The organism is Microcosmobacter mediterraneus, from assembly GCF_031846265.1.
In the GTDB taxonomy this organism is placed as follows: Bacteria; Bacteroidota; Bacteroidia; order Flavobacteriales; family Flavobacteriaceae; genus Microcosmobacter; species Microcosmobacter mediterraneus.
The window spans coordinates 57,672-519,044 of sequence record NZ_JAVRIA010000002.1; the positions used below are offsets into that span (position 1 = coordinate 57,672).

Genomic DNA, 461,373 nt, shown 5'->3' on the forward strand with positions numbered 1-461,373 from the left:
TTGATTTTTTCTGGAGTTGCTTTAACCCTTCTTATTGTAGATATAATAACGTTTTTAGTGAACAAAATAAACGGATCTAAATCTACTAAAGCAATAGTATTATCAAGTCTTATGCTTATTGTACCTCTAATCCTTGCAATGAATAATTGGGATGACCACGATCGTTCTGGCAGAAAAACGGCGAATGCTATGGCAGTTAAATACCTAGAATCGTGTGCGCCAAATGCCATATTATTTACTATTGGTGATAACGATAGTTTTCCGCTTTGGTATGCCCAAGAAATAGAAGGTGTAAGAACAGACGTTCGTGTTGTAAACACCAGCTTATTTCAAACAGATTGGTATATAGATCAAATGAAGCGCAAAGCTTACGAAAGTGATCCTATACCATCTCAACTTTCGCATGATCAGTATAAATATGGTACTCGAGATTATATTATGTATAGAGAAATTAGTGAGGATATAGCTAATGATACTCTTAGTATTAAAGAATTTATGAACTTTATTTCTAGTGATGATCCTAAAACAAAGCTTAAATTCATTTTACAACAAAGAAGAGAGTCTGGAGCTGGTTATCCTGCTCAAATGCTCAATGGAAATTATTTCCCAACAAAAAATGTTAGGATACCTGTAAACAAGGATATTGTTCTTAAAAACGGTGTAGTTAGAACAAAAGATGCAGATAGTATTGTACCATATATAGATATTAAAATTACTGATAATGCTATTTATAAAAACCGCCTTTTAATGTTAGATATCATTGCTAACAATAATTGGGAACGTCCAATATATTTTTCTGGAGGAAGTTTTGGAGATGATGATTATATATGGATGAAAGATTACTTACAGCTAGATGGTATGTGTTATAAATTAGTACCTATTAAAACTAAAATAGATAGAGCTAATCCTTTTGATATGGGACGCGTCGATGCTGATTTGATGTATGAAAAAGTAATGTCTTGGGATTGGGGAAATAGTGGTAGTGAAGATATTTATCATGATACTGAAACTAGGCGAAATGGAATTACCTATAGAGGTAATCTTGCTAGATTAATGGAACAATTAATTAATGAAGATAAACCTGATAAAGCAGAAAAAATAGCCGATTTAGCTATGGAAAAAATGCCTGTAAATACTTTTGGTTATTACACGCTTTTAGAACCATATATTAGTGCTTATTATGAGATTGAAAAAGTTGAAAAAGGACGTAACCTTTATAAAGAAGTTACTAAAATTTATCAAGAAAACCTAGCTTATTTCAGTGAGTTATCTATTAAAAATCAAGAAAAGAATTTTGATAGAATCATACAAGATATTGAGCGTTACAGAAGCCTTGTAGATATACTTCTAATATACAATGATGAGGAGTTTGCTGAAAAGGAGACTAAAAAATTCAATGATTATTTACAGTTGTTTGATCATTTTATGCAGCCAGATGATATTGCTCCTAGTCCTGCAGAGTTAGATAGAGATCTAAGAGACTTAGATTCTCTACTGAATTTAGATGATTCTACGCAACAGGAGTAATTATGGAGTTAATACCAGCAAAAACTCCTAAACTGATAACATCATTGTTTCCGAGTTATGTTTGGAATATTCCAACTAAAGAAAATACAATTTTTCTTACTTTCGATGATGGTCCAACTCCTGAGGTTACCATGTGGACATTAGATATATTAAAAAAATTTAATGCCAAAGCAACTTTTTTTTGTATTGGCTCCAACATAGACAAACATCCTGAAATTTTTCAATCTATTGTAAATGATGACCATGGTATTGGTAATCATACTTATAATCATTTAAAAGGCTGGAAAACTAATACCAAGACTTACATTAAAGATATTGAGAAAACACAAGATCTAATTAACAAGAAAATTAGAGCTATAAACAATCTAGATACTTTAAACACTAAATTGTTTAGACCACCTTATGGAAAGTTAATTCCAAGGCAAGGAAAAGCATTACAGAATCTCAATTATAAAATTATTATGTGGAATGTTCTGTCCTTTGACTGGGACTCTTCTACTTCTAAAGAAAAATGCTTCGACAATATAATTAGCAATGCAAAACGAGGTAGTATTATCGTCTTCCATGATAGTCTAAAAGCTAGCACTAATTTAAAATATTGCTTACCTAAAGTCTTAAATCACTTCAGTAAAATGGGTTATACATTTAAATCGTTAACCCTATAGGTAGTCCTTAATAATACCAATTAAAGTATTGGCATCTTGCTCTCCACTGTGGCGCCATTTCATTTCGCCATTTTTATAAATAATGAGCGTAGGAAGACCTTTTACACGAAGTGCCTCTGCAAGTTCTTTATTCTTATCAACATCAATCTTTATCACCTTAGCCTTATCGCCAAGGGCAGCTGCAACATCTCTCAGAACAGGATGCATGGTAGTAGATTCCTCATTCCATTCGGTAAAAAAGTCGAGTAAAACTGGAATGTCTACATCTATTAATTCCCCAAATTTTGACATTGTATTAAAGTTTTGAATCTATATAACTTATTTATAAAAATAAGAAAATCATAGTAAAGATAATACTTTAAGCTTATTATGCTGGTTTTGAACCCTTTTTAAGTTCAATAACTGTAATTTCTGGCCAAATACCAACGCGACCTGGAAAGGCTAAATAGCCAAATCCTCTATTAACATTGATAAACTGACCCAGCTCTTCATAAATACCTGCCCAATATTTGTAACGCCATTTTACAGGACTCCATTTAAACCAACCTGGAATCTCTATCCCAAATTGCATACCATGAGTATGACCACTAAGTGTTAAATGATAATGGTAATTATCTTTGATGACCTCTTTTTCCCAATGTGAAGGATCATGACTCAGTAAAATTTTAAAATCATCAGCATTAACGTTTGATGCTGCTTTCTTTAAATCACCGGCTTTTTTAAAACCACCTGCTCCCCAATTTTCTACACCAACTATAGCTAAACGTTCTCCTTCTCTTTCTATAAAACGACTTTCGTTAAGTAATACATCAAAACCTATCTCGTTTTGAAGCGCAATTAAATCGTCTAGATTTTTTTGTTTAATCTCTTGTGATTCCCATCGAATATAATCGCCATAATCATGATTTCCGAGAACAGAATACATACCATCTTTAGCATTTAATTTAGAGAACATCGTTTTGTATGGTGTCAATTCAGAAGCTTCGTTATTAACTATATCTCCTGTAAATAAAATAGTATCGCTTTGTTGTTCGTTTATTAAATCAATAGCATACTCTACTTTCGCAGGATTATCAAAACTCCCTGAATGTATGTCACTAATTTGCGTTAATCGGTAACCATCAAAAGCAGTTGGTAAATCTTTGAAATACAATGTATAATTAAGCACTTTAAAGTTGTATTTCCCTTTATAAATACCATATAAAATTGATACAAAAGGGATTGCTGCTAAGCCTAAAGCTATCTGACTTATAAATTTACGGCGAGAAGGCATATGCGAATTCCCCGAATTGTCATTTTCGAAGAAGTAACTATACAACGTTTGTGGTACTCTAACAATATCTTCAGCAAACATAAGCACCATTAAAATCATCTTAGGTACAATAATAGCTACTAAAAAAGCAAAGGCATAGGCATGACTATTACCATAATCACTTCGGTTTAGACCGTAGAAACGAAGAATAAAATTACCTACTACTAACAAGGTGATTACCCAATAGACAAGATGAAAATAATTATTCTTTGCTACCGTTTTAAATGCTTGGAATGCATAAAAATCTATAATCCCAAAAACAATAATGAAAATAAGCCAGCGCATGACTACACAATTTTTTTGTAAAGATACGTATTACAGTATGTACTTATCTAATAAAATTGTTAAGGGATTTTATTTTGATGTCTATGCTTTTAGCATCTGTTTTAAAGTCAATAACTTTTACAATATTAGGCAGTAGATCAAAGAAATTATCTGAATACACACCCTTAGAATCCGAGAATAAAAAAACATCTTTTTGAAACGTTTTACTTTGCAACTCAATTTGAAATCCGCTTGCAGTCTTTATTATTTTTTGAGTTATGGGTTTGTCTAATAATTGTAAATCCTTTGGCTTAGTAAAAAAGAAGTGCGATTGTCTTCCATTAAATTCCGAGATAAGAACCACCTCATTTTTCTTCAAAATCAGCGTATTGAGGTCTAATTGGTGTTTTATTTCTGAAGCATTAGGTCGGCATTCCACACTGATTAAATCTTGCCAGATCGAATTACCTTCAAAATCAATTAGCTTCAAACTTAAAACTCCAGATTCTTCTTGTAATCCATCATTTACAATCCATGTGTTCATCATATTTTCTTCAATTTGAGAGGATATCAAAATATTATCAAAACCATGCTTCACCTTGTAGTGTAAAGCTTTCCTATTTCCAAAAAAATCAATACTAGACCATGAAATTGCAGGCCAACAGTCGTTAAGTTGCCAATAGAGTGTTCCCATATTATAAGGTTTTGATCTACGATGTGCTTCGATCCCCTTTGTAATACCATAAGCTTGCAAGATCTGACTCATATAAATATAATCTTCAGGTTTATCTGGCACAGGGAAATCACGCTGCATATAGTCATCAATCAACTCAAAACCTCTTATATGATTTTGATGGTTTTTAAACCCATCAGTATCTATAAAAATTGAATCATTTTGATTGATGAATTGTGTAGTTTCATAACTTGGAAACGATTGAAATCCAAACTCACTCATAAATCGCGGCACATGTTCTTCTAAATGTTCAAAAGGATAAGCATCATGCCAAATCCACCAATCGTGCGCATCGCCTTCAAATTCATATTTAGAATTTCCACGACCATATTTTGGAGAGCTTTCCCAATAGGTTGTGTTCGTTAAATTAGAAACTGTATTAGGTAAAATGGAATCGAATACTTTAAGGTAGTTGTCCCAAATCTCGTCTTTTTCGACATCACTTCTATTGGCTTGCCAACCCCATCGATGCCAACCTTCGGAGTTTTCGTTATTACCACACCAAAGTGCAATAGAAGGGTGATCACGCAAGCGTTTTACATTGTCTATGGCTTCTTGCTCAACATTTTTAAGAAAAGCTTCATCACCAGGATACATGGCGCAAGCAAACATAAAATCTTGCCAAACTAGGATGCCTTTTTCGTCACATAAATCGTAAAAAATATCGTTCTCATAAATACCTCCTCCCCAAACTCTGAGCATATTCATATTAGCATTAACGACATCACTTAATAGTTTTTCGTAATTCTCATCTTTGACTTTATTTTGAAAACTGTGTTGCGGAATATAATTAGCGCCTTTAGCATATATAGGTACATAATTTACTTTAAAGTAAAAGGATTTACCAATGCTATCTTTTTTGGTGACTAGTTCAATCGTTCTTAAACCGACTTTCTTAGAAATACTATCCAAAATTTTATCGCCTTCCTTTGCGATTACTTTTATATCATACAGATAAGGTTCGCCAAGATTATGTGGCCACCAAAGTTTTGGGTTTTCTATTTTAAATGGTATGGTTATTTTTTCATTTACCCTAGAATATTTAGACGTTAAACTCAACGAATTATTAATAAAAAGTTCGAAACTGATAGGTGTTTCGAGGTTTGAATTAATTTTGAACTCTACTGTTACATTACCTAATGAATCTAAAGTATTAGATTGTAATATTGCACTTTCTTCAATTTTAAAATCATTCCAAGCTACCAACTTAATAGGTCTCCAAATACCAACAGTATTCAATTTCGGTCCCCAATCCCAACCATATTGAAATTGTGGTTTTCGTGTAAAAATCCGATTACCTTCTGGCAACTCATAAGGTAATTTTGCTTTCTCGGCATCTTCATATTTAGAGGTGCGCTCAAAAACAATTCGCAATTCATTTTCTAGTTCAAGACTAGACTTTACATCGATTTTAAATGCTCTAAAGGCATTATTGGATTTTAGAATAAGACTATCATTCAAGTAGACAAATGCATAAGTATCTAAACCTTCAAAATTGAGTTCTAGATGTTTCTTTTCTAAAGTTTTTTTATCTACAGAAAATGTAGTTTTATATTCCCAATCCGTTTCAGAAACCCATTGTACCTTTTCTTCGTTTTTGCCAATAAAAGGGTCTTCAATTAGCTTGTCATCTAATAAATCTGAAAATACATTCCCTGGCATTGTTGCACTACTCCAAATAGAATCCGTTACTTTTTTGAATTCCCAATTATCATGCAATGTTATGGTCGTTGGTACATCGTATTTTGGCTGACAACTAAAACAAATGGTTGTTAAAATAAAAAAGAACATTAGTTTCTTCATAAATATAAGCTTTAGACCTTTCAGGTTTTGAAAACCTGAAAGGTCTATTTTAAGTTGTCTAAAATAGCCTTAATTGTGTTTAAATCTGACGTGATTTCTCCATTAATCTCTTTTGAAGCCGAAGCGTGTATTTCTTTAAATCCTGCCTCTTTAAAAATACTGGCATTTTTAGGATTAATGCCTGAACCTGGTACTATTATAATTTTATTCTGAGTTTTATCTTTTAGGGTTTTTAAAAGTGAAAGCCCTTCTTCTGCTTTTGGTTTTTGACCAGACGTTAAAACACGTTCTACACCAAGATTTATAAGTTGCTCTAAGGCTTCGGTTGGATTTATAACCTCGTCAAAAGCGCGATGAAACGTAACCTCTAAAGGTCTAGCCAACTCTACCAAAGCTCTAGTTCTTATCAAATCTATAGTATTATCAGGATTCAATAAACCAGAAACTATACCATCAAAGCCTAATTCTTTACAGGTTTTAATATCATTTTTCATCTCCTCAAACTCTTGGTCATTGTAAACAAAGTCTCCTGCTCGTGGCCTAATCAGTATAAAAGTTTTAATTGATAACTCCCCTGAAACTCTTTTTAATAAATCCAAAGATGGTGTAAGACCTCCAACGTCTAATTCTTTACATAATTCAATTCGATGAGCTCCAGCTTCTTGAGCATTTTTAGCAGATTGATAATTTGGTGTGCAAACTTCAAATAACATACTAATTGATTATTATCTCATCAATAAATGTCCACGCCTTATTGCCAGCACCTTGCTTGCCTTCAGGTATTGTTCCATAATTTTTAATCCACATAATAATTTTGGTGACATCTTTAATTTCTTCATCTATTCCTAAATTCAAACTAACCTCAGTCAATAGGCCTTTTGGTTCAATTTGTTTAATTACCGTTGGAGCTTGATCTAAGTAATAATAGGTGGCAGCAACGCTTTTTGGTGCGTAAATCCATTGACCTTGTCCATTGTGAAATCGCGTAGAAATAGTACTGATATCAACTGGTTCTTCAAATTTAATCTCAATCGAGATATCTTCTCCCCAAAACCCTAACCATTCCTTATCGCCATAACGTGAATTGCTTCCTGAAACACCATTAATTAAACCTTCTAGGCCACTGCCAGAATACGCTTTATGTGGTTGTTTATCTATAGTGATTTTTGCGCCTACAGCTTTATGTAAATTGATATCCTGAGAAAATACAGTGCCTAATTGTTCCTTATCTTTAAATACAGCTGCTTTAATGGTAGAACTTTCTGAGATTGGGATTTTAGAATCATAGATTTTAGAATTAAAATTAGGTTCACTCCCATCTGAAGTATAGCGAATTATTTTTCCTTCTGTGAGCGTACTGAGCTTATAACTTAACTGGTTGTTTTCATTTTGTAACTGACCATCAACTTCGTACAAATGATTGGCATAATTAACATCTAAAGCATCTAATCGCTTATTAAACTGTTCTACCCGCTCTACAAAATTGGGATAATTCTTGTTTTCTTGATTTGTCCAAACCACCTCGCTCATCGCTAATAGCCGCGGAAATACCATATACTCTACTTGGTCTTCGGTTGGCATATACTCAGTCCAAACATTACCTTGAGCTCCAAGAACATACTTAGACTCGTCTTGTGTTAATTCTTCTGGAATGGGATTAAAACTGTACACTTTTTCTAAAGGTAAATAACCACCAATAGCTGTTGGTTCATTTTCGTTTTCGGACTGGTAATAATCGAAATAACAGTGCGATGTTGGCGTCATCACCACATTATGACCTTGCTTGGCAGCTTCGATGGCACCATTCATTCCTCGCCAAGACATCACTGTGGCATTTGGTGCCAAACCACCTTCTAGTATTTCATCCCAACCTATAATTTGTCTGCCTTTACTATTTAAGTACTTTTCAATTCTAGTGATGAAATAGTTTTGAAGTTCGTGCTCGTCTTTTAAGCCTTCAGATGACATTCTTGACTGACAATCTGCACACGTTTTCCAATTGGTTTTAGGTGCTTCGTCTCCACCAATATGAATGTATTCACTTGGAAACAACTCTAAAACCTCATCCAATACATCTTCAAGAAACTTAAACGTTTCTTCTTTAGTACAATAAATATGCTCAAAAACACCCCATTTTGTGGCAACTTCAACTTGTTCTCTGTTTGCTGAGCCTGTCGAAGTACAGCCTAATTCAGGATAAGCAGCTATTGCTGCTTGGCTATGGCCTGGCATTTCTATTTCTGGTATAATGGTTACGAAACGTTCTTTTGCATAGGCAACAATGTCTTTTATTTGCTCTTGTGTATAATATCCTCCATAGCGCTTTCCATCAAGTTGATGTGGTTGGTCACTATAATGTCCAACCAAGGTCTCATCTCTAAAAGCTGCAATCTCTTGAAGTTTAGGATACTTCTTTATTTCTATTCGCCAACCTTGGTCTTCGGTTAAATGCCAGTGAAAGGTATTCATTTTGAGCATAGCTAAGGCGTCAATGTATTTTTTAATAAAATCCACGGAATACATGTGCCTGCCAACATCTAAATGCATACCTCGATATGAATATTGAGGTCCGTCATTGATCTCAATACAAGGTATTATAACTTCATCAGCTGTATATGTCCCATTCTCAAATTCAGATGGCAATAATTGCCTTAACGTTTGCACAGCATAGAAAGCACCTTGATCTGATGATGCCTTGATTTGAATACTGTTAGGCTTGATATCTAAAACATAACCTTCTTCACTTTCCAATGAAGAGTCTAAAATAAATTCGATTTCATTAGAATTCTTAAGCTCTATTTTACTCCCTTCTTTAATAAAGGTCTTCAAAAATTTTGCTGAAATTTTTAATTCTTCAGGGAAACTAATGCCAGTTGAATTATCCAAAACAAATTTATCAATAGTTATTATCTGATTATTTGGCTTAGGAATAATTTGAGGAATAACTAATACTTCTTGTTTTTGTGAACATCCAAGACTTAGTATTACAAAAAGGAGAAGTGCAGCTGTTTTCTTGATTGGCATTTTAGTATATTAGATGCTTTAAAATTAGTAATCTATTTTTAATGCAATCTAAACTCCTCTTCGTTTTTTGTTTTCTTCTTCTAATAAGTTGCAAAAACGATCCAAACATTGAATCCGCAAAAAAAGATCAACCCTTAATTTCTTATGTTAATCCGTTTATAGGAACTGGTGGTCATGGCCACACCTATCCTGGAGCAACATTGCCTTTTGGAATGATGCAATTGAGTCCAGATACACGGTTAGATGGTTGGGATGGCTGTTCTGGTTATCATTATTCTGACGAGTACATCTATGGATTTTCGCACACACATCTTAGCGGAACAGGAGTTTCAGATTATGGTGATATTTTATTAATGCCTACTAATGCTGTAAACTTTAATAATGGAGCTGACGGTAAACCAGGCTATCGCGACCATTTTTCACATGATAATGAAGTTGCGGAACCAGGTTATTATAAAGTGCATTTAGACTCTACAAATATTGATGTTGAATTGACAACATCCCTTAGAAGCGGTATCCATAAGTATAATTTCCCATCTGCAGATGATCAATATTTGATTCTAGATCTTGAACATCGTGATGAATTGTTGGAATATCAAATCGTTCAGGTAGATAGTGTTTCGCTTAGAGGTTTTAGGCATTCTAAAGCTTGGGCAACAGACCAACGTTTGTTTTATCATATTACGTTTTCTCATCCCATTCAGGATATTATCTATGAGGAAAATGGGAAGCAAGTCTCTAAAAACTATAAGTTTGAAAGTACAAAAGCTGCTATTTCTTTTGTAAATCCTACTAACCAATCCGTTGAAGTTAGAATAGGTATTTCGCCTGTTGATGTAGCTGGAGCCATGAAAAATCTAGAAGCCGAAATAGCTGATAAATCTTTTGAAACTATAAAGCAAGAAGCCCAAAATTACTGGGAACAACAGTTAGAAAAGATAGTTGTTGAAAGCGACAATAACGATTATAAAACTAATTTCTATACAGCATTATACCATACTATGCTAGCTCCAAATCGCTATCAGGATGTCGATGGCAATTATAGAGGTATGGATTTAAAGATTCATAATGCCGATTTCGATTATTACACGGTGTTTTCGCTTTGGGATACCTATAGAGCTGCGCATCCTTTGTATACTATTATTGAAGAAGAGCGCACCAATCACTTCATCAATACATTTTTAGCTAAATACGACGAAGGTGGTATTATGCCAATTTGGGATTTATCGGCTTGCTATACAGGTTGTATGATTGGTTACCATGCTGTTCCAGTAATTGCTGATGCTTACTTAAAAGGAATACAAGATTACGATACCGAAAAAGCGTTTGAAGCCATGAAGCATTCTGCCACTAGAGACAAACTTGGTTTAGAATCGTATAAGGAATTTGGCTTTATTCCTGTTGAGGCTGAAAGCGAATCAGTTTCTAAAACTCTAGAATACGCTTACGATGATTGGACCATTGCACAAATGGCAAAGGCTATGGGAAAAGATGAGGATTTCAAAACCTATTCTGAACGCGCTCAGTACTACAAAAATATTTATGACCCAGAATCTCAATTTATGCGAGGTCGTTTCAGAAATACTTGGTTTGCACCTTTCGACCCTTATGAGGTTAACTTTAATTACACTGAAGCCAACTCATGGCAATACAGCTTTTATGTACCACAGGATGTCTCTGGATTTATAAACCTGCTTGGCGGAAAAGATAAATTAGAAGCCCATTTAGATAAACTCTTTACTGCTGAAGCTGAAACTTCTGGACGAAATCAAGCTGATATCACTGGTCTTATAGGACAATATGCTCACGGAAATGAACCGAGTCATCATATGGCCTATTTATACAATTTTGTAAATAAGCCACACAAAACGCAAGAGCGTGTGCATCAAATCTTAACAGAACTCTACCAAAATGCACCTGATGGCATTTCTGGTAATGAAGATTGTGGACAAATGAGTGCTTGGTATGTATTTTCATCGCTTGGATTTTATCCTGTCACACCTGGCAGTAATCAGTATATTATAGGAACTCCATTAATGGATAAAGCCACATTTAATTTAGAAAACGGTAATCAATTCACAATAAATACTACAAACCTAAGTGACACAAATAAATACATTGAATACGTCTATCTCAATGGTGAACAACTAGATAGAACTTACATTATTCATGAGGAGATTATGAATGGTGGTTCACTAGAGTTTCACATGACAGATAATCCTGCTGTTTGGGGAAGTCGTGATGGACAGGAACCTATCACAGAAATTAAAGAACACATCATTGTTCCTGCTCCATTTATTGCCAAAGGCGATGTCGCTTTTAAAGGGTCTACTGAAGTCGAATTAGGAATAGCTAACTCCCAATCTGAAATTTTTTATAGCATAGATAATTCTAAATTTAAGCTATACGATAAGGCAATTATTATTGCTGAACCATGCCAACTAAACGTTTATGCTACAGATAAACCTGGAAATAAAAGTGCTACCATAAGTACACAATTTTACAAGATTGATCCTAACTTAAGTATTACTTTGGGAACAGAATATGCCAATCAGTACAACGCTGGTGGTAATGATGCACTTATCGATGGTATTTTAGGAACTAAAGATTTTAGAACAGGAACTTGGCAAGGCTATTTTGATGAAGATGTTATTGCTATCGTAGATTTAGGTAAAGTAAAACCTATTGAAACCATAAACGTTAATTTTTTACAAGACCAACGCTCTTGGATTTTTTATCCAACTGAGGTTGAATGCTACGTTTCAGATAATCCAAAAACCTTTTATAAAAGTTTACCAAAACATGTTATTAATTCCACTAAACCTTCTGAAGATTCTGAAATTAAGACTTTAAATTTTTCAATGAATGGCTATAGCGCCAGATACGTAAAAATAGTAGCAAAAAAATTAGGTGAACTCCCAGAATGGCATTTAGGTTATAAACACGATGGAAGAAGCTGGATTTTTGTGGATGAAATTTCGATTAAATAAAATAACTAACAACAATAAACTATGACTAACCAAAATAACAAGTCGGCTTTAGCCACCTTAGTAACGGTTTTCTTCTTCTGGGGATTTATTGCAGCCTCTAATGGTGTATTTATACCATTTTGTAAAACCTATTTTAATATCGACCAATTTCAATCGCAATTGGTAGATTTTGCATTTTATGGTGCCTATTACATTGGTGCATTATTACTTTTTATAATGTCTGGTTCTATTAAGAAAGACATTATGAATAATTGGGGTTACAAAAACGGCATTATTTATGGCTTGTTGTTATCCGCAATTGGAGCTTTTGTGATGTATCCTGCAACAGTAGGTGCCGAACAAGGACAAACTAGTGTTTTTTATTTTGTGCTTATCGCCTATTTTATTGTAGCATTGGGCTTCTCATTACAACAAACTGCAGCAAACCCGTTTGCCATAGCTTTAGGTGATCCTAAAACAGGTTCCCATCGACTAAATTTAGCAGGAGGTATCAACTCCTTCGGCACCACAATTGGGCCAGTTGTAGTAAGCTTAGTTATTTTCGGATCTGCTTCTTGGAGTACAGACGAACTCGCGTCCATGATTGCCAATAACGATATTACCTTAGTTACAGTACAGAGCTTATATTTAGGAGTAGGCGTTTTATTTTTAGTTGCAGCTGCCTTGTTTTACTTTTCGAAAAAATTACCTGCGCTTAAATCAGATACAGTATTTGAACCTGCTAATAAAGCCCGTAATTTATTAATCCTATTAACATTAATTATTGTTGGATGCTTTGGTTATATCTTTAGCACCTATGCTGGAGATACTGTTGCTACTGAAAGTGTCGAAGAAACTCGATTAATTGTTTTGTTTGTTGCTCTCTTTGCAGTTATTGCTGCTGTTTTTGTAGCTAACTCTAGTGCTTCAAAGAAGCCTGAAGGCTGGGGTGCGATGAAGTATCCACAACTCGTTTTGGGTATGTTAGCTATTTTTATGTACGTTGGTGTTGAAGTAACAATTGGCAGTAATCTTGGAGAGCTTTTAAAGCAAGAAGTAGAAACGACAGGTTTAAATTCCCTTGGACTACCAGTACTCAACGACTCGCAACTTGGTATATACATTTCATTATATTGGGGTGGATTAATGATAGGCCGTTGGGTTGGAGCGATAACTGTGTTTGGGCCAGGCAAAAGTCTTAAAAAAGTACTTTTAATTCTAGTACCTTATATCGCTTTTGGTGTTATTCTCGCTGTAAATTATATAGCAGGAAATGAATTTTCAACCAATGAACTATTATTCTTTGCCATCTGCATTGCTGTCCAAATAGTTGGGTTCTTTTTAGCAAAAGACAAACCTGTTAAAACACTAAAAATATTTAGCCTTTTAGGAATTATCGGAATGTTAGTTGGCTTATTCGCTTCAGGTAATGTTGCTTTATTTGCATTTTTATCTGGCGGATTATTCTGTTCAATTATGTGGCCATGTATATTTACGTTGAGTATCGCTGGTTTAGGGAAATATACCTCTCAAGGCTCAGCATTTTTAATTATGATGATTTTAGGAGGTGCCATTATTCCTCCTGTTCAAGGTAAACTAGCTGATGTGTATAGCATTCAATCATCGTATTGGATAGCAGTAGCTTGCTTTGTTTATTTACTATTTTATGCGTTTAGAACTAAAACAGTATTGGATAAACAAGGTGTAGAATATTAGTTTTTGAAATAGAAATCGAAGTTGAATCTGAAATAAAAAAGAAGAATATTGAAACGAAGAAACTTTATAAAAAATACAGCCTTAAGTAGTGCAGGATTAGCTATTGGTAGCACATTAGTGTCTTGTGCTGATGATAACACTAAAACATCAAATACTGTAGTTGCTAATACAGCTAAAGCTTCGCTTCCACTTGTTATAGCGACTTGGCATGTTGAAGCTGCCACAGCAAAAGCAATGGAAGTATTACAAGCTGGCGGAAATGCACTTGATGCTGTAGAACAAGGCTGTAGAGTTGAAGAGGCTAATGAAAAAGGACAATCGGTTGGTAAAGGTGGCTTACCAGATCGTGATGGTAACGTAACGCTTGATGCTTGCATCATGGATAAACATGGTAATTGTGGTTCTGTAGTCTATCTTCAAAATATTACACATGCAGTTTCTGTTGCCAGAAAAGTTATGGAAGACACGCCTCATGTCATGCTTGCTGGTGAAGGTGCAAAACAATATGCTATTTCTCAAGGATTCCAGGCTGAGGACTTATTGACCGAAGCCTCAAAGAAAGCTTGGGAAGACTGGAAGGTAAAATCGGAATACAAACCCATTATTAATATTGAAAATCACGATACCATTGGTATGCTAGCCATTGATAACAATGGTGACATTTCTGGTGCGTGTACCACAAGTGGTCTAGCTTACAAAATGGGAGGTCGGGTTGGCGATTCGCCAATTATCGGTTCTGGATTATTTGTAGATAACGAAATTGGCGCTGCTGTTGCCACTGGTTTAGGTGAAGAAGTTGTAAAAACCGTTGGTAGTTTTCTCGTAGTTGAATTGATGCGTCAAGGAAAATCACCTCAAGACGCTTGTGAGGAAGCAATTAGTAGAATCGTCAACAAACCCACTAGTGATTATAAAAACTTTCAAGTAGGTTATATCGCTGTTAACAAACAAGGGGAAACAGGCTCTTATTCAATTCATCAATGGTTTAGTATGACCAAATTTCAGGATGGTATTAATGAGCAAATTCAATCGGACTATTTTAATAAAGCATAACATAATTCTGTAGTGCTTTTTATCGACACCTATGTAGTTCGTCGATAAAATCGATTTTTTGGTCTTTTTTACCAACTATAATTATCTTATTTTCAAATAGTTAAGTGTGTTAGTGCAGTTCGTCGATGTTTTTGGTTTAGGTGTGCATTTGGTCTAAAAATGGATGCCGTTGTCTATTTTTTAGTGGCATAACTTCAGTTGTGATGTTAATTTGTATTCGAATTGAAACACAAACAACTGTTAGTTAAAATGAAAAACGTAGTAATCATATTATTCTTAATCGCTCTTCCAACTTTTGGAATGGCTCAAGATACTACTGTTGCTGTTTCAACGCCTACTGAACAATCAATTGAAGTTTCACCCAAAAAAGAAACTGTAAAATCTAGTGCTTTAAGTACTAAACTAAAAACACAATTGATTAAACTAAATCATAAGAAAAGTAACGAGATTATAAGTATTAAAGCGTATAGAAAAAGTCTTCAAATTAAAGTTAAGACTGTTAAGCTTTGCTAATATATAAATGATAAATGTGCTATTAATCATTTAAAAAGCCGTAACGTAAAAGTTTCGGCTTTTTTATTATTTACTATTGTACCTAACAAAATTGATAGGTTAGATAAAATATTAATCCGTAAAAACCAATTCGCCCTTTGCTTCTTGTTCTTTAAATTGTTTCACAAGGTCTAAAGCATCAGGAATAACATCACTACATAAAATAATTAGTGAACCTTTAACTGCATTTTTAACAGCATAAGTGATGGCTTCTTTTTCAGAAGGAATAATCGTGGTTTTCTTATTAGGATTTTTAGCTTTAATACCATCATTTAGCATTTTTATAAGCTCTTCCTCTGTCTTTCCTCGTAAACGTTTGTCTTGGCGAATAATGATTTCATCAAACATTTCTGCTGCTATAGATCCCATTTCGTTATTATCTTCGACACGTCTATCACCTATTCCTGCAATAATTCCTACTTTAACAGTAGCTTCTAAATTATCCGTAAACTTCTGAAGTGCACGCATTCCTGCAGCATTATGCGCATAATCTAAAAGAATACTGAAATCATTAAATTCAAATAAATTTAAGCGTCCTGGAGTTTGAGCTGCAGAAGGAATAAAGGTTTCTAAAGCCGCTTTAATATCTTCATTACTAATTCCTTGAATATTTGCAGCTAATACAGCTGCTAACACATTCTGAATCATAAATGTCGCCTTACCACCATAAGTTAACGGAATAAGTTCTGCTTTCATTATTCGCATTTTCCACTCGCCTCTACAAATGGTTACATAGCCATTTTCATAAACTGCAGTTATACCATTTAAGCGTTGTAAAGCTTTAATTCTTGGGTTGTTTTCATCCATAGAAAACAATGCCACATTACAGTCTACGCTTCGTCTCATATCGTAAACCAAATCATCATCGGCATTTAGAATTGCATAACCATCTGGCAAAACCGTTTCTGGAACAACACCTTTTACTTTTGCTAATTGTTCTATGGTGTGAATACCTTTTAATCCTAAATGATCTGCTGCAACATTGGTTACGATAGCTACATCGCATTTTTTAAAGCCCAAGCCAGCTCTTAATAAACCACCTCGTGCACATTCTAGTACTGCAAAATTTACTGTCGGATCCTTAAGCACAAACTCTGCACTTGATGGCCCTGTACAATCACCTGTCATTAACAATCGATTTTGTATGTAAACACCATCACTTGTGGTATAACCAACACGATAGCCTTTCATTTTTGCAATATGAGCAAGCAACCTAGAGGTTGTGGTTTTTCCGTTTGTTCCAGTAATAGCCATAATAGGAATTCGCCCTGTATCGCCTTTAATTGGAAATAATTTATCGATTACTGGTGCTGCAACATTTCTTGGAAGTCCTGTGGTTGGTGCCAAATGCATTCTAAATCCTGGTCCTGCATTAACTTCTAAAACAGCGCCTCCAGTTTCAGATAATGGTTTAGAAATATCAGTGGTCATAATATCAATCCCACAAATATCCAAATCAATAATCTTAGAAATACGTTCTGCCATACTTACGTTTGCAGGATGTACAATATCTGTAACATCTTCTGCTGTACCTCCTGTACTTAGATTGGCTGTATCTTTTAATATTAATTTTTCACCATCTGGTAAAACATACTCTAAAGTGTAGCCAGCATCTTTGATAATTGTTTTTGTTAGTTCATTGATAGTAATCTGTGTCAATACCTTTTCATGACCATAACCACGACGTGGATCACTGTTAACTTCATCTATTAACTCTTGCACTGTAGACTTGCCATTACCTACAACATGTGCTGGTGATCGTTTAGCAGCTGCAACTAAGGTATTATTAATAACTAATAGTCTATAATCTTCGCCGACAATAAATTTTTCGATAATGATAGCACCACTTCTAGAACTGTCTTTTGCATGTCTGAATGCTACTAACGCATCATCATAATTTTGAATATCAACGGTGATACCTCGTCCATGATTGCCATCAATAGGTTTTATAACTAAAGGATAGCCAACATAACGACAGGCTTCTTCTAGACTTCGTTCACGACGAATTATATCGCCTCGAGGCACTTCTACCTCAGCTTGTTCTAATAAGTATTTTGTATCTTCTTTATCACAGGCCAATTCTACACCAATACTACTGGTTTCACTAGTAACTGTGGCTTGTATGCGCTTTTGATTGGCGCCATAACCCAATTGACATAAGGAATATTTATTCAATCTAATCCAAGGAATTCCTCTAGATTCAGCTTCTTCAACAATAGAGCCTGTACTAGGTCCTAAACGATCTGCTTCTCGCAGCTCTCTCATTTTCTGGATATCTTCAGACATATCATAAGGTTCACCAGAAATTAAGGCTTCACATATATCTACCGAAGCTTTAGCGGCATAACGTCCAACAGATTCTTCCATATAAGCAAAAACAACATTATAAACACCTTCTTCGCCATAACCTCTTGTTCTGCCAAAACCAACATCCATTCCTGCAAGGGTTTGAATCTCTAAGGCAATGTGCTCAATAATATGTCCCATCCAAGTACCTTCTTCAACACGTTGAAAAAATCCTCCAGGCTCACCAACAGAACAACGATGTTCGTACATTCCTGGAAACATCGCTTTAAGTCGATCATAAAATCCATCTACTTTATTAGATGGTAACTCCTCCATTTCTTGAAGGTCTAAAACCATTACAATTAACTTATGTCGTCTCACTGACCAGTAGTTTGGTCCTCGCATAGCGTTTATACTTCGTATTTCCATTTCAGTTGGTTTTATAGATGAAAGATTATAAATATAGTATTTTTCAGAAGAAAATTTGGCTTATTTTTGCCCAATATTTTAGATTAAAACTATGCAGAAGGCAAATGGCACTTTAATACCAATTGGTGGAAATGAAGATAAAGGTATTGATGCAGATGAAATGTATACACTCGAATTTATTGAGGAAGGCATTTTGTATCACGTAGTAAGAGAAGCCGGAGGAATAGATTCAAATATCGTAGTCATTCCTACAGCATCAAGCATTCCTGTTGAAGTAGGCGAGAATTACTTAACGGCTTTTTCTACTTTAGGGTGTAACAATATTTCCGTTTTAGATATTCGTTCAAAAACAGATTCTGAAACTGAGCATGCCATTAACCTTATTAAAAAAGCAGATTGTGTGATGTTTTCTGGTGGTGATCAATCTAAAATTACTGATAAAATAGGTCGAACTAGTATTCATACTATTTTAACAGAACGTTACTTCAATGAAAAAGGTTTCGTCATTGCTGGTACAAGTGCTGGTGCAATGGCCATGGCAAAAGAAATGATTGCGGGAGGTAGTGCTTCAGAATCTTTTGTTAAAGGTGCTGTGAAGATGTATAAAGGTTTAGGCTTAATTCCTGAATTAATTATTGACACCCACTTTATTAAGCGTGGTCGTTTTGGAAGGATTTCTGAAGCTGTTGCTCAATTTCCAAAGTTAGTTGGGTTGGGTTTGGCTGAAGATACTGGACTCATTATTAAGAATAACACATTCGAAGTAATTGGTTCAGGAATGGTGATTGTTTTTGATGGTCGAAAAATTAAGCATAACAATCATAAAATTTTAAGAGAAGGAACACCAATGTCGTTAACAAATTTGAAGACGCATATCTTGTCTAATGGTGATCGTTTTAATATTAAAAAAAAGAGAGTTGAAGTACTCCCCATAGAAGCACCTTTTATTTGACTTCGACAGGCTCAGTCACCAGAAATAATTCCATTTCAAACTGGTCTACTGTATTTTCTAATCCAACACTTTCAATTGCATTGATTTTAGAGGTTAACTTGTCGTCTACATTAATAACACGAACGTTCTGATATTTAGAATTTATGGCAGAAAACAAGCGCTGCCAAGTATCTTTCTTATCTGTAAATACCTCTAGCTGATTTAAAGTACCATTATCTGGATTTATAGCAACGAAAGATTCAAAATTGCTATTTCTATTCACAAAGAAATATTTGGAATTCCCTTTTTCTAAACTCTCTCGATAAAAATCCCAAGAATAATTAGCCTGATTAGGAATAGTAGACCAATCGATTACGTCATATTGTACTTCTTGTAATTCTAAACCTGTATTATGTTCTGAGTTTATTGTGCCACTATAACATTTGTAATGTTTTGTTTTTCGGAATCCAATACCTTCATAAGCTTTTATGGCTCTTTCATTTACTGTAATAACTTCAAGAACACATTTAATAATACCTTCTTTTTTAAGTATTGGAAAAGCAAAATCGTAAATAGAGTTTACAATCTTTTGTCCTCTGTATTCAGAAATAACACCTGTGCCTGTATTGAAGGCTATGTGATTTCCGTGACGTTTGTCAATGGCATTAATTATAAAACCAACTAGTTTATGGCCATCAAACATGCCATAAGACAAATCGTATCGAACTCCAGCTGCTTTCCAACGTTGGCGATAATAGTCGTGGTCTGTTGGCATTTTCACAAAGTAATTCTCGAATGCTGAGAGGAAGCATTCCATAATAACATCAAAATCGGTATCACCTAAATGCCTAACTTTCATTATTTATAAATTGAAATCTCCTCTTTACCTTCTGATGTCTTAAAAGCACGATACATGCCTTCGGTATTAAAAGGCATGGCAATATTACCTTGAGTATCTACTGCAATCAATCCACCATCGCCATTAATTTCAAGTATGCGTTTATTTATGACTTCTTCTGAGGCTTGTTGTAGCGTCAATCCTTTATGCTCCATTAAACACGATACGTCGTAAGCAACGACACCTCTTATAAAAAACTCGCCACTGCCAGTACAACTCACAGCACAGGTTTTGTTATTGGCATAATTACCTGCTCCTATCATTGGACTATCGCCAACTCTTCCCCATTTTTTGTTGGTCATGCCTCCTGTAGATGTCGCTGCAGCAATATTTCCATCTTGGTCGCAAGCCACTGCTCCAACCGTTCCGAATTTTGAATCTTTTTGGCTCCGACTATGCTCAGCCACCGAATCTTCATTTTCGTTAGTGGATTTGGAATGATCCAACTGAAAATTATCAGTATCTTTAATTTCCAACCATTGTTGGTGGCGAAATTTATCATAGAAATAAGTATCTTCTTCCAAAGTATAATTCAACTCAGTTGCAAATTTCATAGCGCCTTCACCTGCTAAAAAGACATGTTCACTTTTTTCCATGACATCACGAGCTAAACTCACTGGGTTTTTAATCCCAGATATTAAACTCACTCCTCCAGCATTTAAAGTATTACCATCCATAATGCTAGCATCCATTTCATGGGATCCTGTTGCCGTGAATACAGACCCTTTCCCAGCATTAAATAAGGGTGAATCTTCAAGATGTTTTACGGCAACCTCAACGGCATCCACAGCCGATTCTCCAGCTTTTAGAATAGCATAACCAGCATTTAAGGCTATTTTTAAATCTTGCTTATATCGAGCTTCCAGTTCAGGTGTCATCATGCCTTTTACTAAAGTTCCCGCACCTCCATGAATAGCTATTGAAAATGTTTGCATTATTTGATATTTATGTCTGAAAAATACGAATTGAATTTCAATGCAACACTAAAGTTTCGTAGTTTTATAATCTTATAATATAAACTTCATGTCAGATCAAAAACGCCTCTTTTTAGTTGATGCCTACGCACTTATTTTTCGTGGGTATTATGCCTTCATAAAAAATCCAAGAATTAATTCTAAAGGTGAAGATACCTCAGCTATCATGGGCTTTATGAATTCGCTATTGGATGTTATAAAACGTGAACGTCCAGACCATTTAGCCGTATGTTTTGATAAAGGCGGAAGCGTGGATCGTGTAGAAATGTACGAAGCTTATAAGGCGAATCGAGACGAAACTCCCGAAGGCATTAAAACGGCTGTCCCTTATATCTATGACATCTTAAAAGCCATGCATATTCCTATCGTCATGAAGGAAGGTTTTGAAGCCGATGATGTCATTGGAACCCTCTCACGTCAAGCTGAAAAAGAAGGATTTAAAACCTTTATGGTGACTCCAGATAAAGATTTTGCGCAGCTAGTCACCGAAAATATTTTTATGTACAGACCTGTTTTTGGAGGTGGTTATGAAACGTGGGGAATTCCTGAAGTGCAACAAAAATTTGAAGTTACCGATCCAATGCAAGTGATCGATTATTTAGGGATGATGGGAGATGCATCTGATAATATTCCTGGATTACCAGGAGTTGGACCAAAAACAGCTAAAAAGTTTTTAGCGGCTTACGGAAGTATGGAAGGCTTACTTGCCCATACACATGAACTCAAAGGTAAAATGAAAGAGAAAGTGGAAGCCAATGGTGAATTAGGTTTGCTTTCTAAAAAGCTAGCAACTATTATGCTTGATGTTCCTGTGACATTTGATGCCAAAGATTTTGAGCTTGATCAACCAGATATTGAAAAGGTAAAAGAGATATTTCAAAATTTAGAATTTAGACGATTAACAGATAATTTCCTGAAAACGTTTGTAGATAATACCGAAACGTCTTCAAATGAAACAAAAACTCCTGCCCTCGAAGGGAAGGTGGACACTGTTGCTAAAAAAAGCAGCAGTGAACGGAAGGGTTCTGCAGGAGCTGGTCAGTTCTCATTGTTTGGCGCTTCGAGTGACCTCAGCGACCAAGAAGAAACGACGTCTGAATATACACGTAAAACTGCTGAAACTTCATCACATTTTTATCAAAGTGTTGCCTCAGGTATGGCGACTAAACTGTTTGTGAAAAATTTATTAAACCAAACTTCGGTATGTTTTGATACGGAAACCACAGGATTAAATCCTCTAACAGCAGAGTTAGTTGGCATCGCATTTTCTTGGGAAGTCGGCAAAGGGTTTTATGTTCCTTTTCCAGAAGACAGAAATGGAGCTAAAGAATTGATTGAAATCCTCAGACCCTTTTTCGAAAATGAAAACATTGAAAAAATTGGTCAGAATTTAAAATATGACATCAAGGTATTGGCCAAATATAATGTTGACGTAAAAGGCAATCTGTTCGATACGATGTTAGCGCATTATTTGATTAATCCAGATATGCGACACAATATGGATGTGTTGGCAGAAACTTACCTCAACTACACACCGATTTCAATTACAGAGCTCATAGGTAAAAAAGGAAAGAATCAACGCTCTATGCGAGAGGTTCCTTTAGATAAACAAACCGAATATGCGGTTGAAGATGCCGATATTACTTTACAACTCAAAGAGCATTTTGAAAAGGAATTAAGGGAAGCCAATACTCAAAAACTATTTGATGACATTGAAGTGCCATTACTTCGTGTTTTGGCAGCTATGGAATTGGAAGGCATCAATCTCGATAAAGCCTTTTTAAATTCACTTTCGGAAGAACTCAATAATGATATCGCTAATCTCGAAAAAAGCATTTACGAAGCTGCAGGAGAAGAATTCAATATTGCATCACCGAAACAACTAGGTGTGATTTTATTTGAAAAAATGAAACTGGTGGATAAGCCTAAAAAAACAAAAACTGGTCAGTATTCAACTGCAGAAGATGTATTGAGTTATTTGGCTAAAGATCATGAGATTATTCAACAAATTTTAGATTTTAGAGGACTAAGTAAATTAAAAAGTACTTATGTAGATGCTTTACCATTACAAGTTGAAGAAAGCACAGGACATGTTCACACGGATTATATGCAAACGGTTGCTGCAACTGGTCGTTTGAGTAGTAACAATCCAAACCTTCAGAATATTCCAATCCGAACAGAACGTGGTCGACAAATCCGTAAAGCTTTTGTGCCAAGAAATGAAGATTATACACTTTTAGCTGCTGATTACAGTCAAATAGAATTACGAATCATTGCAGCTTTAAGTGAAGAAGAAACCATGATTAACGCTTTTAAAAATGGAGAAGATATTCATGCCTCTACGGCATCAAGGGTTTTTAATGTGCCAATCTCTGAAGTAACTAGAGAACAGCGTAGTAATGCCAAAACAGTAAATTTTGGAATCATCTATGGCGTTTCAGCATTTGGGTTGAGTAACCAAACTGATTTATCAAGAACTGAAGCTAAGGAATTAATTGAAACCTATTACGCCACGTATCCTAAGTTACGAAGCTATATGAGTGAGCAAGTAGATTTTGCTAGAGATAATGGTTACGTCCAAACAGTTTTAAATCGTCGGCGTTATTTAAAAGACATCAATTCTCGTAATGCTGTTGTGCGTGGAGCAGCAGAACGAAATGCCGTAAATGCTCCAATACAAGGAAGTGCTGCAGATATTATTAAATTGGCTATGATTAATATTCACAAGAAGTTAGCAGAAGGCAACAATAAATCTAAGATGCTTCTTCAAGTCCATGATGAATTAGTCTTTGACATCTACAAGCCTGAACTTGATGCCATGAAATTACTCATTAAAACCGAAATGGAAAATGCATATCAACTTTCTGTGCCTTTGGATGTCGATTTAGATATTGGTGATAATTGGTTGGAGGCGCATTAAATTCCTTTAATTTTTATTTTCAACTATGATTGAGCTTATCTTTTAGTGACCTCAACCCTTCTATTCTTCGCTCTACCATCTTCATTATCATTGGTTTGAATAGGTCTAGATTCACCATAGCCAGCATAAGACAATTGCCCAGGTTCAACCCAAAATTGATCTTCTAACATACGTATTACAGACATGGCACGTTGCTCTGATAATTTTTGGTTGTAATGTTCTGTACCCAAATTATCAGTATGACCATCAATACTCACCACAAGATCTGGGTTAGCATTAAGCAAATCTGCTATTTCTTTAACAACAGGAATGGATTCTTTTCGAATATTGCTTTTGTTAAAATCGAAATAAATACCATAAAAAATGAGCTTGCCATCGGTCTCTAGTTGTTTCTTTAAAGTTTCTTTTCGTGTTTCCTTTTCAATGTCAGAACTGCTTACATTAAAAGGCTGTGGTTCTAATAATTGAGGCCCTTGGTCGGCATAAAACCATTTTACATCATAATCGCCTTCTGCTTTTGGAGCTTCAAAAGTGAGTGTTCCTTTCAACTCATCACCAATAAAACGATATGCTAAACGCTTAGAATATTTAATCTCTTTTGCATTAAACAAACCAAACCAAGTACGTTCAAATAAATCTTCGTTACCTGTATAAATGACTGTAACCGTTTCACCAGGCTTATATTGTTTTTTATCTAAAGCAAAAGACAGTCCATTTAGATTAGGCTCTCCGACTAAAAACACTAAACGTTTAATAAATATTTTGCTTTTTGGACCATGGAAACGAAGCTCATAAATTCCTTCCTTAACTGGGGCAGTCATGGTTAAAATATCGTCACTATTGCGGTAGTAATAAAATTTAGAACTAATATAACCACTTTGACTCGTCGATTTTTTTGGCGAATAGGTATAGGAACCTATACGTGAAGTTCTATTTAAATTTAAGCTTGTCGTAATTTTAAACTGAAAATCTTGACTCGGTAAAATTCTATCTGAAAGCAACTCTAGTTCTACTTCGCGCTCATCAATAGGAATTACAGTAAAGGGCAAAGTGAATACGAGTTTTTTTTGACTAATTAATCTAAATTCATAATAACCAGCAAGCGATGGGCCAGTCCACATGTCAGTATAACTTTTAGCATCTTTTACATAACCGTAGCTAATGCGTCCATCACTGGTATTTGAGGTTGAAGCACCTTTATGATATAGTCCAATCCAAGTGTCAGAGGTTAGTGGATTTTCTGTGATGTAAACCAGTTCTATCTTATCACCTTGTTTAATGTCTTCGGTATTTTTAATCTCCAAATAAGAAGTTTGCGCTATGTTAAAACTACTCGAAAAAAGAAAACAAATTAAGTGTAGTTTGGTTAATACTCGTGTCATGATATTTTATAATTTGTTTGTTTCAAGGTATATCTCTTTTGGCATTTTTGCAAGTTTTTTTGCTGAATAGCACTAAATAATAATCATTAATTTACATTTCGTATTAAAGATTTAAATATCTTGTAAACAAACACTTATATTATGAATATGCTTAAAAAACTATGTTTAGCACTTTTTTTATTGAGTACTCTAAATGTAACTTCTCAAAACACAGAATCTTCAGGCGGAATACCTGTTTCTGGCAAATGGTATGGTTGGAGCAATATGATGTTGATGAATAACGATGGTGTAATTAATGCCACCTATTCTGATACTTGGGCACGAGATTTAGGATACGTTCAATTATACTTCACAAATGGAGAATGGAGAGGTCAATGGGGAGAACGGTCTATTGGCAGGAGAGGTATCTTCTATAATGTTGTTGTTTCTGAAGATGGTAAAAACATTAGCGGAAAATATAGCGTTGTAGAGGTAGGAAGCATGGGAGGTCCTAAAGAAGATATTGACTTTAATTGGTATTTCGTTGAAAGTGACGACGAAGCAACCGAAGAAGAGGAAGAGGAAGATGAATCAGAAGAAAACCCTTGTGAATTTACTGATTTATCTGGCGTATGGAAATGTGAAGGTCGAGGACATTTTGAATTAAGGCAAACCAATATGGAAGTTGATGGAGATTGTGTATCTTATATAGAAGGTAGGTTTATTCGTGGTAATTGCACTGGAGATTTGTGGGCCATGTCTCATAAAACCATTAATTATGTTAGAGGTAAAATAGTAAATGGAAAATATAAGCTTGAAATTTTTCCTCATGAAAATAAAGAGAACATTTATGGTAGTCGTCAGCGTTCCTTATTAAGCGGAACTATTGAAGTTGGTGCAGAATCTTTTAATCCTTCCATAAAATTTGGCTTAAATCATGTTGAAAAAGAAAAGACAGTTATTACAGATCCTCATAATGGTGAAGAAGTGGTAGTGATGCAATGGGAATATCCTCCAATAAACATCACTAAGAATAAATGTGAATTTAAAAAATCATCTAAGAAGTTAGCTCAAAATCCTAACGTTTTAAAATGTAATCAATGTGAAAAACAAAACTTGGAAAAAGGGCTCACATTCGATAATGGCAGGTTTACTAACACAGACGAAAGACTAATGGTTGAAGATAAAGATGCTCAAAATCCAAGATATGCTGTTGGGTCAGGAACGGCTGAAGCTGCTGGTAGAGATTTATGGTATACAAGCGATTTAATGAATGGCAAGGTAAATACTGTACCAAGATATAACTTGAAAATTACAAAAGTAGAGCGCGATGGTCGCTATATTGACGTTTTTTATGAAATTTGTGACTGGAAAACAGGTAAGATTACTAAGAAAAGTAAATCGCATATTATTAAAGAGCTAACCGAAAGTCAATTGAATAATCTTCCTGATGATGACCTTATTATGCAAGGAGAATATAGAAAAGCTGGATTTTTAGTCTATGAAGGATTAAGCATTTTCGTTGAAAGAAATAATTATAAAAACCCATAAGTTATGAAACATCAACTAACACATCTTTTTGTACTTTTTATAAGTATCGGACTTTTAATTTCCTGTAAAAGTGACACCAAAGAAACTAATAATAATTCTGATGACACGAAAAATATTTCGACCAATCCTGAAGAGGTAAAAGTTGGAGATAACCAAGATCCTGATGGACATTTTGCAATAAAATCGGGAATTATAACATACGAAACCAAAAAGTTAAATGGGACACTAACCGCAACAAACGTCTTATACTTTGATGATTACGGGAAAAAATTGAAGTTAGAAGAAACCATTTCTGGAGAAGTTTCAGTATATATGTTTGATGAGGACAAGAAGAAAGGACTTACATCATTTCCCGAACGAAAGCCGTCAAAAATGTTTATGCGACAAGGCGAACTTAATAGCTTAATTGCCAAACATTCAACCTCAGGATACACAAAACAAGAAAATGAAACCATTGCCGGCAAGGATTGTATAGTTTATGCCAACAATGCAAAATCTACTGAAGGCGAATCAAAGCACGTGTATTATAAGTACAAAGGCATCCTATTTAAAGACATAAATCGCCTTGGAAACGGTTATATTACCGAAGCCATTAGCTTTGAGGAAAAAGCGCTAGGTAATTCCATTTTTTCAGCTCTTAAAGATTTATAACAATCTTTTATTTATACTAATAACGCTGTACATTCTTATAAAAAGTCCTTACAACTTTTAGTCCCTATAGATTTAGATATTGGAGATAATTGACTGGAGGCACACTAACAATAAAAGAACAGAAAACAAAACCAGTTTTCTGTTCTTTTAAGTAATTATAATAAGTGATTAATAGCCTATTAATGCTTAGAATCAAAAATTCTGAAAACTTAGATTGAACACTTCACAAAAACTTACAATACGCGGAGACTCTTGTAATGCCTCTGGTCTAGAATCAGTTCGTACGGATACATTGGCATCTGCTACAACCGAATCATCTGTCTGTTTTCTTACTTGAACGTTTATAGATTCCCCATCTTCAACCAATAAATTGAGAAACCCTGTTCCTTGTGGAGGTAAATCAATAAACGCTTGAATGTCGCGATAAGACACCACAAATGTAACAGCATAACTTGGATTGCAACCTCCTATACCACGATCATTATTAAAGGTTGCTAAAACTGTAAGGCGCTCTGGTTCATTATCACCTTCCTCATCTTCTTCGCATGCTAAAAATGATGGCATAATCAATAAAAAAAGTAAAACGTATTTTAGTGTTCTCATGGTTGAAAGACTTAATTATATTATGGTTTATAAATTTTATGCTTAATTATAAATCTGGAGGTGTTATTGTAACCTTAACAAAAACAGTAACATCAACATCAAAATAGACGGGATTATCTGATGCGGTTCCCGCAAACAGAATAATCAAGCTTCCAGAATCTGTGAGCCTCTCATTAATTTCGGTAAAGTCTCCATCTATTGTATATAGTGAGTTATTTTGATCAGCCGAAGCTAAATTTGTTTGCACGGTTTCAAACCCTTGTATAAACATACTTGGGTCTAATAACTGAAAAACACCTGTCGCAACAGCATCAGAGTTACCTTCAAAATTTTGAAATAAATAACGAATCTGTGTAATCTCAATTTTTTTTATTTCTCCCGTACCACTTCCACTTTCTAATAACTCTGCAATTTCTGGGTCTTGAAGAATATTATATGTAGCAGCTTCTGAATTAAACTCGACTTGGTCTTCAGGATTTAATAAGGTCTCACTTTCTACTTCCAAAAGTCCTTGAAACGATATAGACACTTCAATATCTTCTTCTAACAACTCTTCTATTTCATCACAAGAAAAATTAAAAAATACTAAGAGTATTATTATAAATTTTAATGGTTTCATTTAGCTAACGTTTAAATTATACTGTTATAATGGACATTTAGCATTTCCAGATATCGTTTCAGTAACACTTGAGGCAATGTTATATACTACACCATTAAACGTCATGCTAGTTTCAGTGTCGTTATTTACCAAAGTAACACTTCCTGATTCGCCAAAATAAGAGTCAGGGAAAGTACCGTCAGAATAAATTGCTGAAGCAGCAAATCTAATTTCATCACCAAAAAAACTGTCAGACATTATAAAAGTGTCATTCAATTCTTGATCACAAGGTCCAGAAATAGTTGCACCAACTGTAACATCGGCATCATCCAATTGATAAAAAATAGTAAAGGTGCATAGAACACCTAAATCTGGGTCTGTAGTTTGTATAGTGCAACCACCAATTACCTCTTTTGTAACATCCAAAAATGTAACTGTGTTTTGTTCTCCGCCATTACCATCTTCATTTTCATCTTTATCACAAGAAAGCACAAAAAACAAACACAATGAAACATAGCTTAATCTCTTAAAAATTCTCATAATTAATAGCTTTTTATATTTTAATAATTCAAAATTACCGGATACATCTTTCCAATCATATACCTAATTGTAGGTATCTAATTTTAATTGCAATTACCAGAGCCATGCCATTTATACTGTGAAGTACCTGTTTTTCTGGTATAATATCCTGAGAATTTTGTGCCTGTTTCATCAAATTCAAATCTTACCTTTCCGTAGTCTACATTGTTAGTTAGCCATTTCCATGTGCCTACATAAATCCACTTTCCGTTTTCTAAAGTTAACTTCCCTGATATACTCTTAGAAGTACTACTATACCAACCAGCTAGCCAATTAATATCACCAAATTTTGAACTCCAAGTGCATGATAAATCTGGCATTACAACATCACTTTCACGACACGAGCCCAACTTATATTTACCATCTGGCTCGTCATCAAAATAAATGCCGTAAGTTCTTGTATAAGCTGTTGCTGCATAATAGGTTAGATTAGAGTGTAATTCAGCCATTAAGCCTAACTCAATGTTCCTTTGAACTCTTAAATTTTCTGAAGTGGTAACTGTATAAACATATAAACATGGATCTAAACCAGGTTTCAATGCTTGTTGTAATGTAGACACATAAACATTCCAAACTTTGTCTGTTGGTTCTTGTGCATTAAGCTGTGTTATAATCGATAAAACTACAAACAGCACAACTAATCTAGCCGTGTTTTTATTTTTTTTCATGTTGAGCATATATTAGTTAATACATCAAAACTATCAGATATACCATTTAATTCATATACCTAATTATAGGTATAGTAGCCATATACAATAGGTTATATCTTTAACAACACTTACAAATCAAGTAAGGTGGTTAAAATATTTAGTAACTTTAGTACTTAGCTATTAATCTTTTATGAAGAAATCACTTCTCATCATATTATGCTTATCTAGTGTTTTTGTGTTTTCACAAACAAAACAAGTGGATAGTTTAAAACTCATTCTCAAAAACACTACAAATAAATACGAAATAGCTAAAACGTATTTGGCCTTAGCCCAAATGCATGAACGTATAGATCTTAATAAAGGAAAGTCTTTTGCTCATAAAGCTTTTACATACAAAGACAATGATTCGCTTTTAGCAGAAACTAATAATCAATTAGGGCGTTTTCAATTTTTTACGGCACAATTAGATTCTGCAACCTATTACTTTGATAACACTAAAAAATTACTTCAAAAACTCGGAGAAGAGCAGCGAGTTGCCATTGTTAATATTAGTCTAGGAGCTATTCAACTTAGGCAAGGAGACTACAACAAAACTATTGAAACCTTAACTGAAAGTGCTCGTTATTTTGAAAAAAACAACGATTCTTTAAACGCTGCAAAATGTTACAGCAACATAGCTAGTGCATTTGCGGAATTAGAAATTTTCCCTAAGGCAATAGAATACAGCGAAAAAGCTTTGTTGGTTTTTGAAAGTCTGAACCAAACCCAGTTTAGGCTCATTACACTTCCAAATTTAGCAACGCAATATTACAAAAATGAAGATACGCTAAAAGCCATAGACTATAACAATAAAGCGGAGAAATTGGCCATTAAACTTGGAGATAAACGTTCGTTATCCATCATTTACAACAATCTTGGCGATTTGTATTTAAACAAGAATTCTGAAAAAGCAAAACAGTATTTAGAGAAAACCTTGCAATTAAAAAGCGAGCTCAATCTTAAATCAGGTATTGAAGTAACACAAAGTAATTTGGGTTATATTCATCTTAAGAACAAAGATTATGCAAAAGCCATTTCTTATTTTAAAAAAGCGGAAGAACTCATCAAAGGTAAACAGCGTGTTTCTGTGTATAACAATCTAAAAGAGGCCTACAAAGGTCTTGGTCAAACGGCAAATGCCTTGTTATATTCTGAAAAAGCTAGCCAATTAAACGATAGTATCCTTAATACCGAAAGCCAAAAAAGCTTTATGGAGGTGCAAACAAAATACGAAACCGAAAAGAAAGAAAAAGAGATTCTTCAACTCACTAACGATAATCTTGAAGTTAATTATAAACGAAAACAAAATAGAAACCTCCTTTTTGCCGCTTTGGGAGCTTTATTTCTAACCCTTTTACTTATTTATTTTTTATATAATAATGCCAAACGAAAACGGATTATTATGGAGCAAAACCTCACTATCAAAGAGCAAGAGTTTAACCAACAATTAAAGTCTCAGGAGTTAGAAGGCATTGATGCTATTATAGATGCTCAAGAAGCTGAGCGTTCTAAAATTGCAGCTGATTTGCACGATAATTTAGGTAGCAAAGTTGCAACTCTAAAACTTTACTTAGAAAGCTATGATAACGAAGATGATTTTTCTAACTTCTACAAAAAACTAAAAAAGTTAATGGATACTACTTATAACGAAATTCGTAGTATTTCAAAAAATAAAAACTTTGGCGCTCAGATTAGCAAAGGCTTAATTCCATCTACAAAACAAGTTGCAAAACAGATTTCGGAATCAAAAAAAATTGATATAAAATTAATTAATGTAGATGTCAATAAACGTATTGAAAGCGCACTCGAAATTCAAATATTTAGAATCATACAAGAGTTGCTCACTAATATCATAAAACATTCTGGTGCAACTGAAGCTATTGTGCAATTCTCCGAGAACGAGAATATTTTGAACATCATAGTAGAAGACAACGGAAAAGGGTTTGACATTAAAGCCTCAAAATCAGGAATTGGTTTAATTAATATAGAAAAACGGATACAGAAAATCAATGGTGAATTTATTATCGACACCTCAAAAGGAAAGGGTACAACAGTAATTTTAAACATTCCAATATGAGTATTAAAGTTATAATAGTAGACGATCATCAACTCTTTATAGATGGCTTAAAATCTATTCTTTCAAAAGCTTTAGAAATAGAAATTATAGGTGAAGCTAATAATGGGTTGGACACTCTAAAATTGCTGGAAAATGAATTGCAACCAGATATCATACTTACTGATATTAGAATGCCAATACTAGACGGCATCGAACTAACAAAGACTATAACAAGGGATTATCCAAAAATTAAAGTTTTGGCGCTTAGTATGTTTGATCAAACTCCAGATGTTATTGAGATGTTAGAAGCAGGTGCTAAAGGATATGTCACCAAGAACGTAGAAAAAACTGAACTAATCTTGGCCATTAACACCTTAATAAAAGGAGACTATTTTTTTAGCGATACCATACCAAAAGAAGTTGAAAATTGGTTTAATAAAGAAGATACAAGAATTGGAGATTCTCAACTTACGCGTCGCGAAAAGGAAATTCTTCAACTTATTGTTAAGGGTAGAACCTCTATTGAAATGGCAAATCAACTCAGCTTAAGTAAATATACCATAGATACGCATCGTAAAAATATTCATAAAAAACTAGGTATAAAAAGTAATACTGGTTTGGTAAATTATGCTTTGAAAAATATACATTAAAGCACAAACCTATACGTAGCTTTAATTAAAAATGTATTGTTGGGTTTCTGACCAAATATTTGATTGTCAACAATACCACTAAAACTATTATTTACATCACCCAAACCATCAATACCTTGAGACCAAACCAAAAATATTTCTGATCCAGGAATATACTCCCAACGCACTACCAGATTAGACCTAAACTGTACAAAAGCAAAGTTTGGGTCACCAAAACTGTAATCTGTATTACCATCTAAGTCTTCATCAACTAAATAACCTCCATTACTAGATTCGATTTGGTTATCATTATACAACGTAATACGTTCATTAATATCTTCTGCTATGGGATTATTTACATAATTAAAGCCTGAGAATTTAGCTTTAAAAATAAAGGGTTGACCATAATACTGAATAGTGAGGTTAGGATTAATATTGTAGTTAACTCTAAGTGTTGCGCTAAAACTCTCATTATCTATTGCACCTAATATATAACGCTGAGTGCCATTAAAATCTCGCTGAGTAACATATTGAGTTTTACTAGGATTTTCTTCGTATTGCAGATTAAGTGATGCACTTAATGCGTTAAGTGGTTGATATCTAAAACGAAGCTCGTAACGTTTAAGAGAAAAATTATTTTGTTTTGCTCTAGAATTCACATAACCAATCGTGGTGCTTAATCGTTTTCTTTGATCTGTACCAACAAACAAATACCAAAAATTTTCTTCATTGTATCGCCAACGTGGACCTCCTCTTAAAAAAGTATTGGTGAATATTCTTGGTTTATGAGCAGCTCCAAAATCGGCAAACCAGTTGTTTATAAAATTAACAAAACCTCCCATTTCGTATTGAATACGATTATAGTTCCCTTCAAAATCAAAAGCTGTTGATAACTCTAAACCAACATTTGCCTGTCTAAACCAACTTGTTGGTTTATTAAAAAGTCTTCTGATATTAGAGTATTGACGAATATCATCAGCTTGCCGCAAAAAACCTATATCATTAAGTTCTAGCTCTGGCGATTTCCAATTACCTCCAATATTATAACGCCAATTTCCAGCTCCGCCTTTACCTATTTCAAAATTTCCTCCAGTTCCTGTTAACGATGTTCTGTTAGGGTCTACACTTACATGACTTGCATCTTCTCTTTGAAATAAATGTGTTAATGAGCGTTGTGTAATCTCAATAGCTTCTTTACTTCCTGTTACATGACTAAACGACATATTACCTTGAAAATAATAGGTTCTGTTTTTCCAGTTGTGTCTAAAGTCCAATCCGCCAGAATAGGCATTCTTTCTAAGAAAATTAACGTTGTCTTCAATATTTCGATTAGTTGCCGTAAAAATTGCGCCTACATAAGAATTTCTATTATTAAAATCTTTTTGAGCTCTAGTAACTAAATAGTTTGTAAATGGCTCTACTAATTCTTCTCGTTCTTGTCCTACTTGAGGCAAACTATTAATAACGTCCTGTCTTTCATCTAGTTTTACAATCCCATACTCTTTAGACGTAATACTTTCTAAAATACCAATAGCCCAGCCATTTTTGGTTTTACCACTAAACTTAGCTGCACCTAAAATTGTTGAAAAATTAGGAATATCTTCATACTCTCCTAGGCTTCCATCAGCACTTGTGATGCCTTGAGGTGTTCTACCAATTCGTCTAGAGAAAAACAAATTGTCAGCACCTCCTCCAATTCTAAAATCGAATACATTTTTATTCTCTACAAAAAATGGGCGTCGCTCTTGGAAAAAAATCTCAAAACCATCTAATGCAATAGCTCCTGGATCAGCGTCTACTTGACCAAAATCTGGATTAATAGTTAAGTCAACTGTAAGATCATTAGTAATTCCAATTTTTGCATCTAAACCACCTGTAAGTTTCGTATCGCTTCCATCTCTAAAAGGATTTCCTGCTTGAGCTTCGTAAGTATCTAATTGCGCAACAGTATAAGGCTGAATTTCCAATTGCTTTTGTGGTTTAAGACCAATTAAGCCATGTAATTCACCAAATTCACTTACCCAACCTGGTGGATTAGCATCTAGTGGTTGCCAAGTGGAGCGCTCTTCATTATTAAAGTAACGTCTTGTGGATTGTAATCCCCAAATTTGTGCTTGTTCATCTCCAAATCGTAATTGACTTAAAGGTATACGCATTTCTGCAGACCAACCATCTATATCTATTTTTGTATCTGTATACCATATAGGATTCCAACTATCATCAAAATTTCCATTATTTGATACAAACTCATCACCTTTAACACCAGAAGCAGATATTGTAAAAGAAAATGCAGACCTATCATCGTTGTAACTATCTAAATTTATCTCTACCCAATCTCCAGGGAAATCATCACGTCTTCCCATTCGTTTTTCTATGGTATTTGGGTCAGCTTGATAACATTTAAATGCAACATATAGATTTTTAGCATCATATAGAATTTTCATCTTAGTTTGCTCTGTTGGTGGTGTGCCAACATCTGGTTGAAATTCTATGTAATCTGTTGTCCATTCTACTAAATCCCAAGCAGAATCGTCTAAAACACCATCAATAGTTGGAGCATCTCCTGTTATTACTTTTGTAGTATAAATACGTTTAGGAATTATAGAATCTTGAGCTTCTATTTCTGCTGCGATAAATGCAGCAAAAAGTGACAAAGCGAAAGTGATTGATTTCATTTAGGTTGGTCTTTATTCCGTAATAGACTTAAAACTAATCGGAGTGTTACACTTAAGCATTATGATTAGCAAAAAATTAACGGATTTAACATAATTAATATTCTTTCTCAAAAATTTAATAAACTCCTTTAAAAATAGTAGGCTTTAGTATTTGGTAATCACACTATTTATCGTAAATTTGCAAACTCTTTTTTAGAGAGGAATGTTTAATTAAAATCTGTCTTTAGACAGGAAAACTAAATTATTAAGTGTGGATACATTAAGCTACAAAACAGTTTCTGCTAACAAAGCTACCGTAAACAAGGAGTGGGTTTTAGTAGATGCTGATGGACAAAACTTAGGCCGCTTAGCATCTAAAGTTGCAAAACTTTTAAGAGGTAAGCACAAGCCAAACTTCACACCACACGTTGATTGCGGAGATAATGTAATCATTATTAATGCAGAAAAAATCAACCTTACAGGTAAAAAGTGGAATGACAAAACGTACATTCGTCACACTGGTTATCCTGGTGGTCAAAGAAGTTTAACTGCTAATGAATTGTTTGACAAAGATCCAACAAGACTAGTAGAAAAATCAGTAAAAGGAATGCTCCCTAAAAACAAATTAGGTGCAGTTTTATTCCGTAACCTTAACGTTGTTGTAGGTTCTGAGCACAAACATGAGGCTCAAAAACCAAAAACAATCAATTTAAACGAATTTAACTAATGGAAGTAATTCACAAAATCGGCCGTAGAAAGACGGCTGTTGCTCGTGTGTATGTTGCTAAAGGAAAAGGTAACATCACGGTTAACAAAAAGGACATGGCAACGTATTTCCCTACAGCTACTTTACAGTATAAGGTAAATCAACCGTTAGCAATGACCAACAATGATGGCAACTTTGATATTACAGTAAATGTATATGGAGGTGGTATTACAGGACAGGCTGAGGCTGTTCGCTTAGCTTTATCTCGTGCAATGTGCGAATTAGATGAAGAAAATAGAACAATTTTAAAGCCAGAAGGACTATTAACAAGAGACCCAAGAATGGTAGAGCGTAAGAAATTCGGACAGAAGAAAGCGCGTAAGAAATTCCAGTTCTCTAAACGTTAATATTACTGCCGAAATATTCGGCCATTATCAATTAATAAATTAAATTTTAGTTTAGCATCTAAATGCTTGAGGCGAATGAAAATGACCACTTAAACATTGCTAATCAAAAGAACGTAAACTATTACAAACATGGGAAAAGTAGAAGTTAAAGACTTACTTGATGCAGGTGTACATTTTGGACACCTTACTAGAAAATGGGATCCAAACATGGCTCCTTACATTTATATGGAGCGTAATGGCATCCATATTATTAATCTTTACAAAACTGCAGCAAAAATCGAAGAGACTTCACAGGCACTTCATAAGATTGCAGCTTCTGGAAAGAAAATTTTATTTGTTGCTACAAAAAAGCAAGCCAAAGACATCGTAGCTGAAAAAGCTGGTGCTGTAAATATGCCATATATTACTGAGCGTTGGCCAGGTGGTATGTTAACAAACTTCGTTACTATTAGAAAAGCAGTTAAGAAAATGGCTGCAATTGATAGAATGAAGAAAGACGGAACTTTTAATTCGCTTTCTAAGAAAGAGCGTTTACAAGTTGATCGTCAACGTGCTAAATTAGAAAAGAATTTAGGTTCTATTTCTGATATGACACGTTTACCAGGTGCATTATTTGTTGTTGACATTAAACGTGAACATATTGCAATTAAAGAAGCTCAAAAATTAAACATTCCAATCTTTGCAATGGTAGATACTAACTCTGATCCACGTCAGGTTGACTATCTTATACCTTCAAATGATGACGCTTCTAAATCTATTGATAAGATATTATCTCTAGTAACCTCTGCAATTAATGATGGTTTAACAGAACGTAAGTCTGAAAAAGCTGGGAATAAAAAACCTGAAACTCCAAAGGCTGAGGCAAAAGTAGCTCCTGTGGAAGCAGCAGCAACTCAAGAAGAGGAATAATAACTAAGTACAATACATTAAGTCGTTTAATTCCTTTTTAATTAAAGATGTATTAAACGACTTTTTTTAAATTATTAAATATGGAATCTATGGTAAAAATAACTGCCGCAGAAGTAAATAAATTAAGAAAAACTACAGGTGCAGGTATGATGGACTGCAAAAAAGCCTTAGTTGAAGCAGAAGGTGATTTTGATAAAGCTATTGAAATCTTACGTAAAAAAGGTCAGAAAGTAGCTGCTAAAAGAGCTGATAGAGAATCTACAGAAGGTGCTGCAATCACTAAAGTAAATGGAGAAAGTACAGCAGGTGTTGCCATTGTATTAGGATGTGAAACTGATTTTGTAGGTAAAAACGAAAGCTTTGTAACCTTAGCACATGAATTAGCAGAAGTTGCTTTAGGATGCAGTTCTAAAGATGAATTTTTAGCTGCTGATTTTGGAGGTATGACTGTAGCTGATAAGTTAATTGAACAAACAGGAGTCATTGGTGAAAAACTAGATATCAATGCTTTTGAAAAAGTTGAAGCACCATTCGTAGGATCTTATATTCACGCTGGTAATAAAATTGCCACGTTAGTAGGTTTATCTGCTGCTGTTGAAGGTGCAGATGTAGTTGCTAAGGATGTGGCTATGCAAGCTGCAGCTATGAATCCAATTGCTTTAAACGAAGACGGTGTAGATGCCTCTATCGTAGAGAAAGAAATTGAGATTGCTAAGGATCAATTACGTCAAGAAGGAAAGCCTGAAGCTATGTTAGAAAATATTGCTAAAGGAAAACTTAAACGTTTCTTTAAAGATAACACATTAGTAAATCAAGCATTTATAAAAGATAGTAAAGTAAGTGTTGCTGATTATGTTAAGTCTATTGGTGATGTTGCTGTAACTAACTTTAAACGTGTAGCTTTAGGATAATTTAAAGCATAGAATATTGTAAAAAGCCTTTCAAAAATTGAGAGGCTTTTTTTAATCTCAAAACTTTCACTTTTAAATAGAACAATATTTGTTTAGATTTGCTAAACTTTCAAAATCACTCATGAAATATAAAAGAATACTTCTTAAACTCTCTGGCGAGGCTTTAATGGGAGAACGTCAATATGGAATTGATCCTGCACGCTTAGCAGAGTATGCAGAAGATATTAAAGCCATTACAGATCTTGGTGTTCAAGTTGCTATTGTTATAGGTGGCGGAAATATTTTTAGAGGTGTTGCTGGTGCAAGTAATGGTATGGACAGAGTACAAGGTGACCATATGGGAATGTTAGCAACTGTTATTAATGGTTTAGCATTACAAGGTGCATTAGAAGATTCTAATATTCCAACACGACTCCAATCTGCCATTCATATCGATGAAGTTGCTGAGCCTTTTATTATGCGTAAAGCGGTAAGACATTTAGAGAAAGGTCGTGTCGTTATTTTTGGAGGTGGAACAGGTAACCCATATTTTACGACAGACTCTGCTGCAGTATTACGTGCTATAGAAATAAAAGCTGATGTGATCTTAAAAGGAACTCGAGTAGATGGTATATACACAGCAGATCCAGAAAAAGATACCACAGCTGTAAAATTTGATCATATTTCTTTTGATGATGTTTTAAGTAAAGGACTTAAAGTCATGGATACAACAGCTTTTACATTAAGTCAAGAAAACCAACTACCAATCATAGTTTTTGATATGAATAAAAAAGGTAACTTGCTAAAAGTGATTTCTGGAGAAAATATAGGAACAAAAGTAAACCTTTAAACGTCTATAAAATTTGGCTTAGATTTTGATAATTCTCAATTAAAACAGTTTACATCATGAACGAAGACATAAAATTTATAATAGATACAGCAAAAGAAGCCATGGATAATGCTATATCTCACTTAGAAAAACAACTTTCTAATATAAGAGCAGGAAAAGCAAGTCCTGCCATGTTGGGTAGTGTTATGGTAGATTATTATGGTTCTCAGACACCATTAAACCAAGTAGCTAATGTAAATACGCCTGATGGTCGAACCATCACAGTACAACCGTGGGAAAAAGCTATGCTTCAAGAAATAGAACGAGGTATTATGGTTGCTAATCTTGGATTTAACCCTATGAATAACGGCGAATCCATTATTATTAACGTTCCGCCATTAACAGAAGAGCGCAGACGAAGTCTAGCAAAACAAGCTAAGGCAGAGGCTGAAGATGCTAAAGTTGGTATTAGAAATGCTCGAAAAGATGCAAACAATGATATTAAAAAAACAGATGACGCCTCTGAAGACTTAAAAGGTAATGCTGAAATAGATGTGCAACAATTAACAGATAAATACGTTACAAGAGTTGACGATATGCTAAGTCTGAAAGAAAAAGAAATAATGACAGTATAATAGAAAAGCGACATAATTGTCGCTTTTTTTTTCTAGTCTAACCCTCTATATAGTTTAATGATTCATCGTTGTGTACTCTTCTTAATACTCTTACTACCTATTTGTGCACAATCACAGCAAGACTCCACTAAAGTCTCACAAGATTCTATTAAAAAAGCTGAATTTATAAAATACTTAGGTAATGGATTTTTACCAACTAAGTATTTTGATTTCGATTTGCGTTACCTAATTAAATACAATCAGTTTGAAGCCTTAAGAACAGGCCTAGGTGGAATTACGAATAAGCAGTTTTCAGAAAAAATTCGTTTAAGTGGTTATTGGGTTTATGGGTTTAAAGATGATAAAGATAAGTACAGTATATCTGGCGGATTTAGAGTTGATCCAAAACGGAATACATGGATAAACCTAACCTATACAGATGATCTACAAGAAACAGGTAGCTCAAAATTTTTAACTGATAAACGGTTCTTTACATTTTTTGAACCACGTCTTCTCAATATTGATTTATTTCATAGGCATATTACTAAATCAATTAGTTTAGAACATCAGATATCCTCTAATTTACTATCAGAAACCAAAGTATCTTACAGCAAAATAAACCCAACCTATAATTACAATTTTAAACCAAGTAATGAATCTTTCAATACTTACGATCTGAGCTTAGCGACTATTAGTTTACAATGGAGTCCATTTAGTAATTATGAGTTTCAAGATGATGTTTTAGTTGAAACTAAAGAAGGTTACCCAAAATTCACCCTACAGTACATAAAAAGTGTAAAAGATATATTTAATAGCAATTTTAATTTCTCAAAATTAGATCTTCGAACTATTTATCAAGTCAACCACAAAAACGACTCAAAATCTAATATTACACTTACAGCAGGTTTTGCAAACGGAGATGCACCTTTAACACATTTATATCATGCATATCCCAATAATATTAGAAAAGAAACCATTTTACAACGATTTTCTGTTGCTGGGCTTAATAGTTTTGAAACGATGCTTTTCAACGAGTTTTTCTCCGATAGGTTTGGTACTTTACAACTAAAACATTTCTTCAGACCCTTTAAAATTTCTGAATGGTTGAAGCCGCAATTAGTATTAATATCTAGGCATGCTTTAGGTGATATGGCCAATAAAGAGCGCCATTTAGGTATTACCTTCAATACCTTAGATCAATTATACTCAGAATCTGGTTTTGAAATCAACAAATTATTCTTTGGTTTTGGACTAAGTTTTGCATATAGATATGGTAGTTACCACATTCCTAACTTTGAGGATAATATTGCGTTTAAATTCACTTTTAATTTAACGTTATAACTTAGTTAGTTTCAACCTTAGAAACTTTATAATCTAATGTTGTAAAGCCTATTTTCCCGTCATTTGATATGGTTTCAATAATGATCACAAAATCTCCTTCATTGTCAGAATGATAGTAGCTAATATTTAATTCATTATTTTTCAATTCTGCATTTGGATTCCAATAAATCGTTGATCGATAATCTGGCTTATTCTCATAAAAAGTATTATTTGAATTGTAATCAGGAGTATAAAACTCTTTTACGGGTGAAAAGCCTTTTACTGTAAATACTTTATTCTCTTTTCTAGGTCTTAATGCACCGTAAAGACCTTTACCATTACGTGTGTAAATAGAAATAATACTTCCAAACACCATAAATTCTGAAGGAACTGTATTTCTCACCTCTGCGTAAAGTTGGTTTAATTTTTTAGGTTCATCAATAATCTCAAAGCTTGTAACTTCCATTGGTGAAATATCTTGCAAAAAAAGGTAATCCCTTTCATTTACAGGTATACCATCTATAACAACAAAGTTTAAATGTCCTTTTCCTCCTCTAGTCGTTTCAACTATTAGGTATGGAGCAGTCATAACACCAGGACGCATTTTAGATCTTCTAACAGTAACTTGATCTTGAAAAGCCATTAACACATGATAAAGACCTTTAGTGTTTTTTGTAACTTTCTTACGTAATTCTTTACCTTCTATGACCATATCTGGCAATCCATATTTTTCAGCCATTTTTTTACGCTTAGGTGTCATTTTGTAAGCATTAACTATAACCTCATCTAACTTATTTAGACCTTTAATATCATTAAAGTATTTATTTTCTGTTTCTTTAAAAGTAATATTCTGTTTGATAATTAATTCACTAATATTATCATTGACCTTGGTGTAAGATTTAGTAATGCTTTTTACAGGTATTGCTGGCTTTTTTGATAATGTTATATTAACAGATTTCATTTCCTTATCTGTTATATTTAAATGCTTAAAGATCAACTCTCTGTAATCACCATAGATATTATCTACTTCAAAAGAAAAACTTCCTGGAGCATTTATTGATGCATTATAAATGGATATGCTATCACCAAAGGTCATAACAGCAAAATCTAACTGCTTTTTATCTTTTTTAGCATTCTTAATATTTACAATACCTTTTAGATTAATACCTTTTTCTCTTTTGTATTTAAAATTGGTGTTAAAATCATTGTCGTATTTATAGTTTCTCCAACCTTGAGTTAACATTAAGTCGTCAATATTATGATTTGTTCCATTATTAAAATAAAGACTTGGTGATTCAACTTTACCTTTTAAATCTGAAGATAACAGTAAGTAAGAGGCTATATTCTCATAATTGTAATAATCTAAATAATCTTTATTAATGACTAAGACTGATGTACTTTGAGTTGAAGTAGAAGGAGTATTGTTTTTAATGGCAAGGTCAATCTTCTCTCTTCTATTAAACTTCGTTTTATTTAAGGTGGCTTCAATTGCTATTTGAGACATCTCATTTTTATTATAAAATAAGCGTTCTGCCCTTGGGTTTTGTTTACCATCATAGAGTGTAAAAACAGCTATACCTTCTGGGAATTCTTTTTTTGGAATAGTAAAAATATATCTGTTATCAATCAATTTAGCATTGCTCTCAAAATATTGAATACCTCTTGAAAAACCTTTAAGTATAATATCCTCACTTATATTAGAGCTAGCATTTATTCCAACAACTATATTATCTTTCAATTCTGCTATTCTCATAACATAACCTATTGTTTTTACATTAGGCAAATAAACAAAAGATTCTATAGCGTTACCATTTAACATGGTAACTCTTGCTCTATAATTTTTAGAATTGTCTGCATTATTAAGAATAAAATGACCCATTCCTAACGAATTGCTTTTAAAATTTGTAACGAGTTCACCCTTTTCATCTAAAATCTCTCCTGCAACCTCGACACTTGTCCCTAAAACATCTACAGCCTTAAATCCAATTTTACTTGTTATACCTACAACAAAGCTTCCACTCTCTGGAAAAAATTGAAGGTTGAAATAATTACTTTGTGGGGAAAATTTTGTGCTATAATCTAAATCAGAATCTGAAGCATAACCCAAAGTAACCTCATTTAACGTTTTGGGTGTTTCAAATTCAAGTGTATAAGAGTTATCTTTGTTTCTTTTTAAAGGAATGATTTTTACATTGTCTTTAAGTTTAACAAAAGCCTTTAAAGTTCTTTTATGGTTAGTGTCAATTACTGAGGGAAAGAAATCAGCTTTATAAGTATTATTTAAATTCGTAGAATCGACTAAACGAATATTAGTTATTGGTTTTAAAGATCTTTTATTAAACTCTTCTGAATAAATCTGAATTGTTTTTTCAAAGAAAAAATCAGTATCGAAATTCTTATTCCAATCTGTATAGGCTCTTAGTTTATATTGACCACTTTTAAACTTACTGTCTAAATCAAAAAATCCAGCACCAATTCCATCATTCAGTTTTACAATTTTACTTTCAACTATAGAATTGTTTTGGTCAATCAAATCTACATACAAAACAACACTAGAAAATTCTCCACTTAAAGTTGCAGCATTAACAACTATAGCTTTAAACCAAATAGAATTATTAACAGTGTATATGTCGTTGTCTGTCTGAACATAAATTTTCTCAGCAAACGAATTTCGCGCAAAGTTGTTGTTAATTTGAGCAATTATTGAAGTACCAAATAAAAGAAAGAAAACGCTTAAAATAGTATACTTTTTTTTCATAGCTTCTGAATAATGGTGACATTTATAAGATACTAATTAGACTTAGATTTTTCTCTCAAAGCACTGTTAAAATTTCCTAATGTTTATTAGATAACATCATAATATTTTAGCAATTAATAAACCTTAAATATACCAAGCATTCTTAAGCTTTTTTCTAACTTTACCATCTTTTAGTATTTGAATGTTTAAACTTTTAACCACAGGATTTTGGGAGGCAGTTGCGAGGCTTATTCTTCGTAATAAGATTGCTATCCTAATGGCCATTATTTTGGCTACCGTATTTTTTGGTTATCAGTGGCAACACATGCGTTTTACATATACAGAAGCTAACATGCTTCCTGATGATCATAAGGTTAACTTAACCTATAATAATTTTTTAGATGTTTTCGGCGAAGAAGGTAACCTCATTGTTATTGGTGTTAAGGACTCAACTTTATTTTCAGTTGATAAACTTAATGCTTGGAACAAACTTTCGGATGACTTCAAAACTTTCGATGAAGTTGAAACTGTAGTTTCTATTAAAGACTTACAAAAACTTGTTAAGAACACTGAAGAAGAAAAATTTGATTTAGAACCTTTTATTAAAGATTCTATTAGCACAATTGATCAGATTAACAAATTACAATCCGAACTTTTTAAGCAGTATCCTTTTTACGATAATTTTTTATTTAACAGTTCTACAAAAACGATTAGAACAGCTATTTATTTAAGAAAAGATATAATAAACACTTCAGCTCGTAAAGATTTTATTTTAACTATTCTCGAAGACAAAATCAAAACCTTTAAAAACGAGACTGGTTTAGATATTAAGGTCTCTGGCATGCCTTATATAAGAACACTAAATTCTCAAGTTATCGTTGAAGAAATTAGTTGGTTTATCGGAGCAGCTTTACTAGTTACATCACTAATCTTTTTCCTTTTCTTCAGGTCATTTAGAGCTACTTTTATTTCATTAGTTGTAGTGTGTTTTGGTGTTATGTGGACTTTTGGTATTCTTGGTTTGTTAAAGTATGAAATCACTGTTTTAACAGCTCTTATTCCTCCTTTGATTATTGTTATTGGAATACCAAACTGTATATTTCTCATTAATAAATATCAGCACGAAGTAAAATCTCATGGTAATAAAGTAAAATCGCTGCAGCGAGTTATTACTAAAGTTGGTAATGCTACATTAATGACTAATGTTACTACAGCTTCCGGTTTTGCTACTTTTATCCTCACTCAAAGTAAGCTTCTTAAAGAGTTTGGACTTGTAGCATCATTGAGTATCCTTGCCATTTTTATACTGTGTTTACTGATTATTCCAATCATGTATACCTTCTTACCTTATCCTAAACAGCGTCATTTAGAGCATTTGAATAAACGTTGGATTGGTGGTTTTGTTAACTGGATGGAGCAAATGGTAAAGCATAAGCGTATTACCATTTATGTAACTGCACTTGTATTACTCATAGTTAGTTTACTTGGTATTAATAAAATTACAATCTCTGGAAGCCTCATTGAAGATATGCCTAAAGAGAAACAGTTTTTTAAAGACATTCGTTTTTTTGAAGACGAGTTCAATGGTATAATGCCTCTTGAAATTGTTGTGGATACAAAACGTAAGAAAGGGGTTATGAAATTAGCAACTATAAAGCGTATGAATCAGCTTGAGGATTTAATCATAGAAACTCCTCAGCTCTCACGTCCTATGTCTGTTGTAAGCTTAGTTAAATACGCCAAACAGGCATATACTAATGGAAATCCTAAGTACTATCAGCTACCTACTAGCCAAGAAAATTTATTCATTTCATCTTATATTAAAAAATCATCTTCTAGTGTTGATTTACTTAAAAACTTTGTAGATAGTACAGGTCGTTATGCACGTATAACAACCTTTATGAAGGATATTGGTACTGATAAAATGGAACGAATCGAAGAAAATCTTCAGAATAAAATAACTAAAGTATTTCCAAAAGAGCGCTATGATGTTACACTAACTGGTAAAGCGTTAGTATTCCAAAAAGGCACAAAATATCTAGTTAACAACTTAATTATATCCTTATCCTTAGCCATTTTGTTAATTTCAATTTTTATGGCTTATATGTTTCGTTCAGCAAGAATGATTGTAGTATCGTTAATTCCAAATCTTTTACCTCTTCTAGTTACAGCTGGTTTAATGGGTTATTTGGGTGTGCCTATAAAGCCATCAACAATATTAGTATTTAGTATTGCCTTTGGGATTTCTGTAGATGATACCATACATTTCTTAGCAAAATATAGGCAAGAGTTGCAGGCCAATCATTGGAAAATTAGAAAATCTGTTTATGGTGCATTAAAAGAAACTGGTGTAAGTATGTTCTACACCTCTATTGTTTTGTTTTTTGGATTCTCTGTATTTACCATTTCTAGTTTTGGAGGCACTGTGGCTCTTGGTGCCTTAGTCTCTGCAACACTTTTATTTGCTATGCTTTCAAATTTATTACTACTCCCTTCACTATTATTATCATTAGAAAGAAGCATTGCTAACAAAGAAGTCCTTAAAGAACCTAGTATTCAAATTATACCAAGGGAAGACAAAGAAGATATAAACCTTTCAGATAATCTATAAATTTTAGACTCTTAATTCGTCTAACTCTTTACAAATATTATCTTTGCACTTTAAAATTTAGAGCACTATGAGCTTTACAGTTGCACAATTATTATCACAAGAGACAACGATACAAGACGTTGAAGTTAAAGGCTGGGTTAGAACATTTAGAGCAAACCGATTTATTGCTTTAAATGATGGCTCAACAATTAATAATATTCAATGTGTTGTTGATTTTGAAAATACTGAAGAAAGTATTTTAAAACGTATTACTACAGGAGCTGCTGTTCAAATTAAAGGCCAATTGGTTGAGAGTCAAGGCAAAGGACAAAGCCTAGAGATACAAGTGAGTTCTATTGAAATTCTTGGTGATTCTGATCCAGATGAGTATCCTATTCAGCCCAAAAAGCATACGTTTGAATTCTTGCGAGAAAATGCTCATTTACGAACTAGAACAAACACCTTTAGTGCTGTAATGCGCGTAAAATCCACATTATCTTTTGCTATTCACAACTATTTTACTAAGAATGGTTTCTATAATATGCACACACCAATAATTACTGCAAGTGATGCAGAAGGTGCTGGAGAAACATTTAGAGTAACCGCTTTAGACCCTAAAAATCTACCCTTAACTGAAGATGGTGAAGTAGACTACAAAGAAGACTTCTTTGGTAAAGAAACTAATCTAACTGTATCCGGACAATTAGAAGCAGAGACTTATGCTATGGCTCTAGGAAAAGTGTATACATTCGGACCTACATTTAGAGCAGAGAATTCTAATACAAGTCGTCATTTAGCTGAGTTTTGGATGATAGAGCCAGAGGTAGCTTTTATGGATTTGGCAGGGAATATGGATTTGGCCGAAGACTTTTTAAAATCAGTTATTCGTTATGTTTTAGAGCATAACAAAGAAGATTTAGAATTTTTAGATAAACGATTAGCTGACGAAGAAAAACGTTTACCTCAAGCAGAACGTAGTCCAATGGCATTGATTGATAAATTAAAATTTGTTGTAGATAATAATTTTAAGCGTGTTAGCTATACTGAAGCCATTGATATACTTAGAAATTCAAAGCCAAATAAGAAGAAGAAATTCAAATATCTTATTGAAGAATGGGGAGCAGATTTGCAAAGTGAGCACGAACGTTTCTTAGTAGAAAAGCACTTTAAATGTCCTGTTATATTATTTGATTATCCTGCAAATATAAAAGCGTTTTACATGCGTTTAAATGAAGATGGAAAAACCGTAAGAGCCATGGATGTTTTATTTCCAGGTATTGGTGAAATGGTTGGAGGCTCTCAAAGAGAAGAGCGTTTAGATGTGTTAAAAGAAAAAATGGCTGCCTTAGATATCCCAGAAGAAGAATTATGGTGGTACTTAGATCTCAGAAAATACGGAACTGCCGTTCATTCAGGTTTTGGGCTAGGTTTTGAACGCTTAGTTATGTTTGCCACAGGAATGGGAAATATTAAAGATGTTATACCTTATCCTAGAACACCACAAAATGCCGAGTTCTAAAATGATAACTAAAACCTTTCAGAGTTCTAAAAACCCGAAAGGTTTTTCTTATTTTTATAATCAACAGAAGTTAAATGTCGTTAAAGCAGTTTTTACAATTTAAGTTATCCCAAAAGTTGTCACCACAACAGATTCAGTTAATGAAACTGATACAGTTGCCTACACAAGCTTTTGAGCAGCGACTTAAACAAGAATTAGAAGAAAACCCTGCTCTAGAAAGTGGTAAGGAAACAGATAGTGCTGACGATAATTTCGATGAATTTGATAACTCTAGCGACGAGTATAATGATAATGAAACCATAAATGCTGATGATATTAATGTAGATGATTACTTAAGTGATGATGAAATTCCAGAGTATCGTATGCAAGCCAATAATTATAGTGCTGACGATGATGAAAAAAGTGTGCCTTATGCAGCAGGAATGTCCTTTACGCAACACTTAGTTAATCAGCTAAATACATTTCGCCTTTCTGATACTGATGAAGATATTGCAAATTTTTTAGTAGGTAGTGTGGATGAGAGTGGCTATATACGCAGAACTTTGAGTGATATTATGGATGATTTGGCTTTTACTCAAAATGTCTATACCACTGAAGAAGACATTGAAAAGGTTTTAAAAATTGTGCATCAGTTAGATCCTGCTGGTGTTGGTGCGCGTAATCTGCAAGAATGCTTAAGTATTCAACTACACCGAAAAGAGAAAACACCAGATGTTGAGTTGGCTATTGCCATTATTGACAAAGCTTTTGACCAATTTACCAAGAAGCACTACAAAAAACTTCTGAGTAAGTTCGATGTTACTGAAATGCAACTAAAAGATGCTATTGAAGAAATAGAACGTCTCAATCCAAAGCCAGGAGGATCTTATGCTGGTAATAATAAAATTGTTGAGCATATTGTCCCAGACTTTGCCATTAAAATAGTTGATGGCGAATTAGAGCTTACCTTAAATGGTAGAAATGCTCCAGAATTGCATGTTTCTAGAGAGTATAACAATATGCTGAAAGGTTACAAAGAATCTAAAGATAAATCAAAATCTCAAAAAGATGCTGTGCTATTTATTAAGCAAAAACTAGATGCTGCTAAATGGTTTATCGAGGCTATAAGGCAACGTCAGCAAACGCTTTTTGTTACTATGAGTTCTATTATGCATTACCAAAAAGAGTACTTTTTATCTGGTGATGAACGTAAGCTAAGGCCAATGATTTTAAAAGATATAGCTGATGAAATAGATATGGATGTCTCTACAGTATCTCGTGTAGCTAACAGTAAATATGTAGATACACCTTATGGAACTAAATTAATTAAAGAGTTCTTCTCAGAATCCATGAAAAACGATCAAGGTGAAGATGTTTCTACTAGAGAAATTAAAAAAATCCTTGAAACTGTTATTGAAGAAGAAGACAAAAAGAAACCACTTACGGACGAGAAGCTAGCTAAAATTTTAAAAGAAAAAGGCTATCCTATTGCAAGACGAACCGTTGCTAAATATAGAGAACAACTTGATATTCCTGTGGCAAGACTGCGTAAGAAGATTTAATGAATTATCTCTTAAAAAGCATATCATTTATATTTCATCCTTTAATCATGCCTATTTTAGGCGTACAGTTTTATTTCTCTAAAACCAGACGGTTTATTCCTGAGCAGTTAGGGCATGCCAAATTAATTTCTATTGGGATATTAACTATTGTATTACCAATACTATTATTCTTTCTTTTAAAAACTCTAAATAAAGTTAATTCCATTTATTTAAGAGATGTTAAAGAACGTACTCTACCTTTATTAATGAATTGTGTCATTGTTTTTTTGATTCTTCAACGTGTACTACCAATTGATGAAATCACAGAACTTTACTTCTTCTTTGTAGGCATACTCTGCTCTACTTTTGCCTGTTTAATCCTAGCTCTATTAAAGATTAAAGCAAGTATTCATATGATTGCTGCTTCTGGGTTTTTTATGTTTGCTGTGGCAGTTGGTATTCATTTTCAGATAAATATTAATGGTACAATAGCCTTAATGTGCATTATTCTTGGTGCTATTGCTACATCGCGTTTACATCTAAAAGCACATACTCCTTCTGAGCTTATTATTGGTGCTTTTTTAGGGTTTATGCCTCAGTTACTTTTAGTAAATTTTTGGATGTAGAAGTGCTGAAGTGCTCTTTTTAATAAACCTAAACTAACAGCCACTCTTACTTACGGAGTATTGTCTTACAATTACAGAATGTAAGTAATAAGACCAATTTTAATAGTGCTTAAATCTAAAGGTTCATTATTCAAGGTTGCCATGTTATCAAAAATAGGATTTAAGCCATAATACAAATGCAAATTAAAAGTAGAGTAACCAACACTTAACGTTAAGCCATATTGTAAGCGTTCAAAATTAGGATTAGAGGTATCTATATCACCAAGGCTTCCTCTAAATTTTGAAGTACCATGTAGTAAATATCCTAATTTAAAGCCACTGTAAATTCTCCAAAATTTAAACGATTCAGCATCAGAACTTCGCCATCTAATTTCAAAAGGGACTTCTACTAGATAGGTTGTAAACTTATTTTTAGTAAACGAATCTGTGGTTTCATCTATAGTATTGTATTGAAAACCATTAATCGTTTCTGAAATTAACATATTGTTATTATAGGAGTTGGAAGAGAGACCCAAACCCAAACCCAAAGCCCAAGTTCTTTTTTTATTAATAGGAAAATCTCTTATAAAACCTAGATGAAATCCTGTAGAAAAACCACGTTGAGCTATATCATTAGGTTTGTTATTTAATAGGTTATAGGTAGCTGAAAAATAGAATTGATCTTCTCTATATTGATTATCGAGAGACGTTTGACCAATAAGGAATAATGGGGAAAAAAGTAATATATAGTTTTTGGCTTTATACATAGTGTAAAAATAACAAAGCGTTATGAAAATTTCATAACGCTTTAAATTTATAATAAATTAAGAACTAGAATCTAGTACTTCTACTAATTCTCTACGTCTCCAATACCAGTAACATACATTACTTTAAGTGCATTGATTTTACGTAATTCTTGTTTTACATCAGAGACTAAACCTGCATTTGCTTCTTTATCAACTTTTAATGCAACAACAAATCTATCTCGTAAATCTTCATTTATCTTTTCTCGTGCTTCTGTAATGGCTGTTTGAACAGATTCTAAATTTGTAAACTTATCATTTATTTGAATACGTGCCTCTTTACCATATCTACTTTGATAACGATCACTTGGTTTTCCCATATAAATAAACGTTGTACGATCTTTCTTTAGCTTCTCTACTTGATTAGCAGTTGGTAAATCGTTTTCAACTAACAAATTATTATCGCGCATTACTGTAGCTACCATAAAGAAGAATAATAACATAAATACAATATCTGGTAAAGATGCTGTAGAAATAGCAGGTAAATCTCCTTTTTTCTTATTTTTAAATTTTGACATAGTGCTACCTTTTATTAATTCTTTTTAGGTTCTGCTTCAGATAATTTAAGAGGATACATTAACTTAATAGTTTCTATTTGTTTATTAAGTTTTTCATCTTTCTTAAACTGATTCTTTTCTTTCTGAGCTAACATCTCGTCCATAGTGGTGCCGTATAATCTCTCAGCCTCTCTATTTCTTAAAAAGTTATATGCTGCTACTAATTCATTTTGGACAGCAATATATTTTCCATACGATGTTTCTCTATCATGTTGCATAGAAATAATAGCTTTGTCTGGATGATCTGATGATTCTGGGTCTCGTTTTCCTTTACAGTAATCACAAGATTTGCCATCTGCATTTTGTCCTCCACCATTATCTAAAAATTCTATAGCTGCTTCTCTAAGATCTTTAACCTCCATTGGAGCATCTTCAACAAGTAATTGATCGTTTCTGTTTAGAAGTACGATAAAAAGATTTTTTTCTTTAATAACGACTTCATCATCATTAGGCGGTTCAATAGGTGGTAAGCTTCTTAGGATTCCTTTATCTTTTTCAATTGTAGTTGTTACAAGAAAAAAGATAAGGAGTAAGAATGCTATATCAGCCATCGATCCTGCGTTTACTTCTGGTGCTGATCGTTTTGCCATACTCTATTATTTACTAATCATTTTCTTAACACCAGAGAAGATCATTGCTCCTACTGCTCCAAATATTAGAACATAAAATGCAACTAAACCTGCACCAACCATTTGTGATTGTCCTTCTGAAGCAAACATTCCTTCTTCTCCTAAGGCATATTGTCTTGTATCTCCTCCTGAGACCATATAAGATATCAATAGTACAGCTGCAAATAAACCAACGCCTATTAATGTACTTTTCAATGATTTAGGATTTGCAAATAAATTTTTAAGTACAAAACCTAACACTAATAATAATACTAATCCTAATATGATATATGCGATAATAGCAAATGGTTCTACTAACGCAGTATCTCCTGCAGCTGCAGCATCCTTTATTGCGTCATCACCTTCTGATATAATTCTAATCAGGCAGATAATTCCAACAACACCTAAGAGCGCAGCTATAATTTTAAATATTTTATGTAAACCCATAATTGTTACGTATTATTTTTTGTGCTTTACTAATAAGTCCATCAAAGAGATAGACGCATCTTCCATATCGTTAACTATACTATCAATTTTTGCAATGATATAGTTATAGAAGATTTGTAAAATAATGGCAACAATAAGACCAAATACAGTTGTTAAAAGTGCTACTTTAATACCACCAGCTACTAAAGATGGTTGCATATCTCCTGCTGCTTGGATTTTATCAAAGGCTTGGATCATACCAATTACTGTACCCATGAATCCTAACATTGGTGCTAAGGCAATAAATAAAGAAATCCAAGATACGTTTTTCTCTAATTGTCCCATTTGCACACCACCATAAGCTACAACAGCTTTTTCTGCAGCGTCAATGTCTTCGTCTGCTCTATCCAAACCTTGGTAAAAAATAGAAGCAACAGGTCCTTTTGTATTTCTACAAACTTCTTTTGCAGCTTCAACACCACCAGAGTTTAACGCGTCTTCTACGTTAGCAATTAATTTCTTAGAGTTAGACGTGGATAAGTTTAAAAAGATAATTCTTTCAATAGCAATTGCTAATCCAAGAATTAAACATAATAATACAATTCCCATGAATCCTGGTCCACCCTCAATAAAACGCTTTTTTAATTCTTGATGAAATCCAAGGTTTTCTGCCGCAGCTTCTTCTTGAATTACAGTTGTTGTAGTTGTTGTTGCAGATGCTGTTAAAGCATTAGCATTAACGTTTCCGAATGCCATACAACTTACGATGGCAAGGATTGAAAATAATCTTTTCATTGTTCTTAATCTTAATTTTATTAGTTAAAGTGTTAAAGATAAAAAAAAAATGTTACCAAAAGTTAAATTTTAACGCCTAAACACAAGCTTTGTATACTTAATGTAACAACTTACAACTTAGATGTTATGCATTAACCTTATAACCTCTTTTTTAGCAGAGAGGAAGGGATTCGAACCCTCGATCCCGCTTTAGCGGGATACACACTTTCCAGGCGTGCGCCTTCGACCGCTCGGCCACCTCTCTAAAATGCCTTTTATAAATGGCGTGTGAATTAACAAAAAAATAATTAAATGATAAAATAATTAATTCTGAATTTAAGACAACTCGCCTCTTAAAGAAGTTTCGAAGATAGTTTTAAACGTTTTGGATGATATGCCTTCACCCAACATATACATAAGTTTTGTTATTGCTGCTTCTGTAGTAATATCTTTCCCAGAAATAACACCTATAGATTTTAATCGTGTACTGGTTTCGTACTGTCCCATTTCAACACTTCCGCCAGAACATTGTGTTACATTTATGATATGGATACCTCTTTTAATAGCGTCTTTTAACAACTCAATAAACCAATCTTCGGAAGAACAATTACCTGCTCCGTAGGTTTCTATAATAACACCTCTTAATTCTTCTATAGTTAGGATACTTTCAATAACCTTGGAATTGACTCCAGGAAACAACTTTACTATAGCAACATTGGTGTTGAGTTTTTTTCTAACACTTAAGTGTTTTCTGGTTTTAGGTTTTAAAAGTGCCTCTTTATTAATTTTTATATGAACTCCTGATTCAGCAAGGTGAGGATAATTTAGAGACTCAAAAGCTTCGAAGTGTTCAGCGTTTATTTTTGTAGTTCTGTTACCTCTATATAATTTGTATTCAAAATACAAGCATACCTCTTTTATTATAGGTTTACCATAATGCTGTAAACTTGCCATTTGTATTGAGGTAATTAAATTTTCTTTAGCATCTGTCCTAAGATCTCCTATTGGTAACTGTGATCCTGTAAATATTACTGGTTTGGATAAATGCTCTAACATAAAACTTAATGCAGATGCAGAATAGCTCATAGTATCGCTACCATGTAATACTACAAAACCATCAAATTTATAATAATCATCTTCAATAATATTTGCAAGCATTATCCAATACTCATAATTCATATTAGAGGAGTCTATTGGATTTGCAAATGAGACCGTTTCTATATTACAGTCTAGTAATTGTAGCTCCGGAATCTTTTTTATAAGATTAGAAAAATCAAATGCTTTTAAGGCTGTTGTGATTGGATCTTTTATCATCCCAATTGTGCCACCTGTATAAATTAAAAGAATGTTTGGGTTCATATTATATCTTAAAGATTGCTTTAGAGTTTTGAGTAGTTACCTCAGCAATTTCATCTTCAGATTTATTATATAAAGCGGATAATTTCTCTAAAACTTTGCTAATATAGGCACTTTCATTTCGTTTACCTCTGTATGGTTTTGGTGCTAAGTAAGGTGAGTCTGTTTCTAAAACAATATGCTTTAAATCTATCTCATTAATGAACTGATCAATTTTACCATTCTTAAATGTAACAACACCACCAATTCCTAATAACATATTAAAAGAAATAGCACGTTCAGCTTGTTTTTTTGTTCCAGTAAAACAATGAAAAATACCAAAAAGCTTGTCATCATTAACCTCCTCTAAAACCTCAAAAATCTCATCAAACGATTCTCTACAATGAATAATAATAGGTAAATTATAAGATTTTGCTAATTCAATCTGAAACTTAAAAGCCTCTTGTTGAATGTTTAATGTGCTTTTATCCCAATACAAATCAATTCCTATTTCGCCTACAGCACAGAACGATCGTTTGGCAAACCAATTGGCAACACCTTTTAACTCGTCTTTATAAGTTTCTGGCTTTACGCTCGTTGGATGTAAACCCATCATAAGATGAACATACTCAGGATAATCTTGTTCTAATTGTAGCATTGCATCAATGTGCGTAGAATCTATAGCAGGAATAAAAAATCTTGTGACACCTTCATTAAAAGCACGTTGCATCATATCATATCTGTCTTCATTAAAGGCATCACTGTAAAGATGTGTATGTGTATCTGTAATTATCATGCCGTAAAAATAAGTGAATATCCTCTTATATTTGTATAAAATTAAAAGATGCTCCTTCAAGAATTTCTACTTAGCCAAGGCTACACTAAAGTAAAACTTCACCTTACTAAAACCAATCATTTCGAAATCATAGCAAGAATAAATGGTTATAAAGGCTTATTTATTTTAGATACAGGAGCATCGAGTTCTTGCGTAGGTTTTGAAGCTGTTGAGACCTTTAATCTTTTAGTCGAAGATTCTGAAATAAGAGCTGTTGGCGCAGGAGATTCTAATATGCCAACACAGATTTCTAAACGCAATAAAGTAAAGATAGGTAAGTGGAAAAAAGATAAGGTAGTGCTGGTTTTATTTAATCTAATCCATGTTAACCAAGGCCTTATAAAACACAAGTCTAATCCTGTAGATGGTATAATTGGTGCTGATATTCTAAAAAAAGGGAAAGCGGTTATTGATTATCAGAAAAAATATCTTTATTTAAAATTGTAGGATTTTTTTTATTCTCATATATTTAATCATCTAACCTAGATTAATAGCTATGGCTCCCTCTATAATCATTGCAGATGATCATCCACTTATACTTAAAGGACTTAAAGAATTTCTTATTGAAAAAGGATATGCCATAGAAGCATCTGCAGCAGATGGTAAAACAGCACTTAAATTTATTGAAACATTAAAGCCAGATATTGCTATACTAGATATACAAATGCCGCATTATACAGGTGTTGAAATTGCCGAGATTTGTAAGGTCAAAAACTATAAAACAAAGATTATTATTATAACTTTTGAAAAAGATGAAAACTTATTTAAACAAGCGAAGAATCTAAATATTTATGGTTACGTTTTAAAAGAGTTTGCTTTAAATGAAATAGAACAATGTATTGAAGCTGTGTTAAAAAATCAATCCTACTTCAGTCCAGATTTATTAAGGCATTTAAAATCCATTCCGTCTTTAAAATCATTAGAACAGCTTACTAAAACTGAAAGAAAAGTATTATCTCTTATTGCTAAAAATAAAACAGGTGTAGAAATTGGTGAACTTTTTTCAATATCAACAAGAACTGTAGAAAAGCATAAAAGTAATATGATTAAGAAGCTTGGTTTAAATCGTAAACAAAATAGCCTTCTGATTTGGGCAAAAGAACACGAAGAATTTCTTTAAACACTATTAGCCAGTCAATTACCTTTTTTAAAAATACGTAAAGTTACGTATTGTTTGGTGTAGTCTTTATATGGAATTTTACATTGTATTTTATTCTTTATAAGATATAGCTATTAATTTAGGGATTAGCTGGCTCCGGAATTATTATTTCGGAGCCTTTTTTTATTCCTCAGAAATAATTGAAAAATACGTAAAGTTACGTATTGTTTGGTGTTATTTTTTTCTGGAATTTTACAGTGCTATTAATCAATAAGTCCTCAAAATCGATTAAACAAGCCTTGGATTGTCATTGGTTCAAGGCTTTTAATAAAACATTTGATATTATGAATTCAACAAATAATAATTACGCCAAACCTAATAAGATTTTACTTATTAGTTTAATGATAAGTGCTGCAATCATAGTTGCAGCTAATGTATTAGTTAGTTTTTTTAGTTATAGTTAGTTATCCAAAACAAAAAGAACACTTTATTCTCAATGTTTTGAATAAAAAAACCCTTCCAGTTATTGGAAGGGTTTTTATTTGGATATTATTTGATTTTGTTACCATTTTTGTCATAAAAATGATATTCAAGATAAGTGTAAGCATCTCTTGGTAAAACTTTTACCCATTTTTTGTGGTCCATAAACCACTTAGTACGTATCGATGGAAATCCTTTTGTTAAAAAGGCTGCTATAAAAGGGTGTGCATTAAGGGTTACCTTTTTATAGTCTCTTTTAAAAATTCTTTCGAGGTCTTGGGTAATGGATTGAATAACCTTAATTGGTGCTTCTATCTCACTGCCTGCAACGCCGTTAGGATTTTCTTCTTTGGTTTTAATGTTGCGCTCTGGTCTTACACGTTGTCTAGTAATTTGAACGAGTCCAAATTTACTTGGTGGTAAAATCTTGTGCTTTGCTTTGTCATCTTTCATTTCATCACGAAGATGATTGTACAATGCTTTTCGATTTTCAGCTTTATTCATATCAATAAAATCTACAACGATAATGCCTCCCATATCACGTAAACGTAATTGGCGAGCAATCTCAGAGGCAGAAATTAAATTCACTTCTAAAGCTGTATCTTCTTGGTTTTTTTCTTTGTTAGATCTATTACCACTGTTAACATCTACAACATGGAGAGCTTCGGTATGTTCTATTACCAAATAGGCTCCTTTTGCCATAGATACTGTGCGACCAAATGAGGTTTTAATTTGTCGTTCTATACCATATTTTTCAAAAACAGGAACACCGTTTTTGTAATATTTAACTATAGATTCTTTTTTCGGCGCAATTTCATGCACGTAGTCTTTAACTTGTTCAAACAATGCTTCGTCGTCTACAATAATACTAGAGAAAGAATCGTTAAAAATGTCTCTTAAAATAGAGGACGCTTTGTTCATTTCTCCAAGAACTTTTGTAGGATGGTGAGCTTTATAAAGTTTTTTACACATTGCGTTCCATCGGTTTAGCAATGTTTGTAAATCTTTATCTAATTCGGCTACTTTTTTTCCATCTGCAACTGTTCTAACTATGACACCAAACCCTTTTGGTGTTATACTTTTAACTAACCGTTTTAAACGGTCTTTTTCTTCCTTAGATTCAATTTTTTGTGAAATTGAAATTCTATCAGAAAATGGAACCAATACTATATATCTACCTGCAATGGACAACTCAGAACTAATGCGAGGTCCTTTTGTAGATATGGGTTCTTTTACGACTTGTACTAATAAAGATTGATTTGACTTTAGCACATTAGCTACACTACCATGCTTATCAATATCTTTCTCAAATGGGAAGTTTTTCAGAGAGTAATCTCTGAGTTTACCTGTGCTTACACGTTTTACGAATTTTAAAAGAGAAGATAATTGTGGTCCTAAATCGTGGTAATGCAAAAATGCATCTTTCTCGTAACCTACATTTACAAATGCAGCATTTAGTCCTGGAACAACTTTTCTGATTTTGGCAATAAAAATATCACCTACAGCAAAGTTGTTATCCTCTTCATCTTTATGTAATTCAATAAGTTTTCCATCTTTTAATAAAGCAAAATCAACAATATCGGAACTTGATCTTATAATCAATTCTTTATCCATAATGTTAATTTATATCTCGAAAAATCGAGATGGATTATTATTTTCTTGACACAGGATTTTAAAAATCCAGCAAACCTTTAGTAGTTTAAGGTAACTCTATTACTAAAGATTCTATATCAAAGAACGTTGTTTTAAAAATTGAAAAAGTAGTTAATTAACTACTTTTTCAATTTACTTTTTTTTGTGACGATTAGCTCGTCTTCTTTTTTTACGCTTGTGCGTAGCTACCTTGTGTCTTTTTCTTTTTTTACCACTTGGCATAAGTTATACTTTAATTAAATTAATACTTTTTTTAGTTTACTTCAACGTTAGTTTTAACGCCTTCTACGAATACTTTAGCTGGCTTAAACGCTGGTATATTGTGTGCAGGAATTTTAATCGTTACATTTTTAGAAATGTTTCTACCTGTTTTCTCTGCTCTTGTTTTAATTATGAAACTTCCAAAACCTCTTAAGTAAACATTATCTCCACTTGTTAGAGATGTCTTTACTTCTTCCATGAATGTTTCTACAGTAGCTTGTACATCTCCTTTCTCCATACCAAGTTTATCCGAAATCTTAGCTACTAAATCTGCTTTTGTCATTGTTATTCTTTTTAGGGTTACTATTAATTATAAGGGATGCAAATATAGGTAATTTAATTTCAAACTTTCAAGCGTAATTCATTAAAATTTAACGCTATAAAGATTTATTTTTGCAAGACTTAAAATATTCGAATGGATTTTAATAAAATTTTAATACGCTGGTTTTCAGATAACAAAAGGGATTTACCTTGGAGAAGAACAAAAAACCCGTATTTTGTGTGGCTATCAGAAATTATACTTCAGCAGACACAAGTTAAACAAGGTTTAACATATTATGAAGCTTTTGTAAATCAATTTCCTAGTGTTTTTGATCTTGCAAATGCTACCGAAAATGACGTTTTAAAATTATGGCAAGGCCTAGGCTATTATTCTAGAGCCAGGAACCTACATGCTTCTGCAAAACATATTGCATTTAATCTTAATGGTGCTTTTCCTAAAAACTATAATGGACTTTTAGAGTTAAAAGGTGTTGGTGATTATACGGCTAGTGCTATTGCTTCTATATGCTATAATGAACCTAAAGCTGTAGTTGATGGTAATGTTTACAGAGTACTCTCTAGATATTTTGGTGTTGAAACTCCTATAAACTCTACAAAAGGGATTAAAGAATTTAAAGATTTAGCCACTACCTTAATTGATCATAATCAGCCTGGTGATTATAACCAAGCTGTTATGGAGTTTGGCGCTATACAATGCAAGCCTAAAAATCCTAACTGTATTAAATGTCCTTTAAATACAAGCTGCAAAGCTCTTAAAGATAATATAATACCAAACTTACCTGTAAAACTTAAAACAACTAAAGTAAAGACTAAGTTTTTTAACTACCTAGTTATTAAAACTAATACTCAATACACTATCCTTGAAAAACGAACTAAAAAAGGAATCTGGCAAAATTTATATCAATTTCCTTTAATTGAAAGTGAACAAAATATAGAAGAATTGTTTATAAGAGAGCATAACACATTAAAAAATATTGTTGGTAAAGAAAATTTCGACATTACTAAATACAATGAAAAGCCATACATACACAAACTTTCTCACCAGCATTTACATACAACGTTTTGGATTATTGAATCCAATATCAACTACAGGGACTCTATACACATAAAAAATATTCGTAAATACCCTACTCCAATATTAATTGCAAATTTTATTGAAGAGTTCTTTGACTAATCAAAGGTTTAATAAACTCGTAATTTTTTATTAATTTTAATACAATCAATACAAAAGGTATATTTTTGTAGCTTAAACTAATTTAAACATGTCTGGAACTCTAAATAAAGTAATGCTCATTGGGCATTTAGGTGATGAAGTAAAAATGCATTATTTTGAAGGTGGTGGCTGTATTGGTCGCTTTCCTTTAGCTACAAACGAAACATACACCAACAAAACAACAAACGAGCGTATTACAAATACAGAGTGGCATAATGTTGTAGTACGAAATAAGGCTGCGGAGATTTGTGAAAAATATCTAACCAAAGGTGATAAAGTTTACATTGAAGGCAGAATTAAAACCAGAAAATGGCAAGATGATAAAGGACAAGATCGATACTCTACAGAAATTCAATGCTCAGAGTTTACATTTTTAACAACTAAAGCAGAAGGCTCTGCTCCTGCCAATACAAGTCAACCAAACGTTGCTCAACAACAGAATGCTGTTAACGAACCTGTTGCAGAAGAACCAGATGATCTTCCGTTTTAATATTGTGTAATTAATCTCTAAGGCTTTGGATCCTGAACCCAGTTTTATAATTACTCTTATCTACTCAAATACCTCTCTAATTTTAGGTATTGTTGCCATAATTATACTCCTATTTTGTTCAGCTTTAATCTCTGGTGCAGAAGTAGCTTTATTCTCTTTATCGCAATCTGATATTGACTCAGGGTTTGAAGATAACTTAAAAACGAAAACAACTATTAGCAATCTATTAGAGCGTCCTAAAAAGTTATTAGCTACTATTTTAGTCACCAATAACTTTATCAATATTGCTATAGTAATACTTTTTGCCTCTATTAGTGACGACCTTTTTGAGAACCTAAATTATAGTATAAACCTGTTTTTTTTCAATATCTCATTAGTGTTTTTTATTAAAGTTGTTCTGGCAACATTCTTAATTCTACTTTTTGGTGAAATTATTCCAAAAATTTATGCTAGTAGAAATAAGATTTCTTTCTCCTCTTTTATGTCTAAGCCGCTCAATATATTAGACACTGTTTTTTCGCCTGTAAGTTTACCTATGCGTTATATCACAGTAGCAATAGAAAACAGATTAGGAAAGCAAAAATCTAACATTAGCGTTGACAAATTATCACAAGCATTAGAACTAACAAGTAGTGATGAAACCACTGACGAAGAACAAAAAATACTCGAAGGGATTGTGTCCTTTGGTAATACAGATACTAAGCAAGTAATGCGTCCGAGGTTAGATATTTTTGCACTAAACACCTATCAGGAATTTTCAGAAATTATTCCAGAGATTATTAAAAATGGATATTCTAGAATTCCTGTTTATAAAGACAATATGGATACCATTATTGGAATTTTATATTCCAAAGATTTACTACCTCATATCAACAAAACCTCATTAGATTGGACATCCTTAGTTAGAACACCTTTTTTTGTTCCTGAGAATAAAAAATTAGATGATTTAATGGTTGAATTCCAAGCTAAAAAAGTTCACTTAGCAGTCGTTGTAGATGAGTATGGAGGAACTTCCGGAATCATTTCTTTAGAAGATATTATTGAAGAAATTGTAGGTGATATAAGTGATGAGTTTGATGACGACGACGTCATTTACACTAAACTAGACGACAAAAACTATAGCTTTGAAGGCAAAACCACACTAAAAGACTTATATAAAATTATACCTATTGAAGACAATACAATTTTTGAAGAAAGAAAAGGTGAAGCCGAGACCATTGCTGGTTTTGTATTAGAAATCTCAGGGAGTTTCCCTAGAGTTGGAAGTAAAATAAATTTTAAAAATTACGTTTTCACTATTGAAGGATTAGAAAAAAAACGAATTAAACAGATAAAGTTAACGATCTTAGACTAATGAAAAAACCTTTAATAGGATTATTGAGTATATTGATATTGTCTTCTTGTAATGATGAATACAAACCTAAACCTAATGGTCAGCTTAGATTAGATTATCCTGAAGCTTCTTACAAAAGAATATCTCCTAATGTTCCGTTTTCTTTTGAGAGAAATACCTTTTCTAAGGAAATAACATCTATTAAAATAGATTCTAAAACAAAAACTATAGGATTAGATTTAGAATATCCTCAATTAAAAGGAACCATTTATTTAACTTATAAAGAAGTTACTGATGATAATCTTATAACCTTAATTAAAGATGCTCAAAATTTAACTCAAAAACATACTATGAAAGCTGATGAAATAGTAGAGCAGCCCTTTATTAATGAAAGCAAACGTGTTTTTGGTATGTTCTATGAAGTTGGTGGAAATGCTGCGTCTCAATCTCAATTTTATGCTACAGATAGCACTAATCATTTTCTAAATGGATCACTTTATTTCTATGCAAAACCAAATTATGATTCTATATATCCAGCTGCAGTATATCTTAAAAATGATATAAAACAAATTATGGAATCCTTGGAATGGAAACAATAAAAAAGCCTCTAAGAATTTAGAGGCTTTTTTATTCTTAATAAGTCTATACTATTGATAAACCCAAACACCATCTGCTTTTATTAAAGCAAAATCTTCTGTTGAGTTTCCTGGAGCCCAAGTAGCAATAGTTACAAAATATTTTTGCCCTTCTTCTGCTGATGGATTAATATTATCCAATACTAAATTAAAAGCTGCTAATAACATGTCATCACTCCAATTAGTACTTCCACCTGTTCTGTTAAAATTACCGAACGTATCTAAATTGCCCACAGCGGCTTCAAACCCTTCTACACCAGTTAATCCATTAACAACAACCGAATAATCTGTTCCAACTAAGGTGTACCTAATTGTATTATCTGGTACCCAAACGCCATTCTCATTTCCAAATTGCAACGAAGATATAGCTGGTGTCCATGCGCCATTTGTGAATGTGTATAAATTACCTCTTGTTACTGTAGAACCAGCAAAGAATCTGTAAATCATATATAATTCATCTTCTTCTTGAGCAAACGGAAACTGCATTCCTAAAAACTGAGGAATGTAATTTTCTGGCCTAACAGAATTACTAAAATTATTAAACTGTCCTGGTGCTCCCATTAAATCATAATCGGCATCTGCCAAATAATAAGCATTGTCATTTGAGCTCCATGAACCATCAAAATATGTGTAGTAAGCAGAATTTGATTCTGTTGGTCCTTCAAAACCAATAGTTCTTACAGCAAAAGATTCTACTCTCCATCTAGGTGAGTCTGAATCTGTAGAGCTATACTTTAAAGCAATATGAACCGTTTCTCCATCATAGTCTTCAAAATCTAAATCTTCTGATGTGGTCATACTACCAAAGATAGTTTTATCAAAATCTACAGCTTCCCAAGTAGCAGCCATTGGGTCTCCTCCAGTTGTGTAATCCGTTGAAACTAAAACATCAAACAAATCCTCATCTCCTAAAAAGTCGATTTCTTGAGTGATTTGGAAGGATAAACCTGTGCTACCTGTTAAATCAACCTCTGGAGAAATAAGCCATTCTTCTGTTTGGTTAGCTCCTCCTGCAAATCCTGATCCTTCGGCATAAGCTGATTGATTTCTCCAACCTAAATTATCTGCATCACCTTCTAAACCATCATCGAATACTTCAATAAATTCGAAGTCTCCAAAATTTGCAGGAAATGCTGCTTCGTAAACACTAGCTAAACCAACGGTTGGTGCTTCTGTAAAACTATTATAACCTAACCTTACAACTTGGCCATCTGAAGGCATAGGAAACTGATCAGCAATAACATCTTCTAAAGTTGATTCCACATCTTCGCCTTCTAAAAAGGCATTACTATTACTAGATGGATAATCATTAGAGCCTAGCAGATAAACATCTGCGTTAGTAAAAGGACTTAATAAATCTCCTGGATTTCCGTCATAAACATCAAAACTAACAGTAACAGCAGAACCATTTCCCCAGAAAGGATATCTGTCTGCTATAAATGAAGGCAATGCGTTTTTAGCATCATCTAAGTCAGCAAATGCCTCAAAAGTTTCATAATAGTCGTCATCTGTTGAGCTATCAATTTCTGCATAATCATCTGCAGTCATTGTAAATTCATCGGTTCCAATAACAGGATTTTCTATTTCGGAAATCTCGTTATAAATATCTTCCATAGGATTACATGCCGTAATTACTATGGCTACAATTGTTAATAAATAAACTATTTTTTTCATTTCTCTTTTTTTTAGAAATTAATTCTTGCTCCTACATTAAATGTTCTTCCTGCTCCAAACCATACTAAAGATGTTAATGCATCTGAATTTGTTCCATCTTGGGCATCAGACACATATTCTGTATTTAGTAAGTTGTTTATTCTACCTGATATCTGAGCATCAAATTTACCAAAACTAAATTTGTGTCTCAAAGCTAAATCGAATAAACCATAATTTGGCATTTGCCATGCATCTGGTCCTGGAGTACCTCTATCACTTGGATCGAAATCTGCGAAAATTCTAGCATAGTAGTTATAATCAACTAATAAATTTGTTTTAGGTGTTAATTCGTAATTAAGACCTAATGCCATTGTTGTTTGAGCTGCATCAGCAACTGGCAAATCTGCAATAAATAAATCTACGGTTTCAACAACTTCCTGAGATTCGTTTACAAGATTTACATCTAACACATCATTCTCCCATCTCCAGTCACCTAAGGATGCCATACCTGTTATTCTTAAATCATCAAATGGTCTATAAACAAAATCAATCTCAATACCTTGGTGAATAGCATTTACACCTAGAATGTTTGCAATACCTGTTTCATCTTGACTTAACTGAAACGTTTCAGTTTCTGTTCTATCTCTCCATGTTGTATAGTATACATTTACGTTAGCAGAAAATTTTTCGCCTCTGTAACCGTATCCTAACTCAAAACTCGTGATTTTTTGATTTTCTGCATCTTCATTAATATTTTCATTATTAAAGTTTAAGAAAACAGAATCAAATATTGGTGCTTTTTCAAAATATCCAAGATTTGCAAAAACATTATGATTTTCATCAATGTTATAATTAGCTCCACCTTTAGCACTGTAACCAAAGAAATTATAACGATCTGTTTCTCGTAATGGATCTGTATCTAAGTAATTAAAATAATCAATACGTTTATAAGATGTATTTGATGCAGCTACAGATATAAATGCCGCAAGATCATTCTTAGAATATTCTAACTGACCAAATGCACCTAACCATCCTACTAAACCATCATTATTATAATCTACCTTATCACCTACTCTTGCTTGGTTTAAAGGATTGTTTTCATCATCATCATTTATAATAAATTGACCTCCTAATAGATCTGTAACTTCTCTAAAATGAAGTCCTTTATAGCTTCTCCAATCTAAACCTCCTAATAGCACAAGATTATCTGATAAATCTGTACTTAATGTTGAAAGCACACCATACCAATTGTGATCATTTCTAGAAGCTCTTAAAGCTGCGCTAGAACCTAAAGCACCATTAGCTATGTTTTCATCTACAATACGATCCATGTCTACTGGTCCAAGGTTACCAACCGTGTAATCCTCACTAGTAAATTTAAATCGTCCATCTTGTCCATCGAGATCACTACCCAGTGAACCTCCACCTCCTCCAGAGCCAAATGACACATAGGCTGCTGTTGAAAGCGTTGTTTTATCATTAATATTCCAGTAGTGATTTAATGATATTTGTGGCTTGTGATAAAAGTTATCTTCAATACTTGTAAATTGACCTTGTTTATAACCCCAATCTGAGTTGTATTTTATACCATCTGGACTATTTCTATATGTCTCTATAGTATGTCTATTTTGTCGTTGTCCATGTTGTTGTTTAGCGCCAAAAGCAGTAAATGATAATTTGTGATCGTCATTTATTTCTTTAGAAACATTAATAAAATATGATACTCCAGTAAAAGGTGTTCCTCTTACAAAACCATCTCCTTGAGTTCTAGCAGCAGATACTGTTGCTGCAAAACCATTATCCATAAGACCTGTAGAATACGTGAGGCCAATTTTTTCATAACCATCGTTACCTAATGCAGTGTAAATATTTCCACCCATTTCAGCATCTGTAGTTTTAGTAAGGATATTGATTGTTCCACCAACTGATGGTACAGCAATTTTAGCAGCACCTAATCCTCTTTGAACTTGCATAGAGCTCGTTACATCACCTAATCCAGCCCAGTTACTCCAGAAAACACGACCGTTTTCCATATCGTTAACTGGCACACCGTTAATCATTACAGCAACATTTTCTGAGTTAAATCCTCTTAGGTTTATACGTCCATCTCCATATCCTCCACCTTGTCTGGTTGCATAAACTCCTGGTGTAGATTTTAAAATTTCTGGAAATTCTTGAGACCCTAATTTAAGCTGAATTTCTTCTGCTTTAACCGTTGATACAGCTACAGGTGTTTTTCGGTCCACTGCTACAGATGCAATAATCTGTACCTCAGCTAATCCTATATCACTAGCATCTAATATAATTGTTCCTAAATCCTGATCTCCTGAGAATGCAACAGTCTTTGTAGCATAACCTACAAATGAAATGACAATTTCTCCTGAAGAGGCTTGAGTTTCGAAAGAAAAATTTCCGTCGAAATCAGTTGTTGTACCGTTTGAAGTACCCTTTTCAATAATGTTTGCACCTGGTAAAGCTTCTTTAAAGTCAGAGCCTATGACATTACCCTTGATTGTGCTTTGAGATAACGCTACTGTACAGGATAAAACTGTAACAATAACCGTTAAAAATTTGGTTAATCGATTCATTTAAAAATAAAAATTGGTTTAATTCGAGGCAAAAATACACTATAACATCTGGTTAACATTAACCAAATGTTAAGTATTTCTTAACAAAATCATAGAAGTTAAAAACAACCTTGTTAACAATAGATTATTTTCAGTGTAAGGTTAACGATTTATCAATCTTTAACTTAATTTTTTGTAATGTTTTAAAAGATTTTGTGTGGATTTATCATGATTAATAAAAGTGCTATCTCCTTGTATTTCTTGAAGAATTGTTTTTGCAAGTTGCTTCCCTAATTCAACTCCAAATTGATCGTAACTAAATATATTCCAAATAACTCCTTCAATAAATATTTTGTGCTCATACATGGCTATTAACTTTCCAAGACTACGAGGTGTTAACTGATCTATTAAAAAAGTAGTAGTTGGTTTATTACCTTCGAAAACTTTGAATGAGATTAATTTTTTCATTTTAGATTTTGATAAACCTTGTTGTTCTAATTCTGAAATTACTACGTCTTTATTTTTACCATTCATTAAAGCCTCTGTCTGAGCAAAAAAATTAGACATTAATTTATCATGATGCTCTTTATTTCCGTGTAATGATTTAGAAAAACCAATAAAATCGGCAGGTATTAATTTAGTACCTTGATGTATTAACTGAAAAAAAGCATGCTGAGAATTAGTGCCTGGCTCTCCCCAAATTATAGTACCTGATTGATAATCTAAAGTATGACCTTCTCTATCAACACTTTTACCATTACTTTCCATTATACCTTGTTGAAGATAGGTTGCAAATTGGTTTAAATACTGGGAATATGAAATAACTGCTTGACTTTCTGCTTTAAAAAAGTTGTTGTACCAAACACTTAAAAGTGCAGACAAGACTGGAATATTGTTTTTGAAATTAGTGTCTTTGAAATGCAAGTCCATCTCGTGAGCACCTTCTAACATGTCTTCAAAATAATTGTAACCTAATGCTAAACTAATAGTTAAACCAACTGCACTCCATAACGAAAAACGCCCTCCAACCCAATTCCACATCGGAAAAATATTTGATTTTTCAATACCAAACTCTTCAACCTTCGCTATGTTTGTAGATACAGCTACAAAATGCTTACCTACTGCTTCTTTTGGCATAGATTTTAAAAACCACTCTCTTATTGAATTTGCATTAGATAGTGTTTCTTGTGTTGTAAAGGTCTTTGAAACAACAACAAATAATGTAGTTTTTGGATTAAGATTCTTAACTACTTCATTAAAATGATCACCATCTACATTACTTACAAAATGTGTATTGAGATGATTTTTATAAAATTGAAGTGCATCTACAACCATAGCAGGACCAAGATCTGATCCGCCAATACCTATATTTACAACATCAGTAAATTGATTATCAGAATATGTTTTTTTCTCTCCAGATATAATAGCATTAGAAAAAGCCTTAATACTTTCTTTTACTTTATAAACTTCGGGTATTATATTTTTACCGTCAACAGTAACTGTTGCATCTTTAGTAGCTCTTAATGCTGTGTGGAGTACTGCTCTGTTTTCGGTTTCATTGATAACGTCTCCTCTAAAATATTTTGAAATACTCCCTTTTAAATCAACTTCATCTGCCAATTCTAAAAGAAGATTTAGTGTTTCTGTAGTCATTCTGTTTTTAGAAAAATCTACATAAAAATCCTGCCACGAAACTGATAGTTCATCTGCTCTTAACGCATCATGCTTAAAAAGATCTTTAAGATGTTTATCTTTTATAGTATTAAAATGATCTGAGAGTTTTGACCACGATTTTGTAGTGGTAGGATTAGTTGCTTTTAATGCCATTTTTATAATACTTGATTTATTGTAGGATGGTCGTCGTCTGTTTCAAATTCTGGAAACTGAATATTATCCAGTCGTTCTTTAACTGGCTTAATAAATTCTAAATACTTTGTTTTTAAACTATCTGATATTGGCTCTGCTTCTGGTAATTTTTGTTTAAATGGATCTACCTGTTTACCATTCTTCCAAAAACGATAACACACATGTGGTCCACCTGTATTCCCTGTCATACCTATTAAACCAATAACATCACCTTGTTTAACATAGTCTCCTTTCTTTACAAGGCGCTTGCTCATATGTAAATACTGTGTACTGTAAGTTGCATTATGCCTAATCTTTACATATTTACCATTACCTCCTCTTCGAGTAGACTCTGTAACAGTTCCGTTTGCGGTTGCTAGAATCGGTGTGCCAACTGGTGCCGCAAAATCTGTTCCTTTATGAGGTCTTCGTTTATAACCATAATAAGCAATGCGTCTATTAAGATTATAACGTGAAGAAATTCTACTAAACTGAACTGGTGCCTTTAAAAATGCTCGTCTTAAATTCTTGGCTTCTTCCGTAAAATAATCTTTTAAGTTTTTTAAAGAATCTGTTTCAAATTCAAAGGCATAAAATGGTTCTCGATTGTGTTCAAAATATACTGCTTTAATTTCATGGACTCCTGTGTATACAGTATCGTCTATATACTTATCTGTGTAGATTACTTTAAACTTATCTCCTGGTTGTAATCGATTAAAATCTATAGTCCAAGCATAAATTTCATCAGCCATTTTATAGGCTAATCTTGGACTTAGCCCTTTTTTGATCATAAGTTCAGAAATACCACTTCCTTTTGGAATTGTTCCTGTTGCTGTACGTTCAATATATTTTATAGGCTTTTTACTTCTGTAAGCTTCTATAGAATCTTGAAAATTTATAACAACATAATCCTCTAAATTAGGCTGATAAATAAAACATTTGGCTTGTTCTAAACTGTCTTTTGAGCACAATAATGTATAAGGTTTACCTATTTGTAGTTCTCTACTAATATCAAACGAATCTTTTGCTTTCTCGGCAATCTGAAAAATTTGTGGATAGCCTATATTATTACGCTCTAGTATTTCACCAAAGCTATCTCCTTTTCTTATTGTATCTTTTTTAACAACAAATTCATCTAGATTAAAACCAAACTCTTTATCTTCTGGTTTTTCTTTGAGTTCTGTTGTTATGTTATCTAATTCTATTGGTTTGTCTTTCTTGCAGTTCGTCAACACAAGACTTAGGCAAATTAGTACAGCTAATTTTTTCAATTTTTTGGTTATTGTTAGTTGCTATTAATGGTTTGTTCCCCAATTTTTAAGTTCGTCCTCACTCCAAAGTTCAGGGAAAAATATTCGTCTTTGATATTTTGGATGCATATACTTTTTCCAGTCACTCCCTCCTGTGGCTTCTCCATCACCTAATCCGCTTTCAATATAATGCTTTGCTGCATTATAATGTGCCATTACCCAAGTAACATTTACAGTATAATCGTAATGCCTCATGGCTGTAATAAGGTCTTTATCTTCTCTATCTTTTTTTGGAAGTTCCTTAAAACGAGACCAAAGATTCTTGGTATTGTAATTTTTCATGAATCTTAAAAAATCATCTTTATAGCGTGCTTCAAAATTAATTAAAAGTGTAGATTTCTTTCCTGTTGAATGATCTTTACCTGCAGCTTGCCAATAAAGATGTTCAAAAGCATTTATAAAAGGTGTTTCTCTATTAATTGTTGATCTAAACCTATAGTCAATGAGGTTTATTAATTCTGTTGAGGCAAACTCTATAAATCTATATTGTGCACTTTGAAAACCACTTGCTGGAGTGAGCGTATATCTAAATTTCATGTATTGCTCTACTTCCATACCTTCTCTCATAATATTGAACGAGGTTGTGAGCATATCAAAATAACGACTAATGCGCATTATTTTACTTTCGAAAAATTCGGCATTTAATTGCTTAGCATTTGCAATCTGATCTATTTCCCACAAAATCATCTTAAAAATTAACTCGTTAATTTGATGATAGGTGATAAACACCATTTCATCTGGCAATGTTGTGCGTTGAATTTGAAGGTTTAGAAGTGCATCTGTTTGAATATAATCCCAATAGGTAATAGGCTTACTGTAAAGTAAGCCGTATAAATGGTCGTCAGTATCTTGGTCTATTTTAGTGTATTTCTCTTGAAGAGATTTAATAATGTCGTCGTAATTTGGCTGGTTTGGCATAATATTTTAATCATCAAAAATTAGCGGCAAATAATGTTTAAGACCTTTGTAAGACACTAAATCTGCGCGTAATGATCCTACAGCTAAATCTGCTTTTATTTTTAAAGGTATTTTATTCTTGTCTTCACTTACCCATAGAGTTAAACTCTCTTCTTCTTTAAAAACTCTACCAGCCATAACATAAGGTCTAAACTTAAGTGCTTTAACTTTTACATTTGTTCCGTTAAGCGTTACTTTAACGGTCTCTTTCCCAAGGTATTTTAATTTGAAGCCATAGTTTTCTTCATCAAAAAACATGTTAGTTGTAATTTCATCACCTATTCTTAGTTTTGAAATATCTATGCTATTTCTTAAATAATAATACATGGAAACCATGTCTTGAACATTATTTTCAGTATCAATGACTTTTTGCTTCTTGTGCTTTTTATTATTAACGTAAGCCTTATTTTGATTGTGGTCAAATTTTATTTCAATATCTTTTGTATGACCACCTTCATTGATTTTTCTAATAAACTTATATGGTAAACCGCTCGTTTTATCAAAATAGGTTTCGTAACGGTCTTTAACTTTAAAAAACCACTTTATTGCTCCTGTTGTCTTACCTTTTCCTATAACATGATAAACAGGTTTACCATTAATCATGTCATTTTTTACGTGTAGTGTTGCTTCACCAGCTTTTAAAAAACCACTATAGCTCATTCTAAATTCAAACCACTCTCCATCTTGAAAGGCAGGTTCTTGCTGAGCATTTAAAGTAAAAATACTTAGCACAAAGGACATAATAATTACTATCTTTTTCATAAGCTCTAATAATCGTAAATTGAGGTTGTATAGCTAGATTTACAATTACTATTCCAAAAATATAAAGAAGACTTAGAAACCTTCTAAAAAAAACCTAAAATTTACAGGAAATTATATTTATAAATTATAATGCAATGATAATATTAGATTTCTACCTGGAGCAGAAATACCTGAAGAGTACGTTCTGTACCTTTGATCTGTTATGTTTTCTAGTGCTGCAGTTACTGAAAATTGATCATTAAGCTGATACGAAGACCTTATATTAAGCGTATACCAAGATGGTGAATAAGGATTTCCGTTGGCATCTTCAGCATATAAATAGGCTTTGTTTTGTTCAGAAGGTGCTAGTTGATTAAATGATAGCTCTCCATTATATTGTGCAAAAGCATCAATATTTAGCCTGTTCTTGTTCCAAATAATATGTGTTGAGCCAAATGCTGGAGCTACATGTCTTACAGGAACCTCAACACCATTTTCATCCTCTTCTGTACCTCCAATAATATTGTACTGAGATCTTAATTTTGTTAGGTCTGATAATTTCACCTCTATGGCAGCTTCAAAACCATAAATCCATGTCTTGGATGCATTTTGAATGGCTTGTACATTACTTAACTCTCCATTATAGATTATCTGAGTTTCACCATTAAGGTTAAAATCTCTTCTAATTAATGCATTATCTAAAAAGGTGTAATATGTATTAAAATCAAGTTTTACTGTATTTAAATTTAATTGCAGTCCTAAATCTCCTCCAACAGAATATTCGGGTCTTAAGTCGTCGTTAGGCACTACCACAGAACCAGGTTCTGAATCAAAAACCTTCCCAATATCATCAATATTTGGTGCTCTAAATGCCGTTGATAAATTAAATTTCCATTGCATTATTTTACTTGGAAGCCAAGTAAAACCTGCACTTCCTGTTAAAGCACCTGTATTGAGTTTAGCTTCATTAAATGGAAGATTTAAAAACTGGTTATCAAAGGTGAAATCTGAGTTAGTTGTAACTTGATTATAACGTAAGCCTGTTTGAAATACAAACTTTAAATTTGGCTTATATTTATAGTTAGCATAGGCTGCTAAAGACTGCCAAGTGGAACCATCTGGATAACGTGACACTGTTAATTCTGTGTTGTTTGACGTAATATCTTCAATTAATCCTTGTGAGGAAACTCTATTGAAAATATACTCTATCCCATAAAATAGAATAGATTTTTTAGAGAGTTGTTTTTCTAAATCAATGTTAAAGGAGTATGCATCTAAACTCTCTTGTGTTCTATTTCTAAGAGTAGATTGAAAATCTCTATCGCTTCTACTTTCTTTAAAATTCTGATATGCCATTGTAGCTTTTATTTTATCATAGAAGTTAGATCTGCTACTTACTTTAGTAACTTGAAGGTTAGACATAAGCCATTGTTGAGGACCATAATTCCATTCGGCTGAGCGCAAGGTGTTTCCGTTATCTAATATAAGCCTATCGTATCTAGGAAAATCTGAAGTTTTAGTGAAAAAAAATCCAAAATCGAAGTTTAAATTATCTATAGGTTCATATCGTATTTTTTGCATTATATTAAACTGACTGTACCCAGTAGGTTTCTGAATGTTAGGTTCTGAATTTTCTACAACTGTATCAATACCATTTAACGTAGCTATATACTCAGGTCTTAGATATTCTTCTGGGCCATGATTACCCATTCTTAGGTCATTAAAATCTGTAAAACTAACACTCGATAGAAAAGCCCATTTTTTATAGCCTAAATTAAAGTCTACATGTGCTGTCTTTTCAAAATTAGCTGAAGCGTATCTTATTGTGGAATTAGTATTAAAATACAACGAATCTTTATACGATAATTGTGGTCGCTTTGTGTAAAAACTCATAACGCCACCAATAGCATCACTACCATAAACCACTGAGCCAGAGCCTAAGGTAATTTCAGTATTATTAATACTAAATGGATCTATAGAAATCACATTCTGTAAATTGCCACCTCTAAAAATAGCGTTATTCATCCGAACACCATCAACACTAATGAGCAATCTATTAGTTGAGAACCCTCTAATTATTGGGCTTCCTCCACCTAATTGACTTTTTTGTATATACACATTTCCCGTTCCTAGTAGTGCATCTGCACTGGTTTGAGGATTAGCTAACCTAATATCTTCTGCGTTTAAACTTATAATACGTTGTGGAATATCTTTGTTGTCTTGTTCAAATTTTGATGCTGATACAACTACTTGATCTAAGCCTTCTACTTTTAACTCTAAATAAACCGTATTATCATTAGTAATAATCTGACTTTTGGTGATATTTACTTTTTTGTAAAGTATATTTTGAAAATAGATAATTTCATTAATATCAAAAGCATCAATGGATGCATTTCCAATTATATCAGTGCTTGTGCTCTTATTTTTATTGATATTGTATAAGACAACTCCTGCTATAGGTTCATTAGTTCCTTTTTCTAGAACTGTAATGACTTGCGCATTCACAGAAAAAGAAATGAATACAAAGAAGACAAAAAGGAAACTACATACTCTCAAACCCATCTAACTAAACACCTTATTTAATACCTCTAATGATTTTGGCTGCTTAAAATCGCCCAAATGTAATTCAAAATACAACAATAACATACTTAAAAAAGAATGTCTTTGATTTGAATTTAGTTTAATAGTCTTTACTGTATCAAAATTTGTGCCTTTTAAAGCATATAACACTGTTAAATCTTTGCCATTTATTGTATAATTATCATATTTAACATCTGAAAAAGTACCACTACTAAGATTAAAATAAGGTAATTTATGCTGTGAAAATTTTGGATAAAACCCTAAATATTTTGTGAAATTAAGAAGAAATAAAAGGTGAAAATTTGAAAAATCATTATCATGATCCAACCACTGAAAAGAGGTTTCTAAATATTCAAATAACTGTGCGTTGGGTTCTTCTTCTTTTAAGGTTGACGTTAAAACCTCTGATAAAAACATAGCAATAGCTCCTTTATAAATATTGGTGTTTAAAGAGTGATACACCTTATTAATTTTTACTTCTCTTACATTGTGTAGGTTTTGATTTGGTCTCAGACTAGACTCTATTGTTAATAATCCTAAGGGTTGAAATAAGGATACTCTCACATTTCCTTTTTTACGTTTTAAAATATTTTTTGCGAAAAATGAAACTAGGCCTTTCTGTTTACTATAGCATTTGAAGATTAAATCGTTGTCACCATACTTTAGTTTGGATAAAACAATGACATCTAAAGATTGTAACATGGTACTATCTAACGATAAGGAGTTTTAATGTTTTTGTCTCGAAGGAATCTAAATCTGAAATCAACACCAAATACACACCTGTTGCAACCACATTGCCTCGAAAGTTTTTGCCATTCCAGATACCTGTACCACCATCTATAGCAAAATTGTAGTTGGCTTTAGAACTTCGTTGATTAACTCTAGATTGAGCTTCGGCTACTAGATTACCTTCTACATCAGTAATTTTTACATTAACATTCTCTGTAAGCCCTTTTATTTTTATTCCTTTATTAATATCATTCAAATTATCAGATCCTAATACATTATACTCAGGACGAACAGGGTTGGGATACACAAAGGCCTCGTCTAGAGTTTCTTCAGGCTTAGATCCTCCAGAAGTAAAAGAAACAAGACCTCTACTTGTAGAAATGTAAACTCTTCCGTTTATATCATCAATTGAAATGTCATTAATAGAGTTTGAAGGAATTGGAGAATTATCTTTAGTGAAATGATAAATGGTTTCTTGTCCATCAGGAGAGAAATAAAAAACTCCAGAATCTAATGTCCCAACCCATTTATTATTAGAACCATCAACTTTGATATCTGTTATAAATTGACTTTCTAATAACTCTTTAGGAATACCATCTTCTAAAATAATTATTGAATTAACCTCTGGAACTGGATTTTCTAGAAATCCTGCAGAATTGAATAAAACTCTTAAACCAAAATCAGTTCCAATCCAAACTTGATTTCTTTGATCTACTGCAACTGCTCTAACCTTGGTTGTAGGCATATTTTGATCAGTTCTGCTCACACTATTAGATAAACCTCCACCAATATTTTCATTAAAACCTATTAAACCGTTAAAAAAAGATCCAAACCATTTAGTTCCGTTACTATCTATATCTAGGTCAATAAATCCAAGCTCATTATCATCGTTCCCAAATCCTATATTATTAATATCAGGAATCACATCATCTATATCATAAGCTTGCCATTGATTAGTAGCTGGGTCATAAGATTTCATAGGTCTTCTAACCCTACTTGTATTAGACCATAACAACCCATTTCTGTCAAATTTTATACTGCTGATTCTTAGATCTGTGTAATCAGAACTCGCCGATATTAATGGTTCTAAACCACTATTATTTTCATCGTGTAGAAAAAAAGGCGTTTCATTTTCAAATTCTAATATTCCATTAAAGAATGAATTGACAAAAGCTTGACTAGGATTAAAGGGATTAACTGCAACATCCACAAAATCTCTTCCTCCTAGCAAACTATCATAAGGTATATTAATCCATTCTTCCTCTACTAAAATACTCATACCAAATTGCCGTAATGGATAAGGATTTAAGTCAACTGAGTAATCGCCATAATTTACCCAAACTTTATCATTTATTGCATGAATTTTAAACGCACTATTTCTTAATGGTCCACTTGGCCTAATTTCCTGAAAATCATCAGGATTCAAATAATTAGATCTAAGTACTCCTAAATCATTTGTTCCTGTGTATAAAAATTCATTTATTATTAATCCAGAATTAAAACTAATACCTAATTCACTTGGAGTTTGAATACTAGTGATCAAATTACCATCTTCATTAAAAAGTTGAACCTGATTTGATAAAGCAATAACAAGTGTGTTATCTGATACATCTGTGTCATTTGGCAAATTACCCAAAGACACAATAAAAACAATATTATCATTAATTATTTCAAACAAACTCGCACCAATACTAACTGTAAAAAGCTTACTTAAATTTCTCTCAACTGAAACAAAATTACCTGGATTAATAGTTTGCCATTGTGAAAAATCAATTAAATTTTGATTTGAAAGTAAGCCTTTCTTTAAACCATTATCATTTCCACAAGCAGCATAAATAGCATCTTCAAAAATTGCAGTATTATAGACTTTTATTTGTAAACCTCCATTACCTAGAAAATAGGTATCACCAAATTCTAATCTGTCTAAATCATAAATTGAAATTCCAAAATTTGTAGCTATATAAACTAAACCATCATTTACGTTAAAATCATTAATCCTTTTATTTTCTGGTGATATAGTTTCTTTTTCAAGAATATCAACTACACTCAAAATTGTATCATCTTCTTCAAAAAAAAGTTCAATAAGCCCGTTTTCGTAACCGATTAATATGATATCAAAAACTTCACTATACTCAATGGTAGAAATAGTTTCTCCTGAAAGCCCTTGCACTGTAGTTATTTTTTCTATTTCATTTGTTTGAATATCGTAACTAAAAATTGCATTTTCTGAGGCTGCATATAATTTTGTTTCACTACGAGTTACATCTGTAATATTAAAGTAGGAGAAATGGCCATCCCATAAATTAGAAAAGTTCTGCGCAAATAAATTGACTCCAGTAAAGAAGATTAGAGTTAGTATTACGAAGTATTTTTTCATAGTTATTTTAAAAGCATTCAAATATAAGGTATTAACGAAAAAAAAAAGCTTATCATATAAAAAAGGCTTTCATTAAAAAATGAAAGCCTTTTTATTAATTTAAAGTGTTTTAAACTACACCTTGAGCTAACATAGCATCAGCTACTTTTACAAAACCAGCAATATTAGCACCTCTGACATAATCCACATAACCATCTTCATCTTTTCCATAAGCTACGCAAGCCCCATGGATGTCATTCATTATACTATTAAGTTTAGAGTCTACCTCTTCTCTAGTCCAATTCATACGAAGTGAGTTTTGACTCATTTCTAAACCAGAAGTAGCTACACCTCCAGCATTTGATGCTTTTCCTGGTGCAAACAAAATTTTAGCTTTTTGAAATTCGTGCATAGCTTCAGGTGTTGAAGGCATGTTAGCACCTTCAGATACACAAACACAACCATTATCAATCAGTACTTTAGCATCCTCTCCATTTAATTCATTCTGTGTAGCACATGGTAATGCAATATCACATTTTACAGTCCATGGTGTCTCACCTTTAAAATATTTAGCATTTGGATAATGGTCAACATATTCACTAATTCTACCTCGTTTGTTATTTTTTAAGTCCATAACAAAAGCTAATTTAGCTGAATCTATACCATCATTATCTAAAATGTAACCTCCAGAATCAGAAAGAGTAACTACCTTTGCTCCTAATTCTATTGATTTCTCGGCAGCATATTGTGCTACATTACCAGACCCAGAAATCACAACAACCTTTCCATTAAAAGAATCATTTTTTGTTTCTAACATATTCTGGGCAAAATACACATTACCATATCCTGTTGCTTCTGGTCTTATAAGTGATCCTCCCCAAGATTGTCCTTTGCCTGTTAATACTCCAGTAAAGGTGTTATTGAGTTTTTTATACATTCCGAACATAAAACCTATCTCTCTTGCTCCAACTCCAATATCTCCAGCAGGAACATCAGTATTGTGACCAATATGTCTATATAATTCGGTCATAAAGGCATGGCAAAAACGCATGATTTCATTATCAGATTTTCCTTTAGGATCAAAATCAGAACCACCTTTTCCTCCACCCATTGGTAGTGTCGTAAGTGAGTTCTTAAACACTTGTTCAAAAGCTAAAAATTTGAGAATACTTGCATTAACAGAAGGATGAAAGCGTAAACCACCTTTATATGGTCCAATCGCAGAATTCATTTGAACTCGGTATCCTCTATTCACTTGAATTTCTCCTTTGTCATCCACCCAAGACACTCTGAATGAAAGCAACCTCTCTGGTTCTACCATCCTTAATAGGATATTTTTCCCATTATATATTTTATGTTTAGCTATGTAAGGTATTACAGTTTCTGCAACCTCTTGAACGGCTTGTAAGAACTCAGGCTCATGACCATTTCTTTGTTTTACAAGCTCCATAAAAGCGTTAATCTTATCTTTCATGTATTTTAATTATTAATAATTTTGATTACAAAGATACGTTATCTTTAAAAAAACGATATCTTTTTTTTAGTATTCATATTTTTTTCTTGTTTAATTGTATATTCATTAAAAATTTCTGAAAATATTCTTAAAAAATGTATTTCAACGTATATTTTTGGTAGTTAATCGATAATTTTTATATTTGCTAAGTTAGCCATATCAAACACAAATCTCTATGACACAAAGTTTTAAAAGAGTGCTAATCTTGTTAGGTGCATTTTTGATTACCTACACAAGTCACTCTCAATTAGGCTTCTCTCACGAAGTCGGTGTCATAGTAGGACCTGTTGCCTTTCAATCAGATTATGGTGTCAGGAGTGATTTTGAAACTAATGCTGGAAATACAGGAATAGGTATTGGAATCATTCACTATATTAATTTTGCTTACAGGGCTGATTGTAACTGTTATTCTACTGACACGTATTGGAATGATCACTTTAAATTAAGAAGCGAAATTTCTTGGAATAAAACAGCTCTAAATCATTTTGGTAAATGGGTTGATCCTTCAAGAACAAGTGAAGATGCAGATCGTTTACGTGGACAATTTGGTGAAGCTCAAAATTGGGATATTGGTATGCAAGTAGAATACTTCCCAAGAAGTATACGATTATTTCAAGCTGGAGGGTATTCCTTTGCGCCTTTTGTTAGCTTAGGTGCACATTATGTAAATTATAATCCCTCGTTTGGTACTACATATGGTGACGGAAACGCCGAAAATTTCAGTAATTACTATTCTGGATGGGTTAATGCAGCAAACCCAAACGTTATTTCTGATCCTTTTTTATCAGACGAAGGTGGTTCTACTTGGTCTGTTGTTGGAAGTTTAGGTGTAAGATATAAACTTACTATACTTTCAGATTTAATGTTAGATCTTAGATGGCAATACTACTTTAATAATTGGATAGATGGCTTAGATCATAACCTAGACTCTAATAAAGCTAATGATTGGCTCGTTTGGCTAAACTTTGGATATATCTATTACTTAGATTAAGCCTTATACGTCTTTACTGCATCCACAAATGCTTTTGCATTTTCTAATGGAATATTAGGCAAAATACCATGACCTAAATTTACGATATACTTGTCTTTCCCAAATTCATCGATCATTTGGCGTACCATTTTTTTAATGTCTTCTGGTGGTGATAATAAACGTGATGGATCAAAATTACCTTGCAATGTAATGTTTCCTCCTGTTAAATAACGTGCATTTTTAGCAGAACAAGTCCAATCTATTCCTAAAGCTGAAGCTCCAGACTTAGACATCTCATCTAAAGCAAACCAACAGCCTTTACCAAAAGCAATGACTGGAGCATGATCTTTTAAAGCTTCAATAATTTGGTTAATATATTGCCAAGAAAATTCTTTATAATCTGTTGGAGATAGCATTCCTCCCCAAGAATCAAAAATCTGTACAGCATTAACACCAGCTCTAATTTTTTCCTTTAAATAAGCTATCGTAGTATCTGTAATTTTTTGTAATAACTGATGAGCAGCAACCGGATTTGTAAAACAAAAAGCTTTTGCTTTATCAAAGTTTTTTGAGCCCTGACCTTGCACACAATAACATAAAATGGTCCATGGAGAACCAGCAAAACCTATTAAAGGAATATCATCATTTAGTAACTCTTTGGTAGCTTTAATAGCATTATAAACATAATCCAATTCTGTAGTTACATCTGGAATAACAACACTATCCACATCTTGCTGAGTTCTAACTGGATTTGGTAAATATGGTCCGAAATTTAGTTTCATTTCTACCTCAATATTCATAGCTTGAGGAATTACCAATATATCTGAGAACAAAATCGCTGCATCCATACCATATCGTCTTATAGGCTGCACTGTTATTTCACTTGCTAATTCTGGTGTTCTACATCTTGTGAAAAAATCATACTTTTCCTTGATTTTCATGAACTCTGGCAAGTATCGTCCTGCTTGACGCATCATCCAAACAGGTGGACGATCAACAGTTTCTCCTTTTAAAGCTCTTAAAAATAAATCGTTTTTAATCATGAGTTCATGTAATAATCATTCACCAAATCAATAACACTTTCTACTGTTGGTACTTTTGCAATCTCAATATTTTTAAAATACTGTCTAGCTACTTTTGCAGTACTCTCACCTATACAAAAAGCTACTCCATATGCTCTATTTATAGACACAAAACTTTCTACAGTAGATGGACTATAGAATAAGGCTCCATCTATTTTATCTTTAAGTTTTAGAGCATCAAAACGTGTTTTATAGGCTTCAACTTCATTAACAATAACATTACCTTTATTAAGTATTTTAGGTAAATCATCCAATCTTAGGTTACTACAGAAATACGTTACTACTTCTCCTTTAATAGACTTCGATAAATATTCTGCTAATCGTTTAGCATTGCGTTCTGAGTGTTTAACTGGACCTATTTTTTGTTCTATTAATTTCTTTGTTCGTCTACCAACACAATAAATATTATGAAACCGAAGATCCTCTTTAGGCATATTCTCTACAATAGCCTCGACCCCGTTTTTGCTTGTAATAATAACATTATTGTGCTCTGCCTTTAAAATACTTGGTTTTATTCTGTTAGAACTGATTTTAATGAAATTAGAACTTTCTACTCCAACAGTTTCATTAAATAATTGCCGTTGAGATTCTGTTAACAATTTTGTAGAATAAACATTCTTATCTTTCTTTGCTGACTTCACTGTATCAATCAATACTTTCCCACCTCGCTCTATGATAAAGTTAGAGCAGAATTCAGCAATGTCATGATGATTCCCAAGCTTTTCAACTTTTTCTACTTCAATCTTTTTTGTGCCATCTTTACTTAACAATATACCTTTAAAGTTAACTTCTTCATCTTTTATAAAAGCTAATGCTCCGATTGGTGCTGTACAACCTCCTTCCAAAAGGTTAAGAAACTTACGTTCTATTGATGTGCAGATTTCAGTTTCTTCATGATTAAGCTCAGCGCAAACTTCTTTAATAGCTTCATTGTCGTCTAGAGTAGCAATCATAATAGCACCTTGCGCTGGTGCAGGAATCATCCAATCTAACTTCACAGAATTTTCTGGCATAAGACCTAATCTTCCTATGCCTGCAGCAGCAAAAATTGCAGCATTCCAGTGTTCATTATCGTCAAGCTTTTGAAGCCTTGTATTTACATTTCCCCTTAGGTCTTCTGTGGTGTGAGTAGGATATCTATTAAGCCATTGTGCTCTTCGTCTTAAGCTTCCTGTAGCAATTACAGCTTCGCGTTGCGATAAAAATTCCTCGTTCTTTTTAAAAACCAACAAATCATTAACATTGCCACGTTTTAAAACTGCTGCTTGTATTATACCATTAGGTAATATCGTTGGTACATCTTTAAAAGAATGGACTGCGATATCAATTTCTTCGTTAAGTAAAGCTATATCTAACGCCTTAGTGAAAATACCTGTAATTCCTAATTGGTAAAGTGGTTTATCCTGGATGATATCTCCAGAAGACTTTATAGGTACTAAGACAGACTCGTGTCCTAGTTTAACTAGCATATTCTGTACTGCGTTGGCTTGCCATTGCGCCAATTTACTATCGCGAGTACCAATTCGTATTACTTTAGACATCTGTAGTGGTTTCTAATTGAAATACTTTTTTTATGAGTTCAAGGCTTTCGTTAGTTGAATTATTATCCTCTTTTAGATGGTGTGCAAAGTGATTTGTTATTTTTTGAATAATATTATTGCTTATAACCTCAGCTTGTGTTTCGTTGAAGTTTGAATATTTTTTACGCTGAGCATCTAGTTCCAGTGTTGCAAAATCTTTAAGCTTATGCTTAAGTGCTTTTATTGTTGGTGCAAACTTTCTAGTTTCTAACCATTGATTAAATTCTAATTTAATCTCATCAATTATAGATTCCGCTTGGGGTATATACATCTTCCGTTTTTCTAAAGTCTCATCTGTAATTTGCGACAAATAATCTAGATGAACTAGAGCTATATTGTCTATTTCAGTGACATTACTATGAACATTTTTAGGTATAGATAAGTCTAAAATCAAAACCTCTTTGTTAGTATTTATATGAGATTTATCCAAAGTCGGCTTTGATGCTCCAGTAGCCACTATTATAATATCAGAGGCATTAACTTCTTCATTTAAATCAGAAAAGTCTTTAACACATAAATTGAACTTTCCAGCAATTTGCTCTGCTTTGTCTTTCGTTCTATTTATTAAGGTTATATGCTTGTTTTTAGTATGTTTTACTAAATTTTCACAAGTGTTTCTACCTATCTTTCCTGTTCCAAAAAGTAAAATATTTTTATCTGAAACATTTTTAATAGTATTCATTATATATTGAACTGATGCAAATGATACAGATGTAGCTCCTGAAGAAATTTCTGTTTCTGTTTTAATGCGTTTACTCGCTTGAATTACAGAATTTGTTAAGCGTTCCATAAAAGGATTAAACAGACCTTTACTTTTGGAAAGTTTTGCGCCAAATTTAAGCTGACTGATAATTTCAAAATCACCAAGAATTTGACTATCTAAACCGGAACCAACTCTAAACATATGAGAAATAGCTTCCTTGTTTTTGAAAACATAAGCAACCTTTTGAAACTGTTCTACTGTTCCTTTGGTATTATCACATAATAACTTTATAAGCTGAAATGGATGTTGCGCAAAACCGTAGATCTCTGTTCTATTACATGTAGAAATCACAAACAAGGACTCTACTCCAGATTTTTTTGCTTGTTCAAGTAAGTTAATTTTAGCGCTTTCATCTAAACTAAAACAACCTCTAACCTCAGCATCAGCCTTTTTGTAACTAAGACCAATGGCGTAAAAAGAATTCTCTTTAGAAGTATTAAAGTTTTGCATCATACCAGTGGCAAAAATATTAGTATTGTACTATAAAAAATAACGCTAAAAGAACTTAAAATACCGCTTCACGTTTTTTGATCATTTTTTTAGATTAAAAATAAGAAATGTCATAATTTTGCAGGAAATAAAAGGGGTTTTACGCATTTTGTTTAGAACCATTCTAAATAATAAGAATATTTTGAATCCGTTTTCTCATCAAAAAAATGTCGCTCAAGGGTTTTTCACTGAGATTCCTCTTGAAGAGGGCTTTATTGTTTTAACATTTGAAAATGATTCGTCTAAAAACCAAATTGTAGAACGACAGATAGATAATAGTTTTATTCAGTTTCATTTCTGCATCAATGGATCTTGTGAATTTCTTTTTAATAATGGTAATTACAAACTTCCATTATTAAAAGATCAATCGCTATTGCTCTATAATCCGCAACGAGAACTACCTATTCATTTAGAAGTTTGTTCTGAGACTATTATAGTTTCTTTACTTATTTCAATCAATAAATTTCATAGTTTATTTTCAACAGAAGCCAACTATATCAGCTTTTTAAGTAATGAGAATAAAGACAAGAAATATTATAAAGATGGTGTTATCTCGCCTTCTCAATTTATTGTGCTTAAGCAAATTCATAATTACAACTTAAACACATCACTTCGTCCACTTTTTACTAAAGGGAAAGTCTATGAATTGTTGGCTTTATATTTTAACAGAAATGAAGATGCAGATATCGAACAGTGTCCATTTTTAGTAGATGAAAGTAATGTAACAAAAATCAAAAAAGCTAAAGACATAATAATTTCAAGAATGATTGAACCACCTAGTTTACAAGAATTGGCTGATGAAATTGATTTAAGCTTAAAAAAATTAAAAGAAGGATTTAAGCAAATTTATGGAGACTCTGTTTATAGTTTTTTATTTGATTACAAAATGGAATTTGCAAGAAAACTTCTAGAAAGTGGAAAGTATAATGTAAACGAAGTAGGTCATAAAGTTGGCTACAGTACAGCCAGTCATTTTATATCAGCATTCAAAAAGAAATATGGTACAACACCAAAAAAATATATTATGTCATTGAATTAAAATCTATGAGTAAAAAAGGAATATTATTAGTTAATCTTGGTTCACCAGATTCTCCAAATCCAAAAGATGTAAAACGGTATTTAGGTGAGTTTTTAATGGATGAACGTGTTATAGATGTGCCTCTCTGGGCAAGAAACCTATTAGTAAAAGGTATTGTTTTAAATACACGACCAAAAGCCTCTGCAAAAGCTTATAAAAAAATATGGTGGGAAGAAGGTTCTCCATTAATTGTATTATCAGAACGCTTACAACATAAAGTTCAGGGAAAAGTAGATTTCCCAGTTGCTCTTGCCATGCGTTATGGTAGTATGACTATTAAAAAAGGAATTCAAGAACTGGTAAATAAAGGTGTTGATGATATCTTTTTAATTCCGTTATATCCTCAATATGCCATGGCTACAACTGAGACTATACTTGTATTAGCTGAAGACATAAGACAACAACATTTCCCAGATATTAAAATTTCAGACTTAAAAGCATTCTATAATAATCTAGACTATATTAAGGTACTTTCAAAACGTATTGCTAAAGAATTAGAAGGTAAAGATTATGAACATTTGTTATTCTCTTACCATGGTGTTCCTGAACGACACATAAGAAAAAGTGATGTCACTAAATCACATTGCGATCCTAGTCCAAAAAGTTGTGGTAAGTGCTGTGCAACTACATCTCCAGCGCATGAATTTTGCTACAGACATCAATGTGTTGAAGTCACAAGACTCGTTGGCGACTATTTAAATTTAAAAGAAGGTACGTACTCTTCCAGTTTTCAGTCTCGCTTAGGGTTTGATCCTTGGTTAAGACCATATACAGATAGAACGATTGAGCGATTAGGAAAAGAAGGTGTTAAAAACATGGCAATTGTAACTCCAGCTTTTGTTAGTGATTGCCTAGAAACCTTAGAAGAAATTGCCATGGAAGGCGAGGAAATTTTTCATGAAGTAGGCGGAAAAGAATTCACAACTATTCCTTGTCTTAATGATGATGACGAATGGGTTACACTATTAGCACAATGGATTAATGAATGGGCAAGGATCTAATATTATCTCAGCCTCATAGCGATTTCTGAAATTCTTTACTTTTAAGAAGAGTGAAGTTAAAGTTGTAATCTACTGAATAGATTTAACGAGTTTTACTTATTTTTAATGCACTATAACCAAACCACAACAACATGCAAAAATCAACTCTATTACTTGCAATCCTTAGTCTTTTTATTATTCCTGATATTCAATCTCAAAATATTGATGAGAAATTATATGAAGGTTTAGAGTACAGATTAATTGGTCCTTTTAGAGGAGGACGAAGTGCTGCAGTAACAGGAGTTCCAAACAAACCTAACTTGTTTTATTTTGGAGCAACTGGTGGTGGTATTTGGAAAACTACCAATGGTGGCCGAGAGTGGGAAAATATTTCTGATGGCTTTTTTGGCGGAAGTATTGGTTCTATAGCTGTTGCTAAAAGTGATCCCAATGTAATCTATGTTGGAGGTGGAGAAAAAACAGTTAGAGGAAATGTATCGTCTGGTTATGGTATTTGGAAAACTGTTGATGCTGGAAAAACCTGGAAATCTATGGGTTTACCAAACTCTAGGCATGTACCAAGAATCGCAATTCATCCAACAGACTACAACACAGTATACGCTGGTGTTTTAGGAAATATTTACAAGCCAACTCCAGACAGAGGATTGTATAAGAGTACTGATGGAGGAAAAACATGGAATAAAATATTATTTGCAAATGACCATGCAGGTGTTGTTGACTTAATTATTGATCCAACAAATCCAAGAATATTGTATGCTTCAACTTGGCGTATTCAACGTACACCTTTTAGTCTAAGTTCAGGAGGTGATGGTTCAGCACTTTGGAAAAGTACTGACGAAGGAAAAACATGGAAAGAAATTTCCAAAAATGATGGCTTTCCTACAGATACCTTGGGAATTATAGGTGTAACGGTCTCTTCAGTTGACAATCAGCGCGTTTGGGCAATGGTGGAAAATAAAGATAAAGGAGGCTTGTACAGAAGTGATAATGGAGGAGAAACGTGGACACAAATAAATAGCGAACGTAAACTTCGTCAACGAGCATGGTATTATACACGTGTGTATGCTGATACAAAAGACGTCGATAAAGTATATGTGCTCAATGTACGCTATCATAAAAGTACAGATGGCGGAAAAACGTTTAGTACTCATAATGCACCACATGGAGATCATCATGATTTGTGGATTGCTCCTGAAGATCCTAACAGAATGATTATTGGTGATGATGGTGGAGCACAAGTAACCTATGATGGTGGAGAGACTTGGAGTACGTATCACAATCAGCCAACCTCACAGTTTTATCGTGTAACTACAGATAATGCATTTCCATACCGAATTTATGTAGCACAACAGGATAATTCAACGATTCGCATTCCACACAGAACAAATGGAAGGACCATAGATGAGGACGATTGGGAATCTACAGCTGGAGGAGAATCAGCACATATTGCCATTGATCCAGAAGATAATGATATTGTTTATGGTGGAAGTTATGATGGATTTTTAACACGTGTAAACCATAAAACCAATACAGTAAGAGCTATTAATGTTTGGCCAGACAATCCAATGGGTCATGGTGCAGAAGGAATGAAATATCGCTTCCAGTGGAATTTCCCAATTATATTTTCTAAACATAATCCAGATAGATTATACACGTTCTCACAACATGTTCATGTGACAGAAAATGAAGGGCAATCATGGGATATTATCAGTCCAGATTTAACAAGAAATGATCCTGAAAAATTAAAATCTTCTGGCGGACCAATTACGCAAGACAATACCTCAGTTGAATATTACTGTACCATTTTTGCAGCGCAAGAATCAGCGTTACAAGAAGGATTACTTTGGGTTGGTAGTGATGATGGATTAATACACCTAACAAGAGATGGTGGACAAAATTGGGAAAATGTTACACCAAAAGGAATGCCTGAATGGATGATGATTAACAGCATTGAACCAAGTAATTTTGATGCTGGAACATGCTACGTTGCAGGAACTCGCTATAAATTGGGAGACTTTACGCCTTACTTATACAAAACAACAGATTACGGAAAGAGTTGGACAAAAATCACAAACGGAATTGACAATGAACATTTCACAAGAGTATTAAGAGAAGATCCTAAAAAGAGAGGAATGTTGTACGCAGGAACAGAAACAGGAATGTATGTGTCTTTTAATGATGGAAAAGAATGGAAACCTTTTCAACTGAATCTTCCAATCGTACCGATTACAGATGCTACAATAAAAGATAACAATCTTATCGTTGCAACACAAGGAAGAAGCCTATGGATACTTGATGATTTATCAATCATTCATCAATTATACAACATTAATACCTCGAGTAATATCTTATTTAAGCCGAAGGATACCTATCGTATGCGAGGCGGAAGTTTTAAAGGAAGTAAAACTTCAGGAACTAATCATCCTAATGGTGTAATTACTAATTTTTATTTACCAGAAATGGGTGAGAAAGATGTAATTGCACTCACCTATTTTGATACCAAAGGTGATACCATTAAAACCTTCAACACCAAAAACAAAAAGAAAGACAAACTCAAAGCAAAAAAGGGGTTCAACCAATTTGTTTGGAACATGTCTTACGATGGTACTGAACGCTTGCCAGGAATGATCCTTTGGTGGGCAAGTTTAAATGGTCCTAAAGCCATTCCTGGAGATTATAAAGTAACATTAAGTGTCAATGGAGATGAAACATCTCAGAACTTTACCATTGTTGCAGATCCTAGAGCAGAGAGTACTTTAGCAGATATGCAAAAGCAATTTGAATTTGTAAAAGACGTTAATAAAACAATGGATGAAGCCCATAAATCCATTAAAAAGATTCGAAAAATCAATAAAAAGTTGAGTGCCTTTCAATCTCAGTATAAAGGTAATGACAGTGTTAAAGACTTGGTGGAAAAAGCAAAAGAGCTTTCAGAGAAATTCTCTGATATTGAAAAAGCATTGTATCAAACCAAAAACAGAAGTGGTCAAGACCCATTAAATTTTCCTATTAGGCTGACCAATAAATTAGGTCATCTAAATTCATTAGTAAGTATGGGTGATTTTGCACCAACTGATCAAGATATTGCTGTTAAGAATGAATTGACTTCAAAAATCAATGCTCAACTTAAAGCATTTGACGCACTAGTAGACAAAGAAATATCAGAGTTCAATAAAGCTTTTAATACAAAGCAGTTGAATTATTTATTTGTAGAAGATTGATCAATACACTTTTATTTTATTAATTAGGAGTTAATGCAATATTACAATTATATAAAAGCATTCCATCTCATTTTCGTGGTGACATGGTTTGCTGGTTTATTTTATATTCCGCGTCTTTTTGTATATCAGATCGAGGCATTTCATAAACCTTCTCCAGAGAAAGAAATTTTAGGTAAACAACTTAAACTTATGGCGAAAAGATTGTGGTATATTATAACATGGCCTTCTGCAATTCTAGCGACTATATTTGCAATATGGTTGCTTATTTTAATTCCTTCTTGGTTAAATCAAAGTTGGATGCATGTAAAATTAGTATTTGTACTACTGCTTTTTATATATCATTATAAAACACATATTTATTTTAAGCAACTACAAAACGACACTGTTAAAACCTCTTCAAACTTCATGCGTATCTGGAATGAAGGTGCTACATTTATTTTATTTGCAGTCGTTTTTTTAGTAATCCTAAAGAATGCTATTAATTGGGTATTTGGAGTTGTTCTAATTATTGTTTTAGGTCTTTTATTAATGCTTGGATTTAAACTTTATAAAAGGATTAGAGACAAAAACCCAAATACATAGTCTTTGGTTTGATTATTGCTATATTTAAAAGAATTTTAATCGCTTAATGAAACTTAGAAAGCTCTCTCTTCGTGTACGTATTTTCTTAGCAATGATTTTGCTTATTGTATTGGCTTCTGTGCTCATTGCAGCAGTTGCTATTTATCAATATAGCGAAGAAACACAAGATTATCATAAACAACGTTTAGAGCGTAAAGAACAAAGTATTAAAACACACTTAGGCTATATACTTAGTGAAACTACGTATCCAAGAACCACTGAAAAAGTACCACTTATATTTAAGGAAAAAATATTTGAGATTAGTAACATTCATCACCTAAGAATCAATATTTATGATCTTGAAGGAAATTTATTAATTTCCTCAGAAGCAAATATTAGAAATGAATTTGCAGAAAAATGTCTTGATGCCGAAATATTAAACACATTATCCAACACTGCAGAACACCGTTTTGTAAATAAGCGTGAAGAAAAAGGAGCTACCTTTAGATCATCTTATAGCTATCTTTTAGATAATAGATCTAAAAACTTAGCCATCATTAATTTACCTTATTTAGAAAATGATGAGTTCTTAGCAAAAGAACTAGAAGAATTCTTAGAGCGTTTAGCTTATACATATATTTTAATGCTTCTTATCGCCATAGCATTGGCTTATTTATTATCTAAATACATAACTAAGTCCATAAAAACAATTGGTGATAGAATTAAGGCCACGCGTTTAGAAAAACGAAATGAAAAAATTAAAGTAGGACAAACAAGTGAAGAGATTTCTAACCTTGTAGACTCATACAATAGCATGATTGATGAACTCGAAGAAAGTGCCGTTAAATTAGCCAGAAGTGAAAGAGAACAAGCTTGGAGAGAAATGGCAAAGCAAGTTGCTCATGAAATTAAAAATCCGCTTACACCAATGCGATTGAGTGTACAAAGTTTCCAACGAAAATTTGACCCAACAGATTCCAATATTCATAATAAGGTAGATGAATACACTAAGACTCTTATTCAACAAATCGATACGATGAGCTCTATTGCTTCTGCATTTTCAAATTTTGCGAAAATGCCTGCACAGCAAAATGAAATGCTAGATGTCGTTGAAACCACAAAACTGGCTTTAGATATATTTAATGAACATTATATTTCATTTGATAGTCAAGAAGAAAAAATTATAGCAAAATTTGATCGTACACAACTCATTAGAGTTATTACAAATCTTATAAAAAATGGGATACAAGCCATTCCTATTGGTAAAGAAGATCCAAAAATTAGAGTTCAAGTTATTTCAAAAAAAGGTAATGTAAATATTATAGTTACTGATAATGGTATAGGTATTACAGAAGAATATAAACCTAAGATTTTTGAACCAAAATTTACAACCAAAACTAGTGGAATGGGATTAGGTTTAGCCATGGTTAAAAATATTGTAGAAACTTACAACGGAAGTATTAACTTTACATCAGAATATGGACAAGGCACAACCTTTACCGTTACTTTTCCAAAAGAATAAATACTATGATGTCATACAACAATATACTCACTAATTCTAAAGAGGGAATCTGTATAATTACCATTAACAGACCAAAAAAATTAAATGCCTTAAACCAAGAAACTATAACAGAATTACACCAGGCTTTTAAAGAAGCTAATGATAATTCTGATATTAAAGTCATCATCATTACTGGAAGCGGTGAAAAAGCATTTGTCGCTGGAGCAGATATCAGTGAGTTTGCTGATTTTTCTGTAGAGGAAGGTGAGCATTTAGCAGAAAATGGTCAGACTTTATTATTCGATTATGTTGAACATTTATCTACTCCTGTAATTGCCGCAGTTAATGGTTTTGCACTTGGTGGCGGTCTAGAATTAGCAATGTCTGCACATTTTAGAATTGCTAGTGATAATGCAAAAATGGGTTTACCAGAAGTGTCTTTAGGTGTTATTCCTGGTTATGGAGGAACACAACGTCTACCTCAACTGGTTGGCAAAGGCAGAGCTATGGAGCTCATTATGACAGCAGGAATGATTGATGCCAATACAGCCTTAAATTATGGATTGGTGAATCATGTCACAAAACAAGAAGAATTATTACCTGTTTGTGAAAAAATAGCATGGAAAATAATGCGAAACTCATCTGTAGCTATTGGTGCTGCAATACATGCAATTAACGCCAACTATAAAGATGGTGTCGATGGTTTTAAAGTTGAAATAAAAGAATTTGGTAATTGTTTTGGAACTGATGATTTTGAAGAAGGCACCTCAGCTTTTCTAGAAAAACGCAAAGCTGAGTTTCCAGGGAAATAATACTATTCTTCCTACAAATTTTGTGAATAACGAAACCACTTATTAACAGTATTAAGGCAAATTATTAAGTAATTTTAAAGTCCTACTTTTTAGTAATCACGCTTTAATTTTTTCTTTGTATGTGCTCTAAATCTGTTATTAAAGGGCGTGGTGCCCAACAAAATGTCCACAACCGCTTTTTTGAATTAAGCCATGAAGTTAGAGATGATTTCTTAGAGTTTTGCAAACGTGAAGGTGAAGTCGCTGATAAAAATAAAACGCTTTACTTACCTGTATTTCCAAAAACAATAGTCAATAAAGTTAAGAGTCCAGATGTTGGGATGTTGTATTCTATGAATCCATACCAAGGCTGTGAACATGGTTGTATTTACTGTTATGCAAGGAATAGTCATGAGTTTTGGGGCTATAGTGCTGGCCTAGATTTTGAACGACGTATCTTAGTTAAAAAAGATGCACCTAAACTTTTAGAAACGCTACTTAAAAAGAAAAGTTGGGAAGCTTATCCCATTGTTTTATCTGGTAATACGGATTGTTATCAACCTGCCGAAAAACAATTCCAAATTACTAGACAATGTCTTAAAGTATTTCTTAAGTACAAACATCCTGTAAGTATTATTACTAAAAACGCATTAATCTTAAGAGATTTAGATATCCTTTCAGAATTAGCAAAAGAACAACTCATCAGTGTTAATGTATCAATCACTTCTCTATCTGAAGAAACACGACGAATTTTAGAACCTAGAACAGCTACATCAAAAAAACGATTAAACGTTGTAGAGAGATTAAGTGCACATGGAATTCCTGTTAACGTGATGCTAGCACCTATTATTCCCTCTATAAATAGTCATGAAATTTTAAATTTAGCTAAAACCGTTTCAGAAGCTGGTGCATTATCAATTGCACACACCATTGTAAGATTAAATGGTGCTATTGGTGAAATTTTTACAGATTGGATTAAAAAAACCTTACCAGATAGAGCAGCAAAAGTCTTACATCAAATTGAGAGTTGTCATGGAGGTAATTTAAACGATAGTCGTTATGGAAAACGTATGCGTGGCGAAGGGCAAATTGCAAAACAGATTAATGCTATGATGAGTTTAGCCAGATTAAAATACTTTAAAGAAAAGTCTATGCCTAAGTTAAATACAACTTTACATGAACAGTATAAAGATGGACAGATGAGACTATTTTAAACAAAAAGTGAGCCAAATGGCTCACTTTTTCCTAAAATAAAAATAACTAAATACAACTTCACATTATAGTGTAAAGTATTCTTTATAAACTCTTCCGTTTGCTTTTACAATAGTTTTATAATTTCCTTTTTTTGTTTTGTCTAATTGAAGTACTCTATTATATTCAACTCTATCTTTAAGCGTTTCGCTGTAAATTACTTCGTCTTCAAAATAGATTATTAATTCAACAGATTTAGTAGTAAAATCTAATAGAGACACCATAAGTTTTTGAGCGTCTTGCCTTATTACTGGCTTAAAAAAAACTCTTTCAGCTCGCTCAATAAATACAACTTCATTGTTAGCAATTGCAAAAGGTTTTACTTTTATCTCAAAATCCTTTACCATTTCAAAAGTATATAATCCATCTTCTAAGCTTTGTAAATTAAAGATATGTTTAATCTCATCTTCAGAAATAATCTGTTCTGTTGAAAAAAGCACTTCACCATCTAAATTTTTGATGCACGTTTGGTTGTTTTTCTTTTCTGTCTTTACACTTTTATCAACTGTAATAGTTGACTGATTTTTTGCGTAGCCTATGTCTGTTCCTAACAGCAATACTACCATAGTTAATGTCATTAATGTTTTCATCATCGTTAAGTATTAATAGATTTAACAGTACAAACATAGATAGTATGGCTAATAATTAAAACAGCTTTATTGACCAATTTATGTTCTATTTTTACTTTGAATTGGGTTAAATATTAAATTAAGGTTAATTTAGAACATATTTAAGGTAATTCTATATATCATATTGAAATACCTTTGTTATAATTTTGAATAAAATAGATATGAAAAAGCGAAAACCTACTTTAGAAAAGATTAGTCCTGAATTTGGAAGTTCTATTTTAGTAAGAAAACATGAAAACTATGCGTATCAGGGAGAAATTAAACCTTTTTGGCATTTTCATCCTGAAATAGAATTGATTTATGTAAATAAAGGTAGAGGAAAGGTTCATATAGGAAATCATTTGTCATATTTTAATAATAGTCAATTATTATTGATTGGGCCCAATCTACCACATAATGGATTTACAGATCGTTTAACAGTTAATGGTTCACAAACCTTAATTCAATTCAAGCCAGAATTCTTAGGAGATATTTTTTTTAGTATACCTGAAATGCAAGCCATAAACAAGTTGCTTTATCGTTCAAGACAGGGAATTCACTTTGGTGTAAAAACAAAGAAAAAACTTGGAAGAAAAATTGAAAAAATATCAGAAAAAGAGGGCTTCAAAAAAGTATTAGTATTACTAGAAATATTGCATGCACTAGCAAAGGCCGAAGATTATACTATTTTAAATGCAGATCGTTTTGCTTTTGAAACTGAACCTCAAGACAGTGCTAAAATTGATATCATTTTTAAACATGTAAATGAAAACTTTAAAGAACACATTAGTCTAAATGAAATTGCTGATAAAGTAAGCATGACAGTTCCTGCATTTTGTCGTTATTTCAAAAAAGTTACTGGTAAGACATTTACCAAATTTGTGAATGAATATAGAGTAGTACATGCTACTAAATTACTTTCTGAGAGTACAATGAGTATTTCAGATGTTTGCTTTGAATGTGGTTTTAATAATTTTTCTCACTTTAATAAAGTGTTTAACCAAATAACTGGGAAAAGTGCCTCAAAATATAGACAAGAAGTGAAATTGTTTATTCAGTAAATCAAAATTCACCATTCCACTCTGCAAAAAATTGTTCTAAATATTGTTCCATAAAATGATGACGATTCTCAGCTATTCTCTTTCCTGATTGAGTGTTCATTTTATCTTTTAACAATAGAAGTTTTTCATAAAAATGATTAATGGTTGGTGCATTAGAAGTTTTATATTCTTCTTTTGTCATAGTTAGATTAGGTTTAATATCAGGATCATGAATTTTACGGTTTTTAAACCCTCCATAATTAAAAGTCCTTGCAACACCTATTGCTCCAAGTGCATCTAAACGATCTGCATCTTGCACAACTTTTAGTTCTTGAGAACTCCATGGCGTTTCCTTATCTAAAGATTTACTAAAGGAAATATTCTGAATGATGTTAATTACGTGTTCGACAACAATGGAATCTACATTTTGATCAACTAAAAATTCTCTGGCTATTCTAGGACCAACGGTTTCATCACCATCATGGAATTTAGAATCTGCAATATCATGAAGTAAAGCAGCTAAAGCAACAACCAAATTATCAGCTTTTTCATTTTTAGAAATAAGCATTGCATTATTATAGACTCTAAGTATATGAAACCAATCGTGACCTCCTTCGGCATTAGCGAGAGTTTTTTTCACAAACATCTTAGTGTTTTCAATTATATCAGGACTCATTTATTGCTGAAGTTATTGTAGTTTCTAAATATGTTATCAATTGCTCTGGAGACTCCAATGCTAAATCTTTTGGTTGATGCACTTTAAATTTTAAATGAGAGCCTATTCCCATCGGAAACTTGCCGTAACGTAATGTTTTCCATGAATTATTCACAGTAACTGGGACAACAATTGCGTTAGGTATTGTTTCAAACAAGGATAATAAACCTTTACTTTTGAATGGTTTTGGGTTTCCGTCTCTACTACGAGTGCCTTCAGGAAAAATAACTGCAGCCCAATTATTTTTACGAATTCGTTCTCCAAATTCTTTAATAGCATTTATAGACGCTAATGGTTTTTTTCGGTCAATTAATACTGATCCTCCATGTCTCAAATTATAAGACACACTTGGTATGCCTTTACCTAGCTCCTTTTTACTAATAAATTTAGGATGATGCTTACGAAAATACCAAATCAGAGGCGGAATATCGTACATACTTTGGTGGTTAGAAACTATAATTAAAGGCCTATTTACTTCTATATCATAAACATTATTTAAAGTAAAGCGCGTACCTAAAACATTATGACTTCGCATAATAAAAAACTGTAACCAATCTACGCTAATTTTATGGGCTTTGTAGCCTAAAACATTTTTACAAAACCATTGTATAGGATGAAATACAATTAACGTTAGTCCAAAGCAAACGAAATAAAGAACCGTTAAAGGATAAGCAATAAGTTTTTGCATTGTATAGTTTTTGCAGCATCAAAAATACTTAAAACCATAACATAACTCAACACCCTTTGTAAAGTTTAATGTTTACAATCCTGAAGTGGTTTGGACTAAATTTCTAAATTCAGATTTAAAACCATGCTCATCATTTAAACTTGTAGAATTTAACCAACTTAAAATATCAGAATAACTTGTGTTGCCTTTGTGTTCTGAGTCAGAAATTAACATCCCAAACGATGCCACACTAGCTGTAAATTGCATAAAGTCTGTTGCAGAACTAAACGAATTTCCTTGGTCAAAAATATCTAAGGTTAATGGAATACTAGAATTACTCTCTGGCAGCTTATATCTAAAATCTAATGTGAGTGCCTTTTCATCTAGAGCTTCAGTATTGCTAACAGGTATAATTTCATATAAAGCTGTAATATTTTGGTTAGCACCTATTTCTCCGGCATCTTCCTCATCATTTTCAAAGTCTTCCTCACTTAATATTCTATTTTCATAACCTATTAATCGATACGATTCTATTTTGTCTTCATTAAAATTAACTTGAATTTTCACATCCTTAGCTACAGTAAAGAATTTTTGGTAGTCATAAATAAACACCTTCCTAAGCTGTTCTACAGAATCTAAATATTCGTAAGTTCCGTTACCATTGTTGGCAATTTGCTCTAAAGCAGCATCGTTAAGATTTCCTCTACCTACACCTAGAACCGTTAAGAAAATACCCAAATCTCGTTTTTGTTCAATAAGAGTAACTAACTCTTCTTGGCTAGAAATACCAACATTAAAATCGCCATCTGTACCTAACACAATTCTGTTATTTCCACCATCAATATAATATTGTTGAGCAATTTCATATGCTGTGGTTATTCCAGCTGCGCCTGCTGTACTACCTCCCGAACCTAAGGAGTTTATAGCACCTTTAATGGTTTGTTTCTCTGATCCAGGAGTAGATGGTAATACCAATCCTGCATTACCAGCATAAGTAACAATGGCTACTCTATCATTATCATTTAATTCGTCTACAAGATAATTGAATCCATTTTTAAGGAGCTCTAACTTGTCCTCACTTCCCATAGATCCTGAAACATCTATCAAAAACACAAAGTTAGAGGCTGGTAATTCAGATTCAGATATCGGTTTTCCTTTAATACCTAGTCGTAATAATTTATGCTCTATATTCCATGGACAAGTACTTATTTCGCCATTAAGTGACATTGGATGTGTAGTATCAGAATAGTCATAATCTAGATTAAAATAATTTATGAGCTCTTCTATCCTTACGGCACCATTTGGAGGTAGGATTTGATCCTGATTAATAAAACGCCTAACATTGGCATAAGATGCTCCATCTGCATCTACAGAGAAGGTTGAAACTGGATTTTCATTGGTATTAATAAAAGGGTTTTCTCCTAAAGCTGTGTACTGATCTCCTAAAGAGTTATCCACTGGAAAATCAGTAGCGAAAGACTTATCATTAGGTGTACATGAAAAATTGAATACAATGATTAGAACGATAAAAGATTTGATTGATTTCATAACACTTTTTTTATTTTGTAGATGCCAAAACCTTCTAAAGGTTGCGTACAAAACAAAAAAACCACGAGTATAATCGTGGATTTAGTTGCTGATTAATCATTTCGTTTATTAAAACTCTGGAATACATTCACCATCAATACAATCAAAACCGATAGGTGCAGCTGGTACTGAACAGTCTGAAGTGGCATCACAAATCTCATTAAACTCTTCTTCAATATCATTATAAACATCAATCATATTTGCAATAAGTAATGTATCTATCGAAGTAGAATAAACCACATAAGATTTTGGACCACCACATGCTTTTACACCAAAGGGTAAAAATCTACATTCAAAATCTTCATCACAAACACTTGTGCTTGCTAGGTGATTTATATCTGTTTCTAGAGCTTCAAGTGAAATAATATAATCATCACAGGTTAATATAATATCATCACTTTTACAAGCCATAATAAACACCAACATTAAGGTGGATAAAACAATGAATTTGGGAACTATGTGTTTCATAACAGAAGTATAAAAAACTAAGGTATTAAAGTTTAGTCAAAATAAAAAACCACGATGTTAATCGTGGTTCATTTTAGATATAAAAAGTAATTTTAACAGTGATCGTTGTAGGCATCCATAAGATTTTCTGCAATCATCTCTGCAGGACGACCTTCTATGTGGTGACGCTCTAACATATGTACTAACTCGCCATCTTTAAATAGTGCCATACTTGGTGAGCTTGGCGGAAAAGGTATCATATAACCTCTTGCCTTATCTGTAGCTTCTTTATCTACACCTGCAAATACAGTAACTAAGTGATCTGGTCGCTTAGAGTTTTGTAAACTCAAACGAGCTCCTGGTCTTGCATTAGCTGCTGCACAACCACAAACAGAGTTAACAACAACTAAGGTCGTTCCTTCTTTTGCTATAGCATTATCTACAGCTTCTGAAGTGTGTAATTCTTCAAAACCAATATTTGTTAAATCTTCTCGCATTGGTTTTACTAATTCTGCTGGATACATATCTTTATTTGTTTATTTAAATTTAATGGTACAAAGATACAATTGTGTAACAAATCTTTGTTGCAATCTACTTACTAATAGTATATTTATGCATTCATAAAATCAATAATTACTTATGAGTATATCTAAATGGATAGGAGCATCAATCGGTTGGTCTTTTGGAGGACCAATAGGTGCGATAGTAGGATTAGCAATAGGAAGTGTTGTAGATGCTATGACTTCTGGGAAAAATAGTCCGCTTTTAGGGCAAGGACAACAGCAAAGATCTAGACGAAGAACTAGAAGACCTCAACAACGACAAACCTACAGATCTAGAGCCCAACAACAGCGTGCACAGACACAGTCTGGAGATTTTGAAGTTAGTTTACTAATACTTGCCTCTATTGTTATTAAAGCAGATGGTAAACAAGATCAACGCGAATTGGATTTTGTTCGTAATCAGTTTACCAAAATGTATGGTAAAGAACGTGCAAATAATGCGTTTCGATTATTTAAAAATATCACAAAGCAGAATATTTCTACGCGTCAAGTATGCTTGCAAATAAAGGAGATGATGGATCATTCATCGCGTTTACAATTAATGCATTTCTTGTTTGGTATCGCCAAATCAGACGATCATGTTGCTGAGTCTGAAATTAAACAAATCTACACCATTTCTGGCTATTTAGGTATTAGTAATAAGGATTTTGAAAGTATTAAAGCCATGTTCTACAATAGTAAAGAAAATGCTTATAAAATTCTTGAAATTCCTAAAACTGCAACTGATGATGACGTTAAACGTGCTTACCGAAAAATGGCCAAAAAATACCATCCAGATAAGGTAGCGCATTTAGGAAAAGAACATCAGGAAGGTGCTGAAGAAAAATTTAGGGAAGTACAAAAAGCCTACGAAACTATCCAGAAAGAAAGAGGTTTTTAAACATGAACCTTAAGGACATTAAAGCCAAAATACTTGAAGAAATTGCATCGACTGAAAAGCAAATAACAGACTACGAAGAATTGACAAAACCGATTTCCCCTAATGATGCTATTGGTCGCGTAAGTAGAATAGATGCTATAAATAACAAAAGTGTTAATGAAGCTTCACTTCGACAAGCAAAAACTAAACTAGCTAATCTAAATCGCGTTTTAGAACGTTTTGGAAGCAATGATTTTGGGATCTGTTTAAAATGTAAACAAGCTATACCTGTTGGAAGAATCTTGATTAGACCTGAAAGTTTATTGTGTGTGAATTGTGCTAGCTGACTTAACCTCTAAACAAAAAGAAATCGTCTTTCATATACTCAATAGCAGAATCGTCGTTAGTAATAATATAGTCAATCGCTAAATCGGTGAATTCTTGTCCTTTCGAGGTTAATGATACTATACTGTTTTTGATAGTAATCATATTGTTTTTCTGAGCTAAATCTAATACTGTTTTAGAGCGTACTTTTTGCCAATTAATATGTTCATTTAAATGATTTACATGGCGTTCACGTTCTTCATCATGATTTCTTAAATGCAATAAAAAAGTTAGTAAGGATACTTCTGTTCGTTGTTGTTTTTCACGATACATCACAGCAATAATTCCTTTGCTTGGCGCAAATAAATACACAGTTAAAAACAATAGCCCTAAAACAGTCGTTATAGAACCAGAAATCGAGGCATCTATCCAATGCGCAACCCAATATCCTAATACAGCACTAAAGACACCAAATAAACATGCCAAAATGAGCATTTTCTTGAGATCCTTGGTGATTAAATATGCAGCAGCAGCAGGAGCTATCATCAAGGCAACAACCAAAATGGCACCAACGGCATCAAAGGCACCTACTGTAGTTACTGAGGCTACAGACATTAATCCATAATGCATTATCATAGGTGAAAAACCTAATGAAGCAGCTAACCCAGCATCAAATGTACTAACTTTTAATTCCTTGAAAAACGCAAATAATAAGCCTTTTGTAACTAATAAAATGCTTCCAATAATCCACATGGATTTTGGCCCTAAATCTATACCAGAAATAAGCAAACGATCAAAAGGCGCAAAGGCTAATTCTCCTAATAAAACAGCATCTACATCTAAATGTACATCGTTTGCATTCTTTGCAATCATTATTACACCAATACTAAACAAAGCAGGAAATACTAATCCAATAGCAGTGTCTTCTTTTACCAATCCTGTTTTTTGAATATACTCTACCAGAATAACGGTTATAATACCAGTAATCGCTGCGAGAAATATGAGTAAAGGTGAATTTAAATCATGTGTAATAAAAAACCCTAATACAATTCCAGGCAAAATAGAATGACTAATGGCGTCACTAATCATGGCCATTTTACGGAGTACTAAAAACGTTCCGGGAATAGCACATGCAATAGCTACCAAAGCTGCAATAACTTGTATTTCGATTTGTGCACTACTCATTATTTGCTTGTTGATTGTATAAATTCGCTGCAGTAACAAACCCTTCCTTGGTTAAACTCCACATATTTCCATCTAAAGTGATGTAATCTTTTTGAACCAGTTTCTGTAAGGTACTTTTAGTAAAGCCTTGAAAATTGTTTAGAAGTCTAATAGCATGAGGATGCGAAATATTTTCATGTGTTTTAGCAATATCATGCATAAATGCTAGTGTTTTATGCAATTCTAAATCACGTCTATTTTTTATAAATCTGATTTGTTTGAATAATAAGCCACGACTAGGTGAAAACACAAATGAGAATATCACAAAAACTGCAGCTACAATAACAATGACTGGTCCAGTAGATAAGTTGTTCTGGCTTGCACTAATCGCTGTACCAAATACTCCTGAAAACGCTCCAAACAACGCTGCTAAAAACACCATAGTTGCAAGGCTATTAGTCCATTGCCTTGCTGCTGCTGCTGGAGCCAAAAGCATTGCACTCATCAACACTACGCCTACAGTTTGTAATCCTAAAACGATTGCTAAAACTATAAAACTGGTGATAAGAATATCAATAGTCTTTGTATTAAATCCTAAGGTTTTAGTATAATCAGCATCAAACAATAAAATTTTAAATTCTTTCCAGAACAAAAGCAATATTATAAGGCAGATTCCGGTTACAATGGCCATCATCCAAACATCACTCTCTAATAACGTAGCAGCTTGTCCAAACAAATATTTATCTAAACCAGCTTGATTTGCATTAGGCTGTTTTTGAATAAATGTAAGTAGCAACATTCCAAAGCCAAAAAATAAGGACAGAATTAATCCTAATGCCGTATCCGATTTTAAATGTGTTTTGGTTATTATTCCTCTAATCCAAAATGTTCCGATAAGTCCACTCACTAGTGCTCCTAATAGTAATACATTACTATCCTTAGCTCCAGTAATTAAGAATGCTATAGCTATTCCTGGTAAAGCTGCATGAGAAATAGCATCACCTAAAAGGCTTTGCTTTCTGAGGACTGCAAAACTGCCTAACATTCCACAAACAGCACCAAGAATTGCTGTTCCGAGTGTAATTGTACGAAGTGTATAGTCAGTAAAGACTAAAGAAAAATACTCTTGTATATCCACTACTCTTGTATACTTACCTTATAGTTAATTCCGTAAGTTTTAGTTAAATTATCATCATTAAAAATATCCTTTACAGGGCCTGTGGCAATCTTCTTTACATTTAAAAACGTTACCCAATCAAAATACTCAGGGACAGTCTGTAAATCGTGATGCACAACAATAACAGTTTTCCCTGCTTTCCTAAGTTCTTTTAAAATATTGATTATAGCTATTTCAGTGGTAGCATCAACACCTTGAAACGGTTCGTCCATAAAATATATAGATGCATTTTGAACTAAAGCTCTAGCTAAAAAAATCCGTTGTTGCTGACCACCAGACAGTTGACTTATTTGTCTGTTCTTAAAAGGCAACATTCCTACCTTCTCTAAAGCTTCTAAGGCTGCCTTTTTTTCTTTTTGTCGAGGCCTTTTAATCCATCCAAGGCTTCCATAAGTACCCATTTTAACTACATCTAATGCAGTTGTGGGAAAGTCCCAATCCACACTTCCTTTTTGTGGTACATAAGCCACTTGTTTTCTTTGATCTTCGTAAGGTTTATCATAAATACTCACACTACCAGCAATGGGTTTTAAAATCCCTAAAATTGCTTTAATTAACGTAGACTTCCCTGCTCCATTGGGACCAACAATGGCCATGAGAACACCTTCTGGGATTTCTAAATCAATATCCCAAAGCACTGGCTTATAATTATACGCAACAGTTAAATCGTCTACTTTTACAGCAATCTTATCACTCATTATTTTAGTGCATTTACAATCGTATTTACATTATACTCATACATGCCTAAGTATGTGCCTTCAACCGTCCCTGCATCACCTAAAGCATCTGAATATAATGTTCCACCTATAGCAACGTCATGATCTTTAGACTCTACTGCTGCTTGGAGTGCTTCGATAGTTCGTTTTGGTACCGAGCTCTCTACAAAAATAGCCTTCACATTTTTTTCTATTATAAATGATGCTAACTTCTGTACATCTTGAACTCCTGCTTCTGTTGCTGTAGATAACCCTTGTAATCCAACTACTTCAAAATTCCAAAAATCACCAAAGTAATTAAAAGCGTCATGTGCTGTTACCAGAATTCGCTTTTCCTTAGCGAGATTTTTCATAATTCCTGCCAGTTTCTTTTGTAACATTGTAAGTTTACTTAAATAGGCATGCATATTCCTTTTATATTGCTCTTCATTTTCAGGGTTTTTTTCAACCAGTACGTCTGTTACTTTCTTGGCAAAATTGGCAAAGAAATGAATATTAAACCAGACATGAGGATCGTAATTAGAGGCAAAATAATCAGACCCAATTAAGTAGTCTTTGTTTAATTCATCTGCTAAGGCAACTGGTGTTTTAGCTTTATTGCCCATTTTTTCGAATACTTCTATTAGCTTACCTTCAAGATGTAAGCCATTATAAAATATGATGTCTGCGTTGACCAACTTAGAAACATCACCTTCACTTGCCTTGTACAAATGAGGATCTACTCCACTTCCCATCAACCCTTCTACATTAATTAGATCGCCTCCTATATTTTTCACCAAATCTGTAATCATAGTGGTTGTGGTTACCACATTCAGTTTACCATCGTTTGGCTCTTTTTCAGATTTACATCCAAAAAACACCAAGGCTACACTATATATAAAAACTAATTTTTTCATTCTTGTAATTTTAAAATTCTGTAACTCAACCCTAATCCCAATAGTAGGTCTTGGCCTCCGGTAATTCCACTTCCGAAGTACGCATCAAACTGTAAGTCATTGTTAGCTAAGTATGTAAAACCAGCATCCCAATAATGATTAGCTGAACTATCTTCTGGTAAATCTCCATAAAGCTCTGCATAGAATCCAATCTTATCTGTAATGCTATAACCATAAGCTAAGGTGTATATGGCTGCCATTTCTGGTGAGTCATTTCCCCATTCTGCTCCAATATTGTAACCTAAACTAGAACGTTCGTTCAAAGTATGTGATAGAGAAAATCTAAAATCGACAGCGGTAGTCTCTGGTCTATAGTCTTTAGAGGCACTAAATACAGGAAAAACATGACCAATTAGCGCAATCTCAGGTATTCCATTTTTTTCTTCAGCTATATCAATTTTAACACCAAATAATAAAGGTGATAGTCCACTAGTAACATTATCAAGCTTATTACCATTAACCTTAGTTGTACCTTCAACAAAATCACAACCTAGACGCAACTCTAAATTGTCTAAAATCCCATAGCGCACTAGCATGGTATTAAAGGTATAGTGTTCGGATTTAATACCATTATCTTCAAAAGATTCGTATAATCCTCCTGTTTCTATCTGCAATATACCTTTACCTACTGTTGAAGAGGCTTCAGTAGCATCTGGACGGTCAGTAACTAAAGGTCCTAAATCACTTTGAGTTTCTTGAGAATTTGCAAAAAAACAGAGTCCAAAAGCTAAGCCTAAAAAACATATCTTATTTTTCTGTAACATAAATTATAGTTGAAAAGTCTTGGTTTAATAAAATGGTGTTTGTATTAATTAATAGTTGCGTCATTTTAGTGTTCTTAAACTGCTTAACTACTGCTAAAGAATTTCCGTATTTTAATCCATTCATTGCACAAAAGTCAAAAAACTCCTTATCATCACTCATTAATCTAGAAATGATATACTGTTTTCCTTCTTCAGCTTCAGAAAGTGCAATAGAAGTATTTTTAGTCGTAATCTCACCATCTGCATTGGGAATAGGATCACCATGAGGATCAAATTTTGGATTGCCCAGATACTCGGAAATTTTATCCGCTAAAAAATCTGATGTTTCATGTTCTAATAGTTCAGCTTCGCGATGAATATCGTGTAAGCTCATATCAAACAATTTAAAAAGAAACGACTCCCAAAGACGATGCTTTCTAACCACATTAAGAGCCATTGCAGTCCCTTTTCCTGTGAGTTTCAATTCTTGGTACTTTTCATATTGCAGCAAACCACGTTCAGCTAATTTTTTGGACATATCTGTTGCTGCTGCGTTAGAAATTCTTAATTTCTTAGCAATAGTGCCAGGTTTTGTGTCTAAATTATCCTGGTGCTTATTCTTATATATGGCCTTTACAAAGTTTTCTACTGCAACTGACATTCTTATATTTTAAATAATTTTTAAGTGAGCTTAAAAAAGTTTTCAAATATAGTTAAAAATAATTGTCTCATATTTGTCACACTGATTTTTTTTATCAGTCTTTATACTATAATTTCTTCGACATGAAAAAAATTACGTTTCTATTTTTAGTATTGAGTTCATTACAACTCATTGGACAAAACACCAACACTAATATTGAAATTCTGACACATACCTTAGCCTTCGAGGATAGCATAATCATTGAGAATATAACCTTGGAGTTTTCAAAACTTTCACCAGATTCTCGTTGCCCTAAAGAAGTGATGTGTATAAGAGCAGGAGAGGCTATAGCCACTGTAACTATTTACATAGATAATGTTTTAAAAAAGACATTAGACCTTACATTTTATCCTCATGGTGTTTCTGAAGAATTATCAAAATTTCTAAGTTCAGAAGGTATTTTGTTAGGTGCTTTTGAGTTATTGCCTTATCCAAAAGCTGATCGAAATCAGATTAATGCTAATTATTTGATCCGTTTTAATCAGGAGATTATAAACTAAGAACAACCACAGTCATTCTTGCCACAAGCTTTAGTGGTTTTTGCTTTTTTGGGTTTCCAAATAAATTTTTGAACCAAATACCCTACAGCAGTTAATACAGTCACAACAACTAATATGTTTTGAATTATTTGATTCATACTTAAAAATATTACGACAAAGTTACAAATTCATAGTCGTTTTACCTCTTAAAATCCTTTCAACTTCAGCAAACCCAAAGTCTTCATCAGAAAATCTATTACATTCTAAAAGTGCTTCAAAATATAACGCTGAGCTACTTTTTTAAGTTTAACCAGAGCTCTGCTATGCTGAAACTTAGAAAAAATCATATTTTCTTGCACTTTTAATCCTCATTACGAAGTTCTAATGCAGAATTTGGGTTAAATTTGCAGCCTTAATAGTAGTATAAAGAGCATGTATAGAAGTCATACTTGTGGTGAATTAAGAGCCGCAAACACGAATCAAGAAGTTACCTTGACAGGTTGGGTGCAAGGCGTTAGAGATAAAGGGTTTATGATTTATGTAGACTTAAGAGATCGTTACGGCATAACGCAGCTATATTTTGATGAAGATCAGTCTGATGTTTCGCTTATGAAAGAGGCTCAAAAACTCGGAAGAGAGTTTGTTATTCAAGTCACAGGTAAAGTGCAAGAACGTGCTTCTAAAAATCCAAATATACCAACTGGTGATATTGAAATATTAGTTTCTAAACTTACCATACTTAACCAGGCGTTATTACCACCATTTACTATTGAAGATGAAACTGATGGTGGTGAAGATTTACGTATGAAATATCGCTATTTAGATATTCGTAGAAATCCTGTAAAAGAAAGTTTAATCTTTAGGCATAAAGTTACGCAAGAAGTTAGAAATTACTTGTCTAATCAAGATTTTATAGAGGTTGAAACACCTTATCTAATAAAATCCACACCTGAAGGTGCTCGAGATTTTGTAGTGCCTTCAAGAATGAATGAAGGACAGTTTTATGCGTTGCCACAATCGCCACAAACCTTTAAGCAATTGCTTATGGTTGGTGGTATGGATAAGTACTTCCAGATTGTAAAATGTTTTAGAGATGAAGATTTAAGAGCAGACAGACAGCCTGAGTTTACTCAGATAGATTGTGAAATGGCCTTTGTTGAACAAGAAGACATTTTAAATACTTTTGAAGGCTTAACACGTCATCTTCTCAAAGAAATAAATGGTGTTGACGTCGATAAATTCCCTAGAATGCTTTACGATGATGCCATGCGTTTATACGGAAATGACAAACCAGATATTCGTTTTGGGATGCAATTTGGTGAACTGAATGCAGTAGCACAACATAAAGATTTTAATGTATTTAATTCTGCTGAATTAGTTGTGGGAATAGCTGTTCCTGGCGGAAATTCATATACCAGAAAAGAAATAGATAAATTAATAGATTGGGTAAGGCGTCCTCAAGTTGGTGCTCTTGGTATGGTCTATTGTCGCTGTAATGACGATGGCTCATTCAAATCTTCTGTAGATAAGTTCTACGACCAAGACGATTTAGCAAAATGGGCTGAAGTGACAGGAGCAAAAGCAGGCGATTTAATCTGCGTGCTTTCTGGAGAAACTAATAAAGTAAGAGCGCAATTAAGTGCGTTACGTATGGAATTAGCAGAACGTCTAGGCTTACGAAAGCCAGACGAATTTGCACCACTTTGGGTTATTGATTTTCCATTATTAGAATTAGATGAAGAGACTGGTCATTACCATGCTATGCATCATCCATTTACGTCTCCAAAACCTGGTCAATTAGAATTATTAGATTCTAAACCAGGAGAAGTTAAAGCTAATGCTTACGATTTGGTTTTAAATGGAAACGAAATCGGAGGAGGTTCTATTAGAATTCATGATAAAGCAACACAAGCGATAATGCTTAAACATTTAGGGTTTTCTGATGAAGACGCTAAAGCTCAGTTTGGATTTTTAATGGATGCTTTTGAATATGGCGCACCACCTCATGGTGGTATTGCTTTTGGATTAGACAGATTAGTTGCAATTCTAGGAGGACAAGAAACGATAAGAGATTTTATTGCCTTTCCTAAAAATAATTCTGGAAGAGATGTCATGATCGATGCTCCTGCTCCTCTAGACAAAGAACAACTAGAGGAACTGAATCTTAAATTAGATTTATAACCAAAAAATAGAAATCCTGCATTTAGCAGGATTTTTTATTAGCTTTAATCCATGGCTAAACCAACCCTTTTAAAGCGTTTTCTTGTATGGAAATACAAGCATATTTCGCAACGTAATTTTGTGTTGCTACTTGCTGCTTTAATTGGCTTTGTGGCTGGTTTAATCTCTGTACTGCTCAAAAACTTAACCTTTGGGATTTCTTGGTTACTAGAAAAAAGTATTATTTTCTCAGAAAATAAGGTCTACTTTATATTACCTGTTTTAGGCCTTATATTGGTTTATATTTTTGTAAAACGTATTTCAAAAAAACCGTTAGAACCAGCCATACCCTCTATTTTATTTGCATTGTCTAAACGCAGTGGGAAAATTGCTTCTAATAAAATGATTTTGCCATTAATTACAGCGCCTTTAACCGTTGGTTTTGGTGGTTCGGTTGGGTTATTAAGTCCTGCTATTTTTTCTGCCTCAGCTGCAAGTTCAAGCATTGGTGATCTATTTCACATTAACAGAAAAACCAGAACCTTACTTATTGGTTGTGCAGCAGCAGGTGTTATTGCCACAAGTTTTAAATCACCGATTGCAGCAGTCATATTTGCCATTGAAGTATTTGCGCTAGATTTAACTTTTGCTTCCTTATTACCACTTTTAATTGCCTCTTTAGTATCCATTATAACATCCTATTTATTTGTAGGTAACGAAATCTTATTCACATATAATGTCACGGAAACTTTTGAAGTAAGAGATACATTGTTTTACATTTTATTGGGTGTTGGAACAGGAATAGCTTCTATTTATTTTTCAAAAATCTACTTTGCTATTTTTAAATTTTTTGAGCGTTTTAAAACACGGTTTCAAAAACTATTAGTAGGTGGCTTAGCCATTGGAATCATGCTATATTTTATTCCACCACTTTATGGTGAAGGATTTAGTTTTATAAATAATCTACTTTCTGGAAATCATATTGATGCACTTGGTAAGTCGTTGTTTGACGGTTTTACTGATAATATTTGGGTGGTTATTGCCTTGCTTTTTGGTATTACAATCTTCAAGACTATAGCTATGACCACAACTCTTGTTGCTGGAGGCACTGGAGGAATCATCATTCCTACCCTTGTCATGGGAAGCGCTTTAGGCAATGTCGTTGCTAAAATCATCAATAATCTTGGGCTAGGTTTTCAGGTTTCTGAATCTAACTTTACACTTATTGGTATGGCTGGCTTAATTGCTGGTGTCTTACATGCACCTTTAACAGCAATATTTTTAATTGCTGAAATTACAGGTGGTTATGAACTCTTTGTACCATTGATGCTTACAGTTTCTATGTCGTTTTTAATTACAAAAAATGCTTTAGAACATACAATTTATACTAAAGAATTAGCTGAGAAAGATGCCTTGTTAACACACGATAAAGACAAGAGTGTATTAACCTTAATGAACTTGGACAGCGTCATAGAACAAAACTTTATTGAGTTACATCCAGAAACATCTTTACGCGATATGCTCCATCAAGGTGTGGCAAAATCGAGCAGGAATTTATTTCCAGTTGTTGACGATGATAAACGATTAGTTGGTGTACTACTCTTGGATGATATTAGAAACGTGATGTTTGATCAATCACTTTATGATTCCACTTCTGTTGAAACCTTTATGAGTAATCCACCTGACGTTATTAATTATGAAACCGACTCCATGCAAAAGGTGATGCGGAAATTTCAAAGCTCAGGTGCTTGGAATTTACCTGTAATTAAAGGTGGTAACTATTTTGGATTTGTTTCTAAGTCTAAATTATTGACTGCTTACAGACGCGAATTGATTAACTTTACGAAGTAACACCAACCTATGATAAAATTCTTTCGCAAAATCAGATACGATCTCATGAAGCAGAACAAAACATCAAAATACTTTAAATACGCTGTAGGTGAAATTATTCTTGTAGTTATTGGGATTTTGATAGCACTTCAGATTAACAATTGGAATGAAGAAAAAAAACAAAGACTTGTTGAGATTGATATTCTAAAAGGCATAAGAGCTGATGTTTTACTAGACACTATAGACTTAAATTACAATTACAATATCTATAAATTTCATCATAAGGCAGATAGTACCTTAATAAAACACCTCTTGAGTAAGAAAAAGAAAAATGACACAATAGTTTCTAATTTAGAACTAGGTGTTGCACTTGATTTGATTTTGAATCTGCATACCTCCTATTTCGAAGAAGCAAAGAATAAAGGCTTGTCTATAATTTCAAACAAAACGCTAAGGAATGACATTAGTAGACTATATGAATTTAATTATGAGTCCATAAAACTTCTAGAAAATGCCACACCATCTTATGACACGTATAAATCACTAATGTCAATATTTCAACCCTATTTTGGATTAGACTCTATTGGCGCAACTATAAGTGATGCGAACTACAAGAAATTAATCGGTAATGGAACTGCATTGTATACGTACCGTGAAGCTATGTATAGCAGGGAGTTTTTAGTTGATTTATACAAAAGAACTATTGCCCAATCGTTAACTGTAGTAGACAGTATAGAAGGAGAACTAACAAGATTAAAGGATTAATCAAATGATAAAATTCTTCAGAAAAATTAGATTCGATCTCATGAGTAAAAATAAAACTGGCAAGTACTTTAAATACGCAATTGGCGAAATTATCCTCGTGGTTATTGGTATTCTCATAGCGCTTCAAATTAATAATTGGAATGAAAACAGAAAAGAACGTTCTAATGAATTAAAAATACTGAATACACTCAATGCTGAATTTAATAGAAACGGCAATACACTTGACTCTCTATTACTTCAATTAAAAAGAATAGAACAATCATTAAGTTTTGTACTTCAAAAAATAGAACCAAATCCTAAAATTAATTTTACAGCAATTGAATTAGATAGTATTTTGTATAACTCATTTGATAATCCAGTTTGGAAAAGAAGTGAATATACGCTAAGAAATTTAGAGAGTTCTGGTAAACTTAGTGCTTTAAGCAACGAAGATTTAAGAAGCAAACTTTACGAATGGTCTTTAGTTGCAATAGATATTGAAGATAAAGATACAGATGCCTCTGTTGGCTTTCAAAATCTATTAAACTATTATAAAGAAAATGGCTCATTAAGAAATTTAGATGTTTTTGGTGATTATATTCCCGAAGGTCGTTCATCATTAGCGTATGATCATAAGAAGTTTTTCTCAGATATTACTTTTGAAAACATGATCGATGACTATATGGTATACACAAGGCAAAGAATCAAAAGGTATCAAAAGGCAAAAGTCATTATCAATGAAATTATTAATCTAACTTTAACTGAAGAATGATCAAATTCTTCCGTCACATCCGTAAATCACTAATTGAAAAAAATCAAATGGGTAAATACTTTAAATACGCCATTGGTGAGATACTCCTGGTAGTTATTGGGATTTTGATTGCCCTACAGATAAATAATTGGAATGAAAAGCGTAAAAAGGAAATCTTAAAGAGGAGTTATTTTGCTAATTTGATTTACGATCTAAAAAAAGATACTGCTCAATTGAATTATCGACTTGAAGTCAATAAACGAGTATTACCCACAATAGATTCACTTTTAAATGTGTTTGACACTTACAAATCTGTCGAATCATTGTACGAATATTTATCTACCAACCCAACCCCTATTGGGTTACGCGTTAATAACACTTACAATGTAAACACATTTAATATTCTAATATCAAGCGGAAATATAGATTTATTCTCAAACGAATTCACCAATAAACTAATGGAACTTAACCGATTACAATTAGCCGAGATTAAAGTCTCTGAAGGTAATAGTGCATCATTTTTTAATGGAGTAGCAAATTTTAGAGAACAGTTTATTGATAATAGAGGGTTGAAAAATGAAGCCTTACTAGAATCCATAACCTCAAATTATGACCATAAAAAATACATTTCAAAGTACTATAATTTACTTGCTGCCCAGGAGCATACTATCAATAGATATATTGAACTAACAACCAGAGTAAAACTTCAAACTGAAATCATACTCGCTGATTTAATAAGCGGTAGTGGGTTATGATTAAATTCTTCAGAAAAATTAGATACGATCTCATGAGTAAAAATAAAACTGGCAAGTACTTTAAATACGCTATTGGCGAAATTATCCTCGTGGTTATAGGTATTCTCATTGCACTTCAAATTAATAATTGGAATGAAGGCAGAAAGCAAAGAGCAGAAGAAAACGTATTACTAAGCCAATTAAAATCTGACTTTACAGATAACCTTAATCAACTAGACCAAAAGATAAACACAAGACTATCTATGCTTAAATCTTGCGGTGAACTGTTTAAACTTATAGATAACCCTGAGCTCGCTTTAAAAGACAGCATAGACTTATATATTGCGCGCGCCATGCCTTATGCTTCCTTTGACCCAATAATTCATAATTTTGGTAGCTCTGGAACCTTACACCTCATAAAAAACAACAAACTAAAGCAAGCCCTTACCAATTGGTCTGCTGATATACAAGACGTTATTGAAGATGAACATGCGTGGAAGGAATACAGGCACGATCATTTTATTCCGTTCTTAGTGAAACATTATCAATTAAGAAGTGTGCGAAATAAAGCCTTTAAAGTCAATTTATTAGGCAGTTACAGTATTGAAAGAACAGATAATAACTCTAGCTATACTAATTACAATATTGGGTCTTCAAAGCATAATCAAGATTATGTATCCTTATTAAAACATCCAGAATTTGAAGACCATTTAACCAGATTATATGGCATAAATGGTTGGACAAATGTGCAATCTAATATCTTACGAAATCGCATAGTAGAAATCATTAGTTTAATTGATAACGAACTTGAAAATAAATAATTAAGTAGTTTATACTTTTCTATGTCTGTAAAAGCCAAAAAACACCTAGGTCAGCATTTTTTAAGAGATGAGAACATTGCTAAAAAAATAGCAGATTCACTCTCTCTTAACAACTATTCTAAAGTCTTAGAGATTGGACCAGGAATGGGAGTTCTTACAAAATATCTTCTTGAAAAAGATGTGGAAACTTACGTCATTGAAATCGATACAGAATCGGTTGACTATCTAAAATCACATTACCTTAATCTTGCGCCAAGAATCATTGAAAAAGATTTTTTAAAGTACAATTTAAACGACGTTTTTAATAACGAGTCTTTCGCCATTATAGGTAATTTCCCGTATAATATTTCATCTCAAATACTATTTAAAACCTTAGAGATACGTGACCAGATTCCTGAGTTCTCTGGCATGTTTCAAAAAGAAGTCGCCAAACGCATCTGCGAAAAAGAAGGCTCTAAAACGTATGGTATTTTATCGGTATTAACACAAGCGTTTTATGAAGCTGAGTATCTTTTTACTGTGCCGCCAAGTGTATTTAATCCACCACCAAAGGTAGATTCTGGAGTATTAAAATTAACGCGTAAAGAAAACTATACCTTGCCTTGTGATGAGGCTCTATTTTTTAAAGTTGTAAAAACAAGTTTTCAGCAACGTAGAAAAACATTACGTAACAGTTTAAAAACATTTAATCTTTCCGATAATTTAAAAGCAAATAGTATATTTGGCCAGCGTCCAGAACAATTAAGTGTTTCTGAGTTTATTGAGCTTACACAATTAATTGAAAATGACGTGAATTAACGTGTCACTTTGAGTGAAACAACATTGATTTTGTATCGAGAAGTCAGAAGTTCTCGATACAAGATTTTTTCACAACGTTACAAAAATCCCACTCGAACTGACAGTACAACAAAACACGTGTCTGAAGAAAAAGAACATATCACCTTTGAGATAAGCCCAGAGTTTATAGACCAGGTCACTCAGCTTATAGAAACCAAAGACGATGCTAAAGTTTATACGTTTCTTAATGAGTATCACTTTGCTGATATTGCTGAAACCTTAGAAGAGCTAGACTTTGATCAGGCCGTTTACATCATAAAACTTCTAGATTCTGAAAAAACAGCTGATATATTAGCTGAACTGGATGAAGATATCCGAGAAAAAATCCTTGAGCAACTCTCTGCTAAAGAAATTGCTCAAGAAATTGAAGAATTAGATACAGATGATGCCGCAGATATCATAGCAGAGCTTCCTGAAGAACGTCAAGAAGCAGTTATTTCAGAGATTGAAGACGAAGAGCATAAAGCCGAAATCCAAGAACTGCTTACCTATGATGAAGATTCTGCAGGTGGTCTCATGGCAAAAGAATTAGTGCGAGTTAAAGAAAACTGGACCGTTTTGCAATGTGTAAGAGAAATGCGTGCACAAGCAGAAAGTGTTACTCGTGTGCACTCTATTTATGTTGTAGATAAAGATGAAAAGCTTATTGGTCGTTTATCCCTTAAAGACCTACTCATGGCGCCAGACAGAGCACATATCTCTAGCGTCTATATTCCAAAAGTAGATTCTGTTCATGTTAATGACGATGCCGAGGAAGTTGCCAAAGTCATGCAGAAGTATGATTTGGAAGCTATTCCTGTAGTTGATGATGAGAAAGTACTTCTTGGCAGAATTACTATTGACGATATTGTAGATGTCATCAAAGAAGAAGCTGAAAAAGATTACCAATTAGCCGCTGGTATTACACAAGATGTAGAATCTAGTGACAGCATTATTGAGCTTACAAAAGCACGAATTCCATGGTTATTTTTAGGCTTACTTGGTGGTATTGGCGCTGCAGGTATTATGGAAGGCTTTGATGCTATGCTAGAGAACTTTCCTATTTTGTTCTTTTTCACACCACTTATTGCTGCCATGGCAGGAAACGTTGGTGTACAATCGAGCGCTATTATTGTACAAGGTTTAGCTAATGACGATGTAAAAGGAAGTATTAACAGTCGTTTACTAAAAGAAATGTTTTTAGCCATGCTTAATGGCATATTACTTGCCATATTTCTATTACTAGTGGTTTGGATTTGGAAACAACATTTTTTGACGGCTTTAGCTATTTCAGCATCCCTTATAGTTGTAATTATTGTTGCTGGTATTGTTGGCACCTTTGTTCCTCTATTCTTAGATAAAAGAGGCATTGATCCTGCAATTGCAACTGGTCCTTTTATTACAACCAGTAATGACATCTTTGGGATTTTGATTTATTTTTGGATTGCCAGACTGATCTTAGGTATCTAAACCAAATTGCTTTTGTATTTTTAAGGTATGAAAGCTATTAACATCAAAGACAAATTTTTAAAATTTAACAAAAACTGGCATCCACATCAGGTGGCTGTGGTAGACGATATGCAAGTTATTTTAGCCAAACTAAAAGGCGAATTTGTATGGCATAGTCATGATAACGAAGACGAATTGTTTCAAGTGGTTAAAGGCACACTACACATGCAATTTAGAGACAGGACAGAAGTGGTTAATGAAGGTGAATTCATTGTGGTGCCTAAAGGTGTAGAACACAACCCAACAACCTTAAATGACGAGGAAGTACATGTGTTATTATTTGAAAAATTAAACACAGCGCATACAGGAAATGTAAAACACGAACGTACACAAACTGAGTATCCTAAGATTTAAAAAATGATTAAATTCTTTCGTCGCATTCGTCAAAACTTAATTATGGAAAACAAAACCTCCAAATACTTTAAATACGCCATTGGAGAAATTCTATTGGTTGTTATTGGAATCTTAATCGCGCTTCAGATTAATAACTGGAATGAAAATCGAAAGTTAAAACTCAATGAAAAATATATCATTGAAAATCTAATAGAAGATTTACAGTCGGATTATAATAATTATGAAACGAATAAAAGAGGGCTTGAAGACCAACTAAAACTAGTCGACCAACTCATTGAAGTGCCTGCTAACAAAATAATTGATAAAACGTCTTACTTACATCAACTTAGATGGGGAGGAAATATAGTATCAATTGCGTTTGAAGAGAATATTTCTAAAGAAATTGTTAATAAGGATATCCAAGAAGCCATTAAAATTTACTATAGAAATCAAAAAACCACTATTACTGAAGCTACTGTTTATTGGGAAGTTGTACGCGATTTAGTAAGACCGTTCTTAAGAAAGCATGGTATTCATAATTCTAAATCTGTAAAGGAGTTAAATTATTATGCCGACGATATTGATATAGAACTATTGATAGAAGAAAAACTTACGGCACATTATGGCTCTGAAGAATTTGAACAAATTCTTTTCGAATTGAGACTTAAAGGTGGAGGATTAATTAATCTATTAGATAAATTATCAAAATCTAATAGAGAACTTACAAATGTACTTAAAGCGTATACAAATGATTAAATTCTTCCGCAAAATAAGATACAACCTCATGGAAACTGGAAAGACAAAACGCTACCTCAAATACGCAATTGGTGAGATAACCCTTGTTGTTATCGGAATCTTAATTGCACTACAGATTAATAACTGGAATGAAAAAATAAAACATTCAGAGGAAGAACAAATCATTTTAAAAAAGCTATCAACAGATATTAAGAACGATATTAAATTCTTAAAGCTTCAAATTGAAAACGGAAAAACACATATAAACGATTATAAATTTTGTTTAGATGTATTGAGTGCTGAAAGGGATTCAAACCTAGAGGAATTCAATCAACGATTTTCTAGTACTATGCTTATGGTTTCATTTGATATTAATAAAACTACTTTTAATGGCATTACAGATTCTAGAACCATAGACTACATAAAAAATAACGAACTCGTAGATTCTTTAAACACATTTTACAATAATAACTATAAAGGCTGGGATTCTGCAAATAAAGATTATACACGCAATATAATAGGACCTTACTTAATGAAGTTTAACTTTTTACCAATAGTTAACTATGACCGTTTTAAGTATAACACAGGCGGTTTCTCAAACAGTGATTTTTCACAGTATAATTTGTCGAAGTTTGAGGTAAAACCAAAAACGATTTCAGATTTTAAAAAAGATGTCTTTATTATTAATCTTTTGCGTCAGCGTCTTTTTTTAACAGAAGGTCAAATATTTCGATATAATAGTCTTAAAGACAATATGGAGCGTTTGTTAAAGCTGATTCAACAAGAGATAAAAGATGATTAAATTCTTTCGACATATTCGTAAAAATTTACTTATGGAAAACAAAACAGGCAAATACTTTAAGTACGCTATTGGCGAGATTATCCTCGTGGTAATTGGAATTTTAATTGCGCTTCAGATTAATAATTGGAATGAAAGTAGAAATGCAAGAAACGAAGAACAAATAATCCTCAAAGCTTTAAAAACAGAGGTTTCAGAAAATCAGAAAATCTTAACTAAAGATTTAAAACGTCATTCAAATGTTTTACGGCTTCTAACAGAGTTAGGCAATTATATAGAGCCTAAACCCAAATTAATTACTGACAAGAGACTAGATTCATTAATGTTCAGTATAGGATGGTTGCCTACTTACACTCCTAAGGAAGGGGTTATAAATTCTGTTATTACCTCTGGTAAAATTTCTTTAATTAAAAACAACGAACTAAATTCTAAATTAGCATCTTGGAATAGTTTTTTAAATCATTATAAAACAACTTTAAACTGGAGTGAAAAAGATGTTTTTGATTTAGTGTTACCATACTTAAAAGAAAACTACCCTTTAAAGCGCGTATTGAGATTATTTGGTTCTGAAAACATAAAAAAAAGCACATTCAAGTTCTCACAAGAAGCTATATTATCTGATATGGTATTTGAAACAATCGTTGCCGAAAGAATCATTGATGCGAGTGATTCCTTTGAAGCTGCGCAAAAGTTATATGACTATCAGGCCGAAGTTTTAGAGCTTATAAAAACCGAACTAAATCAATAATTTTGATTAAATTCTTTAGACATATTCGTAAATCATTAATTGAACAGAACAATATGGGTAAATATTTTAAATACGCTATAGGGGAAATTCTTTTGGTCGTAATAGGAATTCTAATTGCTCTGCAAATAAACAATTGGAATGAAAATCGAAAAGCTGATATTAGAGAGCAAGATGTTTTAGAAGAATTAAAACAAGGCTTAGTATCCAATAAAAACATATTAGAAAAACGAAAATTACAATTCAATGATTTTCAATCTAAAAGCAAAAAACTAATTGATCATTTAGAAGCCCAAGGTAAGTATCACGATTCTTTGGATGCCTATTTCTATGTGCCAACTGGTAATTATTCTTTTGGTATATCTTATGCTACCTTCGAAAATCTAAAAAGTCAAGGGTTAGATATAATCAGTAATAAGGATTTACGTCTTAATCTAGTTAAGCTATATGAAGAAGATTATTGGCTTTTAAAAGATCAAGAAACAAAAGTGGCAAATGCATTTACCAACGCTACACTTCCCTTTACACGTAAGCACTTTAAGTTATTAAATGGTCCAACATACAAACCAAATGATTATGATAATATTTTACAAAATGCTGAATTTTTGAATATACTTTATGAAAGTAATTATTTGGCACAACTTTACTTTAGGCAATGTGTTAGAGTCTCAGAAGCCACTTCTAAAGTTATTGAGAAAATTGATGAAGAGTTAAAGGAATAAATCGATGCAACGCATCGAGCCATTGAAATTCAGAATATAAAAATTAAATCGTTAAGAAATTCGGAAGCCATGGACGAATTTTAGATTTCATTTTTGATTTTCAGCTTCGCTGAAAAATTCCTAATTTCAATTTGATTTTTTGGTTCGTTTTGTATCAAGACAAAATGAACTTAATCTTAAAAAAGATTACTGCTTTCGCAGGAAGTGAACATGAAAATACTACACCTAGATACCAACCACGAACTGCTCCTAAACCAACTCAACGATTTGGGCTTTACTAATGATGAAGATTACACATCTTCAAAAGAAGCCATTGAAACTAAAATATCAGACTATGATGGAATTGTTATTCGAAGTAGATTTAGTATCGATAAACAATTCCTAGACTCAGCAACAAACCTAAAATTTATAGGCAGAGTTGGTGCTGGGTTAGAAAACATAGATTGCAAATATGCTGAAGAAAAGGGTGTAACCCTTTTTAATGCACCAGAAGGCAACAGAAATGCCGTTGGTGAACACAGTTTAGCTATGTTGCTCTCTCTATTCAATAAACTCAATAAAGCTGATAAAGAAGTAAGACAAGGACAATGGAACAGAGAAGCCAATCGAGGCGTTGAGCTTGACGGAAAAACTATTGGTTTAATAGGTTACGGAAACATGGGAAAAGCCTTTGCCAAAAAACTAAGAGGCTTTGATGTAGAAGTATTATGTTATGATATTAAAAACAATGTTGGTGATGAAAATGCAAAACAAGTGTCTTTAGAAGAGCTTCAAGAAAAGGCTGATGTCTTAAGCCTACATACACCTCAGACACCATTAACTTTGAATATGGTCAATACAGATTTTATAAATGCTTTCAAAAAATCGTTTTGGCTCATTAATACAGCTCGCGGTAAAAGCGTAGTGACAGATCATTTGGTTTTAGCATTGAAATCTGGCAAAATACTTGGTGCAGGTTTAGATGTCTTGGAATATGAAAAATCGTCTTTCGAGGATTTATTTAAAACAATTGTCACCTCGAGCGTGGTCACTGAGCGAAGTCGAAGTGCAGTCGAGAGGTCTCAATTAGGTCTCGACTTCGCTCGACCAGACATGAAACCTAAATTACCTGAAGCATTTCAATATCTTATTAACTCCGATAATGTTATTCTTTCACCTCATGTTGCAGGTTGGACCATCGAAAGCAAGGAGAAATTAGCACAAACTATTGTAGATAAAATCAAAGCTAAATTTTGCTAGTTTTATAACATGAAGAAAACCATACTAATTTTTGGTTCCTTAATAATTGCTTTACTTCTACTTTTTCAGTTTAGTAAATACGCTGTGGTGAGTGGTGACTTTCAAGTGGAATATATTATGGCTATTGTTGCTATTATATCCTTGACCATAGGTCTATTTATTAATAATAAAGCACAAAAGGCTTTATCGGTTTCTAATCAGAAAATAGACTTTAAAAAGATTGAAGAATTAGGGTTAAGTAAACGCGAATATGAAGTCCTAAAAGAAATTGCTTTAGGCTTATCCAACCAAGAAATTGCAAAAAAGCTTTTTGTCTCTGAAAGCACCATAAAAACACATGTGTCTAACCTATTGGTAAAACTGAATGCAAAACGTCGTACCCAAGCGATTCAAATTTCAAAAAGTCTAAATATCATTTAAATTATTAGCTTTACAACTAAAGTATGAGTAAAATGGTACTTTAGTATGAGCCTCACAAATCACCTTCTTTCTACTTTTGGCTAATTAATCAATACATAATAAAATGAAAAAAACAGTAATTAAGTATGGTTTATACGCGCTCATAAGTGGGTTTGTATTTTTTGGATTGCCATTCTTTTTTGGGATGGGAGTAGACTATGACTACGGCGAACTTATTGGATACACCTCTATGGTGCTCTCTTTACTATTTATATTCTTTGGCGTTAAGTACTTTAGAGACAAAGAAAATAATGGAAGTGTCTCTTTTGGCAAAGCCTTAGCTATAGGCATGCTAATCGCATTATTTTCAGCCGTTGGTGTAGCTGTTATGGATTACATATATACTACACAAATAAACCCAGATTTTGTAGCAGATTATTTAGACTATTCTATAAATAAAATGCAAGAAAGTGGCATGACAGCGCAAGAACTTGAAACTAAAAGTGCAGAACTTAAACAACAAATGGAAGACTATGGTAGTCCTGGTTTTATGGCAGGTTTAATGTTTGCAACTGTGCTTATATTAGGGTTTATTATATCTTTAATTTCAGGACTAATTTTACAACGCAAATAACAACTAAATCAATCTTATAATTATGCAATACAAAGCAGATTCACCAGAAGACTACATTAGTCAACTTCCAGAAGAACGAAAAGAACCAATGACCAAACTTCATAACCTTATAAAAGATAATATGCCTGAAGGTTTAGAATCTGGAATGGGTTATGGTATGCCAGCTTATTTTGTGCCTAAATCCATTTATCCTCCAGGATATCATTGTAAGCCATTTCCACCTTTACCTTTTATAAGTATCGCATCACAAAAGAATTTTATTGCATTCTATCACATGGGAATGTATGCCAAAAAAGAACTATACAATTGGTTCGTAGCGGAATATCCTAAACATGCTAAATACAAATTAGATATGGGCAAGAGTTGTGTGCGTTTTAAGAAAGTAGATGATATTCCTTATGATTTAATTGAAGAGCTTTTGGGTAAAATGACTGTTGAAGAGTGGATAGATATTTATGAAAACGCGATAAAAAAATAGATTATGACATTAGGAGCTTTTTCAATTAGTCTAAATGTAAAAGACATTCATAAATCAAAAGCATTTTATGAAACGCTCGGATTCAGTGTTTTTGCTGGAGATATAGAGCGGAATTACCTCATTATGAAAAATGGAAATGCATTAATAGGTTTATTTCAAGGTATGTTTGAAAATAACATAATGACATTTAATCCAGGTTGGGATGAAAATGCGAATGCATTAGAATCATTTGATGATGTTAGAGACATTCAACAAACACTAAAAACTAATAACATTAAACTTGAAACAGAAGCTGATGAAACAACATCTGGTCCAGCAAGTTTTGTAGTGCTTGATCCAGATGGTAATGCCATTCTTATCGATCAGCATGTTTAATAAAAAATTATATAATGAAAAATAGAGTAACAGGAATAGGTGGTTTGTTCTTTAAAACCAAAGATCCAAAAGCCACTAAAGATTGGTATAAGAGACATTTAGGGTTTAATACAGATGATTATGGCTGTACCTTTTGGTGGAAAAACAAAGAAGGTGAAGATTGTTCCACACAATGGAGTCCTTTTCCTAAAGACACCAAATATTATGAACCGTCAAAAAAAGACTTCATGTTTAACTATCGTGTTGAAAATTTAGAGGAGTTATTAGTGACTTTGAAAAAAGAAGGGGTCACAATAGTAGGTAATGTTGAGGAGTATGAATATGGTAAGTTTGGTTATATCATGGATAATGATGGAAATAAAATAGAGCTATGGGAACCTATAGATAAGGCTTTCTTGTAGTTCTTGTAACAAAATTAATAGATACGTTACTTATAAAATAAATAATATCAATGATTGAAGAACAGAATAATAAAGACGAAAATCTTAAAGATATTCCTGAAATTATACAGGATGACACAGATTCTACATCAGAAAAAGTAGACCAATTTAAGTCTAACGTTAAAGACACCTACGATAATATTAAAGATAGAGCTTCAGAATTTGCTTCAGATGCTGGTGAAAAATTAGAGGAGTATACCGAAGTTGCCAAAGAAAAAGCAACGTATTTAGCTGAAGAAGCAAAAGAATCTTTTGCAGAGACCAAAGAAAAAGTAAGTGAGTATGCCGAGGAAGCTAAAGAAAAGTTTAATGAGTTTAAAGAAGAAGCTAAAGTTAAAGCAACAGAACTAGCAGAAGAGGCAAAAGAGGTGCTAGGTGAAACTGCAGAAAAAGTTAGTGAGTTTGCTTCAGATACTGGAGAAAAACTAGAAGATTTAGCTGAAGATGCAAAAGAGACAGTAATAGAAGCAGGTAAGAAGACTAAAAATTTCTTCCAGCGTTTATTTGGATCTAAATAAATACTAGGTCATTAACTTTATTTTGTAATTTTAAGGTCTAATTTTAATAACACAAAAACTATGTCTGACGAAAAAAGTCTAAGCGATGACCTAAACGATATGTTAGGAGACGCTAAAGAAGGTGCAAAAAAAGCTGCTGATAAAGCTAGTGAATTTGCAGGTGACGCAGCAGAAAAAGCAAAGGAGTTAGCAAGTGACGCTAAGGAAAAAGCTAGTGAGTTTGCAGATGATGCTAAAGATAAATTCAATGAATTTACAGGAGATGCCAAAGAAGTACTTAGTGATGGTAAAAATGTAGCAATCATTGCTCACATAACTTTAATAGGCTGGATCATTGCTATTGTTATGAATGGTGGTGATAAGAAATCCGAATTTGCTTCTTTCTACATTAGACAAGTACTAGGTATTTTCATAGTTGCACTAGTTTGTAGTATAATACCAATAATAAATTTATTTGCATGGATACTACCTTTAGCCATGTGGTTAATGAGTTTAGTTAGTGCCATTGGTGGAAAACAAAAACCAGTTTTCCTTTTGGGAGAGCAGTTCCAAGATTGGTTTAAATCCTTGTAATAATAAAAAGCTGAGTGCTATACTCAGTTTTTTTAATTATTATATTATCGTGATATTGCAATATTACGATAATAGTGTATATTTGTATAATTAATTTTCTAAGTATGGGAGCAACTAGACTTAAAATACACGATCAAAATCATATTGATATATCTAGAATAGCAAAGGTTTTTGCGCATCCTGCGCGTGTTGCTATTTTAAAAGAACTCAGCGTACAAGAAGGCTGCTGTAATGACCTTGTAGAAGTTATTGGTCTGTCTCAAGCTACCATTTCACAACATCTAACGGTTATTGGAGATGCTGGCCTACTCTATGGCTCTCATAAAGGGAAACAGCGAAACTATTGTTTAAACATAGAGCGTTTAGAAGAGTTTAGACAATCGTTAAATTCCTTTTTTTCTAAAACGAAATCCAATTGTTGTTAGGTCGATAATCAAGATTTAATAACAATACTAATACGTATATAAATCCTATTAAAATGAAAACTCAAGACTTTTTAAATCTATTGGAAACACATAAAGACAAAGCATTGCTTTTTGAATATGCTCAAAATCAACTTGTTGGCGCTAATTATCATATCACTGAAATAAAACATACTAACATAGAATCTGTAGATTGTGGTGCTAATATTGATTCTTGGACAGAAACCGTTGTACAACTCTGGGAAAGCCCAAATGAATTAGGAAAAACTGAATTTATGAGGTGCTTTAAAGCTAATGGAATTCTGAATAAAGTAGGGCGTATTAAACCTTTTGATCCTAATGCCGAAATAAAGTTTGAATATGGAAACACCTTATTTCACACCACACAACTATTTGTTAACGATTACGAAATAAAAGACCAACATCTAATTATTAAATTAGCCATCGAAAAAACCGATTGTAAGGCAAAAGAAGCTTGTGGTATTATTGAGTCTAAAGTTGCTTCATCAGAAACTTGCTGCACACCAGAAAGTGGTTGCTGTTAAAAAAATTAAGTTAAATTAAAATGAGATCCTGAATCAACACTTCGATACTTCGACTATGCTCAGCACAGGAAAGCTCAGTGTGACAGTTCAGGATGACAAAAGTCAATGAAAAACATACTAGTACTTTGTACAGGGAACTCTTGCCGAAGCCAAATGGCACATGGTTATCTCAATGAATTTTTAGATAATAGACGTGTAAAGGTTTATAGTGCAGGAATAGAAACCCATGGTTTAAATCCAGGAGCTTTAATGATTATGAAAGAAGATGGGATTGATATAACACATCATACCTCAAATCATGTAGATGAATATGCTAATGTAGATTTTGATTACATCATTACTGTTTGTGATCATGCCAATGAAAACTGTCCTTTTATTCCAAGTAAAAATGCAATACGAATCCATCATAATTTCTTTGATCCTTCTAAAGTAGAAGGAACAGAAAAAGAAAAGTACGATGCCTTCCTAAAGGCTAGAAATGAAATAAAGGCTTACTTTAAAGAATTTTCAGAAAATAATTTTTAAACAAAAACGCTTTGCAAAAGCAAAGCGTTTTTGTTTCTATTATACTATTAAAAAGAATTACTTCTGCATATTCTTTGCTTCAATACTCAAAGTAGCATGAGGTACTAATTTTAAGCGTTCAGGATTAATTAATTTCCCTGTTACTCTACAGACACCATAAGATTTGTTTTCTATCCTAATTAGAGCATTTTTTAAATCGCGAATAAATTTTTCTTGTCGTATTGCTAATTGAGAGTTCGATTCTTTACTCATAGTTGCACTACCTTCATCAAATGCTTTAAAAGTAGGTGCTGTATCTTCGGTGCCATTATTATGATCATTCATATAAGCACTTTTAATAAGTTCTAAATCGTGCTCTGCCTTGTCAATTTTTTCTTGAATTAATATTCTGAACTCTTCTAACTCCTTGTCAGAATATCTATTATTAGTTTCTATTCCCATAATATTAATGTTTTTGTATAAACAATTTTGTTTTCACTTCATCAAAAGCTATATCAATTCCTTTGATTATACTGTCTTTAATTTCTAATTCTTCGGTTAAGGTTTCTGTTTTAATATAGTCTATATTGGAGTTAACGGCGTTTACAATAGAATCGTCTTTTTGAAGCATTACATCTATACGATCTGTTACTTCAAATCCTGAATCTTTACGCAAATTTTGAATACGATTTACGAGCTCACGTGCAATCCCTTCTTTTCGTAAATTTTCAGAGATAGTAACATCTAATGCTACAGTTATAGATCCTTCATTGGCTACAAGCCATCCCTCTATATCTTGTGATGTAATCTCAACATCATCTATTCCCAATGTAATATTTTTTCCGTTAATTTCAACGTCTATTTCACCATTTTGCTCGATATTTTTAATACTATCAGCATCAAAACTTCGTATTTCATTGGCAATCAACTTCATATCCTTACCAAAACGCGGTCCTAAAGTTTTAAAATTGGGTTTAATTTGCTTAACCAAAATATCCGAAGCGTCTTCAAGCAACTCAATCTCCTTTATATTAACTTCTTGCTTTATTAAATCTGCTACAGCCAAAATTTCTTCCTTTTGAGTTTCAGAACTAATAGGAATCATAATCTTTTGAAGTGGCTGACGTACTTTTAAACTTTTACTTGCTCTTAATGATAGTACTAAAGAAGAAATTGTTTGTGCGCTCTCCATTTTTCGTTCTAAAGACTTATCTACAAAACTATAATCAAATTCAGGAAATTTTGCTAAATGCACACTTTCAAAATTTTCTTTTTTGGTTACTGCGTTTAAATCTAAATACAGACGATCCATAAAGAATGGTGCAATCGGAGCTCCTAACTTTGCTATGGTTACCATACATGTATAAAGCGTCTGATATGCTGAAATTTTATCGGTTTGATAATCGCCTTTCCAGAAACGTCTTCTGCTTAAACGCACATACCAATTACTCAAATAATCTTGAGTAAAGCTTGAAATAACTCGAGCTGCTTTTGTAGGTTCATAGTCTGCGTAATACGCATCTACCTTTTGAATCAAGGTATGCAATTCTGATAAAATCCAGCGATCTAATTCTGGACGTTCACTTAACGGAATATCATCTTCAGTATAAGAAAACTCATCTAAATTAGTATACAGACTGAAGAATGAATAGGTATTGTACAAGGTTCCAAAGAACTTGCGCTTTACCTCTTCAATACCTTCACTATCAAACTTAAGATTATCCCAAGGATTGGCATTCATAATCATATACCAACGTGTGGCATCTGCGCCATAGGTGGATAAGGTTTCGAAAGGGTCTGTTGCGTTTCCTAAACGTTTAGACATTTTTTGCCCATTTTTGTCTAAAACCAATCCATTAGATACTACATTCTTATAAGCAACAGAATCAAAAACCATAGTTCCAATAGCATGGAGCGTGTAAAACCACCCTCGAGTTTGATCTACGCCTTCGGCAATAAAGTCCGCTGGATATGATGTGTTATTATCGATTTTATCTTTATTTTCAAAAGGATAATGCCATTGTGCATAAGGCATAGAACCTGAATCGAACCACACATCAATTAAATCAGCTTCTCGTTTCATTGGCTGTCCAGACGCAGAAACCAGCACAATTTCATCAACAATGTTTTTGTGTAAATCTATAGTTGCATAGTTTTCATCTGAATTGTTTCCAACTTCAAAATCTTCAAAAATGTCTTTTGATAGAACTCCTGCTTGCACCGCTTTTGCCATTTCAGTTTTTAATTCTTCTACAGAACCAATACAAAGTTCTTCTTTACCATCTTCTGTTCTCCAGATTGGTAATGGAATTCCCCAATATCGTGATCGTGATAAATTCCAATCGTTAGCGTTAGATAACCAATTACCAAAACGTCCTGTTCCTGTTGATTCAGGTTTCCAGTTTATAGTATTATTTAAGGCTACCATATGTTCTTTGACATCAGTAACTTTTATAAACCAAGAGTCTAATGGATAATAAAGTATTGGTTTGTCAGTTCGCCAGCAATTAGGATAACTGTGCTTATATTTTTCAACTTTAAAGGCCTTGTTTTCGTTTTTAAGTTTCAATCCTAATCGTTCATCAACAGATAAATACTGTTTTTGATTTTTTAGAACTACTGCTAATTTTTCTTGTTGAACCTTTAATTCAGCTTCAATTTCATCCTCTTTAAGATATTCCACTTTTACATATTCACCTGCAAAACCATAAATATCATCACTCACTTCTGGTCTAAATCGCCCTTGCAAATCAACTAATGGCACCAAATTACCATTCTCATCTTTCACTAGCATTGGCGGAACTTCTGGTGTTGCTTGTTTCGCAACCAAAGCATCATCGGCACCAAAAGTAGGCGCTGTATGTACTATTCCTGTTCCATCTTCAGTCGTAACAAAATCTCCAGAAATAACTCTAAAGGCATTTTCTGGATTATCATTTGGTAAGGTGTAAGGCAATAGTTGTTCGTAAGTGATGCCTACTAAATCTTTTCCTTTAAATTCTTTAACAACAAAATAAGGAATCTTCTTATCTCCTGAATTATAAGCTATTAATTCAGATTTATCTTCCACCAAGTTAAATTTACCTGAGAATTGATAATTCACTAATTTCTTAGCTAGAACCACATTCATCGGTTTAAATGTATATTGATTATAGGTTTCAACCAACACATAATCAATCTTAGGGCCAACTGTCAATGCTGTATTACTTGGTAAGGTCCAAGGTGTAGTCGTCCAAGCTAAAAAATGAATGTCACCTTCATCTTTTAAAAAGTCTGGTAATGAATCTGTATTGGCTTTAAACTGAGCTACTACTGTGGTATCTGTAACATCTTGGTAGGTTCCTGGCTGATTTAGTTCGTGTGAACTTAAACCCGTCCCTGCTTTAGGTGAGTAAGGCTGTATGGTATAACCTTTATATAATAAGTTTTTAGAATAAATCTGTTTTAGCAACCACCAAACACTTTCCATGTACTTTGGGTCATAGGTGATATATGGATCATCCATATCTACCCAATAACCCATTTTCTCAGTGAGATCATTCCAAACATCAGTATAACGCATTACTGCCTTACGACATGCTGCGTTGTAATCTTCTACAGAAATGGTCTTACCAATATCTTCTTTAGTTATACCTAATTCTTTTTCAACACCTAGTTCTATGGGTAAACCATGAGTATCCCAACCAGCTTTCCGTTTTACTTGGTAGCCTTTCATAGTCTTGTATCTCGGAAAGATGTCTTTGATGGCACGTGCTAAAACATGATGCACACCTGGCAAACCGTTAGCCGAAGGAGGCCCTTCGAAAAAGACATAAGGTTTAGCTCCTTCTCGTGTAGAAACACTTTTCTCAAAAATGTTGTTATCCTGCCAATAATTAAGAATTTCTTCTGCAACTATTGGCAAGTTAAGTCCTTTATATTCAGGAAACTTTTGGCTCATACGACACTCGTTTTAAACAAGAGTGCAAAATTAGGAATTTTGATGAAAACTATTGAATATTAGTAGAAATAGATTAAAAAAATATAATCTTGAGAAGTAGAACTAAAATTAATAAAGATGCGAGACGTTTGGCGTTTTTCATAAAGTTGAACCTTTATGTTTAAGACACCTTTTTTTGTGAAAAGTCACTACAAGTATCTAACTACTAATGCGCAATAAACCTAACCAAATCCTCTATCTTGGAAATCTTCTGGATTCTTATGGTTGCATTTTTTAAGGAAATGGTATTGTACTTGGATACAAAAATTGCTGAGTAGCCTAATTTTTCAGCTTCTAAAATACGTTGCTCTACACGTTGAACTGGTCTTATCTCGCCTGATAACCCTACTTCTGCTGCAAAGCAAAAATCTTTTTGGAGCGCTTCGTCTTCATTAGAAGATAAAATCGCTGCGATGACAGCTAAATCTATTGCTGGATCATCCACGTTTATTCCTCCTGTGATATTTAAAAACACATCTTTTGCACCTAAACGAAAACCAGCGCGTTTCTCTAAAACTGCTAATAGCATGTTTAATCGTTTGGCGTTAAATCCTGTGGCACTGCGTTGTGGAGTTCCGTAAACTGCAGTACTCACCAACGCCTGAACTTCTATAAGTAAAGGACGCATACCTTCTAAAGTTACTGCTACTGCATTTCCACTTAATTCGTCATCTTTTTTAGAAATTAGAACCTCACTTGGATTTGTAACTTCTCTAAGTCCTGAGCCTTGCATTTCGTAAATGCCAAGCTCATTTGTAGATCCGAATCTATTTTTATTAGCTCTTAAGATTCTAAATACATGATTGCGATCGCCTTCAAACTGAAGTACAGTATCTACCATATGCTCTAAAATTTTTGGACCTGCAATGTGTCCATCTTTAGTAATATGACCAATTAATAGTACTGGAGTAGATGTTTCTTTAGCAAATTTTATAAGCTCTGTAGTACACTCTTTAATCTGAGAAATACTTCCGGCTGACGACTCTATATAATCGCTATGTAAGGTTTGGATAGAGTCTACCACAACGATATCTGGTTCAGTAGCCTCAATTTGTTTGAAGATATTCTGTGTTTTTGTCTCAGTAAGAATATAACAATTACTGTTATCTGGATTAATGCGCTCTGCACGCATCTTAATTTGTTTCTGGCTTTCTTCTCCAGAAATATAGAGTGTCTTATAAGGTAACTTTAATGCTATTTGAAGCAGTAGCGTACTTTTACCTATACCTGGTTCTCCTCCTAAAAGCGTTAAAGATCCTGGTACTATTCCGCCTCCTAAAACCCGATTGAACTCACTATCGTTAGTTTGTAGTCTCGTTTCCTGGGTTGAATCTATTTCATTAATTAGTAAAGGTTTAGAAAGACGCTTATTTGTAACTGAAGTCGACATTTTCCAATCACTTTTATCCGCTTTCTGTACAACTTCTTCTACAATAGTATTCCATGCTTTACAAGCAGTACATTGACCTTGCCATTTAGCATATTGGCTGCCACAATTCTGGCAGAAAAATGTTGTTTTTACTTTAGCCATTAATTAGTTATCTGAAGTAGTGAAAACTAAATATTAAGTGGCTAAAGTACTATTTTTTAATGGATATCCTTAAACCAATGAAGTAACATTAACGTCTTAAATGCAGCTAATTTATATGGCTTATTATCTGCCAACATTTGCCTTGTTTTTTTATAGAGAGCTTCAAAGAAGTAATCCGTGGATGGTATATTTATTTTAGTTCTCTTCATCATCTTCTTCATTTTCATCGTCTGTATCAACGATAGTTAATTCGTCTATCTTTGAGAAAATAAACTCTCTGTTAACATGACTGACATCATTTAAAGTTAAGGCAGATTCGTAGAGTTTTTTTGCCTTTTTATTTTTACCACTTTTCTCTGCATACTGAGCCAAATAGTATGTGCCAAGTAAGGATTCTGGATTTTGCTTTTTTGCAAGTTTACCTAAACCTCTAAAGGTCTCAATATCTTCTCGTTCCTCAGCTATTTTAGCAATTTTTTCAAATTCTTCTTCTGGTATTGGTTTTTCAATTCCGAATAACTCATCTAAGCGTTCATAACGCTCAGCCAAGTATACATCTAAAGTCCCTTCATATGGAATAACCTTTTCAATAATTTCTTTTTCTCTAAGTGGTTTATATAAATCGAATATTTTATCAAAGGCTCTAGATATGGCACTTGACACTAAGGTATAATGAGTATCATTATTAAAATCGTCAAAATAATATGTAACCTTTTTATTGTCTAAATTTTTTAAGGAAAGATGGGCTTCTAACACCATATCTCTTATCTGAGGAATATCGTTATCACTCGTTGCCATGTAATAGAAAAAATCGTTTTCCATCCATTGTAACCTATTAATAATATTCTTTTGCATATTGCCTACAAAATCTGGGCTTAAATTAACGTAAGCTTGAAATAAAGGAAGCTCTTTTAACGCAAAAGCATTAATAAAATTTCCCATTTTATTATGCCCAACTGCTACTCTAAATTTGCTGGTATTATATTTACTATCTATGTAAGGCAACAACTCTTTACCTATAAACTCATAAAAATTTGCACCAGATTCTACTGGTAATCCTGTAGCTTCGTCTACATAACTATCGTAAAACCTTTCGTTTCCTTGCATAATACCAACTACAATTGATCCAGGCATATCATCAAAATAGGTTTGAAATTCGACTTGACCAACCACTGGTTCAAATAAATAATCACCATCAAATACGATAATTACAGGATGCTTTAGTAATGCATTTTCATCATAATTTTTGGGCAGCTTAACTTTAAGTTCTCTTGTCTGATTTAGTTGGTACGAGAAGAGTTCATCGTAACTTACCTGAGCCGAAATTTGCAAACATAGACTCATGGTAAAAAGCAATATTAATGCTTTTTTCATTATAAGTAGGTTTAGAGTTGGGTTAGTAAAGATACTAATTAAACGATAATAAGTAAATTTTTTCGATGAAATGCACGTTTAATTTTTAAGCTCTTCTTCTAAGTCGTACATTTTATCTAAAAGTAAATCTTTATCAACAAACTGAGAAGGCTCTAAAAGCAAACCTGCTTGGTATCGTCGTAATGCTTTTTTGAGATTGCCTGCCATCTCATGATACATACCTGAATAGTAAGTGCTTAACATAGAATCTGAATACTCCCTTTCTGCTAACTTAGCAATATTCTGCATAGAATCTAGGTTATCTTTTTTCTTTGAAGCTGCTGCAATAGCCCTAATGTCGTTCTCCACAACTTGTTTTTCAAAACCATAGAAGGTTTTAATATCATCGTACTTTTTCATTAGGTATTCGTAAGGAGAGCCTTCATATGTAAGTACTTTTTCATCATATTCTTTTCTGCTTATTGGTCTGTATAAATAGAATATATCATTTAATGCTTTGGGTATACCTCTTCCTACTAAAGAATAGTGACTTGCATCTGAAAAATCATCGAACTTATAACGTAGTTTCTCATTATCTATGCCTTTTAGATTATTGTCTAGTTCTAAAATGTCTTGCCTTAATTGCTTTATATCTCCATCACTAGTTGCTACATAATAAAATGTTTGTTGTGTAATAGAAGTAAATTTTTCTTGTAATCTGCTTGCCATCTCTGGAGCTAAATCTGGACTTAAAGAAATGTATGCTTTAAATAAGGGTTCGTTTTTAAACAAAAAATAATTTATGAAATTAGCACCTAGATCGTGGCCTACAATTATTCTAAAATTAGACGTATTGTAATTTACTTTCATGTAAGGTAAAATCTCTTGACCAATAAACTCATAAAAATCTGCACCGTCTTGCGTTGGGAAAAAACTATACTCATCATAAAGAAAATCTAAATCTCTACTCTTACTTTGCTTAATACCAACGATAACACAATCTGGAATATCTTCCCAATAAGCCTGATAATCAATATTACCAGAAACAGGCTCAAACATATAATCACCATCTAAAACGACTACTAATGGGTAACCATACTTATATTCTTTATCAAAATTACGTGGTAACTGAATTTTAAGTTTACGTGTTTCTCCTAATCTTTCAGATTCAAAATCCTCGTAAATAGCTTGAGCTAAGGAAGAAGAAGTTGTGATAAGTGTTAGCGCGATGATAAAGGCCTTTTTCATTGATATAGAATTGATTGCAGTGGCAATTTATAAAATTATTCGGAGGCTACATTAGCCTTTCTATTATAAATAGGTAAATACAGTAATGATAAACCACCTAAAATAATGGTCATTAAGGTTTGAGAACCCCAGAGTACCCAGCCAAATGCAAAACTTGGATCTTCTGCTATACCAAAAATTGAAAATGCAGCATATACTGCTGCTGGATAAGCGCCTGTTCCACCATTAGTGGCTGCAATGCTAAAACTCGCTGATATAAAACCTATAAGGACAGCTGCTATAGGAATACCTTTTAGACTCTCAAACGCAAAGGTAGTTGTGTAAAACATTAATACATATAATCCCCAAATAAATAGTGTATGAGCTATAAAAGGCCACTTCTTTTTCATTTTAAGAATACTTACAGCACCTTCTAATAAGCCTTTTATAAAATCGTTTATTTTTTTTGCTATACCAGATTCGCTTTTTCTAAAAACAAAAAACAGGATAATTAACATTAAGGTAACTCCGCCAAATATGATAAGTGTGTTAATACTGAATTTCTTTTGAAAAAATTCAATAATAAAATCAAATTGTAAGATTAATGTTATGCTAATAATCCCAAGCATTACAATTAAATCTGCAATGCGTTCTGCTACGATAGTACCAAAACCTTTCTCAAAAGGCACACCTTCATAATTTGTTAAAATTGTTGCTCTAGCTACTTCTCCAGATCTTGGTATACCATAATTAATGAGATACGTAGCAAATACTGCCATCATGCTATTTTTGAACTTTACATTATAGCCTAAAGGTTCTAACATAAATAACCATCTATATGCTCTAGATATATGACTAATTGTTAAGCAAACTACACTAAGTAAAATCCATTTTAGATCTGCTTGTTTAGCCTCAGCAATTATTTTATCTAAGGGTACTTTGTTAAGAGAATACCATACTAATCCAACACTAATTAGAATAGGAATTAGAATGGTTAGTATTTTTTTTTGCTTGGGTGTCAAAGTTTAGTTTAGAAGATTATTTTCTTCATTAGGGAAGACTAGTGATGGCTTAAAAACCTTAGCGTCTTCAATATCCATAAACGCATAAGTGATTAAAATTAGTGTGTCTCCAACCGCTACTTTCCTAGCAGCTGCTCCGTTTAAAGTAATCTCACCAGAATTTCTTGGACCTGGAATACAATAGGTCTCCAATCGTTCACCGTTATTATTATTAACGATTTGAACTTTCTCACCTTGTATTATATTAGCTGCATCCATTAGATCTTCATCAATGGTTATACTACCTATATAATTGAGATCTGCACCTGTAACTTTTACGCGATGGATTTTAGATTTTACAACTTGAATTTGCATGAGGCAAAGGTAATTATTTTAGAGCGATGTTATCTATTAGTCGAATATCATCTGCAAATACTGCGATAAATGCTCTGTATTTTTTTGTGTTAGATCTTCGTTTTATAGGCTTTAAGGTTTTCTCATCTGCAATAGTAAAATACTCTAATTCTAATAGACCATGATTTGCAAACTGATTTATTACCCATTCCGTAACCTTATTAGCACTTTTTGTGCCAAACTTCTGCTTGGCAGACTTTAATGTTTTGTAAATAAATGGTGCTGCATTTCTATACTCTGGCTTAAGGCGTTCATTACGAGAACTCATGGCTAAACCATCTACTTCTCTATGGATTTTACAACCAACTATTTTTACAGGAATATTATGTTTTTCTGCTAACTTTTTAATGATCATTAATTGCTGAAAGTCTTTCTCACCAAAATACGCTGATTCTGGTTCTACAATGTCTAACAAGCGTTTAACAATTGTGCCAACACCATCAAAGTGACCAGCTCTAAATTTCCCTTCCATTTCATGTTCTAAACCATCATAACTAAAGGACTCAGAAATAACTAAATCACTGTATATATCCTCTACTGTTGGAGCATAAACAACAATTTTATCTTTAGATAGTGTTTTAAGTAATGTAACATCTCTTTCTAAAGTTCTTGGGTAGTTTTTTAGGTCTTCAGCATTATTAAACTGAGTTGGATTAACAAAAATGCTAACCACTACAAGCGCGTTTTGAGATAGTCCTTTTTCAATTAGAGATAGATGACCTTCATGCAAAGCACCCATTGTAGGTACAAAACCAACGGTTTCAGAATCACTTCTGCTAGTGCCTAAATAGGCTCTAAGATCTTTTTTGTTGTAAAATATTTTCATTGCTAACAAAAAATTAACAGCCTGCAAACTTAATATTTTCAAGGCAATCTGCATAAAAATTCGTAATTTTGCATGTTTTATTACAAACTTTTCAAAGTTAAACTATATGAAGGATAAGCGAATATTATATGTGTCGTCGGAAGTTGTACCCTATTTACCAGAGACTGAGATTTCATCCATGTCTTTTGAAGCGCCAAGAATGGTAAACAAACAAGGCGGACAGATACGAATATTTATGCCGCGTTTTGGTAACATTAATGAGCGCCGTCATCAACTACACGAAGTGATTAGACTCTCTGGTATAAATCTTGTTATTAATGATTTAGATATGCCATTAATAATAAAGGTTGCTTCCATTCCTAAAGAACGTATTCAGGTTTACTTTATAGATAACGAAGAGTATTTTAAAAGAAAAGCAACATTAACTGATGAAGACGGAAAGCTCTTTTCAGATAATGACGAACGTGCTATATTCTTTGCAAAAGGTGTAATTGAAACAGTTAAAAAATTAAATTGGGCTCCAGATATCATTCATGTTAATGGTTGGCTAGCTTCTTTACTTCCTGTTTATCTTAAAGAGTACTATAAAGACGAGCCTTTATTCTCTGAAAGTAAAATTGTGACCTCTATATACAATCAAAGTTTCGATGGTACGTTAGATAAGACCATGATAGATAAAGTTCGTTTTGATAATATTGAAGAGAGTGCAATTGAAATTTTAAAAACACCAAACTTCAATAACTTAATGAAAATTGCCATAGATTATTCGGATGCTCTAATTGAAGGGTCAAATAATTTACCTGATGATTTAAAACATTATTTAGAAGAGTCTGGCAAGCCTGTGCTAGAGTACCATTCTCCAGAAGAATTTATTGAACCCTATACAGAATTCTATCAAAATAAAGTGTTAAGCTAAACTGCGATAAAATTATATTACCATGAAACATACCATAAGGTATTCAGTATTTACAATACTTCTGTTAACTACAATTATTGCTTGTGATAAAGATTTCGCAAGTATAGATTCTGACATTATTAATAATGAGAATGCTACTAATTTTAACACCGATAGCGAAAAATTTAATGTTATCGCTTACACAAATAAATTAGATCCTGTACAAACGGATAACATGCCCATTAATTTACTTGGTGTACATAATGATCCTAATTACGGAAGCTACACAGCTAGCATAGTAACACAATTGAGCTCGGCAGTAATTGCTCCAGATTTTGGTGAAAATGTAGAATTAGATTCGGTCGTACTTACCTTGCCGTATTTTAGTAGAGCAATTGATGTAGATGAAGATGGATTCCCTATTTACGAGTTAGACTCTGTATACGGAAGTTCTCCTATTAAATTAAGTATTTATGAGAACAATTTTTTTCTTAGAGATTTCGATCCTACTTCAGAGTTCAGCCAATCTCAGAGTTATTTTTCTAATAAAGCAACATCCATTTCAGATAATATTTCGCCATCAGATTTAGAAGGTACACCAATCTTATTAGATCCAGATGCAGCACCTTTTATTGATGTTAATAACTTTGTCCCTAGTAGCGATATTGTAGAGCTTTGGGATGAAGATGATGAAGTAACTCAGCGTAATGCACCTTCATTACGATTAAAATTAGATAATCAATTTTGGCAAGAGAAAATCTTAGATATGGAAGGTGATCCTGTTCTAAGTAATGCCAATAATTTTAGCAACTATTTTAGAGGTTTGTATATTAAAGCAGAAGCGTTAACTCCAGATGGAAGTTTAATGTATTTTAATTTTAATTCATCTAATGCAAATATTGTTTTGTACTACACACAAGATCCTTTTACAGAAGGTGAAGAAAGAGAAAATGCAACATTCACACTAGGTTTTAATGGCAATAGAGTTAACTTTTATGATACCAATTTTACAACAATTATCCCTGATGGTGATGAGGTTAATGGCGATGAAAGAATTTACTTAAAAGGTGGTGAAGGCGCTTTAGGAGAGATCAAACTTTTTGGTGGTGAAGATTTAGATAATGATAACAGCTCTGACAATACTTTTGAAAGCTTTAAAAAAGAATTTGTTAATACTGATGCTGATGGAAAATTTATGAGTCGAAAACGAATTATCAACGAAGCAAACTTAGTCTTTTATGTGGACAACGCTTTGGTTAATGGTGATGAACCAAATAGATTATTCTTATTTGATGCAAAAAACAATACACCTTTAGTAGACTACTTTCTCGATGCTAATAATGGTGTAGATCCAGAGAACTCAATCATTAACCATCTTGGGCCTTTAGAACGTGTTGATGATGATGATCCTCAAAGCGAAGGTGTTAAATATAAATTTAAACTCACTCAACACATCACCAACTTACTAGTAAACGACTCCACTAATGTAAAATTAGGACTATCTGTTTCTACTAATGTTAATCTTGAAGAGAGTTTTAATCATGGCAATATTTTAACAGGTGATGACTCTTCTGTGCTAGAAATACCTTTGAGTTCAATAATTTCTCATAGAGGTACTATTTTAGCAGGAAATAATCATCCAGATCCAGATAAAAGAGTGTATTTAGAAATCTTTTATTCAGAACCAGAAAACGACTAATCTATGTGTGGAATTGTTGGCTACATTGGACACCGAGAAGCTTATCCTATAATAATGAAAGGGCTTCAAAGGCTTGAGTACAGAGGGTATGATAGTGCTGGTATAGCACTTTTTGATGGAAACAACATAAAACTCTCTAAAACAAAAGGTAAAGTAGTTGATTTAGAAGATAGAGTAGCAAAAGAAATTAACACCGAAGGTAGTTTAGGAATTGGTCATACACGCTGGGCAACACATGGTGTGCCAAATGATGTAAATTCGCATCCTCATTATTCAAATTCTGGTAATCTAGTTATCATTCATAACGGAATTATAGAGAATTATGAATCACTAAAAAAGGAACTTACCAAACGCGGTTATACTTTTAAGTCAGATACAGATACAGAAGTTCTTATCAATCTAATTGAAGATGTAAAAAAGAACGAAAATACTAAGCTTGGTAAAGCGGTTCAGATTGCCTTAAACCAAGTTGTTGGTGCCTATGCAATTGCTGTGTTTGACAAGAATAAACCAAACGAAATTGTTGTTGCAAGATTAGGGAGTCCATTAGCTATTGGTATTGGAGAAGATGAGTTTTTTATAGCAAGTGATGCCTCTCCTTTTATTGAATACACAAAGAATGCTATTTATTTAGAAGACGAAGAAATGGCTATCGTTAGGAGAAATAAAGGCGTTAAGATTAGAAAAATTAAAGATGATTCTTTAGTTGATCCATATATACAGGAGCTACAAATAAATCTTGAGCAAATAGAAAAAGGAGGCTTTGACCATTTTATGCTCAAAGAAATTTATGAACAACCTAGTGCAATTCAAGATACCTTTAGAGGTCGAATGTTACCCAAAGACGCTATTATTAAAATGGCTGGTGTTGAGGATAACATGAAAACCTTCTTAAATGCTGACCGAATTATTGTAGTTGCGTGTGGCACATCTTGGCATGCTGGCTTAGTTTCAGAATATATTTTTGAGAATTTAGCTAGAATTCCTGTAGAGGTTGAATATGCTTCAGAATTTCGATATAGAAATCCAGTTATTACAGATAAAGATGTCGTTATCGCTATTTCTCAATCTGGAGAAACTGCAGATACGCTTGCAGCCATAAAACTTGCAAAATCTAAAGGTGCTTTTGTCTTTGGTGTCTGCAATGTCGTTGGCTCATCGATTGCCAGAGAAACTGATGCAGGAGCTTACACACATGCTGGACCAGAAATTGGTGTTGCTTCAACCAAAGCTTTTACAACACAAATAACAGTACTAACACTTATAGCTCTGCGTTTAGCTAGAGCAAAAGGCACGATCACGAGCACTGAGTTTAGACATCATATGATTGAGTTAGAACTCATTCCTGAAAAAGTAAAAAAAGCTTTGGAATCTGATGATTATGTAAGATCTATTGCTGAGATTTATAAAGATGCTAGTAACTTTTTATATCTAGGACGTGGTTATAATTTTCCAGTAGCCTTAGAAGGCGCTTTAAAACTTAAAGAGATATCTTATATCCATGCCGAAGGTTATCCTGCTGCTGAGATGAAACATGGTCCAATTGCTCTCATTGATGAGAATATGCCTATTGTTGTTATTGCCACAAGAAAAGGACATTACGATAAGGTAGTTAGTAACATTGAAGAGATAAAATCCAGATCTGGTAAGATTATAGGTATTGTAACAGAAGGAGATACTACTGTAAAAAAATTAGCAGATCATGTTATTGAAGTCCCTGAGTCATTAGAGTTATTATCACCTTTACTCACTACTATTCCACTTCAATTATTATCTTATCATATTGCGGTAATGCTAGATAAAAATGTAGATCAACCAAGAAATTTGGCTAAGTCAGTTACGGTTGAGTAAAACAAAATTTTTCATAAAAAATGCTATTTTAGCAATTTATTCGATGTAAAATCATCAAATAAATACTATGCATGCATAATTTTTAAGGAATATTTATTTTTAATACCATATATTTATATATATTGGCATAATATTTAATTAACTATTCCCTAAAATGAAGACAATTCTAAAGATTTTAATGCTGTTTTGTTGTGCTTATTCCTTTGCTCAAACAACAGTAAAAGGTACTGTAAAAGACAATAATGGACAACCACTTCCTGGAGCAAACATTATCGTAGTAGGTACTACAACAGGTGCTATTTCAGATTTTGATGGTAACTTTAACTTATCTGTTGACCAAGATCCACCTTTTACTATTCAAGTAAGTAGTGTAGGATTTCAGACAGTAACACAAGAAGTAACAACAAATCCTCAGACGATAGACTTTATAATGAAAGAAGGAACTGAGCTTGATGAAGTTGTAATATCTGCTTCCAGAACTCCAGAGCGTATTTTTGAATCGCCTGTAACTGTAGAACGTTTTGGTTTAAAAGCAATTAAAAATACGGCATCTGCCGATTTTTATGATGGTTTAGAAAATCTTAAAGGTGTAGATATTAACACCAACAGTTTAACGTTTAAATCCATTAACACACGTGGTTTTGCAACTTTTGCTAATACACGATTTATGCAGTTAGTAGATGGAATGGATAACTCTGCTCCAGCCTTGAATTTCCCACTTGGTAATTTATTAGGAATGACAGAAACTGATATTCAAAGTGTTGAGATTTTACCAGGTGCTGCATCTGCCCTTTATGGTGCTAATGCATTCAATGGTATTCTGTTTATGCGAAGCAAAAGCCCTTTTGATAATGATGGTATTAGTGGCTATGTTAAACGTGGTATAACTTCTCAAGAAGCTGCAGGAAATAATGACTATACTGATTTAGGAATCAGAATGGCTCATAAGTTTAGTGATAAGTTTGCTGCAAAAGTGAATTTTGGATATTTAAAAGGAACTGATTGGGCCGCAAACAACATAACAGATAAAGATATGGTTGGAGGCACAAGAGCAAACAATTTAAATTATGACGGTTTAAATGTATATGGTGATGAAGTAAGTACAAATATCAATGGTGTTGCGCAACTATTAGAGGGCTTAGGTTTAGCACCTCCAGGATCTTCAACTTTGGTGCCTTCTGTTGATGTAAGTAGAACAGGTTATGATGAAGCAGATTTAACCAACTATAATGCCGAAAGTATAAAAGCAGATTGGGGATTATACTTCAGACCATGGGGAGACGATTTTGAAATTCAATATGTAGGTAAAGTTGGTTCTGGTAATACCATTTACCAAGGAGCTAATAGGTATAACATTAAGAACTTTTTCTTACAACAACATAAAATAGAAGTTAGAAATGATAATTTCTTTTTAAGAGGTTATGTTACAGAAGATAAAGCTGGTGATTCTTATGATATGGTATTTACAGGTATTAATATCAATAGAGCATGGAAAGATGATGAAACTTGGTTTGGAGAATATGTAGCAAGTTATATTGGCGCTACTTTGGGTGGAGCTAACGATGCGCAAGCTCATTTTGCAGGTCGCCAAGCAGCTGACACAGGTCGCTTCCTTCCTGGTACTCCTCAATTCCAAAATGCATTCAATAATAGTATTAATGATCCTGATTTAACAACTGGTTCTAAATTCCAAGATAATTCTAAAATCTATCATGCAGATGCTAACTATAACTTTACTCATCTTTGGGATGCTGTTGAATTGCAAGTTGGTGGATCTTACAGACGCTATGAGTTAAATTCTTTCGGTACAATTTACACAGATACTGATGGTCCTATAGATTATTCAGAAGTTGGTGTTTATACTCAGGCACAGAAAAATCTTGAGATTAATGAAAATTTGCAATTAAAACTTACAGGCTCTATTCGTTATGATAAATCAGAATTATTTGATGGGTTTTTCTCACCAAGGTTATCTGCTGGTTTAACTGTAAATGAAAATCATAATATTAGAGCATCGTTCCAAACTGGTTTTAGAAATCCTACAACCCAAGATTTATACATTGGATTAGATGTTGGTAGAGCTATATTAATTGGTGGAGCTTCTGATAACCCAGCAAGAGATATACGTAACTATAGTTTAAGTGCTACAGGAGCAGCTCTTCTTGGTCAGTCTAATATCGATTTTGATGGACAAGGAGCTTACAACAATTCTTTTTTAGCAAGTTCAGTCCTTGCTTTTGCTGCTTCAGGAAACCCAGCTGATCTTGAGATTGGTAATTCTGGACTTGTAAAGCCAGAACAGGTAACCTCATACGAGGTTGGTTATCGTGGTAAAGTAGAAGGTTTTGTTATAGATGCCTCTGCATATTTTAACCAATACCAAGACTTTTTAGCTAATGAAACTGTAATAGCTCCTTTTTATGGAGATGTTCAATTAACGCAAACTATTCCAGGTACTGCAACGCCTTTAGCTCTTGCAGCAATAGCAGAAGGTGATAGCCAAGTATACCAAACCTACACCAATTCTGATGCAGATGTGAATTCTTATGGTGCAGCAATTGGTGTTTCAACAAAAATATTTAACGGTTTTGATATTAGTGCTAACTATACATACACAAAGTTAGATTTTGATGTATTAGCTAATCCAGATTTCAGAACTAATTTTAATACACCAGAACATAAATTCAAAGCAAGTTTTGGTAATACTAGCTTATTTGAAAACTTCGGATTCAATGTAGCTTGGAGATGGAGTGATAACTATTTCTGGGAAGCATCATTTGGAGATGGAGAAGTACCAGCTTTCCATGTATTAGATGCTCAAATTAACTACAGAATTCCTAGTTTAAAGTCTACCTTTAAATTAGGTGCTACAAACTTACTTCAAGATGAATACTTTACAGCTTTTGGTACTGGTTTAGTAGGATCTATGTATTACGCATCTATTACAATTAACAATTTATAATAACGAAAAAGAATACTAAAGATGAAAACTATTAAATATATAATACTATCAGCACTTTTTGTGGGATTACTAGGTTGTGAAAATGAAACATTAGAAGACTTAAGAGATAGAAATAATGAAGAAGAAGTGATATTACCAGATTTAACAGCTGGTTCAGCAGATTTCTCAAGGTTTGTATCCATTGGTGCTTCCTTCACTGCAGGTTTTACCGATAACGGACTATTTATTGCCTCGCAGAAAAATTCATTCCCAAATATAATGTCAGATCAATTTGCCAAAATTGGAGGTGGTGAGTATAATCAACCATTAATGAATGACAATTTTGGTGGTTTAGCACTAGCAGGAAACAGAATAACGCAACCTCGTTTAGTATTTGGAGGTGCTGGTCCTGTTCCCTTAGAATCAATTATTGGACCTGTTACAGTAAGTACAGATATTGCTCTAAATAATCCAACTGGTCCTTTTAATAACTTAGGAGTTCCAGGAGCAAAGAGCTTTCATATGATTGCTAATGGATATGGTAACTTATCAAACTTTCCAGCTGCAGCTAACCCTTATGCAGTAAGATTAACAGGAAGTAGTCCTGATGCTTCAATGTTAGAACTGGCTGTTGCTCAGAATCCAACATTTTTTACACTTTCAGAAATTGGTGGAAATGATGTGTTAGGTTATGCAACCTCTGGTGGTGATGGTTCAAATCCTATAACAGATACTGGAACTTTTGATTTTGCTTTAACTACTATGGTTAATGCCTTAGTTGCAACTGGAGCAGATGGTGCTATCGCTAACCTTCCTAATATTACAAGTTTATCTTATTTTACAACTGTAACTCATAATCCATTAGAGCCTTCTAATGAGGCGTTTGGGCCATTAATCCCTACCTTAAACACTTTGTTTGGTGCTTTAAATGGCGCTTATGCATTTTTAGAAGCTCAAGGTGCTATTGATAATGCAGCTCAACGTTCTATTGTGTTTTCAGAAACTGAGGCTAGTGCAGTTGTTATTAGAGATGAGAGTATTGATAACATTGCAACGCTAATCACCAATACTTTATTAGGTAATCCAGCATTTCCTGCTTTTATTGGGCAGTTTGGTTTACCACCAGAGGCAGCACCTTTAGTGGCTGCGTTATTAGGTAATATTTATGGTCAAACAAGACAAGCCACAGCTGAAGATCTACTAACATTACCGAGTTCTTCAGTTATCGGAACAGTAAATACAGATACATTTAATTTCTTAGTATCTCAAGGCTTAACTCCTGATTTAGCTGGTCAGTTCTCAGTTGAAGGTGTTACAAACCCACTCATTGATACTTGGGTTTTATTACCTACTGAACAAGCAGAAATTGCAGCAGCAACAGAAGCTTATAACGCTTCTATATCTGCAGCTGCCTCAGCAAACGGTTTAGCTTTAGTAGACTTAAATTCTGTACTTGTTGAAGCATCTTCTGTTGGAATTCAGTTTGATGATTTCTTTTTAAATACTGATTTAGTATTTGGAGGTTTAGTGAGTTTAGATGGTGTTCATTTAACAGCAAGAGGATATGCTTTAATGGCAAATAGTTTCTTACAGGCTATAGATTCTCAATTTGGATCTAATTTTATGGCTTCAGGAAATGTAGCTAAAGCTGGAGATTTCCCTACAAACTATTCTCCTACATTAGGCTTAGAATAAAAAACAAACCTTATATAAACAAAAAAGCACTTGTAAATACAAGTGCTTTTTTTATTCAATTATTTATCATTAAAATATTAGAGCTCTAAAGCAGTTTTGATATCATTATTCATAAGCAACTCAATTGGGTTTTCAAGAGCTTCTTTTACAGCTACTAAAAATCCTACAGATTCCTTACCATCAATAATTCTATGGTCATAAGATAAAGCCACAAACATTATTGGTCTAATTTCAACCTTTCCATCAATAGCTACAGGACGTTCAACAATATTATGCATACCTAAGATACCAGACTGAGGAGGATTTATTATTGGTGTAGATAACATACTACCAAAAACGCCACCATTAGAAATGGTAAATGTTCCTCCTGTCATTTCGTCTACAGTAATCTGTCCATCTCTTGCTCTTATAGCTAGGCGTTTTACTTCGCTCTCAATACCTCTAAACGATAAATTCTCAGCATTTCTAATAACAGGCACCATTAATCCTTTTGGTCCTGAAACAGCAATAGAAATATCTACAAAATCGTAGGTTAACATTTCTTTACCATCAATCATAGAGTTTACAGCAGGATACAATTTTAAAGCTCTTACAACTGCTAATGAGAAGAAAGACATAAAGCCTAAGCTTACACCATGTTTTGCTTTAAAGGTTTCTTTATACTCTTTTCTCAATGCAAAAATCGGAGACATATCTACTTCATTAAATGTCGTAAGCATAGCCGTTGTATTTTTAGCTTCAACTAAACGTTCAGCCACTTTACGACGAAGCATTGACATTTTACTTCTGGACGTTCCTCTGCCGTCTGTATCAATTGCTTTACCCATTGAAGGGACAGCTTTTACAGCATCTTCTTTGGTAATACGTCCATCAACTCCTGTACCTTTTACTTGAGAAGCATCCATACTCTTCTCAGCTAAAATCTTTTTAGCAGCAGGACTTGCGCTACCTGAAGCATATGTTTCGTTTTTAGATTGCTTGGGTTGTTTAGGTGTTTCTACTTTTACTTCATTACTTTCTGTAGAGGCAGTACTTCCTCCTTCAGGTGCTTCTGCACTTGTATCAATTAAGCACACCACTTGCCCAACCTCTACTGCATCTCCTTCTTCAGCCTTTAGAGTTATTGTTCCACTTGCTTCTGCAGGTAATTCTAAAGTTGCTTTATCACTATCAACTTCAGCAATCGCTTGATCTTTTTCAACATAATCACCATCAGCAACTAGCCATTCTGCTATTTCCACTTCAGTAATTGATTCGCCTGGAGAAGGCACTTTCATTTCTAAAATCATATTCTCTTTATTTGTCATTTCTGCGCAAGCAGGAATGTTATCATTTGATACTTTATTTTTGGATTCCTACTCTCGCAGGTATTACAGTTTTATCGTTGATTGTTTTTACTCTTATCAAAAACATAATCTATAATTTCTTGATGCCTAATCTTTGAACGTACCGAGCTACCTGCTGCTGGTGCTCCATAAGGTCGTCTACTTGCTGCTCGCCATTGTCGTGCTTCATCTAAGTGCATCAACATATGTCCATAAGCTCCCATATTTCTTGGTTCTTCTTGAGCCCAAACGATATCATCTGCATTTTTATATTTTTTAACTATCGCTCTAATTTGCTCTGATGGAAGTGGAAACAATTGTTCTATTCTTACCAAAGCCACATCATTTCGTTCTAATTGTTCTTTTTCTTGTAATAAATCGTAGTAAAATTTACCTGTTACAAAAACTAAAGTCTTCACTTTATCAGCTTTTGCAGTAGTATCATCAATTAACATCTGGAAGCTTCCATTGGCAAATTCATCAACACTTGATACTACTTTTGGATGGCGTAATAAACTCTTTGGTGTAAATATGACTAAGGGCTTTCTGTAATTGGCTTTCATTTGTCTACGTAACAAATGAAACATATTGGCTGGAGTTGAACAATCAGCCACAAACATATTGTCTTTAGCACAAACCTGAAGATAACGCTCCATGCGACCAGATGAATGCTCAGCACCTTGACCTTCATAACCATGAGGAAGCAACATTACCAACCCATTCTGAGTTTTCCATTTATCTTCTCCAGAAGAAATGTACTGGTCTATCATTATTTGTGCTCCATTGCTAAAATCTCCAAATTGAGCTTCCCAAATGGTAAGTGTTTTAGGGCTTGCCATAGCATAACCATAATCAAAACCAACTACACCATACTCTGAGAGTAGTGAATTATAAATATTAAATTGATTTGGGTCTTTAGCTACATTTTTTAATAGAATAATCTCTTCTTCACTATCTTCAACCTTTACAACTGCATGTCTATGCGAAAATGTTCCGCGCTCAACATCTTGACCCGAAATTCTAACATTAAATCCTTCTGTAAGCAAAGATCCATAGGCTAAATGCTCAGCCATTGACCAATCCAAACGATTTTCATCAAACATAGTTTGACGAGATTCTACTAAGCGTTGAATTTTTCTTATGAATTTTTTATCTGATGGTAGGTTAGAGATCGATTTTGTGATATTAGCCAAAGTATCTACTGCAACAGTGGTGTCCACAGTTTTCATCATCTCTTTTTCATCAACACGAATAAAATCTTTCCATTGCTCCTGCATAAATGGAGAAATAACCGTTTTTTCAATCTTTCTTGAATCTTCTAGTTTTTCTTCAAGTTTATCTTTGTATTCTTTTTCTATTTGTTTTACAAAACCAGCATCGATGATATTTTCAGCGAGTAAACGCTCTGCGTAAATATCTCTGGGATTTTTATGTTTTGAAATGGCTTTATAAAGTAAAGGTTGCGTAAATTTAGGTTCATCACCTTCGTTATGCCCATATTTTCTGTAACCTAATAGATCAATAAAAACATCGCGTTTAAATTTCATTCTAAAATGCAAAGCAAACAATGTGGCATGCACTACTGATTCTACATCATCAGAATTAACGTGCAACACAGGTGATAGCGTTACTTTGCCAACATCTGTACAATAGGTGCTAGATCTACCATCTAAATAATTGGTTGTAAAACCTATCTGATTGTTTACAACAATATGAACCGTTCCATTAGTTTTATAACCATCTAGCTGAGCCATTTGTACTACTTCATAAACCAAGCCTTGACCAGCAATTGCAGCATCTCCATGCACTACAATTGGTAGAACCTGTGAAGCATCCTCTATACTCTTACTATCTTGTTTAGCTCTTGCAATACCTTCAACAACTGCTCCAACTGTTTCTAAATGCGAAGGGTTTGGTGCAATGCTTAAATTTATTTTTTTACCATTGTCGGTTTCGCGATCACTCGTCCAACCCAAATGGTATTTTACATCACCATCAAACACCTTTTCCTCATAATCCTTACCGTCAAATTCGCTAAAAATATCTTTAGCAGATTTTCCAAATATATTGGTTAGAGTACTAAGACGTCCTCTATGAGCCATTCCCATAACAAACTCCTTAACACCAAACTCTGCAGCCTTTTCAATCATGGCATCTAAAGCAGGAATTAAAGATTCATTGCCTTCTAAAGAAAAACGTTTCTGCCCAACATACTTAGTATGCAAAAAGGTTTCAAATGAAACTGCTTGGTTTAACTTTTTTAGAATATTCTTTTTCTGGTCTGGTGAAAACGTACCATGATTATCGTTAACATTGAGTTTGTCTTGTATCCATTGGATTTCTTCAGGCTTTCTTATATACATGTACTCTACACCAATAGAATCACAATAAATACGTTCTAGGTGATCTATTATAACTTGTAAAGTCGTTTTGCCTAAACCAATAATTTCTCCAGCCGAAAAGGTGGTTGCTAAATCATTCTGTGATAATCCAAAATTTTCAATCTCTAATGTAGGTGCATATTTACGTCTTGCTCTTACAGGATTGGTTTTAGTAAATAAATGACCTCTGTTTCTGTAACCATCAATAAGCTTTACAACTTGAAATTCTTTTTGAAGTTGCTCTGGGATTTGCGCACTTACACCTTCGATAATTTCGCCATCCATTCCATAATTTTCAGTTCCGAAATCGTAACCTTGAAAAAAGGCACGCCAACTCGGTTCAATAGAATCTGGGTTTTGTAAATATTGGTCATATAAATCAGCGAAGTAAGCTGTATGTGCGGCGTTTAGAAAGGAATATTTATCCATTGTATATTAAATACCTACTCGTTGTCATAAAGTTTATACAAAAGTACAACTTTTAGGAAAACCTAAATACGGTTTTAGTATATTTATAAGTATGGTTTTACATAAGTTTTATTAATACTAATATCTGTTTTGAAAAATTTAAAATTAATACTGCTAACTATTCCGATGGTTCTAATTAGTCTTTATAGTTATGCGCAAGAAATTCCGCAAAATGAAGAGGATAACTTTTGGAGAAATGTACAATTTGGAGGAGGCTTAGGCTTAAGTTTTGCTAATGGCTTTTTTAGTGCTACTGTTGCGCCTCAAGGCGTCTATAATTTTAACGAGCGTTTTGGGCTTGGTATAGGTTTAAATGCAACTGTAAATAGTCAAAAAAATAGATTTAAGTCTACTATTTTAGGAGGCAGTATTATCGGATTGTACAATCCATTAAGAGAAATTCAGCTTTCTACAGAATTTGAACAACTTAACGTTAATAGGAATTTTGATGAGAATTTTGTATCCAATATTGACGATAATTTTTGGAATAGTGCATTATTTATTGGTGTTGGTTACAGAACTAATAACGTAATATTTGGAATACGTTATGATGTTCTCTACGATGAAGAGAAAAGTATTTATGCTGAGCCATGGTTGCCTTTTATTAGATTTTGGTTTTGACTTCGACTTCGCTCAGCCAACAAACCATTATGCTAGTACTTAGATTTATACCACACTTTTTGCCAAATTCGCTTCAGTATTAAAAAAGTAACATCTTCTGAGAGCCTTCTAGTATCATTACCATCTATAGCTTTAATATCTTTCTCCGAAACATCAACGATATAAAGTAGATTAAGGTACTCTGAAAATTTTTCTTGTATAAGATGATATACTGTATCCTGTAGTATCAACTTTAAGCTAGTGGGTAAGGTTAGCTCATCAAACTCTAGATCAATGTTAGCCAATAATAAATCTTTATTCAGCTGCTGTACCATTTTATCGTATAAACTCAAACGGTTAGCTTCAGTGATAAGCAATTCAAAATTGTTAGGCAAATACATTAGGTATCTCTAGACATTAAACCTAAGCCAAAATTTTTGAGTATTTCTTTTTTACCATCAGAAATAGTTAGTGTATTTAAAATATTAAAAGCCTTATTAGAGTAAGCTTCAATGGCTTGTTTTGTAGCTGAAGAAGAGCCACTCGTTTCAAAAAAATGTTTTACAGTCTCTATTTTCTCAACATTATCTCTTGGACTTATGCTAAATAAATGTTTTAATTGCAATTGGTCGTCTTCATTTAAAAACTCAAGTGCTTTTAAGTAGAGATACGTTTTTTTATTCTCAATGATATCACCACCAACTTGCTTACCAAAAGTTTCTGGATTGCCAAAAGCATCTAAATAGTCATCTTGCAATTGAAACGCTATCCCTAAATTTTTACCAAACTCGTAAATCTTATTTTGGTCTTCAATTGAAGCATTAGCAACTATAGCTCCCATTTTCATGGCTGCACCAACTAAAACTGCTGTTTTAAACTCAATCATTTTTAAATATTCAGAAATTGTGACATCATCTCTAGTTTCAAAATCGACATCATATTGCTGACCTTCACATACTTCTAAAGCTGTTTTACTAAACAATTTTGCCAACTCCTGAAATATGTCAACATCATAGTTTTCAAAAAGCTTATAGGCCATGATGAGCATAGCATCACCTGAAAGGATTCCTGTATTAATATCCCATTTTTCATGAACAGTTTGTTTCCCTCGTCGCAGAGGTGCATCATCCATAATATCATCATGCACTAATGAAAAATTATGAAACACCTCAACCGAAAGTGCTGCATTCATAGCTTTATTGTAGTCACATTCAAAAATATCAGCTGTCATTAAAGTTAAAACCGGACGCAAGCGTTTTCCGCCTAATTTCAAAATATACGCTATAGGCTCATATAAATTTTTAGGCTCTTGGACTTTAGCATAATCACTAATGTATTTAATGATTGCATTTTGGTAAAATTCAACTGTTTGCATTGAACAAAGTTAAAGTAAATGTTACTCATCAAGCAAACTCTTTTGGTAAATGTTAAAAAACCATTAAAACTTTGGAAACTTTTTAGGTATTAAAAGTTTCCTGTTGTATTTTTGCTTTGATTATGAGAGAAAAAATACTTGCTATAGCAGCAGACCTATTTTTAAGTTATGGCTTTAAGAGTGTAACTATGGATGATATTGCTAATAAAATTGGTATTTCAAAAAAGACAATTTATCTACATTTTGAAAACAAAACTAAACTTGTAGAAGCAACAACACTCCATCTTTTTGATCTTATTTCGCATGGCATTGATTGTATTTGCGCCTTAGAAAAAAATCCTATTGAAGAGATTTATGATATTAAGCGTTTTGTTATGGATCATCTTAAAGACGAAAAATCCTCACCTCAATATCAACTTCAAAAATATTATCCAAGCATCTTTACAACGCTTAAGACAAAGCAGTTTAGTGTAATGCAAGACTGTGTATTAGAGAATCTTAAAAGAGGTCAAAAACAAGGTCTTTACAGAAAAAGTATAGATATAGAGTTTATTTCAAGAATTTATTTCAGTTCTATGTTGGCTATCAAGGATAAAGATTTATTTCCTTTAAAAATATTCTCAATGAACATGCTCATGGAACATTATTTAGAGTATCACCTCAGAGGAATATGTACTAGCCAAGGGCTGAAAATACTTAATCAATTTATAAATCAACCTACCGAACAACAAATCAAAATATAATGAGAAAACAGATATTATTGAGCATCACTTTATTGCTTTCGTTTTCGCTATTTGCTCAAGATAATAAACAATCATTTAGCCTACAAGAAGCTATTGATTATGCATTGCAAAATAATAGGACTGCAAAAAATGCAGCTCGAGATATTGAAGCTGCAGTAGAACAAAAATGGGAAACGACATCTACTGGCTTACCTCAGCTTAATGCCACAGTAGACTACCAAAATCAAATTAAACAACAATTTGAAGCTATTGATTTTGATATGGATGGTGTTCCAGATTTTGGAGCTAGACATTCTATGACAGCTTCTGCCAACCTAACTCAAAAAGTATTTGATGGCTCATATCTTGTTGGTTTACAGTCTGCAAAAGTATTTCTGGAAATTTCAAAAAATGCTAAAGAAAAAACTGATTTAGAAGTGCGAAAAGCTGTTATAGAAGCTTATGGCAATGTATTACTTGCTGAAGAAAGTGTGCAAATCTTTGAACGTAACATTTCGGTACTTCAAAAAAACCTAGACGAAACCACTAAGATTTTTGAAAATGGTTTAGGTGAAGAAGAAAGTGTTGAGCAACTACAAATTACATTATCAGGAGTGCAAAGTAATTTAAACAACACTAAACGACTTAAAACTATTGCTTATCAAATGTTCAATATCACTATTGGGCAAGATATAAACACTACTCCAACTTTAACCGATAATTTAATGGGCTTAGCGGAATACAACATTGTTTTGAGCCTGCTAGATGCAAAAGAAGATTATGAGAATACTATAGATTATAAAATTGCAGAAAATGACAAACGCTCTAAAGAGCTACTTTTAAAACTTGAAAAAAGCAAAGCCTTACCTACGCTAGATGCCTTTTTAAATGGCTCATATATCGCCAACCGTAACGCCTTCGATTTTGCCGATTTTAGTAATCGATGGATTGGTACTGCTACTTTTGGAGCTAGTTTACGTATTCCTATTTTCAGCTCATTAGGACGAAGTGCAGCGACACAACGTGCTAGAATAAATTTAGAAAAAGCTCAGGATGACCTTTTAGAAACTGAGCAAAAATTATTACTACAAATTAAAAGTGCTAAAAGTAACTACCAGTTTGCAATTGAAGATTATAACATTAAAAAAGACAACTTAGCTTTAGCTGAGCGAATAGAGCAGAAAAATCAAATAAAGTTTTTTGAAGGTATTGCATCTAGCTTTGAATTAAGTCAAGCGCAAACACAGCTTTATGGTGCACAACAAGATTATTTGCAAGCAATGGTTAATGTTATAAATAATAAAGCCGAACTAGAAACTATACTCAATCAAATACCTAAAAATTAATCATTGAAAAATTATACCACCATGAAATATATATTCTCACTACTATTAATCAGTTTACTAATCACTTCTTGTGGTGAAGAAAAAAGTAAATCTGTTGAAGCTGTTATTGAAACAGAAAATTTAGAAGACATAAGAAAAAAGCGAAGCGAAATAGTAGCTAAGCAACAAGAAATTGCTGAACAATTAAAACTACTTGATGCTAAAATTGCAGTATTAGACACCACTAAAAAAGTACCTTTAATAACAACATTTACAGCTAAACAAGAAGTTTTTAATCACTTTTTAGACCTACAAGGAAACGTTAATACTAAAAATAACTTGGTCATATTTCCTGAATATTCTGGTATTCTAACAAAAGTATATGTTACCGAAGGGCAAAAAGTTATTAAAGGTCAAACACTTGCTAAAATAGATGATGGTGGAATGAGTCAACAATTAGCACAGGCTGAGATTCAAGCCAACCTAGCTAAGACTACTTTCGAACGTCAAGAACGTCTTTGGAATCAAAAAATCGGTAGTGAGATTCAATATTTACAAGCTAAATCTAATTACGAAGCGCAGAGTCAGGCCGTAAACCAAATAAAACAACAAATAGGTAAGACTATTGTAAGAGCTCCTTTTACAGGTACCATAGACGACATTATTACAGAGCAAGGTAGCGTTGTTGGCGCTGGTCAGTCTCAGCTAATGCGTATTGTAAACTTAGATAATATGTATATTGAAACCGATGTTCCCGAACGTTATATTTCTGATGTTACAAAAAATAAAAATGTTGAAGTTGAGTTTCCAATCTTAGGAAAAAAAATGACTGCTAAAGTTCGTCAGGCTGGTGATTTTATAAATCCAACAAATCGTACGTTCAAGGTAGAAATTGGTGTTCCAAATAAAGATCGAAGCATTAAACCAAATCTTACAGCTAAGGTTAAGATAAATGACTATACCAATGAAGTAGCGCTTTTAATTCCACAAAGTATTATCTCAGAAAATGCGAACGGTGAGCAGTATATATATGTGGTGAATAATAAGAAAGACAATGGTGAAGGAGTTGCAGAACGTGTTATAATTGAAACTGGAAAAACTCAAGGTGATGTCATCGAAGTTTTAAGTGGTATTAAAAATGGTTCTGAAATTATACAAGAAGGAGCTAGAAGTGTAAAAAACGGACAGACTGTAAAAGTCTTAGATTATAAAACCGAATAGTTATGGCTAAAAAGAAAAGCACTAAAAAGGTAAACAAGGAGTTTCCTTTATCATCATGGGCCATTAACAACAAAACAACCATGTATGTGGTTATGGCTGTTATTTTCTACTTAGGAGTTTCTGCCTTTTTTGAAATGCCAAGAGAGAATTTTCCAGAAATTAAAGAGACTAAAATTTACATAAGCACTTTATTTCCAGGTAACACTGCAGAAGATATTGAAAAGTTAATAACTGATCCTCTTGAAGATAAAATTAAAGGCATAAGTAATGTTGTAGAATACACCTCTACATCCCAAGAAGATTACTCAATGATTATGGTTGAGTTTGATGAAGAGTTATCTATACCTGAAGCCAAACAAAAAGTTAAGGATGAATTAGATACAGAAACCTCTAGTGAAGATTGGCCAACCTTTAACGATGCAAAAATAAAACCTAATGTCTTTGCTTTGAGTATGAGTGAAGAAATGCCAATCCTAAACATTAATATCTCTGGTGATTATACAGTTGTTCAGCTTAAAGAATTTGGAGAATATCTTCAAGATGAAATTGAAAATCTTCAAGAGATAAAACAAGTAGATATTCGAGGTGTGCAAGACATGGAAGTTGAAGTTGCGGTTGATATCTATAAAATGATGGCTGCGAAAGTGAGTTATAGTGATGTCTTACAAGCCATAGGCAATGGAAATGTTACTATGTCTGCTGGTAATTTTATTACAAGTGGGCAACGTCGTACAATTAGAATTTTAGGTGAAGTTGAAAAACCATATGAACTCGAAAATTTTGTTGTAAAATCTGAAAATGGTAACTCCATATATCTTAAAGATGTTGCTGAAGTTTCCTTTAAAGAAAAAGACAGAACAACCTACGCCAGAAAAAAAGGTGATAAACTGATTGGTGAACGTGTTGTAATGCTTGATGTGAAGAAACGAGCTGGACAAAATATGGTTGCTGCTACAGATCAAGTAAAAGAAATCGTAGAAAATGCAATTACTAATGAATTCCCTCAAGATTTAGAAGTCTCTATTACTAATGATCAATCCTCAGTCACTTTAGGACAAGTTGATGACTTGGTAAATAATATCTTATTTGGTGTAATTCTAGTTGTCACTGTATTAATGTTCTTCTTAGGGTTTAAAAATGCCATTTTTGTTGGATTTGCAATACCGATGTCCATGTTTATGTCTTTAATGATTTTAAACATGTTTGGCTTCACATTAAACACTATGATTCTTTTTGGTCTTATTATGGGACTTGGTATGCTTGTGGATAATGGTATCGTGGTTGTAGAAAATGTGTATCGTCTCATGGAACAGGAAGGTATGAGTCGAATTGAAGCTGCAAAGAAAGGTATTGGTGAAATTGCTTTTCCTATTATTATTTCTACTGCGACAACAGTCGCTGCTTTTATTCCTCTTGGACTATGGCCAGGAGTTATGGGTGAATTCATGAAGCTATTACCAATAACGTTGGCCACTGTTTTAGGTTCCTCTCTATTTGTTGCTATCTTTTTTAATTCAGTATTAGTATCAGAATTTATGAATACTGAAGATGAAGACATGCCTTTGAAGAAGATTATTAGAACAACACTAATAATGGCAGTAATTGGTGTTATTGCATTCATATTTGGCGGAGATTATAGAGGTTTAGGTACGTTGATGATCTTTACCGCAATTATGCTTTGGGTATATCGGTTATTCCTTCGTGGTTGGGCAAATAGTTTTCAAAACAAAACCCTACCTAGATTAGAAAACTGGTATGAGAAAAGACTACGTGGAGCATTATCTGGCAGAAGTCCATATTGGTTAGTCGGTGGAACTTTCCTTTTATTGATTATCTCGTTTATGGCTTTTGGTGGCTCATTAGCTTCGCAGCGCACAAAAGTTGAATTCTTCCCAGATAATAAGCCAAATCAAATTATTGTCTACATAGAATATCCTCAAGGAACTGATATTGAAAAAACCAATGCGATTACTAAAGAAATTGAACAAAAAGTATATACAGTTTTAAACGATTCTAAATATATAGATGATGATTATAACTTTTTAGTAGAAAGTGCTGTTTCACAAGTAGGTGCTGGTGCTGGAAACCCTCAAACTGATGGTGGTTCAGACGCAGAAATGCCTCATAAAGGAAAGATTACGGCTTCAATGCGAGAGTATAAATATAGACGTGGTGAGGACAGTGAATTATTACGTCAAAAAGTTCAAGAAGCATTAGTTGGAATTTATCCTGGTGTATTAATTTCAGTCGAAAAAGATGCAGCTGGTCCACCAGCAGGTGCTCCTATTAATATTGAGATTGAAGGTGATGATTACGGTGAGCTTATTGCTATGGCAGAAAGCATGCGTGATTTTATTAATTCTAAAAACATTCCTGGAATTGATGAATTAAAAATCGATGTTAATAAAGATAAACCTGGAATGCAGGTTATTGTTGATAGAGAAAAAGCTGGTGAACTTGGTGTGAGTTCTGCACAGGTTGGTCAACAAATACGAAATTCTATTTTTGGAGCAAAAGCTGGTATTTATAAAGAAGATGGTGAGGACTATGATATTTATGTGCGATTTAATAAAGAAAATAGATACAACAATAGTGCGCTTTTCAATCAAAATATAACCTTTAGAAATAATTCAGGAAAGATTATAGAAATTCCTATTTCTACTTTAGCAAAACAATCTAACAACTCCGGATTTAGTGCTATAAAGCACAAGGATTCTAGGCGTGTAGTAACAGTTTATTCTGCTTTATCACCTGGTTACACCGATGCTGGAGCTATTGTAGCTCAAGTTCAGAACGAAATGAAATCTTTCGAAAATTTACCGAAGAATATAAAGATTGATTATACAGGTCAGATTGAAGAACAAAATAAACAAATGGCCTTTTTAATGGGCGCATTATTTACTGGCTTAGGCTTAATTTTCTTTATTCTAATTTTCCAATTCAACTCTGTATCTAAACCAACAATTATAATGATAGCCATATTGCTTAGTTTAATTGGTGTATTTGGTGGATTAGTGATTTCAGGAAATCCTTTTGTTATTATGATGACCATGATGGGAATTATTTCTCTAGCTGGTATAGTTGTAAATAATGGTGTGGTATTACTGGATTATGCACAACTTTTAATTGATAGAAAAAAACATGATTTAGATTTAGAAGATGATGAGTATTTAAGTAAAGAGTTATTATTTGAAAGTATTGTTACTGCTGGTAAAGCCCGTTTAAGACCAGTATTGCTTACAGCGATAACGACCATACTTGGACTTATTCCTTTGGCAATTGGTTTTAACATTAACTTCTTTACAATGTTTAAAGACTTTAACCCAAACATATATATGGGAGGTGATAACGTGATTTTCTGGGGACCATTAGCATGGACTGTAATTTATGGTTTATTAATAGCAACATTTTTGACATTAATTGTTGTGCCTATTTTATTTTACTTAATTACTATATTCAAAATGTGGCTTTATAAGGGTAGAGTTTCAGTAATACCTTTAGCAGTAAAAAATGAATATGATGATTCTATCCCTATTAGTTTAGATAAGTAAATTTTAGCATATAATAATCCTTTCTTAAAAGAAGATTGATAGATAGCAGTGGGCACCTTGAAAACTCAAGGTGTTTTCATTTCACATAAGTTTTATTTCAAAAATTGAAACGCAATTAAAGCAACAACATAGGCAATAAGAGTCATGCTTACTAACTGAATCGCTGGCCATTTCCAGCTGTTAGTTTCTCGTTTAACAATAGCTAAAGTACTCATGCATTGCATTGCAAAGGCATAAAACAGTAATAGTGAAATTCCTGAGGCCAATGTAAATACTGGTTTGCCATTGTCGTAAACTTCTTCAGACATACGCTTTACAATAGTTCCTTCTCCCAGTTCATCATCATCATTAGCGCTTCCTATACTATAAATCGTAGCTAAAGTACCAACAAAAACTTCCCGTGCAGCAAAAGACGTTGCTATACCAATACCTATTTTCCAATCGTAGCCTAAAGGTTTTATAACAGGTTCAATAGCCTTACCAACTAATCCTATATAAGAATGCTCAAGTTTGTGTGCGGCTAATTTATCTTCAAAAGCATCTTCTCCAATATCTGGGAATTCGGTTCTAACTATAGTTTCAGCATTATTAAAATTATCTCCAGGTCCATAGGATGCTAAAACCCAAAGTACAATAGAAATTGCCAAGATTATCTTTCCGGCTTCAAATACAAATGTCTTTGTTTTTTCTAATACAGTAATCGCTACATTTTTAAATAACGGAATCTTATAGCTAGGCATTTCAACCACAAAAAAGCTTTTGCTTTTTAGCTTCATTACCTTATTTAAAATAGCAGCAGAAACCAAGGCTGCTAAAAAGCCAATGATATACAGTAGCATTAATGTTAATGCTTTGTAGCCAAAACCTAGAAAGCTACCTTCAGGTATAACTAAACCAATGATGATAATGTAAACAGGTAAACGCGCAGAACAGGTTGTAAAAGGTGTTACTAATATGGTAATTAAGCGTTCTTTCCAATTTTCAATATTTCGAGTAGCCATGATCGCTGGTATGGCACAAGCTGTCCCAGATATTAGAGGCACAACACTTTTTCCACTCAATCCAAAGCGTCGCATAACTTTATCCATTAAAAACACCACACGACTCATGTAACCACTTTCTTCTAAAATGGAAATCAATAAAAATAAAAATGCAATCTGGGGTATAAAAATCACAACGCCTCCAATTCCTGCAATAATACCTTCAGTAAGCAAATTGGTAAATACGCCTTTAGGCAACACGCTTTGTAACCAACTGGATAAATTGGCAAAACCTTCATCGATCAAATCCATTGGTACAGTAGCCCAATCATAAATGGCTTGAAAAATTAATAGTAATATCACAAAGAAAATAACATAGCCAAAGACTTTGTGCGTAAGTATTCTGTCTAATTTAGATCTAAAATCTTTGGCTTTAGAACTATCAATTTGTTGTCCTTCTTTAAGCACATTATTTATAAATTGATATCGTTTAATGGTTTCGCGCTGTTGAAGTCTTTTGAGCTCGGATTTCGTTTTTGTTTTAAAATCTTGAATTGACGAAGATCCTCTTTCAATTTTACCAAAATTTACATCTTGTGAGATCACTAACCAGAGTTTGTATAAGTCTTGATTAGGAAATACGTTCTTAAGATTTTCAAAATAGGTGCTATCAATAGTTGATGTATCTAAACAAGGTTCGGTAGATAAACTTTGATAATTATTTATAAGATGCTTTAAGGTGTCTACACCTTCACCTTTTCTAGTGCTAATAAGTGCAATCTTAGTATTGAGCTTAGATTCTAAAACGTCTAAATCTAAAGTAATTCCTTTTCGTTTCATACGATCACTCATATTAATAACCAAGATTGCTGGAATCTTAAGGTCTTTTATCTGAGTAAAAAGAAGTAAGTTGCGTTTTAGGTTTTCTACGTCAGATACTACAACAGCTACATCTGGAAAATCTTTATCGTTTTTGTTGAGAAGCAATTCAATAACAACACTCTCATCTAGTGAAGACGCGTTTAAACTATAAGTACCTGGAAGGTCTAAAATATGCGCTTTAACTCCTCTTGGTAATTTACAAATACCTTCCTTTTTTTCTACTGTAATACCAGGATAATTACCTACTTTTTGGTTTAAACCCGTTAAGGCATTAAAAACAGAAGTCTTTCCTGTATTAGGATTTCCTATTAAAGCAACATTAATTTGTTTAGGCATCTTTAAGTTCTATGGTAATTAATGAGGCTGTATCTTTTCTGATGGCTAAATAACTTCCATTGATATTCAAATACATTGGGTCTTTAAACGGAGCTACTTGTAACAGTTTAACTTCATTACCAGGTAAACAACCCATTTCGAGGAGTTTCAAAGGGATTTGATCTGATGACACATCAATGATAATAGCTCTTTGACCTTTGTTTAAATCGGCAACTGTCATTTATGATTTATTTAGACTCATTATAAAGAAGCAAAAATAGGAAAAAGATTAATTTTTATACGAGGCTTTAAGAATTTTAATATCATCTAAAAGTCTTTCTATATCTTCAGGATTGGTGCCATCATAATGTCCTCGTATTTGGCGTTTCTTATCAATAAGTAGGAAATTTTCAGTATGAATCATGTCATATTCACCTCCATCTCCATCAGTTTTGACTGCTAAATAGCTTTTTCTTGCTAGCTCATAAATATGCTTTTTATCGCCAGTTACGAGGTTCCACTTAGCGTCATTAACACCTTTTTTCTTAGCATAACGCTTAAGTTGAGCTACCGAATCAATTTTTGGAGTTACAGAATGAGATAACAACATTACATCATCATCATTTTCAATCTCTTTTTGGATTTGATACATATGATCTGTCATTATCGGACAAATGGTTTGGCAGGTGGTAAAGAAGAAGTCTGCAATGTATATTTTATCCTTGTAGGTGGCTTGAGTTATGGTTTCTCCGTTTTGATTAGTTAAACTAAAATCAGCTATGGTGTGATACTTTGCTTTATGTTGAATGGTACTATCTACCAACTCATAATTAACCATAGATGGTTGCCAAACTGGTAGTACTCTAGTTGGCTTTAAAATGGAGTAAAACGTGTATATAATAACAATAGAAAGTACTATTAAAAATATCCAAAAATATTTGTAAGCTTTAAAAAATGATAGCATAATTTCTTAATTGTGAGCCTATCCTCATAGATAAAAACACAAAGATACAACCCAATGATATTATACCTTATAACTTTAACAGCAAAATGAATTGTTGTTGAAAAAAACCATAATTGATAAAAGGGTGTTAAAAAATTAAGCATTAATAACGCTTTATTTTTCTAAATAGTGGTAAAAAGTTACTTTTGCAGCTTATCAATATTTATGAAAAGATAGATGGAGTTTGTAATTAAGATTTCCCAATTTCTATTAAGCTTATCCTTATTAATCGTACTACACGAGTTAGGACACTTTATACCAGCCAAATTATTTAAAACAAGAGTAGAGAAGTTTTACTTATTCTTTGATGTAAAGTACTCTTTGTTCAAAAAGAAAATAGGAGAAACCGTTTATGGAATCGGTTGGTTACCACTAGGTGGTTATGTTAAGATCGCAGGAATGATCGATGAAAGTATGGATAAGGAACAGATGGCTCAACCACCTCAACCTTGGGAGTTTAGATCTAAACCTGCTTGGCAACGCCTTATTATTATGCTTGGAGGAGTTACAGTTAACTTTATTTTGGCGCTCATAATATACATCTTAGCATCTTTTGCTTATGGTGATTCAGATATAACACTAAAAAGTCTAAAAGATGGTTATTGGATAGAGAATCCTGTTTTAGTGGATCTTGGGTTTAAAACTGGAGACAAAGTAGTTGCTGTAGATAATACAAAAATTGTCAACGATTCTGAAATAATTGATAATATTATTAGTGCAGAATCTATAACAATAAGTAGATTGGGTGTTGAAGAGACCATTAATTTGCCTGAAGATTTTCTTGGTCAATTATCCTCTGGTAAGATAAGAGGATTGTTTAAACTAAGAATCCCATTTATGGTTGGTGAGGTTACTGATTCTTCGCTTAACAAAGAAGCTGGTTTAAAAGAAGGTGATATTATTCAAGCCATCAATGGCAAAGACATTAGATATTTTGATCAACTTGAAGAATGTGTTGCTGGACTACAAAATCAAACCGTTCCAGTATCAATTTTAAGGACAGATAATAGCACTGTTGAAAAAATGCTTCAACTGGATGCAAAGGGTAGAATAGGTATTCAACCTGCTCGTCATCTTGAACGATCTGAAGAACTAGGTTATTTAGAGAGAATACATCAAGATTACACATTTGGTGAAAGTTTTGGTGTAGGCTGGAATAAGTTTATTGGGCAAATACAGTCCTATTGGGAGCAATTAGGTGTTATCTTTAATCCTAGCACAGGTGCTTACAAAGGCGTTGGAGGCTTTAAGGCAATATTTGATATTTTCCCAGAAGTTTGGAGCTGGGAAGCCTTTTGGAGATTAACAGCATTTTTATCTATAATGCTTGCCATTTTAAATCTATTACCAATACCTGCTTTAGATGGAGGACATGTGGTATTTACCTTATACGAAATGGTATCTGGGAGAAAGCCAAGCGAAAAATTCCTTGAACGTGCCCAAATGGTAGGTTTCTTTATTTTAATTGCCCTTGTATTATTTGCAAATGGTAACGATATTTATAAAGCTATAACACAATAGTTTTTCTATAAAAATTGTTTGTCGAAAATAAAAAATAGGCTATATTTGCGCTCGCAAAAGCCATTAACACTCCTTCTTAGCTCAGTTGGTTAGAGCATCTGACTGTTAATCAGAGGGTCCTTGGTTCGAGCCCAAGAGAAGGAGCAAAGTAAAGTTCAACAGAAATGTTGGACTTTTTTTTGTGTAACAGGATGGCGAGAAGTTTATGCTGAGCGGAGTCGAAGGAAGCCCAAGAGAAGGAGCTAAAAATAAAATGCCATCCGAAAAGGTTGACATTTTTGTTTTTATGCGTTTTCATTTCGTTACTAAATACTTCCAAATTATCTTTGTGATTAATGACTCAAAAATTCACAACCATAGCTAAGTATCAATACACTTCTGAAGCCTTAATCGTAAAAGGTCGTTTAGAAGCTGATGGTATTCAAGTATTTTTATCTGATAGTTTAACTATAGATACAGATCCTTTGGTTAGTAATGCCATAGGTGGTGTAAAACTGAAAGTGTTTTCTGAAGATGTAAAAAAAGCAAATGAAATATTAAAATCAATTGCTAAATATTCAACAGATAATGAAGGTAATAGTATAGAATGTCCAAATTGTAATAGTAGTAAAGTTCAATTAATATCAACAGTTACAAGCTTTAAATCATTTTTTGCTTTCCTTATTGGTTTTATCTCTGGAACACTTCCGTTTAATGCTAGGTACAAATACAATTGTGATCATTGTAATACAAATTTCGATTTTAAATGAATACATATTTTGTAACAGGTATTGGTACAGATGTTGGTAAAACCATAGTTTCAGCCATTATAACTGAAGCTCTTGAAGCTGACTATTGGAAACCTGTACAAGCTGGTGATGTAGACTCTGGAGATAAACATAGAGTTAAACAATTAATCTCCAATAACAAATCTGTATTTTATGACAATACTTATGCTTTAAAAACACCTATGAGTCCTCATGGTGCTGCAGAAATTGATGGTATTACCATAGATGTTGATTCTATTAAAAAACCAAAAACAAAAAATAATTTAGTTATTGAAGGTGCTGGTGGATTATTAGTGCCACTTAATAATACTAAAACTGTATTGGATCTAATTACTAAAACTGATACAGTAATTGTGGTTTCAAGACATTATCTTGGTAGTATAAACCACACATTACTTACAGTAGAACAATTAAAACAAAAAGGCTTCAAAAACATCGTAATACTATTTAATGGCAACGAACATAAAAGTACTGAAGATATCATCTCAAAAATAACAAAAATTCCTGTTCTAGGTCGAATAAATGATGAACCTTATTTTGACAAAAACGTAATAAAAGAATATGCCAATTTATTTAAAGCTAAGTTATAGATGATATTAAAAGATCGTGATAAAATGCATATTTGGCATCCTTTAACACAGCATAAACTTCATCCTGAGAATATTGCTATAACAAATGCCAAAGGATCTCTACTCTATGATGAACATGGGAAATCTTATATTGATGCTATATCATCTTGGTACACTTGTATGTATGGTCATTGTAATCCTTTTATAACCAAACGTGTTGCTGAACAATTAGGTAAACTTCATCATATAGTGTTTAGCAGTTTAACACATGAGCCAGCAATAAAACTTTCTGAAGAACTCATCAAAGTTTTACCAAAAAATCAAAGCAAATTATTTTTTAGTGATAATGGTTCAACCAGTGTTGAAATTGCCATAAAAATGGCCTTACAATATCACTTTAACAACAATGAAAAAAGAACTACTCTAATAGCTTTTGAAGATGGTTTTCATGGCGATACATTTGGTGCAATGAGCGTGTCAGGTATTTCTGTTTATAATGGCCCTTTTGAAGATTATTTTTTAGAAGTAAAACGTATTCCAACACCAACAAAAGATAACATAGCAAATACTATAATTTTATTAAAAGAGCTTGTTTCTCAGCATAAAATTGCTGGTTTTATTTACGAACCTTTAGTACAAGGTGCTGCTGCAATGAAAATGCATGATGCAAATGGATTAAACGATATTCTAAAATTCTGTAATAAACAACACATCATTACAATTGCTGATGAGGTTATGACAGGTTTTGGTAAAACAGGACGATGTTTTGCATCTGATCATATAGAAACTAAACCTGATATTATCTGTCTAAGTAAAGCTTTAACTGGCGGCATCATGCCAATGGCAATTACCTCTTGTAAACAAGAAATTTACAATGCGTTTTACAGTGATGACATTGGCAAAGGTTTATTTCATGGACATACATACTCAGCTAATCCTTTAGCTTGCTCAGCAGCTTTAGCGAGTTTAGAATTATTACAATCTGATACTATTCAGAATAATATAAAACGAATCATCTCATCTCATCAAAGCTTCAATGAAAGAATACATGATCACCCTAAAGTAGAATCCACGAGACAAACAGGTATTATTTTTGCTCTAGACCTAAAAATAAAAATGGAGCGCTATGGGAATTTAAGAGATCAACTCTTTAATTTCTTTTTAAAAAATGGTGTGTTTTTAAGACCGTTGGGTAATACTATCTATATACAAGCGCCTTATACTATTTCAGAAAAAGAACTTCAAACCATTTACGACGTCATAGAAAAGGCTTTAGATACCTTCTAAATTTTTATCTAATAAATTAATCTCTTCTCCAGAGGATTTAATGGTAACATAAATAGATTCATAATCCCATACACCATCCGTTTTTTCACCTTTTATAGAAACTTTTCCTTTTCCTTTTTTGCCTTTTATTGGTATTGTTATATCTACATGACCATCATCATTACTTAAAGATATATCGCCTTTCATAATCCCATCAGATTCAATCGAATCTCCTAATAAACTAATAACCTCTTTATTAGTTGAGGCTTGCTCTATAGCATATTCATAAGGTTCAGAATTGGTAATCATTTTTGATACACCGAAAATCGCAGCTCCTGCTCCTACAATAAGAAGCACAATTAAGCCTAAACATCCTGTTACTGGTATTACCCAAGGCCAATTTCGAGCAAACCAACTTTTTTGTTTTTGTTGTTCCATAAGATTAACTAAACTATTCTATGTTTATATGTATAAGAAAGTACAAATTTGTTACTAAAATACTAACTTAGGTCTTACTTTTGCTTATAAATTATTTCTATTGCAAAACCCTATTTCTATAACTGCTGTAAGCTCCATATCTCCTCTAGGTAATTCGACTGCTGAAATATGGAATAACTATCTTAAGCCTAACCATTTTATTTCTGAATATCAAAAAGGAGAAGAAACTTCACTTTGCTCAAAACTAAGTGAAACGTCTAATGAAATTCTTGAAAAGTTAAGGCAAGAAACTACAAAATATAGAGCACTAGACAGGTCTGTTTTAATGGCTTTACATGCCTCTCGTAAGGCTATTAAAGATGCTCAATGGAATTCAGACAATAACTTTGGAATTAATATAGGATCTTCGCGTGGTGCAACAACTTTATTTGAAAAATATCATTCAGATTTCCTTAAAAAGGATATTACAAATACATTAACCTCTCCAACAACAACATTGGGTAATATCTCCTCTTGGGTTGCCCACGATTTACAAACCATAGGTCCAGAAATTTCTCATTCTATAACTTGCTCAACAGCATTACATGCTTTACTAAACGGAGTCGCTTGGATAAATTCTGGCATGTCAGATAAATTTTTAGTTGGTGGTAGCGAAGCACCTTTGACTGAATTTACCATTGCGCAGATGAAAGCACTTAAAATCTATTCCAAACCAGACACTGGGGCACTCGAAGTGTCCGAAAATAAATTTCCTTGTCAAGCTTTAAACATAGATAAATCCAAAAACACAATGGTCTTAGGTGAAGGTGCAGCTCTAGCATGTTTAGAAAAAGGGATCTCAAATAACGCTTTAGCTGTAGTTAAAGGTATTGGTTATGCCACTGAAATTTTAGAACATAATGCATCTTTATCTTCAAATGCTGTTTGTTTCCAACGCTCAATGAAAATGGCCTTAAGAAATTTAAAGCCTGAAGAAATTGATATTATAGTAACACATACTCCTGGCACAATAAAAGGTGATATTGCAGAATATAAGGCTATTAAAAAGGTATTCAACGCTCACCTTCCTTCGTTAACTAACAACAAATGGAAGCTTGGACACACTCTAGGAGCTTCAGGCTTATTGAGCTTAGAAATGGCAATTTTAATGCTACAACATCAACACTTTATTTCAGTACCTTATTTGAAGGAAAAAGAACCTAAAAAAATTCAAAACATAATGATTAATGCTGTAGGATTTGGAGGTAATGCTGTTTCAGTAATTATATCTAAATCTTAATTGTTGACAATTTTTTTGAATTTCAGTTTTGGAATTTAGTTATTAAAATACGAATACGCTATTTTTGAAATATGAGTACAATAAGACACAACTGGACTAAAGAAGAAATTTTAGATATCTATAATAAACCTCTCATGGAATTAATGTATGAGGCTGCTACTGTTCATCGTTTACACCATGATCCAAATACAGTACAAGTTTCTACTTTACTGTCTATAAAAACAGGAGGTTGTCCAGAAGATTGTGGCTATTGTCCGCAAGCTGCTCGTTACCACACAGATATTGAAGGTAATGATTTAATGACTGTGAGCCATGTTAAAGCACAAGCCTTGAGAGCTAAAGCATCAGGAAGTTCTAGAGTTTGTATGGGAGCTGCTTGGCGTAATGTAAAAGATGGCCCAGAATTCGATCAGGTTTTAGAAATGGTAAGGACTATAAATAAACTAGAGATGGAAGTCTGTTGTACCTTAGGTATGGTCACTGAAAACCAAGCACAACGATTAGCTGAAGCTGGTTTATATGCTTATAACCATAATCTAGATTCTTCAGAAGAATATTACAAAGAAGTGATTTCTACAAGAGGTTATGAAGACCGATTAGAAACTATAGATAATGTGCGTAAAACTAACGTTACTGTTTGCTCTGGCGGAATTATAGGAATGGGAGAAAAAGAGAGTGATAGAGCTGGTATGCTTGTAGCATTATCTACTTTAAACCCTCAACCAGAATCTGTACCAATTAATGCTTTAGTTGCTGTTGAAGGCACGCCTTTAGAAAACCAAAAACCTGTTTCTATTTGGGATATGATTAGAATGGTAGCTACAACACGTATTGTTATGCCAGAAGCACAAGTGCGTTTAAGTGCAGGACGTACAGAAATGAGTCAGGAAGGTCAAGCTATGTGCTTTTTTTCTGGAGCAAACTCCATTTTTGCAGGAGATAAATTACTAACCACTCCAAATCCTGATGTTAATGAGGATATGAAGTTATTTGATGTATTAGGTTTAAATCCACAAAAGCCATTCATTAAAAAAATGCAACCTACTTCAATTGAAGCAAAAGATTCTCAATTCCATGCTCTTGGTGAAAAGCCAAAATGGACACGTCCAGATCATAAAATTGAGAGAAACGAAGAAGCAAAACAAAAAGCAAAAGTTCTTAAATAGAACATCTAACGCTACACTCAAAAAATTACTATTTACAATTTCGAGACGTTTTCTTAACTTTGAGACCACCTTAACATTAAGACGTTGCAATTAGATCTTAGACAAATTCCTCGTGTTAAAACTATTAGTAAAGAGGATTTTATAACACATTATTTTAAACCACAACAACCTGTGGTTATAGAAAACTTCATTGAAGATTGGCCTGCCTATTCTAAGTGGTCTTTAGACTACATGAAAGACATAGCAGGCGACAAAACAGTTCCGCTTTATGACGACAGACCAGTAGATTATAAAGATGGTTTCAATGAGCCTCATGCAACCATGAAAATGTCTGAATATGTAGATTTATTAAAAAGTAAACCTACTAAATACCGTATTTTTCTTTGGAATATTTTAAAAGAAATACCTCAGCTACAAAACGATTTTAAATATCCAGATTTTGGTTTACGTCTAATGAAAGGTTTACCTATGCTATTTTTTGGCGGAAGAGATTCGTATACGTTTATGCATTATGATATTGATTTGGCTAATATTTTTCATTTTCATTTTGAAGGCAAAAAGCAATGCATCCTGTTTGATCAAAAACAGAATAAATACCTCTATAAAATTCCGCATTCGTTGATTACTAGAGAGGATATAGATTTTGCCAACCCAGATTTTGAAAAATGGCCAGCACTGCAACATGCTAAAGGTTGGGTTTGCGAACTTAATCATGGTGAAGTCTTATATATGCCAGAAGGTTGGTGGCACTATATGCGTTATATTACTCCAGGGTTTTCAATGAGTTTAAGAGCAATTGCCCGAAAACCAAAAAACTTGAGCAAAGCAATTTATAATGTTTTTATAATGAGAACTTTAGATAATGTGATGCGTAGGTTAAAGGGGCAAAAATGGATTGATTGGAAGAACGAACAGGCTATTATTAGAACAAACAAAGCGCTGTAATTAGATCTTTATTTGATAAGTTCACTTGCTTTTTCATAGACCAAATAAGGTTCCCAGCCTCTATACAATAGATAATCGCAAAGCTTTCTTTTACGCTTATAAATATTCTTTTCTTTCAGTTGTAAGAGTCTTTTTTTTGCTAACTCATCTAGAGTTTTAAAATAATTTTCTTCATCAATTTCTTTTAATGCACTTTTTATGTTGTATTTAGAAATATCTCTAAGCTTTAATTCTCTCACAATTTTGTGTTTTCCCCATTTTTTTATAGAAAATTTTCCTCTAGCAAAACTTTTTGCAAAGCGTTCTTCATTAAGATAATTACCTTCAATAAGTTGGCTAATGATATGCAATATGACCTCAGGTATCATATTAATACTCTTTAGCTTTTGTTCAACATCTTTATGGCAACGCTCTTGATAGGCACAGTAATTTTGTGCTAATTGTAAGGCTTCACTTACGGTGTAAGAATCTTTCATCGATAAAACTAAAATAATAACTTTTTGTTAATAATTACTAAAGGTTAACCGCCTTAAAATAAGAGAATTTTGATGTATATTTGTTGCCCTCGTAAGAGGATGTTGCTAATCCGTTCCCTATGTTAAAAAAGTACTCCTTAAGTCTACTCCTATTTTTATGCGCTTTTACTTTTGGGTTTGGGCAAAGTGTTGGTGACATCGCTTTTCTACAATTCAATGGTGATGGTGGTGGTCAAGATTTTAAGTTTATAACTTTTATAGATATACCAGCAGGTACACAAATTAACTTTACCGATAGAGGATGGCTAAGTAGTGGTGGTCTACGAAACAGTAGTGAAGGTGTAATGACTTGGACTTCTCCAGGTGTAAATTGTGGAGATGTTATTACTTTGACCGAACCAGGAACAGCTTTTGCTTTATCTACAAGTGGAGATCAAATAATTGCATTTACAGGTACTACAGGGTCACCCACTCCAATAGCAGCAATTCACATGAATGGTAATTGGGATACCGATGCAACAAGCACTGCCGAATCAGCAATTCCAACTGGTCTTACTAATGGAGTAAATTGTTTGGCAATAGCTCCAGAAGTGGATAACGCCATTTATAATGGTACGTTAACTGGAACTATTGCATCTCTAAGATCCGCTATTAACAATAGTGCTAATTGGTTAACCAACAACTCTACGCAACAAACATTTACAGGTACTTTTAATGTTACCGATTGTGGCGGTTCTACTGATACTCGAGTACAGTTTGTTTCTTCCACTTTGAGTTTAGCAGAAGACGGATTATTTATTGATGTATGTGCCTCTATAACCAACCCTTCCTCTAGTGCAGCAACTACAGTACAAGTTCAGTTAGATGGTGCGAGTACCGCAACCAATGGCACGGATTACGACGATGGTGCTGGCTCACCAGCAGCAATAGTATTTCCTCAAACACTAACCTTTCCCGCAAATAGTAGCGCAGACCAGTGTATTACACTATATATCTCTAATGATGATGCCGTTCAAGAACCTGATGAGACCGTAATTTTAAATTTGATTAATCCTTCTGGTGGTACTAATGCCGACTTAGGCAGTGCAACTCAGCATGTTTTAACTATAACGGATAATGATTTAAATGACGACTGTGGCACGGCTATTCCTCTTGCAGTAAATAGTTCTTGTATAAACATTTCGGCCTCTAATGTTGGCGCTAGCGATAGTGGTTTAAGTGATCCTGGTTGTGCTAATTATAATGGTGCAGATGTATGGTTTTCTGCAGTTGTTCCCGCAGGTGGTGAAATCACCGTAACTACATCTGATAATGGAGGTATTGACGATACAGGTATGGCTTTATATTCAGGAGCTAATTGTGGAAGCTTAAGTCTAATTACTTGCAACGATGATATAGATTTTTCTGGTGGAAATTCCATGTCCGAAATCAATGAATCAGGTTTAACAGTAGGTAGTACAGTTTATATAAGAGTATGGGAATATGATGGGAATGCAACAGGAACTTTTGATATCTGTGTGACTTCTCCAGTCTCCTGTTCAGAACCCTTAGCGCAACCAACCAATCTTGTATTATCTAATGTCACTGCTAGTAGTATCGATGGAAGTTTCACGGCTTCAGGTAGTGCAGACAACTATTTAATAATCGCTAGTACGAGTAATACGCTTTCTGGAAATCCTGTAGATGCAACTTCTTATAACGTAGGAGATAGTCTTGGAGGAGGTACTGTAGTGGCAGTCGGAAATTCCACCTCTTTTACAGCAACAGGTTTAGCTGGAAACACAACCTATTATTTCTTTGTTTTTGCTTTCAATGACACCAATTGCGGAGGTGGTCCAGATTATCTGATTGGTGGCCCTCTTACAGGAAATGATACAACACTTATTGGTCCATGTTTAGGCGAAGAAAGTTTTGAAAGCGGTTTCCCATCTGGTTGGTTGTCCACAGCTACAATTAATACTAATGCTGGAAACGCCAGAACAGGTGTTGATTATGCTAACTTTAATGATACAAGTGACTGGTTAGAATTACCTCCTGTAGATAATCCTACGTCTTTACAGTATTATGCAAGATTAAGTTCTGACCCTGGTTCTGACCCAGATCCAAACATATTATCTATCCAATATTTTGATGGGACCAATTGGATAGAATTAGATGCACACCAAGCAACAACTAACACTTATCAACTATTTACTACAGACCTTTCGGGGATTTCTGTACTTACTAATGTTAGATTAAGATTAGAACGAACATTTGATGATAGATCGCATTACGTCGATGATTTAAGTGTATTTTGTGGACCAACAGTTACTAGCCCCGAACTACAACTAATAGAGAGTAGCTCTTCCGCTTACAGACCATGTGGATATAGTTATGATTTTGGTACAGTTTCTACTTCGCAAACTGGTACATATAATTTAGAGATTGAAAACTTAGGAAATCAAGATTTAACTATTAGCTCAATAGGAATTACAGGAGATTTCTCAATTGCGCCTTCCACAGGAATTACCATTCCTGTTGGTTCAAGTCAAACCTACACCATAACATTTTCTCCTTCTTCGGCTGGTGCATTATCTGGAATATTAACTATTAATAGCAATGATTCTGATGAAGCTAGTTGTACGATTAACCTAAATGGAACAGGATTCGTCGGAACACCAGAAATTAGATTAGAAACAAGTAACAATGCTAATATTCCGGATAACCTTACAACATTTGCTCCAGTATACGATAATACTTTTGCTCAGCAGATTGAAGGTGACGTCTCGCAGCCCAAAACGTACTTTATTGTAAATCTTGGTGATGGTGACTTGGATATAAACTCAATTACGTTGTCTAGCACTGAGTTTACTCTTGTTAGTAATCCTGCTGAATTTGGAACTTACACTTTAGCTCCTGATGGCATTGTGCCAATTGAGATTTCCTTTTCACCTGGAAGTCCTGGACTCAAAATTGCTACAGTCACAATTAACAATAACGATAGTGATGAAAATCCCTATAATTTTGATATAAGAGGTACAGGTATCTGCGCTGGTGCAACGATTGCTTTATCTCCATCGAGTGGCCCAATCGGTACTATTGTAACGGTTACAGGCGCAAACTTTGGAGGTGGTAGTACATTTGCTACCATTAATGGTGAGGTAGCACCTTTTACAGTACTCTCACCTACAACAATGGAAGTAACAATACCAACTGGTGCTGATACAGCATTTTTATATATTGAAGATAGTTCAGGTTGCTTAGCTCGAGAAGTTTTTACTGTATATACAGAAGAAGATGACACTTGTGATGGCACAACAAGTACAATTCCAGCGGGATGGACAGATCTCTTAATCAGTGGGCTTTTTGATAATACTGGTGGTTCATGTCATTATCTAGAGCTTTTTAATCCAACTGCTGCTACCATTGATTTGAGCACATATAGTATACGATTGTCTAACAATAAAGCTTCAGCAAATTTTATAGATACTAATAATGGGGATTTCGATTACACAAGTGCTGCCCTAAGTCTTAGTGGCTCAGTAGACGCTTATAGTACATTTATGGTTCAATTTGGTAATACAGGAAGTACATGTAGTGATTGCCCTAATATTATACCAGACATTGTCCTTACTAATGGCGCATTTGGTGTAAATGGTATTGGTTCTGATGGTGTGGATAGACTTGTCCTGATTAACAATGGAACCGAAGTTGATCTCTGGGCCAATAGTGAGTATGGCTCTTCTGGTTTTGTTTATACTAGAGATATTACTTCAACAGCTCCAAAGTTTCCAAATATTATTGAGGATACAAGTACCGCAATAACAGATTACATTGTAGATTCTGATGGGTTTGATATTAATGATTGGGATTCTCAAGGTACAGCTGATTGTTTCGGATTTTCTGTTCCTCCATTTTTTGATGTGCCTTCTGTAGCAGGCCCAACAGTGTCTTCTCCAAGTTGTAATATTGCTACATTAACTGTTGTTGCAAGCGAAGGCTATGATATTAGTGGAGATACAAGAGATTTAGATTATGACTGGTATGTTTTTGATCCTGCCTCAGGACCAAATCCGACTTGGCAACTTATCTCTGATGGTGGAATTTACTCTGGTGCAGATACTGATATTCTTACGATAACAGATGCTTCAAATGTATTAAATTATCAATTTTATTGCCGAGTTAAAGAAAATGATGCAACCTGTTATAATGCTTCTAATGCTGTAAGCGTAACCCTACCAACAACGACTTGGAACGGTTCATGGAGCCCAACTCTTCCAGATTCTGATACAGTAGCAATTATTAACGCAAATTATAATACAACTGCTGGTGGACAACAAACTAGTTTTGAAGCCTGTAACCTTATCATAAATAATGGAGCTACTTTAACTATTGGAGATGTCAATAATGGAGGTGCCAATACTTACGTTGAAGTACAGAATAATTTATACGTATATGGAAGTGGTGCTATTATAGTTCAGCCTCAAGCTGCATTTGTTCAAATTAACGATTCGGGTACTGTTACAGCTGACAATCCAGATAACATTCAAGTTAATAAACGTACAGCTCCAATGGACATCGCTACAGAATACACATATTGGAGTTCTCCAGTAGAAGATGAAACTATAGGTGATGCCTTGGCAGATGCCAATCCTGGAAGACGTTTCAGATTTTTTGCTCAAGATTTTAGAGATAGTAGGGATGAAACTGGGAATACTAACTCATCTAATGTTGGGCATGACGACTTAGATGATAATGGACTAGACGATTATGTTAACGATGGTACTCTCAGAGATTGGCAATTGGTAAATGGTTCCGATACTATGTTAGCTGGCGTTGGTTATGCGTCTACGCATAGTCCTCCTTTGTTTAATAGTTTTCCTTGTGATGGTGGACCTGACTGCCAATTTGATTATTCTTTTAATGGTCGTTTTAATAACGGTATTATTCCTGTTTCTATCTTTAAAAATGATGAAGAAATGGGTGATAATAACTGGAACTTTGTAGGTAACCCTTATCCTTCAGCAATTGATGCTGACGAGTTTTTAGATTATAATTCTGATATTGCTGGTGCACCAAACCGTGTTATGACAGGTGCCATCTATTTATGGTCTCAAGATACTCCAGCAGATGCTAATACAGGTGGTTTTGAAAACTTAAATTTTTCGTCTAGCGATTATGCCATTATAAATGGCGTTGGTCAAACAGGAACTGCTGATGGAGGTGACCCAACAATACCAAATAGATTTATTCCATCTGGTCAAGGCTTTTTTATAGCCATGTCTAATGCCGCTTTAAATACATCTGTACACACTGATCCTACAGGTCAACCAGGAATTATTGAAACTGCAGATTTAATATTTAATAATAGTATGCGTGTTCGTGGTACAAGTAATAACAGTCAGTTTTTTAGAATGGTGAATACTGAAGTAACTACTAATAGAGAGACAGGGAATACCGAAAAGCTATGGTTAAACCTAATGACAGATAATGGTGCATTTAGCCAAGTTTTAGTGGGCTATAAAGAAGGTGCTACAGATGATTTTGATGGTGCTTATTTTGATGCAGAACGCAATACAGCTACAGGTGCATTTGCTGTTCTCTACTCTACAATAGAAGATTTAAATAAGAAATTTGCCATACAAGGAAAGGATTTAAATAGTATTCATTTGGATGAAGTGATTCCTTTAGGACTATTAACTTCAATAGATCAAGCCACATTATACACTGTTTCCATCGCGGAATTAGAAGGTGATTTTATGCTCAATAATACTATTTATATTAAGGATAATCTTCTCAATGTTCTTCATAATTTGAGTGCTGACGATTATACTTTCACCTCAGAAGTTGGTGAATTTAATGATCGTTTTGAGATAGTCTTTAATGCTGACGCTTTATCTGTTAATGAAAATGAATTGAACACCTCTGAATTGATCATTACAGAATTACAAAATGGTAATGTACAATTTCTTGTACCAACAAATTTTGAAATGAAGTCTGTTGAAATTATCGACTTATTAGGCAGGTCTATTTACAGATTCAAAGCAAATAACCACACAGAAATATATGATTTGTCTGCTTTAAGCTCATCTACGTATATTGCTAAAGTAACATTATCTAGTGGTCAGATCATTAATAAAAAGGCTATAAAACAGAAATAAACTAATAATAAGTTACCATAAAAAGCTATCGCTATCGATAGCTTTTTTTATCTCTAAAATGTAAATGTTTGTAAGAATTTTATATGTATATGTTAAAGTATTGTGCATTTTGTCGATTTATATAGCTTTTAAACAGATTTAATGTAATTAATTCACATATTAGCAATCCCAAATCATAATAACCAAATCTATCATAAACTTAATTTATGAGATTTTGCCCCAAATCTAACATGAATTGTTACTTATGAATGAAACCTCAAATCTACCAAGACCTACTTATTTTGAAAACAGTATTATGGTTAGTTTTCAAAAAAGCATTAAACTTTTAAAAAGTATTATGCTGTTAACCAAAAAAATATTCATGCTATAACCCTTTGGGTATAGCATGGATTAATTTTTTGGTATATTCTGACTGAGGAGACTGGTAAACTATATCTGCATCATTAAGCTCTTCAATTTTACCCTCGTTCATCACTAATAATTGATCCGACATATATTTTACAACGGCTAAATCGTGCGAAATAAATATATACGTAAACTTAAAATCTTGCTTTAAATCATTTAGTAAATTAAGAACTTGTGCTTGTACAGAAATATCTAAAGCAGAAACGGATTCATCACAAATAATGAGTTTAGGTTGCAAAGCAATAGTTCTAGCAATGCCAATACGTTGTCTTTGACCTCCAGAAAATTCGTGTGGATACCTATAAAAATGATTAGGTTCTAAACCAACTTTGGTTAATAGTTCTTTTACAATGTCTTCTCGTTCTTTTTTTGAGTTGCCAATATTATGAACTTTCATAGGCTCTATTATGGCATTACCAACTGGCATTCTTGGATTAAGCGATGCGAAAGGATCTTGGAAAATAATTTGAATATCTTTTCTCAATTGCCTAACAGCAGTTTTATCGAGTTTATTTATATCAGTCCCTTTATAAATTACTTTACCAGATGTTGCCTTGTCTAATTGTAATATGGCATTACTAAGGGTAGACTTACCACAACCAGATTCGCCAACTAAGCCTAAGGTTTCACCTTCATACACTTTAAAACTTACACCATTTACAGCTTTAAAAAGCTCTGCTTTTTTAAAGGGTCCTAATTTAGAAACGAATGCTTTTTCTAAATCAACAATTTCTAGCAATGGCGAATTATTATAAATAAAATCATGGCTAGCTTGTCGCTCTTCTTTAGAAATTATGGCTGTTTCTCTAGTATTATTTATAAAATCTTTTATGGTTGGTAGTCTTTTTAATCTTTTTTTAGTTGAAGGTCTAGATTCTATTAAGGCTTTAGTATAAGTTTCTTTAGCATTTAAAAATATCTGCTCAGTATTACCTTGCTCAACTATTTTTCCGTTATACATTACCAATACTCGATCTGCGATTTCAGACACTAATGTTAAATCGTGAGAAATAAAAAGAACACTCATACCTTCACTTTTTTGAAGTTCTTTTAGTAATCCTATAATTTCTTTCTGTACAGTGACATCTAATGCTGTAGTAGGTTCATCTGCAATGAGAAGTTTAGGCTTGCAAGCAATTGCCATTGCAATCATGATGCGTTGCTTTTGTCCTCCAGAGATTTCATGAGGATACGCTTTAAAGATACGCTCTGGATTTGGCAAATTCACCTTTTCAAATAGCTCTAAAACCTCGGTTTTTATTTGCTTTTGTTTCCTTTTAGGATAGTGGGTTTTTAAAATTTCAATAACTTGTTTTCCACAGCGCATCGATGGATTTAATGAACTCATTGGCTCTTGAAAAATCATTGCAATATCTTGCCCTCTGATAGATTGTAATTGTTTTTTATCAATACTTGTGAGCTCATATTCTAAAAATGTAATAGATCCTGTTATTTTTGAAATTTTTTTTGGTAGTAGTCCGAGAATTGCGAGGGATGTTATTGATTTCCCCGATCCAGACTCACCTACAATGGCTAATATTTCATTAGCACTTATACTAAATGAAATATCCATTATAATCTCTTTCTCAATACCCTCTTTAGAGAAAGAAATAGTCAAATTTTTCACATTCAATAGGCTGGAATTCTCCACATGTAAATGTAATTAATTTTGAATAGCTGTTGCAAACTGAAAAATAAAAAAACACTATTGATAGAAATTTACTTATAATAAAAGTGTATTTCATCGTGTTTTTATGCCTTTTGTAGATAATATTCAATATTTATATTATATTTACCCGAATAAATTAACCGCTTATCGATGAAACTTACTAGTTATTTGCCTCGAATCACCTTTGCTATTTTAGTGTTATTTATGTTTAACTCAGTAATAGCACAGAATACAAGCCTTTCTCAAGCTATAGAATATATTAATAATAAGGGAGAAGTTACTTTTAGCTTTAAAGTCAGTGGACGTGAAGCTTTGGGTCCAATTTCGCATCAAATGTCTATTGTAAATTTTGATCCAACCACTAATACAGTAAAAGTATGGGCAAATGAACAGCAATTTGAACAATTTTTAGAACAGGATATTCCGTTTCAAGTCACTGCATTTGATAATGTTATTGGTCCTCAAATGATGTCTGACGATATTCCAAGCTCTGATGGCTTAGCTAATACCCTTACTTTTCCAATTACTGCTTATCCTACTTATTCAGACTATGCACAGCAAATGCAAGATTTTGCAAATGACAATCCTGGTATTTGTGAATTTATAAATCTTGGTCCAACAACAGAGGGAGATAAAGATATATTATTCGTAAAACTATCTGATAATGTGTCAACTAATGAACAAGAACCAAGATTACTTTACACCTCGTCAATGCATGGCGATGAAATTGCTGGTTACCCTATGATGCTTGAGCTTATCAATTATTTAATTTCTGCTTATAATGATACAAATCATGTAGATCATTCTAGAGTTCAAACCTTATTAAATGGTTCTGAAATTTGGATAAATCCTAATGCTAATCCTGATGGTACTTATTATAATGATCCAACAAATACATCTGTGGCTAATGCCAGACGTGCCAATGATAATGGTGTAGACTTAAACAGAAACTACCCTGATAATATTGGTGGTACAAATCCTGATGGCAATCCACATCAACCTGAGACTTTATTATTTATGGACTTAGCAGATGATTACCATTTTGTTTTATCAGCAAATTTTCATGGTGGGATTGAAGTTGTAAATTATCCTTGGGACAACACCTTTACACGTCATCCAGACGATGACTGGTATCAACTTATCAGTAGAGAATACGCTGATAATTGTCAGGCAGCTGGTCCTAGTGGATACATGGATGATCTAACAAACGGAATAACAAATGGTGCAGATTGGTATCAAGTACAAGGTGGTAGACAAGATTATATGAATTTTTATCATCAATGTAAAGAAACAACTATAGAACTCTCTAATGCTAAAACACCACCAGCGGCTCAATTAGATGATTTTTGGAATTATAACAGAGAAGCTCTAATACAGTATCTACAGCAAGGAACTTATGGTTTTAGAGGCGTAGTTAAAGATGCTAGTTCAGGTAATCCAATTGAAGCAACGATTACATTAGTTGGCTTAGATGATGTAAGTCTTGGTTCTAATACTATTTCCGAACTACCTCATGGAGATTTTTACAGACCTACAATAGCAAATACTTACGAAATACTAATTGAATCCCCTTGTTTTCAATCCGAAACATTAACCAATCAAACCATTAATAATTATGAGGTTGTAGACCTTGGAGATATTTTATTAACGCCTCTGGCTAATGTTCCTCCAACTGGGTTAGCAACATCTAATCCAACAAGTTTTTCAGTAGATTTAAATTGGAATCCTTTAGCATCAGGAAATTATGATATAAGATACAGAGAAATTGGTGCTCCGACATGGACTGAGGTGACTGGTATAATTACAAACATATATCAATTAACAGGGCTAATAGCATTAACTGATTATGAAGTTCAAGTCCGTACAAACTGTGGTGCAACAGTTTCTGGCTATTCATCCTCTGTAAACTTTAGTACTAATAACTTAGCACCATGTACTGGAGTTTTAGTTTCTAATTTTACTTATACAGAAACATTTGACTCAGGCATGGGTGATTGGGTTCAAGGTTCTGGCGATGATGGTAACTGGACCATTAATAATGGTGGAACACTCTCACAAAATACAGGTCCATCTGACGATATCACTGGTGGTGGAAATTATTTTTACACGGAAGCTTCAAATAATGAAGATCCTGGACCAAACGCAACAGTATATTTAGAGAGCCCTTGCTTTAACCTTACAAATTATATTAATTCTTCTTTCACATTTAATTATCATATGCGAGGCACTAATATGGGAACTTTATCTCTAGAGGCTACAATTGATGATGGCTCTAATTGGACTCAAGTGTTTACTCAGAATGGTAATCAAGGAAATCAATGGAATCTGCAAAACGTAGACATTAGTGCTTATGATGGCACAATAGTTAAGTTTCGATTCGTTGGTATCACTGGTTCTGGTTTTAGAAGTGACATGGCTATAGATCAAATGGTGTTAACTGCAACTTTTGTAGATACTGATAACCCTATAGCTCCAACTAACTTAGTAGCAGGGAATACAACGGATACAACAACTGATTTGTCTTGGGATGCTGCAACTGACAATATTGGTGTTGTTGAATATGATATCTATCAAGGTGCGTCAGTTATTGCAACCGTTAATACACTTACTTACCAAGTAACAGGTTTAACACCAAGTACAGGTTATTCTTTTAGTGTTACAGCAAAAGACGCTGCAGGTAATGAATCAGATCCAAGTAATGTTGTAAACATAACAACATCAGATCCGCCAGACACAGATGCGCCAACGACTCCAACAAACTTAATAGCCTCTAATACAACCGAAACCTCAACAGACTTATCTTGGGATGCTGCAACTGATAATGTTGGAGTTACTGAGTACGATGTTTACCAAGATGGACTAGTTGTTACAACAGTATCTAGTACATCATTTCAAGTTACTGGATTATCAGCAGGAACAAATTATGCTTTTTATGTTATAGCTAAAGATGCTGCTGGGAATGAATCGTCGCAAAGTAATACTGTTAATATTACTACTTTAGATAATCAAGATCCATCAGCTCCAACTAATTTAATTGCCTCTAATACTACAGATACTTCTACAGATTTATCTTGGGATGCTGCTACAGATAATGTTGGTGTTACTGCCTATGATGTTTATCAAGATGGAGTAGTCATTGCAACTGTGGCGACTACAACATATCAAGTCACTGGACTAACGAATGCAACATCATACTCTTTTTATGTTATAGCTAAAGATGCTGCTGGAAATGAATCTTCACAAAGTAATACTGTTAATATTACTACTTTAGATTCTGAAGCACCAACTGCACCAACGAACCTTATTGCTGCAAATACAACAAATATTTCAACCGATTTATCTTGGGATGCTGCAACTGATAATGTTGGTGTTACTGCCTATGATGTTTATCAAGACGGAATCGTTATTGCAACAGTAGCTACAACAACACATCAAGTTACTGGTTTAACAAATGGAACTAGTTATGCGTTTTATATCATTGCAAAAGATACTGAAGGAAATGAATCTCCTCAAAGTAATACTGTAAATATAACGACTCTAGATACTGAAGCACCAACGGCTCCAACAAACCTAATAGCAACTAATACCTTAGATACATCTACCGATTTATCTTGGGATGCAGCCACAGATAACGTAGGTGTTACTGCATATGATATTTATCAAGATGGAATCGTTATAGCAACTGTTAATACTAATAGTTATCAAGTTACAGGGTTATTAGCTTCAACTTCTTACAATTTTTATGTTATTGCTAAAGATATCGCTGGAAATGAATCGCCGCAAAGTAATACTGTAAATGTAACTACTTTGGCTGGACCAGATACTGAAGCGCCTACAGCTCCTACAAATCTTATAGCATCAAATACAATAGATACTTCTACAGATTTATCTTGGGATGCTGCAACGGATAACATTGGTGTCTCTGAGTATGATGTCTATCAAGATGGAGTACTCATTGCTACTGTAGCTTCAACAACTTATCAGGTTACAGGGTTAACTGCATTAACGTCTTACGACTTTTTTGTTGTTGCATTAGATGCTGCAGAAAATCAATCAGGTAATAGCAATACAGTTAATATTATTACTTTAGATTCTCCAGATACGCAAGCTCCATCTGTACCGCTCAATTTAATTGATTCTAATATAACTCAAACAACTGTAGATTTATCTTGGGATGCTGCAACAGATAATGTTGGTGTTACAGCATATAATGTTTATCAAGACGGTATAGTCATTGCAACTATTACTGTTACTAATTATCAAGTAACAGGTTTAACACCAAGCACAAGTTATGCGTTTACGGTAACTGCTCTAGATGCTGAGAATAATGAATCAGGAATGAGTAATAATGTTAATATTAGAACTTTAGACCCTCCAGATACCGAAGCTCCTTCAATTCCAGCCAATCTTATTGCTTCAAACACAACTCAAACAACTGTAGATTTATCTTGGGATGCCTCAACTGACAATGTTGGTGTTACAGAATATAATGTTTATCAAGACGGTATAGTCATTGCAACAGTAGCTACAACAACCTATCAAGTTACTGGGTTAATACCTAGCACAAGTTATGTTTTTACAGTTACAGCTCTAGATGCTGAAAGTAATGAATCTGGGATGAGTAATTCTGTTAATATAACGACATTAGACCCTCCAGATACTGAAGCTCCTAGTGAACCAACTAATTTAAACGCATCTAATATTACTCAAACAACCATAGATTTATCTTGGACTGCCTCTACAGATAATGTTGGTGTAACAGAATATGATGTTTATCAAGGCAACACCTTAATTGCAAGTGTTGCTAGTACTACATATCAAGTTACTGGACTTACAGCTAACACACTTTACATCTTTAGAGTAGACGCAAAAGATTTAGCAGGTAACATTTCGGGTTCAAGTAATACAGTAAGTGTTACTACTCTAGATGTTGTTACTGGTATATACTGTAACTCAAGCAGTCAGAATGTTAACGACGAATATATAAGCAGAGTACAATTAAACGAAATAGATAATTCATCAGATGATCAATTCTATTCAGACTTCACTAACATATCAACAATTCTTAGAAAGAATACTCAATATACTATAGCAATAACTCCTACATGGACAGGAACATTGTATAATGAAGGGTATTCTGTTTGGATAGACTATAATAAGGATGGTGATTTTACTGATCCTGGCGAACAAGTTTGGACAAGAAATCCAACTCAAAACACTCCAGTAAGTGGTAATTTTACAGTTCCGGTTGCTGCATTGAAAGGTTCAACAAGAATGAGAGTGTCCATGAAATATAACGATATACCTGATCCATGTGAGACCTTTACTTGGGGAGAAGTTGAAGATTACACTGTGAATATTATTGATGAAGATGTTCTACTCTTCCATAATAACGTATGGCAACCTTATGCTCCTTCTGATATAACTGATTCGGAAAACGCACTGATTTTAGATGGAATATATTCCATTAACTCTGATATTAACTTAGATAATTTAGAAGTTAATACTGGAGCCTCTATTGATGTTGCTCAAGGACAGTCAATTACCTTAGCAGGAAACTTAAGCAACCTTGGGACAGTAACATTTAACTCAGATTCAGATGAATACTCTAGCTTAATAGTTGATGGATTTGTAGCAGGAAATATTGAATACTTACGTCACACAAATGTTGTGGCAAGTTCTGGTGGTAATGACCTTGTGTCTCCTCCTGTCTCAGATCAATCTTTTATAGATTTTTTCCCTAATAATCCCAATATAGTGAGTAATGGTAGCAATACACTATTTTTATTTGGTCCATTTAATAAAATTAATGGTAATTACGATTTATACTCTGATCAAGAAACTGCACTATTAACTGCAGGAACAGGTTACAGAGCTGGATCTACTGATAATTCTACATTTGTATATACTGGAACTGTCAATACATGGAATATTAATAAACCAATATCTAATAGTGGTCCTGCGTTTTTTGAATGGAACTTAATTGGTAATCCATACCCATCCTATATACGTTTAGTCGATTTCTTAGCTGCTAATAACTCAGAATTTGATTCACCAACATCAGGTATTTATGGTTATGATGGTGATGCTTCAGATGGTTGGACTATTTGGAATCAGGCTTACTCAGATGCAAATCCTAATGCTATGATCACTCCTGGTCAGGGCTTCTTTGTCTCTTCAAAAGCTGGTGGAGGAAACGTGAGTTTCACTACTAATATGCGTTCTTTAGGAGATAGTGACGATTTTATTTTAGGAAGAGAAGGACTTCAAAATGCTATTTTGTATTTACAACTTCAAATTAATGATGAAGCAAGTAATAGCTACAATACAGACTTCTACTTTAGTGATAATGCTACTCTTAGTTTGGATGCTGGGTATGATGCCGCAATATTTGGAGGGAATGCTCCTTCATTTTCTTTATTCTCTGAGTTAGTAGATGCAAATGAAGGTACTGATATGGCTGTACAAGCTGTTGGTAATGACGATCTTTATAATGGAGTTGTAATTCCTTTAGGAATAAGGGCTGGAGAAGGTCAACAGCTTACCATAAATATTTTAAACACAACATTACCAGGAAATGTGGATGTGTATCTAGAAGACACACTTTTAAACACAGTAACATTACTAAATACAACCGATTATATTTTCACCACAAATTCAGTGTTAAATGGTACAGGAAGATTCTTTTTAAGATTTGAGGCAGACACCTTAACTGTAACTGAAAATCCTTTTGATACATTACAAATCTATAATACAAAATCACCTAGAGAATTAATCATTAAGGGACAACTTAACGAAGTTACCCAATTGTTTTTATATGATGCACTTGGAAGATTAGTGAAATCTGAGTCCTTAAATGCTAATACAAATGAGCACAAAATAAATTTATCACAGATAGACAATGGTATTTATATTGTAAATTTGAAAAACAACACTCAGACTTCATCTAAAAAAATAATAATTAGATAGAGTCTTTATAAAATCTATTAATTCATAAAAAATGCAGGACTAAAATCCTGCATTTTTTTTGTTTAGTAAGAACTTTCTTCAAAAAAATTACGGTTTTTCCGCATATTTCATCGTTAATCTGAGTATTTATTAACAATAGTGTTAAAACTACTTAAAATTACATTATTTTCATTGCCAAGTTTTTCTCACGAATTACGCTATTAATAACCCTTAATAACCCTTACATGAAAACCAAACTTTTCTTGCTCATCGCTATGATGAGTTTAAACGTTTTATTTGCGCAAAGTAATAAGCTATGGCAAACAAAAACTGTAAAAAACACTAATCAAATTAAAACCAATCACAGAAGTTTACTTCAGCCCAAAGTATACAACCTTGACGTTGAAAGCTTAAAACAAATTGTTCAAAATTCTCCTCAGAGGACTTCTAATTTTTCAACCTCAAACGTTATCGTTTCTATTCCAAATGCAAATGGAGAATTTAAAGCTTTTAGAGTTTTTGAAGCTTCTGTAATGGATCCAGCTTTACAAGAAAGATACCCTGAAATTAGATCTTATGCTGGGCAAGGTATTGATGATCCTTCTTCTATTGTAAGGTTCAGTATTACACCAAACGGATTTAGTAGTATGGTGTTATCTGCGACTGAGCCTGCTTCTTTTATAGAACCATATACTACAGACAACAACTCTTACATAGTATACTCTAGACAAGAGCGTTTTGATACTTCAGACCCTTTTGAGTGTTCTGTAGTAAACCAAGTATCCAAATCTATGTCTGGAGATGATAGTATGCAAAGAAATGCAGATGATGGTATTCTAAGAACATACCGATTAGCAGTATCTACGACTGGAGAATACACCCAGTATCATGGCGGCACTAAAGCTCAAGCATTATCTGCCATCGTCACTACAATGGTAAGAGTCAATGGAATTTTCGAAGTAGACTTCAATGTCAATATGGTTCTTATTGCAAATACAGATGATGTTATTTACACCAATTCTGGCTCTGATCCATATGGTTCTTCAGGACAATGGAATGGGCAATTACAATCCACTTTAACTAGTAATATTGGTGAAGCCAATTATGATGTAGGTCATTTATTTGCCCAAGGTCAAAACAACGGAAACGCAGGTTGCATTGGCTGTGTTTGTGTTAATGGTCAAAAAGGTAGTGGTTGGACCAACGCCACAGTTCCTGAAGGCGATTTCTTTGATGTTGATTATGTTGCCCACGAATTAGGACACCAATTTGGAGCCAATCACACATGGACCTTTGGTGGTAATGAAGGCACCAACGTGCAAGTTGAGCCAGGAAGTGGAACTACAATAATGAGCTATGCTGGTATTACAGGTTCGACAGATGTTGAACAGAATGTAACACCAAACTTTCATTCTGTATCTATTGAACAAGTTACTGATTATATTAAAACAACGAGTTGCCAAACTAATACTAATACAGGTAATTCAGTACCAACAGCAGATGCAGGATCTAATTACACTATTCCTAGAGGAACACCTTTTGTTTTAGAAGGCTCAGGCTCTGATGCTGATGCTGGTAATGTACTAAGTTATGTTTGGGAGCAAATCGATGAAAATAATGCTTCAACCACATTACCAAGTACTACAGCTACTTCTGGTGTGGCTTTCAGATCTTATGAGCCTAGTACAAATCCTGATCGCTATTTGCCAAGATTACAAACTATTAAAGCTGGTGCAACGTCATGGCAATGGGAAGCTGTTCCTAATGTTGCTAGAAACCTCAACTTTAGATTAACTGTTAGAGACAATGTTGCAGGTGGTGGAACCAACAATAGTGATGACATGACCGTGACTGTAAATGGTACTGCAGGTCCATTTGTGGTTAACTCACCAAATTCTAATGTAACGTGGAATGCAGGAACTACTCAGGCTGTAACTTGGAATGTTGCAGGCACGACAGGCAATGGTGTTAATGCTGCAAATGTTGATATTTTCTTATCAACAGATGGAGGTGATACTTACCCAATTGCTTTAGCATCTGGTGTACCAAATGATGGTTCACATGATATCGTAGTACCAAACAATCAAGGTAACCAAAACAGAGTAATGGTTAGAGGTGCAAATAATATTTTCTTTGATATTTCTAATACAAACTTTACTATTGCAGGACAAGTAGTATGTAATGCAGATGTACCTACTGGCTTAGCTGCGTCAAATGTATCCACAACTACAGCAACATTGAGTTGGGATGCTGTTCCAGGAGCAACATACGATTTAAGGTATAGAGAAGTCGGTACTTCAACTTGGACAACTAACACTGTTACAGGAATATCATCAGGTTTAAGTGGTTTAACTGCTTTAACAGATTATGAAGCACAGGTACGAAGTAAATGTTCTGGTGGCAGTAATTCTGCTTACAGTAATTCTGTCAATTTTACAACTACAGACGTGCAATTGAACTATTGTGGTTCAGCTAGTACAAATGTTAATGACGAGTACATTAGTCGTGTACAATTAAATACTATAGATAACTCCTCAGGAGCTCAATTCTATTCAGATTTTACAAGCATAAGTACTACACTTACTAAAGATACACAATATACAATCACAGTTACACCGACTTGGACAGGCACTGTCTATAATGAATCTTATGTTGTATGGATAGATTACAATAGAGATGGTGATTTTTCTGATCCTGGTGAGCAAGTATTCACCCAAGGAAACACACAAGCAACTTCAGTAAGTGGAAGCTTTACTATACCTTCTTCAGCTGTTGAAAACTCAACTCGAATGAGAGTGTCCATGAAGTATAATGCTTTGCCAACAGAATGCGAAACATTTACCTACGGCGAAGTTGAAGATTATACGGTAATAATCGAAGGTTCTGGACCAGATACTGAAGCACCAGTAATTACATTAAATGGCTCATCTACAGTCAATCTAAATGTAGGAGATACTTACACTGAACTTGGTGCAACAGCTACAGATAACATAGATGGTGATTTAACAGGTAGCATCGTAATTGGAGGAGATACTGTGAACACAAATAATGGCGGAACTTATGTCGTTACATATAATGTTAGTGATGCGGCTGGTAATGCTGCAACTGAGGTTACAAGAACAGTAAATGTGATTCCAGATACAACAGCTCCAGTGATAACATTAAATGGTTCTGCAACAGTGAATATTAATGTAGGTGGAACTTATACCGAACAAGGTGCTACTGCAACTGATAATATTGATGGTGATTTAACAGGAAGTATAGTTATTGGAGGTGATACAGTGAATACAGGTACAGCTGGAACTTATGTAGTGACTTACAACGTTTCAGACAATGCTGGTAATGCAGCTACTGAAGTAATTCGCACAGTTAATGTTGCTGCTGACACAACAGCTCCAGTTATCACATTAATCGGGAATGCTTCTATAACATTAGAACTTGGTCAAGCATATAATGAACAAGGCGCTACAGCAACTGATAATATCGATGGTGATATTAGTGCTAACATTGTTATTGGTGGAGATAACGTAAATACAAGTATTGCTGCTACTTATGTTGTCACTTATAACGTTTCTGATTCTGCTGGTAATGCAGCAGCAGAAGTAACACGAACAGTTACTGTAAATCCAGATACTACAGCTCCAGTAATAGTTTTAAACGGATCTTCTCCTGTTAACTTAACTGTTGGAGATTCGTATACAGAATTAGGAGCAACTGCAACTGATAATATTGATGGTGATATCTCTGGTAACATTGTTATTGGTGGTGACACAGTGAATTCAGGTGCTGCTGGGACTTATGTAGTAACTTACAACGTTTCAGATTCTGCTGGTAATGCAGCAAACCAAGTTACTAGAACGGTTAATGTTTCAGAACCATCTAATGGATGTTCAGGAGCAGTTTCACTTCCTTATTCTGAAGGTTTTGAAGGTGGACTTGGCGGATGGAGTCAAGCAACTGGAGATGATTTAGACTGGACAGTGGATGCGAACGGCACACCATCAAATAATACTGGTCCTGCTAGTGCAACAGAAGGTTCTAATTATATTTTTGTTGAGGCTTCTGGTAATGGTACAGGTTATCCAAACAAGCGTGCTATTTTGACTTCACCATGTTTTGATTTGGTTGGCTTAACAAATCCAAATTTCAGTTTCTCTTATCATATGTTTGGAGCTGCTGATATGGGAACTATTGATTTAGAAATCAGTGATGACGATGGAGCATCTTGGATTAGCGTTTGGAACCAATCCGGTAATCAAGGTAACCAATGGTTAGATGTAGATATCGACCTATCTTCTTATGCTGGTAGTAATGTTCAATTACGTTTCAACAGATTTGTAGGAAGTACTTGGCAAGCTGATATCGCAATAGATAATATTAACTTATCAGAACCTGCTGCACCAACTTGTGATGATGGTATCCAAAATGGTGATGAAACAGGCGTTGATTGTGGTGGCTCATCTTGTGCGCCATGTAGTACATCTAATGTTGTTTTAAATGAAGGTTATTTCGAAACAGGATGGGATAACTGGATTGATGGCGGAAGCGATTGTGCAAGAAGACAAGATGCTGCAAGATCTTATGAAGGACAATACTCAATTAGAATTAGAGATAATTCTGGTGTAGCGTCTTCAATGACGTTGTCTAATATTGATGTAACATCTTACTCATCAATTGAGGTAGATTTTTACTTCTACGTATTAAGTATGGAAAACGGTGAAGATTTCTGGTTACGTTTCTTTGATGGCTCATCATGGACTACAGTTCAAACTTGGACAAGTGGTGTAGATATTGAAAACAATAACTTCTACAATGCTACTGTGACTATTCCTGCTTCTAGTTACAATTTTGCAACTGACTCAGGGTTTAGATTCCAAAATGATGCTTCAGGAAATAATGATCAAATATTCATTGATCAAGTGACTATAACAGGAATTTCTGGAACGGCTAGAGGTAATAACGATAAATTAATTGTTGTTGGATCTTTAGCTGATGAAATAGCCTTCGAAGAAGACTTTAAGCTATATCCTAATCCAGTAAAAGGAACAATTCTTAATATAGAATTACCAGAAGGTGATGCTAAATTTACCTACAGAATTATGAATGTACTAGGTAGAACAATTATGAATGGCTCTTCTGAAGGTTCAATTAATATTGAAAATCTTAATGCTGGTGTTTACTTCATAGAAGTTAACGATGGCGAAGATATAATGATGATGAAGTTTATTAGAAACTAATAAACTTAAACAATTTGAAAAGGCTGAACTTTAAGTTCAGCCTTTTTTTATACATGCAAAATTTCGTTCTCTTCTAGTAACACATCTCCACGTAATCGCAATAAAATTTGAGCTACAGCTATGGTGTCTTTTTCGCAATAGGTAATTATTCTATCTATAGCTTTTTCTTTGTAATAAACTTCACAAACCTGACTACCATCAATATCATCTTTTGGTGAAGGAATCCCAAGAACATTGGTCATTAACTTTAAAGATGTATAATGTTTATAGTCACCAAACTTCCATAATTCCAGAGTGTCTAGATGTGGAACCTCCCATGGTTTTTTCCCAAATAGGTTCAACTTATATGGCAACTCTATATTATGAATAATCATACGTCTGGCTATATAAGGGAAATCGAACTCCTTACCATTATGAGCACAGAGTAAATGTTTTGCTTGACTGAAATGTGAGATTAATAAGTTCTTAAAATCTTTTAGAATTTTAATTTCGTCATCATAAAAGGACGTTACTCTAAATTGTCTTGGATCACTTTCTGCATTAGAAAAATAGCCTACTGATATGCATACAATTTTACCAAACTCTGCCCAAATGCCAGCACGATCATAGAACTCTTCAGCTGTAAAGTCATCTTTTCGTTGGTATTGCGATTTAGCTTCCCAAAGCTCTTGCTTAGTCGTATCTAAATCACTAAAATGCTCTGTTTCTGGAACCGTTTCGATATCCAAAAACAATATGTTTTCTAGATTTAGTTTGGCAATCATGATTACTTTATTTTTCTTGTTGAAGACTATAAATATAAGAAAAACAATAACTTAGCGGTTTTTGGAATAAAAAACCTATACTACATTAGATCTAAAGAGTTTGATCATTATTAAAATTGAGATTTTCCTCAATTGCTTTTTTAATATTTTGGGCTTTTTCTATAGCGTCTTCATAAAATTCTTGCTGATTTTGTAATTGAAAATACCTGCCAAAAATTAAGGTAGGCATCTTATGGTCATTTTTTATTTTCTCAATATTGAGAGGTATGGGCCTTCTTCTGTCATTTTTATAATAATCGCTCATAAGTGGATGAAAATTACTACCCTTTCTATGATATATGCTGTAGTTGTCAAAATAATAGGGCTCCAACTCCTTTTTAATGAAAGTATTGGATATTTCTTCACGCTCTTTTACCCGATTTAATGAGTTGTAATAAGAGCTGATGTCATTTTGCAAAATTTTTGGTAAAATAGAGAACTCTCCACTTTGATTTAACTTATCGTAAGCTGATGTATTACCGTAAAAATTTCGTTCAAATAAATTATCTATAATATAGCTTGTTGATAAAGAGTCGAATGGTTTAATTTCTTGAAATTACTCTGATAGCATTTTACAAGACACTAAACTGTTCTTAATATTTTGATTTAGTGACTTCAACAAAATGAGATCATCCGAAACATTTTGATACAATTGGCTTAGTTGAGTCTCAGACGATTTTTCAGATTTTACCTGCTCATTCCAATTGTTGATTTGCAATGCAATCAAAATTCCAATAACCACAAGTAGTATTTCACCAATAGCGTATTTAAAGTACTTGCCCATTTTTTTCTGCTCTATAAGTGATTTACGGATATGAAGGAAGAATTTAATCATCGTTTAACTCAGTTTTAATAAGCTCTAGAATAAGATTGTTTTCTTTGTCAATTCTCTTTAATATTCTTAAAGCATCTTTTAAATTCCATCGTTTATCTACAGTTGTATTTTGAAAATCTCTGTCTCTGTAAACACTTAACATATTTGATTTAAAGTTTTCTTGTTCAAAATCTTTATCGAAGATTATTATAGGAACATATTTTTTGTAGTGAACCCGTTGCTTTATGGTAAGTTTTTTAACTTCTTCCTGAACTTCAAGATAACCTGCGTATATACTTGGAAATTTAGATAATAAAATTTTCAGACTTTCATTACCTAGAATATCAAATTGTTGAGAAGAAATATTTAATGTGCTGTTTACTAAATTTACTTTAGGATAATTAAGTGCACCTAATGAATCTCTAGTTTTTTCGTCTTTTGGTAGTGCCACATTAGGACCTGTGTATTTTAAGATTAAAGTGTTGTATTTAAATCTTGTATCGAAATATTCTAATCCCTTTTTTATAATACTATCGTTGGCTTCAAAATCTAATTTTAATTGATTTAAAACAACTTTTTCTTTTTGAACTTCTAATCTTTTTTGATTCCAGTTATTAATTTGTAATGCAATTAAAATCCCAACAACAACTAGCAATATTTCTCCAATAGCGTATTTAAAGTATTTTCCCATTTTATTCTGTTCTAATAGTGATTTGCGAATATGTCTAAAAAACTTAATCATAATATTTTGTCCCCTCGAGCATTATCGAGGTCAAAATGTATTTTAAACGAAGATACCTTGCAAAGCAACTCGACAGGTTTTAAATAGGTCTCGACTACGCTCGACCAGACATTATGCATATGTCTTAAGATTTTAATCATCAAGAATTCTATTAACTATTATTTTTAAACAGTAATGACGCTTGCTTGCCAAAGACACCAGCAACTCCAGCAGCTAAACCTCCTATAATCCCAGTTACTAAAATCAAAACATAAGGATTACCTCCTAGAGTTAATAAGGTTGAAATCTTTTTTGCTAAAACAAAATCATTGGCATTGCCTAACCAAAATGAATGTACTATCCACAATAAAGCAATGGCTAAAAAAGGTATAAAAAATACCGACGTTTTCTTCAACTGAACTAACAGTGCTGATAAAAAAGCGGCTAACATAATTGACCACCAAGGTAAAAACTGTGCAAGAATAATTGCTAATAGAATGGTAAGTATAAAGTTGGTTATGTTCTTATTCATTACTTGAAGGTGTTAAGGTTTGTGTTGCAATTACTGTATCATCAGCAGTTTCATTTTGCATATAGTTAAGGCTATGGTAGTTACCTACAGCCCAATCATCTATGAAATTATCATAATATTTACTCCCTGGATTACCAGATTGCCCTCCAGGATAAATACCAATAGCTTTTGGTGGCGAGGACATTTCTACAATCATTCGCCAGGATGGTCCCCAATTTCTACCAGCAGCATTTACTGTATTTCTGTCACCTCCAATTGGTAAATCAAATCTTGAAAACGCTGGTAAACCTTGTAATAAATGGCCAACATAGGTGCCTTTATAGTACTGCCAATTATAATCGCCATTCTGGGCTTTCCATGAGTTAAGCTCCTTAGCTGTTTCTTTAAAGGCTATTAAAAAGAGATCATGAGCAGTTTCTTTTTCTGGTGTTTCAATAATATCCATAAAGGCATCTTCTGGGTTATCCTTTAACAGATCAATCGCAATGTATGTAAATGGTTTATCTAAAACCATGTCTTCTTTTTCATCATACTCATCCCAAATTAGCAGGTATAAATTGGTCCACCAAGAATCCCAAATACTTGGAGCAAGTTCACCTATATTACTATTAAAATCCCAAGCTTTGACTATGTCAAGTATTTCCTGCTCTTCTGAAGTTAAATTAGACGTGTCCATGTGCTTATACATATAAGGTAATAACTCAGAAGCCTTCTTATTAAAGTTAGTATTCTGTAAATCTTTAAAATCTTGAATATTAAATTTTTCTTTAGATCTAAAAAAGTCATTAATTACTCTATTACGATAAGAATCATAACCATCATTAAACACGTAAAAAGGATATAATGAATCTGTTGGATGTTGATTTGATGAACTAACAAATCCACGCTCTGGATTCTTAGTATGTGCATTAAATTCTCTTGGAATAAAACTTTGCCAGTCGTGATCTGGATTGCTACCATCCATTAAAAACTTTCCTTGTCCTTCCCATTTATTTGGAAACAAGCCTTGAATCCAAATAGCTATATCGCCTTCAGTAGAAGCAAATACAAAGTTTTGCGCTGGTGCAACATGCTTGGATAATGCATCTTTATAATCCTCGTAATTTTTACCTGTGTTCATCTTTAAGAATAGATCTACAAAATCATGGCCAATATGTCCAGCCCATTTCATAGCATAACCAACGCGTTCACTATCACTTTTAAAGGTGTGGTCATAACTTACTGGTCCATGATGTGTATACATTACAGAATCTAAGTACATTTCTTTACCTTTTATTTTAATCTCTTCAACTCTAACCGTTACATCTTTCCATCCATCATCATATTTGTATTTTGTTCGGTCTTCGTTAAACTCAATTTTATACCAATCCTTAACATCTCTTGTTGCATTAGTTTCGCCCCAAGATATGTGGTTATTAAACCCTGAAATAATTCCTAAAGTTCCTGGTAATGTTGCTCCCATAGAATTATGTTCTGGAGTTGCAATTTGCATCACATACCAAATAGAAGGTAAGTTTAAGCCTAAGTGAGGATCATTAGCTAAAATTGGATTACCTGAATATGATTTACTTGGTCCTACTGCCCAATTGTTACTGCCATTATGTGGATTTGGTTTCTCCATGACCTCTTTAATTGAATCCATGGGCAATTCACTTTGTGGTAATGGTGTTTGCTCTTCATCTATGAAACTCCAATCAGTATCTGTTGGGATCACAGGATCATCAAAATCGTAAAAATCTGGATACAGCATATCAAACCTATCCTTTCCAAATTCTCTGAGCGCATTGGTATATTCAAAATCCGAATCACCTCCGCATAACATATCTGTCATGTACATGAGCAAGTGCATGGTTTTATCTATAGTCCACGCTTCTGGCTTATAATCGAGGAGCTTATACTCTACAGGATAATCCTGTGGCTGTAGTTGATTGATATAGGCATTTACACCATCGCAATAAGCTTGTAAATGCGATAGCGATTTAGGATCTTTTTTAATGACTTCCATACTGTTTTCTGCACCATATATCATCCCTTTTCTACGTTGCGCTCTATCATAGTTTAAAGCGTTTTCACCAACAATTTCAGATAATCGTCCTGCTGCTGCATGGGTTTGAAACTCCATTTGCCAAAAACGATGTTTAGCTGTGATATAGCCTTGAGCTCTATATAAATCAAGGTCGTTTTGAGCAAAAATATGTGGTATCAATTGTGCGTCGTAATGAACTGTTACCTCATCAGATAAGCCATCAATACTTAGCTCGCCAGTAATATCTTCATCTCTTTCATTTTGCCAAACTCCTTGGGAAGGACTTAAAAATTTTCCTATTGGCGGAATTGAGCCTAGTTTAGTATTGAAGCAATAAAAGATTGCTATAACAAGAAGTAATGAGACTAGTAATTTAGCTATTTTCATTATTAGGAGTGTTTTTTGATGTTTAAAGATAATTTTTTTAACTGAATATTAATTAAACAATTTTTGCTGTTTAATTGGGTTTTCATGCTCTAAGAGCCACTTCTTTCTGTATAATCCTCCTGCATAACCAGTAAGACTTCCATCACTACCTATAACGCGATGACATGGTACTACAATCCAAAGTGGGTTTTTACCATTGGCATTTGCTACAGCTCTTATGGCTTTAACATTACCTAGTTGTTTAGAAAGATCCAAATACGATATTGTTTTTCCGTATGGAATCGAATTGATTGCCTGCCAAACTTGTTTTTGAAAAACCGTTCCTTCAGGATTTAGTTTAAGATTAAACTGCTTACGCTTTCCTTTAAAGTATTCTTTGAGTTGATCTACACAATCTTGTAAGTTATTAGGAATAGCTTTATTAGTTTCTGCAACAGATTCTAGAATTGATATTTTTGAAATTCCTTCAGAGTTACCTTCAATTTTGGCAATTCCTAAAGGTGTGTCAAAATAACAGTATTGCATTACTCCTTATCGAGATCAGTTTCATTGTCTTCAATAAGACCTAATCGTTTAGCTCTTGTTTCCCAACTTTTTCTAGCATACATTTGAAGATCAGCTACATTATCACTTTCGTCCATAATTTCAAACCCAAGTAAAGTCTCGATAACATCTTCCATTGTTACTAAACCACTTACAGAGCCATATTCATCTACAACTAATGCTATGTGATTTCTATTCTTAACTAGTTCCTCAAAAAGTTTAGGTATTGGTGTATCTCTATTGGTTACAAGGATATCGCGTTTTATTTCATCTAGCTTTTTTTCACCATTATCAAAAGCCATTTCTTTAAAAACATCATCTTTTAAAACTAATCCAATAATATTATCTAGAGTGTCTCTGTAGACTGGAATCCTTGAAAATCTTAAATTGGTGTTTTCATTAAAAAATTCGGCTATTGATGTTGAGGCATCTTCAACTTTCATAACAGTTCTTGGAGTCATAATATCTTTTACCAAAACCTCTTTGAATGATAAAAGATTTCTAATGACATTGCTTTCATTTTCTTCAAACACACCTTCTTCTTGAGCAATATCTGTCATAGCAATAAAGCCCTCTCTACTTAAAATACTACCATGTCCTTTACCACCAATTAGTTTAGTGGTAAGTTGTAATACCCAAAGAATCCCTGTCCATTTTAATGGGAAAATTAGAACTTTTAACGCTTTGGTTGTAAAATTAGCTAGTTGTTTCCAGTAAGTTGCTCCTATAGTTTTAGGTATTATTTCTGAAGCGACTAAAATTAAAATTGTCATTATGGTTGAAACAATTCCGACCATGATATCTTCAGTAATTTCAAAACCAAAAAGGCTTCTGGTTTGCGTACCATATATTTCAACGTATGCTACTTTGGCCTGTACACCAACCAATATGGCTCCTACTGTGTGCGCAATAGTATTGAGCGTAAGAATTGCAATGAGTGGTCTATCTACATCTTTTTTTAGTTCTTCAAGTTCTGTAGCATAAACTTTACCTTCCTGTTTTTTCATATTGACAAATGTTGGTGTAACACTCAGCAATACAGCTTCTAAAATGGAACATAAAAATGAAAAGAAAATGGAAATGATTCCGTAGAAAATGAGTAAGCCCATTAAAGTAGTATAAGTTTTGTTCTGCTAATTTACGAAATCAATTTGACAACATCTTTAGCGAAATAAGAGGCTATAATATCGGCTCCTGCACGTTTTATTGCGGTAATTTGTTCTAACATTACAGCATCATGATCTAGCCATCCTTTTTCTGCTGCAGCTTTAAGCATAGCATATTCTCCCGACACTTGGTATACAGCTATAGGAACCTCTACTTCATTTTTAATGTCTCTAACAATATCTAGATAACATAATCCTGGTTTCAACATAACAATGTCTGCGCCTTCGTCAATATCCATTTCGGTTTCTCTAATGGCTTCAAATCTATTCGCAAAATCCATTTGGTAGGTTTTCTTATCCTTTGGTACATTTTTTAAGTCAGCAGGTGCAGAATCTAAAGCATCTCTGAAAGGACCATAAAATGCTGAAGCGTATTTAGCTGAATAGCTCATAATCCCTGTGTCAATGAAGTTATCATCATCTAAAGCTTCTCTAATCGATAATATTCTTCCATCCATCATATCACTAGGAGCAACGAAATTTGCACCTGCTTCTGCATGGCTAATACTCATTTTTGCTAAAATATCTACTGTGGCATCATTAATAATTTTTCCGTTTTCAACAATACCGTCGTGACCATAAGACGAATAAGGATCTAAAGCTACATCTGTTATTACTAACATGTCAGGGCAGATATTCTTTACTGTTTTTATTGCTCGCTGCATCAAACCATTAGGATTCAGAGCTTCTGTTCCTTTATTGTCCTTAAGGTTGTTTGGTGCTTTTACAAAAAGTAAAACAGCCTTTAACCCAAGATCCCAAAGTGTTTTCACTTCTTGCTCTAATAAGTCGAGGCTAAACCTGTAGTAATTTGGCATTGAAGCAATCTCTTCTTTAACACCTTTGCCTTCAACCACAAATAAAGGCACTAAAAAATCATTTGGAGTGATTATGGTTTCTCTTACCAAACCTCTTATGACTTCATTTTGACGTAAGCGTCTATTTCTTCTGAGTGGGAACATTTTAAATAATTAGAGTTGCAAAGATAGTCTTCTTTTTAAACCCAACTTATTGGGGTTTTTAAAACCTTAATCAATTTTTCTTCTTCGCTACCAACTTCTGGCAAATGATTGTAATGCCATTGTACGTGAGGCGGCAGACTCATTAAAATACTTTCTATTCTGCCATTAGTTTTTAAACCGAAAAGCGTGCCTTTATCATGCACTAAATTAAATTCTACATAACGACCGCGTCTTATCTCTTGCCAATTGCGTTGTGCTTTTGTGTAGTCTAAATCTTTTCTTTTGTTTACTATTGGCATGTAGGCTTCTAGGAAACTATCACCAACTTCTGTAACAAAGTCATACCAATTTTGCATTGACATCATTTCAGAAGCTTTACAATAATCGAAAAATAATCCACCAATACCTCGTCCTTCATTTCTATGACTGTTGTAAAAATACTCATCACAACGTGCTTTATATTTTGGGTAAAATTCAGGATTATGATTGTCGCAAGCTGATTTACATACTTTATGAAAATGAATAGCATCGTCCTCAAATAAATAATAAGGTGTTAAATCCTGTCCTCCTCCAAACCATTGGTCTACTATGTTGCCTTCGCTATTATACATTTCAAAATATCGCCAATTAGCATGAACCGTTGGTATCATAGGATTTTGAGGATGGAGAACTAAACTCAATCCACAAGCAAAAAAGTCTACATCACCAACCTTAAAATAGGCTTGCATAGACTTTGGTAGTTTGCCATGAACTCCTGAAATATTAACACCACCTTTTTCAAATACGTTACCATTCTCAATAACTCGTGTTCTTCCACCTCCTCCCTCTGGTCGTTTCCAAATATCTTCTTTAAATTTTGCTAAACCATCCACATCTTCCAATTTAGAAGTAATTGTATCTTGTAATCTCTGGATGTAGTTAAAAAATTTATCTTTCATTTTTAGCTCTTATATAGTTCGTAAAGCTCCATATCTAAAGCTTCTTTATTTGGTGGAGTATACTCTTTTGGCAAAGTTTCTTTCCAAATAAAATTATTTTTTTCTGCTACTTTTATACTTCCTAAATTACTTTTATGAGATATGATTTGAAGTGTTTCAAGTCCCAATACATCAAAAGCATAATTAGATAATGCTTTGATAGCTTTAGAAACAATACCTTGTCCTTCAAATTGATAACCTATACAATAGGCAAATTCGCCTTGTTTTTTTTCAAAGTCTACCTCTTTAATATACACCATTCCTACTAAATCTTTAACTTGATCTTTTCTTATTAAGAATAGAAATTCGGAACGTTCTTTAAAATTTTTTGCTTTTGTTGTTGCAAATATTTTAGATAATTCTGGTGTTAGATTTTTTGCAAGAGTTAAGGGGAAATATGCTTTTAAACGCTCCTCGTTAGCTACAGCAAAATTACATAGCTTCCAATAGTCTTTGTCTTCTACTGGGACAATCGTAAATATCTTATTAAAGTTAAACAACATCTGTCGATTTTTCTGCTTGTAAAGCATCTACAGTAACTTTAGAAGCTGCTGTAACAGATAGTGGTAATACCAAAATAACACCAACAACTGGGATTAAAAGTAATAACATAAAGCCTATACCATTTCCTATAGCTAAACCACGACGTTGCCTTACAAACTGTAAACTATTTTGATAATTATAATGACGCTCTAAAGTATAATCCATGTTACCAAATCCTGCATAATACGCTTGTACTAAAAACAACAAAAAGGTTGAAAAAATATTGACAACAGGAACAAACTTAAGCAGTAGAATAGGCAAAGTTAATAAGAGTTCCATTCCTAAATTTCTAAAATTTATACGAATTCCTCGCATTAATTGAGAGTTGAAAGTTCCTTTTCTTGGTGAGTAGGTATTACCTGTTAAGTATGCTTCTATTTTTTCTGAAACCGGACTCATAAAAGGTGCTGAAAGTGCCATAATAATATGCTTATACAAAATAAGTCCTAATGCTAGTATAATTATTCCTGCAACAAAATTTACAATACTTGTGAAAGTATCTTTGCCAAAATCCCATACCCAAATCTTAGCCATATAAGCACCTAAATTATCGGACCAGCCATAAGCAGCAACAGCTATTAATGCAGCTATAACAAAGCTAATAAGGATAGGCACACCAAAATATTTCCATAATTTTAATTTGGTAATAAGACCATATGCACCTGCATATCCTTCTAGTCCTTTTATTGTGTTTTTTAGCATTCTATTTTTTGTAAAAATTCATTTCATCTACATATTCCCAAACATGTTCTGGTAACATTGGTCGTATGTTCTTACCTGCTTTTATAGACTTTCTAATAAATGTAGAAGACAACTCCATAATCGGAGCTTCAATTTTAGTGACTTTTGGATGATCTTTAAATCTGGTTTCTATTTTACCTTTAGAAATTCTTGGGTATACATATATATGATGATGTTCTAAAATAAGCTCATAGTTTTTCCATTTATGAAAGCTTTTAAGGTTATCTTCTCCCATAATTAAAGCAAACTCATAATCTGGAAATTTCTCTTGTAAATAGGTTAACGTGTTTATGGTATAATTAGGTTGAGATAATCCAAACTCTATATCACTTGGTCTTAATTTAGTATAATCTTTAGTTGCTCTAAAAACCATCTCTAATCGCTGATTATTATCTAAAAGTGAACTTTTGGTTTTAAAAGGACTATGAGGTGTAACCACAAACCATACCTGATCTATATCACTATATTCTGCTAAATGATTTGCTATAGTTAAATGACCAACATGTATTGGATTAAATGTTCCAAAGTAAAGTCCAACTTTCATAAACACCTTTATTTAATGTATTTGACTATTAGCTCAGTAAAATGTTACTCTTCCTCACTAGAATTTATAAAACTAGACACTAAATTGTAAGATTCTTTCAATGCTTTATCTAAATCATCGTTTAAAACCACAGTGTCAAAAAGAGGTGCAGTTGCTAGTTCTGCTGATGCTTTTGCAATACGCATATTTATTTTATCTTTTGATTCTGTTTGACGCTTTTTTAATCTAATTTTAAGTTCATCAATACTAGGAGGCTTAACAAAAATGGCTAAAGTCTCATCAGGAAATTTACGCTTAATACGCAAACCACCAGATACATCAATATCAAAAATAACGTGCTTGCCTTTTGCCCAAATACGTTCTACTTCTGTCTTTAGTGTGCCATAGAAATTATCTCTGTAGACTTCTTCCCATTCTAGGAACTCTTCATTTTTTATCTTGGATTTAAACGCCTTTGAAGATAAAAAATAATAATCTTTCTCATCAACTTCTTCACCACGCTTTTCTCTTGATGTGGCTGAAATAGAAAACTCTAAATTGAGTTCTTCTTGCGCTAATAAGTGCCTTACGATTGTGGTTTTTCCTGAGCCAGAAGGTGCTGAGAATACAATTAATTTTCCTTTGCTCATCTTAAAGAACGTTTAGTAATTGTTCTTTAATTTTTTCGAGCTCATCTTTCATCTGAACTACCAATTTTTGCATTGGTGCATAATTACTTTTAGAGCCTATAGTGTTAATCTCTCTTCCCATTTCCTGTCCAATAAATCCTAGTTTTTTTCCATTAGATTTAGAGGAATTTAGCTCTGAGATAAAGTATTCTAAATGATTTTTTAAACGCACTTTCTCTTCAGTAATATCAAATTTCTCTATATAATAAATGAGTTCTTGCTCAAAACGATTTTCATCAACACGTTCTTTAATCTCAGATATTCCTTTCTCTAAACGTTCTCTTACACCATCTATACGTTCTGGATCTATCTTTATCACTTCTTCTAATAATGAGCTAATATTTTCTATACGTTTTTTAAAGTCAGTTTCAAGCGCTTTGCCTTCATCAGTTCTATAAGCCGAAATCTTTTTTAAAGTTTCGTTAATTTCATTTGAAATGATTGCCCATTCATCTTCATCAATATCTTCACGCTCAGTAGTAACAGCATCTGGTAAACGTACAGCCATTTTTAAAAGCTCTGTTTCATTACCATCTACAACAGATTTTAGTTGCTTAATGTATTCTTTTACCACAGTAGCGTTTATTTTACTCGATGTGTCTTCTCCTGTCACCTCAACGTAGAGAGAAAAATCTACTTTACCTCGCTCTAAGGTTTTGGCCATGGATCTTCTAATATCAAGCTCTTTAGCTCTGTACATTGAAGGCATTCTGCTATTTAGATCGAGATTTTTACTATTTAGGGATTTAATCTCTATAGATATTTTCTTTGATGGAAGTTGTATAATGGACTTCCCATAACCTGTCATGGATTGTATCATGGATACTAATTATAATTGTCTGCAAAGGTATAAAAACATAGCCTTTAAAGGCAGTAAATACCTCTAAAACTTCTAAACTAAAACCTAGATAAGTTATAACTTAGCAACTTAAAATATTAAATATGTTTATTAAAGAATTTGAAATTCGTTGGAGTGATATTGATGCTAATGGTCATTTAGCAAATTCGGCATATATCAATTTTATGAGTCATACAAGAATGTCCTTTTTTACTGATTATGGATTTTCTTTAAATGAAATGGTAAGTCATAATTTAGGGCCTGTAATGTTTTACGAAAACATTTATTACTTTAAAGAATCATTTATTGGTAAACCCGTTAAAGTGAGTCTGCAACTCTCTGGCTTGAGTGAAAATGGTAAGTTTTTTAGATTCACCCATAACTTTTATAACGATAAAGGTGATAACCTTGCTACATGCGAGGTTTTAGGTGCTTTTATAAGCCTTAAAACAAGACAACTTTGCGACTTACCTAAAGATTTATTAAAGCTAGCAGATAAATTTCCAAGGTCAGAAGACTTTAAAATACTCACAAAAGAAGACACGCGTAGCCATGGGAAGAGACCTGTTCCATTAGTGCAATAAGTTAACTTTTATTCATCTTTTAGACTTTCTTATTTAGTTCTTTTTTGAGGTCTCAAAAATAATTTCGTAAATTGAAACCAACTAACTTAAAATTAATTAATTATGGAAGACATGTCTATTAATTGGCTTGCTCTAGTTGCTGCATCAATTTTACCTCTTGTAACAGGATTTTTATGGTATGGTCCTCTCTTCGGAAAACTTTGGATGAGAGAATCTGGTATGACCGAAGAAAAAGCTAAACAAATGAATCCTGCAAAAACCTATGGTTTAGCTGTGGTTTTTGCTTTTTTAATTGCCTTTTTTATTATGCCTATGGTGTTTTTTGGTGGACCACCAGAAATGCCTCATGGAACAGCAGAGTACATGACATTTAAACATGGAGCATTGCATGGTGCTATGCTAGGTTTATTTGTGGTATTACCTGTTTTTGCAACCAATGCCTTATTTGAGCAACGATCACTTAAATATGTACTGATTAATGTTGGTTACTGGGTTGTAACTATGGCGTTAATGGGAGGACTAATTAATGCTTGGACGTAAATAAAAAAAAGACCTTATAAAAAAGAGGCTTATAAGCCTCTTTTTTATGTTTTAAATGGATGATGTTGTTTAAAAGATTTAATTTTTACATTCTTTATAAACGGTTTCATTAATTGGTTTTGAAAAGTTTTTCGATGTCTTATATAGCACATTAGATCCTCAGGTTCTGCTCCCAAGGTACTTTTGATTTCTGAAGCTGTTCTGCCTAAATTAATACGTTTAGAATTATGCTCAATACCTAAACGAACATAATCATTTAGAATTCTTGGATAGATTGCACATGCCTTATTTAAACCATAATCCAGACCAATAAAATGGGCATCTAAATGATCTTGATTTACCATAGCTGACAAATAACCAACAAGCTCACCTTCATAGAAATAGCCTTTTACTATAAACTTGTCTCCAAAAAATGCTTTAAGGTGAGTATACGTGTTAAGGTTTAATACTTGTGCATTAAAATTAGAATTAGAGATTGTGTTTTCATATAAAGCTTGCATCTGATTTTTATACTTTTCAATATCTTCAGGTAAAAATAATTTAGACTCTAAAACTTTACTCGTACTATCTGCCTTATTAGCTTTAACTCTATACTTTGATTTTAAAGCGTTTTTATAATCTTCAAAATTAGACCACTCTTCTTTTAAATGGATAATCATATTAGGCTCTACACGCATAGGAATATAATCGAAACACTTTAACTCATTAGTGATGTAGAGTGATTCTTCTTTAAAATCCTTAACAAAAACAGCATTGAGTGTTTTATTGGGCTTATACAATTCTTTTACTGCATCTGCAATGGCTTTAAAAGTTTCTATTTTATCTTCACCTTTCTTAAGAAAAGTCCCGTATTCTCCACTTAAAAACACATTACCACAAAACAAAATTCTTGGACTATTCTTATTAAAAAAACGATTAATATTGCGTTTAATGCTATCTGAAATTTTTACGTTCTTAGTAATGGTCTCTATACTTATAGTTACTATTTGTGTGTTTGCAAATGCAACGGCTTCTTTTCCTTTGAATATGATAATGTAAGTGAAATCAATATCATTATGAGCGAGTTCAAATGCTTTAAAAAATTCAGGTGAATAATATATATTATCACAACACCCTAAACTATTCCAATGCTCAGATTCTATATCATCAATTGTAGTATAAAAAGAAGCGGTAAGCTCAGACATTAAGTTGATTTAATCTTAGGTTTAAACGAAACTAAGTATACACCTCCAAATATGAGAAACATTGCGATAATTTTAACAACATTTACAGTATCTACTCCCATAACTATGGCAAAAAGACCTGCAATTACTGGCTGTAAATAAATAAATGTACCAACTGTTGAGGCTTTAAGTTTTGTTAATGCTAACGGATTTAATATATAAGTCGCAAAAGTGGCTCCAATGATTACAAAAACAACAGAAAAAGTAATGTAAGGTGTAAAGCTTTGCCAATCTACTTCTCTAAGTTCGTTGTAGCCAAACGGAAGTACCATAAACGTCCCAAATAAAAATAACCACTTTATAAATGTAAATGGATGATATTTTGCTGTCAGTTTTTTTATAAGAATAATATAAATACTATAAGATATGGCATTAATAAATACAAATAAATTGCCTAAAAGAACATTATCTCCAACTCTGTTAGATTTACCGTAAAGCGTCAGTATTACAGCGCCTACAAATCCTAGCAAGACTCCTAAACCTTTAAGCCATGTGATTTTTTCTTTTAAGAAGAATGAAGAAAATACCATAATAATTATAGGAACAGTAATCATAATTACTGAGGCATGTATTGGACTGGTTAACTCCAAGCCTTTAAAAAACAATAACATATTGGTTGCTACTCCAAAAACCGCAGCTATAAAGAACTTAAATAAATCCTTGCGCTCAATGGTCTCAGATTTTAAAAACAAACCAAAAACCCAAAATAAAACTGTAGCGCCAATAACTCTGAGTAATACAAAGCCAGAAGGCTTAATATAATTTTCGTTAATTACAATTTTAGCAAATGTATAATTAAGCCCATAAAGTAATTGAACCAAGAAAACTGCAACTAAAGCAAATTTTCTACTATGCATTAATGGCTAGTTTTGTAGCTTCAGTAGTTTTCTTTGAATTACCAATGAAAATCTGATTCTCAACTATAGTTACAGGTCTACTTAAAAAAGTGTAGTGTTCTAAAAGGTAGTGTTTGTAATCAGCTTCTTCTAACTTTTGATCCTTTAAACCCATTTCCTTATAAAGTTTTGCCCTTCTACTAAATAAACTTTCATAGGAACCTGAAAGGGCTTTCATCTCCTCTAATTGTTTTACTGTAATGGGTTCGTTTTTAATATCTTGAAGTATATATTCTGAAGAAGGATTTAATTCTTTTAAAATTCTAACGCATGTATTACACGTTTTTAGAAAATATATTTTTTTCATAGGTCTATTTCAAAATGCAAAGAAAAGCTATTCTAAACAAAACTTCAGTTATTGCACTTTTAAAAACGTATCTATCTCATCATAAGGAATCACAAACTCCGTAAAACCCAAAGGCCCTTCATATCTGTTATATAAAAATATGAGCCCTTCTTCACTAAATCCAATATTTTCTGGTAAATAAAAAGGCTCTTCTAGAGCATAGTTTTCCATAGCTGTTTCTTGAGAAAATTCCTTTATTAAATACGTTTTAGCAAGTGTTTTTAATGCTTCATTACACTCTAGTATAGACTCATTGGTTAGACGCTGACCCGAATTAGCATTAAAATTCAATAGTAGAATAATATCATTACCATGAGCTCCTCCAGTATCTATATAACTGTTTAAAGCAATGGTTATAATTTCATTAGATTGGTAAATAACCTCACTCTCTATATTGGCTATCCATTTTTGCTGGTTTTCAGGGAAATTATTTTTAAACGAAACATACGCATCATTAAAGTTCTTAATAGCATCATGTAATACCATACCTTGAATATTTTCTTTATTGAAAGCTATAGATTTAACCATAGTCTTCTCTAACTCGTTATTAATTTTGAGTATTATATCCTTAGTTCCTTCTGCTTCAGGATAAATTATAGAGATTTCAGCCTGATCAGTACTTGTTAATTCTTTTTCAGAAAAAGATAACTGTATCTCTTTTTTACAACCCAAGGTAATTAGCAGTAAAATAAGCACTTGTATTTTACCTTTGATAGGTTTTTTGTTATACATCGTCTAAAGGTTTCTTTAAGATTTGAATAGAACGAATTTAAGACTAAATTTGTTGCACTTTATAAATTAGACCTATGAAATTTAATACCAAAACCATTCACGGAGGCCAAGAACATGACAAAGCTTATGGTGCAGTAATGCCTCCAATCTATCAAACGTCTACGTATGCGCAAAGTACACCTGGAGGACATAAAGGATTTGAGTACTCTAGAACTCACAACCCAACTCGTAAAGCTCTAGAAAATGGTTTTGCTAGTTTAGAAAATGGTACTCATGGTTTAGCATTTGCATCTGGTATGGCTGCAATAGATGCTGTAATTAAGCTTTTAAAACCTGGTGACGAAGTTATTTCTACCAATGATCTGTATGGTGGATCGTATAGAATTTTTACAAAGATATTTGCCGACTTTGGAATTAAGTTTCATTTCATAGGCATGGAAAATGCTGATAAGATAGCCTCTTACGTAAATGATAATACAAAACTCATTTGGATTGAAACACCAACCAATCCAATGATGAATATCATTGATATTAAGGCTGCAGCAAAAATTGCAAAGTCTCATAATATTTTACTTGGAGTAGATAATACGTTTGCTACGCCATATTTGCAGCGACCTTTAGATTTAGGTGCTGATATCGTTATGCACTCTGCAACTAAATATTTAGGTGGTCATAGCGATGTGGTTATGGGAGCTTTGGTTGTAAAAGATGATGCTTTAGCAGAACGTTTGTACTTTATACAAAACTCATGTGGTGCTGTTTCTGGTCCACAGGATAGTTTTTTAATGCTAAGAGGTCTTAAAACACTCCATGTAAGAATGCAACGTCATTGTGAAAACGGTAAAGCGGTTGCACATTATTTAGCATCACATCCTGAAATTGAAAAGGTGTATTGGCCAGGTTTTGAGACACATCCAAACCACGATATTGCTAAAGACCAAATGGATGATTTTGGTGGTATGATCTCCTTTACAACAAAAGGAAATAGCTACGAAAATGCTATTAAAATCGTAGAGCGTCTTAACATTTTCACATTAGCAGAATCTTTAGGTGGTGTAGAATCTCTTGCTGGACATCCTGCAAGTATGACACATGCTAGTATACCTAAAGAAGAACGCGAAAAAACTGGTGTCGTGGATTCTTTAATTAGATTAAGTGTTGGTATTGAAGATGCAGACGATTTAATCGCAGATTTGAAGCAGGCTATTGGCTAACATTGATTAAGGATGCCTTTGTTTTTAGAGGATAAACCTTAATTATATTTTTCCTCTTTTATTGCGAGGTTTGCTGATAACTTGGTAATCTATTTCATTAATTAGATTCCTGCCTTCACAGGAATTAAAAATGATAAAACGCATTTTCTAAATGCTCTATGTTATAGTTGTTATGTTGTTTTACAATAGCTATAATATCAAAACGAACCTCAACGTCTAAGCTATTAACATTTACATATTCGTCTACAGCTTTTACAAGGTTTTTAATTTGTTTTGGTTTTACAAAGTCTTGCGGATTTCCAAAATCAGTTGTAGATCTGGTCTTTACCTCAATAATGGCAAGTGTGTCTTTTAATTGGGCAATAATATCAACTTCAGCTTTATCAAATCGGTAATTACGCTCTACAATGTTATACCCTTTTTTTAATAAAAAGTCTACAGCTAATTGTTCGCCTTTTTTACCGAGTTCGTTATGCTTTGCCATCTTATGAGTTTCTTTTTAGTTGATACCTCCATAAATCTTCGGTATCATTTGCAAGATGTACTATGTCCTTATAGTTAAGTCCTAGTTTTTTAATAAGTCTTTGAGAGCTTAAATTTTCTTCTGTCGTTATCGCAGAAATTTCATCGATATTAAATTCGTTAAATGCTGCATCTAAGATACACCTTGCTGCTTCAAAGGCATAGCCTTGTTTTTCGTGTTGTGGTAAAAATGAAAAGCCTATATCTATACCTTCCATTTCTTCTCTACTATACAATCCGCAAGTTCCTAGTTTAGTATCGTCAGATTTACGAATCACTGTATAATTTGCATAACCTAATCGTTTTAACTGAGGTAACATTCGCTCTTCAATATAGGTTTTGGCATCAGCTATGGTGCGCACATTTCTATCTGCAATATATTTAATAAACTTTGGTGTGTTTAAAAGCTCTAAAATAAAAGGTGCATCATTTACATTAGTTGGTCTAAGTCTTAAACGTTCTGTCTCAAAAGTCTTAAAACCCATTATGCTTTTACTTTAATAATCTCGTTAATATTTGTAGTATAACGAGGTGATAAGCGTTCTTGACGCATTTTCCATGTACGCTCTAAATCCTGACTTCCTAACTTTATTTTATGGTCTTTATACTTTTTATTTAAACCATCTATAGCTGTCATTAATGATTTATGCTTAGGATTTTGATGGCAAAACATATCTAATTGATGGTTATCTGTTGGCACTAATCCTGTAACGATAACTCCTGCTCGTTTATAGTGTATCCCTTTTTTATAAATAGACTCTAAAGCATTAACCGCTTGGTTACTAATTACCAAACTAGAATCTGTTGGATAAGGTAAAATAACGCGTGTACTTGCTCTATGTTGCTCTTGTTCTTTTTTATGTTTATTACTGCTTAGCATTACCATAATCATGTGGCAACTAGAATTTTGCTTACGAAGTTTTTCTGCGCAACTCACAGCAAAAGTTGAGACACGTTCTTTAATATAACTGATGTCGTCATAAGTGTAATCAAAGCTTCTGGTAGTGGCAATAGCACGTTTGGTTTGTGGCTCGTCTAACGCAATTTTTGAAATACCTTCTAAATCTTTTTTAAGTTTCCACTCGGTTATAGAAAATGTTTTGCGGACCCAATCGTCTGATAATTGTGTAAAATCGTAAGCCGTTTTACAGCCTTTATATTCTAGTCGTTTTTTTAAACGACGACCAATTCCCCAAACATCCTCGAGCTTAATCCACCTTAAAGCTTTTAATCTTTTCTCTTCAGAATCGATGACATAGACACCTTTAGTTTGGTTTGGGAACTTTCGTGCTATTTTATTAGCTACTTTACTCAAGGCTTTTGTTGGTGCTATACCAACACAGGTTGGTATACCAGTCCATTTAAGAAGACGTTGTCTAATTTGAATTCCATACGCGTTAAAATCATAGTTATCAAAACCGTCAAATTTTAAAAAAGCTTCATCTATACTATACACTTCTAAGCTTGGAGTAAATTGTTCTAAAATAGTCATTACACGATGGCTCATATCGCCATAAAGCGGATAATTAGACGATAACACTGTAATGTTATTAACTTTACAAAAGCCTTCCCATTTAAAAATTGGTGCTCCAAAAGGTAACTTTAATTGTTTAGCCTCATCACTCATGGAGATGACGCAACCATCATTATTACTTAAAATTGCAACAGGTTTGTTTTGCAAATTAGGATTAAAAACCCTTTCGCAAGACGCATAAAAATTATTACAATCTACTAGAGCAAACATAGACTATAAAGATAGTAGATTTTAGTCTTCTACATACTCTAAAATATCTGCTGGCTGGCAATCTAAAGCTTTACAAATGGCTTCTAAGGTTGAAAACCTAACAGCCTTAGCTTTTCCAGACTTTAAGATCGATAAGTTTGCTGTGGTAATGCCTATAATCTCGGCAAGTTCTTTACTTTTCATGCCTCGCTTTACTAACATAATGTCTAAATTGACTACTATTGGCATAACTAAATGGTAAGTTCGTTTTCTTGCTGAATTCTATTCCCTTCTCTTAGAAGAGTGGCTAGTATTATCAGTGATAACCCAATTAAAACTAATGTAAAATTGAAGTCTAAACGTGGATTCATATAGATAGATACATATCTTAGTGATGAATCTATAGGGCCAACTTTAATAATAGGCAAATCTTTAGCTAATATAAAATTAGATATTGTTGTTAATATGACTTCTATGATCAGAATAATTCCTAATTTCTGAATTTTTTTATAAAGTTTAGAAGAGAACTCAAATTTAGACTTAAGCATTTTAAAAATCGTCTTTAGAAAAAAGAAAATAATAATTCCAAGTATAAAGCTAATATAGCTTCTAATAGAAATGATAATTTTATTGAGAGTTGTTTTGGGTTTTACGATAACATACCCATTTCCACGGAAAGTTCTACTATTAAGTTCGTAAGTATCAACCATTGCATTATTATCAATACTAATAATGCTTTTATAATTAATACGATCTTCTTTTGTTATCGGTTTTACATAATGAGATCTTCCACTCTGTGATTTTTGCCCAAGTGAGTTAATTTTTTCACTTTCTAATTCAAAAAGTGAATTATTAAACATTGGGTTTTTGGGATTAATTTGAAATTTCACAGGTAACTCATATCCTATTGAATGATGAATTCCAGTAGAAAATTTTCCTACTTTACCATCTTTAGTAAAAGCCTCAAAACCTAAACCTATAACAAGTAATATTATTAATAAATAAAATGAAATATTGCATAGCCAATACAAAGCATTAACAAGTATGTTTTCTTTTTTCATAATTAAATCGTTAAATCGTTTTCTTGTTTAATTTCTACAGCACGCTTAAACAAAGTAGCAACTATAAACACAACTCCAGCCATAAAGATATAGGCAGATGTACCAATATCTAATTGTGTAAAAAACACATTGGTTCTTAACCAAATGGTATAAGGTTTAGCAACTGCTCCTAAAATACCAATGGTTAGCGCGACATAACTGATTTTAAAAACTAAATGTGTTACATCTATTTGAAAAGGTTTGTGTAGGTCTATCCTTTTAAAAATAATAATCAAAAGATAAAATAGATAAGCCTTAAGACTAGCTATTAATATTAAAATCAAGGTCGTAAGTACAAAATGAAATATACTGAACTCATAGATACTAGCTAGGTCAATTCCCATATATAAATTTTCGGTAGCATTCTTATTCTTAAAAAGACTTATTATAGATACCAAAGTAATTGCTCCTGCTTTAATGCAATAACCAATAAATACAATCCAAGAAAAGCCATTCATAATGCTAAAAATCTGTTTCGTTTTCATCTAAAAAATTATTGTTTTACGATAACAAATATAATAAAATTATTGATAAACAATAATTTTTTTGTTTAAAAAGATAATTAACAAACAAAACCTTTCAGGTTTTAAAAACCTGAAAGGTCTTTGTACCTTTGGTCAATGTTACCTAAAAAGTTAAATAAAAAGCTACAAGAACGCAAAGCCAAAAATGCGTTTCGTCAATTGGGCTCAAACTCCAATTTGGTAGATTTTTCTTCTAACGACTATTTAGGTTTTTCTCAGTCTCAAGAGATTTATGAAGCCACACATAATTATTTAAAAACACAGGGCTTACAAAAAAATGGTGCTACAGGCTCTCGCTTACTTTCAGGAAATCTTAAGCTTTACAGGTCTCTAGAAGCTCTTCTTTGTAAATTTTATAATTGTGAAGCTTCTTTAGTTTTTAACTCTGGTTATAGCGCGAATATTGGTTTCTTTTCATGTGTTCCACAACGTAATGATATTATACTATACGATGAACTAGTACATGCGTCTATACGAGATGGTATAACCATGAGTCATGCCAAATCGTACAAGTTTAAGCACAATGATTTAGAGGATTTGGAAGCTATGATTCTTCGCTTTAACTTCGACAAGCTCAGCCTGACAACCCAGAATAATACTCCAGATATATATGTCGTTACAGAAAGTGTATTCTCTATGGATGGCGATACTCCTAATCTAATTGCGTTATCTCAACTCTGTACTACTAACAATCTAAACCTCGTTATAGATGAGGCTCATGCCATTGGTGTGTTTGGTAAATATGGCGAAGGGTTAATTAAAGATTTAGGTTTAGAACAGCATGTGTTTGCTCGTATAATTACGTTTGGTAAAGCTTTAGGTTGCCATGGTGCAGCTGTTTTAGGGAGTGAGCAATTAATTAATTATCTCATTAATTTTTCTAAGCCTTTTATATATACAACGGCTTTATCTCCGCATAGTTTAGCAACGATAATAATGGCTTTTGAAGAGTTAGCGACAACAATTCAAAGAAAAAAACTCAAAGAAAATATCGAATTTTTCAAAACTGAAGTTTCTCTACTAAAATTACAAGAGGTATTTATAAATAGTGAATCTGCAATTCAATGTTGTATTATTTCAGGAAATGATCACATAAAGTCTATCTCTAATAAGCTGCATGAGAACGGTTTTGATGTTAAGGCTATTCTTTCTCCGACAGTGCTAAAAGGAAAGGAACGCTTGCGGTTTTGTTTGCACAGTTATAATACTAAACAGGAAATTAAAGATGTACTGCAACTTTTAAAGAGAATGTTAACCTGAGATTTTCAAATTAAAGTGAATAAACAATAAAATTAGTGCGTAAAAAAAGCGCCCAACAATGTTGAGCGCTGAAACTAAAATACGATATATTCTCTACTAGATAATACTCACATTTACTGCAACCATGCCTTTTCTTCCTTCTGCTTCTTCAAACTCTACTTGGTCACCATCTTTAAGTTCTACACCATTAAGGTTAGATACGTGGACAAAAATGTCCTTTCCTGTTTCGTCGTTAGTAATAAACCCAAATCCTTTTGAGTCATTAAAAAATTTAACTGTTCCAGTCATTATAAAAAAAATATAAAAAATTAAAAACACAAAGTTAAGGCTAATAAGAACACCAAATGTTAATAAATTGTTTTTTATTTGAAAATAAAGGCTTTAGTACTTATTACTTTTCTGGTTTTCACGCATTTTATCAAGGTTTTCTTTAGTAAGCATGTAATCTTCAAGCTTTTTACCTTTCCATCGATAATAGGAAAACAATGGAAAAACCAAGAAAAATAATCCTGCTGTACCGAAACCAATTAATTTTTGAGAATAGTCCAAATTGGTCCAAAAACCTACGCATATAGCTGTTAGTGAAGCAATAAAAAGAATCCAAATCACAATTTTCATAGCCTATTAATCAATTAAATGATACAGTAAACTCATCTACAACCTCTAATTCTGTTCTAAAGGCAAGGGTTTTATCTGCAAAACGGGTTAAACCATCTTGCTGTAATCTCTTGGCATGATCTCTATAATATTCCTCTAAAGCTGTGCGCGATTTTGCTCTATATTGAATGGAGTACGTTGTTCCTCCCAACTCTTCTTCAACTAAAACTCGTGTTAGCTTAGCTTCCAAAAACTTTCCTGTGGCTAAAACTTGTGGAATATGGACTTTTATCCAATGTAACCACTCGTCTTTAACCGAGTCGTCTACGTTTACTGTAACGTTATATATGATCATAAAAGTGATTCTTGATAAAGTTTATAAAGTTAAGGAAAGTAAAGAATTAATTATTATTGACTTTTAATTTATAGCATCACCTCTTAGCTTTCTGTAAGCCTTGCGTGCTTCTACAAAATAGATGCTGTCTTCGTGCTCAAAAATTATTTTCTCGTAAAGTGGTTTGGCATCTTCTGGTTTCCCTAATATATTGTTGTAAAGTTCAGCTAAATAATAATGTGCATCGTCTGCTAAAATATCTTCTCTATAATCTGCAATAATTTGCTGATAGTTGGCTGCAGCGTTTTCATATTTACCTTCCTTTTCAAAAAGCTTTGCTTGTTTGTATAAAGCTTGGTCAGTAATACTTTCGCCTTTATGCTCTGTAAGAATTTGTTCTAATGCGTCTATAGCGCTTTTAGAGTTGTTCTGATACGCCATTAAATCGGCCTTAGCATATAGTTTTAAAGCAGTTCTTAACGAATCTTCTTGCTTATTATCTGAGATGAGTAGTTTTAAATCTAAGGCATCATTAGCAATAAGCTGTGATGTTGAAGCTTTTAGAATTTTAAGTTGAGATTCTGCCCAATCGAAATCGCCTTTGTAATAACTCGTTTTTGCCACTTTAAAACGCGCTTCTTGTGCAATTGTGCTATTCTTTAAATTAGCTTGAATTTGAGTGTAATAGATTAACGCTTCATTAAATTTCTCCTGAAATACTAAAATATCTGCTAGCTTTAACTTTACACTTGCTTCTTGAAATGGTGAGATGGCTAAATCTAAAGTCTGCTTTAAAAATGCACTACCTTCTTCTGGCTTCTTTAAATAAAACGCTAAGAAATTACCATAGGATAATTGTAAAGACAAAGTTTGTCTGTAGGTCCCAAAAGTTTCAAAAAGTTGGTTATATACCTTATCAATTTCGCCATAATCTTTTTCTGAATAGGTTTCTGTTTTAATATCAATACTATATTGATGAGCCGTTAGTAAAGTAGATATGTCTTGAGAATTTTCTAGCACATAACTAAATATACGTTCTGATGTTTCGTATTCTTTTTGGTCTAGAGCTGCAACAGCTAGTTCAATAATACGATCAAGACTTTCTGGATTTCTCATGTAAAGTGCCTTTTCTTGAACAAACGATTTATTAAAAGCTTTCTCTTGTACGTAAAGCCAACTTAACAATTCATACCAATACGTTTCTGGGCTTAATTGCAGTTTTTGTATTAATAAACGTCTGAGGGCAATATTGCTTTCATTATCACTGTTTTCGGAGACAAAATCTGAAAATGCTCGTTTGGCATTATTTAAAAAAGAAGGCTTGTTTTCTAAATAATCAATGTAGCTAGAAAACATTAACTCTATATTTCCTTGATCACCATAAATTCTGGCCAGTTGAATATTATAATTTTTATCTGGTTGCAACTCCATACCTTTGGTATAGGCTTTTATAGCGTAATCTTGTAAGGAATGTTCTTCAAATTTTCTTGCAACACTATAGGCATAATGTGATTTCTCTTCGATGTAATCTAAGGCATCATTAAAATAATAATCAGCCTTTGTTAAGCTATCTTGTAATCTATAATTATAACCTATTTCTATGGATAGGACTGGACTTTTAGATTTTTCCTTTTTTTGAAATAAGAGTTCTTGGGCTTCTTGGTAACGCTCTAACTGTTGGAGAGTCGCTGCTATTTTGTAAAGATAATTAGAAGATTTTTTTGATTCGTATAGCTTTTGATATAAGGAAAGGGCTTTTACAAACTCACCACGCTTAAAGTAATCATCTGCAATAATATTATTTTGCCCAAAGCCTAAACAGCTAAACAAAACGATAATGACTAATAGGACTCTCTTCATGGGACTAATTTATGTAAATATAGCAAATGCTATAACTCAAAATTGTGAATGTTATTATAAAAAATGCCTGGACGTTAATCCAGGCATTCTACCATTTCAAATAAATGTGCTATTAATCATCTTTATGATTCAATTATTCAATCATGGCGCTTCTACTATTTATCGTAAACGCTACCTATGAAAATTAAAATAAAATTTTACTGACTAAAACGACTAGAGCGACTAATAAAAAGACGCGTTTAAAATTTTTCATAAGTAGGTTATTTGGCTTTGTTTGGTTTACCTAACTTCTGAAAAAACCACAAAAAAACATAATAAATGGACTAAAAATCGTTAAATAACTTGTTTTTTTAACATTTAATCGATATTGAATAAGTATTTTCCTACTAATTAATGATATTAAATCCTGTGTAAGGCACTAAGACTTCTGGAATAGTAATTCCGTTTTCTGTTTGGTAGTTTTCTAAAATACCAGCTAAAACTCTAGGTAATGCTAAGGAGCTTCCATTTAGTGTATGCACTAATTGATTTTTACCATCGCTGTTTTTGTAGCGTAGCTTAAGTCTATTAGCTTGAAATGTTTCAAAATTAGAAATCGATGAAATCTCTAACCATCGATCTTGAGCTGTAGAAAATACTTCAAAATCATAAGTAAGCGCTGAAGCAAAAGTTAGATCACCACCACATAAACGTAATATACGATACGGTAATTTTAGGTCTTGTAAAATTCCTTTGACATGGCTTACCATCTCATCTAAAGCCGTATACGATCTAGTTGGATGCTCTACTCTAATAATCTCAACTTTATCAAACTGATGTAGACGATTAAGACCTCTAACATGTGCACCATAGCTTCCTGCTTCTCTTCTAAAACAAGGTGTATAGCCAGTAATGGCTTTAGGTAAATTATTTTCGTTAAGTAAATCGCTTCTAAAAATATTAGTGCCTGGAACTTCTGCTGTAGGTATTAAGTATAAATTATCTGCTGTAACTTCATACATCTGACCTTCTTTGTCTGGTAATTGTCCTGTACCAAAAGCTGAGGCTTCATTAACTAAAAGTGGTAATTGATACTCTGTATAACCAGCTTCAATATTTTTATCTAAAAAATAAGCAATTAGTGCACGTTGTAATCTAGCACCTTTACCTTTATAGACTGGAAATCCTGCACCTGTGATTTTATTACCTAATTCAAAATCAATGATATCATACTTTTTTGCAAGTTCCCAATGTGGCAGAGCTTCACTATGTAAAACAGGAATATCTCCTTCTCTAAATACCTCAAGGTTATCATCGTCAGATTTTCCATTAGGTACGAGTTCATTGGGTACATTAGGTATTTTGTAAAGCAACTCGTTTAATGCGTTTGCAGTATCATTTAGGTCTTGCTCTAACTGCTTACTATCATCCTTTAATTGTGTTGTTTTTTTCTTGAGGATATTGGCTTTCTGGGCTTCGCCTGACTTAAATAAATTTCCAATCTCTTTCGATAAGGTGTTAGATTCTGCTTTAGTAGTATCTAATTTAGTTTGAATCTCTCTTCGTTTTTCATCTAAATCTAATACATCATTAATCATTGATGTAGCATCAATATTTCTAACTTTAAGACGTTCAATTATAACATCTTTATTCTCTCTTATGTAAGATACTTGTAGCATAACTCTCTTCTAAATCTTGAGGCAACAAAAGTAATAAGATTTTAAACTGAATAAAATAAAAGCTTTGCTATTTTGAAGGTAATATCCAAGTACTATGTTTAAAAGTGTCCCATTCTACATCTGCTAAATCTACATTAGAATCAATGAGTTGTTTATTTGGCTTTCCGTTTACACTAATAAAAATAGAGGCAAACACACTAACATCTTTTCCTTGCTTGGCAAAATCTTGCTTTAGATATTGTGCAAACTGCCAAATAAAATCAGGTTTGGATTTTACACCATGTTGTTGCTTTTTTGTGAGGTAGTTATTCAAATTAATTGAATATACTTCTTTAGTGGTTTTGTCAATCACTTTATAGTTACCATAACCATACTTTACTCTAAGCATCATTCGCCAAGACATACGATGACCTTCTTCAGTCCATAAAACATTATCTTTAATAGCGTGATGTCGTATTGGCAATATTAAATGAATACTGAAATATATGATAAAAAATCCTATGATAAGATTCTTATACTTTGGATAATCTACCTTATCTCCATTGTAGAATGGTTTTTTTCTTAGAAAAATGTTATGTATAACTTTTGGCTCGTAAAAGAATAAAATAAAGGCTAGAGATAGGTACGGAAAAATACCTACCTGAAATACTACCGAATTAAACACATGAAAAAATATTGAAGCAAAAAAGGCGAGCTTCCTCGTTGGTTTCCACAACAGTAGAGGAATTATTAATCCATCGAATAATACACCTCCATAAGCCAGAAAATAATGCATCCATTTTTCTTGAAGCACATTTCCTATGAGCCAATAATGCGATTTGTTGTTCATAAGCAACTCCATAACTGTGGTATCTAACCAATCTCCATATAGCTTTGCAATTGCTCCATAGGAGTATACAATGAACATTTGTATAATAAATAGCCATGAGCACCATCTAGGCATAGATATAGATTTTATACTAGGATTTAATTTTGCATCTATGGAATAGTAACGATGGGCTGGTTGAAAAGCCATAAGTCCGCTCAGAAAAATTAATAAATAATAATGATTATTATAGGAAGATTTCTGCATTAAGTATACTCCTGTCCACATCACAGTAAAGGCGATAACGCTAAATCTATACTTATAACCAAGCATAATAAAAAGACCTAAAAGCCCCATTACAGCATAGTAGATATACATACCATTCCCAGGTAGTGGTTGTAGCCATTCAAATCCAATAAAAGAAAAGGTGAACTCTGGCTCAACCATAACGCGTTTTACCCAACCTGTTATTATGGCGCCAACAGATTCTAAGAAACACAATAATCCAAATAGAATTCTAAAAACAACGAGTGAAGAATTATCAATATGTTTAAAGAAAAAATTGAACATTAATTATTGTTATTTAGATAAACTATCGCATCTTTTTTGTCTTGTTCTAATTGCTTACTTAGGGCTTGTAATGACTCAAATTTTTGTTCGTCTCTGAGTCTATGAACTATATCAATTTTTAAATTTTTACTATATAAATCTTGGTTAAAATTAAAGAAATGTACTTCTATAGATTGTGTTTTACCCTTAACAGTAGGATTAGTTCCAATATTCATCATTCCCTTAACAACTAGTCCATTAATTTTAGAGGTAACAACATAAACCCCTTGTTTTGGTATCAATTTATAGTCTTCACTAATACTAATATTTGCTGTTGGGAATTGTATGGTTTTTCCTAAACCTCTACCTTTAATAATGGTGCCAGATAAAAAGTAATTATACCCTAAATACCTGTTTGCTAATTCTAAATTACCTTCAGCTAAGGCTTTACGAATTTTTGTGGAACTAACTGTAATATCGCTAATATCTTGAGCTGGTATTTCTTGAACAGTGAAATTAAACTCTGAGCCAAGCGATTTCATGTTCTCAATGTTAGCAAGTCGTCCTTTACCAAAACGATGATCATAACCAATAATGACATGCTTTATTTTTAATTCTTTGACTAAAATTTCCTCCACATATGCTCTAGCAGTTAGAGATGCAAATTTCTTTGTAAATCTTTTTATAACGAGTTCTTCTATGCCTAGTTTGAGTAGTATTCCCCTTTTTTCATCGATGGTGTTGAGTAATTCCATTTTAAAATCTGGTTGAATTACCATTCTAGGATGCGGAAAGAAGGTTAGCACCACTGGCTTTAAGTTTTGCTTGTTAGCTACAGATAAGAGTTGCTCTATGATTTTTTGATGACCAATATGTACACCATCAAACGTGCCAATGGTTATTACAGAATGTTCTAATTTGTTACTGAGATTACTCAAGAGCCTTTTTTTACAAAAATAACTAATAGACCTTAGTAGTACTAGTATTCAATTGTAAAGGTTTCATTTATTTTAGTAATAACTTGAGGCACTTCATTGCAAGTAAATTCCAAGTTTAAATTAAAAATTTTGTCATTAATCTTTTCAATATTCAAATTACCCTCAGTGATTTTATAATACCCTGTTTGTCCTCTACAGAAACACAAACGTGCAAACGATAATTTTACATTCTGTAAGTTTTCATCAACTAAATTTTCGGGAATGTCATTGGTATTTAATTCAATAAACACCTGTTCAATGTAACCACTATCTGCAACATTTGGTATTTTATTTCTTTCATATTGAAACTCTAAAAGTAAATTATCACCGTCTTTAATACTAGGATAAGTACTGTTAAATTCATCTTTTAAAATCTTAAAACTCTTATTGCTTGTAGTTTTAAAACTGCAGATACCATCTTCTGGACAAGTAGTGACTATTTTAGTAATACTGTCTTTGGAGTTCATGTTTTTTTTTACTGAATTACAAGATAATGCTATTGTAAATGGTAAAATTAGGAGTAGGTATTTCATCTAGTATCTTTAAAATCCTTGTTAATAATGATATTACGTTGTAACTTCCACTAAAAATTATTGTTTACAAGTTATGAAAAAGAAAAAGAAAAACATTTACCTAAGCTTTATGATGTTGGCATTGTTTTCCCTAGGAAGTTTTGCCCAACAATCTAAAGGACTTTGGTTCAAAATCACACAAGAGAAGATTACATCTGATGTGTTAACACGAACCTCAATGCCAATTGATGCTGAGTACTATCAGCTTAATATTGAAGCATTAAAAGGACAATTAGAAACCGTCCCAGAACGACAATCAGGAATTAAATCTAATACTATCCTAGATTTCCCTAACGCTGATGGATCATTAGAATCATTTAGAGTAATGGAAGCTTCAATCATGGCTTCAGAATTACAAGCTGAATATCCTGAAATCCGCTCTTATGTAGGGCAAAGTATTGAAAACCCTTCATCGCTCATCCGTTTTAGTCTAACGCCTTTAGGTTTGCATACGATGACTTTGTCTGAAAACGGGACACAACTTATAGACCCTTACACCAATGATGGTTTTTATATGGTTTACAAAAAAACTAGTTTGCCTAATTCTGAAAATATTCTTGAATGTGGTGTCAATGATGATATTGAATATCTCGAGAATATAAATTCAAGATTAGAGAATAGTTTTCAAAGAGATGCTAACGATGGACAAATGAGAACTTACAGATTAGCGCTTGGCTCTAGTAGAGAATATACTAATTTTCATGGAGGAACTGTTGCAGGAGCGCTTGCTGCTATGGTTGTTTCTATGACACGAGTTAATGGAGTGTATGAGAGAGAACTCTCTATAACTATGGAGATTATCGCAGATAACGACGACCTCATATCTACAAACATTAATAGTATTTTTATTAATTCTGCAAATGTAATTAATACCTCTACAGGAACAATGAATGGTATTGTAGGTTCTGGCAGTTATGATATTGGTCATGTATTTACTACAGGATCTGGAGGTGTTGCCTTTTTAGGCTCAGTGTGTACTTCGAGTAAAGGTGGAGGAACAACTGGTTTAAGTTCACCTGTTGGAGATTTTTTTGATATAGATTTTGTGGCACATGAAATTGGCCATCAATTTGGCGCCACTCACACTTTTAATGGATCCTCGGCAAATTGTGCAGGAGGCAATAGATCACCTTCAACAGCATATGAACCAGGAAGCGGTAGTACTATTATGGCTTATGCAGGTATTTGTCCACCACAAAATGTGCAATCTAATAGTAACGACTATTTTCATCAAGCTAGTATTGATCAGATATGGACATTTGTTACTTTAGATGATGGCGATGACTGTGATTCTACTTCACCTTCAGGAAACTCTGCTCCAACAGCAGATGCTGGTGCAAACTATTCCATTCCTATTAGAACACCATACAAACTAACAGGAAGTTCAACTGATCCTGATGGGACTACGTCTCACACTTACTGCTGGGAACAATACGATTTAGGACCAGCAGGATTACCTAGTAACACCTCACCAACAGGTCCATTAGTACGATCTTTTTCTCCAACAACAAGTCCAACACGTTATGTCCCAAGATTAGAAGATGTAGTTAGCAATGGTGGAAACTCTACAACTTGGGAAGTACTAACATTATTGGCAAGGCCAATTAATTTTAGACTAACGGTTAGAGATAACGACGCTGCTGGAGGGCAAACTGATTCTGACCTAATGACAATAAACACAGTACAATCTGGCTTCTTTACTGTTACCTCTCAGAATGTCCCAGGAATTACCTATGACGGAAATTCAACACAAACCGTAACCTGGAATGTTGCAGGAACTAATGCTAATGGTATTAATGCTGCAGAAATGAGAATATTACTGTCAACTGATGGAGGTGTTACTTTTGACACGGTTTTAGCAGCAAATACACCAAATGATGGTTCTCATGATGTGCAACTTCCAAATGTAGATTCTGCAAACTGTAGAATAATAGTTGAAGCAGTAGGTAATATATTCTACAATATTAATCTTTCTGAATTTGAAATAGAAGCTCAGTTAAGTGTTGAGGATAATTTCTTAACTAATCTTAACATTTATCCAAATCCAAATAAAGGTGAGTTCACTATTACTTTTGATTCGTTTACAAACGATGATGTAACTTTAGATATCTATGATATTAGAGGTCGTTATGTATATTCTAATACGATAACAAACAATGGAACTATAAATGAACAAATTAGTTTAGCTAGTGCTCAATCTGGATTATATCTTGTTAGATTATCTAGCAGCAACAAAAGCATTACTAAAAAATTGATTATCAACTAATCAATAGTAAAACTCTTTAAAACAAAAAACGCTGGCAAATGCCAGCGTTTTTATTTGTGAAATATTTTTAGAACACTATTGCTTTACAAAACGTAATGTTAACGCCGCGTCATCTTTATTTATCTTAATAAAATACACACCATTACTATAGTTAGATGTATCTAAAGTTAAATCAGCCTCACTAGAAATCATGTTTCTAACCATAGACTGGCCTAAAATGTTATACACTTCATAACTATCTGGTAATACACTAGTATTAGCTGTTTTAATCGTTAATTGAGAAGTGGCTGGATTAGGGAATACAGTAATTCCGTTATCAATAAAAAACTCACCTGTACTTAAGGATAATGCTGCAACAGCTGTTGATTCCGAAGCCCCAAACATACCATCACTATCAATGATAATAGTGTCATCATCCGTTCTTAAATCATATGATCCATTTCCCCAACCACAACATATACCATCTGCATATGCATCATTAATAGTAAATGTGTAACACTCATTAGCGCTTACAGCAAATGTTTCATTAAATGTAGTGTTGTCTTCAGTTGTTCCATCATAAGGCCCTCCAGAATATAATACTGTTCCATTACTATCCTCAAAGGTCCATGAAGTTTCGTCAGAATAAGTATCAGTAGTCAATCTTAATCTCACTTCTGTAGTTGCATAAGAATCAACTGGTGCTGCTGCATAAACTTCACTGTAAGAATCATTACATGCACGCTCATCAGATCCAGGAGCACTAATAGATACATTAAAAGTATCTGTGCCAGCTGCAGTGTAAGCAGGTAAATCTACTAAAGCCACTTCACCATTTGCTAAAGATCCTGTCCAATTAAATACTTGGTTGGTTCCGCCGTTAATATTATAAGAAATAGTTGCAGAAGTCATATTAGAGGTGCCAAAATTACCAACCCTTACCGTTGGTGTTACTTGACCGCAATTTTCTTCAAAACAATATACATTTACACTCGCATCGTTAGAAGCTTGTGCTAAATCTGTATCAGGTACACCAGAACTTGCTAAAGATGATCTTAAACCACTGAGTACAGCTTGCATTCTTGCATTTTGACCAGCAGTAAACATATCCATACAAACATCATCTGAGTAATCCATGTAATTTTCAATTAAATCATCATCTCCTCCAGAACATGTATCTGGTGGTGTACTTGGACAACCATAATTTGGTTGTGCTTGTGGTGGTGTATCTGCAACACTATCACCAGCTCCTGTACAACCTTGAAATGTATGAAACAGCCCTAAATAATGACCTACCTCGTGCGTAGTTGTTCTTCCTAAGTTATATACTCCACCAATAAATACGCCAGGAGCGTCGTTAGAACCAAACGCACTTGGTATCATGACCACACCATCTTCTTCTGCTGGTGCTGTACCTGGAAATGTAGCATAACCTAATATTCCTCCACCAATATTAACAACCCACATATTAAGGTATCTAGATGAATCCCAAAATGTTTTAGGTTTAATATCACTGTCTATACTTGCACCTCCATTTGGTAATTCGCTTCTTCTGTAGCGCATAATACCATTGGTAGGATTACAATTAGGATCTTCTTTTGCTAAATAGAATTCGATATTAGTATCAACTCCTGCTCCAAAACCTCTAGATCCTGGTATTCTTCTGTAATCTTCATTTAGAACATCTATTTGAGATAATACCTGTAAATCTGAGATGTTATTACCTACTCCTACAGCTTCTCCGTTATGAACTACATGCACAACTACAGGAAGTCTTATAGTTCCCCCACGATTTGAGCTATTTTGTAATTCTTGAATTTTCTGAGCTATGTCATTTTCAGCGGCTTCTCTACTCATCATATCAGGATATTTTACCCTTAATTGCTCATAGTAAGCATCTGAAGCACATCTAATTGTCCCATCTGCAGATTGGATAGATGCATCTTGCAAAGTTGTTTTTTGAGCCATCATAGCATTGGGTGATGCTAAAAGCGAAAATAAAACAACAAAAAATGTAATTTTTTTCATAGTATAATTAGTTTTTGTTTAGAAAAGTTTCCCAATTTACACATTAATATCTTAATACCTTAAATAATTGTTAAAATTAACATGTAACATATTGATAAATCGATAAGTCGAAGATATTGTCGATTACTTACCGTTGTAGGTGTTCATTGTATTAGATGTTCCTGATAAACCAAAGGATTTAATGACTTCTTTTGACAGTTTAAGGCGCTCTTTTAAGCTATTTTCTTCTGTTTCAGACCACTTTCCTAATACATAATCAACTTGTTTGCCTTTACTGAAATTATCACTGATTCCAAAGCGGAATCTATTGTACTTAGTTGTATTTAATTTATCCTGAATATCCTTTAATCCATTGTGTCCTCCATCACTACCTTTTGTTTTTAACCTAAGAGTTCCAAAAGGTAAATTAAGATCGTCTGTTACTACCAATAAATTCTCTATTGGAATTTTTTCTTTTTCAAGCCAGTATTTTACGGCTTTTCCACTTAAATTCATGTATGTGCTTGGCTTTAGAAGAATAAACGTTCTTCCTTTAAACTTATAACTAGTTAAATCTCCTAGCTTTTTTGTTTCATAGGTTAGATCTTCAGAATGCGCTAAATAGTCAAGTATTTTAAACCCTATATTATGTCTTGTTTCAGCATATTCAGCACCAATATTTCCTAAGCCAACTATTAGAAATTTTTTCATAACATGGTCTTCTGAGGGTAATACTTCTTTAGATTTAAACCAATTAAAAAGCCTGCACATAATAAAAACTTAAACATGTTTGCCCTTATTCCATCCATGCTTACCTAAATATTGATCTCCACTTTCAACAGCACCTTCTTCTATTGAAGTTCCCATAGAGTCATTCCAACGATTTAAATAGCCAAAAAGTGATATAACACCAAGCATTTCAACTATTTCTCCTTCGTTCCAATGTTCGTACAAACGGTTTTTAATTGTCTCATCTACAGCATTAGGTACTAATGATGCTGCCAATGAGAAATCTAAAGCAGCCCTTTCTGCATCAGAAAATGCAGGATGGGTTTTATACTCCCAAATATTATCTAATTGTTCTTGCTCAGCACCATAGCGTTCCGCAGCCCTAATAGCATGTGCTTGGCAGTAACGGCAACCTGTAGAGTTACTACTTACCCAAGCGATCATACGTTTTAAGGCAGAGGTTACACGACCTTCATTAGCCATAACTGCCTTATTCAAATTTATAAAAGCCTTACTAATAGCTGGTCGTCTTTGCATCGTAAGCACAGAATTTGGGCAAAATCCTAATGTTTCGTTGAAAAATTCTGCTAATTCTTTGGTTTCAAAATCATGATCTGGAGACAATGGTGTTACTAATGGCATAGTTGTATTTTTAATAGTATTTTTGGTTGTACAAGATAGTAGTTCTAACTTTTAATCTAAAAGAATATGCCTGATAAAATTACAACACAATGGAAAGGAGGATTAACTTTTGAATCGGATAATCCAAGTGGTGAAATGGTAACTATGGATACCTCTATCGAAGGGCAAGATAAACGCTATGGACTGTCTCCTAAAGCCATGATGTTATCCTCTTTAGCTGGTTGTTCTGCTTTAGATGTCATTTCAATTTTAGATAAAATGAATATTACATTAGACGATTTTAAAATTGAAGTTTCTGGGGAATTAACAGATGAGCATCCAAGATACTACAAAACTGTTGCGGTCAATTATCACTTTTACGGCGAAAACTTAAATACTAAAAAATGTGAACGTGCTGTAAATTTATCCATAGACAAATATTGTGGAGTCATGGAAATGTTTAGGCAATTCTCTGAAGTAAAAACAGAACTATTTTTTCATTAGAAATAAAGAAAAATGAGATGGACGCTTAAACCAAAACCAGATCCGAAAAAAGTTGACCAATTAAAACAAAGTCTTAATGTAGATAACATCGTTGCTAGCTTGTTAGTGCAACGTGGCATTGAAACATACGAGGCAGCAAAGACCTTTTTTAGACCAAGTTTTGATGATTTACACGATCCTTTTCTGATGAAGGATATGGACTTGGCAGTTGAGCGTATCGAAGCTGCGCTTCTTAAAAATGAAAATATTTTAGTTTATGGCGATTATGATGTTGATGGTACTACCTCTGTGGCTTTATTATCTTCATATCTAAAAACTAGAATAGATACTATTGCCACTTACATACCTGATCGCTATGAAGAAGGTTATGGTATTTCTTATCAAGGTATTGATTTTGCTGAAGACAATAATTTTACGCTGATTATTGCTTTAGATTGTGGTATAAAAGCCATTGAAAAAATTGATTACGCCAAAGAAAAAGGTATCGATTTTATTATTTGCGATCATCACAGACCAGGAGATACTATTCCTAATGCTGTTGCAGTTTTAGATCCAAAACGAGAGGATTGCAACTATCCGTTTAAAGAACTTTGTGGTTGTGGTGTTGGGTTTAAATTAATTTCTGCTTTAGCATCCAAACAAGGCCAATCGGTTGAAGATTTAGCAGAATATTTAGACTTAGTTGCTACAGCTATTGGTGCAGATATTGTTCCTATTATTGATGAAAACAGAGCATTAGCAAGTTTAGGGTTGGAAGTTATTAATACCAATCCCAGACCAGGTATGAAAGCCATAATCAAAGAAGTAAATAAAGATGTGCTTTCTATCATCGATGTTGTTTTTATCATTGCACCACGAATTAATGCTGCAGGACGCATGAATCATGGAAACCATGCTGTAACATTATTAACAGAAACCGATTTTAACCTTGCCGCAGAATACGCCATAGACATTGATCAGTATAACACAGAAAGAAGAGCAACTGATAAACGAATTACAGAAGAAGCCTTAAATTTAATTAAAGACGATAACGAACAAGACCGATTCACCACTGTTGTTTATGATGAATCTTGGCACAAAGGTGTTATTGGCATCGTAGCTTCAAGATTAACAGAAACTTATTATAGACCAACCTTAGTATTTACAAAGAGTGGTGATAAATTAGCTGCATCTGCAAGATCAGTTAAAGGATTCGACGTTTATAATGCTCTTGAGGCTTGCTCAGAATATATTGAACAATTTGGAGGTCATAAATATGCAGCAGGACTCACTTTATTACCAGAAAATTACGAAGCGTTTAAAGCTAAATTTGAAGATGTAGTAAAAGAAACTATTGATCCCAAACTGTTAACGCCAGAATTAAAAATTGATTTAGAAATAGAGCTTAATCAAATTGATCATAGACTCTTTAGAATACTAAATCAATTTGCACCTTTCGGCCCTGGAAATATGACACCTGTTTTAATGACCGAAAATGTAAACGACACTGGTTATGGAAAATGCGTTGGTGAAGATAACGCTCATTTACGTTTAACTGCTACACAATCTTTTAACGATAATATAGTATGTATTGGGTTTGGCTTAGGAGATAAACATTCACTTATTAAAAACAACAACCCATTTAAAATTGCCTATACCATTGATGAAAATCATTGGAACGGACAAACATCACTTCAATTAAAATTAAAAGACATAAAAGCATCATAACTAAATGCCAAAAAACGATCCTTACGCAGCACTTAGAATTAAAGAATTTAATATTTTCTTAATCGTTAGGTTTGCTTTAATATTTGCTTGGTCTATGCAGTTTATAGTGATTGAATGGCAAGTGTACGCTTTAACTAAAGACCCTTTATCCCTTGGAATTATTGGACTAATGGAAATAATCCCAGCATTAGGTATGGCGCTATTTGCTGGGCACATTGTAGATCAGCGCGAAAAACGAAATTTACTAGCACAATGCATTGCAGCTTTTTCTTTAATTAGCTTTGGTTTGTTTTGGTTAACTAGAGATTCGGTTGAGGCATCTTTGTCTAAAAACACCATACTATATTCTATTTATGCTCTTGTTTTTTTTGGTGGGTTTTTACGTGCCTTTTTTAGTCCAACAGTATTTTCTTTAGTGGCTTTAATTGTTCCTAAGAAAATTTATCCAAATGCTGCAACTTGGAACAGCTCAACATGGCAAATGTCTCGTGTTCTTGGTGTTGGATTTGCTGGATTTAGTATAAGTTGGATCGGTGTTAATCTTTCACTTTGTATTGTTTTTGGCTTGGTAGTTTTAGCCTTTATTGTTCTTTTTCAAATTACTAAAAAGCCTATCCTTAATCCTAAGATAGGAGAGCCCATTTTTCAAAGTCTAAAAGAGGGTGTGTCCTTTGTATTTAAAACTAAAGCGATTTTAGGTGCTTTAACTTTAGATATGGTTTCGGTATTGTTTGGTGGAGCAGTGGCCTTATTGGCTGTATTTGCTACAGATATTCTTAAAGTTGGGCCTCAAGGATTTGGGATTTTAGTTGCAGCGCCTTCAGTTGGTGCTTTTTTAACCATGTTAGTAACCGCTTATCTACCTATAAGTAAAAACGCAGGACTAAAATTGCTAATTGCCATTTTTGGATTTGGAATTTGCATTATTGTATTTGGGTTATCTACCTCCTTTTGGCTGTCTGTTAGTGCCTTGTTTTTTAGCGGTGTTACAGATGGTGTTTCTATGGTTATTAGACAAACCATATTACAATTAAAAACACCAGACCATATGCGAGGTCGTGTGTCTTCTGTCAACTCTATGTTTGTTGGTTCCTCTAATGAACTTGGTGCTTTTGAAAGTGGTTTAACCGCAAAACTTATGGGAACGGTTACTGCTGTGGTTTTTGGTGGATCTATGACTATACTAACTGTAATTACGACTGCTATAGTATCTCCAGGATTTAGACGATTAGATTTGAGAAAAGATGTTGAAGAACATGAAAAAGACGACAGCGCTTAATACGTTTTAAGCTCTAACTTTTTACCATCAAAAATACCGTAAGTATAGTAACTGATCCAATCACCTAGATTAATATATTTTGAATTATGCCCTAAGTCGATATCTAAAGGTAAATGTCTATGCCCAAACACAAAATAGTCTCGATGCTGTTCTTCTAACTTTTTCCTACTATACTGCACTAGCCATTCATTATTTTCGCCAAGGAACTTAGCATCGTCATCACCTGAAATCAGCTTGTTCTTTACAGACATGTAATGTCCTATTCGCATACCAAAATCAGGATGAAGTAAACGTTTAAATAGCCATTTGCAAATAGGATTAGTAAATACCTTTTTCATGCGCTTGTAACCTTTATCTCCTGGGCCTAAACCATCGCCATGGCCTATGAAAAACGTTTTGTCATTAAAAGTAAATTCTTTGGGTTTGTGATAGACAGGAATTCCTAGTTCTTCTTCAAAATAACCATTCATCCATAAATCATGATTACCAACAAAATAATGAATTGGAATGCCTGAATCGCTTATTTCGGCAAGCTTACCTAATGTTCTAGTAAAACCTTTAGGAACTACACGTTTGTATTCCATCCAAAAATCGAACAAATCGCCTAGAAGAAAAATGACTGCAGCATCCTTTTTAATCTCATCTAACCATGCTACAAATTTCTTTTCGCGAGGTAATGAGGCTTGCTTTGTTGGTGCGCCTAAATGGTTATCTGATGCGAAATATATTTTTTTTCCTTCAGGAATCTGCATGTGTAAATATAACGAGTTTTGCGTTAAGGATAGAGCGGTCTGTTTGAGCTCTTACATTTTTTTGTAAAGCGAGTAGCGATAGCCTGACCCTTGAGGTAACGCCTTAAGTATTATCTGAAGCATACCACTCTGCATAAGACGTTGCTGTTTCTTGGAGTTTGAGAGAGTACAATTTTATATTGCTTGGTAGTCTTTGTTTTATCTTATCAGCAAAATCTACAACCATCATTTCGCTGGTTGGTTGGTAATTGACAAGCAGTACGTTATGACCTCTATCTTTTAATTCTTTAGCAAGTTCTACATGAGGTGTGTTTTTATTAAATACAGTTGCGTGATCAAAGACATCCACGATTTCTTCTTTAACGATTTTTTTTAAATCACTGAAATCTATAACCATACCAAATTTTACATGTGTGCTGTCTGAAATTGGTTGGCCTATCACAGTTACATCTAATCTGTAACTATGACCATGTACGTTTTTGCATTTACCATCGTAACCATAAAGTGCATGACCAGTCTCAAAGGAAAACTGTTTTGTAATTCTAATTTTACTCATTAACGACGTTTATTACGATTGATAAAATATACAACGACGAGTGCAATTCCGAGAATAAGAAACAACCCTGACCCGCTTAAAAAAGACATTATATCCATAGTTTTTTACTTATACTATTATGCGTCAAAGTTACTGCTTTTGTGAACTTTGCAAAAACAGTTTCTTGAATTTTAGATATAATGGTACACTCCGTGCAATCATCCAAAAGGTTATAGCTATAAATATACCTTGTAGTTTATAGTTGAAATAATCTAGCAAGAACACTACAGGAAGAAATACTAATAACGTGGATAATAATAATACATTTCTTAAATCTTCCATGCGTCCTAAGCCTTTAAATACACCATCAAAAATAAATGCTATTGCACAAATGGGTTGCATAAGTAGTACAATCCAGAATACTTCATAGAAATGATCTAAAACTGCTTGCTCTTTGGTAAATAGTAGCCCAAAGTGATTATAAAATAGCACACCTATTATTGCTAGGATTATACCAACTACAATCCCTATTTTTATTAGTCGCTTATTTAGTTTAACTAATGAAATATAGTCGTTTGCTCCATAAAGTTTACCTGATAAAATATTACCTGCACTAGAATAACCATCTATAAAAAATGCGGCAAAAAACCATAAATTAATAGCAATAGTATACGCTGCTATATAAGATGTGCCATAACCTGTGGCGAGTCTGGTAGCAAAATACAATGTAATATTTAAGGCTAATGTTCTAATAAATAAATTTCCAATCATACTTAAGAATCGTGGTATCTCTGCATTAAAAGGAAGACTAAGTTTTAGCGATATAGATGTTTTTTTTACTAAATAATATGCTGAAAGTACTGCCATGAGTAATTGAGCTATAACACTTGCATAAGCTGCTCCTTTAATGTGCATTGCTGGTATTAGGTCTTCAATTCCGTAGACCAAAATAAAATCCAAAACTATATTTACTAATGCTCCAATTGATGCTATAATCATTGGGTAGAACGTGTTTTGTAATCCTCTAAACGTACCGAAAACAGCAATTACAAACAAGGTGAAAGGAAATCCGAAAACACGAATTCTGTAATAGTCTACAGAATACTCTAAAATAAGACCTGAGGCATTGTAAAGCTCAAATATTTGAGAGGCAAAAGGGTAAGTAATAGTAATTATCAACAGGCTAAATGCAGTAATAATAAAAATGGCTTGAGCTGGTAAATTTTTTACAGATTCTAAATTATCTGCTCCTAAATACTGAGAAATAATTGATGATATTGCGCTTCTAGTTTGTCCTAAAATCCAGATAAGCATAGATAAAAAGGTGCCAACAATACCAACTGCTGCTAGAGATTCTACAGCGTTAAAATCCATATTACCTACAATAGCTGTATCTGTGATCGATAAGATTGGTTCTGAAATCCCTGAGATTAATGCAGGAATAGCAAGCTTGTTAATATGTTTAAATGAAATGGATGAATTCACAAGACTAACTCGTAACAGTGAAAAGGATGTTCACTTTGTTTTGGAAAATAAATATCATCTAAACGCTCATATCCACGTTTCTCATAAAATTTTTGATTTCGGTTGTTCTGTGAAAACGTATCTAAACGAATTGAATTGATATTATGCTCTTTTGCATAAGTTTCGGCAAATTCCATAAGATGTTGTGCATACCCTTTTCCTTGTTGATTTGGATGAATACATAATCTATGAATATAAATATTATTATTGCTTTTGGTAAGCCATTGTATAGGCTCATATTCTTTATCCATAAAGGTTGAAATAACCACACAACCCATTAGGAGTTGATCTATTTCTAAAACATACAATTCTCTTCTTTCTACATCGTTTATAAATGCATCGCGATTAGGATAATACTCGTTCCATTGAAAGATGCCTTTAGCTTGCATGTGTTTGGCGCATGCTTTGGTTATGAGCATAATAGTATTAATATCTTGTTTAGTCGCTTTTCTTATCATAGAGAATAATTACCTTTGCTTAACATTTGACAAAATTAGGTTATTAATCTTTATAAGATGAAAAATATAATAGTCCCTTTAGGATCCTCAGAGAATAGTAAAAACACATTACAATATGCTGTAGATTTTGCAAAAGAAATCAATGCTGTACTTTATGTTTTAAACGCTTATTATATTCCTAAAACTGCTGGAACTATAATAAACGTTGATGATATTGTTGCGCGAGAACGTAAACAGTTTTTGGAGGACATGATAGAACGTATTGATACTAAAGGTGTAGACATAAAAATAATTGCTGCTAAAGGAGATGTTATAGATGCTGTAACTGCTGTTAATGACAAACTAGGTGTTGATCTTATTGTTGTTGGTCCAAGACCTAATGATTTGGGTGAGGAATTATTTTTAGGACGAACCTCTGGTGGTATTATAAAACAAACCGATATTCCGGTTTTAATTGTACCTGAAAACTATGGCTTTAAACCTATAAAAAGAGTTTTAACTGCTATTAAATCTGGTGTAATTAAAAACTCAAATGCTTTAAAACCTTTATTATTTATAATAAACAACATGCAAGCTAGAATGCATTTGCTACAAGTAAAAACACCTGATTTTTTACCCGAAGATTTAGAATTTTATAGTGATTTAGCTGCCATAACTTCATCGTATAATAGCTCAGAAAATGCAACGCTATTTCAAGGTGTATTAGAACATTTAAACGCAAAAAATCCTGATTTAATTTGTGTGTTTAGACGTAAACGTGGTTTCTTTAAAAAACTCTGGGAGCAGAATATTATTAAAAAAGTTGATTTTGAGAGCAGATTGCCTCTTTTGGTTTTAAAAGAAACAGAGTGATTAATTTGGGGATGTAGCTCAGCTGGCTAGAGCGCTTGACTGGCAGTCAAGAGGTCGTGGGTTCGAGTCCCATCTTCTCCACAAATGAGTATTGTTACATTATAAACATAATGGATTGGTTGACTAAAAACTTTAATTCTTCAGACAACTTCTCTTTTTCCCAAGGATGTTTTGTGTTAAATACATGATCACATTTCTTAATAGGTTGCAGAACACTTTTAGGATTCCAAGCATGTAATTGTTCAGCTTCATTAAACTTCACTGAAGGATCATCTATACCATGAGCAATTAAATGAGGAATAGTAATTTTTTTACAGGCCTTTTCTATATCTAATCGCTCTTTATTCTGAATATAATCCTCATAAAATTGATAATAATGAGGCATTTGCTGTTTTGTTCTTCCATTGACCACATACTTTACACCTTCAGTTTTCCATTGCTGAAGATTTCCTGCAGTGGCTGTTCTTTTACTAAAATCACAAACTCCAGCCCAAGTTATTAAATGCGAAATTCTTGGGTCTTCTGCGGCTTTTATGGTTACAATTCCTCCTCCACGAGAATGACCAATTAATATAACTTTATTAACATCAATACTACGTTTAAAACTTTCGTTAGTGAAACAAAAATTCAATACATCATCTAGATCCTCGAGCTCTTTTGTGTAATTGTTATTCCCAAAGGCTTGTAAATCTGGAAAATCAATAGGTTGATCTACTGTTCCTCCATTATGAGAAAAATTAAACTTCAAAAAGCAATAGCCATAAATAGCAAATGCTTTAGCAACTAAATCCCAAGCGCCCCAATCTTTAAAGCCTTTATACCCATGACAAAAAATAATTAATGGTAATTTGTCTTTTGAATTTACATAGAACAAATCCCAAAGTATAGGCTTGTTATTGACTCTTTTTAAAACGTTATTTTTTGAAATAATCATAGTTCTTTCTCAGTAAATGGTATTTCAGGATTAAAAATTTCAAGTATAAGTGCTTTCAATTGATTTGAAAACTCCTTTAAGATGTCTTTACTAATTATAGTTTCTTTATGAGCATAGGCTCCAGGTTTGTCTTTCTTAGAAAATTTTAGAAAGCCACTTTTTAAGTTTTTAAATGAAATTATACCAGCTTCTAACGGCATTTTATTTAATGTTGATTGAGTATATATGTAGGCGTACATTAATACCTGAAAACTTTTACTATACTTGGAGTAATCTGAATTTAAGTCCTCCCAATTTATAACCTCAACTTGGTTTTGCTCTACTTTACCAGTTTTATAATCTATGATCCTAAGCGAATTATTATAGGTGTCTATTCTATCTACAAAACCTTTTAAATGAACTGGAAACGGTAATTCTTTATAATCTAATTGAGTTGTAAGGCGCTTTTCTAGAGCTACAATTGTAATGTTATTTCCTGCTTTTATATCTTCTATTTCTTGTTTAATGAAATTTTCAATATAGCGTTGGGCAATTTCAAAACTCAATAAGTTTTTTCCCTTTAAATAATCTTCTTTTTTATATTCCTTTTCAAAATAATGAGTTACTATTTTTTTTATGGAAGATGTTTGGCTAGTTAACGCTTCAGCTGTTAGTTTTGTTCCTATAAAAGGCGTGTAAATTTCCTCTAGAGATTTATGAATGATATTACCAAACGTGTTACTAGCAACTGTTTCTTCAACATCATCAAACGTATTTATTTTTAATAATGTTTGATTATAAAAATCAATAGGGTTACGAATATAGTTTGTTAAACTAGAAGGTGAAAATCCAGTTTCAGCCACTGCCTTGAGATCATTTAAAAGCGCTTCATCTTTTTGAATTTCTACTAATGATTGATCTTGAGGATTAACCTTAGTTGAGATAATATTATGAGTAATACTGTGAACTCCTTCAAATTCTAGTTGCCTAATAAATCTGCTCATTTCACCTCCCTTTAAAATATCAGGTTCAGTATTGTAAGTTATATATACATCTTTAGCTCGTTGTAAAAGTCTATAAAAATGATAGGTGTAAACAGCGTCTTTTTCTTTATACGTTGGTAAACTATTGCTTAGTTTGGCTTCAAAAGGAATAAAGGAGTTATTGGTTTTACCTGCTGGTAAAACACCTTCGTTGACAGAGGTGATAATTACAGTTTCAAAATCGAGCACTCTAGATTCTAACATGCCCATAATTTGTAAGCCACTATATGGATCACCTTCAAAATCTACAGTCTCAGAGCTTACTAATTCTTTAAAAAGATTATGTAATTCTTTAATAGAATTGATGTAGTTATGTTTTGAAAGAATAGATTTAAGTTCATTAAAAATGGTATAAAAATTATATAGAAATTCTAATTCAACTTTATTTTTATCTGCAGTTTTAGTCAAATTAGTTTTGATTATATTCACTAACTCAAGCATATAATCCAGAGCTTGCGAAGGATTATCGTTCCATTTTGAAAAAAGCAACTTGATTAATTTGGTGTTGAACTTAAAATTATTTACCTGTAAATAATTAAGACTTAGATACGTAATATTTTTCTCTTTAATGTGTTTAGTAAGGCTACTAAAATTCTCAATTGATTGAAGTGCTGGATGCTGAAGTATTGAATTGATATCTTTATAATAAAAACTATCTGAACCTTTTTTGTGAATCTTAAATAGCGTGTCAAACAAAAAGGATAGTGGAGAATTCTTTAATGGTAAACCCATTGTAATATTAAGCTTATTGACAGCTTTTGGAAGCGAGTTAAGTAAGGGCAGCAAAAGGCTTTCGTCTCCCAGAATAATGGCTGTACTCTCTAGGTTATCACCTTCTTTTATAAGATTACTTAAAATTTCTGCCACATATTTTACTTGTCCAATTTCTTTTGAACAACCACTAATTTTTATGTTTTTATTCTCTATATAATTATTGGAAACCCAATTAAATGTCTTGGTTTTAAAAATATTCCATTGAGATTTATATTGTCTAATAAATAATCCAGCATCATGATATTTATTATCTAAAAACTCGGAGTCTATATCCCAATAGATTGAGGCTAAATCTTGTTTTAAAAGTTCATTAATTAAGATTTCCTCAGCTTTATTTAGTGCATTAAATCCTACAAATACATGATGTAGAGTTTGTTGTTGAGAAGCTACGTAACTCTCTAAATGATCTATTGCTTGTCTATAAATTAAACCTTGATGACCTTTAGAATCTTTAAGCAATTGATCGTTAAAAACACTATAATAAACTTCAATTTTCTTCCAAAAGTCTAAATAGTTTTTTACTGCATCAGTTTGCTCTCCATCTAAATTCCAAGAATTCATCTCTTTAATAGAGCTTAGGTAATTAAAAATTGATTTTGACTCTACTAAAAATCTATCTATCTCATTAAAATCGGCAATTAAAAGTTGTGCCCAAGATGCAACGCTATCAAAACTTTCAACCTGATCCTTTTTTGTAATAGAAAGGTAAGCTTTATAAAAGTAAAATAAAGACTCTATTGAAGTAATAGAATCTAAACCAGATATATCTTTTACGAAGTCTTCAATAGAAATAATCTGAGGTGCAAACTCAGTTTTAACTGTAATATTACCTAATTCTTTTTTTAAGTAACTGCCAGCTCTTTTAGAGGGAAGGATAAATACTAATTCTGAAAAGTTTTGATCTTTAGATTTTAAATCTTTTAATACAGTAGCTATAAAACTCTTCATGTAGTAAAAATAAAAAACGCTCCGAAAATCGGAGCGTTTTTTATTATTTAGTTAAGTTATAAAACTTTATTATTTAATAACTTTTACTTCTACACGTCTATTATTAGCTCTACCAGCTCTTGTTTTGTTAGTGTCAATTGGATTTTCTTCACCAAATCCTTTTGCAACTAATCTATCCTCACCAATACCGTTAGCAATTAAATAATCTCTAACTGCATTTGCTCTTCTTTCAGATAATAACTGGTTACTTTTAGCAGAACCTACACTATCAGTATATCCATCTAATTCAAACTTAGCTTTAGGATATTCTTTTAAGATAGCTACCATGGCGTTTAAAGTTACATCAGAAGCCTTCTTTAATGAAGATTTACCTGTGTTGAACAAAATAGTTCTAGCATAGTCATTTAACTGCTTCATTACTTCTGGAGTTGGCTCTACTTTAGGGCAACCATTATTAGCAACTTCTCCTGCTTCGTTAGGACATTGATCATCTTTATCTAAAACACCATCACCATCTGTGTCTGGCCAAGGGCAACCATTATTTGCTGAAGGACCTGCTTCATTAGGACAGTTATCATCACCATCTGCAACACCATCACCATCTGCATCAGGACAACCAGCTAAAGATGCTAATCCTGGAGTCGTTGGACATTTGTCGTCACCATCTTTAATACCATCACCATCTGCATCAGGGCAACCATTGAACTCAGCTAAACCAGCTTCATTAGGACAATCGTCTTTAGAGTCTTCAATACCATCGTTATCTGAATCTGGACAACCATTGAACGCCTCTAAACCAGCAACATCTGGACAAGCATCATCTTGATCATAAATACCATCGCCATCAGTATCAGTTCCACCAAATCTAACAGCAAAACCTACTGAGTGTTGAAAATGTTTTGCGCCATCTCCACCATCAGCAAAATCATCAAATGCATGCTTGTAAGTAGATTGGGCAGTTAAACCAAAATTATCATTTAACCAATATTTTAAACCTAAAGAACCGTTTAATGTTCCGAAGCCTATATCATCAACCCAAGTATAACCACCACCAATACCGATAAATGGATCTAATTTTTGAGAATTAATAATATTCATGAAACTATAAGACACTAAACCATCAACTGCAAAATAGGTAAGGTTAGGTGCAGTTGCAGGAGATGTTACTCCCATAAAGTCATTAGTTCCAATTTTGTTTATCCTGTTCAATGAACCTTGAGCAGTAAATGTAAATCCATCTGAAATGTATCTAGATACTGAAACCACAGAAGGAGCTGGAAGAATATTCCAGTGGTCATTTGCGTTAAAATATTCATCAAAATAGGCACCTCTAGGGCTATCTTCTCCTACAGGATAAAGATCAACTGCATTAACGCCCAATCCAAAAGCCCATGGATTGTTCTTGTCTTGTCCGTAAGATATGCTTACAGCAAGTAAAAGAGTCATAGCGAAAAATAATCTGCTAAGATTTTTCATATTCAAAATAATTTAATTTTTAAGTGTTAATTATGAACAAAAGTAAGTTGTTAAATCTTATTAACAAAGACAAATATATAAAAATATTGATATTACCCTTATAAATAGGGCTTTTTCATAAATTTAAATGATCTCTAAAGCTCCACCGACTTTTTTAAACGCAGCTATTGCCTTGTCTAAATGTTCCTTAGCATGTGATGCTGATAGCTGAACTCTAATTCTCGCTTTTCCCTTTGGTACTACGGGATAGAAGAATCCTATAACATAAATCCCTTCTGCTAAAAGCATATTTGACATGGTTTGAGAAAGCTTAGCATCATAGAGCATTACTGGTACAATAGCAGAATCACCATTAATGACATCAAAACCCGCTTCTATTAATCCATTTTTAAAATAATTGGTATTCCACTCCAACTGATCTCTTAAAGATGTGTCGTTAGCTAACATATCAAATACTTTGATGGAAGCACCAACAATGGCAGGTGCTAAAGAATTAGAAAATAAATACGGTCTAGAGCGTTGACGTAACATTTCTATGATTTCTTTTTTACCAGTAGTGTAACCTCCCATGGCACCTCCTAGAGCTTTACCTAGAGTTCCTGTAATAATATCAATACGATCTATCACATTTTTTTTCTCTAAAGTGCCTCGACCTGTTTTTCCAATAAATCCTGTGGCGTGGCATTCGTCTATCATAACCATAGCATTATATTGTTCTGCTAAATCACAAATTTTATCTAAAGGCGCTAATAATCCATCCATTGAAAACACACCGTCGGTTACAATAATTTTAAACCTGTTATTATTTGCATTGGCTTCTTTAAGCTTTTCCTCTAGGTCATCCATGTTGTTGTTTTGATAACGATATCTAGCTGCTTTACATAATCTTACACCATCAATAATTGAGGCATGATTTAAAGAATCTGAAATTATAGCATCTTCCTTACCCAATAGTGGCTCAAAAACGCCTCCATTAGCATCAAAAGCCGCAGCGTATAATATTGTGTCTTCTGTACCGTAAAATTCTGCTATTTTCTGTTCTAAGGTTTTATGAATGTCTTGAGTTCCACATATAAATCGTACCGAAGACATCCCAAAACCATGTGTATCCATTGTATCTTTAGCTGCTTGGATAACCTCTGGATGTGAGGATAAGCCTAAATAATTATTTGCGCAAAAATTAAGAACAGTTTCGCCTGTGCTTAGGGTTATCTCTGCACCTTGAGAAGAGGTTATAATGCGTTCTTCCTTAAAAAGACCTTCACTCTTTATGTTTTGTAACTCTTGTTGTAAATGTTCTTTTATAGTTCCGTACATGGTGTTTTTTTACAAATTTAAAATTCTTTTATGGTAACTTCCTCATTTATATAGATTAGAATTTTACGTAAAACCTTAACTCCCATCTGTTCAATGATTTTCTGATAATTTAGGAGTTGGTTATCATGTTTCACATTATGTTCTCCAGTCTTATAATCTATTAAAACTGATGTGTTTTCTGACATCATTACTAATTTATCTGGCCTTATAAATTCACCTTTATCAGTCATAATATCTTTTTCATTATAGACCTTTAGTTTATTATTAAAATAGACACATAGTTTAGGGTGCGTACATATTTCAGTAATTAAACTATCAAATACTTTATATTGATTTTTATCAATTTTGCCTGTATCTACATAACGATTGAGAACAAATACAATATCATTTTGAGTTATAATATTTGCCATAATATCATGGATAAGATTACCACGTTCAATAGCTTTTTGTTGAGTAGTATCCCAAAGTAATCCGGATTTAGTAACGATATTGATATCGTGCTCCGATATAGAACAAGAGATGAATTCATCTTGAACAGTAGTTGCAACAGAATCTAAACTAGGAGTTGTTTTGTTAGTTTTAGCACCAAACGAATAAGAAACTTTATTGGCATCCCATAATCCTTCTTTTTGCAAATAATTAATTAAATGTCCTGCATAAGTAGTAGTATTAGGTTCTTGATTTTTATTTACATCTAGTTTTGAAATTATATACAATTGTTCTTTAGCTCTGGTTAATGTTACGTAGAGTAAGTTAATATTATCTAACTCTAATTCGGCCTGGTGGCTATTGTAAATTTGCTCACCAACAGCTCCAAAGTATTTGATGTCTTTATTATAATTTATCAATGTTTTTTCAAATCCTTCATAGTCTTCATCGCTTAAAGGAAACCATGTTTTGGCATCTTTTTCTCTGTAAATATCAATCTCTGCAAAAGGATAAATAACCACAGGAAACTCTAAGCCTTTTGACTTATGAATAGTCATAATTTTAACGGCATCTAAAGCTTCTGCTGAAGTAATTGCTAAATTATTGTCTTTGAGTTGAAAGTATTCTAAAAACCCATTGATGTCATTTCCTTTCTTTTCTGAAAAGCTAAAAACTTCATTTAAATAAGACTGTAAATACGCATCAACATTTTTGGGCTCTATAAATGTTCTTATTAATAATTCTACCAAATCATATAGTGATAAAAGTTGTAGCTTTTTAAATTCTATCGTAAAACCTAAATTATTAAGTTCTTTAAAAAAGGATTCTTGCTCTTCATTTATGAACTCTTTAAAAAAGTTGTGTGGGTTTTCAATTTTTAAACGTTTTGAAATAAATTGTAACACTACTATTTTAGCTTCAAGATCTTCAGGTTCCACTATAAATTTTAATACATTATTTATAAACCTTACCTGGTCTGAATTTTTAAGCAACAGTGTTTCAGAGGATAAAATTGACACACCTTTAGATGATAAATATTCTGAAATGGCTAAACCTTCTGCTTTTCGTCTCACTAATACTGAAATATCTTTTTTATGATAACCAAGCTCTAAAGATTCGATGATTCTATCATAAACCTTTTCTGAATATAAGAGATACTTATCATCATCCTTAGCTAAATCTAAAAATTCAATATTAACATAACCTTTAGTGCTATGATAAGGTTTTTGAGTTGCATCTTTATATAAATTACTATAAACCTGATTAGAAAATAGGTGATTAGCTATGTAATTAAAAAAACCATTGTTAAAGTTCACAACAGCTTCACTACTCCTGTAATTAGTGTTGAGATTAACTAAATTTTGCTCTATAGAAAAAGGGTGTTCTGTTTTATTAAAAAGATTAATAAACTGTTCAGCATAACCTCCTCGCCATCTATAAATAGCTTGCTTAGCATCACCAACTAGAAGTAAAGAACCTCTATCTCCAAACTGCTCTTGTTCTAACGCATTAGAAACTAAAGGTTGTAAATTTTGCCATTGTAATTGTGATGTGTCCTGAAACTCATCAATAAAGTAATGTTTGTATTTTTCGCCTAAACGCTCATAAATATAAGGTGTTGGTTGGTCTTTAATTTCATTGCTGATAATAGTATTAAATTCAGAAATTAAAAGTTTGTTATCCTCTTCTTTAATTCTGTTTAGCTCAGTATTAATAGCATTTAAAACTGATAATGGTGTGATGGTTTTATAAATAGCGTTTAAAAACTTGAAATTAAATACTGCTAATTTTGATGCTTTAAAACTTTTAGCTAATTGAGGTTGAATAGCCTTAACGACCTCAGCAATATCATTAGTAACACGTTTAGGATAAAGTACTTTTGTTTCGATGTCATTCTGCCATTTGGCTTCAAAATTGATGTTGTATTTTTTATAAGCTAGATTAGAAAAATGTTTTGGTAAATAACTTCCTGAAAAATCATTAAACTCTAATCCGCTTTCATCTATTAAAGTCAGTGCACTCTCTGCTTCGCTTACAATTTGTAGGTCTACTTGTGCAATTTTATGAGATAAATAAGTTCTTAATCTACCAAAATCTTTTAGTGTTTTGTGCTTTAAATCATCAACATGTTTTAGGTCGTTTTCATTCACTAAAAGTTTAGCTATTTTCTTAAAATCGTAACCAATATCCCAACTTTTATCATCATCTGCTTTTTCAATAGAAAAATCAACTAAAAGTTTTGTAAGCACCTCGTCTTCTCCTGCCTTTAATAATAGATTTTCAACAGCCTTTTGTAATAAACTATCCTGATCTAATTCTACTTCAAAATTACCAGGCAATTGCAAATCATGTGCAAATGTTCTAATTAACCTGTGGTTAAATTTATCAATAGTAGATACATCAAATGAGGCATAATTATGAAGTATGGTTTCTAAAATTAATTTAGATTTTGATCTTAAATCCTCGGAAGTCATATTTAACTCCTCGGATAATACCTTAAACATTGGATCAGAATTTACTGATGTTTCTAGTTTAGAAAATGTTTTCAAATTCTCCAATATTCTAGATTTCATTTCATTAACTGCCTTGTTAGTAAAAGTTAATGCTAATACATATTTAAAATAAAGCGGATTTTTTGCCGAAAGGATAAGCTTTAAGTACTGTTTAACCAAGGTGAACGTTTTACCGCTTCCAGCTGATGCATTGTATATGGTAAAGCTCAAATTATTCAATCAATGATAAATTTTATAATCAAATAAAGAATCTTAATAATTCATTATCTAAAATTTTCTTACAATGTCGTAAATTTGATAGAAATTAAATAATAACTTAAAACAAATATTATGGCTTTTGAATTACCAAAATTAAAATATGCTTACGATGCTTTAGAACCACATATTGATGCGCGCACAATGGAAATTCACCACTCTAAACATCATAATGGTTATACCAATAAACTTAATGCAGCTATTGATGGCACTGATTTACAAGATAAATCTATAAACGATATCTTAACAAATTTAGATATGTCTAATGCTGGTGTAAGAAATAATGGAGGTGGATTTTACAATCACAGCTTATTTTGGGATGTTATGAATCCTGAAGATAGAGGTTACCTTTCTGGAGAATTAAAAGATGCTATAGAAGCTGCTTTTGGTTCTAAAGACTCATTTATTGAAGCATTTTCTAAAGCAGCTGCAACTCAATTTGGTTCTGGTTGGGCTTGGTTGTGTGTTCATAAAGGCGGAAAAGTAGAAGTATGCTCTACACCAAACCAAGATAATCCATTGATGCCAGGTGTATCTTGTGGCGGAACTCCAATTTTAGGATTAGATGTCTGGGAACATGCCTATTACCTCAACTACCAAAACAGAAGACCAGATTATATTTCGGCCTTTTTTAATGTCGTAAACTGGAACGAAGTTGAGCGTCGTTATTCAGAAGCAAAATAAATCATAGTATACAATACCACCAAAAAGCTGTCAGAAAATAGACAGCTTTTTGATTTTTAGGTCATTATTTAATAATTTGCACAAAAAACAAATTGCTCTTATGAAACTTTACTTGTCACTAATTTGCATGTTTTTTTCTTTGCTTGTTTTTGGGCAAATATCCTTCCAGGAAAAGGCCACGGAACTTGGTATAGATTTTTCTTGCGGGACTACTTACATTGGTAATGGAGTTACTTTTTTTGATGCAGATGGTGATGGTTGGGACGATTTAACTTTTGCGACAGCAGATAGTGAGAACATTCAATTTTTTAAAAATATAAACGGATCCTTTGTGCTTCATAGCTTAAGTGGAGTATCCGTTAATTATCAAACTAAACAGATAAATTGGGTAGATTTTGATAACGATGGCGATAAAGATCTTTTTGTAACAAGCGATCAAGATTTAAATCGTCTTTTTGAAAACCAAGGTGATTTTACATTTATTGACATTACTGAAGCAGCTGGTTTTCCTAACTTCAGTTTTTTTACTTATGGTGCTTCTTGGGGCGATTACAATAACGATGGTTTTTTAGATGTTTTCTTAACTAATAGAGACGAAACTGTTTTAACAACAACGCCAAATTTTTTATACAGAAATAATGGTGATGGTACATTTACTGATGTATCTGTAGAAGCCGGGTTCGATAGTGATAAGCATTTGAGTTTTTGTTCTGCTTTTATAGATTATGATAAAGACGGCTGGCAAGATATTTATGTTTCTAACGATAAACTTGTGCATTATAATTTAATGTACCACAATAATGGAGATGGAACGTTCACAGAAGTAGGTGAGGCAACAGGAACCAATGTCCTTATTGATGCCATGACAGTTACTGTTGGTGATTTTGATAACGATAGTTGGTTTGATATCTACGTAACAAATCTTGGGCCAAGTGCATTTTTAAAAAATAATGGTGATGGTACATTTACAGATGTTGCTGAGAGTACTGGTACTGAATTTAACAGTACTGGTTGGGGAGCAGCTTTTTTAGATGGTGATAATGATACTGATATAGATCTATACGTCAGTGGTTCGTTATACAATCATCCTATATATCCTTCTGCGGCATTTTATGAGAATATGAATGATGGTACATTTACCGAACCTGAAAACGCAGGATTTGATGATGATGAAGGTTATAGTCATTCTAATGCTATTGGTGATATAAACAATGATGGTCTAGCTGATTTTGCAGTGACTAATACCAATGACCAAAATGTGTTTCTTTGGGAAAATACAAACACCGAAAATAACAATTGGATTAAAATTAATCTTGAAGGTACAACTAGTAATAGAGATGGCATAGGAAGTACTATAGAACTGTCTTGTGCTGGTAATGTTATGTATAGATACACACATTGTGGCGAGGGTTATTTATCCCAAAATTCGGGTACTGAGTTTTTTGGATTAGGAAACGGAACCAATATTGAATATTTAAAAGTTAAATGGCTAAGTGGTATTGAAGATGTATTTTTTAATGTCTCAGTAAATCAGGTGTTAAATGTCGTAGAAGGATCTTCATTATCGGTCAATGAATTTAATAGTATAGATGTTAGTTTAACTCCAAATCCTGTTAATTCTATTTTTAAGCTAAACTCTAATACCATTATTTCTGAAATAGCAATCTATAACACTTTAATGCAGCGTATTTATTCAAATTCTGAAAACGCACTCAATTTTACTATTGATGTCTCAGAGTTTCAATCTGGTGTATATTTCCTTCAACTTAATGCAGAAGGTAGAGAAAAAACCATTCGATTTATTAAGGAATAAATAAATCAAAGTATTATATTTTAAGACTATGCTTTAAAATCTATAGCCTAAAGTTATTCCTATTTTGGCCACAATTTCATCTCCTTTATCTGAATTAAATAAATTGCGCCCAATTCCTAAATTAAGTTCTCCTGTCCATCCTTTTCTTGTAAGCCATTTTCCACCAACACCAATTCCTAGAGCAAAATCTGTGACAAATTCACTCTGAGGTGTTGTAAATAATGGTAAATCATTATTTCGGTTTGTTGAGTTTAACATTCCAAAACCTTCTAGAAAAAACCCAGCTGCGTATTTTTTTCCAAAGTAAAATCTGTAATATGGAGATATATAATATTCTATATTCGCTTTAATCTCGCTATCAAAAGGAACTAAGACTGATAATCCAAAAGACGATTCTTCATTAATAGTGCGTTCATAACCAACTTCAAAAGAGCCAGCAACTAATAATAATGCATTAAGTTTAACTTCATTAAAATTCCTCTTTGTTAAATCGTCTTCTAGTTTATCTTGTGAAAACGATTGAAATATAAACAAACAACTAATAACAAATAATGTATACTTTTTCATAAGCTCATAATATAAACATATTAATTAGATGTGTAATTTTCTATTTGGTTGCGCAAAAAAACTAATAATTTTTAAAAATACGCTCTTAATTGTACAGTTCCTGTATGGATAACTTTAGATGTTTCTGTTTTACGACCAAAATAGTTTAAGTTTAAATCTAAAAACTTGGTCAGTTTTTTTTGCGCTAAAACACTCCATGTGAAATTATTGCCAGGTTGCAACCCTTCTAATATTTGATAAGCAACTGGTGTATTTGCATTGCCATTATAAGTGTTACTAAAGAAATTAAACTCTCCTGTTAACGCTATTTTTTGAGCATTGTTGTAGGTAAAGGACAAACCATAATTATTTTGCTCTAACGACTCTAAATCACCAATAGCATTATCTTTTGTGGTGAATTTATAGAAGACATCAAAACGCGCATTTTCATTGAATAAGTAAGAGAGTTTAGGCTCAAATCGTAATTCTTCTAACTCAAAGTTTCTACTCGCAAAATTCTCATTTAAACTTTCATTTTTAGAGCTACTCCCTTCAAATGTTAATAACCACGATTGGGCAAATTTATGATTAAAATTGAGTTGATGACTTTGTAATGCGTTTTCTATACCTCCAATAGAAAGTAAGCTTAAACTTTTATTACTCAAGTAAGTGTAAGATGTTGTGAAACGTTGCTTACCTCTATTATAGAATAAAACATTTCTAATACTATTATTAATGGACAAAAAGCCTTGCTCAATTGCATCGTCTGCCAAAGCATCTAAAGGGTTTAAATTAAATTCATTATCTGCTCTTAAACGTTTACTATCTATTAAAAAAGAGGTTTGGTTATAAAAATGAGACCAGAATTTCTTTGATGAGTTTTCTGAGCCAGACCATTGTTGAGGATTAAGTGTTAAGGTTTGGCTAAACCGGTTTTGATGTGTTTTTACAAAGACCTGATTAGGCAGTAGAACACGTATATAATTACCTTCGTCTGCAAATTGGGCTATTTCAAATTCATTGAGTTCTTGTACACCATTGTTGTTATAATCTATCCACGTGTAAGTGCCTTGTCCTGCTTCTACCTCTACATAAGTAAAATCCTGTTGAGGTAAGGTTCCTGAGTTAGTTTCAAAAACCGTGTTCCATAACACTATGTTCTTAAATAGTTTCTGATTAAATGTTAGCCTAGAATTCAAAGACTGTTCATCTTCAACAGAATTATCTTCATTCTTCAAACTTCTATAATTAATAAAGAGGCCTAAATTTGTTTTTTCATTCTGAATTAATCTTGATTTTAAATAATAGGTGTTAGAGGTATTTACACGCTCTACTCCATTTCCTCTTAAACTATCGTTAACTCTAAATTTATATCCAACCTCTGCAAATACTGCAGTACTATCTCCAATACCTGTAAATACTTCATAAGATGTAAACTTTTGGCTCAGGTTGGTGAGCTCATTTGTAGCTAAAGTTTTTTGCTCGCTATCTTCCAAGGCTACTTTCGTACCAACCCATTGCTTTTTAAAGCCGTAAACAGCTCTATTAAACGAACGAAAAAATGTGGATTCTGATAAGGAACTTCTATTACTTAGTATGCTCGATGTTGTAAACAAATGAAGCCCTTTTAATCTCAGGTTAGCAAACAAATTGTGTCTATTACCATTAAAACTTTCGGAAAAGTTAAGATGCTCAAACGTGTAGTTTGCTGTGCCTTTTTGTGAATGAGATAAATTAACTCCAGAAGAAAGTAGCACTTGGTTTCCTGTTGGGCTATCTAAATTCCAATCTCTATTAAACTCAGCTCTGTATAATCGCTGTATTGTTCTAAAGTTTTTTTGAATATAATCTGAGTCTGCAAATGCTGATAAATTCCATAAACTATCAGATTGTATTAACTGCTGACTTATTTTAAGTTTACCAGCAAAACCATCGTTATCATTATCACCTATATCCGAAAATAAATTTAGATCATTTTTACTTCCTGCAGCTTCAAAATAAATAGCAGTTTTTTCTGAAGGCTGATAGGTTCCATTAACTACAGCAATCTGTAATTTCTCTGGCGCTATAAGCTGAATAATTGGCTCATAATTTCCTTGCGGAATACCATTTACTGGAGATACAAATTCAAAAATATTACTCACAGCATTAGAGTTGCTAAGAATGTAATTACCTTGATTATCGCCAACTAATGTAAAACGTGCACTAAACAACTCATCCTCAGGATTGGTTGAAAATACTAAAGCCTCAATACCATCGATAATCTCTTTTCTGTAAAGAATTCTATTTTCCGAAAACGTTTCAGGTGAATCTGATGGCGCAACCATTAAACTAGTATCATCTCCTGCATTAGCTAATATCTGTGTTTGCTCTGTAGATAAATTTTGTTGTAAAGGCTGATTTTTAGCGTCATTTTCTGAAAACACCGAAACATTAAGCTTTAATTTTTCAGTGTTGTAAGCAGCACCTCCAAATACTGTAAACCTGGAATAATTGCGCTCACTAAACTGATAATCTACAGTAATTCGCATTTCAGATGTAATTGGAAACGTGGAGTTAAAAATGAGTTCTCCTGCATTATAATCTATAATATAATCTTCATTTTCTCCACGTTGTAAAGGAATTCCGTTAACATAAACCGTTTCGCTACCAGAAACTATTAAAACAAATAATTCATTATTTGGTCCTCGCAGTTTATAAGGACCTTGATTGCCTTCTTGGGCTATAAATTGGCTTGTAGTCCACTGACCTCTTACTAAAGCGCCTGAAGCAAAAACATGTGTTTTTTCACTTAAATTTACATCAACTAACAAGCCCTGAACACGTTTAGTGAAATTAGCAAAATAACTGTTTGCATTTGTTAAATCAATATCACCAGCTCTTATACGCCAATCATCACTTAATAATTCTATAAACACTTGGTCAAATTCATCTAAGCGCTGTGAGTAACCACTTTCTTGCAATGGAATGTTTGCATCTTGTATAGAGGCTCGTAAAGTGACCTTTTCGCTAAGCTTCCCAGAAATCTGGAGGTCTAGCTCGCTATTTAATACCGAATTCTGATTGTTACCAATAGTAACACCTCTAGAGATACTTCCAGAAGTATTTAAACCTTCAAAAGGTGTAAATGTTCTATTTAGTGTGGATTGATTAAGTTTATATAAACGCTGAAGGTTATCTGTATTATCTACAATAACTTTCTCATCGAGTTGTTTGTAGGTCTTTGTAAGAAACTCTGGGTATCTTAAATACTCAACAATAATACTGTCTGTAGGAACTTGTTTTTTAAATACCAAAAGCGCCTTTGAAAAATCTATGATATAATAAGAAGAGTCTAAAACCACATTGGTTTTAGTGGTTAATTTAAATCGGGATGAATTAATACTTACCGAGTCTAATTTTATAGAATCTTTTACGATTAGTTTTTTTGTTCTCAGAGTTGATGTCGTTGTCTGAGAAAAAACAACACAACCAAACATTATAAACAATAAACGAATAGCAATTTTCATCAATTAATTAACTCAATAATGCCTTAAATAGTATTGCGTTAAAAGCAGTTTAAAACCTTAGGGTAAAAGTACAGTATTATTTATTTTAGCTAAAATTTACTTAAACGGTTAAATTTTAAAGGATACTATTAAAAAAACTTAAAGCAGTTTAATCAAAACATTAACATGAAAATAATCTCATATAACGTTAACGGCATTAGAGCAGCTATGAAAAAAGGCTTTACAAATTGGTTGTCTGCTGCAAATCCTGATGTCATATGCTTACAAGAAATTAAAGCTTTAGAAGAGCAAGTTGATATAACTGAATTAGAAACCGCAGGATATAAATTTAATTATTGGTATAGCGCCCAAAAAAAAGGCTATAGTGGTGTTGCTATTCTTTGTAAAAAAGAACCTAATCATATAGAGTATGGAACAGGAATTGAAGCTATGGATTTTGAGGGCAGAAACCTTCGTGTCGATTTTGGAGATGTTTCCATTATGAGCATGTATTTACCTTCAGGAACCAATGATGCACGACTAAATTTTAAGTTTAAGTATATGGACGATATCTTAGAATACTATACAGAGCTAAGAAAAGAAAGACCAAACCTCATTGTTTGTGGTGATTATAATATTTGTCATGAAGAGATTGATATTCATAATCCAAAAATGAAAGGTGTATCTGGATTTTTACCAGAAGAACGTCAATGGCTTGGCTCTTTTATAGATAGTGGATTTATAGATAGTTTTAGATATTTACATCCTGAAAAACAAGAATATACTTGGTGGAGTTATAGAGCAAACGCAAGAGCAAACAACAAAGGTTGGCGATTAGATTACGCTATGGCAACACAACCCTTACAAGAAAAATTAAAACGAAGCGTTATCTTATCTGATGCTGTTCATAGTGACCATTGCCCAATATTATTAGAACTAGATATTTAGTATCGAGAAGTCTTAATTAACACTCTAAAAAACAGAACTCAAATGATAAAAAAACTTGTATTATTAGCATTACTTTTTTCAATAAATACCTCTTGTGTTTCAAAAAAGATTTATACTGAATTAGAAGATAAATATGCTAATCTAAAACGAGAAAACAGTGGCTTGGAAGATGAAAATGAATCGCTTCTGAAATCTAAAAATGGACTTCAAAATGAATTAGACGCACTACAATCGGCTTACGACAAAGCCGTTAAAGAGCGTAATCAACTTCAAAATGAATTAGCTGCAACAAAGACTAATTTAGATAACTTGAAAGCATCTTACGATGCCTTAGAAAAAAATAGTTCTGCAGCCATAGCTGAAAATTCTCAAAAAAACAGAGAGTTATTAGCACAATTAGAGGCTAAAGAACAAGCCTTAGCGGCAGAAAGTGCACGGTTAGAAAATCTTAAAAAAGAACTTGAAAACAGGTCGAAACGTGTTGCTGAGCTAGAGAATGTAATAGCTTCAAAAGATGCTGCAATGCGTAAATTAAAGGATGCTATTTCAAAAGCCTTAACCAATTTTGAAGGTAAGGGCTTAACGGTAGAACAGCGCAATGGTAAAGTCTATGTGTCCATGGAAAATAAGTTGTTATTTCAGTCTGGAAGTTGGTCTGTTGGTGCCGAAGGACGACAAGCGGTACAACAACTTGGTAGCGTGCTGGCCCAAAATCCAGAAATTGCTATTCTTATTGAAGGCCACACAGATAACGTACCTTATAAAGGTAACGCACAACTGAGTGGCAACTGGGATTTATCTACAAAACGCGCCACAGCCATTGTAAACATTTTACGTGAAAACGCTGCCATTAATCCTGAAAACCTTACAGCAGCTGGTCGTGGGGAATATGCACCAATAGCAGCAAACGACTCGCCTGAAGGTAAAGCCAAAAACAGGAGGATAGAGGTGATTTTAACACCAAAATTAGATGAGATTTCTAAGTTGTTGAACGAGATTTAAGTGCAAACATTAGCGCTTGTCATTCAGAGTGAAACAAAGTGAAGCGAAGAATCTAAAATAAAAAAAGTGGAGCAGTGATTTCTCACTAGTTTGCTTCGCAATATGCTTTCAATTAAAGTATACTTTAATTTCAGTAGCCTTCTGAATGACATTGAGTGCAATTGTCATTCAGAGCGAAACAAAGTGAAGCGAAGAATCTCAAATAAAAACCTTAACACATTTTTAGACCTCACAGGTTTTAAAAACCTGTGAGGTCTTCTTATTTTTGTCATTCCTGCGCAGGCAGGAATCCACTTTAATTACACAATGTTTAAATAAGATTACTGCTTTAACGGAAATTAACATGAAATACACAACACTACCAAACACAGATATCAAAGTCAGCAAAATTTGTTTAGGCACCATGACTTGGGGAAATCAAAATACCCAAGATGAAGGCTTTGCGCAAATGGATATGGCTTTAGATAAAGGTGTTAATTTTTTTGATTGTGCTGAACTTTACCCTGTACCAGCTACTGCAGAAACCTATGCAGAAACCGAACGCATCATTGGTAATTGGTTTTCAAAAACTGGTCATAGAGATAAAGTAATACTCGCTACAAAAATTGCTGGTACTGGTGACTATACAGCGCACATAAGAACTACTGGTTTTAGTAAAGAAGCTCTGCAAGAAGCCGTTGATAATAGCTTAAAACGTTTACAAACCGATTATATAGACTTGTACCAATTACATTGGCCAGAACGTGAAACCAATACCTTTGGCGTTCGTGATTATAAGCATAATTCTAATGATCCATGGAAAGATAATTTTAATGAGATTCTACATTCATTAAACGATTTTGTGAAATCTGGTAAAATAAGACATGTTGGTATTTCTAATGAAGGTGCTTGGGGAACTATGCGTTACCTAGAAGAATCTAAAAATAGTAATCTACCAAGACCTGTTACTATTCAAAATGCATACTCTTTGTTATGCAGAACTTTTGAAGGTGATTTAGCCGAAATTGCTCATAGAGAAAATATAGGCTTACTAGCATACTCTCCAATGGCATTTGGCGTGCTTTCTGGTAAATATTTAAAGGGAACTGCTTCTGATAATGCACGTTTAAAATTATTCCCGCGATTTGCAAGATATAGCAGTGAACAATCAACAAAAGCTACAAAACGCTATTTAAAAATTGCCGAAACATATAATATGAGTTTAGCACAAATGTCCTTAGCATTTGTTAATCAGAGATCATTTTTAACAAGCAATATTATAGGAGCTACCACACTAGAGCAACTGGAAGAGAATATTAATAGTATTCATATAGATTTAGATGCGGAAATTCTTGAGGCTATAAATGCAGTGCACTCAGAAATTCCTAATCCAGCACCATAATTAACGTAAGGCAAAACCTTTAGCTGCCCACCAAGGATGAATTTCAATTTGTAATCTCCCTGCTTTTACCGCAGGATCTGAATTGGCTAGACTATCTGCCATATGTTGAGTTGGAACATTGTATATGGTAATGCCTCTAATGTCGCCTTCATCATCAAACGGACCTGAAATATCTGCATAACCAAGTTCGTACATTTTGCCAAGATGTTCTAAATGTTCCTCTTGTAACTGTGCAGCTTCTTCTTCATTTTGATTACGTATAGGCCCTGTTTTAAGAAACGCTATGTAATAACGTTGCATGATTATTGTATCTTGAGTTTTTTCATCAACATAATCAAAAACCTGAAACCCTTTTTCGGTAAGCTCTTTCTTTAAATTGGCTGTCGACTTTTTTAGAACGTTTGGTTTAGATGCTTTATCATTAGCATGATCTTCTGAGTGATGATTCTTATCCTTACTATGTTGCTCTTCTGTATGATTAGAATCTTGAGTTTTTGAATGCGTTTGATTTTCATCTTTACAACTTACCAAAAAGCAGATAACAAAAAGTGCTATTAAAATTTGTTTCATGGTTGATTTGTTTTAGTTATTCCAAATGTTAAACGGTTGTTTACTTAGCTGAGAATTATAGTACTTAATATCACCTGTAACTTCTTTTCCTAGCCATTCTGGTCTAGGGAAGTCCTCGTTTTCGGAGTTTAACTCCACCTCAGCAATGATAAGGCCTTCATTATCTAAATTAAATACATCTATTTCAAATGTATGATTTTCAACCTTTACTAAATATCTTGTTTTATCAATTTTAACATCTTCGCATAGTTCTAACAAGTCTAATGCATCTGGTTTTGATATCTCTTTTTCCCATTCAAAACGCGATAATCCATCTCCAGAGCTTTTACCTTTTACTGTCATAGTACCTACGTCGTCTTTTAAACGAATTCTAACCGTTCGTTCTGGATTTGTGCTTAAAAACCCTTGAACAATCTTAACACTTTTAAAGGCTTGTTCTTTAAAAGTGTTGTTATTAACTAAAAATTTACGTTCTATTTCAATCATAAATAATTAAAAGCCATTTAATGGCTAAATTTACATGATGTCAGTTGATTTACCAATACGAAAAATAATTCATGTAGATATGGATGCATTCTATGCTTCTGTAGCGCAAATGGACAATCCTGATCTTAAAGGTAAACCTATTGCAGTTGGTGGAGGCGGAAAACGAGGAGTTATTAGCGCTGCTAGTTATGAGGCTAGAAAATTTGGAGTAAAAAGCGCTATGTCTGGGCGATTGGCAGAAAAACTGTGTCCGGATTTAATCTTTGTAAAAACTGATTTTGAACGTTATAAAGAATTATCATATCGTATACGATCTATATTTTTTGATTATACGGACTTGGTTGAGCCTTTATCTATGGATGAAGCCTACCTTGATGTTACAGAGAATAAAAAAGGAAACCCAAGTGCAACTTTAATCGCTAAAGAAATTAGACAGCGCATCTTTAATGAAGTAGGATTGACTGCATCTGCTGGAATTTCTATTAATAAGTTTGTAGCTAAAATTGCAAGTGATTATAATAAGCCTAATGGTCAAAAAACAGTAAATCCTGAGGATGTGCTTCTGTTTTTAGAAGACTTGGATATTAGAAAATTTTATGGTGTTGGTAAAGTCACGGCAGAAAAAATGTATCAAAAAGGTATTTTTACAGGTAAGGATTTAAAAGCTAAAAGTTTAGAATATCTCGATGAAAACTTTGGTAAATCTGGTCGTTACTATTACCATGTTGTTCGTGGCATTCATAACAGCGAAGTAAAACCAAACCGTATACGAAAATCTCTGGCAGCTGAGCGCACATTTAGTGAAAACTTATCATCAGAAATTTTTATGCTAGAAAAACTAGAGCATATTGCCATGGAGGTTAATAAGCGCTTATCTAAGAGTAAGGTTGCTGGTAAAACTATTACACTGAAAATAAAATATAGTGACTTTACACTACAGACTAGAAGCAAAACCTTACCGTATTTTGTGAGTGATACAAGTATTATTTTAGAAACTGCAAAACAACTACTCTACCAAGATAAATTAAAAAACTCTGTTAGGCTGCTAGGTATTTCTTTATCTAATTTGAATACAGTTAAATCCTCCTATACTAAAGCTACTAAGGATAAAGAGAAATCTGTTAGCGTTCAGTTAAAGTTTGAGTTTTAATCCATTGAATTACTTAAGTTTATAAGACTAACGTAAACCACCAAAACATGAAACCTTTCAATGTTATTCTTTCTATATTTTTAGTCCTTTTATTTTTTTCATGCAAAGAAAAAGAAGTAAAAAAGGACAAAACGGTTAAAGCTGAAACAACCACAGAACAAAAAGAGGGAGTTCAGCCCTTTGCAGAACACATCTTTTCACAGTTTACAAATGTTAGAGATTTCACTTTAAATACTGATGAAACTGAGGCTTACTTTACATTACAAAGTCCTGCGAGAGAATTATCAGTAATCATGAAAATGGAAAGGAAAGACAATACATGGCAAGAGCCAGAAATTAGTGCTTTTTCAGGTCGATATACCGACTTAGAACCTTTTTTATCACCTGATAATTTAAAACTCTATTTTGTATCTAATAGACCTATTTCTAAAGATAGCACCAACACAAAAGATATGGATATTTGGTATGTAGAGCGCACTAGTAAAAGCGCTTCATGGTCTCAACCAAAAAATATTGGAGCTCCAATAAATACTGAAGAAGATGAATTTTATCCTGCAGTAGCAAGCAATGGTAATATTTACTTTACTACGATAAAGAAAGAACTAGAATCTGCCGATGATATTTTTGTTAGTAAATGGGAAAATAACACCTATACAGAACCAACTATTTTAGGAGAAGGCGTAAATACTAAAGGAGCAGAATATAATGCCTTTATTGCACCTGATGAATCTTACATTATATTTGGAGGCTGGCGACGACCAGATGCGCTAGGCTCTGGTGATCTGTATATCTCTAAAAATATAAACGGAATATGGACTAAAGCAGAAAACCTTGGGGATAAAATTAACTCTAAATATATGGAGTTTTGCCCTTTTGTAAATAAAGGTACACTTTATTTTACAAGCCGAAGAAGTAATGTTGAGATGAAAGAAAATGGTTTTACTAATGAAGAATTAATCTCTGAAATTAATAAATATGATAATGGAGCCAGTAGAATTTATAAAGTAGATTTTAATAATTTAAGCAACTAATAACTACAGCTATTAATCTCAGTTACTCGCAATGTATTGACCATACCCTTTTCTTGTATTGGCATCGCTGCTAAACTCACCAACATATCGCCAACTTCTAAATATCCTTTTTTACAAGCTATAGCATTAACATCTTCAATCGTTTCGTCTGTGCTTACAAACTTATCGTAAAAGAAAGCCTTAACACCCCAAAGCAAACTTAGTTGCGTCAAAATACGCTTGTTGGAGGTAAACACTAATATGTGAGCAGAAGGTCTCCAAGCCGAAATTTGAAAGGCTGTGTAGCCACTATTGGTTAAAGTAGAAATGGCTTTTGCATTAATCTCATTAGCCATATTTGCTGCATGATAACAAACTGCTTTTGTAATATAACGCTTGGTTCTAATATGAGGTGGCGATTGTGGCACTTCTATAAGATGAGAATCCTCAACGCTTCTAATAATATTAGACATTTGTGTAATCACTTGTACAGGATATTTACCAACAGATGTTTCGCCAGAAAGCATAACTGCATCTGCACCATCCATTACAGAATTGGCCACATCATTAACCTCAGCACGCGTTGGTGTTAAGCTCGTAATCATGGTTTCCATCATCTGTGTAGCGATAATTACTGGTATTCTAGCACGTTTAGCTCTTAACACTAATTGCTTTTGAATGAGTGGTACTTCTTGAGCAGGAACTTCTACTCCAAGATCACCTCTAGCAACCATTAAACCATCACAATAGGCAACAATTTTATCAATGTTTTCAACAGCTTCTGGTTTTTCTATCTTAGCAATGATAGGGATTTTATGATCTGTATGTTCTTTTATTAAATCTTGAAGTTCAATAAGATCCTCAGCATGCCTTACAAAGGATAAAGCAATCCAATCCACGTCTTGACTTATTGCAAAAATAGCATCTTCAATATCCTTCTCAGTTAAAGCAGGTTGGGAAATAGCTGTATTAGGAAGGTTTACACCTTTTTTAGATTTTAACGGTCCACCTTGAATAACTTTTGCCTTTACTTCAGTTTTACCATCTGTTGAAACGACTTCAAAAATCAACTTACCATCGTCTAACAAAATACGTTCACCTGGCTTGCAATCTTTAGGAAAACTATCATATGTCATATAGACGCGTTCCTTGGTACCTTCAAAGGATTTACCTGTTGCAAAAATAATTTCGTCACCAGGATTGACGACAATATCACCTTTCATAACACCTACTCTAAGTTTAGGGCCTTGAAGGTCAGCTAAAATAGCAGCATTAAAACCAAACTCATCGTTGAGTGATCTTATCATAAAAATACGCTCTTTTACATCTTTGTAGTCGGCATGTGAGAAATTAATCCTAAAAACATTTACACCTTCGTGTAACATGTCTTTAAGCACTTCCTTTTTACTTGTTGCTGGACCTAAAGTTGCAACGATCTTGGTTTTCTTTTGGTTAGGCATAAACTAAAAAATTAAATGTTCTTTTGTTTTAATTTTAGAAACGTTAACACTGTAAGTTGTTATAATTTGTGGTATTCGTTGTAATTTTTCTGTAATAACTTTTTCATTAATTCGACCTGTTTCACTGGTGATTTTTAAAAGGTAATCTACAGATTTTAACTCAGGTAGCAATTGATATGTTTTCTGCACTTTATTATTCTGAAACAAGGAACCAGAACTTTGTAAACTTTCTTCTTCTGTTTTGCATTGATTAGCGATTAGATTCCAAGTTATAAATTGATCTTCATTTTCCCATTCAAAAACAGCATAGTATGCCGCAAAATAATTAAAGTCTAAATCGTATTTCTGACGTGATAATTTTAAGTTTAATTTCTGATTTATAAGATAGGCTAACCTGTAATCTTTAATTCTGCAATGTACAGCAATTAAAGAAAATGATGCATCGTAAAAATCATCAACTACTAACTTATGAAGTGCCATAACTATTATTCTACCAAATGTAAAGATAGTATAATAGATGTTTTTAAGTGATAAGAAACCACTAATGTTAACAGTCTATTAATACGAAAACGATTGCGTTAATACAAAAAAACTGATATTTGAATAATGAAATTTATATGAACCGTGTAATCTGCTTCTGAAAAGCAAAAAATGCACGTTTTGAAGCCTTTTCTTCGGCTTTCTTTTTTGAAGTTGCTCTGGCTTTAGCTACCACTTTATCATTAATAGACAGCTTTACTGAAAAATGTTTAAGATCATCGTTGCCTGTATCTTCATAGACATTATAATCAAAACTATTTTTTTCTTTCTGACACCATTCTATAAGCAGGCTTTTGTAACTAATGACCTTGCCTTCAAGTTTTTCAATATCTACATGTGGATTAATGACACGTTTGTATATAAATTTTTCGCAGTACTTATAGCCTTTATCTAGGTATATAGCACCAACTAAAGCCTCAAATAAATTACCATGTATATTATTACCGAAATTTTGTTTTGGAATATTAGTTTCTACTAAATCAATAAGTTTAAGTTCTTTTCCTAACTCGTTAAGATGTTCTCTACTTACTACTTTAGATCGCATTTTAGTTAAGTAACCTTCATCTCCATGAGGTACTTCTTCAAAAAGGTAAAATGCTATTACCGAGCTTAACATAGCATCTCCAACAAACTCTAAGCGTTCATAATTAATGGCATTGCCATTTTTATCTTTCAGATTCATGGATCTATGTGTAAATGCTTTTACATAAAGTCCTTTCTTCTTGGGTTTAAACCCTACGATTTTTTCAACGCGTAAAAAAAAATTCCCGCCTTTATCAAAACGGGAATTTAGTATGTTACGAATGAAGCTCATTCGGGATTTAATCTAATTTTTTGAATAATACACAAGCGTTGTGACCGCCAAATCCAAAGGTATTACTCATTGCTATTTTAATATCTCTTTTTTGAGCTTTATTGAGTGTTAAATTTAATTCTGGATCTATGTTCTCGTCAACTGTTTCATGGTTTATTGTTGGTGGTATAATACCATGCTCAATAGCTAAAATTGAAGCAATAGCTTCAATAGCTCCAGCAGCACCCAACAAATGACCTGTCATAGATTTAGTAGAATTAATATTAATAGTTTTGGCGTGGTTACCAAATACTTCAGATATAGCTTTTAACTCGGCAACATCACCTAATGGTGTAGATGTCCCATGAGTATTTATATGATCTACGTCTTCAGGATTTAAACCAGCGTTTTCTAAACAATTTTTCATCACTGCAACAACACCAATTCCATCAGGATGAGGAGCTGTCATATGATATGCGTCAGAAGATAAACCTCCACCTACAACTTCTGCATAGATTTTAGCACCTCTTGCTTTAGCGTGTTCATACTCTTCTAAAATAATAGAACCTGCACCTTCACCTAACACAAAACCATCTCTTGTAGCATCAAAAGGCCTAGATGCTGTTTCTGGGCTATCATTTCGAGTGCTCATAGCATGCATAGCATTAAAACCTCCCATACCAGCAATAGCAACTGCAGCTTCGCTTCCACCAGTAACAACAACATCGCAATGTCCTAAACGTATAGTGTTTAAAGCATCGATCATTGAATTAGCAGAAGATGCACAAGCAGAAACTGTGGTGTAATTTGGTCCCATAAAACCATATTTTATCGATATGTTTCCTGGTGCTATATCAGCAATCATTTTTGGGATAAACCGTGGATTAAATCGAGGTGTTCCGTCACCAGCGGCAAAGTTTAGCACTTCTTCTTGAAATGTTTCTAAACCACCTATACCAGCACCCCAAATTACGCCTACTCTTAATTTGTTTATCGTCTCTAGATCTAATTTCGAGTCTGCAATCGCTTCATCTGAAGCGACCATTGCATACTGAGAAAACTTATCCATCTGACGAGCTAACTTTCTATCAATAAAGTCAGTAACCTCAAAGTTTTTTACTTCACAAGCAAACTGTGTTTTGAACTTTTCAGCATCAAAATGTGTTACAGGCGCAGCACCACTTTTTCCACTAATAAGACCATTCCAATATTCATCTTTGGTATTGCCTATAGGTGTAAGTGCTCCTAGACCAGTAACTACAACTCGCTTTAATTCCATAAAAAAGAGTTATTATTTTGCGTCTTCTATATAAGAAATCGCTTGACCTACTGTTGCAATGTTTTCAGCTTGATCGTCTGGTATTTGAATATCAAATTCTTTTTCAAATTCCATAATTAATTCTACAGTATCTAATGAATCTGCACCTAAGTCGTTAGTGAAGCTCGCTTCAGTTACAACTTCGTTTTCATCAACACCTAATTTGTCTACGATAATCGCTTTTACTCTTGATGCAATGTCTGACATAATCTTTTAATTTTTAAGTTTTAATTAGACCGCAAAAATAAAAAACTTTATTTTAAAAATCATCTTTACCGATAAAATGTGCTCTTTATTGCAGAAAATCGACAGATGTCTTTACTTTTAGTGTCTAATTGTAAATTATTATTCTTTTTTTTGTTTTGAATAATAACCGTTATACCTGTAAATGAAACGTATTGTAATTTTTGCTTCCGGAAGTGGATCTAATGCTGAAAATTTAATTAAGTTTTTTCACAACAGCGATAATGCGACTGTTATTCAGGTATTGACTAACAATCCTCATGCCAAAGTTTTAGATCGATGCAAAAATCTGAATGTTAGCGCTTTATCGTTTAATAGAGTGGCGTTTTCCAAATCTAAAGACGTATTAAACCTATTAAAAAGCTCGCAACCAGATCTTATAGTCTTGGCTGGCTTTCTTTGGAAATTCCCAGGTTTTATCTTGGATGAATATAAAGATAAAGTCATTAACATTCACCCTGCACTTTTACCAAAATTTGGCGGAAAAGGTATGTATGGTATGCATGTGCATGAGGCTGTAATCGCTAATAACGAAACCGAAACTGGGATCACCATTCATTATGTTAATGAGAATTATGATGAAGGTGCTATTATTTTTCAGGCAAAGTGTGAGGTTGAGACTATGGATACTGCTGAAGATATTGCTGCTAAGATTCATGATTTAGAGATGAAGCATTTTCCGAAAGTTGTAGAAAAATTGTTGGGCGCTGAGGCTCTCGAAGTGCCTAACTAAAATTACCTTAGTGTGCCTTCGAGAGCCTTAGCCACCATTATATTAAACGAAAATAGTTGTCTAAAAAAAATAAAAAATATTATGTGGTTTGGAAAGGACACCATCCTGGAGTCTTTGAATCCTGGGAGGATTGTAAAGCGCAAACTAAAGATTTTAAAGGAGCAGTTTACAAATCGTTTTCATCTTTTGATGCTGCTAAAAAAGCTTTTAAAAGCAATTATAAAGATTACGTTGGCAAGTCTAAATCCTTTAAGAGCGAATTATCAGATGATGATCTAAAAAAAATTGGAGATCCAAATCTAAAGTCTATTTGTGTGGATGCAGCTGTTAGCGGTAATCCTGGGAAGATGGAATATCGTGGAGTGGATACAAAAACTAAAAAGCAACTATTTAAACAAGGTCCTTTTGAAGAAGGCACTAATAATATTGGAGAGTTTTTGGCAATTGTTCATGGTTTAGCATTGTTGAAGAAAAACAACAGTAAACTTATACTGTATACAGACTCTAAAACTGCAATGAGTTGGGTTCGTAAAAAACAATGCAACTCTAAATTAGAGCGGAATAAAGCTAATAAAGATATGTTTGAGCTTGTTGATCGTGCAATAAACTGGTTGAAAACGAATGATTATTCAACAACAATTGTAAAATGGGAAACTAAAGCATGGGGAGAAATTCCTGCAGATTTTGGGCGCAAATAATTAAAGCTATAACTTATTTTTTTGTGTAAATTTGCACCTAATTTCAAATCGCTTTTATGAGCAAATTAGTTATCGTTGGAACAGTAGCCTTTGACGCTATCGAAACGCCTTTTGGCAAAACAGATAAAATTCTTGGAGGAGCGGCAACATTTATTGGTTTAGCTGCTTCACAATTTAAAGTTGATGCCTCAATTGTCTCTGTTGTTGGAGGTGATTTCCCGCAGGAATATTTAGACCTTTTATCAGATAGAAATGTTGATATTTCTGGTGTTGAAATTGTAAAAGATGGCAAAACGTTTTTTTGGAGTGGACGCTATCACAATGATATGAACTCACGAGATACTTTAATTACAGAGTTAAACACATTAGCAGATTTTAATCCAGTGGTTCCAAAAAACTACAAAGATGCAGAAATTGTAATGTTAGGTAATTTACACCCTTTAGTGCAAGCCTCTGTATTAGACCAAATGACTAATAAACCTAAGTTAGCCATCTTGGATACTATGAATTTTTGGATGGATAGTGCTCTTGAAGATTTGCATAATGTTATTAAAAGAGTCGATGTTATTACCATTAACGATGAAGAGGCGAGACAACTAACAGGAGAATATTCTCTAGTTATGGCTGCTAAAAAAATTCATGAAATGGGCCCAAAGTATGTGGTCATTAAAAAAGGAGAACACGGCGCCTTATTATTTAATGATGATAATGTATTCTATGCTCCAGCATTGCCACTAAAAGAAGTATTTGATCCAACAGGAGCAGGAGACACCTTTGCTGGAGGATTTGCAGGTTACATTGCAAGAACAGGAGATATCTCATTTGAGAATATGAAAAATGCAGTCATTTATGGTTCTACTTTAGCATCATTCTGTGTTGAGAAATTTGGGACAGAGCGAATGCAAAATTTAGGGACTTCAGAAATTCAACAACGATTAAAACAATTTAAGAATCTAACACAATTCGATATACAACTAAATTAATACTACGCGCTTTAACGAGCGCGTTTTTATTTACTCAAATTCTGTAATTCAAATGAGTGATTTTTTAAAACATGAATGTGGTATAGCTTTAATAAGGTTACTTAAGCCTTTAGAGTATTACAAGGAAAAATATGGCACTGCTTTCTATGGTGTAAATAAGATGTATCTTATGATGGAAAAGCAACATAATAGAGGGCAAGATGGTGCTGGTTTTTCTAGTATAAAACTCAACACTAAGCCAGGAGAGCGTTACATAAGTAGAGTACGTTCTATTGCACAGCAACCCATTCAGGATATTTTTTCTCAGATCAATGGCAGAATTAACAAGGAAATGACTGAGCATCCTGAGTATAAGGATAATATTGAATTACAAAAAGCAAATATTCCGTACATAGGTGAGTTGTTTTTAGGTCATGTACGCTATGGAACTTTTGGCAAAAATAGTGTAGAAAGTGTACACCCTTTTTTAAGGCAAAACAACTGGATGCATAGAAATTTAATAGTCGCTGGTAATTTTAATATGACTAATGTTTCTGAGTTATTTAATCGATTAGTTGATCTAGGACAACATCCTAAAGAAAAAGCAGACACGATCACGATCATGGAGAAAATCGGTCATTTTTTAGATGATTCAGTGACAAAAATTTATAAAGACTTAAAGAAAAAAGGCTACAACAAACGAGAAGCATCTCCTAAAATTGCTGAGTTATTAAGTGTTTCAAAAATCCTAAAAAAAGCGTCTAAAGATTGGGATGGTGGTTACGCAATGGCAGGGCTTTTAGGTCATGGCGATTCCTTTGTTTTAAGAGATCCTGCTGGTATAAGACCCGCTTATTATTATAAAGATGACGAGGTCGTAGTAGTAGCATCAGAACGTCCTGTTATACAAACAGTTTTTAATGTAGAATTTAACGATGTTAAAGAGTTAGAACCTGGTCATGCAATTATTACAAAAAGTTCTGGTAAAACAGCTATAAAGAAAATAATAGAACCCTTAGAGCGTAAAGCCTGTTCCTTTGAGCGGATTTATTTTTCAAGAGGTAGTGATGCTGAAATATACCAAGAACGGAAAGAATTAGGGAAATTATTAATGCCTAAAGTCTTAGAAGCCATTGAAGGTGACACAAAAAACAGTGTGTTTTCGTATATTCCTAATACTGCAGAAACGTCATTTTTTGGAATGATAGAAACTGTTGAAGAGCACTTAAACTCAGAAAAAACAAAAGCTATATTAGCAGGAGGTGGAAAACTATCTAAGCAAAAAGTAATTGATATCTTATCTGAGCGTCCTCGTATTGAAAAAATAGCGATCAAAGATGTTAAGCTAAGAACGTTTATTACTGAGGATAGTAGCAGAGATGATTTGGTAGAGCATGTTTATGATGTTACTTATGGTGTTATTAAGCCGACAGATAATTTGGTAATCATAGACGATAGTATTGTAAGAGGAACGACTTTGAAGAAAAGTATTGTTAAGATGATGGATCGTTTAAATCCTAAAAAGATTGTTGTAGTATCTTCTGCGCCTCAAATACGCTATCCAGATTGCTACGGAATAGATATGGCAAATCTTGAAAGTTTAGTAGCTTTTAGAGCTGCGCTTGCCTTACTTAAAGATACCAATCAATATCACCTTGTAGAAGAGGTCTATAAAAAATGTAAAGCGCAATTAGATTTAGCTGATGCTGATATTGAAAATTTTGTAAAAGAGATTTATAATCCGTTTACAGCAGAAGAAATCTCTAATAAAATAGCAGAACTCCTTAGCGACTCATCTGTAAATGCTGAGGTAAACATCATTTTTCAGTCAATTGAAAATTTACATAAAGCTTGCCCAAAGAATTTAGGTGATTGGTATTTTACAGGAAACTATCCTACAGTTGGTGGAAACCGCGTAGTCAATAAAGCTTTTATTAATTTTTACGAAGGCAATAAAGAACGTGCTTACTAAGCAAATTATTGATTTATAACACTTTGTCCGAAAAATTTAGTGTTTTAACCTAAAAAAGTGCATTTCGTCTAATAATTATGTGCTCTTTCTAAAATACGTATACATTAGTAGAACCATAACATAAGTAGGTTAAGTTCATGGTAGATTTGGGGCAAAAAAAGGTGAACTCTCTGTTCACCTTTTTTTATGCGCATTTAATAAATAGCCCTTCACCTTCACATTAAACCTATTCTTTTATTCTTATAAAAACTTTCTATTTCTCGTTTAAGCTAATAATTGAGTAGTTTATCCAAAAAATGTGGTTATTAGAATTTACTGCCTTTATATTTGACTCACCATAACATAAGTAGGTTAAGTTTATGGTAGATTTGGGGCAAAAAAGGTGAACTCTCTGTTCACCTTTTTTCATTTAAGTTCTACACAAGATTGTAGAACTTTTTTTATCGTAAATGTTTACTGCCTAATTTTTATTAGCTGCTTCTTGTGATCGTCTTGCCTCTAATGCTTCTCTACTCAGCTTGGCTAGATTAAAATTAGGATCTATGGCAAGAGCATCGTTCATAAACTGTATGGCTGTTGCTACGTTTCCTTTTTGATCTTCGTTAAAAACGGCTAGACCTTTTAAGCATAAAAACGCTGCTTTTAAAGAGGTCTGGTAAGGCTGCTGAGATTCGTAGAAACTGCGTTTCATGTCGTCTTTAGAGTTAGCAATGCCATACTCTATATTTTGTTTAGCCTCCACAAATTTTTGCAACTGAATCTTTAAGTCAGCAAGCTCATAAGCAATATAAGGATTGGGTTTTCTTTTAAATAATTCCTCATAATGCACTAAAGCTTTTTCTCTTTGATTTAATGCTTTTAATGCAATTGCTTTTACCTCAACATTGAGATCTGAATCTCCAGTACCAAGCTCTATACCAATAGTATTGAGAGCCTCTAAGTTACGACCTTCAGAAGCGTACACATAGGCAAGTGTATCTCTCCTTGCTTGTAATGGTGAAAGAACCTCTAGATGTGTCATTGCGTTAATAATACCTTGTACATCACCATGATTTTTCATCTGTTGGTAATAGGATTCAAAATGTTTTACTAATTCTGAATTGGATTGTGCAGATACTTGTAATGTAAATGCAAAAAGCGATAGGAAAACTAATTTTTTCATTATATAATTTTTAGCTGCGCAAAACTATAAAAATTAGAGCGATATGCCTCTTAAAACAATCCTAATTTCTATATTTTCACTTTAAATGTATACTCTAATTCTGTTTCAATCTCAGAAGAATCAATAATCTTGCCAACACTAGAAAGCATTGTATTAAAAGTTGGTGGCTGTAAACCTAAAGCCTCAGCTTTACTTCTGTAATAAATTTCTCTGGCTGGATGATAAGGGTAGCTTAAATTGTAAGTGTTATTGGTTGAGTTCTTTTGAAACAATAAAGAAACAATGTTAACACAATCCTCTAAGTGAATTAAATTTATTGGTGCTTCTGGATTTTTAATATCTGTTCTACCTGATAGCATATGTATTGGATGTCTCTCATTTCCTGTAAGGCCTGAAAATCTTATAATTAACGTTTTAAAGCTGTTATTAGTTGCACACAGTCTCTCAACCTCTATCAGTTGTTTTGCTTTTTTAGAGCCAGCATTAGGTACGGTTCTATTATATATTATTGAGAAGGGGAACTCATCTTTAAAGACAGACGTAGAACTTATTAATACTAACTGACTCACAGATGATTTTTCAATAAAGGGAAGTAATTGTCTAATCTTGTTTATATAATTTGCATTAGGGTTTTTACGTAAACCAGGAGGTATATTAAGTACCAAGATATCAGAACCTTCTAAAACAGCCTCAATATTACCATCAATACTATCCTCTAAAACTCTTAAAGAATAAGCCAATATGCCAAAAGCTTTTAAGTGCTGCAATTTTTCCTGAGATGTTGTGGTTCCTTTTACTAAATAACCTTGTTTGAGTAACTGTTTAGCAAGTGGAAGCCCAAACCAACCACAACCAATAATGGAAATTTGTTTATTCAATATAGCATCGTATTATAGATTATAGCAAAGTTAATGTTTCTTAGTGTTTGTAGAGTGTTATAATAATATGTATATTTAAGTACATTAAAACGAATATGTTATGGGAATTAAAAGCTTTCAAGGATCAAGAAAACAACAGCAAGTAACTGATAATACATCAATAAAAGTAAGTGACTATATGTCTAGAGACCTTATTACCTTTAGACCAGAACAACCCATTGAAGAAGTTATTAATACCTTAATTCGTTTTAAGATTTCTGGCGGTCCTGTTGTTAATGATAAAAATGAACTCGTTGGTATCATTTCTGAAGGCGACTGCCTTAAACAAATTAGCGAAAGTAGGTATTATAACATGCCTATGGAAAATGATAACGTTGAGAAACGTATGGTTAAAAACGTTGAAACCATTGATGGTAATTTAAATGTTTTTGATGCTGCAAATAAATTTTTACAGTCTAAAATTAGACGATTCCCTATAGTTGAAAACGGTAAACTTGTTGGACAAATTAGCCAAAAAGATATTTTAAAAGCTGCAATAGAACTCAAAGGACAAAACTGGAAATAATCCTTTTAAATTCTCTTATAATCTACTTTGGCAGATGGCTCATCTGTGATCACTAATTTTTGCTCATTACTACTTTCTAATGTAGCAATACGTGTTGATCCATATTGAGACATTGGAGCGTTCATTTCTTTCCACTTAGCAATACCACCAACTGTAATAACTTCCCCAATTTCTAGGATTCGTTCAGTGTAACGTAAACGTTTGTTAAATCCTAAAATCGTTTCACTATTTACATTATATCGCTTTAACAGGTTTTTAAACTCTGGAGTAGGATCATTAAAAGTCCCTGAGTTAGCACTGTGATCAGATACCATAAAGCTCATGTAGTTTTTAGGGTTTTCTTTTGGTTTTACCATAACCACCTCACCTTGTTGTTCAATAAAAAAATCTTGAATAGCATAGTCGCTAACTAACGTTTTCCAGTGCGAACTTTTTCCTGTGCTTCGGTGTTGCTCTATTTTTATATGATAAGCCACACAATCTCTTCTGGTAAAAGGTGCTTTTAAAGGTTCATGAACATGCAGAACTTTGCCAGTGGTTTTTGTAAGCTCATTAGTTCTAAATTGAGTAATGCGCTTTGCTTTAAAGGATTTTAAAGCTCTCAGAATTTTTTGTTTTCTGCTAAAATAGTAAGAGACAAAAATGATACTACCAAAAATTAAGATAATAATTGCAGCAATAGCTAAGGTATCTGTTTTTATAATTATACTAAGATTTTTTAGTAGCATTGGTTAGCGTTATGGTTACTATATATGTATTGAAACTGATGAAAACGTTACACCTTACTAGCTTTCTCGTTTTACTAATGCGTAGTAATCTCCTTCTAGAGGCAGGTAACCTTGATCGTAGACAAAATAGTAAATAGCTCCTGCTTTTGTGGTGTAAATACTTGTAAAGTAATTAAAGTCAAAACCATGTTCAATAAGCTTACTTCTTGACACTTTCTTTTTCTGATCTGGATTTAATACTTCTAAAATTCTATAATTTTTACGCAAGCGATTATTCGTGTTTCGTATTAAGTTTTTACTATCCTTATTAATACGATTATTGTAAGCGTTTCTGCAACCATCACTACAGAATTTCTTATCAACTCTTCCGATAATATCGTTATCACACTCTGGACATTTCTTTTTCATAATCAATTTTTTTTAGCTCGTACCAACGCAACTCTTTTTTAAGTTTGTCTTCATAGAAATCTACTGTATAGTTAAGACCTATTTTAAGTAAGACTTTGTGAGATGCCTCGTTTTCTTTTTCTGTAATACCATAAATAACATTAAGACCAATTGTATTGAAACCATAATCCAAAGAGGCTTTTGCGCTTTCAGTAGCATAACCTTTTCCCCAAAATTCAGGTAACAATCTATAACCAACATCAAAAAAGTTATAGTTACCATTATATTGATGTTTCTTGTTATAAAATCTTAAACCAGACCAACCTATAAAATGACCTGTATCTTTTTCTTCAACTACCAATCGACTAATCCCATAACGCTTATAGTCTTCGATTACTTCATTAATATAGTTTTGAGACTGACTTTTATCTGTAAAAGGTTTATTGCCTAAATATTGATGAACTAATGGACTAGAATCTAATCTAAACATATTATCAAGGTCAGTGTTTCTCATGTCTCTGAGAATAAGTCGATCAGTTTCTATTGCAAATGAAATCATAAACCAATGTACAAATTATTCGTTTACAAACGACTACGTTTGTGATGCAAGCTCATAAATGAAGTAATACTTAATTGATATACAACCTAATTTTCTAGCACTCTTTCCCAAGTGCTTAAAGACAAACGCTCTGTTCCGTTTTCGCTAATTAGTCCTGTATCTCGCCATAATTGTCCTAGGTCTAATAATTCTGGAGGGAAGGTTTCCCAGAGTGCATCATAATCTTTATGAGTCCACCAAATTGTAAACTCATAATTTTGGTTTTGAGCATTGTTTAATAGGGTTTCGAGATATAGGTTTTGGTCGCTTTCACTCCCATTAATAGAAACATTTAAGTTTGGCACCACAAGGTTTTCGGCTAAATGACTGGTTTCTACAAAAGCTACAGGACTATTAACGTTGTTGTGCAAAAAATTAAACGTGTCTTGGAAGTCACTCTCAGTACTCTGATTATTTAAAAACGGATAATAACTAATGGCTATAAAATCTAAGGTGTTAATGTGGCTTAAAATATCATTGATATACGCAGAAGTGTCTGTTGTATTTGGCTCATATAAATTGTGAAGTGATATAGATTCTGAAATTTTTAAATCGGAATGCTCTTCTTTTATTCTGCTTGTAACATTGGCCATAAGTTGTTTGTAGCCAAGCCATTTCTCTGGAGCTCGCAATCGTAACTCATTAACCTCAATGGCAATAACTAAATAATCGGGTGAAAAAGCGTTTACTAAATAGTTTATATGTTTTACGTAAGCGTCTTCTATATGATTGTCGTTAAGATTAGTATAGTTTGGTATGGAGCCATCAAAATCTTCTGCTAGTTCGTCTCTGTTACTATTTAATAAACTAACTGAAAGCACTAAGTCGTGTGTATTGATTTTACGGTTTGCTCTACCTTCAATTTCGTTGGTAAAAGTCTGTGGTAAGTCTAAATTATTAATCCATGCATTCCATGGAATTTTACTATCTATGTGTTCTGCATAAATGTCTGCCGTGTTTTCAATAAAGGTGTAAGTATCGTTTACATCTTGTAGATTAGGTCCAAAACTCCAGGTGGTAAAGCCCATTTTAAATGATCTAGAATTAGGCTCTGTTGTATTGCTTGTGTTACAGCTAAAACTCGTAAAAAGCAAAACACCAATAAAGCATTGTGCTATTTTAAAACTATAAATATATGTAATGCTATTATATTTAGCCATGACTCTTTTTGTCATAATGAAGTACAACTCATTAATAAGTTCTACATTCTAAAAATAAGTAAAAATTAAACACTAATCGTAAAACCTTGATTATTATTTGTTTACTCATTTTTAAATGACTACAAATATTTACAAACGATATTAAATACGTAACTACCGACTTATATTTGGTTGTCCTCTCATATTTGCACTGTCGAAACATAAGAACTCGATAGTATTAACTGTTTAACATTAAAAATTTAAAATTATGAACACGCTAAGAAACAAAGTACAGTTGATTGGACATTTAGGAAAAGATCCAGAAATCGTAAATTTAGAGAGTGGTAAAACACTAGCTAAATTCTCTATTGCTACTAACGAAAGCTACAAAAATGCGCAAGGTGAAAAAGTAGAAAACACCTATTGGCATAATGTTATAGCTTGGGGAAAAACAGCTCTGATTGCTGAGAAATTTTTAGTTAAAGGCAAAGAGGTGGCTGTAGAGGGTAAATTAACTAATCGCTCTTGGGATGATAAAGATGGCAATAAGCGCTACACTACAGAGGTGGTTTGTAACGAGCTTTTAATGCTTGGTAAATAACACTAAAAAAAGCCAGATGTTAACATCTGGCTTTTTTTAAGCTACTTTTTTTAAAAGGTCAAAACAAGGACATTTTTTACAGCGTTTTTGTTCTGACTTTTTATATTTTTTGCAACACTTTGTTTTGCATTTTTCTGCAAAAGCACAACCATTAAGTGTAATGGTTTTTAAGCGTTGCTGTTTTAATTTTTTATTCGTTTTCTTTCCCATCTCGATGTAACACCAAAACAGGAACAAAAATACTTATTTTTAATAATTCTAAATAAATTTTAACAATTATTCTAACGGTGTGTCAGCAGCGCTTTGTACTGTAAGCTGCTGTATGTCTCTATCAAACAGATATAAACCTCCTTTATCATCGCCAATCATGTTTATTTTATCTAAGATGGTTCGCGCTGTGGCTTCCTCCTCTATCTGCTCAGACACATACCATTGCAAAAAGTTATGAGTAGCGTAATCACGTTCTTGTAGTGTAATATGCACCAATTCATTTATACTTGTAGACACAAAAATTTCGTGATCTAGGAGTTTTTCAAACATTAATTTAAAGGACTTAAAATCTACGTTTGGCGCTGATAAATCCGAAATATGAGCGTGTCCTCCACGTTCATTTACAAACTTCACCAACTTTAACATATGCTCACGTTCTTCGTCTGATTGGTCGTACATAAAATTTGCAATTCCTTCTAAGCCTTTCACCTCAGCCCAAACAGCCATGGCTAAATACACCTGAGACGACTCAGCTTCGATACGAATTTGTTTATTTAATGCGGTTTCTATTGTTTTTGATAGCATAGTTTTCAGTTTTACTCAAAAATACTGAATATCTCGTAAAAATGATTCTAAATACCATAGAGTTAGTAAATTAATGGATTGGCTTTTTTATCTTTATATTTCTTAATAAAAACAGATGTCAATTCAACCCAAATTAGTCCGATTTAATGATAATGTACTAGCAAAGTATCAAATCTATAATAGCATCTTTATGACGCTCCCTTTTGATGCTATAACTAAAACAGGTGTCTTATTACCATTATTTCATGAAACCTGCGACAAAGGATTTGCACAAGGTGATGATCCTACAACAATTGTTGAGCGGTTTTTTGAGAAGTATCAGGCAAGACGCTCTAAAGAAAGTCAGATAAAACTTCTGTTTCGTTTTATACAATATATAGAACGCCAAGTAGTTTTGTTTGATGCTATTGAAGATGCAGCTTTTCCGGTTGTAAATAATATGGATGGCATTGGTACGCTTAGGCATTTAAAAGAGAATGCTGTTTCTGACGGTAAGCTAGAAACACTTATAAAATATCTTAATGAGTTTAAGGTAAGAATTGTGCTTACTGCACATCCTACACAATTTTATCCAGGTTCAGTTCTTGGCATTATTACAGATCTTACCAAAGCTATTGAGGCTAACGACCTTTTGCTTATTAATAATCTTTTAGCTCAACTCGGAAAAACACCGTTTTTTAAAAAGAAAAAACCAACACCTTATGATGAAGCTATCAGTCTTATTTGGTATTTAGAACATGTATTTTATGAATCTTTTGGGAAGATTTTTGATTACATACAACAAAATATTTATGATCAGTTAGATATGCCTAACGAAATCATAAATATTGGCTTTTGGCCAGGAGGTGATAGAGACGGAAATCCATTTGTAACTCCAGAGACAACATTAAAAGTGGCTCTAAAATTAAAGCAAGCTGTTCTTAGAAATTATTATAGAGATATAAAACATCTAAAACGAAAGCTCACATTTAAAAATATAGAAGAGCCCATTTTATATTTAGAACGAAAGCTGTATGATGCTAGTATAAGTCCTAATGCCAAGAATGCCATTACCTTAGATGAATTTATTACAACTCTACAGACCATTAAAGACATTATTAAAAATGAGCATCAGTCGTTATATCTCAATGAGATTGAAAGTTTAATTAATAAAACATCCTTATTTGGGTTTAGATTTGCAACCTTAGATGTAAGGCAAGACAGCAGAAAGCATAACGACGTGTTCCAAGATGTTGTTAAAACACTACAAAAGAAAAAGGCTTCTGTTTTTCCTGATAACTTTAGTGAGTTAACACCAAAGCAACAAGTTAATGCACTTTCAAAAGTAAAAGGAAAACTCAATATAGCATGGTTTAAAGATGAGTTTAGCATTAGAACTTTAAAAACCATGGAAGCTATCAAAGAGATACAGACCTCAAATGGTGAGCTTGCTGCCAATCGATATATCATTAGTAACAACCAAACAGCCGTAAATGTGATGGAACTCTATGCGATGTTAAAGATTACGGCATTTGATGACGCATTACCAGTAGACATTGTTCCGCTTTTTGAGACGGTTCCAGATCTAGAAAATGCAGGTTCTGTAATGGAAACGCTTTATACAAATAAAGCATATAGAAAACATGTAGAGCAAAGAGGCGATAAACAAACGATTATGCTCGGCTTTAGTGATGGAACTAAAGATGGTGGTTACCTCATGGCAAACTGGGCAATATTCAAAGCTAAAGAAGCCCTTACTAAAGTATCAAGAAAGCATAAAATAGCAGTAGTGTTTTTTGATGGTCGTGGAGGACCTCCAGCTCGAGGTGGTGGAAAAACGCATAACTTTTATGCGTCTCTAGGACCAACTATTGAGGATAAAGAAGTACAATTGACCATACAAGGTCAGACGATCAGCTCTAATTTCGGAACCTTAGATTCGTCTCAATATAATATGGAGCAATTGATAAGCTCAGGTATTTTAAATAGATTGTCAGATACCAATCCTAAGCTGTCTCGTACAGATAAGAGCACGATGAATAGCTTGGCAAAAATCAGCTATAAAGCATATAGTAACTTTAAGCAACATCCAAATTTCCTAGGGTATTTGGAACGAATGAGTACACTAAAATTTTATGCAAAAACAAATATAGGTAGTCGTCCATCGAAACGAGGAACATCTGATGAATTGGTGTTTTCAGATTTAAGAGCCATCCCATTCGTAGGAAGTTGGAGTCAGTTAAAACAGAATGTTCCAGGGTTTTTTGGAGTAGGAACTGCCTTGAAGCATTATGAAGATAAAGGGGAATTTAGAAAAGTCAAGCAGCTTTATAAAAACTCTAGCTTTTTTAAAACCTTGATTGAAAATAGCATGATGTCATTATCAAAATCGTTTTTTGATCTTACAAAATACATGTCTGAAGACGAGGAATTTGGAGGTTTTTGGACCTTGATTTACGAAGAGTACACGTTAAGTAAACGCTTAATTTTAAAGCTCACAGGTTATAAAGAACTTATGGAAGAGGAGCCTTCAGGAAAAGCGTCAATTGCTGTTAGAGAGTCAATTGTGCTTCCATTGTTAACCATTCAACAATTTGCTTTAAAAAAGATTCAAGAGCTAAGAAAACAAGAGGAGATTGATCCAAAAGAATTAGATATTTACGAAAAAATTGTGACGCGCTCTCTATTTGGAAATATCAATGCGAGTCGTAATTCTGCTTAAAGCATTCTTTTTCTAATGGATGGTTAATATTGAAAAGATTTTTTATTTTTAGATTAAAACCAATATTTTTTAAAAATGAAAGCTACTTTTTTTTGTGTTTTATTATACTTCATGTTTACTTCCTGTAAATCGGAGTCGAAACAAATAGAAATAAACTCTGAACAAACAAAACTACCTAACATTATTTTATTGGTTGGTGATGATCAAGGGTATCCATATTTCGGATTTATGGGAGCAGATTATGTACAAACACCTCATATGGATAAACTCGCTGCAAGCGGAACCCTCTTCACAGAAGGTTATGTGCCACAAAACCATTGCAGACCGTCATTACAAACACTAATGACAGGAACCTTACCGATCAATTATGAGCAAGATGTTGAGAAATTGATTAAAGAGAAACAAATCCCAGAAGATTCTATAGTAGGTTTCAAACATCATGCGATGCGGCACTTTAATACCTTGCCAAGGCTTTTAGCTAAAAAAGGCTACAAAAGTTTTCAAGGTGGCAAATGGTGGGAATTCAATTACCAAAATGGCGGCTTTGATGCTGGGATGACCAAAGGCTGGAGAAAGGGAGATAAGAAAAATGACGATTGGTTTTTACAATTTATGGGAGGTGATGGTCGTCAATTAGCGCGTGCGACTATGCAGCCTGTTTATGATTTTGTTGAAACCAATAAAAATGATCCATTCTTTATTTGGTTTGCACCTGAATTACCGCATTATCCATTTGATGCACCAGACAAATATTATAATATTTATAAGGATAAAGACATGACCGAATCTGCAAAACGTTACTACGCGAATTGCACATGGTTTGATGATGGTGTTGGTGAATTAGTAAGATACCTAAAAGAACAAGGAGAGATTGATAATACACTTTTTGTTTATGTCAACGATAACGGTTGGGAGCAAGAACCACATCAAGAATTTAGACATGATTCTTTGCGCTGGCATAATGGAGGTGACAAAGGGAAACTATCGGTTTACGATCAGTCTTTTAGAACACCAATTATTTTTTCATGGAAAGATAAGATTGAAGCTGGAGCAAAATCAAAAGCATTGATGCATAGCGCAGATATTCCTGCAACCATTCTCGATTATTTGGATATCGACATACCAGAAGGTTATTTTGGAAAGTCCTATAAATCTTTAATCGAAGACACATCAAAATCTGATAGAGCTATTATTATTGGGCAAGCCACTCAAATGCGTTCAGAAGATGATATGATGGGAATGAAGATTGAAGCCTATTGGGCAAGAACAAACAATTGGTTCTTTCAATGGAATTTAACTTTAGAGAGTATTGCACTTTACGATATGAATAATGATTCAAGAAATGATACTAACTTAGCTGAGACCTATCCCGAAAAAGTAAAAGCTTTTCAAGGAAGAATTGAAGCTTGGAAAGCAGAACATAAATAAAACTTGATAATTGTAATATCTAAAAGAAAATATCCTGAGCCAATCTAAAGGTATTGGCATGTGCTTCTACAATAATTTTTATATCAGGCGAATAACCGCCTCCCATACTGCACATCACAGGAATATTTTCTGATTTACAGGTTTCTAAAACAAACAGATCTCGCATTTTGCAACCTTCTAATGTTAAACCTAATTTGCCCAATTTGTCAGAAGCAATGACATCAACACCGCACAAGAAATAAATGAAATCGGGCTGTACTTGTTTGATTAGTCTTGGAAGTGTTTCATACAGAATTTTCAGATAAGTTTCATCATCTGTGTCTGTTTCTAAAGCAATATCCAAATCACTAAGTTCCTTTTTAAACGGATAGTTAGCTTTGCCATGCATCGAAAAGGTAAATACAGAATCATCATTCTGAAAGATTTGAGCAGTGCCATTACCTTGATGTACATCTAAGTCGACGATTAAGATGTTGTGAGCCAAATTTTTATGCTGTAGATAACGTGCTCCAATGGCTTGATCATTCAGTAAGCAAAAAGCCTCGCCACGATTGGTATAGGCGTGATGAGTACCTCCAGCAATATTCATTGCAATACCATGTTCTAAAGCAAATTCACTGGCTTTAATTGTACCATCAGCAATAATAACTTCACGTTCGACTAAAATATTACTTAAAGGAAAACCTATTTTTCGGGCGGTACGTTTGTCTAAAGTCAGCTGTTTTAAATCATTGAAATACGCTTCTGTATGTACACGAAGAATATGTTGGTCATTAGGGATTTCCGGTTGAAAAAAACTATTTGAAGTACAAGTGCCTTCATAAATAAGCTGTTCTGGTAATAGCTCGTATTTGAGCATAGGAAAGCGATGTCCTTCAGGAAGCGGATGTTTATAAATAGGATGGTATGCTATTTTGAGCAACGACTAGTCTTCAGTGTTTATGATTAAGGTTTCCGAAACAAAAGAATTTCCGTTGACAACACCTTCTATGTAAAGATTAATATTTTCAGCTTTAGTGTCGTAAATATAAAACTCTAGATTTCCGTTATCATCTGGTTTTAAATTAGGAACCCAACCAATGACGCCATATTCTTTAAAAAATTTAGTGTTGTAATATTGATACTTTGGTGTGTAGAATCTTTTTGCATTACTAAAACGCAAAGGTACATCGTAAGTAACCACATTTTCTGCTTTGTTAAGAGGAATATTGTTTTGTTTGGTATATATTTTAATAAAGCCTGCTCCACCTCGTATTCCACCTCCTATTCCATACAATTCATATTCAATGTAATCTACAACATCCATAGTAATAAAAGTCAGCAAACTAAAGTCTGAATTAGAGCCAGAAGTGGTTAAAAGGGCATCATCTAAGTAAACTAATGGTACTGGATCTTTCCAGGTAATTCTAGGATTAATTATACTAAGTGTTCCTGAAAAATAATCGTATTGAGTTGACCAACCCAAACGTTGCAAATAGAGGTCTACACGAAGTCCAGGTCTACGCTCATAATCTTCAATAATATCTACTTTGGAATTCACTGCTTTATTTGCTAATTTTTCTGCTCGGCTTTCACTAACGTCTGTTGTAATGACTACCTCGTCTAGCTCTTCTGCATTTTTCCAAGACTCTAATGAATTTGGTATAGCTATCTGATTATCTCTAAACACGTCTGCTTCCTTTATGCTTGAAAACGTATTGGAGTAATCAGCAAATTCTGAAGGATAAAATTGCAAGTAAAGTGATGGCTTGTTTTTAAATTTATCTTTTTGCAACTCAAGAAATCCGATTCTAAATAAATCGTCTTCTGTTGGTATTAATGATTTTGCTGTAAACACTTTATCAGTATCTGATAACTCAAATAACTTGGTTTTAGAATTCTCTAGAGGATAGACGATGTAATTACCCTTACCTTTTTTGCCATTAACGTTGGCAACAACATCAATTCCCCTTTCAAAAGGATATGCAAAAACTTCATTATAATTAAATATCTCATCCCAATTATAACTACTCCAGCCTTGAGTAAGCATAAGTAGGTCTAAATTGTACATAGTAGCTCTACTTGAATCTTTAAAATAATTGTGCCCATTTTCTATAGCTCCTTTTATATAAGGCTGAATATATGTCTGTGATAATATAGAATTATGATGATTATACGACGCTGTGTTTGATGGCAAAACCGAGACGCTTAAGGATGAGTAATCTTCTGGTTTAAAATCGGGTAATTTTAAGGAGATTACAAGGCTATCAACCTCAACATTTAATGAGGTTTTAGATACTTTTTGCCTCTTAATGCCTTGATTATTAAAAAATAAACGCTCTAAAACAGGTTTGTTATCTTCATCAAAAACTGTAAAAATATTAATACCTGAGTACAGCTCATTCATTGGATACGCCATAACAAGTCTTTGATCTTCATCAAATCTGAAATCTGAAATTTTTATTTCACTATCATTATGAAGTGCGAGCTTAAATACTTTTTCTTTTATCATAGAGAGTGAAGCAGAATTTGTTTTAAATTCTAACAACACTCTATCTTTAGCTCTCATTAGTTGTAAGTTTAAACCAATCGATTCTATAGAACTGATTGGTTCTGAAACAACTTCATCTGCAAGATCTAATTCTATTGTATATTGATTTCCTTGTGAAGGTGTAAATAGTGTTTTGGCAATTCCAACTTCATTTAGTGTAAATTCTGAAACTACATTGCCATTGTCATCCTTTATTCTACCTGTTGCATTACCTACACCGTAACCCAATTCATTTTTTGCAACAATACCTATGTTGTTAGAAACATCATAAAGAATATGACCACCTTCTCCTAAGGTTTGTAAATCTACAGAAAGATTAGAGCTTTTAACAGATTCAATTTTAGCATTATTATCCGCGTCCAGCACTTTAAATGTTTGTTCAAAATGGTTGGCCTCTTTAAAGTTACGCATCCAATTTGTATAAGCCTTAAATGTATAAATGCCTGTAGATAACGAATCATCTACATTAAATACATTATTAGCAACGCCATTATTAACATATACTAGCTTCTTTTTTAAAATATTACCTTCCTCATCAGAGATTGTACAATATAGATTAGAAGTATTAGGTGAAAGCTGTTTGGTGTTTTTGTCTAAAACATAAGCCTTAAAGCCAAGCATCTCTCCTTCTATATACACTGATTTATTTAAATGCACATAAGCCAATTCTCTTGGTGCTGAATGGTAGTCTTCAAAACTATCTGCTATATCAATTTGTTGTGCATTCGTATTAGCAATAGATAGAATTGCACAAATAAATAATACCTGTGTTAATTTAGAGAGAAATTCTTTTCTGATTATAGAGATAGCTTGCATAGTGCTCTTTTGATGGTTTATGCAAATTTACTCAAAAACCACACCAAATTTGTAGGGTTTAACTTATCCTTAAGTGCCTTTTTAGCTTAAAATAAGTAAGTTGTAAGAAATGTTGTTTAGCTTATTTGCAAACCATTTTTTACCTCCAAGGTCTCGTCTGGGTTTACAAACACCAACTTACCATCAATAGTTTCAGTCATTAAAATCATACCTTCACTTTCTACACCTCGTAATGCTCTTGGCGCAAGATTAACTAATACTGTAACGCGTTTTCCGATAACCTCATCTGCTGAAAAGCTTTCAGCAATACCAGAAACGATAGTTCTAGTATCAATACCTGTATCAACTTTTAAAACTAAAAGTTTTTTTGTTTTAGGCATTTTTTCTGCTTCTAGAATTGTGCCTACTCTAATATCTAACTTGGTAAAATCCTCAAAAGTGATGGTGTCTTTCTGTGGTTCGACAGTAGCGTTTACTGCTTCATTTTCTTTTTTTGAAGCTTCCAGTTTATCGAGTTGCGTTTGTATTTCTTTGTCTTCAATTTTAGTGAAGAGTAAGTCTGCTTTATTTATTTTATGATTAGCAGGTAATAAATTCTCAGAAGCTGCAACGTCATTCCATGACCTCTCGACTTCATTTGATGAGGTGCTAAGTATTGATTTAAGTTTATGCGAAGTGAATGGTAAAAAAGGTTCACATAACACAGAAAGTGCAGACGCTATTTGTAATGCTACATACATAATTGTTTTTGTACGATCCTCATCTTCTTTAATTACTTTCCAAGGCTCTTCATCTGCTAAATATTTATTGCCTAATCGTGCTAAATTCATAAGTTCTTGACTACCTTCTCTAAAGCGATAACGTTCTATAGAACTAGCAATTACGGAAGGGTAAGCTTTTACAGTTGTTAAGGTTTCTTTGTCTATTTCTGTAAACTCAGAGGGTTCAGGAATAATACCTTCATAATATTTATGTGTTAAGACAACAACACGATTTATGAAGTTCCCAAAAATAGCGACTAGTTCGTTGTTATTTCTAGCTTGGAAGTCTTTCCAAGTAAAATCGTTATCCTTAGTTTCAGGTGCATTCGCAGTGAGTGCATAGCGTAACGCATCTTGCTTGTTAGGAAAATCTTCTAAATACTCATGAAGCCATACAGCCCAGTTTTTAGAGGTAGATAGTTTATTGCCTTCTAGATTTAAAAACTCATTTGCAGGTACATTATCTGGTAATATATATGACCCTTCTGCTTTTAACATCGCTGGGAAAATAATACAATGGAATACAATATTATCCTTACCTATAAAATGAACTAATTTGGTGTCTTCTTTTTTCCAATAATCCTTCCAGTTTTTTCCTTCATGTTCTGCCCATTCTTTAGTTGCAGAAATATAACCGATAGGAGCATCAAACCAAACATAGAGTACTTTGCCTTCACCTCCTTCTACAGGAACAGGAATTCCCCAATCTAAATCTCGAGTCACAGCTCTTGGCCTTAAACCATCATCAATCCAAGATTTGCATTGACCATATACATTAGGTTTCCAATCTTTTTTATGGTCTTTAAGAATCCACTCTTTTAAAAATGATTCATGTTTGTTTAGTGGTAAAAACCAGTGCTTAGTTTGTTTTAATGTTGGTACATTGCCAGTAATTGCTGATTTAGGGTTTATTAAATCTGTGGCATTATGGCTTGTTCCGCAGTTTTCACATTGATCACCATAACTTTCCTCATTGCCACATTTAGGACAAGTACCTATAACAAATCTATCGGCTAAAAATTGATTTGCTTCTTCGTCATAGAGTTGCTCTGTGATTTCTTCAACAAACTCATTCTTATCATACAATGTTTTAAAAAACTCGGAGGCAGTATCGTGATGAATCTTAGCTGAGGTTCTAGAATAATTATCAAACATAATTCCAAAATCTAAAAAAGATTGTTTTATAATAGCATGATATTTATCTACAATATCTTGCGGAGAAACGCCTTCTTTTTTAGCCTTAATAGTTATAGGTACACCATGCTCATCACTTCCACAAATAAAAGCCACATCATTACCAATGAGTCGTTGGTATCTAGCATAAATATCTGCTGGTACATAAACGCCAGCTAAATGACCAATATGTATTGGGCCATTAGTGTAAGGAAGCGCTGCTGTTATGGTATATCGTTTAGGAGAATTCATTTTTATTAAATAGATGTCAGGTCGAGCGCAGTCGAGACCTTGATAAAACCTCTCGACTGCGCTCGAGGAGACAAATCTCTAATTTTAAATAGATAAAACTAGCGCACAAAAGTACGCATTCTTAAAGGGATTTAGAAAAAAAATGTACTTTTACAATATGTCTAAATATGCCTTTTTTATTTCTGTCATAGCTTCCTTATTTTTATTAGGAATAAAGCAACGTACAGTACAACAAAAAAATGCAAAAACACAGAATACATTGATACAACCTCCATATTTAAAAGCAGGAGATACCGTTGCTATTGTTGCACCTTCAGGAGTTTTAATTAATCGTGGAGATGAAATTACTCAGGCCAAAAAATTATTAGAAAATTGGAATCTTAATGTTATTATAGGAAAAAACGTGTTTAATCAAAACAATCATTTTGCTGGCACAGATGATGAACGCTGCGAAGATTTGCAAAATGCCATGGACAACCCAACAATAAGTGCTATTTGGTGTGCTAGAGGTGGTTATGGAACCGTTAGGATTTTAGATAAATTAGACTATACAAAATTTAGGAACAAACCCAAATGGCTTTTAGGGTATAGTGATATTACGGCCTTACACAATCAATTGCATAATAAAGGTTTTGAAACCATACACGCCTTAATGTGCACAAGCCTTACTAAAGATTTAACAAAAATTAAACCTGCTGTTAATACATTTAAAGATGCCTTATTTGGAAAGTCATTATCCTACACATTAGAAGGTTCTAAGCTCAATAAAACAGGTGAAGTATCTGGTCAACTCGTAGGTGGTAATTTAACCTTATTGCATACCATGTTGGGTTCAGATACATCGATTAACACTTCAGGTAAAATCTTATTTATTGAAGATATTGGTGAATATAAATACCATATAGATCGTATGTTACAAACCTTAAAGCGAGCTGGTTATTTTGATAACTGCAAGGGTGTTTTAGTTGGTGATTTTACTAAGATGAAAAAGAATAATACAGCACTATGGGGAAGCTCTATTGAGCAGCTTATTATTGATGCGCTTTCGGAATATAATTTCCCAATTGCCTTTAACATGCCTGCAGGACATGAGAAAGATAATCGTGCAATGATTTTAGGAAGAGAGATTCAATTAAACGTTAGCCATAAGGAGTCAACCATACTATTCAAGAATTAATTAAAACCATAAAACTGCCCTAAATGAATCTCAACTTAACATTTTTCACACCTTCATCAAAAGTGTCTTCTGGCGCTATACTAATAAACTCAGGTGTTTCGGCTGGATTTCCTTCACCTGCAGATGATTTTAATCAGGAGCGTTTATCCTTAGATGATGTACTTGTGAAAAACAAAGAGGCTACATTTTTTGCAAGAGTTTCTGGTCAGTCTATGATTAATGCTGGTTTAGATGATAATGATCTTTTAGTTATTGATAGAAGTTTAGAGCCTGAGCATAACAAAATCGCAATTTGCTTTATTGATGGTGAATTTACTGTAAAGCGCTTGCGTGTTGAGAAAGATAATATATGGTTACAGCCAGAAAACCCAAACTATAAAGCCATTAAAATAACAGAAGATAATGACTTTATAATTTGGGGAATTGTTACTAACGTGATTAAAAAAGTATAATCACTATTGATTTTTATTATTGGTTCTATCGATATCTGCCATCATTTGGGATGGATCTATTTCTACAGATTTAACCGTTTTACTAGTTTCTAATTTATAGGTTGGATGAGTCCAAGCCCAGTCTGGTTTTAATGTGGCTTGCGTTGGTTTTTCGCCACGCATCATCTGTAAAGGAATATAAAATTCTTCCGAAGAACCGTCTTCGTAAGTAACCGATAAATCAATAGGCATTGGCATTAATCCTATTCGTTCTAGTGTAATTGTATTTCCTTCTACAGCAGAAACAGCATAATCAATAGTATTTGTAGTTTGAGCAAAATCCATTAAATACCAATCTAACTCTAAGCCAGACACTTTCTCTGCAGAACGAATAATATCTAATGGTGTTGGGTGCTTAAATGCAAAATCCTTAAAGTATTTTTTTATTGTAGTTTTTAAGTTGTCTTCTCCAATCACATAACCTAATTGGGCTAAGAATACTTCGCCTTTACTGTAGGCAGCGATACTATAAGCCATATTGTGTTCGTAACGATCAGCATGCGTCGTTAGTGGTTGTTCCTTACCAGATGTAGCTAAATAAATATAACCTCTGTAAGCTCCGAAAAATGGATTAATACGACCTTGCTCCATTATTTCATTCATCGCCATGTCACTAATATAACTTGTGAAGCCTTCATCCATCCACTCATGCTTAGCCTCGTTAGTAGCTAATAAAAATTGAAACCATGTATGTGCAAATTCATGCGCTGTAACGCCAACTAAACTTCCAAATTTTCGCTGACCAGTAATTAAGGTACACATAGCATACTCCATTCCGCCATCACCTCCTTGTATTACAGAGTATTGTTTGTAAGGATAAGTTCCGATGTGTTTGTTGAAATATGCTAAAATAGCAGCCGTTTTTGGCTGAAGGTTTTTCCAGTTCTCTAAATACTTTTGTTCTAAAGTGCTTTTGTATAAAAAGTGTAGATCTACATCGTTTTCACCTTTGTAGATATCATGAATAAACTCTGGATCAGCTGCCCAAGTAAAATCGTGTACGTTAGGCGCAACAAAATGCCAGGTTAGCTTATCGCCTTTTGGTCGCTTCACTTTTCCTGTTTCGTAACCATAGCCTATTTCATTTGGATTCTGAAGATAACCGCTGCCTCCAACTACATAATCTTTATCAATAGTTAGCTTAACATCAAAATCTCCCCAAACGCCATGAAATTCTCTAGCAATATAAGGATCAGCGTGCCAACCTTCAAAATCGTACTCGGCGAGTTTAGGATACCATTGTGTCATAGACAAAGCAACGCCTTCTGCATTATTTCTTCCAGAGCGACGAATCTGCACAGGAACTTGGGCATCAAACTCCATATTAAATGTCACTTTCTCTCCTGGCTGTATAGGTTTTGCTAAATCAACTTCTAATACAGTGCCAACCGTTTCGTGTTTAATAACTATTCCATTTTGCGTTAATGAATTTACCTTTATATAACCAATTTCATTAGGTTGTAGCTTGCTTATTTTATCCGCTATTTTACCACTTGGATCAGCAATGGTTCTAGACCTTACATCCATTTCACTTCCTGGCTGAAAGGCGTTAAAATAAAGGTGATAATACACTCTGTTTAACACATCTGGTGAATTATTGGTGTAAACCAATTCTTGCTTCCCTTTATATTGATAGGATTTAACATCCATATCAATTTCCATTTTATAATCAACATGTTGTTGCCAATACGTTGTGTTTTGAGCGTAAGAAACAATACTACTACATGCAATTATTGCTAAGACTAGTGTTTTAAAAGACTGTACCATGTTCTACTGATTATTTGCTAATTGAGATGCTTTGATTAAAGCATTATAGGCGTTAGCAATAGTGCCATATTTAGATAGTTCTGCAAAAGGTCTCACATCATTTGCTTCACCTCCCACAACTACTTTAGTTGTTAAGTGTAATCCAGATTCTACAATGGCTTGCTTAACCTCAGCTGAAGAAAGACTAGGGAATTGCGATCTAATTAATGCCGCAATACCTGCAACAGCAGGTGCAGCCATAGATGTTCCACCTTTAAATTTATATTCATTCTCTGGAGTTGTTGAATATACTTCACTTCCTGGAGCAAATACATCTACATTTATTTTGCCGTAGTTAGAAAATCCCGAAACCATATCTGTTCCGTATTTTGGTGCTAATGATCCTACTGTAATAAATGAGTTAGAAACCTCTGGTCCATTATTTACTTGATCATTAGGGAAATTATAATTACTATCTAAATCTTTACTATCGTTTCCTGCGGCATGAATAATAACCACATCTTTTTGATCTGCATAAGCAATGGCGTCTCTAACCCATTGACTGTGAGGTGAAAAGTCTTTACCAAAACTACCATTAATAACTTTTGCTCCATTATCTACAGCATAACGTATGGCTAAAGCTATATCCTTGTCATATTCATCGCCATTTGGTACAGCTCTTAACGACATAATTTCAACATTGTTTGCTACACCATTTCCGCCTTTACCGTTATTGCGTTCAGCTGCAATAATTCCAGCAACATGTGTTCCATGAGCTTCGCTTTTTTTAACTGGCTTTACATTCCCATTTCCGTAACCTACGTCAGATAAATCATTAATGTTATCTCCCGTTTTTCTTCCTTTAAAATCTTTGTTTAGGTTATAATTCAATCTATCATTAATGTCTATCATTGCAGAACTTAGTTCTTCTATTGCTTCAGGCAAGGAGCCTAAATTGTTTGAATACATATATCTAGCAATATTAACTGCTTGTGTTAACGATTGATCTTCAGATTTAATGGCGTTAACCTCTTCTTTTGTGTAATCTTCCTTTCCAAAGTGTTTTTTAAGTGTTTCGTGAGCACCTTTTACTTGTTGAAGGATTTGCTCGTATTGTGTTTTGTACCCAGAATATTTTTGATACTCATCTTGTTGCGCTTTTTCAGCTTCTGCATAACGTGGATCATCAGCATTACCTGAAGCCAACAAGCGCACATATTCAAGTTGTTCGTTATAGCCTTCTCCGAGAAAATTCCAACCATGCATATCATCTACATAACCATTTTTGTCGTCGTCAATACCATTGTTAGGCTTTTCTTTTTTATTGGTCCAAATAACACCGTCTAGATCTTCGTGATCTATATCTATACCAGAGTCGATTACGGCAACTATAACTTTGACACCTTTTTTACCTTTAATAATATCATTATAGGCTTTATCTACAGCCATACCTGGAATAGTGTCGTTAACCAAATCTAAGTGTTGCCAATTTTGTTTTTGGGTTTCGGTTAATTCACTTTCCTTTAATGGAGAAGTGTCTATATCTTCAACAGGTGTTGAAATTATTGGGGCAACACCTCCACAGCCTAATACTAAAACTCCTATTGCTGTTATTAATATGTGTTTAATTGTTTTCATAATATTATAGATTAAATAGTTCTTTACAGCTAAACGTATTGTTTAGCCTTACTCCTTTTTCTGTATGTTTTACGGTTATTATTTCGTTATGAGCGTCATGTTCTAAGAACAAATAAAAATTGTGGTCAGCTGCCATATTTAAAAATTGCTCTTTTTCGTCTAAGGTTAATAGAGGTCTGGTATCATAGCCCATTACATAAGGTATAGGTAAATGACCAGCTGTTGGTAATAAATCTGCCATAAAACAAATGGTAGTATCGTTATAGTGTATCATAGGAATCATCTGCTTATCTGTATGACCATTGGCAAAAAAAATGCCAAACCCTAATTCAGATTGATTAACTATGTTGTTTTCTGGAAGGATCGCAAACTTTAATTGACCACTTTTTTCCATTGGTTCTATATTTTCCTTTAAGAAAGAAGCGCGTTCTCTTCTGTTGGGCTCTGTTGCCCATTTCCAATGCTCAGCATTGCTCCAAAAATATGCATTTTTGAATGCTGGCTGAAGTATTGTTTTATCTGAATTCCACTCTACACTTCCGCCACAATGATCAAAATGAAGGTGTGTCATAAACACATCAGTGATATCATCTCTATGAAAGCCAAAGTTTGATAATGATTTATCTATTGTGTCATTTCCCCATAAATGATAATAGCTATAAAACTTTTTAGATTGTTTATTTCCCATTCCTGTATCAATTAAAATTAATCGATCTCCATCTTCTATTAAAAGGCAACGCGCAGCAATATCAATCATATTATTGGCGTCTGCAGGATTGGTTCTTTGCCATAATGGCTTGGGTACAACACCAAACATAGCGCCACCATCGAGTTTAAAATGACCAGCTTGTATTGGGTAAAGTTTCATAGGGTTGCAAAATAAGAAATCTAAATATAACCTTGAAGTTTGTTGGGTTTTTATTAAGAAATGATATTCGATTTATAAAACCTAGAGTTATTTGATTTTTTAGTATTTTCACTCCAAATTAAATGGTTATGGTAGAGTTAGCTGGTATTATTATTCTTGGAATTTTAGCACAATGGGTTGCTTGGCGACTTAAAATCCCTGCGATTTTACCTTTAATTTTAATTGGCTTACTCGTTGGGCCAATAGCTGCCGAATTTTTAAGTGAAGATCGCGCTAAATGGATAGAACCCATCTGGAATGGAGAAAAAGGATTATTTCCTGGTGAAGGTTTATACTATTTTGTTTCCTTAGCCATCAGTATTATCCTGTTTGAAGGCGGTTTAACCCTAAAACGAAGTGAAATAAAAAATGTTGGTCCTGTAATAACCAAACTTATCACAGTGGGTTCTGCAATAACCTTCTTTGGTGCTGCATTAGTAGCCTACTATCTATTTGGGTTAAAATGGGATTTAGCCTTTTTATTTGCTGGACTTATTATTGTAACTGGACCAACTGTAATTACACCTATTTTAAGAAATATTCCTTTAAAGCGTGATGTTTCTACTGTATTAAAGTGGGAAGGTATACTCATTGATCCTATAGGTGCTTTGGTGGCTGTTTTGGTTTTTGAGTTTATTAGTGTTGGTGGCGATAGCGGATTTACAAAAACAGCGCTAATTGAGTTTGGTAAAATTGTACTTTTTGGTACAACATTTGGTTTCACATTTGCCCATGCTTTAGTCTTTGTGATTAATAAAAAATTCATTCCTCATTATTTACTCAATGTAGTATCCCTATCAGTGGTGCTTTTAGTATTTATTGAATCTGAAATTTTTGCTCACGAATCTGGTCTTTTAGCTGTTGTGGTTATGGGAATGGTAATTGGTAATAGTAAACTAGAAAATATTAAAGAGCTTCTTTATTTCAAAGAATCTTTAAGCGTTCTACTAATCTCCATTCTTTTTATTCTGCTTTCTGCGAACATCAATTATCAAGATTTAATGCTGCTTTACAGATGGGAAACATTAGCCTTATTTTTAATCGTTGTCTTTGTAATAAGACCTTTAGCAGTTTTTGCAAGTGCACATGGCTCAACATTAAAAACCAACGAAAAACTATTTATTAGTTGGGTTGGGCCTCGTGGTATTGTGGCTGCTGGTATTGCTTCGCTTTTTGGCGGCAAGCTCTTAAGCCAAGGTGTGCCAGGTGCTGAATATATTACACCATTAGTATTTATGATTGTTCTAGGAACTGTATTACTTAATGCTACTACAGCCAGACTTTTTGCAAAGCTTGTTGGTGTATTCTTAAAAAAATCTGATGGAATTTTAATCATCGGAGCTTCAAAAGTATCGCGCTTAATTGCAGAGTATCTCGTTAAAAATAATCGGCATGTTGTTTTAGTTGATAGTAATAAAAATAATATAGCTAAAGCTCAAGATTCTGGAATTGAGTCTTTTACAGAAAACATATATTCAGGTACCTTAACCGATAATATTGAGTTTAATGATGTAGGTTATTTGCTTGCCTTAACAGGAAACACAGACATAAATAAATATGCTATAAATAAATTCTCTAAACAATTTGGGGAAAATGGATCGTTTAGGTTAGCTTCTAAGTCTGAAATTTTAGACTCTTCTGGAGTCAATGAAGGGTTATTTAGTAAAACTGACGACTTTAACTCATTTACAGATATTGCTCAAAAATTCCCTTCAATACACGAAAAAGATATTGATGATAATGAACACCTTCAAAAACTAATAAAACTTACTGATTCTGATAAATTTACTGTGCCTTTGTTTATAAAAAACAAAAGTGGAGACCTAGATATGTTATCTTCAATTGATCTAACTAACACAGAATTAGAAAATGGAGCTAAACTTGTTTATTTAGGTAAGTCTTTAGAAGATTAAAAAGCTCGATTGTTACCAACCGAGCCTTCTCCACTATATTTAGCTAAAGCTAGTCTTGCTAAATAAAGCCTTATTAACGTTTAATTACTTTTCCGTTTATAATCTGCCCATCTGTACTCTCTACCTTAACAAAATAAACACCAACTTCTAAGTGCTTCATTGAAAAACTAGTTTTATTAGTTTCAAAAACTAGACGTCCGTTTGCATCAAAAACCAAAATCTTATTTATCGAATCATTGCCAATATTGACTAAATCTTTTGTTGGGTTTGGGAAAAAAGTGAAGTTGTTTTCACTTAAATTAATATTATTATCACTTAGAGTAAGTTGTGATAAATCTAAATCAGTTTTTAATAAAAGACCGTAATTTGTTAAAATTGCTATGGTGGCTGTGTTATTATTTTGAAAACGAGAATTAGGAGCTGGAGTTTCCTCTATAACAAGAGTTTTTCTAATAGTTAAATTATTAGAAACTGGGCCTTGTTGTTCCAGAACATTTTCCATAATTAAATCCCCCGTTTCGTCCGTTGACAGAACAGAGTATATAATATGAGTGCCATTACTATTTTTTACAAGTGAAAATAGAACGGGAGTTCCTAAGTCACCATATGCATAAGTTATGGTAACAAATGAATTAATTATTTCATCAGGTTCCCCATTATTATCTTGATCAATACTGAAATCCCTACTTATTAGTTCATTTGAAGTATCATTCTCCGTTAATGTGCGTATGGTTGTATTGTCTGAAAGAAGCAACACCGTAGAAATTGATTCTGAACTAGTCCTTATGATTAATGGATCGCTATTAGGAAAAAGTATATCTGAAAGCACATATCCTTTAGCAACTGAATTACCATTTGTGTTTTTGTTCCAAGACTCTTCAGTGTAAAGAGCATTAGAATTTCGTCTATCATTATTAAAATTATCATCAACAGATGTGTCCAAACTTATGCCAACTGCATATATATTATCAGAAGATGTAGCTTCACTTGTGCCAAAAAGGACATTTTGCGAGAGATCTCTATCGGTGGTAAATATTTCTTCAGAAGGGGCGCAAGTTCCAATCAATGTATTGCATTGTGTTTTATAAGCGCGGTAATTAAAAGACGCATCAAACCCTTTGTGCACTATATTAATAATGCCGTTTTCTGAGTTGTATATTGCAGATTTTTTAGTAACTATCGCCAAATAATCAGGTATACTATGATTAAATGTTGTAATTGCATTGTTTTCATCAATAAAAAGCCATCCTTCATTAGCTTCAACAATAAAGTGGTTGTTATCGTTGATTATGCTAAATAGGAAATCGCCCGCAGATGGAGTTAAAGTAATTGGCGTTGGAAAGCTTCCGTTAAAAGTCATTGGGTCAATTTCAACTGCATGTAAATCAAAAGAGCGTGTAAAACCAATTTCAAAATTTCCGTTTGTTTTTTCTCTAATAGCAAAATCTGTGACAACATTAGAATTAACAGCAACAGGGGCATTTAAATAATTGATATTAGCATTTATACATGTTTCTGATGAAGGTGTAAATTGAACTAATTTACCAATATCTGGAATACTCGAAAAAATTATAGGCGCAGCGTAAACTTTACCGTCTCCTCCAAAAACTGTGGCTGTATATACATTTTCATTTAAACAGTTAGTATCATCCTCTCTATAATTTGTCCAGGTATTTGTGTTCAGGTCAACTATTGAAAGTCCAAAATAATATGTGCTAGGTGCTGATGTACTTACCACTAAATGACCTGTTGATTCATTTACAGAAATTGAATGTGCCTGATAAGGAAATGCATTTATCGGATCTAATTCTTGATAAGTATTCCACACTCCGTCGTCACTCAAGGTGTTTATTCCCTGAAAACCACCAACATAAAGTAAGTCATTAGAGTCAACCGCTAATGAAAGTACAAAATTAGATATTAAATCTGAATTAGAAGATGTGTAATTCGTCCAAGTATCTGTGGCTTTTTCTAGTTCCCACAAGCCATTAACATCTCCAGCAAAATAAGTTTTTGTACCAGCAATGTTTTCAATAATATCTTTAGGTCTAAAAGATGTAACTTGTTCACTTTCAAAAGCGCCATTATCAAATTTCTGATATCCAAAAGCATCTTCTTTAAAGATATATAGTGATCCGTCTTTCGCATATTCTAATTCTAAGAATAAAAATTGATTGGTAAATTCGCCTATGCTTAAATCAGAATTATCATAATTATAAATTGTAACATTAATTCCGTTATAAATAGCAATTCCATCAACCAGAGCAAAAGCAAGATTATCGCTTGTAGGATCCTGAGCTACATCTTTCACTTTTCCAATTGCTGGATTTTGACTTGTTAGGTTGCAAAAATCAGTTACAGTATTAGCAGAGGTGTTATATTTTATATAACCAATATCCGTCGCAAGGTGCAGTTCATCTGAGTTTACTTCGTCTGGTACTATTTTAGTAATTTCTGACGCTTTGGTATATAAATACCAACCATCTGTCTGAGCAAACGTTGGTAATGAGTATAACAACCCTAAGAGTAAAACTAATTTTGTTTTCATAGTGGAGAAAAATTTAATTCTCCATAAAACTAGTATTTACAAGGGTCGATGCGATTTAAATGTGATAACTGACGTAAAAAACAACATAATTAACGACTTGCTTTTATACAAGGTTGGACTTAAATGTTCTTGATAACGGTATTTCAATATTGGATTGTAAAAAAAGAGTTGTGCTGTTTAGAGAATCAATGAAGTTTTTATTAACAACATAAGATCGATGTACGCGAACAAAATTAGGTGGTAGTTCTTCTAAAATAACTTTTAGTTTGTTTCGATCAATCACTGTTTTCTCATCAGTAACAAACTCTAAATAATTGCCATCAGATTTAATGAATTTTAAATTATCTAGATATACTTTAGTTTTGTTGTTAAGCACTAATGCTAGCTGCTCTACTTTTCTAGAAATTTCATCTTTTTCAAATTCAACCTGTTTAATGCGTTTTTGAGAATTTAAAAAACGTCTCCAAAGCCAAATTGAAACTAATGTTGCGATTAATGCAGCTATTGACCATCGCCATATTTTATTTTCTTTTTTAGAAATTAATAATTCTTGTTCCTGATTAAGCTGTTTTAGTTGAATCAGTTCTTTTTCTTGTTTTTCATTTCGAAAATTGGCTGTGATTTTTGCAATATTCCCTTTTTCGGTAATTCTATCTATAGAGTCGCTAAATCGGTTTCTTACAAGTGCATAATTAAGCGCTTCATTATATTGCTTTAAATTCTTATAGCCTTCAATTAAACTGTCATACATCTCAATTTTTAACTCTTCCTTGTTGGTTAAATTAATTGCTTTCTTTAGAGTCTCTATACCCTCTAAATATATTTTTGCATTAATTTGAGCTTTGCCTAAAATGTAATATGTGTAGTCTAAATTTTGAATGAACCTAGAATTTATTTTACTATCAATAGCACTGTTTGCAGCTTTAATAGCTAAATTAAAATCACCTTTGTTAAGATAGTTTTCACTTAAGTCGTGATATATTATGGATGCTAAGCGCGATTTTTGCTTGTTCTCAATACTACCCAAAGCCTTTAAAGCCGCTTCAATATTTTTTTTATACGATGATCTTTTGTTGTCATCAAGGCCTTTATGGATGTTTTCAATATTTTTATCCTTACTTAACTTACTGTAATACAATGATTGATCAAAGAAATAATCGGCCTGATCCATCATTTCTTTATTTCTAAAAACTATACCAATGTTGAGATTAACTCTAGATAACTGGCGATAATGGTTTATTATCTCAAATGATTCTAGGGCTTTAAAATAATATTCCAAAGCCTCGTCCTCATCTTCCACTAAACTATTTATAACTCCTAAGTTATTATAAGTAACACCTAAATCTTCAGGCTTTAATTTTGAAGCATTATCGACATTAAACTGGAGGAGAGTTACAGCTTGTTTATTTTTCTTTTGTGATAAAAAAAATGTTGATTTATAGCCAATCGCTTTAGCTATTTTTTGAGTATCTACCTCTTTTATGGCTTTATCGTAAGCCAAACCAGCATAGTGTACTGCACTATCGATATTTGTTTGGTAAAAACTTTGAGCTATTTGAAGGGTAGAATCAATGGAGATATTTTGAGCATTTGAGCCGAATGTAATAAATAAGAGGAAAATAAACTTTAATAACTTCACATGTTGAAATTACAAAAAAAACCGAAGCTATTAACTTCGGTTTATATAAGCAACTTTGAATATGCTGTCTTAGTTTTTAATCATCTTTTTTAAAACCACAATAGCATTCGCAGTAGTTCCTTTTACAATATAAATACCCTTTGATAGTCCTTTTACAGAAATAGTATAATCATTTGCGCTTAATACTTTTCTGCCATTTATATCAAACACTTCTATCCTATTTATTGTATCATCAGAGAACGAAATCAAATCTGTTGCAGGATTTGGAAATAATTTTACTGATTTTGGCTCTTCGTTAAACGACTCTAGGCTTAGGGTTTCATCAATAACAGTTAATACAAGTTCATTATTATTTCTACACAATACATCAAACATGTAATTAAATCCGCCAAAAGAAGAAGTAGCGGTCGCTGGTAAATTACAGGTGTTTATTGTCTTCGTAGTTGTGGCAATTATAAATTCATCATTAACATCTGGATTAAAGCCTAAAGTAATTTGAACACTACCATCAAAATCTGCATTCCCAGTTATGGCTAATACATCATATTCTGCGCCTTGTATCAATCCGTTAAGTTCTATATCTAAAATAGAATTTGTAGTTGACTCATAATCGCCTTGAACAGATAACGTTCCTGGTGATAACCCAGGAGCAAAAATGCCATCGTTTGTATAGTTAGCAACAATAGGCAAATCAAAAACACCAACACCTTTTATAACGCCATTAACTTCGTTAGTGAAAGATAGTGACCCCGTAATTTCTAATTCTCCTGTTTCAACTTCAATAGTGCCAGAATTATTTAATTCAACGAATATTCGAGCAATTCCTGTTGTCGTTGACGCCCTTAATAAACCAGAGTTATTTAAAATATTTGAAGTGCCTCCAGACCGTGTAATATTTCCATTGTCCGCTTGCATATCAATAATTCCAGAAGCTTGATTGTTTAAAATGCCTTGGTTAATAAACAAATCACCAGCGCCATTTATGTTAATTGTTCCTGTATTGTTTAAGGTAGTATCTTCAGTAATAAACTTGTTGCCTATTGTGGTTAAATTTAGCACGCTTAGATTCGTTAAAGTGCCACCACCATTTAGAGCTTGATTAGTCCAATTCACGTCACCTGTCCCTGTGAAATTTAGGGTAGCTACTCCAGGAACGCTAACAATATTATTCCAATTTAAAGTACCATCAATTGTTCCCGTTAAAACACCAGCAAGTTCCATAGTGCTTTCCCAGTCTAACACCGCTCCAGAGAATACATTATAGGTGCCATTAGTTAGATTTTTCTCTAAAGAATCAAATATTAGGGTGCCACTCTCTACTTGAATTACACCATTATTATTGTTTAACTCGGCATCTATATCAACCTGTCCTGATGATGACGATCGCATTATTAAGCCTGTATTATTTATAATGTTTAAACCACCTCCAGACTGCATAATATTACCACCATCAGCCTGCAAGTCTATGGTTCCAGCTGCTTGATTGTTTATGACACTCCCATTTTGAATAAATAAATCACCTGTATCTGTTATATTTATGGTTCCTAGATTATTCACCGTAGTATTATCTTGAATGGATTTGCTATTAATTCCGATTAAATTAATAATACTTTGATTTGTTAAAGTTCCACCGCCATCTAGAATGCCTCCAGTCCAATTTAAATCACCACTTCCAGTAAAGTTAAATGTTGCAGAAACCGGAACCTCAATAACATTATTCCAATTTAGATCTCCTTCAGTAGTCCCCATTAAAAAACCAGAAACTGTTATTGTTGTATCTAAGTCTAAAATAGCTCCGGCGGAGACTATATAAGTCCCTCCTGCAAAGTTTTTATCACCAACCCCATTAATGCTTAAGGAGCCGGTATCAACTTGTATAATACCTCCATTATTATTGAATTCTACGCTAGCTATTTCTGCCTCTCCCGTTGAAGTTGATCGACGCATTATACCTGCATTATTTATAATAGGGAGCCCGTCAAGAGCATCAATATCACTATCGTCTGCTCCCATAATTATGGTTCCATCGATTTGATTATTAAGAACTGTACCGCTTCTAAGAAATAAATTTCCCGAACCAATTATATTAATAGTTCCATTGTTATTCACTAAAGTTGAGGTTTCAATAGATTTGTCTGTATTGGAAGTTAAATTTATTGTGCCTTGATTAACTAATAGCGAACAATTTATGCTTCCGCCAGCCCAATTGATTGTAGTGCCTGCTTCAAAAAGAGAAGGTTGAGCGCTTGTAAAGCTTCCGTCGATATTAAGTATGGCTGTGCCTTTAAGCTCTAGAGATTCACAAACAGCACCACCATCAATAGTAACAGTGAAGCCAGAGTCAATCTCGACATCATCCATTAATGTTGGTACCATGTTTGAGCTCCAGTTATTAGCATTGTTCCAATCCGGATCACCCCCTCCACCTGTCCAGATAACTTGAGAAAAAGAGAATACTGAGCTAAATAAAAAGATGATTAAAAGTAATTTTGTTTTCATAATGATAATTTTGAAATTGATACGTTTTTTGATAAGTCCTTGCCTAGCTTACCAAGCAAGGACTATCCACATATTATGGCTAAAAGCTACTAGCCATATATTATTTCTTATTTCTTAGGGAAACCTAAATGGGAAATTGATAATTTTAGAGTTCATAATATGTGGATATTGATTTCCAATAAAATTATGACTGAAAACAATAGACTTAGATAAAATGTGACGAATGGTAAAAAAAATAAAGTAGATGGTAGCTCCTTCTATTTAAGGCTTCCCTTAAAACTCCTAGATAAAGGTGTTTCTGTATTGGGTTTGATAAAAACTGAAGCGCTATTTGCCGAGGTAATATAATTTTTGTTGACGATGTAAGAGCGATGTGTTCTTATAAAATTTGGTGGTAATTGGCCTTCTAAGAGCTTAAGTTTATTTCTGTCTAGAATAACTTTTTCAGAAGTGTGAAACTCTAGATAATTCCCAGCTGCTTTTATATACTTTAAATCTTTTAAATATACTTTTGTTTTATTATTAAGAGCAATAAACTTTTCTTCAACTTTTTTCGCAATAACTTCTTTTTCCTTTTCTACTTGAAATATTCGTTGGCGATATTTTTTTAAGCGCCTAAATAAGATAATTAGACCATAGAAGATTAGTGCATAAATAGCATAGGCTGTTTTAGTGCGCCATATAGGTGGGGAAATCTCTATCTCAATACGGTCACCTTCTTTATTCCATTTTCCATCATTATTTGCTGCTAAAACTTTAAATGTGTAAGTCCCAACAGGTAATCTTACATAACGTGCTTTGCTTGGCTCATTATTATTTACCCAATTAGGATCATGACCCTCCATTTTATACTTGTACTTATTTTGGGAGGTGTTGGTATAATTTAGACCCACATACTCTATTTCTAAGGTATTATGTTCCCACGGAAGTTTCAGTTTTTTTTGAGCTTTAAACACACTAAACGTTGAATCTGATGTCACTACTTGCAAATTGGTAATATGAACAAGCGGAGGATTAGGATTGTCTTTTTTTATTGCGCTTGGGTCAAAAGAAGTAATGCCATTGACACCACCAAGCCATAAGCGACCATCTCTAGTTTTTATAGCCGATTTTCTATTAAATTCTGGGTTTTTTAATCCGTTGTCAGTAGTAAAATATCTAACAGACTTACTTTCAGTCTCATATGTCTTAATACCCTTATCGGAACCCATCCACAATACTCCAGAATCATCTTGTATAATACTAAAAACAACCTGGTTATCTTCCAAAACAGGCACTATGCCATTTGCTCCTAAGCTAAATTTATAAAGCCCTTTATTGGCTCCTATCCAAAGGGTATTTCCAGAAACAAATAAATCCCAAATAGATGAGTTTAATATTCCATTACTGTTTTTAAAATTCACTTCAGAAAATTTATGTGATTTTACGTGAAATGAAAACAGCCCTCTGCTTTCTGTCGCTATAAAAATATAATCTTTTAAACGCACTATTTTCTGAATCCCAGGATATTTTATGTCTTCATCTAATGAGAATGAGGTCAATAGAATACCATCTTTTTTTCTAATTTTATGAATTGCTCTATGCGATGAAACCCAAAGAAAATCTTGGTTAGTGTCTAGCAAGCTGAACGAAATACGTCCATCTTTTCCCTTAAAAGGAATATCAATCTGTTTAAAACCTAAAGTTTTTGGGTCTAAGCATATTAACCCATTATTGGTTGCCATCCAAAGTGGAAAATCACTTTTAGGGACAGTTTCAAAATCCCAAACAAATAAACCTTGTTGAGGAAATATTTTGGGCAAGGTTATTTCATTAAATTCTTTTGAATGACTAGATTTAAAGTAAATACCTTTGCCTAAAGCATTTGTGTAAATTCCATCATTATCTGCGTGTAAACCTATAATGATGTCTTCAGATTCTTCAACGATATCGTCATGCTTAAATATTTTTCTATAAGGGTCAAAATGGTAAACACCAGCTAATGTTCCAACCCATATACCACCAAAATTATCTTTATATAAACTACGAATTTGATTGATTAACGTGGATTTACCCAAGGGGATTTTAGATAGTATTTTTGTAGTATAATCGTACTCAAACAAACCATTATTTGTACCTATCAAGGACTTTTGGGCATCTACCTCGAGCAAATGTCTTGGTAGAATATTGTTTGGTAATTTTGGAAAGCGCCTAAGGGTCGAAGTGTCAATTTCAGTTTTAAAATCATAGGGCACCCATAGTCGTTTTGAATGGTTGCCAAAATCTATGGCACTATTGCTCATCTTTTTTGCATGAGTAGTTGTTTTTTTTGTTTTGGTATCATAAGAAATGATGTCGCCTTGAAAATTATTTATCCACACTTTTTCATTTATGGGTTTTATATGTAAAACATCTTCAATATTATAAGCTAGCTCAACCTCTAAAGATTTAGGGTCAAAAAAGCTAATAGTAGCTGCTGTAGAAATCCATATTTTTCCAAATTTATCTAACGCTATTGAGGAAACATTGTCTATAATAGGAAAATTGATAAGGCCTATTGGTTGCTCAAAATTTTGTTTCTTTTTATTAAAACGATTCAATCCTTTTTCTGTGCCTATCCATATTTGGCCTCGTTTGTCTTCGATAATTGTTCTTACCACATTAGAGGAAATGGATGAGCTGTCTTGTTTAGAATGAAAAAAGGTTTTAATGGAATACCCATCATAACGATTTAAACCATTATTAGTAGCTAACCAGATATAGCCATCATTGTCTTGTAAAACATCATAAACAATATTATTAGATAGACCGTCTTCAGTAGTAATAGATTTAAAAACATAATCTTTCTGAGCAATCTGAGCAAATGAATAAAGCGGTAAAATAGTAAGCAAGCCAACTACGACTATAATATATTTTACTTGCCTAGACTTTTTCATAAAATTAAAGTACAAAAAAAACCGAAGCTTTTAACTTCGGTTCTCTATTAATCATTCAACTTTAAAACAGCCATAAACGCCTGCTGAGGGATTTCTACATTACCTACTTGGCGCATACGTTTTTTTCCTTTTTTCTGTTTTTCTAGAAGTTTACGCTTACGTGAAATGTCACCTCCATAACATTTAGCCGTTACATCTTTACGTAAGGCTTTTATGGTTTCTCTAGAAATAATTTTTGCGCCAATAGCTGCTTGCACAGGAATATCAAATTGCTGGCGCGGAATTAACTCCTTTAACTTCTCACACATTTTTTTTCCTATTTGTTGCGCATTGTCTGCGTGAATTAATGCTGAAAGCGCATCAACGGATTGTGCGTTTAATAAAATATCTAAACGCACAAGTTTAGAAACCTTCATTCCTATAGGAGAGTAATCAAATGAAGCATACCCTTTTGAGACAGTTTTTAAACGATCATAAAAATCAAATACAATTTCTGCTAAGGGCATTTCAAAGGTTAACTCTACGCGCTGTGTCGTTAAATAGGTTTGATTGGTAATAATGCCTCTCTTCTCAATACAAAGCGACATAACGTTTCCTACAAAATCGGATTTTGTGATAATTGTTGCTTTTATAAAGGGTTCTTCTACACGGTTAATAGTTGAAGGGTCTGGTAAGTCTGATGGGTTATTTACAATAAAAGAAGTGTCTGGTTCCTTGTTGGTGTATGCTAAATACGACACGTTAGGGACTGTTGTAATTACAGTCATATCAAATTCACGTTCTAGTCTTTCTTGAATAATTTCTAGATGGAGCATCCCTAAGAATCCACAACGAAAACCAAACCCTAAAGCTGCTGAACTTTCGGGCGAAAAAACTAAAGACGCGTCATTGAGTTGTAGTTTTTCCATCGAGGCTCTTAAGTCTTCATAATCTTCTGTATCAACAGGGTAAATTCCAGCAAACACCATCGGTTTTACATCTTCAAAACCCTCAACAATATTTGTAGTTGGTTTAGCAAAATCGGTAATAGTGTCACCTACTTTAACCTCTTTGGCTGTTTTTATTCCTGTTATTAAATAACCAACATCACCTGCTTTAACACTTTGTTTAGGAACTTGATTTAACTTTAAGGTTCCAACCTCATCTGCAAAATATTCTTTATCTGTTGCAACAAATTTTATTTTTTGCCCTTTTTTAATTTCACCATTAAAAACTCTAAAATAGGTTTCAATACCTCTAAACGTGTTGTAAACAGAATCAAATATTAATGCTTGAAGCGGTTCGTTAGGATCACCTTTTGGCGCAGGAACACGCTCTATTATAGCAGCTAAAATATTATCTACACCGAAACCTGTTTTTCCGCTAGCATGAATCACCTCTTCGGCATCACAACCTAATAAATCTACAATATCATCTGTAACTTCTTCTGGGTTGGCGCTTGGTAAATCAACCTTGTTGAGCACTGGAATTATTTCTAAATCATTTTCTAATGCTAAATACAAATTAGATATGGTTTGCGCTTGGATGCTTTGCGCGGCATCAACAATTAACAGCGCACCTTCACAAGCGGCAATTGAGCGAGATACTTCATAAGAAAAATCAACATGACCAGGCGTATCTATAAGGTTTAGGATAAACTCTTCGCCTTTATAGGTATATTCCATTTGTATGGCGTGAGATTTAATAGTAATGCCACGCTCACGCTCTAAATCCATATTGTCTAAAAGCTGATCTTGCTTTTCTCGGTCAGTTACTGACCCTGTAAAGTCTAATAAACGATCTGCAAGTGTACTTTTCCCATGATCTATGTGCGCAATGATGCAAAAATTTCTGATGTTTTTCATAACCTCAACCCATTGTTTTCAAAAGGTTTTGCAAATATAAGCGTTTTAACTAGCTCCAATAATTTTTCTATTTAAAATGACTCAAAATCGTAGTTATGGAAAAACAGTAATTATAATTATAAAACAATCTTTATATTGCAAACTACAACCCAACCCAATGCTGTTAACTAATCGCCTTTTTTTGGGCATTCTTTTTTGTTTTAGCTTTTCTGTAGCGTTAAGTCAAGATTATTCTATTTCAGGTAAAGTTGTTGATGCCAACAACGAACCTATGTCTTTTGTTACAATTCTCCTCTCTAAGCAAATAGTAAATAGTGGTTTTGCCGACCCAATTGGTACCTCAACAGATGATGATGGTACTTTTATTTTAGACGACTTAGAACCTGGAACCTATAAAATGATAGCTAGTTTTATAGGCTATAAAACGGTAACACTACCTATTGAGTTAAAAGGAAATTTAAACCTTAAAATCATAACATTAGAAGAAGATATAGAATCACTGGATCAAGTTGAACTTGTGGTAAGAAAACCAACATTTAAAAGATCTGCAGACCGACTTACTTTTAACATTGCTAATACTGCAATAGCAGAAGGTAATATGCTACAAGCACTCAGAAGTACTCCTGGTGTTTTGGTAATGGATGGTGGTCTTAGTGTTAAAGGTAGTGCGCCAACGGTTTATATAAATAATAGAAAAGTACAATTAACTGCTGATGAGCTTACCCAACTTCTTGAAAGTTCTTCAGCAAATAGTGTAAAGTCTATTGAAGTAATTACTAACCCTTCAGCTCGATTTGATGCTGAAAGCGGAACTGTAATTAATATAATAATGAGTAAAAATATAGCTATAGGCTATAGAGGCTCTGTGTTTACAAACTACACTCAAGGTGTTTTTCCTAGATATCAAGCTGGTACAAGGCAATCTTTTAAAAATAAAAGCATTGGTTTTACTGCAAATTACAGTTATACTAAATCTAAGATTAATAGAGATACCAATGATGAGATTAATTATTTTAATGCGGCTGAAACGGCAATTGCAGAAGTTTGGAACTCAAACATTAATAGAAATACGTGGTCCGAAACTCATAATTTGAATTTTAATTTTGACTGGTTTATAAACGAACATAATACACTTAGTCTTTCTAATTCTATGTTGTTCTTACCATATTTTAAATATGTGATTGATAATGGCACAACAATACAAGATGCATCAAACAACTTTTTATCTCGGTTTACTGCAGATAATAATGTTAATGATGAAAAATACAATATTGGATTAGATCTTAATTTTAATCATCATTTTAAAAATGGAGCCTCGTTAGTTTTAAATGGTCATTATACTACTTACGACTATGATAGAACGCAAGATGTAATAAGTAATTTTTTTGATAGCAACAATCAGTTTACCAATGCATCAGCTTTTAATACCATAGCAAATCAGAGTACAGAAATTATTACGTCTAATCTAGATTATTCTACATCAATTTCCGAAAATTCAGAACTTGAAGCTGGTTTAAAATTTTCAAATGTGAAAACTGAGAGTAGTATTAATCAGTTTGATGTAGATTTAACAACAGGCGCTAATACACTAGACGTCTCAAATTCTGATGTGTTTAACTACGATGAATATGTTTACGCAGGGTATTCAAACTATTCTTTAGATACTGATGCATGGAGTTTAAGTTTAGGTATTAGGGCTGAACAAACCAATATTGATGCTTTTTCTGTGGCTACAAACTCCACAAATACTCAAGATTACCTAGAGTGGTTTCCAAATGCAAGCATTCAGTATACGTTTTCAGATAATTTTGCTATGTATGCAAACTATAAGCGTAGTTTAACACGACCTAATTATACAGCTCTAAACCCATTTAATTTTTTTATAAATGAAAATACTGTAGTCACTGGTAATCCTGGTCTTGTACCAACATTTTTAGATCATTATGTGTTTGGAATTAGCTTTTTAGAGTTATTTACCTTCGAAGCTTATTATCAAAATTACGATGGTAGTATTTTAGAAGTGCCTAGACAAAATAATTCAACTAATATATTAGAATACACGAGTATTAACCTTGATAAAACTGTAGATTTTGGTTTTGATTTTGCGGTAGATTTTTATCCTACTGATCGTTGGAATGTTTACGCTGTAACCTCATTCTATAATATTACTGAAGAAACGAAGATCAATAACAATTTTGTGAAACTAGATCAGTGGGCAAACTACAGCATTCTCAGCAATAATATTTCCTTTTTAGAAGACAGTAGCCTCAATGTAAATTTAGATTTAACTTGGGTTGGAAAAAGCCTACAGGGCCTTCAAACTATTGAAGATCGTTTGTTTAGCAGCTTGGCAATTTCTAAGTCTATTTTAAAGAAAAAGGCTGTGATTTCTCTTGCTATAGAAGATATGTTTAACTACCAAGACCAACGCTATGGCACACGATACTTAAATCAATTTAGTAGCAACAATGTTGATGTTGATAGCCGATACGTTAGGCTTGGATTTAGGTATAAATTTGGTAATACAACCTTACAAACCAGAGAGAAAGAACTTACTGAAGACGAAGAAAAAGAACAAAATCGTTTAAATGCCTTGGGTAATAAAAATTAATCTTGCCACTCTGCAATAAAAAGGTTAGTATCTCTTCCACCTCCATTATTACGATTAGATGAGAACGCTAAATATTTTCCATCATTAGAAAAAACCGGAAACGCATCAAACGTTTCACCATGTGTAACACGCTTTAGGTTTTTACCATCAATATCTATTAAATATAAATTGAAAGGGAAACCACGTTCTGCTTCAAAATTGGAAGAGAATAATACCTTATCTCCTGAAGGATGAAAAAACGGACTCCAATTAGCGTTTCCTAAATCTGTAAGCTGTCTTAAATCACTACCGTCTGCATTACAAATATATAGCTCCATTTCGGTTGGCTCTACCAATCCTTCAGCAAGTAAATCTTTGTAATCTTTGATTTCTTCTTCTGTTTTTGGGCGAGAGGATCTAAATATTAGTTTAGTTCCGTCTGGTGAAAAGAAAGCACCTCCATCATAACCTAACTCATCAGTAATTTGCTTAACATCTGTACCATCAATATTCATGGTGTATAATTCTAAATCGCCACTTCTTGTTGAGGTAAATACAATTTTATCGCCTTTCGGAGAAACTGTCGGCTCTGCATCATAACCAACCTCATTGGTTAGTTGCTTTACGATATTTCCCTCTAAATCTGCTACAAAGATGTCATAGCTATCATAAATAGGCCAAATGTACTTTCCGTTTTTACGCAAAGGTGTTTCAGGACATTTTTCATCACCCAGATGCGTTGAGGCGTAAATAATGTGTTTATTATCTGGTAAAAAATAAGAACATGTTGTGCGCCCTTTACCTGTGCTTACCATTGGTGGAGCTATGCTGTCTGTAAATGTGTCGTTTGCATTCATTAAAAACATTTGGTCACAGCCAACATTCCATTTAGTATTATTAGATTGAAATACAAGCTGTTTGTCATCAAAACTCCAGTAGGCCTCTGCGTTGTCACCTCCAAACGTAACTTGTCTTAGCGATTTAAAATGTGATTCCTCAGGATATATCAAGGAATCTTTCGTTTTAGTTCTCTCTATAGTGGTATTAATTTCAGAAGGCTTCGGGTTTTCATTTTTACAAGATGAAAACAACAAAACGATAAGTATAACAACTAATTTGTTCATAATAAAGAATTATAATAACTGGCTATTAATGCCTAATTTTGCGCAAAAATAAGACAATCCTATGAAAAAAATTGCTTTATCTCTAGTCGCTATAATTATAATGTCTTGTAAGAGCGAACCTAAAGTCGCAGAAAATAAAATAAAAGATGATGTTGCGTATTTGGCCGACGACAAACTTGAAGGTCGACAAACGGGAACTCAGGGTGAGGTTTTGGCCTCAGAGTACATTGCTAAACGTTTCAAATCTATTGGTTTAAAGCCTAAAGGAACTGGTGGTTACTTACAGTCATTTTCTTTCAAGCCCAAAACAGATCCTCATAAAGACGTAGAGTTTACAACAAATTCTGATAGCACAATAACAGGTAGTAATGTTATTGGCTTTATTGATAATAATGCAAAAACAACTGTTATCATAGGAGCGCATTACGATCATTTGGGTTATGGAGGAGAAGGATCATTATACAGAGATAAAGACAAAGCTGTGCATAATGGAGCTGATGATAATGCTAGTGGTGTTGCTGTGATGTTACATTTAGCTGATCGTTTAAATATTAAAAATGCTGATATAAAAGATAATAACAACTATTTGTTTATGGCTTTTTCTGGTGAGGAAATGGGTTTATTAGGCTCTAATTATTTTTCTAAAAATCCAACTATTGATGCAGAATCCATAAACTATATGATTAATATGGATATGGTTGGTCGTTTAAAAGCAGACAGTACTCTAGCTGTTTATGGTACAGGAACCTCGCCTATGTTTAAGCAAACCATAAAAGCTAATAACGATACATTTAAAATTGTTGAAAACGAAAGTGGTGTTGGTCCAAGTGACCATACTTCGTTTTATTTGATCGATGTTCCTGTATTACATTTCTTTACTGGTCAACATGAAGATTATCACAAACCAGGAGATGATTCTGAAAAGCTTAATTATGAAGGCATGAATCTTATTTCGGATTATCTATTTGATATTATTTCTGACCTTGATGATAATGGTGAATTAGCATTTAGAAAAACAAAAAATGAAAGTGAAGAAACGCCGCGTTTTAAGGTTGGCTTAGGTGTAGTGCCAGACTACTTGTACGATGGTAAAGGAATGCGAATTGATGGTACAAGAGAAGATACACCTGCTTTTAATGCTGGGATACATAAAGGCGATGTGGTTATAAAACTAGGCGATAGCACTATTACAGATATGATGAGTTATATGAGAGCCTTATCTGTTTTTGATAAAGGCGATGAAACCAATATAACTGTTAAGCGAGGAGAAGACACCATAGATAGTAAAGTGAAATTTTAAATTCTATGGTTTCTAAAAACCGAAATATACTCACAAAGATTCATCTCATTATTTCGGTTTTAGTAGTAATTCCTGCTTCTATCATATATGGTTTTTATCCAGAGTCTATCTTAGAAATAAGTCCAGATAGTGTGAATGAGCGTAATTTTCATAAAGCTATTATGGGCTTATATTTGGGGTTTTCTTTACTGTGGCTTTTGGGCGTTTTTAAAATTTATTTTATAAAAGCTGCTCTAATTAGCAATATCGTCTTTATGTTAGGTTTAGGTTTTGGAAGGCTTATAAGTGTATTGTTAGATGGCACGCCTTCTTTTTTATATAGTTTGGGTACAATTGGTGAGCTCTTATTGGGTTTTTATGGTGTTTGGGTATGTAATCAATATTTTACCTCTAAAATCAATATGCTAAAATAACTTAGCTTTGCATAAAATATTCATTATTGGTTAAAATCGGTGACATAGAATTAGGAGGATTCCCATTGCTTTTGGCACCAATGGAAGATGTTAGCGACCCTCCTTTTCGTGCCTTATGTAAAGAACAAGGAGCTGATGTAGTATATACAGAATTTGTGTCTAGCGAAGGTTTAATCCGTAATGCTGCGAAAAGCGTAATGAAGCTCGATATCTATGAAAAAGAGCGTCCTGTTGGTATTCAAATATTTGGTGCAAATATGGATAGCATGCTTCAAACTATTGATATTGTAGAAAAATCCAATCCAGATATTATTGATATTAATTTTGGTTGTCCTGTAAAAAAAGTGGTTTCTAAAGGTGCAGGAGCTGGGATTTTAAAGGATATCTGCCTCATGGAAAAACTAACGGCAGAAATGGTAAAGCGCACCAATTTACCTGTAACCGTTAAAACACGGTTAGGTTGGGATCACGACTCAATTAAAATTGTAGAAGTTGCTGAACGTTTGCAGGATGTTGGTATAAAATCAATAGCCATACATGGCAGAACGCGTGCCCAAATGTATAAAGGTGATGCTGATTGGAAGCCCATTGCAGCAGTAAAAAACAATCCAAGAATGCATATTCCTGTTTTTGGAAATGGTGACGTTAATACTCCTGAACGTGCAGCAGAAATGAGAGATCGTTATGGTTTAGATGGTGCTATGATAGGTAGAGCTTCTATTGGTAATCCTTGGTTTTTTAAGCAAGTAAAACATTATTTTAAAACTGGTGAGCGCCTTGCTCCTATTTCGCTTGCGGAACGTGTTGAAGCCGCTCGCAGACATTTACAAATGTCCATTGACTGGAAGGGTGAAAAACTCGGTGTTTTTGAAACCAGACGTCATTATACCAACTACTTTAAAGGTATTCCTAACTTTAAAGAATATCGTATGAAAATGGTAACGAGTGATGATTCTAAAGATGTTTTTGCGGCTTTTGATGAAGTGCTTAAAAAGTTTTCAGGCTATGAATTTAACGCAATTTAATTAACGATTTTGTAATTCTGTTAGAAGCAATCTTTGAAGCTAAAATTCCTAATGTACTAAACGTAATAAAAACCAAAACGATATTTAGTGGTTTTAAGTGAACCGGATAAGGTAAGGATGCTGTAAGCATAATAAAACCTGTTAATTTCTGAAGCCCAATTAGGAGTATTGCTAATACTATACCTATAATGCCGCTTAATAAAGTCATTAAGCTGCCCTGTAAAAAGAAAATTCTTCTAATGTCTAAAGGTTCAGCACCTAAATTAAATAGTGTTTGCAAGGATCTTTTTCGGTCTAATATCATCATAATAATAGCACCAATAACGTTAAACAATGCAATAATGATAACCAATGTAAAAATGAGATACACAATTAAATTTTCGGTGTTCAACATTTTATATAAAGCGTCATTGAGCTGAGCTCTGTTTTTAACTTCAACATTATTATTTAGTATGGAAGCAATCTTAGAGCTAACGAAATCTACATCTGCGTCTTCGGTAAGCTTAACTTCTAAATTACTTATTTGATTATTGTTATAATTAAGTAATGCTTGAACTAAATCTAAACTTGCAAAAACATAGGTGTTGTTGAGGTCTTCATTAATATCAAACAAGCCAACATTAATAGTATTCACTGAGTTAAATAAGCTGCTTGCAGAACTAAATTGACCCTTTCCTGGCTTAGGAACCGAAACCTCTAACACTCTAGCATAGTCTAACACACCAAAAGATAAGCTATTAGAAATTCCCCATCCTGCAACAACTTCATTACTATTATTTGTTAACCAATTACCTTGTGGAATAAGTGAATCTATAGAAGTAACAGCATTAAATTGATCATCTACACCCTTAATAAAAGCCACAAGAGGCTTGTCATTAAACTTTAGCATCGCTCTTTCTTCTAAAGTTTTACTAACCTTAGATACACCCTCAATAATTAGTATCTTATTTAAGGCATTATTGGAAAGCTCTATAGTTTTTCCATCTTTTGGAAAAACCTTTAAATCTGGATCTATTAACGAAGAAAACTCTAAGCTATAATCCTTTAGGCCTGCGAAACCCGAAAGCACAATAAGCAATGCTGCTGAAGCAATAACTACTCCACTGGAGGCGATAATGCTCATTATATTAATGGCATTGTTACTACTTTTTGAAAATAAATATCGTTTTGCTATGTATAGCGGAAAGTTCAATTATAATTTTTTTCTTTTTTCCAATAAATTAGGATCGTTTAATGGATTGTCCTCTCTTTTAAGTGAGCGTTCAATGCCATCAATATATTCTAAAGAATCATCTATAAAAAACTCTAGTTGTGGCATGCGCCTTAATTGATGTCTAGTGCGCTGTGCCAATTCGTGTCTAATTAAAGCCGTATTAGATCTAATCCCATCCAGTAATTCTTTAGCTTTTGCATTAGGAAAAATACTTAAATAAACCTTTGCTATAGATAAATCTACGGTTACAGAAACTTTGGAAACAGAAATAATAACACCTTTTAGCCCACCAGAAGTTGCTGCGTTTTGTAACACCTCAACAAGGTCTTGTTGTAAAATACCTCCTATTTTTTTCTGTCTATTACTTTCCATGGTTCAAAAATACTATAATTTATAAGGATTATTATACTTTTGAGGGTGCAACATCTGTTCCAAACCTAAAACTAAATTAAAATGAAGAAAATTGAGCATATTGGCATTGCAGTTAAAGACATAGAGGCTTCTAACAAAACATTTGAGGCTTTGTTTGGAAAATCTCATTATAAAACAGAAAAAGTAGAAAGCGAGCATGTACTTACTTCATTTTTTAAATGCGGTCCCAACAAAATAGAATTATTACAAGCCACAAATGATGATAGTCCTATTTCAAAATTCATTGAAAAAAGAGGAGAAGGTATCCACCATATCGCTTTTGCAGTAGATAATATTGAAACTGAAATTAAACGGTTAATAAAACAAGGTTTTAGAATGATACATAGCAAGCCAAAAAAAGGTGCAGATAATAAACTAATTGCATTTTTACATCCAAGAACAACCAATGGTGTTTTGATAGAATTATGCCAAGAGATAAAGGATTAAAACGATTTATTTTTCTTGCAGCCTTTGAAAATATATAGTAATATTGCACTCGCTTTACTGATAAAGCGGATTGATGTAAATCAATAGGTCCTATAGCTCAGTTGGTTAGAGCACCTGACTCATAATCAGGTGGTCCATGGTTCGAGTCCATGTGGGACCACAAGTAAAACCCTTCTTATTGAAGGGTTTTTTTTGTTCGCTTAAGTTTACGTTTTGGTAAATAATAATAACTGTTAATCTGTTGAGATTTACTTTTTATCAATGTTTCCAAATAATTAATCTAATGGCACATCGTTTATTATAGTAATAATTTATATTTGTATTGAAGGGATTATTAATCGACAACTGAGGGTTTTACCTTAAGTGTTAATAAAAAGTGTTTTTAATCTATAAAAGTTGCTTTTTGAGGATGTTTTTCTTTTCAAATATTTTGTTTAGCTAATTATTTTAATACTTTTACAGAGTCCTAATGAGATTCTTGAACAACATATTTACTTACATAGCAATATTTAGTTGCATTGGTACTTCGGTATTGGCTCAAGGGAATAATCCTCCTCCTCCAATTCCTCCTCCTCCTCCTGGACTACCTATTAGTGATTGGATTCCTTTTTTTGTTGCCATAGGTTTAATTTACGGCTCCTATAAAATAGTAAAACGAGTAAAAACAGAATCTTAAGATTGCGCTTCAAAAAGCTTCTTTACATATTTACCTATCACATCAAATTCTAAATTTACGACCGAACTAACTAGTAATTTATTAAAATTTGTGTGCTCATAAGTATAAGGAATTATAGCAACGCTAAAAGAGTTTGCTTTAGAATTAACAACGGTTAGGCTTACACCATTAACTGTAATGGATCCTTTTTCAATAGTGATATTACTTAAAGAAGGATCATATTTAAAAGTAAAAACCCAACTTCCATTTTCAGAGTTTATATAAGTACATGTTGCAGTCTGGTCTACATGACCCTGAACCATATGACCATCTAGCCTGCTACCTAAAAGCATAGCGCGTTCTAAATTAACGTTATCTCCTACTTGTAAATTACCAATGTTACTTTTGTTTAAGGTTTCTTGTATTGCTGTAACGACGTATTCATCATCTAGAATTTTAACCACAGTTAAACAAACGCCGTTATGAGAAACACTCTGGTCTATTTGTAATTGACTTGTGATATTACTAGTAATTGTGATATGATGATTAGTTCCCTCTTTATCTATATGAGTAACTCTTCCTAAAGTTTCAATAATGCCTGTAAACATAATGCTTGATAATATGTACCTTTGTTTGGTAAAATTATCTATAATTATAGGATTTTAATGAAAAAAGAAGGAAAAATTATTGTTGGTATTTCGGTTGGTGATCTTAACGGTATAGGTGTTGAAATTATTTTAAAAACCTTTGAAGACAATAGAATGTTAGAGTTTTGTACGCCTGTTATTTTTGCATCTATTAAGGTAATGTCTTTTTTAAAAAAACATCATAACAGTAAAATCAACTTTAATTTAGTTTCTAAATTAGATCAAATTCAACCTAACAAGGTTAATGTATTTAACGTCTGGAATGAACCAGTAAATATTAACTTTGGGCAAGAAGATCCTAAAGTTGGGGAATACGCCATAAAATCTTTAAGGAGCTCTGTTAAACATTTAAAAAATAACACTATAGATGTATTAGTGACTGCTCCTATTCATAAGCACAATATACAGTCCGTTGATTTTAAATTTCCTGGGCATACAGATTATTTAAATCAAGAGTTAGAAGGAGAAAGTCTAATGTTCATGGTATCTAATAACCTTAGGGTTGGTTTACTAACAGATCATGTTCCTGTAAATGAAGTTTCTAGCCATATCACTGAGGCTTTAATTTTTCAGAAGGTAAATACTGTTTACCAATCATTAAAACAAGACTTTTGTATTTCTAAGCCTAAAATTGCTGTTTTAGGAATTAATCCTCATGCAGGAGATCATGGTGTTATCGGTAAAGAAGATGATACTATTTTAAAACCTGCAATAGATAAAATAAAAGCAGAAGGAAAATTAGTTTATGGACCTTATTCTGCAGATAGTTTCTTTGGTTCTAATACTTATAAAAGCTTTGATGCTATTCTGGCTTCTTATCACGATCAGGGATTAATACCTTTTAAAACCATCGCTTTTGGAAATGGTGTAAACTTCACCGCTGGTTTAAATAAAGTAAGAACATCTCCAGATCATGGAACGGCTTTTGAAATAGCAGGAAAAAATAGCGCAGACGAATCCTCTTTTAAAGAAGCTGTATTCAGCGCTATTCAAATTTACAAAAATAGAGTTCAATATAGCCAATACTCTAAAAACCCATTAAAAATTACTTCGAAATAGATATAAACAATTTTTGTTTATAACCTTATTTGGTTAAATAAAATTTTCTATATTTGCACGCTCAAATTGAATGTGTTGATATGAAGGATTTAAAGGAATACAATATTCCTTTTGTAGGATTAAAGCTAGGAAAACATCTATTTGATTTCGAGATTAATAATTCGTTCTTTGATTTTTTTGAGTATGATGAGTTTAATGATGTAAACGTATTAACATCATTAGAGTTTGAAAAAAAGACAACATTACTAGAGTTACATTTTAATATTAGTGGTATTGTTAATGTTAATTGCGATCTAACAAACGAACCTTATAACCAAAACGTTAATGGTGAGTTTGACTTAGTTGTTAAATTTGGTAATGATTACAATGATGATAATGAAGACATTCTAATTATTCCTCATGGTGAATACGAAATTAATGTAGCGCAATATATTTATGAGCTCATAATATTATCGGTTCCCCAAAAAAGAATACATCCAGGTGTTGAAGACGGAACTTTAAATTCAGAAATACTTAATAAACTTGAAGAATTAAGCCCTAACAAGGACAATAAAAGTAATAACCACGAGATTGATCCTCGTTGGCAAACATTAAAAAAACTATTAACGGATAAATAACATTTAAAATGGCACATCCTAAAAGAAAAATATCTAGAACTAGAAGAGATAAAAGAAGAACACACTATAAAGCAACAGTTCCTCAAATAGCAACTTGTCCAACAACTGGAGAGCCTCATTTATACCACAGAGCACATTGGCATGAAGGAAAATTGTATTACAGAGGTCAAGTCCTTATAGATAATTCTGAAAACGAAGAAAACTTAGCATAACTATTATGCACGCATATAATAAAACGCTCCTGTTAGAGCGTTTTTTTTATGATTAATTTTTAAGTCTCTCAAAAACCACTTAATTTGCATCAAATTATACCATTTTTAATCAAAATGTTGATAAAATGGTGTTTTTTTGGTCTATTTTGACCTTTTTTTGCACAAAACGTAGTGTTAATGAATACAATTACAGCCGCGATTACAGCCATTGGGTCTTATGTTCCTGATTATGTTTTATCTAATAAGGTACTAGAAACTATGGTAGATACAAACGATGAGTGGATAACCACTAGAACAGGTATCAAAGAGCGAAGACTACTCAAAGAAGATGGAAAAGGCACATCATACATGGCTATTAAAGCTGCTCAGAATCTTCTAGAAAAAAAACAATTAGACCCTAAAGATATTGATATGGTTATTGTAGCAACAGCTACACCAGATATGCCTGTAGCATCAACTGCTGTTTTTACGGCGTCCGAAATTGGAGCAACTAACGCTTTTGCTTACGATTTGCAAGCTGCTTGTTCTAGTTTTTTATACGGTATGTCTACTGCTGCTAGTTACATTCAATCTGGACGTTACAAAAAAGTACTATTGATTGGAGCTGATAAAATGTCTTCAATTATTGATTATGAAGACAGAGCTACTTGTATTATTTTTGGAGATGGCGCGGGAGCTGTCTTGTTTGAGCCAAATGAAGATGGATTGGGATTACAAGACGAATATCTTAGGAGTGATGGTTATGGTCGTCAGTTTTTAAAGATAGATGCTGGTGGATCAATTTTACCTCCAAATGAAGATACTGTAAAGAATAAGCAACATTATGTGTTTCAAGATGGGAAAACCGTTTTCAAGTTTGCGGTTTCTAATATGGCTGATGTCAGTGAAAAAATAATGACACGTAACAATTTATCGCACGAAGATGTTGCTTGGTTAGTACCACACCAAGCAAATAAAAGAATCATTGCAGCCACAGCAAATAGAATGGGCTTAGATGAAAATAAGGTAATGTTAAACATTCATAAATATGGAAACACAACCTCTGCTACTTTACCTTTATGCTTAAGTGATTATGAATCTAAGCTTAAAAAGGGTGATAACATCATATTTGCCGCCTTTGGTGGTGGCTTTACTTGGGGTTCCATTTATTTAAAATGGGCTTACAATTCTTAATTAAACTAACTAAAAACAACTCAATAAATTATGGATTTAAAGGAAATTCAAAATCTAATCAAATTTGTAGCAAAGTCTGGCGCAAGTGAGGTTAAATTAGAAATGGATGACGTAAAAATTACCATAAGAACTGGTAGTGACCATTCTGATACTACAACTATTGTGCAACAAGTTCCTGTAGGAGCTCCTGTTGCTGCTGCACCTATTGCAGCTCCAGCACCAACACCTGAGGCTCCAGCAACACCAGCTCCAGCTGCAGATGATAGTTCTAAATATATAACTATAAAATCTCCAATTATTGGAACATTTTATCGAAAGCCTTCTCCAGACAAACCTATGTTTGTAGAGGTTGGTAGCTCTATAAAAGAAGGCGATGTGCTTTGTGTTATCGAAGCCATGAAGCTTTTCAACGAAATTGAGTCTGAAGTTTCAGGGAAAATTGTTAAAATTTTAGTGGATGATTCTTCTCCTGTAGAGTTTGATCAACCATTATTTTTAGTAGATCCATCATAATTCGAAGTTTAAAGTTTAAAGTTTTAAGCGGTATAAATAAGCTCTAAACTTATAAACCATAAACTTTTAAACTTATATAGTTATGTTTAAAAAAATACTAGTTGCCAATAGAGGTGAAATAGCATTACGTGTTATCAGAACCTGTAAAGAAATGGGTATAAAAACTGTTGCCGTGTATTCTACGGCAGATGCAGACAGTTTACATGTTAAATTTGCCGATGAAGCTGTATGTATAGGCCCAGCGCCAAGTAGTGAGTCTTACTTAAAGATGTCTAATGTTATTGCAGCAGCAGAAATCACCAATGCAGATGCTATACATCCTGGTTATGGGTTTTTATCAGAGAACGCCAAATTCTCAAAAATATGTGATGAGCATGGTATAAAATTCATCGGTGCTTCTCCTGAAATGATCGATAGAATGGGTGATAAGGCTAACGCTAAAGCTACAATGAAAGCAGCTGGTGTGCCTTGTGTTCCTGGTAGTGAAGGTGTTATAGAATCCTTTGAAGAGTGCGAAAAACTTGCGGTTGAAACTGGTTATCCTGTTATGTTAAAAGCATCAGCTGGTGGTGGTGGAAAAGGTATGCGTGCTGTTTGGAAACCAGAAGATCTTAAAGACGCTTGGGATTCTGCAAGACAAGAATCAAAGGCTGCGTTTGGAAATGACGATATGTATATGGAAAAACTAATTGAAGAGCCTAGGCATATAGAAATACAAGTTGTAGGAGATTCAAGAGGAAAAGCCTGTCATTTATCTGAAAGAGATTGTTCTGTTCAAAGACGACATCAAAAATTAACCGAAGAAGTACCATCGCCTTTTATGACAGATGAGCTTCGTGAAAAAATGGGAAAAGCAGCTGTTAGAGCTGCAGAATATATTAAATATGAAGGTGCAGGAACTGTTGAGTTTTTGGTGGATAAACATCGAAATTTCTACTTTATGGAAATGAACACACGTATCCAAGTAGAACATCCTATTACAGAACAGGTTATTGATTTTGACTTAATCCGTGAGCAAATATTAGTGGCTGGTGGTGTTCCAATTTCTGGGAAAAATTACACACCAAATTTACATTCTATAGAATGTAGAATTAATGCCGAAGATCCTTTTAACGACTTTAGGCCTTCTCCTGGAAAAATTACAACACTTCATGCTCCTGGTGGACATGGCGTTCGTTTAGATACTCATGTTTATGCAGGTTATAGTATACCGCCAAATTACGATTCTATGATTGCAAAGTTAATTACTACAGCGCAAACACGCGAAGAAGCTATACATAAAATGAAACGCGCTTTGGACGAATTTGTAATAGAAGGTATTAAAACCACAATTCCCTTCCATAGACAGCTCATGGAACATCCTGATTATTTAGCTGGGAATTATACCACTAAATTTATGGAAGACTTTGAAATACAAGATGTAGATGAAGATTAAAATCTTTCAAATTAAAAATTAAAAATCGCTTCTGACTAAGCGATTTTTTGTTTTTTATAATAACCATAATCGTTTAAAGATTGTAGATTTACGTCAATAATGAAAACTACTTTTTCTAAAACAGAACGTCTTAAAAGTAAACAGCTAATAGATAAGTTGTTCTATGATGGTAAATCAGTATCTCAATTTCCTTTAAAATTAATTTATCTAAAAACAGAATTTAATGATGGTAGCGTCTTAAAAACAGGTGTCTCAGTCTCTAAACGTCTTTTTAAAAATGCTGTAGATAGAAACAGAATTAAGCGTCTTTTACGCGAAGCTTTTAGGTTGAATAAAGCTGAATATTTTAACAATAGTTCAACATCTTACGCGTTTATGATTTTGTACATTAGTAACGACGGAGCAACTTTTGAAGTGATCAATGAAAACATGAAACGCTTACTTAATAAGTTTAAAGAAAAGACCTCTGAAGTTTAAAACAAAGAAACGATGAAACATAATCTACATAAAAAAATAACACTTCCAATCTTAGCAATTGTCGTATTTCTATCAACCACTGCGTTTAAAAACGATTTCTTTGAGATTGCAAAGCAAATAGAAATTTTTACAACACTCTACAAGGAAATCAACATGAATTATGTTGACGATACTAATCCTGCCGACCTTATGGATACTGCTATTAAAAGTATGTTAGATGATTTAGATCCTTACACTCAGTTTTACAACGAACAAGATGTACAAGCTGCAAGAATTAATAATGCTGGTGACTACACTGGCGTTGGAGCTAATGTACTAACATTAAAAGATAAATTAGTTATTGTTGAGCCTTATAAAAATTATGCGGCAGATAAAGCTGGATTAAAAGCTGGTGATCAAATTATTAAAGTAGACAATGTTACAGTGGCCGATTTTAAAGACGATGCTGCTAACTTATTACAAGGTGCTGCTGGATCATCTGTAAACATTACGTTTTTAAGACAAGGGGAACAAAAAACCACAACTATTACTAGAGAGTCGGTAGATATTCATGCTGTACCTCATTATTCCATGGTCGATGATAAAACAGGATATATTGTTTTAAGAAAATTTACAGATAAAGCGTCTTCTGAGACTCTTGCTGCTATGCGTGCATTAAAAAATCAAGGTGCCGATAAGCTTATTTTAGATTTAAGAGGAAATTTAGGTGGTTTACTTAGAGAGGCTATTGCAATAGTCAACTTTTATGTGCCGCAAAATCAATTGGTAGTAACCACAAAATCTAAAGTAAAGAAATATAATAAAACATACTATACACAAAAACCTCCTGAGGATACTGATATTCCTTTAGTGGTTTTAATTGATGGTAAAAGCGCTTCTGCAAGTGAAATTGTTTCTGGAGCATTACAAGATTTAGATCGGGCTGTTATTGTTGGATCTCAAAGTTTTGGTAAAGGACTAGTTCAACGTCCTAAACAACTTATTTATGGTACACAAATGAAAGTGACTATCTCTAGATACTATACACCATCTGGTCGTTGCATACAAGCTTTAGATTATTGGAATAGAGACGAAAACGGCAAAGCTACTCGTGTAAAAAGAGAAGATGCTAATATATTTAAGACTAAAAATGGTCGTACGGTTTTTGATGGTGGTGGCGTACAGCCAGATGAAGAAATTGGGCTTTCAAAACATTCAGCGATAACAAAAGCTATTCTTTCGGAGCATTTAATTTTTGATTTTGCAACAAACTATCTTTACAACAATTCTATTTCAGATTTAAAAGCTTTTAAGCTTCAGGATTCAGATTTTAAAGATTTTAAATCCTTTTTAGAGTCTGAAAATTTTGATTTTGAAACTAAAACGGAACAAGCTGTAATGGATGCTTTTGAGGTTGCTAAAGACGAGTTTATAGATGAAGAAATAAATTCAGAATACAATGCGTTATTAGGTTCACTTAACCTTTATAAATCTAAAGCTATAGATGATAATAAAGCACAATTAATGAGTTTAATAACCGATCAGATTATTAAACATTTCTTTTACAGTGAAGGCTTATATGAGTATTACATTACTAATAATCCCGAGATAAAAACAGCAACTGAAATCTTAAATAACCCTACAACTTATCGTAATTATTTACGTTAAACTATTAAAATTCGCTATATTTAGTTTCGATTAATAGTTTACTCATGAAGAGATTCTTCATTATATTACTTTTTCTTTCTCAAGTTTTATCTGCACAAACAGAGCTTAAGCACGAGGTTTATTTTGATACAGATCAGTATGAAATATTACCTACAGAACAAAGTAGACTACTTCTATTTTTATCTCAAATTGAAGGTTTGGATATAGAAAAAATTTCTATTTATGGTTTTTGTGATGATAGAGGAAGTGATAATTATAATCTTGTGCTCTCCCAAAACAGGGCTAATGCTATAAAAGAGGTGTTCTCTAATAATGAGTTTGATGAATCTACCATAACTAATGTAGATGGTAAAGGTGAAGTGCTTATAAAAATAGTGAAGGAAGACGATTTAGAAAAAATTAGAGGATTAAATCGTAAAGTAGAAATTATTGTAACACAAGTGTTTCCTCCTCGACCTAAGGAAGATCGTAAACCTGAAACTGCAGATGTGTTAAAAGGTGATCTTAAGGTTGGTGATAAAATAGTTTTAGAGAACTTACTATTTAGAACAGGTTACAGCTACTTAGTAAAGGAATCAAGACAAACCTTAGAAGATATTGCTAATGTTTTAGTTAAGCGTAAAGATATTAATTTCACTATACAAGGTCATGTGTGTTGTACTTATGGTACTAGAGATGCTGTAGATAGAAAAACACGTAAACGAAACTTATCTGTAGCACGTGCTAAATATATTTATGACTATTTATTAGAACGAGGTGTTAGTCGTTTACGCATGAAATATGAAGGTTTGCGTCGTAAATTTCCACTTGGTGGTGATCCTAAATTTGATAGACGTGTAGAAATTTTAGTGACTAAAATTAATACCTCAGATTAAACTTTAAAAATCATATTTATATGCGGAATACCATCTTCTAAGTACTCCTCTCCTACTTCAGTAAAGTTTAAATTATTATAAAAACGTTTCAAATAAGTTTGTGCAGAAATTCTAATGTCTGAAGTTTTATAATAATCTTCTATTGCTTTTATTGACGCATTCATAATAGTATAACCATAGTTATGTTGACGTTGGTTCTCTTTAACCACTACTCTACCAATACTAGCTTCTTCAAAATAATCACCTGGTTTAAATACACGTGTATAAGCAACTAAGTCGTTTTTTTTATAGCCAAGAACATGTAAGGCTTTCTCATCTTTACCATCTACATCTTGATATACACAATCTTGCTCAACCACAAAAACTTCGCTACGTAATTGAAGTAAATCGTAAAGCTCATTAGTATTAAGATTTTGAAATTTTTTTACGGCTACTTCTAACAAGACATTGGTATTTTATCAACGCGTTTTTGATGACGACCACCTTCAAACTCTGTGTTTAAAAACACATCTACCATTTTAATAGCTTGAGGAATCGATGTAAAACGTGCAGGAATACAAATAATATTTGCATTATTATGTAGTCGTGTTAATTCTGTAATTTCACTTGTCCAACACACACCTGCTCTCACGTTTTGGTATTTATTTGCTGTCATTGCCACACCATTAGCACTTCCACAAATTAAAATACCATAATCTACTTTTTTATGATCAACATCTTTAGCAACAGGATGCACAAAATCTGGATAATCTACACTATCTAAAGTATCTGTGCCATAATTAGTCACAGTATATCCTTTTGTTTTTAGGTGTTTTACTATAGCAGCTTTGTAGTCTGGTCCTGCGTGGTCGTTACCTATGGAGATGTTCATAATATTCTATTTAATGTCATTACGAGGACGAAGGACTTAATAATCTTTACCTTTTTAAGAGATTCTTCGCTATGACTTCGACAAGCTCAGCCTGACAGCCCTGAATGACAATTATTAATAATTTATCTTTCAACAAAGTTACAAATAATTAAATCTGGTTAACAGGAGTATTCATTACTTGTTAATAAGTGTTGACAAGTCCTTAAAATAAAAATTAGGATTATCCACTAAATTTTTCAAACCAAAATGGGTTTCTAATAACCTAATTACTTAACTATTTTTTTTGAGGAAGTTATTAATAACCCTTATAGACGAAATGAACAGCTTTTTTTAAAAAATATATCATTTATTTCTATTAATATCCATTATTAACAGTTGTTGATAGTTTTTTAAATAACCTTAAAAATGAAGAGTTTATATGTAAATTTAATGTTAATTAAACCGTAATATAATGTAAACTACAACTTATCAAAACAAAACACTAAAAAGTTATACTAACTATTAACAGACTATAATAACCATTATTTTATTTTTAAAATTTTAAAGAAAAAAGATGATATGAATATATATGTTGATAAGTCTTAAAATTTAAATTTATAATGAATTATTTTTTATCTTGTAAGAAAATATAGCAGTTATGAAAAAAATAATATGCCTTTTTTTAATGCTTCCTTTTTTAGGATGGAGTCAGGTGCAGATAGGACAAGATATACACGGTGAAGGGAATGGTGACGAATCAGGATGGGTAATTTCTTTATCTTCAGATGGCTCTATAGTTGCTATTGGAGCTCATTTAAATAATGGAAATGGAAATAATTCAGGCCATGTAAGAGTTTTTGAAAATATAAATGAAACTTGGACACAAATAGGTCAAGATATAAATGGTGAGCAAGCTGAAGATAGATCTGGTTCTAGTTTAAGTTTATCTAGCAACGGAAATATTTTAGCAATTGGAGCTCCTAGAAATGGTTCTAATAGCGAATTATCAGGACATGTAAGAGTTTTTGAGAATATTAATGGAACATGGACTCAAATAGGTCAAGATTTAGATGGAGAATCCTCAGGAGATCAATTTGGGTGGAGTGTTAGTTTATCTGATAATGGGGCTATTCTTGCAATTGGTGCTATTGAAAGTAATACTTCTAATAAAGGTTATGTAAAAGTTTTTGAAAACATAAATGGAACTTGGACTCAAATAGGTCAGAAAATAATTGGAGAAAACATAGGTGGAAGTGATTTTGGATGGAGTGTGAATATTTCAAATAATGGAAATAGATTAGCTGTAGGTGATCCATTTAATAATCCAACGAATGATTTTAATGGAGCTCAAACTGGACATGTAAGAATATTTGAAAACATAAACGATGCGTGGACACAGATAGGTCAGGATATCGATGGAGAATCCTCAGGAGATCAGTCAGGAAATAAAATATCACTATCCTCAGATGGAAGTACAATAGCTATAGGAGCAGTTTTAAATAGTGGTAATGGTCAATACTCAGGTCATGTAAGAGTCTTTGAAGATATCAATGGTATATGGACTCAAATAGGTCAAGATATTGATGGGGAATCACAAAATGATTTCTTTGGATTTGATGTTAATTTATCTAGCGATGCTAGCGTAATTTTTATTGGCGCTACTGGAACATCAAATGGCACAGTACGTTTATATAAAAATATAAATAATTCATGGACTAAAATTGGTCAAGATTTAAATGGTGATTCTTCTGGTAATCAATTTGGTTTCTCAATAGATTGCTCAATAGATGCTGGAATTATAGCTATTGGTGATCGTTCAGATAATGGTAATGGATCTGAACGAGGTCAAGTTAAAGTATATGATATATCTTCTGAATTAGCGTTATATGAAGTCATAGAAGACATCGCTGGAAACATAAACGGCATCAATGTCACAGCTGCTCAACTAAACAGTATCATTGATGTTTCTGGAGCTATAGAAGGTGTAGATTATACCATAGCCTTACAAAATGGCAGTTACGTAGATCCAAGTAGTCCAACGGCCTCAGAGATCCAAGCCATCATAGATCAGGTGAACTCAACATTAAGTATAACAGAAGAAAGCAGTTTAGATTACCAGCTTTATCCCAACCCAACAAAGAGCCAGTTTACCGTGCAATTAAATGATGGTAATAGTTTAGAGCAAATAGAGGTATATACAATTTTAGGTGAGCTGCTAATAACCAGTAAACAAACTACAGTAAATACGAGTAATCTCTCTACAGGCACGTATCTTGTAAAGATAACAACAGCCCAAGGCACAGCTACAGAAAAATTGATAATAGAGTAATTAATCTTTGTAAAGATTTTTAATTAAGTCACTTCTCATAACAAAAGCTTAAAAAGTTGTACTAACTATTAACACACTACAATAACCATCATTTTATTTTTAAATTTTTAAAAGAAAAATGATGATATGTATATATGTGTTGATAAGTTGATTTTTAAAACTTTGATGACATTTTATAATTTTATCGATTAGATGATAAACTCTAATTCTAAATAATTTTTAAAATGAAACAAGTCTACATCTTTATCATTCTTATTTTATCTTTTTCAAATTTAAATAGTCAAATATTAATAGGTCAAGAATTATTTGGTACTGTTGCTCAAGAACGTTTCGGATCTAGAGTAGATATCAGCGCAGATGGGCAGACTATAGCTGTAAAGAAAGGTGTAAGTTTAAGTTCAGGAGATATAGGTTTAAAGCAGATTGTATTATACTCTCTAGTAAACAATATTTGGATGCAAAAGGGTGATGCTATTGACATAAATATAACAAGTGTACCTTCAACTTTGCTTGCTATACCTATAGCTCTAAGTGATGACGGTTCTACGATAGTATTTTCAAATCCAATAGACATCAATATAAACAGAGTTCAAATATTTGAATTTCAAGGAAATACATGGATACAAAAAGGTAATGATATTCTTGATGGATTAAATGTTCCTAATAATTCAATTGCTATAAATGCAAATGGTACAACCGTTGCAATTGGTTCTACAAATACAAGCAGCTCTGGATATGCTCATGTATATAGATATGAGAGTAATTCTTGGGTTCAAATAGGTTCTGAAATATCAGGCGAATTTAATAACGATCTTTTAGGTTGGGCTGTTGATTTAAGTGATTCTGGAGATATTTTTGCTGTTAGTGCTATAGGTCATAATAATGGTAGTGGTTTTGGTCAAGTACAAGTTTTTGAAAACCAAAATAACAATTGGGTGAAAATAGGAGATGACATCGATGGTGAATTTCCAAGTAATTCTGGTTATGATATAAAATTGAGTTCTGATGGTAATATAGTCTCCATAGGAATACCTTTAAATTCAATTCCTAATAGTAGCGTTGGTGGTATTAAAGTGTTTCAAAATAACTCAGGAAATTGGGAACAAATAGAAGATATTATAAACGGATCTAATCCAAATTTTGGTTTTGGTTTACAACTTGCAATGAGCAATGATGGTTCAATTATTATTTCGGGCGATCATCGTGCAGATGAAAATGGTAGTGATTCTGGTAAGGTGAGTATTTTTCAGTTTCAAAATAATGAATGGGTTGAAGTAGGTGTAATACTTGGTGATTTTAGTTCTCAGTTTTTCGGTATTTCCACAGAAATTAGTGCAGACGGTACAGTATTAGTTATTGGTGCTGAAGGTATTGGACCAAATTTAGATGAACCTGGTAGTGTAAGGGTTTATGATCTTTCAAGTCTCTTAGTTTTATCGGTTAATGAATTTAATACAATTCCATTTAAATTATACCCAAACCCAGCAAAAGATCAGTTTACAATACAATTAGAAAACTCATCAGATTTAAAAAATGTAACTATCTATAATAACCTAGGTCAACAAGTATTAAGCTCTAAAAATTATATTTTAGATACGTCTAAACTAGCATCAGGTTTATATGTAGTAGAACTAGAAACTACAAAAGGAAAAGGGTCTAAAAATTTGATAATAGACTAAATTAGGAAATTAAGTCACTTCTCAAAATAAAACTCTAAAAAGTTGTACTAACTATTAACACACTATAATAACCATCATTTTATTTTTAAATTTTTAAAAGAAATTATAATAATGGTATATCTTGTGTATAAGTATAATTAATATTTAAAAAAGACAATTAAAAAGTTTATTACTTATATTTAAAGTTCGATAATAAATTCTTAAAATATGAAATATTTTTACTTACTCTTTTTTTGTCCTTTACTTCTTTTTAGTCAAACACAAATTGGTCAAGATATTGATGGAGAATCTATTGGTGACGAATTTGGTCAATCTGTATCAATGAACAATAATGGAACTATAGTTGCAGTTGGAGGATGGAGAAATGATGATAATGGTGATGGTTCAGGGCATGTAAGAGTTTTTGAAGATGATAATGGGATATGGAATCAAATAGGAAATGATATTATTGGAGAAGAATTTAACAATTTTTTTGGCACATCAGTCTCGTTGAATTATGAAGGTAATAGGATTGCGATTGGAGCAATATTTAATGATGGAAATGGAAGTCAATCTGGACATGTAAGAGTTTTTGAAGAAATTAATGGTGTATGGACCCAAATAGGTAATGATATTGATGGTGAAAGTAGTGGAGATTTATCAGGTAGGTCTGTTTCCTTAAATTATGAAGGTAATAGGGTTGCAATTGGAGCAAATTTTAATGATGGAAATGGCTTTGATTCAGGTCATGTTCGTATATATGAGGAATCTGGTGGTATTTGGATGCAAGTAGGAATGGATATAGATGGAGAATCACCAGCTGATTTTTCAGGTAGATCAGTATCATTAAATGCTAACGGAAATAGAGTTGCTATAGGAGCTACTAATAATAATGGTAGCGATACTAGGATGGGACACGTTAGAGTTTTTGAAGAAACAGGTGGTGTTTGGACTCAAATAGGATCTGATATTAATGGTGAGGCTAATTTAGATTTTTCAGGTAGATCAGTATCATTAAATGCAAATGGAACAAGAATTGCTATTGATGCAACTTTTAACGATGGTAATGGAGCAGATTCAGGACATGTTAGAGTTTTTGAAGAAACAGGTGGTGTTTGGACTCAAATAGGATCTGATATTAATGGTGAATCTTTAGGTGATCAATCAGGAGAGTCAATATCATTAAGTTCTGATGGAACAATTATTGCTATAGGAGCACCATTTAATGATGGAAACGGAGATAATTCTGGTCATGTTCGGGTATACAAAGAATCTGGAGGTACTTGGACACAAGTAGGTTTAGATATAAACGGAGAAAATTTAGAGGATCAATCAGGAAAATCAGTTTCTGTAAGTTTGGATGGAACAATTATTGCTATAGGAGCACCATTTAATGATGGTAATGGAGATAATTCTGGTCATGTAAGAGTTTATGATTTAGGTAACGTATTATCGGTACAGGAGCAAAATAGGAATACTTTTAGTATCTATCCAAACCCAACAAAGAGCCAGTTTACCGTGCAATTAAATGATGGTAATAGTTTAAAGCAAATAGAGGTATATACAATTTTAGGTGAGTTGCTAATAACCAGTAAAAAGACTATAGTTAATACAAGTAAATTATCCACAGGAACGTATCTTGTAAAGATTAAAACAAGCAAAGGCACTGCTGCAGAAAAGTTGATAATAGAGTAAATTAGGAAATTAAGACATATAAAAAGCACTGTAATTTTACAGTGCTTTTTCATGTAAACATGATGACATTTTTAAAGTAAAACGATACCGTAGTAATACGAACTCTAAAACTTTAAAAAAATGAAACAATTCTACACTTTAATTTTAGTATTAATATCCATTACACTTCATACTCAACAACAAATAGGACAAGATATAAATGGAGCAGCAGCAGGAGATAATGCAGGTATAAGTGTAAGTACATCAGCAGATGGTAATATAGTAGCTATTGGTTCACCTTTTAATGATGAAAATGGTTTAAATTCAGGACATGTACGAATATTTGAAAATCAATCTGATACTTGGGTACAAATTGGTCAAGATATAGAAGGAGAAGCAGAAGGAGATCGATCAGGTATAAGTGTAAGTTTATCAGCAGATGGCTCTATTGTTGCAATTGGAGCACAATTAAATGATGGAAATGGTATTATTTCAGGGCATGTACGTATCTATGAAAATTTAAATGGAACATGGATACAGATAGGACAAGATATTGATGGAGAAGCTGCCGAAGATGCATCAGGACAAAGTATAAGTTTATCAGCAGATGGCTCTATTGTTGCAATTGGCGCACAATTAAATGATGGAAGTGGTTTTAATTCAGGACATGTACGTATTTATGAAAATCAAAATGGAACTTGGATACAGATAGGACAAGATATTGATGGAGATGATACAAATAATAGATTTGGTAGAAGTGTAAGTTTATCTGCAAACGGCAATATTGTTGCTATTAATTTAATAGGTATTGATGAATTTGGTTTTGATAGTGTACGTGTTTATGAAAATCAAAGTGGAACTTGGACGCAAATAGGAGATGATATTAATGGTGAATCTCTTGGTGCTGCTAATAATGGTGGTGTAAGTTTATCTTCTAACGGTAATATAGTTGCTTTTTTAGCATTAGGGCTTACCGATACACCTGAAGTATCCAATGTTGCTGTAATCTATGAAAATCAGAACGGTACTTGGGTTCAGCTAGGTGATACAATTTTTTCAGAACAAACTTCTGATGGCGCTGGTACAAGAAGTATTAGTTTATCTGGTGATGGTACGATTGTGGCTATAGGTGCAAATACTAACGATGGAAATGGTATAAATTCTGGACATGTTCGTGTTTTTAAAAATCAAAATGGTGTGTGGATGCAATTAGGTGAAGATATTGATGGCGGAGCCGCAAGTGATTTCTTAGGCGCAAGTGTGAGTCTATCAGAAAACGGAAATATATTAGCAATAGGAGCTTATGGTAATGATGATAATGGAGATTTGTCAGGACAAGTAACAGTCTTTGATTTATTTGATTTATTATCGACTGATGACTATCAAAACTCAGAATTTAAACTTTACCCAAACCCAGCAAAAAACCAATTCACGATACAATTAAATGATGCATCGATTTTAGAAAGCATCACTGTTTATAATGCTTTAGGACAAGCTGTACTAACTTCCACAAAAAGCGTTATAAATACTTCAAAATTAGCATCAGGATCCTATATCGTTGAGGTTTTAACTAGTAAAGGAAAAGACACTAAAAAGCTGATTATAGAATAAGATATTAAAGAATAATTTATAATTAAAAGCACTGTAATTTTACAGTGCTTTTTTATTTATTTAACCTAGATTAAACATTATTAAATTTTAATAATGTAGCTTTGCGTTAAACTTAATATCTTCTCTTCCACCACTATTAAGTTTTAAATGAAGAATTCCTAACACTTTTAGGAAATGAAAATGATTACAAATAATAATGACAAGAAAAAGAAAAAAGAAATCTAGAAACAATAAGATTTCTAACCTTACAAATACAATCTTAAGTATACTAAAAAAAGAACGAAACAAATCCTTTAACCATAAACAAATTGCCGCAAAACTAGGTGTTAACGATACTAGTAGCCGCAACCAAATTATTAAAAAACTTCTACAACTTAAAGCAAAACAAGAGATAGAAGAAGTAGAACGTGGTAAGTTTAAAGCGATTGTTAATTCAGAATATCACACAGGTATTTTAGACCTAGCCTCCAAAGGAAACGGTTACATTATCTCAGATGAGTTTGAAAACGATGTGTTTATCGCCTCTAATAATATGAATAAAGCCCTCGATGGAGACGAAGTAGAATTCTATGCCTACAGACGCAAACGAAGAGGAAAACAAGAAGGAGAAATTACTAATATTATCAAACGCGCTAAGAGCGAATATGTTGGTACGATTCAAATACAAAAGAAAAAGAACTTTGCATTTGTAGTAGCAGATAGTGTAAAGATGTATAAAGACATTTTTGTACCAATCAATAAAACAAAAAAAGCAGAAGATGGTGATAAAGTTCTGGTCTCATTAACCGATTGGCCAGAAAAGGCGGATTCACCATATGGAAAAGTCTTAGAAGTCTTAGGAAAACCAGGAGAACACAGTACCGAAATACATTCTATTTTAGCAGAATATGGTTTACCTCACGAATTTCCTCAAGAGGTTGAAGCATATGCTAATAAACTAGATACATCCATTACAGAACAAGAAATTGCTAAGCGTCGTGATATGCGACAAGATTTAACCTTTACCATTGACCCAAAAGATGCCAAAGACTTTGATGATGCCTTATCTTTTACGGTTTTAGATAAAGGTTTGTATGAAATAGGAATCCATATTGCAGATGTATCACATTATTTGCAACCAGGAACCATTTTAGATGATGAAGCCTATGAGCGCGCAACTTCAATTTACTTAGTGGATCGCGTAGTACCTATGCTACCAGAAATATTATCTAACGGAGCGTGTTCATTAAGACCACACGAAGAGAAATATACATTTTCTGCTGTGTTTCAAATGAATGATAAATGCGAAATTAAAAACGAATGGTTTGGTAGAACCGTCACCTATTCAGATGCACGTTTCGCTTATGAAGAAGCCCAAGCTATTATTGAACAGAACACTAAATTTGAACTGTCAGGTCGAGCGGAGTCGGGACCTATCAAAACCGAAATCCCTCAAGAGGTCTCACTCACAGAAAAACCATACAACACCAAACAAGAAATAGCTGAAGCGGTCTTAGTTTTAGACCGTCTCGCTAAAAAAATGCGCTCTCAACGTATGCGTACAGGAGCAATTTCTTTTGACAAAGTAGAGGTGAAGTTTAATTTAGATAAAGAAGCAAACCCTATAGGTATTCACTTTAAAACAAGCAAAGAAGCTAATAAACTTATTGAAGAGTTTATGCTACTTGCCAACCGAAAGGTTTCAGAATTTATTGGAAAACAAAACCCTAGAAAAACCTTTGTGTATCGTGTGCATGATGAACCAGATGAAGCAAAACTAGCGCAGTTACAAACTGTTGTTAGTCGTTTTGGACATAAACTTAATTTTAAAGATCGCAACAGTGTCGCATCATCTTTAAACAAGTTACTTACAGATGTCGTTGGTAAAAAAGAGCAGAATTTAGTCGATACTTTAGCTATACGAACCATGTCTAAAGCAGAGTATACCACACACAATATTGGGCATTATGGTTTAGCTTTTGATTATTATAGTCATTTCACATCACCGATTCGTCGTTATCCAGATGTTATGGCACATCGTTTATTACAACAGTATTTAGATGGTGGAAAATCAGCGAATGAAGAGGAGTATGAAGAAAAGTGTAAGCACTCTAGTAATATGGAATACCTTGCCACAAAAGCAGAACGTGATTCTATAAAATATATGCAGATTCGTTTTATGCAAGACCACCAAGACGAAGAATTTAAAGGCGTTATTTCTGGTGTAACTGATTGGGGAATTTATGTAGAGATTATTGCTAATAAGTGCGAAGGGATGGTTAGTGTTAGAGACATGAATGATGACCATTACGAATTTGATCAAGATCAATATGCTATGGTTGGAAGAAAAACAGGAATGATGTACCAATTAGGTGATGAGGTTATTGTAAAAGTGAAGAATACAGATTTAGTAAAGAAACACTTAGATTTTTATATGGTTGGAAAAGTAGAATCACTTTAAAATGATTTGTCATGCTGAATTTATTTCAGCATCTTGTATTCAATTTATAATATAGATTAAACGCATGATATTAACAACAACAAATTCAATAGAACACCACAAAATTGTAGACTATTGTGGTATCGTAACTGGAGTAAGCATGAAAATGCGAGAAATGGCTGCTTTTGGCGGAAAAGAAAAACAGGCAAAGCAAATGGCTGAGGCTTTAAACCAATTAAAAGAAGAAGCGTTTAGAGAACTACAAAACCACGCTAAAGCCCTAGATGCAAATGCAGTAGTAGGTATACATATAGATTTTGAACCTGTTGGTACTGGCTACTATTTTGGTGTTTCTGTAACAGGCACTGCTGTAAAAGTTGCGTAATTCTTAAAAAAGGAATACTATTTGATTTAGCAATCTTAAAACTATTAAAAATGAAAAAGTTACTCGTAATAATTACATTCTTTTTAACGATAATATCCACTGCTCAAAGTAGTATTAATAAGACGGTTGGAGAATTTTCAACTCTTAAAGTTTTTGATCTCATTGAGGTAAAAATGATAAAATCTGATATTGATAAAGTGGTAATTAATGGTAAGAACAAAGATCAGGTTAAGGTTGTTAATAAAAACGGCACCTTAAAAATCAAAATGAAAATCAAAGAAATTTTTGATGGTAGTAATACCTCTGTAACATTGTATTATACTTCTGTAGAAACTATTGACGCTAATGAAGGTGCATATATTACTCTTGATGATGTTATTGATCAGTTTGAAATAGACCTAAAAACACAAGAAGGTGGAAAAATTAAAGCTAAAGTTGATGTAAAATATGCTAATATTAGATCTGTAACTGGTGGCGAAATAGAACTATCAGGAAAAGCTAAAAATCAGGATATTTCATTATATACAGGCGGAATTTATAAAGGCGAAGATTGTATATCTGAAGATTCAGAAGTAGCTATAAGAGCAGCAGGTGTTGCTCACGTTAATACTTTAGAAAACTTAAAGATTAAAATTAGAGCAGGTGGTGACGTATACATTTACGGAAACCCTAAGCAAGTAGATGAGAATAAAGTCTTTGGTGGTCGTGTAAAGCGCATGTAATATATTGGTGTTTTCTTTTCCTATATTTGTTTAAATCCTTCACGTGTTTATGCTTGATGATATATTAGCAGCCATACCCTTCGGAATTATTTTAGCCTTCACCATAGGTCCTGTGTTCTTTGTATTGTTAGAGACAAGTGCTACTAAGGGTTTTAAATGTGCTTTAATTTTTGATTTAGGTGTTATATTGGCTGATATTGTCTTTATTCTTCTTCTTTTTTTAAGTACTGATACCCTTCTTGAAAAAATAAAAGATGATCCTAAACTATTGGTTTTTGGAGGCGTTCTACTTGTTGTGTATGGTATTATTTCTTTTATAAAAATTTCAAAGTCATTCCGATCTATAGTAAGAGAACATCATAAAATTGAACTACCCAAAAAAGATTATGGTAAACTTTTTATTAAAGGGTTTTTGCTAAATTTTATAAATATTGGTGTGCTGTTAGGTTGGTTAGGTTTTATAGTAATTGGAACCTCAATCACTAAGTCAGAAAATGGAGTAATTGTATTTATAACAACAATGCTGGTTGCGTATTTTTTAACTGATATTGTAAAAATTGCAGCAGCAAAAAGCCTTAAAAGCAAATTAACACCTCGTCTTATTTTTAAAACTAAAAAGATAGTAGCTTTGGTAATTTTAGCTTTCGGTTTAATACTACTATTACAAGGTCTTTTCCCAGAAGCTTATGAAAAGAATAAAGAGCGTATAGAAAGTATCAATCCATTAAATGATAACATTAGCACAATAGAATAAAAAGTATCTTATTGGTTAATTATACACAATCCATATTTTTCATAAAAAAAGAGATGTTATTTAACATCTCTTTAATCTCAGAGGCGTCTAGCGGATTCGAACCGCTGTACAAGGTTTTGCAGACCTTTGCCTAGCCACTCGGCCAAGACGCCATTAATAGGACGACAAATATATAAAAACTATGCAGTTTACCATATTGCCTGCTATTTTTTTCGTCTTTTAGTCATTATTATCGTTACAGCTTCAACATCACCACCAATAGGAGGGTTTAGTTTGCTTATACTAATAGTTGCTTTAATAATATGATAATTTTCAACAAAAAACCGATTAAGAATTCTATTTGCAACAGCCTCAAGAAGTTTTGAAGCTTGAGCCATTTCCTCTACAACTATTCGGTTTAAAAACACATAATCTACAGTGTCCTTTAAGTCATCACTAAGAGCAGATTCTAATAAGTTGGTTTTAACTTTTATGTCTACACGATAGTCACTACCAATTTTTGTCTCTTCTTTTAAGCAGCCATGGTAAGCAAAAACTCTTATATTTTCAACTTTAATTATTCCCATCTAACAAAAGTAATGGTCTTTGTTCTAATATCTAAAAGCGAAGCGGTCTAATGTCTAAAATTATGTAATTTTACGACAATAATTAAATGTAGATGTCAGAAACGAAATCTCTAAACTTTATAGAGCAAATTATTGAAGAGGATTTAGCGAATGGACTTGATAAAAACAAGCTTCGTTTTAGATTTCCTCCTGAGCCCAATGGTTATTTACATATTGGTCATACAAAAGCTATTGGTATTAGTTTTGGATTGGGTGAAAAATATAACGCTCCTGTTAATTTAAGATTCGATGACACCAATCCTGCCAAAGAAGAACAAGAGTATGTCGATGCTATCAAACGCGATATTAAATGGTTAGGCTATCGCTGGGAAAATGAACTCTATTCCTCTGACTATTTTCATAAACTATATGATTGGGCAATTCAGCTTATTAAAGATGGTAAAGCTTATGTAGATTCTCAAACTTCTGAAGCTATGGCAGAGCAGAAAGGGACACCAACTCAAGTTGGAACCAATAGTCCTTATCGAACTAGAAGCATTAAAGAGAATTTAGACTTATTTACCAGGATGAAGAATGGTGAGTTTGAAGCTGGAACTCATGTACTACGCGCAAAAATAGATATGGAAGATCCCAACATGTTAATGCGCGATCCTATTATGTATAGAATATTATATGCACACCATCATAGAACAGGAGATGAGTGGTGTATTTACCCTATGTACGATTGGACGCATGGCGAGAGCGACTATATAGAACAAATTTCTCATAGTTTATGCTCATTAGAATTTAAGCCACACAGAAAGCTCTATAATTGGTTTAGAGACCACGTTTACGAGTACGACAAAGATAAACTGTCTTTACCACCAAAGCAACGGGAATTTGCACGCTTAAACCTTAGTTATACTATCATGAGTAAGCGTAAATTATTACGTTTGGTTAATGATGGTATTGTAACGGGTTGGGATGACCCAAGAATGCCAACAATTTCAGGTTTAAGAAGGCGAGGTTATACACCTAAAGCTATTAGAAAATTTGTGGAAACTGTTGGTGTGGCTAAGCGTGAAAATGTTATTGATGTTTCGCTTTTAGAGTTTTGTATACGAGAAGATTTAAACAAAACTACCAATAGAGTTATGGCTGTTTTAGACCCTGTTAAAGTAGTTATTACAAATTATCCTGAAGACAAAGAAGAGTGGTTAGATGCTGAAAACAACCCAGAGAATGAAGATGCAGGTTTTAGAAAAACACCTTTTTCAAGAGAGATTTATATAGAAAAACAAGATTTCAAAGAAGAAGCAAGTAATAAGTTTTTTAGACTAAAATTAGGAGGTGAGGTGCGCTTGAAGAATGCGTATATTATTAAAGCAAATGATGTCGTAAAAGAAGATAATGGCAACATTACCGAAATTCACTGCACCTATGATACAGATACCTCTAAAAAAGTAAAAGGAACGCTGCATTGGGTTTCTATTAAGCATGCAATAACTGCCGAGATTAGAGAGTATGATCGCCTATTTATTGATGAAGCACCAGACAGTCATGGCGAGAAAGATTTTATGGAGTTTATAAACCCTAATTCTCTTAAAGTAAGACAAGCATTTTTGGAACCTAGTTTAAATAATGTAAAACCTGGTGAGCGGTTTCAATTTCAACGCTTAGGTTATTTTAATGTAGATAATGACTCCACAACAGACAAGTTAGTGTTTAATAAAACAGTTGGTTTACGAGATACTTGGGCAAAGCAGAAGCCTAAGCAGAATCAAAACCAACAAAAAAATCAGCAACAAACGCAACGCAAACCTATAGATATTATTAAGCAATTAGGAAAAAAATACACCAATTACCCAGAAGAGAAACAGCAAAAAGTAAAAGCAGAAATACAAGAGCTTGCCGAAAAGATATCTTATGAAGATTTAGAACCTTTATTTGCTACCGCAGCAAAAAAGTCAGGTACTCGGATTGCTACAATGATCTCGTTAAAAGTAATGCTTAAAAATGGCTTAGAGAGAAATACCACAATAGATGATTTTATAGAAAAGGCCAAAGACGATAAAAATGAATTGTTAGTAGTAGAAGCTAATACGATCTTAAAATAAGATGACCTTAAACCACTCAAATAAAAAGAAGCTTATCACTTTTAATAGAATTGGTAAGCTTTTTTTTGTTTTCGCTTTATTGGTTTTCGCTTACAGTTACAGTCCTTATAAACTAGAATTTTTAGGACATTATGATAAAATTTGGGCTCATAGAACAAATGATTCGGGTCGTTTAAACTCAGCATTAAATTATTATCCAGGTGTAGAGGTAGATTTAACGTATAATGAAATTGACGATTACTTAGACGTTAATCATCCTTATCAAACCTCAGTAGGTTTAACATTCAAAGATTTAATTAACTCAATAAAAAGCCCTTTAAATTTAAAGGGCTTGTGGCTAGATTTAAAAAACTTAAGCGAAACAAATCAAGACATAATTCTTAAAAAAATAACGAGCGCACTGAAGCAAAAAGACATAGATCATGGTGTTGTTTTAATTGAAAGCCCAAACCCAAGTTTACTACAAAAATTTTCAGATGCTGGTTTTAAGGTAAGCTATTATTTACCTAAAGAATTATATAAAAAAACAGATTCTGAATTATTAAGTGAGATATCCAAAATAACTGAAATGCTCAAGAATTTCCCAGAATTACCGATATCAACAAGCCATGATGATTATGAGATTATTCATAAACATTTCCCTAAAAAAGACAAATATATTTGGGCTTTAGTGTGGACGCTAAACCTAGACTATTTTGAAGTAAAACGTGTATTAAACGATCCCAAAGTAAGAGTGGTTTTGGTTAATTATAAAACGCTTAAAGGCAATAGGTAAGATGTTTAAGGTTACAAGATTCCATATTCTATTAAATACCATAGTTGCTTTATGTATTACATTAGCATCTTACATTCACGTACCTTTAAATTCTACAGAGGGCAGATTAATGTATTTTTTTCATTTACTAATTACGCAAGCTAGTTTTGCTGGTGTTCTTTATTTATTAACGTTAAATAGACTTGTCTTTAAAATTATTTTCTCATCACTTTTCTTACTATTAGGCTTTATTGCATTTTGGGTATACACCATTAATATTTCTATATCACAAGCTTTAATTGAGGCCACACTAACCAGCAAGAGCTATATCATTAAAGACCTATTTAGCCTGCAATTAATAATTGTTATTATTGTAATGATTTTGGTCTTGTGGTTTATTTTAAGACAGTATAAAAGTATTCAACCAACAAAAGGAATAAAATTATTTTTACCTCTTAGTTTAGTTTTAATTACACTGTTCTTTTATGCTGACTATAAGCGAACAAACAGCTTTAGATCTAAGTTACCTTATGCTTTGTTTTACGCCATTGGAGAACACTTTACTAAAGACGACACTAAATTAAAACAGACACCTAAAATTGTTGATGAAGAAAAGCTCAATAACTTAAAAATTGTTTTAGTTTTAGGTGAATCTTTAAGGGCTGATCACCTTTCATTAAATGGTTATCCAAGAGAAACTACACCAATGTTATCTAAAAGAAATAATGTTATAAGCTTTAATAACGTTTTTACTAATAAGGGCAATACAGCGTTAAGTTTACCATGCATTTTAACAGATCAAAGTATATATTCAGAGGATAAGGATTCCTTACAATCTATTTTTAGTGTTTATAACGCTTTGGATGTGCCAACATTTTGGATTGGAAATCAGTTGTTAGAGACATCATACAAATCTATAGTAGAAACTAATGAATCTGTTGAAATTATAGATAAACTAAAATCTTACTGGAACATCAATAAAAAGCAAGATTTACAATTATTACCATCATTTAAAGACAAAATAAGAACTAATAGCAAAGGTCTTTTTACGCTCCATATGATTGGTAGCCATTGGTGGTATGAAGATAAATACACTGAAAATTTTAGAAAGTTTAAGCCTATTATTGAAGGTAAGTACATTCCCTCTCTTGAAAAACAAGAGATTATAAATTCTTATGACAATACCATTCTATATCTAGATAATTTTCTTAATGAAGTGATATCAACATTAGAGAAAGATAGCGCGCCAACGGTTATGATATACATATCAGATCATGGAGAATCTTTAGGAGAAAATGGTAGATGGTTGCATTCTCACAGCGAAGGCTTAACCAAACCAGGTATGATTGTTTGGTATTCTGAAAAATTTAAAACCAGGTTTCCTAACAAGACATCATCTTTGATAAAGAATAAAAATAAAGAATTATCCACTGATATTATTTTTCACAGCTTAATCGACCTCAGCCAAACAAAAACCTTAGATTTTGATTTAAGTAAAAGCATCTTTTTTAATGGTTATGAGTTAAAAAAAGAAAACCCTGAACAGTAATGTTCAAGGTCTTTTTTAATATTAGCCATTTAATTTATTCTTCAGCCCTTTTCTTATTAAGCTTAGCTTGTTTCATAGCCTCACCAATTTCATTACTCGCTGCAAAACTAGCCACCATATCATTTAACATGTTACTTCCAGCTTGCGGAGAATTAGGTAATAAAATTAAGTTGCTATTGGTTTCACCACCAATGGCCTGGAGTGTATCGTAGTGTTGCGTAACAACAATTAGAGCAGACGCTTCTTGGGAGTTAATGCCAACCTTATTAAGCACCTCTACAGATTCTTCTAAACCTCTTGCAATTTCGCGACGTTGATCTGCAATACCCTGACCTTGTAAGCGCTTGCTTTCTGCTTCAGCTTTTGCTTTTTCAACAATTAGGATACGTGCAGCATCACCTTCAAATTGTGCAGCAATTTTCTCACGTTCTGAGGCATTAATCCTGTTCATCGCCTCCTTAACTTGAGCATCAGGATCAATATCAGTAACTAAAGTTTTTATAATATCGTAACCATACTCTATCATAGCGTCGTTAAGTTCAGATTTTACAGCAATGGCTATATCATCTTTACGTACAAATACGTCATCGAGCTTCATTTTTGGAACCTCAGCACGCACCACATCAAACACGTAAGATGTAATTTGGTCATGAGGATAATCTAATTTATAAAACGCTTCATAGACCTTATCCTTTATTACTTTATACTGTACGGAAACTTTTAAGCGTACAAATACATCATCTAAGGTTTTAGTTTCAATAATAACATCTAATTGCTGAATTTTTAAACTTAATCGACCAGCAATACGCTCAACTAAAGGTATTTTAAAACGAAGGCCAGCGTGGCTAATTCTAGAGAATTTCCCAAAATTCTCAATAATAGCAGCTGTTTGTTGTTTTACGGTAAAAAAAGTAGCAATAGCTATAACGATTCCAAAAAATAAAATTGGGATAAAAATAAACTCTTCCATAACAGTCTTTTTAATGATTAGAAAAATAAAGGAATACTAAATTAAGTTATATTTACAGAACAAGTAAGATATATATGAAATTTAAGTATCGTATACTATTAGTAGCACTTTGTACATGTTTTGTTACAAAAATTGATGCACAACACCGAAGGTACAAGATACAGAATGGTATTGGCATCACAGGAGCCTTAACACAATATAACCTGGTAACAGATAATTTTAATACCAAAAAAGGCAATGGTTGGCTTATTGGAGCCTCCGCAACCGTGGATCTTCCAAATAAGTGGTATAATATGAGTTATATTATACAGTTGGCTGAGAACAAGCTTGGTATTGAAACTGGCGCAACAGGTTTAGCTACTAATGATGAATTTTCAGAATATAAGTTGTTCACAGCTCAAATAGCGTTATTAGGCCATATTAAGCTGTTAAACACCAACCTTATGATTGATGCCGGACCAATGTTACAGTATAATAGTGATCTTGAGTTAAAAGATGATGACCAAAGTAACTATATAATTAGTGGTTACAATAATCTTATAGCGAGCGATATTGAGGACATATCAAACTTCAATGTTAATGGTGTCATTGGTTTATCTGCAGGTTTTGATAATTTTAAAATCAAAGCGCATTATATCTATGGTTTTTTAAATACACTAGAAAAGCTCAATGATCAAAACTTAGACACAACAGGAGGAAACACAACCTTTAAAGGCAACCAAAGCATGATTGTGATTGGTGCTATGTTTTTGTTTTAAATAGCCTCAATTAAGTTCTGAACACGTTTTATACTTTCAGCTTTACCAATCATAAACATAATATCAAATACATCAGGACCTTGTAGAGCGCCAACTAAGGCTAAACGCAAAGGCATCATTACTTTTCCAAAACCAATGTCTTTAGAAGTGATCCACCCTTTTACTGTATTTTGAAGAGCGTCTTTAGAAGAATCGTTAGCACCTTGCAAAACATCTATAAGCTCAAGCATTAGCTCTTTTGTGCCTACTTTTATAGCTTTTTTAGAAGCTTTCTCGTCATATACTGTTGGTGATTTAAAGAAAAAATGACTAAGATTCCAAAAGTCAGAAATAAATGTGGCGCGTTCTTTTATTAATTTCACAACCAGCTCTACGTAATTGTCATCAATATCTGATAAGTTAGGGTTTGCATTTTTAAAAGCGTGAGCCAAATCCTTATTAGATTGCTTTTGCATATAATGATGGTTAAACCATTTGGTTTTATCAGGATCAAAACGCGCTCCTGCTTTATTAACTTTCAACAAGTCGAAAGCCGAAATCAATTCTTCAAGACTAAAAATCTCTTGTTCAGTCCCAGGATTCCATCCCAAAAACGCTAAGAAATTCAGCACAGCTTCTGTAAAGTATCCTTCTTCTTTGTAACCCATAGACGTTTCACCTTCAGCATTTATCCATTCTAATGGAAAGACTGGAATACCTAATTTTGAAGCATGTCGTTTACTTAATTTCCCTTTTCCTGTCGGATTCATAATTAAAGGCAAATGCGCAAACTGTGGCGCTTGCCAACTAAAAGCACTGTATAGTTGATGGTGTAAAGCTAATGAAGGCAACCACTCTTCGCCTCGTATAACATGAGAAATTTCCATGAGGTGGTCATCCACTATGTTAGCAAGGTGATAGGTAGGCATACCATCACTTTTAAACAGCACTTTATCATCAAGCACATTAGTGTCAATAGAAATATCACCGCGTATAATGTCTTTTAGATGTAGTGTTTCATCTTGAGGCGATTTAAAACGCATCACATAATCCTCACCAGCATCTATTTTTGCTTTGGTTTCTGCTTCAGACAACACTAAGGAATTAACTAAACGCCCTTTTTCACGATTATGCCAATTGTAAATAAAGGTTTTTCCTTTAGCTTCATGATCTTTTCGGTGTGCATCTAATTGCTCAGAAGTATCAAAGGCATAATAAGCCTTTCCTTCTGTGATGAGCTGATCAGCATATTGCTTGTATAAATGTTTACGCTCACTCTGTCTGTAGGGACCAAAATCTCCACCTTTATTAGGGCTTTCGTCAAAAGGAATGTCTAGCCAATTCATGGCATTTACAATATAGTCTTCAGCACCTTCTACAAATCTCTTCTGATCAGTATCTTCTACACGAAGCACAAACGTTCCTCCATGCTTTTTAGCAAATAAGTAGTTGAATAAAGCGGTCCTTACACCACCAATATGTAAAGGGCCTGTTGGACTTGGCGCAAAGCGCACACGTACTGTTTTAGACATAGTTGATAAACTCTCAAGGGTTTGTTATCCTGAACTTGTTTCAGAATCTAAATATAGTGTAAAGATAGTTTGATAACACTCAAGATACAAGACTTAAAAACCAAGAATCAAAACTTAGACTTAGGAGTCTTAAGTTAAAAAGTCAAGAATTTTGATTCGTGATCCTAAGAAGTAATCATTTTCTTTGGAACACGCTTATTCATAATACTAAACCAAAGCGGAGGAAGCAAAGACATAACCATTGAGGTTGGATAACCATAAGGCATTTGCGGACTATCTTCATGACAATCTAATACTTGATATTTTTTAGACGATTTAAAATGATGATCGCTGTGTCTGGTAAGCTCATATAATACTATTCTGCCAATAATATGATTAGAATTCCACGAGTGTATTTCTCTAACACGCTCGTAACGACCAGATTTTGTTTTTAAGCGTAATAAGCCATAATGCTCAATATAATTAACTGTTTCTAAAAGCAAGAAACCAACAACTCCAGCCAAGAAAGCGAATAATAATCCTGTTACACCAAATATTAATAACACAGCCAACAAATAAGTCAGCTGAATGAGGCTATACCAAAGCATGTCATTATTTTTAGAGAAAAAAGGGAGGTTATAGTCTCTTAATAGACGCTTTTGTATGTTCCAAGCGCTAATATATTGTCTTACAGAAGAGGTTAGCCAAAAGGAATAAACCGACTGATTATATCGTGCTGTTGCAGGATCTTCTTTGGTTGCAGCATGTAAATGGTGGCCAAAGTTATGTTCAATATAAAAATGCATGTAATGAGATGGCAGGAGTAAAGCTTTACCAATAAAACGCTCTTTAGAAGCCTGACGATGACCTAACTCATGAGCTACATTAATTCCGTTAACACCAAGTACAATACCTACAGATAACACCAAACCAATAAACTCATAAGTTGCTAAAGGAGTTGTTGTCACTTCAATAAGACTATAAACAAGAAGCCCAAAAACTATAGGTAGGTTTAGGTACAAAAGCCAATCGAACACTTTCTTTTTTAAGTTGCTTTGTACTTCATCATCATTAAGGTTATAGGTATCAGTTTTAAAGATCAACTCTAAAATTGGCAGGAAAACAAAAGCAAAAATTACAGTAGAATAGGACCAATAGCCTTTTAAATAAACGCTAAAGAATGCAACCAAAGGAATTGAGAAAGCAGCAAGGTATTTTAAATCTTTCATAGATAAAAGTTGGGTCTTTTAGCTAAAAACTAGGTGTATTTCGCTCGGATTATCTAATTTTTAACAGAATTGCTCGAAATTAACAGAATCTTACCAAAGTTAGCTAATTGTTGAATAAAATAAAATTGTAGATTAGTAAGTTGTTAATAATACTAGATTTAGCCTCAATCATGTAATGAACAAAAACCGTGAGTAATTTCGAAACCATACAAGATAAGTTAACGCAATTTATAAAGCGATTTTACACCAATGAGCTTTTAAAAGGCGTAATTCTGTTCTTTGCTATTGGTTTATTATACTTTTTAATTACATTATTTATTGAGTATGTACTTTGGTTAAATACAACAGCAAGAACAATTTTGTTTTGGGCTTTTATCGCAGTAGAGCTAGCATTGTTTATTAAGTTTATTGTTATTCCGCTGAGTAAATTATTTAATTTACAAAAAGGAATTTCTCACAAAGACGCCTCAAAAATTATTGGAAACCATTTCCCAGAGGTTAATGATAAGCTTTTAAATGTTCTTCAGTTGAAAGATAATGCTGTACAGTCAGAGTTATTATTAGCAAGTATTGATCAAAAATCATCAGAATTACAGCCAATTCCTTTTAAGCTTGCAATAAATTTTAAAGAAAATGTCAAATACCTAAAGTACGCAGCAATTCCGATATTAATCATAGCACTCTCTTACCTTTCGGGTAAAATAGACTGGTTTAACGAAAGTTATGAGCGCGTTGTTAATTATAAAACGGCATACGAGCCACCAGCACCTTTTCAGTTTTTTGTACTCAACGAAAACTTAAAAGCTATTGAAGACAAGGATTATACGCTAAACATATCTACCGTTGGGAATGTTATTCCAGAGAACGCACAAATTCATTTTAACGAGCAATCTTATTTCTTACAACAATTAGAACCAGGACAGTTTCAGTTTACGATTCCACAACCCAAAAACAACCTAACATTTAGTCTTTCGGCAAATGATGTTAACTCAAAACCTTATGAAATAGAAGTTATTAAAACACCTTCACTATTAAGTTTTGATATGGTTTTAGATTATCCTGCTTACACCAAAAAGAAGGATGAGTTGCTAAAAAATCTAGGTAGTGCCACTATACCAGAAGGCACAAACGTTACTTGGAAGGCCAAGACACGATCTACGAGTAAGGTTAGTATATATGCAAAAGATTCGTTAGCGTTTAAAACAGATAATAATGAAGATTTTGAAGCTACCAAACATGTGTTTTCTAATTTTAGTTATAGTATCTCTACAAGCAACGATAACCTTAAAGATTATGAAAACTTATCGTTTTCGCTCAATGTGGTAAAGGATGCTTACCCTGAACTTAATCTGAAAATGGAAAAAGACTCTATAGATGGCAGAAGTCTATATTTTTATGGTCAAATAAGTGATGATTATGGCTTAAGCAAACTACAAATGGTGTATTATCCTGAAGGTTTAGAGGCACAAAAGCAACAACAATCTATAACCATAAACAAATCTAATTTTGATGAATTTGTCAGCGCATTTCCAAATCAGCTATACCTAGAAGATGGCGTTAATTATGAAATCTATTTCCAGGTATTTGATAACGATGTAATTCATAATTTTAAAAGTGTAAAGAGTAGTGTGTTTTCTTATAGGAAACTCACTAAAGATGAAGAAGAGCAACGTAAACTTGAGGAGCAAAATGAAACCATAGAAGATATTAATCAAACTTTTGATAAACTACAAGATCAAGACAAAAAGCTCGAAGAATTTTCAAAAACCCAAAAAGAAAAAGAAGAGCTCAATTTTAATGACAAGAAAAAATTTGAAGACTTTTTAAAACGTCAAAAAGAGCAGGAGCAACTCATGCAAAACTTCAATAAGAGGCTGCAAGATAATCTAGAGGAGTTTCAAAAAGAAGAAAAAGAAGAAGATCAGTTTAAGGAAGATTTACAAGAGCGCTTAAAAGAAAACGAAGAACAGCTTAAGAAAGACGAAAAACTTCTTGAAGAACTAGAGAAATTAAAAGACAAAATAAGCAAAGAAGAGTTTACAGAAAAACTTGAACAATTAGCTAAGCAAAACAAAAACAAAAAGCGCAGCATGGAACAGCTGCTTGAGTTAACCAAGCGCTATTATGTGAGTAAAAAAGCAGAAAAACTTATGAATGAGTTGGATAAGCTAGCTGACAAGCAAGAAGAACTATCCAAGAAAGAAGGTGAAGAAAACACCAAAAAAGATCAAGAAGAGATAAATAAGGAGTTTGAGAAGTTTCAAAAGGATATGGAAGAACTCCAGAAAGATAATGAAGAGCTTAAAAAACCTCTAGAATTGCCACAAGACATACCTACAGAAGAGAGTATAAAAGAAGACCAGAAGAAAGCTACTGAAGATTTAGAGAAGAAAGATAAGTTAGAAGAAAAGCCAGAGGAGGAGATGACACCTCAAGAGCAACAAGAGATACAACAACAAGAGCAGAACGCTCAGAAAAAACAGAAAAGTGCTGCTAAAAAAATGAAGCAGATGGCTCAGAAAATGGGACAGATGATGCAAGCAGGAGGCGGAGAGCAAATGTCTGAGGATATTGAAATGTTAAGACAGATCTTGGATAATCTTATTCTATTTTCTTTTGATCAAGAAAACCTAATGAACCAGTTTAGGAATATTGATATTACCAATAATCAGTATGGTAAAAAAATCATTAAGCAAAGTGATTTGCGAGAGCATTTTGAGCACATAGATGATAGTTTATTTGCGTTGTCATTACGCCAACCAATGCTATCAGAAGCTGTAAACAAACAAATTACTGATGTGTATTTTAACATTGACAAAACGCTTAATGAGCTGTCTGAAAACAGATTATACCAAGGCATTTCTTCACAACAATATACAATTACAGCAACAAACACTCTGGCAAGCTATCTAAGTGATATGTTAGACAATATGGAGTCTCAAATGAATCCAGGAATGGGTCAAGGCGGACAACAAGACATGCAATTACCTGATATAATTATGAGCCAAGAACAGCTTAACAAACAGATGCAAGAAGGGATGAAGAAAAAAGAAGGCGAAAAGAAGGGTAAAGAAGGTGAAGGTCAGGAAGGAGAGCAACCCAAAGAAGGAGAAGGTGAACAACAGCAAGAAGGTAAAGGACAAGGCCAAGAAGGAGAAGATGGTCAGCAAAAAAACGGAAAAGAAGGTAAACAACAAGGAGAAGGTGAAGGTTCAAATGAAGAACTTAATGGTGAGTTATATAAAATTTACCAGCAACAACAACAATTAAGACAAGCCTTACAAGACAGAATTGCTAAGGATGGAGAAAAAAGTGGCGCAGGAGAACTTATTAAAAAGATGGAAGAAATTGAGCTGGACCTAATCAATAAAGGTTTTACAAATCAAACATTACAAAAAATGATGGACCTAGAGCATCAATTATTGAAATTAGAAAATGCTACATTTAAGCAAGGGCAGGATAATAAGCGCAAATCTGAAACTAACTTTAAAAATTACGAAAACACAACACCAAACGCTATTCCAACAGCAAAACAATACTTCAATACAACAGAGATTTTAAATCGTCAAGCATTACCTTTGCAACAACGCTACAAGAAAAAAGTGCAAGATTATTTTAAGATCAACAATGATTAATTTTTACTCAGAATTAGAATTTACCCTTAAAAACGAGACTGATATTTCTGACTGGTTAAGCCATGTTATTCAAAGCGAAGACTGTAAGGAAGGCGAAATTAATTATATCTTTTGTGACGATACCTATTTACATAAAGTGAATCTTAAATACTTGGATCACGACACCTTAACAGATATTATTAGTTTTGATTATTCAGTAGGAAAAGAACTACACGGAGACATCTTCATTTCAATAGATCGTGTTAAGGATAACGCTTTAGATTTCGCTGTTGATTTTAATGAAGAGCTGAGACGTGTTATGGTTCATGGCATACTTCACTATTGTGGTTATAAAGATAAAACCAAAGATGAGAAAAACGTAATGCGAGGAAAGGAGGAGTATTACCTTAACAATGCTGTTTAATATTTAAGATTAGCTTGTATCTTTGCAAACGCTTTTAGTAGATGTTCCACGTGGAACTCTAGTGTTTTGTCATTCTGAATTTGTTTCAGAAAAGCAATATGAATGGTTTAAGTTATTAGTTATGTTTAACGAAATATATGATGTTATTGTAGTTGGTGGAGGTCACGCAGGAAGTGAGGCTGCTGCTGCTGCAGCAAATATGGGAAGTAAGACCTTGCTGGTAACAATGAATCTTCAAAACATTGCTCAGATGTCTTGCAATCCTGCAATGGGAGGAATTGCTAAAGGTCAAATTATTAGAGAAATTGATGCTTTAGGTGGTTACAGTGGTATAGTAAGCGATACATCTGCTATCCAATTTAAGATGCTTAATAAGTCTAAAGGACCAGCCATGTGGAGTCCTCGAGTACAAAGCGACAGAATGCGTTTCGCTGAGGATTGGAGACTTCTACTAGAGCAAACACCTAACCTCGACTTTTATCAAGAAATGGTTAGTGGTTTATTATTAGAAGGTGATAAATTAGTTGGTGTAAAAACATCACTTGGCATTGAGATAAAAGCAAAAACCGTTGTGCTTACAAACGGTACGTTTCTTAATGGATTAATTCATATTGGAGAAAAGAACTTTGGAGGAGGTAGAGCAGGAGAACGAGCAGCTACAGGAATCACAGAGCAACTTTTAGATATTGGTTTCGATTCTGGAAGAATGAAAACAGGAACACCTCCTCGTGTAGATGGAAGATCATTAGACTATAGTAAAATGATTGAACAGCCAGGAGATATTAACCCTGAAAAATTCTCCTATTTAAATACTACTAAACCACTAACGGAACAGCGATCTTGTCATATGACATACACAAGTCAAGAAGTACATGATTTACTCCGTGAAGGGTTTGAACGCTCACCTATGTTTAATGGCAGAATCAAAAGTATTGGGCCGCGTTATTGTCCATCGATTGAGGATAAAATCAATCGGTTTGCAGATAAAGATAGGCACCAAATATTTGTTGAGCCAGAAGGATGGAATACTGTTGAGGTTTATGTTAATGGTTTTTCAACTTCCTTACCAGAAGATGTTCAGTTTAAAGCTTTGCGTTCTGTGAAAGGTTTTGAAAAAGTTAAATTCTTTAGACCAGGTTATGCCATAGAGTATGATTATTTTCCACCAACACAACTTAAGCACACTTTAGAAACAAAGCTTTTAGAGAGTTTGTATTTTGCTGGTCAGATTAATGGCACTACAGGTTATGAAGAGGCAGCTTCGCAAGGTTTAATGGCTGGAATAAATGCGAGTTTAAAAGTTCAAGAAAAAGAGTCATTTACCTTAAAACGAGACGAGGCTTATATTGGTGTTTTAATAGATGATTTAATTACAAAAGGTACCGAAGAACCTTATAGAATGTTTACCTCTAGAGCGGAATATAGAACCTTATTGCGACAGGATAACGCAGATTTTAGGCTAACACCAAAAGGATATGAACTTGGTTTAGCTTCAGAGAAACGTTTAAAACGCATGGAAAAGAAGCAAAACGCCTCGAGCGCTTTTGTGCAATTTTTTAAAGACACAAGCGTGAAACCAGAAGAAGCCAATCCTGTATTAGAAGCTAAAGGCTCCTCACCGATGCGTCAATCTGATAAAATGTTTAAACTTTATGCAAGACCAAATATAGACAGTTCTGATGTGCGACAGTTTAAAGCTGTGGAGGATTACATTCAAAAGCATAATTTAGATAGAGAGGTTATTGAACAAACAGAAATACAGGTCAAATACTCTGGATATATTGTAAAGGAAAAAAATAATGCAGATAAACTTCATAGATTAGAAAACATTAAAATACCGTCTAATTTTGATTATTCTGTTCTCAAGTCTATGAGTCTAGAGGCTAGAGAAAAGCTTAATACTATTCAACCCGTTACGATTTCTCAAGCCTCTAGAGTTTCTGGAGTTTCACCTAGTGATATTTCGGTTCTGTTAGTTTATTTAGGTCGTTAATGGATAAAGTTATATTAAAACAAGTTGTTTCAATAAGACCAAAAATTGCTTTTGGATTACCTGTTGTTTTACTAGCTGTTCTTATTTCAAGAGAAGATATACTAGTAAGTATTCTTCTTTTTCTTTTAGCGGCAGTAATTTTTACAATATCTCAAAACCTTATAATTACTAAAAAGTTTAATAATTATTACAGGTATTATACTTTAGGCTTACCTGTTTTTAAAATTAAAAAATCCCTATTGTTTCCAGAGTATATATCTTTATTTAACCAAGGTTTTATTCAAACAAATCACGAAGGTTTCTCACCAAACAATCTTGTTGACACTAAATATAAAATGTATACCATTAAGTTTTTTAAGGATAATAGAAACGACATGGTATTTCAATCAAGAAAAAAGGATTTGGTTGTTGGCTTAGGGAAGGATCTTTGTGGTATGTTAAATGTAGAATTATATAATACTCTAGAGTAGTTCCACGTGGAACAGTTACATAAAAAATGCTATAATTTGTCGTTCTGAACTTGATTCAGAATCTATTTCAATGAACAACGAACCAACATATTTAATAGTAAAAGATCACTCTGTTTCAGGTGAAGAGTTTCGGTTATGTTACAATAAAGCAATGGATATGTTGGTAACTTATCCACAACCAACTCTAGAGAAACTCCCTAATTATTATCAGAGCGAGGATTACATTTCGCACACAGATAGCAAGCGTAATGTATTTGAAAAGTTGTATCATGTTGTAAGATCTATTGCATTAAAACGAAAGTTAAAACTCATTAATTCATTTAGCCTTCAGGGTAAAAACTTACTAGATATAGGTTGTGGCACAGGAGATTTTTTAGAAGTTGCTGAACGACATAATTGGAACATTACTGGGATAGAACCAGATGATAAGGCAAGACATATTGCCAATTCAAAAACGAATAATGCTGTTTTTAATATTGAGCATTTAGAAGAATTAGGTGAAAACAGTTTTGATGCTATAACCCTTTGGCATGTTTTAGAACACTTACCAAACTTAGAAGAACACATCAAAAAAATTGAGCACTTATTAAAAGATAACGGAAGAATTGTAATTGCTGTTCCAAACTACAAAAGTTATGATGCGACATATTACAAAGAATTTTGGGCAGCGTATGATACACCTCGACACCTTTGGCACTTTTCAAAAAACGCAATAAGTAGATTATTTTCTGAAGTAAATATGATAACTGAGAAAATTCTTCCTATGAAATTTGATGCGCTTTATGTGAGCTTACTTTCAGAGAAATACAAATCAGGTAAAATGAATTACATTAAAGCCTTTTGGATAGGATTACGATCTAATCGTAAAGCAAAATCATCAAAAGAGTATTCGTCATTAATTTACGTACTAAAAAAGCAGTAATTCTTATTTTAAAACTATCTAAGCGTGTTTATAGTATAAAAACAATATAATACATTAATCAGGTTTTTAATCCCTTTACATCTTTCTATTGTAAAGCATATTTAATAGTTAAAATAAATAGTTTTTTAAAAAAGTATAAATTATTACTATTAATTAAGAAATAGCAAAAGGATTATTACATTTGCCAAAAATTCAGAATATCAAACACAATGAAAAATTTAATTATAATAGTTGCCTTAGCATTCAGTTTTTTTTCATGTCAGCAGCAAGCCAAAATTGGTTTTGTAGATAATGGAAAAGTTATTAATGCCTATCAAGAAAAGAAAGATGTAGAGGGAAAATATAAACAGAAGGACGAAACTTTTCAAAAACGAAGAGATAGCATGATTAGTGCGTACAGATTAGAATATCAAGAAGCACAACTCAAAGCAAGTAAATTAAGAAACCAGGCTCAGCTCCAAGAACTATCTAGCGAAATTCAACAAAAAGAAAATCTTTTAACTCAAAAAATTCAGTTTGAGCAACAACAAATGCAACAAGCCTTTAATGCCGAGATAGATTCTGTATTATCTAAAGTAAGAACGTTTGTTGACGACTATGGAAAAAGAAATGGATACACTTATATTTTAGGAAAAAATGAAGCAGGAAGCGTTATGTATGGCAAAGAAGAACAAGATATTTCTCAAGCTATTATAGACGAATTAAACGCTAATTATAAAAAGAAAGAATAGAAATTTATAATATTACGCCATTAAAGTCAAGCATTTGCTTGGCTTTTTTTATGCAATAACTTGGTAAGCTTTATACTTAAATCGGTTAATATAATTTTAGAATTACCATTACGTTCAATGTGGTAAATTGCATCTTGTAACTCATTAGAAATGTCTAAAATATTAGAATCATGGACAAAAGGAGCAAATTTTTTAAGTTCAAAATTTTTAGATTTAGTTTCAAGATAAACCAATGAATCAGCCTTATAATTAAGTAACATTGCTTGTCTAAAAAAGTCCAGGCAAAAATTTAAAAATTGCTTTTGGGTTTCTCTGCCAGTCTTAGCAATAGTCTCACTCCAAGAAATTAAATCGTGGATAGCGCTTTTGTTGCCTTTAGCTTTAAACGCAGAACGAATCCAGAAAACAAACCACTCCTCAAACTGTATATCTTCAGAATCCTGATACACTAAATCACAGGCTTTATTATAGTTTCCGTTGGCTTGATGCGCAATTTTGGTAGCGATAGTCTCATTAAGATCGTATTGCTTCATTAAGGATGCTTTAATCGCATCTTCAGATAAAGGAGGAAAATGTAAAATCTGACACCTAGATTTTATAGTACTAATAATCTGTTCTTCATCTTCAGCGATAAGTATAAAAATAGTCTTATTTGGTGGCTCTTCAATAAGTTTAAGGAGTTTGTTAGCACAAGCTATATTCATTTTTTCTGCCATCCAGATGAGCATTACTTTAAAACCGCCTTCATAAGATTTAAGCGCTAAAGACTTTACTATATCTTGCGCTTCATCAACACCTATTTGACCCTGTTTGTTATCCACACCAAGCATCTTATACCAATCAAATAAATTTCCATAAGGTTGCTGATTAAGAAGCTCTCGCCATTCTTCTAAAAAGTGACTAGACACAGGGTGCCGTTTTACTTTATCATTAGTAGTTACAGGAAAAGCAAAGTGAAGGTCAGGATGAGATAAATTTTTAAACTTTAAGTTGCAAGCCTCTGAACCTGAGTTATTTTCACCATTAATATTATTGCATAGTAGATATTGTGCATAAGCAATAGCCATTGGTAAGGTACCAGAACCTTCAGGGCCAACAAAGAGCTGTGCATGCGGAATTCTACCAGAATCTGCACTCTGTGTAAGATGATTTTTTATATGATCTTGACCTAAAATTTCAGAGAAAAGCATGATACAAAGATAAAATAAAAGACAAGTGATTTTAGCCTTAATAATTTATATTTGTGTTCCAAAATTTGAATCCATGAAAACTATAAACGACTTCAACTTTAATAACAAAAAAGCCTTAATACGTGTAGATTTTAATGTGCCTTTAGATACTGATTTTAAAGTTACAGATAGCACAAGGATTTCTGCCGCTAGGCCAACAATCATTAAAGTTTTAGAAGATGGAGGAAGCTGTATTCTAATGTCACACTTAGGAAGACCGAAAGGCGTACAGAATGAGTTTTCATTACAACACATTGTTAAGAGTGTTGAGGAAATTATAGGTGTAGAGGTTTTGTTTGCTGGTAATTGTATTGGTAATGAGGCTCAAGAAAAAGCAGAGGCTTTGCAACCTGGACAAGTCTTATTGCTTGAAAATCTAAGATTCCATGACGAAGAAAAACAAGGCGATGAAAATTTTGCTAGAGAGCTTTCTAAATTAGGAGATATTTATGTTAATGATGCTTTCGGTACAGCTCATAGAGCACATGCCTCAACAACAGTAGTAGCACAGTTTTTCACTAACAATAAGTTTTTTGGCGAGTTATTAGCTAAAGAAATTGAAAGTATAGACAAGGTCTTGAATAATAGTGAAAAACCTGTATTAGCTGTCCTTGGAGGTGCTAAAGTTTCGTCTAAAATTACGGTTATTGAAAATATATTAGACAAAGTAGATCATCTTATTATTGGAGGCGGAATGACCTTTACTTTTGTAAAGGCGCAAGGTGGTTCTGTAGGAGATTCTATTTGTGAAGATGATAAAATGGAATTAGCTCTAAATATTCTAAAAAAAGCAGAGGCCAAAGGTGTAAATATTCATTTACCAGTAGATGTTATTGCCGCAAACGCTTTTAGTAATGATGCCGACACACAAGTATTAGATGTTACTGAAATACCAGAGGGTTGGCAAGGTTTAGATGCTGGACCTAAAACATTAGAGATTTTTCATAATGTTGTACAAGAGAGTAAAACGATTCTTTGGAACGGTCCATTAGGTGTTTTTGAGATGAAAAATTTTTCTAATGGTACAATATCTTTAGGAAATTCAATCGCAGAAGCAACTAAAAATGGAACTTTTTCTCTTGTTGGTGGTGGAGACTCTGTGGCAGCAGTAAAGCAATTTGGATTTGAAAACAAAGTAAGCTACGTAAGTACAGGAGGAGGCGCAATGTTAGAAAGCCTTGAAGGTAAAACACTACCAGGAATAGCAGCAATCTTAGCTTAAGCCATATCCAGACTTTTATTTATCATAATAAAACACGATTTTAGCATTCCTTACGTTTACAGAGAAACAGGTATTATGGCTCAAAAATTTCAGATTGTATTGTTTTGCTTCTTGTGTTGTGTCATAACCTTAAAGGCACAAGAGACAACTGAAACGAATTCTGAGGTTAAAACAGATTCAGTTATTGATGGTAAAAGCACTGTAAAAACGAGTATTGCTCCAGTTAAGGACAGCTTAACATCCAAAGCATTAAAAGACAACCCAATGGCTGCTGAGCTTGATAAAAAATGGCTAGAGGAGTTGTATAGTACTTCACTTTACGACAGCATTTATAACACCGTTATTGATTTAAAATACGAGGATGTCTATTATCCCGAACTACCAACAGATACACTCAAAGCAAGATTAGCAGAACTTAATGCTAGGACTCCGTTTAATGTGGAGTACAATAAATCTCTAGAAAGTGTTATCAAGAATTTCTTAAAAAATAGAAGACGTTATTTCGAAAAAATGATGGGATTGAGTCATTACTACTTTCCTATGTTTGAAAGAGAGCTAGACAATTATAATATTCCGTTAGAAATTAAATACTTATCCATTGTAGAGTCTGCTTTAAAACCCAGAGCGAGATCTAGAGTTGGCGCCACAGGACTTTGGCAGTTTATGTTTGCCACAGGGAAGCAGTATGGTTTAGATGTAAGTAGCTATGTTGATGAACGTAGGGATCCTATAAAATCAACAGAATCTGCTGCGAAGTATTTAGCAAAGCTGTATCAGATTTTTGGAGATTGGGATTTAGCTCTGGCAGCCTATAATTCTGGACCCGGAAATGTAAGCAAAGCTATAAGGCGTTCTGGAGGCTATAGGAATTATTGGAACATTAGAGGAAATCTACCTCGAGAAACAGCTGGATATGTACCTGCTTTTTTAGCAACCATGTATATTTTTGAATTTGCAGATGATCATGGTTTTAAACCAGAACGACCACAATTTGATTACATTGAAACAGATACTATTTTTGTAAAAGAAATGATTAGCTTAGATCAGGTTTCAGAAGCAACAGGTGTTAATATCGAAGAACTTCAGTTTTTAAACCCTTCTTATAAATTAGATATTATTCCTAAAATAAAAGGAAAGCAGTATACATTAAGATTGCCACGAGAAGCAATAGGCGTTTTTGTATCAAACGAAGATTCAATATATGCCTTTGCTAAGGCGGAATTTAATAAGAGAGAAAAACCATTACCTAAGTTTTTTAATAGTGATTCTAAAATTAGATATCGTGTAAGAAATGGTGATTATTTAGGGAAAATTGCCAGGAAATTTGGCGTTAGAGTAAGTCAGATAAAACAATGGAATGGTTTACGGAGTAATAAGTTAAGTATAGGACAACGACTTACAATTTACCCAAGAATTCCAAGCTCAAAAAAATCTACTTCTAGCACTAATCCTAAGCCCAAAAAGGTTATTAATTCTGAAGGTAAACAAACTTATAAAGTTGAAAAAGGAGATTCGTTATGGAGTATTGCGCAAAAATTTCCTGGAGTTTCTGTTCAAAATATTAGAGATTGGAACGATATTAGCAGTAATAAACTTAAAATAGGAATGACCTTGGTTGTTTCTAATTAAGTTAAACCAACAACATAAGACACATGAGAATTTTAATAGCATTATGCCTTACGGCAGTTTTAGTATTAAGTTGCGGAAATGAAAAAGGACAACGAATTTTACCAGAATCCTCAGGTAAACTTAACCAACTTTCTGTAGTTATAGACAATAATCTATGGGAAGGTACAGTAGGTGAAACCGTTAGAGAAATATTTGGAGCACCAGTAGAGGGCTTACCACAGGAGGAACCTTTATTTTCTATGAATCAGATGCCATCAGAAGTTTTTAATGGATTTGCAGCAACTAATAGAATAGTTTTAAAAATTAGTGTAGCTGATAGTAGTTCTATGTCTATTTTAACAGATACTTATGCAAAGCCTCAAACCGTTGTTTCGGTAGTAGGAGAATCTGGTAATGAGATAATTAAAACACTAAAGTCTAATGCTAATAAGTTTGTAGATACCTTTAAAAAAGCAGAACTCTCTGAACAACAAAAAAGAATTGCGATTTCCTTAGGTAAAACAGATGTAATAAAAAAAGAATTAGGCGTAACGTTAAAATACCAAACAGCTTATAGAATAGCAAAACAAGACGATAAGTTCTTTTGGTTAAGAAAAACGTTAAGCGAGGGCAAAGGATCATTAGATATGATGATTTATGAAGTCCCAATTGATGCTATTAGAAAAGGCGATAGTGCAGTTACAGATATTGTAAAGATTAGAGATGAATATGGAAAAAAATACATTACAGGTGAAGATGATAATGCTTATATGGGAACAGAAGATGCCTACGCACCATATATTTTTGATGCGATTATAGATAATAAGCCAGCATATGAAACTAAAGGAATTTGGGACATGAAAAATGACTGGATGTCTGGACCGTTTATTAATTATGCAGTTGAAGACAAAATAAACAAACGTTATGTAATCATTGAAGGCTACGCGTATGCTCCTTCCGCACGTAAACGAGAATACATGCTAGAAATTGAAGCGATATTGAAAACGCTAAGAATACAATAAAAAAAAGCCAACTGTTAAGTTGGCTTTTTTTTATTGAGATGATTTTTATTATTCTTTCTCTTGAGGCTTGTTGTCTTCTTTACTAGCATCTTTAAACTCCTTAATTCCGCTTCCTAATCCACGCATTAATTCAGGAATTTTCTTTCCTCCAAATAATAGTAATACTACTACTACAATTAAAACAATTTGCCATGGTCCTGGTGCTAAAAAAATACTTGTAGTTATCATAATTTTAAAATTGAAACACAAAGGTAATAATTAAACGGTAATACCAACGTTTTTAAGCTAAACTTTAAGAACTCTTAAATAGTCATAAAACTAATTTTAGTTACATTTGTTTTGTTATGTCAGTAAAGAAAAAAGAACGTAAACTAGCTCAAAAACTACTTCACAAATACCGTTTAGTTATTCTAAATGAAGATACTTTTGAAGAACGTTTTGCAATTAAACTCACACGTTTAAATGTTTTTGTTATTACATCTATATCTGCCATACTCCTTATTATGTTTACGACATTACTTATTGCTTTTACTCCATTACGAGAGTATATTCCTGGTTATTCCTCAACAGCCTTAAAGAAAAAGGCCAATGATCTTAATAATAAAACGGACTCACTTCAAAATATAATGTTACTAAACGAACGTTATTTTGCTTCAATAAAAAGCGTACTAAAAGGCGAAGTCTCAAGTGTGGAATTTAATAAAGATTCTATATTAAAAGCAGCAGAGTTAGATGAAAACTTATTAAACGTCTTACCTAGTAAAGAGGATTCGTTATTGCGCGAGAAAGTAAATAAAGAAGATAAATATAATTTATTTGAAGAGAGTTTAAACGCCTCTAATTTTGTATTATTTCCTCCTGTTAATGGTACAATTTCAGAAGGTTATAATATTGAAGAAAAACACTATGCAGTTGACATTGTAGTACCTAAAGATACACCTGTTAAAGCAACAGCAGATGGAACAGTGATTTTCGCTGAGTGGACCTTAGAAACAGGTTTTGTTATTATTTTAGAGCATAGCCAAGAATTAATCTCAGTGTATAAACACAACGCGTCTTTAACCAAAGAACAAGGCGAGTTAGTTAAGGCAGGTGAGGTTATTGCAACAGCAGGAAACACAGGAGAATTAACAACAGGACCACACCTTCATTTCGAATTATGGAGTAAAGGATATTCTTTAGACCCAACCAATTTTATAGCTTTTCAGTAAATGGGCTCATTAAAATCTATTTTAGCCAAACCCTTTGCAAAACGTATATATAAATCAGTTAAAAAATGGGCAGATAATCCAATAAAAACTCAAGACAAAGTTTTTAAAGACCTTATAAGTAAAGCTACAGCCACACAATTTGGACAAGATCATGACTTTATAAGCATTAACTCTTACAAAGATTTTGTACAACGTGTTCCAGTAAGAGATTACGAAGGCTTAAAACCATATGTAGATAGAGTTGTTAAAGGCGAAGAGAATGTTCTCTGGAAAGGAAAACCTATTTACTTTGCAAAAACATCTGGCACTACCTCTGGAGCTAAGTATATTCCTATCACTAAAGAAAGCATGCCTAGCCACATTAAGGCGGCAAGAAATGCTATTTTACTTTATATTAATGAAACAGGAAATACAAAGTTTGTAGACGGAAAAATGATTTTCCTTCAAGGCAGCCCAATTTTAGAAAAAACAAACGAAATACAATTTGGCAGACTCTCAGGAATTGTAGCGCATTATGTACCTAAATACCTCCAAAAAAATAGAATGCCATCCTGGAAAACCAATTGTATTGAAGATTGGGAAACCAAAGTTGAAGCCATTGTAGATGAAACTATTAATGAGAATATGGCTATAATATCTGGTATTCCATCGTGGGTTCAAATGTATTTTGAGCGTATTCAGCAAAGAACAGGTAACCCTATAGGTCAGGTATTTAAAAACTTTGATCTGTTCATTTTTGGAGGTGTTAATTACGAACCCTATAGAGCTAAGTTTGAAAACCTCATTGGAAGAAAAGTAGACAGTATAGAACTATATCCTGCTAGTGAAGGGTTTTTTGCCTATCAAGATTCACAACAAGAAAAAGGAATGTTGCTTCAGCTTAATTCTGGAATATTTTACGAGTTTATAAAAGCAGATGATTTTTTCACAGAGAATCCAAAACGAATCACCATTACAGATGTAGAAGTTGGTGTTAATTACGTGATGATTATATCAACAAACGCAGGTCTTTGGGCTTATAACATAGGAGACACAATACAGTTCACCTCTACTAAACCATATAGGATAATAGTTTCAGGGCGTATTAAGCATTTTATTTCTGCTTTTGGAGAACATGTCATAGCAAAAGAAGTAGAAGAGGCTATGCAAAAGGCTATTTCAATGACAAATACCACAATAAATGAATTTACAGTAGCGCCACAAATTAATCCAAAAGAAGGATTAGCCCATCACGAGTGGTTTATTGAATTTGAAGAAGAACCGGAAGATTTAAAAGAATTTGCTAAGATTATAGAGCAATCCCTTCAGCAACAAAACAGCTATTATTTAGATCTAATAAAAGGCAAAGTATTAAGGCCACTAGTAATTACAAAAATTAATAGAAACGGATTTAAAGATTATATGAAATCTATTGGCAAATTAGGAGGTCAAAATAAACTTCCAAGATTGGCAAATGATCGCAAAATTGCTGACAAATTACACGAACTTCTATTAACTAAATAATATTATATTTGCTGGCTAAACAACGCGAATGAGTAATTCAAAACATCATGATAGAACGAGAGCTCAGGAGAGCTCAAACGCCATTGAGAGAATGTATATTACCATGCGCCATTTATTCAACAGAGGGTTCTATAAACCTATGGGAGTTTCTGGAGAGACTCTAAGAGAATCTTTGCTGTTATTACGACCAGAAATATATGGTTCTATTGCAGAAGAAAAAGCTGAATTAGAAGGCTTAATGTATGTTGTAGATAGGCTTCCAGAAGGCATTGAAGAATGTAGTTTTATAAATCTTACCAGCGATGAAGGCTATGCTAATTCTCACTTTAAGCCAATAATACCTCCTAAACGACGACGGAATTGTTATCGTATTGACGATGAGCAAATGAATATTGAGATAACTAGAGGACGTTCGGAGATATATGATATTCTAACACATTTAACTTTTTTATTTGTTGAATCTCATAAAATTGCCAATAAGGTTATTATCAATGAAAAAGGAGATACTACTAGAGATTGGGTAAAGTTAGAGCAAGCGGTTTTATCGAGTAAAAAATTAACTCAGCAAGAAAGAGAAGTTGCTTTAACACATACAGCTAACATTTTAGGAAGAACCTTTAATGAGCTTAAACAAGTTTATTCCAGTTTTACAACTAAAAATAAACCAGAGCGTTTATTGCATATTATTTATTGGTTAGGCAAGTTAGCAATTCAAGAAGTTGTAAATGGCAAAAAAAGAACTATAACTTTTAGTCCAGTTTTAAGGGAGCGTTTAGGACATCATTTACATGGAGAGATTTGGGCAAATACCATTAAAAACGAATTAATTGATAGAGGTTTAATAGATAGACCAATCCATATTATTAGTGCAAATATGCACAGTGTAATGAATACTCTTTTTGCCCCATGTACATTTGATAAAGAGATAGAAAAGAAAGGGATATTTAATGTTTATGAAAAATTAAGTAAACCAGAAAATGAAGCGTTACGCAATAAAATTAAAAAAGCGTCGTTGCAGAAAGGAATGCATTATATAAAGGATACATCTGGTGCTAACATCAATGTTCAAATTTTTGACACTTGTAAAATTGATTTTTCGAAGGCTAGCTTATCACTAAATCTCAAAAATATCAAAACAGAAAAGCCTGTTATAATAGTCATGGACTATGCTTTTGGAGAGCAAGCCTATGAGACTATGGATGAGCTTTTAAAACCTTTAAATTTAAAAGGTAATAAGCAGCAATTAGATGTAAAATCCATTTCTATAATGGGTAAAGCAGGAATATTAGAAGGAGGGAAAGGTGATATAATGATACCTTCAGCACATATCTTTGAAGGAACCGCAGATAATTATCCTTTTAATAATGAATTAAAAACAGTAGATTTCGAAGATAAAGATATAGATGTGTATGAAGGCACAATGATTACAGTTTTAGGAACATCATTGCAAAATAAAGATATCCTTAAATTCTTTTACAATTCAACTTGGCAAGTTATTGGGTTAGAGATGGAAGGAGCACATTATCAGAAAGCCATACAAGCAGCATCAAAAGTAAGAGGGAGTATAAACAAAAATGTAAAAGTAAGATATGCATATTATGCCAGTGATAATCCATTGCAGTCAGGGAGCACATTAGCTTCAGGAGGACTTGGAACAACTGGAGTAAAACCAACTTACGTAATAACTAGGACAATTTTAGAACAGATATTTAATTAACTATTATGAGTGATAAATTACCAGAAACTAATAACGCAGAAGAAGTAGATTTAGGCCAATTATTTAATGCTATTGGTAGGCTTTTTGAAAAGCTTGCTAGATTAATAAGTTCTTTTTTAAAATGGGGGTTTAAAACAGCTATAATTTGTCTAAAACCGATAGTTGAGAATATCAAGTTAATTTCTTCAGTAATCATTATAGCAGCAGTAGCTGGGTTTGTGTTAGAAAAATTACTAACACCAACATATTTTTCGCAAATGTTGGTTCAACCACACTTCCAATCTAAATATAAGTTAGCGGATAACGTTGATTATTTTAATGCTCTTATTAAAGCTCAAAATATTAAAGAAATATCTCAGATTTTTGAAATAGATAGTCTTGATGCAGCTTCCTTAATTGAGTTTGAAATGAAAATAGGACCAGAGACACCTAACGATGTGCTTGTTGAGTATAATGATTATGTAAACTCTTTAGATAGTGTTTTAGCATCAACTGTAGATTATGATGAATATGTTGAGAATAGAGATATATTAGGAGGGAGTGTGTTTTCAATACAAGCAAAAGCAAATAAGAAAGATATTTTCACCAAATTAGAGACAGGTTTTGAAAAAACTTTTGAAAATCCATACTCATTAAAGCTTAAAAAAATAAGAGACTCAACTATTGTAATACAGAAACAATCTTATAATAAGGAACTAAGACGTTTAGATAGTTTGCAGAAAATTTATTTAGATGTTATTCAAAATGAGTCAAAGAATGATAATTCTGCAAGCTTGGGTTCTGCCATGTTCCCTATGCAATTAGAAAGAATACCAACTCGTGAATATGATTTGTTCCAAAAGGAATTAGAAATTCGACAAGATCTTAGAGAGTTAGATGAAGAGCTTATAGCAGAAAGTGTTTTTTATGATATTCTTGCCGGATTTGAAGAGGTTGGATCTAAATATTCAAGTTTTTTCACAAATTATAAAATTCTATTACCAGCCTTATCATTTTTACTTTTAGCCTTATTTTATATTGTAGATAAATCTTTTAGATATATTAAATCTTATGAAATCTAGATCAGTTCTTATTACTGGTGGAGCAGGTTTTATAGGCTCTCATCTTGTTAGGCTTTTTGTAAATAAATATCCAGAGTATAAGATTTATAATTTAGATGCTCTTACATATGCTGGTAATCTAGAAAATCTTAAAGACATTGAATCAAAACTAAACTATACTTTTATAAAAGGAGATATTAATGATGCAGCTTTTATCAGCTCTCTTTTTGATAGATATAAATTTGACAGTGTAATTCATTTAGCTGCTGAATCTCATGTAGATAGGTCCATTAAAAATCCTATGGCTTTTATTAGAACTAATATCATAGGAACTATTAATCTATTAGATGCTTGTAAAAAAAATTGGGATAATGATTATCATAATAATAGGTTTCACCACATTAGTACAGATGAAGTATATGGTACATTAGGGAGTGAAGGACTTTTTGAGGAGACTACTGCATATAGTCCAAATTCTCCATATTCTGCTTCTAAAGCAAGTTCAGACCACTTTGTTAGAGCCTATGGAGAGACTTACAATTTACCATATGTAATCACCAACTGTTCTAATAATTACGGCCCTAATCAGTTTCCAGAAAAATTAATCCCACTTTTTATAAATAACATTATTAATAAACAGCCATTACCAGTTTATGGAGATGGGAACTATACTAGAGATTGGCTTTATGTTGTCGACCACGCTAGAGCAATTGATTTGGTTTTTCATGATGCAGATAATTTTAAAACTTATAATATTGGAGGTTTGAACGAATGGAAGAATATAGATCTTGTCAATTTGTTATGTGAATTAATGGATAAAAAGTTAGATAATAATCCAGAAACTTCCAAGCAACTTATAACATTTGTAAAGGACAGACCTGGTCATGATTTAAGATATGCTATAGATGCATCTTTAATTAAAAAAGAGCTCAACTGGGAGCCTTTAGTGAATTTTGAGCAAGGCTTAGAACTAACCATTGATTGGTATTTTGAAAATAAATTGTGGCTTAACAATATCACAGATGGTTCTTACAAAGAGTATTATAAAGAACAATATACAGAGTAATTACAAAAATTTAGTTTCTATATGAAGGGTATAATTTTAGCAGGTGGTTCAGGGACAAGATTACATCCTTTAACGCTATCAGTTAGTAAGCAGTTAATGCCTATTTATGATAAGCCAATGATATATTATCCATTATCAACATTAATTTATAGTGGAATAAGAGAAGTTTTAATTATTTCTACACCTCAAGATTTACCCTTATTTAAAAACCTATTAGGAGATGGTAGTCACATTGGCTGTAGCTTTAGTTATGCAATTCAAAATGAACCAAACGGACTAGCTGAAGCTTTTATTATAGGAGAAGAATTTATAGGAAAAGAAAAGGTGGCGTTAATACTGGGAGATAATATTTTTTATGGATCTGGTTTAGCAAAGCTTTTACAAGCTAATAACAATCCTGATGGTGGTATTGTTTATGCCTATCATGTTCATGATCCAGAGCGTTACGGTGTTGTAGAATTTGATGAAAACGAAAATGTTATTTCAATTGAAGAAAAGCCAAATAATCCTAAATCTAATTTCGCTGTCCCCGGAATTTATTTTTATGATAACACAGTAGTTAATATTGCTAAAAACATAAAACCAAGCCATCGCAATGAATTAGAAATTACTGATGTTAATAAAGCTTATTTAAAGCAAGGTAAATTAAAGGTTAGTATATTAGACAGAGGAACAGCTTGGCTAGATACAGGAACGTTTAACTCATTAATGCAAGCATCTCAGTTTGTTCAAGTTATAGAAGAACGTCAGGGATTAAAAATCGGAGCTATTGAAGAGGCAGCCTACAAAATGGGCTTTATTAATAAGAATCAATTACAAAAGTTAGCTAAGCCGTTTTTAAAGAGCGGTTATGGTAAACACCTATTAGATTTAAACTAGTAATTAAATGATCATAGAACAAACTAATTTAGAGGATTGCTTTATAATAACCCCTAATGTACTAGAAGATGATAGGGGATATTTTTTTGAAAGCTTTAATAGGAAAAAATTTGAAGATTTAACAGATATGAATATTGATTTTGTACAAGATAATCAATCAAAATCTTCAAAAGGAGTATTAAGAGGTCTTCATTTTCAAAAAGGAGATTATGCCCAAGCTAAACTAGTTAGGGTTTTAAAAGGGAGTGTTCTTGATGTTGCTGTTGATCTCAGACCAAACTCAAAAACTTTTAGTAAATCATTTTCAGTAAAATTAGACACCATTAATAATAAGCAGTTATTTATACCAAGAGGGTTTGCACATGGTTTCTTAGTCTTAGAAAATGACACTATTTTTTCTTATAAGTGTGATAACTATTATAACAAACTTTCAGAAAGCGGTATTTTATATAACGACCAAACACTTGCTATTAATTGGGAGTTTAAAGAAGAGGAACTAATTCTTTCTCCCAAAGATCTTAGTTTACCTATGTTTAATGATTTGTTTTCATGAATACAATTTTAATTACTGGAGGAGATGGCCAATTAGGTCAATGTCTAAAAATTCTGTCAAATAACTTTCCTAATATTAATTATATTTTTAAAAATTCTAGGGAATTAGATATTACTAATTCAATCGCACTTACTGAAACTTTTAAAAACTCAAAGATCAATTGGGTTGTTAATTGTGCAGCCTATACCGCTGTAGATAAAGCGGAAAGTGAGCCAGAAAGAGCAAAAGCAATCAACACAACAGCTGTAAAAGAAATAGCTAAGTGTTGTAAAATGTATAACGCTAAGCTTATTCATATCTCAACAGATTTTATTTTTAATGGTAAAAAGAAATTTCCATACGAGGAGAAAGATAAAACAGGCCCAATAAATATTTACGGAAAAACAAAATTAGATGGAGAAGAAGAAATAATTAAAATTCTTACTGAGTATTATATTATTAGAACCTCATGGTTATATTCTGAGTTTGCTAATAACTTTATGAAAACAATGTTAAGATTAGCTCAAAATAGAAAAGAAATCAATATAGTTAGTGACCAAATAGGGACACCTACATACGCTAAAGACTTAGCTGAAGTTATATTAACGATAATTGTTTTTAAATCAGAGCATTATGGAATTTATCATTATAGCAATGAAGGTATTGCAAGTTGGGACCAATTTGCTCGAGAAATATTTAAGATAAAAAACTTACCAATTCGAATAAACCAAGTGACTTCAGAAGAGTATAAAACACCAGCAAAACGACCAAGTTTTAGTGTATTAAATAAATCAAAGATCAAGAAATATTTTAATATTGAAATTCCGAATTGGAAAGACAGTTTAATGAAAGCTTTAAGTAACTATGAACAGTAATTTGGCAATAGCAATTGAAGCAGCATTGTCTGCTGGAGAAAAAATCATGCAAATTTATAGTGATCCAATAAACGTAGAATTAAAAGACGATAAGTCACCACTTACCGAAGCTGATAAAAAAGCTAATGATGTCATCAATTCGTATTTAAAAGACACAGTTTATCCTATAATAAGTGAAGAAAATAAGCAAATAAACTATTCAGAACGGAAAGAATGGACTACTTGCTGGATCGTTGATCCAGTTGACGGAACCAAAGAATTTATTAAGCGAAATGGAGAGTTTACAGTTAATATAGCTCTTGTTAAACACGGCATACCTCAACTAGGTGTTATTTATGTTCCTGCTACAAAAACTATATACTTTGCTGATGTTAATGATAAGAAAGCCTATAAAGCAGAACTAAATTCTCATGACGTTTCCCTTTCTAAAATTTTAAATAATTCAGAACAATTGCAGCCAAAGGATAATAATACAAATCATATTCAATTAGTTGGGAGTCGTTCACATATGAACCAAGAGACTTTAGATTACGCTGAGAAACTTAAGGCCCAAGGCAAAGAAATAGAAGTTGTTTCTAAAGGGAGTTCCTTAAAATTCTGCCTTGTTGCTGAGGGCAATGCAGATGTATATCCGCGTTTTGCACCAACTATGGAATGGGATACAGCAGCAGGACAAGCCATATGCAACGCAGTAGGGATAGATGTTATTTCTCAAGAAACACAAAAACCATTACTTTACAATAAAGAGAATCTTTTAAACCCATGGTTTTTAGTTGCTAAATAATAGGTATGGTAAAATATAAGGCTTCATCTCATATTAGGAGTATACTAAAAGGAATTTCTTGGAGAGTTATTGCCACAACAGATACTGTTTTAGTTGTCTTGTTAGTTACCTGCTTAATTGGAGAATGTAGTTTAGAGAATGCTCTTAAGATTGGTGCTACAGAATTTATAATAAAACTACTTATTTATTATTTACATGAGCGAACATGGATTCGTTTATTAAAGCGAGAAGCCACAACTAACAAAGACTTAGTATACAAAAGTATTTCATGGAGAATAGTTGCAACGACAACAACATTTATTATTTCTGGTATTATATTAGATTCATTTAATGAAGTAGCCATTTATATTGCACTTTCAGAATTAGGTACTAAATTTATTCTATATTATTTACACGAAAAACTTTGGTTAAAACTTCCTTTAGGGAAGATTAGAAATTATATAAAACGCAACCTATTAAAGAAATGAAAGAGAATATAATTCCACATAAATTTAAAGTTACTAAAGCTAAAAGGAATACATTAAACAATCATAATTCATTTTTAATTTGGTTTACAGGTTTATCTGGTTCAGGTAAGTCAACAATTGCAAATATTGTTGAAGAAAAATTATTTAAAAAAGGCATTAAAACCTACACTTTAGATGGCGATAATATAAGATCTGGTATCAACAAAGACCTCACTTTTGAACCAAAAGATAGAACCGAAAATATAAGACGTATTGCAGAAGTAGCAAACCTAATGGTTGATGGAGGGCTTGTTGTTTTAGCAGCCTTTGTATCACCTTATAAAAAAGACCGTGAAAACATTAGAAAAATTGTTAAACATCTTAACTTTGTCGAAGTTTTCGTAAACACAAGCCTGGAAGAATGTGAAAGGAGAGATGTGAAAGGGCTTTACGAAAAGGCAAGAAAAGGAGAGATTAAAAATATGACAGGTATTTCTGCGCCTTATGAGTCGCCAGAAAACCCTGATATAGAAATAGAAACAGAACATAAAAGTGCTGAAGAAAATGCAACAGAAGTTGTAGAGTACGTTCTAAAAAAAATGCAATTAACCAATGAGTAAGTACTATTTAAATTATTTAGATGAGTTAGAAAGTGAAGCTATTTTTATTCTAAGAGAGGTTTGGGCTCAATTTGATAATCCAGTAATTTTATTTTCAGGAGGTAAAGACTCTATTCTGGTTACACACTTAGCTAAAAAAGCGTTTTATCCTTCTAAAATCCCTTTCCCATTAATGCATGTAGACACTGGTCATAATTTCCCAGAAACCATTCAGTTTAGAGATAATATTATCAAAGAACTAGGTGTAGAATTAATCGTAGGATCTGTTCAAGAATCTATTAATGAAGGAAGGGTTGCTGAAGAAAAAGGTAAAAACGCTACGCGCAATGCACTTCAAATCACTACGCTATTAGATGCTATAGAATCAAATAAAATAGATTGTGCTATTGGGGGCGGAAGACGAGATGAAGAAAAGGCTAGGGCCAAAGAACGCTTCTTTTCACATAGAGATGATTTTGGACAATGGGATCCTAAAAACCAACGTCCTGAGCTTTGGAATCTTTTTAACGGAAAACATTTTGAAGGCGAACACTTTAGAGCTTTCCCAATTAGTAATTGGACTGAAATGGATGTTTGGAATTATATTAAGCGCGAAAACATAGCCATTCCTTCTTTATATTTTGCACATCAACGTGAAGTTATCTGGAGACAAGATTCTTGGATACCAAATTCTGAATTTTTAGTACTTGAAGATCACGAAGAAATAGTAACAAAAAAGATTAGATTTAGAACACTTGGAGATATCACTATTACAGGAGGAATTGAATCTGATGCAGATACCTTAGAAAAAATAGCTGCAGAAGTGTCTGGAATGAGACAAACAGAACGTGGTAATAGAAGCGATGATAAACGTTCAGAATCCGCTATGGAAGACAGAAAACGTCAAGGTTATTTTTAATATTTACAAATAAACTATGTTAGACAATAATCAGTTATTAAGATTTACAACAGCAGGAAGCGTAGATGATGGGAAAAGTACATTAATAGGTCGTTTACTATACGACACAAAGTCTATATTTGAAGATCAGCTTCAAGCTATTGAAAACACGAGCAAAAAGAAAGGTCATGAAGGTGTTGATTTAGCCCTTTTTACAGATGGTTTAAGAGACGAAAGAGAACAAGGAATTACTATCGACGTAGCCTACAGATATTTTACCACGCCAAAACGTAAGTTTATTATTGCTGATACTCCAGGTCATATACAATATACAAGAAACATGGTTACTGGAGCTTCTACAGCAAACGCAGCTATTATTTTAGTAGACGCAAGGCATGGTGTTATAGAGCAGACTAAAAGGCATGCATTTATAGCTTCGCTTTTGCAAATACCACATGTAATAGTCTGTATTAATAAAATGGATTTGGTTGATTTTTCAGAAGAGGCTTATAATAAAGTAATCAATCAGTTTGAAGATTTTTCATCTAAGATGTTAGTCAAAGATGTTAGATTTATTCCTATTAGTGCGCTTCTGGGAGATAATGTAGTCCATAGATCAGAGCATATGGATTGGTACCAAGGCGCACCGCTTTTACATACTTTAGAAACGATGCATATTAGTAGTGATATTAATAAAGTAGATGCACGATTCCCTGTTCAAACAGTATTAAGACCACAATCCGAAACACATAGAGATTACAGAGGTTATGCAGGAAGAGTGGCTAGCGGTGTATTTAGACCTAATGATGAAGTAACTGTTTTGCCATCTGGCTTTACTTCAAAAATAAAATCTATAGATACTCTTGAAGGTGATATAGAGGAAGCTTTTGCCCCAATGTCAGTATCAATTTCTTTACAGGACGATATTGATATCAGTAGAGGAGATATGATAGTTAGATCTAATAATAAGCCAGAACCATCTCAAGATATTGAAGTGATGCTATGTTGGCTACATAATAACTCTGCTAAACCTAGAGCTAAATATAGCATTAGACACACTTCTAATGAGCAAAAAGCAATGATAAAAGAAGTGGTTTATAAATTTGACATAAACACTTTAGAACGATTATCTGACGATAATGAGTTACATATGAATGATATTTCTAAAGTTAAGATTAGAATAACGAAGCCATTGATGATAGATTCTTACAGAGAAAATAGAACTACAGGAAGTATTATATTAATAGATGATACAACTAATGAAACGGTTGCAGCAGGAATGATTGTTTAATGGATAATTTTTAACAGCCTTATAAAACTATACTCGGTGGTAACCGATAATATCCCAAATATTTATTTAAGAAAGGGTATTTTGAACTAACTATCAAAGTAAAATTGCAGTCTAAATGACAAAAATAGTAGCCTTGTTACCAATGAAAGGTAATTCAGAAAGAGTAAAAAATAAAAATCTTAAAGATTTTGCTGGTAAACCCCTATATCATCGTACGATGGAAACTTTATTAGGAAGCAAATACATAAACAGTGTTATTGTTAATACAGATAGTGAAGATATTAAGGCAGATATTAAAAGAAATTTTAATGATAATGTTATTATTATAGATAGACCATATAGTATAAAGGGAGATTATGTTTCTATGAACAGAATTATAGAATACGATATTAGTATTGTCAATGCTGATATTTATATTCAATCCCATAGTACTAATCCATTATTATCTGTAGAGTCTTTAAATAAAGCCATGGAGAAAATGTTCGAAATTGTAAAGTCAAATACTTACGACTCTTTATTTTCTGTCACTAAATGGCAAACCCGTTTATATAAAGAGGACGCATCAGCCTATAATCATAATCCTAAAGAACTATTAAGAACACAAGATCTTGAACCTTTATTTGAAGAGAATTCAAATTTTTATATATTCACTAAATCTTCTTTTGATTCTGCTGGTAAAAAACGAATTGGATCAAAGCCTTATTTATTCGAAATTGATAAAATTGAGGCTGTAGATATTGATGAACCTCAAGATTTTGTAATAGCAGAATCACTTTTTAAATTACTAAGGCAGAATCATATAAAATCTTAGTTTAAAATAGATATTTAATGAAAAACTTTTTACATAATAACAGTGCCTTAAAAAGTAAACTTACTAAGAATGAACTTTCAATAGGCTCTTGGTTGACAATACCTCACCCTGCAGTCGTAGAAATAATGTCTTCAGCTAATTTTGAATGGCTCACTATAGACATAGAACATTCTGCAATTGATTTTGAAACTGTCCAAAATTTAATTGGTCATATACAAGCTAATAACATGGAAGCCTTAGTTAGAGTAAGTAAAAATGACGAAGTAATCATCAAGCGAGTTATGGATGCTGGTGCAAACGGAATTGTAGTACCAATGGTAAAGAACGCTGAAGAAGCAAGAGAGGCTGTTTCTTTTGTCAAGTATCCACCAGTTGGAAAACGAGGAGTAGGATTATCCAGAGCTCAACATTATGGAGTTAACTTTGAGTCTTATAAGAAGTGGGTTCAAAAAGAATCAATTGTAATTATCCAAATAGAGCATATTGAAGCAGTGAATAATTTATCAGAGATTTTAGATGTAGAAGGTGTAGACGGAATTATAGTTGGACCATATGATTTATCTGCTTCTATGGGTAAACCAGGAATGTTTAATGATGAAGATGTTAAAGAGGTGTTAAATAGAATAGATAAGATTACATTGAGTAAAAATAAACCTTTAGGGTTTCATGTTATATCTTCAGATCATCAAATAATGCTGGAGAAGATTAACAAAAAATACACCTTTCTTGCATTTAGTTTAGATTTTTTCTTTTTAGGAGATAAAGCAAGAGAACAAATGAGTTTTTTAAAAAGAAATTAATACAATATCCAATGAAAAAGGTTTTAGTTTTTGGAGGATTCGGATTTTTAGGGCATTACCTCTTACGCGAGTTAATTTCTAGAAATTACGATGTTACAGTTGCGGATATAAAAACTAAGCATAAGCTTTCAGGAGATGTAAAACATGTTTTATGTGACATTTCCGATCAAGAACAAGTAAATGCAGCATTTAATGATAATTATGAGGTGGTTTATAACCTTGCGGGCTTTGCTAATTTAGATTATGCCGTAAAGGAACCTTTAAAAACAATTGAGTTAAATGTTCTTGGTAATATGTATATTCTTGAAGGGTGTATTGTACATAAAGTAAAGAAATTTGTTTATGCAAGTAGTGCATATGCTATGAGTAACAAAGGCTCGTTTTATGGTATAAGCAAACTTGCCTCAGAAAAGATAACAGAAGAATATCATAAAAAATACAATCTTGATTTTACTATTCTTAGATATGGCTCTGTATATTCAGAACTTGAATACGATAATAATTACATTTATAGTCTTGTAAAAAAAGCAGTATTAGAAAATAAGATAGAGCATAAAGGTGATGGTGAAGAATTAAGAGAGTATATCCATGCTTCAGATGCAGCTAAGCTTTCAGTAGATGTTATTGAAACGAATAAATTTAACAACCTTCATGTAATTTTGACAGGAAATGAACGGATGAAACGCTCTGAACTGTTTAATATGATTAATGAAATATTAAACGATAAAATTGAAATTATTTGTGAAAGTAAAGACTATCAAAATCACTACAAGTTTACACCATATTCATTTGAGCCATCATTAAGTAGAAAACTTATAGCAAACCCTCATATAGATATGGGGCAAGGATTATTAGAATGTATTCGTTCTGTTCATAATAATGAAGAATAATTTACAACAGTTAACAACATTTAGCCCTGATGAATTTGTTCATAAGTCTTCAAAGGTTTTAGAATCAATAATACTTGATTTATTAAAAGAGGAAAAGGCCATAAATATTGCATTATCTGGTGGAAGCTCTCCGTTACCAATATATGAATTGTTAAGCACATATAAGTTAGATTGGAAACGCATTTCATTTTATTTAGTAGATGAAAGGTGTGTACCTCTTAAAAGCGAGCAAAGTAATTTTAATAATATCCATAACTGCTTTTTTAAATCTCTTCATTCTAAATATTACTCTATGGTTAGAGAAGATTTAACCTATGAAGAGACAGCTATTAATTATGAAAAACTAATAATTAAAAACCTTAGAAGTAAAAATGACTTACCACAATTTGATTTAATTATTTTGGGAATGGGATTAGATGGCCATACCGCTTCCTTATTTCCAGGAACTGACGCATTAGGTAATAAAAAAGATTTAGTCGTTTTAAACAAAATCCCAAAACTCAATACTGATAGAATTACAATGACTTTTCCTTTAATTCTTAATTCAAAAAAAATAGTGCTAATTGCTAGTGGAGAAGAAAAGCTAAATTTACTTAAGAACTTATGCGAAAATAACCATCCAATTTCCAAAATAATTCCTCAAATTTATACCATTCTAAATTAATTGAAAATGAAGAATTTTTTAAAGAGAACATTGCATCCTAAATATTTTTTTTATTTAAGAGAACGATTCAGAAAAAGGTTTGATGAAATACCAATAATTAATGAGTTTTTAGATTTTAATAAAGGTGTAATGTTTGATGTAGGCTCTTGTAATGGCTCATCATTTATGCCGTTTTTACTTAAAGGTTGGGATATATATGCTTTTGAACCAGATAAAGGAAATAATAAAAGAATATCTGATTATTTAAATAAATGGAAATTGAAAGCTAATTTGATAGAAAAGGCAGTTTCTGATGTTGAAGAAACCAAAACCTTTTACACAAGTACATCATCGGCTGGTATTCCTAGTTTATTAAAATTCAATGAAAACCAAGTAGTTTCTCATGAATTGAGCACAATAATGCTTAAGAATTTTGTTAAAGCAGAAAATCTAAAACAGATTGATTTCTTAAAAATTGATATTGAAGGGTATGATTTAATGGCGCTGAAAGGGTTTGATTTTTCTGACTTTATGCCAAGAATTTTAATGTGTGAATTTGAAGATAAAAAAACAAAATTACTAGGTTATTCAACGAAAGAAATGGCTCAATTTTTAAAAGACAAAGGCTATTTTTTAGTTTATTCTATTTGGTTTCCTATTAAAGAATATGGAATACAGCACGACTGGAAAAAAATGTCTACAGATATTAATGAAATAAACTCAAAGGATTGGGGCAACATTATAGGCTTTGCAAATGAAAAAGACTTCAATAATTTTAGGCAAAAACACAAAATTTAAAAATATTTTTTTTGATTTTGATGGTGTTATAGCTGAGTCAGTCTCCGCCAAAACAGAGGCTTTCAGAGACTTATATTTACCCTATGGCAAATCTATTGCAGATAAAGTAGAACTCCATCATACAAGGCATGGCGGAGTTTCTCGATATGAAAAGTTTAAAATTTACCATGAAGAATTTCTAAATACTCCAATTTCTCAAGACGGGATAGAAGAATTAGCACAACAATTCAGTGATTTAGTGTTAAACAAGGTTATTAATTCAGATGAAGTTAAAGGTGCAGAATACTTTATTAAAAAATACGCCTCAAAATTGAAATACTGGATAATTACAGGAACACCAACAACAGAGATAAAAGTAATAACAGACAAACGAAATTTGACTGATTATTTTATTGGAATACATGGTTCTCCCAAAAATAAAAAATATTGGACAGAATATTTAATTGGAAAACATCAACTTAAGAGAGAGGAAACTTTATTTTTAGGTGACGCAACAACAGATTATGATGCAGCGTTATTCTCGAATCTTCATTTTGCACTTCGTGAAAATGAAGAAAATGAATATTTGTTTAAAGATTATCATGGATTGAAATTCATTGATTTTTACCAACTTGAAAAGAGCATAAAAAATCATTTAACCCACAACAACTAGCATGAAAGTTTTACTAACGTCAACTTCGTTTTATGATACTCCAGGAGCACATCATGAGCTTTTAAAACAACAAGGCTATGATATTGATGTCTTAAGAGGACCTATTCCAGAAGCAGAGTTATTACCTATTATACAGAATTATGATGCCGTAATTTGTGGAGACGACGAATACACTAAAAAAGTAATAAAAAAAGGAGCAAAAGGTAAACTAAAATACATCTCTAAATATGGAGTAGGATTGGATAAGATTGATTTACAAGCGGCAAATGAAATAGGTATTCCTGTTACTAATTGCCCTGGAGTTAATCAGACTTCTGTTGCAGAACATGTTCTAGCGCTATTATTTACATTTGAAAAAAATGTGCATTTACAACACATAGAGACTAGTAAAGGAAATTGGAAGCGAATGACTGGTAATGAGATTCAAGGTAAAACGATTGGAATTATTGGTCTAGGGGCAATAGGTAAAGAATTGTCGAAAAAATCACATGCTCTTGGGATGAAGGTTTTAGCATTTGATGTTTACAAGGATTCTACGTTTTTGAAAAAAAACAATTTTATTGATTTTGTAGAAAATATTGATGATATATATGAGAATTCAGATATCATTAGCCTACACATACCCCATACGTCATCTTCAGAGAAGATGATTAATAATTCTGTAGTATTCAAGAAGCTTAAAAAAACACCTATAATAATCAATACATCTAGAGGAATGTTAATTGATCCACAAGCAATAATCGACGGCTTAAAATCTAATAAAATTAGAGGTTACTTAGCTGATGTTTTAATTACAGAACCAATGGAAAGTGATAATATATTAAAAGGAGTTGATAATGTTATCATTACACCACATGTTGGCTCTAGAACATATCAGAGTGTAGAAAGACAGGGTTCAATGGCAGTTAATAATTTAATTAATCTCTTGAAGAATTGAAGTCCAAATTAATTAGAATACAATTTATATTATTCTGCTTATTAGGTTTTTACCCTGTTTTAAGATTTAACATTTCATCATTAATATTTATAGCATTTACATCAGTATCAATTATTGTTGGGTTGCTTTATAATAGTTTCACTTTTAAAAAAGAAAACTGGATTCGTTTTTTCACATTAACAGCGTATGTAATATTACTTTTTGTATCTATAACGTATTCTCAAAATACAGATAGAGCTCTAAAGCGATTAATTCAGTTGTTACCATTATTAATTGCACCTTTTTTTATAAGTTTTTATGAATTTCAATTCAAAAAAAATATTAAAGTTAGCTCATTTAAAATCTTTATTGTAGTCAATATTGCTTTTACATTTATTATAACGTTAATCTTTCTTTTTAACTTAGATAAAACTAATCTTGGAATTTTTCAGTTTATTTTGGATTATGACAAATTTCAAATGCTAATAGCAAAGAGCATAAACAATGATTTGATTTTTGTACATAAAGCCTATTTTTCCATGGGCTTTATTATTTGTGGAATATACTCTTTAAACAAGGCTTTAGTTTATTTCCGAGAAGATAGAAGTCTTTTTTTACAACACCTTAGTTTCTTTTTATATTTCTTTTTATGGTTATTTTATGCGTTTTCATTTTCAAATATCTTAGCATTTGCGACGTGTATACTTATAGTATTTTATTTTAAATTAAAACCTGTGAATTTTGTAAAAACCGCAATTTTATTTTTTACAGTTAGCGGTATATTGGTCTATATTAAGCTTAATGATATAGATGTACAAAGAGGATTTAATTTTGTTAAGTCTACTGTAGATGAACATGAGTATGAGGTAAATGATGTTCGTAAAGAAATTTATAATTCTCATTTTTCAATTTTAAGTACATTAAACCCTATAGAATTATTTTTTGGCCTAGGTCTTGGTGATACTCAAGATAAATTAAACTCTGATTACGATAAAAGATTTAAAGACAGGAATATTACTAATTTTTTATTTTTTAATGAAGAATTTGATCAGTTTTACTGGTTTAATAACGACACAGATGCTGAAAGTAATGTAATTGAAGCTCCAGATGGTGCTCTTACAGCTGATAAAATATTTGAAGTAAACAAAGATTTAATTGCTTCATATAGTATATCTAGAAATATTGAATTACCTAGTTATGGAATTTATACACTTTCTGTTTTTGCAAAGAAAGAAAATGCTAAAGCAATTACATTGAGATTAGGAGAAATAAATCAAAGAGCAACGTTTAATTTAGACAAAGGAAGTGTTATAAAAACCATGAATGTAGAAGATGCTAACATTGAAAAATTAAAACAAGATTGGTATAGATGTTCAATACAAGTAAAACTTAGAACTAACCCGTTAGTATTAATTGGGATTTCAAATGAAAATGCCGATTATCATTATAAATCAAATGAATCTGGGTTATATATTTGGGGAGCACAATTAGAAAAGGGATTAATTACACCATATAAAAAAAATGGTTCAGAATTATTACAAAAAGCTATTGAGAGAAAATTTAATTCTCACAATATATATTTCTATATGCTTTTAACAATTGGTATCATTGGACTAGTTACCTTTCTTTTATTTCTTATATCTTTATTTAAAAACGCGATTATAAAAAAAGACATACTTAAGATATCTTTCTGTATAATACTAACATTAAACTTCTTAACTGAAAATATTTTATTAAGACAATCTGGATTAATGTTTTTTACATTTATATTGATGATATTATTTCACAAAAATAAAGAAAAAGTTATTGAGTAAATTAACACAATTATATAGTAAATATTTAAAAGATAAACTAGGCCTAATTAATCTATTTGGAAAAGTTTTTGGCAGAGGTTTGTTTTTGTTATTAACCTCTTTCTTTGCTTATAACTTATCTGTAAAAGATTTTGCAGGGTTTGCAATATTTTGGTCTACATTGAGAATGTTCACTTTTTTTTCTACGAACAATCTCTATATTATTTATTTTAATAAAGTGCGGGAGAATCTTATAGAACATAGAATTTGGTCTAAAACAACCTCAGTAAATATATTATTCACTTTAGTTTTATTTAGTAGCATTTCATTTGGAATATCGATTTTTATTTTTAAAGATTTTTATTTTTCATTGTTATTATTACCAACATTACTGTTTTCGGTAATTATTAGAAATTTATCAGAATTTGCTAAGTCAGATAATTCCTTGTATTTATCAATATTTATTGAAGACTTTCTTCTTTACTTTTTATTTTTTATATCTGGAATTATCGGAATTTTTATATCTAATAGTCTTTTTTCTATTGTGGTAGCACTCCTAATTTCAACAACTATTACTGCATTGGCTTGTGTAATTTTATTTAAAAGAAAATTTAATATCAAAATCACGTCATATAAAATTAATTTAAACGATTTTTCTATTCAAGACTTTAGATTGGGTATAAACTACACGATTTTAAGAGGAAATGAATTCTTATCTAATTTTGCGGTTAGATATCTTGGACAGATATATTTTGGAGATTTATTTGTTGCATATGCACATATTATGTATCAGTTTTATAATGTTTTTACACTATTAACAATGGCTGTTATTTCTGGTTTACAATCTAAAATAGCTATAAAAAAAACATCTGAATTTAATAGGATCTTTATTAAAAAAATGTATTTAGTTATTTTAAAAACAATAGTTCCATTTGTTCTCGGTCTAATATCAATAATATTAATTTTTAACACTCAAATACTTAGTATATTTTTTCCAAAATATGTAGCATATAACACTCTTTTAGTTAAGGTGTCATTGGTTGGTTTAGTATTTATGCTAATTCAACCGCTAGTGTTTATATTAATTTACAACAATAAAATAACAAAAATTAAAACATTGAATTTCACTCAATATTTAGTTGTGTTTGCTGTATATTTACTGCCTTTATTTATTATAGATATAAGCGAACAGTTTTGGCTAATAATTATAATGTTAAACTTTATATTAGTTCAAGGTGCTTATGCCATAGTAAGATACAATAGAATTGAATGATTTACTTTTATGTGCTTTTATTAAGAATTGTTGCATATTTGGAAGGGCCAGCAAAAATAATTTCTTTTGCTTTAGTCTTCACACTTATATCCTATTCTACATTAAAACGTGTTAAAAGCATTAAGAAAAACAAAGCAACGAAATTTATTTTTTATGTTTCAGCCTTAGTTTTTTTAGTGTTAATTCATGGTTCGTTATATGGCAATATATTAATAAGAGATGTTGCAGTAATGCTAACGTATTGGATTTGGGCTGTATTTGCATACATTTATTTTAAAGATAAAACCACTAAAGAAGCACTGCGTTTTATTCTAATTTCTTTCTTAATATTTAATGTTGCTAACTATATTTACTTTAAACTATATTTTTCAGACCAAAAACTTGGTTTAAATAGTATTTTAGGACTTTTTGGGATATATGATTATAGAATCTTTTTTCCGCTTTCTTCAGGTGCTAATGTATTTACTTCTCAGTTAGGGCTTAATGCTATTATTAGTTTGTACTTTATCAAACAGAATAAAAGAAAGTTTTTATACTTTTCAATATTTACATTTTATTTGTATATGTTGGTGTTAGCTGATTCTAGGTTAATAATTTTACTCACTTTATTATTCTCTACAATATATTGGTTTTCATTGCGTCAAATTCTATTATTCTTCAAAAAGACTTGGTGGATATTTGGATTAATTATCATTGGGTTGCTTTACATTTTCTACAATACAGCTTTTTTTGATGGATTTAAAAGAGCTGGAGAAATTGAAGGGAGGTCTATATCAAGAATTGAAATTTGGACCATTGCAATTCAGGTTGTTTTTGATGGAGTTAATGCTGTGTTTGGCCATGGTCTTAATGGGTTTGAAAATAATTTACCTGATGCAGCAAAAGAAGCATATGAGAGCCAAAGGTTGCAAACATCTCATAATTTTATTATACAGTGTTTAATAGATTTTGGTCTCTTCGGGCTTTCTATTATTTTACTAATTATGCATAATATATTACTTTTAACTTTAAAGCTTAAGGAACCAGTTATTATGGTTTTAATCATTATGTTATTATTAATAGGAATCACAGAATCTATTCCGTCATTTTACACTATTGAACCAACACTGTTTTTTATAGCAATTTTATCAATAATCATTACTCAAAATGAAAGAAAAAATATTAGATTTAATTAGGATATCTACCTACTATCCTAGAAAAATATTAGACTTTTTTCTATACTATTTATATTTAAAGCAAAAGAATAATTGGGATATTTTATCTCCATTTTTTAATAAACCGATTTTGGTAGTTGGTAATGGACCTAGTTTAAATAAAACCCCATTGGATAAATTATATGACTCTTTTGTGTCTATTGGAATGAATAAAATTAATTTAATTTATGAGAAAAGTTCTTGGAGACCACAAATAATTACGTGTGTAAATGGCTTGGTGATTAAGCAGAATAAAGAGTATTTCAATACCACAGAAAGAATATTGATAGTTCCCGTTAAAGCATTGTATTTAGGGATTAAGCCAAGAAAAAACGTTTTGTTTGTTCAGCTTAAAGACAAAGAGATTATGAGATCCAACATAAAAAAAGGTGTATCAACAGGTTGTACAGTGACATTTACAGCGCTTCAAATTGCAGCATATTTAAATCCTAAATCAGTTAATATAGTTGGTGTTGACCATAGCTTTGTAGTAAAAAGAGGCACGAATTATGAAATCAAAAAATTTGAAGGAGATGATGTAAATCATTTTAGTAAAGATTATTTTAAAAACCAATATTGGGGAGTTCCAGACCTTCATGGTAGTGAGAAGTTATATTTGCTTTCAAAAAATCATTTTGATCAAAGGAATATTCCTGTTTGCGATTATACAATAGATGGTAAATTAGAGATATTTAGAAAAGGAAAAATTGAGCAATTAATTTCTGATGATATTATTGTATAATTAATCTTGCCTTTTCGTTATAATAGTTTAACTAAATTATTTCTGATTAGTACCACTAATTTTTTTACACTAATTAAATTAATATATTTTGAAAAAAAATATACTTATTACTGGAGGCTCAGGATTTATTGGTTCTAGCCTCTCTCTTTCTCTTATTAAGAAAGGTTATAATATAAGAGTATTAGATAACTTATCTAAGCAAATTCATGGCGACAACCCTCAATCCTCACATTTATACAATCTTATTAAAAATCAAGTAGAATTTTTTAAAGGAGATGTTAGAAAAAGAAAAGATTGGATAGAAGCTTTAGATAATCAGCATATCGTGGTGCATTTAGCAGCAGAAACAGGTACTGGCCAATCTATGTATGAAATTGAAAAGTACACTGAAGTAAACATTAAAGGAACTTCTATTCTATTGGATATTTTAGCTAATAATAATCATACCATTGAAAAAATAGTTATCGCATCTTCAAGGTCAATTTATGGCGAAGGTAAATATCAATGTACTGAGCATGGTACAGTCTATCCAAAAGAGCGCAATGAAAAAGATATGCTACAAGGAGATTTTAATGTTAAATGTCCATATTGTGGTACAAATGTAAAATTGTTACCAACAGACGAATTAAGTCAAATTCACCCTTCATCTATTTACGGTTTAACCAAACAAGTACAAGAAGAGATGTGCATGATTGCTGGTAAGTCTTTAAACATACCTGTAGTTGGTTTTCGATATCAGAATGTATATGGTCCAGGACAGTCTTTGTCTAACCCTTACACAGGCATTCTATCTATATTTTCTACTAGGATTAAAAACAATAATGAAATTAATATTTTTGAGGATGGGAAAGAAAGCAGAGACTTTGTATTTATTCAAGATGTAGTTGATGCAACAATTTTAGGGATTGAAAAAAAAGAAGCTAATTATAATGTCTATAATGTTGGCTCGGGAGAGCGCACTTCGGTTTTAGATGTTATGAAGAATCTTCTCCGAGAATATAACACAGATATAGATTATTCAATATCTGGTAATTTTAGGCTTGGAGATATACGAGATAATTATGCTGATTTGTCTAAAATATCTAATGACCTTGGTTTCAAACCTAAAGTATCCTTTGAGCAAGGGATTAAACTTTTTTGCAACTGGGTTTCTAATCAAGAAACACAAATAGACCAATATTCAAAGTCGTTTGAAGAAATGAGAAATAAAGGCTTATTAAAGTAAATTTTTAATCATGTTTAAAGGCAAAAAAATACTTTTTTTTTCAATAAGCTTCTTTGGTTATCAATCAGAAATAAAAAATAAATTAATAGAGTTAGGTGCTGAAGTTGATTATTATGATGAAAGACCTAAAAACACCTTTTGGTATAAATTCTTAATTCGATTAAATAAAAATTTAGTTAAAAACAGAATTGAGAAATACTACAATAACATCATAAAAAAAACTCAAACAAAAGATTATGACTATGTGTTTTTTATTAAAGGAGAAGTTATAACTCCAAAAATACTCAAGAAAATAAAAGATCAACAACCTAAAGCAAAATACATATTGTATTTATGGGATTCTATAGAGCATCGTCAATCAGTTCAAAAAGTATTCCCTTTATTCGACAAAATACTATCGTTTGATTTGGTTGACGCCAACAAAAATTCATTATTAAAATTCAGACCATTATTCTACTTAGACACTTATGCTGATATATCACAATTACAAAACAAAAATACAAATGACCTAATATTTATTGGTACAGCACATCCCGACAGATATCCTGTGCTTATGAAAGCTAGAGATTTTTGTAAAATCAATAATTTAAAATCATATTTTTTTATTTATCTCCAAGACTGGAGAATTTTTTACCTATGGAAACTTTTTTCGAAAAGTTTCAGTAAGGCAAGAATGAACGAATTTGAGTTTAAACCATTAAACAAAAATCAGATTATATTAATTATTGAAAGTGCAAGCTGTGTTTTGGATGTAGAGAAATCTAATCAATCTGGATTAACAATGAGAACCCTCGAAGTTTTAGGATCTCGAAGAAAGTTAATAACTACTAATCAATCCATAAAAAGTTATGACTTTTATAATGAGCATAACATTTTAATTATTAATAGAAAAAATCCAGTTATATCTAAAGAATTCATTAAAAATCAATATCAAGAAATTGATCAAGAAATTTATAAGAAATACAGCTTAGAATATTGGTTAAAAGAAGTTTTTGAATGATAAATGGTATTCTTTTTTTAGTCTAAAATGCCAATACAGCAATAATAATAACAAAACCCTCAATTTTTATTAATTGTAATTCAGCCCTTGATTTAAGTTTTAATAATTGATTGATTAAGTTATATTTGCCATTAAACTATTGAGCAGAAAAATATGTTAGGTAAAAGAGGCTATTCTCAATTCATTAGACCTTTTCTATATTTAGTTGATTTGATAATTCTTGCCTTTACAATTTTCTATTTGTTAACTGATAGGCAATTATACCTCACAGTATTTATTACATTTTGGATAATATTATCTATAATATTTTCTTTCTACGAAGTCTACAGATATACAAAGATTGTAAGGATAATATCACTACTAGCTAGACAAATATTTGTTTTTACTTTATTAATTTTTTCATTCTTATATATTACTTATTCTGAAATTGAATTTCTGAAAGTTGTTAAATTTTCTATCTTCCTTTTCATATTGTTTAGTATATGGAGGATTTCTTTACACATATTCCTTAAGAAATATAGGGTGGTTACAGGTAGAAATTATAAGGAAGTTGTAATCATTGGGTCTAATAAAACCACAAGAAGACTAATACAATTTTTTAAAAATGAGCCAGGTTATGGCTATAATTATCTTGGGTTTTTTACAATAAAAAATGAAGCTAATAGGCTAGGGACATTTGAAGATTTTTTTAGGTATATAAAATCAACTAGAGTAGACGAAGTTTACTGTTCTATCAAAGAATTATCAAATGAGCAAATGAATAAATTAGTTCTTTTTGCTGACAATAACCTATTAACACTAAAATTTATTCCTGACAACAAATATATCTTTTCAAAAAAGCTAGAGTTTGAAAATTACAACATAATGCCAATTTTATCGCTAAGCGATATTCCACTAAAAACGGATTTAAATAAATTTGGGAAAAGAGCTTTTGATATTATATTTTCACTACTTGTAATAATATTAATATTATCATGGTTTACTCCTTTATTGGCATTAATAATTAGAATAGAGTCTAAAGGATCAATTTTCTTTAAACAATTAAGATATGGAGCTGATTTTAATCTATTTGCATGTTATAAATTTAGGTCTATGATGGCTAATAAAGAGTCAGACTCTATACAAGCAGCTAAGAATGATATGAGAGTTACTAAAGTTGGAAAGTTTATTAGAAGAACAAGTATAGATGAACTACCTCAATTTTTTAATGTTCTATTTGGAAGCATGTCTGTTGTAGGACCAAGACCATTATTATTAAGCCATACTAATGATTATAAAGATAAAATTAACAAGTTTATGATTAGGCATATGGTTAAACCAGGTATCACAGGCTTAGCACAAGTAAGTGGTTATCGAGGCAATATAGAAACGGACCAAGACATGCAAAACAGAATTAAATATGATATTTTTTATGTTGAGAATTGGTCACTATTCTTAGATCTTAAAATAATAACAAAAACAGTAATTAATGTAATTAAGGGCGAGGAAAAAGCCTATTAAAAAAAACAATAAAATGAAAGTATCAGTAATTGGAACAGGATATGTAGGGTTAGTAACTGGAACTTGCCTCGCAGAAACTGGTAATGAGGTATTATGCGTTGATATTGATGAGGTAAAAGTAGAAAAAATGCAAAATGGTGTTGTTCCAATTTATGAGCCACACTTAGATGTTTTATTTGAAAGAAATATTAAAGCTAAGCGTTTAAAATTCACAACCTCTTTAGAAGAGGGCTTAGAACATGGTGAAATTATATTTTTAGCACTTCCTACACCAGAAGACGAAGATGGATCGGCAGATTTAAAATATATTTTAGGAGTCGCTGATGATATAGGAAAATTAATTAAAGACTACAAAGTAATTGTTGATAAAAGTACTGTACCAGTAGGAACCTCTGAAAAAGTTAAAGCTGCAATCTCTAAAAACACAGATGTTGAATTTGATGTAGTATCTAACCCAGAATTTTTAAGAGAAGGTTTCGCTGTAGACGATTTTTTAAAACCAGAACGTATCGTAGTAGGGTCAGATTCTAAAAAGGCTTTAAGTATTATGGAAAAACTCTACAAACCTTATGTAAGGTCGGGAAATCCAATAATTACAATGGATGAAAAATCGGCAGAGCTAACAAAGTACGCAGCTAATTCTTTTTTAGCTACCAAGATTACTTTTATGAATGAGATCGCTAATTTTTGTGAAAAAGTTGGTGCAGATGTAGATAAGGTTAGAATAGGAATGGGAACAGATTCTCGAATAGGAAAACGTTTCTTATTTCCAGGAATCGGTTACGGAGGCTCATGTTTTCCAAAAGATGTAAAGGCGCTTCATAAATCCGGAAAAGACAACAATTACGATTTTAAAATATTAGACTCTGTAATTGAGGTAAATAGCAAACAGAAAACTATTTTAATGCCAAGGATCGCTTCTTACTTTAATAATGATTTAAGAGGTAAAAAGATAGCCGTTTGGGGATTGGCATTTAAACCTGAAACAGATGATATAAGAGAAGCACCATCGCTGTATATGATAGATGAAATGCTTAAACTCGGAGCATCAATTACAGCATTTGATCCTGAAGCAATGCCAAATGTACAGCGCAAATTAGGATCTAAAATTTCTTTTGCCAACGATATGTACAGTGCTCTTGAAGATGCTGATGCGCTTTTAATTTGTACCGAGTGGAGTATTTTTAGAACACCAAACTTTGAGAAAATGAGAGGTAAAATGAAAAGCTCAGTAATTTTTGATGGTAGAAATCTTTATGATTTAGAAGAGATTAATAACGAAGTTCAATTTTATAGTTCTATAGGAAGATAATTATATGAAGAGAATATTAATTACAGGAGCAGCAGGATTTTTAGGATCTCACTTATGTGACCGTTTTATTAAAGAAGGGTTTTATGTTATAGGGATGGATAATCTAATTACAGGAGATTTAAAAAATATTGCTCATCTTTTTCCTTTAGAGAATTTTGAATTTCATAATCATGATGTCACCACCTATGTTCATATTTCAGGAAATTTAGATTACATATTACATTTTGCGTCACCTGCAAGCCCTATTGATTATTTAAAAATCCCAATTCAAACACTTAAAGTGGGAGCATTAGGCACTCATAATTTATTAGGTCTAGCAAAGGAAAAGAAAGCAAGAATTTTGATAGCTTCAACTTCTGAAATTTATGGAGACCCATTAGTACATCCACAGAAAGAATCATATTATGGTAATGTAAATACCATAGGTCCTAGAGGAGTCTATGATGAAGCAAAACGTTTTCAAGAATCTATAACTATGGCTTACAATAGGTTTCATGGTTTAGAAACTCGTATTGTTAGAATTTTTAATACTTATGGTCCAAGAATGCGACTTAATGATGGTAGAGTTATACCAGCATTTATGGGGCAAGCATTACGTGGAGAAGATTTAACTGTTTTTGGAGATGGCTCTCAAACAAGATCCTTTTGCTATGTAGATGATCAGGTTGAAGGCATTTACAGATTACTTTTTAGTGAATATGATCTACCAGTTAACATTGGTAATCCTCATGAGATTAGCATATTAGATTTTGCTCAGGAAATAATTAAACTCACAGAGACAAATCAAAAAATTATATTTAAACCACTTCCTAAGGATGACCCACTGCAAAGGCAACCAGATATTTCATTGGCTAAAAAATTATTTAATTGGACACCTAAAGTAGATAGAGCAGAAGGCATGAAAATAACCTTCGATTATTTTAAATCATTATCAGAAGAAGAATTATTTAGAAGCGAGCACAAAGCTTTTGATGGTTACATAAAAAAGTAGAGTATGGAATTTAAGCGAGGACGATTTTCTTGGCTCTTGAGACCATTTTTAACCATCTATGATGTTTCAGCAATAAATGTTCTTGCATACTATTATCTAAATTTAGGAGAAGGAGAAGTTTATTTCTTCAATAATGAATTCCTAAATAATAAGTATTTAATATACTTTATATATTCTACCGGACTTTGGCTAATATCAACCTATGCTGTAAAATTTTACAAAGTATACAGGTATACATCTTTTCTCAATATAATGTCACTATTAATAAAGCAATTTATAGTGTACTTAATTATCGTTTTTGCATTTGCCGGAATTTTCAGAAGTGTTAACCTGCCCTCTTTTACAACTCTTAAATACTTAGTCTTAGTATTCATTGCTATTGCAACAGTAAAAATACTAAGCTACCTTATCTTAAAGGCTTTTAGGTCTTATCTAAGGGGAAATGTTAGAGATATCATTATAATTGGTTGTGGCAAAAGTGTACAAACCTTTAAATCCATCATTACTGAAAAAAAAGAATTGGGTTATGTTGTTAAAGAAATATTTTGTGATTCTGATTTTGGCACTAAACCACTGAAAGAAAGTTTTGAGTATTTAAAAGAAGACCAAAACATTGACGAGATTTATTGTTCTATTGATGAACTCACAGAAAAACAAGTTAATGAGTATGTAAAATATGCCAACATTAATCACTGTAATATAAAGTTTATACCAAGTGAAAAAGAAACAGTAGCAAAGCGTTTAAAAACAGATTACTATGGTGTGTTACCAGTACTTTCAATACAAGATGTTGCTTTAAATGATGATATAAACAAAACAATTAAGAGAGTATTTGATATTTTCTTTTCATTGTTCATTATTGTTTTCATATTGTCATGGTTAACTATAATTTTATTTATCCTAATCAAGTTAGATTCAAAAGGCCCTTTATTTTTTAAGCAGAAACGAACAGGAATAAACTATAAAGAATTCTATTGCTTTAAGTATAGATCTTTAAGGATGAATTCTAAACAAGAAAGCGGCACATACGTAAAAGAAAATGACAGTAGAGTTACTAAAGTTGGTAAGTTTTTGAGAAAAACTAGTATGGATGAGTTGCCTCAGTTTTTCAATGTTTTAATAGGTGACATGAGTGTTGTTGGTCCAAGACCACATATGCTATTGTATACAGATTTGTATTCTAAAAAAATCAACAAATATAATTTTATTTTAAGGCATAAGGTAAAACCAGGAATTACTGGATTAGCTCAAGTTAGTGGATTCAGAGGAGAAGTAAAATCCAATAAAGACATCATTGGTAGAGTTAAATTTGATATTTTTTACATCGAAAATTGGTCACTCTTATTAGATTTAAAAATTATTTTTCAAACACTAATTAATGCAATTAAAGGTGAAGATAAAGCGTATTAAAGCTTTTGTTCCAATGAATTGATTTGAGACTCTAAATTAAACTCCTGTAAAGCCTTTTTTTGAATTTCTTTTTTAATAGATGTTGAAAAGTCTTCCTTAACTATAGATTTAATAACATCATTTAAGGCATTATAATTTCCCGATTCAGCAACCCAACCTAAGTTGTTTTTAGTAACAATAGACTCTCCTTCACCTCCACCAAAGTATAGAATTGGCAATCCTAATCTGGAGTATTCAAATATTTTAGAAGGCACGGAACCATAAATTCTATTAAGTAGCGGAATTATGGTAATATCGTATTTTAAAAGCACCTTATGCAACCTAGTACGATCTAGTTCACCATGATAGTGTATTGGTAAATTAGGATTGTTTTTTATATGAGATAAAACTATCTCTTTCTCAGATCCAGAACCATAAATATGAAGCTCAATAGCATCATAATTAAGCTCTTGAATTAATTTATAAATTCCTTGTGCAACACCTAATAGTCCAGCATAAACGACTTTTATTTTAGAGTCATTTTTTTTAGTTTCTAAAACTTTTGGAGGTTCAAAATCTGGGTAGTTTCTATATAAAAGAGTATCTTTTTCTTGATAAATAGAATGGATGTGAGCTTCTATTTCTTTACTTTGACACAAAACTAAGCTTGCTTTTTTGTAATTGAATCGTTCAATGTATTCTAACAAAGAATAACCTATACCTTTTTTTAAAGCATTTAACTTTAATCCTGCTAATGGCCATAAATCACTTACATTTAATATGAGTTTTCGCTTTTTAAATCTTAAAAAAAGTAATGCTGTAAACGACACTAATAAAGGTGGTGATTGTATAATTACGGTTCGCGGTATTTTGTTCCAAATAAAAAACCATGTCAGACTAAAACTATAAGAAAGCATCGCGAAAAGTCTCAAAAACTTGTTTTTAGAGTTGCTAGCAAAAATCCAAAGTCTATTTACTGCTATATCATTTTCAACAGATTTGCGGCTAAATTCCCCTTTATAATCTTTAAAAATTTCACCTTTAGGATAATTTGGTAATGGAGTAAGTATAGTAATGTTATGCCCTTTGTTTTTAAGCCCTTCTGCTAAATGAAAGATGCGATTAGAAGCCGCTCCAATTTCTGGAGGATAGTAATTGGTTATAATTAAGATAGTTTTACTCATGTGATTAAAGACGAAAACTGTTTTAATTTACCACTAGCAGTTCTATCTATTTTTGATAACTTATTAAAAACAACATCAAGACCAGGTTCTAAATAATTTTTAATTTCATGCCTTATTTTTTCTTTCAAATCAGAATTTAACTCGCTATCACTGACATAATTTATAGTAAACTGAGTTAAAGTTTGTTGTTCAATTGTAAATTCTTTAACTGTTCCACTATTATCGATGATACGTTTGGTAATGTAATAGAAAGTTAGGCCAGCAGCTTTTTTCCCACTTGGCAAAACAATAATATCATTAGTTCTTCCAACAAGGGTTTTTAAAACAGGTTTTTTAACGCTACTTTTTTCAGAGAGGCTGCCAATATCTCCTATATCATACCTAATAAAAGGATGCGCTTTATTGTATAATGATGTAATAATAATTCTACCTTCAGAACCAAGTGGTAGAACGTTATCATTATGGTCTAAAATTTCAACATATAACGATTCACTGTTTATTTGCCATTCCATTTCTTTATTCTGAAAAGCAATTAAATCTAATTCAGAAGCCCCATATTCGTTTATTATTGGAACACCAAAAGTGGTATTCATTAAAGTTTTATCATCTTCAAAAAGCATTTCTGATGTAACAACACAAACTTTTAGACTTGGGCATATATTTACTAGACAGATATTTTTTTTCTCAAGAAATTTAGCAAATTGAAAAATAGAACTCGTGTAACCATTTATATAATCAAAAGAGGATTCACTAAATTTTTTTAAAACACTTTCAAAAGCAGTATCACTTAAATCAAAAACTGAAAAACGATACCTATTGCTTAAAAAATCCTTAATGCGTTCCTTAGTATATGATATTTTATTTAGTGGAATACCATAGAATCTAGCCTGTTTACTAGTATTAAAATTTATACCATGCCAATTAAACCTGTCTTGAATTATTGCCCAAGTTAGCGAATGACAGAATTTATCCTTAGCAAAAATAAAGGGATCACCAGAGGAGCCAGATGTTTTATTTACATAAACATTTTTTTTTGAGTAGCCATCAGATAACCTTAGGTTTAATGGTTGCTGTAAGTCTTTTTTGGTCATTACAGGAACTGAATCCCAATTCTTAATATCTATTGATTTCCCAAAGACTTTATAAAAAGAATTATGATTTAAATGAAAATTAACAATCTCTTCCCTTTTAGATTCAATGTATTCAGAATATTCATCAATACTCAACGCATTTATGTTTTTCAACATACGTTTGGCATCCTCCAAAGGATAACCATTTATTGTCAATGAAAGATCAAAAAAACGCAATAAAGTTTTATTAGTATGTTTCCGTAAAATAATTGTTTTTTACATTTAAAACCAACTATTTTTGCGCAAACTACATTGAAATGAATATTCTTATCTTAGGTTCTGGTGGACGCGAGCATACATTTGCCTGGAAAATAAATCAAAGCTCTAAATGTAAAAATTTATTTGTAGCACCAGGAAATTCTGGTACTGCTGAGATTGCAACCAACTTAGAAATCAATGTTTCGGATTTTAAAGCTATAAAATCTGCAGTTTTAAAGCATAATATATCAATGGTAGTTGTTGGCCCTGAAGACCCTTTAGTAAATGGCGTCCATGATTTCTTTTTAAATGATAAAGATTTAAACAAGATTACTATTATTGGACCTCAGCAAAAGGCAGCAGAATTAGAAGGTAGTAAGGAGTTTGCAAAGGAATTTATGATGCGCCATAATATACCAACTGCTGCGTATCAAAGTTTTACATCATATAGCCTGGAAGATGGCTATAATTTTTTAGAATCTTTAAAACCGCCTTATGTGCTAAAAGCAGATGGATTAGCTGCAGGTAAAGGCGTTTTAATATTAGATAATTTAGAAGAGGCTAAAGTTCAGTTAAAAGCAATGTTAGTTGATTCTAAATTTGGTAACGCTAGCAGCACTGTTGTTATAGAAGAGTTTTTAGACGGAATAGAATTAAGTTGTTTTGTACTTACTGATGGGAAAAATTATAAAATTTTACCAACAGCTAAAGATTATAAGCGTATAGGTGAAGGAGATACGGGACTAAATACAGGTGGAATGGGAGCCATTTCTCCTGTGCCTTTTGCAGATAAAACATTTCTTAATAAAATTGAAGATGAAATCGTTAAACCAACTATATCTGGTTTACAAAAAGACAAACTACCTTATAAAGGCTTTGTTTTCATAGGATTAATAAAAGTAGGAAATGATCCAAAAGTAATTGAGTATAATGTTAGAATGGGAGATCCAGAAACAGAAGTTGTACTCCCAAGATTAAAAAATGATCTCGTAGAATTATTTGAAGCTGTTGGAAATGAAACTCTAAATGAACATACCATAGAAATAGATGATAGAGCAGCAACGACAGTAATGTTGGTTTCTGGTGGTTATCCAGAGTCTTATGAAAAAGGTAAGGTTATTTCTGGATTAGAAGATATTTCTGGCTCTATAGCATTTCATGCAGGAGCAAAACTTAACCAAGGTAAAGTGATAACCTCAGGAGGACGAGTTATGGCAATTACTAGTTTCGGTAAAACCTATAAAGAGGCCATAAAAAAATCTTACCAGAATATAGAGCATCTACATTTTGATAAGATGAATTATCGAAAAGATATCGGATTCGATTTATAAGTAAGAGTGAGAAGTAATACTTTTATCTTCTTCACCATTTTTGTTATAAACACTTAATTGTTTCATCCAATAGACAAAGGCAACAAATCCAATAATTGTAAATAACCAAGAAACTGTATTAGCTGCCCACCAGTTTTCTAACTCCATAGCACGTAACCAATCTAAGGGTTTAAAAGCTACATTCACAAAAAAATCTTGTATTCCGTAGAAGAAATCGTTCATCTTTATATCATTATATTTACGTTGCAAATATACAAAGTCTGTAGATGATATCAAGATTTTTTAATAAATCTAAACCAATACATAATGTAATTGTCTTATTGCTCATTGTTTTGGTTTTTGTTAGTGTAAAATGGGAGTATTTATTTTCTGGTATAGGTGTTAAAGAAATACTGCAACAAGTCTTTTTTTTACTAGTATCGTTATTCTCAATATTTCTCTTAGAATTTATTGTTACTAAAAACAATCTTTCAAAAAAAAATGCATACACCATACTCATCTATGGATTGTTAATTGCCATTTTACCTTATGGACTAAAAAATTCTTATGTGCTTTTATCTAATATTTTCATTCTTTTTGCGCTAAGACGTTTAATTACCTTACAATCTAAATTAGAGATTAAGAAAAAGTTATTTGATGCAACGTTTTGGATTATTCTTGCCAGCTTGTTAAATTTTTGGGCAATATTATTTTTATTTCTTGTAGTTATTGCTTTGCTGTATTCAGCAGAAAACAATTCTAAAAATTGGTTAATTCCTGTTATGACAATCCTTACTGTAGCTATATTGTATATATCATTTCAGGTGATAGTAAATGACCAATGGATTGCAGAAGATTTTTCTAATATTCCGTCATTAAATTTTGATTTTTCAGCATATAATAGTTCGGAGAATATATTAAGTATAACACTAGTATTTAGTATGTTAATATGGTCTAGTATATATTATTTTAAAAAGACAAAAGAGGTTAATAGAACATCTAAATCTGCCTTTATTTTAGTTGGTATTACAGCATTAATTGCTTTGGTTATAAGTATTATTTCACCACAAAAAGACGGAAGCGAATTCTTTTATTTATTTGCACCTTTAGCAATTATCATGACAAATTACTTAGAACAAGTTAGCGATGTAAGATTTAAAGAGGTATTACTTTTGATATTAGTTTTAGCACCAATCTTAAATCTAGTTTTGTAATTTCTCACCAAAAGCTAAATCACCAGCATCACCTAATCCAGGAACAATATAACCTTTAGAGTTAAGCTCTTTGTCTATAGTTCCAATCCAAAGTTGAGTATCAGCATCAAAAGCATCAGAGATAAAATCAACTCCTTTTTGAGCACCAATAACACTTACAAGGTGTAACGATTTTGGCTTACCAAAAGGAAGTAATGCTTTATAAGTAGCTAGCATAGATTGACCTGTTGCCAGCATAGGATCTGCCAGAATTAAAGTTTTGCCCTCTAGATTTGGGCAAGCTAAATATTCAACAACAATATCAAATGATTCAGGATTTTCTTGATGGTGTCTATAAGCAGAAATAAAGGCGTTATCAGCAGCATCAAAATAGTTAAGTAAACCATTATGCAGAGGAACACCAGCTCTAAGAATAGAACATAAAACGATATCATCATCTAATAAATTCACTGAACATTCTCCCAAAGGAGTAGATACATTAGAGGTTTTATAATTAAGCGATTTACTTAATTCATACCCTAAAACCTCTCCAATACGCTCTATATTTCTTCGAAAACGCAAACGATCTTTTTGAATGGAGATATCTCTTAACTCAGAGATAAATGTATTGATAATAGAATTGTTTGTTGAAATATTATGAACTTTCATAACTAATTTTTTAGAACTACTGTGATAAACATAATCTGCTCTGGTGATACCTTCAAAATTAATAATATCAGGTATATTTGCAGTCTAAATTAAAAACTATGTTTTCAGACAAAGCCAATTCTATTTTTCAAGATGTTATTAAAACATACAAAGTACGTAATACTGTAGATCAACCATTCACAAATAAGTACGATAAGGACAAGGATCTAATTGCACATTTATTATACAGAAAATGTTGGATTGATACTGTACAATGGGCTTATGAAGATATTATTAGAGACCCTAACATAGACCCAGTTGGTGCTTTAAAGTTAAAGCGTATGATAGACGCTTCTAACCAAGACAGAACAGATACTGTTGAGTTTATAGATAGTTATTTTTTAGATAAATATGAAGATGTAGCAGTAAAAACTGATGCTAAGATTAATTCTGAAAGTCCAGCTTGGGCAATTGATAGACTATCTATTTTAGCACTTAAAATCTATCATATGAATGTCGAGGCTACCAGAGAAGATGCTACTCCTGAGCACAGAGCTGCATGCCAAAAAAAGCTAGACATTTTACTAGAGCAACGCGTAGATTTAAGTACTGCAATAGACGATTTACTTAACGATATAGCTAATGGTAATAAATACATGAAAGTGTATAAGCAGATGAAAATGTATAACGATGATGAGCTAAATCCTGTGTTAAGGGCTCAAAAATAATTCTTGTGAAAATAAGAATCCTATCCTTTAATTGAGGTGCCAAAACCCAACCACATACTCGTAATTCGTCTTTCAGCAATGGGAGACGTTGCTATGACTGTTCCTGTTTTAAGAGCCGTAACAGATCAATATCCTCATTTAAAAATCACAGTTGTTACAAGAGCCTTTTTTTTACCTTTTTTTAATGAGTTAAACAATGTTGAAGTTTATTCAGTAGATTTAAAAGGAAAGCACAAGGGTCTATTAGGATTATACAAACTTTCAAAAGAATTAAAGAAGTTGAGGTTTGATGCTGTTGCAGATTTACACAATGTATTAAGAAGCAAAATTTTAAAATTCCTTTTTACAGGAACTAAAGTTGTGCAGATTGATAAAGGCAGAGCAGAAAAGAAAGCACTAACTTCTAGAAAAGTTTTTAAACAACTAAAAACAACTCACCAAAGGTATGCAGATGTATTTGAAGCTTTAGGTTATAAAATAGAGTTATCCAAACCTTCGTTTCCTAAACAAAAAGAATTAACCTCTAGTTTAAAGACATTCATTTCAAATCCTGAAAAGAAAATAATAGGTATAGCACCTTTTGCTGCTCATACAAGTAAAATGTATCCATTAGATATAATGGAAGAAGTCATAAAACATCTCTCTAAGGATTATAACATTATTTTATTTGGCAGCAAAGAGGAAGTTAAGGTTTTAAATGATCTTGAAACAAAATACAATACTGTTAGTTCTACTGCAGGAAAACTGAACTTAAAAGAAGAGTTAGTTATAATTTCAAATTTAGATGTTATGTTATCTATGGATTCTGCTAATGGTCATTTGGCTGCGATGCATGGTGTAAAAGTCGTTACAATTTGGGGTGTTACTCATCCTTATACAGGATTTAAACCCTTTAACCAACCAGACGATTACCAACTAGTAGCAGATAGAGGAGAGTTTCCCTTAATTCCAACATCAATCTATGGCAATACGTATCCAGCCAATTACGAAAATGCTGCTAGTAGTATTTCTACTAAAACCATATTAGAGAAAATAAAGTCTTTAGCTTAAAGTTAATTATAATACTTTAAGTTCTCTCCTTAAAAGAGATGTCCACAGGATAGAGAGACTATACATCATCATAATCCACAATAATCTTAGAAGAAGTAGGTTGCGCTTGGCAAGTTAATATTAAACCTTCAGCAACTTCGCCATCTGTAAGAATATTATTCTGTCTCATCTCTGCTGTACCTTCAGTAACACGAGCTATACAACTACTACAAATACCACCTTGGCAAGAGTAAGGTGCATCGATATCTTGTTTTAACGCAGCTTCAAGAATGGTTTTAGAGTTGTTCATGTTAAATTCAAAAGATTCATCATCAACAATAACTTTGATTTCAGCCATACCATCAGAAACTTCTATGGTTGTGTTTTCTGAATTTGCTGGATTACTAAATAATTCAAAATGAATTTTAGAATCCTTTACACCATGCTCTGTTAAAGTGTCTTTAACTACATGAATCATGTCTTCTGGACCACATAAATAAAAAGAGTCTATGGTAACATCTTTATACTTATTCTTTAGAATTAGGTTAACAGTACTTTTCTCTATTCTGCCAAATAAAGCGTCTTCTTCATTAGTTCTACTAAATATAAAGTGTACATGGAAACGATTACCATACCTAGTTTTTAAATTGATAAGGTCTTCAAAAAACATAGCGTCTGTTTTAGATTTATTACCATAAACCAAAATCATATTACTAAAAGGCTCTTCTTCTAAAACAGTTTTAACAATGCTTAGTATTGGAGTAATACCGCTACCTGCTGCAAAAGCAACAATGGTTCTGGTTTTTTCAGCATTAGGCTCAAAAATAAAACGACCATTAGGTTCTGAGACTTCTAGGACATCACCAACGTTAAGTTTAGTGTTAGCATATTTAGAAAACAAACCTTTTTCAACTTCTTTAACAGCCACCTTTAATTCATCACTTTTAGGAGAAACACAAAGCGAATAATCGCGTCTAACCTCATCAGCATTTAAGGTTGTCTTTAAGGTTATATATTGACCTGCTTTAAAGGTATAGGCTGCTTTTAGGTTTTCTGGAATAGCAAAAGAAATGGCTACTGAAGTTGCTGTTAAACGTTCTATGTGAGATATAGTTAAACTATGAAATTGAGACATACGTAAATTTTTGGCAAAAATAAGAAGGAGCTTTTTCTATAACTAAAATTTAAGACGAAAATAATACATAAGAATCTTATACATAAGAAAATTATGTATATTTGCAGCATGAGTAATTCTAAGTTGTACAAAGGAAGCTTAACAACAATTATTTTAAAATTGTTGAACCAACACGATAAAATGTATGGTTACGAGATAACACAAAAGGTTAAGGTATTAACTAACGGAGAACTTAATATTACCGAAGGTGCGCTTTATCCTGCGCTACATAAACTTGAGGCAGAGGGTTTTCTGGATGTACAGATCATGAGGGTTGGTAATCGCTTACGCAAGTATTACAAACTAACCGAAACAGGCGCACAAGAAACGGTAAACAAGCTGGACGAGCTGGCAGAATATATTAAAACCATGCAAACCTTGGTAAACCCTAAATTGGCTTAGAACATGGCAAGCTTAAGTGCTGAAGATATTCGGTTTATAGACAACTATTTAGACAACTCTGATGTTATATATCAAGACATTAGAATGGAAATGGTAGATCACGTGGCCTCAGCCATTGAAACACAAATGGCTAATGGCAACACTCGTGACTTTTACTACATTTTTAAAGACTACATGGTTAAAAACAAAGCGAGACTCCTTGATAATAATAAGAAATTCCTGAGGTCAGCTGACATGAAGATAGCAAAATTATTGTTCTCAAACCTTTTGTCCTTACATGGTATTGTCACCTTTGCACTACTATATTTTGGATTGTGGTTGGCCTATAATCAATTAAATATTGAGGTATTTAAGACTATAATTTCTATCGTTCCTTTTATGGTTATGCTAATTTTTGGGTTGGTATATTTTATAGCCTTAAAAGTTTATAAGCTAGAGCGTTTTTCCATAATTGAGCGCATAGCATTTCCGTTTGTTATTATTTTTCACCTGTTTTCTTTTTCAAAGAACCTTTCCAGGTCTTTTTATATCGAAGTGTTTAATATACTGCTCATAATAGGTGTAATTAGCTTGATTATTACATTGATCATGCTACTCTTTAAAATTACTGTAGACTTGGCCAAAATATATCGTAAACGCTTTAATAAACTTGTGTAAATGACACTGACCAAAGCTCAAATAGAACAACTCTACACATTTACGCAAAAGCACTTTGTAGATTGGTATGATGTGCAGATAGAGCTTGTGGACCATTTGGCCAATGGCATTGAACAACAATGGCAGAAATCTCCAGAAGTTCCGTTTAATGATGCTTTAAACATTGAGTTTAAGAAATTTGGGATAATGGGTTTTTCTGATGTTATAGAACAAAAAACAAATGCACTGAACACGCACTATAGAAAACTGGTTTGGAACTATTTTATAGGCTATTTTAAATTACCCAAGATTTTACTCACCACTTTTTTTATTTGGATCTATTACAGCATTCTAACCTTTATGAATATTGAATTTTGGGTCATACTAACTAGCTGTATAGGTTTAACCATTGTGCCTTTTGTATTTATGTACAGACAGAAAAAACGGATTACAGCTGTAAAAAAGGTAACTGGTAAAAAGTGGCTTGTTGATGCAGTGGTCATGCAATTAGGTGGTATAATGTATTTTTTCAACATAGGAATGTACGTTGCTATTTTTACGGATCCAAGTAAAACCACAATGAGCAATACAACTTTACTTATAGCTGCCATAATTATTGTGCTTCTTGCCTTAGTACTGTATGTTTCTATTTTTGTGGTAGCGCCGCAATTAAGAGCGCATGTGGCCAAACAACATACAGTGTATAAAATCTCTTAATTGTGTAACAAAAGCAGTATTTTGCATACCAATAGCACAGCTAACACATCAAAAAAATGATAAAACGGTTTTTAAACTTAGAATGGAAACAATATTTTCGCTCTTCGTATTGGCAAAAAAACTTAGCCTTAAATATTCTCCTTATTTTCTTTGCGCTATATTTTGTGGTCATATTTTTAATTATGGGATTTGCATTATATCCTATTCTTAAAAAAATGTATCCAGATAATGATCCATTTGTAATGGTTAATGGGTTTTTGTTCTTTTGGATTATTGGAGACTTAGTGGTTCGGTTCTTTTTTCAAAAGTTACCAGTAATGAGTGTAAAACCATTATTGCACTTGCCCATAAAAAGAGGCACAGTAGTTAACTATGTTTTAGGTAAATCTGCTGTATCGTTTTTTAACTTTTTACCCCTTTTTGCCATTATTCCTTTTGGTATTATTTTGATCACAAAAGGCTATGCAGCAACTGCTGTGATAACCTGGATTTTTGCTATTATTTTAATCACATTAATAATAAATTTTTTAAATTTTATTATTGAGAGTTTATCGTCTAAAACCGAATTATCGTTTTTACCAATAATAGTTTTAGTAGGAGGTTTATATGCCTTAAATTATTTCGAAATTATTTCTGTTGCAAGCTTAATAGCTTCTGGCGTAACTGCTATTACCGAAAATCCACTATTCTTATTAGTTTTGGTATTTACTTTGGTGGTTTTATATTCTATTAATTATAAATCACTTTATCAAAAACTATACTTAGATGCCTCATTAAAAACTAAAGTTCAAGAGGTAAATGCCTCTAATTTAGAGTGGACAAAACATTTTGGTGATGTTGCACCATTTATGCAATTAGACCTAAAGCTGATTTGGCGTAATAAGCGTACTAAATCCATGGTTTGGATGCTTATTATGGGATTATTCTATGGCTTATTCTTTTATCCACAACCCATTTATCAAGATAAGGAAATACTATATGTTTTTGTTGGTATTTTTTCAACAGGTATTTTCTTAATCAATTTTGGGCAATTTATTCCTGCTTGGGATAGTGGTTATTACAAGCTATTAATGAGCCAGAATATTCAGTACAAAGATTTTTTAAAATCTAAATTTACCTTAATGAGTATAAGTGTTGTAGCACTTTTTATTTTAGGGATTCCTTATGTGTATTTTGGATGGAAAATTTTAATCGTTCATTTTGCTGCAGCCATATATAACATTGGTGTAAATACACATGTTATTTTGTATGGAGGATCTTTTAACCGAAAAAAGATAGAATTAGATAAAAAAGCAGCATTTAATTTTCAAGGTACAGGAGCAGTACAATGGATTATTGGTATTCCATTAATGATATTACCAATGGCTTTATTTGGTATTTTAAATTGGCTGGTGAGTTTTGAAGTTGCAGTGGCAGTATTATTAGCTTTAGGAATTACAGGTATAGTATTCCATACCAAAATAATGACATTTATAACCAATAGATATTTAGATTCAAAATATAAAATGATTGACGCTTTTAGTCAAGACACCTAAAAAATAGCAACCATGATAACAGCATCAGATTTAACAAAAACATACGGAAGCAATACAGTTTTAGCCATTAATAATTTAGACATACCAAAAGGTCAAAGTTTTGGACTTGTAGGTAATAATGGTGCGGGTAAAACAACATTTTTTAGCTTGCTTTTAGATTTAATTCAACCTTCTACAGGTCATATAAAAAATAATAATATCCCAGTTCATGAGAGTGAAGACTGGAAACCGTTCACTTCTGCGTTCATAGACGAGAGCTTTCTTATTGGCTACTTAACACCAGAGGAATATTTCTATTTTATTGGTGAGTTAAGAGGACAGAACAAGGCGGATGTTGATAGTTTAGTGTCTCAATTTGAAGATTTTTTTCATGGTGAAATTCTTGGGCAGAAAAAATATCTTAGAGATTTAAGTAAAGGAAACCAGAAAAAAGCAGGTATTGTAGCCTCTTTTATTGGTAACCCTGAAGTTATTATTTTAGATGAACCTTTTGCAAACCTCGACCCAACCACACAAATAAGACTCAAAGGAATTATTAAAGACCTTGCAGAAAAACAAGGTGTTACTGTTTTGGTTTCTAGCCATGATTTACTTCATGTTACAGATGTTTGTGAGCGTATTGTAGTCTTAGAGAAAGGAGAAGTCATCAAAGATTTAGCAACCAATCCTACCACGCTAAAAGAATTAGAAGCCCATTTTGCAGGCGAGGAGATGGTCTAAAAATGGTCATTTTCATCTTATAATTCAAAAAGATGTTTATTTTTACGGTTCAGCATAATATATGCTTGATATTTTAGTTATCTATTAACCAAATAGAACCAACGTTGAAACTATCTTTAAAAACCATATTACTTGTGGTTGGTATTGCTTTTATTGCGACCAATTGTTCGCGTAAAAAAGACACCTTTCTAAGTCGTAATTTTCATGCTTTAGGCACAAAGTATAATATTCTTTACAACGGTAATATTGCATTAGAGCAAGGTAAAGCTTCAATAAATGATGCGTTTACTGAGAATTTCTGGGAACTTCTCCCAGTAGAACGCATGCAAGTAACTGACGAGGTTATACTTCCTGGTCAATCTAAAAACGCAGATTTTGAGCGCGCTGAAGAAAAAGCCATAAAAGCTGTTCAGAAACACGGGATGAATATCCAAGGGAAAGAAAAAAACCCTCAGATAGACGAAGCCTATTTACTCTTAGGGAAATCCAGATACTTTGATCAACGCTTTATTCCTGCACTAGAAGCCTTTAACTACATACTCTATAAATATCCTGCAAGCGATAAGATTAATTCAGCTAAAGTTTGGAGAGAAAAAACCAACATAAGGTTAGAAAATAATGAGTTAGCCATTAAAAATCTTAAACGATTATTAGAGCAAGAAGAATTAGAACCTCAAGATTTAGCTGATGCTACATCTATTTTAGCTCAAGCTTATATTAACCTTAAGCACAAAGATAGCGCCTTACAGCAATTAAAAGTTGCAGAAACATACACCAAAAATAATAATGAAATTGCTAGATATAATTACATAAGAGGTCAATTATATAATGAGTTTGGGCATAAAGATAGTGCTAATATGGCGTTTGATAAAATAATAGAACTCCACAGAAAAATTCCTAGAGCATATTATATTAATGCGCATTTAGAAAAGATTAAAAATTTTAATTATGCTGATGGTGATAAATTGGCTTATTTAGAATACTTAACAGATTTAGAAGAGGATAGAGAAAACAGACCATTTTTAGATAAAATTTACCATCATATTGCTAATTTTCATTTAAATAATGATAAAGATAGTTTAGCCACAGTTTATTATAATAAATCATTAGCTAAAAGTAAAATTGATAAGGTTTTAAATACTCGAAATTATGCAACACTTGGCGACATGAGTTTTGATGTTGCTAAATACAAAACGGCTGGTGCCTATTACGATAGCACTATGACTAATATGAAACTAAACTCTAAGCCTTATCGCTTAATGAAGAAAAAGCGTGATAACTTAGACGATGTTATTTATTACGAAGATATAGCACAACGTCACGACAGTATATTAAATCTGGTATCACTTTCAGAAGAAGACAGATTAGCTGTGTTTTCTGAGTTTACAGAACAGTTAAGGATAAGAGTAGAGCAAGAAAAAGCAAAACAACTAGAAGCTGAAGAAGCTGCAAAACGTCAAAATTCTGGTATTAATCAAACCATTCCTGGACAGAAAGGTCAACTTCAAAAAGGTGGATTAGCACAAACATCATCAGGAAGAGTAGTGCCTGGGAAACCTGGTGGAAATGGTAAAAGTAACTTCTACTTCTACAATCAAAATACAGTATCATTTGGAAAAAATGAGTTTTTAAAAATTTGGGGAGAACGAGATTTGCAGGATGGTTGGCGATTATCAGATAAACGAGGAGGAGACTCAGATTCCGGAACAGAAGAACTTATCGCTGAAGCTACTGACGAAGAACTATTTGATCCTCAATTCTATATTTCTAAAATACCGTCAGATCCAAAAGTAATTGATAGTTTAACAAAAGACAGGAATTTTGCCTATTACCAACTTGGAACGATCTACAAGGAAAAATTTAAAGAATACGAGCTTGCTAAAAACAAATTACAGCGACTATTACAAAATATACCAGAGGAACGTTTAGTGCTTCCAACAAAATACAACCTTTATAAGTTGTATATATTGTTAAACCAAACAGGAGAGGCAGAAGCCATTAAGAGTGATATTTTAGCTAATTATTCCGATTCTAGATACGCTGAGATTTTAAGAAATCCTGAATCAGCACTAGCTAGTGATGAAAACAGCCCTGAGAGTTTGTATGAAAAAGCCTATAGGTATTTTGAAAATCAAGACTACACAAAAGCTATTGCAGAATGTGAAAAACACATTTACACTTTTGAAGGTGAACCAATAGTCCCTAAGTTTGAAATCTTAAAAGCTTCTGCAAGAGGAAGGCTTTACGGTGTAAAGGCTTATGAAGAAGGTGTAAATTATGTTGCGCTTACTTATCCAAATTCAGAAGAAGGTAAAAAAGCTTTAGAGATATTAAATAATTCTATTCCACTGTTAAGTAAAAAGCAGTGGTACGATAATGATTCCTCTTCAAAATTCCATGTGGTGTATCAGTTTAAAAGAGATGCTAACGAAGATGTAGATGCATTTATAAAACGATTAAACGAAAAGGTAGAGAAAGTAACCTACTTTGATTTAAGCACCTCTAAAGATGTCTATGACGAAAACACTATCTTTGTTGTAGTTCATGGATTAAAAAGTATTGGTGGTGCAGCAGGTTTTGCAGAAATCATAGGAGAAGACAAAGATGAGAAAGACCCAATTATAAGACCTTACTTCTCCATATCATCTGGCAACTATACAATAATACAAAGGCATAAAAACCTAGAAGAATACATTCAGTCCCAATAATAAAGTAAAAATTAATTATCATGTTTTCCTCAGACAGTAAAAAAAACAAAACACCTATGGAAACATCAACTCAGCAAAATATTATAGCGCCAGGAACTAAAATTGTTGGCGATATTACAAGCAATGGTGCCTTCAGAATCGATGGAACAGTAGATGGAAATGTGAAGACATCAGGTAAAATTGTTGTTGGTAAATCAGGATTTATTAAAGGTACTTTGCAAGGTGAGAATGCTGATTTCGAAGGTAAGTTTTCCGGAAAACTTCACTTATCAGGAACACTAAGTTTAAAATCAACAGCACATATAGAAGGGGAAGTTGTTATTGGTAAATTAGCTGTAGAACCAGGCGCAACGTTTAACGCAACATGCAGTATGAAAGGCGCAGTGAAACCGATCGGAAATGGACAATCACAACAACAAACAAAGCCAAGACAACAAACTATTCCAGGAACAGAAAGAACGGCTTAATACTTATGCTCGTTTTTCTGGTATTGTCATACAAATGTTTGCTATCATAGGTTTAGGAACTTTTGCTGGTGTTAAACTCGATGAATTTTTCCCAAACGATCACAAGTTTTACGCAATAATTTTGTCTTTATCTTCAGTTATTTTAGCGTTAGTTTTTGTAATAAGACGTATTATTGCAGGTTCAAAAGAATAAAAACTAGCATGAATTCAGAATTCAAAAAAAATCAGATTTCATTTTTATTACAAACGTTATTTCTAACACTTTCTCTTTTTGCAATACATTATTATTTGCTTCATCATTTTGGTAAAGATTTTAACTTCTTTTTTCCTTTATGGCAAATTTATGGGTTCCATCTAGTTATTACAACAGTACTGTATACCATTATAAACTATAAGTATTCTTCAGGTAAAACAGACATCTTTAATCTTTTTATGGTTATAACATTGTTAAAAATGGTGATTTCCATACTGTTTTTATTACCATTAATACTTTCAGATTTTGAAAATAAACAACCAGATGTCTTTAACTTTTTCATTCCCTACTTTATATACCTATTCTTTGAGGTGTATTCACTCACTAAATTTCTTCAAAAAAGGTAGCAAAATTAGAGCTTAAAATCCCTTTAAAAATATCATTGAAATATAGTTTGCCAATTCATTTTATGTATGTAAATTTGCACCGAATTTAAAGCAAGGTATTTTAAGCCCATAAGAATGAGAATTAACACCTTAAAAAACATAGTATTATCAACACTATTAATAGCGGTTTTTAATATTGGTTTTGCCTCTGAGACAAAAGACGGAGGAGACGACGAAAAATTCGATCCTAAAGAGATGATTTTACATCACGTTAAGGATGCCTACGGAATGCATATCGCTACCTTAAATCAAGGTAAAGAAAACGAAACACATATTACAATTCCATTACCTGTAATTGTATATACTGATAAAGGGCTAACAACATTTTCATCATCAGCATTTCATCACGATTATCATGGACATGAGATTGTTGAGAGAAATGGCGAGCGCTTTGTAAATGTTCATGAAAAAGTTTATGTATTAGATCAAGGCGCTAGTGAGGTGGCTTTTGATGATGAAGGACATCCTACCAATGCTCACAGACCCAAATTTGACTTATCTATAACTAGAAATGTCTTTATGATGTGGGTTTCTATTGCTGTGTTATTTCTAATCTTTTTAACAGCAGCTCGTCGTTATAAAAAATCTGAAGATAATGTACCTTCTGGCATTGCTAGTTTTGTAGAACCTTTAGTTGTCTTTGTTAGAGATGAAATTGCTAAACCAATGATAGGTGAGCACAAGTATAAAAAATACATGCCTTATTTATTAACTATATTTTTCTTTATATGGATTAATAATATATTTGGATTAATTCCAATCCTTAATGGTGCTAACTTAAGTGGTAACATTGCTTTTACATTTACACTAGCAGCCATTACATTCATAATTACAACATTTAGTGGTAACAAAAATTACTGGAAACACATCTTTTGGATGCCAGGAGTTCCTGTGCCAATGAAAATATTTTTAATGCCAATAGAGATTATCGGAATGTTTGTTAAGCCTATTTCTCTAATGATTCGTTTGTTTGCTAACATAACAGCAGGCCACGTTATCATTTTAGCATTAATGTCATTAATATTTGTTTTTAAAACTGTTGCTATTGCGCCAGTATCTGTAGCATTCTCATTGTTTATTACAGTTATTGAGGTTATCGTAACAGCAATACAAGCCTATATATTTACAATATTGTCAGCTCTATATTTTGGGATGGCAACTGAAGAAGCACATCATTAATTAATTTAAATTTTATATTATGACTATTACTGGAATTGCAGCTATTGGAGCTGGTTTAGCAGCTATTGGAGCTGGTGTTGGTATTGGTAAGATTGGTGGATCAGCTATGGAAGCTATGGCACGTCAACCAGAAATGCACGGGAAGATTCAATCTTCTGCATTAATCTTAGCAGCCTTCGTAGAAGCGGTAGCACTATTTGGTGTTGTTGTTGCTTTCTTACAAGGGTAAGACATTAAGATACAGAAGCAACGGTTGGTTGCTTCTGTATTTTTAAAATTTAAGTTATTTAAAACAAAACAGAATGGATTTAATTACACCCGAATTTGGACTAGTCTTTTGGACGTTAATTACATTTTTAGTACTTCTTTTTATCTTAAGAAAGTTTGCTTGGAAACCTATCCTTGGTGCTGTAAGTGATAGAGAAGAAGGTATTAAAGATGCTTTAGCCTCAGCTGAAAAGGCGCGTCAAGAGATGGAAAACCTTACTGCAGACAATGAGCGTATTTTACAAGAAGCACGTGCTGAGCGCGAAGCCATGTTAAAAGATGCTCGTGAGTTAAAGAATAAGATTGTTGCTGATGCTAAAGAAGAGGCACAAACACAAGCTAGTAAAATGATTGAGCAAGCTCAAGCAGCAATAGAAAGTGAAAAGAAAGCAGCTATGGCAGAATTAAAAAGTCATGTTGCTGGGTTATCACTAGATATCGCTGAGAAAGTAGTACGTGATGAATTATCTAACAAAGACAAGCAATTAAAATTGGTTGAAGACATGTTAGGTGAAGCAACTTTAAACTAAGATAAATGTCAGGATCAAGAGCAGCCATACGTTATGCAAAAGCCGTTTTAAGCTTAGCAACAGATCAAAAATCTTCTGAAGCTGTAAACAGTGATATGAAAACAATCACTAATACAATTGCTCAGAGTGAAGATTTAAATCAGATGCTTCAAAGTCCTGTAGTAAGATCTTCAGATAAAAAAGCAGTATTAACATCAGTATTTAAGGATGCTAATGTCGTTACAACTAATCTTATAGATACATTAATCTCTAATAAGAGACTAGCGCTTTTAAATGATGTGGCTGCTAGTTATATGCAGTTGTATGATCAAATGAGAGGAACGCAAGTCGCAACAGTGACTACAGCTATACCTTTAACAGCAGATTTAAAAACTAAAGTGTTAACTAAAGTAAAAGAACTTACAGGAAAGGAAGCAGAAGTAGAAAATATAATAGATGAAAGCATTTTAGGTGGTTTCATTTTAAGAGTTGGTGATATTCAGTATAATGCTAGTATTGCAAATAAACTCGATAAATTAAAAAGAGAATTTACATTAAACTAAAAAGGCTGGTCGCTGAGGCTCTCGAAGCGACATTAGGCAAAATATAAATAAAAATGGCAGAAGTAAAACCAGCTGAAATATCAGCAATCTTAAAACAACAACTTTCAGGTTTTGAAGCAGGTGCTTCATTAGACGAAGTAGGAACAGTATTAACTGTAGGTGATGGTATTGTACGTGCTTACGGATTAGCTAACGCACAATATGGTGAATTAGTAGAATTCGAAGGTGGTGCAGAAGGTATTGTACTTAACCTTGAAGAAGATAATGTTGGTATTGTACTTTTAGGGACTTCAGTAGGAGTAAAAGAAGGATCTACAGTAAAACGTACTGAACGTATTGCATCTGTGAAAGTAGGTGAAGGTATTGTAGGACGTGTAGTGGATACTCTAGGTAACCCAATTGATGGTAAAGGACCAATCGCTGGAGAAACTTATGAAATGCCTGTTGAGCGCAAAGCACCAGGTGTTATATACAGAGAACCAGTAACAGAGCCATTACAAACAGGTATTAAAGCGATTGATGCTATGATTCCTGTTGGTAGAGGACAACGTGAGTTGGTAATTGGTGACAGACAGACTGGTAAAACAACGGTTTGTATTGATACCATCTTAAATCAGAAAGAATTTTATGATGCAGGTGAGCCTGTATATTGTATATATGTAGCTGTTGGACAAAAAGCATCAACAGTTGCAAATATTGCAAAAACTTTAGAAGAAAGAGGAGCTTTAGCATATACTACTATTGTAGCAGCTAATGCATCAGATCCAGCAGCGATGCAAGTATACGCACCAATGACAGGAGCTTCTATAGGAGAATATTTTAGAGATACTGGTCGTCCAGCATTAATCATTTACGATGATTTATCTAAACAAGCGGTAGCTTACCGTGAAGTATCTTTATTATTACGTCGTCCTCCAGGACGTGAAGCATATCCTGGTGACGTTTTCTACTTACACTCAAGACTATTAGAGCGCTCTGCAAAAATCATTAACGATGATACAATTGCTAAGGAAATGAATGATTTACCAGATTCTCTTAAGCCAATGGTAAAAGGAGGAGGTTCTTTAACAGCTTTGCCAATCATTGAAACACAAGCAGGTGACGTATCAGCATATATTCCAACCAATGTAATTTCTATTACAGATGGTCAAATCTTCTTAGATGGTGATTTATTTAACTCTGGTGTACGTCCAGCAATTAACGTAGGTATCTCTGTATCTCGTGTTGGTGGTAATGCTCAGATTAAATCCATGAAAAAAGTATCAGGAACCCTAAAATTAGATCAAGCTCAATTCCGTGAATTAGAAGCTTTTGCTAAGTTTGGTTCAGATTTAGATGCCTCTACTTTAAACGTCATTGAAAAAGGTAAGCGTAACGTTGAGATCTTAAAGCAAGCTCAAAACGATCCGTTTACAGTAGAAGATCAGGTAGCAATTATTTATGCAGGTTCTAAGAACTTGTTAAGAGATGTTCCTGTTGAAAAAGTAAAAGAATTTGAAAGAGATTTTATTGAATTCTTAAACGCTAAACACAGAGATGTATTAGATACGCTAAAGTCTGGTAAATTAACCGATGAAGTAATTGATACATTAACAAATGTAGCTAAAGACCTTACAGGGAAATACAGAGCTTAATAAATTAAACTAATGTCACTCTTAGCATTTGCAAAGAGTCTTTATAAACTAAAGAATGGCAAACTTAAAAGAAATACGTAACAGAATATCGTCAGTGTCTTCAACGATGCAGATTACTAGTGCCATGAAAATGGTATCAGCTGCTAAATTGAAGAAAGCTCAAGATGCTATTACTGCAATGCGTCCTTACTCTAATAAGTTAACAGAATTATTGCAGAGTTTAAGCGCAACATTAGATGCTGATTCTGGCAGTAAGTATTCAACTGAAAGAGAAGTGAACAATGTTTTAATTGTTGCTATTACTTCTAATAGAGGTTTGTGTGGTGCATTTAATTCCAATATCATTAAGCAAACTAATGTTTTGATTAATGATGTTTACGCTGATAAAAATGTTTCTGTTTTAGCTATTGGTAAAAAATCAAATGACGCTTTTTCAAAACAAGACAGAGTCATAGCAAATAAGAGCGACGTATTTGATTCTTTAACGTATGATAATGTTGCAGAGATTGCTGAAATGATCATGGAGAAGTTTGTTGAAGGCGAATATGATAAAGTTGAACTAGTTTACAACAGCTTTAAAAATGCTGCAACTCAGATTATAATGACTGAGCAGTATTTACCAATTGTTCCTATTGAAGGAGAAGATGCTCATGCTAATTTAGATTACATTTTTGAGCCTTCTAAACAAGAGATCGTTGAGGCATTAATCCCTAAAGCATTAAAAACACAATTATTCAAAGCCGTTAGAGATTCTTTTGCCTCAGAACATGGTGCACGTATGACAGCGATGCATAAAGCAACTGATAACGCTACCGAATTAAGAGATCAGCTGAAATTAACGTATAACAAAGCACGACAGGCAGCAATCACCAATGAGATTTTAGAAATTGTTGGAGGAGCGGAAGCTTTGAACAATTAGACGAGCCTTGCGAAGTCAAATTTCCAAAAGAGCGGAAGTACTGAATAATTAGACGAGCTTAATATAAATTAAAGCCTTACTTTTTAGTAAGGCTTTATTATGGAATACCTTTTGATTATTATCTTTAACGTAATAGAGATCATGAAAAACGAAAAAGGCTATACATGTTTGTTAATTATAATTGTAATGATGATAACTTTTTTTAATTGTTCAAGCTCAAAACAGTTACAAAAGAAAGCGCCAATTCAGTTTAAGGACGTGTATTGTCAAGCTTGGGCTGGTGGAATTCAAGAAGCTGGTTCAGGGATTGATATTGTTATTCCTGTAAAACAACTAGATAAAAGTGATATCATTTTAGATTCAGTTTATTTTAGAGCTAAAGTAGTACAGCTTGAAAAGACAGAATTTCAAGGAATTACAACTTATATAGGACGATTTATAACTAAGCCTATTAGAAATGGTATCGTTATCAGTAGTGATCCTAAAGAAGAATATAAAAACACCGTAATCTTACCTCGGAAATCACCTTTTAATTTAGAAGATCATGAGTGTGTTGTTAGTTACATTACAGAGGGTGTTACCAACTATTTCAAAATTGAAAACGTTATAGAAAAGCCAAGGAATAATTATCCTAGTATGCCTAAGAATTGACAATAAGTTAAACTTTGTTTGCGTTTGCTAAAAACGTATTTTTAACAACGATAACTACAGCCTTTTGAGTGTATTAAAAACGTTTGTAAAAGACATCTTTATTTATGGTCTAGCCATTGTACTTCCTAGACTTATAAACTTTCTTTTAGTACCTCTTTACACTGGTGTTTTTAAAAACGATGAATACTCAGAGAATACCGAGTTTTATGTTGTAGTAGCTTTTTTTAATGTTGTACTTAGCTACGGAATGGAAACCTCTTTTTTTAGGTTTTTTAGTAAGCACAAAGAAAAAAACAAAGTGTTATCTACAGCTTTAATTTCAGTGGTAACTTCTACATTGCTCTTTGCTATTATATTATTTTCCCTAAAAACCCAAATTTCAGAAGTACTACGCATAAATCCAGAGTTCTATGCAATCTTAGTCAGTATTATTCTTATAGAAGCTTTAATAGTAATTCCTTTTGCCTATTTAAGAGTTACAGGACGACCAGTAAGATTTGCGGTAATTAAAATTATTAATGTGCTTGTTATTGTTGGGTTAAACATTGTATTTCTATCAGAACGTTTTCGTATTGAGGGTTTACAAAATTTATTTACTGTTTCAGAAAAAGTAGAGTATACTTTTGTGGCTAATCTAATAGCAAGTACGCTCGTTCTTATTTTAGTATCGCCTTATTTTTTCAAAACAAAATGGCAATTCGATAACAGGATATTTAAACACATGCTAAAATATGGTTTACCAATAATGGTAGCAGGTTTGGCATTTGTTATAAACGAAAACTTTGACAAATGGTTTATTCCTGACGCTTTAGGAAAAGACATCAATGGAGCATATAGCGCCTGTTACAAAATTGCAGTATTTATGACGCTATTTATTCAAGCCTTTAGAATGGGAGCAGAACCTTTTTTCTTTAATCATGCTAAAGCGGAAAATGCCAAAAGTAATTATGCAACCATCCTTAAATACTTTACTATTTGTGGAGCATTAGGTTTAATGCTTGTAACAGTTTATATAACGGTTTTGACTCCAATTATTATTAAAAACCCTAGCTATTTAATGGCGTTAGATATTGTGCCTATTGTATTATTAGCAAATTTATGTTTAGGCATTTATCACAACTTATCTATTTGGTATAAGCTAACAGACAAAACACATTATGGTATGTATATCTCTATATTAGGAGCTATAATAACCATTGTGTTCAATATTATTTTTATTCCTAAAATAGGCTTTATGGCTTCAGCGTACACTACGCTTTTAGCCTATGGACTCATGATGATTATTTCTTATGTATTAGGAAGAAAACATTATGCAGTTCCTTATCAAGTTAATCGTATAGTATTATATTTAGTAACAAGTTCGACGTTAGCATTTATAAGTTATTATTATTTTGAAAAGAATTTGATCATAGGAACTCTATTTTTAATCCTATTTTTAGTAATAGTTTTTATCCTAGAGAAGAAGGAATTATTGTCATTCCTGCGATGGCAAGAGCCAACAAAAAGAATATAATTTAAAACAAAATGTCACCTCGAGCATTGCAGAGTAGATAATATATTTTGTGCGAATGTACCTTGCACAGCAAATCGAGAGGTCTTTTAAAATGATTAAATTTTTCAATAAAACAAGAAAGCAAATGCTCAAGGAAAATAAAATAGGTCGTTATCTTAAATATGCCATTGGTGAGATTATCTTGGTGATGATTGGTATATTGTTGGCACTTCAAGTCAATACTTGGAATACTAATCGTGAGCTTAAAAAGGAAGAAGCTAAAATTCTAAAAAGCCTACATCAAGAGTTTAGTAAAAACCTAGATAAGTTTAATATTATTTATAACAATCATCTAAAACGCAAAAAAACTATTGAGTATGTAATGTCTGCTGAAACGCAAAAACTATCAGCTGACAGTTTAGCAACATTAATGAATAGAATAAATTCCAATTGGACGTATGATCCCTTTCAAGGTATTTATAATTCAGTTATCGGATCAGGCAAAATAGAACTAATATCAAACGATAGTTTAAAAACTAAATTAGCGACTATACAAGATCTTATAAAAGACTATCAAGAAGAAGAGCGTGAGGTTAGGGAGTTTTCTAAACAAAACCTATATCCTTTTCTATTAGAACAGCCTCTGAAGAACTTTAAGTTTAATTCTAAAGATATTCTAGAATCGAAAAAAGTAAAAAATAATTATATTAAGATTTTTAAATCTTTTGAATATGATAAGCTTATGCAACAGTTAAGAGGTTGGATGCGATCTATTTTCGATGAAGGTCCAATCTTTAGAAAAGAACTAGTGTCTATTATTAATTTATTGGAAGAAGAAATAGAAAAACATAATTAACCTAACTGTCCCCTCGTCGCAGTCGAGAGGTTCTTTTGAAAGAATAACAAAAATAGTTCTCGACTGCGTTCGAACAGACATAAATTAACATGAACATAAAAATAATCAACAAATCCAGTCAAACCTTACCGCATTACGAAACTATAGCATCTGCTGGTATGGATTTACGTGCTAATATCAGTGAACCCATAACTTTAAAACCTCTTGAGCGAACCATTGTAAAAACAGGCTTGTTTATAGAGTTGCCAATTGGTACAGAAGCACAAGTGAGACCACGAAGTGGTTTAGCTGCAAAAAAAGGGATAACCGTTTTAAATGCGCCAGGAACAGTAGATGCAGATTATAGAGGAGAAATTGGAGTTATCCTTGTAAACCTCTCTAACGAAGATTTCACCATAGAAAATGGAGAGCGTATTGCACAATTAGTCATAGCAAAACACGAACGTGCCGAATGGGAAGATGTAGAAATACTATCTGAAACCTCTCGAGGAGAAGGTGGTTTTGGCAGTACAGGAGTAAAATAAATCCCCTTTAATTCCCCAAAAGGGAAAAAGAAGATGAAATATAAATAAAAGTTTAATTAATTAAAATGTCCTTTCCTTTGGAAAGGATTTAGGATAGGAATATGAAAATAATAGTACCAATGGCAGGAAGAGGCTCACGATTACGACCTCATAGTTTAACTGTACCAAAGCCATTAATTCCAGTTGTAGGACAACCAATTGTAAATAGATTAGTAAAAGATATTGCTAAAGTTTTAAAACAACCCATAGAAGAAATTGCTTTTGTGTTAGGTGATCCAGCTTGGTTTGGAGACGATGTTGTAAATAGTTTACAACAACTAGCTCAAGGACTTGGAGCTAAAGCATCCATATATAGACAAGACCAACCTTTAGGTACTGGTCACGCTATTATGTGCGCTAAAGAGTCACTTTCTGGACCTGCAGTTATTGCATATGCAGATACCTTAATTCGTGCAGATTTTAATCTAGATGCAGAAGCCGATAGTGTGATTTGGACAAAGCGTGTAACCAATCCTGAAGCCTATGGTGTTGTTAAATTAAATGATAAAAATGAAATTGTAGAACTTGTTGAGAAACCAGAAACATTTGTAAGTGATCAAGCAGTAATAGGTATTTATTTCTTTAAAGACATAGCAGTATTAAAGTCCAAACTACAAGAAGTTTTAGACGAAAACGTTATGAATGGAGGAGAATACCAAATAAATGATGGTATTAAGCGTATGATGGCAGATGGACGAGTTTTCAAAACAGGAACTGTAGACGAGTGGATGGATTGCGGAAACAAATCGGTTACAATAGAAACGAATTCTCGCATGTTGGGCTTTTTAAAAGCAGATAACGAAGAGCAATTAGTAGCTAATTCTGTTGTATTAGAAAACTCTACTATTATTGAACCGTGTTTTATTGGTGAAAACGTCGTATTGAAGAATTCTAGTATTGGGCCAAATGTTTCTATTGGCAATGACTGTGTGGTAGAAAACTCAAGCGTTAAAAATAGCCTAATTCAAACACAGACTATAATTAAAAATGCTACTTTAGACGAGGCTATGATCGGTAGTCATGTGAAGTTTGATGGTGGTTTCACTAAGATTAGTATTGGAGACTATTCCGTTTTGGAATAACTTTTGAACATAAAATGTCATTCAGAACGAGCATAGCGAAGTGAAGAATCTAGTAACTAATATTTGAAATAACTTTTAAACCTACTTGTCATTCAGAGCGTTAGCGAAGAATCTAATATGAATTTTAAACACCATATAGCAAAACTTGTTTTGGCACTTATCATAGTCCCAAGCTTTGCTATTGCCCAAATCGATTTTAATAAACGACCAGATGACGATTTAGGTAATGTAGAAGATGAGTTTCAAGAGTATTTTTTTGAAGCCTTAAAACAAAAAGGTATTGAAAATTATGGCAAATCTGTAGATGCGCTTTTAAAATGCTTAAATCTTAAATCGTCTGAGCCAACCATCTATTATGAGTTAGGTAAGAATTACAATAAGCTTAAAAATTTTGGTGCTGCTGAAGATGCTTTGAATAAAGCATTAAATCTCACACCAGATAATGAGTGGTATTTAGATGAGCTTTATCATGTTTATGTGCAACAAGACGACATGTCCAAAGCTATAAAAACAGTAAAACAGTTAGTAAAATATCATCCAGATTATAAGCAAGATTTGGCTTCGCTTTATGTCAAAGAAGAAAAATATAAGCAGGCTTTAGATATTTTAGATGAGCTAGATGCTGATTTTGGGATTAATGAAAGTAGAGACGCCATAAGGAACGAAATCTATAATATAACAGGTAATGCAAAAGATAGAATTGATAACTTAGAAGACAGAGTAGCCTCTAATCCTGAGGATGAATTAAATCAATTAAAACTTATTTATCGTTACAGTCAAGCTGGCAACACTAAAAAAGCCTTTAAAGCAGCAGAAGATTTACTGGCTTCTAAACCAGAATCTAAGTTAGTACATTTAGCACTCTATAAATTTTACTTAGATGACGACCAAGTAGACAAGGCACTTAGCTCTATGAAAGTTGTGTTTTCTTCGAAATCAATAAAAGCAGATTCTAAAGCTAAAGTACTTAAAGATTTTGTAGCCTTTGTTAACGATAACCCTCAGTATGAGAAAGAATTATTAGAAATTACATTACTAGCTGAAACTACTGAAGACCCAAAAACTTTAGAGGAAGTAGGTGATTATTATTTAAAATCTGGAAACCCTCAAAATGCCCTTTCTAATTATGAAAATGCATTAAAAGAAACACCTAACAACTTTAATTTATTAAAGAAGGTATTATTAGCCCAATTAGATCTTAATCTAGATCAGGAAGCATTAGAACAAAGCTCAAAAGCCTTAGACTTATATCCTGCACAATCTATTTTATACCTTATTAATGGTGTTGCTAATAATAAATTAAATAAACCAAAAGATGCTATTTCTAGCTTAGAAATGGGTTTAGATTTTATTATTGACAACCCAAAAATGGAATCTGATTTTTATTTACAATTAAGCAAAGCTTATAAATTAAGTGATAATAATACCAAATCTGAAGCGTTTGCTAAAAAGGCAGAACGCCTTATAAAAGCTCAGCAGTAGCACGTTCTAAATTATGAAACCAAAGTTTCTCTATTTTTATTTACTTGTATTCATTGGATTACACTCTTGTAAATCTGCTAAGAGTATCAGTTCAGACGGAACATTAGACGCTTCACTATCTACTAAGCAGCTTATAAAAAAACATAATAAACAAGATTTAGATTTTAAAACGCTTCAAGCTAAAGTTAAAATAGAATATTCAGAAGCTGGATCAGACAAATCCCAGAGCTACAATCTTAGCTTGAGAGTTCAAAACGGCAAAACCATTTGGATAAGTGCCACCTTGGGCTTGGCTAGAGCTATAATAACACCAGATAAAGTGCAGTTTTATGATAAAATAAACAATCAGTTTTTTGATGGTAATTATGCATTACTAAGTGATATTCTGGGTGTAGATTTAGACTATGATAAAGTACAGAATTTACTTTTAGGGCAATCCATTTTTAAACTCAGCGACAAAACGTACGCATCATCTACTTACGATAAATCTTATATGGTAAATCCTAAGGAACAGAATGCTCTGTTTGAGTTGTTTATCTTACTCAACCCAGGACATTATAAAACAGATTCTTTGCAAATACATCAGCCGCAAGACAGACGCTTTCTACAAGTAGATTATCCAATCTACCAAGATATTGAAAAACAAATTGTACCACAGAACATTAGAATTGTTGCTGTAGAAAACGATGATGAAGTCACTATTGTCTTAGATTATAAATCGGTGACTTTAAATAACGATTTACGCTTTCCGTTTAAAATTCCTTCAGGATATAAAGAGATTAAACTCTAATATGACAAAGCATTTAACCATAGCAATCATTTTTTTATTATTAAACTCACATGTTTCTTTTGCTCAAAAGACTGATGAGATTAAACGATTAGAAGAGAAGCGCCTTAGAATTAGTAAAGAAATCAAACAGATAAATGCGTTGTTACAAACCAATAAAAAGCGCGAAAAATCTGTAATTACATTAGTTGAAGATATCAATCTAAAAATCTCGGTTAGAGAAAACCTAATCAGAATTACCAACCAACAAGCTAATCTATTAACCAGACGTATTAACACTAACCAAAAAGAAATCACCAATCTCCGAGATCAGTTAAAACAATTAAAGGAAGATTATGCTGCTATGATTGTAAAATCTTATAAGAGTAAGTCTGAGCAAAGCAGAGTTATGTTTTTATTGTCTTCTGATAATTTTAAACAAGCATATAAACGATTGCAATACATAAAGCAATACACAGAATACCAAAAGCAACAAGGCGAAACCATTAAGTTAAAAACTAAAGAACTTCAGGAGTTAAATGTAGCCTTACTGCAGCAAAAAGAGGATAAACAAAAATTAATAGAAGAGAATAGAGTAGCTAAGAAACAACTTGATATTGAAAAGAAAGCGCAACGAGAACTCATGGCTTCTATATCTAAAGAGTTGAATAAGTACTCTGCTCAAATGAAGCAAAAGCAAAAAGAAGCTGATAAAATAGATAAAGAAATTGATCGCTTAATTCGTTTAGCTATTGCAGAATCTAATAAAAAAGCTGGGAATACGTCGTCTAAAAAAACGTTTGCTTTAACACCAGCAGCAAAACGATTAGCTGCTAGTTTTGAAGCCAATAAAGGTAAACTACCATGGCCAGTGCAACGTGGAGTGGTTAAAGTAAAGTTTGGTAAACAACCTTCTCCAATAGATAGAACTGTACCTATTAACAGTAAAGGTATTAGAATAGCTACAGAAAAAGGCGCAAAAGTAAAAGCTGTTTTTGATGGTGAAGTCACAGCAGTAATTATTATCAAAAACGCAAATCCGGCGATAATGATTAGACACGGAAATTATTTTTCTATCTATAAAAACTTGTCAAAGATTTCAGTTAAAAAGGGTGATAAAGTGAGGACAGGCCAAGAAATAGGCGAAGTGTTCACAAATCCATCAACAGGAGAGTCTTTACTATGGTTAAGAATTACTAAGCAATACGATAATTTAAATCCATCTTATTGGTTATCTAAGCGTTAAATTATACTCTAACAACCACATAACCTCTTTTAGTTTTTTGGTAGTGTCGTCCGTTCCAAAAGTAGTAGCGTTTTCCTTTAACTTTCACAATTTTGTAATGAGCTGGTCGCTTCTTTACAATGGTGACTTGAGCATTTGTTGTTCTTACGCGAGTTGCACAAGAGTTTAGGCTTATAACACAAACAGTGCCTAGAATAATGATTAAAGTTCTCATAATTGTAAATTTGGTTCCACTATAAGACCTTCAATAGCGCAAAAGGTTTAATTAAATAATGATCTACTCAAAAAGAGCTTTGAGCTCAGAAGCTTCTGAAGGTTTCATCTTACCAGCTAAAACCAAACTTAGTTGTTTGCGACGTAACGCAGCTTCATAACGTTCTTTTTCTAAATCAGATTCTGGAGTAATTGGAGGGATTTTTACAGGCCGACCAGTTTCATCTACTGCAACAAAAGTATAAATAGCTTCATTAGCTTTAATACATTCTCCAGATTCACGATCTTCTATCCAAACATCTAAGTACACTTCCATAGATGAGGTAAACGCTCTTGAGACTTTTGCCTCAATGGTTACTACACTTCCTAATGGAATTGAACGATTAAATGCTACGTGGTTTACAGAGGCTGTGACCACAATGCGTCGAGAGTGACGTCTAGCAGCAATACTAGCAGCTCTATCCATACGAGCCAATAGTTCGCCTCCAAAAAGATTGTTTAGAGGGTTAGTTTCGCTTGGTAAAACCAAGTCTGTCATTATAGATTTTGATGCTTTAGGTGTTTTAGCTTCCATAGAATAATTATGAAATGCAAAGGTAAGATGAATTTAAAGAAATTATAATTTACTTGTTTAAGTTTTTAACAAGTAACCAAGCATCTGAGTTGTGAGTTCTTCTGATATTACGAAGAGCTTGTTGCGCTTCTAAACGCGTCTCAAAACTAGCATATACGACCTGATGAAGTCCGTAACGATTTGCGCCTATTTTACGAGCTTTATAACCTAACTCTTGAAGCTGATTCACCTTTTTGTTAGAATTAGCTTCAATTCTAAAAGCACCAGCAACTATATGGTAATTACCACTTTGCTTATTCACTTTAAACGTAGCTGCAGGTAAGGGATTATCTATAATAAAAGTCGCTTCCTGTACTTTAGCATCAAGCTGATCGTTTGCATCTTCCTGAGCAATTTGGTTGTGCACTTCAATAGTACTATTGTAATACGAAGTAAAACCCAAACCACCTAAGGTCAAAGCAATTAAACCTACTGCTGCATATTTAAGATAAGGCCTAGCTTTTCGTTTCTCATGAGTTATAGTAATCGGAATAGCCTCTTCAACGGTCTCAGCAATAACTTTATAGTCTTCTCTTGCAACAGACGCTTTTTCAAACTGCGATAATCCAAAAGAATTTGTTAGGTAGTTGACATTGTAAAACGGTTCAAAAACAGTTTTACCTTCACTATTTAAAATAAGCTCACCAATATTATTGTAGGATACAGTTTCACCTTGTATTAAATAAGCCTTAACCGATTTTACATGCTTTTCAATATTACGTTTAGCACGCTCAAAAGGAATCTTTTCTACGTCGGCAATGTAATTGGCTAATAAACCATCATTATGTTGCAATTGCTCATTAAACGACACTATTTTTTTAGGAGGAAAAAAGGTGTGATTTTCAGCATTTATTTTGGCTGATACACGTTGTGTTAAAAACGCACCAAAATTAGGAATAGTCACACAATCGTATCTGTATAGTAAGTCACTGATGTAAGTATCTAATTGCATAAAAACAAAGATAAAAATATTTGAATTCGATTAAAATAGAACAGCGTTTAGTTATTAACAGCACAATTTTTCCGAAATTGTAAACTGATTTTCAAAGTTTTAAAATGACAGAAACCGAATTGTTGTACACTTTAGCTTTACAACATGTGCCAAAAATAGGTGCATTAACCGCTAAAAGGCTTATTGCTCATTGTGGTTCTGCTGAAGCTGTGCTTAAAGAAGATACAACTCGTTTATTAAAAATTGATGGTATTGGAACTCTTACAATTAAAGGTTTGTTTGATATATCACATTTAAAAGAAGCTGAGGAAGAACTAAAGTTTATAAAAAACAATGCTATTAGCTGTTTATATTTTGAAGATCCAAATTATCCAGAACGTTTAAAGCATTGTATAGATAGTCCTATTTTATTATTTCAATCTGGCAATATAAATTTAGAAAACAAAAGAATTATTAGTGTTGTTGGAGCACGTAAGATTACAACCAAAGGGATTGCCTTCTGTGAACAACTAATTGAACAACTAGCACCTTTTAATCCTGTAATAGTGTCTGGGTTTGCTTACGGAACAGATATTACTGCGCAGAAAGCAGCTCTTAAACACAACTTGCAAACCATAGGTTGTTTAGCTCATGGACTCAATCAAATTTATCCTAAAGTGCATAAAAAATATGTTGCAGATGTTGAACGTCATGGCGGATTTTTCACTGATTTTTGGAGTTCAGATCCTTTTGATCGCAATAACTTTTTAAAACGAAATAGAATCATTGCTGGTTTAAGTGAAGCGACAGTAGTTATTGAGTCTGCAGAAAAAGGTGGTAGTTTAGTTACTGCAGATATTGCCAATTCTTATGATAGAGAAGTGTTTGCTGTTCCAGGTAGAATTACTGATAGCCAAAGTGTTGGTTGTAATAATCTAATTAAGTTTCAAAAAGCACATTTATTATCGAGTTCTTTGGACATTCCATATTTGTTAAATTGGCAATTAGAGGAACACGTAAAACCAGTGGTTCAAAAACAACTTTTTATAGACTTAAATGACGAGGAAAAACAGGTGTACAAAGTTTTAGAAACTAATGGTAAAGAACTACTAGATGTTATTGCTTTAGATTGCCAACTCCCAACCTTTAAAGTGGCTAGTATTTTATTAAATTTAGAACTTAAAGGTCTCGTTAGACCTTTACCTGGAAAGTTATTTGAGCTTATTTAATACCCAATTTTAGTTCTAACTCTTTTTAGAACATTGTTAGCTATAATACTACCTTTTTCTGCTCCAATAGCAAGAGCTTTATCCAACTCGCTGAGGTTATCCATATAGTAATTGTAGCGCTCACGTTGATCTGAATATTTTTCAAGAATTAATTCATAAAGCGCTTGTTTAGCATGGCCATAGCCATAACCACCAGTTTCGTAATTACGTTTCATATCTACAATTTGAGCTTCAGATGCCATTAAATTATAAAGTGCAAAACAATTACAAGTTTTCCAATCTTTAGGATCTTCTAAGGCTGTGCTATCTGTTTTTATACTCATAATTTGCTTACGTAATTTTTTTTCTGGCAAGAATATATCTATAGTGTTACCCTTACTTTTACTCATTTTATCACCATCAGTTCCAGGCACCAATTTAGTGTGCTCTTGAATTTGAGCTTCAGGTAGCACAAATACCTCACTTCCAATTTTAGCATGAAAGCGTGAAGCAACATCGCGTGTCATTTCAATATGTTGTAACTGATCTTTTCCAACAGGTATGATATTGGCATCATATAATAATATATCTGCAGCCATAAGCATAGGATAGGTAAATAGTCCAGCATTTACATCTTCTAATCTATCAGCTTTATCTTTAAAACTATGAGCCAATGTTAAACGTTGGTAAGGAAAGAAACAACTTAAATACCAGGAAAGTTCAGTAACTTGAGGTATATCACTCTGTCTATAAAACACGGTTTTATCAACATCTAATCCAAAAGCTAACCAAGCAGCAGCAGTAGAATACGTATTTTGCTTGAGCGTTTCTGCAGCTTTAATCTGTGTTAAGGAATGTAAATCTGCAATAAATAAAAACGAATCGTTTTCTGGATTTTTAGACGCTTCAATCGCTGGTATAATTGCACCTAAAAGATTTCCTAAATGTGGTGTTCCTGTACTTTGTATGCCTGTGAGTATTCTTGCCATGGTAACTTCCCACAAAAGTGAGAATCTCTTTTAAGTTAAACTTAATTTAAAATCGAAAACAAAGATAATTTTTTTAGTAGAACTATTTACTTAGTTTTGGTGGTCTTGAAACCATTACTATACATATTCTGGCTTTTTTATCGCATTTGGTTTTATGTCCTTGTTGCTATCCCTATTATTATTCTATTTCCGATTCTTTTAATTTTAATTTTAAAAGAAACTTGGTATCCTCAGTTTTTTAAAGTTGCCAGAATATGGGCTCGTTTTATTTTAATAGGCATGGGTTTTGTTTGGAAGATTGAACGAGAGCAAAATCCAGAACCTAAAAAGAGTTACATGTTTGTTGCTAATCATACCTCAATGACAGACATTATGTTGATGCTAGTAACTTTAAAAAACCCTTTTGTTTTTGTTGGTAAAAAGGAACTTTCTAAAATTCCATTATTCGGTTTCTTTTATAAACGGACGAGCATTCTAGTAGATCGTAGCAGTGCTAAAAGCAGGCAAGCTGTATTTTTAAGAGCGCAACGACGATTAAAACAAGGCTTAAGTATCTGTATTTTTCCAGAAGGTGGAGTGCCAGATGAAACGGTAATATTAGATGAATTTAAGGATGGAGCTTTTAGGATGGCTATTAATCATAAAATCCCAATAGTACCTATAACATTTGCAGATAATAAAAAACGTTTCTCGTACACTTTTTTTAGTGGTGGACCAGGAAGAATGCGAGTGAAAATCCATAAATTTTTACCAACAGATGATTTAATTATAGAGGATACAAAAGGTTTAAATTCAGAAACAAGAACTCTTATTAAAAATCAACTACTTACCTATCAAAAAAATTAAAAGCTACTCTGGCACAGAGTAGCTTTTAAAAACATAATCATTGCTTGAGTTTGCAATAACTAATCTAACCAACTAAAAAAACCTAAAACTTAAAACTTAAGCCTGTGTATACGCCAATAAAATAAGGCTGAAAATTACCTGTGGTATTATTAAACGTATTGATCTGATACTTGAACATAGGTTCGAGATTAATATTAAACTTATCTGAAAGCCCATAGTTTAAACCAATACCAAAATTGGCACTATAGCTCATATCATTTATATTGTTTGCTTCTCCAATTAATGTGCGATCACCACTATTAGATAATACATAGATTTCATTATTACTTAAAAACATAGTACTAAACCCACCTATTAAGTTAATGCCTAGACGCTTATCTAAAACAGTATACTCTAACTCAACAGGGATTTCGATAAACCCAAATTGTTGATCTAATGATGCTAAAGAATTTTCTTTAATAATCTCTGGAGTATTATTTAAACTAAGGGATGATGCACTTATAAATGAAACATTTGCAGATTCGCTTCTATAATTTATATTTTGAATACGCGTATTGTCACTTTGAGGTGTGTTTAAACTTAAACCTAAAACAGTTTCTGGGTTATTATAAAAAATAACATCATTTGTACTGTAACCGAGATCAACCTTGTTTAATCCAGCACGCACTTTAAGCTTGTCATTTATGGCATATGAACCTGTAATACCATAACTCATGTTAACATCACCAGATTTTATATTATCATTAAATTGATTGTGAATTGACGAACCATTACCTAAGGTATTGAAATAAACAGGTGCAACATTTGGCGAAACGCTCCACCTGTTTTTTAACTCTTCTTCTTTTTCATTTTGTTGTTCATCATTAGCCTTAGCTATAGCATTTTCTAAAGCGTTCTCTTTGAGATTTTTGTCCTCATTGAGTGCAATAGAGGTAATAGCGTTTACAGAGTCGGTTTTTTGAATATTGTCATTATTTTCAGAACCAGTTGAAACGACTTTAGAACCTTTTGTGTCAGTTTTTAAAAGCTCGTTTAGTTTGTTTTTAATTATATTAGAATTGCTTTGCTGAGTTTGGTCATTAAGTTTATTAGAATCTTCTTTAGCTGAAGCAATAGCTTCTTTTACAGTAGTTTTGGTAATAGAAGTATTCTTATTCTCTTTAGAATAGATTGGTGTATTTTTAGTATTAATAGTTGAGGCATAAGATGATTTCGTTTCATCAGATGCTTTATTTAAGTTGCTTGTAGGGTCGTTAGACTTGTTTTCAACTCCAAACTCTTCTGGGTTATAAACAGGTGCAATGTCATTATTGTTATCATTATTTTTTTCGGACCCATTAGAAACTACAGTGTTATTTGTGTTTTCGGTATTGTCAACAACAGTTTTAATAGAATCTGATTTAGAATCAGTATTTGAATTAAATACTCCAGAAATTGTAAGTATCAATAATAATGTAGCAGCTACTCCTCCAAGCTGCCACCAGATAGGAATAACTCTTCGCTTTTTATTCTTTTTATTATGAAGTGTATTATGAATGTTTTCCCATACAGCATCACTAGGAGTAGCTTCAAAATCTTTGAGCTTCTCCTGAAATAATCTGTCTATATTTTTTTTATCACTCATTATAAGTATTGCGAACTTAATGTCGCTTTAAACTGTTCTATTTTATCTTTTAATATCAATCTTGCTCTAGCAAGATTAGATTTTGAGGTTCCTGATGAAATTTCTAACATTTCAGCAATCTCTTTGTGAGAATAGCCATCTAATGCATAGAGATTAAAAACTAACCTGTAACGATCTGGTAGTTCTTGTATAATCTTTAATAGAAAATCTATAGATACATCGTCATCATCAATATCAACAGTTACATCTTCTATCTGATCTTCATTAACAATATCAAAAACACCAGCTGTTCTATAACGTTGTAAAGCTGTATTTACAGCAATACGTTTCATCCAGCCTTCTAAAGAACCTTTGCCTTTGTATTGATTTATTTTATTAAAAATCGTTACAAAAGTATCTTGCAGATTATCTTCTGCTTCCACATAATTTTTTGAATACTTAAGACAAAGCGAAAACAATTTGTTAGCAAACAATTTGTATATCTGACTTTGAGCTCGAGCATCATTTTTCTTACAATTTGTTATGAGTTGTTCTAAACTCAAATTATGATGGTTTAATTAATTTTTTACTCTACAACAGGTACATTTATAGTTAAATAAACATCTTCACCACTTTCGTCTACACCTTGCCAAAAATTAAAAACATAGGTTTGATTTGATAATACTATAAAGTCAAAACTTTCTTCTTCTAAATCATTTAGAGTATTACAGGGACCATCTAAAAACACATTATTTATTACAGCAACCGTTGTTTCGTTAATAGAAGTAGAGATGAAAAAATCACTAAATTCATAACAATCATCTGGTCTAAAATAACGCGCTGTAATAGTGTAGGTTTCACCAACCATAAATTCATCAGGTACATCAACACTCTGAATTGGCATAAATTCAGTTACAAAATTAGGTGGATTACTATCACCATTAATATCACACGATATAATACTGAAACATAGTAATGCTAAAAACAATAGTTTTTTCATTGGGTAAAAATTATAATTTATTAATAGATGCAAAAAGTATAAAAAGGTTGCGTTAAAAAAATAAAAAAATCCTGAAAAATTTTTCAGGATTTTTTTATTATTTGATAATCAGCTATTTAAACTAAATAGAAGCTCTTACTTTTTCTTCTAATTCGTCCATTAAATCTGGATTTTCTTTGATAAGCGCTTTTACAGCATCTCGGCCTTGTCCTAGTTTAGTATCTGCATAGCTAAACCATGAGCCACTCTTTTTTATAATTTCTTGTTCAACAGCAATATCTAAAATTTCACCTACTTTTGAAATACCTTCGCCATACATAATATCAAATTCTGCTGTTCTAAAAGGAGGTGCTACTTTGTTTTTAACAACTTTAACTCTAGTTTTATTTCCCATAACAGTACTTTCACTGTTTTTTATTTGGGTAGAACGTCTAATATCTAATCGTACTGAAGCATAAAATTTAAGTGCGTTTCCACCAGTTGTTGTTTCGGGATTTCCAAACATAACTCCAATTTTTTCACGCAATTGGTTAATGAAAATCATCGTACAATTAGTTTTACTAATGGATGCTGTTAGTTTTCTTAAGGCTTGAGACATTAAACGTGCATGTAATCCCATCTTAGAGTCTCCCATCTCGCCTTCAATTTCACTCTTTGGCGTTAAGGCAGCAACAGAATCTATGACTACGATATCAATAGCGCCAGAGCGTACTAAATTATCAGCAATTTCTAAAGCCTGTTCACCATGATCAGGTTGAGAGATGATGAGATTGTCAATATCTACACCTAACTTTTCAGCATAAAAGCGGTCAAAAGCATGTTCTGCATCAATAAATGCTGCAATACCTCCAGCTTTTTGGGCTTCAGCAATAGCATGCAGTGTTAATGTAGTTTTACCAGAGGATTCAGGCCCATAAATTTCAATAACTCGGCCTCTTGGATAACCACCAACTCCTAATGCAATATCTAGACCTAAGGAGCCAGAAGAAATTGCATCAACATCTTCAATAGCAGCATCACTCATTTTCATGACTGTGCCTTTTCCGTAAGCTTTGTCTAATTTATCTAAAGTAAGCTTTAAAGCTTTTAATTTAGCATCTTTTTCACTACTCATATATCAATCTTTTATGTTCAACTGTCTGCTAAAATACTACAACTTTTATGGTTCTACAATTTTGCGACGCAACCTTTTTGCACTTTCTGCATCTACTAAATAAGAGTTGGGAATTCTTGCTATGAAAAAGAACTATTATTACACCCATTTTGTGAAAATATTGCTATTGAATCCCATCTGTAACATTAATATACTACTGAAATAGTTAGATGAGGTTTTTAAGAATATTCATTTTTACAAAAGCATTAGGTGTTACGGTTGCTGTTTTAATAATCAGTAGCTGTAAAGCCGATGGTGGTTAGCTCGTTTTTTGTATTTAAATATTATCTAAATAAATATAAATAACGAGTTAGTCTAAAAAAGCACTTTAGTATATAAAGTGCTTTTTTTATGAGCGTTACTTAAAAAAATAAATCAAAATATTACCTTTGTCTGTTCACAGAATAGCTGTGATAGTATTCGATAACCTTAAATTATTAGTATAGCATGCAACTGTACAATACATTAAGCGCTGAAGAACGAGCAGAATTAATTAAAAAGGCTGGCAAAGACCGTCTTACATTGTCGTTTTATCAATATGCGCATATTCAAAATCCACAAGAATTTAGAGACACTTTATTTTTAAACTGGAACGCATTAGATGTTCTCGGAAGAATCTATGTAGCAAATGAAGGTATTAATGGTCAGCTATCCTTACCTGCTGAACATTTTGAAGCCTTTAAAACCTACCTTGACACCATTAATTTTCTTAAAGGCATTAGATTAAATATTGCTATAGAACAAGACAATATGTCTTTCTTAAAACTGAAGATTAAAGTTAGAGATAAAATTGTTGCCGATGGTCTTAATGATAATACTTTTGATGTTACTAACAGAGGCATCCATGTTAATGCGGACAAATTCAATTCATTAATTGAAGACGACAATACCATTCTTGTAGATATGCGAAATCATTATGAGAGTGAAATAGGGCATTTTAAAAACGCTATTACTCCAGATGTAGATACCTTTAGGGAATCTTTACCTGTAATAGAAGACGATTTAAAAGAACATAAAGAGGATAAGAACCTCGTAATGTACTGTACTGGCGGAATTCGTTGTGAAAAAGCTAGTGCCTATTTTAAACATAAAGGGTTTAAAAATGTTTACCAACTAGAAGGAGGTATTATTGAATATACGCGTCAGGTCAATGAAAAAGGCTTAGACAATAAATTTATTGGTAAAAACTTTGTATTTGATGATAGACGATCAGAACGTATAAGTGATGATGTTATAGCACAATGTCACCAATGTGGTGCGCCATTTGATACGCATACCAATTGTGCTAATGATGCTTGCCATTTATTATTTATTCAATGTAAAGATTGTAAAGAAGAAATGAATAACTGTTGCTCAACCCTTTGCAAAGAAATACATGCTTTACCATTCGAAGAACAAAAAGCGTTACGCAAAGGTCAAGGTAATAGTAATGACATCTTTAAAAAAGGACGAGCAGATCATTTACCATATAAAAAAGATCTAAGGAATATTTTTGAAGAATCAAAAACCCCAAACATATAATTATTTAGGGTTTTTAATTTTCTAGTTTTATTCTTTGATCATCTTAACTGTTCTTGTTAATGCGTTTTCCGTATTTCTTAGCGTTACAAAATATACACCCTTAGAGAGATTAGATGTGTTAATTTGATTTATGGTTTGGTTAGAACCTAAACGAGTTAAAACGGTCTTACCTAATACATCAGTAACTTGTATTGAATTAATAGTAATATTTGAGTTTATTCGTAAAACATCATTAAACGGATTTGGGAAAAGTTGAACAGATTCTAAGGTTTGTTCTTCGATGCTCAATGTACCTAAATTAAATCTATGAGTTATGGTTTCTCCACCGTAAGTAGCTTCCCATTTCCATTCACCCTCAATATTAAGAGTATTAAATGTCCAATACCAATATGAAGCACTAAACGTATCAGTAAGGGCAAAATCCCAATCATAAAGCACTGTATTGTTCGGTCTAACTACTTTTAGATTAATACTTGTTCCAGCTTGTTGATCGCCAAGGTAAATAGCAAAAACAATAGGATCATTAATTCCAAATTGATTGCTTTCATTGGTCGTTTCTTGGTTTGGGCAAGTATTAAAAACTGGAGGATTACTATGTGTTAGAACAGCATTAATTCTAGGTTCCCAATAAGGTTTTTGACTTTGCCATTTGGTATTCGCATTTAGCGGATTGCATGGACCTGAATAAGGATCAATGAGATTGGTATAAGTATTATCACTCCAAGTCTCCATATGTAAATGAGGACCAGTAGAGTAACCAGAACTTCCGACAACGCCAATAACTTCACCATCAGAAACCATTTCTCCAACGGCTTTGGTAGTTACAGACCCATTTTTCATGTGGCCATACCAAGTCACAGTTCCATCTGCATGCTGAATGTAAACAGCATTCCATGTCAATGTACCAGCAATTGCACAGTTACGATCAAATTCGCCATCATGCTTAAAAATTATTTGCCCTGGAGCAGCAGCTTTGATTACCGCCTCATCATTATCCATTTGTCGCCATCCAAAAGGCCAAGTAAATATATCAACGCCAGAATGATTGTAACCAGAAGAGAGATCATAACTACGAGTTCCACAATTATAATCTTGAATTTGGTCAGGAAAGTTAGCATTATGGTCAACATAATTAGAGATTCCCCAAACTTTATTATAGGTAAAACCATCTGTTTTTTCTACAGGCCAATTAAATAAAACGTTACCTCCACGATTTTCTAGACCAAAAGCTAGCCTATTAGTCGCCTCTAAGTCTGCCACACTGGCTTGAATGTCTGAAATTATTAATGATCGAGCTTCCTCAGTTAAACAAGGCGATTTTGTTTCATTAAAAATAAACGCTCCACCTTGAGACGTAAGATCCTGTGCAATACCAGAATATGTAAAAATTGCAAATAAGAATAAAGTAACTTTTTTCATGATTGTTGGTTTTTTATTATCATCGATAAAAACAAAAAAAGTGAGCATCTTAAGTCTAAGATTCTTCATCTTTATGATTTATCTCTTATAAAAGTACAAAAAGAAACTAATTAAGGTGCTCTAATTCAGTGACTTTACTTATATTTTTTGAAATGCAATAGTCGATAAATAATTTTATCTTTAATGCTTAATTAAAATGAACCTAATTTTAGACATGTTATTTTACATTTCTAAACTAAGATATAGAAAAGACTATGAGTTGTACAAGTTGCGCAACAACTGAAGATGGACAACCTAAAGGATGTAGAAATAATGGCACTTGCGGATCTGATAGCTGTAATAAACTTACGGTTTTCGATTGGCTCTCTAATATGTCATTACCTTCAGGAGAGAAGAAGTTTTTAGGGATTGAAGTCCGTTTTAAAAACGGCAGAAAACAGTATTATAAGAATACTGAAAATCTAACACTCAGCATTGGAGATATTGTTGCTACACAAGCAAAATCTGGCCATGATATTGGCATGGTAACACTTACTGGAGAATTAGTAAGAATACAAATGCGACGAAAAAAAGTAGAAATAGAAGATTCTGAAAAAGTACTTAAAATCTACAGAAAAGCCTCTCAGAGAGATACTGATATTTGGTCTAAATCTAGAGATAGAGAAGAGCCAATGAAGGTTAAAGCTAGGCAGTTTGCCATAGATCTTAATCTAAAAATGAAAATTTCTGATATCGAATTTCAGGGCGATGGTAGTAAAGCCACATTTTACTACACAGCAGAGGAGCGTGTAGATTTTAGAGAATTAATTAAAGTGTTTGCAAAAGAATTCAAGATTAGAATTGAGATGAAGCAAGTTGGCTTTAGACAAGAAGCTGCGCGTTTAGGAGGAATTGGATCTTGCGGAAGAGAGTTGTGTTGTTCTACCTGGTTAACAGATTTTAGATCTGTAAGCACATCTGCTGCGAGATACCAACAACTATCATTAAATCCTTTGAAGTTAGCAGGTCAGTGCGGAAAGTTAAAGTGCTGTCTAAATTATGAACTAGATGCTTACTTAGATGCTCTAAAAGAATTTCCGAAAACAGATATTAAACTAAAAACTGAAAAAGGAATTGCTGTATGTCAGAAAACAGATATTTTCAAAGGTATGATGTGGTATGCTTATGAAGGTGAATGGATGAATTGGCATATGATTACCACTAAGCAAGCCAATGAGATTATTAGTGTAAATAAATCTGGCAAGTCTGTTGCAAGCTTAGAAGAATATACATCAGAATTAACTCTTGAAGAGACTAAAGTAGCATTTGAAAACGTTGTGGGACAAGATAGTTTAACACGCTTTGATAGTCCAAAACGCAAATCTAAACGTAGAAATAATAGAGGAAAACAAAAACGACACAGAAACCCAAGAAACAATGCTAAAAAAAATTAGTGTATTACTACTTATAATAGTAGTGTGTTCTTGCGATTCTAATAGAATTTTTGACGAGTATTATTCTGTTGATGATGCTTGGCATAAAGACTCTATTGTTTCATTTAATTTTTCCCCAAAAGACACTATTTCAGGTAGAAATTTATTTGTAACCCTTAGAAATAATAGCGATTACAGGTTTAGCAATATATTTTTAATAGTTGAACTTAATTATCCAAATGGTAAAACAACAACAGACACTTTACAATATAAGATGGCAGAACCTAATGGTAAATTTTTGGGGACTGGATTTAGCGATGTAAAAGAAAATAAATTGTGGTTTAAAGGCCATAAGACACCTTTTGTTTTTAATGAATCTGGCTCATACACAGTTAGCCTTAAACATGCTATGAGAGAAAATGCTGAAGTAAATGGTGTAACAGAATTAAAAGGAATTACAGATGTTGGATTTAGAATAGAAACCTTAGATAAATAGTATAGATCATGGCAAAACAAAAAGCAAAAAAACCTAAAACTCAAGTCTTAGATTTTTCTAAGCATGTACGTTGGTTTTGGATTACTTTTAGTGGTGGTGTTTTATTAGTTACTCTTATTTTTTTGATGGCCTCTTGGGGAGTTTTTGGCGAAATGCCAGATCATACTGTTTTAGAGAATCCAAGAACTAATCTTGCCTCTGAAGTCATATCTTCTGATGGTAAACTAGTTTCTAAGTTTTATTTTAAAGACAACAGAACACCTGTTGGTTATAATGAACTCCCTCAGAATTTAATTGATGCGCTTATCGCTACAGAAGACGTTAGATATCATGACCATGCAGGAATAGATGCCATTGGAACAATTAGAGCTTTTGCATTCTTAGGGAAACGAGGAGGAGCAAGTACAATATCACAACAACTAGCCAGACAGTTATTTATTGGAGTAAGAGATAAAGAAAGTACCACTAATGCATTATTTCAAAAAATAAAAGAATGGGTTTTAGCCATTCGGTTAGAGCGTCAATATACCAAAGAAGAAATTATAGCTATGTATTTTAATATCTATGATTTTGGTAATAATGCAGATGGTATTCGCTCAGCATCAAATATATATTTCAATAAAGAACCCAAGGATTTAGATATTAAAGAATCAGCCATGCTTGTTGGGATGTTTAAAAACTCATCGCTTTATAATCCAAGACCTCATAAAAATCCGGTTGGTACAAGAAATAGAAGAAATGTGGTACTACGTCAAATGTTTAACTATGAGTTTATTGACGAAAAAACGAAAGATTCGCTTCAAGCCAGAGAATTAGATTTAAGATACACACCACAATCACATAGAGAGGGATTGGCTACCTATTTTAGATCGTATCTAGATGGCTTTATGAAGGAGTGGATTAAAAATAATCCTAAACCAGATGGCGAAAAATACAACTTGTATAATGATGGTTTAAAAATATACACAACTATCGACTCTCGTATGCAGCAACATGCCGAAGATGCAGTGCAGCAACATATGCCAAGACTGCAAGCGGAGTTTGATAATCAGAATACACCAAAACGAAATCCAACAGCACCTTTCTTAGATTTAGAACAAGATCAAATAGACGCTTTAATGAGAACAGGAATGCGACGCTCAGAACGTTGGCGAAAAATGAAATACGATCTAAAAAAATCAGATGAAGACATTATAAAGTCATTTGACAAAGCCGTACCTATGACGATTTTTTCATGGAAAGGAGAGATAGACACCATCATGAAACCCATCGACTCTATGCGATATTACAAGTCGTTTTTACATCCTGGAATGATGTCTATGGATCCTAAAACGGGTCACGTTAAAGCTTGGGTTGGAGGTATGAATTTTAAGCATTTTCAGTATGATCATGTTAAAACTGGGAAACGTCAAGTTGGTTCAACTTTTAAACCCTTTGTATATGCAGCTGCTATAGATCAGCTACAATTATCACCTTGCGATACATTGCCAAATACACAAATTACAATAGAAGCTAATAAATACGGAAATCCAGAACCATGGACACCAAAAAATGATGGTAATAAATATGGCGGCTTTAAAACACTTAAGAATGCTTTAGCTAATTCAACAAATACAATTACAGCAAGGCTAATGGATAAAATTGGACCACAGCCTGTTATAGATTTAGCAAAAAAACTAGGTGTAGAACAAGATATTTTAGCGGTACCTTCTATTGCTTTAGGAACTCCAGATCTTAGCGTCTATGAAATGGTAGCAGCCTATTCAACATTTGCAAATAAAGGAGTTTATAATAAGCCAGTAATGGTTACAAGAATAGAAGATAAAAACGGAACAGTATTATTTCAGTTTGTGCCAGAGAGTAGAGACGTATTAAGTGAAGAAGTAGCCTATGTAACCGTTAATTTAATGCAAGGTGTAGTTGAGGCTGGATCTGGAAGTCGATTAAGAGATAGATGGAGAGCTAACCAAGATTTGTATAAAGAGATTATTACTGGATATCCTTATGAGTTAACCAATCCAATTGCTGGTAAAACAGGAACCACTCAAAATCAGAGTGATGGTTGGTTTATGGGAATGGTGCCAAACCTCGTTACAGGAGTTTGGGTAGGTGCTGAAGATAGAGCAGCTCATTTTTCAAGAACATCTTATGGTCAAGGTGCATCAGTAGCCTTACCCATTTGGGCTTTATTTATGAAAGCATGCTATGCAGATGAAGCATTGAATGTTTCTAAAGACGATTTTGAAAGACCAACAAATTTATCAATTGAAGTAAATTGTGATGAGTATGTCTCTAATCCAAATGAAGGTATAGATGATGACTTAGATGATGGCATGGACGATATTGATTTTTAAAGATATTTTGAAAGCCATTCGTTTTAGAATGGCTTTTTTATTTCGTAATTTTCCTTCTCAAAAAAATAAGCATGATTAGTAAAGTTGTGCCAAATGTTTCCGAAGCGTTAAAGGGTGTAGATGATAATATGACCTTTATGTTTGGAGGATTTGGATTAAGTGGAATCCCTGAAAATAGTATAGCTAAATTGGTAACACTTGGAGTTACAGGATTAACCTGTGTATCTAATAATGCAGGTGTCGATGATTTTGGTTTAGGTTTGTTGTTACAACAACGTCAAATTAAGAAAATGATTTCTTCTTATGTTGGTGAAAATGATGAATTTGAACGTCAGATGCTTAGTGGTGAATTAGAGGTTGAACTTATTCCGCAAGGAACTTTAGCTGAACGCTGTAGAGCAGCACAAGCTGGTTTTCCTGCTTTTTATACACCTGCAGGTTATGGAACTGAAGTAGCAGAAGGAAAAGAGACCAGAGAATTTAATGGAAAAATGTATGTTTTAGAAAAAGCTTTTGATGCTGATTTTGGCTTTATCAAGGCATGGAAAGGAGATGCTGCTGGGAATTTAATTTTTAAAGGAACTGCACGTAATTTTAACCCTAATATGTGTGGCGCTGCTAAAATTACTGTAGCTGAGGTAGAAGAACTAGTTCCTGTTGGTGAGCTAGATCCTAATCAAATTCATATACCGGGAATATTTGTACAGCGCATTTTTAAAGGTGCACAATATGAAAAGAGAATAGAGCAACGAACTGTTAGACCTAAAGAATAATGTTAGATAAGAACGGAATTGCTAAGCGAATAGCAAAAGAAGTAAAAGATGGTTACTACGTAAACCTAGGAATAGGAATTCCTACTCTAGTTGCCAACTTTGTAAGAAATGATATAGAAGTAGAATTTCAAAGCGAAAATGGTGTGTTAGGAATGGGTCCTTTTCCATTTGAAGGCGAAGAAGATGCTGATATTATAAATGCTGGTAAGCAAACCATAACGACGTTACCAGGTGCTTCTTTTTTTGACTCAACCATGAGTTTTTCTATGATACGAGGAAAGCATGTAGATCTTACTATTTTAGGCGCAATGGAAGTTGCAGAAAATGGAGATATTGCCAATTGGAAAATTCCAGGACGAATGGTTAAAGGTATGGGAGGAGCTATGGATTTAGTAGCCAGTGCTGAGAATATAATTGTGGCAATGATGCACACTAATAAACGAGGACAATCTAAATTGCTTAAGCAATGCACCTTACCTTTAACAGGAGTTGGATGTGTAAAAAAAGTAGTTACAAATTTGGCTGTAATGGAAGTTACAAAAGACGGGTTTAAATTATTAGAACGTGCTCCAGGAGTTTCTGTACAAGATATTGATGATGCTACAGAAGCACGTCTTATTATTGAAGGAGATATTCCTGAAATGTCACTTTAATTTACTTGACTTAAATGAATTGGGAAGATTTATTATCGTTAAAACGATTTGGAGATACACACAAAAGAATACGTAAAGAACAAGATGAAACTAGATTAGGTTTTGAGGTCGATTATGATCGTATTATTTTTTCTTCAGAATTTAGAAGCCTTCAAGATAAAACACAGGTTATTCCATTATCTAAAACAGATTTTGTTCACACACGTTTAACCCATAGTTTAGAAGTTAGCGTAGTAGGTAGATCATTAGGTAGAAAAGTAGGCCAAAGAGTATTAGAAAAGCATCCACATTTAAAAGATTCATTGGGTTATCAAGCTAACGATTTTGGAGCTATAGTGGCTGCAGCATCTTTAGCTCATGATATTGGTAATCCACCCTTTGGACATTCAGGCGAAAGTGCTATTGGCGAATTCTTTAAAACAGGAGAAGGACAACGGTTTAAATCACAACTTACAGCTAAAGAATATCAAGATTTATGTGATTTTGAAGGCAATGCTAATGGATTTAAAATTCTAACAGAAAGTAGAGCAGGACGAGAAGGAGGTTTACGATTAAGCTATGCTACTCTTGGTGCTTTTATGAAATATCCAAAAGAGTCACTACCTAAGAAACCAACAAGCCATATAGCAGATAAAAAATATGGTTTTTTTCAAAGAGAAAAAGATAGTTTTATTGAAATTGCCGAAGAATTAGGTTTACTCAAACGATCTATACAAGATTTAAGCTTCTCTAGACATCCATTAACGTTTTTAGTAGAAGCTGCAGATGATATTTGCTATACTATAATTGATTTTGAAGATGGGATTAATTTAGGGCTTATCCAAGAAGAATATGCTTTGGAGTATTTAATAAACCTTGTTAGGCATTCTATTAATTCTTCCAAATACAATCAACTTAGAGACACAAAAGATAGAGTAAGTTATTTGAGAGCATTAGCCATTAACACACTAATTACTGAGGCTGTTGATATTTTCATGAAAAACGAAGAAGCTATTCTTAATGGAGAATTTGATAAGAGCCTACTCGATTTAAGTCAGTATAAGGCTCAAATAAATGATATCATTAAGATTAGTATTGAAAAGATATATAAGTCTAAAGAAGTGTTAGAAAAAGAACTTTTTGGGTTTACAGCTATTGCTTTTGTTTTAGACACACTATCTAGCGCTATTTCAAATTTGAATAATGAGCAGATGACTGTTAAAGATGATCTCATTCAAAATTATTTTAAAGCATTAGAAATATCTGCGTCTAATAATATGTATGAAAATTTAATGGCAATGTGCAGTTATATAGCAAGTCTCTCAGATTCATTAATGACACTGTCATACAGAAAACTTAATGGTTTAGACTAATTTTTGTTAATAGAATTGGTGATAACTTTTCTTACAAGAATAAGGCAAAAGAGATGTAAATCTTAATTTTAATTAACAGAAACTGGAAAGTAACCCTCTGCTTTTAGTTTTTTAAATTTACACTTTATCGATAAAATTTGTTTTTAATCGGTATTTGTTCTAAATTTATTGTCTATATTCTACCAAAATGAAAAAAAACATTATCGGAGCTTTTGTTATACTCCTAGTAGCAGTTGCCTTATTTCTTATGATGGAAGATATCACCAACAGTAAGAATCCTGATACTCAATTACAACAAGTTGAGGTATACGATGCAAACAATCAGCCAGATTTAGCAACTACAGATCAAGAGGAAGATTAATTTAAAAACCAGTTTTTTAAATGTTCTGGATCTAACTTACATTGTTGCTGTAGTTCTTGTATAGTGCCATGATGCACAAAATCATCATCAATTCCGAGTACTTTTATTGAAGTTTTATAGTTGTTTTTAGCAGCAAATTCCAAAATAGCACTTCCAAAGCCACCATTAATTACACCATCTTCTATAGTAAAAACAGAATCATAGGTCTCAAAAATAGTATGGAGTAACTTCTCATCTAATGGCTTTATAAATCGCATATCGTAATGACTAATTTCCAAAGATTGTTTTTTAGTCATAAGATCTAATGCTTTTGAAACATTTTCAGAGATAGACCCAATACTAAGAACAGCTTTTTTAGCCCCTTTCTTTAAACAGATTCCTGTACCTATAGCAATAGATTTGAAATCTTGTTCCCAGTTTAAAAGCGTTCCTCGTCCTCTTGGATAACGAATGGCTATTGGATGTTGTAAACCTAGTTGAGCTGTATACATTATGTTTCGTAATTCTATTTCATTTCTAGGCGAAAACAAAATAAGATTAGGAATACATCTTAAATAGACCAAGTCAAATACACCATGGTGCGTAGCACCATCTTGGCCTACTAAACCAGCTCTATCTAAACAAAAAATTACTGGAAGGTTCTGCAAAGCAACATCGTGAATAACTTGGTCATAAGCGCGTTGTAAAAATGTAGAATAAATATTACAAAACGGAATTAATCCTTGTGTTGCCATTCCTGCTGCTAGAGTTACAGCATGTTGTTCTGCAATACCAACATCAAAAGCACGTTTTGGGAGTTCATCCATCATATATTTTAATGAACTTCCAGTTGGCATCGCTGGAGTTATACCAATAATTTTTTCATTTTGTTTTGCTAATTCAACAATAGTATACCCAAAAACATCTTGGAATTTTGGTGGCTGGTGTAAGTTAGACTTAATAATTAATTCACCTGTAACAGCATTAAATTTTCCCGGAGAATGATATTTTACTTGATGTTCCTCTGCCTGTTTTAGACCTTTCCCTTTGGTGGTTATGACATGAAGAAATTTTGGGCCTTTTACAGTTTTTAGGCGTTCTAGTTCTGTAATAATTTTAGGTAAGTCGTGGCCATCAATTGGACCAGAATAGTCAAAATTTAAAGCCTCAAAAATATTATCTTGTTGTTGAGTTCCTGTTTTAACGTTTGTAAGATATTGTTTTAATGCGCCAACACTTGGGTCAATTCCAATGGCATTATCATTAAGAATCACTAATAGATTTGCTTTGGTAACTCCTGCATGATTTAATCCTTCAAAAGCCATTCCGCTAGCAATGGAAGCATCACCAATTACTGCAATATGATGATTATCTTCCCCTTTTAATTGAGAAGCAATAGCCATTCCTAATGCAGCAGAAATGGAAGTAGAGGAGTGTCCTACACCAAATGTATCGTATTCACTTTCGCTTCGTTTAGGAAAACCACTGATGCCTCCAAGTTGCCTATTGGTATGAAACACCTCTTTCCTGCCAGTTAATATTTTATGACCATAAGCTTGATGACCAACATCCCAAATTAATAAATCTTTAGGTGTATTGAAAACATAATGTAAGGCAATCGTTAATTCTACAACACCAAGACTAGCTCCTAAGTGTCCTTCTTTGGTAGCTACAATATTGATTATAAATTCGCGAAGTTCTTGAGCTAGTTGTGTTAACTCTTCAACAGATAGCCTGCGTAAATCCGTAGGAAAATTGATATGGTCTAATATTTTACTCATATTTGTACAAATGTACGAGTTGCAAATATAAATTGAATGTATGCTAAACCCTTACGATGATACTTATTTTATGAAAAAAGCAATGCAAGAAGCAGAACTAGCTTTTGATAAAGACGAAGTCCCAGTTGGAGCTGTTATTGTTATAGAAGATAGGATTATTGCGAGAGGTCATAATTTAACAGAATTACTTAATGATGTTACAGCACATGCAGAGATGCAAGCAATTACTGCAGCTGCTAATTTTTTAGGAGGCAAATATCTTCATAACTGCACATTATATGTAACTCTTGAACCTTGTCAGATGTGTGCAGGAGCTTTATATTGGAGTCAGATCTCAAAAATTGTTTACGGAGCAAGAGATGAAGAACGTGGTTGTATTGCGCTTAAAACTAAACTACATCCTAAAACTAAAATGATTGGTGGTGTTTTAGCTGAAGAAGCTTCTGAGTTATTGAAGCGATTCTTTATTAAAAAGCGTAATCTTAATTAATAAAAAAACCGTTTTAAATCTTAAAACGGTTTTTTTATTGTGAAAGTAATTTATTAGTCAGCTAATACAATTACTTTATTGTCTTTCATCTCTAAGGTACCAGAGTTAATAGTCAACCATATACCTCTGTCATCACCTTTAGTGAATTTATCTTCAACCTCTTCATCTAATTGAATAGTTCCATATATCTTAACATGACCAGCTTTTAATAATGATACTATTGGTGCATGATCTGTAAGCATTTCAAATTCACCATTTACTCCAGGAACAGCTATAGAATCTACGTCTCCTTTAAATAATGTGGCTTCTGGTGATACAATTTCTAAATACATAGTTTTATAGTATTTAGTAATCAGTATTTAGTATCTAGTAGTCACTTACTACTATTTACTATTACTGCTTACCGATTTACGCTTCAGCTAACATTTTCTCTCCAGCTTCGACAGCTTCTTCAATAGAACCTTTAAGGTTAAACGCTGCTTCTGGTAGGTGGTCTAATTCACCATCCATGATCATGTTAAATCCTTTAATCGTTTCTTTAATATCTACTAATACACCTGGTATACCTGTAAACTGTTCAGCTACGTGGAATGGTTGAGATAAGAAACGTTGAACACGTCTCGCTCTACCTACAGCCATTTTATCTTCTTCAGATAATTCTTCCATACCTAAGATGGCAATAATATCTTGTAATTCTTTATAACGCTGTAACAACTCTTTTACACGTTGTGCACAGTCATAATGCTCATCTCCTAAGATATCTGCAGTAAGAATTCTAGATGTAGAATCTAAAGGGTCCACAGCAGGATAAATACCAAGCTCGGCAATTTTACGAGATAATACAGTTGTTGCATCTAAGTGAGCAAATGTTGTTGCAGGTGCAGGATCCGTTAAATCATCTGCAGGTACGTAAACCGCTTGTACTGATGTAATAGAACCTTTTTTGGTAGACGTAATACGCTCTTGCATCGCACCCATTTCTGTTGCTAATGTAGGTTGGTAACCTACCGCAGAAGGCATACGACCAAGTAAAGCAGATACTTCAGAACCAGCTTGTGTAAAACGGAAGATATTATCTACGAAGAATAATACATCTTTTCCTTGTCCGTCACCAGCACCATCACGGAAATATTCTGCAATTGTTAAACCAGATAATGCCACACGAGCACGAGCTCCAGGAGGTTCGTTCATTTGTCCGAACACGAAAGTTGCTTTAGAATCTTTCATTGCAGACTTATCTACTTTTTTAAGATCCCAACCACCTTCTTCCATAGAATGCATAAAATCATCACCATACTTGATAATACCTGATTCTAACATCTCACGAAGTAAATCGTTTCCTTCACGTGTTCTTTCACCTACTCCTGCGAATACCGAAAGTCCACCATGTCCTTTAGCAATATTGTTAATCAATTCTTGAATCAATACTGTTTTACCAACACCAGCACCACCAAATAATCCAATCTTACCACCCTTAGCATAAGGCTCTATAAGATCAATTACTTTGATACCAGTAAATAAAACTTCAGTTGATGTCGATAAATCTTCAAACTTAGGCGCTTGTCTGTGAATTGGTAAACCAGCATCACCAGCTTTAGGTAAATCACCTAATCCGTCAATTGCATCACCAATAACATTGAATAGACGTCCATAAACATCTTCTCCAATTGGCATTTGAATCGGAGCACCAGTAGCATGAACTTCGGTTCCTCTACTTAAACCATCAGACGAATCCATAGCAATAGTACGTACTGTATCTTCACCAATGTGAGATTGTACTTCTAGTACTAATTTAGAACCATCTTGGTTGTTAATTTCTAACGAATCGTAAATCTTTGGAAGTTCAGCTCCAGAACCGAATTCAACATCGATAACTGGGCCTACTATTTGTGCAACTTTACCTGTAACTTTTGACATTACCTTTATCTTTATTGTTTTGCTTAAAAATTATGTGAAAAAACCCTTAGTTTTTCGCGCTGCAAAGATAAAAGTTTTGTTTTAAATATTAAGCTATTTTTTATTTATTATTCGAGGTATTTTTAGGGTCTTATTTTAATTCATAATGAATCTATCGTATTGGGAAATAAAAACCTGGTTATCTAATGTTGATTTTACTATTGTTGGTAGTGGAATTGTAGGCCTTAATTGTGCATTACAGCTCAAAGAGCGATTTCCAGTTTCTAAAATTTTGATTCTTGAAAAAGGTATACTTCCTCAGGGAGCGAGTACTAAAAATGCTGGCTTTGCTTGTTTTGGTAGTCTTAGTGAACTATGTGAAGATCTCAAATCACATTCAGAGGAAGAGGTAATTAATTTGGTGAAAATGCGGATTGAAGGTTTAAAGTTATTACGAACCACACTTGGAGACAAAAACATTGATTATAAAGCTTTAGGAAGCTATGAATTATTTTCTGAAAATGATGAATTATTCAATACCTGTTTATCTAATTTATCTAGAATTAATGCACTTTTAAACCCCTTATTTGGTGCTAATATTTACAGTTTAACTGATAATACATTCGGTTTTAATAGAATTAAGTCAAATTATATTTTTAATCAGTTTGAAGGTCAGATAGACACTGGGAGAATGATGGAATCATTACTCCAAAAAGTACAGTCAAAGGGTATTAAAATATTGAATAATATTAATGTTGAATCGTATTTTGAAAATAATACTTTTGTCAAAGTAAAAACTAAAAGATTCGAATTTTTGACCTCGAAATTACTCATTGCCACAAACGGTTTTGCATTAAAGTTGCTTGATGAAAATGTAAAGCCAGCCAGAGCTCAGGTCTTGATTACAAAACCAATTGAAAATTTGCACATCAAAGGCACATTTCACTTAGATAGAGGGTATTACTATTTTAGAAATATTGATAATCGTATTCTTTTAGGTGGAGGTCGTAATCTTGATTTTGATGGAGAAGAGACTACAGATTTTGGGCAAACTGAATTAATTCAAAGCGCACTTGAAGAGCTCTTAAGCTCAACAATTCTTCCAAATACCAACTATGAAATCGATCAGCGATGGAGTGGTATTATGGGAATCGGAAACCAAAAAAATCCAGTTTTAAAACAGCTTTCTAATCATGTGTTTTGTGGAGTTAGATTAGGAGGAATGGGAATTGCTATTGGTAGTTTAGTAGGTAAGGAATTAGCTGATTTAGTATAATGTTATTAGAATGAGCAAAGCGAAATGAAGAACCTCTCTATTAAACAACAACTCTATAACCATTGTCAAGCGTTGCTCAATAAAAGACTAGAAACTATTAGAAACACAATTTTTGAAATTCAAAAAGCATTAGAATCAGAAACTAAAAGTAGTGCAGGTGACAAGCACGAAACTGGCAGAGCTATGCTTCAGCTCGAGAGAGAGAAGGCAGGACAACAGTTGGCAGAAGTTCAGAAATTACAAGAAATACTTCAGAAAGTAGATTATAAATCTAAGCACAAGCGTGTAGGATTAGGCAGTATTGTTTTTACTTCAAAACAGCATTATTTTATCAGTATTAGTGCTGGTGAATTTGAAATTGATAACACTAATTATTTTGCTATTTCTGTTGTAACACCAATAGCTAAGGAATTATTAGGAAAGACTAAAGGAGATACTTTTAGCTTTAGAAACAGTATCTTTACAGTTATAAAAGTGCTGTAAAATCTGCTATGAAAAACCTAAAAAAAAGCATTCAATTCATTATAAAATTTAGAGTTATTATTATTGTAACTCTAGCAGTTTTAATGGGTTTAGCTGGTTATCAAACGCTCAATAAACTTAGAATTGATAACTCGTTAACGATATGGTTTTTAGAAGACGATCCAAGTTATAAGGCTTACATCGATTTCCAGGAAAAATTTGGATCTGATGAGATTTATATTGCCATGTTACCTGTTGAAAATGCCATTTCAGAAACTGAAATGCAGAAACTCCAAGCCTTAACAGAAGATATTGATGCGCTTCCTTATGTAAATACATCTTTTAGTTTAGCTAAAGCTAAATATCCTATATACGCTAATAATACGATTAGATTTGATAATCTATATAATTCTGAGCGAAGCGAAAAAGGATTAAAAAGTCTGTTTTCAAAATTGCCAAATGTAACGGCTCAATTGGTTTCAGAAAATTATAAGAATCTATTTTTTTACATTCAACTTAATCCAACTCCTACTATAGAAACTCAGCGTAAAGCCATTCTAGGTGAGATTACAACAGTAATAAACACTCACTTTGAAGATTACCATCTTACAGGGCCACCAGTTTTAAATGAAGCCTACAGCAAAGGTATTTACAAAGAAAGTTTACTGTTTGGTGTTCTTACTGTTTTAGTTATCACAGTATTATTATTGTTTCTATTACCAAGTAAACGTTACCTTTTTATAGCTTTGTTATCTGTAGCCATTCCTGTAAGCTTATTATTCGGAATTATTTCTTCTATGGGTTTTGCCTTGAATATGATTTCAATGCTTATCCCAACCATTTTAATGGTTTATAGCGTAAGTGATGCTGTACATATCATTAATATTTATCATAAAGAAGGTCTTAGAGATGCATCACTTTCTAAAGTTGATCTATTAACGCTTGCCATACGTAAAAGTTTTACACCCTGTTTCTATACAACACTAACCACGTTTGTAGGTTATTTTGCCTTGTATTTGTCACCACTACCAGCGTTTAAGAATATGGGAATTTTCACCTGTATTGGATTATTACTCAGTTTTATTTTGGTCTATGCTATTACAATTATTGGCTTTAGTTTTATGACCTTAAATTTTAAGAATGCTAAGCCTTTATTATCATTTAAGTTGATGAGTCAGTCTAGATTTGTCGATTGGCTAAATAGCTTTACATCAAAATATAAATCGCGAATTATAATTGGGTTTACTTCGCTATTACTGTTTGGTTTATATTCGGTAACTCAGGTTAAAATTGATACAAGATCCTTAGATTTATTAGCAGAAGGCGAAGCTAAAGAAGACTTGCGGATTGTTGAAAAACAATTACAAGGAAGCTCTAGGTTACAACTAAATATTTCAACGGTAAATGGCGACGTTATTTTAAGCAAAGAAGCTTTAAAACAATTAGAACAGTTTCAAAATAAACTACAAGAAAACCCATTAATTACTGCGCCAGTTTCGGTTGTAAATATTAAATCGTTTTTAGAAAAACGATCTCCTGTATTGTTTCAAAGTAATGTGTCAGAAACACGAATAAAAAACACCTTAGCATCAGTTGATAATGCAGATAATAGTTTCTTTAAATTATTTTCTGAAGATATGTCTACAGCAGGTATTACATTGAGTTTACGAGAAATGACTACTTTAGAATTAGAACAAGTTTTAGCAGATGTAAAGCAGGATTTTCAATCTACATTTAATACGGATAAATTTCAATTAAAAATAAACGGATTTGCTGTTGTTTTTGCACAGTTAAACCATTTCATTTTAGAGACGCAGTTTAAGTCGTTTTTTGCGGCGTTTTTTGTGGCGTTTTTATGTCTATTGATTTTTATAAGAAGCTTAAGAACAACATTATTAGTATTAATTCCTAATATTTTACCTCTAGCTATATTAGCCATTGTAATGAGTTTATTGGATATTCCACTTGATGTGTCTACTGCTATGATAACACCGATAATGTTAGGTATAGCCATGGATGATACGATTCATTTAGTTTATAAATACAGACGAAGTAAAACCATTACTGGATCTCCAGAATCTAGAATAGATAATGCTATGCACTATACAGGTAGTGCTTTGTTCTCAACAACGATAGCTTTAGTTGGTGGATTTTTAATTATCGCGTCTAGTGCTACACCTTCGGTTAGTGATTTCGGAATTTTATGTGCAGTAACAGTAGCAATTGCTCTGATAACAGATATTTTTTACTTGCCTGCACTTTTGAAGGCCTTTGATAAGTGATTAAGTTTTTATTTTAAGATTAACAGAACGTTCATTATCTAACTTATATTCACTAGTAAAAACAATTTTTTCTTCATCTAACTCCGCTTCAATTAGAAAATAATGTCCTTTAAAATAGGAGTTCTTAACCTTAGCTTTCAATTCTGATTTGTCTATCACTTTGATTTGATGCGCATAAACTATCTTATTATCAATAATGTTATACTCACCAAAAAAAGAAGCAATAAGCGGATGCTTAGGATTATGATATAGGTCTTGTGGTGTATTGTAATCGAGCTGTTTTCCTTTATGTAAAACCAACATATTATCCGCAAAACCAAGAACATCATCTTTATCATGCGTAGCAACAATAGAAGTGATTTTTTTTTGTTTAAGATAACTAAAGAGACTTCTGCGAAGAGATTGTTTTTTAAAATTATCTATATGACTAAAGGGTTCATCTAACAATAAGATTTCAGGCTCTTTGGCCAACGCTTTTGCTAAAGCAACACGCTGTTTTTGTCCACCACTTAAAAACTGTATTTTAGTTTGAGAAAAGTTAGTAAGCTCTACAATTTTGAGTAATTCTTCTATGCGTTTTTGTTTTTTTTCTTTATAAAAACTTGAAAGATATTGCCCAATGGTTTCTTGTACAGTGATGTAGGGCATTAATTCAAATTCTTGCGCCACATACTTCATAAAATCATAACCGATAACGAGATTAAAAGCAGGACCTAGTATTTGAGTGTCTTTCCAGAAAATCTCACCTTTAGGTAAATCATATTGACCATAAATTAGTTTTAATAGTGTGCTTTTCCCTGAACCACTTTCGCCAATAACTGCAAGAGTTTTACCTAGATTTACTTGTAATGAATTTAGTTCAATAACTTTATTTACGTTGTAACTAAATGAAATATCTTTTATTTGAAGCATAATCCAAAAATAGTATAAAAAAACCGCTCAATATTTTGAGCGGTTTTAAAATATATTATATCGTAAATTCTACTGCTTAATGAATTTTCGTTTTATAGATTTACCCTCGGCTTCGAGTCTTAAAAAGTAGACACCAGATTGTAAATCAGATACATTTAATTGCTCTGAATCTAATTTGCTATTCATTACTCTTTTACCATTAATGTCAAAAATAGTAGCAATGTAATCTGTAAGTTGAGCAGTTGTAGCGATAGTAAGTATATCCTTTACTGGGTTTGGATGTATAATTAAATCTGCTAGAGCTTCATCAACAATACCTAAAGTATCACCTTCTACTACCGTAATAGGTGTATTAACATCAGGATTGTTTACGGTATCAACAATTCCGGAAGGCCAATAAATAATAATCTGATCTATTGTAGCATCACTACCTAATCCAACATGTGTATTTAACGAACTCATATATCTAAAGCCATCACCACTTCTAACATCTCTAATTCTAACTCCTGATGCTGTATGAACTTCGACTCTTGCACCTATACCATTTTTATTACTAACAGTCCCAACGGTATGTATTTTAATCCAATTATTTGCATTGGTATCGTTAAGGTAAAGTGTACCATTAAAACCATCAATAAATCCATCATTATTAACATCTCCGTAAGCTCCTCCTCCAAGAGGTAAGAGTCCTTCGTAAACTGTAAATGTTAGATCACCATTTCCTAAGAGAACATTTCCGCCAGAAATAACATCTAAATTACCATCGTTATCTAAATCGTGAGTAACAGTTTCTATAGATGTATCAGTTAATGCACTAATACCAGAACCAGTTGTTGCATTAACAAACATGCCATTATCATTTCTCATGAGCTTATGAGACCCACTACTAGCGCCTACAAAAACATCCATATCACCATCATTATCAAAATCTCCCCAAGCTGATGACCATGTTTGCATTGAGTCATAAAGATTTAAATCTTGCGCGTTTTGAGAGTAATTTCCACTTCCATCATTGGTATGCATTTCATTAGCACTTCGTTCTGGTCCGCCTCCACATTTAGCGATGAACATGTCTAAATCTCTGTCATTATCATAATCAATCCAAATAGAGCCATAATTTCCACCAGAAGAATACACACCTAAAGATACTGGAGCGTCTGGATCGTCTGATTGATGGAATTCTAAATTACCACTACCATCATTAAGATAATAAACGTTTGGTGCAACATCATGACAAACAAACCCATCAAGATTTCCGTCGTTATCTATATCAGCAAAGTTAGAGCGCTGAGAAAAAACATAGTCGTTGGTATGCAATTCATCAAAACCAGCTAGGTCATCATAAGGATCAGAATTAGTATTTGTTCCTGAGTTAACTACTGTTCTCATAAATGTAACGCCACTTCCATTTCCGTAGAGTAAATCGTTGTAACCATCTGCATTAAAATCGCCAGCAGCCATACTCCAACTTGGTGTATATGCAGCAGGTGGTGTGGTAATGTTTCTTACTTCAAAACCACCTGTACTTTCTTGAAAATTAACATTAACATTGGTAGAGCTAATTGAAACAAGATCATCTAAAAAATCACCATTCATATCTACAACAGCAAGTGAAGATCCTGAAGTGGAAATACCTTGCGATGTAAATGTAACTGGTGGAGGTGGAGGTGGTTGGATAGGATCATTTTCGATAAGTTCAAAATCAAAACCTCCAGATTGCCAATTATTATCCCAAGCAATATAATAGGTTGTTCCGCCTGTAACATTAAATGCTTCATAAGACAAGTAGCCATTACCAATATTTCCACCATCATCATCACCAGCATGGCAAGCTAAGGCACCACAATTTCCAGTATATACATGAAAACGTGTATCGCCTCCAGAATTTTGTTGAAGGTCTGAAGTTATTGTGATATTATAATCTTCACTTGGAGTATAGGTATACCATTCTCCTGCTGAAGCTCCATTTCCGTTTTCAGCACAGATTGGGCTGGGAATTTCATTTCCATTTACTGCATCTACAGTATGTAAACCAGCAGTAATAGCAATTGCACTAGCACATTCATCTTGAGACATCCCAATAGAGGATATACACAAGCCTAAAATTAATAGTAGTTGTTTTTTCATAGCGGTAATTAGTTTTTTTAAGCAGTTAAAGGTAATAAAAAACTAAATATCTCAACTTGAGAAACTTAGCCCTTTACCTTTTCTTTTGTTTTAGTTGGTAGCACGTCGTAACCCATATTAAACAGAGTAAAACCAAAGATATCAGCATATTGCTCTATGGTTTTGCTTACAGGTGTGCCAGCACCATGACCTGCATCTACTTCTATTCTAATTAGTGTTGGGTTATTACCCATTTGCTTAGACTGTAACTCAGCAGCAAATTTAAAGCTGTGTGCTGGTACTACACGATCATCATGATCTCCTGTGGTTACTAAAGTTGCAGGATATTCAACACCTTCTTTTACATTGTGAACTGGAGAATAGCCTTTTAGATATTCAAACATTTCTTTACTCTGTTCTGCAGTTCCGTAATCGTATGCCCAACCAGCTCCAGCAGTAAAAGTGTGGTAACGTAGCATATCTAAAACTCCAACAGCTGGCAGTGCCACACTCATTAAGTCTGGTCGTTGTGTCATTGTTGCGCCAACTAATAAACCTCCATTAGACCCTCCTCTAATGGCTAAAAATTTTGGTGATGTATAATTTTCTGATATTAGATATTCTGCTGCAGCAATAAAATCGTCAAATACGTTTTGTTTTTGTAATTGAGTTCCTGCTTTATGCCACTCTTTACCATACTCACCACCACCTCTTAAATTAGGTACAGCGTAGACTCCACCTTGCTCCATCCAAACAGAATTAGCAATGCTAAATGAAGGATTTAAACTAATATTAAAACCACCATAACCATAAAGAATCGTAGGGTTTTTTCCATTGAGTTCAATGCCTTTTTTGTGTGTGATAATCATCGGAACTTTAGTACCATCTTTAGACGTATAGAATACTTGCTTACTCTCGTAATCGTTACTATTAAAATCTATAGAGGGTTTCCAGTATAATTCTGACTCACCAGTCTCTACATTATATTTATAAATACTAGAAGGTGTATTATAATTTGTAAAAGAATAATAATCGGTTTTTTCATCTTTTTTGCCACCAAATCCTCCTGCATTTCCAATTCCCGGGAGTTTAATTTCTCTAATAAGTTTACCATCATAGTCGTATTGTAATACTTTAGACACTGCGTCAACCATATACTCTGTAAAAAAATAACCACCACCTCTAGATGGACTGAGAACATGTTCAGTTTCTGGAATAAAATCCACCCAATTATCTTGAGTTGGATTCAATGCATCTACTGTAACTATTTTTTGATTTGGTGCGTCAAGATTGGTTACCAAGTACAATTTACTTCCAATATTATCAATAACATAGGTGTCACTTTCAACTGTATTTATTATTGGCACTAATGGATTAGATGGATTTGACAAATCTTTCATAAATAATTTATTACCAGAAGTAGATACACTAGCACTAACAAATAAATAGTTTCCATCTTCAGAAACATAACCACCAACATAACGATGCTTTTCTTCAGGAGTTCCTCCAAAAACTAATGTATCGTCTTTTTGAGAAGTTCCAAGTTTGTGATAGTAAAGCTTATGCTGATCTGTTTTTGCAGAAAGCTCACTCCCTTTTGGTTTATCGTAGCTAGAGTAATAGAAACCTTCATTTTTTAACCAAGAAACACCACTAAACTTAACGTCTATTAATGTGTCTTCAACAATTTCTTTAGTTTCTGCATTCATAACTATGATCTTTCTCCAGTCACTTCCAGCTTCAGAAATTGAATAGGCTGCTATTTTTCCGTTTTTTGAAAAACTTAATCCTCCTAATGAGATAGTACCCTCTTCGTTAAAGGTATTAGGATCTAGAAAAACTTCTTCCTCTCCATCTTGTTTTTCATGAGTTCTATAAATAACATATTGATTTTGGAGTCCGTTATTTTTATAGAAGTACGTGTAGTCTCCCTCTTTAAATGGTGAGCTTACCTTTTCGTAATTCCACATTTTCTCCAAACGTTCTTTGAGCTCTTTTCGGTAAGGAATACTATCTAAATATCCAAAAGTTGCTTGATTTTGTTGCTTTACCCAATCTTCTGTTTCAGAACTTCTGTCATCTTCTAACCATCTGTAAGGGTCTTTTACTTCTGTACCAAAGTAAGTAGTTACTGTATCAACAGTTCTGGTGTCTGGATAATCTACTTTAATGTTACGTTCCACAATATAATCTGTTTCGGTTTCTTTGCATGCTGTAATGATTAATAGCATTAACAACAAATGGATTAGTTTTTTCATAAAGTGAAGAATTATTTATTTTGATTGAAGTTAAAAATACTACAATATCAGTGCTTATTAAAGGGCTTAACTGATTTTAACAAACTTATTGTTTTAAGATATCAGTCCCTAAATAGCCATTATCTTTATTATAGTACCATTTGCGAATTTTAGGTATTTTAATATTGTTAATTATCTCTACATCACTCAGTAAAATATATTCTCCACTGTCTTTTTTTAAGCTTCCATCGTCATCAGTTTTATAAAACTGATAGACTTCCAAAGCGTAGGTTTCTGGGTTGAAATAAAAGTACCAAATATCAGTACCAATATTATCTTCATAAGATACATTTAGAACTAAATAGTCCTGTCCTTTAAATGTTTTCTTCTCTACTTTTGGATTGATTAGTGTTCCTGGATCCTTTAATTTCATAGGTAAACCATAGAGATAGGTGTAATAATTTTTGTAAAGATTAGCTCTTTCACAACTTAAATTATTTGTTTTTAGCTCAGCGTCTGTAAGATTAGATTTTCCGTTTAGCGCTATAGAGCATTTTTGTTTATCTAAAGTATACTCTGTTGTTTTGCTATCTTTTGAGGCTTTGACATTAAAATAAGCCTCAGGAAGATTTATCTGTATTCTACTATATCTATGAGATGAGTTTGGAGTCTCCATGGTTACTAATAATGTTCCATTAAAACGAGACCAATTATTGTCTGGATCGTGATATTGGATTGCTTTCTCTAATAACTCCTTTCCTGTTATTTCTTGTGCAAATGAGATTGAACAGATACAAAATAATAGAATGATTTTCATGATACGTTGTGTTTTTGCAAAAATACATCCAAATACTTAGTTCTAAAATTTTATATTTACCTAGCCTTCATTCTAAATATTATATGAACGAGATCATAGAACTTCAACTATTCCCTTCATCTTGTAATCATTGTTCTGAAATAGTTTCAGAAGAATACGTGTATTGTACATACTGTGGTTTTCCTCATAATGGTACTGTAAAAGATTTAGCGCTTTATGAGAAGAGAATTAGAGATAAAGACAGGACTAATGAAGAGGCTAAAAGGAAAATAAAAAATGCCAGAAATACGCTTTATGTTATGTCTGCTATTACATTTTTGTTTGGACTTTTTTCTTTTTCAGGCGAATTAGGTAGTGCGCTTTTTACCATAAGCACAATACAAAGTATTATTTATTTAGTATTAGCATATTGGTCTACTCAAAAACCCTTAATCTCGTTATTACTAGGTTTGTTTTTATACCTTACTATTATCATCGTTTCGGCAGTTTCAGATCCAGGTACCATTGTTAGAGGTATTATTTTTAAGGTGATTATAATTGCATTTTTAGCTAAAGGTATTTACTCAGCATCTTCTATAAAAAAAATAAGCTATGCATACTAATATTGAATGTAAACAATGCCACAAACAGTTTGTAAAAGCTGTTAATTTCTGTGGATTTTGTGGCGCGTCAATTCAATCGACAAAGGTTGAAAAAAGAAATATAGCTTTAAACCTAGTTATTGTTTTTTTTATTACGTTTCTGCTTTTTGCATTAGCTGTTTATTTAATTAACGAGCGGTTGGAGTCTAGCTTAGTAAAAGAGTTAGTAATAGAGTTAGCCTTTGCGAGTTTAGTTATAGGATTTTCATTATTTGACTGGAAGGCTATATTAAAGACCTACAAAGTGCCAAAACTATCTGGTAATATTTGGGCTTGGACTTTTATTATACCAATTCTCTCTAGTATTGTAGTGTATTATTTCGTTAATGCCATGAATACTATTTTATTTGGCGATAGTGATTATAGTTATTTTGAAAGTTATTTATATTTAGACAACCCTTTACCTTGGGCTATTTTCTTTGTGGCCATTTTACCACCTATTTTTGAGGAGCTCGCTTTTAGAGGGTTTTTGTTTAACCAGCTTCAAAAAATTGTTTCCGAACGAATGACTATTGTTGGCACAGCTTTTTTATTTGCTCTGGTACATTTTTCTTTAATTTCTTTTTTGTGGATATTCCCTTTTGGACTTTTGTTGGGTTATCTGAGATCTAAATACAAAACATTATGGTTAGGTATAATTATTCATTTTATACATAACCTCATCATTATTTTATGGGATTACTACGATTACCAGAACCTAATACACTTTTTAGAGTAGGTGGCTTTACTTTGTTTATTCTTCTTCTGGTGTTGTAATGGTTGCTGGTTCTATAGAACTATCGTGAGCAGAATGATATTCTTCTAGAAGATTCATGGTAGCTGTTAACAGATCTTTTGTTTCTAATAACAAACCAAAATATAAGGTTGTGTTTTTAGGGCTAGATTCTTCAGTTCTTGTACGTTCTACTTGCTTTTGTATCTTCTCTTGTACTAAATTAAATACTTTAGCCTTGTCGTTGAGTACAACACCGATTTTTTCAAAAGAGCGAGACTCAAAAGCTGCTTGAGTTGAAAGAAATAGCAATTCTAAATGCTCATCTAAATCTTTCAATTCCTTTATTTGGCTAAACTTTAATTTTTTATGATTGTTATTAACGTGTTTATGACTAGTTTTAGAGATGTATTCTAAGGATTGGGTCATGTCTTGTAAATACCCAAGGATGTTGATATAAAAGTTACTAGCAGATATGCTAGGCTCCTCTAAATTTCTAATAAAATAGAAGATGTTATCTCTTAATTCATCTATTTCATTTGAGAGTTTTTCAATCTGCTTACTGTTCTTTTTTAATAATTTTAAATCTTGAACAGCTAAACCATTAATAGCTGATGTGTAAATTCTATTACCACGTTTTACAACGTTGGCAATGTTAGATGCACTTTCGTGTATAACACCTTGAGTGGAACTACTTTCAGCCTTTTCTAACTTGTCTTCTTCTCTTAAAACTTTTGAGTTTTTTCGGTGAGACATATAATTTCTAGATAATAAAACTATCGCAAATACCAGAAGACCTGTAAGTGCATAACCTTTACCATAATAAAGGATGCATGCCATTATGGATGCTGCAACAAAGGCACTAAACGCTGTAAAGAACCAACCTCCTATAACATTAAGAACACCAGCAACTCTATAGACTGCGCTTTCACTTCCCCAAGCTCTATCTGCTAAGGATGTTCCCATGGCAACCATAAAGGTTACATACGTTGTAGATAGTGGTAATTTCATAGAGGTTGCAATAGAAATAAGTACACTAGCAACCATTAAATTTACAGCAGCTCTAACCAAATCAAACGCTGGTTTATCTTGAGCTTTAGCTATTACATTTGGTTTTACAAACTGATTATTAGACCAGTTTTTAAAAGATTCTGGCAGTAAATTATTTATATTTTCGTTAAGGCCAATAGTTAGTCTTACAATATTTCTAGATAGAAAATTTGGTTCAAAACGTTCTTTAACTTCGTCTTGTCTAGATAAATCAACTGAAGTTTTTACAACCGCCTTAGCTTTACTAGAAAACCAAAGCGTTAACACCATAATTAAACCAGCTATTAAAAGTAAGTAAGATTCAGTTTGTACAGGCTCTCCAAGAGCAGTCATAGCATAATTAGAAGCTTCTATACCACTTGTAGACCAAACTTCGTAAGAATTGTAGGCAGCTATTGGCACACCAATAAAGTTAACCAAATCATTACCAGCAAAAGCAACTGCTAAAGCAAAGGTTCCTACAATAATGATAAGGGTATAAATTTTTGCATTAAAAAACTTTATAGCTAAATAGGATATTATAGTAAAGATTAGAAAACTTAAACCAATAAAAGTAAGAGGATTAGCACTTAAAAATTCTTTAATTGAGGGTGGCATAAAAGCCGCATTTTTTAAACCTTTTACAATGATAAAATACATGATTGAGGTAATGGCAAATCCACTAAATAAAGCACTATACTCAATAGGTTTTTCCTCAAACTTAAAGGATAACAACAATCGAGATACATATTGAATAATGGCACCAACAGTAAATGCTACGACAACAGACAATAGGATTCCTAAAATTATTTCTAGTGCTTTTGAGTCGTTAATATAATGTGTTAGGTCTGTAATAGACTGATTGCTATCACTGTATATTTTAATTAAAGCTAAAGCAACAGAAGCGCCTAATAATTCAAAAACAATGGAAACCGTAGTTGAGGTAGGTAGGCCTAAGGTGTTGAAGAAATCTAAGAGTAAAATATCGGTGAGCATTACAGCCATAAAAATGACCATAATTTCATCAAACATAAACTCTCCAGGATTAAAAATACCTTTACGTGCAACTTCCATCATACCACTAGATGTCATTGCACCAACAGCCACACCAATACTAGCAACGATCATTATGGTTTTAAATGATACGGCTTTAGATCCTATAGCAGAGTTTAAAAAATTTACAGCATCGTTACTTACACCAACCACTAAATCTGCAACAGCTAAAAAGGCTAATGCAGCTAGCATATAGATATAAAGATTTTCCATGTAATTGGTTAGCTAAAATTGAGCGCAAAATACTTTTTTTATTTTTAATGATACGTTATCTAAACGTTATTTTTAAAGGCTTTTTTGCTCTAATTTAAATTTTATTTGTTAGGATTATACTTTAAGTATTAAAGAACTTAGTACAAATAACTTTTCTTCTGTATTACGATTAAATTCTTCAAAACGATATTCAAAGCCAAATTGAAACTTTAACTTTTCAGAGAAAAACCAGCCCAATTGTACTGTGGTTCTTTGATCTAGTTGAGGTTTTATTTTAGCACTCTTACTCACTAGAAATTCCGCAGAACTAACTATGTAAGTTTCACCAATGTCTATTTTTTGTCCATTTAAAGGAAAATCTAGGGCAAACCGATAACGAGTACGAATAATGATTATGTTATCTAAAAATCGCTGTTCAAATCGCAAACGATGTCCAAACCTTAAAGCATTATTATTTTTAGTATAGTTATATTGTTGTGTAAGACGAAGTTCATTACTTCCTCCATCAATAGTTTCTCTAAATCGGTATTGAATTCCTAGACTAAAGCTGTTATTGTAATCTAGATTTAAGGTTGAAAAATGAACAACATCTAGCTGCCTATTTTCAAAATTAAAATTATCATCCTGATATAAATAATACCTAGACCTTACAGCAAAGTTGATTTTATAGTTAGTATTAACAGAATGATTAAGAGATAACGCTGTCTCACCTAAGCTTTCAAAATTTTCTTGAGCATAAAGGTTTAGACAAGCAAAAGTTATAAGAAAGACTAAAAATGATTTAGTACAAAACATGCTCGTAAGATGAAGGTTTTAAGGTTCTGTAGCTTATCAATTCACCAGAGTTGTTAAAGGTGGCTTCTACTAATGATCTTTTTCTATTAGATTTTACATCGATTATGATCTCAAAATTTGGTGCAATTGTAATGTTTTGAGATAGCACATTAAGCAAAAACTCTGGAGCATTATTTTTTGTCGTGTAGAGGTATTGCTTTTGAATTTTAATAATCTTGTGTTTGCTAAAAGATGATGTTAAATACGACTTAATTTTATTTTGAGAAGTCTTATTAATTCGCTTAAATTTGGTAGTTAACTCTATATCCTCAATAATACCATCTTCTGAAAATTCTAAGCTGTAGTGTATGTTATTGTATTTAAATTTTATTTCATAACTGAGCTTTTCATTATCTGTCTCTTTATAAAATTTTAGACGTTTACATGTATCAGGAAGAGTTTTAATGGTTTGTATAGCTTTTTTAGGAAACTCAGAAATTTTAATGCGTTCCTCTTTTTCGTTTTTGGATTGACCAAATGAATTTTGAAACGCACATAGTAATACCAGTGTTATAAAAAATAGTTTTAAGTTCATTATTAAGTGCAAGCTAAGATTCTTGAATTACAAATTTAAGATATGCTAAAATGTTATTCATACGTAATATTTAAACACTTGTAAATCAATTAAATAAATATTTAATGTTAATTTAATGTTATGTAAATGTTTGAAAATTGTAAAATAATAGTTATGTTTGTTATGTAATTATTAACAAACCCAAAGAGATTATGAAAAAGATATTATGTATAGTATTAGTGTTTTGTTCTGTTTTAGCCTACAGTCAAAATACAGAATCTACTAAAAAAGACAATGTTACAATAGAAAAAGAAGGTGATTTTACTAAGGTAAAATACCATTATGATAATGGTGTTCTTTCTCAAGAAGGCACTTTTAATGCTGAAGGGAAACCTGAAGGTGTTTGGACCAGTTACGACATTACTGGTAATAAACTAGCAGTTGGTAACTACAACAATGGTAAAAAAGTTGGTAAATGGTTTTTCTGGATCGAGGATACTCTAAAAGAAGTTGATTATATTAATTCTAAAATAGTAAATGTCAACAATTGGAGTAATAAAACCAAAGTAGCAGTTAATTAAGAAATCTATATTCCGAATAAAAAAGGCTTCCATTTCGGAAGCCTTTTTTTAAACTAACTAACTGTGTATTTATTCTAAAACTTAAAAGAATAACCAAGTGATATTTCTGTTCCAGGTTCTCTAAGTGAGAACGTTTGGTTGTTTGTACCAAAAGATACATATTCACTTAGACGCGTTGCTCCAAGTATGTTGGAAACTTTTAAATCTATTGATGAGTTTCTCTTTTCTCCAAAAGATTTATTAAGTGTAAAGTTTAAACTATTAAAAGGTTGTGTGTAAACATCTGGAACTAATCCAATACCTACAACTTCAAGAGTTTCACCTTGCACATTAAAAAATAATCCAGTTTGTAATCCTATATCTGGATTGTTGTAATCTAAACCAACATTGATAACGTAAGGTGCTTGACCTTGTAAATCTCTTTCACGTTCAATAGTTTCACCATCTCTAGCAGCTAATGAACGACTAGAGAATTCATCATCAGACATTGTTAATTCTGATTTGGTTACAGATACATTAGTAACAAGTTTAAGATTATCTAAACTTTCAAGAATAAAGCCTAAACGCTGTCTAAACTCAAACTCTGCGCCATATACAATAGCATCACCTAAGTTTGCTACTGTTAATTGTGAAGGCGCTTGCTGAAAGAAGGATTGCTCAATTGGGTCTGTAAAATCTTTGTAAAATCCACTAATTGCTATCATTTGTCCATTTTCACCAAACCTTTCGTATCTTAAATCAAAGTTATTTACGTATGTTGGTACCAAATCTATATTACCAATAAATAAAGTATTAAGAATTGGGTTGAAAATTCTAGACACTGAAGCTTCTTTAAATGATGGTCTTGCTGTTGTTCTAGAAAAAGATGATCTTAAATTTGAATCTTCTGTTAATGCATATATTAAGTTAGCAGAAGGGAAAAAATCAAATTCATCTAAGATTAAGTCTCTATCAAAATCTACGGTACCATTGGTGCCAGTATAGAATGAGTTAAAAAACTCTGTTCTCAATCCTAATACTGACTTAAATTTTTCGGTTACATTAAATTCTGCAGAAAAATATGTTGCACCAATATGCTGCTCACCTTCATAAGCATCGATAGGGTTAAATGTATCGATATTAATTAAATGCGTTCCTGCATCTGAAGTAGGTGTCCATAAATTCTGAGGAGCTAATAAATTATTAACATTACCATCAGCTATGAATGAGTCATCATTTCTAATATTAAACGTGTAATCATCTGTACTAAAATCCCTAAATTTATAAGTGTAAGCGCCACCAAATTTAATTTTAGCTGGTCTGCCAAAAATTTCAACTGTTTTATCAATATCTACTTTACCAGCCCAACTTTCTTCTATTAGATTTCTCCATAACTGAATTGGGAAGGTAGCAGCAGAAGGACTCACAAAAAACTCACCATTATCTGCACGTTGCAAAGGTGTAATTCTATGAGCTTTATCCATCACCTTGGCAAATGTTGGCGATAATTTCCATTCTAAGTTAAATGCATTAGCTTCGTTACTTAACCTATGCTTTCCTGTAAGTAATAAATTTGTAATAGATCGTTCAGTATAAGTAATTGCGTCTTTGGTTAATGGCTCTAATCCACCACCTACGCCATCTTGTGAAATTACTTGATTGAAAAAACCAGCAGTAGATTCACCATTTTGAATGTGAAGTAAATTAGCTTTAAACTTAGACTTATCTGTCTTGTAAGTTAAACCTAACATACCATTTAAAATGATATTATTAATACCCTCTGAACCTCTTGAAGCTAGAGTAAAATTAAGGTCATTTTCAGAAAAATCCGAATTATTTTTTACGAAAAGACCATCTTCTCTATTTTCATAAAATGTAGTTTCATTCTTATAAGACAAAGAAGCTTGGTAACCAATTTTATCATCACCAATATCGTATTGGTTTCCAAGAGTAAAACCTAAACCAAAATTCATACCACTCATTTCTTGTTTAGCACGTAATTCGTTTAAGAATCGACTTGTTAAAGAATTAAGTAATAATTTATTCTCAAATGTTCCGGGAATTGGTTGGTATCTGTTAATTGGCAAGTTACGTGTGCCATCATCAAATCCAAGTAAATCTGTATCACTTCCTTCTGAAGTAAGATAATTATCATTAAAGTGCATATCTGGGTTGTAACCAGTACCTAATGAGATAGAATATTCTGCTTTAGAAGGAAAATCCTTAGTTACAATATCCACGATACCACCAGTAAAATCTGCTGGATATTCTGCTGAAGCCGACTTAACTACAATGACATTATCCAAGATACTGGTAGGAAATAGATCCATTTGTATGGTATTTCTGTCAGGATCTAGACCTGGAATATCTATACCATTAAGTATGGATTTTGTATAGCGATCTCCTAAACCACGAACATAGACATATTTATTACCTTGTATGGCAACACCAGGAATACTTTTTACAGCATTGGCGAGGTCACCAGCTCCAGTACTTTTTATGGCTTGTGCTGATAAACCATCTAAAACCACAGCAGATTTTTTCTGAATATTTAAAACAGCATTCTCGGTATTTCTTTTAGTTGTTGTAGTAATAACTACTGTATCTAGTGAGTTGGTCTCAAGTATTACGTCTATTGTAGTGACTTCTCCAGATTTTATCACAACACCTGTAATTTCTTGAGTGCTATAACCTATAAAAGAGAATACTAGTGTATATGTACCTTCTTCTAGCTCTAGTTCATATTTCCCATCAAAGTCAGATGATGTACCAGTAGTGGTGTCCTTTACTAAAATATTAGCAAATGCCATTGGTTCACTGAACTCACCATCTATAACTGTACCTGCAACCTTACCTTGAGAAAACGATAAGCTTACAATGAGAAAGAAAACAAAAGATAGAACTTTCTGTATATTTTTCATATAAAGTTTTATGTAACCCAACGCCTACCTTGTAAGCGTTGGGTTTAAGTATTAAATAGTGATTTTAAAAACCTAATCCGCCTGCAGTATTTGCATACGTCCAAGCTAAATTTGAAGTCATAGCTCCAACAGTGTTGGCACCTTCTGTAACTTGGCTTGCCCAATCTGCAGCTCTTTCTGTAAATGTTGGGCCAAGAATAATTTGGTCTTCGTCAACATCGTTTGTATCATCCTCATCATCACAAAAATCAATACAACCTACTTTTTCAACAAAAATAGAATTGTCAAATCCTACAATTTCCCAAGTACCAAACGTTAATAAACCGTCAAGGAAGTTCTGAGATACGTTGTTTCTATCTAACTCAACATCTTTGCCACTAGGAAAACCTAAAGCATAAACGTTTTCTGTAAGACCACGAGCTCTACTCCTGTAATCTGCATACTCACCATTAGAAGTGGTAGCGTTACCTATAATAGTCGCATTTCTTAAAATAAATGAACCTTCACTACCTGCTGGTGCTGAACCTTCTGGGCCATCAATTTCGAAAGCATGGTCAGAAATATCACCAAGTACAACAACTGCATTATCAATTGTTCCGGAATAAGCCTGATCAATATCGATAGCATCGTCTCCTTGAGCCCAAACTAAAAGATTAGAAGCATCTACAGTACCACCAAAGAATTCGATCCCGTCATCTACGTTAGCAATAACTTCTATATTATCTATTAAAGTTCCGTTTCCTACACCACCTAAAGTTAATCCGTTGATTTCGTTTCCTTCACCAATTAGAGCACCACCATGACGAATAGAAAGGTAGCTCATAGCTCCTGAACTATCCATAGGATCGGTACCACCATACAAACCAAATATATCGTCTGCCGGAATTCCTTCTATCTGTGCTTCTGGAATATCTCCTGAGAAAGAACAAGGTGCATTACCTAAAACTATTAATCCTCCCCAAAGTCCTCTGTCATTTTCATCTAAATTAGTTCCGGATACTTGACCACAAGTGATATTATCACTAGTAGAAGTGAAAATAATTGGTTGGTCTGCAGTTCCTTGTGCGTTTAATGTTCCACCTCTTGCTACAATAAGTGCAGAAGCTAAAGAACCTGTACCAGCAGATCCTTTAATTATTGTACCAGGATTGATAGTTAAAGTAACACCATCTGGCACAACTACTTTTTGGTTTAATTGGTAAATATTATCTGCTGTCCAAGTTGTACTTTCAGCAATTTGTCCTGTCACTGCTATTATTGGGCATTCTTCTTCGCCACCACCAGAGTTGTTGTTGTTGATGATTGTAGTTTCTTCGATAACTATTGGAGTATCGTCGTCCTTAAAACATCCTGTAAATACTAAAGCCGAAGCTACTAATACAGTAATAATTAATTTTTTCATGAGTAAAATTTTAGAATAATCAGTTTAATAATTTGATGTCGCAAAGAAACTGTAATAGTGTAAAGTTTAGGTTAGTGAGACGTTAAAGATTAGTGATATAACTGTTAGGTAAATGTTATGAAACCTAGCCTTGTTTCATTAACACAAAACATTAAATTAACATTGCACTTTAGTGCGTGTGTAGTTGTTTAGATATCAAAGTATTGTATTTTACTTTGACTTATTTAAGCATCATCTTAAGATCTTCTAATTGCTCTGGCTTGCCAACGATAATCTTATTTTTATCTAAAATAAAATAACTTGGCGTTGCTTTTACATTGTAGGCGTTAGCCATAGGGTTATCCCATTTTTGTAGACCGATAACATGTGTAAAATCGGGAAAATTTATAATTTCTTTTTGCCAGTTTGTAGGGTCATCTTCTAAAGCAAAGGCAATAATTTTAGTATTGGGTTTATCTTTCATAAAAGCCATGAATTGCGGAAGTTCCTCAAGACAGTGACCACAAGTACTACTCCAAAAAACAAGTAAATACTGTTCGGAATCTTTGAGCTCATGAAGCGTTGAGGTGACTTTTTCTCCATTTACTGTAGTAGTTAATGAAAAATCGGCAGCCTTAACTCCTAAAGCACTACTTTTAAAGGAAGATAAACTCTCAACAAGTAACTGGTCATTGGCATTTTTTGCCAATTCTAATAAATGTGTATCGATCATATACAAACCAAGTTCTTCGTTTTTAATGGTAACAAATCTTTGCCAAACTAAACTTAATAATGATGTTTTGATCGATAAATTATCTCCTATGGCTTCTGCTAATTCGTCTACCAATAGTTTATAAGTTGTATTATCTGCATTTGGAGCAATACCAAACACATAACCCATAATACGATCTAATAAAAAATCAGAACTTTGTAATAACGGACTTGAAAAATCAATATGCTTTAAGTAATAATTTTTAAGGTTTGAAGAATACGTTGAGATATCCTCAAGACCTTCAGGAATGTAAGATCTGTTTGCTTTGATAAATTCTGAGACTAATAAACCATTAGTAGATTCTTCGTAAGCATTTTGCGTATCTTTTAGCGTTTTAAAGATGTCGATGTAAGCTTTTTCATCTGCACTTTCTTTTTGGTAAAAGTTACTAATGGTAAGGTTCACCATTTCTATACTTTTTGTATAAGAGGTCCATAATTTATTCTCCTGAGATTCGGTAAACTCTAACCCTTTTTCTAAACTAAAATTAAAGATAATATTTTCTTTACCATTATAGATAAAATCAAAATTATTTTCTTCTGGTGGGATGGCATATACAATTTTATAAATCCCAGTTGGATAGGTAGAATCTAGAGCAATAGAAAAGTTTCCATTGTCATCTAGTTTACCTTTATCTATATATACTGCTCCATCTGGTTCCGCTTTGTATAAAAAAGCATAGGTATACTCCTCTACTGGAGAAAATGTTCCACTAATGGTATGCTGAGAAAACCCGAGATAAGAGATTAGACTAAAAAGTAAAACTATGTTTTTCATCTGTTTTTTTAATTAGTGGCAATTATTACGCCAAAATTTGCTCTAAAGCCTTAAGCGCACTTTCAACGGAATTAATCCTTTCAAAAGTAAGTAATAATCGTAAGCCTTGGCGTGTTTGTTTTTCTTTCATTCTACATATTGCAGGATTCTGTTGTACAAATTGTATAACTCTACTAAAATTAATGCTTTGGTAAAATGAACTCTGTTGATCACTAATAAAATAACCAACCATTTTATGTTGTTTTAAAATAAGTTTCTCCAAGCCAAGTTTTGTCGCTATCCATTTTAAACGTACGCTATTTAAAAGATCTTCTACTTGTGGTGGGATTTCGCCAAATCTATCCAGTAAGTTTATTTCAAACTCTTTTAAAGCCTCCTCTGTTTTTAAAGCATTTAACTGCGTATATAAATTGAGACGTTCAGTAATATTGTTAACGTAATCGTCTGGGAAAAGAATTTCGAAATCTGAATCTATGGTAATATCTTTTACAAAGGTTTTATTGTTTTTATCATCATCTTTATACAAATCTTTAAACTCATTTTCTTTAAGTTCTTCTATGGCTTCGCTAAGAATTTTTTGGTAGGTATCGAATCCTATTTCATTGATAAAGCCACTCTGCTCACCTCCTAGTAAATCACCTGCACCTCGTATTTCTAAATCTTTCATAGCTATATTAAAACCGCTTCCAAGTTCTGTAAACTGCTCTAAGGCAGTGATACGTTTTCTGGCATCATTGGTCATTGCAGAATACTCAGGTGTAATAAAATAACAGAAGGCCTTTTTATTGCTTCTTCCTACGCGTCCTCGCATTTGGTGTAGATCACTAAGACCAAAATTATTAGCGTTATTAATAAAAATGGTGTTAGCGTTAGGCACATCTAGACCGCTTTCTACAATAGTGGTACTCACTAAAACATCAAACTCCCCATTAATAAAGCTCAGCATTAATTGCTCTAGTTTTTTGCCATCTAATTGACCATGACCAATGCCAATTTTTGCATCTGGCACTAAACGCTGAATCATGCCAGCAACTTCTTTTATATTTTCTATTCTATTATGAATAAAAAAGATCTGTCCTCCTCGTTGAATCTCATAACTCACAGCATCTCTTATAGTTTCTTCATTAAATCGAATAACATGACTTTCTATAGGATATCGATTGGGTGGAGGTGTAGTGATAACAGATAAATCCCTGGCAGCCATAAGGCTAAACTGTAAGGTTCTTGGTATAGGTGTAGCTGTAAGCGTTAAAACATCTACATTTTCTTTAATAGTCTTTAATTTTTCTTTAACTGCAACACCGAACTTTTGCTCTTCGTCAACAATTAACAAGCCAAGGTCTTTAAATTTCACATTCTTATTAACGAGTTGATGTGTTCCTATAATAATATCTACAGAACCCTTTTCTAAGCCTTCTAAAGTTTCGCGTTTTTGTTTTGCTGTACGAAATCTATTAAGGTAATCAACTGTTACTGGGAAATCTTTTAGACGATCTTTAAAAGTTCTTGAATGCTGATAAGCTAAAATGGTCGTTGGCACCAATATAGCTACCTGCTTACCATTATCTACAGCCTTAAAGGCTGCTCTAATAGCCACTTCGGTTTTCCCAAAACCTACATCGCCACACACCAAACGATCCATAGGTTGCTCACTCTCCATATCTGCTTTTATATCTGCTGTTGAGGTGATTTGATCTGGTGTATCTTCATATATAAAAGAGGCTTCTAACTCATGTTGCAAATAACTATCTGGCGCATATTGAAAGCCTTTTTTTAAACGACGTTTTGCATAAAGTTTAATGAGGTTAAAGGCAATTTCTTTAACTCTAGATTTGGTTTTTTGTTTTAGTGTTTTCCAAGCTTTACTGCCTAATTTATAGACTTTAGGAGGCTTTCCATCTTTGCCGTTAAACTTGGTGATTTTGTGTAAGGAATGAATGCTGAGATATAACACATCACGTTCTCCATACACCAATTTAATAGCTTCTTGCTTTTTACCTTCGACATCAATTTTTTGAAGTCCACCAAATTTGCCTATACCATGATCTATGTGAGTTACATAATCTCCAATTTCTAAATGGGTTAATTCCTTTAAGGTGATAGCTTGCTTTTTTGCATAACCATTTTTTAAATGAAATTTATGGTAACGCTCAAAGATTTGATGATCTGTAAAACAAACAATTTTATTGTCATCATCAATAAAGCCTTTATAAAGTGAAAGCACTATGGTTTTATAATGCACTTTTTGGTCGCTGATGTCACTCGAAGCGAAAATATCATGGAAGCGTTTAGCTTGTTGCTCACTGACACAAGCAATATAATTTTGGTAGCCTTTTTTGTGATAAGAATTTAAGGTTTCTCTTAATAAATTAAATTGCTTATTAAAAGCTGGTTGAGGTTTCGTGTTGAAGGTTATCCTAGACTCTGAGGCTCTCGAAATGTCATTGGTCGACAGATGCTTTTTTGGCGCTTCGAGAGCCTCAGCGCTCAGTAATTGAGACGTGCCAAACTCCACAACATTAAAATCTAACAATTGCCTTTTTAATAATTCTGAATTACAAAACAGTTCCTCTGGTGAAGCATGTTTTATATCTTCAGATAGAGTTAAAAATGTTTTTGAAGCTTTTTCAAATAATGTATCAACTCTAGAAAATAATAGCTCTGTATTTTTAGTAAATAGGATAGTTTTTTGTGCTATATATTTAAAAAAACTTTGTCTACTTTCTTCTAAAAATTTATTAGCAACATTAGGAATAATGTTGATTTTTTTAATCTTTTCTGTAGACAGTTGAGTTTCTACATCGAACGTTCTAATACTATCAATTTCATCTCCAAAAAATTCAATACGATAAGGCTCATCATGAGAAAACGAAAACACATCTACAATACCTCCTCGAACCGAAAATTCTCCAGGTTCTGTTACAAAATCTACACGCTTAAAATTATAATCAAACAATACCTCGTTAACAAAATCGATAGAGAGATTGTCGTTTAAAGAAATTTTAAGTGTATTACGCTCAAGTTCTTTTCGTGTTACTACTTTTTCAAAAAGTGCATCAGGATAGGTTACAATTATTGCAGGTTTTTTTCTAGAATTAATTCGGTTTAAAACTTCTGCTCGTAATAAAACATTTGCATTATCTGTTTCTTCAATTTGGTATGGCCTTCTATAGCTACCAGGATAAAATAATACATTTTTAGCATCTAATAGTTGTTCTAAATCGTTGAGATAAAAAGCGGCTTCTTCTTTATCGTTTAGAATTATTAGAAAAGGTTTTTCTGCTGTTTTAAAACTTTGAGAAAGTACAATGGATAATGCCGAGCCAACAAGACCTTTTAAATGGAGTTTATTCTTGCCCTGAGCGTTGTCGAAGGGTTCAGAATTGCCAATAGCATTCTGCAGATTTTGCATTTGCAAAGCCTGAGCATAC

General features: G+C 32.9%; 402 protein-coding genes and 5 tRNA genes (2 of these 407 running past the window's edge). 224 read left to right on the top strand and 183 right to left on the bottom strand.

Features of this window, described 5'->3' with window-relative positions; translation table 11 throughout:
• Positions 1 to 1,527 carry the end of a glycosyltransferase family 117 protein gene (locus RM697_RS03735; RefSeq protein WP_311426518.1) on the top strand. 2,097 nt of this gene lie to the left of the window's left edge, so only the last 1,527 of its 3,624 coding nucleotides appear in the window; its start codon lies beyond the left edge, outside the window; the stop codon is at positions 1,525 to 1,527.
• 2 nt (positions 1,528 to 1,529) lie between these two features.
• Entirely contained in the window at positions 1,530 to 2,192 is a 663-nt protein-coding gene (locus RM697_RS03740; RefSeq protein WP_311426519.1) for a polysaccharide deacetylase family protein, read from the top strand.
• Here the strand turns inward: RM697_RS03740 and RM697_RS03745 are convergent.
• From RM697_RS03745 to RM697_RS03765, 5 genes are all read right to left on the bottom strand, one after another.
• On the bottom strand, positions 2,187 to 2,483 hold the full coding sequence (locus RM697_RS03745) for a thioredoxin family protein (protein ID WP_311426520.1): 297 nt from the start codon (positions 2,481 to 2,483) through the stop codon (positions 2,187 to 2,189). The genes RM697_RS03740 and RM697_RS03745 overlap by 6 nt on opposite strands.
• A 76-nt stretch (positions 2,484 to 2,559) precedes the next feature.
• On the bottom strand, positions 2,560 to 3,789 hold the full coding sequence (locus RM697_RS03750; protein WP_311426521.1) for a metallophosphoesterase: 1,230 nt from the start codon (positions 3,787 to 3,789) through the stop codon (positions 2,560 to 2,562).
• 43 nt (positions 3,790 to 3,832) lie between these two features.
• Positions 3,833 to 6,304, bottom strand: a complete 2,472-nt coding sequence (locus RM697_RS03755) for a beta-mannosidase (RefSeq protein ID WP_311426522.1) — start codon at positions 6,302 to 6,304, stop codon at positions 3,833 to 3,835.
• A gap of 44 nt (positions 6,305 to 6,348) precedes the next feature.
• Entirely contained in the window at positions 6,349 to 7,017 is a 669-nt protein-coding gene (locus tag RM697_RS03760) for a copper homeostasis protein CutC (protein WP_311426523.1), read from the bottom strand.
• Between the two features lies 1 nt (position 7,018).
• On the bottom strand, positions 7,019 to 9,328 hold the full coding sequence (locus RM697_RS03765; RefSeq protein ID WP_311426524.1) for a beta-N-acetylhexosaminidase: 2,310 nt from the start codon (positions 9,326 to 9,328) through the stop codon (positions 7,019 to 7,021).
• Between the two features lie 41 nt (positions 9,329 to 9,369).
• Between RM697_RS03765 and RM697_RS03770 the strand changes: the two genes are divergently transcribed.
• The 4 genes from RM697_RS03770 to RM697_RS03785 all read left to right on the top strand — a co-directional run bounded on the left by RM697_RS03770 (position 9,370) and on the right by RM697_RS03785 (position 15,579).
• Positions 9,370 to 12,318, top strand: a complete 2,949-nt coding sequence (locus RM697_RS03770; RefSeq protein WP_311426525.1) for a GH92 family glycosyl hydrolase — start codon at positions 9,370 to 9,372, stop codon at positions 12,316 to 12,318.
• Positions 12,319 to 12,339: 21 nt separating this feature from the next.
• Complete coding sequence (locus RM697_RS03775; protein ID WP_311426526.1) at positions 12,340 to 14,013, top strand: MFS transporter; 1,674 nt, start codon at positions 12,340 to 12,342, stop codon at positions 14,011 to 14,013.
• A gap of 48 nt (positions 14,014 to 14,061) precedes the next feature.
• The gene (locus tag RM697_RS03780; RefSeq protein WP_311426527.1) at positions 14,062 to 15,066 is read left to right on the top strand and encodes a glycosylasparaginase; all 1,005 of its coding nucleotides are present in this window, start codon (positions 14,062 to 14,064) and stop codon (positions 15,064 to 15,066) included.
• A gap of 249 nt (positions 15,067 to 15,315) precedes the next feature.
• Entirely contained in the window at positions 15,316 to 15,579 is a 264-nt protein-coding gene (locus RM697_RS03785) for a hypothetical protein (protein WP_311426528.1), read from the top strand.
• Positions 15,580 to 15,690: 111 nt separating this feature from the next.
• Here the strand turns inward: RM697_RS03785 and cphA are convergent, their stop codons facing one another.
• Positions 15,691 to 18,333 (bottom strand): cyanophycin synthetase, encoded by a 2,643-nt coding sequence (gene cphA, locus RM697_RS03790; protein ID WP_311426529.1) that lies wholly within the window; start codon positions 18,331 to 18,333, stop codon positions 15,691 to 15,693.
• Positions 18,334 to 18,424: 91 nt separating this feature from the next.
• Here cphA and RM697_RS03795 point away from each other — a divergent pair, with 91 nt between their 5' ends.
• A complete protein-coding gene (locus RM697_RS03795) occupies positions 18,425 to 19,285 on the top strand; it encodes a cyanophycinase (protein WP_311426530.1) in 861 nt (286 codons plus the stop codon).
• On the opposite strand, the gene RM697_RS03800 is transcribed toward RM697_RS03795, so the two are convergent.
• Entirely contained in the window at positions 19,278 to 20,123 is an 846-nt protein-coding gene (locus tag RM697_RS03800; RefSeq protein ID WP_311426531.1) for a GNAT family N-acetyltransferase, read from the bottom strand. The genes RM697_RS03795 and RM697_RS03800 overlap by 8 nt on opposite strands.
• Positions 20,123 to 21,097 (bottom strand): isoaspartyl peptidase/L-asparaginase family protein, encoded by a 975-nt coding sequence (locus RM697_RS03805; RefSeq protein WP_311426532.1) that lies wholly within the window; start codon positions 21,095 to 21,097, stop codon positions 20,123 to 20,125. The genes RM697_RS03800 and RM697_RS03805 overlap by 1 nt, the downstream gene beginning before the upstream one ends.
• An 88-nt stretch (positions 21,098 to 21,185) precedes the next feature.
• Between RM697_RS03805 and polA the strand changes: the two genes are divergently transcribed.
• Positions 21,186 to 24,056, top strand: coding sequence for a DNA polymerase I (gene polA, locus RM697_RS03810; RefSeq protein ID WP_311426533.1), 2,871 nt, complete (start codon positions 21,186 to 21,188; stop codon positions 24,054 to 24,056).
• A gap of 35 nt (positions 24,057 to 24,091) precedes the next feature.
• Here polA and RM697_RS03815 read toward each other — a convergent pair whose 3' ends face one another.
• Positions 24,092 to 25,360, bottom strand: coding sequence for an OmpA family protein (locus RM697_RS03815; protein WP_311426534.1), 1,269 nt, complete (start codon positions 25,358 to 25,360; stop codon positions 24,092 to 24,094).
• Between the two features lie 225 nt (positions 25,361 to 25,585).
• On the opposite strand from RM697_RS03815, the gene RM697_RS03820 reads away from it, so the two are divergent.
• Positions 25,586 to 26,968, top strand: a complete 1,383-nt coding sequence (locus RM697_RS03820) for a hypothetical protein (RefSeq protein WP_311426535.1) — start codon at positions 25,586 to 25,588, stop codon at positions 26,966 to 26,968.
• Between the two features lie 3 nt (positions 26,969 to 26,971).
• The gene (locus tag RM697_RS03825) at positions 26,972 to 27,619 is read left to right on the top strand and encodes a hypothetical protein (protein WP_311426536.1); all 648 of its coding nucleotides are present in this window, start codon (positions 26,972 to 26,974) and stop codon (positions 27,617 to 27,619) included.
• A gap of 192 nt (positions 27,620 to 27,811) precedes the next feature.
• Here the strand turns inward: RM697_RS03825 and RM697_RS03830 are convergent, their stop codons facing one another.
• The 4 genes from RM697_RS03830 to RM697_RS03845 form a co-directional block, all read right to left on the bottom strand.
• Complete coding sequence (locus RM697_RS03830; RefSeq protein WP_311426537.1) at positions 27,812 to 28,222, bottom strand: hypothetical protein; 411 nt, start codon at positions 28,220 to 28,222, stop codon at positions 27,812 to 27,814.
• A 46-nt stretch (positions 28,223 to 28,268) separates the two neighbouring features.
• A complete protein-coding gene (locus tag RM697_RS03835) occupies positions 28,269 to 28,841 on the bottom strand; it encodes a hypothetical protein (protein ID WP_311426538.1) in 573 nt (190 codons plus the stop codon).
• Positions 28,842 to 28,865: 24 nt separating this feature from the next.
• Positions 28,866 to 29,360 (bottom strand): hypothetical protein, encoded by a 495-nt coding sequence (locus tag RM697_RS03840; protein WP_311426539.1) that lies wholly within the window; start codon positions 29,358 to 29,360, stop codon positions 28,866 to 28,868.
• 83 nt (positions 29,361 to 29,443) lie between these two features.
• Complete coding sequence (locus RM697_RS03845; protein ID WP_311426540.1) at positions 29,444 to 30,067, bottom strand: hypothetical protein; 624 nt, start codon at positions 30,065 to 30,067, stop codon at positions 29,444 to 29,446.
• A gap of 172 nt (positions 30,068 to 30,239) precedes the next feature.
• Here RM697_RS03845 and RM697_RS03850 point away from each other — a divergent pair, with 172 nt between their 5' ends.
• Both RM697_RS03850 and RM697_RS03855 read left to right on the top strand, forming a co-directional pair.
• Complete coding sequence (locus RM697_RS03850) at positions 30,240 to 32,165, top strand: tetratricopeptide repeat protein (RefSeq protein WP_311426541.1); 1,926 nt, start codon at positions 30,240 to 30,242, stop codon at positions 32,163 to 32,165.
• Positions 32,162 to 32,794, top strand: a complete 633-nt coding sequence (locus RM697_RS03855) for a response regulator transcription factor (RefSeq protein WP_311426542.1) — start codon at positions 32,162 to 32,164, stop codon at positions 32,792 to 32,794. Before RM697_RS03850 ends, RM697_RS03855 begins: the two co-directional genes overlap by 4 nt.
• On the opposite strand, the gene RM697_RS03860 is transcribed toward RM697_RS03855, so the two are convergent.
• Positions 32,791 to 35,448 (bottom strand): DUF5916 domain-containing protein, encoded by a 2,658-nt coding sequence (locus tag RM697_RS03860; RefSeq protein WP_311426543.1) that lies wholly within the window; start codon positions 35,446 to 35,448, stop codon positions 32,791 to 32,793. The two genes, RM697_RS03855 and RM697_RS03860, sit on opposite strands and share 4 nt — an antisense overlap.
• Before the next feature lie 250 nt (positions 35,449 to 35,698).
• Here RM697_RS03860 and rplM point away from each other — a divergent pair, with 250 nt between their 5' ends.
• From rplM to RM697_RS03895, 7 genes are all read left to right on the top strand, one after another.
• The gene (rplM, locus tag RM697_RS03865) at positions 35,699 to 36,154 is read left to right on the top strand and encodes a 50S ribosomal protein L13 (protein ID WP_311426544.1); all 456 of its coding nucleotides are present in this window, start codon (positions 35,699 to 35,701) and stop codon (positions 36,152 to 36,154) included.
• On the top strand, positions 36,154 to 36,540 hold the full coding sequence (gene rpsI, locus RM697_RS03870) for a 30S ribosomal protein S9 (protein WP_311426545.1): 387 nt from the start codon (positions 36,154 to 36,156) through the stop codon (positions 36,538 to 36,540). The genes rplM and rpsI overlap by 1 nt, the downstream gene beginning before the upstream one ends.
• Before the next feature lie 129 nt (positions 36,541 to 36,669).
• Complete coding sequence (gene rpsB, locus RM697_RS03875) at positions 36,670 to 37,449, top strand: 30S ribosomal protein S2 (protein WP_311426546.1); 780 nt, start codon at positions 36,670 to 36,672, stop codon at positions 37,447 to 37,449.
• 89 nt (positions 37,450 to 37,538) lie between these two features.
• A complete protein-coding gene (tsf, locus tag RM697_RS03880) occupies positions 37,539 to 38,360 on the top strand; it encodes a translation elongation factor Ts (RefSeq protein ID WP_311426547.1) in 822 nt (273 codons plus the stop codon).
• Between the two features lie 121 nt (positions 38,361 to 38,481).
• On the top strand, positions 38,482 to 39,189 hold the full coding sequence (gene pyrH / locus RM697_RS03885) for a UMP kinase (RefSeq protein WP_311426548.1): 708 nt from the start codon (positions 38,482 to 38,484) through the stop codon (positions 39,187 to 39,189).
• 56 nt (positions 39,190 to 39,245) lie between these two features.
• Positions 39,246 to 39,803, top strand: coding sequence for a ribosome recycling factor (gene frr / locus RM697_RS03890; protein WP_311426549.1), 558 nt, complete (start codon positions 39,246 to 39,248; stop codon positions 39,801 to 39,803).
• Between the two features lie 57 nt (positions 39,804 to 39,860).
• Positions 39,861 to 41,123: a DUF5686 family C-terminal domain-containing protein gene (locus tag RM697_RS03895; protein WP_311426550.1), complete on the top strand. Its 1,263-nt coding sequence runs from the start codon at positions 39,861 to 39,863 to the stop codon at positions 41,121 to 41,123.
• A 1-nt stretch (position 41,124) separates the two neighbouring features.
• Here the strand turns inward: RM697_RS03895 and RM697_RS03900 are convergent, their stop codons facing one another.
• A complete protein-coding gene (locus tag RM697_RS03900; RefSeq protein ID WP_311426551.1) occupies positions 41,125 to 43,860 on the bottom strand; it encodes a hypothetical protein in 2,736 nt (911 codons plus the stop codon).
• Between the two features lie 181 nt (positions 43,861 to 44,041).
• On the opposite strand from RM697_RS03900, the gene RM697_RS03905 reads away from it, so the two are divergent.
• From RM697_RS03905 to RM697_RS03920, 4 genes are all read left to right on the top strand, one after another.
• The gene (locus RM697_RS03905; RefSeq protein ID WP_311426552.1) at positions 44,042 to 46,450 is read left to right on the top strand and encodes an efflux RND transporter permease subunit; all 2,409 of its coding nucleotides are present in this window, start codon (positions 44,042 to 44,044) and stop codon (positions 46,448 to 46,450) included.
• Between the two features lie 67 nt (positions 46,451 to 46,517).
• Positions 46,518 to 47,948 (top strand): asparagine--tRNA ligase, encoded by a 1,431-nt coding sequence (gene asnS, locus RM697_RS03910; RefSeq protein WP_311426553.1) that lies wholly within the window; start codon positions 46,518 to 46,520, stop codon positions 47,946 to 47,948.
• Between the two features lie 74 nt (positions 47,949 to 48,022).
• A complete protein-coding gene (gene rpoN, locus RM697_RS03915) occupies positions 48,023 to 49,489 on the top strand; it encodes an RNA polymerase factor sigma-54 (RefSeq protein ID WP_311426554.1) in 1,467 nt (488 codons plus the stop codon).
• Entirely contained in the window at positions 49,489 to 50,094 is a 606-nt protein-coding gene (locus RM697_RS03920) for a hypothetical protein (RefSeq protein ID WP_311426555.1), read from the top strand. The genes rpoN and RM697_RS03920 overlap by 1 nt, the downstream gene beginning before the upstream one ends.
• A 71-nt stretch (positions 50,095 to 50,165) precedes the next feature.
• Here the strand turns inward: RM697_RS03920 and RM697_RS03925 are convergent, their stop codons facing one another.
• From RM697_RS03925 to RM697_RS03960, 8 genes are all read right to left on the bottom strand, one after another.
• On the bottom strand, positions 50,166 to 50,840 hold the full coding sequence (locus tag RM697_RS03925; protein WP_311426556.1) for a porin family protein: 675 nt from the start codon (positions 50,838 to 50,840) through the stop codon (positions 50,166 to 50,168).
• Between the two features lie 83 nt (positions 50,841 to 50,923).
• Positions 50,924 to 51,394, bottom strand: a complete 471-nt coding sequence (locus RM697_RS03930; protein ID WP_311426557.1) for an ExbD/TolR family protein — start codon at positions 51,392 to 51,394, stop codon at positions 50,924 to 50,926.
• Between the two features lie 14 nt (positions 51,395 to 51,408).
• Entirely contained in the window at positions 51,409 to 52,023 is a 615-nt protein-coding gene (locus RM697_RS03935) for an ExbD/TolR family protein (RefSeq protein WP_311426558.1), read from the bottom strand.
• A 6-nt stretch (positions 52,024 to 52,029) separates the two neighbouring features.
• Entirely contained in the window at positions 52,030 to 52,488 is a 459-nt protein-coding gene (locus RM697_RS03940) for a hypothetical protein (RefSeq protein ID WP_311426559.1), read from the bottom strand.
• 12 nt (positions 52,489 to 52,500) lie between these two features.
• Positions 52,501 to 53,262, bottom strand: a complete 762-nt coding sequence (locus RM697_RS03945; protein ID WP_311426560.1) for a MotA/TolQ/ExbB proton channel family protein — start codon at positions 53,260 to 53,262, stop codon at positions 52,501 to 52,503.
• 155 nt (positions 53,263 to 53,417) lie between these two features.
• Positions 53,418 to 53,506: transfer RNA gene (locus RM697_RS03950), tRNA-Ser, on the bottom strand.
• Between the two features lie 71 nt (positions 53,507 to 53,577).
• Positions 53,578 to 54,600 (bottom strand): asparaginase, encoded by a 1,023-nt coding sequence (locus RM697_RS03955; RefSeq protein ID WP_311426561.1) that lies wholly within the window; start codon positions 54,598 to 54,600, stop codon positions 53,578 to 53,580.
• A gap of 1 nt (position 54,601) precedes the next feature.
• Entirely contained in the window at positions 54,602 to 55,372 is a 771-nt protein-coding gene (locus tag RM697_RS03960) for a TatD family hydrolase (RefSeq protein ID WP_311426562.1), read from the bottom strand.
• Between the two features lie 48 nt (positions 55,373 to 55,420).
• On the opposite strand from RM697_RS03960, the gene RM697_RS03965 reads away from it, so the two are divergent.
• On the top strand, positions 55,421 to 55,858 hold the full coding sequence (locus RM697_RS03965; RefSeq protein WP_311426563.1) for a retropepsin-like aspartic protease: 438 nt from the start codon (positions 55,421 to 55,423) through the stop codon (positions 55,856 to 55,858).
• Between the two features lie 49 nt (positions 55,859 to 55,907).
• Positions 55,908 to 56,531, top strand: a complete 624-nt coding sequence (locus RM697_RS03970) for a response regulator (protein WP_311426564.1) — start codon at positions 55,908 to 55,910, stop codon at positions 56,529 to 56,531.
• Positions 56,532 to 57,059: 528 nt separating this feature from the next.
• On the opposite strand, the gene RM697_RS03975 is transcribed toward RM697_RS03970, so the two are convergent.
• Positions 57,060 to 58,604: an Rne/Rng family ribonuclease gene (locus RM697_RS03975; protein WP_311426565.1), complete on the bottom strand. Its 1,545-nt coding sequence runs from the start codon at positions 58,602 to 58,604 to the stop codon at positions 57,060 to 57,062.
• 292 nt (positions 58,605 to 58,896) lie between these two features.
• Entirely contained in the window at positions 58,897 to 59,187 is a 291-nt protein-coding gene (locus tag RM697_RS03980; RefSeq protein WP_311426566.1) for an HU family DNA-binding protein, read from the bottom strand.
• A 132-nt stretch (positions 59,188 to 59,319) separates the two neighbouring features.
• On the opposite strand from RM697_RS03980, the gene mutY reads away from it, so the two are divergent.
• The 4 genes from mutY to gldD all read left to right on the top strand — a co-directional run bounded on the left by mutY (position 59,320) and on the right by gldD (position 62,821).
• The gene (mutY, locus tag RM697_RS03985; RefSeq protein ID WP_311426567.1) at positions 59,320 to 60,360 is read left to right on the top strand and encodes an A/G-specific adenine glycosylase; all 1,041 of its coding nucleotides are present in this window, start codon (positions 59,320 to 59,322) and stop codon (positions 60,358 to 60,360) included.
• 88 nt (positions 60,361 to 60,448) lie between these two features.
• Positions 60,449 to 60,889, top strand: a complete 441-nt coding sequence (locus tag RM697_RS03990) for a single-stranded DNA-binding protein (protein ID WP_311426568.1) — start codon at positions 60,449 to 60,451, stop codon at positions 60,887 to 60,889.
• Positions 60,890 to 60,914: 25 nt separating this feature from the next.
• Positions 60,915 to 62,243 (top strand): gliding motility-associated protein GldE, encoded by a 1,329-nt coding sequence (gene gldE, locus RM697_RS03995; protein ID WP_311426569.1) that lies wholly within the window; start codon positions 60,915 to 60,917, stop codon positions 62,241 to 62,243.
• Positions 62,243 to 62,821 (top strand): gliding motility lipoprotein GldD, encoded by a 579-nt coding sequence (gene gldD, locus RM697_RS04000; RefSeq protein ID WP_311426570.1) that lies wholly within the window; start codon positions 62,243 to 62,245, stop codon positions 62,819 to 62,821. The genes gldE and gldD overlap by 1 nt, the downstream gene beginning before the upstream one ends.
• A gap of 48 nt (positions 62,822 to 62,869) precedes the next feature.
• On the opposite strand, the gene RM697_RS04005 is transcribed toward gldD, so the two are convergent.
• The 10 genes from RM697_RS04005 to gdhA all read right to left on the bottom strand — a co-directional run bounded on the left by RM697_RS04005 (position 62,870) and on the right by gdhA (position 79,069).
• The gene (locus RM697_RS04005; protein ID WP_311426571.1) at positions 62,870 to 64,531 is read right to left on the bottom strand and encodes a choice-of-anchor J domain-containing protein; all 1,662 of its coding nucleotides are present in this window, start codon (positions 64,529 to 64,531) and stop codon (positions 62,870 to 62,872) included.
• A gap of 11 nt (positions 64,532 to 64,542) precedes the next feature.
• Positions 64,543 to 67,098, bottom strand: a complete 2,556-nt coding sequence (locus RM697_RS04010) for a TonB-dependent receptor (protein WP_311426572.1) — start codon at positions 67,096 to 67,098, stop codon at positions 64,543 to 64,545.
• A 159-nt stretch (positions 67,099 to 67,257) separates the two neighbouring features.
• Positions 67,258 to 68,904 carry a glucose-6-phosphate isomerase gene (pgi, locus tag RM697_RS04015; protein ID WP_311426573.1) on the bottom strand — a complete coding sequence of 549 codons (1,647 nt, stop codon included), beginning with the start codon at positions 68,902 to 68,904 and terminating at the stop codon, positions 67,258 to 67,260.
• 2 nt (positions 68,905 to 68,906) lie between these two features.
• The gene (locus RM697_RS04020) at positions 68,907 to 70,154 is read right to left on the bottom strand and encodes a M23 family metallopeptidase (protein WP_311426574.1); all 1,248 of its coding nucleotides are present in this window, start codon (positions 70,152 to 70,154) and stop codon (positions 68,907 to 68,909) included.
• Positions 70,155 to 70,217: 63 nt separating this feature from the next.
• On the bottom strand, positions 70,218 to 71,150 hold the full coding sequence (locus tag RM697_RS04025) for a tryptophan 2,3-dioxygenase family protein (protein WP_311426575.1): 933 nt from the start codon (positions 71,148 to 71,150) through the stop codon (positions 70,218 to 70,220).
• 6 nt (positions 71,151 to 71,156) lie between these two features.
• Positions 71,157 to 71,951 carry a DUF3108 domain-containing protein gene (locus RM697_RS04030; RefSeq protein ID WP_311426576.1) on the bottom strand — a complete coding sequence of 265 codons (795 nt, stop codon included), beginning with the start codon at positions 71,949 to 71,951 and terminating at the stop codon, positions 71,157 to 71,159.
• Positions 71,952 to 72,068: 117 nt separating this feature from the next.
• Positions 72,069 to 74,492 (bottom strand): TonB-dependent receptor, encoded by a 2,424-nt coding sequence (locus RM697_RS04035; RefSeq protein ID WP_311426577.1) that lies wholly within the window; start codon positions 74,490 to 74,492, stop codon positions 72,069 to 72,071.
• Positions 74,493 to 75,212: a DNA repair protein RecO gene (gene recO / locus RM697_RS04040; RefSeq protein WP_311426578.1), complete on the bottom strand. Its 720-nt coding sequence runs from the start codon at positions 75,210 to 75,212 to the stop codon at positions 74,493 to 74,495. It lies immediately after the preceding gene.
• Positions 75,213 to 75,216: 4 nt separating this feature from the next.
• A complete protein-coding gene (porZ, locus tag RM697_RS04045) occupies positions 75,217 to 77,616 on the bottom strand; it encodes a type IX secretion system anionic LPS delivery protein PorZ (RefSeq protein WP_311426579.1) in 2,400 nt (799 codons plus the stop codon).
• A gap of 109 nt (positions 77,617 to 77,725) precedes the next feature.
• Positions 77,726 to 79,069 (bottom strand): NADP-specific glutamate dehydrogenase, encoded by a 1,344-nt coding sequence (gdhA, locus tag RM697_RS04050; protein WP_311426580.1) that lies wholly within the window; start codon positions 79,067 to 79,069, stop codon positions 77,726 to 77,728.
• A gap of 214 nt (positions 79,070 to 79,283) precedes the next feature.
• On the opposite strand from gdhA, the gene RM697_RS04055 reads away from it, so the two are divergent.
• Positions 79,284 to 80,099 carry a THC0290_0291 family protein gene (locus tag RM697_RS04055; RefSeq protein ID WP_311426581.1) on the top strand — a complete coding sequence of 272 codons (816 nt, stop codon included), beginning with the start codon at positions 79,284 to 79,286 and terminating at the stop codon, positions 80,097 to 80,099.
• Here RM697_RS04055 and hemE read toward each other — a convergent pair.
• From hemE to hemA, 3 genes are read right to left on the bottom strand one after another with little or no spacing between them, the layout of a single operon-like run.
• Entirely contained in the window at positions 80,096 to 81,121 is a 1,026-nt protein-coding gene (gene hemE, locus RM697_RS04060; protein ID WP_311426582.1) for a uroporphyrinogen decarboxylase, read from the bottom strand. The two genes, RM697_RS04055 and hemE, sit on opposite strands and share 4 nt — an antisense overlap.
• Positions 81,118 to 82,701: a hydroxymethylbilane synthase gene (hemC, locus tag RM697_RS04065; protein WP_311426583.1), complete on the bottom strand. Its 1,584-nt coding sequence runs from the start codon at positions 82,699 to 82,701 to the stop codon at positions 81,118 to 81,120. The genes hemE and hemC overlap by 4 nt, the downstream gene beginning before the upstream one ends.
• Complete coding sequence (hemA, locus tag RM697_RS04070) at positions 82,694 to 83,953, bottom strand: glutamyl-tRNA reductase (RefSeq protein ID WP_311427026.1); 1,260 nt, start codon at positions 83,951 to 83,953, stop codon at positions 82,694 to 82,696. The genes hemC and hemA overlap by 8 nt, the downstream gene beginning before the upstream one ends.
• Positions 83,954 to 84,131: 178 nt before the next feature.
• Between hemA and RM697_RS04075 the strand changes: the two genes are divergently transcribed.
• From RM697_RS04075 to RM697_RS04105, 7 genes are all read left to right on the top strand, one after another.
• Complete coding sequence (locus RM697_RS04075) at positions 84,132 to 85,031, top strand: helix-turn-helix transcriptional regulator (RefSeq protein ID WP_432277880.1); 900 nt, start codon at positions 84,132 to 84,134, stop codon at positions 85,029 to 85,031.
• 5 nt (positions 85,032 to 85,036) lie between these two features.
• Positions 85,037 to 86,071, top strand: a complete 1,035-nt coding sequence (gene hemH / locus RM697_RS04080; RefSeq protein ID WP_311426585.1) for a ferrochelatase — start codon at positions 85,037 to 85,039, stop codon at positions 86,069 to 86,071.
• Between the two features lie 131 nt (positions 86,072 to 86,202).
• Complete coding sequence (locus tag RM697_RS04085; protein WP_311426586.1) at positions 86,203 to 89,292, top strand: WD40/YVTN/BNR-like repeat-containing protein; 3,090 nt, start codon at positions 86,203 to 86,205, stop codon at positions 89,290 to 89,292.
• A 33-nt stretch (positions 89,293 to 89,325) separates the two neighbouring features.
• Positions 89,326 to 89,874, top strand: coding sequence for a CopD family protein (locus tag RM697_RS04090; RefSeq protein ID WP_311426587.1), 549 nt, complete (start codon positions 89,326 to 89,328; stop codon positions 89,872 to 89,874).
• Positions 89,875 to 89,920: 46 nt separating this feature from the next.
• Positions 89,921 to 91,375: a sensor histidine kinase gene (locus RM697_RS04095; RefSeq protein ID WP_311426588.1), complete on the top strand. Its 1,455-nt coding sequence runs from the start codon at positions 89,921 to 89,923 to the stop codon at positions 91,373 to 91,375.
• Between the two features lie 8 nt (positions 91,376 to 91,383).
• Entirely contained in the window at positions 91,384 to 92,166 is a 783-nt protein-coding gene (locus RM697_RS04100; protein WP_311427027.1) for an enoyl-CoA hydratase/isomerase family protein, read from the top strand.
• Positions 92,167 to 92,285: 119 nt separating this feature from the next.
• Positions 92,286 to 93,359, top strand: coding sequence for a PA0069 family radical SAM protein (locus RM697_RS04105; protein ID WP_311426589.1), 1,074 nt, complete (start codon positions 92,286 to 92,288; stop codon positions 93,357 to 93,359).
• A 63-nt stretch (positions 93,360 to 93,422) separates the two neighbouring features.
• Here RM697_RS04105 and RM697_RS04110 read toward each other — a convergent pair whose 3' ends face one another.
• Entirely contained in the window at positions 93,423 to 93,989 is a 567-nt protein-coding gene (locus tag RM697_RS04110) for a hypothetical protein (RefSeq protein WP_311426590.1), read from the bottom strand.
• A 197-nt stretch (positions 93,990 to 94,186) separates the two neighbouring features.
• On the opposite strand from RM697_RS04110, the gene RM697_RS04115 reads away from it, so the two are divergent.
• Positions 94,187 to 95,065, top strand: a complete 879-nt coding sequence (locus RM697_RS04115) for an AraC family transcriptional regulator (protein WP_311426591.1) — start codon at positions 94,187 to 94,189, stop codon at positions 95,063 to 95,065.
• Between the two features lies 1 nt (position 95,066).
• Here RM697_RS04115 and RM697_RS04120 read toward each other — a convergent pair whose 3' ends face one another.
• The 5 genes from RM697_RS04120 to RM697_RS04140 form a co-directional block, all read right to left on the bottom strand.
• A complete protein-coding gene (locus RM697_RS04120) occupies positions 95,067 to 95,720 on the bottom strand; it encodes an HD domain-containing protein (protein ID WP_311426592.1) in 654 nt (217 codons plus the stop codon).
• Positions 95,710 to 96,447, bottom strand: coding sequence for a lysophospholipid acyltransferase family protein (locus RM697_RS04125; RefSeq protein ID WP_311426593.1), 738 nt, complete (start codon positions 96,445 to 96,447; stop codon positions 95,710 to 95,712). Before RM697_RS04125 ends, RM697_RS04120 begins: the two co-directional genes overlap by 11 nt.
• A gap of 72 nt (positions 96,448 to 96,519) precedes the next feature.
• Positions 96,520 to 97,974, bottom strand: a complete 1,455-nt coding sequence (locus tag RM697_RS04130; protein WP_311426594.1) for a vWA domain-containing protein — start codon at positions 97,972 to 97,974, stop codon at positions 96,520 to 96,522.
• 108 nt (positions 97,975 to 98,082) lie between these two features.
• Entirely contained in the window at positions 98,083 to 98,481 is a 399-nt protein-coding gene (locus tag RM697_RS04135) for a hypothetical protein (RefSeq protein ID WP_311426595.1), read from the bottom strand.
• Between the two features lie 92 nt (positions 98,482 to 98,573).
• A complete protein-coding gene (locus tag RM697_RS04140; protein WP_311426596.1) occupies positions 98,574 to 98,984 on the bottom strand; it encodes a BrxA/BrxB family bacilliredoxin in 411 nt (136 codons plus the stop codon).
• A gap of 115 nt (positions 98,985 to 99,099) precedes the next feature.
• Between RM697_RS04140 and RM697_RS04145 the strand changes: the two genes are divergently transcribed.
• Both RM697_RS04145 and RM697_RS04150 read left to right on the top strand, forming a co-directional pair.
• Positions 99,100 to 99,903 (top strand): TerB family tellurite resistance protein, encoded by an 804-nt coding sequence (locus RM697_RS04145; RefSeq protein WP_311426597.1) that lies wholly within the window; start codon positions 99,100 to 99,102, stop codon positions 99,901 to 99,903.
• A 2-nt stretch (positions 99,904 to 99,905) separates the two neighbouring features.
• The gene (locus tag RM697_RS04150; protein WP_311426598.1) at positions 99,906 to 100,229 is read left to right on the top strand and encodes a TraR/DksA family transcriptional regulator; all 324 of its coding nucleotides are present in this window, start codon (positions 99,906 to 99,908) and stop codon (positions 100,227 to 100,229) included.
• A gap of 1 nt (position 100,230) precedes the next feature.
• Here RM697_RS04150 and RM697_RS04155 read toward each other — a convergent pair whose 3' ends face one another.
• The 6 genes from RM697_RS04155 to RM697_RS04180 are packed head-to-tail and all read right to left on the bottom strand — an operon-like array spanning position 100,231 to position 105,602.
• Positions 100,231 to 101,391, bottom strand: coding sequence for a metal ABC transporter permease (locus RM697_RS04155; RefSeq protein ID WP_311426599.1), 1,161 nt, complete (start codon positions 101,389 to 101,391; stop codon positions 100,231 to 100,233).
• The gene (locus RM697_RS04160; RefSeq protein WP_311426600.1) at positions 101,384 to 102,508 is read right to left on the bottom strand and encodes a metal ABC transporter permease; all 1,125 of its coding nucleotides are present in this window, start codon (positions 102,506 to 102,508) and stop codon (positions 101,384 to 101,386) included. Before RM697_RS04160 ends, RM697_RS04155 begins: the two co-directional genes overlap by 8 nt.
• A complete protein-coding gene (locus tag RM697_RS04165) occupies positions 102,508 to 103,245 on the bottom strand; it encodes a metal ABC transporter ATP-binding protein (RefSeq protein ID WP_311426601.1) in 738 nt (245 codons plus the stop codon). The genes RM697_RS04160 and RM697_RS04165 overlap by 1 nt, the downstream gene beginning before the upstream one ends.
• A complete protein-coding gene (locus tag RM697_RS04170) occupies positions 103,245 to 104,159 on the bottom strand; it encodes a metal ABC transporter solute-binding protein, Zn/Mn family (protein ID WP_311426602.1) in 915 nt (304 codons plus the stop codon). The genes RM697_RS04165 and RM697_RS04170 overlap by 1 nt, the downstream gene beginning before the upstream one ends.
• Entirely contained in the window at positions 104,156 to 104,962 is an 807-nt protein-coding gene (locus RM697_RS04175; protein WP_311426603.1) for a transporter, read from the bottom strand. The genes RM697_RS04170 and RM697_RS04175 overlap by 4 nt, the downstream gene beginning before the upstream one ends.
• On the bottom strand, positions 104,946 to 105,602 hold the full coding sequence (locus tag RM697_RS04180; RefSeq protein WP_311426604.1) for a metal-dependent transcriptional regulator: 657 nt from the start codon (positions 105,600 to 105,602) through the stop codon (positions 104,946 to 104,948). Before RM697_RS04180 ends, RM697_RS04175 begins: the two co-directional genes overlap by 17 nt.
• 122 nt (positions 105,603 to 105,724) lie before the next feature.
• Between RM697_RS04180 and RM697_RS04185 the strand changes: the two genes are divergently transcribed.
• On the top strand, positions 105,725 to 106,141 hold the full coding sequence (locus tag RM697_RS04185; RefSeq protein ID WP_311426605.1) for a hypothetical protein: 417 nt from the start codon (positions 105,725 to 105,727) through the stop codon (positions 106,139 to 106,141).
• Here RM697_RS04185 and RM697_RS04190 read toward each other — a convergent pair.
• On the bottom strand, positions 106,138 to 106,278 hold the full coding sequence (locus RM697_RS04190) for a FeoB-associated Cys-rich membrane protein (protein WP_311426606.1): 141 nt from the start codon (positions 106,276 to 106,278) through the stop codon (positions 106,138 to 106,140). The two genes, RM697_RS04185 and RM697_RS04190, sit on opposite strands and share 4 nt — an antisense overlap.
• A gap of 274 nt (positions 106,279 to 106,552) precedes the next feature.
• Between RM697_RS04190 and aspS the strand changes: the two genes are divergently transcribed.
• The 24 genes from aspS (at position 106,553) to RM697_RS04310 (ending at position 124,967) form a co-directional block, all read left to right on the top strand.
• Positions 106,553 to 108,301 carry an aspartate--tRNA ligase gene (gene aspS, locus RM697_RS04195; protein ID WP_311426607.1) on the top strand — a complete coding sequence of 583 codons (1,749 nt, stop codon included), beginning with the start codon at positions 106,553 to 106,555 and terminating at the stop codon, positions 108,299 to 108,301.
• Positions 108,302 to 108,352: 51 nt separating this feature from the next.
• Complete coding sequence (locus tag RM697_RS04200) at positions 108,353 to 110,131, top strand: chloride channel protein (RefSeq protein WP_311426608.1); 1,779 nt, start codon at positions 108,353 to 108,355, stop codon at positions 110,129 to 110,131.
• Positions 110,132 to 110,140: 9 nt separating this feature from the next.
• A complete protein-coding gene (locus RM697_RS04205) occupies positions 110,141 to 110,875 on the top strand; it encodes a DUF6090 family protein (RefSeq protein WP_311426609.1) in 735 nt (244 codons plus the stop codon).
• Between the two features lie 40 nt (positions 110,876 to 110,915).
• Positions 110,916 to 111,626 (top strand): DUF6090 family protein, encoded by a 711-nt coding sequence (locus tag RM697_RS04210; protein ID WP_311426610.1) that lies wholly within the window; start codon positions 110,916 to 110,918, stop codon positions 111,624 to 111,626.
• On the top strand, positions 111,623 to 112,360 hold the full coding sequence (locus RM697_RS04215; protein WP_311426611.1) for a DUF6090 family protein: 738 nt from the start codon (positions 111,623 to 111,625) through the stop codon (positions 112,358 to 112,360). The genes RM697_RS04210 and RM697_RS04215 overlap by 4 nt, the downstream gene beginning before the upstream one ends.
• Complete coding sequence (locus tag RM697_RS04220; protein WP_311426612.1) at positions 112,357 to 113,160, top strand: DUF6090 family protein; 804 nt, start codon at positions 112,357 to 112,359, stop codon at positions 113,158 to 113,160. The genes RM697_RS04215 and RM697_RS04220 overlap by 4 nt, the downstream gene beginning before the upstream one ends.
• Before the next feature lie 21 nt (positions 113,161 to 113,181).
• Positions 113,182 to 113,958: a 16S rRNA (adenine(1518)-N(6)/adenine(1519)-N(6))-dimethyltransferase RsmA gene (gene rsmA, locus RM697_RS04225; protein WP_311426613.1), complete on the top strand. Its 777-nt coding sequence runs from the start codon at positions 113,182 to 113,184 to the stop codon at positions 113,956 to 113,958.
• Between the two features lie 117 nt (positions 113,959 to 114,075).
• Positions 114,076 to 115,446: a magnesium transporter gene (gene mgtE / locus RM697_RS04230; protein ID WP_311426614.1), complete on the top strand. Its 1,371-nt coding sequence runs from the start codon at positions 114,076 to 114,078 to the stop codon at positions 115,444 to 115,446.
• Between the two features lie 27 nt (positions 115,447 to 115,473).
• Positions 115,474 to 115,839, top strand: coding sequence for a cupin domain-containing protein (locus tag RM697_RS04235; protein ID WP_311426615.1), 366 nt, complete (start codon positions 115,474 to 115,476; stop codon positions 115,837 to 115,839).
• A 3-nt stretch (positions 115,840 to 115,842) separates the two neighbouring features.
• A complete protein-coding gene (locus tag RM697_RS04240; protein WP_311426616.1) occupies positions 115,843 to 116,574 on the top strand; it encodes a DUF6090 family protein in 732 nt (243 codons plus the stop codon).
• Positions 116,567 to 117,355, top strand: coding sequence for a DUF6090 family protein (locus RM697_RS04245; protein ID WP_311426617.1), 789 nt, complete (start codon positions 116,567 to 116,569; stop codon positions 117,353 to 117,355). The genes RM697_RS04240 and RM697_RS04245 overlap by 8 nt, the downstream gene beginning before the upstream one ends.
• Entirely contained in the window at positions 117,348 to 118,100 is a 753-nt protein-coding gene (locus RM697_RS04250) for a DUF6090 family protein (protein ID WP_311426618.1), read from the top strand. The genes RM697_RS04245 and RM697_RS04250 overlap by 8 nt, the downstream gene beginning before the upstream one ends.
• A 2-nt stretch (positions 118,101 to 118,102) precedes the next feature.
• On the top strand, positions 118,103 to 118,819 hold the full coding sequence (locus RM697_RS04255; protein ID WP_311426619.1) for a DUF6090 family protein: 717 nt from the start codon (positions 118,103 to 118,105) through the stop codon (positions 118,817 to 118,819).
• A gap of 210 nt (positions 118,820 to 119,029) precedes the next feature.
• Entirely contained in the window at positions 119,030 to 120,058 is a 1,029-nt protein-coding gene (locus RM697_RS04260; protein WP_311426620.1) for a 2-hydroxyacid dehydrogenase, read from the top strand.
• Between the two features lie 9 nt (positions 120,059 to 120,067).
• Positions 120,068 to 120,478 carry a response regulator transcription factor gene (locus RM697_RS04265; protein WP_311426621.1) on the top strand — a complete coding sequence of 137 codons (411 nt, stop codon included), beginning with the start codon at positions 120,068 to 120,070 and terminating at the stop codon, positions 120,476 to 120,478.
• A gap of 103 nt (positions 120,479 to 120,581) precedes the next feature.
• Complete coding sequence (locus RM697_RS04270; RefSeq protein WP_311426622.1) at positions 120,582 to 121,091, top strand: DUF4199 domain-containing protein; 510 nt, start codon at positions 120,582 to 120,584, stop codon at positions 121,089 to 121,091.
• 22 nt (positions 121,092 to 121,113) lie between these two features.
• Positions 121,114 to 121,569: a DUF1801 domain-containing protein gene (locus tag RM697_RS04275; RefSeq protein WP_311426623.1), complete on the top strand. Its 456-nt coding sequence runs from the start codon at positions 121,114 to 121,116 to the stop codon at positions 121,567 to 121,569.
• A 3-nt stretch (positions 121,570 to 121,572) separates the two neighbouring features.
• On the top strand, positions 121,573 to 121,944 hold the full coding sequence (locus RM697_RS04280) for a VOC family protein (RefSeq protein WP_311426624.1): 372 nt from the start codon (positions 121,573 to 121,575) through the stop codon (positions 121,942 to 121,944).
• 14 nt (positions 121,945 to 121,958) lie between these two features.
• Positions 121,959 to 122,345, top strand: coding sequence for a VOC family protein (locus RM697_RS04285; protein WP_311426625.1), 387 nt, complete (start codon positions 121,959 to 121,961; stop codon positions 122,343 to 122,345).
• Positions 122,346 to 122,395: 50 nt separating this feature from the next.
• On the top strand, positions 122,396 to 122,902 hold the full coding sequence (locus RM697_RS04290; protein WP_311426626.1) for a hypothetical protein: 507 nt from the start codon (positions 122,396 to 122,398) through the stop codon (positions 122,900 to 122,902).
• 60 nt (positions 122,903 to 122,962) lie between these two features.
• Positions 122,963 to 123,475 carry a DUF883 domain-containing protein gene (locus RM697_RS04295; RefSeq protein WP_311426627.1) on the top strand — a complete coding sequence of 171 codons (513 nt, stop codon included), beginning with the start codon at positions 122,963 to 122,965 and terminating at the stop codon, positions 123,473 to 123,475.
• Positions 123,476 to 123,579: 104 nt separating this feature from the next.
• A complete protein-coding gene (locus RM697_RS04300; protein ID WP_311426628.1) occupies positions 123,580 to 123,900 on the top strand; it encodes an ArsR/SmtB family transcription factor in 321 nt (106 codons plus the stop codon).
• A 53-nt stretch (positions 123,901 to 123,953) separates the two neighbouring features.
• Positions 123,954 to 124,442 (top strand): DUF6428 family protein, encoded by a 489-nt coding sequence (locus RM697_RS04305; RefSeq protein WP_311426629.1) that lies wholly within the window; start codon positions 123,954 to 123,956, stop codon positions 124,440 to 124,442.
• 105 nt (positions 124,443 to 124,547) lie between these two features.
• Positions 124,548 to 124,967: an arsenate reductase ArsC gene (locus RM697_RS04310; RefSeq protein WP_311426630.1), complete on the top strand. Its 420-nt coding sequence runs from the start codon at positions 124,548 to 124,550 to the stop codon at positions 124,965 to 124,967.
• Positions 124,968 to 125,024: 57 nt separating this feature from the next.
• Here RM697_RS04310 and RM697_RS04315 read toward each other — a convergent pair whose 3' ends face one another.
• The 8 genes from RM697_RS04315 to panC form a co-directional block, all read right to left on the bottom strand.
• Positions 125,025 to 125,408: a TraR/DksA family transcriptional regulator gene (locus tag RM697_RS04315; protein WP_311426631.1), complete on the bottom strand. Its 384-nt coding sequence runs from the start codon at positions 125,406 to 125,408 to the stop codon at positions 125,025 to 125,027.
• Positions 125,409 to 125,412: 4 nt separating this feature from the next.
• Positions 125,413 to 128,886, bottom strand: a complete 3,474-nt coding sequence (gene ileS / locus RM697_RS04320) for an isoleucine--tRNA ligase (protein WP_311426632.1) — start codon at positions 128,884 to 128,886, stop codon at positions 125,413 to 125,415.
• 205 nt (positions 128,887 to 129,091) lie between these two features.
• Entirely contained in the window at positions 129,092 to 130,456 is a 1,365-nt protein-coding gene (gene radA, locus RM697_RS04325; protein ID WP_311426633.1) for a DNA repair protein RadA, read from the bottom strand.
• Between the two features lie 195 nt (positions 130,457 to 130,651).
• Complete coding sequence (locus tag RM697_RS04330) at positions 130,652 to 131,830, bottom strand: alpha/beta hydrolase (protein WP_311426634.1); 1,179 nt, start codon at positions 131,828 to 131,830, stop codon at positions 130,652 to 130,654.
• Positions 131,831 to 131,908: 78 nt separating this feature from the next.
• Positions 131,909 to 133,057 carry an alpha/beta hydrolase gene (locus tag RM697_RS04335; RefSeq protein ID WP_311426635.1) on the bottom strand — a complete coding sequence of 383 codons (1,149 nt, stop codon included), beginning with the start codon at positions 133,055 to 133,057 and terminating at the stop codon, positions 131,909 to 131,911.
• Between the two features lie 35 nt (positions 133,058 to 133,092).
• Entirely contained in the window at positions 133,093 to 134,058 is a 966-nt protein-coding gene (locus tag RM697_RS04340) for a lysylphosphatidylglycerol synthase transmembrane domain-containing protein (RefSeq protein WP_311426636.1), read from the bottom strand.
• Between the two features lie 3 nt (positions 134,059 to 134,061).
• Complete coding sequence (gene panD / locus RM697_RS04345) at positions 134,062 to 134,412, bottom strand: aspartate 1-decarboxylase (protein ID WP_311426637.1); 351 nt, start codon at positions 134,410 to 134,412, stop codon at positions 134,062 to 134,064.
• A 13-nt stretch (positions 134,413 to 134,425) separates the two neighbouring features.
• Positions 134,426 to 135,277, bottom strand: a complete 852-nt coding sequence (gene panC, locus RM697_RS04350; RefSeq protein ID WP_311426638.1) for a pantoate--beta-alanine ligase — start codon at positions 135,275 to 135,277, stop codon at positions 134,426 to 134,428.
• A gap of 106 nt (positions 135,278 to 135,383) precedes the next feature.
• Between panC and RM697_RS04355 the strand changes: the two genes are divergently transcribed.
• From RM697_RS04355 to RM697_RS04375, 5 genes are all read left to right on the top strand, one after another.
• The gene (locus RM697_RS04355; protein WP_311426639.1) at positions 135,384 to 136,193 is read left to right on the top strand and encodes a glycogen/starch synthase; all 810 of its coding nucleotides are present in this window, start codon (positions 135,384 to 135,386) and stop codon (positions 136,191 to 136,193) included.
• A 22-nt stretch (positions 136,194 to 136,215) separates the two neighbouring features.
• Positions 136,216 to 137,871 (top strand): BamH family beta-barrel-assembly machinery protein, encoded by a 1,656-nt coding sequence (gene bamH / locus RM697_RS04360; RefSeq protein ID WP_311426640.1) that lies wholly within the window; start codon positions 136,216 to 136,218, stop codon positions 137,869 to 137,871.
• Between the two features lie 3 nt (positions 137,872 to 137,874).
• The gene (gene glmS, locus RM697_RS04365; protein ID WP_311426641.1) at positions 137,875 to 139,722 is read left to right on the top strand and encodes a glutamine--fructose-6-phosphate transaminase (isomerizing); all 1,848 of its coding nucleotides are present in this window, start codon (positions 137,875 to 137,877) and stop codon (positions 139,720 to 139,722) included.
• Positions 139,723 to 139,876: 154 nt separating this feature from the next.
• The gene (locus tag RM697_RS04370) at positions 139,877 to 142,684 is read left to right on the top strand and encodes a TonB-dependent receptor (RefSeq protein WP_311426642.1); all 2,808 of its coding nucleotides are present in this window, start codon (positions 139,877 to 139,879) and stop codon (positions 142,682 to 142,684) included.
• Positions 142,685 to 142,705: 21 nt separating this feature from the next.
• On the top strand, positions 142,706 to 144,358 hold the full coding sequence (locus RM697_RS04375; protein WP_311426643.1) for a G-D-S-L family lipolytic protein: 1,653 nt from the start codon (positions 142,706 to 142,708) through the stop codon (positions 144,356 to 144,358).
• 77 nt (positions 144,359 to 144,435) lie between these two features.
• On the opposite strand, the gene odhB is transcribed toward RM697_RS04375, so the two are convergent.
• Positions 144,436 to 145,647, bottom strand: coding sequence for a 2-oxoglutarate dehydrogenase complex dihydrolipoyllysine-residue succinyltransferase (gene odhB / locus RM697_RS04380; protein ID WP_311427028.1), 1,212 nt, complete (start codon positions 145,645 to 145,647; stop codon positions 144,436 to 144,438).
• Between the two features lie 89 nt (positions 145,648 to 145,736).
• The gene (locus RM697_RS04385; protein ID WP_311426644.1) at positions 145,737 to 148,493 is read right to left on the bottom strand and encodes a 2-oxoglutarate dehydrogenase E1 component; all 2,757 of its coding nucleotides are present in this window, start codon (positions 148,491 to 148,493) and stop codon (positions 145,737 to 145,739) included.
• Between the two features lie 165 nt (positions 148,494 to 148,658).
• Between RM697_RS04385 and RM697_RS04390 the strand changes: the two genes are divergently transcribed.
• Complete coding sequence (locus tag RM697_RS04390; protein ID WP_311426645.1) at positions 148,659 to 149,153, top strand: alpha-ketoglutarate decarboxylase; 495 nt, start codon at positions 148,659 to 148,661, stop codon at positions 149,151 to 149,153.
• Between the two features lie 32 nt (positions 149,154 to 149,185).
• Here RM697_RS04390 and RM697_RS04395 read toward each other — a convergent pair whose 3' ends face one another.
• Positions 149,186 to 149,533 (bottom strand): hypothetical protein, encoded by a 348-nt coding sequence (locus tag RM697_RS04395; RefSeq protein WP_311426646.1) that lies wholly within the window; start codon positions 149,531 to 149,533, stop codon positions 149,186 to 149,188.
• Positions 149,533 to 150,507: a polyprenyl synthetase family protein gene (locus RM697_RS04400; protein WP_311426647.1), complete on the bottom strand. Its 975-nt coding sequence runs from the start codon at positions 150,505 to 150,507 to the stop codon at positions 149,533 to 149,535. The genes RM697_RS04395 and RM697_RS04400 overlap by 1 nt, the downstream gene beginning before the upstream one ends.
• Before the next feature lie 122 nt (positions 150,508 to 150,629).
• Between RM697_RS04400 and RM697_RS04405 the strand changes: the two genes are divergently transcribed.
• The 4 genes from RM697_RS04405 to RM697_RS04420 are packed head-to-tail and all read left to right on the top strand — an operon-like array spanning position 150,630 to position 157,326.
• The gene (locus RM697_RS04405) at positions 150,630 to 151,250 is read left to right on the top strand and encodes a TetR/AcrR family transcriptional regulator (RefSeq protein WP_311426648.1); all 621 of its coding nucleotides are present in this window, start codon (positions 150,630 to 150,632) and stop codon (positions 151,248 to 151,250) included.
• Entirely contained in the window at positions 151,250 to 152,575 is a 1,326-nt protein-coding gene (locus tag RM697_RS04410) for a TolC family protein (protein WP_311426649.1), read from the top strand. The genes RM697_RS04405 and RM697_RS04410 overlap by 1 nt, the downstream gene beginning before the upstream one ends.
• Before the next feature lie 21 nt (positions 152,576 to 152,596).
• Entirely contained in the window at positions 152,597 to 153,775 is a 1,179-nt protein-coding gene (locus RM697_RS04415; RefSeq protein WP_311426650.1) for an efflux RND transporter periplasmic adaptor subunit, read from the top strand.
• Between the two features lie 2 nt (positions 153,776 to 153,777).
• Positions 153,778 to 157,326, top strand: a complete 3,549-nt coding sequence (locus RM697_RS04420) for an efflux RND transporter permease subunit (RefSeq protein ID WP_311426651.1) — start codon at positions 153,778 to 153,780, stop codon at positions 157,324 to 157,326.
• 92 nt (positions 157,327 to 157,418) lie between these two features.
• Here the strand turns inward: RM697_RS04420 and feoB are convergent, their stop codons facing one another.
• From feoB to RM697_RS04435, 3 genes are read right to left on the bottom strand one after another with little or no spacing between them, the layout of a single operon-like run.
• Entirely contained in the window at positions 157,419 to 159,524 is a 2,106-nt protein-coding gene (feoB, locus tag RM697_RS04425) for a ferrous iron transport protein B (protein WP_311426652.1), read from the bottom strand.
• The gene (locus tag RM697_RS04430; RefSeq protein ID WP_311426653.1) at positions 159,517 to 159,744 is read right to left on the bottom strand and encodes a FeoA family protein; all 228 of its coding nucleotides are present in this window, start codon (positions 159,742 to 159,744) and stop codon (positions 159,517 to 159,519) included. The genes feoB and RM697_RS04430 overlap by 8 nt, the downstream gene beginning before the upstream one ends.
• 48 nt (positions 159,745 to 159,792) lie before the next feature.
• Entirely contained in the window at positions 159,793 to 160,467 is a 675-nt protein-coding gene (locus RM697_RS04435; protein ID WP_311426654.1) for an SCO family protein, read from the bottom strand.
• 216 nt (positions 160,468 to 160,683) lie between these two features.
• Between RM697_RS04435 and rseP the strand changes: the two genes are divergently transcribed.
• From rseP to bioA, 5 genes are all read left to right on the top strand, one after another.
• Positions 160,684 to 162,027, top strand: coding sequence for an RIP metalloprotease RseP (rseP, locus tag RM697_RS04440; protein ID WP_311426655.1), 1,344 nt, complete (start codon positions 160,684 to 160,686; stop codon positions 162,025 to 162,027).
• A 70-nt stretch (positions 162,028 to 162,097) separates the two neighbouring features.
• Positions 162,098 to 162,171: transfer RNA gene (locus RM697_RS04445), tRNA-Asn, on the top strand.
• 191 nt (positions 162,172 to 162,362) lie between these two features.
• Positions 162,363 to 162,776, top strand: a complete 414-nt coding sequence (locus RM697_RS04450) for a putative signal transducing protein (protein ID WP_311426656.1) — start codon at positions 162,363 to 162,365, stop codon at positions 162,774 to 162,776.
• On the top strand, positions 162,773 to 163,384 hold the full coding sequence (gene bioD / locus RM697_RS04455) for a dethiobiotin synthase (protein WP_311426657.1): 612 nt from the start codon (positions 162,773 to 162,775) through the stop codon (positions 163,382 to 163,384). Before RM697_RS04450 ends, bioD begins: the two co-directional genes overlap by 4 nt.
• The gene (gene bioA, locus RM697_RS04460; RefSeq protein ID WP_311426658.1) at positions 163,385 to 164,650 is read left to right on the top strand and encodes an adenosylmethionine--8-amino-7-oxononanoate transaminase; all 1,266 of its coding nucleotides are present in this window, start codon (positions 163,385 to 163,387) and stop codon (positions 164,648 to 164,650) included.
• Here the strand turns inward: bioA and RM697_RS04465 are convergent.
• Entirely contained in the window at positions 164,636 to 165,067 is a 432-nt protein-coding gene (locus RM697_RS04465) for a cytochrome c oxidase assembly factor Coa1 family protein (RefSeq protein WP_311426659.1), read from the bottom strand. The genes bioA and RM697_RS04465 overlap by 15 nt on opposite strands.
• Positions 165,068 to 165,167: 100 nt before the next feature.
• Between RM697_RS04465 and RM697_RS04470 the strand changes: the two genes are divergently transcribed.
• The 3 genes from RM697_RS04470 to RM697_RS04480 all read left to right on the top strand — a co-directional run bounded on the left by RM697_RS04470 (position 165,168) and on the right by RM697_RS04480 (position 168,457).
• A complete protein-coding gene (locus RM697_RS04470; protein ID WP_311426660.1) occupies positions 165,168 to 166,346 on the top strand; it encodes a beta-ketoacyl synthase N-terminal-like domain-containing protein in 1,179 nt (392 codons plus the stop codon).
• A gap of 71 nt (positions 166,347 to 166,417) precedes the next feature.
• Entirely contained in the window at positions 166,418 to 167,512 is a 1,095-nt protein-coding gene (gene bioB / locus RM697_RS04475; RefSeq protein WP_311426661.1) for a biotin synthase BioB, read from the top strand.
• A gap of 84 nt (positions 167,513 to 167,596) precedes the next feature.
• On the top strand, positions 167,597 to 168,457 hold the full coding sequence (locus RM697_RS04480; protein ID WP_311426662.1) for a cupin-like domain-containing protein: 861 nt from the start codon (positions 167,597 to 167,599) through the stop codon (positions 168,455 to 168,457).
• Positions 168,458 to 168,465: 8 nt separating this feature from the next.
• Here the strand turns inward: RM697_RS04480 and RM697_RS04485 are convergent, their stop codons facing one another.
• Complete coding sequence (locus RM697_RS04485; protein WP_311426663.1) at positions 168,466 to 168,933, bottom strand: regulatory protein RecX; 468 nt, start codon at positions 168,931 to 168,933, stop codon at positions 168,466 to 168,468.
• A 119-nt stretch (positions 168,934 to 169,052) separates the two neighbouring features.
• Between RM697_RS04485 and RM697_RS04490 the strand changes: the two genes are divergently transcribed.
• Positions 169,053 to 175,073 (top strand): DUF8693 domain-containing protein, encoded by a 6,021-nt coding sequence (locus RM697_RS04490; protein ID WP_311426664.1) that lies wholly within the window; start codon positions 169,053 to 169,055, stop codon positions 175,071 to 175,073.
• Between the two features lie 364 nt (positions 175,074 to 175,437).
• Here RM697_RS04490 and RM697_RS04495 read toward each other — a convergent pair whose 3' ends face one another.
• Positions 175,438 to 177,129, bottom strand: coding sequence for an ABC transporter ATP-binding protein (locus RM697_RS04495; RefSeq protein ID WP_432277877.1), 1,692 nt, complete (start codon positions 177,127 to 177,129; stop codon positions 175,438 to 175,440).
• A gap of 168 nt (positions 177,130 to 177,297) precedes the next feature.
• Between RM697_RS04495 and RM697_RS04500 the strand changes: the two genes are divergently transcribed.
• A complete protein-coding gene (locus tag RM697_RS04500) occupies positions 177,298 to 184,116 on the top strand; it encodes a fibronectin type III domain-containing protein (RefSeq protein WP_311426666.1) in 6,819 nt (2,272 codons plus the stop codon).
• A 224-nt stretch (positions 184,117 to 184,340) separates the two neighbouring features.
• Positions 184,341 to 189,332 (top strand): immunoglobulin-like domain-containing protein, encoded by a 4,992-nt coding sequence (locus RM697_RS04505; protein WP_311426667.1) that lies wholly within the window; start codon positions 184,341 to 184,343, stop codon positions 189,330 to 189,332.
• A gap of 47 nt (positions 189,333 to 189,379) precedes the next feature.
• On the opposite strand, the gene RM697_RS04510 is transcribed toward RM697_RS04505, so the two are convergent.
• From RM697_RS04510 to RM697_RS04580, 15 genes are all read right to left on the bottom strand, one after another.
• Positions 189,380 to 190,096 carry a 3'-5' exonuclease gene (locus tag RM697_RS04510; RefSeq protein ID WP_311426668.1) on the bottom strand — a complete coding sequence of 239 codons (717 nt, stop codon included), beginning with the start codon at positions 190,094 to 190,096 and terminating at the stop codon, positions 189,380 to 189,382.
• Positions 190,097 to 190,187: 91 nt separating this feature from the next.
• The gene (locus RM697_RS04515) at positions 190,188 to 190,553 is read right to left on the bottom strand and encodes a hypothetical protein (protein WP_311426669.1); all 366 of its coding nucleotides are present in this window, start codon (positions 190,551 to 190,553) and stop codon (positions 190,188 to 190,190) included.
• A 138-nt stretch (positions 190,554 to 190,691) separates the two neighbouring features.
• Entirely contained in the window at positions 190,692 to 190,970 is a 279-nt protein-coding gene (locus tag RM697_RS04520; protein WP_311426670.1) for a DUF6090 family protein, read from the bottom strand.
• A complete protein-coding gene (locus tag RM697_RS04525) occupies positions 190,963 to 191,691 on the bottom strand; it encodes a DUF6090 family protein (protein ID WP_311426671.1) in 729 nt (242 codons plus the stop codon). Before RM697_RS04525 ends, RM697_RS04520 begins: the two co-directional genes overlap by 8 nt.
• Positions 191,692 to 191,842: 151 nt before the next feature.
• Positions 191,843 to 192,202 carry a hypothetical protein gene (locus RM697_RS04530; RefSeq protein WP_311426672.1) on the bottom strand — a complete coding sequence of 120 codons (360 nt, stop codon included), beginning with the start codon at positions 192,200 to 192,202 and terminating at the stop codon, positions 191,843 to 191,845.
• A complete protein-coding gene (locus RM697_RS04535) occupies positions 192,195 to 194,615 on the bottom strand; it encodes a penicillin acylase family protein (RefSeq protein WP_311426673.1) in 2,421 nt (806 codons plus the stop codon). Before RM697_RS04535 ends, RM697_RS04530 begins: the two co-directional genes overlap by 8 nt.
• A gap of 48 nt (positions 194,616 to 194,663) precedes the next feature.
• On the bottom strand, positions 194,664 to 195,140 hold the full coding sequence (locus tag RM697_RS04540; protein WP_311426674.1) for a methylated-DNA--[protein]-cysteine S-methyltransferase: 477 nt from the start codon (positions 195,138 to 195,140) through the stop codon (positions 194,664 to 194,666).
• A complete protein-coding gene (locus RM697_RS04545) occupies positions 195,140 to 196,267 on the bottom strand; it encodes a CNNM domain-containing protein (RefSeq protein ID WP_311426675.1) in 1,128 nt (375 codons plus the stop codon). Before RM697_RS04545 ends, RM697_RS04540 begins: the two co-directional genes overlap by 1 nt.
• A gap of 29 nt (positions 196,268 to 196,296) precedes the next feature.
• Complete coding sequence (gene hemB, locus RM697_RS04550; protein ID WP_311426676.1) at positions 196,297 to 197,286, bottom strand: porphobilinogen synthase; 990 nt, start codon at positions 197,284 to 197,286, stop codon at positions 196,297 to 196,299.
• A gap of 35 nt (positions 197,287 to 197,321) precedes the next feature.
• The gene (hemF, locus tag RM697_RS04555; RefSeq protein WP_311426677.1) at positions 197,322 to 198,224 is read right to left on the bottom strand and encodes an oxygen-dependent coproporphyrinogen oxidase; all 903 of its coding nucleotides are present in this window, start codon (positions 198,222 to 198,224) and stop codon (positions 197,322 to 197,324) included.
• Between the two features lie 2 nt (positions 198,225 to 198,226).
• Positions 198,227 to 198,766 (bottom strand): GNAT family N-acetyltransferase, encoded by a 540-nt coding sequence (locus tag RM697_RS04560; protein WP_311426678.1) that lies wholly within the window; start codon positions 198,764 to 198,766, stop codon positions 198,227 to 198,229.
• The gene (locus RM697_RS04565; RefSeq protein WP_311426679.1) at positions 198,756 to 199,508 is read right to left on the bottom strand and encodes an EI24 domain-containing protein; all 753 of its coding nucleotides are present in this window, start codon (positions 199,506 to 199,508) and stop codon (positions 198,756 to 198,758) included. Before RM697_RS04565 ends, RM697_RS04560 begins: the two co-directional genes overlap by 11 nt.
• A gap of 1 nt (position 199,509) precedes the next feature.
• Positions 199,510 to 200,091, bottom strand: coding sequence for a nicotinate (nicotinamide) nucleotide adenylyltransferase (nadD, locus tag RM697_RS04570; RefSeq protein ID WP_311426680.1), 582 nt, complete (start codon positions 200,089 to 200,091; stop codon positions 199,510 to 199,512).
• Positions 200,092 to 200,135: 44 nt separating this feature from the next.
• Positions 200,136 to 200,720 carry a guanylate kinase gene (gmk, locus tag RM697_RS04575; protein ID WP_311426681.1) on the bottom strand — a complete coding sequence of 195 codons (585 nt, stop codon included), beginning with the start codon at positions 200,718 to 200,720 and terminating at the stop codon, positions 200,136 to 200,138.
• A 1-nt stretch (position 200,721) separates the two neighbouring features.
• Positions 200,722 to 201,579: a YicC/YloC family endoribonuclease gene (locus RM697_RS04580; RefSeq protein WP_311426682.1), complete on the bottom strand. Its 858-nt coding sequence runs from the start codon at positions 201,577 to 201,579 to the stop codon at positions 200,722 to 200,724.
• A gap of 122 nt (positions 201,580 to 201,701) precedes the next feature.
• On the opposite strand from RM697_RS04580, the gene RM697_RS04585 reads away from it, so the two are divergent.
• Positions 201,702 to 202,181: an acyl-CoA thioesterase gene (locus tag RM697_RS04585; protein WP_311426683.1), complete on the top strand. Its 480-nt coding sequence runs from the start codon at positions 201,702 to 201,704 to the stop codon at positions 202,179 to 202,181.
• 102 nt (positions 202,182 to 202,283) lie between these two features.
• Positions 202,284 to 202,721, top strand: coding sequence for a DUF1761 domain-containing protein (locus tag RM697_RS04590; protein ID WP_311426684.1), 438 nt, complete (start codon positions 202,284 to 202,286; stop codon positions 202,719 to 202,721).
• Positions 202,722 to 202,765: 44 nt separating this feature from the next.
• Here RM697_RS04590 and RM697_RS04595 read toward each other — a convergent pair whose 3' ends face one another.
• Genes RM697_RS04595 through RM697_RS04610 form a run of 4 tightly spaced genes read right to left on the bottom strand, consistent with a single transcriptional unit; the run spans position 202,766 to position 205,918 of the window.
• A complete protein-coding gene (locus RM697_RS04595) occupies positions 202,766 to 203,905 on the bottom strand; it encodes a hypothetical protein (protein ID WP_311426685.1) in 1,140 nt (379 codons plus the stop codon).
• A complete protein-coding gene (locus RM697_RS04600) occupies positions 203,905 to 204,801 on the bottom strand; it encodes a DMT family transporter (protein WP_311426686.1) in 897 nt (298 codons plus the stop codon). The genes RM697_RS04595 and RM697_RS04600 overlap by 1 nt, the downstream gene beginning before the upstream one ends.
• Positions 204,794 to 205,147, bottom strand: a complete 354-nt coding sequence (locus tag RM697_RS04605; protein WP_311426687.1) for an arsenate reductase family protein — start codon at positions 205,145 to 205,147, stop codon at positions 204,794 to 204,796. Before RM697_RS04605 ends, RM697_RS04600 begins: the two co-directional genes overlap by 8 nt.
• Positions 205,148 to 205,195: 48 nt before the next feature.
• Positions 205,196 to 205,918 (bottom strand): DUF3298 and DUF4163 domain-containing protein, encoded by a 723-nt coding sequence (locus tag RM697_RS04610; protein ID WP_311426688.1) that lies wholly within the window; start codon positions 205,916 to 205,918, stop codon positions 205,196 to 205,198.
• Positions 205,919 to 205,992: 74 nt separating this feature from the next.
• Between RM697_RS04610 and RM697_RS04615 the strand changes: the two genes are divergently transcribed.
• Positions 205,993 to 207,132: a cystathionine gamma-synthase gene (locus RM697_RS04615; protein ID WP_311426689.1), complete on the top strand. Its 1,140-nt coding sequence runs from the start codon at positions 205,993 to 205,995 to the stop codon at positions 207,130 to 207,132.
• 124 nt (positions 207,133 to 207,256) lie between these two features.
• Here RM697_RS04615 and RM697_RS04620 read toward each other — a convergent pair whose 3' ends face one another.
• From RM697_RS04620 to RM697_RS04645, 6 genes are read right to left on the bottom strand one after another with little or no spacing between them, the layout of a single operon-like run.
• Positions 207,257 to 207,616 (bottom strand): YraN family protein, encoded by a 360-nt coding sequence (locus tag RM697_RS04620; protein ID WP_311426690.1) that lies wholly within the window; start codon positions 207,614 to 207,616, stop codon positions 207,257 to 207,259.
• Between the two features lies 1 nt (position 207,617).
• Positions 207,618 to 208,139: a GNAT family N-acetyltransferase gene (locus RM697_RS04625; protein WP_311426691.1), complete on the bottom strand. Its 522-nt coding sequence runs from the start codon at positions 208,137 to 208,139 to the stop codon at positions 207,618 to 207,620.
• The gene (locus RM697_RS04630; RefSeq protein WP_311426692.1) at positions 208,139 to 209,398 is read right to left on the bottom strand and encodes a Y-family DNA polymerase; all 1,260 of its coding nucleotides are present in this window, start codon (positions 209,396 to 209,398) and stop codon (positions 208,139 to 208,141) included. The genes RM697_RS04625 and RM697_RS04630 overlap by 1 nt, the downstream gene beginning before the upstream one ends.
• Before the next feature lie 21 nt (positions 209,399 to 209,419).
• On the bottom strand, positions 209,420 to 209,626 hold the full coding sequence (locus RM697_RS04635; RefSeq protein WP_311426693.1) for a helix-turn-helix domain-containing protein: 207 nt from the start codon (positions 209,624 to 209,626) through the stop codon (positions 209,420 to 209,422).
• A 2-nt stretch (positions 209,627 to 209,628) separates the two neighbouring features.
• A complete protein-coding gene (locus RM697_RS04640; RefSeq protein ID WP_311426694.1) occupies positions 209,629 to 210,438 on the bottom strand; it encodes a DUF2975 domain-containing protein in 810 nt (269 codons plus the stop codon).
• A 2-nt stretch (positions 210,439 to 210,440) separates the two neighbouring features.
• Entirely contained in the window at positions 210,441 to 210,962 is a 522-nt protein-coding gene (locus RM697_RS04645) for a DUF2975 domain-containing protein (protein WP_311426695.1), read from the bottom strand.
• Positions 210,963 to 211,097: 135 nt separating this feature from the next.
• On the opposite strand from RM697_RS04645, the gene RM697_RS04650 reads away from it, so the two are divergent.
• The gene (locus RM697_RS04650; protein WP_311426696.1) at positions 211,098 to 212,261 is read left to right on the top strand and encodes an aminotransferase class I/II-fold pyridoxal phosphate-dependent enzyme; all 1,164 of its coding nucleotides are present in this window, start codon (positions 211,098 to 211,100) and stop codon (positions 212,259 to 212,261) included.
• A 96-nt stretch (positions 212,262 to 212,357) separates the two neighbouring features.
• Here the strand turns inward: RM697_RS04650 and RM697_RS04655 are convergent, their stop codons facing one another.
• The 8 genes from RM697_RS04655 to RM697_RS04690 form a co-directional block, all read right to left on the bottom strand.
• Positions 212,358 to 212,549 carry a cold-shock protein gene (locus tag RM697_RS04655; protein ID WP_311426697.1) on the bottom strand — a complete coding sequence of 64 codons (192 nt, stop codon included), beginning with the start codon at positions 212,547 to 212,549 and terminating at the stop codon, positions 212,358 to 212,360.
• A 93-nt stretch (positions 212,550 to 212,642) separates the two neighbouring features.
• Positions 212,643 to 212,879 (bottom strand): YiaA/YiaB family inner membrane protein, encoded by a 237-nt coding sequence (locus tag RM697_RS04660; RefSeq protein ID WP_311426698.1) that lies wholly within the window; start codon positions 212,877 to 212,879, stop codon positions 212,643 to 212,645.
• 10 nt (positions 212,880 to 212,889) lie between these two features.
• A complete protein-coding gene (locus tag RM697_RS04665; protein WP_311426699.1) occupies positions 212,890 to 213,213 on the bottom strand; it encodes a DUF4286 family protein in 324 nt (107 codons plus the stop codon).
• Between the two features lie 63 nt (positions 213,214 to 213,276).
• Positions 213,277 to 215,052: a tetratricopeptide repeat protein gene (locus RM697_RS04670; RefSeq protein WP_311426700.1), complete on the bottom strand. Its 1,776-nt coding sequence runs from the start codon at positions 215,050 to 215,052 to the stop codon at positions 213,277 to 213,279.
• Between the two features lie 386 nt (positions 215,053 to 215,438).
• Positions 215,439 to 216,710 carry a serine--tRNA ligase gene (serS, locus tag RM697_RS04675; RefSeq protein WP_311426701.1) on the bottom strand — a complete coding sequence of 424 codons (1,272 nt, stop codon included), beginning with the start codon at positions 216,708 to 216,710 and terminating at the stop codon, positions 215,439 to 215,441.
• A gap of 67 nt (positions 216,711 to 216,777) precedes the next feature.
• Positions 216,778 to 218,085, bottom strand: coding sequence for an HTTM domain-containing protein (locus RM697_RS04680; RefSeq protein ID WP_311426702.1), 1,308 nt, complete (start codon positions 218,083 to 218,085; stop codon positions 216,778 to 216,780).
• Positions 218,085 to 219,002: a bifunctional riboflavin kinase/FAD synthetase gene (locus tag RM697_RS04685; RefSeq protein ID WP_311426703.1), complete on the bottom strand. Its 918-nt coding sequence runs from the start codon at positions 219,000 to 219,002 to the stop codon at positions 218,085 to 218,087. The genes RM697_RS04680 and RM697_RS04685 overlap by 1 nt, the downstream gene beginning before the upstream one ends.
• Positions 219,003 to 219,043: 41 nt before the next feature.
• Positions 219,044 to 219,574 carry a hypothetical protein gene (locus RM697_RS04690; RefSeq protein ID WP_311426704.1) on the bottom strand — a complete coding sequence of 177 codons (531 nt, stop codon included), beginning with the start codon at positions 219,572 to 219,574 and terminating at the stop codon, positions 219,044 to 219,046.
• Between the two features lie 73 nt (positions 219,575 to 219,647).
• On the opposite strand from RM697_RS04690, the gene RM697_RS04695 reads away from it, so the two are divergent.
• Complete coding sequence (locus RM697_RS04695; RefSeq protein WP_311426705.1) at positions 219,648 to 221,879, top strand: zinc-dependent metalloprotease; 2,232 nt, start codon at positions 219,648 to 219,650, stop codon at positions 221,877 to 221,879.
• Positions 221,880 to 221,954: 75 nt separating this feature from the next.
• On the opposite strand, the gene RM697_RS04700 is transcribed toward RM697_RS04695, so the two are convergent.
• The 3 genes from RM697_RS04700 to RM697_RS04710 all read right to left on the bottom strand — a co-directional run bounded on the left by RM697_RS04700 (position 221,955) and on the right by RM697_RS04710 (position 225,236).
• Positions 221,955 to 223,886 carry a M43 family zinc metalloprotease gene (locus RM697_RS04700; RefSeq protein WP_311426706.1) on the bottom strand — a complete coding sequence of 644 codons (1,932 nt, stop codon included), beginning with the start codon at positions 223,884 to 223,886 and terminating at the stop codon, positions 221,955 to 221,957.
• 123 nt (positions 223,887 to 224,009) lie between these two features.
• Positions 224,010 to 224,576: an aminoacyl-tRNA hydrolase gene (gene pth / locus RM697_RS04705; protein ID WP_311426707.1), complete on the bottom strand. Its 567-nt coding sequence runs from the start codon at positions 224,574 to 224,576 to the stop codon at positions 224,010 to 224,012.
• Positions 224,577 to 224,645: 69 nt separating this feature from the next.
• A complete protein-coding gene (locus RM697_RS04710) occupies positions 224,646 to 225,236 on the bottom strand; it encodes a carboxymuconolactone decarboxylase family protein (RefSeq protein WP_311426708.1) in 591 nt (196 codons plus the stop codon).
• A 66-nt stretch (positions 225,237 to 225,302) separates the two neighbouring features.
• On the opposite strand from RM697_RS04710, the gene RM697_RS04715 reads away from it, so the two are divergent.
• From RM697_RS04715 to RM697_RS04725, 3 genes are read left to right on the top strand one after another with little or no spacing between them, the layout of a single operon-like run.
• Entirely contained in the window at positions 225,303 to 225,719 is a 417-nt protein-coding gene (locus RM697_RS04715; protein WP_311426709.1) for an OsmC family protein, read from the top strand.
• A 12-nt stretch (positions 225,720 to 225,731) separates the two neighbouring features.
• The gene (gene recJ, locus RM697_RS04720; RefSeq protein WP_311426710.1) at positions 225,732 to 227,426 is read left to right on the top strand and encodes a single-stranded-DNA-specific exonuclease RecJ; all 1,695 of its coding nucleotides are present in this window, start codon (positions 225,732 to 225,734) and stop codon (positions 227,424 to 227,426) included.
• Positions 227,427 to 227,430: 4 nt separating this feature from the next.
• Positions 227,431 to 228,705, top strand: a complete 1,275-nt coding sequence (locus RM697_RS04725; protein WP_311426711.1) for an MFS transporter — start codon at positions 227,431 to 227,433, stop codon at positions 228,703 to 228,705.
• On the opposite strand, the gene RM697_RS04730 is transcribed toward RM697_RS04725, so the two are convergent.
• From RM697_RS04730 to RM697_RS04745, 4 genes are all read right to left on the bottom strand, one after another.
• Positions 228,702 to 229,457, bottom strand: a complete 756-nt coding sequence (locus RM697_RS04730; RefSeq protein WP_311426712.1) for a UDP-2,3-diacylglucosamine diphosphatase — start codon at positions 229,455 to 229,457, stop codon at positions 228,702 to 228,704. The two genes, RM697_RS04725 and RM697_RS04730, sit on opposite strands and share 4 nt — an antisense overlap.
• Positions 229,458 to 229,560: 103 nt before the next feature.
• Positions 229,561 to 230,013, bottom strand: coding sequence for a 6-pyruvoyl trahydropterin synthase family protein (locus tag RM697_RS04735; RefSeq protein WP_311426713.1), 453 nt, complete (start codon positions 230,011 to 230,013; stop codon positions 229,561 to 229,563).
• Positions 230,014 to 230,142: 129 nt separating this feature from the next.
• Positions 230,143 to 231,477, bottom strand: a complete 1,335-nt coding sequence (locus RM697_RS04740) for an MATE family efflux transporter (protein WP_311426714.1) — start codon at positions 231,475 to 231,477, stop codon at positions 230,143 to 230,145.
• Positions 231,474 to 231,974 (bottom strand): GNAT family N-acetyltransferase, encoded by a 501-nt coding sequence (locus RM697_RS04745; protein ID WP_311426715.1) that lies wholly within the window; start codon positions 231,972 to 231,974, stop codon positions 231,474 to 231,476. The genes RM697_RS04740 and RM697_RS04745 overlap by 4 nt, the downstream gene beginning before the upstream one ends.
• 57 nt (positions 231,975 to 232,031) lie before the next feature.
• Between RM697_RS04745 and RM697_RS04750 the strand changes: the two genes are divergently transcribed.
• Both RM697_RS04750 and RM697_RS04755 read left to right on the top strand, forming a co-directional pair.
• A complete protein-coding gene (locus tag RM697_RS04750) occupies positions 232,032 to 232,826 on the top strand; it encodes a universal stress protein (protein ID WP_311426716.1) in 795 nt (264 codons plus the stop codon).
• A 7-nt stretch (positions 232,827 to 232,833) separates the two neighbouring features.
• Positions 232,834 to 232,907 (top strand) — tRNA-Ala (locus tag RM697_RS04755).
• 13 nt (positions 232,908 to 232,920) lie between these two features.
• Here RM697_RS04755 and RM697_RS04760 read toward each other — a convergent pair.
• From RM697_RS04760 to RM697_RS04780, 5 genes are all read right to left on the bottom strand, one after another.
• On the bottom strand, positions 232,921 to 233,760 hold the full coding sequence (locus RM697_RS04760; RefSeq protein WP_311426717.1) for an alpha/beta hydrolase family protein: 840 nt from the start codon (positions 233,758 to 233,760) through the stop codon (positions 232,921 to 232,923).
• Positions 233,757 to 236,504 (bottom strand): PD-(D/E)XK nuclease family protein, encoded by a 2,748-nt coding sequence (locus tag RM697_RS04765; RefSeq protein WP_311426718.1) that lies wholly within the window; start codon positions 236,502 to 236,504, stop codon positions 233,757 to 233,759. Before RM697_RS04765 ends, RM697_RS04760 begins: the two co-directional genes overlap by 4 nt.
• A gap of 69 nt (positions 236,505 to 236,573) precedes the next feature.
• Positions 236,574 to 237,980, bottom strand: a complete 1,407-nt coding sequence (locus tag RM697_RS04770; RefSeq protein WP_311426719.1) for an OmpA family protein — start codon at positions 237,978 to 237,980, stop codon at positions 236,574 to 236,576.
• 123 nt (positions 237,981 to 238,103) lie between these two features.
• Entirely contained in the window at positions 238,104 to 239,297 is a 1,194-nt protein-coding gene (kbl, locus tag RM697_RS04775) for a glycine C-acetyltransferase (protein WP_311426720.1), read from the bottom strand.
• 17 nt (positions 239,298 to 239,314) lie between these two features.
• Positions 239,315 to 242,449 (bottom strand): UvrD-helicase domain-containing protein, encoded by a 3,135-nt coding sequence (locus tag RM697_RS04780; protein WP_311426721.1) that lies wholly within the window; start codon positions 242,447 to 242,449, stop codon positions 239,315 to 239,317.
• Positions 242,450 to 242,569: 120 nt separating this feature from the next.
• On the opposite strand from RM697_RS04780, the gene RM697_RS04785 reads away from it, so the two are divergent.
• Both RM697_RS04785 and RM697_RS04790 read left to right on the top strand, forming a co-directional pair.
• A complete protein-coding gene (locus RM697_RS04785) occupies positions 242,570 to 243,178 on the top strand; it encodes a superoxide dismutase (protein WP_311426722.1) in 609 nt (202 codons plus the stop codon).
• Between the two features lie 100 nt (positions 243,179 to 243,278).
• Entirely contained in the window at positions 243,279 to 244,991 is a 1,713-nt protein-coding gene (locus RM697_RS04790) for an FG-GAP-like repeat-containing protein (RefSeq protein WP_311426723.1), read from the top strand.
• Between the two features lie 33 nt (positions 244,992 to 245,024).
• Here the strand turns inward: RM697_RS04790 and RM697_RS04795 are convergent, their stop codons facing one another.
• The gene (locus RM697_RS04795) at positions 245,025 to 245,558 is read right to left on the bottom strand and encodes a DUF3575 domain-containing protein (protein ID WP_311426724.1); all 534 of its coding nucleotides are present in this window, start codon (positions 245,556 to 245,558) and stop codon (positions 245,025 to 245,027) included.
• A gap of 71 nt (positions 245,559 to 245,629) precedes the next feature.
• Positions 245,630 to 249,046: a DUF8818 domain-containing protein gene (locus RM697_RS04800; protein ID WP_311426725.1), complete on the bottom strand. Its 3,417-nt coding sequence runs from the start codon at positions 249,044 to 249,046 to the stop codon at positions 245,630 to 245,632.
• A 165-nt stretch (positions 249,047 to 249,211) separates the two neighbouring features.
• On the opposite strand from RM697_RS04800, the gene RM697_RS04805 reads away from it, so the two are divergent.
• From RM697_RS04805 to RM697_RS04815, 3 genes are all read left to right on the top strand, one after another.
• Entirely contained in the window at positions 249,212 to 249,973 is a 762-nt protein-coding gene (locus tag RM697_RS04805) for an exodeoxyribonuclease III (protein ID WP_311426726.1), read from the top strand.
• A gap of 42 nt (positions 249,974 to 250,015) precedes the next feature.
• Positions 250,016 to 250,975: an OmpA family protein gene (locus tag RM697_RS04810; RefSeq protein ID WP_311426727.1), complete on the top strand. Its 960-nt coding sequence runs from the start codon at positions 250,016 to 250,018 to the stop codon at positions 250,973 to 250,975.
• 343 nt (positions 250,976 to 251,318) lie between these two features.
• Positions 251,319 to 252,356, top strand: coding sequence for an aldo/keto reductase (locus RM697_RS04815; RefSeq protein ID WP_311426728.1), 1,038 nt, complete (start codon positions 251,319 to 251,321; stop codon positions 252,354 to 252,356).
• Here the strand turns inward: RM697_RS04815 and RM697_RS04820 are convergent, their stop codons facing one another.
• Together RM697_RS04820 and RM697_RS04825 are read right to left on the bottom strand one after the other, a co-directional pair.
• The gene (locus RM697_RS04820; RefSeq protein WP_311426729.1) at positions 252,357 to 252,926 is read right to left on the bottom strand and encodes a YciI family protein; all 570 of its coding nucleotides are present in this window, start codon (positions 252,924 to 252,926) and stop codon (positions 252,357 to 252,359) included.
• Positions 252,927 to 252,938: 12 nt separating this feature from the next.
• Entirely contained in the window at positions 252,939 to 253,412 is a 474-nt protein-coding gene (locus RM697_RS04825; protein WP_311426730.1) for a CYTH domain-containing protein, read from the bottom strand.
• A 37-nt stretch (positions 253,413 to 253,449) separates the two neighbouring features.
• Here RM697_RS04825 and dinB point away from each other — a divergent pair, with 37 nt between their 5' ends.
• Together dinB and RM697_RS04835 are read left to right on the top strand one after the other, a co-directional pair.
• Positions 253,450 to 254,562, top strand: a complete 1,113-nt coding sequence (gene dinB / locus RM697_RS04830; RefSeq protein ID WP_311427029.1) for a DNA polymerase IV — start codon at positions 253,450 to 253,452, stop codon at positions 254,560 to 254,562.
• A gap of 47 nt (positions 254,563 to 254,609) precedes the next feature.
• Positions 254,610 to 255,593, top strand: coding sequence for a TolB family protein (locus RM697_RS04835; RefSeq protein ID WP_311426731.1), 984 nt, complete (start codon positions 254,610 to 254,612; stop codon positions 255,591 to 255,593).
• Here the strand turns inward: RM697_RS04835 and pyk are convergent.
• From pyk to RM697_RS04860, 5 genes are all read right to left on the bottom strand, one after another.
• The gene (gene pyk, locus RM697_RS04840) at positions 255,590 to 257,032 is read right to left on the bottom strand and encodes a pyruvate kinase (protein ID WP_311426732.1); all 1,443 of its coding nucleotides are present in this window, start codon (positions 257,030 to 257,032) and stop codon (positions 255,590 to 255,592) included. The two genes, RM697_RS04835 and pyk, sit on opposite strands and share 4 nt — an antisense overlap.
• Before the next feature lie 3 nt (positions 257,033 to 257,035).
• Entirely contained in the window at positions 257,036 to 257,512 is a 477-nt protein-coding gene (locus tag RM697_RS04845) for an IPExxxVDY family protein (RefSeq protein WP_311426733.1), read from the bottom strand.
• Positions 257,513 to 257,645: 133 nt separating this feature from the next.
• Positions 257,646 to 258,386, bottom strand: a complete 741-nt coding sequence (gene rnc, locus RM697_RS04850; protein WP_311426734.1) for a ribonuclease III — start codon at positions 258,384 to 258,386, stop codon at positions 257,646 to 257,648.
• 7 nt (positions 258,387 to 258,393) lie between these two features.
• A complete protein-coding gene (gene fabF, locus RM697_RS04855; RefSeq protein ID WP_311426735.1) occupies positions 258,394 to 259,644 on the bottom strand; it encodes a beta-ketoacyl-ACP synthase II in 1,251 nt (416 codons plus the stop codon).
• Positions 259,645 to 259,656: 12 nt separating this feature from the next.
• Positions 259,657 to 259,890 (bottom strand): acyl carrier protein, encoded by a 234-nt coding sequence (locus RM697_RS04860; protein ID WP_027394586.1) that lies wholly within the window; start codon positions 259,888 to 259,890, stop codon positions 259,657 to 259,659.
• A 181-nt stretch (positions 259,891 to 260,071) separates the two neighbouring features.
• Here RM697_RS04860 and purN point away from each other — a divergent pair, with 181 nt between their 5' ends.
• The 4 genes from purN to RM697_RS04880 are packed head-to-tail and all read left to right on the top strand — an operon-like array spanning position 260,072 to position 264,291.
• Positions 260,072 to 260,659, top strand: a complete 588-nt coding sequence (gene purN / locus RM697_RS04865) for a phosphoribosylglycinamide formyltransferase (protein WP_311426736.1) — start codon at positions 260,072 to 260,074, stop codon at positions 260,657 to 260,659.
• Between the two features lie 56 nt (positions 260,660 to 260,715).
• Positions 260,716 to 261,357 carry a ribonuclease H1 domain-containing protein gene (locus RM697_RS04870; protein ID WP_311426737.1) on the top strand — a complete coding sequence of 214 codons (642 nt, stop codon included), beginning with the start codon at positions 260,716 to 260,718 and terminating at the stop codon, positions 261,355 to 261,357.
• Between the two features lie 56 nt (positions 261,358 to 261,413).
• Positions 261,414 to 262,340: a PfkB family carbohydrate kinase gene (locus tag RM697_RS04875; RefSeq protein ID WP_311426738.1), complete on the top strand. Its 927-nt coding sequence runs from the start codon at positions 261,414 to 261,416 to the stop codon at positions 262,338 to 262,340.
• A gap of 52 nt (positions 262,341 to 262,392) precedes the next feature.
• Complete coding sequence (locus RM697_RS04880) at positions 262,393 to 264,291, top strand: amidophosphoribosyltransferase (RefSeq protein WP_311426739.1); 1,899 nt, start codon at positions 262,393 to 262,395, stop codon at positions 264,289 to 264,291.
• Between the two features lie 460 nt (positions 264,292 to 264,751).
• Here the strand turns inward: RM697_RS04880 and RM697_RS04885 are convergent, their stop codons facing one another.
• Together RM697_RS04885 and RM697_RS04890 are read right to left on the bottom strand one after the other, a co-directional pair.
• Positions 264,752 to 265,453, bottom strand: coding sequence for a hypothetical protein (locus RM697_RS04885; RefSeq protein ID WP_311426740.1), 702 nt, complete (start codon positions 265,451 to 265,453; stop codon positions 264,752 to 264,754).
• A 68-nt stretch (positions 265,454 to 265,521) separates the two neighbouring features.
• Positions 265,522 to 266,331, bottom strand: coding sequence for an NAD(P)-binding domain-containing protein (locus RM697_RS04890; RefSeq protein ID WP_311426741.1), 810 nt, complete (start codon positions 266,329 to 266,331; stop codon positions 265,522 to 265,524).
• Positions 266,332 to 266,431: 100 nt separating this feature from the next.
• Here RM697_RS04890 and RM697_RS04895 point away from each other — a divergent pair, with 100 nt between their 5' ends.
• On the top strand, positions 266,432 to 266,896 hold the full coding sequence (locus RM697_RS04895; protein ID WP_311426742.1) for a CBS domain-containing protein: 465 nt from the start codon (positions 266,432 to 266,434) through the stop codon (positions 266,894 to 266,896).
• Between the two features lie 5 nt (positions 266,897 to 266,901).
• On the opposite strand, the gene RM697_RS04900 is transcribed toward RM697_RS04895, so the two are convergent.
• From RM697_RS04900 to RM697_RS04915, 4 genes are all read right to left on the bottom strand, one after another.
• Positions 266,902 to 267,624 carry a hypothetical protein gene (locus RM697_RS04900; RefSeq protein ID WP_311426743.1) on the bottom strand — a complete coding sequence of 241 codons (723 nt, stop codon included), beginning with the start codon at positions 267,622 to 267,624 and terminating at the stop codon, positions 266,902 to 266,904.
• Between the two features lie 57 nt (positions 267,625 to 267,681).
• Positions 267,682 to 268,032 (bottom strand): hypothetical protein, encoded by a 351-nt coding sequence (locus RM697_RS04905; protein WP_311426744.1) that lies wholly within the window; start codon positions 268,030 to 268,032, stop codon positions 267,682 to 267,684.
• Entirely contained in the window at positions 268,007 to 268,570 is a 564-nt protein-coding gene (locus tag RM697_RS04910; protein WP_311426745.1) for a GNAT family N-acetyltransferase, read from the bottom strand. Before RM697_RS04910 ends, RM697_RS04905 begins: the two co-directional genes overlap by 26 nt.
• Positions 268,571 to 268,656: 86 nt before the next feature.
• Entirely contained in the window at positions 268,657 to 269,769 is a 1,113-nt protein-coding gene (locus RM697_RS04915) for a glycosyl hydrolase 53 family protein (RefSeq protein ID WP_311426746.1), read from the bottom strand.
• Positions 269,770 to 270,016: 247 nt separating this feature from the next.
• Here RM697_RS04915 and RM697_RS04920 point away from each other — a divergent pair, with 247 nt between their 5' ends.
• The gene (locus RM697_RS04920; RefSeq protein WP_311426747.1) at positions 270,017 to 270,349 is read left to right on the top strand and encodes a single-stranded DNA-binding protein; all 333 of its coding nucleotides are present in this window, start codon (positions 270,017 to 270,019) and stop codon (positions 270,347 to 270,349) included.
• 276 nt (positions 270,350 to 270,625) lie between these two features.
• Here the strand turns inward: RM697_RS04920 and RM697_RS04925 are convergent, their stop codons facing one another.
• The gene (locus RM697_RS04925) at positions 270,626 to 271,144 is read right to left on the bottom strand and encodes a ferritin (RefSeq protein ID WP_311426748.1); all 519 of its coding nucleotides are present in this window, start codon (positions 271,142 to 271,144) and stop codon (positions 270,626 to 270,628) included.
• A gap of 115 nt (positions 271,145 to 271,259) precedes the next feature.
• On the opposite strand from RM697_RS04925, the gene RM697_RS04930 reads away from it, so the two are divergent.
• Together RM697_RS04930 and RM697_RS04935 are read left to right on the top strand one after the other, a co-directional pair.
• A complete protein-coding gene (locus RM697_RS04930) occupies positions 271,260 to 273,845 on the top strand; it encodes a phosphoenolpyruvate carboxylase (RefSeq protein WP_311426749.1) in 2,586 nt (861 codons plus the stop codon).
• Positions 273,846 to 273,956: 111 nt separating this feature from the next.
• A complete protein-coding gene (locus tag RM697_RS04935) occupies positions 273,957 to 275,273 on the top strand; it encodes a sulfatase family protein (RefSeq protein WP_311426750.1) in 1,317 nt (438 codons plus the stop codon).
• A 19-nt stretch (positions 275,274 to 275,292) separates the two neighbouring features.
• Here the strand turns inward: RM697_RS04935 and RM697_RS04940 are convergent, their stop codons facing one another.
• The 3 genes from RM697_RS04940 to metG form a co-directional block, all read right to left on the bottom strand.
• Positions 275,293 to 276,195: a histone deacetylase family protein gene (locus tag RM697_RS04940; RefSeq protein WP_311426751.1), complete on the bottom strand. Its 903-nt coding sequence runs from the start codon at positions 276,193 to 276,195 to the stop codon at positions 275,293 to 275,295.
• 3 nt (positions 276,196 to 276,198) lie between these two features.
• Positions 276,199 to 278,619, bottom strand: a complete 2,421-nt coding sequence (locus RM697_RS04945) for a hypothetical protein (protein WP_311426752.1) — start codon at positions 278,617 to 278,619, stop codon at positions 276,199 to 276,201.
• Positions 278,620 to 278,735: 116 nt separating this feature from the next.
• Entirely contained in the window at positions 278,736 to 280,805 is a 2,070-nt protein-coding gene (gene metG, locus RM697_RS04950) for a methionine--tRNA ligase (protein ID WP_311426753.1), read from the bottom strand.
• 157 nt (positions 280,806 to 280,962) lie between these two features.
• Here metG and RM697_RS04955 point away from each other — a divergent pair, with 157 nt between their 5' ends.
• Together RM697_RS04955 and RM697_RS04960 are read left to right on the top strand one after the other, a co-directional pair.
• Complete coding sequence (locus RM697_RS04955) at positions 280,963 to 281,982, top strand: S66 peptidase family protein (RefSeq protein ID WP_311426754.1); 1,020 nt, start codon at positions 280,963 to 280,965, stop codon at positions 281,980 to 281,982.
• A 23-nt stretch (positions 281,983 to 282,005) separates the two neighbouring features.
• Entirely contained in the window at positions 282,006 to 282,434 is a 429-nt protein-coding gene (locus tag RM697_RS04960; RefSeq protein WP_311426755.1) for a LexA family protein, read from the top strand.
• Between the two features lie 3 nt (positions 282,435 to 282,437).
• Here the strand turns inward: RM697_RS04960 and RM697_RS04965 are convergent, their stop codons facing one another.
• From RM697_RS04965 to RM697_RS04975, 3 genes are read right to left on the bottom strand one after another with little or no spacing between them, the layout of a single operon-like run.
• On the bottom strand, positions 282,438 to 284,240 hold the full coding sequence (locus RM697_RS04965; RefSeq protein ID WP_311426756.1) for a M1 family metallopeptidase: 1,803 nt from the start codon (positions 284,238 to 284,240) through the stop codon (positions 282,438 to 282,440).
• 3 nt (positions 284,241 to 284,243) lie between these two features.
• A complete protein-coding gene (locus tag RM697_RS04970; protein WP_311426757.1) occupies positions 284,244 to 285,857 on the bottom strand; it encodes a S8 family peptidase in 1,614 nt (537 codons plus the stop codon).
• Between the two features lie 4 nt (positions 285,858 to 285,861).
• Positions 285,862 to 286,725 (bottom strand): MBL fold metallo-hydrolase, encoded by an 864-nt coding sequence (locus RM697_RS04975; RefSeq protein WP_311426758.1) that lies wholly within the window; start codon positions 286,723 to 286,725, stop codon positions 285,862 to 285,864.
• 128 nt (positions 286,726 to 286,853) lie between these two features.
• On the opposite strand from RM697_RS04975, the gene RM697_RS04980 reads away from it, so the two are divergent.
• On the top strand, positions 286,854 to 288,677 hold the full coding sequence (locus RM697_RS04980; protein WP_311426759.1) for a cation:proton antiporter: 1,824 nt from the start codon (positions 286,854 to 286,856) through the stop codon (positions 288,675 to 288,677).
• A 73-nt stretch (positions 288,678 to 288,750) separates the two neighbouring features.
• Here the strand turns inward: RM697_RS04980 and RM697_RS04985 are convergent, their stop codons facing one another.
• The 5 genes from RM697_RS04985 to lepA all read right to left on the bottom strand — a co-directional run bounded on the left by RM697_RS04985 (position 288,751) and on the right by lepA (position 300,122).
• On the bottom strand, positions 288,751 to 291,225 hold the full coding sequence (locus RM697_RS04985; protein ID WP_311426760.1) for a T9SS type A sorting domain-containing protein: 2,475 nt from the start codon (positions 291,223 to 291,225) through the stop codon (positions 288,751 to 288,753).
• A gap of 103 nt (positions 291,226 to 291,328) precedes the next feature.
• On the bottom strand, positions 291,329 to 292,864 hold the full coding sequence (locus tag RM697_RS04990) for a LytTR family transcriptional regulator DNA-binding domain-containing protein (RefSeq protein WP_311426761.1): 1,536 nt from the start codon (positions 292,862 to 292,864) through the stop codon (positions 291,329 to 291,331).
• Between the two features lie 69 nt (positions 292,865 to 292,933).
• The gene (locus tag RM697_RS04995; protein ID WP_311426762.1) at positions 292,934 to 295,363 is read right to left on the bottom strand and encodes a T9SS type A sorting domain-containing protein; all 2,430 of its coding nucleotides are present in this window, start codon (positions 295,361 to 295,363) and stop codon (positions 292,934 to 292,936) included.
• Between the two features lie 257 nt (positions 295,364 to 295,620).
• Entirely contained in the window at positions 295,621 to 298,278 is a 2,658-nt protein-coding gene (locus tag RM697_RS05000; protein WP_311426763.1) for a two-component regulator propeller domain-containing protein, read from the bottom strand.
• Positions 298,279 to 298,325: 47 nt separating this feature from the next.
• A complete protein-coding gene (gene lepA / locus RM697_RS05005) occupies positions 298,326 to 300,122 on the bottom strand; it encodes a translation elongation factor 4 (protein ID WP_311426764.1) in 1,797 nt (598 codons plus the stop codon).
• Between the two features lie 181 nt (positions 300,123 to 300,303).
• On the opposite strand from lepA, the gene RM697_RS05010 reads away from it, so the two are divergent.
• Positions 300,304 to 302,733, top strand: a complete 2,430-nt coding sequence (locus tag RM697_RS05010) for a TonB-dependent receptor domain-containing protein (protein ID WP_311426765.1) — start codon at positions 300,304 to 300,306, stop codon at positions 302,731 to 302,733.
• On the opposite strand, the gene RM697_RS05015 is transcribed toward RM697_RS05010, so the two are convergent.
• Entirely contained in the window at positions 302,730 to 303,836 is a 1,107-nt protein-coding gene (locus RM697_RS05015; protein ID WP_311426766.1) for a TolB family protein, read from the bottom strand. The genes RM697_RS05010 and RM697_RS05015 overlap by 4 nt on opposite strands.
• Before the next feature lie 61 nt (positions 303,837 to 303,897).
• On the opposite strand from RM697_RS05015, the gene RM697_RS05020 reads away from it, so the two are divergent.
• From RM697_RS05020 to dusB, 3 genes are read left to right on the top strand one after another with little or no spacing between them, the layout of a single operon-like run.
• A complete protein-coding gene (locus RM697_RS05020; RefSeq protein WP_311426767.1) occupies positions 303,898 to 305,136 on the top strand; it encodes a M28 family peptidase in 1,239 nt (412 codons plus the stop codon).
• A 5-nt stretch (positions 305,137 to 305,141) separates the two neighbouring features.
• Complete coding sequence (locus tag RM697_RS05025; protein ID WP_311426768.1) at positions 305,142 to 305,549, top strand: DUF4345 domain-containing protein; 408 nt, start codon at positions 305,142 to 305,144, stop codon at positions 305,547 to 305,549.
• Between the two features lie 26 nt (positions 305,550 to 305,575).
• Complete coding sequence (dusB, locus tag RM697_RS05030; protein WP_311426769.1) at positions 305,576 to 306,574, top strand: tRNA dihydrouridine synthase DusB; 999 nt, start codon at positions 305,576 to 305,578, stop codon at positions 306,572 to 306,574.
• On the opposite strand, the gene RM697_RS05035 is transcribed toward dusB, so the two are convergent.
• Together RM697_RS05035 and rbfA are read right to left on the bottom strand one after the other, a co-directional pair.
• A complete protein-coding gene (locus RM697_RS05035) occupies positions 306,561 to 307,697 on the bottom strand; it encodes an ABC transporter permease (protein WP_311426770.1) in 1,137 nt (378 codons plus the stop codon). The genes dusB and RM697_RS05035 overlap by 14 nt on opposite strands.
• A 69-nt stretch (positions 307,698 to 307,766) precedes the next feature.
• The gene (gene rbfA / locus RM697_RS05040) at positions 307,767 to 308,159 is read right to left on the bottom strand and encodes a 30S ribosome-binding factor RbfA (RefSeq protein ID WP_311426771.1); all 393 of its coding nucleotides are present in this window, start codon (positions 308,157 to 308,159) and stop codon (positions 307,767 to 307,769) included.
• A gap of 81 nt (positions 308,160 to 308,240) precedes the next feature.
• On the opposite strand from rbfA, the gene mce reads away from it, so the two are divergent.
• The 3 genes from mce to RM697_RS05055 all read left to right on the top strand — a co-directional run bounded on the left by mce (position 308,241) and on the right by RM697_RS05055 (position 309,321).
• Positions 308,241 to 308,645 carry a methylmalonyl-CoA epimerase gene (gene mce, locus RM697_RS05045; RefSeq protein WP_311426772.1) on the top strand — a complete coding sequence of 135 codons (405 nt, stop codon included), beginning with the start codon at positions 308,241 to 308,243 and terminating at the stop codon, positions 308,643 to 308,645.
• An 86-nt stretch (positions 308,646 to 308,731) separates the two neighbouring features.
• Positions 308,732 to 308,805, top strand: a tRNA-Ile gene (locus tag RM697_RS05050).
• Positions 308,806 to 309,123: 318 nt separating this feature from the next.
• Positions 309,124 to 309,321, top strand: a complete 198-nt coding sequence (locus tag RM697_RS05055; protein ID WP_311426773.1) for a hypothetical protein — start codon at positions 309,124 to 309,126, stop codon at positions 309,319 to 309,321.
• Here the strand turns inward: RM697_RS05055 and RM697_RS05060 are convergent.
• Positions 309,318 to 309,908 carry a riboflavin synthase gene (locus tag RM697_RS05060; RefSeq protein ID WP_311426774.1) on the bottom strand — a complete coding sequence of 197 codons (591 nt, stop codon included), beginning with the start codon at positions 309,906 to 309,908 and terminating at the stop codon, positions 309,318 to 309,320. The two genes, RM697_RS05055 and RM697_RS05060, sit on opposite strands and share 4 nt — an antisense overlap.
• 57 nt (positions 309,909 to 309,965) lie before the next feature.
• Between RM697_RS05060 and pdxA the strand changes: the two genes are divergently transcribed.
• From pdxA to RM697_RS05105, 9 genes are all read left to right on the top strand, one after another.
• On the top strand, positions 309,966 to 311,006 hold the full coding sequence (gene pdxA, locus RM697_RS05065) for a 4-hydroxythreonine-4-phosphate dehydrogenase PdxA (RefSeq protein WP_311426775.1): 1,041 nt from the start codon (positions 309,966 to 309,968) through the stop codon (positions 311,004 to 311,006).
• A gap of 80 nt (positions 311,007 to 311,086) precedes the next feature.
• Positions 311,087 to 311,623 (top strand): YceD family protein, encoded by a 537-nt coding sequence (locus RM697_RS05070; protein WP_311426776.1) that lies wholly within the window; start codon positions 311,087 to 311,089, stop codon positions 311,621 to 311,623.
• An 8-nt stretch (positions 311,624 to 311,631) separates the two neighbouring features.
• Positions 311,632 to 311,835 carry a 50S ribosomal protein L32 gene (rpmF, locus tag RM697_RS05075; protein ID WP_311426777.1) on the top strand — a complete coding sequence of 68 codons (204 nt, stop codon included), beginning with the start codon at positions 311,632 to 311,634 and terminating at the stop codon, positions 311,833 to 311,835.
• Between the two features lie 177 nt (positions 311,836 to 312,012).
• On the top strand, positions 312,013 to 313,008 hold the full coding sequence (locus tag RM697_RS05080; RefSeq protein ID WP_311426778.1) for a beta-ketoacyl-ACP synthase III: 996 nt from the start codon (positions 312,013 to 312,015) through the stop codon (positions 313,006 to 313,008).
• A 30-nt stretch (positions 313,009 to 313,038) separates the two neighbouring features.
• Positions 313,039 to 313,521, top strand: coding sequence for an acetyl-CoA carboxylase biotin carboxyl carrier protein (gene accB, locus RM697_RS05085; protein WP_311426779.1), 483 nt, complete (start codon positions 313,039 to 313,041; stop codon positions 313,519 to 313,521).
• An 82-nt stretch (positions 313,522 to 313,603) separates the two neighbouring features.
• Positions 313,604 to 314,956, top strand: a complete 1,353-nt coding sequence (gene accC, locus RM697_RS05090; RefSeq protein ID WP_311426780.1) for an acetyl-CoA carboxylase biotin carboxylase subunit — start codon at positions 313,604 to 313,606, stop codon at positions 314,954 to 314,956.
• A 99-nt stretch (positions 314,957 to 315,055) separates the two neighbouring features.
• Positions 315,056 to 315,433 (top strand): ribonuclease P protein component, encoded by a 378-nt coding sequence (rnpA, locus tag RM697_RS05095; protein WP_311426781.1) that lies wholly within the window; start codon positions 315,056 to 315,058, stop codon positions 315,431 to 315,433.
• Positions 315,434 to 315,445: 12 nt separating this feature from the next.
• Positions 315,446 to 317,080 carry a S41 family peptidase gene (locus RM697_RS05100; protein ID WP_311426782.1) on the top strand — a complete coding sequence of 545 codons (1,635 nt, stop codon included), beginning with the start codon at positions 315,446 to 315,448 and terminating at the stop codon, positions 317,078 to 317,080.
• A gap of 44 nt (positions 317,081 to 317,124) precedes the next feature.
• Entirely contained in the window at positions 317,125 to 317,955 is an 831-nt protein-coding gene (locus RM697_RS05105) for an OmpA family protein (protein ID WP_311426783.1), read from the top strand.
• On the opposite strand, the gene RM697_RS05110 is transcribed toward RM697_RS05105, so the two are convergent.
• Positions 317,952 to 318,398 carry a GNAT family N-acetyltransferase gene (locus RM697_RS05110; RefSeq protein ID WP_311426784.1) on the bottom strand — a complete coding sequence of 149 codons (447 nt, stop codon included), beginning with the start codon at positions 318,396 to 318,398 and terminating at the stop codon, positions 317,952 to 317,954. The two genes, RM697_RS05105 and RM697_RS05110, sit on opposite strands and share 4 nt — an antisense overlap.
• The gene (gene rpiB / locus RM697_RS05115) at positions 318,392 to 318,826 is read right to left on the bottom strand and encodes a ribose 5-phosphate isomerase B (RefSeq protein WP_311426785.1); all 435 of its coding nucleotides are present in this window, start codon (positions 318,824 to 318,826) and stop codon (positions 318,392 to 318,394) included. Before rpiB ends, RM697_RS05110 begins: the two co-directional genes overlap by 7 nt.
• Before the next feature lie 637 nt (positions 318,827 to 319,463).
• On the opposite strand from rpiB, the gene RM697_RS05120 reads away from it, so the two are divergent.
• The 8 genes from RM697_RS05120 (at position 319,464) to RM697_RS05155 (ending at position 330,357) form a co-directional block, all read left to right on the top strand.
• Positions 319,464 to 321,134, top strand: a complete 1,671-nt coding sequence (locus tag RM697_RS05120) for a T9SS type A sorting domain-containing protein (RefSeq protein ID WP_311426786.1) — start codon at positions 319,464 to 319,466, stop codon at positions 321,132 to 321,134.
• Positions 321,135 to 321,358: 224 nt separating this feature from the next.
• Entirely contained in the window at positions 321,359 to 322,813 is a 1,455-nt protein-coding gene (locus RM697_RS05125; protein WP_311426787.1) for a T9SS type A sorting domain-containing protein, read from the top strand.
• 207 nt (positions 322,814 to 323,020) lie between these two features.
• A complete protein-coding gene (locus tag RM697_RS05130) occupies positions 323,021 to 324,487 on the top strand; it encodes a T9SS type A sorting domain-containing protein (protein WP_311426788.1) in 1,467 nt (488 codons plus the stop codon).
• Positions 324,488 to 324,607: 120 nt separating this feature from the next.
• Positions 324,608 to 326,077, top strand: coding sequence for a T9SS type A sorting domain-containing protein (locus tag RM697_RS05135; protein WP_311426789.1), 1,470 nt, complete (start codon positions 324,608 to 324,610; stop codon positions 326,075 to 326,077).
• 196 nt (positions 326,078 to 326,273) lie between these two features.
• Positions 326,274 to 328,517 carry a ribonuclease R family protein gene (locus RM697_RS05140; RefSeq protein ID WP_311426790.1) on the top strand — a complete coding sequence of 748 codons (2,244 nt, stop codon included), beginning with the start codon at positions 326,274 to 326,276 and terminating at the stop codon, positions 328,515 to 328,517.
• A 64-nt stretch (positions 328,518 to 328,581) separates the two neighbouring features.
• Positions 328,582 to 328,881: a heavy metal-binding domain-containing protein gene (locus RM697_RS05145; RefSeq protein ID WP_311426791.1), complete on the top strand. Its 300-nt coding sequence runs from the start codon at positions 328,582 to 328,584 to the stop codon at positions 328,879 to 328,881.
• A 50-nt stretch (positions 328,882 to 328,931) separates the two neighbouring features.
• Positions 328,932 to 329,603, top strand: coding sequence for a head GIN domain-containing protein (locus RM697_RS05150; protein ID WP_311426792.1), 672 nt, complete (start codon positions 328,932 to 328,934; stop codon positions 329,601 to 329,603).
• 49 nt (positions 329,604 to 329,652) lie between these two features.
• Positions 329,653 to 330,357 (top strand): LysE family translocator, encoded by a 705-nt coding sequence (locus tag RM697_RS05155; RefSeq protein ID WP_311426793.1) that lies wholly within the window; start codon positions 329,653 to 329,655, stop codon positions 330,355 to 330,357.
• An 81-nt stretch (positions 330,358 to 330,438) separates the two neighbouring features.
• Here RM697_RS05155 and RM697_RS05160 read toward each other — a convergent pair.
• Both RM697_RS05160 and folB read right to left on the bottom strand, forming a co-directional pair.
• Positions 330,439 to 330,509: transfer RNA gene (locus tag RM697_RS05160), tRNA-Cys, on the bottom strand.
• 51 nt (positions 330,510 to 330,560) lie between these two features.
• The gene (gene folB / locus RM697_RS05165) at positions 330,561 to 330,923 is read right to left on the bottom strand and encodes a dihydroneopterin aldolase (protein WP_311426794.1); all 363 of its coding nucleotides are present in this window, start codon (positions 330,921 to 330,923) and stop codon (positions 330,561 to 330,563) included.
• Between the two features lie 92 nt (positions 330,924 to 331,015).
• Here folB and RM697_RS05170 point away from each other — a divergent pair, with 92 nt between their 5' ends.
• The 3 genes from RM697_RS05170 to RM697_RS05180 are packed head-to-tail and all read left to right on the top strand — an operon-like array spanning position 331,016 to position 335,322.
• The gene (locus RM697_RS05170) at positions 331,016 to 333,019 is read left to right on the top strand and encodes a glutamine--tRNA ligase/YqeY domain fusion protein (RefSeq protein WP_311426795.1); all 2,004 of its coding nucleotides are present in this window, start codon (positions 331,016 to 331,018) and stop codon (positions 333,017 to 333,019) included.
• A 1-nt stretch (position 333,020) separates the two neighbouring features.
• Positions 333,021 to 333,794: a hypothetical protein gene (locus RM697_RS05175; protein ID WP_311426796.1), complete on the top strand. Its 774-nt coding sequence runs from the start codon at positions 333,021 to 333,023 to the stop codon at positions 333,792 to 333,794.
• 1 nt (position 333,795) lies between these two features.
• Positions 333,796 to 335,322, top strand: a complete 1,527-nt coding sequence (locus RM697_RS05180) for a phosphoethanolamine transferase (RefSeq protein ID WP_311426797.1) — start codon at positions 333,796 to 333,798, stop codon at positions 335,320 to 335,322.
• Positions 335,323 to 335,356: 34 nt separating this feature from the next.
• Here RM697_RS05180 and RM697_RS05185 read toward each other — a convergent pair whose 3' ends face one another.
• Complete coding sequence (locus RM697_RS05185) at positions 335,357 to 336,292, bottom strand: SPFH domain-containing protein (RefSeq protein WP_311426798.1); 936 nt, start codon at positions 336,290 to 336,292, stop codon at positions 335,357 to 335,359.
• A gap of 74 nt (positions 336,293 to 336,366) precedes the next feature.
• Between RM697_RS05185 and RM697_RS05190 the strand changes: the two genes are divergently transcribed.
• Positions 336,367 to 337,050: a hypothetical protein gene (locus RM697_RS05190; RefSeq protein ID WP_311426799.1), complete on the top strand. Its 684-nt coding sequence runs from the start codon at positions 336,367 to 336,369 to the stop codon at positions 337,048 to 337,050.
• Here RM697_RS05190 and gltX read toward each other — a convergent pair.
• The gene (gene gltX / locus RM697_RS05195; protein ID WP_311426800.1) at positions 337,047 to 338,561 is read right to left on the bottom strand and encodes a glutamate--tRNA ligase; all 1,515 of its coding nucleotides are present in this window, start codon (positions 338,559 to 338,561) and stop codon (positions 337,047 to 337,049) included. The genes RM697_RS05190 and gltX overlap by 4 nt on opposite strands.
• A 164-nt stretch (positions 338,562 to 338,725) precedes the next feature.
• On the bottom strand, positions 338,726 to 339,769 hold the full coding sequence (locus tag RM697_RS05200) for an alkane 1-monooxygenase (RefSeq protein WP_311426801.1): 1,044 nt from the start codon (positions 339,767 to 339,769) through the stop codon (positions 338,726 to 338,728).
• Positions 339,770 to 339,957: 188 nt separating this feature from the next.
• On the opposite strand from RM697_RS05200, the gene RM697_RS05205 reads away from it, so the two are divergent.
• The 6 genes from RM697_RS05205 to RM697_RS05230 all read left to right on the top strand — a co-directional run bounded on the left by RM697_RS05205 (position 339,958) and on the right by RM697_RS05230 (position 347,923).
• Positions 339,958 to 343,404, top strand: coding sequence for a DUF4175 family protein (locus tag RM697_RS05205; RefSeq protein WP_311426802.1), 3,447 nt, complete (start codon positions 339,958 to 339,960; stop codon positions 343,402 to 343,404).
• A complete protein-coding gene (ybeY, locus tag RM697_RS05210) occupies positions 343,397 to 343,807 on the top strand; it encodes an rRNA maturation RNase YbeY (protein WP_311426803.1) in 411 nt (136 codons plus the stop codon). Before RM697_RS05205 ends, ybeY begins: the two co-directional genes overlap by 8 nt.
• Positions 343,808 to 343,928: 121 nt before the next feature.
• Positions 343,929 to 345,800: a tRNA uridine-5-carboxymethylaminomethyl(34) synthesis enzyme MnmG gene (gene mnmG / locus RM697_RS05215; protein ID WP_311427030.1), complete on the top strand. Its 1,872-nt coding sequence runs from the start codon at positions 343,929 to 343,931 to the stop codon at positions 345,798 to 345,800.
• Positions 345,800 to 346,270, top strand: a complete 471-nt coding sequence (locus RM697_RS05220; RefSeq protein ID WP_311426804.1) for a hypothetical protein — start codon at positions 345,800 to 345,802, stop codon at positions 346,268 to 346,270. Before mnmG ends, RM697_RS05220 begins: the two co-directional genes overlap by 1 nt.
• 70 nt (positions 346,271 to 346,340) lie before the next feature.
• A complete protein-coding gene (locus RM697_RS05225; RefSeq protein ID WP_311426805.1) occupies positions 346,341 to 347,192 on the top strand; it encodes a class I SAM-dependent methyltransferase in 852 nt (283 codons plus the stop codon).
• 209 nt (positions 347,193 to 347,401) lie between these two features.
• The gene (locus tag RM697_RS05230; RefSeq protein WP_311426806.1) at positions 347,402 to 347,923 is read left to right on the top strand and encodes an OmpH/Skp family outer membrane protein; all 522 of its coding nucleotides are present in this window, start codon (positions 347,402 to 347,404) and stop codon (positions 347,921 to 347,923) included.
• A 26-nt stretch (positions 347,924 to 347,949) separates the two neighbouring features.
• On the opposite strand, the gene RM697_RS05235 is transcribed toward RM697_RS05230, so the two are convergent.
• Positions 347,950 to 349,113, bottom strand: coding sequence for a DNA polymerase III subunit (locus RM697_RS05235; RefSeq protein WP_311426807.1), 1,164 nt, complete (start codon positions 349,111 to 349,113; stop codon positions 347,950 to 347,952).
• Positions 349,114 to 349,186: 73 nt separating this feature from the next.
• Between RM697_RS05235 and RM697_RS05240 the strand changes: the two genes are divergently transcribed.
• The 3 genes from RM697_RS05240 (at position 349,187) to RM697_RS05250 (ending at position 353,004) form a co-directional block, all read left to right on the top strand.
• Complete coding sequence (locus tag RM697_RS05240) at positions 349,187 to 350,374, top strand: phosphoglycerate kinase (RefSeq protein WP_311426808.1); 1,188 nt, start codon at positions 349,187 to 349,189, stop codon at positions 350,372 to 350,374.
• Positions 350,375 to 350,449: 75 nt separating this feature from the next.
• Positions 350,450 to 352,003, top strand: a complete 1,554-nt coding sequence (locus RM697_RS05245) for a lytic transglycosylase domain-containing protein (RefSeq protein WP_311426809.1) — start codon at positions 350,450 to 350,452, stop codon at positions 352,001 to 352,003.
• A 23-nt stretch (positions 352,004 to 352,026) separates the two neighbouring features.
• The gene (locus tag RM697_RS05250; protein WP_311426810.1) at positions 352,027 to 353,004 is read left to right on the top strand and encodes a DUF4837 family protein; all 978 of its coding nucleotides are present in this window, start codon (positions 352,027 to 352,029) and stop codon (positions 353,002 to 353,004) included.
• 48 nt (positions 353,005 to 353,052) lie between these two features.
• Here RM697_RS05250 and tatA read toward each other — a convergent pair whose 3' ends face one another.
• Positions 353,053 to 353,232: a twin-arginine translocase TatA/TatE family subunit gene (gene tatA, locus RM697_RS05255; RefSeq protein WP_311426811.1), complete on the bottom strand. Its 180-nt coding sequence runs from the start codon at positions 353,230 to 353,232 to the stop codon at positions 353,053 to 353,055.
• Between the two features lie 116 nt (positions 353,233 to 353,348).
• On the opposite strand from tatA, the gene RM697_RS05260 reads away from it, so the two are divergent.
• The 30 genes from RM697_RS05260 (at position 353,349) to RM697_RS05405 (ending at position 383,794) form a co-directional block, all read left to right on the top strand.
• Positions 353,349 to 354,215: a M23 family metallopeptidase gene (locus tag RM697_RS05260; RefSeq protein ID WP_311426812.1), complete on the top strand. Its 867-nt coding sequence runs from the start codon at positions 353,349 to 353,351 to the stop codon at positions 354,213 to 354,215.
• Complete coding sequence (locus tag RM697_RS05265; protein WP_311426813.1) at positions 354,216 to 355,718, top strand: GH3 auxin-responsive promoter family protein; 1,503 nt, start codon at positions 354,216 to 354,218, stop codon at positions 355,716 to 355,718.
• A gap of 28 nt (positions 355,719 to 355,746) precedes the next feature.
• A complete protein-coding gene (locus RM697_RS05270; protein ID WP_311426814.1) occupies positions 355,747 to 357,435 on the top strand; it encodes a DUF6909 family protein in 1,689 nt (562 codons plus the stop codon).
• A gap of 5 nt (positions 357,436 to 357,440) precedes the next feature.
• Entirely contained in the window at positions 357,441 to 358,496 is a 1,056-nt protein-coding gene (locus RM697_RS05275) for a hypothetical protein (RefSeq protein WP_311426815.1), read from the top strand.
• Entirely contained in the window at positions 358,486 to 359,541 is a 1,056-nt protein-coding gene (rfbB, locus tag RM697_RS05280) for a dTDP-glucose 4,6-dehydratase (protein WP_311426816.1), read from the top strand. The genes RM697_RS05275 and rfbB overlap by 11 nt, the downstream gene beginning before the upstream one ends.
• 21 nt (positions 359,542 to 359,562) lie before the next feature.
• Positions 359,563 to 360,420 carry a glucose-1-phosphate thymidylyltransferase RfbA gene (gene rfbA, locus RM697_RS05285; protein ID WP_311426817.1) on the top strand — a complete coding sequence of 286 codons (858 nt, stop codon included), beginning with the start codon at positions 359,563 to 359,565 and terminating at the stop codon, positions 360,418 to 360,420.
• Between the two features lie 7 nt (positions 360,421 to 360,427).
• Positions 360,428 to 360,973: a dTDP-4-dehydrorhamnose 3,5-epimerase gene (rfbC, locus tag RM697_RS05290; protein WP_311426818.1), complete on the top strand. Its 546-nt coding sequence runs from the start codon at positions 360,428 to 360,430 to the stop codon at positions 360,971 to 360,973.
• Positions 360,970 to 361,827: a dTDP-4-dehydrorhamnose reductase gene (gene rfbD / locus RM697_RS05295; RefSeq protein WP_311426819.1), complete on the top strand. Its 858-nt coding sequence runs from the start codon at positions 360,970 to 360,972 to the stop codon at positions 361,825 to 361,827. Before rfbC ends, rfbD begins: the two co-directional genes overlap by 4 nt.
• A complete protein-coding gene (gene cysQ, locus RM697_RS05300; protein WP_311426820.1) occupies positions 361,817 to 362,611 on the top strand; it encodes a 3'(2'),5'-bisphosphate nucleotidase CysQ in 795 nt (264 codons plus the stop codon). Before rfbD ends, cysQ begins: the two co-directional genes overlap by 11 nt.
• Before the next feature lie 5 nt (positions 362,612 to 362,616).
• On the top strand, positions 362,617 to 363,078 hold the full coding sequence (locus RM697_RS05305) for a DUF2061 domain-containing protein (protein ID WP_311426821.1): 462 nt from the start codon (positions 362,617 to 362,619) through the stop codon (positions 363,076 to 363,078).
• The gene (gene cysC / locus RM697_RS05310) at positions 363,075 to 363,677 is read left to right on the top strand and encodes an adenylyl-sulfate kinase (RefSeq protein ID WP_311426822.1); all 603 of its coding nucleotides are present in this window, start codon (positions 363,075 to 363,077) and stop codon (positions 363,675 to 363,677) included. Before RM697_RS05305 ends, cysC begins: the two co-directional genes overlap by 4 nt.
• A complete protein-coding gene (gene cysD, locus RM697_RS05315; RefSeq protein ID WP_311426823.1) occupies positions 363,670 to 364,575 on the top strand; it encodes a sulfate adenylyltransferase subunit CysD in 906 nt (301 codons plus the stop codon). The genes cysC and cysD overlap by 8 nt, the downstream gene beginning before the upstream one ends.
• 16 nt (positions 364,576 to 364,591) lie before the next feature.
• Positions 364,592 to 365,845 carry a sulfate adenylyltransferase subunit 1 gene (locus RM697_RS05320; RefSeq protein WP_311426824.1) on the top strand — a complete coding sequence of 418 codons (1,254 nt, stop codon included), beginning with the start codon at positions 364,592 to 364,594 and terminating at the stop codon, positions 365,843 to 365,845.
• Positions 365,846 to 365,960: 115 nt separating this feature from the next.
• Positions 365,961 to 366,656 (top strand): acylneuraminate cytidylyltransferase family protein, encoded by a 696-nt coding sequence (locus RM697_RS05325; protein ID WP_311426825.1) that lies wholly within the window; start codon positions 365,961 to 365,963, stop codon positions 366,654 to 366,656.
• A gap of 17 nt (positions 366,657 to 366,673) precedes the next feature.
• Entirely contained in the window at positions 366,674 to 367,456 is a 783-nt protein-coding gene (locus tag RM697_RS05330) for an HpcH/HpaI aldolase family protein (RefSeq protein WP_311426826.1), read from the top strand.
• An 11-nt stretch (positions 367,457 to 367,467) separates the two neighbouring features.
• The gene (locus RM697_RS05335; protein ID WP_311426827.1) at positions 367,468 to 368,346 is read left to right on the top strand and encodes an NAD-dependent epimerase/dehydratase family protein; all 879 of its coding nucleotides are present in this window, start codon (positions 367,468 to 367,470) and stop codon (positions 368,344 to 368,346) included.
• Positions 368,336 to 369,010, top strand: a complete 675-nt coding sequence (gene pgl, locus RM697_RS05340) for a 6-phosphogluconolactonase (RefSeq protein ID WP_311426828.1) — start codon at positions 368,336 to 368,338, stop codon at positions 369,008 to 369,010. The genes RM697_RS05335 and pgl overlap by 11 nt, the downstream gene beginning before the upstream one ends.
• 6 nt (positions 369,011 to 369,016) lie before the next feature.
• A complete protein-coding gene (locus RM697_RS05345; RefSeq protein WP_311426829.1) occupies positions 369,017 to 369,787 on the top strand; it encodes an FkbM family methyltransferase in 771 nt (256 codons plus the stop codon).
• Positions 369,744 to 370,439, top strand: a complete 696-nt coding sequence (locus tag RM697_RS05350) for an HAD family hydrolase (protein WP_311426830.1) — start codon at positions 369,744 to 369,746, stop codon at positions 370,437 to 370,439. The genes RM697_RS05345 and RM697_RS05350 overlap by 44 nt, the downstream gene beginning before the upstream one ends.
• Position 370,440: 1 nt before the next feature.
• A complete protein-coding gene (locus RM697_RS05355) occupies positions 370,441 to 371,376 on the top strand; it encodes an NAD(P)-dependent oxidoreductase (RefSeq protein WP_311426831.1) in 936 nt (311 codons plus the stop codon).
• A 713-nt stretch (positions 371,377 to 372,089) separates the two neighbouring features.
• Positions 372,090 to 373,169 carry an O-antigen ligase family protein gene (locus RM697_RS05360; protein ID WP_311426832.1) on the top strand — a complete coding sequence of 360 codons (1,080 nt, stop codon included), beginning with the start codon at positions 372,090 to 372,092 and terminating at the stop codon, positions 373,167 to 373,169.
• Positions 373,162 to 374,421 (top strand): hypothetical protein, encoded by a 1,260-nt coding sequence (locus tag RM697_RS05365; protein ID WP_311426833.1) that lies wholly within the window; start codon positions 373,162 to 373,164, stop codon positions 374,419 to 374,421. Before RM697_RS05360 ends, RM697_RS05365 begins: the two co-directional genes overlap by 8 nt.
• Positions 374,418 to 375,596, top strand: a complete 1,179-nt coding sequence (locus tag RM697_RS05370) for an O-antigen ligase family protein (RefSeq protein WP_311426834.1) — start codon at positions 374,418 to 374,420, stop codon at positions 375,594 to 375,596. Before RM697_RS05365 ends, RM697_RS05370 begins: the two co-directional genes overlap by 4 nt.
• Positions 375,568 to 376,356: a 6-hydroxymethylpterin diphosphokinase MptE-like protein gene (locus tag RM697_RS05375; protein WP_311426835.1), complete on the top strand. Its 789-nt coding sequence runs from the start codon at positions 375,568 to 375,570 to the stop codon at positions 376,354 to 376,356. Before RM697_RS05370 ends, RM697_RS05375 begins: the two co-directional genes overlap by 29 nt.
• Before the next feature lie 88 nt (positions 376,357 to 376,444).
• A complete protein-coding gene (locus tag RM697_RS05380) occupies positions 376,445 to 377,581 on the top strand; it encodes an NAD-dependent epimerase/dehydratase family protein (protein WP_311426836.1) in 1,137 nt (378 codons plus the stop codon).
• 10 nt (positions 377,582 to 377,591) lie between these two features.
• Positions 377,592 to 378,581: a WaaS/CpsH family glycosyltransferase gene (locus RM697_RS05385; protein WP_311426837.1), complete on the top strand. Its 990-nt coding sequence runs from the start codon at positions 377,592 to 377,594 to the stop codon at positions 378,579 to 378,581.
• A gap of 153 nt (positions 378,582 to 378,734) precedes the next feature.
• Positions 378,735 to 380,081 (top strand): undecaprenyl-phosphate glucose phosphotransferase, encoded by a 1,347-nt coding sequence (locus RM697_RS05390; RefSeq protein WP_311426838.1) that lies wholly within the window; start codon positions 378,735 to 378,737, stop codon positions 380,079 to 380,081.
• A 13-nt stretch (positions 380,082 to 380,094) separates the two neighbouring features.
• On the top strand, positions 380,095 to 381,393 hold the full coding sequence (locus RM697_RS05395) for a UDP-glucose dehydrogenase family protein (protein ID WP_311426839.1): 1,299 nt from the start codon (positions 380,095 to 380,097) through the stop codon (positions 381,391 to 381,393).
• A gap of 4 nt (positions 381,394 to 381,397) precedes the next feature.
• Positions 381,398 to 382,384, top strand: coding sequence for a UDP-glucuronic acid decarboxylase family protein (locus RM697_RS05400; RefSeq protein WP_311426840.1), 987 nt, complete (start codon positions 381,398 to 381,400; stop codon positions 382,382 to 382,384).
• A 3-nt stretch (positions 382,385 to 382,387) separates the two neighbouring features.
• Positions 382,388 to 383,794, top strand: a complete 1,407-nt coding sequence (locus tag RM697_RS05405) for an exopolysaccharide biosynthesis polyprenyl glycosylphosphotransferase (RefSeq protein WP_311426841.1) — start codon at positions 382,388 to 382,390, stop codon at positions 383,792 to 383,794.
• On the opposite strand, the gene RM697_RS05410 is transcribed toward RM697_RS05405, so the two are convergent.
• Complete coding sequence (locus RM697_RS05410; RefSeq protein WP_311426842.1) at positions 383,791 to 384,957, bottom strand: glycosyltransferase family 4 protein; 1,167 nt, start codon at positions 384,955 to 384,957, stop codon at positions 383,791 to 383,793. The genes RM697_RS05405 and RM697_RS05410 overlap by 4 nt on opposite strands.
• Positions 384,954 to 386,264 (bottom strand): phenylacetate--CoA ligase family protein, encoded by a 1,311-nt coding sequence (locus RM697_RS05415; RefSeq protein ID WP_311426843.1) that lies wholly within the window; start codon positions 386,262 to 386,264, stop codon positions 384,954 to 384,956. Before RM697_RS05415 ends, RM697_RS05410 begins: the two co-directional genes overlap by 4 nt.
• Positions 386,265 to 386,344: 80 nt before the next feature.
• Between RM697_RS05415 and purD the strand changes: the two genes are divergently transcribed.
• Positions 386,345 to 387,616 (top strand): phosphoribosylamine--glycine ligase, encoded by a 1,272-nt coding sequence (purD, locus tag RM697_RS05420; RefSeq protein ID WP_311426844.1) that lies wholly within the window; start codon positions 386,345 to 386,347, stop codon positions 387,614 to 387,616.
• Here the strand turns inward: purD and RM697_RS05425 are convergent.
• Entirely contained in the window at positions 387,611 to 387,838 is a 228-nt protein-coding gene (locus RM697_RS05425; protein ID WP_311426845.1) for a DUF6341 family protein, read from the bottom strand. The genes purD and RM697_RS05425 overlap by 6 nt on opposite strands.
• Before the next feature lie 44 nt (positions 387,839 to 387,882).
• Between RM697_RS05425 and RM697_RS05430 the strand changes: the two genes are divergently transcribed.
• A complete protein-coding gene (locus RM697_RS05430; protein ID WP_311426846.1) occupies positions 387,883 to 388,809 on the top strand; it encodes a DUF6427 family protein in 927 nt (308 codons plus the stop codon).
• Here RM697_RS05430 and upp read toward each other — a convergent pair.
• A complete protein-coding gene (gene upp, locus RM697_RS05435) occupies positions 388,798 to 389,457 on the bottom strand; it encodes a uracil phosphoribosyltransferase (protein WP_311426847.1) in 660 nt (219 codons plus the stop codon). The two genes, RM697_RS05430 and upp, sit on opposite strands and share 12 nt — an antisense overlap.
• 98 nt (positions 389,458 to 389,555) lie before the next feature.
• Between upp and RM697_RS05440 the strand changes: the two genes are divergently transcribed.
• On the top strand, positions 389,556 to 390,164 hold the full coding sequence (locus tag RM697_RS05440) for a DUF4254 domain-containing protein (RefSeq protein WP_311426848.1): 609 nt from the start codon (positions 389,556 to 389,558) through the stop codon (positions 390,162 to 390,164).
• A 78-nt stretch (positions 390,165 to 390,242) separates the two neighbouring features.
• Positions 390,243 to 391,214: a glycosyltransferase family 9 protein gene (locus RM697_RS05445; RefSeq protein ID WP_311427031.1), complete on the top strand. Its 972-nt coding sequence runs from the start codon at positions 390,243 to 390,245 to the stop codon at positions 391,212 to 391,214.
• Between the two features lie 58 nt (positions 391,215 to 391,272).
• Here the strand turns inward: RM697_RS05445 and RM697_RS05450 are convergent, their stop codons facing one another.
• Positions 391,273 to 392,328, bottom strand: a complete 1,056-nt coding sequence (locus RM697_RS05450) for a 2Fe-2S iron-sulfur cluster-binding protein (RefSeq protein ID WP_311426849.1) — start codon at positions 392,326 to 392,328, stop codon at positions 391,273 to 391,275.
• A 108-nt stretch (positions 392,329 to 392,436) separates the two neighbouring features.
• Here RM697_RS05450 and RM697_RS05455 point away from each other — a divergent pair, with 108 nt between their 5' ends.
• From RM697_RS05455 to RM697_RS05490, 8 genes are all read left to right on the top strand, one after another.
• On the top strand, positions 392,437 to 392,769 hold the full coding sequence (locus RM697_RS05455; protein ID WP_311426850.1) for a PadR family transcriptional regulator: 333 nt from the start codon (positions 392,437 to 392,439) through the stop codon (positions 392,767 to 392,769).
• Positions 392,770 to 392,772: 3 nt separating this feature from the next.
• Entirely contained in the window at positions 392,773 to 393,426 is a 654-nt protein-coding gene (locus RM697_RS05460) for a hypothetical protein (RefSeq protein WP_311426851.1), read from the top strand.
• A complete protein-coding gene (locus tag RM697_RS05465; RefSeq protein WP_311426852.1) occupies positions 393,427 to 394,122 on the top strand; it encodes a hypothetical protein in 696 nt (231 codons plus the stop codon).
• A 56-nt stretch (positions 394,123 to 394,178) separates the two neighbouring features.
• Positions 394,179 to 395,657: a DUF5687 family protein gene (locus RM697_RS05470; RefSeq protein WP_311426853.1), complete on the top strand. Its 1,479-nt coding sequence runs from the start codon at positions 394,179 to 394,181 to the stop codon at positions 395,655 to 395,657.
• Between the two features lie 12 nt (positions 395,658 to 395,669).
• Positions 395,670 to 396,377, top strand: a complete 708-nt coding sequence (locus tag RM697_RS05475; protein ID WP_311426854.1) for an ABC transporter ATP-binding protein — start codon at positions 395,670 to 395,672, stop codon at positions 396,375 to 396,377.
• A 104-nt stretch (positions 396,378 to 396,481) separates the two neighbouring features.
• The gene (gene porW, locus RM697_RS05480) at positions 396,482 to 399,085 is read left to right on the top strand and encodes a type IX secretion system periplasmic lipoprotein PorW/SprE (RefSeq protein WP_311426855.1); all 2,604 of its coding nucleotides are present in this window, start codon (positions 396,482 to 396,484) and stop codon (positions 399,083 to 399,085) included.
• A gap of 20 nt (positions 399,086 to 399,105) precedes the next feature.
• The gene (locus RM697_RS05485; RefSeq protein ID WP_311426856.1) at positions 399,106 to 399,552 is read left to right on the top strand and encodes a bactofilin family protein; all 447 of its coding nucleotides are present in this window, start codon (positions 399,106 to 399,108) and stop codon (positions 399,550 to 399,552) included.
• A complete protein-coding gene (locus RM697_RS05490) occupies positions 399,485 to 399,745 on the top strand; it encodes an AtpZ/AtpI family protein (RefSeq protein WP_311426857.1) in 261 nt (86 codons plus the stop codon). Before RM697_RS05485 ends, RM697_RS05490 begins: the two co-directional genes overlap by 68 nt.
• A 196-nt stretch (positions 399,746 to 399,941) precedes the next feature.
• Here the strand turns inward: RM697_RS05490 and RM697_RS05495 are convergent, their stop codons facing one another.
• Positions 399,942 to 400,088, bottom strand: coding sequence for a hypothetical protein (locus tag RM697_RS05495; RefSeq protein WP_311426858.1), 147 nt, complete (start codon positions 400,086 to 400,088; stop codon positions 399,942 to 399,944).
• A 178-nt stretch (positions 400,089 to 400,266) separates the two neighbouring features.
• Here RM697_RS05495 and atpB point away from each other — a divergent pair, with 178 nt between their 5' ends.
• The 14 genes from atpB to RM697_RS05565 all read left to right on the top strand — a co-directional run bounded on the left by atpB (position 400,267) and on the right by RM697_RS05565 (position 413,400).
• Positions 400,267 to 401,370, top strand: a complete 1,104-nt coding sequence (gene atpB / locus RM697_RS05500) for a F0F1 ATP synthase subunit A (RefSeq protein ID WP_311426859.1) — start codon at positions 400,267 to 400,269, stop codon at positions 401,368 to 401,370.
• A 19-nt stretch (positions 401,371 to 401,389) separates the two neighbouring features.
• Positions 401,390 to 401,599 carry an ATP synthase F0 subunit C gene (gene atpE, locus RM697_RS05505; protein ID WP_034042296.1) on the top strand — a complete coding sequence of 70 codons (210 nt, stop codon included), beginning with the start codon at positions 401,390 to 401,392 and terminating at the stop codon, positions 401,597 to 401,599.
• A gap of 73 nt (positions 401,600 to 401,672) precedes the next feature.
• Positions 401,673 to 402,167, top strand: a complete 495-nt coding sequence (locus RM697_RS05510) for a F0F1 ATP synthase subunit B (protein WP_311426860.1) — start codon at positions 401,673 to 401,675, stop codon at positions 402,165 to 402,167.
• A 5-nt stretch (positions 402,168 to 402,172) separates the two neighbouring features.
• Positions 402,173 to 402,709, top strand: coding sequence for an ATP synthase F1 subunit delta (gene atpH, locus RM697_RS05515; protein ID WP_311426861.1), 537 nt, complete (start codon positions 402,173 to 402,175; stop codon positions 402,707 to 402,709).
• A gap of 53 nt (positions 402,710 to 402,762) precedes the next feature.
• Positions 402,763 to 404,343, top strand: coding sequence for a F0F1 ATP synthase subunit alpha (gene atpA / locus RM697_RS05520; protein ID WP_311426862.1), 1,581 nt, complete (start codon positions 402,763 to 402,765; stop codon positions 404,341 to 404,343).
• Between the two features lie 55 nt (positions 404,344 to 404,398).
• On the top strand, positions 404,399 to 405,262 hold the full coding sequence (gene atpG / locus RM697_RS05525) for an ATP synthase F1 subunit gamma (protein ID WP_311426863.1): 864 nt from the start codon (positions 404,399 to 404,401) through the stop codon (positions 405,260 to 405,262).
• Positions 405,263 to 405,403: 141 nt separating this feature from the next.
• Positions 405,404 to 405,913, top strand: a complete 510-nt coding sequence (locus tag RM697_RS05530; protein WP_311426864.1) for a hypothetical protein — start codon at positions 405,404 to 405,406, stop codon at positions 405,911 to 405,913.
• 64 nt (positions 405,914 to 405,977) lie between these two features.
• On the top strand, positions 405,978 to 407,426 hold the full coding sequence (locus RM697_RS05535; protein ID WP_311426865.1) for an oligosaccharide flippase family protein: 1,449 nt from the start codon (positions 405,978 to 405,980) through the stop codon (positions 407,424 to 407,426).
• 91 nt (positions 407,427 to 407,517) lie between these two features.
• Positions 407,518 to 408,261 (top strand): DUF6090 family protein, encoded by a 744-nt coding sequence (locus RM697_RS05540; RefSeq protein WP_311426866.1) that lies wholly within the window; start codon positions 407,518 to 407,520, stop codon positions 408,259 to 408,261.
• A gap of 89 nt (positions 408,262 to 408,350) precedes the next feature.
• Complete coding sequence (dut, locus tag RM697_RS05545) at positions 408,351 to 408,785, top strand: dUTP diphosphatase (protein WP_311426867.1); 435 nt, start codon at positions 408,351 to 408,353, stop codon at positions 408,783 to 408,785.
• A gap of 101 nt (positions 408,786 to 408,886) precedes the next feature.
• A complete protein-coding gene (locus RM697_RS05550) occupies positions 408,887 to 409,906 on the top strand; it encodes a sugar phosphate nucleotidyltransferase (RefSeq protein ID WP_311426868.1) in 1,020 nt (339 codons plus the stop codon).
• Positions 409,907 to 410,023: 117 nt separating this feature from the next.
• Entirely contained in the window at positions 410,024 to 411,388 is a 1,365-nt protein-coding gene (locus tag RM697_RS05555) for a tetratricopeptide repeat protein (protein WP_311426869.1), read from the top strand.
• A gap of 13 nt (positions 411,389 to 411,401) precedes the next feature.
• Complete coding sequence (lolB1, locus tag RM697_RS05560; RefSeq protein ID WP_311426870.1) at positions 411,402 to 412,178, top strand: lipoprotein insertase outer membrane protein LolB1; 777 nt, start codon at positions 411,402 to 411,404, stop codon at positions 412,176 to 412,178.
• Between the two features lies 1 nt (position 412,179).
• Complete coding sequence (locus RM697_RS05565) at positions 412,180 to 413,400, top strand: murein hydrolase activator EnvC family protein (RefSeq protein ID WP_311426871.1); 1,221 nt, start codon at positions 412,180 to 412,182, stop codon at positions 413,398 to 413,400.
• 1 nt (position 413,401) lies between these two features.
• Here the strand turns inward: RM697_RS05565 and RM697_RS05570 are convergent, their stop codons facing one another.
• The 3 genes from RM697_RS05570 to RM697_RS05580 all read right to left on the bottom strand — a co-directional run bounded on the left by RM697_RS05570 (position 413,402) and on the right by RM697_RS05580 (position 415,178).
• Positions 413,402 to 413,614, bottom strand: a complete 213-nt coding sequence (locus RM697_RS05570) for a DUF6515 family protein (protein WP_311426872.1) — start codon at positions 413,612 to 413,614, stop codon at positions 413,402 to 413,404.
• Positions 413,615 to 413,677: 63 nt separating this feature from the next.
• Complete coding sequence (locus RM697_RS05575) at positions 413,678 to 414,187, bottom strand: acyl-CoA thioesterase (RefSeq protein ID WP_311426873.1); 510 nt, start codon at positions 414,185 to 414,187, stop codon at positions 413,678 to 413,680.
• Positions 414,188 to 414,236: 49 nt separating this feature from the next.
• Positions 414,237 to 415,178, bottom strand: a complete 942-nt coding sequence (locus RM697_RS05580) for an HU domain-containing protein (RefSeq protein ID WP_311426874.1) — start codon at positions 415,176 to 415,178, stop codon at positions 414,237 to 414,239.
• Positions 415,179 to 415,282: 104 nt separating this feature from the next.
• Between RM697_RS05580 and dprA the strand changes: the two genes are divergently transcribed.
• Positions 415,283 to 416,386: a DNA-processing protein DprA gene (gene dprA, locus RM697_RS05585; protein ID WP_311426875.1), complete on the top strand. Its 1,104-nt coding sequence runs from the start codon at positions 415,283 to 415,285 to the stop codon at positions 416,384 to 416,386.
• Here dprA and trpS read toward each other — a convergent pair.
• The gene (gene trpS, locus RM697_RS05590; protein ID WP_311426876.1) at positions 416,383 to 417,354 is read right to left on the bottom strand and encodes a tryptophan--tRNA ligase; all 972 of its coding nucleotides are present in this window, start codon (positions 417,352 to 417,354) and stop codon (positions 416,383 to 416,385) included. The two genes, dprA and trpS, sit on opposite strands and share 4 nt — an antisense overlap.
• Before the next feature lie 105 nt (positions 417,355 to 417,459).
• Here trpS and RM697_RS05595 point away from each other — a divergent pair, with 105 nt between their 5' ends.
• Positions 417,460 to 418,200 carry a lysophospholipid acyltransferase family protein gene (locus RM697_RS05595; protein WP_311426877.1) on the top strand — a complete coding sequence of 247 codons (741 nt, stop codon included), beginning with the start codon at positions 417,460 to 417,462 and terminating at the stop codon, positions 418,198 to 418,200.
• 82 nt (positions 418,201 to 418,282) lie between these two features.
• On the opposite strand, the gene RM697_RS05600 is transcribed toward RM697_RS05595, so the two are convergent.
• The 4 genes from RM697_RS05600 to recA all read right to left on the bottom strand — a co-directional run bounded on the left by RM697_RS05600 (position 418,283) and on the right by recA (position 421,917).
• Positions 418,283 to 419,824, bottom strand: coding sequence for a hypothetical protein (locus RM697_RS05600; RefSeq protein WP_311426878.1), 1,542 nt, complete (start codon positions 419,822 to 419,824; stop codon positions 418,283 to 418,285).
• The gene (locus RM697_RS05605) at positions 419,824 to 420,366 is read right to left on the bottom strand and encodes an RNA polymerase sigma factor (protein ID WP_311426879.1); all 543 of its coding nucleotides are present in this window, start codon (positions 420,364 to 420,366) and stop codon (positions 419,824 to 419,826) included. The genes RM697_RS05600 and RM697_RS05605 overlap by 1 nt, the downstream gene beginning before the upstream one ends.
• Positions 420,367 to 420,389: 23 nt before the next feature.
• Positions 420,390 to 420,803, bottom strand: a complete 414-nt coding sequence (locus tag RM697_RS05610) for a hypothetical protein (RefSeq protein ID WP_311426880.1) — start codon at positions 420,801 to 420,803, stop codon at positions 420,390 to 420,392.
• Between the two features lie 121 nt (positions 420,804 to 420,924).
• The gene (gene recA, locus RM697_RS05615) at positions 420,925 to 421,917 is read right to left on the bottom strand and encodes a recombinase RecA (protein WP_311426881.1); all 993 of its coding nucleotides are present in this window, start codon (positions 421,915 to 421,917) and stop codon (positions 420,925 to 420,927) included.
• A gap of 486 nt (positions 421,918 to 422,403) precedes the next feature.
• Here recA and trhO point away from each other — a divergent pair, with 486 nt between their 5' ends.
• On the top strand, positions 422,404 to 423,477 hold the full coding sequence (trhO, locus tag RM697_RS05620; protein ID WP_311426882.1) for an oxygen-dependent tRNA uridine(34) hydroxylase TrhO: 1,074 nt from the start codon (positions 422,404 to 422,406) through the stop codon (positions 423,475 to 423,477).
• Between the two features lie 27 nt (positions 423,478 to 423,504).
• On the opposite strand, the gene RM697_RS05625 is transcribed toward trhO, so the two are convergent.
• Positions 423,505 to 424,896: a peptidoglycan DD-metalloendopeptidase family protein gene (locus RM697_RS05625; protein ID WP_311426883.1), complete on the bottom strand. Its 1,392-nt coding sequence runs from the start codon at positions 424,894 to 424,896 to the stop codon at positions 423,505 to 423,507.
• A 254-nt stretch (positions 424,897 to 425,150) separates the two neighbouring features.
• Here RM697_RS05625 and RM697_RS05630 point away from each other — a divergent pair, with 254 nt between their 5' ends.
• From RM697_RS05630 to RM697_RS05660, 7 genes are all read left to right on the top strand, one after another.
• Positions 425,151 to 426,329, top strand: coding sequence for a PSP1 domain-containing protein (locus RM697_RS05630; protein ID WP_311426884.1), 1,179 nt, complete (start codon positions 425,151 to 425,153; stop codon positions 426,327 to 426,329).
• Positions 426,313 to 426,804, top strand: a complete 492-nt coding sequence (locus RM697_RS05635; RefSeq protein ID WP_311426885.1) for a gliding motility lipoprotein GldH — start codon at positions 426,313 to 426,315, stop codon at positions 426,802 to 426,804. The genes RM697_RS05630 and RM697_RS05635 overlap by 17 nt, the downstream gene beginning before the upstream one ends.
• 8 nt (positions 426,805 to 426,812) lie before the next feature.
• Positions 426,813 to 429,158, top strand: a complete 2,346-nt coding sequence (locus RM697_RS05640) for a penicillin-binding protein 1A (protein ID WP_311426886.1) — start codon at positions 426,813 to 426,815, stop codon at positions 429,156 to 429,158.
• A 71-nt stretch (positions 429,159 to 429,229) separates the two neighbouring features.
• Positions 429,230 to 429,931 carry a CoA transferase subunit A gene (locus tag RM697_RS05645; RefSeq protein ID WP_311426887.1) on the top strand — a complete coding sequence of 234 codons (702 nt, stop codon included), beginning with the start codon at positions 429,230 to 429,232 and terminating at the stop codon, positions 429,929 to 429,931.
• A complete protein-coding gene (locus RM697_RS05650; protein WP_311426888.1) occupies positions 429,931 to 430,584 on the top strand; it encodes a 3-oxoacid CoA-transferase subunit B in 654 nt (217 codons plus the stop codon). Before RM697_RS05645 ends, RM697_RS05650 begins: the two co-directional genes overlap by 1 nt.
• A 14-nt stretch (positions 430,585 to 430,598) precedes the next feature.
• Entirely contained in the window at positions 430,599 to 431,936 is a 1,338-nt protein-coding gene (gene dgt, locus RM697_RS05655; RefSeq protein ID WP_311426889.1) for a dGTP triphosphohydrolase, read from the top strand.
• A 187-nt stretch (positions 431,937 to 432,123) separates the two neighbouring features.
• The gene (locus tag RM697_RS05660) at positions 432,124 to 432,297 is read left to right on the top strand and encodes a hypothetical protein (protein ID WP_311426890.1); all 174 of its coding nucleotides are present in this window, start codon (positions 432,124 to 432,126) and stop codon (positions 432,295 to 432,297) included.
• Here the strand turns inward: RM697_RS05660 and RM697_RS05665 are convergent.
• A complete protein-coding gene (locus RM697_RS05665; RefSeq protein WP_311426891.1) occupies positions 432,294 to 434,057 on the bottom strand; it encodes a 1-deoxy-D-xylulose-5-phosphate synthase in 1,764 nt (587 codons plus the stop codon). The two genes, RM697_RS05660 and RM697_RS05665, sit on opposite strands and share 4 nt — an antisense overlap.
• A gap of 40 nt (positions 434,058 to 434,097) precedes the next feature.
• On the opposite strand from RM697_RS05665, the gene RM697_RS05670 reads away from it, so the two are divergent.
• A complete protein-coding gene (locus RM697_RS05670) occupies positions 434,098 to 434,547 on the top strand; it encodes a nucleoside deaminase (RefSeq protein ID WP_311426892.1) in 450 nt (149 codons plus the stop codon).
• A 53-nt stretch (positions 434,548 to 434,600) separates the two neighbouring features.
• Here the strand turns inward: RM697_RS05670 and RM697_RS05675 are convergent, their stop codons facing one another.
• Together RM697_RS05675 and atpD are read right to left on the bottom strand one after the other, a co-directional pair.
• On the bottom strand, positions 434,601 to 434,879 hold the full coding sequence (locus RM697_RS05675; protein ID WP_311426893.1) for a F0F1 ATP synthase subunit delta/epsilon: 279 nt from the start codon (positions 434,877 to 434,879) through the stop codon (positions 434,601 to 434,603).
• Positions 434,880 to 434,955: 76 nt separating this feature from the next.
• Positions 434,956 to 436,464 (bottom strand): F0F1 ATP synthase subunit beta, encoded by a 1,509-nt coding sequence (gene atpD, locus RM697_RS05680; protein ID WP_311426894.1) that lies wholly within the window; start codon positions 436,462 to 436,464, stop codon positions 434,956 to 434,958.
• Positions 436,465 to 436,609: 145 nt separating this feature from the next.
• Between atpD and RM697_RS05685 the strand changes: the two genes are divergently transcribed.
• From RM697_RS05685 to RM697_RS05695, 3 genes are read left to right on the top strand one after another with little or no spacing between them, the layout of a single operon-like run.
• Positions 436,610 to 437,719: an NAD(P)/FAD-dependent oxidoreductase gene (locus tag RM697_RS05685; RefSeq protein ID WP_311426895.1), complete on the top strand. Its 1,110-nt coding sequence runs from the start codon at positions 436,610 to 436,612 to the stop codon at positions 437,717 to 437,719.
• A gap of 24 nt (positions 437,720 to 437,743) precedes the next feature.
• Positions 437,744 to 438,202 (top strand): 3-oxoacyl-ACP synthase, encoded by a 459-nt coding sequence (locus RM697_RS05690; RefSeq protein WP_311426896.1) that lies wholly within the window; start codon positions 437,744 to 437,746, stop codon positions 438,200 to 438,202.
• Positions 438,203 to 438,210: 8 nt separating this feature from the next.
• Positions 438,211 to 440,463, top strand: coding sequence for an efflux RND transporter permease subunit (locus RM697_RS05695; RefSeq protein WP_311426897.1), 2,253 nt, complete (start codon positions 438,211 to 438,213; stop codon positions 440,461 to 440,463).
• Here RM697_RS05695 and RM697_RS05700 read toward each other — a convergent pair whose 3' ends face one another.
• The 4 genes from RM697_RS05700 to RM697_RS05715 form a co-directional block, all read right to left on the bottom strand.
• Positions 440,464 to 441,375, bottom strand: a complete 912-nt coding sequence (locus RM697_RS05700; RefSeq protein ID WP_311426898.1) for an ABC transporter ATP-binding protein — start codon at positions 441,373 to 441,375, stop codon at positions 440,464 to 440,466.
• A 69-nt stretch (positions 441,376 to 441,444) separates the two neighbouring features.
• Complete coding sequence (locus RM697_RS05705; RefSeq protein WP_311426899.1) at positions 441,445 to 443,502, bottom strand: T9SS type A sorting domain-containing protein; 2,058 nt, start codon at positions 443,500 to 443,502, stop codon at positions 441,445 to 441,447.
• A gap of 65 nt (positions 443,503 to 443,567) precedes the next feature.
• Entirely contained in the window at positions 443,568 to 445,739 is a 2,172-nt protein-coding gene (locus tag RM697_RS05710; RefSeq protein ID WP_311426900.1) for a prolyl oligopeptidase family serine peptidase, read from the bottom strand.
• An 85-nt stretch (positions 445,740 to 445,824) separates the two neighbouring features.
• Positions 445,825 to 446,535, bottom strand: a complete 711-nt coding sequence (locus RM697_RS05715) for a DUF6503 family protein (protein ID WP_311426901.1) — start codon at positions 446,533 to 446,535, stop codon at positions 445,825 to 445,827.
• 83 nt (positions 446,536 to 446,618) lie between these two features.
• Between RM697_RS05715 and RM697_RS05720 the strand changes: the two genes are divergently transcribed.
• Entirely contained in the window at positions 446,619 to 447,137 is a 519-nt protein-coding gene (locus RM697_RS05720; RefSeq protein WP_311426902.1) for a hypothetical protein, read from the top strand.
• A complete protein-coding gene (locus tag RM697_RS05725) occupies positions 447,127 to 447,894 on the top strand; it encodes a CPBP family intramembrane glutamic endopeptidase (protein WP_311426903.1) in 768 nt (255 codons plus the stop codon). The genes RM697_RS05720 and RM697_RS05725 overlap by 11 nt, the downstream gene beginning before the upstream one ends.
• A gap of 15 nt (positions 447,895 to 447,909) precedes the next feature.
• Here RM697_RS05725 and RM697_RS05730 read toward each other — a convergent pair whose 3' ends face one another.
• The 3 genes from RM697_RS05730 to RM697_RS05740 form a co-directional block, all read right to left on the bottom strand.
• Complete coding sequence (locus RM697_RS05730) at positions 447,910 to 450,183, bottom strand: inorganic phosphate transporter (RefSeq protein WP_311426904.1); 2,274 nt, start codon at positions 450,181 to 450,183, stop codon at positions 447,910 to 447,912.
• 114 nt (positions 450,184 to 450,297) lie between these two features.
• A complete protein-coding gene (locus RM697_RS05735) occupies positions 450,298 to 450,978 on the bottom strand; it encodes a DUF2490 domain-containing protein (RefSeq protein WP_311426905.1) in 681 nt (226 codons plus the stop codon).
• The gene (locus tag RM697_RS05740) at positions 450,965 to 451,552 is read right to left on the bottom strand and encodes a hypothetical protein (RefSeq protein WP_311426906.1); all 588 of its coding nucleotides are present in this window, start codon (positions 451,550 to 451,552) and stop codon (positions 450,965 to 450,967) included. The genes RM697_RS05735 and RM697_RS05740 overlap by 14 nt, the downstream gene beginning before the upstream one ends.
• A gap of 191 nt (positions 451,553 to 451,743) precedes the next feature.
• On the opposite strand from RM697_RS05740, the gene RM697_RS05745 reads away from it, so the two are divergent.
• Complete coding sequence (locus tag RM697_RS05745) at positions 451,744 to 452,112, top strand: toxin-antitoxin system YwqK family antitoxin (RefSeq protein ID WP_311426907.1); 369 nt, start codon at positions 451,744 to 451,746, stop codon at positions 452,110 to 452,112.
• A gap of 74 nt (positions 452,113 to 452,186) precedes the next feature.
• On the opposite strand, the gene RM697_RS05750 is transcribed toward RM697_RS05745, so the two are convergent.
• The 4 genes from RM697_RS05750 to mfd all read right to left on the bottom strand — a co-directional run.
• On the bottom strand, positions 452,187 to 455,012 hold the full coding sequence (locus tag RM697_RS05750) for a TonB-dependent receptor (protein ID WP_311426908.1): 2,826 nt from the start codon (positions 455,010 to 455,012) through the stop codon (positions 452,187 to 452,189).
• Between the two features lie 64 nt (positions 455,013 to 455,076).
• Positions 455,077 to 456,414, bottom strand: coding sequence for a hypothetical protein (locus RM697_RS05755; RefSeq protein ID WP_311426909.1), 1,338 nt, complete (start codon positions 456,412 to 456,414; stop codon positions 455,077 to 455,079).
• 220 nt (positions 456,415 to 456,634) lie between these two features.
• On the bottom strand, positions 456,635 to 457,942 hold the full coding sequence (locus RM697_RS05760) for a TlpA family protein disulfide reductase (RefSeq protein WP_311426910.1): 1,308 nt from the start codon (positions 457,940 to 457,942) through the stop codon (positions 456,635 to 456,637).
• Between the two features lie 25 nt (positions 457,943 to 457,967).
• Positions 457,968 to 461,373, bottom strand: the 3' portion of a protein-coding gene (gene mfd, locus RM697_RS05765) for a transcription-repair coupling factor (protein ID WP_311426911.1). It continues 26 nt past the right edge of the window; only the last 3,406 of its 3,432 coding nucleotides appear in the window; the start codon falls outside the window, past its right edge; it ends in the stop codon at positions 457,968 to 457,970.

Bases quoted from the DNA above. Each gene is read 5' to 3' on its own strand.
- RM697_RS03740 (WP_311426519.1), top strand. From the start codon at position 1,530: ATGGAGTTAATACCAGCAAAAACTCCTAAACTGATAACATCATTGTTT.
- RM697_RS03745 (WP_311426520.1), bottom strand. From the start codon at position 2,483: ATGTCAAAATTTGGGGAATTAATAGATGTAGACATTCCAGTTTTACTC.
- RM697_RS03750 (WP_311426521.1), bottom strand. From the start codon at position 3,789: ATGCGCTGGCTTATTTTCATTATTGTTTTTGGGATTATAGATTTTTAT.
- RM697_RS03755 (WP_311426522.1), bottom strand. From the start codon at position 6,304: ATGAAGAAACTAATGTTCTTTTTTATTTTAACAACCATTTGTTTTAGT.
- RM697_RS03760 (WP_311426523.1), bottom strand. From the start codon at position 7,017: ATGTTATTTGAAGTTTGCACACCAAATTATCAATCTGCTAAAAATGCT.
- RM697_RS03765 (WP_311426524.1), bottom strand. From the start codon at position 9,328: ATGCCAATCAAGAAAACAGCTGCACTTCTCCTTTTTGTAATACTAAGT.
- RM697_RS03770 (WP_311426525.1), top strand. From the start codon at position 9,370: ATGCAATCTAAACTCCTCTTCGTTTTTTGTTTTCTTCTTCTAATAAGT.
- RM697_RS03775 (WP_311426526.1), top strand. From the start codon at position 12,340: ATGACTAACCAAAATAACAAGTCGGCTTTAGCCACCTTAGTAACGGTT.
- RM697_RS03785 (WP_311426528.1), top strand. From the start codon at position 15,316: ATGAAAAACGTAGTAATCATATTATTCTTAATCGCTCTTCCAACTTTT.
- cphA (WP_311426529.1), bottom strand. From the start codon at position 18,333: ATGGAAATACGAAGTATAAACGCTATGCGAGGACCAAACTACTGGTCA.
- RM697_RS03795 (WP_311426530.1), top strand. From the start codon at position 18,425: ATGCAGAAGGCAAATGGCACTTTAATACCAATTGGTGGAAATGAAGAT.
- RM697_RS03800 (WP_311426531.1), bottom strand. From the start codon at position 20,123: ATGAAAGTTAGGCATTTAGGTGATACCGATTTTGATGTTATTATGGAA.
- RM697_RS03805 (WP_311426532.1), bottom strand. From the start codon at position 21,097: ATGCAAACATTTTCAATAGCTATTCATGGAGGTGCGGGAACTTTAGTA.
- polA (WP_311426533.1), top strand. From the start codon at position 21,186: ATGTCAGATCAAAAACGCCTCTTTTTAGTTGATGCCTACGCACTTATT.
- RM697_RS03820 (WP_311426535.1), top strand. From the start codon at position 25,586: ATGCTTAAAAAACTATGTTTAGCACTTTTTTTATTGAGTACTCTAAAT.
- RM697_RS03825 (WP_311426536.1), top strand. From the start codon at position 26,972: ATGAAACATCAACTAACACATCTTTTTGTACTTTTTATAAGTATCGGA.
- RM697_RS03830 (WP_311426537.1), bottom strand. From the start codon at position 28,222: ATGAGAACACTAAAATACGTTTTACTTTTTTTATTGATTATGCCATCA.
- RM697_RS03835 (WP_311426538.1), bottom strand. From the start codon at position 28,841: ATGAAACCATTAAAATTTATAATAATACTCTTAGTATTTTTTAATTTT.
- RM697_RS03840 (WP_311426539.1), bottom strand. From the start codon at position 29,360: ATGAGAATTTTTAAGAGATTAAGCTATGTTTCATTGTGTTTGTTTTTT.
- RM697_RS03845 (WP_311426540.1), bottom strand. From the start codon at position 30,067: ATGAAAAAAAATAAAAACACGGCTAGATTAGTTGTGCTGTTTGTAGTT.
- RM697_RS03850 (WP_311426541.1), top strand. From the start codon at position 30,240: ATGAAGAAATCACTTCTCATCATATTATGCTTATCTAGTGTTTTTGTG.
- RM697_RS03855 (WP_311426542.1), top strand. From the start codon at position 32,162: ATGAGTATTAAAGTTATAATAGTAGACGATCATCAACTCTTTATAGAT.
- RM697_RS03860 (WP_311426543.1), bottom strand. From the start codon at position 35,448: ATGAAATCAATCACTTTCGCTTTGTCACTTTTTGCTGCATTTATCGCA.
- rpsI (WP_311426545.1), top strand. From the start codon at position 36,154: ATGGAAGTAATTCACAAAATCGGCCGTAGAAAGACGGCTGTTGCTCGT.
- rpsB (WP_311426546.1), top strand. From the start codon at position 36,670: ATGGGAAAAGTAGAAGTTAAAGACTTACTTGATGCAGGTGTACATTTT.
- tsf (WP_311426547.1), top strand. From the start codon at position 37,539: ATGGTAAAAATAACTGCCGCAGAAGTAAATAAATTAAGAAAAACTACA.
- pyrH (WP_311426548.1), top strand. From the start codon at position 38,482: ATGAAATATAAAAGAATACTTCTTAAACTCTCTGGCGAGGCTTTAATG.
- frr (WP_311426549.1), top strand. From the start codon at position 39,246: ATGAACGAAGACATAAAATTTATAATAGATACAGCAAAAGAAGCCATG.
- RM697_RS03895 (WP_311426550.1), top strand. From the start codon at position 39,861: ATGATTCATCGTTGTGTACTCTTCTTAATACTCTTACTACCTATTTGT.
- RM697_RS03900 (WP_311426551.1), bottom strand. From the start codon at position 43,860: ATGAAAAAAAAGTATACTATTTTAAGCGTTTTCTTTCTTTTATTTGGT.
- RM697_RS03905 (WP_311426552.1), top strand. From the start codon at position 44,042: ATGTTTAAACTTTTAACCACAGGATTTTGGGAGGCAGTTGCGAGGCTT.
- asnS (WP_311426553.1), top strand. From the start codon at position 46,518: ATGAGCTTTACAGTTGCACAATTATTATCACAAGAGACAACGATACAA.
- rpoN (WP_311426554.1), top strand. From the start codon at position 48,023: ATGTCGTTAAAGCAGTTTTTACAATTTAAGTTATCCCAAAAGTTGTCA.
- RM697_RS03920 (WP_311426555.1), top strand. From the start codon at position 49,489: ATGAATTATCTCTTAAAAAGCATATCATTTATATTTCATCCTTTAATC.
- RM697_RS03925 (WP_311426556.1), bottom strand. From the start codon at position 50,840: ATGTATAAAGCCAAAAACTATATATTACTTTTTTCCCCATTATTCCTT.
- RM697_RS03930 (WP_311426557.1), bottom strand. From the start codon at position 51,394: ATGTCAAAATTTAAAAATAAGAAAAAAGGAGATTTACCTGCTATTTCT.
- RM697_RS03935 (WP_311426558.1), bottom strand. From the start codon at position 52,023: ATGGCAAAACGATCAGCACCAGAAGTAAACGCAGGATCGATGGCTGAT.
- RM697_RS03940 (WP_311426559.1), bottom strand. From the start codon at position 52,488: ATGGGTTTACATAAAATATTTAAAATTATAGCTGCGCTCTTAGGTGTT.
- RM697_RS03945 (WP_311426560.1), bottom strand. From the start codon at position 53,262: ATGAAAAGATTATTTTCAATCCTTGCCATCGTAAGTTGTATGGCATTC.
- RM697_RS03955 (WP_311426561.1), bottom strand. From the start codon at position 54,600: ATGAACCCAAACATTCTTTTAATTTATACAGGTGGCACAATTGGGATG.
- RM697_RS03960 (WP_311426562.1), bottom strand. From the start codon at position 55,372: ATGATAATTACAGATACACATACACATCTTTACAGTGATGCCTTTAAT.
- RM697_RS03965 (WP_311426563.1), top strand. From the start codon at position 55,421: ATGCTCCTTCAAGAATTTCTACTTAGCCAAGGCTACACTAAAGTAAAA.
- RM697_RS03970 (WP_311426564.1), top strand. From the start codon at position 55,908: ATGGCTCCCTCTATAATCATTGCAGATGATCATCCACTTATACTTAAA.
- RM697_RS03975 (WP_311426565.1), bottom strand. From the start codon at position 58,604: ATGGATAAAGAATTGATTATAAGATCAAGTTCCGATATTGTTGATTTT.
- RM697_RS03980 (WP_311426566.1), bottom strand. From the start codon at position 59,187: ATGACAAAAGCAGATTTAGTAGCTAAGATTTCGGATAAACTTGGTATG.
- mutY (WP_311426567.1), top strand. From the start codon at position 59,320: ATGGATTTTAATAAAATTTTAATACGCTGGTTTTCAGATAACAAAAGG.
- RM697_RS03990 (WP_311426568.1), top strand. From the start codon at position 60,449: ATGTCTGGAACTCTAAATAAAGTAATGCTCATTGGGCATTTAGGTGAT.
- gldD (WP_311426570.1), top strand. From the start codon at position 62,243: ATGAAAAAACCTTTAATAGGATTATTGAGTATATTGATATTGTCTTCT.
- RM697_RS04005 (WP_311426571.1), bottom strand. From the start codon at position 64,531: ATGAAAAAAATAGTTTATTTATTAACAATTGTAGCCATAGTAATTACG.
- RM697_RS04010 (WP_311426572.1), bottom strand. From the start codon at position 67,098: ATGAATCGATTAACCAAATTTTTAACGGTTATTGTTACAGTTTTATCC.
- pgi (WP_311426573.1), bottom strand. From the start codon at position 68,904: ATGGCATTAAAAGCAACTAATCCTACCACTACAAAATCGTGGTCAAAA.
- RM697_RS04025 (WP_311426575.1), bottom strand. From the start codon at position 71,150: ATGCCAAACCAGCCAAATTACGACGACATTATTAAATCTCTTCAAGAG.
- RM697_RS04030 (WP_311426576.1), bottom strand. From the start codon at position 71,951: ATGAAAAAGATAGTAATTATTATGTCCTTTGTGCTAAGTATTTTTACT.
- RM697_RS04035 (WP_311426577.1), bottom strand. From the start codon at position 74,492: ATGGGTTTGAGAGTATGTAGTTTCCTTTTTGTCTTCTTTGTATTCATT.
- recO (WP_311426578.1), bottom strand. From the start codon at position 75,212: ATGTTACAATCTTTAGATGTCATTGTTTTATCCAAACTAAAGTATGGT.
- porZ (WP_311426579.1), bottom strand. From the start codon at position 77,616: ATGAAAAAATACTTCGTAATACTAACTCTAATCTTCTTTACTGGAGTC.
- gdhA (WP_311426580.1), bottom strand. From the start codon at position 79,069: ATGAAAGATAAGATTAACGCTTTTATGGAGCTTGTAAAACAAAGAAAT.
- RM697_RS04055 (WP_311426581.1), top strand. From the start codon at position 79,284: ATGACACAAAGTTTTAAAAGAGTGCTAATCTTGTTAGGTGCATTTTTG.
- hemE (WP_311426582.1), bottom strand. From the start codon at position 81,121: ATGATTAAAAACGATTTATTTTTAAGAGCTTTAAAAGGAGAAACTGTT.
- hemC (WP_311426583.1), bottom strand. From the start codon at position 82,701: ATGTCTAAAGTAATACGAATTGGTACTCGCGATAGTAAATTGGCGCAA.
- hemA (WP_311427026.1), bottom strand. From the start codon at position 83,953: ATGCAAAACTTTAATACTTCTAAAGAGAATTCTTTTTACGCCATTGGT.
- hemH (WP_311426585.1), top strand. From the start codon at position 85,037: ATGAGTAAAAAAGGAATATTATTAGTTAATCTTGGTTCACCAGATTCT.
- RM697_RS04085 (WP_311426586.1), top strand. From the start codon at position 86,203: ATGCAAAAATCAACTCTATTACTTGCAATCCTTAGTCTTTTTATTATT.
- RM697_RS04090 (WP_311426587.1), top strand. From the start codon at position 89,326: ATGCAATATTACAATTATATAAAAGCATTCCATCTCATTTTCGTGGTG.
- RM697_RS04095 (WP_311426588.1), top strand. From the start codon at position 89,921: ATGAAACTTAGAAAGCTCTCTCTTCGTGTACGTATTTTCTTAGCAATG.
- RM697_RS04100 (WP_311427027.1), top strand. From the start codon at position 91,384: ATGTCATACAACAATATACTCACTAATTCTAAAGAGGGAATCTGTATA.
- RM697_RS04105 (WP_311426589.1), top strand. From the start codon at position 92,286: ATGTGCTCTAAATCTGTTATTAAAGGGCGTGGTGCCCAACAAAATGTC.
- RM697_RS04110 (WP_311426590.1), bottom strand. From the start codon at position 93,989: ATGATGAAAACATTAATGACATTAACTATGGTAGTATTGCTGTTAGGA.
- RM697_RS04115 (WP_311426591.1), top strand. From the start codon at position 94,187: ATGAAAAAGCGAAAACCTACTTTAGAAAAGATTAGTCCTGAATTTGGA.
- RM697_RS04120 (WP_311426592.1), bottom strand. From the start codon at position 95,720: ATGAGTCCTGATATAATTGAAAACACTAAGATGTTTGTGAAAAAAACT.
- RM697_RS04125 (WP_311426593.1), bottom strand. From the start codon at position 96,447: ATGCAAAAACTTATTGCTTATCCTTTAACGGTTCTTTATTTCGTTTGC.
- RM697_RS04130 (WP_311426594.1), bottom strand. From the start codon at position 97,974: ATGAAATCAATCAAATCTTTTATCGTTCTAATCATTGTATTCAATTTT.
- RM697_RS04135 (WP_311426595.1), bottom strand. From the start codon at position 98,481: ATGAAACACATAGTTCCCAAATTCATTGTTTTATCCACCTTAATGTTG.
- RM697_RS04140 (WP_311426596.1), bottom strand. From the start codon at position 98,984: ATGTATCCAGCAGAATTAGTAAAACCAATGCGAGAAGATTTAACAAAT.
- RM697_RS04145 (WP_311426597.1), top strand. From the start codon at position 99,100: ATGAGTATATCTAAATGGATAGGAGCATCAATCGGTTGGTCTTTTGGA.
- RM697_RS04150 (WP_311426598.1), top strand. From the start codon at position 99,906: ATGAACCTTAAGGACATTAAAGCCAAAATACTTGAAGAAATTGCATCG.
- RM697_RS04155 (WP_311426599.1), bottom strand. From the start codon at position 101,391: ATGAGTAGTGCACAAATCGAAATACAAGTTATTGCAGCTTTGGTAGCT.
- RM697_RS04165 (WP_311426601.1), bottom strand. From the start codon at position 103,245: ATGAGTGATAAGATTGCTGTAAAAGTAGACGATTTAACTGTTGCGTAT.
- RM697_RS04170 (WP_311426602.1), bottom strand. From the start codon at position 104,159: ATGAAAAAATTAGTTTTTATATATAGTGTAGCCTTGGTGTTTTTTGGA.
- RM697_RS04175 (WP_311426603.1), bottom strand. From the start codon at position 104,962: ATGTTACAGAAAAATAAGATATGTTTTTTAGGCTTAGCTTTTGGACTC.
- RM697_RS04180 (WP_311426604.1), bottom strand. From the start codon at position 105,602: ATGTCAGTTGCAGTAGAAAACTTTGTAAAGGCCATATATAAGAATAAG.
- RM697_RS04185 (WP_311426605.1), top strand. From the start codon at position 105,725: ATGAAAAAAATTACGTTTCTATTTTTAGTATTGAGTTCATTACAACTC.
- RM697_RS04190 (WP_311426606.1), bottom strand. From the start codon at position 106,278: ATGAATCAAATAATTCAAAACATATTAGTTGTTGTGACTGTATTAACT.
- aspS (WP_311426607.1), top strand. From the start codon at position 106,553: ATGTATAGAAGTCATACTTGTGGTGAATTAAGAGCCGCAAACACGAAT.
- RM697_RS04200 (WP_311426608.1), top strand. From the start codon at position 108,353: ATGGCTAAACCAACCCTTTTAAAGCGTTTTCTTGTATGGAAATACAAG.
- RM697_RS04205 (WP_311426609.1), top strand. From the start codon at position 110,141: ATGATAAAATTCTTTCGCAAAATCAGATACGATCTCATGAAGCAGAAC.
- RM697_RS04210 (WP_311426610.1), top strand. From the start codon at position 110,916: ATGAGTAAAAATAAAACTGGCAAGTACTTTAAATACGCAATTGGCGAA.
- RM697_RS04215 (WP_311426611.1), top strand. From the start codon at position 111,623: ATGATCAAATTCTTCCGTCACATCCGTAAATCACTAATTGAAAAAAAT.
- RM697_RS04220 (WP_311426612.1), top strand. From the start codon at position 112,357: ATGATTAAATTCTTCAGAAAAATTAGATACGATCTCATGAGTAAAAAT.
- rsmA (WP_311426613.1), top strand. From the start codon at position 113,182: ATGTCTGTAAAAGCCAAAAAACACCTAGGTCAGCATTTTTTAAGAGAT.
- RM697_RS04235 (WP_311426615.1), top strand. From the start codon at position 115,474: ATGAAAGCTATTAACATCAAAGACAAATTTTTAAAATTTAACAAAAAC.
- RM697_RS04240 (WP_311426616.1), top strand. From the start codon at position 115,843: ATGATTAAATTCTTTCGTCGCATTCGTCAAAACTTAATTATGGAAAAC.
- RM697_RS04245 (WP_311426617.1), top strand. From the start codon at position 116,567: ATGATTAAATTCTTCCGCAAAATAAGATACAACCTCATGGAAACTGGA.
- RM697_RS04250 (WP_311426618.1), top strand. From the start codon at position 117,348: ATGATTAAATTCTTTCGACATATTCGTAAAAATTTACTTATGGAAAAC.
- RM697_RS04260 (WP_311426620.1), top strand. From the start codon at position 119,030: ATGAAAATACTACACCTAGATACCAACCACGAACTGCTCCTAAACCAA.
- RM697_RS04265 (WP_311426621.1), top strand. From the start codon at position 120,068: ATGAAGAAAACCATACTAATTTTTGGTTCCTTAATAATTGCTTTACTT.
- RM697_RS04270 (WP_311426622.1), top strand. From the start codon at position 120,582: ATGAAAAAAACAGTAATTAAGTATGGTTTATACGCGCTCATAAGTGGG.
- RM697_RS04275 (WP_311426623.1), top strand. From the start codon at position 121,114: ATGCAATACAAAGCAGATTCACCAGAAGACTACATTAGTCAACTTCCA.
- RM697_RS04280 (WP_311426624.1), top strand. From the start codon at position 121,573: ATGACATTAGGAGCTTTTTCAATTAGTCTAAATGTAAAAGACATTCAT.
- RM697_RS04285 (WP_311426625.1), top strand. From the start codon at position 121,959: ATGAAAAATAGAGTAACAGGAATAGGTGGTTTGTTCTTTAAAACCAAA.
- RM697_RS04290 (WP_311426626.1), top strand. From the start codon at position 122,396: ATGATTGAAGAACAGAATAATAAAGACGAAAATCTTAAAGATATTCCT.
- RM697_RS04295 (WP_311426627.1), top strand. From the start codon at position 122,963: ATGTCTGACGAAAAAAGTCTAAGCGATGACCTAAACGATATGTTAGGA.
- RM697_RS04300 (WP_311426628.1), top strand. From the start codon at position 123,580: ATGGGAGCAACTAGACTTAAAATACACGATCAAAATCATATTGATATA.
- RM697_RS04305 (WP_311426629.1), top strand. From the start codon at position 123,954: ATGAAAACTCAAGACTTTTTAAATCTATTGGAAACACATAAAGACAAA.
- RM697_RS04310 (WP_311426630.1), top strand. From the start codon at position 124,548: ATGAAAAACATACTAGTACTTTGTACAGGGAACTCTTGCCGAAGCCAA.
- RM697_RS04315 (WP_311426631.1), bottom strand. From the start codon at position 125,408: ATGGGAATAGAAACTAATAATAGATATTCTGACAAGGAGTTAGAAGAG.
- ileS (WP_311426632.1), bottom strand. From the start codon at position 128,886: ATGAGCCAAAAGTTTCCTGAATATAAAGGACTTAACTTGCCAATAGTT.
- radA (WP_311426633.1), bottom strand. From the start codon at position 130,456: ATGGCTAAAGTAAAAACAACATTTTTCTGCCAGAATTGTGGCAGCCAA.
- RM697_RS04330 (WP_311426634.1), bottom strand. From the start codon at position 131,830: ATGAAAAAAGCATTAATATTGCTTTTTACCATGAGTCTATGTTTGCAA.
- RM697_RS04335 (WP_311426635.1), bottom strand. From the start codon at position 133,057: ATGAAAAAGGCCTTTATCATCGCGCTAACACTTATCACAACTTCTTCT.
- panD (WP_311426637.1), bottom strand. From the start codon at position 134,412: ATGCAAATTCAAGTTGTAAAATCTAAAATCCATCGCGTAAAAGTTACA.
- panC (WP_311426638.1), bottom strand. From the start codon at position 135,277: ATGAAAATATTTTACAACAAAAAAGATCTTAGAGCCTATTTAGGCACT.
- RM697_RS04355 (WP_311426639.1), top strand. From the start codon at position 135,384: ATGAAGGATAAGCGAATATTATATGTGTCGTCGGAAGTTGTACCCTAT.
- bamH (WP_311426640.1), top strand. From the start codon at position 136,216: ATGAAACATACCATAAGGTATTCAGTATTTACAATACTTCTGTTAACT.
- glmS (WP_311426641.1), top strand. From the start codon at position 137,875: ATGTGTGGAATTGTTGGCTACATTGGACACCGAGAAGCTTATCCTATA.
- RM697_RS04370 (WP_311426642.1), top strand. From the start codon at position 139,877: ATGAAGACAATTCTAAAGATTTTAATGCTGTTTTGTTGTGCTTATTCC.
- RM697_RS04375 (WP_311426643.1), top strand. From the start codon at position 142,706: ATGAAAACTATTAAATATATAATACTATCAGCACTTTTTGTGGGATTA.
- odhB (WP_311427028.1), bottom strand. From the start codon at position 145,647: ATGATTTTAGAAATGAAAGTGCCTTCTCCAGGCGAATCAATTACTGAA.
- RM697_RS04385 (WP_311426644.1), bottom strand. From the start codon at position 148,493: ATGGATAAATATTCCTTTCTAAACGCCGCACATACAGCTTACTTCGCT.
- RM697_RS04390 (WP_311426645.1), top strand. From the start codon at position 148,659: ATGGTTCTAATTAGTCTTTATAGTTATGCGCAAGAAATTCCGCAAAAT.
- RM697_RS04395 (WP_311426646.1), bottom strand. From the start codon at position 149,533: ATGTATTTGCCTAACAATTTTGAATTGCTTATCACTGAAGCTAACCGT.
- RM697_RS04400 (WP_311426647.1), bottom strand. From the start codon at position 150,507: ATGCAAACAGTTGAATTTTACCAAAATGCAATCATTAAATACATTAGT.
- RM697_RS04405 (WP_311426648.1), top strand. From the start codon at position 150,630: ATGAGAGAAAAAATACTTGCTATAGCAGCAGACCTATTTTTAAGTTAT.
- RM697_RS04410 (WP_311426649.1), top strand. From the start codon at position 151,250: ATGAGAAAACAGATATTATTGAGCATCACTTTATTGCTTTCGTTTTCG.
- RM697_RS04415 (WP_311426650.1), top strand. From the start codon at position 152,597: ATGAAATATATATTCTCACTACTATTAATCAGTTTACTAATCACTTCT.
- RM697_RS04420 (WP_311426651.1), top strand. From the start codon at position 153,778: ATGGCTAAAAAGAAAAGCACTAAAAAGGTAAACAAGGAGTTTCCTTTA.
- feoB (WP_311426652.1), bottom strand. From the start codon at position 159,524: ATGCCTAAACAAATTAATGTTGCTTTAATAGGAAATCCTAATACAGGA.
- RM697_RS04430 (WP_311426653.1), bottom strand. From the start codon at position 159,744: ATGACAGTTGCCGATTTAAACAAAGGTCAAAGAGCTATTATCATTGAT.
- RM697_RS04435 (WP_311426654.1), bottom strand. From the start codon at position 160,467: ATGCTATCATTTTTTAAAGCTTACAAATATTTTTGGATATTTTTAATA.
- rseP (WP_311426655.1), top strand. From the start codon at position 160,684: ATGGAGTTTGTAATTAAGATTTCCCAATTTCTATTAAGCTTATCCTTA.
- RM697_RS04450 (WP_311426656.1), top strand. From the start codon at position 162,363: ATGACTCAAAAATTCACAACCATAGCTAAGTATCAATACACTTCTGAA.
- bioD (WP_311426657.1), top strand. From the start codon at position 162,773: ATGAATACATATTTTGTAACAGGTATTGGTACAGATGTTGGTAAAACC.
- bioA (WP_311426658.1), top strand. From the start codon at position 163,385: ATGATATTAAAAGATCGTGATAAAATGCATATTTGGCATCCTTTAACA.
- RM697_RS04465 (WP_311426659.1), bottom strand. From the start codon at position 165,067: ATGGAACAACAAAAACAAAAAAGTTGGTTTGCTCGAAATTGGCCTTGG.
- bioB (WP_311426661.1), top strand. From the start codon at position 166,418: ATGAGTACAATAAGACACAACTGGACTAAAGAAGAAATTTTAGATATC.
- RM697_RS04485 (WP_311426663.1), bottom strand. From the start codon at position 168,933: ATGAAAGATTCTTACACCGTAAGTGAAGCCTTACAATTAGCACAAAAT.
- RM697_RS04490 (WP_311426664.1), top strand. From the start codon at position 169,053: ATGTTAAAAAAGTACTCCTTAAGTCTACTCCTATTTTTATGCGCTTTT.
- RM697_RS04500 (WP_311426666.1), top strand. From the start codon at position 177,298: ATGAAACTTACTAGTTATTTGCCTCGAATCACCTTTGCTATTTTAGTG.
- RM697_RS04505 (WP_311426667.1), top strand. From the start codon at position 184,341: ATGAAAACCAAACTTTTCTTGCTCATCGCTATGATGAGTTTAAACGTT.
- RM697_RS04510 (WP_311426668.1), bottom strand. From the start codon at position 190,096: ATGATTGCCAAACTAAATCTAGAAAACATATTGTTTTTGGATATCGAA.
- RM697_RS04520 (WP_311426670.1), bottom strand. From the start codon at position 190,970: ATGATTAAATTCTTCCTTCATATCCGTAAATCACTTATAGAGCAGAAA.
- RM697_RS04525 (WP_311426671.1), bottom strand. From the start codon at position 191,691: ATGATTAAGTTTTTTAGACATATTCGCAAATCACTATTAGAACAGAAT.
- RM697_RS04530 (WP_311426672.1), bottom strand. From the start codon at position 192,202: ATGAATAAGAACATAACCAACTTTATACTTACCATTCTATTAGCAATT.
- RM697_RS04535 (WP_311426673.1), bottom strand. From the start codon at position 194,615: ATGAAAATAGCTAAATTACTAGTCTCATTACTTCTTGTTATAGCAATC.
- RM697_RS04540 (WP_311426674.1), bottom strand. From the start codon at position 195,140: ATGCAATACTGTTATTTTGACACACCTTTAGGAATTGCCAAAATTGAA.
- RM697_RS04545 (WP_311426675.1), bottom strand. From the start codon at position 196,267: ATGGGCTTACTCATTTTCTACGGAATCATTTCCATTTTCTTTTCATTT.
- hemB (WP_311426676.1), bottom strand. From the start codon at position 197,286: ATGTTCCCACTCAGAAGAAATAGACGCTTACGTCAAAATGAAGTCATA.
- hemF (WP_311426677.1), bottom strand. From the start codon at position 198,224: ATGAAAGATAAATTTTTTAACTACATCCAGAGATTACAAGATACAATT.
- RM697_RS04560 (WP_311426678.1), bottom strand. From the start codon at position 198,766: ATGTTGTTTAACTTTAATAAGATATTTACGATTGTCCCAGTAGAAGAC.
- RM697_RS04565 (WP_311426679.1), bottom strand. From the start codon at position 199,508: ATGCTAAAAAACACAATAAAAGGACTAGAAGGATATGCAGGTGCATAT.
- nadD (WP_311426680.1), bottom strand. From the start codon at position 200,091: ATGAAAGTTGGACTTTACTTTGGAACATTTAATCCAATACATGTTGGT.
- gmk (WP_311426681.1), bottom strand. From the start codon at position 200,720: ATGAGCAAAGGAAAATTAATTGTATTCTCAGCACCTTCTGGCTCAGGA.
- RM697_RS04580 (WP_311426682.1), bottom strand. From the start codon at position 201,579: ATGATACAATCCATGACAGGTTATGGGAAGTCCATTATACAACTTCCA.
- RM697_RS04585 (WP_311426683.1), top strand. From the start codon at position 201,702: ATGTTTATTAAAGAATTTGAAATTCGTTGGAGTGATATTGATGCTAAT.
- RM697_RS04590 (WP_311426684.1), top strand. From the start codon at position 202,284: ATGGAAGACATGTCTATTAATTGGCTTGCTCTAGTTGCTGCATCAATT.
- RM697_RS04595 (WP_311426685.1), bottom strand. From the start codon at position 203,905: ATGTCTGAGCTTACCGCTTCTTTTTATACTACAATTGATGATATAGAA.
- RM697_RS04600 (WP_311426686.1), bottom strand. From the start codon at position 204,801: ATGCATAGTAGAAAATTTGCTTTAGTTGCAGTTTTCTTGGTTCAATTA.
- RM697_RS04605 (WP_311426687.1), bottom strand. From the start codon at position 205,147: ATGAAAAAAATATATTTTCTAAAAACGTGTAATACATGCGTTAGAATT.
- RM697_RS04610 (WP_311426688.1), bottom strand. From the start codon at position 205,918: ATGTATAACAAAAAACCTATCAAAGGTAAAATACAAGTGCTTATTTTA.
- RM697_RS04615 (WP_311426689.1), top strand. From the start codon at position 205,993: ATGAAATTTAATACCAAAACCATTCACGGAGGCCAAGAACATGACAAA.
- RM697_RS04620 (WP_311426690.1), bottom strand. From the start codon at position 207,616: ATGGCAAAGCATAACGAACTCGGTAAAAAAGGCGAACAATTAGCTGTA.
- RM697_RS04625 (WP_311426691.1), bottom strand. From the start codon at position 208,139: ATGGGTTTTAAGACTTTTGAGACAGAACGTTTAAGACTTAGACCAACT.
- RM697_RS04630 (WP_311426692.1), bottom strand. From the start codon at position 209,398: ATGTTTGCTCTAGTAGATTGTAATAATTTTTATGCGTCTTGCGAAAGG.
- RM697_RS04635 (WP_311426693.1), bottom strand. From the start codon at position 209,626: ATGCCAATAGTAGTCAATTTAGACATTATGTTAGTAAAGCGAGGCATG.
- RM697_RS04640 (WP_311426694.1), bottom strand. From the start codon at position 210,438: ATGAAAAAAGAAAACATACTTGTTAATGCTTTGTATTGGCTATGCAAT.
- RM697_RS04645 (WP_311426695.1), bottom strand. From the start codon at position 210,962: ATGAAAACGAAACAGATTTTTAGCATTATGAATGGCTTTTCTTGGATT.
- RM697_RS04650 (WP_311426696.1), top strand. From the start codon at position 211,098: ATGTTACCTAAAAAGTTAAATAAAAAGCTACAAGAACGCAAAGCCAAA.
- RM697_RS04655 (WP_311426697.1), bottom strand. From the start codon at position 212,549: ATGACTGGAACAGTTAAATTTTTTAATGACTCAAAAGGATTTGGGTTT.
- RM697_RS04660 (WP_311426698.1), bottom strand. From the start codon at position 212,879: ATGAAAATTGTGATTTGGATTCTTTTTATTGCTTCACTAACAGCTATA.
- RM697_RS04665 (WP_311426699.1), bottom strand. From the start codon at position 213,213: ATGATCATATATAACGTTACAGTAAACGTAGACGACTCGGTTAAAGAC.
- RM697_RS04670 (WP_311426700.1), bottom strand. From the start codon at position 215,052: ATGAAGAGAGTCCTATTAGTCATTATCGTTTTGTTTAGCTGTTTAGGC.
- serS (WP_311426701.1), bottom strand. From the start codon at position 216,710: ATGCTACAAGTATCTTACATAAGAGAGAATAAAGATGTTATAATTGAA.
- RM697_RS04680 (WP_311426702.1), bottom strand. From the start codon at position 218,085: ATGTTCAATTTTTTCTTTAAACATATTGATAATTCTTCACTCGTTGTT.
- RM697_RS04690 (WP_311426704.1), bottom strand. From the start codon at position 219,574: ATGAAATACCTACTCCTAATTTTACCATTTACAATAGCATTATCTTGT.
- RM697_RS04695 (WP_311426705.1), top strand. From the start codon at position 219,648: ATGAAAAAGAAAAAGAAAAACATTTACCTAAGCTTTATGATGTTGGCA.
- RM697_RS04700 (WP_311426706.1), bottom strand. From the start codon at position 223,886: ATGAAAAAAATTACATTTTTTGTTGTTTTATTTTCGCTTTTAGCATCA.
- pth (WP_311426707.1), bottom strand. From the start codon at position 224,576: ATGAAAAAATTTCTAATAGTTGGCTTAGGAAATATTGGTGCTGAATAT.
- RM697_RS04710 (WP_311426708.1), bottom strand. From the start codon at position 225,236: ATGCCATTAGTAACACCATTGTCTCCAGATCATGATTTTGAAACCAAA.
- RM697_RS04715 (WP_311426709.1), top strand. From the start codon at position 225,303: ATGCCTGATAAAATTACAACACAATGGAAAGGAGGATTAACTTTTGAA.
- recJ (WP_311426710.1), top strand. From the start codon at position 225,732: ATGAGATGGACGCTTAAACCAAAACCAGATCCGAAAAAAGTTGACCAA.
- RM697_RS04725 (WP_311426711.1), top strand. From the start codon at position 227,431: ATGCCAAAAAACGATCCTTACGCAGCACTTAGAATTAAAGAATTTAAT.
- RM697_RS04730 (WP_311426712.1), bottom strand. From the start codon at position 229,457: ATGCAGATTCCTGAAGGAAAAAAAATATATTTCGCATCAGATAACCAT.
- RM697_RS04735 (WP_311426713.1), bottom strand. From the start codon at position 230,013: ATGAGTAAAATTAGAATTACAAAACAGTTTTCCTTTGAGACTGGTCAT.
- RM697_RS04745 (WP_311426715.1), bottom strand. From the start codon at position 231,974: ATGATAAGAAAAGCGACTAAACAAGATATTAATACTATTATGCTCATA.
- RM697_RS04750 (WP_311426716.1), top strand. From the start codon at position 232,032: ATGAAAAATATAATAGTCCCTTTAGGATCCTCAGAGAATAGTAAAAAC.
- RM697_RS04760 (WP_311426717.1), bottom strand. From the start codon at position 233,760: ATGATTATTTCAAAAAATAACGTTTTAAAAAGAGTCAATAACAAGCCT.
- RM697_RS04765 (WP_311426718.1), bottom strand. From the start codon at position 236,504: ATGAAGAGTTTTATAGCTACTGTATTAAAAGATTTAAAATCTAAAGAT.
- RM697_RS04770 (WP_311426719.1), bottom strand. From the start codon at position 237,980: ATGAAAAATCTTAGCAGATTATTTTTCGCTATGACTCTTTTACTTGCT.
- kbl (WP_311426720.1), bottom strand. From the start codon at position 239,297: ATGTACGGAACTATAAAAGAACATTTACAACAAGAGTTACAAAACATA.
- RM697_RS04785 (WP_311426722.1), top strand. From the start codon at position 242,570: ATGGCTTTTGAATTACCAAAATTAAAATATGCTTACGATGCTTTAGAA.
- RM697_RS04790 (WP_311426723.1), top strand. From the start codon at position 243,279: ATGAAACTTTACTTGTCACTAATTTGCATGTTTTTTTCTTTGCTTGTT.
- RM697_RS04795 (WP_311426724.1), bottom strand. From the start codon at position 245,558: ATGAAAAAGTATACATTATTTGTTATTAGTTGTTTGTTTATATTTCAA.
- RM697_RS04800 (WP_311426725.1), bottom strand. From the start codon at position 249,046: ATGAAAATTGCTATTCGTTTATTGTTTATAATGTTTGGTTGTGTTGTT.
- RM697_RS04805 (WP_311426726.1), top strand. From the start codon at position 249,212: ATGAAAATAATCTCATATAACGTTAACGGCATTAGAGCAGCTATGAAA.
- RM697_RS04810 (WP_311426727.1), top strand. From the start codon at position 250,016: ATGATAAAAAAACTTGTATTATTAGCATTACTTTTTTCAATAAATACC.
- RM697_RS04815 (WP_311426728.1), top strand. From the start codon at position 251,319: ATGAAATACACAACACTACCAAACACAGATATCAAAGTCAGCAAAATT.
- RM697_RS04820 (WP_311426729.1), bottom strand. From the start codon at position 252,926: ATGAAACAAATTTTAATAGCACTTTTTGTTATCTGCTTTTTGGTAAGT.
- RM697_RS04825 (WP_311426730.1), bottom strand. From the start codon at position 253,412: ATGATTGAAATAGAACGTAAATTTTTAGTTAATAACAACACTTTTAAA.
- dinB (WP_311427029.1), top strand. From the start codon at position 253,450: ATGTCAGTTGATTTACCAATACGAAAAATAATTCATGTAGATATGGAT.
- RM697_RS04835 (WP_311426731.1), top strand. From the start codon at position 254,610: ATGAAACCTTTCAATGTTATTCTTTCTATATTTTTAGTCCTTTTATTT.
- pyk (WP_311426732.1), bottom strand. From the start codon at position 257,032: ATGCCTAACCAAAAGAAAACCAAGATCGTTGCAACTTTAGGTCCAGCA.
- RM697_RS04845 (WP_311426733.1), bottom strand. From the start codon at position 257,512: ATGGCACTTCATAAGTTAGTAGTTGATGATTTTTACGATGCATCATTT.
- rnc (WP_311426734.1), bottom strand. From the start codon at position 258,386: ATGAGCTTCATTCGTAACATACTAAATTCCCGTTTTGATAAAGGCGGG.
- fabF (WP_311426735.1), bottom strand. From the start codon at position 259,644: ATGGAATTAAAGCGAGTTGTAGTTACTGGTCTAGGAGCACTTACACCT.
- RM697_RS04860 (WP_027394586.1), bottom strand. From the start codon at position 259,890: ATGTCAGACATTGCATCAAGAGTAAAAGCGATTATCGTAGACAAATTA.
- purN (WP_311426736.1), top strand. From the start codon at position 260,072: ATGAAACGTATTGTAATTTTTGCTTCCGGAAGTGGATCTAATGCTGAA.
- RM697_RS04875 (WP_311426738.1), top strand. From the start codon at position 261,414: ATGAGCAAATTAGTTATCGTTGGAACAGTAGCCTTTGACGCTATCGAA.
- RM697_RS04880 (WP_311426739.1), top strand. From the start codon at position 262,393: ATGAGTGATTTTTTAAAACATGAATGTGGTATAGCTTTAATAAGGTTA.
- RM697_RS04885 (WP_311426740.1), bottom strand. From the start codon at position 265,453: ATGAAAAAATTAGTTTTCCTATCGCTTTTTGCATTTACATTACAAGTA.
- RM697_RS04895 (WP_311426742.1), top strand. From the start codon at position 266,432: ATGGGAATTAAAAGCTTTCAAGGATCAAGAAAACAACAGCAAGTAACT.
- RM697_RS04900 (WP_311426743.1), bottom strand. From the start codon at position 267,624: ATGCTACTAAAAAATCTTAGTATAATTATAAAAACAGATACCTTAGCT.
- RM697_RS04905 (WP_311426744.1), bottom strand. From the start codon at position 268,032: ATGAAAAAGAAATGTCCAGAGTGTGATAACGATATTATCGGAAGAGTT.
- RM697_RS04910 (WP_311426745.1), bottom strand. From the start codon at position 268,570: ATGATTTCATTTGCAATAGAAACTGATCGACTTATTCTCAGAGACATG.
- RM697_RS04915 (WP_311426746.1), bottom strand. From the start codon at position 269,769: ATGGCTAAATATAATAGCATTACATATATTTATAGTTTTAAAATAGCA.
- RM697_RS04920 (WP_311426747.1), top strand. From the start codon at position 270,017: ATGAACACGCTAAGAAACAAAGTACAGTTGATTGGACATTTAGGAAAA.
- RM697_RS04925 (WP_311426748.1), bottom strand. From the start codon at position 271,144: ATGCTATCAAAAACAATAGAAACCGCATTAAATAAACAAATTCGTATC.
- RM697_RS04930 (WP_311426749.1), top strand. From the start codon at position 271,260: ATGTCAATTCAACCCAAATTAGTCCGATTTAATGATAATGTACTAGCA.
- RM697_RS04935 (WP_311426750.1), top strand. From the start codon at position 273,957: ATGTTTACTTCCTGTAAATCGGAGTCGAAACAAATAGAAATAAACTCT.
- RM697_RS04945 (WP_311426752.1), bottom strand. From the start codon at position 278,619: ATGCAAGCTATCTCTATAATCAGAAAAGAATTTCTCTCTAAATTAACA.
- metG (WP_311426753.1), bottom strand. From the start codon at position 280,805: ATGAATTCTCCTAAACGATATACCATAACAGCAGCGCTTCCTTACACT.
- RM697_RS04955 (WP_311426754.1), top strand. From the start codon at position 280,963: ATGTCTAAATATGCCTTTTTTATTTCTGTCATAGCTTCCTTATTTTTA.
- RM697_RS04960 (WP_311426755.1), top strand. From the start codon at position 282,006: ATGAATCTCAACTTAACATTTTTCACACCTTCATCAAAAGTGTCTTCT.
- RM697_RS04965 (WP_311426756.1), bottom strand. From the start codon at position 284,240: ATGGTACAGTCTTTTAAAACACTAGTCTTAGCAATAATTGCATGTAGT.
- RM697_RS04970 (WP_311426757.1), bottom strand. From the start codon at position 285,857: ATGAAAACAATTAAACACATATTAATAACAGCAATAGGAGTTTTAGTA.
- RM697_RS04975 (WP_311426758.1), bottom strand. From the start codon at position 286,725: ATGAAACTTTACCCAATACAAGCTGGTCATTTTAAACTCGATGGTGGC.
- RM697_RS04980 (WP_311426759.1), top strand. From the start codon at position 286,854: ATGGTAGAGTTAGCTGGTATTATTATTCTTGGAATTTTAGCACAATGG.
- RM697_RS04985 (WP_311426760.1), bottom strand. From the start codon at position 291,225: ATGAAAACAAAATTAGTTTTACTCTTAGGGTTGTTATACTCATTACCA.
- RM697_RS04995 (WP_311426762.1), bottom strand. From the start codon at position 295,363: ATGAAAACAAAATTACTTTTAATCATCTTTTTATTTAGCTCAGTATTC.
- RM697_RS05000 (WP_311426763.1), bottom strand. From the start codon at position 298,278: ATGAAAAAGTCTAGGCAAGTAAAATATATTATAGTCGTAGTTGGCTTG.
- lepA (WP_311426764.1), bottom strand. From the start codon at position 300,122: ATGAAAAACATCAGAAATTTTTGCATCATTGCGCACATAGATCATGGG.
- RM697_RS05015 (WP_311426766.1), bottom strand. From the start codon at position 303,836: ATGAACAAATTAGTTGTTATACTTATCGTTTTGTTGTTTTCATCTTGT.
- RM697_RS05020 (WP_311426767.1), top strand. From the start codon at position 303,898: ATGAAAAAAATTGCTTTATCTCTAGTCGCTATAATTATAATGTCTTGT.
- RM697_RS05025 (WP_311426768.1), top strand. From the start codon at position 305,142: ATGGTTTCTAAAAACCGAAATATACTCACAAAGATTCATCTCATTATT.
- RM697_RS05035 (WP_311426770.1), bottom strand. From the start codon at position 307,697: ATGAGCATTATCGCCTCCAGTGGAGTAGTTATTGCTTCAGCAGCATTG.
- rbfA (WP_311426771.1), bottom strand. From the start codon at position 308,159: ATGGAAAGTAATAGACAGAAAAAAATAGGAGGTATTTTACAACAAGAC.
- mce (WP_311426772.1), top strand. From the start codon at position 308,241: ATGAAGAAAATTGAGCATATTGGCATTGCAGTTAAAGACATAGAGGCT.
- RM697_RS05060 (WP_311426774.1), bottom strand. From the start codon at position 309,908: ATGTTTACAGGCATTATTGAAACTTTAGGAAGAGTTACTCATATAGAT.
- pdxA (WP_311426775.1), top strand. From the start codon at position 309,966: ATGAAAAAAGAAGGAAAAATTATTGTTGGTATTTCGGTTGGTGATCTT.
- RM697_RS05070 (WP_311426776.1), top strand. From the start codon at position 311,087: ATGAAGGATTTAAAGGAATACAATATTCCTTTTGTAGGATTAAAGCTA.
- rpmF (WP_311426777.1), top strand. From the start codon at position 311,632: ATGGCACATCCTAAAAGAAAAATATCTAGAACTAGAAGAGATAAAAGA.
- RM697_RS05080 (WP_311426778.1), top strand. From the start codon at position 312,013: ATGAATACAATTACAGCCGCGATTACAGCCATTGGGTCTTATGTTCCT.
- accB (WP_311426779.1), top strand. From the start codon at position 313,039: ATGGATTTAAAGGAAATTCAAAATCTAATCAAATTTGTAGCAAAGTCT.
- accC (WP_311426780.1), top strand. From the start codon at position 313,604: ATGTTTAAAAAAATACTAGTTGCCAATAGAGGTGAAATAGCATTACGT.
- rnpA (WP_311426781.1), top strand. From the start codon at position 315,056: ATGAAAACTACTTTTTCTAAAACAGAACGTCTTAAAAGTAAACAGCTA.
- RM697_RS05100 (WP_311426782.1), top strand. From the start codon at position 315,446: ATGAAACATAATCTACATAAAAAAATAACACTTCCAATCTTAGCAATT.
- RM697_RS05105 (WP_311426783.1), top strand. From the start codon at position 317,125: ATGAAGAGATTCTTCATTATATTACTTTTTCTTTCTCAAGTTTTATCT.
- rpiB (WP_311426785.1), bottom strand. From the start codon at position 318,826: ATGAACATCTCCATAGGTAACGACCACGCAGGACCAGACTACAAAGCT.
- RM697_RS05120 (WP_311426786.1), top strand. From the start codon at position 319,464: ATGAAAAAAATAATATGCCTTTTTTTAATGCTTCCTTTTTTAGGATGG.
- RM697_RS05125 (WP_311426787.1), top strand. From the start codon at position 321,359: ATGAAACAAGTCTACATCTTTATCATTCTTATTTTATCTTTTTCAAAT.
- RM697_RS05130 (WP_311426788.1), top strand. From the start codon at position 323,021: ATGAAATATTTTTACTTACTCTTTTTTTGTCCTTTACTTCTTTTTAGT.
- RM697_RS05135 (WP_311426789.1), top strand. From the start codon at position 324,608: ATGAAACAATTCTACACTTTAATTTTAGTATTAATATCCATTACACTT.
- RM697_RS05140 (WP_311426790.1), top strand. From the start codon at position 326,274: ATGACAAGAAAAAGAAAAAAGAAATCTAGAAACAATAAGATTTCTAAC.
- RM697_RS05145 (WP_311426791.1), top strand. From the start codon at position 328,582: ATGATATTAACAACAACAAATTCAATAGAACACCACAAAATTGTAGAC.
- RM697_RS05150 (WP_311426792.1), top strand. From the start codon at position 328,932: ATGAAAAAGTTACTCGTAATAATTACATTCTTTTTAACGATAATATCC.
- RM697_RS05155 (WP_311426793.1), top strand. From the start codon at position 329,653: ATGCTTGATGATATATTAGCAGCCATACCCTTCGGAATTATTTTAGCC.
- folB (WP_311426794.1), bottom strand. From the start codon at position 330,923: ATGGGAATAATTAAAGTTGAAAATATAAGAGTTTTTGCTTACCATGGC.
- RM697_RS05170 (WP_311426795.1), top strand. From the start codon at position 331,016: ATGTCAGAAACGAAATCTCTAAACTTTATAGAGCAAATTATTGAAGAG.
- RM697_RS05175 (WP_311426796.1), top strand. From the start codon at position 333,021: ATGACCTTAAACCACTCAAATAAAAAGAAGCTTATCACTTTTAATAGA.
- RM697_RS05180 (WP_311426797.1), top strand. From the start codon at position 333,796: ATGTTTAAGGTTACAAGATTCCATATTCTATTAAATACCATAGTTGCT.
- RM697_RS05185 (WP_311426798.1), bottom strand. From the start codon at position 336,292: ATGGAAGAGTTTATTTTTATCCCAATTTTATTTTTTGGAATCGTTATA.
- RM697_RS05190 (WP_311426799.1), top strand. From the start codon at position 336,367: ATGAAATTTAAGTATCGTATACTATTAGTAGCACTTTGTACATGTTTT.
- gltX (WP_311426800.1), bottom strand. From the start codon at position 338,561: ATGTCTAAAACAGTACGTGTGCGCTTTGCGCCAAGTCCAACAGGCCCT.
- RM697_RS05200 (WP_311426801.1), bottom strand. From the start codon at position 339,769: ATGAAAGATTTAAAATACCTTGCTGCTTTCTCAATTCCTTTGGTTGCA.
- ybeY (WP_311426803.1), top strand. From the start codon at position 343,397: ATGATTAATTTTTACTCAGAATTAGAATTTACCCTTAAAAACGAGACT.
- mnmG (WP_311427030.1), top strand. From the start codon at position 343,929: ATGTTTAACGAAATATATGATGTTATTGTAGTTGGTGGAGGTCACGCA.
- RM697_RS05220 (WP_311426804.1), top strand. From the start codon at position 345,800: ATGGATAAAGTTATATTAAAACAAGTTGTTTCAATAAGACCAAAAATT.
- RM697_RS05225 (WP_311426805.1), top strand. From the start codon at position 346,341: ATGAACAACGAACCAACATATTTAATAGTAAAAGATCACTCTGTTTCA.
- RM697_RS05230 (WP_311426806.1), top strand. From the start codon at position 347,402: ATGAAAAATTTAATTATAATAGTTGCCTTAGCATTCAGTTTTTTTTCA.
- RM697_RS05235 (WP_311426807.1), bottom strand. From the start codon at position 349,113: ATGCTTTTCTCTGAAATTTTAGGTCAAGATCATATAAAAAATCATCTT.
- RM697_RS05240 (WP_311426808.1), top strand. From the start codon at position 349,187: ATGAAAACTATAAACGACTTCAACTTTAATAACAAAAAAGCCTTAATA.
- RM697_RS05245 (WP_311426809.1), top strand. From the start codon at position 350,450: ATGGCTCAAAAATTTCAGATTGTATTGTTTTGCTTCTTGTGTTGTGTC.
- RM697_RS05250 (WP_311426810.1), top strand. From the start codon at position 352,027: ATGAGAATTTTAATAGCATTATGCCTTACGGCAGTTTTAGTATTAAGT.
- tatA (WP_311426811.1), bottom strand. From the start codon at position 353,232: ATGATAACTACAAGTATTTTTTTAGCACCAGGACCATGGCAAATTGTT.
- RM697_RS05260 (WP_311426812.1), top strand. From the start codon at position 353,349: ATGTCAGTAAAGAAAAAAGAACGTAAACTAGCTCAAAAACTACTTCAC.
- RM697_RS05265 (WP_311426813.1), top strand. From the start codon at position 354,216: ATGGGCTCATTAAAATCTATTTTAGCCAAACCCTTTGCAAAACGTATA.
- RM697_RS05270 (WP_311426814.1), top strand. From the start codon at position 355,747: ATGAGTAATTCAAAACATCATGATAGAACGAGAGCTCAGGAGAGCTCA.
- RM697_RS05275 (WP_311426815.1), top strand. From the start codon at position 357,441: ATGAGTGATAAATTACCAGAAACTAATAACGCAGAAGAAGTAGATTTA.
- rfbB (WP_311426816.1), top strand. From the start codon at position 358,486: ATGAAATCTAGATCAGTTCTTATTACTGGTGGAGCAGGTTTTATAGGC.
- rfbA (WP_311426817.1), top strand. From the start codon at position 359,563: ATGAAGGGTATAATTTTAGCAGGTGGTTCAGGGACAAGATTACATCCT.
- rfbC (WP_311426818.1), top strand. From the start codon at position 360,428: ATGATCATAGAACAAACTAATTTAGAGGATTGCTTTATAATAACCCCT.
- rfbD (WP_311426819.1), top strand. From the start codon at position 360,970: ATGAATACAATTTTAATTACTGGAGGAGATGGCCAATTAGGTCAATGT.
- cysQ (WP_311426820.1), top strand. From the start codon at position 361,817: ATGAACAGTAATTTGGCAATAGCAATTGAAGCAGCATTGTCTGCTGGA.
- RM697_RS05305 (WP_311426821.1), top strand. From the start codon at position 362,617: ATGGTAAAATATAAGGCTTCATCTCATATTAGGAGTATACTAAAAGGA.
- cysC (WP_311426822.1), top strand. From the start codon at position 363,075: ATGAAAGAGAATATAATTCCACATAAATTTAAAGTTACTAAAGCTAAA.
- cysD (WP_311426823.1), top strand. From the start codon at position 363,670: ATGAGTAAGTACTATTTAAATTATTTAGATGAGTTAGAAAGTGAAGCT.
- RM697_RS05320 (WP_311426824.1), top strand. From the start codon at position 364,592: ATGTTAGACAATAATCAGTTATTAAGATTTACAACAGCAGGAAGCGTA.
- RM697_RS05325 (WP_311426825.1), top strand. From the start codon at position 365,961: ATGACAAAAATAGTAGCCTTGTTACCAATGAAAGGTAATTCAGAAAGA.
- RM697_RS05330 (WP_311426826.1), top strand. From the start codon at position 366,674: ATGAAAAACTTTTTACATAATAACAGTGCCTTAAAAAGTAAACTTACT.
- RM697_RS05335 (WP_311426827.1), top strand. From the start codon at position 367,468: ATGAAAAAGGTTTTAGTTTTTGGAGGATTCGGATTTTTAGGGCATTAC.
- pgl (WP_311426828.1), top strand. From the start codon at position 368,336: ATGAAGAATAATTTACAACAGTTAACAACATTTAGCCCTGATGAATTT.
- RM697_RS05345 (WP_311426829.1), top strand. From the start codon at position 369,017: ATGAAGAATTTTTTAAAGAGAACATTGCATCCTAAATATTTTTTTTAT.
- RM697_RS05350 (WP_311426830.1), top strand. From the start codon at position 369,744: ATGAAAAAGACTTCAATAATTTTAGGCAAAAACACAAAATTTAAAAAT.
- RM697_RS05355 (WP_311426831.1), top strand. From the start codon at position 370,441: ATGAAAGTTTTACTAACGTCAACTTCGTTTTATGATACTCCAGGAGCA.
- RM697_RS05370 (WP_311426834.1), top strand. From the start codon at position 374,418: ATGATTTACTTTTATGTGCTTTTATTAAGAATTGTTGCATATTTGGAA.
- RM697_RS05375 (WP_311426835.1), top strand. From the start codon at position 375,568: ATGAAAGAAAAAATATTAGATTTAATTAGGATATCTACCTACTATCCT.
- RM697_RS05385 (WP_311426837.1), top strand. From the start codon at position 377,592: ATGTTTAAAGGCAAAAAAATACTTTTTTTTTCAATAAGCTTCTTTGGT.
- RM697_RS05390 (WP_311426838.1), top strand. From the start codon at position 378,735: ATGTTAGGTAAAAGAGGCTATTCTCAATTCATTAGACCTTTTCTATAT.
- RM697_RS05395 (WP_311426839.1), top strand. From the start codon at position 380,095: ATGAAAGTATCAGTAATTGGAACAGGATATGTAGGGTTAGTAACTGGA.
- RM697_RS05400 (WP_311426840.1), top strand. From the start codon at position 381,398: ATGAAGAGAATATTAATTACAGGAGCAGCAGGATTTTTAGGATCTCAC.
- RM697_RS05405 (WP_311426841.1), top strand. From the start codon at position 382,388: ATGGAATTTAAGCGAGGACGATTTTCTTGGCTCTTGAGACCATTTTTA.
- RM697_RS05410 (WP_311426842.1), bottom strand. From the start codon at position 384,957: ATGAGTAAAACTATCTTAATTATAACCAATTACTATCCTCCAGAAATT.
- purD (WP_311426844.1), top strand. From the start codon at position 386,345: ATGAATATTCTTATCTTAGGTTCTGGTGGACGCGAGCATACATTTGCC.
- RM697_RS05425 (WP_311426845.1), bottom strand. From the start codon at position 387,838: ATGAACGATTTCTTCTACGGAATACAAGATTTTTTTGTGAATGTAGCT.
- RM697_RS05430 (WP_311426846.1), top strand. From the start codon at position 387,883: ATGATATCAAGATTTTTTAATAAATCTAAACCAATACATAATGTAATT.
- upp (WP_311426847.1), bottom strand. From the start codon at position 389,457: ATGAAAGTTCATAATATTTCAACAAACAATTCTATTATCAATACATTT.
- RM697_RS05440 (WP_311426848.1), top strand. From the start codon at position 389,556: ATGTTTTCAGACAAAGCCAATTCTATTTTTCAAGATGTTATTAAAACA.
- RM697_RS05445 (WP_311427031.1), top strand. From the start codon at position 390,243: ATGGGAGACGTTGCTATGACTGTTCCTGTTTTAAGAGCCGTAACAGAT.
- RM697_RS05450 (WP_311426849.1), bottom strand. From the start codon at position 392,328: ATGTCTCAATTTCATAGTTTAACTATATCTCACATAGAACGTTTAACA.
- RM697_RS05455 (WP_311426850.1), top strand. From the start codon at position 392,437: ATGAGTAATTCTAAGTTGTACAAAGGAAGCTTAACAACAATTATTTTA.
- RM697_RS05460 (WP_311426851.1), top strand. From the start codon at position 392,773: ATGGCAAGCTTAAGTGCTGAAGATATTCGGTTTATAGACAACTATTTA.
- RM697_RS05465 (WP_311426852.1), top strand. From the start codon at position 393,427: ATGACACTGACCAAAGCTCAAATAGAACAACTCTACACATTTACGCAA.
- RM697_RS05470 (WP_311426853.1), top strand. From the start codon at position 394,179: ATGATAAAACGGTTTTTAAACTTAGAATGGAAACAATATTTTCGCTCT.
- RM697_RS05475 (WP_311426854.1), top strand. From the start codon at position 395,670: ATGATAACAGCATCAGATTTAACAAAAACATACGGAAGCAATACAGTT.
- RM697_RS05485 (WP_311426856.1), top strand. From the start codon at position 399,106: ATGTTTTCCTCAGACAGTAAAAAAAACAAAACACCTATGGAAACATCA.
- RM697_RS05490 (WP_311426857.1), top strand. From the start codon at position 399,485: ATGGACAATCACAACAACAAACAAAGCCAAGACAACAAACTATTCCAG.
- RM697_RS05495 (WP_311426858.1), bottom strand. From the start codon at position 400,088: ATGAAAAAGTTAAAGACATCTGGTTGTTTATTTTCAAAATCTGAAAGT.
- atpB (WP_311426859.1), top strand. From the start codon at position 400,267: ATGAGAATTAACACCTTAAAAAACATAGTATTATCAACACTATTAATA.
- atpE (WP_034042296.1), top strand. From the start codon at position 401,390: ATGACTATTACTGGAATTGCAGCTATTGGAGCTGGTTTAGCAGCTATT.
- RM697_RS05510 (WP_311426860.1), top strand. From the start codon at position 401,673: ATGGATTTAATTACACCCGAATTTGGACTAGTCTTTTGGACGTTAATT.
- atpH (WP_311426861.1), top strand. From the start codon at position 402,173: ATGTCAGGATCAAGAGCAGCCATACGTTATGCAAAAGCCGTTTTAAGC.
- atpA (WP_311426862.1), top strand. From the start codon at position 402,763: ATGGCAGAAGTAAAACCAGCTGAAATATCAGCAATCTTAAAACAACAA.
- atpG (WP_311426863.1), top strand. From the start codon at position 404,399: ATGGCAAACTTAAAAGAAATACGTAACAGAATATCGTCAGTGTCTTCA.
- RM697_RS05530 (WP_311426864.1), top strand. From the start codon at position 405,404: ATGAAAAACGAAAAAGGCTATACATGTTTGTTAATTATAATTGTAATG.
- RM697_RS05540 (WP_311426866.1), top strand. From the start codon at position 407,518: ATGATTAAATTTTTCAATAAAACAAGAAAGCAAATGCTCAAGGAAAAT.
- dut (WP_311426867.1), top strand. From the start codon at position 408,351: ATGAACATAAAAATAATCAACAAATCCAGTCAAACCTTACCGCATTAC.
- RM697_RS05550 (WP_311426868.1), top strand. From the start codon at position 408,887: ATGAAAATAATAGTACCAATGGCAGGAAGAGGCTCACGATTACGACCT.
- RM697_RS05555 (WP_311426869.1), top strand. From the start codon at position 410,024: ATGAATTTTAAACACCATATAGCAAAACTTGTTTTGGCACTTATCATA.
- lolB1 (WP_311426870.1), top strand. From the start codon at position 411,402: ATGAAACCAAAGTTTCTCTATTTTTATTTACTTGTATTCATTGGATTA.
- RM697_RS05565 (WP_311426871.1), top strand. From the start codon at position 412,180: ATGACAAAGCATTTAACCATAGCAATCATTTTTTTATTATTAAACTCA.
- RM697_RS05570 (WP_311426872.1), bottom strand. From the start codon at position 413,614: ATGAGAACTTTAATCATTATTCTAGGCACTGTTTGTGTTATAAGCCTA.
- RM697_RS05575 (WP_311426873.1), bottom strand. From the start codon at position 414,187: ATGGAAGCTAAAACACCTAAAGCATCAAAATCTATAATGACAGACTTG.
- RM697_RS05580 (WP_311426874.1), bottom strand. From the start codon at position 415,178: ATGCAATTAGATACTTACATCAGTGACTTACTATACAGATACGATTGT.
- dprA (WP_311426875.1), top strand. From the start codon at position 415,283: ATGACAGAAACCGAATTGTTGTACACTTTAGCTTTACAACATGTGCCA.
- trpS (WP_311426876.1), bottom strand. From the start codon at position 417,354: ATGGCAAGAATACTCACAGGCATACAAAGTACAGGAACACCACATTTA.
- RM697_RS05600 (WP_311426878.1), bottom strand. From the start codon at position 419,824: ATGAGTGATAAAAAAAATATAGACAGATTATTTCAGGAGAAGCTCAAA.
- RM697_RS05610 (WP_311426880.1), bottom strand. From the start codon at position 420,803: ATGAAAAAACTATTGTTTTTAGCATTACTATGTTTCAGTATTATATCG.
- recA (WP_311426881.1), bottom strand. From the start codon at position 421,917: ATGAGTAGTGAAAAAGATGCTAAATTAAAAGCTTTAAAGCTTACTTTA.
- trhO (WP_311426882.1), top strand. From the start codon at position 422,404: ATGCAACTGTACAATACATTAAGCGCTGAAGAACGAGCAGAATTAATT.
- RM697_RS05625 (WP_311426883.1), bottom strand. From the start codon at position 424,896: ATGAAAAAAGTTACTTTATTCTTATTTGCAATTTTTACATATTCTGGT.
- RM697_RS05630 (WP_311426884.1), top strand. From the start codon at position 425,151: ATGAGTTGTACAAGTTGCGCAACAACTGAAGATGGACAACCTAAAGGA.
- RM697_RS05635 (WP_311426885.1), top strand. From the start codon at position 426,313: ATGCTAAAAAAAATTAGTGTATTACTACTTATAATAGTAGTGTGTTCT.
- RM697_RS05640 (WP_311426886.1), top strand. From the start codon at position 426,813: ATGGCAAAACAAAAAGCAAAAAAACCTAAAACTCAAGTCTTAGATTTT.
- RM697_RS05645 (WP_311426887.1), top strand. From the start codon at position 429,230: ATGATTAGTAAAGTTGTGCCAAATGTTTCCGAAGCGTTAAAGGGTGTA.
- RM697_RS05650 (WP_311426888.1), top strand. From the start codon at position 429,931: ATGTTAGATAAGAACGGAATTGCTAAGCGAATAGCAAAAGAAGTAAAA.
- dgt (WP_311426889.1), top strand. From the start codon at position 430,599: ATGAATTGGGAAGATTTATTATCGTTAAAACGATTTGGAGATACACAC.
- RM697_RS05660 (WP_311426890.1), top strand. From the start codon at position 432,124: ATGAAAAAAAACATTATCGGAGCTTTTGTTATACTCCTAGTAGCAGTT.
- RM697_RS05665 (WP_311426891.1), bottom strand. From the start codon at position 434,057: ATGAGTAAAATATTAGACCATATCAATTTTCCTACGGATTTACGCAGG.
- RM697_RS05670 (WP_311426892.1), top strand. From the start codon at position 434,098: ATGCTAAACCCTTACGATGATACTTATTTTATGAAAAAAGCAATGCAA.
- RM697_RS05675 (WP_311426893.1), bottom strand. From the start codon at position 434,879: ATGTATTTAGAAATTGTATCACCAGAAGCCACATTATTTAAAGGAGAC.
- atpD (WP_311426894.1), bottom strand. From the start codon at position 436,464: ATGTCAAAAGTTACAGGTAAAGTTGCACAAATAGTAGGCCCAGTTATC.
- RM697_RS05685 (WP_311426895.1), top strand. From the start codon at position 436,610: ATGAATCTATCGTATTGGGAAATAAAAACCTGGTTATCTAATGTTGAT.
- RM697_RS05690 (WP_311426896.1), top strand. From the start codon at position 437,744: ATGAAGAACCTCTCTATTAAACAACAACTCTATAACCATTGTCAAGCG.
- RM697_RS05695 (WP_311426897.1), top strand. From the start codon at position 438,211: ATGAAAAACCTAAAAAAAAGCATTCAATTCATTATAAAATTTAGAGTT.
- RM697_RS05700 (WP_311426898.1), bottom strand. From the start codon at position 441,375: ATGCTTCAAATAAAAGATATTTCATTTAGTTACAACGTAAATAAAGTT.
- RM697_RS05705 (WP_311426899.1), bottom strand. From the start codon at position 443,502: ATGAAAAAACAACTACTATTAATTTTAGGCTTGTGTATATCCTCTATT.
- RM697_RS05710 (WP_311426900.1), bottom strand. From the start codon at position 445,739: ATGAAAAAACTAATCCATTTGTTGTTAATGCTATTAATCATTACAGCA.
- RM697_RS05715 (WP_311426901.1), bottom strand. From the start codon at position 446,535: ATGAAAATCATTCTATTATTTTGTATCTGTTCAATCTCATTTGCACAA.
- RM697_RS05720 (WP_311426902.1), top strand. From the start codon at position 446,619: ATGAACGAGATCATAGAACTTCAACTATTCCCTTCATCTTGTAATCAT.
- RM697_RS05725 (WP_311426903.1), top strand. From the start codon at position 447,127: ATGCATACTAATATTGAATGTAAACAATGCCACAAACAGTTTGTAAAA.
- RM697_RS05730 (WP_311426904.1), bottom strand. From the start codon at position 450,183: ATGGAAAATCTTTATATCTATATGCTAGCTGCATTAGCCTTTTTAGCT.
- RM697_RS05735 (WP_311426905.1), bottom strand. From the start codon at position 450,978: ATGTTTTGTACTAAATCATTTTTAGTCTTTCTTATAACTTTTGCTTGT.
- RM697_RS05740 (WP_311426906.1), bottom strand. From the start codon at position 451,552: ATGAACTTAAAACTATTTTTTATAACACTGGTATTACTATGTGCGTTT.
- RM697_RS05745 (WP_311426907.1), top strand. From the start codon at position 451,744: ATGAAAAAGATATTATGTATAGTATTAGTGTTTTGTTCTGTTTTAGCC.
- RM697_RS05750 (WP_311426908.1), bottom strand. From the start codon at position 455,012: ATGAAAAATATACAGAAAGTTCTATCTTTTGTTTTCTTTCTCATTGTA.
- RM697_RS05755 (WP_311426909.1), bottom strand. From the start codon at position 456,414: ATGAAAAAATTAATTATTACTGTATTAGTAGCTTCGGCTTTAGTATTT.
- RM697_RS05760 (WP_311426910.1), bottom strand. From the start codon at position 457,942: ATGAAAAACATAGTTTTACTTTTTAGTCTAATCTCTTATCTCGGGTTT.